This is a genomic window from Mucilaginibacter dorajii, assembly GCF_024808255.1.
GTDB classification, from domain to species: Bacteria; Bacteroidota; Bacteroidia; order Sphingobacteriales; family Sphingobacteriaceae; genus Mucilaginibacter; species Mucilaginibacter dorajii.
In genome coordinates this window covers 1-422,117 of record NZ_JANTYS010000003.1, presented here as the reverse complement: position 1 = coordinate 422,117, position 422,117 = coordinate 1, and the positions used below count along the sequence as shown (strand labels likewise).

The window sequence follows — 422,117 nt, the reverse complement described above, 5'->3', positions numbered from 1 at the left end:
TTAAAACAAATTAAACAATAAATAGATATTTGAATTTACAGCAATAAAACATTAGTAATAAAAAAGAGGCTGATCATGATTTATGATACAGCCTCGATTTTTTTATGGAGCTTAATACCTGTGTTTTGATAACTTATCCTGGTTAATTTCTTCCAGGAAACCGTTTTCGTTAATGGCATAACGGGCATAGGTTGTATCAGTATCAATTCTGTATTTTGTAACTTTTTTGGGCTTTTTACGTGTTTTAGCGCGTATAATCATTATCGGCAATATAACAACGGCAAGCAGGGCGGCAATTTGGAATAAAATAATATGCATAACGTTTAAAATAAAATATTGTGAATGCACATCTATAACTTAACAAAAGGGAAAAGGTTTACTTACCGGGTTGTTATTTTAGCTGTGATCGTAATATTGTATAGCTAAATATGTGCCAACAATTCATCGACGCACCTTATAAGCAGGATGTTACAATTTAATGGCAATTAATGCCTGTTGAGGAAGGATAAAAAGGTTAAACTTACCGCTTTATGACAAGCGCGTAAGTTTAGAGTCCTTGATATTAAAAGATCAGCTCCCGTTTTTGGAACTGTTATAGATTATAGAACGAAATAGCGTTACCGCCCCAAAATAAGTCCTGCTCTATAGCAGATAGATTAGCACAATACATTTGCATAATTTCCATGGTACGCTTGTAGCCCCCCGCCAATAAACAAACCGGCCAGTCGGAACCAAACATTACCCGGTTGGTGCCGAAGGAGTTGAAAGCCACATCAAGATAAGGTGTAAAGTCGTTGGTTTTCCAGGCACTCCAATCGGCCTCCGTGAGCATGCCGGACACCTTGCAGAACACGTTTAGATGCCTCGCCAACACCTCAATATCGCTTTGCCAGTCTTTTATCTCTTGAGACTTAATATGCGGCTTGGCCAAATGATCTACCACAAATTTCTGATCGGGAAATTCGGCTACTAATTGGGCAGCATAAGGCAAATGTTCGGGATAGATCAGGATATCGTAAGTGTACCCATATTTTTGCAAGGTGCCTATCCCCTTTTTAAAAGCTGGCTGCAGCATGTACTGCGGGTCTGGTTCAGATTGCAGTACATGCCGAAAACCTTTCAGTTTTTTATAATGCAGATAGCCTTGCAATTTTGCTTCAAGATCATCGGCTTTCAAATCTATCCAGCCAACTACCCCCTTTATGAACGAGTTTACCTCAGCATGCTCCAGTAAAAATCCGGTTTCATCGTCGGTTTGGCTGGCCTGTACAGATATACAGCCATCAATACCATTGTCCTGTAAAACAGGCAGCAGATCAAGCGGCGAAAAATCACGCTTGATAGCCAGCATACTGTAATCGATCCAACTATCCCTAACCGGGTCAAAGATCCAGAAATGCTGATGCGAATCAATTTTAGGCATATGCTACCAAAGTTTGTTTTTGATCGCCAAGGCCGTCAATACCTAATTCCATTACATCACCGGCTTTAAGGTATACCGGGGGTTTCATGCCCAGCCCAACACCTGCCGGTGTACCTGTAGAGATCACGTCGCCTGGTAATAAAGTCATAAACTGACTGGTGTAAGAAATTACCTGTGCCAGGTTAAATATAAAATTTGATGTAGTACCATATTGCATGATCTCGCCATTAACCTTTAACCAAAGGTGCAGATTATGCGGATCTTCAATCTCATCGGCAGTAGCCAAAAACGGACCAAACGGCGCAAAGGTATCGCAACCCTTTCCCTTATCCCAGGTACCGTTACGCTCCAGCTGAAATTCGCGTTCAGATACATCGTTGTGCAGCATATAACCTGCTACATAACTCAAAGCATCGGCTTCATCAACATAAGAAGCTTTTTTGCCGATAACTACGGCCAGCTCAACTTCCCAATCGGTTTTTACCGAGTTTTTGGGAATCACTACATTATCATTAGGACCAACAATAGCACTGGTAGCTTTCATAAACACAACAGGCTCTGGTGGCAGCGGCGCGTTGGTTTCATGCGCATGGTCGGCATAATTTAACCCGATGCAGATAATTTTTGACGGGCGGGCAATCGGGCTGCCTAAACGCTCACCTTCGGCAACTTCGGGCAGCTCAGCATCTTTAATAAAAGCAGCTAAACGGCTAAGTCCATCGGTTTCAAAAAACTGTTCTGTATAATCTTCGCCAAAGGCAGATGTATCGTATTTTTTATCATTAAGGATCACTCCTGTTTTCTCTTTGCCGATGTCGCCAAATCTGATAAGCTTCATTGTATGTTGGGTTAAAATTTTGTTTTAGTTATTAAGGGTGATAAAGCCGCCATCGATAGGATAATCGGTACCTGTTATAAAACCGGCTTCATCCGAGCAAAGATAAAGTGCCAGCGCGGCTACCTCTTCTGATTTACCCATTCTGCCTATCGGCTGGCTTTTTGATAGTTTTTCAAAGATCTCGGCCTCTTTACCCGCGTAGTTTTTGGCGATAAAACCATCAACAAAAGGCGTATGGATGCGTGCCGGCGAAATACAATTGCAACGGATATTATCGTGCAGAAAATCGCGCGCTACAGATAGTGTCATAGCGTGTATGGCACCTTTACTCATGGAGTAAGCAAACCTATCCGTAATACCTACACTGGCCGCTATAGAAGCCGTATTAAGGATAACCCCGCCCCCGTTTGCCTTCAATACCGGGATCACCGCGTAAAGGCAATTGTAAGCACCTTTTACGTTTACATTAAATACCCGCTCAAAATCGGCAGTGCTGGTATTATCAGCGCGGCCAATGTGGGCTATCCCCGCGTTATTGATCAGAATATCTATAGCGCCTATTTTGGCAAAAGTATCAACAACCTGTTGCTGATCGCTTACGTCGCAGGCATAACCTGTTGCTTTGCCACCGGCTGTTTCAATTTCGGCCACGGTATCTGCCGCCGCTTTATCGTTTAATTCGATGATGTGCACAATGGCACCCTGCTGCGCAAACAATATTGACATTGCCCTGCCTATCCCGCTGCCGCCACCGGTTATTACTACTGATTTATTGGTTAGTTTGAACATCTTGCCCCCTCTAAATCTCCCCCGGTAGGGGAGACTTTTATTTTATTGTTTTACAATTTCCTTTTTAAAGCCCTCCCTACCGGGGAGGGTTTAGAGGGGCTACAGCGATACTCCCCTTTTCCATGGTATAAAATCGTCCTGACCAAGCTTAACCGATTTTGGTTCGGCTTCGCCGCTGGCCACTTTAATTACGTAATCTAAAATACGCTCGCCGGCTTGCGGAATGGTTTCATCACCTTCAATGATGGTACCACAATTAATATCAATGATATCCGGCATGCGCTCATACAAAATGGTATTGGTTGATAGCTTTACTACCGGCGCTATGGGGTTACCTGTCGGCGTGCCCAGGCCGGTTGTAAACAATACAATGTTGGCACCAGAGCCTACTTCGGCCGTGGTGCTTTCCACATCACTACCTGGAGTACAAAGCAGGTTTAAACCCGGTTTGGTTACTTTTTCGGGATAATCCAAAACTGCTGCCACAGGCGATGTACCACCTTTTTTTGCCGCTCCTGCCGATTTAATGGCATCAGTGATCAAGCCATCGCGGATGTTGCCTGGTGATGGGTTAGCGTAAAAGCCAGAGCCATCTGCCTCGGCCCTGGCATTATAGGTAGTCATCAATTGCATAAAGCGATTGGCTGTCTCCTCGTCGGTACACCGGTCGCTTAGCTCCTGCTCCACACCGCAAAGCTCCGGAAACTCGGCTAAAATTACCGAGCCGCCCATGGTGACCAACAGATCTGATACATAACCCAAAGCAGGATTTGCAGATATACCAGAAAAACCATCAGAACCACCGCACTCCATACCAATACATAGTTTTGATAACGGGGCCGGCTCGCGCCGGGTTTGGTTAGCCTGAACGAGGCCTGCAAAAGTTTGTTTAAGTGCCTGCTTTAACAATTCGCTTTCAGTTCCCACTTTCTGTTGTTCCAATACTACCATTGGCTTATTAAAAGCAGGATCGCGTTTGGCTATTTCGGCTTGTAGTATGCTTACCTGCGCGTGTTGACAACCCAGACTTAATATGGTAGCACCCGCCACATTTGGGTGGGTGATATAACCGGCAATTAAGCCGCAAAGCGCGTCAGAATCATCTTTGGTGCCGCCACAGCCCATGCTATGGTTCAAAAATTTGATGCCATCAATGTTTTTAAATAAGCGTTTAGAGTCAGGCCTATCGGCACTGGCCTGAATATCGGCGTTTAAGATCTCCTCTACCGATTTTCCTGCCTGGTACAGTTCCATCAGCTGCTCCACATCGCCCTCGTAGCTTTTGGCTTTTTTGTAGCCAAGCTTATCAACCAAAGCCTCTTTTAACACCTGTATGTTGCGGTTTTCGCAAAACACCAGTGGCACAACAATCCAGTAGTTGGCGGTACCAACCGAACCATCAGCACGATGATAACCATTAAATGTTTTGCCGTTAAAGTTACTTGTATCTGGCTGGTGCCAGTTTAATTTACGCTCGCCTAAACGGTAACCGTCGGCAGCGTGGTGTACATTGGCTGTGGTCAATACGCCACCCTTAGGTATAGTGCTGCTGGCTTTACCAACCAATACACTGTACATATAAATTTCGGCACCTTCTTTTAACTCGTTGATGGCGAATTTATGTTTGGCAGCTACCCTATCAACCAAAGGAAAGCTTTCACCCTCAAAATTAATTATGGTTCCCGGCTCCAGGTTTTGCAGGGCTACCAGCACGTTATCATGCGGGTGGATCTTTAAAAATGTTTCTTTTTGCGACATTGTGATGTTAGTTCATAGATCATGGTTAATGGTTCATAGTACATAGCAGCGAGTTTATTCTTATCAGTAAATTCGGCTATGAACTATGAACCATCAACCATGAACAATAATTAATTCAGCGATAATTCAATAACCGGGATCTCATATGGAGGTTTGGCCGGCATGGTCACCTCCAGATCGTCAGATCCGGTTGGTTTGTATAACAGTTCCGAATGGTCGTTCAAAAACTGCGCGTATTTTATTTTACCCGCGTAGCCCGGCAATATCAGCTTGCCTTTAGGGTAATCAAATAACTGCACGTATAATTTTTTTGTTTTTTTGTTATAAGTGAGTTTGGTGCCTTCGGGAACTTTATAGGTATCCGGCGCAAATGTACAATTGTATATAGATTGATCATTGGCATGCATCCAATGGGCCAGGCTATCTAAGGCGTTTGTAGCACGATAATCAAATTCGCCGCGGGCTGTTGGCCCAACATTCAATATCAGGTTACCACCGTTACTAACCGAGGTAATCAACAGATCAAGCAGCTGGCGATGTGTTTTCCATGTATTTTCGTCACGATAGTATCCCCATGAACCCGAAAAGGTTTGGCAGGTTTCCCAGGTTTTACCGCGGTATTTGGCCAGTTCGGCAGTACTTACCTGCTCTGGTGTTTCAAAATCGGCACCGTCTTTATACTCCTCCAGGTTAAGGCGGTTATCTACAATAATACCCGGCTGTAGTTTCCTGATCAGTTTTAACAATTCAACAGAACCCCACTCGTCTTTACCTTTACCATGTCCATCTGAACGCGGGAAAGAAAAATCAAGCCAAAGCACATCTATTTTACCATAGTTGGTTAGCAATTCAGTGATCTGGTTACGCATGTATTGGCGGTACTTAGCCATATCCCTGTTTTTGTTCAGCTTAGCGTAGCTGGCATCGCTTTTATCAGCAGGCGATTGCGGGTGGATCTCGTCTATAGTATAGTCTGGGTGATGCCAATCTAACAATGAATAATAAAACCCAACCTTTAAACCCTGCGCGCGGAAAGCGTTCACATACTCGCGTACCAAATCGCGTTTGGCTTTGGTGTTAGGCGCTTTATAGTCGGTATATTTTGAATCGAAAAGGCAGAAACCTTCATGGTGTTTGGTAGTAAGCACCGCGTAGCGCATGCCTGCCGCCTTTGCCGATTTTGCCCATTTATTAGGATCAAAATAATCGGGGTTAAATTGGTCGAAATATTTTTGGTAACCTTCGTTATCTATCTTCTCATTATGCTTTACCCATTCATGCCTTGCCGCGCCCGAGTACAATCCCCAGTGAATGAACATCCCAAAGCGGCTATCTTTCCACCATTCCATCCGTTGATCTTTCTGGGCATCGGTTTCGCTACCGATCATTTTTTGCGCCGATACCGATGATACTACCATCAGTGTAAGCAAGCATAACAATTGAATTTTTTTAAGCATGAGGTTTATGTTTTTTTGTAATTGGTTAATGTTAAAGGGAAAAGATTTTATCCATCAAAACCCATTTTTCGCCTTTCTGGGCTCCTTTTACAACTGCCTGGTATTTCCACATCAGGTTTTCCCATTCCTGTACTTTGGGGTTGGCAGCATCAGCAGCGCCTTTTCTGTCAAAGCTAAAGGTATCATCGGTTTCCATGATCATGAACAGGCGCACATCAAAGCGGTAAATTTCCATATTGGTGATGCCATAATCGGTAATACTTTGATGAATCTCGGGCCAGATTGCTTCATGGTATTTTTCATATTCGGCGATAAGCGTGGCATCGTCAACCAAATCAAGCGTTAAACAATATCTGTGACCCATAAATAGATTAGATTGGTTATACAAAGGAATAAAGTTTACGGTTAAATAGTTAGCAAAATAGTGTCAAAACATTCAGCTTTTTTGGCATAAGGAGAGCCTCACCCAAACCCTCTGCAAAGGAGCTACTGTGTGTACACATCTTTTTAATAAAGAAAAATGTCATTTCGAACGAGCATGGGTAGGTAAAAGCGGGGTGCGAGGAGAAACTATCTCTTGAGCGCAGCGAAAAATCTTCGACGCCTCGCTATGTGGAATGTCCGCTTTTACAAGATTTCTCCTCACCTCCAGCACACAAATCCCTACAGGTTCGTTCGAAATGACAACGCTTTTTAATTATGTGGTAAAAGCAAAAGATGCGTACACACAGTAACTCCTTTAGAGAGGATTTAGGTGAGGTTCTTACACCCACTTACTCAAAAACACCCCAAAAGCTTCTTTATACTGATCGCCAACGGTGATGTTGATTTTGCCTATTTGCAGGGCGTTGCGGGTGATGGAGTTAATTTTATCAAGAGATACGATGAAAGAACGATGTACCCGCATAAAGCGTTTGGCCGGTAGCTTTTCTTCCAGCGCTTTTAAACTGGTAAGAGATAGTAAAGGTTTTTCGGCGCTTTGCAGGTATATTTTTACGTAATCTTTTAGTCCTTCAATGTATAAAATGTCTTTTAGGGCGATGCGTACCAATTGGTATTCTATCTTTAAAAACAGGTAGTCATCCTCAATCCGGCTTTCTTCTACTGCTACAGCCGGGGCAGGGTTTACCGAGCGCTGCAGTAATTCGGCATAGCTTAACGCTTTGTTTGCGGCATGCAAAAACTCCTCGTAATTGAAGGGTTTAAGCAGGTAATCCAGGGCATCAACTTTGTAACCTTCCAGCGCAAACTGGTTGTAGGCGGTGGTGAAAATAATGCGTGGCTTGTTTGCTCCGCGACTATCCAGTACACGGGCCAGTTCAATACCGTTTAAGTTGGGCATCTGAATGTCGAGGAAAATAAGGTCTACTTTTTGATCCTGTAAGCCTACCAGAGCCTCAACTGCACTACTATACCTGCCGGTTAATTTTAAAAACGGGGTTTGTTCAATAAAAGCGCAAACCAGGCCCAATGCCAGCGGTTCGTCATCAACAGCTATACAATTTAATATCATGCCAGGTTGAGGGTTAGGTGAACTTTATAGGTGTTGGCTGCCGGGTCTTCCTGTATATCCAGCGTGTATTTACCGGCATAAAGCAAATCCAGCCGGCGCAGGGTATTGGTAAGGCCGATGCCTTTGTTTTCTTCCAGGTTGGGGGTGCTGTCTTTATAAATAGAATTTTCTACATGTAGTTCCAGATACCCGGCACGTTGTTCTACGCTGATGAGGATGTTGCTGGGCTCAGTAGCGCTGATGCCGTGTTTAAAAGCATTCTCCACAAATGGCAAAAATATCATTGGAGCAACCGTTGCATCATTTACCGCGGCGGGTGTATCAAATGTTACCGTAACTTTATCGGTAAGCCGCAGCTGCATCAGGCTGATATAGTCTTTTATGAACGCTACCTCCTGACTTAACAGGGCGGTACCATGCTGGGTATCGTACAACACGTAACGCATCATGCGTGATAACTGGTGAATGGCCTTGCGCGATGTATCGGCATTTACATGCGTTAACGCGTAAATATTATTGAGTGTATTGAAAAAGAAGTGCGGGTTGATCTGTGCCTTTAAAAACGACAGTTCCGAACTGATCTTGTCCTGCTCCAAGGCCTCGCGCAGCCGGGCATCCCCCTGCCATTTTTGAATAGCGGTAATACTGGTGCTGATGCCTAACACCAGGGCCATGATAAACAACAGGGCAAAATCGTAAAAGTGGTTCTTTTCACCGTGTTTAGGTGGCCCATGTTTGTGAAAGGCAGCATCCATCAGCCGGTGCAGATCAAGGGTTCGGTCAAACAAGGCATCTAAAAAGTAGATGCCTGCAATTAGTATAATTGCGCATACAAAGTACATACCTGTACGATTTTTTAACAAGTATGCCGGTACTAGTACAACGGAGTTTAGATAAAATGCGCCTACAAGCATAGTGAAAACAAGCGTTTGTTTGATCCAGAACTGGTAAGGCAGCTCTACATTGAGTGTTAAGGGCTGATATCCGAAAAGTACAAAGCCCAGCACCAGCCAGGTTAATACATGGATAAGTATAGCGATAGTAGTACTTTTAGATTTCAGACTCATATTGGTTATAATCAAGAGTCAAGATACGAGAATCGTGACTATTTATGTTTTTTATTTTCTGCGCCCAAATACCAGGCCGCAGCTGTTATCCCTGGATTTCAAACATCAATATTACAAATCAACCGGGCTTATTATCAACCAAAATCGCCCAAAAGCAAAAACTTACCGACAGAGGGGCAATACTGCTCTTTAAACCGCCAATCTGGTTCTTTATAGGGTAAACAATCCTCTTTGTGGGTTAAAAACAGGCCTTTGTCTACATTTATACAGCCCCCGTCTATTGCGTTTTTTATGCTGATGTGCTTGTTATTGTTTTGCGTCAACAATTAAGCGCAACAATGAAAACCGTATACCTTTTTATAATTACATCCCTTATTAGTTTTACATCATTTGCCCAAACGGGCAGGCAGATTAAAGGTATTGTAAAAGACTCTACCGGTGTTACCCTACCGGGTACCACCATTAAACTTCTAACTGGCACCGATAGCACCACCGTGATTACGGATAACGCAGGCAGCTTTACGTTTGATAATGTAAAAGCTAACCAGTTTAGCCTGGTACTAAACTCTATAGGTTACCAGGGTTTAAGGCGACGCTTTATATTGGATAATGCCAACACGCCGGTATCATTAAAACCTATCATCCTTAAAAATGATACGTATATGCTGAATACCGTAACCATATCAGATGCTAATCCTATAAAGCTTAAGGAAGATACTATAGAATTTAACGCGGCAGCTTACCCTGTGCGTGACAACGCCCCGGTTGAGGATGTAATTAAAAAACTGCCCGGTGTTGATGTGGATAAGGATGGTAACATTACAGCCCAGGGCAAAAGTGTTACCAAGGTAAGGGTAAACGGTAAGGATTTTTTTGGAGGCGATGTAAAATCGGCCACCAAAAACTTACCTGCAGATATAGTGCAAAACATCCAGATTATTGATGATTACGGCGACCAGGCCAACCTTACCGGCATCAAAAGCGGCGAGCCTGACAAGATCCTGAATATCACCATAAAACAAAGTAAAAACTATGGCTACTTTGGTCAGGCCAGTGTGGGTGGTGGTAAAGATGCCATACCAAGCGTTGACGGAAGTAAAAATGACAATCGCTATGTGGCATCGGCAAATGTGTTTAGTTTTAACGGCGACAGGCAGCTGGCATTTTTGGGCAACTTAAATAATACCAATACCAACTTGTTCACCTTTGGTGGCGGTGGCCCGAGAGGCGGCGGTCCGGGTGGCCCTCCGGGGGGAAACAGCAGTAACACAAACGGTATTACTACGGCGCGTTCATTTGGGTTTAACTATCGCGATAGCTGGGGCAAAAAGATAACTGCTTACGGTAGCTATAGCTTTGCCGATAACTCCGTATACACGGTTAGCAAAACTATCCAAAACAATATATCATCAACCAACCCAAGTACCAACACCAATAACAGTACCCAAAACGACGAAAAACTGAACCATCGTTTCAATTTCAACATCGAAATTAAACCAGATACAGTTAACTACATCAAAATTACACCAACATATGCTTATGCTAAAGTTAACACCACGCAAACTGGCAGCAGCTTACTGGTAAACAATTCCGAAACGGTATCAAACTACAATTTTGTAACAGCCAGCAACCAAAGCGAACCTAATTATGGTGCAAACATTTTATTTAACCACCGTTTTAAAACACATGGCCGTAACTTTAGCATCAATGTAGGCGCCGGCTCATACAGTATTAATAAATATCAAAACCCGGTTTATACTTATATCGATGGGGCAGCCAACGCGCCTTTAAATCAATTTATCAATACCAATAGCCGCACCGATAGCTTGGGTACCAGTGTATCATACCTGGAGCCTTTAAGTAAGAAGAGTTATCTGGAGGCTACCTACGCTTACCATTATGCCTATACTACGGCGGACAAGTTAACAGACACATTAAATGCCGATGGCGTTACTAAAGACTATTACAGCCTGCTAAGCAATAATTACAACTCCACCTTTATAACCAACAGGTTTGGTTTAAACTATCGATTCATCGATAAAAAATATAACTATACCTTGGGTTTGGTGGCACAGCCAACCATTTTAAGGGGGCGGTCTGTTATGAACAATTCGTCAACGGATATCAATACCTTTAATTGGGCACCTAATGCCAGGTTTATTTATAACTTCTCACGTAACCAATCGTTAAGTTTAAATTATAACGGGGCCAGCAACCAGCCTACTTATACCGAATTGCAGCCTGTTACGGATTTTAGCAACGCATCGTATCCCATACAAGGTAACCCCGATCTGAAACCGGAGTTTAACAATAACCTATCTATAAAATATAATAAGTTTGATTTTGCAACTGGTAATGTATTCTTCAGTAATTTGTCATTTACCACTACTGATAATAAGATAGTTGCCAATACCATTACCTACCCCAAAACGTATACTCCAAACAGCAAACTTGCCGGGAGTATTTTAACCCAGTACTTAAATGCCGATGGTTATTACTCGGCGCAGGGGTTTTATGTGTTTGCCAAGCCGTGGGATAAACGTAAATATAATTTATTCTTCATAGGCAACGTTGCCTACAATAATAACATCTCTTATATCAGTAATGTCGATTCGGCCAGTTATGCCATGACCACCGAGAAAAATATAGCCAAAAACCTGGTGCTATCACAAGGTGTTAAGTTTAGATTGAGCATCGAAAACGTAGTTGATGCTGAAGCCAGTACAACTTACGCGGTAAACAAATCAAATAACTCGCTTAAAAACGCCAATATCAATAATAATTTTAGCTCCCTTAACCTGGGTGTCAACGGCAAAAATTATTTGTGGAAAGATTGGACAGTAAGCTACGATTACTCTAAAATGTTGTACTACGGTTACAAAGGGGCAACCAACCCCAATATATTGAATACGTATGTTGAGCGCAGATTTTTAGCTGGCAACGCGGCTACCATCCGCCTATCGGCAATGGATGTGTTTAACCAAAATACGGGTTATACCAGCACGCAAAGCGGCAGTTATGTTACGCAAACCAATACCAACCGTTTGGGTAGGTATTATTTATTGAGTTTTACACTTAAGCTGCAAAAGTTTGCAGGCAAAAAGCCAAATATGGGTCCGGGTGGACCGGGTGGTCCTGGTGGTGGCCCGGGTGGCCCTCCTCCGGGTGGTGGGTTTTAAAGAGCTTGTCATCCCTGAGAAAGATGGCTTGAAAGGATCAGGTGAGATTGATCTGGATTTAGTTGATGTTATTGGTTTAAACTGATAACGGAGCGTCCCGGGGTTGAGATACCGGGACGCTTTTTGTTGGTGTTATTTAAAGATGTAGTTAATGCCAGCCCTGATGCCCGATAAGTTTAAAGAATAATTATTTGAGTTACCCATATTCGGTAACGCCCCCCCTTTTACGTTATCGGTAACCGATGTGGATAAAACGTAGGTAATTCCAATATCTATTTTATCACTTAATACTATTCCAGCTTTAACAGAACCGGAAAAAAAGTTTGAATTAAGGGTTAAATAGTTTCGGCTATCTCTATTCAGGTCGTTATTATGCATAACATTGCCCGAGTTTTTTACAATATTAATAGCAAGGCCTGCATCACCGTAAAATTTAAAAGCTTTGGTATTATAAAAATTGTAAATGGCTTGTGGATTAAATGAAAAAATAACCTGTTTGAAAGAGTAATTGCCTTGTAACGAATTTGGAGAATTATAATAAATATCAACGCGGCTATTATATGATCCTGTAGTAACAGAGAATTCGCCTCTTAGCACAAATTTATCAACATCCGGATTTGTGTAAATATTGGCACCTATCGAAAATAAAGGGCTAACTGAAGTTTTGCTGGGTGGATTATTAAATGGCGAATCGCCGCTAAATGCATACCTGGATACATTGGCGCTTGCCCCTACAAAAAAACGTATAGCTGTTGCGGAGCCATAATCGGCCTTATCGCTGCCCATGCCATTTATTTTTGCTGAAATGCTTTTAAGGTCATCGAGGTTATAGGCGCTCTTTTCTATCTCCCGTTTCAACTCTTCCAACCTATCGTTGTATTTTTGGGCCAGTGCGTATAATTGTGGTACGTATCCATTTTCGTTATGGGTTTGGGTACCACGATCTGGAACAAAATAAATGCGATACAATAATTCATCAATACTGCCTGCTTGATTATCGCCTATAAAAAAACGCGTTTTAATATTATCGGTATAAGAAAACAAGACAACTTTTGGACCTTTTTGTTCAATTTTTAAAAATACAATATCCTCTTTTTTGCTGGAGTCAACACCATTTGAAAGCCTTTGCAGATTAGTTTCATCTACACTGATTTTGCCGGCGTACCGCTGATAGGATATGTTCAATACGCTGAAATATTTAATATCGGCCACGGTATAGTTTTTAACACCAGATTGATCCTGGAAGTTAATGTCGGTGGGATTGCTCGACCAATCTTTAACATTGATGGTACCGCGTAAGGTGTCGCCTTTTGAGGTAACCACATAGCCCGGTTTGTAGTTGCTTTGCGCCATCGCGCACACCGGCAGCAATAAGGCCGGCAAAATAAATTTGAATAATAGCTTCATCATAAGGTTGGTTTGTAAGTTATTGAACGGGGTTTAATAAAAGTTGTAATTTAAACTAAGCTGAATGGCTTTTACCTGGGCGTAGTAAGAAAAAGTATTGGTAAACGTTGCATTGGGCAGATAGGCAACGGCAATATCAAATTTTTTGTTGATGGTGGTCCCTGCTTTAAATACAAACGATGTCCAGTTTTTTTCAAGAGAAAGTATGTTTGTTCTTACGTTGGTAGTACCGCCTGAAGTATATGAAGAGTTATTACCACTATAGCCCGAAAGATTGAATGATGCGCCAACAGCGGCATAAACCTTAAAATCATCGGTATTATAAAAATTATACATGATTTGAGGAATCAGCGAAATAGTGTTTTGGTTAAAAGAATAGGAGCCTGAACTACTACCGGAGCTGAAATTTTCTTTATACTTATTAACGGTATACGCGGCCTCTGCACGAAATATCAATTTTCCGGTAGATGGATTTGAAAAAATGTTAACCCCCGCGTCTATCCTCGGGAAAAGCTGTGCCGTTGGGTTTGCCGAAGCCAAAACTATTGGTGCCGATGTTGATACGGTCGCAGCGTTTAAACCTATACCCGCAAAAAATACCGCGCCTTTTCTGTTCCCTTTCTCTGCCCTGTCGGCTTTTTCGGTGGTGTTGTTTATTTTCCGGCTAATACCAACCAGCTCATTGTAAGTATAGTATGCTTTCTCTATACTGGTTTTAAGTTTATCATTATTGCTGTTGTATTTTTGGGCAAGGAGATATAGCTGCTGCATATACCCGTTTTCGTTTACGGTTTTATTGTCTTCGTTGTAATAAATGCGGTAAACCAGTTCTTTGGGTTCGGTGTCTTGCCTGTCAGAAACAAAGAAATGATCCTTCTTATTATCGGTGTAACTATATAACGTAATGTTAGGTCCTTTTTGGGCCACCTGTAAAAACACCGAATCTGTGATTGTACTTGTATTGCGGCCGGTAGGGATGGTAGCTACGCTGGTTGGATCGTCATTCAACAGCCCGATGTACCTTTGGTAGGCATCATAACTATCGGCTTTAAAAAAGGTAATGTCATTGACACCCAAATTCCGACTTTCTTTTTTGTCGATAGCTGTTTTAAAACTGATAGATCTGGGGTTTACGTTCCACTCTTTAATGTTGATAAAGCCTTTGAGCGTATCGCCTTTGATGATAACAACGTAGCCCGGTTTGTAATTGCTTTGTGCGAGGGAAAATAATGGCGATATCAATGCCGCCGACAGCAGTAATTTGTAAAAAGGTTTCATTAGGGATTAACAGGTTTAAATAGCCTGCAATATATTAAAATATATAATGCCGCTATAAAATATAATAAACACCTTTTTCTGTCGGTAAAAATTATGTGGTAATCAGCTTTTTTTACAATAATTAATTACATTTATACCATCAATTGTAAAATAAGCTGAATGAAGCCTTTATTGCTTAAAGTTTCATCGGGCCCGGCGCACTCGTTTAGCGTAAGGCACGATGTATTGCCCGATATTAATAACCGCTGGCATTGCCACCCCGAACTGGAGCTCATTTACCTTAAAAAGGGAACCGGCACACAGTTTATTGGCGATAGCATTAAACAATTTAAAGCCGGCGATATGGTTTTGGTAGGATCAAATCTGCCGCATTACTGGCGCTTTGACGATACCTATTTTAACCATACCGATACCGAAGGTGTGGAGGTTTTTGTGGTGCATTTTTGTGAGAATTTTTGGGGGGATGCTTTTTTACAGCTGCCCGAAAATAAGCTGATTAAAGTGATGCTTGAAAAATCAAAACGCGGACTGCAAATTACCGGCATCACCAAAGAAAAAGTAGCCACCCAAATGGCGGCCATGCTTAATACCGACGGTGCCGAGCGCATTATTATGCTGCTCAAAGCCTTAAATGCCATAGCAACCAGCACGCAGCCGGCTTACCTGGCATCCATAGGGTTTAAGTATGACCATAACGACTCCGAAAACGATAGGCTCAATAATATCTATGAGTACTCAATGCAAAATTTTCGCAAAAAGATTTATCTGGATGAAATAGCCGAGATAGCCGGCGTAAGCTCAAACTCGTTTTGCCGCTACTTTAAAACCAAAACACGCAAAACCTTTTCGCAGTTCATCATCGAAATAAAAGTTGGCCATGCCTGTAAATTGCTCATTGAAGATAAGCTGAATATTAAACAGTTATGTTATGATAGTGGTTTTAATAACTTCTCAACCTTTCACAAGCATTTTAAACAGGTAACGGGTAAAAGTCCGCTGATGTACCAGAAAGAGTTTACCAAGAATCCGTAAGCCCCACCCAAACCCTCCCCGGAAGGGAGGGCTTTAAAATAAAAAATATCCCCCCCCCGGGGGAGATTTAGAGGGGGCTCGCCCTTTTTTTTCCTATATTTAGCATTCACCCGCTAAATATCCTTTCATGATCCGTAATATCCTGTTGGTTACTTACCGCAATCTGGTTAAAAACAAAGTTTATACGTTTATCAATATCACAGGTTTGGCCCTGGGCATAGCTGCTTTTGCTTTAATAAATGCTTATGTTAATTTCGAAAAAAGCTTTGATACCCAACACCCGGATGCGGCTAATATTTACCGGGTTGAAAGCCAGTTTTATAAGGGCGATAACCTGACCGATAGCTGGCCAACCAGCACCAACGGTTATGCCCCGGCCATGAAGGCAAACTTTCCCGAAATTGCTTCATATGCCCGCATCAGCTGGAACAACGCCGAGCGGGTGGTAAAATATAATAATATCAAATTCAGGGAAGAGCACGTATGCTTTGCCGATACCAATTTCTTTAATTTTTTCGCTTACCCGTTATTACAAGGGGATAAACACACAGCCCTTAAAGAAGTAAATACGGTGGTAATTTCGCAATCGGCCGCTAAAAAGTATTTTGGCAATGCCGATGCCATGGGCAAGTTTGTTGACATCAGCACACTAAGCAGTAGCTACCATTGTATGGTAACTGGAATTTTTAAAGATCTGCCCAAAAACTCAACCATGCAGTTTAACATGTTGCTGTCATGGACAACATCATCAAAATTTGTACAGGATTTTTGGTATCAGCATGAAAGTTACACTTTTATAAAGCTTAAGCCCAATACCAATATCCCGGCGCTGGAAGCTAAATTCCCGGCGCTGGCCGAGCGGTATAAAACCGGTCCGTCATTAAAGGAGTTGAAGTGGGCTATTCATTTGGTGCCCCTTGCTGATATTCATTTAAACCCGGCTAAACCCTATGAAATAGAAGCTAAAGGCAACCGTTTTGCTGTGGAGTTTTTGAGCATTATCGCTTATGTGATTTTACTTATCGCCTGTATCAACTATATTAACCTGGCCACTACCAAATCGGTTGATCGTGCCCGCGAGGTAGGTATCCGTAAGGTAAGCGGCGCGCATGCGTCACAATTGATGATGCAGTTTTTAACAGAATCGCTTATCATCAACTTTATAAGTTTGATAGTTGCCATCGTGTTGGTTATTATAGCCAAATACAGCCTTGTACATTATTTATATAGCGAGGGCAACTACGGGTTGCTGTTTAATGCGGCTTTGTATTTGAAAATGGTGATGGTGTTTACTGGCAGCATTTTATTATCGGGCATTTACCCGGCTACCGTTTTGGCAAGGATGAAACCCATAGCGGTGCTTAAGGGGCGTTTCGCGTTTTCTAAAAGCGGCGTATTGTTACGCAGGGGTATGGTGGCCTTCCAGTTTATGGCATCGGTGCTGCTGATAGCTGGCACCTTTGCAGTTTACAGGCAAATTTTATACATGAGCAGCCAGAATACCGGCGTAAACATCAGCCAGACCATCGTGATCAAAACACCGGTAAATTCGCCTAATTATGATCAAAAAGTGGCTGCTTTTAAAAACACACTGCTTGCTTTTACTGGTGTTAAAGCGGTAACTGTTTCTGGCGCGGTACCAGGTAAAGAGGTAGGGATGTTTTTGGCCAACAGGCGCTTCGGCGCGCCAAAATCAGAGGAGCGCACCTACGAGATGCTGAAGGTAGATCATGATTTTATGCAAGCCTATAATATGCAGCTGATAGCCGGCAGGGCCTTTGATAAAAGCCGCCCGGCCGATTCTGTAGGTGTGGTGATGAACGAATCGGCAGTAAAGCAATTTGGCTTTGCATCAGCAGAAGACGCGGTTGGCAAACAGGTATGGGTAGAAACCATTGATAAACATCCCGAATTGATCATTGGTGTAATTAAAGATTATCACCAGCAATCCCTGCAACAAAAATATACCCCGCTCATCCTGTTTATGGATCCGGCGCTATCGTGGATTCCGTCGAGCTATTTCTCTATTAAAGTAAGCCAGGATGATATGCCAAAAATGGTTGCCAATATCAAAAGCACCTGGAACAACACCTTCCCCGAATCGTCATTTGATTTCTTTTTTTTAGATGATTTTTATAATCGCCAGTATCAGCAGGATACCCAGTTTGGGCATGTGTTTATGCTATTCTCGTCCTTAGCCATATTTATTGCCTGTATTGGTTTATTCGGTTTAACAGCCTATTCGGCTGCACGGCGCACCAAAGAGATTGGCGTGCGCAAGGTTTTAGGTGCATCGGTAAAAAGCATCATCACATTGCTCACCGTAGATGTGGTAAAGCTTATCCTGGTATCGAGCCTGGTGGCCATTCCGCTGGCTTACCTTTTCATCAACCAATGGCTCAACCGCTATGCTTTTAAAGTACAGTTAACATGGTGGCAGTTTGTGGTACCAGTGTTCGCGCTCATTGGCATCGCGATAGCAACTACCTTTTATTTAACTTTTAGGGCCGCGTTGGCAAACCCTACAAGCTCGTTAAGGAATGAGTAAGAGCCTCACCTAAATCCTTTCCAAAGGAGAGGACTTTTGATTTGCGGGGTTCAGACGTTGATTGGCATTTTCAAACTATTGTTTTAAAGCCCTTTCCTTTGCAGAGGGTTTGGGTGAGGCTCTTTTCCATTGGAGAGGATTTAGGTGAGGCTCTTCTCTGCCTTCTGTCATTTTTTCACCCTTCTCCCCTATGCAAGCCGCCACACTGCGTCTTTTTTTTTGGTATTGAATAATAATCCCTAATTTTATTTCATGCAAAAGGTTACCGTTTCCTGGTTGAAATCACTTGAAGTTTTAGAGAATGTTCCCGAAGATCAGTTGCAATGGCTGATAGATGTTAGTGAAGACCAATTTTTTCAGGATGGCGACATGCTGAACCAGCCAGGTTGGCCTATGACAGGTCCGCACGTTATTGTAGAAGGCAACATGCGTTTTTATATGTTGCAGGGTGCCGGCCGGCGCGATTTTGTAGATGTAGGGCCGGGTAGTATTACCGGGTACATGCCTTTTTCACGTGGTATAGTTTCAAAAGGATATGCCCAGGCTGTGGGTAGCTTGCATGTACTAAGCTTCCCTACCGGCCGCATCAACGAAATGATCAAAGAGCATTTTGAACTTACCCAGGCGCTGGTACACATCATGACCAACCGGGTACGTGATTTTACGGCACTACAACAGCAAAATGAAAAAATGATGGCCCTTGGTAAGCTATCTGCCGGGTTGGCCCATGAGCTTAACAATCCGGCATCGGCCATTGTGCGCGATTCTACGTCCTTAAGCAAGCACCTGCGTTTAGTTCCCGAATCGCTTAAAAGCATGTTCACTATTAAAATGGATGAAGACCAGGTTGATGGCGTTACCGACGAACTGTTTAAAGTACTGAACGCCCGCAACGATACCCGTTTAAGCCTTAAACAACGTACTCACCTCGAAGATGAAATAGCCGGGTGGCTTGATGAAAATGAAATTGAAAATGCTTATGACATTGCCGAGAGTTTTGTTGATTTTAAATTTAGTATCGCGAATTTCGACACGTTAAAAAGCCACATTCCCCAAACGCACCTGTCAACTATCATTAACTGGATGAGTAACAAGTTAGTTGCCGAAAAGATGATAGAAGATATCCAGGAATCGTCAAAACGAATTGCAGAACTGGTAAGTTCTGTTAAAACCTTTACGCATATGGACCGCGGACAGGATAAGCAATATGCCGATATTCATATTGGGATCTTGAACACGCTTACCATGCTGGGTTACAAAATCAAAAAAGGCAATGTATCCGTGATTGAAGATTTTGACCGTACCCTGCCTGAAGTAAAGGCCCTTATCGGCGAGCTTAACCAGGTATGGACCAACCTGATAGATAACGCGCTTGATGCCATGGCACCGGCCGGCAAAGGCACACTAACCATTAAAACCCGGCGCGACCGCGAATTTGTGGAGGTTTTTATTGTTGACGATGGCCCCGGTATCCCACCCGAAATTCAAAGCCAGGTTTTTGACCCGTTTTTTACAACTAAAGAAATGGGCAAAGGCACCGGGATGGGGCTTGAGGTGGTGCAACGCATTGTTAAACAGCACCGGGGATCTATCAAAATGAAATCGCAGCCCGGTCTTACTGTTTTTAGTGTTTGTTTCCTGATTGATGGGTAACAAACTTCTTTATTTTTTTAAACTTTACCTGTAACACGCCCCTATGAGCCGACCTATAATATTTTCCATTGATGATGATCCGCAGGTACTACGGTCCATCAGCCGCGACATCCGGTCGCAGTATGGCAAAGAGTACAAAATACTGAGCACAACATCGGCAATTGAAGCACTGGATACCCTTACCGAATTAAAAAACGGTTCGGATGTTGTGGCTTTGTTTTTATGTGATCAGCGCATGCCCGAAATGGAAGGCGTTAAATTCCTTGAACAGGCAAAAAGGATTTATCCCGATGCCAAACGTGTGCTTTTAACAGCCTACTCAGATACCGAAGCCGCCATCAAAGCAATTAATGATGTGCAGCTTGACTATTATCTCATGAAACCATGGGACCCACCCGAGGAAAAACTTTTCCCGGTATTAAATGACCTGCTGGAAGACTGGCAAAACAACTACGTGCCCGAGTTTGTAGGCATTAAAGTAGTTGGGTACCAGTTTTCGCCGCAATCGCATGTGATTAAAGATTACCTTGCCGGTAACCTCATCCCCTATCGCTGGCTGGATATTGAACGCAACGTTGATGCTGCAAGCATCCTGGCACTCAATAAACTAACCGTTGATTGCCTGCCTACCGTATTTTTTGAGGATGGCAGCTATCTGCAAAAACCAACCATACAAGGAATTGCGGCCAAACTGGAGAAGAACCCACAAACGCTTACCGATGTTTACGACGTAGTGATCATAGGTGCGGGCCCTGCAGGCCTTGCCGCCGCAGTTTACGGCGCATCTGAAGGGTTAAAAACACTGCTGATAGAGCGTAAAGCACCAGGCGGGCAAGCTGGCACCAGTTCGCGTATTGAAAACTACCTTGGTTTCCCGGCAGGCCTAAGCGGTGCCGATCTTACCCGTCGCGCCATAAGCCAGGCCATGCGTTTAGGAGCCGAGTTTTTATCGCCCCAGTCGGTAAGTGACATCAAACAAAAAGATGGCTACAAAACCATCATATTGGATGACGGGCCTGAAATTATCAGTCGTACGGTAGTCATCACCACCGGGGTTGATTACCGCAAACTGGAAGTTAAGGGCGTTGAAAACTTTACCGGGGCGGGTATTTATTACGGCGCCGCCACTACCGAAGCTTCGGCCTGTATTGGTAAGGATGTGTATGTAATTGGCGGCGGCAACTCGGCCGGGCAGGCAGCTATGCACCTTTCAAAATATGCCACCAAGGTACATATCGTTATCCGCCGGGAAGATTTGGTGGCTACCATGTCGGCTTATTTAATTACGCAGATTAGCGAAACCCCCAACATCGAAGTAATACCTGATACCGAAATTATTGAAGCACACGGCGGCAACTGCCTGGAAAAACTAACCATCAAAAACTGTAAAACACAGGAAACGGTTACCAATAAAGCAGCGGCTTTGTACATATTTATAGGTGCAAAACCCTATACCGACTGGATAAAACTTGACATTATTAAGAACAACAAAGATTTTATTGAAACCGGCCGTGATTTGCGTGCTTACGACAGCTTCCAGAAGATCTGGAAGTTAAAACGCGATCCGTTTTTATTGGAAACCAGTTGCTCGGGCATTTTTGCCGCGGGCGATGTGCGTGCCGGGGCCATGAACCGCGTGGCATCTGCCGTAGGCGAAGGCTCCATGGCCATCAGTTTTGTACACAAATATTTAGCAGAAAATTAATAATGATGCAGGACGATGAAACTTGCCAGCACCTGGCGGCTGTTACCGATATAAAACAACCACAAGATTACGTTTGTGAGGAGTGCATTAAAACGCACTCCTCATGGATGCACCTGCGCACCTGCCAAACCTGCGGCGTAACGCTATGCTGCGATAGCTCGCCCAATACCCACATGACCAAGCACTTTCATGCTACCGGGCACCCCGTAGTGATCTCGGCCGAAGCTGGTGAACGCTGGCTGTGGTGCTATGTTGATGAATTGGTGCAGGGGTATTGATGTCGGAATTCGGATGTTCGATTTTGGATTTTTTCTGAACCAGGATTAAACAGATTTATGAGATTATACAGGATTTTTTTCGGCACGCAAATCAAATCCAAGGAATCCGATAAATCTGCGTAATCCTGGTTCAGACAAAATAATCCCCAAATAAAAAAATCATCTACACATCTGAAATCTGCACATTTGCACATCTATTCCTGCAAATACTTATCCAAAGATATTGGCCCCGAGCCTAAAATGGTGAATATTACCAGTAGTACCAGGGCGATGTAAGATGGCCATGCCAGGGTATTGATAGGCTCACGGAAAGCGCCAGTACCAGTAAGTAAAACAGCGCCAACTACTATCGGGATCTGGATAATACTGCCCAGCCGCGTTAAAATGCCTAAAGCGATAAGGATGCCGCCTACCATGTGGGCAAATGTTACATAGTAAACCAAAATCATCAACACATCGGGCGATAGGATCACAAAATCCTGGCTTTCAATTAAACTTCTGAGGTAGGCCGTGTTATCCATAAACGCGATACCTTTCAGCAATAAAAACACGCCAAGTGCAATGCGTACCAGATCAAGGAATTTAGGGTGATGAGTATCGCCCCAATGTTCAATTTTATGAACTAAGTTCATGTTGGCCTCCTTTTTTTAAAGGTTAAATTGGTTTTAAATGAACAGCGGCTTTATTGGGTTAAAGGGGCCGGTCACCATATATAAATATAGTAACAAACTTGTTATAAATGCAAATTGTTTGCAGTGAGGACGCCAAATATTTTTTTTTAAAAACTTGCTAATTTTAATATTTGACGATTGTGCCATTATTCAATTCGAACCATTGACCTCCGATAAAAACATATTTATTATCTTCTAAAATTACTTGGGGGAAATTACCTTCAATTTGTTGTTTGTAGGTTGTGTCCGGATAGCTAACCTTTAATGTATCGTATAAATTCTTTTTTATACTATAAAATACCTTTAGTTTCCTATCAAAATGCAACTTGCTACTATTTGTATAATCATAATCTGTTTCAGGATTGATCGAGGAAAGTGATTTATCTCTTACGCTTGCATTAAGCACGTAATCTTTTTTATGATTGACTAATGCAAACTTTACATTATAAGTTTTAACCAATTCAGACTCCCAATCTGAATATCGTAACACGTGTAATGCTTCATACAGTTTATTATTACTCACACATAATATCAATGAATTTCCAAGTCCTAAGTTTGAACCGCCCCTGACTTCATAATTTATTTCGAGAAATTTTTTACTTAAATATGTTGTTTCAGGAAACACGTCCCAATAATCAAAAACCTTAACTGTATCTTTTAAGTATATTACACACAAAATATTATGTACATAATCAGGTAAAACTTTTACCCTTACCGTTCTACCTTCAAGAGATTGAATGTTAAAAGTTCTTGTATCCTTTTTAGTCTGAACTATTCTGTTCTCCAATAATTCATCCTGGGCAAATAATGCACTTTTAGAGATGAATAAAATCAGTGATAATACGAATAAGAAACGCTTGCTCATGTATCAAAAATTATCTTTTGGGTTTAATTGCATTGGGTTGGTACATTATTATTCGGAGATATTGTCTCGGTAAGTATGCCGTGGTTTAAATCCAAACTCTGAAATTATTTGAGATAGCTTTCAAAGCTCATGATCGGCCAGCCATTTCCGCAGCGTGGTCAAATCTTTTTGCACGGCGTTTACAAAAGCTTCCTTACTTATACTTAGCTGTTTGGCACCGTCCTGGGCACCGCCCAAATCGTACTCACAATGCAGGCTCATGGGACCGTTAATGCCTTGTTGTTTTAATATGCCAAAATATTTTTGAAAATCTACCATACCCTCGCCCAAAGGCACACTTTTTACCTGCCATTTACCATCTTTTTTATCCCAGTAAAAATCTTTTACGTTGATGGTTTTAATGTTGGGCACCAATAACTGCATGGATGTGGCCCAGGTATCGGCACCTTCGGTTGTGGCGTGCCTGATATCGTACTGGCAGCCTATTAAATTAGGATCAAGTCCTTCCAATCCCAACCAAAGATCCCACACCGAAGCACCAAACAGCTCGCCCGAGTGATTTTGATAAGCACCATGCATGCCATACTCGCTATTAAGGCTGGCCAGTGTTGCAAACTGTTTGTTAATGGCTTTCAGGTTTTCAAGAATGGTGATGTTTTTATTATAATCGAACCAGGCGGTGCGGTAATACTTAATACCCAGTGCCGATGCTGCTTTCAAAATATCGCGTGTATACTTTTCATCCGGCGATTTGATGTTGGTTACAATGGTATAAACTTTTAAACCTGCTTTTTCAACAGCGGCCACCGCTTTAGGGAGATCCGTAGCCACGTTTTCGGGCAGTACATGACCATCGGGCCTCACGGTTAAATCGACACCATCAAAACCCATTTGAGCGGCCAGATTGGCCATATCGGTATAGTTTAACCAATGCAGGTGTTTGGAGAAGATGCTTACTTTAATTTTGTTGGCAGCGGATAAGTCTTTGTTGACATTAGGAATATTTTCCGGAAGATGCTTCAATAACACTTTGCCCGATGCCCTTCCCCCTAAGGTTAAACCGGCAGCAGCCATAGCGGTAGTTGCAATAAATTTTTTGCGGCTGATATTTTCCATAAGCTTTAGATAATTGGTACGGCAATATACCAAAGCTTAACGGCATCCTGAAGCGGAAATTGAAGATGAGTTAACCCGCACTTAATTAATCGAAGCCGAGGTACTCTTTTTGTTTTACCTGTACAAATCCATTGGTGTTATCCCTGCTGATGTACATGGTGATATGAAAAAAATCATTGTCGAAAAGATAGATGTTATTTTTTACATCGACACCCTGAAAACGCATACGTATGCCCGAGCTTTTAGCCTGGGTCATGAGGTTAAATACCTGTACCGCTGTAGAGGTTTTATAAGTAACCGTACGCAAAATAGCACCGCTACTTAATTTAACAAACTCACCAATCTCTACCGATTCTTCTTTTTTATCGGCACCCGCCTTTTTTAAATGTTCAACTACATTACCATCAACAACCTGCGTATATTCCTTTTTGAAACCTTTTGAAAGCACAACATAATTGTGCGCATCCTCGTTAGCAAGGCTGGTTAAATTGGTAAGATCATTTATGGTGATGCTTTGCCCAAACAAATCGGCACATCCCAAACACAATAAGGTTATAAACAGGTATTTCTTCATCAATTTTTATGTATCCAAATATACTTTTTTAGCAATCAATTTTTATTGGCCCGGGTGATACGTTTTTTGAACGTGCTTTAGCACATCTTCCTTATAAAACCAAACATCCTTAAACTTCCCATCTATGATGCCCTGCGCCTGGTCGCTAAAGTTTTTCGACTGCGGATCAAACGATTGACCGCCCGTCATGATACTTTTAGCTTTTACCTTTGGCCCAAACTCCACCACTGCTAAAAAGCTATTGCCCGAGTAGCCGTAACGTTTATTAGTATTAACCGTGCGACTCTGAAACGATGGCAATTGCCCAAAGCCAGACCCCGTTGCCCCAACCGGGATACTTGGCAGGTTATCATCAAATGTTATGCCATCGGCCGGTCGCTGGTAACGGTTCATATCGCCCCATTTAACTTCCCAGGTGCCAAAGCGGCTTTGCAGGTTTTGTATCACAGCTGTTAAAAGTGCCAGCTGTTGATTATGCGGCGTTTGTTGGGCCAATGCTTTTATACGTTGGGTAATAAACGTACTCTCCTGGTCGGTTTTGGGCGGAGGTAATAACTTTAACATCAGCGTACCCCATTCAATAGCCAAACTGCTGGCTACCGAGTTTACAGCGGTGCGCCTGTCCCAGGCCTGTAAAACCTTTATAGGCTGTGCAAGTGATGCTTTTACAGAATCGGGCGCTTCATTATAGGCTTTAAACAGCGGCGGCAGTAAATCATCAAAGGCTGCCAGGTAATGGTCATATCCTTTGGCAATTAATCCATCGAGCGTTAAGTTATTAGCATCCTTTAAAACGTTAATAGCGGTAATAGCCCGGTAGTTTTCACCATCGGGGGCCATGTAAACAGGGTATTTGTTTTTATCCGGACTGCTTGCCCCTGCCCCGGTAAAGGGCGTCGAATTACAATTCTGAATCCAGCCGGATGCGGGGTTGGTAATAGTAACTATTTCTTTTAAGGGATGTACACCCTGCCATTCCGTTGCCGATGTACTACCATCAACGGGGAGACTAAAATCATATTTGGGGTTGCGTTTGGGGATAAAATTGCCATACCAGAAAATGGTATTACCCTTATCATCGGCATAAACCGTGCTGTTGGTTGCGTTTGATACCAGGTCCATCGCTTTTTTATACTCGGCCAGGTTATTGGCCTTAGTAATCTGCCATGATTCCAGCAGGGCGTTATAGGATCGGTTATTGGCTTTCAAAGCCAGCCACCGGCCATCGCGGCTGCCCAATACCGGGCCGTGATGGGTATAGTAAGCTACAACGGTTTTCTGCTCTGTTTTACCACCTTTTTTTATGTTGATGACCAACTTACGGGTGGTAACGGGTTTTAAAGCGCCATCGTACTCATAGTACCATTTGCCATCCTTCTTTACCATTTTTTCGGCATACAGATCGGCTACATCGGCGTAGCTGCTGGTGTGCATCCAGCCAAGGTGCGGGTTAAATCCCTGGTAAATAAAAAACTGTCCCCAGGTTACCGCCCCATAAGCGTGCAACCCTTCTTCGCTTACCAACTCTACCTCGCTCCTAAAATAGAACGGCACATGCGGGTTGATATACAACAACGCATGCCCCGATGCCGACCGTGATGGCGATATAGCAAAGCCATTAGAGCCGGTTTCGCGTTCGTTAACAAACTCGTAAGCTTTACCGGGATGATTGATCACCGCGCCTATCTTTTCGCCTCCATCGGCATAAAACGCCTTGGTTTCATCCAGTTTAATTCCGCCGGTTTCGGTAGCGGCTACACTCCCATCGGTAAACATTAAAGCGTACCATGGTTCAAAACGTTTAAATACTTTAGGCTTTACTTCGGGGTGTTTATACAGGTAATAGTTAATGCCATCGGCAAAAGCATCCAACAGTTTTTTAAACGCCGGGGCGCTTGCTTTATAGTCCCTGATGGCATCGGCGCTATCGGCTATCAATTGCAGTTGAATATCTATAGCTAAACTGCTTTCGCCATCTACTTCGGCCTGCCTGCCCAACTGGTACAGGTAATTCCGTTCAACGCCTTTAAAATTATCCTCGCATTGCGAGTACATCAACCCAAAAACAACATCAGCATCGGTTTTACCATAAATATGAGGCACGCCATAATCATCACGAATGATGGTTACCGCTTTCGCTAATGCTTCAGCCCGCTTAATTTCTTGTAGGTTAAAAATTTGGGAGAATACAATAAATGGAGAAAATAATAAAATAAAAATTAAACTAATTTTCATAGTAACAATATTTTTACCGAAACAAAAAACAATTATAGTAGCCCGGCTGTAATGTCATATTAATAATGTTGTGTAAATTTGATGCTTTAAACATAATATTTACATCTAATCTGCGTTTTCTTTCAATTATTCATAATTCGTAAAAACTCAGCTTTAATATTTTGCCTTTGTTGAGGCATATCACAAAGTAATAAAATTTTTGTTTACTGGTTACTTATAGCAGTAAATATATAAGAGCTTGGATGCTTGTTTTACATGAGATCTGAGGTTTAGTTGATACAATATCATTTGAGACATGATATTGCAGTGCGTTCCGGGGTGAGATACGGAACGCATTTTTTTTTAGTTCATTGGTTCACTTGTTCATTAGTTTATTGGTCTTAGCAGATGGGTCGCTTTAATAAATAGCGAGTTATTATACTTTTCAGCACCTAACCACCGAACTAATAAGTTCTCCAACATTTCACCAATGAACTAATGAACCAGTGAATCAATGCCCCTTATACTTCGCCATTACCAATAGTACCATGCGGTTGTAGGTTGCCAGGCCCCGGGGCTGGTTGTTTGCTTTGAGGAAGTTGTCGTAAAAAATACTGCTGATGGCACCCAGCTTATTTTCATAGGTGATCCAGTAGTCGCGCTCAATAACAAAATCCTGGTGCACCTGTTTGGATATCATGGCTTTTAGTTCCTTGTGCGCTGTGGTATCACGGCGGCGAAGGGTGTGCATAAACTCATCTACAGCCAAATGGTAGGCTGAGTATCTTAATAAACGGTCTTTTGAGTTGATACCGATGATAAACCCCGCAAAATCAGCTTCGTCCTCGGCACCGTAACCAATTTGGTGCGACATTTCATGACAAGCTACAAACGGCCTGTTAAATACCGGCATGGCATAATTGATCTGCGCCTCGGATGTAAACGGATTGTAATAGCCCGATGTACCCATATAGTTCATAAAAAAGGTAAGCATCGATGGCTTAATACCCGGATGAAAAGCCCGAAAATTGACGGAATCGGCCGAGAGGGCGTTTACAGCGTTAACCGCTGTTTGGTAAATGGTGCTGTTGCTTTGTGCCAGGTCGGCTGCAGTTACACGGGCACGGCAGGCATTGGCGCTATCGATGAGCAATTTGGTAACGGCTTTAAGATCGGCCGTGGTAAAAGTAGTATCGCGCAAATTAAGTCGCTCGGCCGCCGAAGGACGAAAATAGTTCATCCCCCAAAACAAATAAAAGGCCAGTACTCCTACCTGCGCACCCACTACCCAACCTAACAAACTGATTGCCGCTTTTTCAAACTGTTTTTTAAACAACAGCTTAACAATACGGATGAAACCCCAAACAATGGCTATTATAACAATGGCGTATAACACATCGCCAATGCTAAACGGAAACAGGTTTAATATAGGATGAAAAATCCAGCAGAGAAGTTTATAAAAACCGCCGGAATAATAGCGCTCAACCACTTTGGGATGATCGGCCAGCATCATCAGCATAAAGATAGCCAGGGCCAGTAATAATATAGTGACGATTCTTTTTAACAGTGGATTTTTGCTGATGTACTTACGCATTAAGTAAATATAAACTTATTAAAATTTGTTTATTAAACACCTCAACATTGAATATCATAGACCGAACTATCAACCTACAAAAAAAGCTCCGGTTAGGGAGCTTTCTTCGTAAAATGAATTACTAAAATTATTTTACTGATACCGGAACTTCAACAGTATCCCACAGCAAGCTGAAACCTTTTGCAGATACGGTGTACACCAATCTTTCGTGTTTAGCAGCAGTTTTACCTTTTACGGTTACACGCAGGGCATCCTGTTTTTCATCATATTTAAAAGCGCCCCATTGTTTGGCTACTTTGTTAAAAATAACTGTCCAGGTACCACTTTCGGCAGGGATCAGGAAAAAGCCATAGGTACCAGCTGCAAGTGCTTTACCTTCTACTTTAATAGCTTTAGTAGTTGTAAAGGTAGTAGCTTCGTTAGCACCTGCGCGCCATACTTTACCGTAAGCTTCAAGGCCACCCCAAATTTTACGACCTTTAACCGATGGACTGCCATAGTTAATGGTAATGGTTGAACCGGCAACTTTACCGCTAACGCTATCGCGTGGGCTTGCAATTGGTTTATCCTGTGCTTTGGCAAAAGTTACCGTTAAAAGCGCGAAAGCAAAAAGCAACGCTGCTTTAATTTGAAAAGATCTTTTCATAATAGTTCTCATGATTTTTGTTTGGTATAAATATAGGATGAAATTTATGTGAGTAGCAATTTGTTATTTAAAATTAACATCACCCTTTTGTTTAAAAATTACTCCTTCAGTTAAAACACTTGATACACGGCATTGTTATCCTGATAAGAATACCACATTGCAGTTAGGAATTGACCTTAAGGTTAAACGAGCCAAAAGGTTAAACAATTGTTGTGGTTTTTTGACCCTTGCCGCAAGGCAGGGGTTTTTATTTGTGTTTTACTCTACTTTGTACACGTAAACACCACGACCGAGGTTGCCATTTTCATCAATGCCTTCAATTACAACGCGGTAATTACCCTTACCATTGGCATTAAAATAATCAAATGAGGCACTGCCATCTTTATCGGTAACCAGGTCGGGGTTCCAGTAAATAGTGCGGCGATCGTCGGGCCCGGCATTTGGTGTTGAGCCGCCATATGCTGGCGAATAAAACGTGCGTGCTTTATAAAATCCCTTTGGCGCATAAGTTATTAAACCGGGGGCCATCGTTTTGTTAATGGGCATCGATTTATTTTTTATAGTTTTAATTAACAAAACACCGTTTGCCCCCCTTACACCATAAATGGCGGCGTCGTTATTCTTAAGTACCTTTACACTTTCTATATCAACAATATTATAATCGTCTATGCCCGTTCCGTCGGCTTGGGCTACATCATCTAAAACTATTAACATTGGGCCACCCTGCATCAATTCACTTACCTTATCTGTAAGATACGGCACCCCACCGCGTATAGCAACACCATTTAGCCGCCCTGCTAATCCGTTGGCCAACGAACCCTGATCCCTGATCTGGTTATTGCTTATGGTTTGGGAAGCATGATCCGGCCCTATGTAACTCTTATCAGCAACAACAACCTCTTTTAACATTTTACCGCTTGCATCAGCCAGGAAAACCGGCTGTGTTTTGCCGTTGGGTTTGAGCAAGGCGGCGGTTGCAGTCAATTCAGGCAAAACATTGCCGGTAACTGGTAATGGCTTTTGCTCATCCATGGTTATTAATACATTGCTTTTACCAGTGCTGGTTTTAGCCTGGATCACAAACGGTGTATTATCGTCATAAACCAGGTTGGGAAACGTAAACTTACCATTTGCATCGGTGGTTTGGCTTAACATATTGCCGCCGCTTTGAGTTAGTAAGGTCACACTGCCGTTTTCAACAGGTGTACCATCTTTGAGGGTAATGCTACCAGAGATATCAATCCCTTTTTCAACCGGGTAAGTTGCGGCTGTTGCCGCTCCAGCACCCAATAGCTGCTTCCACTCAAACCGGCGATAGCCTTGTGTAAGCATCAGCACGTCAAGATTGGCCCGTGTATCATTAGTAACATTAGCAAAATAGTAGTTAGGCTGTTCTACCACACCCTTTAGTTGCGATGTAAGCAAGAGATGGGTGAGTATAGTAGCTTCGGCGCTTTCATCAACCGGGATCTTTGTGGCGTCAATAACCGACGCAGAGAAATACCCGGCAACCGGCTTATCATCCTTTTTAGCATTTAAAGTAATGTGTACTTTTCCACTAGCGGCATAGGTCGGTTTATCAGATGCTGTTTGAATATTGATGAGGTCATTATTCTGGATAAATGCCAGGCGTTCGTTCATGGGTTCGCCTGTATTTGAAAACAGTGTAACCTGTACTACACCTATCTGAAAATCTTTTTTGGCCAGGTTAAGATCAAGCACCTGGCTGTCCAGCACCGTTTTAACCGATCGTACCGATCCGTTTGAATAAATAACCACGCTTATTTCTTTATTCTTATTTTCGATATAATAGGCCTTGCTGGCATTGATCTCTATCAGCAATTTACCAGGGCTGTCGTTATTTACCAGCATCGTCATCCCTTTAACATCGGCCCTGGGTAAATCTACAGTGGCTTTTGTACCATCGGCATAGGTAAGTTTAGCCTTGTAGGTACGCCCTTCAACCGGGGTTATAAAAATGATTCCCATCCCAAGGTGTTTGGCCTCAAACTTAGTTACCTCGGTATTTAAGTTATCAACAACCACGCCTTTAACATCCACGCCTACCCCATGCTCATCTACGGCTTTAAAAGCCAGCTTAGCAGGTATATCGTCCACAAATGTTCCCCCTTCGGCAAAAAACTGGATGTCGAATTTATTGGTTATTTTGGTTGATCTGGTACTTAGTGCCTGTGTTTCGGGCACCGTGCTGTTAATGGTTACAGGTTTATCAAAAATATTAGCATCGGCGTTATTGAGCATCCACCTGGTATACGCCCTGATGTGGTAGATTCCTTTAGGTAGATTTTTAGCCAATGCAAAATCGCCCCAGGCCAGGCCATTGTTAGTTTGTAACTCTATATTTTTCACCAATGAATCGGCCTTATTTAAGAGATCGACGTGCAAAACACCGTTTAACTTTGAAAGCTGATGTTGCTCGCCAAGAGTAAGGTAAGCTTTAAAGTAGATGGTATCGCCGGCGTTATATCGCGCTCTGTCAAAATGCAGGTACACGTTTTCAGCTGCCTTGGTGGTTGATAAGGTTTGCAGGTGAGCCACAATATCATCTAAAGAAATGGCAGGTTTGGTAATTTGTGAAAAAGCACGCGCAAAAAAAAGCAGGCACAGGACTGTGAATGATACTCTTTTCATACAGGGAAAGGTTAGCAGAAACGGTTTACAATTGGTGATTAAATATACCGTATTTCCCTGTACAAAAGCAAATTAATTAAAATACCAGGCAGGTATTTGTTAATAAATAATCCAGGCTATTGCAATTCGGCATTTTCTTTTATTTCCTCCCAGTAAACAGTTTCAAGATAAATTCCGTTTTGAATAGCCACCCGGGCTTTTATTTCCTGCAGTTGATTTTTGATCTCTTCGGCATCGAGGTTGCTGCTTATGGAGTGATAATAAATTGCATAACCAGTTTTACTGTTTATAAATTTATAGTGTTTATCAGCGGGTTTCATGATGTTTAGCTTATATAATTACAATATGCTGAACACGCATATTGTTTTACTATTAAGCAAATGTTACAAAGTATTTTTAAGACATACTTTGGGTGTTAATTGTACACTACAACAGCAAACAATTTCATAATATTTAGTTAACATCTACTTAACAATTGCGTGACTTTTACCAACAAATTAATAGCTACATTTAGCTGCATAAATATTTACGCATGATTGATGCTAATTAGTTAGCATACACACATTTAACTTAGAGTCATTTTAAAAAAGATCATAAAAAGTTCAAATCAATGTCGATATTTCCAAATTCCAACCAGGTTTTTTATGATTTATTTAACAGGGCCGTTGCTAATACCAGCGAAATGGCAACGTTACTTAACAATGCGGTAAACACCACCGACACCTACGAACAAAAATTTCAGTTTACGCATATTGATAAATTAAAAACCAAAAGTTACGAAATAACCCACCAGGTTTTTACAGAATCGGGCCGGATGCTGATCTCTCCTTTTCAACGTAAGGACATGTGCGATTTAGCTGCCGCCATTGATGACGTGGCCGATAGCATTGCCATGGCATCGCGCAGGATTAACCTGTATGATGTACCTAAAATTACCCCTCCTATCATTAACCTGGCCGAGCTTATTTTTAAAACTGTAAAAGCCCTTGAAGAAGCTGTAAAAGCAATGAACAACCTGAGTAATTCGACCCAGATTTTTGAGCTTTGCAACAACATTAAACAACTGGAATACCAGGCCGATACCGTTTACAACGAAGCCTTTGCTGACCTGCTGGCCAACGAAACGGATGCCATACAACTTATCAAATACACTGATGTATTTATGGCCATGGAAACAGCCACAGACAGCTGCGAAGATGTAACATTGGTTATTGAAAGTATTTTGATAAAGAACGGATAAAAGCCTCACCCCGACCCTCTCCAAAGGAGAGGGAGGTAAAAAATTAAGGAAAAAGCCCCATTCAGTAAAACTGAATGGGGCTTTTTCCTTAATACCAAAATAGTAATCATGCAAATCAAAGTCCTCTCCTTTGGAGAGGATTTAGGTGAGGCTCTTATCTTCCCTTATCCGCCGGCCCATCATCAGACTTGCCCTCGCCCTCGCCTTTGTTATCCTTGTCCTTCTTAAAGTCGAGCTTGCCAAATTTGTAGCTTAGACTGATACCGAATGATTGTACCGGTACATAGCGTACATTGGTTAAGTTAAAGTTACTGCCGTAAGTTGTGGAAGTTTGACTAACATATTTTGCAAACGGGTTTGATGCCGTAAGCCCTATGCTGGCTTTTTTGTTCATGAACATTTTGCGCATGGCAAAGTTGTAAAACACAAACTTAGGCTGGGTTCCCTGGATGCCTTTTTGCGATGAGTTGTAATTGCCAAAAAATTCGGCACTCAGGTTTTTAGCAAATTCATATTGGGCATTCAGGTTTAAACGATAAGCAAAACCGCTTACACTTGGGCTACCCGGGTTGTTACTTGTCCTGTTGCTAAAAATCATGTTGGTACGTAAGTTGAAGCTTTTGGTAACCGGTAACGACGCATAAATGTTAATACCTTCCCTAATTTCGGATCCTAAGTTATAGCGCTGACTTAATGATACATTGGTGTACGTGGCACCGTTGATGCGCAGCGTATCGTAGTATGTGGTAAAACGCTGTATATCATCCGTGTTTTTGCGATAGAATGCTGCGATATTGATATTGGCACCTTTTTCAAAGGACTTATTGTAACCTAATTCAAAGTTATCACCACGCTCGGGCTTCAAATTAGGATTCCCGGTGCTGATGTTGTGCGGATCGCTGATGTTCAGGAAAGGGTTCAACGAGCCATAATCGGGCCTCTCAATTCTACGGGTATAACTTAATTTTACCGATGCCGATTCGCTTAACTTATGCGAGAACACCAATGAGGGCACCAGTATATTATAGTTAGGAATATTTGCATTCTGGAAATCGGCCTTGGTTACGGTATACTCATCCCTTAAACCACCCTTAATATCCAGGAAGTTATTGAAAACCGATGCGGTTAATGATAAGTAATACGCGTAGATCTTACGATCATAAGTAAACCCATACGTTTGATCGCTGTTGGGTACAAAAGTAGTACCGCCCGATAAGCTATCGGTAATCACATTGTTTTTAATATTGTTGAAATCGAGCTTGGCGCCGGTTTCTATCGTAAAATCTTTGGCTACCGGTTGCGTATAATCAACTGAAATTTGGGTTTCCCTGTCCTTGCCTGGGTTGGTATTGGATATTCCTGTTGATTGTACACCTGTAGGCGATGTGTAATCTGTTTGTTGGAATGAGCTAAAGCTGTTGTTACCAAAGCTTGATGAGTATAACACATCCAATTCCTGGCCTTCTTTTTCAAAGGTTTTTTTATAGCTTAGGCTAAAATCTGTTGACCGACCACTGAATTTGCTATTTGAATTACGGATGCTTGCGGTATCAGCAAGCAGGCCACCCGCTGCATTTACCATCCGCTGATCCTGGTTGGTAATACCGTTGCCATGGTTGCCAAAATGATCAAAGCCAACAGCCGCGGTTAAATCATCATGCTTGCTGATGTTCCAGGTAAAGTTTAAGCCCGATTGGTAACCATTCCTCCTGAAATTGTTGGTACCATCCTGGAACAAGGTATTGGTATTGCCCGCCCCATCAGTTGATACACGGTTAGTAGAAGTTGGCGCATTACTATTGATCTGAGCGTTGCCGCTAAAAAACGCGTTAACACCAAAATTACCTTTACGCACATTTAAATTGAATGATCCGTTTTCTCTGCGGGTACCGGCTGATAAGTTAACGCTGCCATTAACACCTTCAACACGACTATCCTTTAATATAATGTTCACAATCCCTCCTGTACCGGCAGCATCATACTTTGCACCGGGGCTGGTTATTACCTCTATACTTTTGATCTGGCTGGCGGGGATACTGGCCAGCGCATCGGCCAGGCTTGCGCCAAAAATGCTTGATGGCTTTCCATTGATTAAAAATCGGATGTTGGCATTACCCTGCAACTCCACATTACCATCAATATCAACAGTAATTTGCGGTACTTTTTTCAAGATATCAATGGCTACACCACCCTGCGCGCTCAGGTCATTTTGCGGGTTATAAACCATTTTATCTATTTTATTGGTAACCGTTGGGGCCTGGGCGGTAATGGTAACACCTTTCAACTCTTTAGATAAAGAGGTTAACAGGATCTCGCCTAAATTTAATGTGCCGCCCGCTTTAACAATCACATGCTCTATAGTTGCACGCTGATAGCCCAGAAAATCAGCTGTTATTTTGTACTCTCCGGCCGGAACCTGGTCTACCGTAAAATAACCTTTAGGATCGGTACTGATGCCATTAAACGGCGATGTAGCACCTTGCTTATAAACAGATATGGTAGCATAATCAACGCCTTGTTTGGTACCGGCATCAGTAACCTTGCCGGTAATTTTACCCTTGCTTGCAGGAGCCTGGGCAAAGGCGTTAATAGCTAAAAAAAAACTAAGAAATAATATAACCCTTACTTTCATTACTTTCGAAAACTTCATTTGCGGCGAAATTGAAAAGAAAGATTGGATTAATCCTGAATTATGGTGTGTTTGTTACATTAAGGTTAACTCATCAACAAACTTGTTACAAATTAGTAGCAGGTATCAACTAATAAGGTGCAATATTAAACGATTTCAGGAATTTTGATCGCGACTGACAAATACCACTTTTTTGTAGAGACGCATATTTTCGTCTCCCGCGTGCAAATCAAACACGCAAATCGTTCATGAATATCGGCCCCCGCAAATCCGCTCTGTATAGCTGGAGACGCAAATATGCGTCTCTACAAAAAAAATCTTTTAATTTTCCCTTCTTAATTCTTGACTCTTTTTCAAAATATCAACACCAGCGTTCCGCCGATGATCAATATCGCCCCCATAGCATTCTTGAGGGTTAACGGCTCGCCAAGGAATATTACAGACAGGGCTATAGCCAGCGCCACGCTCAGTTTATCAACCGGTGCCACCTGCGATACTTTTCCTAACTGCAGGGCCCGGAAGTAACAGATCCAGGATAAACCTGTTGCACAGCCGGATAGAATGAGAAACGTCCAGTTAATTTTGGTTAAACCACCAATGCCCTGTGCGCTGCCCCTGAATAATACAATGCCCCAGGCCAGGATAAGGATGATTACCGTACGAATGGCCGTAGCCAGATCGGTATCAACTCCTTTAATGCCTATTTTGGCAAATATTGCGGTTAGGGCGGCAAACAAGGCCGAAAGTAATGCGTAGATCCACCACATAGTATTGAGTTTTAAGTGTTGAGTTATAAGTTCTTTTGACGTATAATATCTTAATTGCAATAAATGTTTATAGCAAGTTAATTACCACAAAACTGAGGTTTGATCTTGTATTAAATCTGGTTAAATACAGAATGTATACAAAATGAACTGTTAGTTTTGAATGATATATATTGGGTTAACTTTAAACTTAATTAAATTTAACTTATTACTCAAAACTTACTACTCAAAACTATAAATGAAACTGCTGATCATTGAAGACGAGGAAGGTTTGCGCGAAAGTATTGAAGAATACTTCAAAGGCGAAGGCAACATTTGCGAAACCGCGGCCACTTATGCTGACGCTGTAAGTAAGGTTGAGCTGTACCGCTACGACTGTATTCTGTTGGATATCACCCTGCCAGGCGGCAGCGGTATCAGTATACTCAAAAAACTAAAGGACCATCATTATACCGATGGCGTGCTCATTATATCGGCAAAAAACTCTCTTGACGACCGCCTGGATGGTTTAAATTTAGGCGCCGATGATTACCTGGTGAAACCATTTCATTTATCGGAGTTAAAGGCCCGGGTATCGGCCATCATTCGCCGTAAAATGTATAATGGCAGTAATTTACTGGTGTTTAATGAGATCACCATTGATTTGCAGGCAAAAACAGTAAGCGTGCTTGATAAACCCCTAAAATTTACACGCAAGGAATTTGCCTTGCTCATTTACTTTATTGCCAATAAAGGCAAAGTAGTATCCAAAAACGCCATAGCCGAACATCTTTGGGGCGACGGTATTGACCTTGCCGATAACTTTGATTTTATATATTCGCATATCAAAAACATCCGCAAAAAACTAATTGAAGCTGGTGCCAACGATTATATACATGCCGCTTATGGCATGGGTTACAAATTTGCAGATCAGTGAAACTCCTTACTTTATATAACCGGGTAAACATCATTACCACTATAATAGTAATGCTCATTACCGGCATTATTTATTACCAGGCCATCAGCTGGATCCTAATAGACCAGAACGATAAGGCCCTCATGGTTGAAGAAAACGAAATTTTCGACTATGTAAAACTTAACAACAAACTTCCCCAGGAGTTTGACAGTAAGGACCAGCAGATCACCTTTACCGAGGCAGCACCCAATTCAGTAACGCGCGAGTTTATCAATACCGATTATCACAAGGAAAAAAACGAGTATGAATCGGGTCGCGGGCTTATCACTTCGGTAACTGTAAATGGTAAGTATTATAAAATCCTGATCGTTGAATCGAAGGTGGAAACCGAGGATTTGATCCAGATCATCTTTGGCATTACTATCGGTGTTATTTTATTGTTGTTGTTGGTATTGTTAATTGCCAACCGTTTAATTTTAAACAGGCTGTGGCAGCCTTTCCATGCAATTTTGAAGGAGATGAAAGTCTTCAACTTAGCAGAGAATAAGGAAATAAGTCAAACAACTACGCGTATAGATGAATTTGCCGAATTAAACCAGGCCGCTACAACACTGACTTCCAATGCCCGGCACGATTATAAGGATTTAAAGACTTTCACCGAAAATGCATCGCACGAATTGCTTACCCCTATCGCGGTCATTAACTCCAAGCTGGATACGCTAATCCAAACCGAAGACTTTAGTGAGCAGCAAAGTAAATTGCTAACCGATTTGTACAGTGCTGTAGCCCGGTTAAGCCGCTTAAATCAATCGCTATTATTATTGGTTAAAATAGAGAACCGCCTGCTTACCGATCAGCAAACCATCAATCTTGAAGAATTGGTACAGGAATTATTAGCCCAGTTAGAAGATATTTTTAGCGATAAACACATCAGCATAAAAACAAACCTGCAAAACAAGCAAATAAGCGGCAATCAATACCTGATGGAGATTTTGCTGAATAACCTGATCATAAACGCTGTAAGACACAATCACATTAATGGCGAGATCATCATCGAGCTGACCAATGACGGGCTTTCCGTTAAAAACACAGGCGATACCAAAGTGCTTCAAGATGATAAGATCTTTACCCGTTTCCACAAATCCGATAAGTCTGAAGGCAGCGGATTGGGCCTAACCATCAGTAAGCAAATTTGTGAAAACATGGGCTGGCAACTTAATTATCAATACATAAGCCCTTATCATACTTTCATCATTGTATTTTAAATGTGACAATCCACCTATCCTATTTTTTTACAGAATTACGCGATACTTTCGCTATGTTTAAAATGGATTTATAACGAGTTGATGAAGTTATTTTTTAGCCTTATACTATTTACGTTTATTTATACTGCTACCCGGGCGCAAACGTATACGCTTGATCATTATATTGAACTTGCCCAAAATAACAGTCCGCTTTTAAAGGATCTTAAAAACCAGGTTGCGGCAAGCCGGATTGATAGCTTACGATTGAGGGCCGGTTTAAAACCCCAGGTTAATTTAAACAGCGGCGGCTATTATGCGCCTGTTATTAGTGGCTATGGTTACTCTGGCGCTATTACCAACGTACAAACGTTTAATGCGCTTTTGGGCGTAAACAAGCAATTTATAGGAAAACAACACCTAAGTTCGCAGTTGGCGGCAATTGATTTGCAGCGCGATTCGATTATCAACAGCGGGGCGGTATCTGCACAGGATTTAAAGAAGACCGTAACCGGCCAGTATATTACAGCTTATGGCAGTTTGCAGCAGGTTAACTTTAACCGCGACATTGTAAAACTGCTTACGCAGGAAGAAGGCCTGCTTAAAAACCTTACCCGTACCAATGTTTATAAACAAAGCGAGTACCTTGCTTTTTTGGTAACCTTAAAACAACAGCAATTACAGCTTACGCAAGCGCAGCTGCAATACAAAAATGATTATGCTACGCTTAATTACGTGGTTGGCGTTGTTGATACCGTTACTGTTGATCTTGGCGAACCTACAATAGAACCCACTATAAGGCCCGATGCTGCCAACAGTATATTTTTCAGGCAATTTAAAGCCGATAGTTTAAGGCTTGTTAACACCCGTAGTTTAATTGATTACAGCTATAGGCCAAAGATTAATGTTTTTGCCGATGGTGGTTACAATACCGATTTTACGGGCCAGGCTTATAAAAACTTTGGTACCAGTTTTGGCTTTAGCATCAGTATGCCTATTTATGATGGCGGCCAGCGTAACCTGCAGTATAAAAGGCTTAAACTACAGGAAGAAACAAGGTTAAATTATAAATCGTTTTTTAACTCCCAATACCTGCAGCAAATAGCGCTGCTAAACCAGCAGATAAACGAAAACAATAACCTTATCAACCAAATAAAAGAACAGATAAAATATGCTGAAAGTTTAATTAAGGTTGATACCAAACTGCTGCAAACAGGCGATGTAAAAATTGCCGATCTGATATTGGCAGTAAATAGTTACTACTCCATAACCAACCTGCTTACCCAAACTACTGTGGCAAAACTTCAGCTTATCAATCAATTAAATTACTGGAACAAATAGCATGAAAATATATAAAACGGCCTGTTTGCCATTTAAAAGCCTTTTAGCCATTTTAACAGCAGCGGTAATCTGCTCATCATGCGGTAACAGTCCTGCTGCTGCCGGTGCGGCCGATGCCGCCACCCCAGCCACTGTAACGCCTGTAAAAGTTACTACTGTTGATCAAAGCTCGCTTACCGATTATATTGAACTTAACGCTACCTCATCGTTTCTTCAAAAAAACTATGTTAAGGCAAATGCCATAGGGTATATTCAAAAAGTAAATGCTCAAATAGGCCACTATGTAAATAAAGGTGAGGTTTTGTTTACCATAAAAACCAAAGAATCGCAAAGTATTGGTAACAGCATCAATATATTGGATACCACCTTCAAATTCTCTGGCGTTAACAAGATCAAAGCATCTGAGCATGGTTATATTACCCAGTTAAGCCACCAGGTTGGCGATTACGTGCAGGATGGCGAACAATTGGCCGTGATAAGTGATCGCAGCAGCTTTGCCTTTATCATGCAGCTCCCTTATGAGTTAAGGGCCTCTGTAAGTAATAACCAGGATGTGCTGCTTACCCTGCCCGATGGCACCAAACTAAATGGCAAAGTAAACTCCTTTATGCCATCGGTTGATACGCTATCGCAAACACAGGGCGTTGTAATTAAAGTATCAGGTAACAATACCATACCAGAAAATTTAGTGGCGCGTGCGCGGATAGTAAAAACAGCTAAATCAAATACCATATCCCTACCCGCTTCGGCAATTTTATCAAACGAAACCCAAACAGAGTTTTGGGTAATGAAATTGATTGATGCCAATACGGCCGTTAAAACGCCGATAAAAAAAGGTATTGAAAGTGGTGATAAGATAGAAATTTTGTCGCCCCGGTTTTCGCCCAGCGATAAGATCATCATTAGTGGTAATTACGGTTTGGCAGATACGGCTAAAGTTAAAATTGTACAGTAATGGCTAAAGCAGACGAAACAAGAACAGTAAAAGCCGAAAACTTTTTCATCTTTTACCGTAAGCCCCTGTTGCTGGTACTTTCGCTTACGTTAATGGGCGGCATATTTGCCTACACCAAACTTCAAACCTCGCTTTTCCCCGAAATTACCTTTCCTAAAATTAAGGTAATTGCCGATGCCGGTTTACAGCCCGTAAATAAAATGATGATCACGGTAACCAAACCGTTAGAAAACGCAATAAAACAGGTACCCGCGTTACAAATAGTAAGGAGCACCACAAGCCGTGGCAGTGCCGAGATCTCGGCTTATATGGATTGGAACGCCGATATAGACCTAAGCAAGCAACAGATAGAATCGCAGATAGCCAAAATCCAGAATACATTGCCGCCGGATGTAAATATCTCGGTCGAGAAAATGAACCCCTCTATTTTACCGGTAAGCGGGTACACGTTAGAGAGTCATGAACGGTCGCCCATTGAATTAAAACAGCTGGCCACATTTACCGTTAAGCCGTTTCTATCGCAAATAAACGGGGTATCAGAGATCAGGGTAATTGGTGGTAAAACCAAAGAATACTGGCTGGTGCTTAACCGCGAAAGGATGACAGCCCTGTCATTAACGCCCGATATGATCAGCAACGCGCTGGCGCAAACCAACTTCATTAAATCGGAAGGATACCTGTCTGATTATAAAATGCTTTACTTAACCGTAACCGATGCCACTGTAACGGCAAAAGATCAGCTTGAAAATATTGTTATCAGCAACAACAGCAAACGGGTTATCCAGGTAAAAGATATTGCTTCGGTACAAATCAGCGAGGGTATCGAATACACAAAAATTAATGCCAACGGGCACGATGGTGTATTGATAGCGGTTATTAAACAACCGGATGCCAATTTGATATCGCTGTCAGACGATATGACTAAAAAAGTGGCCGCTCTGCAAAAAATATTACCTAAGGATGTTACCATAAAACCATACTATGTACAGGCCGATTTTGTTAACGACTCGGTTAAAAGCGTTACCGACAGCGTTTGGATAGGTTTATTGCTGGCCATCATTGTGGCTATTATTTTTCTGCGCTCGCTTAAGGCCAGCGCAACTATTTTAATAACCATCCCGGTAACGCTTTGCCTTACATTAATTGTACTTTACGTAATAGGCTACACCTTTAATATCATGACACTGGGTGCCATAGCAGCCGCTATAGGTTTAATTATTGACGACGCCATTGTGGTGGTTGAACAAATTCACCGTACGCATGAAGAACACCCCGACGAGCCAACCAGCAGGCTTATCAAAAAAGCGATAGACTACCTGTTTCCGGCTATGCTGGGTTCATCCATAAGTACCATTGTTATTTTTGTGCCCTTTTTATTGATGACGGGTGTTGCCGGTGCTTATTTTAAAGTGATGACCAATACCATGATCATTACGCTTATCTGCTCGTTTTTTGTTACCTGGATAGGTTTGCCTGTTATATACCTGTTTTTAACGCGTAATCACCATGGTCATGCCGCAAATGCTAAAGAAGAAACACATGAGGTAAAAAGACAAGGATGGGTTTCCTTTTTTATCATGAAACCATTCATCAGTATTATGATCATGCTGGCATTAATAGCGGTGATCGTTTTTATCCCATCTAAATTGGAGACCGGCTTTTTACCCGATATGGATGAAGGCAGTATTGTGATGGACTATAGCTCGCCCCCGGGCACTTCTTTAGAAGAAACAGACCGGATGCTGCGCGAGGTTGAAAAAATTGTTACCAAACAGCCGGATGTTGCCGCCTACTCGCGCCGTACAGGAACGCAAATGGGTTTCTTTATAACGGAGCCTAATACCGGCGATTACCTTATACAGCTAAAAAAGAACCACGAAAAAACTACAGAAGAGGTCACCAGCGATATCAGGAGCGAGATTGAAAAAACACAGCCAGCTCTTCGGGTTGATTTTGGACAGGTGATCACCGATATGCTGGGCGACCTGATGAGTTCAACACAACCTATAGAAATTAAGGTTTTTGGCGATGATCAGCGAGTTTTACAGTCGTTATCAAAACAAATAGCCGCCGAAGTTACCGCCGTTAAAGGCACTGCTGATACCTTTGACGGTATAGTGATAGCCGGCCCATCGGTAAGTATTGTGCCCGATTATAAAAAACTTGCGCAATATAATATTACACCGGCCAGCCTGCAGTTCCAGGCACAAACGGCGCTTGATGGTAATGTGGTAGGTAATTTATATGAACCTCAACAGCTGTCGCCAATCAGAATGGTTTACCCGGGCAACAGGTCATTAAATGTTAACGATATCAAGAAGCTTAATGTATTTTTAGCTAATGGCAAACTGATCCCTATTGATCAGCTGGCTACGGTAAAAATAAGCGCGGGTGATGCCGAAATAAGTCGCCAGGACCTACAATCAATGGGGGTAATTACCGCCCGCCTTGAAAATAGCGATTTAGGCACCGTAATCCCGGCTATACAAAAAAACATAACCGATAATGTTAGCTTACCCAAAGGTTACCATATTGAATATGGCGGCGCTTATGCCGAGCAGCAACAATCCTTTAAAGAATTGCTTATCATCCTTATTACCTCAAGCCTGCTTGTATTTGGCGTGATCTTGTTTTTATTTAAACAGTTCAGGATAGCGATACTGATTTTAGTAATGGCGGTTTTGGGTATTTCGGGAAGCTTTTTAGCATTATTTATTACCCATACTCCGCTAAATGTTGGTAGCTATACCGGTTTAATTATGATAGTGGGCATCATTGGCGAAAACGCGATTTTCACTTACCTGCAATTCAGAGAAAGTGCCAGGGAAAAATCGGTGAATGAGGCTATTATTTATTCAATTTCCACACGCTTACGACCAAAACTCATGACCGCCCTGGGCGCTATTATTGCACTAACCCCATTGGCATTGGGCATTGGTGCCGGTGCTCAATTACATCAGCCACTGGCTATTGCTGTTATTGGTGGTTTCCTGGTGGCGCTGCCTCTGCTGTTAATAGTTTTACCAAGTATGATGAGAATTTTGTATCGCAATGGCTTTTCAACTCCTGCTGTAGAACAACAGGCTAATCATATTTCGTAACCAACTTTTCTACAGTTTTAACAGGTAATTTCATTCCCAAAAAAAGATCTATAAAAATGAAAAAGCAAATTTTAACGCTGGCATTCCTGGCGGCATCCTTAATCCCGGCTATAACCAAAGCACAAACTTACGTAGCCGATAAAACCATTGCCCTGCCAGGCGACGGTGGATATGATTACTTGTTTATTGATAAAGCAAATCACCGCCTGTATGTATCACATGGTACCCAGGTAAACGTTGTCGACCTGCTTACCGATCAAGCGGTTGGCTCTATTGATAACATGAAAGGTGTACATGGCATTGCCATTGTAAACAAGCTTAACCGTGGTTTTATTACCGATGGTAAAGCAAACGCGGTTGTAGCCTTTGATATTAAAACTTTAAAAACCATTGCTACCATCCCTTTAACAGGTGCAAACGGGCCGGATGCCATTATGTATGATCCGTACTCAGATCGTGTTTTCAGTTTTAACGGCGAGAGCAACAACTCATCAGTTATCGACCCAAAAACCTTAAAACAGGTGGGTACAGTAGCCCTTGGCGGCGGCCCCGAGTTTGCAGTTGCCGATGGCAAAGGCAAAATTTACAATAACCTTGAAGACAAAAGCAGCCTTAACATTATTGATAGCAAAGCCCTTAAAGTAATTAAAAATTACCCGCTTGCACCTTGCGGCGGCCCTACCGGTTTGGCTTTAGATGCAACCAATCAACGGGTATTTACGGTTTGTCGCGAAAACAAAGGCATGAGTGTTGTTGATATCAATACCGGTAAAGTAACCGCTACCGTACCCATTGGTGCCGGTGTTGACGCCGTAGCTTATGATGCCGAAACCAAACTGGTATTTTGCTCATGCGGTGATGGTACTACTGTTATTATCAAACAAAAATCGGCAGATGAGTACAGTGTTATCCAAACGTTAAAAACGCCTGTAAGAGCTAAAACCCTGGCGTTGGATACCCAAACCCATAAAATTTACTTAAGCGTGGCAGAGTTTGAAACCGGCACCCGCAAGGCATTGCCTAATACTTTTAAAGTACTGGTATTCAAGCTTCAGTAAGGTTAATTTTATAAAAAATATTCGTGAAAAAATCGTGAATTTTCCATTTTGTGACAATTTTTTTACCCTAAAATGAAATTCTCAAAACGTTATTGCTATATTTAACGTTTATACTTTTATATGATTAAGAAAACTGATTTTGTTTATTCTTCCGAGTCTGAACCACATCGCATCCGTACAAAAAAGATCTTAAAGCAGTTTCCGCAATTGCGTAACCTGATAGGTAAAAACCCAAATACCATTTTTGCTATTGTTGGCCTGGTGGCTTTCCAGGTAGTTCTGGCATGGCTGGTTCGTGATCAATCATGGTGGTGGGTATTTGGCGCAGCCTATTTATTAGGTGCTTTTGCCGATCATGCTTTGTTTGTAATGATTCACGAATGTACACACCAGTTATTATTTAAAAATCGCAACGCTAACCGCTGGGCATCCATGTTTGCCAATTTGCCGCAAATATTACCAAGCGCAATCTCGTTCGAAAAATATCATATCAAACACCACTCTTTTCAGGGTGTGCATGAGCTTGATGCCGATTTACCAAACAAATGGGAGGCAAAACTTATTGGTCATTCATTTTTTGGCAAAGCCATGTGGCTGCTGTTTTTCCCCGTATTTCAATTATTCCGTTTATCAAGGTTAAGAGAAATCCATCCTATTGATGGCTGGATCATCACCAACTTTGTAATGCAGGTGGTATTTACCACAGCAATTGCTTATTTCATGGGCTGGCACGCGGTAGCGTTTTTACTGCTAAGCTTCTCTTTTTCGGTAGGATTACATCCGCTGGGTGCCCGTTGGATTCAGGAACATTACTTAACCCACACCGAAGAGCAGGAAACGTATAGCTATTATGGCAACTTCAACGCGGTAGCGTTTAACGTAGGCTTCCATAATGAGCACCATGATTTCCCTTCTATCCCCTGGAATAAATTACCAGAGATCAAAAAAACAGCGCCTGAATACTATGATACCTTATACTATCATACTTCATGGACAAAATTATTTTTCCGCTTTTTGTTTGATAGGGAGATCTCGCTTTTCAACCGTATTTTACGTAAAGACCGCGGCCGCGTAGCGTTAACCGATGTTTCAAAACCCGATGCCGAAATGAGCCGGGCCGAGGCACCAAAACCGGAACTAATAGCAGAGTAAATAACAATTTACAAATATTAACAAAAAAGGACCTTTTCAAGGTCCTTTTTTGTTTGGTACCCGTTTATTTCCAAATATCCTAAATCTTGGCCTTAAATAAAATATCATAAAAATGTCATAAAAAAATGAAAAAATAATGAAGATTTTATATGAAATTTATGATTTGGTAACAAAAACGTTATCTTTAGTTCCCTATTTATAAGTAACTATGCAGGAGCTTCGCTCATTTTTTTCACAACATGAAGACCTCACACAGGTAATTTTATATGCCGGTGTAATCACAAGCCTTTGGTTTGCCGAAATGATAGTATCATTGGATGGCATTAAAACCAAATGGAAGCACTCTACTGTAAATACGCTTTTTATTTTTACTGCTTTACCTATACAATTATTGTTAACCACATTTGTGGTACTAATCTGTGGCTGGGTTACCGTTCACCACTGGGGGCTAATCAATTTTATCCCCTATCATCATAACCTTTGGGTTTATTATATAGTGATGTTTATGATGATGGATTTTTGCGAGTATGTATACCACGTTACCATGCATAAGGTAGAGGCCTTATGGAAATTTCACCTGGTACACCACAGCGATTTAAAGGTAGATGTATCTACTACCATCAGGGAGCACCCCTGCGAAACAGCTATCCGCACCACCTTTTTAATGTTTTGGGTTTTTATTTGCGGCCCGGCTATTGGAGTGCTGATATTAAGGCAAACTTTTCAGTCGTTCTCCAATATTGTAGCACATACCGAGTTCAGACTACCTTCACGGGTAAATAAAATTGTTAGCCTGTTGTTTATCACCCCTAATTTACACCACGTACATCATCATTATCAATTACCTTATACCGATTGCAACTATGGCGATGTATTAAGTATCTGGGATCGCATTTTTGGAACCTACGGGAGCCTGGAGAAAGATAAAACAGTATTTGGCATAGACACCCACATGGACGAAAACCTGAACGGCAAATTTGTAAATGTGTTAAAGATCCCTTTCCAGAAGTTTGACCACCCGCAGCGGTACGGTACATCGCAGGAAAATGGCATCCCCATGGAAAAAGAAACCCTCCAGGAAGAACACGCTTAATTTATTGGCAGTATTATTGCGTATTGATTAATCACATGATTTAATTAATGCGAACTTCATAATAATGTGATAATTTTACGTTATTATTTGCAACAATAAGATGAGCCGACAAAAAAAGCTAAAGATCCTGATCCCCCTTACCATGCTACTTTTTGTTGGCGCGTATGCCAAGCACCGCCTCATCGATAAAAACGACATTACCGGCACGTTGAGCAGCAAGGAAATGGACGAGACATCGGGTATCGCGGCATCATCTATCAACCGCGATATTTATTACGTGCATAATGACAGCGGCGATACCAGCCGCTTCTTTTCAATAACTCCCGAAGGCAAATTAAAAAGTACTATTTACTTTACCGGCGATAAGTCAGAGCGTTTAGGCGTGAGAGATTGTGAAGATATCGCTGTAGGTCCCGGGCCTCAAAAAAACAGGAGCTACGTTTACCTGGGTGACATAGGTGATAATAATGCAAGCAGAAAATATCTCACTGTTTACAGGTTTGCCGAAAGTAAATTATGGTCGTTAGATACCGTTACCCATGCCGTACCTGTACCGGTGCATCTTAAATATCCCGATGGCCCAAGGGACGCGGAAACGCTGATGATTGACCCTATTGAAAAAATGCTTTGCATAGTGAGCAAGCGCAGCGATTCTGTTACCGTATATACAGCCCCTTTAAGCGGCTTTAAGGCCAACGATACGGTTACCCTTACCAAACGTTCAAGACTGTTCTTCGCGGGCTTCAAGCCCTTTAAATGGATCACCGCCGGCGACATATCAAAAGACGGAACCCAGATTTTGTTAAGAAGCTACGAGAAGGTATACTACTGGAAACGCAGGCCGGGCGAGCATATCTGGGATGTGATGGTTAAAAAACCGCAGGAACTGCGTTATACTATGGAGAAACAAGGGGAAGCCATAGGATTTACTAATGATGGCAAAGGGTATTATACCACCAGTGAAGGTGTATTTGCCCCTATTTATTATTACGATAGCCCGTTAAAGTAGGACTACTGTAATCGAAAGACTTACGAAGTTTTTGAAACTTCGTAAGTCTGGAAAACGATAATCTATTTTTCAACCCTTACCAGCAAAACACCATGCGGCGCTACTTTAGCGGTTAATGTTTTGCCTGTGGTGATGATATATTTTTGCTGCCAAACATCCCTGAATTTGGTATACGCGCTTATCGCCGGATCGTTTTTATCAAGGCTGATGGTTTGGTATTTATCAGATGTATTGAACAGGCCGATGGCTTTGCCGCCATCTTTCAAATCCTTCACCCATACCTGGTAATCATCTTTTTTAACGTACTGGCTGGCAGCTTTACCCAAGGCGTCCTGGTCAATAGCGATCACTTCATCATTGGTAAGCAGGCTCAATGTAAACTCATCCAGGTGGCCCATATCGCAGCCAATCAATAAAGGCGATGATAGCAGGCTCCACAAACTGATGTGGGTGTATTGCTCATCATAAGTTAAACGGGTATTATGCAGGCTTGGCCCCCATCCTACTTTACCAACCACTAACATATCAGGGTCATTAAAGTGACCAGGCTGCGCGTGCGGAGCCGCAGCACCCTGCCTGAAACCAATGCCCGACATACTTTGCCAGGTATCTTCAATATCGCCTGTAGTTCGCCAGCTGTTGCCGCCAATTTGGGCACCCCAGTTCCAAACATCTCCCCAGCCGTATTGGCAAAGACTGTACATAATATCGCGGTGTACTTTATCTAACGAGCCGCGCATTACCTCATAAGGTTTCTTTAAAGCGGCAAGGTCGGGTTTTGGAGCAATGTCCGAGTATGAACACCAGTCGTATTTTAAGTAGTCGATACCCCAGTCGCCGTACGTTTGGGCGTCCTGGTCTTCATGCTGCCAGCTGCCCAAAAAGCCACCGCAGGTACGCGGACCAGGCGATGAATAAATCCCCATGCGTAAACCCAGGCTATGCACGTAATCGGTAAGGCCTTTCATATCCGGGAACTTGCTGTTGGCTACAATTTTGCCATCAGCAGCGCGGTTTTCTGCTTCCCATCCATCATCAATATTAATATAAGCCCAGCCATGCTGGCTCAGTTTATCGGCCATAGCACGTGCGGAGATGCGCACCTTTTCGTCGTTAACACTCAAACCCCAGGCATTCCAGCTGTTCCAGCCCAGGGCAGGTGTAAGGCCAATGTTGTCGCCAATACTGATGGTGAATTTCTTTGTTTTAGTGCCTAATTTATTGCTTACGGTAAAAGTTACCGGGTAATCGCCTTTTTGCGCTACAGCGCCTGTTATAACACCTGTGTTGGCATCCAGCTTTAATCCTTCCGGCAAACCATCTGCTTTATAAACAAACGGCCTTTTGCCAGATGCCGGGATCAGGTACAGGAACGGATTGCCCGGCCTTGCACCAAACACATCGGCACCATTGATCTTTACTTTTGCTGATGGATACGGCGTTAATACATACGGCGTAGTTTCGGTTTGTGTTATTGACTTACCCGATTTTACATCGGTAAATGTGTAAGTGATAGTATAAGATTTTTTAGCCAGGCGCGCTATCGAAAACGAATAGGTAAATGGCTTGCCGCCGGTGAAATTGGCATCGTTGGTTTTTTCGTAAAGTACGGTGCCATTTTCCGGGTCGGTTACTTTAAATGCCAGCTTACCGGTGTACAGGTACTTATTGGTGGTTAACAGTTTAATGCTTTTGTTGAGGCTGTTGTTTTCGCCATATTCAAAATCGGCACCGGTATTAACCGTTACATGATCCATTACATCGGCCATGGTAATGTTGAACAAACTGCCAAACCCTGTACTGTACATGCCGCCATTACCGCCGGTATCAAATATCCGCACGGCTATTACGTTTTCTTTATCCCACAATATAGCGGGGTTGTTTGCAGCAATGGTGTACGAGCGGCCACCATAGTTGCCGTCTTTAATAGTGCCGCCATGGCCGCCATATTTACCTATTAGCTTACCGTTCATATAAACCTCGTCGTTATCATCAACACTACCCAGGTTAAGGCGCAGGCTATCTTTTAAAAATGAATTAGCTTTTAATGTTGATGGGATCACCACTTTGGTGCGGTACCAGCCAAAACCATCATAATTGGGATGGCCCTGGCTTTCCCAGGTTTCATTAAGGTTGGCAGCCTGCCAGTTTTGGTCGTTAAAGGTTGGGGATGCCCATTGCGCCGAATCGCCGACGGCAAATTTCCAGCCCTTGCTCAAAGATACATCCTGTGCCGACGCACTTAAAAAGCCCGCCGAAAGAAATAACATGGTGAAGATCTTCCTGATCATTGTTGATTGGGTTTAAATGTTGCTAATACCAGCGGGATACCCCGGCATTAGTACTGGTTTACATGGTTTTTGTAATTGTTTTTAAAGATAGAAACAATTATACAAAATGTAAATGTAGGTTTAACATTTATTGGAGCCCCACCCAAACCCTCCCGGTAGGGCTACTGTGTGTACAGATCTTTCAAAAAAAGAAAATGTCATTTCGATAGAGCGAAGGAGGGGTATGAGACGGGGGCGAAAGAGAAATCTTATGCAAGCGAAGAGCAAACGTAATCTGTCGTATAAGATTTCTCACCCTTACCCCGCAAAATCCCGCCCTTCAAGGGTTCGAAATGACAACGTTTTTGTTTAATAATACGATTTCAAAAGATGTGTACACACAGTAGCCGGTAGGAAGGGCTTAAAAAACATTGATAAAAAGTCTCCCCTACCGGGGAGATTATTCACATATTAATTGTTTTTTGGTGTTCATGAAGGCTTTGCCATTTAGAGGGGGCTACTTACTCAGCAAATCCACAAACTTTACCTGCTCCGGAAACCAAAGCTGCATTTCGCCTTTGCCGCGGTTTGCCCATGAGTAGTATGGAATGGCTGTTAAGGTAGTATTGCTGGTATTGATATTTTGCCCGGCTTCATCAACGTTAACGCTTTTTACGTCGCCTTTTAGCACCATTACGCCGTTAAGCAGGTCGGCGTTGTAGGTTGGGGTAAAAACAACATCTTTAGAGATAATGAAACTGCTTGGTTTGCCGGTATTGTCTTTCCACTCGGCGCAATACATGATGGGACCGCGTTGAATAGCTATTTTGCCGTTATCGTCGGCCAGTTTTTCGTTGGCTATTACACGTTGTACATCCATTGGCAGGGTAAGCTCCACCTTATCACCTTTTTTCCATTTTTTGCTGATCACCGCGTAACCATGCTCCATTTGGTATTCAACCGGTTTGCCGTTAACCTTAATTTCAATTTTTTGTGCCGATGATTTTTCGTAGCTGTACAGGTCAGACGGGATGGCCTTATCCTGTGCCCAGCCCGGGATCCTGACCTTCAGGTTCATATCCATCGCCGATGCAGGATCAACATTAAATACCAGGCCACCATCCCATGGATAATTATTTTGCTGGGTGATCTTTAAGGCTTTGTTGGCCACTTTTAAATTAGCCGATCCGCTGATAAACAGGTTCACATAGACATCCTTACCGTTTTGCGCGTACATATAACCGGGGATAGAAGGAATTAGTCTTGCAATGTTTGTGGGGCAACATGAACAGGTAAACCAACCCGAGCGCTCGCGCTCAATATCGGGATGCGTAAAGCTATCGCGGATCTGCATGGCGTTGGTATAAAAAAAAGATTTACCATCCAATCCAACGCCCGAGATGAGGCCATTATAAAGCGTTTTCTCCAGCACGTCGATGTATTTAGCGTCGCCATGCAGCAGGAACATCCTTTGGTTCCAAAACACATTGCCAATGGCGGCGCAGGTTTCGTTATAGGCTGTGGTGTTTGGTAACTCGTAATTGCCACCGAAACGTTCGCCATCGCCAACGGCACCAATACTGCCTTGCACGTAGATCTTTTTGGTAACCATGTTATCCCAGATCTTATCAATAGCGGCAATGTATTCCTTATCGCCGGTAAGTGCCGCAACATCCGTCATGCCCGAATACAGGTACATCGCCCTTACGGCATGGCCTTCGGCTTCATCCTGGTTGATTACCGGGGTATTATCCTGCCAGTAAACGCCGTTTTCGAATGGGTTTTTACTTTTGGTATTGTACTCTTTATGGCCGCGGGCATCTATAAAAAATTTGGCCAGATCAAGATATTCTTTTTTGCCGCTAATGCGGTACAGGCGCACCAGGCCCATTTCCACAATTTCGTGCCCTGGCGCCACAGTGCGTTTACCGGGGCCAAAGGTGCGTACCAGCAGGTCGGCATTTTTCAGGGCGATATTCAGGAAGTTGCGTTTACCGGTTGCCATAAAATGCGCCGCTGCAGCTTCATACATATGGCCGCAGTTGTACAGCTCATGGCTCATATTCTGCTCGTTAACCCAGCGCTCGGGCCCGGCCCAGGCTTGCGGGTGAATAGGATCGATAGTACGGGCAGTATACAGGTAGCCATCGGGCTCCTGCGCTTTACCTATAATGGTAATCATCGAATCGATATAATGATCCAATCGCGGATCGGGATGAACTGCCAGTGAATAAGAAGCGCCCTCGATTGTTTTATAAATATCGGTATCGTCAAAAGGATAAGTAGTACAAAACTTACCGGTGTGGGTAGCGGCCATCTGGAAGTTTTTAACCCTGCCGGTACTTTCGCAACGGGCAAAAGATGCCGGGATGGTGGCCGTGCGATTGGTTTCTATCCGGCTTGTCCAAAAATGATCGCTAAGCTTTACACTGGTAAACGGAACCGGCTGAATAGGATAGTCCTGCTGCTTTTGTGCAAAGGCCGACAGGCTGCAACAAACAGCCGCTAATAAACAGATCTTTTTATACATAATAGGTTACAATTGAAAAGGCGATAGCTAAATTACAACATTTCAAATGTACATTAATTGTGTTTTACACACTAATTATTTTTTAGCTGGTGATGGTTGGATATTGACCGCAGGGGAACTTTTGGATTTTTAATTAAATAATTCCCTGGGATTGCAATAGCAATTGAAATTGATGAATATCAATTAGTGGGATACGAGGAAAAGGAATTGTTTTAAGGATGTTAAAATGATGATCGTGAGTAACTATATAGTCGGCATTGGCAGCAAAAGCGCAATCCACAAACTTATTATCGTCTTTGTCGGTAATTAAATTGAGATTATAATAGATAGGGGTAAAAAACGCATTTGTAAGTTCGGTGATTGATCTGATCACGTTAAGGGCCACTTCGCCATTCCAATGTGTGCCTATCTTTTCCTCATATTCTAAAAGAATATCGGCTGTAATTGCAATCTTATAATTATCATTAAGAAGAGCCTGGTAAAGCCAATGATATTTTGAACGACTTGAAACAGATACAAGCAGAATATTTGTATCGAGAACAATGGTTAGCTTTTTACCGTTGCTCATTCAACAATTTATCCATATCGTGATCAGTTAGCTTTCTTTCATCCCAAATGCTATCGGCAGCTTTAATTGCCTTATCGGCAAAAAACCGGGCCAACAAATTCTTCAAGTCTGCAAGATCACTATCAGATAAATTGGTTCCAAATAGTTTCATCAACTCTACCTGGGCGTTATTTAATGGATATTTTAAAGTGCTCATAAAATCCTCTCTATCGATGTAAAACAAATTTACGGAATATTTTTTCTTATACTGAATTTTCATTTGGTTTATGATGCTGGTATTGCCGGTATCATCTTTAATTTGTTGCCTTCTTCAAATAATTACCGTCCACACAAATAATTACATTCCTCTTATTTCCCAATTATTTATACCTTTAGTTTAATGGTAGATTCCTTTATAGAATTAAAAGACTGGCTTATTGACCTGGGCGAGGATCATAACGTTAACCCCTTCGTTTTTGGTGGACTTTACTTAAGCAGTAAGTTATTGTTACTTTCGTTTTTGGCCCGGGCCGTGAAATTTTTCCGGGCAAAAAAGCCCATCCTGATGCCATTGGCAGCTGCGGCAACGGGCTTTAGTCTGCCTTATATTTACCTGGTAATTGCCGGCCGTAATCTCTCCATTTGGATTTATATTTTGATCGGCGCGATTTTCATTTTAGGCGCGTTTAGTATCTGGAAAAAGATCACGGCGAAAGAAAAACCCGCTGATGTTTCAGCAGGCTCTTAAAATGCATTGCCGCTGATAGCCTTATTTTAATCTCACTAACTACTTCCTCTATTACCCTCACATAACCTTTACTTAAAATACCGGAGAAGCATTTTTATTTGCAGCGTCGGCACCCGATGTCATTAAGCTAAGGATTTCTTCCCCCAGCGGCTACTGTGTGTACACATCTTTCAAAAAAAGAAAAATGTCATTTCGATAGAGCGAAGGAGGGGTATGAGACGGGGGCGAAAGAGAAATCTTATGCAAGCGAAGAGCAAACGTAGCCTGTCGTATAAGATTTCTCACCCTTACCCCGCAAAATCCCGCCCTTCAAGGGTTCGAAATGACAACGTTTTTGTTTGATGATACGATTTCAAAAGATGTGTACACACAGTAGCCCCCAGCGGGGGGAAAGCTTTGTAGAAAAAGAACAAACATGCAGCTCCGTGCCGTAGGTACGGAACCTTAGGTAGCGTACCTACGGCATGCAAAAGACATTAATTCATTTATGCTGCAAAGCTTTTGCCCCCTGTGGCATACTATCAATTGCTTAACGAAAGTGCTGCACCATTCTCTATATACATTTTAGGGTTACCGTACTGGTAATAAAAAATTCATATCATTTGTTTTAATAAAGCCTGCAGGCATGGTTTGTGCAACTACCCTGTCAAAGAGTAAACTTAACCTATTGTTCATGATAAATTTCAATAGGGAATTTACCTTTAATGCTATAAAAACAACAGCACATGAAAACAAAAATTTTAGCAACAACCCTGTTAACCTGCTGCTTTTTAGCTTGTTTTGCCGCCATTGTAGATTTCTCTGGCAAGTGGAGCGGAATCCTGACCATGGAGAACGGTGATCAGTACCCATTAACTTATAACTTTAAAATAGAGGGCGATAAGTTAACCGGCACAGTACTTACCCCCAAAGGCGAACTGCCTGTTGATGACGGTAAAATAACCGGCGATAAGTTTACTTTCACCGTTACTTTAGGCGATATGGAGATCCCCCACAGCGGTAAATTTTATGGTGATTCGATAGGTGTTGATATTGCAGCTAACGGGGCAAAAGTGCATACCAAATTGTTGAGGAAGTAAGGAAAACCTTCTGAATTATCGACAGCATAATAGGCGAAACAAACATTTTTTAATAAATTTAAATGTTTATTTTTGTTTATGACCACACTAACGTTGCAAATCCCGGATAGTCTTGGCGAGTATAAACACGATACAGTTAGGTTTATAGCGGCCAAGCTTTATGAATCCGGCAAACTTACATTGGGGCAGGCCGCAGAAATGGCCGGACTTGCCAAACGTACTTTTGCCGATTTATTAGGTGATTATAATGTTTCGCTTTTAAATTACCCTGTTTCTGAAATATCAAGGGATGCAGGCAGAATATGAAATTGTTATTGCCGATACAACCTGTTTTATTTTATTGGATAAAATTGGCGAATTCAACCTCTTAAAATCACTTTTCGGTAAAGTTACCACAACAACAGTTATAGCAGAAGAATTTGGATCGCCACTACCGGAGTGGATTATTGTAAAACCAACAGATTATTTACAGATTCAAGTAATGCTTGATATTGATGCAGGTGAAGCCAGTGCAATTTCACTCGCAATGGAATCAAAACCATCTTTATTGATATTAGACGATCATAAAGCGAGGTTAGCTGCCGAACGGATGCATTTAAACTATACCGGGACTTTTGGTTTAATTTTACGTGCTAAACAAAACGGAATTATACCATCTGTAGCCTCAATCATCGTAAAGATTCAAAATACAAATTTCCATTACTCTCAGTCAGTTATCAATGAAATCCTTCGCTTAGCCGGAGAAGATTGAGTGTATCCCCCTACTCATCCCCGCTCAATTCCTGCTCCACACTTTTAAGCGATTCATCCATTTGGCGGGCCGATTCGAGCATGTATTTGTTAAAGGTGGCAAACTCCTCCTGGTTGAAGTCCCCATCTTCGAGCAAGGCGCACAACCCAAGGATATTTGACAGGTGCCTGCGCACTTCGTGCGAGTTCATATAGGCCAGCGTTTTCCTTTTTGCGGCATACAACAATTGTTCGTAATGCCTTTTTTGTTTGGTGCTGTAATAAAACATACCTATCACCAACACCACCAATACCGACGAGGCAATGGCCATAATAAGCAATACCCTTTCGCGTTTGTAAGCCTGGGTATCGGCCAGGTATGATGATTCTATCTGATCGAGCCTGATCTGGGATGAAAGGTCGCCAAGCTCAACCAGGTTATGGGCAAACTTTTCGGCCTGCTTTAGGGCCAGCCGGGAGTTAAGGGAGGCATTATGATAGTCGTTAGCCTGTTCGGCTATAGTGGCCAGCAGTTGGCAATATTTATATCTTAACTCCGGAGCTTCATTCTGGCTGTTACCCGCAAGCAGATTTTGAAGGATCAGTTTGGCCGAATCGGGCTGATGGTTGTTAAAGTAACATTCGGCCAGGTTCCATCTGTCGGCGTCATAGGCGTACGCTGTGGTATCTTTTACCAGTTTTTTGATAATTGTAATGGCATCGGTATACTTTTGCTTTAACAACAATTGATAAGCGGCAAAGCGCATCCGGCAGCGATCGATATCTACTATCTGATCATTCGCTTTATTGATCCTCTCCGCATAAACGTCCAGCGAATCTGATCTTTTCTGTTGAAAAAATACCTCGCCTTTATTTACATTGATATTATTAGCAAGCGATATGTCTTTATCGGGATATTTTGAACAATAGGCCTGCGCCTCATTTAAATACACCAGGGCCTGCGCGTAAAACTGAACATTGGTATAAACATCTGATATATTAAGGTTTACCACAGCCTGGTAATACTCATTATTTAATGCGCCGGCCTGTTTTTTTGCCTGCCGGTAGCTATACAGCGAGGCAACCGCGTTGCCCATATCTGTTTGTGTATAGGCCAATTGATTATAAAACACGTAGAGGTAATAGGTTTGCCCATTCTTTTCGGCAGCGTAAATTGCTCTTAAAAGCAAATCACGCGCCGCTTTAAACTTCAACTGGCGTCGATTTATCAACGCGCTTATAAACGTATTTAAGGCCGGTGCATTGGGCTTATCATATTTATTTAGGGTATCTGCAAACTGTTTTTGATATCGATCATTGATGGAAGAAGCAAAGAAACTTTTCTTAAGCAGGGTTACCACATCTTCCTTTTGCACGGCGCTATCTTTTTGGAGTAAAGCCATCTTTAAACTATCACTTGCCCCAACCACATTAGTAGCCAACGCTTTATTACCCAAAAGGCATAAAATAAAAAACGTTAACATCCCAAACTTCGGCATTGATCTCAATTTGTTTAAATCTGCATCAAATTACGTATTAATATACTATTGTTACAAAGTAATTTATGGCAATTAGTATCGATTTAGCACAACGTTAGGTTTTATTGGGCGATTCATTTGCCATGCTGAGTTTTTAAATCCGCGGACTGTGAAGGTGAAATGACAATGAAAAGCGAGGGGCGTGTGCCAATCCTCTCTTGAGGGTATGTTTATGCATGCGATAGAACGATGGCTCCCCCCTGCCCTCGCTCATTCCTGCGCGCCCTCTCAAGATGATTTAAAAAGTAACCACTCCAAGAATATGTAATTGGCAGAAATGAAGGATCTTCTTCGCCTGTTGCATGTACACACCATTCTAACTAAAAGGAAAATGTCATACAACAGAGCGAAGTTGGGGTATGACCGGGATGCAAAAGAGATTTTAGCCATGCCGATAATGTTAAGTACCGTGATACAGAGGGCTATAAAACCAACACTGCCAATTACAATATTTACCATTGCCAGCTGGGCGCCAAGCTTAAAAAACGAAAATTTAACCTGCGTGCCGGTTTACTGCTATCCTATGGTGCCGCCAACAAATATATCCAACCCGTAAATTACGATAGCCCAAGTGAGGCTAATGACCTTGAAGGTAACGTTGGCAATGCCAGGGCTACACGGTATACTGCGGGGTTGATGCTGGCTTATATACATAATTTGTAGAGACAACGGATATTGTATTAGAGAAATGGATGCAATAAAGATTGTTTTTAAACCTGCTCCAGCAAAACAACGGTAACACCCGCGCCCCTATCCTTTTTGATAGCTTTACGAATCGCGGCTTTAATGGGCAGCAGGTGGGTACCATCACCCATGGCCATAAACGAACTTTGAAAAGGGTAACCATCAACAGTTCCTTTAACTTTCACCAGTCCGCGGGTTTTAAAATAGGTAACTGATTCGGGCCATACTACGTACGTCCAGCCGCCCTTGCCTGGGCTTTTTTGGAGGATGGCGTTAAATTGGATATTGAGCATGGTTAATATAAAGATATCATTTATTGCCTATTTTTAACCCTCAAGCTATTGCCGAAACATTAGATTATAAATGGATAATTCATTCGCCAAAAAACTAAACCTCAGCTACACCATCAACACTAAAGGGGTTTTGCTTTACTACGGCCTTATACTATTCAACCTGGGTTTGGGCTTTGCCAAACGGCTCAGCTTTTTGCAATCACGGTATCATGAATTTTTTAGCCATACCTCCAATTTTATCATTACCTCTATTTTAGTCGCCGTTATTTCGTTTATCTGGCTGCTACAGGGCGCGCCGTTTAAACTTTTCATTTGGCTGGGTGCAACCGCCATTGTATTGAATTTTGTGGTAGAGCTTTTTGTAAGGTTTATGAACACCCCGGATGTGATCGACGCGGTATATGGATCGGCCGGCGCGTTGTTTACTATTTGTGTCATGGCGATCATTAAACAAAAAGGAGTTGTTGCCACTACCGACTTATTTAAACCGAAAAACTAAGTTTGTTCACTGCCCCAGATTCACTCCGATAAACGTCATAAAATGGTGTTTTTTTCACCGGTATTCCGAAAAGGTACCGGGAAGACATGGCGAGGGTGTCGGAAGGTTAACAAAAGGTACAGGAAAGGTACACAAAGGGTATTGGGAGGATGTGTTTTTTAAATCCAAATTTTGAGTTAAAGCCAGGATTTTTATTTATCATCAACCCTAAATTAACAGGATTTTTAAACTAAACTAAGGGTATATTTGTCTATCTATTATGCTCATCAAAATATATCCCGAGAACCCAAATCCCAAGGCTATAGAACAGGTTGTAGAAGTGCTCCGCAAGGGTGGGCTCATCATCTACCCTACCGATACTATTTATGGTTTGGGTTGCGATATTACCAACCATAAAGCCATCGAGGCTATCTGCAAGATAAGGAATATCAAACCCGAAAAGGCCAATTTTTCCTTTATTTGCTATGACCTGAGCCATATCTCGGATTACATTAAACCGATAGATAATACCACCTTCAGGGTGCTTAAAAAGGCTTTGCCGGGGCCGTTTACGTTTATCTTTAACGCCAGCCATAAAGTACCCAAACTACTGAGTTCCAACAAGAAAACTGTGGGTATCAGGGTACCGGATAATGATATTGCCCGCGAGATAGTGAGGGTGCTGGGTAACCCCATCCTATCCACCTCCATCCGCGACGACGACGATATCATCGAGTACTCTACCGACCCCGAACTGATTTACGAAAAGTACGAAGACCAGGTAGATATAGTGATAGACGGCGGCTACGGCGACAACATAGCATCTACCGTAGTTGACTGTACCTCAGGCGATTTCGAAGTTATCCGTGAAGGTAAAGGCGACCTGGAATTGTACCTGTAAGCCCCACCCAAACCCTCCCCGGAAGGGAGGGCTTAAAACCTTTAAAACCGAAGTCACCCCTACCGGGGAAGATTATTCACATATTAATTGTGTTTTTGTGTTCGTGAAGGCGTGGCCATTTAGAGGCGGCTTATCCCTTGACCGATTGGATAAATGCAGGTATTTTTCCCATATAGTCATCTTCGGCTAACAACTTCACAAACTTACTGCCCACTATGGCACCATTAGCGTACGCACAGGCCTGTTCAAAGGTTTTATGATCTGATATACCAAAGCCAATAATAGTTGGATTACTGAGCTCCATAGCCTTAATACGCTTATAGTAGTCCTCAATGCTATTGGTTAACTCTAAGCTGCCCCCCGTAATAGATGAGGACGATAGCAGGTAAATGAAGCTGTTGCTCAGTTCATCTATCTTACGGATACGTTCTTCCGATGTTTGAGGGGTAACTAAAAATATGTTGCTCAGGTCATTATCTATAAAGTAATTGGCGTACCTAGCCTCATACTCATACATTGGCAAATCGGGAACAATAACGCCATCTACACCCAATTCTACGGCTCTTTTACAAAAGCGCTCTACGCCGTATTGTACTATCGGGTTAAAATAGCCCATGAGTAATATCGGGATGCTTACACGTTTGCGTAGTTCTTTTAACTCCTCAAATAACTGATTCAGAGTCATACCGTTCTCTAAAGCTTGTTCTGAACTGTGCTGAATGGTAGGCCCATCAGCTACCGGATCTGAGTATGGGAAACCGACCTCCAGGAAATCGGCACCGGCCTTTTCCAATGCCTCGGCAATGTCAACAGTGGTATTTAGAGCAGGATAACCGGCTGTATAATAAATAGATAACAGATTATCTTTTTTAGTATTGAAGAGCGTATTTAAGCGATTCATAGAGCGTTTTATTATCTGAACCGAAATTTTAAAAATGCCGGTTCAGGCTATTTAAAAGTTAAAATATTTTATATAAGTATCCAGGTCTTTGTCGCCCCTGCCCGATATACAGATCACCACATTATCTTCGGGTTTGAACGTCATTTTTTCTAATTGCGCCAGCGCGTGAGCCGTCTCGATGGCGGGTATAATACCTTCCATTTGTGAGCATAACAGGCCTGCCTGTAAAGCTTCGTCATCGGTGATGCTGGTGTACTGGGCACGGTTTACCTTAAACAGGTGCGCATGTTGCGGACCGATACCCGGATAATCCAGTCCTGCTGAAATCGAATACGGTTCAACAACCTGTCCATCAGGCGTTTGCATTAATATTGTACGACTACCATGCAACACGCCTTCCTGGCCTAAGAATGTAGTAGCTGCCGATTCACCGCTGTTAACACCTTTACCGGCTGCTTCAACGGCAACCAATTTTACATCTTCATCATCTAAAAAATGGTAAAACATACCCATGGCATTACTGCCGCCACCTACACAAGCCAGTACATACTGTGGCAGTTCGTTCCCGGTTTGCTCAAGTAATTGTTTTTTGGTTTCTTCGGATATAACTGATTGAAAACGAGCCACCATATCGGGATATGGATAAGGGCCAACCACCGAACCTATGATGTAATGGGTATCAACCGGGTTGCCTATCCAGTCGCGCAGGGCCTCATTGGTGGCGTCCTTCAACGTTTTACTACCAGATGACGCCGGCCTTACCGTTGCACCTAACATCTTCATACGTGATACGTTGGGGGCCTGACGGGCCATATCAATCTCGCCCATGTAAACTACACACTCGATACCCATCAGCGCGCATACAGTAGCTGTAGCAACACCATGCTGACCGGCACCTGTTTCGGCAATGATGCGTTTTTTGCCCAGGCGCTTGGCCAGCAGGATTTGCCCTATTGCATTATTAATCTTGTGCGATCCGGTATGGTTCAGGTCTTCACGTTTGAAAAATATGTTTGCGCCATATTTTTCAGAATACCTTTTGGCATGATATAAAGGCGAAGGCCTGCCCACGTAATTTTTCAGCAAATCATCAAATTCAGCTTTAAAACCCTCATCATTAATGATGTTGACATACTGCTGCCTCAGCTCCTCCACGTTTGGATACAGCATTTCGGGGATGTATGCTCCGCCAAAATCGCCATAGTAGCCTTTTTCGTTAACTCCGTACTTCATCTGTATTATGTTGTTTTTTGATGATTTCAAATGCTTGTTTTAGTTTGCCGATGTCCTTAACACCCGGCGCGGTTTCAAACCGGCTATTCAGATCAACCCCGTAAAACTGTGGGTGGCTGATCTTTTTAATTTCCTCTAAATTATCAAGGCTGATACCGCCCGACAGGAAGAAAGGAATATCCAATTTGTAGTTATTTAAAATTGCCCAGTCAAATGTTTTACCAGACCCACCATAGCCCTTCGTTTTGGTATCGAACAGGAAATAGTCAACATTGTTCACGTAATTGTTCAATTGGCTAAAATCAAAATTTTCATCTAAGCCAAATGCCTTAAAAACAGTTACTTTCCCCCTAAAGCTATTGCTAAATTCCGGACTTTCATCGCCATGTAGCTGGATAACATTAAACCCATAATTAGCTATCAATGAATGGATAGTTTCGGCAGATTCGTTTACAAATACTCCCGTCTTTTGAATATTTGATGACAGGTTCAACGATATATCCACCGGTAATCCGACAATAAATCGTGGCGAAAGATCGTAGCATATAAAGCCCACATAATCTGGACCTAAGGCCGCTACTGCTTTTATATTTTCAGGATCTTTTAAGCCACAAACCTTTATTTTCATGCTCAGTTTTGTAATAAAAGGTTAAAACTGTTCAGCGCTTTATGGCTCAGCAATGCTTCTTCGGCCTCATAAAAGCAATCAGCAAAAGATTTTTCGGGGGTGATAGTCCTGATAGCCAGCGCTGCATTTGAAAGTACCACGTTGTTTTGCGCCGTTGTGCCATTACCCGTCAGCACATTGCTAAATATGGCTGCAGAAGCACTTACCGTGTCTCCACCCGTAATTTGCGATGGATCAAGTCTTTCGAAGCCTAAAGCTTCCACACTGTTTATTTTTTCGCCTTCGGCCGAGAAGGTTTTAAAATCGCAGGTAAGCGAAACCTCGTCATAGCCTTCCAAAGCATTCACAATGGTATATTTTGTGGTTGATTTCTGATACAAATAAGCATAAACCCTGGCCAGTTCCAGATTAAATACCCCAATCAGCTGGTTTTCGGGCTTAGCCGGATTAACAAGCGGGCCAAGCATATTAAAGAACGTTTTTACCCCTAATTCCCTGCGGATAGGTGCCACTGTTTTCATAGCCGGGTGAAATAGCGGTGCATGCAAAAAGCAAATGTTCGCCTTATCAATTCCGCGTTTCAGTTTATCAGTATCGTTGGTAAACTGGTAACCCAAATACTCCATCACGTTTGACGAGCCGCAGCCCGATGATACACCGTAGTTACCGTGTTTAGCCACCTTATAACCCGCTCCCGCCACCACAAATGAAGCAAGGGTTGAAATATTAAAAGTGTCTTTACCATCGCCGCCGGTACCGCAAAGATCTATCAATTCGCCCGTCTCTAAATCAATAGGCAAACAAAGTTCCAGCATCGCATCGCGAAAGCCTTCCAATTCATCAACCGTGATGCTGCGCATACAATAGGCGGTCATAAACGCGGCCATTTGCGAACTGTTGTACTTACCCTGCGCAATGTTTATCAAAATACCTTTTGACTGTTCCCGGCTAAAGGTTTTGTGTTCAAATAGATGATTGAGTATCTGTTTCATATGCCAAGCCCCCTAACCCCCTAAAGGGGGAATTTTTGATTTGTTATTTTTTACTAACCGCCTGTTCCCTCCCCCTTCAGGGGGCCGGGGGGCTAAAAAAAAAGGGTTACCATATGGCAACCCTCTCTTTGAATATATTTTTTTAAACAAACACGGAATTGCCTTACGATACCTCGTTAAGCCACCACCAGTTGTTGTTTAATGCGTTCATTTTCATTTATGCCACAAATATGGAAATAGTTTTTATAAAAACAAACAGAATGATAAATTTACCAAAAGCAATTATTGAATTATTGATTGACTGAATTAATGATTAAGCATGGTTTACCTATTTGAAAAATTCAATAAATCAACAATTCAGTAAATCAATAACTACCCATGGCTATACATAAAGATAAAATAAACCCCGAAGATGATCTTGGATTTGGTACCCAGCCGGTTGTAAAAAGCCAGCCGGTTATTAATAAGGATGGTTCTATCAATGTAAAGCGTACGGGTTTACCTTTTTTTAGCACTGCCAATAATTACCACTCGTTAATAACCATGAGCTGGCGGCGTTTTTGGGTAATAGTTTTTACCGGATACCTTACAGCCAACATCATTTTTGCAGGTATTTATGTTTCATTGGGTAAAGATGTACTTGATGGCAAAAGCGGCAATACCGGGTTCGACAGGTTTATGGACGCGTTTTTCTTTTCGGCACAAACCATATCAACGGTTGGGTATGGGCACATCAGTCCGAGGGGGATGATGGCCAATAGTGTAGCGGCTTTAGAGTCGATGATGGGTTTGCTGGCATTTGCTTTAGCTACAGGTTTACTTTACGGCCGCTTTTCCCGCCCATCGGCCAAAATATTATATAGTGATAAGCTTTTGGTGGCCCCCTATCGTGATAAGGGTTGGGGATTGATGTTTCGCCTGGCCAATTTAAGGCGTAATATTTTGATAGACCTGGAGATAGAAGTTGTTTTTGGCTATAATGAAGAAGTGAATGGTAAAACGATCCGTAAATTCTTTCAGTTGGAACTGGAACGAAAGTTTGTAAGCATTTTAACCGTAAACTGGACCGTAGTACACCCGCTCGACGAGAACAGCCCCCTGAAAGATATGACCAAAGAAGAGTTTGAGATTAAGCAGGCGAGTGTATCGGTAATCCTCAAAACATTTGATGATACTTTCTCACAAACAGTACATTCCCGCACCTCTTACATTTACAGCGATGTGGTATGGGGTGCCAAATTTGTCCCCGTGTTTCACCGCGATGAAGAAGGACAGGCCATTATTGATATGAGTAGAATCAGCGAATATGAGGTGGTTCATTAGATTTTGGTTCATTGGTTCACTTGTTCATTAGTTCATTGGTCTTTTATAGCGATCAGCCTGATAGCAGATTGTAAAACCTGTAAGATATCAGCTGATAGGCACCAATAAACTAATGAACAAGTGAACCAATGAACTAACTACCTAAGCAAAGGATTTTTCTCTTTGGCAAAAACATTATAAACCATTTTATCTAAAAACGCCGGCAAAAGCTTGCTGAGCAAAACGGTAAGTTTCCCTTGGGTGGTCATAATCAACGTACGGGAGCGATTTTCGATACCATCGACTATAATAGTGGCTACTTTATCGGATGACATCATTTTATCCTCTTCCAGTGTGCTTTCTTTTTGTTGTACGCCTTCCTGGTTTAAAGCTGTGTTCCTGATGTTTGACGCCGTAAAGCCAGGGCAAGCGGTTAAAATATGTACACCTGTTTTCAAATTTTCTACCCTTAATGAATCTAAAAAGCCATTCATGGCAAATTTAGATGCTGAATAACCTGCCCTACCCGGTAAACCTTTGTAACCGGCTATGGATGATACGCCTACAATACTTCCTTTAGTCTTGATAATCTCCGGCAAAGCGTATTTGGTGCAATAAACAGTTCCCCAAAAGTTCACATCCATCAGGGATTTTAATACTTTAAGATCGACATCTTTGAACAAAGCACGCATGGAGATACCAGCATTGTTGATCAACACATCTATTTTCCCAAATGTGGCAAGGGTTTGTTTGATGAGGCTGGCGCAGTCGTCCTCGTTGGTTACATCACACTGAATTGCCAGGGCTTTTGTTTGATAGCGCCTTTCAATATCCTGCGTAATCACGCAAAGCGTTACATACTGGCGGGCTGCCAATACAACGGTTGCACCGCGTTTGGCGCACTCTATGGCTAATGATTTGCCAATGCCAGATGAGGCACCGGTGATGATTATAACTTTATCATTTAACTTCATATGAAGGAGGGTATAGCTGCGGTAAGCCCTCCACCTTTATTTCGGGCACCTTAAATAAATATTTGGTGGCGAAGATAATCATCGCCCCATAATATTCCTTCAGGTAATCCCAGCTAAATTTCACATGGTTTTTACTATCAAAGTTGATGATATATGTTTTAGGGAAATAGTAGTTTTTAAAGCCAGCCAGCCTGATCCTGAAACTCAGATCAATATCGTAGCCATAAGTATGAAAACGTTCGTCAAATACGCCAACCTTCTTAATCACTTCCTTACGCATCAGCATAAAAGCACCATTGAGCACATCTATTTCTGAAGTTTGAAATTCTTCTACCCAATCTTTCCGTTGGATGTCGGTTAAACGCGATTTGGGGAAATACTTAGACAGGCCTGTCAATTTAAAAAACACTTCCCATGGTTTGGTAAAGCCGTGTTTTGATTCTTTTAAAAATCGGCCATCAGGTGTAATCATGCGTACGCCCATACCGCCCGCATCGGCATGCATGTCCATAAACTCCAGGGCTTTTTCTATTGTTTTTTTGCCTGTAATTGTATCCGCACTGACTACTAAAACATACTCTCCTGTGGTTTCTGCGATACCCTGGTTATAAGCCATGGCCATTCCTTTATTACTGGTGTTAGCAATCACTTTAACCTCGGGAAACTCATCACCAAGCATCAGGACCGATTTATCAGTAGAGGCATTATCTACCACAAAAACTTCGTAATTGAGGCCTACGGCAGCCCTGACAACCGAATTGAGCGCAATCCTGAGCATATCACAGGTATTGTAATTTACTAATATGACAGAGAGTTTCATACCTTACTTTGACAAAGAGTTTTCATACGGAACACGTGTAGCGATAGACCGCCCAAGGGTGATCTCATCTACGTACTCCAACTCTCCTCCAAAGGCTATGCCACGAGCGATGGTTGATATGGTAATGTTAAAAGATTTTATGCGCTTGTTTAAATAGAACAGCGTGGTATCACCCTCCATGGTAGCGCTAAGGGCAAAAATAATCTCTTTAGTTTCATCTGCCTTTAAGCGTTCAACAAGGGTATCAACCTGTAAATCGGAAGGGCCAACGCCATCCATTGGCGATATTAAGCCCCCCAGTACGTGATATACACCATTATATTGGTTGGTATTTTCAATAGCCATTACATCGCGGGTATCCTCTACTACGCAAATGAGGCTATGATCACGCTTGTGGGATGCGCAGATCTCGCATATCGATTGATCTGATATGTTATGACATACCGCGCAAAACTGAATTTCGTTACGAAGCTTGCTGATGGTGCTGCTAAATCGTTCTACCTCCTGCTTATCCTGGTTTAGCAAATGCAGTACCAGGCGAAGGGCGGTTTTTTGGCCCACACCGGGTAGTTTAGCAAACTCGGCAACAGCATTCTCCAGCAACTTCGACGAAAAATTCATTTTGCGAAAGTAAGGTTTTAGTCGGGAAGTCCGAAAGTCATGAGAGTCGGAAAAGTCCGGAAGTCAGTAAAGTCCGAAAGTTCCGAATGGTATTGAGCATTCTGTACGCCCAAACCAATGAACTAATGAACCCTTAGGACTAATGAACCTTTAGAACTTCAGGTGCTTTACTGTAAGTCCGTTATTAATTAACTGCTTTAATGATTCAATGCCCACATGCAGGTGTGTTTCAACATACTGTTCGGTTACTGTAGAATCGCTCTCGGCAGTTTTTACACCTTCGGGGATCATTGGCTGATCTGATACCAGCAGCAAAGCTCCTGTAGGGATCTTATTGGCAAAACCTGTAGTGAAAATGGTAGCGGTTTCCATATCTACAGCCATGGCGCGCAAATCTTTCAGGTATTTTTTAAATACTTTATCGTGCTCCCACACGCGGCGGTTGGTGGTGTAACAGGTACCAGTCCAATAATCTCTGCCAAAATCACGTATGGTGGTTGATATCGCCTTTTGCAGGGCAAATGAAGGCAATGCGGGCACTTCTGCAGGCAGGTAATCGTTTGATGTACCTTCGCCCCTGATGGCCGCTATGGGCAGGATAAGATCGCCTACGTTGTTCTTCTTTTTGAGGCCACCGCATTTACCCAAAAATATTACCGCTTTAGGGTGTATTGCAGTAAGCAGGTCCATTACGGTAGCCGCTACCGAACTGCCCATCCCAAAGTTGATAATGGTGATGCCATCAGCAGTAACACTTTGCATCGGTTTTTCGAGCCCCATAATTGGCGCATCATCATGCCATTGCGAAAACAGCTGGATGTATTTAGAGAAATTAGTAAGGATGATGTAATCACCAAAAGCCTCTAATGGCCTGCCGGTATAGCGGGGTAACCAGTTAGCTACAATAGCATCTTTAGTTTTCAATCCCGATTTTACCGGTGAGTGTACTTCCTTCACTACCGGGGCGTCGGTAGGGTTCTTTTTAACGTTTAATTCGTCGTTCATATTAAATAATTTTATGTTTTAACCTTAAATGGCAGCCTTGTGGGGCCGCCTTAGTCAGTTTGCAGGATTCAGTTTGCAGATATCAGTTTGCAGTGGTCAGTATTCAGTTTGCCGTTGTCGTCTGCGGTTGCATCTCAGTTTACAGTTTTTCATCAATTTGATCTTTCTTACTTAAACGGCCTTGCAAACCGTTTAACTTATCAGTATTGTTTGCCAACTACAAACTGAATACTGACCACTGCAAACTGATAGATACAACAAACCCCGGCGTTTCACCAGGGTCTGTGTCAATTTCAATAAAGTTAGCTTTTTAATTTGTGCAAATTGTTAAGCTACTTTTAATTTTTTCAGATCCGATTTTTCAAACTTCTCGTGAGCATAATCCAATGTGATGTTTAATCGTTTCACATCTTTTTTAGACGGGAATTCAAACATCGCATCAATCATGATAGCCTCACAAATTGACCTTAAGCCCCTTGCCCCTAACTTAAATTCCATCGCTTTATCCACAATAAACTCAAGTACTTCATCGTCAAACTCAAGCTTTACACCTTCGTAATCAAACAATTTTTTGTACTGTTTTAATAACGAGTTTTTAGGCTCGGTTAGTATGTTGCGTAAAGCCGACCTATCAAGCGGGTTAAGGTATGTTAATATAGGTAACCTGCCTATCAGCTCGGGTATTAAACCAAATGATTTTAAATCCTGCGGAGTAATGTACTTATATAGATTTTTCATATCTATTTCGCCATCATCTCGCTTCAGTTTGTAACCCACTGTTTGCGTGCGCAGGCGGTTAGCTATTTTACGGTCGATGCCGTCAAACGCGCCACCGCATATAAACAGGATATTGCTGGTATTTACCGTGATCATTTTTTGATCGGGGTGTTTACGGCCACCTTGCGGTGGTACGTTAACCATGGTACCTTCTAAAATTTTCAGCAATGCCTGCTGAACGCCTTCGCCGGATACGTCACGGGTTATAGATGCATTATCGCTTTTACGAGCAATTTTATCAACCTCATCAATGTATACAATGCCTTTTTCGGCAAGTGTTACATCGTAATCGGCACTTTGCAGTAAACGGGTAAGGATGCTTTCCACATCTTCACCCACGTAACCGGCCTCGGTTAATACCGTAGCATCGCAAATACAAAACGGAACGTTTAAAATTTTAGCCATGGTTTTGGCCAGCAAGGTTTTACCTGTACCTGTTTCGCCCACCATAATGATGTTTGATTTTTCAATCTCAACTTCATCTTTATCAATACGCTGATTCAGGCGTTTGTAATGGTTATATACAGCTACCGATAATATCTTTTTGGCATCATCCTGACCAATTACATATTGATCAAGGTGAGTTTTGATCTCGTATGGCTTCAATAAAGCCGGTGCCAGTGGCGACGACTTTACTTTACGTACCTTTAACTCCTCAGCTAATATTTCATTAGCCTGGTTAACGCACTTATCACATATATGCGCGTCGAGCCCCGCAATCAACATCAGGGAATCCTGTTTTCCGGCACCACAAAATGAGCACCTGATTTCCTTACTGTTTTTATTCATCTGATTCGTTTAGTTAATCAAAATTAGTGAATTAGAGCGAGAGTTGCAAAGTTCTGAGTTTTGGGTAGTGAGTGCTGAGTTCAAAAAAGCATTTTTAAAATCTAAAACTCAACACTCACTACTCAAAACTACAAAACTTACTTCCCTTTAGTTCCTCTTAAAATCTCATCTACCATACCAAATTCTTTGGCTTCTTCGGCAATCATCCAGTAATCACGGTCTGATGCGTCCCAAACTTTTTCGAATGATGCACCGCTGTGGTCGGCAATGATCTGATATAGTTCTTTTTTTAATTTAGTGATCTCATGGTAAGTGATCTCAATGTCTGACTGCTGGCCTTGAGCACCGCCCGATGGCTGGTGAATCATTACCCTTGCATGTGGCAATGCCGCCCTTTTTCCTTCGGTACCGGCTACCAATAATACAGCGCCCATTGACGCGGCCATACCTGTACAAATTGTGGCAACATCATTTGAAATGAATTGCATGGTATCATAAATACCTAAACCGGCGTAAACCGAACCACCAGGTGAATTGATATAGATCTGGATATCGCGTTTGCTATCTGCCGATTGCAGGAAAAGCAATTGAGCCTGGATAATGTTTGCAATATTTTCATAAATCGCATCGCCAAGGAAAATGATGCGGTCCATCATCAGGCGCGAAAACACGTCCATCTGGGCCACATTAAGCTGGCGTTCTTCAATGATATACGGAGTCATGCCTGTTGGCACGGTGGTAGCAATACCTTGCGGCATACGACGGCTATCAAAGTTACCAAGGTATTTATCTACAAAAAGACTGTTGATGCGGTGATGTTTAACCGCGTATTTTCTGAATTCGTTCTTATCGATGTTACTGTTCATGGGTTTTGTTATGTTAATTTTAGGTGCAGGCATTGTTACCTGCGATAAATATAGTTTTTAGTTGAATACAATTTTGAAAAGATAGTTTGTATAAAGTAAAAATTATTTTGAGGTGAAGGGGCCGGGAAGACAGGAAGTCGGAAAGTCGGAAAGTCGGAAAGTCCGAAAGAAAAAACAAGCGGGCAAGTCCGAGTGTCATTTTTTTCACTTTCGGACTTTACTGACTTTCCCGACTTGCGGACAAAAAAACTTCCCAATACAACAAAAGCAACCTTGTGAGTTGCTTTTGTAAAATATTGGGTTAAACCGGTTTCTTATTTTTCGGAAACCAATTTATTGAAATCAGTAAACAGGATGTCTTGTTTATCTAAAGTGATCACACTTTTAATATAATCAAACACCTTTAATGCTTTTACTTCTTCAAATATCTTGTTAGCATTCTCTTTGTTTTGCAGGTATTGTACGGTGTACTGCCCTAACTGCTCCTCGGGGATGGGTTGTGGACTGTACATCCTGAACTGCTGATCTAAACGCACTTTTGCCAAAGCAAAAACCTCGTCGTATTTAATTTCGATCTTGTTATCAGTAATTATTTTGTTCTCGATCAAAGTCCATTTAAGGTTTTGAGCAAAATCATTATAACCACCTTCTAACTCTTCGGCAGTCAGTTTCTCGTTGGTAGCTTTTAACCAGCGTTTTAAAAATTCGTCAGGTAAATTAAAGTTAACTTTAGCAATGCTTGCTTTATAGATATCGTCCTGCAATTTGCGTTCGCTATCCTGCACCATCATTGTTTCAAGCTCTTCGGTAATTTTAGCTGTAAACTCCGCTTCGGTTGTTACTACTCCTTCACCAAATAATTTGTCAAAGAACTCCTGGTTTAAATCACCTTCTTCTAAACGGTTAACGTTTTTAACCAATAGCTGGAAGTTTGATTTCAAATCAGCTGCTTCATCTTCTTCTATCTTCAATAAACCAGCAACCTTAGCTGCGTCGTTATCATAAGCTTTCTGAATATCGAAGGTTACTATATCACCTTTCTTTAAACCAATTAATGAAGCTTTAATGGCTTCGTCCTTAATCTGATCTAAACGTACAGATGCTATATTGCTTATACCGCCCTCAAAAACACTACCATCCGGAGAAAGCTGGACTAATTCGCCGTAAAGAACGTCATCGTCTGCCGATACGTCAGGATTTGTCATTTTGCCATAGCTGCGACGAATATTCTTGATCCTTGAAGCCAGGGTTTCGTCGTCAACTTTGATGTTGTATTGGGTTACTTTATCTTTTGATGAAAAGTCGATATTAAATTCAGGCGCTAAACCTAACTCGTAATTAAATTCAAAATTATCGGCAAAATCCCAGTTGTATGCTTTCTCGTCATCAACCTTTGGCAATGGCTGACCTAAGATGCGCAGATCCTGCTCTTCAATGTATTTGGTTAAAGTATCTGATAACAGGTTGTTGATCTCATCAACCAATATACTTTTACCATACATCTTTTTTATATGTGCTGCAGGCACCATTCCCGGGCGAAAACCAGGCAATTTTGCTTTTTTAGCGTTCTCTTTTATAGCTTTGTCAACACGTGGCTGATAATCTGCAGGATCGATGTTGATCTTAACAACTGCATTCAGGGCATCTACTTTTTCCTGTGTAATATTCATCTTTTTACCGGGTATATATTTGATCCATTGAAATTATAAGACCGAAAATCATTTACGGACTGTACAAATTTCGAGGCGCAAAAGTATGAATTTATTTTAAATTAACGGCCTGATTACTTAGCCGAAAACTTTACTACCTGGTTTTTTATCGGCTTAATTGTTTTAACATAAGCGTATATCGCCTCAACATCCGTTTCTTTCAAATCGGCATATTTATACCAGGGCATAATTGACTGAAATTCATGAGGCTTAACCCCTATTTTAGCTTTGGCGCTATCGGCATATTGCTTAAACTGGTTAATAAACTGTGCTTTTGTCCAACTGCCAATCCCGGTTGTTTTATCGGCAGTAATATTGGCCGACCGTACAATGCCCGCGTTAGGAATTACAAACTCCCTGCCGCCCGCGTATTCGAGCCCCGGTATTATTTTCCCTTTATCAACCTGGCTGTGGCATTCCATACAGGCCGCCGATGTTACCAGATATTCCCCATATTTGAGTGTATCCTTTGTATCGGGCACTTTGCCCAGGCTTGCTTTTTGGGGCATGGTATGTACCAGGATGTTTAAAGGAAAATCGAGTTTGGCGGGTGGGTAATCTGTTTTGATTGACTTAAGCGAACGTATGTAAGCAATAATGCTGTAAACATCTTCCCTATCCATTTTTGAATAATACGGCCATGGCATTAATGGAAATATGGCTGAGCCATCCTTTTTAACGCCCGTTATTATCGCTCTAAAAAGTTCACCATCCGTCCAGCTGCCTAAATGATAAGGTGTAATATTGGGTACTTCAACATTGCCCGGGAAGCCAACGGCTGCGTCAAATTTTTCGCCGCCCTTGCCTTCGGTACCGTCAATCATTGGCCCGGCAAACTTTGTCCAGTCGCGGGTGGAGTGGCAATCCATACAAAGCGTTACATGATTGGCCAGGTATTTACCCCGCTCAATACGTTGCGGGGTTAGCACGATTTTAATATCCTCTGGCTTGCCAACATTGGGCAGGGCAAGGGTAATGTATGAAATGCCTGCAATAACAATTACTGCCACAGCTATTACTGTATAAGCAGTAAATTTTAAAAACTTTTTCATGATAAGGTAAGGTTATTAGTAATCCTGGTAATCTATTTGTTAAGCAGAAACATCAATCCACCTTGGTAATTTTTGATGCTCCCGATTTATCGTTATTTACTGTTGCCGGCGAACCTTTGTATTGTACTTCAGATGCGCCGCTTGAGTGTACATTTAAAGTTTTTAATACATTGATCTTGCAGTTACCTATGCCCGATGTATTGATGTCATAATCGCCTACCACAAAATCGAAAGCATTTACTTTAGAGATACCGCTCGATTCTATTTTATGCGATGCTGCCTGACCAGTTAAATTCACCTCGGCCATGCCGCTGTTTTCTGTCACCACATTTGCAGCGTTTACGTCAAGATTCAATTTGGTTGCACCAGATAAGCCAAATTTCAGATCGCCGGTATTTATTTTCCCTACCGATGAAATGACCACTGCGCCAGATGCATCAATCTCATCCAGCTTTTTGATGCCGATATTGATCACAATGCTGTCGCCATCACAAAAGTTCTTTTTTGATTTAATGTGCAGCGTACCGCCCTCAACCGAAGTTGATACATATTTAAGTTGGTTATCATCACCTTTAATACTGATGCTTAATGAGCTATCCTGTTTTAAATGCACTTTGAAAGCGTCAGAGATATCCAGTTTGGTAAAGTCATTGGCTTTGCGGTTTTCGGTAATGATATTGCCCGAGCCATGCACACATCTTAAGCGTCGGCATGACGAAAATATACTTACCGATACAATAACTGCAAGCACTGCAGTGTTAAAGCTTAACTTTTTCATGGTGTTTCTGTTTTAAGACGTTGTTTTTGAAATAGATGTTACATCAAAAATAAAAAAAGCTATCACATTTAGATGATAGCTTTCAGAATATATGATGAACTTTTGCAAAAGTATTATGGATAATTAAAGACCGGCCAACTCGTTTTCGTTCCTGGCAGCGGTACCGTTAGTTAATTTATCAGTGTAGTTAGCAGCAATAAATTTATTATTGTTAACACTTGATTGTGTGTTGTGAGTTAACGTATAAACTTCTGTTTTACCGGTTAACTCAACTTTGGCCTGGTCGCTAACATTTACGGCGGTATTGTAAGTATCAAGGTTTAAGTTAGCGGTTGCGTTGTTGTGCAGGTTAACTTCTAACTCTATGGCAGATAGGTTACCGAATGATTTTACTTCGGCGTTGTCATAAGCGCTGATGTTACGTAAATCATTTGCTGTTACCCAAACAACTAATTTTTCTTTGGTGTATGACGCAATGCGTAACACACCTTTTGAGCTTTGTACTAATGCGCTTTCTGCATAGTATTTATTGTAAACCTTAACCTGGTCTGTTGTACCGGCAGATACGTAAAGTTCAACGTTACCACGGATTTCGATTTTGTTGATGTTGCTTACATCGGTTAAAACGGTGGCAACATTTTGGGTATTTTTTGTAGATGCAAAAGTTGAATTTGATAAACCGGCTACTAAAACTAAAGAGGCAGCGATGGTAAATAATGTAGTTTTCATGATATTTAATATTTTGATTGTCAAGTAATTGTATTGTGTTGTTTTTAAATACACTAATAAGACGCCCCCGTTTTTGAAACGTTACAGCAGTTTTTGGTGTATTAGATGTATACCCGGTTTTTATCGGCGAACGCCGGATTATCATCGGTGAACAGGGGAATTATTTTTGATGATAAATTAGGTGATAGTCCCAAAAATTACTTTTTAATTAAAGGTGAGCAAGCTACAGCGAAGTTTTTGCGGCTAATGGAGGATGATTATAAGGCTGCACGAATTATCCTTTTCAAGCAAAGACCGCGAAGGCGCTAAGATTTTACTTTGCGACTTAGCGATCTTTGCGCGAAAAAAAAATGTTGTTTTTTTTCTTCTTTACTATTCATTTACGTCATAAGTATTTGAACGACTTACAATCGATGATCTACATAAAACAAAAAAAGCTGTCACTTTCAGGTAACAGCTTCTCAGAATATATGATGGACTTTTGCAAAAGTCTTTAAGGAATTAGATACCCGCTAATTCGTTGGCTTGAATTTTGGCGTTGGTATTCAATTTATCGGTATAAGTGGCAGCAACAAATTTGTTGTTGTTTACACTTGATTGTGCATTGTGGGTCAATGAGTAAACTTCGGTTGTACCAGATAACTCAATTTTTGAGCGGTCGCTAACATTTACACGGGCCTGGTAGGTATCCAGATTTAAGTTAGCGGTTGCATTGTTATGCAGATTAACTTCTAACTCGATTGCTGACAGGCTACCGAATGATTTAACTTCGGCATTGTCATAAGCGCTGATGTTACGTAAATCATTTGCAGTTACCCAAACAACTAATTTTTCTTTGGTGTATGATGCAATGCGCAACACCCCTTTTGAACTTTGTACCAAAGCGCTTTCTGCATAGTATTTATTATAAACCTTAACCTGGTCTGTTGTACCGGCAGAAACATAAAGTTCAACGTTACCACGGATTTCGATTTTGTTGATGTTGCTTACGTCAGTTAAAACAGTAGCAGCATTGTTAGTATTTATTGTAGATGCAAGGGTTGAATTTGAGATACCAGCTACCAATAATAAAGAAGCAGCGATGGTGAATAATTTTGATTTCATGATATTTAACATTTTGATTGTCAAGTAATTGTATTGTGTTATTTTTAAATACACCAATAAGACGCAGGCATTTTTAAAACGTTACAGCCCTTTTTTATGATTTAGATATACACCCGGTTTTTATCGGCGAAAGGCGGATTAACATCGGTGAGCGGGGAATAAAGTTTTCAGTATTGTGCACGTCGTTATTTTTTGACGGCGCAAAGGTACCCTTAATAAGCATCAAAAAAACGCGCGTTGCGGTTATTGGCCCCATTCTGACGGTGCAATGAATAAAGGCGTCTGAAGTGGTATTGTGATGACAATATAGCGGAGGTTAAACCTGTAAAACAAGGATTTAGCCATACTGATAAAGCTGCAAATTAAAAAAGCAGTGTTTCAAAAATCAATGAAACGCCGCTTTTTATTAGATGTAATATCCTTCGTTAGATGACTTAGGATTTCACCGGTTCATAAAACTTTAAGAACCAATCGGGATTTCTGTAGGCATAGGTATCCTGACTGTTACCAATGGCTACCCAATCATTAATATCATATGTTTTTTCGCCGGTTTTTACTTCGTGTACAAAACGGAGCATAAGGTGGTAGCCTTCTTTAAGCACGGTTAAGTCGGGCGCGTTGGGTTTAAAAGTGATATTAAATTTATAGTCATTATTTCCTTCAACAACAATTCCCGTACATTTCCCTGCCGCATTTCTTTTAACGTCTATTATTTTCCCGTAGGTAAAACGAACCTTATTGGTTTCATACAAAAAGGGAGACTTATCAACTGTAGTGACGCTTTTTTCTTCAAATATTTTTACATTATTCTTTATAATATAAGCCGGTGAAAACGACACCGGTGTATTTTTAGAGATAGTACCAGTAGACATTTTCATAGTTACCTCATCGCCCACATTTAGTTTTCCGTCCAACTCACCTTTGTCTGCGTAATTAATCCAAAGGTCATAGTTATTATTATTGTAGGCTATAGTATAGTTACGTAAAATGCCGGTCTTTTCGTCCTTTGTTACCTTAACAATTTTAACTACGTTGTCGTTCTCCATTACTTGTTTAATAAGCTTCGACTTATCTTTATACTCATCACTCTTCATGTAAGCCTTTTGTTCGGCCATTGCCAAATCGAAAGCTTTATCACGTTTTACCTTTTGACGATACTTTTCAACCGGCTCATCAAAAGCTGTTGTTGGTGACTGCTTTTTGATCGTTATTTTTAAACTGGTTGCAAAAACCAGGCAGCTAATGAGCACAATAGGCGCGATAAGCAGGTAGGCGAACTTTTTCATATTATTTGATGGTTTGTTAAAAAGCATTGTAATACGCTTTGCTAAGGGTACCTTGCTAAAACCATTAAGCAATAGCATTCCCTGCCCGGTCACGGATAGGTGAAGCAATAAATTAGCGTACATTTTTTTATCTGTAACATGGGCCATACCATTATCTACACCAAACTCGTGATTTGCCTCAATGGCGCTTGCATACAGGTAAACAAAAGGGTTAAACCAAAGGATAACCTGGGCTATTTTGGCAATAACCCTATCTGCAGAATGAAAAGACCTTACATGCAGCAATTCATGCGCTATAATGTATTTTAACTCCTGTGGACTAATGCCATCGTCATTTAAAAATATATAGTTAAAAAAAGATCCGTTTCGAAGTTCGGGATGGCTTCCCAAAATGGTTACGCCATCTAATTTTGATTTAGGCTTCCCCTTCAAACGCACAAAAAACAGACTTACAGATATCAAAAGATGCGTACCTAATGCCAGCACAACTATAATATAAAACAACTCAGCAACTTTAGCCCAATTTACAGGTGGTTCATCAATAAACCCATCTGTTTGCCGGTACGTAAACTGCGGCTGCGCAACACCCTGTAATTTATCGATATACGCAATTTGTTTAGCAGCTGTAATGTATCGCGGCTGTTCATCAACCTGTATTTTTATCGCGGGTATTACAAAACTCAACAGCAGCGTTACCATTAAATACCACCTGTTGATGTTAAAGAAGGTAAGCTTTCGCAAAAACAGGTGATAAAACAGGTAAAAGATCCCCGTACACGCCGATACTTGTAGTACATAGCTAATGGTTTCCATTATTCCTCGCCTTTATTAATGATATCTTTTAGCTTGTTAATATCTTCAGGACTCAGCTTCTCTTCCTTTACCATGAAGGAAAAAAGACTCTCGGCCGAATTGTCAAAATACCCGGCAAAAAATCGGCTGAAAAAGGTTTTGCGATATTCGGCTTTGGTGATCTTGGGGAAATATTCATAGGTTTTGCCATAGGCCTTATAATCAACATATCCCTTTTTTTCCAGCAATCGTACTACCGACGAAATGGTATTATAAGGTGGTTTAGGATCATCGGGCAGCGCTTCAATAATATCTTTAACAAAGCATTGCTTTAGCTGCCATATTACCTGCATCACCCGCTCCTCTGTTTTTGTTAGCTCTTCCATAATCAAATATATAACGTAACTTTCAGTTATGCAACTAAAAACTACGTTATGTAACTTATTTTACAGTTATAAATTATAAACAACTATTAGTCAATAATATAACTTCAACAAAAGCATCTAAATAGATTACCCTAAATCTTCTCTTTCAACAGTCATGGGTCTAATACGTCCAACAATCCTTTGTCTAAAAGTCTTTTATCTTTTGTCCAATAGTCCAAAAAACCTATCTTGCTTCCACAAACCAATTCCAACCTATGAAACGCAGAAACTTTGTGCAAGGCTCCATGCTGGCGGGTGCATCATTATTAACTACTGGTGTTTTAAACGCTACGGCACTTACCAGTTGTGCCGATCCGGCTGGAGTGGCTGCTACAGCAGGCGATAAACCATTTAACCTCAATTATGGCACACACGATGGTATGTTTAAAAGCCATGCAGGCGATGATTTTATTGAGCAGATAAAATTTGCTTATGATAAAGGTTTCCGTGCCATTGAGGATAACGGGATGAGCGGCCGGCCAGAAGATCAGCAGAAAAAAATAGGCGATACTTTAGCCAAATTAGGCATGGCCATGGGCGTATTTGTACAACCGGGCTTAGGTAACGATAGCAACATGCTGGCAAACGGCAAAGCCGACCAGGTTGAAAAATTCATAGCATCCTGCAAGCAAGCGGTTGAAATTGCTAAGCGCATCAACAGCAAGCTGGTAACCGTTGTTCCCGGCGATTTTGTTCGCAACCTGCCCATCGGCGTACAAACAGGCAACGTAATAGAGGCCATAAAAAAAGGCACCGCCATATTAGAACCCCACGGCGTGATCATGGTATTGGAGCCGCTGAGCGATAACCCCGACCTGTTCCTCCGCACGCCCGATCAGGCTTATGCCATTTGCAAGGCCGTAGGCAGTCCATCGTGCAAAATTTTGTATGATATGTACCATGTGCAGCGCAACCAGGGTAATATTATCCCTACCCTCGATTTGGTTTATGACGAGATAGGCTATTACCAGATTGGCGATAATCCTGGCCGCAAAGAACCGGGCACCGGCGAGGTAAACTATAAAAACATTTTTAAACACATTTATAATAAAGGCTATCGTGGGGTTTTGGGCATGGAGCATGGTACCGCGGGCGCAGGTAAAGAAGGCGAATTAGCGCTGATTAAAGCATATAGGGAGGCCGATAGTTTTATGTAATTATCTTGTTCCGGATCTCTTTCCCTATCCCAATAAAAGTGCGATGATTAAGTGGAAATTCCAGTATTACGTGAGCCAAACTAAGTATCAGCAGCCATTTGATGCCTAAGCTATAATTGTAAAAATACAGGGTAATAGAAGCTGCCCATATTAATACTATTACGATGCCCTTTAGCCGCGAAATTTGGTGCCAGTTAATAACCCTTGTTTTTGCAAACCAATTGATATAATGATAAGTGTAAGCAAAAGCAATAAGCCTTGTTAAAATGATGCTGGTTCTATCGGTATAAATATTGAGGTTCCTATTGCGTAGGGTAATAGTGTTTAGCCTTGCAAAATGCTGATAGTTACCAATAGCCCATTGCGTGGGCTCAATATGTAAATTGTTAAAAAGCACGCATAATAATACAGGGCAAATTACAAAGACTAAAAAAGCAATATAGCCCGACATTCCTTTTTGCCTCAAAGCGCCCAGTAACAAAAAAGCCCCGGTAAAAATATATACATGAATAAGCGTTGGGATATAGAGGCCAAAAATGGTATTAAGCAGGTTATTGCTCAGTAAAAAGTAACCCGTTATTACCAACAAAGCAAAAGCTAAAAGCCGCATTGGCCAACCGGGGATGACCAGCAAAATAAACGATAACCCAAAGGTGTAATAAACAAGGCTGGAATAAGGCCGCCTGAATAATAAAGAAAGTACCACAACGCCAATAACAAGCGCAATGTCATACTTTTTGAGGGTAAAATAACTCCGGCTGTTTAACCACGAGATCTCAGTTAAATAATGCGCCGGGCCAAGTATGGCATAGGATAATAACACCAGTTCAAACGGGATAAATAAGGCCAGGCTTGCCGCCGCAAACATAGCAAATATATTGTAGTAATTAATGCGATCAATATTAACCTCCATTTGCCTGCTGCCCGGTTTTATTAATTATTTTAGCCCTGGCTTTATGTTGCCAATTTAACTTACTCAAAGCAGCCTATCAACTACACCTTTAATATAAATGAAATTTAAACTAACTATCCTATTCGTGTTTATAGCCAACCTGTGTTTTGCCCAGGATAGCCTGCTTGCCCGTAAACTGGTTGACACCCTTACCTCACCTTACTTTTGGGGACGCGGTTATACTCGCGATGGGGTACACAAAGCTGCCGCCTTTATACAAACACAATTTAAAAGCTATGGCCTAAAGCCGATGGATGGCAAAAACTTTCAGCAGGAATTTAGCTACCCGGTAAATATTTTCCCCGGTAAAATGGAGGTGACTATTAACGGGGAAAAACTTGTACCAGGTAAAGCGTTTATTGTAAGTCCGGATAGCAAGGGGGTGCATGGCGCAGGCAAATTGGAGCAAACCGATAGCACACATTTTGTTGACAGGCAAAACCGGGTGGTGGTTTCCTTAGAGGATAAATTGACCTGGTCGGTCGAGGGTAAGGCGCTTGATTATACCGTAATTCAGGTTGATAAAAAAGCGATAAAGTTGCCATTTTTCAGTATTTATACTGATATAGAAAACCAGGTTATTCCCAATTTTAAAACGGCTAACATTTGCGCGGTAGTTAAAGGTACCGTAAAGCCCGATTCTGTAATTGTGGTAACCGCGCATTATGATCATCTGGGTGGCATGGGCAGCGATACTTATTTTCCGGGCGCTAATGATAACGCCAGTGGTTTAACGCAAATGCTTAGCCTGGCTAAATATTACGGATCGCACCCGCAGCCTTATACCATGGCGTTTATTGCTTTCTCGGGCGAGGAAGCAGGTCTGCTGGGCTCTAAATATTTTACAGAAAATCCACTCATCCCCCTAAAAAACATCCGCTTTTTAATTAACCTTGATTTGAACGGAACCGGCGAAGAAGGCATCACCGTAGTAAACGCAACAGTGTACCCTAATGAATTTGCCGCGATGCAGCGCATTAATGACGAAGGCCATTACTTTGTTAAAGTAGCCAAACGTGGTAAAGCCGCCAATAGCGATCATTATTTATTTACAGAAAAAGGTGTGCCTGCATTTTTTATTTACACCATGGGAGGTATTAAAGCTTATCACGATGTATTTGACATTAGTGCCACCCTGCCGCTCAATAAATATAAAGACTTGTTCAGGTTCATTGTTGAATTTAATGATTCGCTGATGCAGAATTCCAAACGATAATTACCCGTTATGCTTAACCCCAACTTTACCCCCTTCCCGGTTTTAACAACGCAGCGCCTGGAGTTACGCCGGTTTACCGATGCTGATGCCGCCGATCTTTTTGAAATGCGCAGCGATGCCGGTGTGATGCAATATATTGGCCGCCCGCTTACCAAAACATTAGATGACGCATTGGGATTGATCAAGGTTATTGACGACCTTTTAGCCGCCAACAACGGCATTACCTGGTGTATCTCACTTAAAGATGATCCTAAATTTATAGGTAGTATTGGTTTTTGGCGGATAGAAAAGGAAAATCACCGGGCCGAGATAGGTTACCTGTTAAACCCTGCATACCAGGGACAAGGATTAATGCAGGAAGCTGTTCAAAAAGTTATTGACTTTGGCTTTAACGAGTTAAAGTTTCACAGCATCCAGGCAAATGTTAGTCCGCAAAACAAGGCATCCATTAAGCTGCTTGAATGCAATAATTTTATAAGAGAGGGGTATTTTAAGGAAAATCATTACCATAATGGCCGCTTTGAAGATACCGTTATTTACGCTTTATTAACAAAAAAGTAAATGTGTTAACAAATTATTTAGGCCAAATATTTTGAATTAAAAAATTTTAATGCATGTTTACACTTCAAAACCAATTATAGCTAAGGCTGAAACAATTCAGTATAAATGGGGTTAAACTAAAAAACACAAAAAGAAACTTATCATGGCAACAGAAAAAGGAAGCGGCATTACCGCTTATTCAGTGAAAACCAAAACCAAAAATGTACCAATGATTGATCCGGTGATCGACATTAAATCTGGTAGGTATATTGCAACTGGTACAGATGGTGCAGGCAACAAAATGGCTGCTATTATGGGCAAAGCTACTGCTGAAGAGCATATAGCAAAAGGTAACGCTAAAAAAGGCACTGGCTGGGCTTAATATTTATTATTAACCGCAAAAGCCCTGGTTGAGTTTCTGCTTAAGCCAGGGCTTTTGTATTTTCAGCCCCCCTCCAAATCTCCCCTAAAGGGCTACTCTTTGCACACATCTTTGGAATCGTATCACTAAACAAAAACGTTGTCATTTCGACGAACCCGAGGAGCATTGTGCGCTGGAGGTGAGGAGAAATCTTGTAAAATCGGGCATCCGGACATGCAAGGTGTCGAAGATTTCTCCTTCGCACCCCGCTCACGCCCCTCCTTCGCTCAATCGAAATGACATTTTCTTTTTTATATTATAAAGATGTGTACATACAGTAGCCTAAAGGGGAGATTTTTAACTCTTTCATTCTAAATCCGAAATCAATATAGCGTAGTTTTACGTACGCCAAAACGGGTGAAAACACCTATTTCACTGCCTTGCCATTTGCCTTAATTTTACGGCACCCTGAATAAGTTAAAGCATTTCGATTATGGCAGTACGGATACTTTGCATTAAAACCGATGAAAAACGACATCGCAACCCCTATGTGGCTATCGATTCCCTTGAATGGGTAAACGAGCGCATTAACGTAAAGGGAATAACAGAACGCAGTAAACTTTACGATTGGATCAAGAACGAGGATGGCGAAGCATACATCATTGACCAATACGGCAATAAAACCCGCCTTATACCGGCCCTTTGTCCCGAAGGAAACAAATACGTAAAGACAGTTAAAGACGAGTCTGAGCCAGATATTTTGTTGAATTTACCCGAATCGGCTTAGTCCACCATGCAAATTACCACTCTTTAAACGGATGCACAGCCAGCTTTGAGTTGTAATAGCGCTCATCGCCTGTTACTTCTGTAGTGATCCACTCTGGCAGTATAAATTTTTCGTCTTCGCTTTCTAACTCAATTTCGGCAACAAGTAAACCTTTATTAGCGCCTAAAAACTCGTCCACCTCCCATACCTTTCCGGCTATCTCAACGCAGTAACGGCGCTTTTCCAGTTCAGATATGGCAAAGTTATTCAGCATCTCTTCGGCATCAATAGCCGGGATCTTGTATTCAAACTCCAGTCGGCTAATACCCTGGGTACTGCCTTTTATGGTAATAAACCCCTCATCGGGCGTAACCCTTATCCTGATGGTTTTATTTTCTTCGCTTAAAATATAGCCTTGCCTAAAATAAGTACCTATTGGTTTTGGTGTTTGGCTCCATTGTTCGTGATCAACCAAAAACTTACGTTCAATTTCAACTCCCATGGGTTTGTTTTTTTTATTTAACCTGATAAAAGGCCATTAGTTTTATTAGCAGTACAGCCTTGCAATAAACCGGGCAAATATTAGTTTATTAAAGTCAACAACCTATATTTAAAGAAATAATATTCTGCCTTATGTCACCTAAAACCAACTTAACCTATCTATTACCGTTTGCTATTATTTTATGCGCTATTCAGGGCTGCAAAGAAAACCCTAAAATTGTTAAACACAGGGGTGAGCGTGATCTGATATCTTTTAAAGCCGTGCAAGGTATTAACTATACTGAAATTGCACGCCGCTTATCCAATGGGCTTTCTTTTACTAAAGATGGTTATCAGTTAGAGCCGCAATGGCGCATCAATTTTGTATCCAGCGATTCGGCAAGTATTTATAGCCCCGAAAAAGGCAGGTTCATCAACTTTCCTTTAACGCGCGGTTACGATTCTATTTTTAATACAGCCCGTACCTGGCTAAAAGTGAAAGCAATGAACAAAGACAGCCTGAAACTGGAACTTGTTAATTCGTACGGAGATACCGTTGATACCCGCGGCGCCAAAATCTATATGCTTTTTTATGCCGATAACTATATTAAAAACACGCTTCACAGCGATACAACAATATTAAAAAGAGCAGGCAAAAAAGACACTTTGTACATTAAAAAACTCACGGCCATTGCCGATAATGATTTTAATAAAGCCTTTGCCGCCCGGCAGCCTGCTGAACTGACCAGCAAAAGTCCTTCGGTAAAAGTAAAAAAATGGAAGGCAGAAGGCGATCTGTTAAATCACTTCGATGTATCAGATGATTATATGAACCCTACTTATGATGTGGCCATCAGCAAAGCTCACGCCGATTTTTACTATTCGTTCAGTATTATTATTGATGCAAAGGGCGCAATGCACTATGGTAAACCTTTAATAGCATTTTTGGGTGAAGGCTTTAGAGACAATTACATACAGTCTTCAAAAGCTATTATGGAAAGCTACCTTAAATATTACCTGGTAATAAAACCAGGCTCAACACTGGGTATTGTCCATGCCAGCGAAATTAATGTGCATGTAGCCGGTAAGGTTGAAAAATAAATTTTGCTATCTAAAACCCGCGCAAAAGCGTCCTTTGTCTTTTGTCCAAAAGTCCCGTTTTCCAAAAATTGCATATCTTTAAGGCGTATGCTATCTATCAATATAAAAACTGTAAAACTGGCCGGTTTTATACTGCTTACTGCTATTTCAATTGTCCAAACTGGTTGCGGCAGTGGCACCGGCGCCAAAAAGAAACAACTGATTGATTTTAAACCTTATAATGGCATCAACTATTCTGAAGTATCCCGCAGGCAAAAAAACGGGCTTTCATTTAATGAATATGGCTACCAGTTGGAGCCACAATGGAAAATGAAATTCGTCTCAGATGATTCGGTGAGTATATTTAGTCCTACAAAAAATGCTTTTATAAATTTTCCGCTTACACGCGGGTACGATTCTATTTTTAACGCCGCGCGCTCATGGCTCAAGGTGCAAAAAATAACCAAAGACAGCCTCATCCTGGAGATCATTAAACAAAAAGGTGATTCACTGGATATCAAAGGAACTAAAGTTTATATGCGCTTTTTTGCCGATAACTACGTGAAAGATGTGTTGCATACCGATACATCGATATTAAGGCACCCAAGTCGTAAAGATACCTTATTTATTAAAGCACTATCGGCAAAAGCCAATGCCGATTATAAAAAACAGTTCTCGGCACGCCAGGTTGCCTCCCTTACCAGCAAAAGCCCACAGCTACATATCCATCGCCGAGTTACAAAAGCCACTATCGAAAACAACTTTGATCCATCTGACGATTATCTTGATCCTACCTACGATATCGTGATCAACAAAGCTTATAAAGATTTCTATTACTCGTTTACCGTTTATGTAGATGATAAAGGCGGTATGCACTATGGAAAACCGTTAATTGACCTGGGCATTAGCGGCCCGGAATTTGAACAGGCATACATCCACCAGTCTACAGCTATTATGGATAGCTATTTAAAATTCTATCTTGATGTTAAGCCAGGTTCAACGCTGGGCATTGTACATTCAAGTATGATATCGGTACATGTGGAAGGTAAAGCTGCGGCGGCACAATAGCTATATGCCATTCTTCATCATTTTCGCGCTTGTTAAAAGGTAACAATAATGTTATTGTTATGCATTTACTACACCTGCAAACGCAAATAAAACAGGATCAATCACTTACAAAGCAAATACCTTAAACTTTAAGGCCCAGGAATTTATCCTGAAAACAATTATTAATTTAAAACATCGTTCAAAATTCGGCTTGATTGTAAAAAAGTGTTAAAACCTGCAGGTACCCGGTATGCAACAACCCTAAATGTTTATATTAGCCCCTGTTAGCCGCTTTATATTATATAATGATATCAAGAAAATTTTTACTCGTTGTATCCTTGTTATTCTCTTTTGGCCTGGCCGCAATGGCTCAGCAGGATAGCATTCCCATTAATACCTTAATTGAAAAAACCGCCAAATACTCGGCCTCGTTTCCAATTGAAAAGGTGTACCTGCACCTCGATAAACCCTATTATGCCGCCGGCGATACCATTTGGCTTAAGGCCTATGTAACGGTAGAAAAACATCAGCCATCTGGCCTTAGCGGCATTGTATATGTTGATTTGCTTAACAGTCAGGATTCGGTTGTTTCGGGCTTAAGATTAAAAGTGGTCAATGGTTTTGCTAATGGTAATATTACCCTTGACGGCGAAACCTTTAAACAAGGTGCCTACCGCATAAGAGCTTATACCAAATGGATGAGCAATTTTGAGCCGGAGTATTTTTATGACCGCACCATTAACGTTGGTAACGCCATTGATAATAAGGTAAACACATTTATAAGCTACCGAAGCTCGGGCAGGAAAGGCGGCCCTATAAAACTTAACGCCAATATTATTTACAAAAGCCCATCGGGTGAAATTTATGCCGATAAAAAGGTAAACTGGCAACTGGTACGTAACGGCGATGCCATTAGTAAAGGAAAAGGTACTACCGATAACAATGGTAACCTATTGGTTGAATTGCCCGAGAATGACCTGGAAACCATCAACGCGTCGCAATTGGTTACTGCTATTGATATGGGCGACCGCCAGTTTGTTAATAACACTTTCCCGCTAAAAAACTCCATCACCAATTTTGATGTACAGTTTTTCCCCGAGAGTGGGCAACTAACCAACGGTATACGTACACGGGTAGCCTTCAAAGCTATTAACGTGAAAGGCCTTGGGGTTGATATTAAAGGAAATGTTACCGATGATAAAGGAACCGAGGTAGCCACATTTACGTCGGCCCACCTGGGCATGGGGGTATTTGCGCTAACGCCCGAAAGCGATAAAACCTATACAGCCAATGTTACTTTCCCCAACGGTTCAAAAACTACCTACAAGTTACCGCGCATCCAAAATATGGGGATAGGCCTATCGGTTTATAACACCGACCCGGAAAACCTTAGTATTAAGATTTCTGCAAACGATGTATTTTTGCAGCGCAAGCAAAACAAAAGCTTTTACCTGGTAGCACAAAGCGGTGGTGTTATTTATTACGCAGCATCTATTGCGTTAAAAGACCTTAGCTATTCGGCAAACGTACCCAAATCAAAATTCCCTACCGGTATTGTACAGGTTACACTGTTTTCATCGGGCGGTTATGCCTTATGCCAAAGGTTGGTTTTTATACAGCATAATGATCAGTTAACACTTAACTTAAAAACCGATAAGCCAACATACACTGTTAGGCAAAATGTAAAAATGCAGGTAACGGCGCTAAATAAAACAGCCCCCGTTATAGGCAGCTTTTCGGTAGCGGTTTTAGATGACGCTACTATACCATCTGACGAAAACAACGAGCAAACCATTTTAAGCAACATCCTGCTTACATCTGATTTAAAAGGCTATATTGAAAAACCCAACTACTATTTCAATAAACCCGACGAAGAAAAGTTAAACAACCTTGATTTGCTGATGCTTACCCAAGGGTATACCCGTTTTAATTATGAGGATATCTTAGCCGATAAATTCCCAACGGTTTATGCATTGCCCGAACAAGGGATAGAAGTAACCGGTATATTACGCACCAACACGGGTTTACCTGTTGGCAAGGCCAACGTTAGGCTGGTGATACCCGATAATAATTTTTCGGCACAAACCATTACCGATCTTTCCGGCAACTTCAAATTTTCAGATGTGGTGGTACGCGATACTTCAAAGATCACCCTAAGTGCCCGTGATAATCCTAACGGCAAAAACCTGGTAATTAACGTTAACGGCGAAGTTTTCCAAAAGATAAATAAAAACGTCAATATTGCAGATGAGGTGGTTAATATTGATAGCGTTATCCGCCCATATCTTGAAAACAGCCGTAAACAATACCAAAGTTCAAGGGTGTTGAAAGAAGTTGTGATTAAAGCCAAGCCCAATGTTAAAAAGCCGAGCCATAGTGATTTTGGAACTTTTGCAGGGCTTAGTCCGCAGGCCGACCATGAGATCAATTCCGATCAGTTAAAAGGTTGTCCTATCCTTATCAACTGTTTGAGTACTATGGCCCTGGGCTTAACATACGCGGATAACAACTTTTACGTTACCCGCGATTATAACCAGGGAAAGAAAACAACACCGGTACAAATTTACATCAACAGCTCGCAAGTTGATGTAAGCAACTTATTCTCGATGACTGGCGATGAGGTAGAATCGGTAGAGATTTTCCTGAATGATGGCTTAAGCGGCATTAACCGCACGACCAATACAAAAGGTGTTATGGTAATCAATAAAAAGGTGGTAAAAAAAGAAAAGATCTCTCTTTCACAACTACTGGCACTTATTCCTAAACAAAACGTGATCACCTTTGCGGTACAAGGCTACAGCAAGGCGAAGGATTTTTATGTACCTAAATACGATGTCAATAAAAGCAGTGTAATAGGACTTGATCTGCGTAATACAATTTATTGGAACCCCAAGATCATCACCGATAAAACAGGTGTGGCAAGCTTTAACTTTTATAACAGCGATGCCCGCGGTTCGTACCGTGCCATTATTGAAGGCCTTGACGGCGACGGTAACTTAGGCCGGCTGGTGATTCATTTTAACGTAAGGTAACTTCGAAAAAGAATCAAGAGTCAAGAATTAAGATAAAAACTTGCAAAATGCCGATCAGTAGCAACTGACCGGCATTTTGCTTTTAAAGCATAGCTAAATCTGAGCAATCTTTAAGTTTACCCGAAAAAAGAAAAGCAGGGAAAAACGTATCTAATTGGGTTAACATAACTTAACATATTTTGGATAAAATACAATTCAAATATCTAACAATCAGAGTTTTATATTTTTACAAGGTTAACACAAAACTGATATATCGCGCAATTTAGGCACGCCCCAATATTTGTGCCTGTTATTACCCGATACCGGTGTCGGATGGACCTGGATCTTTTAACAAGGACCAGGCGATAAAAACAAGGTATCGTTTGATGCTTATACATTTCAAAGGCATAAGCTTATTTAGTTAGCTATTATTAAAAAATGGCTTAGCGTCATTAACTATTTAGATGTGTTTGCCCCGAAAATAAAAGTCTTGATTTTTGATTCTTAACTCAATTCCACTAACTTTATAACACACATAAACTTATTATCATGAATCCTAACCTAATTAACTGGGCCGCTGTTGTGGTGGCCGCGCTGTCGGCATTTTTAGTTGGCGGTATTTGGTATTCTCCTGTGATGTTTCAAAAATCCTGGATGACTGCATCCAACCTTAGCCAGGATGAATTAAAAACCGGCAACAAAGCAAAGATCTTCGGGATGACGGCCGTGTTTTCGTTAGTAATGGCGGCAAACCTGGCGGCCTTTTTAGCAACGCCAACAACCAACCTTTCCTGGGGCGCAACTGCCGGTTCTTTAGCAGGCATCTGGACATTTGCCTCCATTGCCATTGTTGGCCTATTTGAGCTTAAAAGCTGGCGATGGATTTTTATCAATGGCGGCTACAGCCTGGTATCATTAACCATAATGGGTGCCATTTTGGGGGCCTGGAGATGAAAATTCAAAAGTAAAAATTCAAAAATCAAAAAAAAACCGCCTATTACTTACTTGAACAGTTGTTTACACAGCCGACAAAAATCCGAAATCGAAAATCCAAATTCCAAAATCCCTATACTCTGTGGTGATCAGCGCGCCAGTTTTTGATGGCCTTTTTTATATCATCGGGCTGCAGGTTTTCGGCAATTGTTTTTTCAACAAGCGGAAGCAGTTCATCATCGGGTGCAAAACGCAAAGCCGCGATCTGACCTATAGTTAAGTTGGGGTTTAAAGGCTGACGGGTAAGTATAAAATACCGCAGGCTTTCCTCGGCGCGGATGGCCCTGTCTTGTGCCTTTATGGGGAAGCTGCGGATATACCAGCTCATCAACAGTATAGTAATAGCGAAAAGTAACAACACCAATGCTGTTAAAAGATTATCGGTTCGCCATTGCAACGCCACGTTTACAATAGCAAGTATCAAACCCGCTAAAAGCAAAAAGCTTAACAGGAAATGAAATCCCGGAACGTTACGTTTGTGGTTTGCGAAATTCTGATCGGTCATGGTTCTTGATTTTTCAGGAAAGATAGCTTTTTTAGTATCAAGTAGTAAGTATCAAGTATCAAGACTTTTAGGTGGCTGCTTTAGAATGTCAGAGGTTTCTCAAATTATACTTTTCAAAAATCTTGATACTTAATACTTGCTACTTGATACTCCTGTCTTGATACTTGATACTAAATACTTGATACTATATTGACATTTTTCCTAAACAATGCGTCCATATTTGAGTTCAATTTAAAACAACAATCATTATGGCTACTACAACAAGTTCATTTGAAAAAACTTTCAGTTTAGGCGGCGATTTTACTATAAACCGGTTGGGCTACGGCGCAATGCGTATTACCGGCCAGGGCATTTGGGGCCCACCTAAAGATAAAAATGAGTGTATCCGTGTTTTAAAGCGCGCGGTTGAGCTCGGCGTTAATTTTATTGATACTGCCGATAGCTACGGCCCATATGTATCGGAAGAATTAATAGCAGAAGCACTTGTACCTTATGCCGTCGACCTGGTTATTGGTACCAAAGGCGGTTTGCTGCGCACAGGCCCAAACGAGTGGCCTGTTGACTCATCGCCAGAGCATTTGAAACAAGCTTTGGAAGGCAGTTTAAAACGCTTAAAACAGGATCAAATCCAGCTGTATCAATTACATCGCATAGATCCTAAAGTACCTGCCGAAAAGTCTTTTGAATTTTTGCAAAAGGCACAGCAGGAAGGTAAGATCAAACACATTGGCCTGTCAGAAGTCAGCGTAGCCGATATCAAAAAAGCGCAGGAGTTTTTTGAAGTGGTATCGGTACAAAACATGTACAGTGTTGATAACCGTAAATGGGAAGCCGAGCTGGAGTACACCCGCGATCATAATATCGCTTTTATCCCATGGTTTCCTTTAGGTGGCGGTAATGTACAGGGCGAAGAAATATTGAAACGTGTGGCCGATAAACACAGCGCCACCATTCACCAGGTAGCTTTAAGCTGGTTATTGCACCATTCGCCAAATATCCTGCTTATCCCGGGTACCTCAAGTGTAGCACACCTGGAAGAAAACATGAAAACAGCCGGCATTCAATTATCTGAAGATGACATCGATGTATTAAACACTATCGGTGCTGCTTAATAAGTTTTTTATTTAGGGTGATAAAGCAAAAGGATGTCATTAAATTTGGCATCCTTTTGTTTTGTACCAAGCGAGAACGAATATGAAAACCAAGGAAGAAATACTAAACAGTTTTTACACCACCGGTGCCGACGGCATGCCCGAAATATCAGCCCCTGATTTGCTCAACGCCATGGAGGCTTATAAGCAACAAAGCCTGGCTGATGCTTTTAATGCCGCCCGCGAACTTAAGGATGAGTCGGCAGCGCACCCGGACTACAGCTTTGCCACGCTTGAAGACTATATAAAAAGTACCGAAATTAAAGTAGCCAAAAGCGAAAAGGACGAACTTACCGAGCACATAGCCTTAGTGGCTGATAGCGTACTCCCCCACTTTCTGCCCGACGATGCATCCATCACCGAATTTTCGTTCGATTTTAATATGATGGGCATTGGCTATACCGCCTTTTACACCAAAGACGACTCTGGCTACTGGCAAATGACCAAATGGCGATTAGGCAGGTAATATACCTTTGCGCAAGCGCTCCTGCTAACTGCCTACTGAAAACTGCAAACTAAATAACTGCTACTTTAATAGGCTTTACATCTACAGATTCCCATACGCCCTGGGTAATGTATGGTTCACCTTGTTTATAGGCTTCCAATTCTTCGTCGGTTTCAAATTGCAGCATCATTACTGATCCTATCATGTTGCCCTCTTCATTCAGGAATGCAGCCGCAGCTACAAAATTCCCATTTGCTTTCAATTCTTTCACGCCATCTAAATGATGTGGTCGGGTGTCCGCGCGGCGTTTAAGCGCGCCTTCATCAGTATAATCGTATCCGGTAACCAGGTATTGTTTCATGGGTTAAAAAATTAGCGACCAATAGCCAAAACTTGCTTTTTGAGCTTGTTTTGGCCGATGTAAAACTATCAAATTAAAAATGATGGCAAAATTTGAAAAAACATCTGCTTTAAATTGATTTTTTTTCAAAATAATTTCATATTTATAAATGTAAAATTGACAATTTTTACAATATTTGTTTCCCAATTGTAACAAGACCAATAATGAAGAATAATTTACACCAGGAATTTAACAACATTTTCAATAAAGAAGCCGAATACGCCTACTTTTCGCCAGGACGTGTAAACCTTATAGGCGAGCACATTGACTACAACGGCGGGCTTGTAATGCCTTGTGCCATTACATTTGGCACCTACCTGTTGATATCACCCAATGAAGATGGAATCTTCCGTTTCCGTAGCCTTAATTTTACCGAGCAGCAGGATATCGCCGTACAGGCATCTTATGAAAAGGTTGGCGAAAACTGGTATAACTTTCCTATTGGCGTTATTGATAGCTTTGTAAAAGAAGGGCACGAATTAAAAGGCCTCGATTTCCTATTCTATGGCGATATACCTATCGGTTCTGGTTTGTCATCTTCAGCCTCTATCGAGGTGGTTACTTCCTTTGCCCTGAACGACATTTTCAATAGCGGTTATAGCAAATTAGACCTTGTTAAACTTTCAAAATCTGTTGAAAACAACTTTATTGGTGTAAACTGTGGTATTATGGATCAGTTTGCAGTGGCTTTTGGCGAAAAAAACAAAGCACTGATGCTTAACTGTGATACCTTGGATTATGAAGCTGTTGACAGCAATCTTGGCGAATATGTACTGGCCATCATCAACACCAACAAACCCCGCAAACTGGCCGAATCAAAATACAACAAGCGGGTTGAGGAATGTCAAACTGCCCTTGCAGCTTTAAAACAAGAGCTCGACATTAATTATCTGTGCGATATTGATGCCGATACTTTCAAAAAATACCAGCACCTGATAACCAACCCTGTAGTGCTTAAACGTGCCAAACACGTTATTGAGGAAAACGACCGTGTAAAACTGGCTGCCAAAGCGTTGGCAAGCAATAACCTTGATGAATTTGGCAAACTGATGTATGCCTCACATGATTCACTTCGCGATCTATACGAAGTAAGCGGTGTTGAACTGGATGCAGTTGCCGAATACAGCAAAACTAATCCCGATGTTGCCGGTGCCCGTATGACAGGCGCAGGCTTTGGCGGTTGTGCTATAGCTTTAGTAAAAGGCGATGCATTCGAGGCTTTCAGCAAAGGTGTTACTGAATATTATACCGGTAAAATTGGCTATGCCCCATCTGTTTACAGCTCATTAATTGGCAATGGCGTAGGTTTATTAAACGAGGTGGTTATTTAAGCCCATAAATCATACTTTTGCGCTTTATTGATCGATTAGTTCATCGCCATACAACCAATGAACTAATCAACCAATAAACTAATGAACCAAAAAAATGCGCAAATTAAAGTTAGATGAGCTGAACCGGGCTTCGGTTGATGAATTTAAGCAACAGGATAAATTACCCGTTGCCGTAGTATTAGATAACGTGCGTAGTATGCACAATATCGGCTCTATTTTCCGTACTGCCGATGGTTTTGCGGTCGAACAGGTTTGTCTTTGTGGCATCACCGCCCAGCCACCACATCGCGAAATAGAAAAAACTGCCCTCGGCGCCACCCTATCCGTAAACTGGACGTACTACGAAACCCCGCTCCAGGCTGTTGAACAGCTACGCCAACAAGGTTACCAGATCATTGCCGTTGAACAAGCCGAAAACAGCACTATGCTCAACGAATTTACGCCGGATACCAACCAAAAATATGCCTTAATATTTGGCAACGAGGTAAATGGCGTTAGCGACGAAGTAATGCAGGCCATCGATGCCTGTATCGAAATCCCTCAGTTCGGCACCAAGCACTCTTTCAACATCGCTATAACCGCCGGCATTGTACTTTGGGACTTTTTTGCCAAGATAAGCTTGTAGAAAAGGATCATGGTTCATAGTTAATGGTTCATGGTTTCCTCAAAACTTTATTAAATTAGCTTGTTGCTACAAACCATCAACTATAAGCCAAACCAATGAATGCCTTAGCCAAAAAACTGCAAATAAAACCTAATTCAAATTGGTTATTACATAACGCACCTGCCGGTTTTACGGATACTTTAGAGCCATTGCCAGAGGGCACTAAAGTTGCCTTTAATACTGCCGGAGATTTTGATGGCGTGTTACTGTTTGTTATCGACAGCGTTGAGTTATCTGCAGAACTCAAGGTAGTTGTACCTTTGCTAAAGGATAATACCATCCTATGGATCATCTACCCCAAAAAGACATCTAAAATAAAAACCGACCTGGAAATGATGGGTAGCTGGGATGAGCCAACTATCTACAGCTTGCGCCCGGTATCGTCGGCAGCGATAGATGAAACCCGGACTGCCTTACGCTTTAAACCTGTTGAACAGGTTAAGGTATCTGAAGGCCGTAATGAGGCCGTACGCGGTAACGAGTTTGGCGAATTTATTGATGTAGATAACAAGATTGTAACCCTGCCAGCCTACATTAAAGCAGCCCTTGAACAACAGCCAACTTCGCTCGCCTGGTTTCAGCAGCTATCCTACAGTAATAAAAAGGAATACGTTTTATGGATATTGACTGCCAAACAAGAGAAAACCCGCGAAGAACGGCTGGCAAAAATGGTAAGTATGCTGCTGGATAAAAGGAAAAACCCTTCAGATAAAGGGTCATAAGGAAAGTTTACCCATCAATCCTTCTTCCAAAAATCCTTGCTCTTTGCTCCAAAAATCTTTGCTCCTCAATAGGGCGTTGCCTGCGGCCGGGCTATACGCTCATACTGCACAGGCCTTAGCCACCTTGGCCGGTATCCGCTCCTATCCCTAACGCGATTGTCTGAATCAGAATTTTCGGGATTTAAGAATTATCAGAATTTATTGTCTGAACCACGATTTTGGGGATTAAAAGATTCTCAGGATTTTGTAAAACGCGTCAAAATCCAAATAATCCGATAAATCTGTTTAATCCCGGTTCAGACAAAAATAAAAAGCTCTATTGCGTAACCAAAAGGTTTCATATATATTTGTAACCATATGGTTTCATATAACCATTAGCTTATGCAAAAGGATATCTTTAAAGCCATTGCCGACCCTACCCGCCGCGAGATCATTAACCTGATTGCTCATCAAAGCATGAACCTGAATGCAGTGGCCGACAATTTTGACATGAGCAGACCTGCCGTATCTAAACACATCAAAATCCTTACCCGGTGTGGCTTACTGATCATTAAGCAACAAGGTCGCGAACGCTTTTGCAAGGCCGATTTAAAACAACTAAAACAGGTTACCGACTGGGCCGAACAATACCGCCGGTTTTGGACGCAAAAACTGGATGATTTAGATGCATTCCTTACCGCAGAACAAAACACCACAGATATTAACCATAAAAACAAAAAACTATGAGCGCAGAACCATTTGTAATTGAACGCACCTATAATGCCCCCATTGATAAAGTTTGGGATGCGATTACCAATCCCGATAAAATGAGGGAATGGTATTTTAATGTGTCCGACTTTAAAACAGAGGTAGGCTTTGAATTTGAATTTACCGGAGGTGATGACATTAAAGAATACCGCCATTTATGTTGTGTAACTAAGGTTGTACCCGGCACAACCATTGCATATTCCTGGCAATATGATGAGTACGAAGGCTATTCGGAAGTGACATGGGAGCTTTTCCCCGATGGCGATGGAACCCGCTTAAAACTAACTCATAGTGGCCTGGAAACGTTCCCAAATCTACCATCTTTCAAGCGCGAGAACTTTGTAGGTGGATGGACACATATTACAGGTATATCATTGAAGGAATACCTGGATAAAGAATAATAGTTTTATCTTAACACATCCAATCAAACTTACGAAGTTTTGAAAACTTCGTAAGTTTCAAGCCCACTGAAACTTCGTATAATTGCATATACTTTCCTCAATGATGCAACCCGGCCTCACAGATCATATTAAAAAATACATCAGCCTTACAGATGTTGAGGAGCAACAGATCCGCGACGCTATAACCGCTAAAACAATCAAGAAGAAATCTTTTTTATTAGAACCCGAACACGTTTGCAAGGAACTATATTTTGTGAGCAAAGGTTGTTTGCGACTCTATTTCATTAACAAAAAACTGAACGAACAAATAATCCTTTTCGCTATTGAAAACTGGTGGATGACAGATTATGAAAGCCTGGATAGTGGTCGCCCATCCTCTTATTATATGCAGGCGGTTGAAAATTCTGAGATCATCAGCATAACCAAAACCAAGCTCGATGAACTGTTTACGGCCGTTCCTAAATTGGAGCGTTATTTCCGGATAGTACAACAACGCGCATTTGCTGCCACCCAAACCCGCATCAAATATATTTACAGCATGAGCGATGAGGAACGGTATCATCATTTCAGCGGCCTGTTCCCGGCATTTATGCAGCGGGTACCTCAATATATGCTTGCCTCCTACCTGGGTTTTACACCACAATTTATGAGCAAAATAAGGGCAAAAAAAATTTAACTGCCCCACTAATTTCTTAATCTTGATTCATTTTTTGGAACCTGTTTTGTTGCCACCTTTGGTGTATTAAAACAAACATAAAAATGGAAACAAGAGTAAATATCGGTAAAACCGACCCGGAAGCTTACAAAATATTATTAGCCCTTGATCAATACGTAGCCAAAAGCACCGTAAGTAAAACCCACAGGGAACTTATTAAGATCCGTGCGTCACAAATTAATGGTTGCGCTTTTTGTATTGATATGCACACCAAAGATGCCCGCAAGGCCGGCGAAACAGAGCAACGCATTTACGCCCTGAACGCCTGGAGAGAAACCCCATTTTTTACCGAAGAAGAAAAAGCAATATTGGCCCTAACCGAAGAAGTTACGCTGATACAACACCACGTATCTGACGCCACCTACGAAGCAGTCGCTAAAGTTTTGCCTGAAGCTTATATTGCACAAGTAATTTTAGCAATTATTGCAATCAACGCCTGGAACAGGTTTGCTATATCAACTGGAATGCAGCCAAAGCCCCTCTAAATCTCCCCTAAAGGGGAGACTTTAAAATAAAAAAAGCGATGTTCTGACAAGGAACATCGCTTTTTTATTTGAGGAAAAAACTATCATTTAATTTTTAAAAGTCTCCCCTTTAGGGGAGATTTAGAGGGGCTCGGGGTCTGGCTCCCTACGCCAGATTCCTCCCCGCATTCACAATACCGTACACAGTTCTTACTACCAGTTTTTTGTAAACTTCAGTTAACTCAGCGTCATCTTCATTATTAAGGCATTGCAGAGCGTAATGCTGAATGATCACCAGCGGCAATACAATCTTCTCGCGAATGGCGATTGACTTACGCTCTACAGGATATTCTTCCATCAGCACAGTGCTACCTGTAAGCTCAAGTAACATGGCGCGGGTTAAATCAAACTCATCTTTCAACATTTTCCAGAAGGCGCCAAATTTCTCGTCGTTTTCCAAATAAGCGGTAACCCTGAAATCCGATTTTGACATTGACATCATACAGTTATCCAACATGGTTTTAAAGAAACCTGATGTTTGATAAAGCTCCTGCACTTGCTCCCAATGTCCTTCACTTTTTACCTTTCTTAATGCAGTACCAACCCCGTAAAAACCTGGGATGCTTTGTTTAAGCTGGCTCCATGAGGTTACAAAGCTGATAGCACGCAGATCTTCTAATTTTAAAGATGCAGCGTTACGCTTGGTTGGCCTGCTGCTGATATTGATCTTTGATAGTAATTTAAGCGGACTAAATTTTTCCAGGTACTCCATAAACAAGGGGTGCGCCCTTAATGCCATAAACAGGGCATAGCTTTCATCAGCCATATTTGATATCAAAGCTTTATGCCCGCTATCCAACAGATCATTACGGTTTGGATGCAAACCAGAAATGATACCGGCGTTAATCAGTTGCTCCATGTTAAATCTGGCCGTTTCAACCGAACCATATTGCGAGCTAACAGTTTGCCCCTGTATAGTTAATTGAATGTGCTCATTAGCAATCTCGTTACCCATTGAAGCATAAAAACGGTGAGTTTTACCGCCGCCCCGTGCCGGTGGGCCTCCCCTGCCGTCAAAAAATGCCAGGCTGATGCCATATTTACGGGCAATAGCCGTCATTTCAATTTTTGCCTTATAAATACTCCAGTTGGCCATCAGGTAGCCGCCATCTTTAGTACCATCAGAGAAGCCAAGCATAATAGTTTGCCTGTTGCCCCGCAGTTTTAAATGTTCGGCGTAGTAAGGATGTGTATACAACTGCTCCATGATTTCTCCGGCACTGGCCAGGTCATTCACGGTTTCAAAAAGTGGCATAAAATCAACCGTCAGGCTATCTTTTTGCCAACCACTCCATAAAAACAGGTCGATAAGCTGCAGGATATCAGAGGCACGCTGGCAGTTACTAATAATAAAGCGCTGGCAGGCCTTTTCGCCATTATTATGCTGAATCTCTTTCATCAGCCTGATGGTGTTAAGCGTATCCTTAGTAAGGTTATCCGCATCTTCGGGGCATTGATAATCTACTTCCTTAAAAGTAAGCTTAGCTAATTTGCCGTCCTCATCCAAATCATTGTAACCTTCCACAATTCCCGTTTCTGTTTGTTTGGTTACAAAATCAAAAACATTACGTAAAACGCGGCTATCCTGCCTTAAATCAAGCGTAGCAAAGTAGCAACCAAACAGGCGAACCTTCTGGATCAGGTTTTCTACAATAGTAACAAACAAGCTGTCATGTTCAGTTATGAGCGTTTGTTTAATGGTTTGTAACAGGCTTAGCAACTCTGGCTGCAAATCCTGCGGATCAAGCTTTACGTTGGCATTCTTGTAAATCAGTTTTTCAAGCTGTGCCATTGGTTTTTCAACACCACGAAAAGTAATCCGGCGTTTAAGCACGCGGTAATCGCGGTAGTAACATCTAAATAAGCGCTGTCTTAGGTAACTGGCTACGGCTTTGGTGGTTTCGGTAGTTACGTTAGGGTTGCCGTCCCTGTCGCCGCCTGGCCAAAAACCCATTTCCAACAACTGGTTACTGGCATCAATTTCAAACTCCTCTTCTAATTTTGATTGAATACCCGATGCAGCATAGTAAAATATATTTTCCAAAAACCAGGTAAGGCTTATAGCCTCATCAACCGGCGTTGGCGATGTTTTGTTAAAGAATGGTGTTTTACCCAATTGCTGTAACAAAACGTCGATAGTGGGAATGTCGTTAACCTTTACAGCCTCTATAAGATCGGTCATGATACCCAAAACGGTGCCGGGGTAAAACTGGGTTGGGTGTGCAGTAAGCACCAGGCGTAAGGAAAAATCCTTTAGCTTTTCGCTGATGTTTTTACGGGTCTCATCGCTCATAGCTGCCTGCTGCAATAAGCTTTGCAGGGTACCTGTATCATCAAACTTGCCAATTTTGTTAAATGATGAATCTTCAATGGCATCAAACAAAACCACCTGGCGCTCTATGTACTGAATAAAACGGAACATGCGGTTAATCTGTTCGCGATGCTCAATATCCGGTACGTACTTCCTGAAAAAACTCTCAATAATGTCTGTTGGGGAAGCATTCATAGCGGCCCCTTTTTCGCAATGCGAAGTAAAAAAGGGCAGCAAAATTCCCGTATCCTTTACCTGGTAAAAAGGCAGGGTTTGAAACAAACTATTATACAACTCAAAACGGGTTACAACTTCGCTATTAAAAGTTGTTTCTCTTTGACTGAGTTTTAAATTTAAAGACATAGTACTACGAATAATTTGAAAGGTTAAAATTGATGGGTATTGGTCAGCCAGCAATACCGGGGGTGAATTTAATTATCTAAAATTTAATTTCAGCAAAAAGTAAATAATTTATAATGATTATATGGTATTAATGCCATATTTATTAAAATAATGACCAAAGATTTAATTTTTGTAAATTTACAGACCTTTTTAGCCGTAAAAAAGGCGTTAAATGAAATGCGGTTTATCAGCATCAAAAATTTGCAAGGGTTATGGTAAACATCATAGCTTTATCCTGGTTAAAAAACAGCCAAAAATTAATGAAATTAAACACCCGGGAAATCAGCAGCTTTTTTTATAGTCAGTATTTTTCTGATGGTTTGCGCATTTCTGCGGGGATCCTGTTACCATCGCTTTTGCTGATGGAATTTGGCATGTTTAACTTGGGCCTTACCCTTTCATTAGGCGCGCTTTGTATTTGTGTTATTGATAACCCTGGCCCGGTATTGCATAAACGTAATTCAATGGGTATTGGTAACCTTTGCCTGTTTATAGTGGCCGTTACCACCGGTTTTGCACGGCTTAATGTGTACACCCTGGGGTTAGAGATCACCTTGCTCTCCTTCCTGTTCAGCATGTTTATTGTTTATGGCAACCGTGCCGCGTCGGTTGGCACATCAAGTCTGCTCATTATGATATTCATGATGGATAAAGCACTCCCCGCTTCGGGGGTTATAGCTTACAGTGCAACTATCTTAGCAGGTGGCGTATGGTACATGATTTTTAGCCTGGTTTTCTTTGGCATCCGCCCCTATCGAGCAGCCCAGCAAACCCTGGGCGAAAATGTGGCAGACATAGCCAAGTTTTTACGTATTAAGGCCGAATTTTATAACCCCGACAGCGATATCGACGAAAACTACCGCAAACTGGTATCGCAACAGATCCAGGTAAGTCAGCACCAGGATGCTGTGCGCGAAATGCTTTTTAAAAGCCGTATAATGGTAAGGGAATCAACTCCGGCAAGCCGGATATTGGTATTAACATTTGTTGACCTGGTTGATATGTTTGAGCAAATCATGGCCACACATTATGATTACCAGCAAATACGGGATAAGTTTAAAGATACCGGTGTACTAAACGAGATTGCGCGCATTATCCATAACATGGCCGATGAATTAGATGATATTGCCTACATCGTTTTATCAAATACCCGCCACAGGCATGTAATGGATTTTAGTATCGAGCTTGAAAAATTAAAACTTAAGATAGACTCTATTGCCAAGGATCAGCAGGAAAACAGCACGCTGGTATTAAAAAAGGTGCTGATTAACCTGCGCAACTTAACCGAGGGCATCAACAATATTTACAGCTATTATAATTCAAAAACATCCCTCAAATCAACAGAAATTAAAGGCGAAGTGGAGTACTCGCAATTTGTAACCCACCAGGATTATACACCTCATATATTTTTTGACAACCTTACCCTTAGCTCGGGCGCATTTAAACACGCTTTACGCGTGGCAGTGGTTTGTTTGATCGGCTTTATTACGGCTAAAACAGTTGCGCAGGGCGGTCATAGCTATTGGGTGCTGCTAACTATCATTGTGATATTAAAACCCGGTTTCAGCCTGTCAAAACAGCGTAATTACCAAAGACTGATAGGCACTATTGGCGGCGGCGCCATAGGTATATTGATATTGAGCCTGATACCAGATACAACGGCACAGTTCATTTTCCTGATGATTTTTATGCTGGGCGCTTACAGTTTTCAGCGTTTAAACTACGTGGTAAGCGTAATTTTCATGACACCTTATGTGCTTATCCTGTTTAAGTTTTTAGGTGTAGGGCTTTTAAATGTGGCCCAGGAAAGGATCATTGATACTACCATAGGTTCGTCCATTGCGTTTATTGCCAGCTATCTTATTTTCCCAACCTGGGAGTTTGAAATGATTGAGGAAACATTACGCGAGGTTGTAAAAGCCAACATCAATTACCTGGTAACCATTGCCGACAGCATATCGGGTAAAATTATAGATACTACCGTTTACAAGCTGGCTCGCAAAGAGGTTTACGTAAAATCGGCCAACTTATCGGCCACGTTTGAACGAATGACATCAGAACCCAAAAGCAAGCAGCGCAATATTAAAGAAGTGCATAAGTTTGTGGTGCTCAATCATATTTTGTCGTCATATATCAGCACAGTGGCGTCCGGTTTGATAAAAAACACGCAACGCCCTCATCCCGAGGCGCTGAGGCTTATCAAAAAGAATATAGCGGTACTTAACGAGGTCAATAAAAAACTACACGGGACAGCTATTGAGTTCCATATTGGCAAAACTAATCCTGCCAGCGAAGCCGAGAAGCCGGAGCTTACTGCCGATGAATCTTTATTAAAAGAACAATTGGGCTTTATTAATAAAATAAGCTATGACATTGCAAGGGTAACAGAAAACGTATTGAAATAAATGTGCAGGTGTTAGATTTCAGATGTGCAGATTATTTTTGCCGCTGGCCGGTATAGCGGAAGACGCAAATATGCGTCACTTAAAATGTAACATCAATATTTCAATGTACTGACAAACAAATCTTCCTATCCGAAGCTTTTATTTACATGTAATTTTAATAATTGATACTATGGAACAGCGTGAATTAGGTTCATCGGGCATAAAAACAGCACCACTGGTTTTTGGCGGCAATGTGTTTGGATGGACAGTTAAAGGCAACGATACGGCATTACTTTTAGATGCTTTTTTAGATGCGGGTTTTAATACTGTTGATACCGCCGATGTGTACTCAAAATGGGTGCCCGGTAACCAGGGCGGCGAATCGGAAACGGAAATTGGCAAATGGCTTAAGCAAAGCGGCAAGCGCGATAAAGTGATTATTGCTACCAAAGTTGGCGCCGAGTTAGCCGCCGATAAAAAGGGGCTTAAAAAAGACTACATTATTAAAGCCGTAGAAGACTCATTAAAACGATTACAGACCGATTATATTGATCTGTACCAATCCCACTTCGACGATCCCCAAACACCTGTTGAGGAAACACTGCAAGCGTTTGACCAGTTGATAAAAGATGGTAAGGTAAGGGCGATTGGCGCTTCAAATTTTTCCATTGAGCGACTACATGAATCTTTAAAGGTTAGTCGAGAAAAAGGCCTGACAAGCTACCAAACCCTGCAACCCGAATATAACCTGTTTGACAGGGAAAAATACGAAACCACTATTGAGCCATTCATTAAAGAACAAAAGCTGGGTGTTATCAGCTATTTTTCATTGGCAAGTGGCTTTTTAAGCGGCAAATACCGTTCAGAAGCTGATCTGGAAGGTAGTAACCGTGGCGCTATGGTTAAAAAATATCTTACCGACAGGGGCATGCGCATTTTACAGGCCCTTGATGAGGTAGCGGCACAATACAATACTAAGCCAGCCGCGGTTGCCTTAGCATGGTTAATTGCAAGGCCAACCGTAACAGCGCCAATTGTAAGCGCGACAAGTGTAAGCCAACTCCACGAACTTGCACAAGCTGCTTCTTTGCAATTAAGTAACGAGGTCATTGATAAGCTAACTGTAGCCAGCGCTTATTAATTAATTGTTAAAACAGCACGCTCAAAAGCATGCTGTTTTAATTTCTTCACCACCCGGCCCCGCTCCTGCCATCCTAATTAATTGCTTAATAATTAGCAAGAACACAAAGTTTAATTATTAAACAATTAACCCTGGTTATTTATCTGTTTGAACAGATAAATCGTTTTTTAATCAAAATTTTTCCTTAATTACCATATCCTTTTTGTCCATTAATACGTAAAGGCTATCTGTATAATTAACTTTTTATTTTAAATGGAAAAGCTAAAACGAATTATTGGTTATGGCGATCCAGCTTTATCGCTTGAGAATAAACTCTTTAATGCTGTTTCATTATTCATTGCATTAAACAGTATTATTTCCCTGGCAATTAATATTTCCCTGGGCTTCCCAATTGGCTTATTATTGGCTAATGTATTTATTCTCTCATTTTCAACCTTTGCTTATTACCAAAGCAGGTTCAGGGGTTATAAAGAAACTGTGGTTTATGTATACATCGGCATGGGCATCGCGGCCATTTTCCCCGGCTGGTTCTTCAACGGCGGTCTTCATGGCTCAACTACCCAGATAGGTATCTTCCTGATTGTATTGATCTCTTTATTAGTAAAGCAGCGTTATCACTATATTTTCATCAGTTTGCTAACAGGCGCTTTCCTCACTTGTTATTATTTAGAAAAAGCACATCCAGGTTGGATCAAGGGCGCGGCAGAAAAATCGGCCAATGAGCAGGACCTTATTTCATCGGCCATTATCAACATTATATTGGTTGGTTTATTGATAGGCTTTATCAAAAAAAGCCATGAAGCAGATAAACGAAGCCTGATAGAAAAAAGTGAAGAATTACAGCAATCGCAGGTTGAATTGCGCGCCTCAAAAGAGGAGGCCGAGGCGGCAGCATTTGCCAAATCGAACTTTTTGGCCAATATGAGCCATGAAATCCGTACCCCGCTCAATGGTATCATCGGTGCATCACAATTGCTATCACGCTCTCCTCTTACCCACGAGCAAAGCGAACTGCTACAAACATTGCAATCAAGTGGGCACATCCTCATTAATATCATTAGCGATATCCTGGATATTTCAAAAATAGAGGCCGATAAGCTGACAATAACCCCGGTTACTACCAACATCAGGCATTGCGTTAAAACCATCATTGATATCAGCATGCCCGGCATCACCAGCCAGCATAAGCCTATCATTCTGAGTTATAATATTGACAACAATGTAGCGGAGTTTGTTAAGGTAGATGAAGGCCGGGTGCAGCAAATTTTAGTAAACCTGGTAGGCAATGCCATAAAGTTTACTGATGAGGGTAATGTAACGGTAACCGTAAAGGGATCTGAAATAAAAGATGGCATCCAAAATATAAGCTTTCATGTAAAAGACGATGGCATTGGTATTAGTCAGGAATCATTAACGCAATTGTTTAAACCGTTTACGCAGGTAAACACAACGGCGCTGCGCAAATATGGCGGCACCGGGCTTGGTTTATCTATTTGTAAAAAACTGGTGGAGCTGATGAATGGCAAGATTTGGGCCATTAGCAAGGAAGCCCAGGGATCGTTGTTCATTTTCACGCTGCCATTACAGGTAACTGATCTTGAAAGCACTCCGCAACTCGCGCCGGATAACAAAGAAACCTTTAAATATCGTCCTTTAAAAATCCTTTTAGCCGAGGACAACAAAATGAACCAATTGATAGCCTGCAAGATATTTAAAAAAGTAGGCTATAATATTGATATTGCCGAAAATGGGCTGGATGCCATCAACATGCTTGATAAGCAGCAGTACGACCTTGTTTTTATGGACATCCAAATGCCCGAAATGGATGGCCTGCAAGCTACCCGTAACATTATCAGGAAATATGGCAAAAGCGCACCTCCCATTATTGCCATGACCGCCAACGTTTTAAGCGAAGATGAAAATGAATGTGCCATGGCCGGCATGAAAGATTTTGTAAGCAAGCCTTTTACATTTGAACGCCTGGAAAACGTAATTCAGAAATGGGCAAAACTTTAATAATACCCATTTGCATAATCAGTAAATAGTACCATTCATTATAGTAATAATACCATTAAACAAATGGTATAGTATGTAATTTTGGTACATGATACAAAACATTCCGGTTTATGATATTTGCTCTCTGTCTGATATCAGGCAGGATGACCTGTTAGTGAGCCGGTTTGCACCCTACCTCGATTCACACAAAAAGCTTTTTTTTCCGCACAAACACTCTTTTTATCATTTGGTATTATTTACCGAAGGCAGTGGCAGTCATACTATAGATTTTGAAAGCTTTACTGTAAAACCGGGGCAAATCTATTTTATGATACCCGGGCAGGTACATTCCTGGCATTTTAAGGGATTTACAGATGGTTATATCATTAACTTTTCTGAGGCTTTTATCCAATCCTTTATATTACAGCCGGGATATTTACATAATTTTTCATTCTTCAGTGGCAGTTTGCAGGATGCAGTGATCGATCTTCCAAAAGAAAGTTTTGAAATAGTCAGATCGATACTGGAAAACATATTAATTGAAGTTGTAAAACCTGCTGTTGCCGGCAGTGATATGGTGCGCCTGCTCATGCTGCAGCTATTTATCCACATTAACCGGTTAAATGCCAATCCCGATGTTAGTATCAAGCCTACCTATAACCAAACATTGTTAAAAAATTACCAAAATCTAATAGAGCAGCATTATGCCGATATCAAATTGCCAAAAGATTATGCCGAACTATTATACATTACCCCAAACCACCTCAACGCGGTTTGTAAAGATTTGGTTGGTCTATCGGCTGGAGAGTTGATTCGCAACCGTACTTTGCTTGAAGCTAAACGGATGCTGGTAAACCCCGGGCTTAGCATTAGCGAGATAGCTCTTAAACTCAATTTTAGCGATAACTCCTACTTTACCAAATTTTTCAAAAAAGCAGAAGGCATTAACCCCGAGGAATTTCGAAAACAAGCTTTAAAACATTAAAATTATGGATACGATAATGGAAAATAAAGAATACAAACTGGCAGCATGGCCCGCTATAGTGCACGCCAAATGCCCCCGCTGTCGTCGTGGCGATTTGTTCATCAACGGCATGTATGGTTTTAAGGGACAGGAGATGCACAAAACCTGTTCACATTGTGGCTTAACCTATGAGCGCGAACCTGGTTATTTTTATGTAGCTATGTTTGTAAGCTACGCGTTAAACGTAGCAGAAATGGTTACCCTTGCTGTTGCCATTCACGTTTTGACGGGCAGTAATAACCCATGGGTGTATTGCGGTATCATTTTGGCGGTAGCGGTAGTGTTATCTCCGTTTAATTTCAGGTATTCAAGAGTGGTGTTGCTGCATTGGCTTACCCCAGGCTTGCATTACCATCCCGAAATGAGCAAGGATAATTTATAAAAGCGGTTAAACCAAGTACCCGGCTTTCTGTCAAAATTACAACAGTTCACATTTACCGGAACTTAATTTTTTTTGAGTCATGAAAGCGAAAATAAACACTATAAAAACCGATATGTACAAGGTATTTGTACTTGGTAACGCCGATAACGTACAATTAGCAAAAGCATACTTTTTATTAGCCATCCCCCTTTTAACTGTATTTTTTGCTTTCGGGCATTTTAAATATTAGGCATTTAACCAGTTATAAAAAACAAGGCAGCCCTTACATTGCTGTAATGGCTGCTTGCAACTGTTCCCTAACTAAATTAAACTAACTATTAACTGACTTATTTGAACTTTTTGGGCAATTGTAATTGGTTCACAGCCATTTGAAACTGGTGCAAATAACCTCCGGTTTTATAAATACCGGTTTTCTCAAATTCAAACCCTACAACAGGTTGTAAAGCAGCAATTTCTTTTAAACTGGTTAGCATGAACGGATTGGTTTGACTAACCGCTACAGTAGTATCGTCAGCCGTGCTTTTGCTGTCTGTTTCCGGCGATGTAAATTCATCTGTTTGTGGTTGACTTTGCGGATCTGATGCGAACATATTGGCGCAGGCCACCAATATGAGTGAGGCACACACAAAGAATAAAAAATGGTAAAAAAGTTTCATAGCGATAGGGGTATTAAGTGTGGACTTAGGTATTAAGTAAATGTTATATCAAAGATACATGTTGATCTTTAAAAAACATACGGGGATTTCACCTAAAATCATGCGTATTTTTACGCGATTTTCAAGAAAGTTAGGATTTAATTGAAATTATTTTTGCTAAAATGAAGGATAATTAAATTTAAGGTAACTAAAATTCAATTCAATCTGACCGGAGTTCTCCTGCCAACTGCTATCTAAAAACTGTTAACTACCTATACCCGGCTGCCTGCAAATCAAAAAGCTCGGCATAGCGGCCACCTTTTTGTAGTAGTTCTTCGTGGCTGCCAATTTCTATTAACTCGCCTTTTTCTAAAACCAATATCCTATCAGCCATACGTACTGTACTAAAACGATGCGAAATCAGTACAGCCGACCGGCCTTTGGTTAATTCGGCAAAGCGTTCAAAAACATTAAATTCGGCCCGGGCGTCAAGTGCCGACGTTGGTTCGTCTAATATTAAAAGTTGCGCATCACGCATATAGGCACGGGCCAGCGCTACTTTTTGCCATTCTCCCCCCGATAATTCAACTCCATCGGCAAATCGCTTTCCTAATTGCTGATCGTAAGCCCCGGGTAATTTGGCCGCCAATACATCAGCAAGGCTTTGGCGCGCAGAGTTTTCAATTAGTGGCCGGTTATCGGCCTCGCTTATTTTGCCTACGGCGATATTTTGAGCAAAACTCATTTGGTACCGCAAATAATCCTGAAAAATTATGCCAACGTTCATTCTCAGATCGGCAAGATCATACTCACGCAGATCTATCCCATCCAGCAGGATTCGCCCTTCAGTTGGATCGTATAAACGCGATAGTAATTTAACAAGCGTGGTTTTGCCTGCACCGTTCTCCCCCGCCAACGCCAGCTTTTCACCCGGATAAAGGGTAAAATTCAAATGCCGGTTAGCCCATCTTTCGGAATTAATGTATTTAAAACCAACATCTTCAAAGGTAAAGCCATGTTGTATTACTTTAGGGAAGGACAGCGCATTTGCCGCCATTTTTATTTTAGGTTCGATCTCAAAAAACTCAAAAAAGTCCCGCAGGTATATAGCACCTTGTGATACAGCCGTAAAACGGGTTAAAATACCTTCTAACAAAGCCCGCAACTGGCGGAATGAACCGGCAAGAAAGGCCAGTTCGCCAATAGTAACACTACCGTTTACCGCTCTGTAAATGATCACTACATAAGCTCCGTAATATCCTAAACTGCCCAACATGGCAAAAAATGTACCCCACAATGATCGTTTGATTGCCAGGCGTTTATTATCGCCATAAAACTTATCTGAAAGTTCTTTAAAACGACTAATAATAAACCCCGAAAGATCGAAGATCTTTACCTCTTTAGCCGTTTCATCACTGGCCCCCAGGTAGCGGATATAATCAAGTTCCCGTCGCTCTGGTGTTTGCCCACGGGTGAGAGCGTAACTACGATCATTAAAGTACGATTCGCCTAAAAAAGCCGGAATAATAGCTATCAGAAGTAAAATTATCAACCAGGGGTTAAAAGCCATCAAACCAACAGCTAAAAAACCCATGGTGATCAAATCCTGTACCTGGCTCATCACCTGCGACAGCAATATAGTGCGACCTATGGTTTGCTGGCGCGCCCGCTCCAGTTTATCATAAAACACCGAATCTTCAAATTGGTCAAGATCCAGCGTTGCAGCGTGTGCCATAATCTTTACCGAGGTGTGGTTACTAAACAAATCGCCAAGCAAGCTATCCATCAGCGTAATAGCACGGCTCAAAGCATCAGTAAGTATTGCCAGCGCAAACTCCAGTCCAACCAGTTCCCAAAGCAGGGTTAAATCCTTAACAGGTGCGTGGCTTATCAAAACCACCCTATCGATGATCAGCTTGCCCACATACAATAACCCAAGGGGCATAGCAGAGCGCGCAATTCGCAGCAACGCGTTAACCGCCGTCATCCAGTGGTTAGTTTGCCATACCAGTTTAAAAAAAGCCGGCAAATTTTTAAGGGCTTCAAATCGTTCCTTTAAGGTAACCTGGTTGATTGTATTTTTTGGTGGGCGGCTGGTATCCAATATTTAAACACATTAGTGAACAACTAACGCAAAACTAAATAAATAGCAGGCCATTAGTTTACAATAGCAATAACACGGGGGTTATTTTACATTATTGGGTGATTTCAAAAGAGTTTCTAAGTGTCACGTTGTGATTTTGTTAGATAAATACCCTTGTACGAAAGCAGATATAACTTTCCCACAACGGTATAAAAACCACAAGGCTATTCACCCTTTTATTCATAATCTGGTCTTATAGGCAATCATATAATAAAACGGATACTCAGAACTTAGAAACCATCGCTGAGGTTAACCTGTGTTCCTGTTTTATTCCCTGATAACCAATTAAATCAAAAAATATTGTGAAAATCAAAACTGCTATTTTTAAGCTGGATAGCCTGTGCAAATCAGGACTGTTAGCTTTGGGCATAATGGCTTCGCCGTACGTTTCTGCACAAACCACAAGTGCAAGTAACTACTTTGTTGCCCAGCCTATTCCGGATAGGACAGTGCCATTTAGAGTTACGGATGCAGGGGTTTCCAAACCAATTACGTTTGGATTAGATTTGGCATGGCTCAGTGAAGTAAATGTTAGACGGGGAGTAGCCTTTATGGGTGCTGACCGGGTGGGTTTGGTGCGATCATCGTTCACGCCAACTTCCGCATTGGTAAATGGCGACCTTGCACCCGCCGAACTGGCCACGCTTAATCAACGAATAAATATAATTAATACCTGGCTGGGCACAAATACCAAAGTGGTGTTAAATGACGACAACCCCAGCGTTGATGCATCGTTTATGGGCAATGCCGCTAATTGGGCAAAACTGATAGATGTAACTACCAAACGGCACCAGGATGCCGGACGCACCGTAGTAACCGTTTCGCCATTTAATGAGCCGGATAATCCATTAAGCCAACAAGGTACAGTTAACGATTTTTATAATATTGCCGGCTTGTTGAAAAGTAATTCCCGCTTTACCAACATTCGTATCAGCGGGGGCAACACGCTTAATGACGACCAGGCCTTAATTTGGTACCTCCCTTTAAAAGATAAATTAGATGAAGGAAATACCCACCAGCTTGCCGGTAGTTTTGATAACTATGCCACTTTTCAACAAACCGTGAGAGCTAACAATAATTATGCAACTAATGATGAATTGCACAATGTAATGGAAGCGATGGTTGGTGTTGAATATGGTATGCAAGCCGGTATTTGGTGGGGCACCGCAGAGTATGCCCGGGGAGAGTTTGTAAAAGCCAGCGATGGCGTGCGGCTGGGATATGCCGAACACCGCCCAAACTGGACGGCGGCATCGGTTTACCGGGGGCTTGATGGCAAGGTACAGGCCTTTGCGGGCATGTCCGAACGGCAAGGGGTCACAACCACTTATCGTTTTGTTTCTAAAGATAAAGATGTGTACTACAATGGCATTGGCCCGCAACGTGAATACACCATGGTAATGCCAGGGGGCGCTCCCGGCAGTTACCAAAATGGACAAACCAATGCCGAAAGAGTGGTAAATGTAACCTGGGGCGAGGATATTCAACCTGTTATCAACGGGCGTTATGTGTTGGTGAACCGCAATAGCGGTAAAGTGCTGCAAGTTGCAGGAGGTGGCACGGTAGCAGGTACCAATCTGGTGCAGGCAACCAGCACGGGGGCAGCTTATCAACAATGGGATGTAACCCCGGTAGATTCAAGGATAGGCGGCGACTTCAGTTACTTTTCACTTATTAATGTAAACAGTAGTAAAGCGGCAGACCTTTTGAACTTTTCACTGGACAATGGTGCTACCATTGACGCATGGGATGATAATAAAAATGCTGCCCAGCAATGGTATCTGGAATATGCCCAGGATGGCTGGTTCTATATCCGTAGTCGTCAGAGTGCAAAATGTATCGATGTATCTGGCGGTAGCACCGCCGATGGGGCAAACATCTGTCAGTGGGACAAAACAGCATCTACCGACCAACAATGGCGTTTTTTACCTGTTGGTGCAGCGGTAGAATTTATTGCGCCCGCTACCCCAACTAATTTTGTTGCCAAGACAAACGCCGAATCTGTATTGTTGAACTGGACTGCCAGCCCTGACAAAGACGTTGCAGGATATAATATTTATCGTTCAGGAACCGCAGGAGGTACTTATACTACCATTGCACGCAACATAACTTCAACCTCTTTTGTGGATAATACCACCACCATAACAGGTACGTATTTTTATAAAATCAAAGCGGTGGATAAATCTTTGAATAGTTCTGCTTATTCAAACGAAGTTTCGGCTACTACAACCGGCGCTAAAAGCCTTGTAACTCAACTCTCATTTGATGGAAATACCATTGATAGCACGATTAACCTGAACCATGGGGCACCGTATGGAGGGGTTTCATTCGTTTCGGGCAAGGTTAGTAAACAGGCTATCGCGCTTAACGGCACAAATGCCTTCGTACAACTACCTGCAACATTGGCAAATCAGCAAAAGATCACCATTGCCGCGTGGGTGTATTGGAACGGAGGTTCTGCCGGGCAACGCATTTTCGATTTTGGGAACGACCAGGATCAATATATGTTTTTAACACCAAATTCAGGGGCGGGGTTGCGCTTTGCCATTAAGAATAGCGGGACAGAACAAGGTTTAGAAGCACCGGCGTTGCCTTCGGGCGTATGGTCTCATGTGGCTGTAACCTTAGATTCGACTGGCGTAATTATATATGTCAATGGCGTACAGGTGGCTGCCTCTACCGCAATCACCACACGTCCATTGGATTTTAAACCAATATTGAACTACATTGGTCGCAGTCAATATGCTGATCCATTGTTCAATGGTACTATCAACGATTTCAGAGTGTACAACTATGCCTTGCCTCCCAACGAAATTACTCAGTTGACAGGAGGGCTTCAAATCATTACGTTTAACGCCATTTCCAGAAAAAAGGAGGGCGACGCGGATTTTGATGCCGGCGCGACCGCAAGTTCGGGTTTACCGGTAACTTATACCAGCGGCGACAGCACTGTTGCAACTATAGTTAATGGGAAAATACATGTAGTTGGCCCGGGAACAAGTGTAATTACCGCATCGCAGGCGGGCAACAAAATCTATACCGCGGCAAGCCCTGTTAACCAAACATTATTTGTATCGCTACCAGTAACAAACTTTAGCATATCAGTAACAAGCGCAAGCTGTAAAGGGAAAAATAATGGATCGATAAATATCAAAGCGGCCAAATCTTTAAATTATACCGCCGCTATTACAGTAAATAATAGTGTAACCACGTCCTATCAATTTACTGATTCCTTGCAGGTACAAAATTTATCGGCAGGAAATTATGGTGTTTGTATAACAATAGCCGCACAACCCGACTATATACGATGTAACAACGTGGTAGTTACCGAGCCGAAAGACCTATCGGTTTATTCAACGGTAAATAAAAGCACCAATAGCATAAGTTTAAATTTACAGGGCGGTGCCAGCTACAATGTAAATTTAAATGGTGTGTTGTACGCTACAACAGAAAATCAGATAACCCTGTCCCTGTCAAAAGGAATGAATAATCTGACAGTTAGCACCGACAAGGAATGCCAGGGCATTATTCAGAAAGACATCATCGTTTCAAACAAGGTATTGATTTACCCCAATCCTTTTGAAAGTACGTTAAACCTGAGTATTGGTAATGATGTTATTAACAAGGCCATTATTCAAATCAGTAGCGTAAAAACCGGGCAGGTACTTTATGCTGCGCAATATTCAAACCAATCGGGCATAATCGCTTTAGATCTATCCAGTCTTAGCAGCGGCGTGTATATCCTTAAGGTGTCATTAGATAATTCAGAAACGCTATATAAAATAATAAAAAATGAAAAGTAAATTATTAATAGCAGTATTGTTTTTAATAGTGACGGCCTGCGGAAAAAAGAATTCTCCAACGCCTGCTCCGGATTTAACGCCAGGTAAAGCAGTTTTGACACTTCCGAAGCAGAATGAGGCCTGTATAAGCGGAACAATTATTTCTTCTACTCAAAGCTCTGTTTTGTTTACATGGGTAGCTTCTAACAATGTCGATAGTTATGACTTAAACCTCAAGAACCTTTTGACTGGGGGTACCACATCACAAACTACAAGCACTACACAACTGCAAATAACTCTATCCAGAAACACGCCATATTCGTGGTATATCGTATCCAAATCAAGCAAATCGGCTACCACGGCACAAAGCGATACCTGGAAATTTTACAATGCGGGTGTCGGTGCTGTATCGTATGCTCCTTACCCGGCAGATGCTGTTGCTCCTGCTATTGGTCAAAATGTCGCGGCTCCGGCTGGTACTGTTAACCTGAGCTGGAAAGGCAGTTCTGTCGACGGTAATATTATAAGCTATGATGTATACTTCGGTACCAGTACATCACCAGTTGTGTTAAAAACCAACGTTACCGATAGTTTCTATAATAATGTTAGTGTGATATCGGGATCTCAATATTATTGGAAAATTGTAACGAAAGACGCCAACGGCAATACTTCTTATTCCGACCTGTTTCAATTTAAAGTGAACTAAATTTTGTTAGCCTTGATATGCCAATTTCTGACCGCTTTAGCGCAAATGCTGTTTGCCCGTTTACGGGTTCGATCATCATACGCGTTTCTAAAAGTGCCTCCATACAAGCTGCTGTGTATCCACATTTTATTAAACTACTCTCCAAATAAAAACGGCTGTCGTTTCGAAACCAGGAGCGGGATTGTACACCGCAGGAAAGGAGAAACTATCTCTTGAGCGCAGCGAAAAATCCTGTAAAAGCGAACATTCGACCATGTCAGGCGTATAGGATTTCTCCTCGCCCCTCACTTTTCCCCGCGCTTGCTCGTCGAAATGACATTTTTCTTTATTAAATTATTAAAAAAGATGTACGTACACGGTGGCCATACAAGGTTGTAGCACCTATCCTTTACGTTTTTGTTAAGGCGTTTGTCATTTTCTACTTCACAGGCCACCGCTTTTTAAAACCCGTAATGACGATTCTTTTTGTTTTTAAACAGCTTTGAAGGATTACTTCAACCCAAAGATTTACCAATATCACATAAAGCATAGTGGTACATCCTTTTTTATTACTTTTGCCGCCAGTATGGATAGTTCACTAAAAAACAAATTCGATAGTATAATTTTTGACCTGGATGGCACCCTTTGGGATAGCACCGCAAACGTGGCCCTGGCCTGGCAGAATGCCATTTCAAAAGTTGACTATTTGAATGAAGAAATGACTGTTGAACGTGTAAGATCGATTACCGGTATGACTTATGATTCCATTTTTGACAAGCTTTTCCCCTCGCTTGATGCCGATCAGCGTAAAGAGGTACAAACGCTATGTGGAATCAGCGAACTGGAGATATTACACACCAGGGGCGGCGAACTTTATCCGGAGTTAGAAGAAACTCTTAAGTACCTTGGCACAAAATACAAACTATACATAGTAAGCAATTGCCAAAGCGGTTATATTGAGGTGTTTTTGGATTTGAATAATATGCATCCCCACTTTTTAGGCCACCAATGTTTTGGCACCAAGGGCAATCCTAAGACCGATAATATTAAAGATATTGTAAACGACCATCAGCTTAAAGCACCTGTTTATGTAGGTGATACCATGGGCGATTACACATCGGCGACTAAAGCAGATGTCCCTTTTATTTTTGCGAGCTATGGCTTCGGTGTAGTACCTGATGGCATGGTTGCTACCATAGATAGCTTTAGCGAACTTATCGAATTACTGTAATTAAACCCTGCTCCTGTTTTTTACCCAGTTACTATTTGGGGATGTTATTGCTGTGGTTGCAGCTATTTTTTGCTCGCCCAGTAAGCGCTCCATTAATATGGCAGCAACCTTTGCCTCTTCAACGTTTCCGGTTTGCAATACCCCTGGTGTAAAATACTTTTTTACAAAATGGGTATCGAAATTCCCAGATGTAAAAGCCTCGTGCTGCATCACAAATTTACCAAAACCAAGGGTGGTAGCAATGCCGGTGATCTGGTATTCGTCTATAGCCCTTGTCATGCGTTCAATAGCTTCTGTGCGGTCTTTACCATAGGTAATCAACTTGGCTATCATAGGGTCGTAATAAATGGGGATCTCCATACCTTGTTCAAAACCGTCATCAACTCTTACACCCGCACCTTTGGGTGTAATATAAGTTTGTAAAGTGCCTATATCAGGTAGGAAATTATTAGCCGGATCCTCTGCATACACCCTTAATTCAATAGCATGCCCCCTCATCTCCAGGTCTTCCTGTTTAAAACTTATGGGTAAACCCCGCGCAATATTGATCTGTTCCTTAACCAGGTCAATACCGGTTATCAATTCGGTAACGGGATGCTCAACCTGCAGACGGGTATTCATCTCCAGGAAATAAAAATTGAGGTTATCATCCATAATAAATTCGACCGTACCGGCGCCTGTATAGTTTACAGAACGTGCCACATCAACAGCGCACCTGCCCATTTGCTTTCGAATTTGAGGGGTAAGTACTTTAGATGGTGCTTCCTCAATAACTTTTTGATGCCTGCGCTGTACGGAACAATCGCGTTCAAACAGGTGTACAATATTGCCATGGGTATCACCCAAAACCTGGATCTCGATATGGCGGGGCGATGACACGTACCGTTCAATAAAAACAGATCCATCGCCAAAGGCCGATGTAGCTTCTGATACGGCCAGTTGCATTTGCTCTTCAAAATCACCCGGGCCGTCAACAATACGCATGCCTTTTCCGCCGCCGCCTGCGGCGGCTTTTATCAAAATAGGAAACCCTACCTCAACGGCACGCTTTTTGGCCTCAGAAACATCGATAATTGCCTCCTCGGTACCCGGAACCATTGGAATGTTATATTTTAGCGCCGCGGCTTTTGCCGATAGCTTGTTGCCCATCACTTCCATAGCCTCTGGCGATGGGCCTATCAGTATTAAACCTGCTTCACGTACCTGTTTTGCAAACGCCGCGTTTTCACTAAGGAAGCCGTACCCGGGATGAATACCCTGTGCCCCGGTTTCAATACAGGCTGCTATAATTTTATCACTAACAAGATAGGATTGATTAGAAGGAGCTGCACCAATATGCACAGCCTCATCCGCGTAGCGTACGTGCAAGGCATCCCTATCTGCATCTGAATAAACGGCTACAGTTTTAATCCCCATTTCACGCGCCGAACGCATAACCCGTAAAGCTATTTCACCACGATTGGCAATCAGTATCTTTTGCATATAACAAATGTAATTGATTTACCAACCTGGCAATAGGATTTTTAGTTGGATAATAAAAAAGAAATGAAATGGCCTATTGCAGAATTACAATATTTTTACAGCTATGCCTTTCTATCTAAACGATACGTTTTACGGCTACAACGATAACAAACATAATGCTTAACAGGCAGCCAGGATAAAAAAGTTCTTACAAACAGGCCGCGCTTTATGCGGGATAAGCTACCTGCACAACCACGGCAACGCAATTCTTGTTGATTAGTAACAGGTTTTATTTGAACAATCTTATTGATACCTGTTTTTGTATCTAAATCGGCTGTCATAATATAGTTATTAATTAGGGGTACTATTTTTAAGCAAATTAACTATAAATCATGAATTTACAATGAACTTTTAATTAAGAGGCTAAAAAAATTACCATTACATTTTTTAGCCCTCTTTTTACCCATTAACAAAAAACGCCGTTAATTTAAAATTAACAGCGTTTCAAAAATTACGTACTAAGGTAAACTACTCCTTTTTATCTGGTGCCGGAGTACCTGCCGGCGGCGGTCCTGACTGACCAGCCGGGCCAGTGCCCGGAGGCGGAGGCATACCCGGACCACCCGGAGGAGGGCCACCCGGGCCACGACCTGCAGGTACAGTTACTTCTGGGTGCGCAGTGCCCCTATGACAGGTATTACAATTAACACCGGCCTTCAAAACCATTCCTAACGAATCTTTTTTAGCGTGAAAATATTTATCGTTGATCTTATCCATCATCTTGAACATATCGCGTGCCATTCCTTTTTCAGGTTTAGCATCGCTTGCCCAATCCATTTGCTTGGCAGCTTCATCACGTACATGGCAAAAATTGCAATGTACCCCCAATGAATGCTCCCACTCCTCCATCACTTCGTGAAGCTGATCTTTGGTAATACTTTTAGGCAATACTTTAAGGTTTTTCCAACCTTCATCAGCCGGTTTAGGTGTTGTAGAAGTCATGGCCCCAAGCACGACTACTGACATTAAACCCAGCGTGACCAACATTTTTTTGTTCATCAGCATAATTGTCATATTTAAGTCATCTAATGTAGATATTAAGTTTGAATGTTACAACTTTTAATTAGATGAACGCGAGGTAACTTTTCAGATACACTGATTAATAAAAACCGAACTAAACTACCTGCTTAACAGCTTTTCGCTGATAGCCCATAGTTTATCCCTTGCACCTGTATCAGTGGCTATTGCCGACGTTTTAGCCACTTTTTTCTTTTTAAAATAGCTACCGTTATATTTATCAAGCCGTGGAGCTGTTGCCAGGAATACCGTGGTTTCGGCACCTTGCTTTGCAGAAATCATGAAGAATGACCGCCCCAATCCTACCAATAGTTTTTTAAAACCTTTAAACCCGTTCCAAAACCCGGTGCTTACCACGCCAGGGTGTAGCGAAAAAGCAAGTATACCGGTGTTACCAAATTTTGAAGCCAATGATTGGGTAAAATAGATATTGAAAAGTTTATTCATGCCATAGGCTTTCCAGGCATTATAGGATTGCTCCCATTGCAAATCATCAAATTGCCGAACGCCCATTTTATGAGCTTCAGAACTTACATTGATGATACGCGCCTGCCCTTTTTGCAGCAACGGCATCAAAGAGTTGGTGAGCAAAAAATGGCCCAAATGATTGGTAGTAAAGGTCATTTCAAACCTATCCTTACTTAGCTCGCGCTGCTGAAAAACACCACCTGCATTGTTAATCAGTATATTGATGGCAAATAGCTTACCTGATAATTCGGCAATCGCATCTTTGACGCTCTGCAGATCGGCCAGATCGCATTTTACGATATAAATTTGAGTATTGCCAGTTTCCGTAATGAGCCGTTTTTTAAGCTCATCGCCTTTAATAATATTGCGCACCAGTAAATAAAGGGCATGCCCCTCTTTAGCCAATGCGAGGGCGGTTTCCTCGCCTATGCCCGATGTTGCACCTGTTATAACCGTTGTTTTTATTGCCATGAGGCCCCCTCCGCCCCCTGAAGGGGAAACTTTTTGATTTGCATATTGCAATAATACAACATTTTTAAACCCTCCCTCTTTAGGGGTTACTATGTGTACAGATCTTTTGAAATCGTATCACTAAACAAAATTGATGTCATTTCGAACGAACCAGCGGGGCATTGCGCGCCGGGGGTGAGGAGAAATCTTGTACAAGCGGACATTCGGCCTTGCGAGTTGTATAAGATTTCTCTTTCGCGCCCCGCACATGCCCTCCTTCCCTCTATCGAAATGACATTTTTCTTTTTATAGAAAGATGTGTACACACAGTAGCCCTTTAGGGGAGGGTTTGGGCTGCTCCTACTTCTGCATCACCATAACACCATTCATCAGCAGCGTGCTGCCGCCATCGACCACAATGTTATATACTTTTTGAATACCGCCTCCCTTCTCTGTTTTTTGGAGTACAATGAAGGCTTCATATTTGCCGGTTTGGTCATTTAAGCAAAGTACTTCCTGGCCGGTTTTAATTTCACCCATTTTCTGATTGCCCTGTTTAGTCAACATAGGGTGGTTTGGCGTGGCCTGTAATATTTTTGAGTTAAGGTTGATAAACTGACCAACCTTTGTATCCGTTACCACTGCCGAAACTAATACTAAACGGGTTAACGCATAGTTTTTAGCATCGTGAGTGGTTAGTTCTTTTACTTTTACTACCGAACTTTTATTGGTTGTTGGATCGATGGTGATCACCGCGTCGCCTGGTTTGACTGTTTTAAGCATTTTGGTACCGCCGCCCGCCATGGTAACCATTTCATCGCCTGGGAAACAAATATCGTTGCCATAGGTAGCCGATTCCTCTTTCATATCCTTGCCACCATTCAGCATTTTATATTGCTGAAAGCTCATTTCTTTAGATAGTACGTATGATAGCTTCAGGATAAAATTGGTTTCCTCTTTATTGATGTTATCGATATCTAAAAAGTATTTTTCCCAAACTTTAGCATCAGCGGTAAAATCGGGAACTAAGGCCTTGTACATTTTGCCTTTTTCGTTGGTATAAAACACCATCAGGCCAATTTCCTGCATGCCCTCCTTAGCAACCAGTTTATACAGGTCGATGCGCTTTTTTAGTCCATCAGATCCGGTAATAAAATAAGGCTTCCGGCTTTCATACCTATCAAGCACGTAAGCGTTATCGAATTTTACGTAGGTATCCTGATCCAAATTGGCAATGGTATAGCCCTGGGCCTTGGTATACTCATCCATGGTAAGCGGCCTTGGGTTAACTGCCGCGGTTTGAGCATTGCTTAAATAAATAGCCGATGATAAAAGTAGAGTTAGTGTTAGTTTGCGCATAAAGCCCCCTCTAAATCTCCCCCTGAAGGGTGAGACTTTGATTTGTTAGTTGTATAATTATTATTAATTTTAAAAGCCCTCCCCTTTAGGGGAGGGTTGGGTGGGGCTTAAGATAGTTGCTTAAACGCATCTGCAAATGCCTCCATTTCATCCATACGGCCGATACTTACACGGCACCATTCTTTGCCGTTAAACTGCCAGCTGCGTACGCCCACGCCGCGTTTCATCATTTCGCTTACAAATTTCTTGCTATCCATTTTTAGCGGGAACATCACAAAGTTTGCTGACGATGGGATATATTCGTAGCCTTCTTTTTTCAGTACCGAGTATAAATACTCTTTTGATGCTAATGTTTTTTCTAAAGCTTCTTTTAAAAATGCCTCTTCGCGGTAAGCAACAAGGGCACCTGCGATTGTTGTGGCAGATAAAGAGAAACCTGTTGTATAATTTGATAAAGCTTTAATAGTTTCTGGCTGGGCAACAACGTAACCACAACGCAGACCTGCAAAACCATATAACTTACTAAATGTACGGGCTACAATGATGTTATTGCCGGCTTTCATGGTATCTATCATACTGCTGCCTTTAGGATCGGGCAGGTAATCGATGTAAGCCTCATCAACAAATACGGTTACTTTTTTGGATACACGTTCACAAAACGCTTTCAGTTTGGCGGTATCCAATACGGTGGCAGTCGGGTTATTAGGGTTACAGATATAAACCAAGCCTGTGTTGGCATCTATTTTTGCCTCCATGGCGTCCAGATCGAGCTTGTAATCGGTGGTCAATGGTACTTTTATCCATTTGCCTTCTAATCGCTCGGCGTGCGACGGCAAATCGTCATACGATGGATCGCCGGTAATAATACTTTTTCCGCCTTTACTGTAATACATAGCAGCGGCAAGCAGCAATGGCGACGAGCCGGATTCCATAAGGATGTTACCTGATGATATTCCCTCGTAAGCAGCAATTTTATCATAAAGCATGCCCATACTCTGCATAGGATATTGATAACCCAGATCGATAGCTTCCTGGATTGCTTTTTTTGCCGCAGGCGACGGACCAAAAGGGTTTTCATTAGCCAGCAAACGTGCTTTTAATACCGGCGGAGCACCTGCAATAGCATCCAGATCGGTAAAGCGTTTAGCCAGCGGGGCCAGCTTTTTAGCAACGGGCATTGCGGCCAGCTTGCTGATGGTTCCCGAAAAGAAGGCCAGTCCCCCGGCCATAAATGCGCTGGATTTAATCCAGTTTCTGCGGTTAAGTGAGTTTGCCATGGTGGTTTTTTGTTTAGAATTAAGAGTCAAGAATCAAGAGCCAAGACAAATAATTCGTATTCGTTACAATTCTGTTGATATAGTTTAAAAAAGTTCAATACTTAATTCCGTTCCAAAAACCTTTTCCTGCAGCCGTCTTAATTCTTAACTCTTGGTTCTTGACTCTTTTCCCCTTCTATTTCACAGTCGGGTAACTCGCCCTTCCATCTGTTACCCGGGCATGCAGCGCGGCTACGGTGCTCCGCGCCGATTCAAATGCTCCTGCCATCCAGGCGTTTAAGTAGGTTAGGTGTTCGCCGGCAAAGTATACCTGCTTATCTGGCTTTAATAGCGCGGGGTATTGCGTTTTACGTGTATCGGTATTGTAAACCGCCCATCCGCCTAAATTATATTTTGTTTTATGCCAGCTTACCGAAAACGAGCTTTCAAATTCCTTGTTATATTGCGGGTGGATCAACCGGCCTTTTTCAAGCGCGAACTTCTCTCTTTCGGCGTAGTTTAAAGCGCCAATTTTTTGCGCTTTTTCGTTGAAATTGTAATACCCTATTAAGATACCCTTTTTTCCTAAATAATCATAGGATGGGTAAAAAATTTGTGTTAAATCGTTGTTAGTGTGGGTGATGCCGCCATACAGATGCTCATCCTCTTCCCAAAACCTTCGCTTAAACTGTAAACCTATTTTACCGGTTTTAATGTATTCGATATAATCAATTGCGCGACTAACATCACTCGAAAAGTTATTGCTGATGTTACTTAGTACCGGCAATGGCAAAGTGCAAATACACATATCGCCGATAAGTACATGCTCGCCAAGTGCATCTTTATATTTTATCTGTACACCTTCGGTTAGGTTGTTGATGGCAGTAACTTCGGCACCCATTTTTAACATAGGGGCTACCTTTTTTTCAAGTGCTTTGGCAATCTGATCCATACCGCCTACAGCCTGGAACATGGTCATCTGCAGTTCGTAGGTATATTCTGCAACATTGTAAAAATCAGGATCCATCAGGCCGGAGTGGATCAGATCGGCCAGTTTATGCGGATCGGCAATTTTGCCCGGCTTATCCCCTGCTCCAGGCGATTCGGTATAACCACGCCTTGCAGATGCTTTGTATAACTTATCAATATCCAAACCGCCTTCGGCCTGCAGGTATTCGATGATTTTTTGGCCGTCCTCTTTGGTAAGGCTGCTATCCAGGCTGCCATGATCAATGCTTTTGGCAAGCATTTCGGTCATATAGCCCCGGATATCGTTATGAACTTCACGTACACGGATCTTTTTGTTGGAGAGTGCCCCCTTGCCCTCGGCAAAGTAATAAGCACCCTCATTCACATTATTATATACTTGTAATGGTACGCCCAACTCCTTGCAATAATGCAGGGTAAGCTCATGGTGATGCGGTATGCGCGACGGACCAGCGTTAAAGTACTGCCCTTCATCAAATTTGGCCGTGGCTGTAGGTTTATCAGTTTCCTGGTTGGTGCTTCCATTACGGATGCTCCAGCAACGGCCGCCTGCCCTTTGGCGGGCTTCCAGGATAGTACATTGGTAGCCTAATTTGGTTAGCTCATAAGCGCTGGTCATACCGGCTAGGCCACCGCCCAAAATAATGATGTGTTTTCCCTTGCCGCTTCCCTCCAGGTTAAAGGCGTGAGCAGGGGCCGGTTTTAACAGGCCCAAAGCCATCATTGCGGGATAGGCACCACCGGCAAGCATGGCACCTTTTCCTAAAAAATCTCTGCGGGTAATGGTTTTCAATAGGCTTGTTTTTGTGTTTTACAATTATGCAAGCCCTAAGATAGTTTTTTAAACGATTTAATAAAATTATTGCCGATTTATTTTAAATATGATAATATCTATGGAATTTATATGCATTCTTAACAAGAAATTAACATCTATTCATTTTAAGAAACGGTGTCCGTTTCCCAATACTTTTTAAAGTTATATTTTGAATCCAAACTACAACCTTTCTGCACCTTTCCATTATCTTTTGAATACCTTGCCGATTACCAAACTAATACTTTCGAGATCCCAAGCTCAGGCCTTTTTCAGGCTTTAAAAAGTGATAACAAATTAGGTATCAATTATATAATAAAAACAACTTTGTTATTCCGCTTACCCTTATTATCAAAACAGCCCTGATATCTTGTTACAGATATCAGGGCTGTTTGTTATATATACAAATATACCAAATTAACTTTTAACAAGCACCATCATGCCAATCAAAAAGCTCCCCCTTTAGGGGGCTGGGGGGCTGCACCGTGTGATGCCGCCATTTTGTTATAGTAATCAAGCAGCTTATCCATACTACGCAGGTTAAATTTATGTTCTTTGATGTTGTCAACCACCTGCTCCTCATCTCCCATGATCTCTATCATTATATCTTCAAAGTTCTCGTCGGTAAGGCGTTTCATTTCGGCGGTGCTTTCACCATAATAATATACGGTTTTGCCGCTTTTTCCGCCGCCGCCACCGCCTCCCCCTCCAAGGGAAATACCTACGCCACCGCCCAGTCCGCCGCCGTAGCCGCCGCTACCATAACCGGCCGATACACCGGGTGAAAAATGTACACTGCTGCCACCACTGCCTGTACCGCCTTTAGCCATGTAAAGCTTTAAAGGGGCGTCTAACACCACTTGTACAAAGTCGGTTTCCTCTTTGTTCCATGATTCATTTTGCGGGGCATGGGCAACTACAAAACTATCCTTCCCAACCACAAAGCTGCGCAGGTCGCTTGCACTAAGTTTGTAGGGATTTGCTTTAGGGTCGTCTCTGAATTCAATAAAACCTTCGTCTTTAATGGGGCCTTTGCCGCCGGGGTTTACCCGCACCATCCCAACCGTTCGATTGCCTTTAACATCGGTAAAATTACCGGGCTGCCATTTTTGGGCCCACACCGGGCCACAAGCCAGTATAAAAAACAGTATAATTAAATTTAAACGCATAACTAATTAAAATAGAATGAACGCAGTTTTTACAAATTTAATGTGTGTGCGCCTATTAACATTGTGTAACTTTATTATCGTACTTTATAGTACTTTATAAGGTCATCCATATAAAAATAGGTAAATGTACCATTTTGAATATTGGCTACCGCATTTGGTTTAGCCTCCATAATGTGGCTCAAAACCTCTTTGAAATTTTTCCGGGTAATTAAACCCAGGTTATCAGGATCGGGGCCAAACAGGTAAATTCCATCGCTGGTATGCAGCAGGATGTTACCACGATCATAAAACGCCGAATGATAAATTTTCACCGGCGTATTAAGCAAAACCTCTAATATGGGCACCTTACTGACATTATTGTTACGGCTCACCACAAAACTATCAACACCCATGGTAAAGTTTTTTATTGCACCGATGTTAATATCATGCTCAAAAGCAGTAGCCGTTTCCTTGTAGGTAATATAAGTATGGCCAATATTAAAAATGCCGCCCTGGGGTATTTTAAGTTTTATAAAACCGGGATGCCGATTACCAAGGCTATCGGCGTAAGCACCCGCTTTAAATTTATCTACCTGCTGCGCTTTTGTAATTACAGTAACACTTAAAATACAGAATAAAAATAAAAACGAACGCATAGATGTTGATATTTGAATTTCAAAAATAATTTAATTTTTTAAAATGACTGTTGATTTACGCAGCGATACTGTTACTAAACCTACCCCCGGCATGCTGGAAGCCATGTGGAGCGCCAAAGTTGGCGATGATGTGTTTGGCGAAGACGAAACCATAAACACACTTGAGCAAAAGGCAGCCGCCATGTTTGGCATGGAAGCCGGTTTGTTCTGCCCGTCGGGCACCATGACCAACCAGATAGCCATTAAATGTTTTACCCAGCCTTTAGATGAGCTTATCGCCGACCAAACCGCCCATGTGTACCGCTATGAAGGCGGCGGCATAGCATTCAACTCCGGCGTATCAACGCGATTATTAGATGGCTACCGCGGCATTATTACACCCGAAATGATAGAGCCCGAGATCAACGCCGAAAACATTCATTACCCGCACACCAGTTTGGTGGTATTGGAAAATACGGTAAACAAAGGTGGCGGCAGCTGCTATACGCTTGATAACATAGCGCCTATTGCGCAGCTATGCCAGGCTAAAGGCTTAAAGCTGCATTTGGACGGCGCACGCGTGTTTAACGCCCTTGCCCATACTGGTGATAAAGCCTTGGATTATGGTCAGTATTTTGACGGCATTTCAGTTTGTTTGTCCAAAGGTTTAGGTGCGCCGGTAGGCTCGGTACTGCTGGCAGATAAGGCAACCATTAAATATGCGCGCCGCATTCGTAAAGTGTTGGGTGGCGGTATGCGCCAGGCCGGTTTCCTGGCCGCGGCAGCCATTTATGCTTTAGATCACCATGTGGATAGATTGAAGATAGACCACGCCCACGCCCGCATTTTAAGCGAAGAGTTAGGCAAACAAAGCTGGGTAGCCAATGTAATGCCTGTAGAAACCAATATCGTGTTATTTGACACCGTTGAACCGGCAGCCATAGTATTAGCCAAACTGGCTGCCAAAGGCATCAAAGCCAGCGACACCGCCAAACACCGCATCCGTTTTGTAACCCATTTAGATGTGCATGCCGACCAGGTGGAATACGTAGTTAAAGTTTTGAGTAGTGAGTTTTGAGTAATGAATTCTTTGTGATGAGCGATGAGTTGCATGTAAAACTTCATCGCTCATTACACCTTAAAACTCACTACTCAAAACTCATTACTTTTCTCCCGGTACTCTATCTGCCGATTGGCGTTCAACCATCCAGCCAGGGTATTCACGTGGCAGGGCGCTTACTTCGTCAATGCGATGGAGTTCATCGGCAGAAAGTTCCACTTCGATAGATTTGAGGTTATCATTCAGCTGATCGATATTTTTGGCGCCAATGATGGTACTGGTGATGCCTTTTTGCAGGCGTACCCAGGCCAGAGCGATCTGCGCTGCCGATACACCTTTTTGATTGCCTATTTCGGCAATAACATCTACAATATCATAAGCCTTGTCTTTATTAAGAGGAGGGAAATCAAATTTATCTCTGCGTGAACCTTCTGATGTTTGGTTATCACGGGTGTACTTGCCCGATATAAAACCACCAGCCAACGGACTCCAAGGCATTACGGCCAGGTTTTGATCTTCAGCGACAGGCAACAACTCCCTTTCAATATCACGGCCGGCCAGCGAGTAAAAATACTGCAGACCAACAAATTTATTCCAGCCATTTTTTTCGGCAATGCCTGCGGCTTTCATCACCATCCAGGCGGGCCAGTTACAGCAGGCTATGTAGCGTACTTTGCCGCTTAGCACAATGTCATTTAACGACCGCATAATCTCTTCTACGGGAGTTTTAAGATCTACACCATGTACATACAGCACGTCAATATGATCCAGCTGTAAACGCTTTAAACTGGCATCAACCGAATTGAAGATATGATAACGTGACAGCCCCGTATCATTTGGCCCCTGCCCCATCCGGCCACGCACTTTGGTAGCAATGATCAGTTCCTGGCGGTTAAGGCCCAGATCAACTATAGATTGCCCCAATAATGTTTCTGATTCGCCGAAAGAGTAAACATTGGCAGTATCAATGAAGTTGATACCCGAGTCGACAACGGTTTTCATCAGCTCATTTACGCCCTCTTGCTTGATCTGCCCGATGGCCTCCCAGTAGCCGGTACCACCAAAGGTCATGGTGCCAAAGCAGATCTCGGAAACCAGCAAGCCGGTATTTCCTAAAAAATTGTATTTCATAAAGTTTGATGTTTGTTGATGTGAAGTTAGGGAATAGTACAAGGCGATGCCAAGCCAAAACGGTCAGGTAATGGTAAAAGTTGGGTTACAATAAGGGTAAGGATGATTTACTATAGGCATTATTGAAGAAGAAGGTATCAAAATCACAAAAAACGAATAAATCCCGTTCGGCGACGAAACCGAAGGCTATAGTTTTTCTATTACTTCAACAGAAAGCTGAGTGATTTTTGCAATAAACTCCAGGCTTAATCCTTCTTTTTTAAGTTCGATGGCCATAGCGATAGTCTGTTCCAGTTTACCTTCCAATTTACCTTCAAGTTTACCTTCTTGCTTAGCCCTGTCCAATAAAAGTTCTTCGATACCCATAGTGGCGCTCCTTTCTTTTAAAATTTCTACCTCTTGTTCAAATTTAGCGTTTATATCCCGGTTTTCAAAGCGCACGTAATACTTCAAAAAGTTCATCAGTGTTCTTATTTTACCTTTAGGTATTTGCCTTGTTAACAACACTTTTACTAATTTCAGTTTCAAACCAAGCAAAAGCTCATCGCGTTCAAGGCTGTCTTTGATCTTTTTACCGGCAAGCGCGGCTTTTGCAGTTAGCACTACCCATGCAAACGGATTATCGCTTGCAAGCAATTCGTCGTCGTTTTGGCCGGCTATTTTATAGGTATTAAATGTATAACGTAAACTTGTACCCATAAAGTTTATCGCGAAATGATCGGCCCTGTTTTTGGTACTTTCTTCGGTAAATATGGCGTAGGCAACTATTGGCTTTTGATATTTATCCAGTATCCTGTAAAAGTAGGTAAACATCCGGCGGCTAAAATCTTTTTGATACTGTCCCTGTACTTCAACATGTACCAGTATCCATTCTTCCTTTCCGCTTTTTGTAAATACTTTAACCAGCTTATCAATAACTTTGGGTGAGTAGGCGTCGTCCTCGGGCGGAAAAACCTGCTCCAACTCCTTATCCAGGAATTCAAAACCTTTCTCAAAGTCAAATACTTCATCAGCGTCGGGATTAAGGAACCGCAAAAAATCGTCAAAAACATCTTCCAGTATTCCTTTCCAAAGAATATCGTCATTTCTTCTCATCAAACAATAATAAGGAAATATGCTTAGATGCTTTTTTAGCTGCAACATTTTTGTGCAGCCATTTTTTTAATGGCGTTTAAAATCAACCACGCACAACCTAATAAAGCGCCTGCAGGCAATTGGCATAGGTAGCGCCGATTGGTACAATATGACTGCCGATATTCACTTGCGATCGATCAAACCTATCCACCTTATCCCGTGCTACGATAAAGGCCCTGTGGGTGCGTACAAATTGAGCTGGTGGCAGCATTTGCAACATATCTGTAATAGTAATACGTGTGCTCAGCATTTCGCCGCTTTGCCGGTGTACCTTGGTATAGTTGCCGGCGGCTTCTATAAATAAAATATCGGCAAGCTTAACCTTAACTTGCTCGTAACCATCTTTAATAAATATGGTGGCAGGTTCATCAGGTTGGGTGTTCCGGTTACGTAAACTATAAAGCTCCCAGGCTTTATTACAGGCTTTTAAAAAGCGGGAAAGCGAAAAGGGTTTTAACAGGTAATCAACGGCATCCAGCTCAAAGCTTTTAACGGCATGTTCAGAATAAGCAGTTGTGAAAATAACCATAACCGGATGGTTCAATGTACTTAAAAAGTCCATCCCGCTGATATCGGGCATTTTGATATCCAGGAAAATAAGGTCGGTTTTATTTTCCTGGATGTAGGTAAGCGCATCAAAAGCGTTGGTAAACGTTGCCCTTAAATCGATAAACGGAACTTTGGCGGCATGCGATCTTACTATATCAAGGGCAATAGGTTCGTCGTCAATGGCAATGGCTATCATTATTTAAAATTAATTATTTGAGGCCAATTGCAGGGTTAAATGAATAAAAAACTCTTTGGCATTCTGATGAATTGACAGATCATGCCGCTCCGGGTAAAGCAGGTTGAGCCTTTGTTTCACATTCTCTAACCCAATACCGCTCTGTCCTTTTTCGGGGTCGTTGTCATGCCGGATATGGATGCTGTTATGCACATCAAAATACAACGTATCCCCCTTGGTTTGTAGCGTTATACGTATGTGAGATGGATTTTGTAGGCTGATTCCATGCTTAAAAGCATTTTCAACAAAAGGGATCAACAACATTGGTGTAATCATAGCCAGGCCTGTATATTCCTCTATTTGTGTTTCTATAGTAATATCCTCTGATGTAGACGTACGAAGCTTTTGCAACAGGATATAATTATTCAGATAATCAATATCTCGCGACAGGAAAATGGTATCCTGGGTATTTTCCTGCAGCATAAATCGCATCATATCGCCTAACTTTTGAATGCCTTCGCCGGTGCGCTCGGCGTTTTCCTGCAAGGCGGTGCCATAAAGGGTATTCAAAGCATTGAACAAAAAGTGCGGATTGATCTGCGATTTTAAAAAATTGAGGTTAGCATCAGATTTCCCCAGTTCGGTTTTCAGGGTTTTGATCTCTTCATCCTTTTTGGTCTGCCGGCCTTTGTAAATATAACGGGCTAAGGGAATTACAATAAACAGCTGCGTAATTAAATTCAATAAAAACACCGGTTCAATATTTGAGTCATTGCCAATATCAATATTGAGTGCATTACCTGCCGCCGGGTTATAAAAAACCCTGTTTTCTCCTTTAAGGCTCATGGCTACCAAAATCACAATGAAACATGATAACACGCTAACCAATAACATGATACCTAAATAACGCCCCAAAGCATGGCGCTTAAATTCCACCCTTGGCAGCAGCACATGCACTGCATATAAATAGGATACTATAACCACGGGTACATCAATTGCAAAATAAAATTTTAGCATTAACGGTTCCGAAACATACAATAAGGCAACGGTGAGCAATATCCATGATGCTGTGAGCAGTGCCGCCTCGTAATACAAAGCATTCGACTTATTTTTACGGTTCCGGTTAAAAAAAACAAGCAGGATTTTTAGCGCTAAAAGTGCCGAAAAATAAAGATTAATTATTCCTACCAAATAGCAAACTGAAATAAAAACGAAAACAAAGAGTGTGTTGTTGGCAACAGACTCCTGCGTGTTCTCGAAGGCCGGGGCTACGTAAAAGCAAAGGAAGGCGTAGCTAATAAAAATGATAGCATAATTAAATAACAACGGCGCGGTAACATACTGGTTAGCCCTAATGACATCAATGATAGAAAGCAACAGCGCCAGGGCTATGCAGCCGGTTACTATCCAAAACTCGATACGCGCAGTATCATTTTTTAATTTGAGGTTTATTTGTTTGAACATAGCATTTCGTGATTAAGGTAAATGTGCATTTGTTGATGCAATGGTACAAAAAGCTAATATGCCAAATATTAAAATGTGACAAACCATCCTAAAAATGTGACGAATAAGGCTATTTATCTAAAAAAACGATCTGATTGATATTTCATAACTGATTGTTGCTTTAAAACTTAATCCAAGGCGCCTTGTTGTATCACCATGAACCGTCTTCTTCAAAAACTCGAAAAAATTGGCCGCGCCCCCAAGGTTACCGCTAAAGCTGTTGGTCTGCGTTACGTGTCCGACTCATCGCCGGGCTACACACGCAAAAAATCGGGCAAGGGATGGAGTTTTTATGATACCGATGGCAAACTGGTGAAGGATAAAGAGCTGGTTACCCGGTTTACCAAACTGGTGATCCCGCCGGCTTATACCAATGTGTGGATCTCGCCCCATGAAAATGGTCATCTGCAGTTTACCGGCACTGATGCTGCGGGGCGTAAGCAATACCGCTATCATGCTGGTTGGAACCAGATCCGTAATCAATCAAAATATCACCGCCTGCAAACTTTTGCAGAGCATTTGCCCGCTATACGTGAGCAGGTTGATAAAGACCTTAAACGACACAACCTTGATCATGAAAAAGTAGTAGCCCTGGTGGTGCGCCTGATGGAGCTTACCAGCATCCGTGTAGGCAATGAATCTTACAAAAAGCTATATGGTTCTTTCGGCCTTACTACCCTGCAAAACAGGCATATCAAAATTGAGGGGTCGAACATTCAATTTGAGTTTAAGGGCAAAAAGGGTGTTTTTCATAAAGTAGCCTTGCAAAGCCGTAAGCTGGCCCACCTGGTTAAACAATGCCGGGACATCCCGGGCAAGGAACTTTTTCAATATTACAATGAGGCCGGCGAACGATGCAGCATCGGATCGGGCGATATCAATACTTACCTGAAAGAAATTACCGGCGAAGACTTTACTGCCAAAGATTTCCGTACCTGGAGCGGCAGCGTGAGCGCCCTGTATGCTTTTAAGGAGGCGGGCGAGTTTAACAACGTAACCGAATGTAAAAAGAAAATTGTAAGTGTGCTTGATGAAGTAGCCATTAACCTGGGCAATACCCGCACAGTTTGTAAAAAATACTATGTGCACCCAACGGTGATAAAAAGCTATGAAGAAGGCACCATTTTTAAATATATCGATAGTATAAACGAGAAAGAAGACGTAAAAACCGCCGAACTTAATGTTGCAGAAAAAGCACTGATCAAGCTATTGGAAACAGAAAAACTCGCTATCGCGAGTTAGGTGAGTAGTTGATTGGGTTGATTAAGTTAAGTGGTTGTCTGAATCAGAATATTCAGAATAAGAACAGTTCATTTTATACAACTTAATCAACCATTCAACCTAATCAACTCAATAAACCATTCACCAATGCAGATTGGGCTGATCAAGTTAGTTTGATGAGTAATATAAAGAACTATTTATTAACTATTAACTGATCTTACACAACTTAATCAACCCAATCAACCGGGTCCTATTTCTTTTTCTTCAGTTCAATAACAATTACACCTTGCTTGGCTTTTTCGCCGTATTTTTTGTCGGTGGCGGCATCGTTTTTCAATATGCTTATGGCTTTGATGTCGCTTTGATTTACCTTTTTAAACTCGGCCTGGCTAACTTCTTTACCGTCTACCAAAATCAGTGGACTTGCTTTGTCGTCATCGCTATCATTACGATATAAAACTTTCCATGTTGATGTAATCGTTTTCGCCTTTTTAGGATCAGCCATCAGCTCAATAGTATCCATTGGCGCACTACCACTTAAAGCAATAAAATTACCTTTCACCAGGTGTAATTTACTGGCCTTTTTGCCGGTAACAAACACTTTATTAACCGCTCCGGTACCGGCTACAGTAGCCGAGTTTGCATCGTCATCATCTGATATCAGTTCGTCGGCAGTTGTTGTTCCCGCTACATTAGTTGTTTTCCCATTGATCCTGATAGAAGTAACTTTTGATCCAACAGCCTTAGTTTTATTTACCTTGTTATCTTTTATTAACACTAAAGTTCCGGGTACAACATTTTTTGTATTCGCAGTCACATTGGCAATAGTGTTTACAGTATAACGAATTCCTTTTGAACCGTTCTTTTCCAAACTATCTTTGCTATCTACCTTAACGTTGTACACCATCACATTGGCTACTTTACCTTTTATTGGCAGACTGTTGAAGCCTCTTACACCGGTGCCGCCTATAGCATTTGTGTTACCAGTATAGCTATCCAATTTCTCTTTAAATTTTAAACCCTCCGGTGAGTTTTTGGTGGTAATAAAAATTACAGCGGTGTTATCACCAATCTTTTCATCAATAAACCCGGCAGCCCCGTTGGCATCAAATACGTTTACACTTAGCACATCATCGGGGTCAACATCTTTAATTCTTCCTTTTTTGCCGTTTACATAAACCAAATTGCTATCGCTATTGGTTACTATGGAAAAGTGTTTTGATTTTTTTAGTGTGTCGGTTTTGGTACCGTGATTCGCTACATCTGCGTTAATCAACCGCACCTTATTGTTTACATTCTCAAGAGTACCCTTTGCCACGCCGTGCACTTTTATTTTGCCCGATGCCACAAGTTGCGCTATTTGTTCTCTTAACGCTTTACCAGTGGCCGAGTTTTTGGTTGTGGCAAAAGCTATCATATGTTTACCATCGCCTGCATTAAAATATTTTTTCGCATCGGCAGCGGCCATGTAATCAATGCTTTCGGTATCATCACCAAAACCTTTATCTTTTGATAATGGTTCGCCATCCAGATACCACAATGCGTTTATAGAATTTTTAATATACCCGGCATCAAAGTTGGCAGTATCAGTAACCACTTTATCGTTACCGCCCGGTAAAATAGCTTTAACAGATGCGGCAAGCCTGTTAATACCAACCGCATTGCTTACATTTTTTGATATAATGGTTATGGTTTTAAAAGCCTTGCTCTTTTTAACAAAATCGGCTTTGGAGATGCTGAAAACCAATAGCAAACAAATAACAGTCGGCACCATAAACGCGTAGCGTGTCAGGTTAATTTTTGAAGATCGTTTAGCGTTCATCATAATAATGCGTTTTTTGATGGTTGATAAATTAAAGTGGTTAACTATACCCGGCTGCGTATTACTAAAGCTTACCGAAACCAGGCTATACTGATAGGCCTTGCTATCTATCCCCTTTTTAAGGATCTTTTGATCGGTTATAAACTCAATATTTTCACGAATGGCCCTTTTCATGAGCCATATGCCGGGGTTAAACCAGTAAAAGATACTGCTTAGCTCGGCCAGTAAAATATCGGCTGTATGCCATTGGTTTACGTGTACCTGCTCGTGTAATAAAATGGCTTTCAGGTCGGCAGGTTCATGTTTGGCCGGGTTTACAAAAATGCTTTGCAAAAAAGAAAATGGCGCGGCATCCTTATCCATCACCCGTACGCTATGACTGCCAATGGTAGCAGGCTGCGAATTTTTAAACAGCTTGTACAAAGAAAACAGCTGTACAAACAGCCGGATAGCCAGTAAGGCTGCCCCTATCCAAAAAACACTTTCTATGTACAGCCAATAGTCGGGCTTATCAACTTTACTGGCCAGCGCCTGTGCGGGGGCTTGCCAGTTAATAGCCACTTGCTGCACCGGCCGGGCCAGTTGCTCGTGGCGTTGTAAAAAACCGGTAAGATTTATTTGAGGGTAAATGCTGGCAAACAAAATAGCCGTAAGCAGATAAACACGGTTAAGGGTATAAAAGGTAAGGTGCCTTAATACCAGGTAATAACCGGCGCAAAACAATAACAGGGCAATATTTACTTTAAGTAAAAAAACAAACAGTGCTGGCATGATTTTAAGGTTTATTGTTTTTCAATCAGTTTAATGATCTCTTCCAGATCTTTGGCACTTACCTTTTTCTCTTTGGCAAAAAAAGTAACCAGGTCTTTATACGAGTTTTGGAAGTAATCGCTCACAAAACCGCTCATGAAGCGTTTTTTGTATTCTTCCTCCTTGATGGCCGCGCTATAACGCAAAGAGTTACCCATCTTCTCGCTTTTTAAAAAGCCCTTGCGTTCCAGGTTTTTAATGGTTGATGCCAGGGTGGTGTAGGGTGGCTTGGGCTCGACCATCTGATCCAAAAAATCTTTTATAAAACCAGCCTCACACTGCCATACCGCCAGCATGGCTTCTTCTTCTTGTTTTGATAATTTCTCCATCTCAATTACGATTATTTCGTAAATCTACGAGTATTTCGTAATTATCAAAATATTTTAACAAAATTTAACAGGAAGCCTCACCCTGCCCTATCCAAAGGCTACTGTGTGTACACATCTTTTTGAAATCTTATCACTAACCAAAACCTTGTCATTTCGAATGAGCCTGAGGGGAATTGTGCGCCGGAAGTGAGGAGAAATCTTATAAAAGCGAACATTCGGCCCTGCAAGGCGCATAAGATTTCTCTCGCGCGTCCCGCTCATGCCCCACCTTCGCTCCATCGAAATGACATTTTCTTTTAGTTGGAAAGATGTGTATACACAGTAACTCCAAAGGAGAGGGTTCTAAAAACAAAGCCTCGTAATGCTTTTATGCATCACGAGGCTAATAAATATGCTAATCAAAAACCCTCTCCTTTGGAGAGGATTACTCACAAGTTTATATTTTTATTTTAAAGGCGTTCATGAGGGCTTCGCCGTTTAGGTGAGGCTTCTTAATCTATCTTAATCCCTTTATAATACTCGGCGGCCTGGTAATCTTTCCGTAACGGGAAACCATCCCAATCATCGGGTAGCAGGATGCGGCGCAAATCGGGGTGGCCTTCAAAAAAGATGCCTAAGAGGTCGTAGGCTTCACGTTCATGCCAGTCGGCGGTGCGGTATACGCTGGTGATGCTTTTAAATTCGGGCAACTGATCACTTTCACGATCATGTGGTTTGCTCACTTTTAAGGTAAGCTGTGTTTTATAGGGGATAGATGTTAAATGATAAACCACGCCATAACGGTTGGTTTCATCATTATAATGCATCCCGCTCAGGCTTGCCAAAAAATCAAAATATGTTTTAGGATTATTACGCAGCTCCAGGCACACAGCCGCGATATCATCAGGATTAATCAAAAGCGCGGGTTGTAAGCCGCCGGTTTCTTCGCCTGCAATTACAGCCTCACCAAATTTATTGGTGAGTAATAACTTGATATCGCTAAACATCATGGGGCTAAACGTACTTTTTTCCAGGTCTTTTTATCGGTTCTTTTGTATAGGATGCGGTCGTGCAGGCGGTTTCTCCTGCCCTGCCAAAACTCAACCATTTGCGGTTTTAAAATGTAGCCTCCCCAAAAAGATGGTTTTGGAACATCCTTACCTTCGTATTCAGCCTCTAATTCGGTCATTTTTTGCTCTAACAGGTCGCGGCTTTCAATTTCCTGGCTCTGTGGCGATGCAACCGCGCCTAACTGGCTCAGTTTAGGACGCGAGTGAAAGTATCTTTCAGATGCCTCTTTGGTTAGCTTCTCAATGGTACCTTCAATACGTACCTGGCGTTCCAGTTCGCCCCAAAAAAAAGTGACGGCCGCCTGTGGGTTTTTGGTAAGTTCCTTGCCCTTGCGGCTTAAATAGTTGGTATAAAATATAAAGCCATTGGGGTTAAAACCTTTCAGCAACACAATACGCGCCGATGGCTTGCCGCTTGTAGTGGCGGTAGCCAGTGTCATGGCGTTGGGCTCATGCAATTTTGCGGCTAAAGCTTCGTTAAACCATTGTTCAAACTGGTTTATCGGGTCGCCTTTGGTGTTGTTTTCTTCTAAGGTGGCGGCAGAATAATCCTGCCTTAAGTTTTGTAGTTCCTGCTGATCCATTGTTGCAAACTTACAAATTAATTAATCCGTATATCTTGATAACGATCATTTTCATTTTCGTAATTGAACATATTTTTGCTATGCTTGTTGTATTATTATAAATAAACCTCTATGCTAAGTACTATATCGGCAGCCGCAGGGCGGTTACTTATTTCGGAGCCTTTTATGATGGACCCTAATTTTAAAAGGTCGGTGATCATCCTTACAGAATACTCTGCCGATGGTGCCATGGGCTTTATTTTAAACCACCAGGGCGAATACATGCTGGGCGATGTGCTGCCCGATGTATCCTACTCAGAAATGCCTGTTTATGATGGCGGCCCGGTAGCCCAAAACACCTTGCATTTTATCCACTGTGCGCCCGAAAAAATTGAGGGCGGTATTGAAATAGCTCCCGGCATTTACTGGGGTGGCGACTTTGAACTGGTAAAAAAACTGGTAAGTAACTACCAGCTAAACGATACGGAAATTAAATTTTTTGCCGGCTACAGCGGCTGGACCGCTCAACAGCTCGACGACGAGATACTGGCCGACAGCTGGATAGTATCAGACCATTTTGCCCCCGAAACCCTGTTTAGCAACGAAGAACAAAACCTGTGGAAAGACGTAATCAAAGGCCTTGGCCAGCGCTACGCCCACATTGCCAATTTCCCGGAGGACCCGGCGTTGAATTGAGTTTGCAGTGGGCGGTAGGCAGTTTGCAGGGGATTGTCTGAACCAGGATTTATGAGATTAATGGATTTACAGGATTTTTATCGTCTGATTTAAAATCCTGTAATCGTAAAAATCTGCTTAATCCCGGTTCAGAAACCACATTTTCAAATCTTCAAATTATTCCCTCATCTGCACATCTGAAATCCGCACATCTGCACATTTAAGACTCCATTTCCTTCGCCGATTCCTCTACTTTTTTCTTGAGGTCCTCTTTAAAGTCGATGAGGTTTTTAACAAGGTATTCGTCGGCTGTAGATAGGATCTGCGCGGCCAGGATGCCGGCGTTTTTGGCAGCATTAAGGGCTACGGTAGCTACCGGGATACCGTTTGGCATTTGCAGGATAGACAGAATAGAATCCCAGCCATCAATAGAATTACTTGATTTTACAGGTACGCCTATTACTGGTAAATGGGTTAGCGAAGCCACCATACCCGGTAAATGCGCGGCACCACCGGCACCTGCAATAATAACTTTTATACCACGATCTGCAGCTGCACGGGCATAACTAAACATCCTATCGGGTGTACGGTGTGCCGATACCACGGTAATCTCGTAATTAACACCTAATTCTTTTAAAACATCGGCAGCATCCTGCATAATATGCAAATCAGACTTGCTGCCCATTATAATGGCGACTTTTGCTATTGAGTTCATAGTTGATGGTTCATGGTTCATGGTAAAAAGCCTTAGATTGAATTTCTAAGCGAAGTAATCATTTTCACCAACACCTCGTATTCGTTATATAAAAATTTGAAATTATTGTCTTCAATATATGCTCTCCTTTTCGCTATAAAAAGACAGCTTACTACCTCAATGGCCGATCTTAAGGAATACCCTAAAAACACTTTGAACACAGCCTTGCTTTGCCCTGTTGAACCTTCGGCTATGTTCAGAACTACGGAATCAGCTGCTCGTTTCATTTGCGATGTTAAAACGTAAACCTCTTCTTTAGGAAACGTTTTTGTAAGTTGGTTTACCTGCTCATCTAAATCCATAGCTTTTTGCCATACCTGCAGATCCTCAAATCTAAATGCCATAAAACTATTTTTTATTCAAAATACTATGAACTATTTCCGCAGCTACCATGAACCATGATCTATGAACCATGAACTAACTCACTACTTTCAACGTTTTTTGCACAAATCTCGCCTTTTCAATGGCCTTTTCCCTATCCGCATCAACAATAGTCACATGCCCCATCTTTCTAAAAGGTTTGGTTAAGGCTTTACCGTACAGGTGCACATATACCCCCGGTACATTCAGCACCTTTTCTATTCCTTTGTAAATGGCGGGGCCTTCGTAGCCGGCTTCGCCTAATACGTTTACCATAATGGCGTTGTTAAGACAGGCCGTATCCCCTAAAGGTTGGTTAAATATCGCCCTTAAATGCTGTTCAAATTGCGATACTACGTTACCTTCAATAGTTTGGTGGCCGCTGTTGTGCGGTCGCGGAGCAAGCTCGTTCACCAATATCTTGCCACTTTTATCTAAAAACATTTCAACCGCCAGCAAACCTACAATTTTAAGGCTATCGGCTATTTTGCGGGCAATTTGCTCTGCTTGTTCGTGTACTTCAAAGGGTAATGTGGATGGTGCTATTAAAAACTCCACCAGGTTGGCCTGGGGGTTAAATTCCATTTCTACCATCGGGAAGGTGCTGATATCGCCCTTTTCGTTGCGGGCAACAATTACGCCTATTTCCTTTTCAAAATCTATCCATTCTTCTATCAGGCTCGGTTCTTTGAAAGCACCAGCCAGGTATGAACTATCTATCACTTTATAAACACCTTTGCCATCATAGCCGTCCTTACGCAGCTTCTGGATATAAGGGAATGGAATATAGCTTTGCTGTAACTGCTGCTGCGAATTGATAACCTGGAAATCGGCAGTAGGGATATCGTTTTCTTTAAAGAATTGCTTTTGCAGGCCTTTATCCTGAATAAGCCTGATGATGCGAGATTGCGGGTAAACCAGCACGCCTTCTTTCTCCAACTGCTCTAACGCATCTACATTTACCTTCTCTATTTCGATGGTTAGCAGGTCTACATTTTTGCCGAAATTGTAAACGGTTTCGTAATCGCCAAGAGAGCCTACGGTAAATTCGTCGCAAAGTTTGCGGCATGGGGCTTCCCTATCGGGGTCAAGAATTTTTACTGTAACGTTATAATTTATAGCCTGTTGTATCAGCATGCGCCCTAACTGGCCGCCGCCCAAGATACCCAATTTAAGATCTCCGTAAAATGCTTTCATTTGATAATGCAAGTTTACCGCAAATCTTTCAAAAAGCCTATATCAATTTAGCGTGGCTACGGCTGAGGCGGCCTTGGATTGTTGGGCGTTAAGTTTTTGTAAAAGAAGTAACCCAATACCAGCATAAAGGAAATTACAATAATGATATTGAACGCCATTTCGTTGGCCGGCGTACCGGCCATTGTTGCAACTTTTATAAGGATAGCCACCGGTGCCAAAAAGCATGCAACACCTGCCTTTAGCTTATTAGTTTGAAAACTTGCCGACATGAACAAACCCGGAAATGCAATAAAATTTAAAGGGATATTGAATAACAGGCTGCTTAAAACAATCACCTGTATGGCTTTCAAATCTGTTGTTGAAGCGTTAAATATAAAGGACCAGGCAGTTGCCAAAACAATAGTCAACAAAAAAGAGAAGATATAAGTTCTTAAAAGCAATTTCCCCAATCCCATAATACGTTGTAAAAATATAAGCTGCGCAAGTTTACAAAATCAATTATGAAAAATGCGTTAAGATGCCAAAACCTACGGGATTATATCCAGGCTGGTTTTTTAGGTGTACCGGACTACTTCCGCTTCTTAACCGCCAGGTAGTAAAACACGGCACGAACAACTATAAATATTACGCCGGTAAGCAGGTAAACGGCTTTGTCTGCCGGCGGCAGCTTGAAGGTTAAAGCAGTGATAATAAATACTACCGGTCCGGCAAAATAAAGCAGTAAGCGCACAATAAGATTGTTCCAATAGGCGGCATTAACCAGGAATAATGAGGGTAGCGACATAATGAAGATGATGATGTTGAGAAATAAGATCCCTTCAAATATTTGGGGCAGCGCATGTGTGTAGTCAATGCCCTTTTGCGCAACAGCGTAGTAAATACTGCTGGCGGCGATAGATAATATTACCGAAAATATAAATGCTTTAAAAAGCGGCCTGGCTAATCCTTTCATAATGTATTAATTAAAAACAGAGCGATAAGGCGTCTGTAAGATCGGTGCAAATTAATGGAACTGACAGCACAAAGCGTTAATATCAATGTCACAATTTACCTTCATGATTGTTTATCAGCTTAACTACAAACCGCAAAACGTTTACCTTTGCGCGTTTTTTAACTAATAATACTTCTATGAAAACCAAAATAGCAGTTGCCAATGGCGATGGCATCGGGCCCGAAATTATGCAGGCCGTTCTTCGTGTTTTTGAGGCCAATAATGCACCCCTTGAATATGAATTTGTTGAAATGGGTAAATCTTATTTTGATGCAGGCCACTCAACCGGGATGACCGACGCGGCTAAGGCCACCATCGAAAACCTGGGTTTATTATTTAAAGGCCCTATGGAAACCCCTAAAGGCAAGGGTGTTAAAAGCATTAACGTTACCGCCCGCAAAGTATGGAACACCTATGCTAACCAACGCGATTTTCGCACCCTTAATGGTGTTGATACTGTTTTCTCTAAAGCAGGCATCCCCATTAATTTAACCATCATCCGCGAAAATATTGAGGATACTTACGGAGGCATCGAGCACTTATTAACTTACGACGTAGCCGTTGGTCGTCGTATTATTACGCGCCCCGGATCTGAGCAGGTTATCCGTTACGCCTTTGAGATGGCACGCCGCAAAGGGCTTAAAAAGTTAGCCTGTGGCCATAAAGCCAACATCATGAAGCTTACCGATGGTTTGTTTTTAGAAGTTTTTCAACAGGTAGCTAAGGAATATGCCGAGATTGAAGCAACGGACATTATTGTTGACGACCTATGCATGAAACTGGTTACCCGCCCAGAAACTTTCGAGGCTATTGTGTTAACTAACCTGCAAGGCGATATCGTATCTGACCTTTGCGCCGGTTTGGTTGGTGGTTTGGGTTTCGCGCCATCGGCAAATATTGGCGATAACATATCTATTTTTGAAGCGGTGCATGGTACCGCGCCGGATATTGCGGGCAAAGGCATTGCCAACCCTACTGCGTTATTATTATCAGGCATTTCAATGCTGCGCTTCCTGGGCTTCTCAAAAAACGCGGCCGATATCGAGAACGCGTTGCTTTACACTTTAGAGCAAGGCGTACATACCGGCGATTTTGGGGATAAGGCTATCCCATCATCAAACACCAACGCCTTTACCGATGCTATTATAGCTAACCTGGGCCGTGTACCTGCTGGTGGCGGCGTTTACAGCAATCCTGATTTTGAAACCAAGGAGCAAAAAATTCAGCCCCTAAAAAATAAACTTACTGCCACCAAAAACATTAGTGAAGAAATGGTTGGGGTAGATGTTTTTGTTGAGTCAAAAATTCAGCCGGCTGCTTTGGCCGAGCTTGCCAAAACTGTTTTAACCGATAATTTTGAACTGGTGATGATCTCTAACCGTGGTACCCAGGTTTGGCCTACAGGATCAATCTATACCGAACTGGTGAACGAATACCGCGTACGTTTTGAAAAGAAAACCGACCGCACCGTAACCCAAAAAGAACTGCTGCACATTGCCGCTGATTTTTCTGAACATATAAAAGTTTGCTCTGCCGAATTCCTGATGAAATTCGACGGCAAAATAGGATATACTTTGGCGCAGGGGCAATAATACACACGAATTTTTCTAATTTTTTGTACAATTTCACAAATTTTTTGCCTGTGGTTTTGCCACGGGCTTTTTTATGATCTTAAATTAATTCGCGCAGATATATTCAGCCATAACCTATTGAACCCTAAGAAATTCAAATCCGCCCCCATTCGTGAAATTCGCTAAAATTCGTCTCTATTCGTGTTTATCCCATTCGTGAAATCCGCTAAAATCCGTGCCCGATTCGAGTCCATTCAAAACATTTTCTGTAATTATAAGTTATAACATATACAATAAACGATAATTAAACAACTAAAAGGAAATAATATCAGATAAACTGCTACTCATTTACAATCTATTTACAAACAACAACAAAAGAAAGATGAACATGAAAAAGTCAGTTTTAATTGCCGTTGCATCATTAACTATCGGATTATTTTCGACTAATGCTTTTGCACAAACCCAGCAACAGGATACTACTAAAGCCGCTGCCCCTGCAACTGCTCCGGCCGCTCCTTCTGCAGCAACCAGCGATGTTGTTGGCGTGTTAAGCAGCACCACAGATTTTGCCCCATTTGCATTAGCAATAAAAACCGCCGGACTTGAACCTAATTTAAAAACGCCAGGTCCGTTCACCGTTTTTGCCCCAAATGATGTAGCATTTAGCAAAGTACCAAAACCAACTATGGACGATTTAATGAAAGACCAGGGTAAACTGGCCAAGTTGTTAAAATACCACATAGTTTCCGGCAAATATACCAAGACCGATATTATTAAAGCGCTGAGTGCCGGTAAAGGAAAAACCACACTGAAAACAATTGATGGCGACACCCTTACCCTATCGGTAAATGATAAAAGTAATTTACAGATTGCCGATGCAAAGGGCAATGTTGCCTTGGTGATCTCGTTTGATACCATGGCATCAAATGGTGTTATTCACGGTTTAAATGGCATATTGATGCCGCAGTAACTTAAGATAGGTTATCATATCGGTTAACTTCAGCATCTTATACCACTGTTAAAGTGCGCTAAGATGCCGGAGTAAAACCGGCAATTGTTAATCAATTTTAAATCCAGGAGGTTCGGTAGTAAAATACCGGGCCTTTTTTATTGACGATTTATTTTGCTCCCCATTGGGCACAGGTTAATTTATAAACCAGCAGTTCATCAATGGTTTCGGTGTAAGTAAAACCATGCAGTTCAAGCAACTTTACAGATGGTTTATTGTCGGGCGATAAGCATGCCGTCATCGCATCCAGCTGCATGGTTTCAAATCCGTAGGCTATTACCTTATCTACGGTTTCCGTCATCAGGCCCTTGCCTTGCTCGGCGGGCAGCAGTTCATAACCAATTTCGGCGGTAGCGGCATTATAATCAAGGTTCCAAAAACAAATGTTGCCAATGAGTTTACCGGTACTTTTTAGTTCGATAGTCCAGTAAACACCTTTTCTTTCTTTCCAATCCAACTTACGCGAATCTATGAATTCAAGCACGTGTTGAAGCGTTTGCGCCGAACTACGGCCTATAAAGCGGTTAATTTCTTCGTTATTACGGATGCTTAGCAATTGTTCACCATCTACTTTGGTCAATTCCCTGCATACCAAGCGATTAGTTTGTAATACAGGAAACTCTGTTGATGGAAATTGTATCGACATTATTTTTTTGGAGATAATTTGGCTGCCCAGTATTTTTTATCGGCCACAAGTGCTATTGGCAAACCTATACAGATAATCAGGATCAATAAACCGGTTAAGGCGGTTTGGATCCTAACATGGTGATAGCCTATTTTACTGAGCGGCAGTACAATTAAATTCATTACCAGCCAGGCAATTATTCCGTACATAACACCTACCAAATACTTATTGCGCAGCAATTTATCAAAGTAGCCATACAACAGGTAAAATGCCATAGTGAACGCGAAAGCGATAACGTAATGAAAAATAATGCCCGCTACCACCATTTCGTTACCGCCGTTCATGGCTGCCTGCCCAAAGGCCCCGTACGCGATGAACTTGAAGATAATGCCGGTCACAATCTTTTTGTTGATGACGTAACTCCATATAATGGCCGCCATGGCATCAAGGGTGCCGGTTACAAAGCCAAGCCATAAAATGGTAAGGATGGCGTTCTTACGGTCGGGTATGATAGTGTTTGTAGCCATAACGATGGGTTTTACGGTATAAAGTTATACTTTTTACAAAAAATAAGGTATTGTGGTGATTTATTTACGGTTCTCAAATAATCTGTACTAACCGATGCTTATTTTTATAGGGTGAATACCATTGAGGTGCCGCAGCTGCTAAGCAAAAAACTATACCGTAAACTGGTTTTTAAACCCGATGGCTTAACTATTGAAAAACCTAACAGCTTTACCCCAACTAATTTTGTGTATATAAACAATATCGCCGCCCAAAACATGCTGGCCTTTAGATATGGCATCACCTGGACAAGAGGATACAAATTCGTGTTCGGTCGCCAGTATTTTGTGGAGATCAGGAACGATGAAGAAAGCGTTTGCCGGATAAAACTGGGGAGTTATTATGGCATTCGCAAAGATCTTTACGGCCAGCTTTGGAACGATATTATCCACCAGCTTTGGAAAAACTATTTTGTAAACATCTATAACTACTATTACGATCTATATAAAATTCACCAAACATTTGAGCTTTGCGGCATCAGCTTCCATTTTGACGGGATCGGCTGGGACACGCAAAACATTTTAACCTGGGACGAGATTGCCATAAGCAGCTATTATCATTACTACATGATCTACAACCGCCACAACAAAGCCCAACGCAAAAGCCGCAGCTTTGCCAACGATTGGAATGCCGTGATCCTGCAGGTGCTATTGAAAGAAATTGTGAAAGAACGGAACGTTTTACAAAGTTAAAATCTGGCACCATTGCCCTGCTATTTTCCTGTTATCTGCACAAATAGGCCATTTTTCGCCACTTAACACCGCTTGGTCTATTCAAAAAACAGCCACAAATACCATTTTCGAAAGCTTTATCAAAACACAACTCCCTAACATCAAACAACTTAAAACGACAACACCATTATCTTGATATTTTTTTTGCTCACCCATCTCAAATTTATATATTTGCCGCCACTAAAAAACGACTGCGATAATTATCACTGTCATTTGAAGTAAAAAACACCAACGCGAAAGTAGCTCAGTTGGTAGAGCACGACCTTGCCAAGGTCGGGGTCGCGAGTTCGAATCTCGTCTTTCGCTCCAAAGCCTTCTTTGTATCAGGGAAGGCTTTTTTTATTGCCTCTCGTTATAAAAAACGCCCAAACATTCAGTCGGAAAAGTATTTTGTTTTGTATTTTATGATCTCGATATTTCAATATCTTTATTGATAATTTAAATTATGGGTCACGGATTTTATGATATTACCCTTTATCGTCGTTCTGACAATAGCGACAATAATACCTTTGCTATGCAAAACCATCTTATCTCCGATTTATATATCGATTTTCTTGACGGTTACAAACCAAAAGGCACTACGAGAATTTCGGCCGATATTGGAAATGAGGATTACAACAGAGGGTATTTCGGAAGTATTTTAAGTGTTGAAGTTGCTTTTGACGAGAAAGAATATCAGCTAAGCTCACCTGACCAACAGAATAAAATTATACTGGACACTATACACAGGATAGCCGTTTTTTGTTCAAAAAGATACGGATGGGATAAAGCTGTTTTTGACCAAGCCTATAGCAAAGTCATTGAATGTGGGTATATCTATAAAAAGGAGCTGAAGAAAAAACACTCAAAAGACAGAAAGCATCAAGCCTCATTACTACTGGAAAAAGACGGACATTCGGATACGGTTTCGGTGAACTTTTATAATTCAAAAGGTGATCTTTTGAAAACTGTACAATTGCTTAAATCTTTTCGTCATGAGCTATTCTATGGTAAAATAACAGCTAACCATAAATGGTTTAGCAATCTTGACTTTGGTATCCATATCAAAAATCGCCAGGTTACTATTAAAGCTTCACTTGAAAAACAGGCTGCCGAAACAGTGATAACCCCCATTGCTAATACACCCGAAGAACTGGAGGGATATTTAAGACGAATAACTTACCGGAAATTCACTAATCAGCTTGATTTTGCTAAGTGGGCAAATCAATAGCATTTTGCGTTTTTACAAATTTGGATTCTTCCGAAAGAAATCCGGTACTTTGGTAAAAATCAAAACCAATGAATATACCTGCCAACGATATACTGATTACCAAAGCCGAAGCCTTTAAGCTACTACATGCGCAGCCAGGAATTTTTGTAGTACCCAACGCCTGGGACGCTGGCTCGGCAAGGGTTTTGGAAACCATGGGTTTTAAAGCATTAGCTACCACCAGTGCCGGCCTTGCTTACACGTTGGGTAAACCAGATGGGCATGCATCCATCACCCGCGAAGAAACATTGCAAAACGCGCGAAGCATTGCAAACGCGGTTAGCTTGCCTGTATCTGCCGACCTGGAAAACGGCTTTGGCGATACACCTGAAATGTGTGCCGAAACGATACTGCTTGCAGCTAAAACCGGCATCGTCGGCGGGTCAATTGAGGATGCCACCGGTAACCCTGCCAATCCTATTTACCCATTTGAACTGGCTGTTGAAAGAGTAAAAGCTGCTGTAGCGGCGGCAAAAAGCCTGCCCTATCCGTTTATGCTGACCGCCCGGGCCGAAAATCTGATCCATGGCCGACCTGATTTAAACGATACCATTAAACGACTGGAAGCTTTTGCCGACGCAGGTGCTGATGTGTTATTTGCTCCCGGACTTAAAACCGCGGCGGAAATAGCCGCCGTTGTAAAAGCCGTAGCTCCCAGGCCTGTAAACGTGGTAATGGGCTTATCCGGCACCAGTTTTTCGCTCCGCGAATTGGAGGATATTGGCGTAAAGCGGGTTAGTGTAGGATCATCGCTGGCCCGTGCAGCTTATGGAGCATTCTTTAAAGCAGCAGAGGAAATTATAGCCCCGGGCACTTTTGCATATGCTAATGATGCAAAGCCTTACCCGGAACTGAATAATTTATTCAAATCCTATAACTCCTGATCTTTTATGCCATTACAAAACCGTGTTGACCCTAAAGGGAATATCATCAGCACGCCGGCCCGTGGCGCATGGCTGGGTAACCGGGGTGTAATTCATAATGCGCAGCAGCAAATAGTGCGGCCATTTAAGGTAAAAGCATGGATCATTTGCGCGCTACAGTTCAGGGGACGGCACCGGGAGGTAATGATGCCAGACCGCTGGACCGAACTTTTCTTTTTAGACGAAGCCACCGCGTTTTCGGCCGGGCACAGGCCATGTTTTCAATGCCGATACCAGGATCATCAGCGTTTTAAAACCGCCTGGCTTAATGGTAACCCTGAATATGGTTTTACCCACAAAACCCCGATCAGCGAAATAGATAAGATAATCCATGCAGAACGGATAGCTAAGGGCAAAAAAGTAACGTTTGAAGATCAGATCCAAAACTTGCCAACCGGCAGCTTTATCGAAATAAACGGTGAGCCTTATTTGGTGACTGATAAGCAAATTTACCATTGGACGCCTTTCGGCTACCAAGATGCTCTACAACTCCCCGAAAACGAAACGGTTACCGTGCTAACGCCCAGATCTATCGTTAAAGCTTTTGGGGCAGGTTATATGCCGCAACTAGGCGTATCGGAAAGTTTTTAATTTTTTCTGGCCCCGCCAAAAAATCGCACGAACCTTTATCAGTAGCGCTGCCGTACAAGTAGGTAGTCATGTTAATCCTCAGTCATGATTTATCTAACCATTTTTATCATATTACTTACTATACACAATTAGCGGTCATTAAACATTGGTATCGCCGGGCTTATCTGGAACCTCATTTTTTGCCGCCGCAATTGCTTTTGCTTCGGCAACACCGTTTTCTGGGAAAAGCAATTGTATTTCTTTTTGCGACTGGGCTATTTCAATACCTTCTTTATTAAATGCCAGGTAAATTTCACGCATCACATTACTTTTTAACCTCGACCAGTTGCCTATATCAGCGGCCCAGAACAACACACGAAATTCTACCGCACTATCGCTAAAGTTGTTTAAAAATATGGCAGGCGATGGGCTTTTCATGATATCGGCATGGTCATTAACTATTGTCAAAAGCAGATCCTCTACTTTAACAACATCTGACCCGTAAACTACACGCATAACGATTTCAACCCTCCGGTTATTATTGGTCAATGTCCAGTTAACAACATGCTGCGAAATCAAATCCCCGTTAGGTACAATCAGTTCTGATCCGTCGCCGCATTCTATTTTACTTGATCGGATACCAATTTCCTTAATTGTTCCTGACTTGCCGCTTACTTCAATAATATCGCCTACCTGTACCGGTTTTTCAAAGGCAAGTATTACCCCCGATACCAGGTTATTTACAATATTTTGCAAGCCAAAACCAATACCTACGCCCAATGCACCTATAATAATTGTTACCCTATCCATTGGGATACCCGCGGCGGTTATCGCCACAAAAAAGCCTACAACAAATACCGTTAACCTGATGAGTAATATAGACGACCTTGTTTTTTTTGCTTGTGGGGTAAGCTTTGTTTGCTGGCCGGCAAAATCATAAAAATAGCTTATTACCCGCGCCAGTAAGCCCGAAAGCCAGATAACTATAATAAACACCAATACACTGCGAAAAGTGAATGCGGTACTGCTAAACTGGTACGGATGGTTTAAAAAATCATTTATGGTATCGTACAGGTAATCATCGATGGTTAAATTTTTTGCCAGGGCTAAAAGCCACAATACTGACGTTATTTTTATTAAAACCCCTTTGAATTTTTTCTGAACAACCTTAAAATCGATATAGGATATAAAGTTTTGGCTATTAACCGTTTTGTTGGCCTCCAGCTGCAGAAAAAGGCTTTCCATTAAAATTTGTACCACCAGGTAAAAGCCCATGGCCAGGCATAAATTTAATGTTGCCGATACCCCTGTTATTTTTGCCAGGCTAAACCTGCCAAACACATTTAATAAAACCGAAACCAACTGCAGCCCGATAAACACCCGTACTATTATCCTTAAGTGTGGCGGATATCCATCTGCTGATAATTTCAAAAGTTTGGCAAACTTTACCGAAAAGAAAATAACGTAGCACGATAACAGCAGCAGTACAACACGGTCAAAGTCGGTATTGAGGATCAATAGACTGCTAAACGCGAAAATAACAGCAGAGCCGAAAAGATGAGTCCAGAATTTGTATAAAGGTTTTGGCCACACATCTTTAATCAAAAAGCCAATAACCGCCACTGTAATAAGCAACATAGTGTGCAGGAACACCTGTGTAGCATGATCATAAAAAAATGGCGCGAGCACACTAATAACAATTATAGCAGATAGATATGGATGTTTTACCACATAGCTGGTTTCATCAACTATTTTTTGATGCATATCTCCTGTTTTGGAAACTTTGCGCCGGCTGTTCATGATCCAGCCTAAAAAGGCCAGCAACAAAAATATGGTGATGAAATGCCCCGTATAATTTGATTTATTCGTCAAAAAATAACGGAATAACCGGGAATTAAGCTTATAGCTGCGGGCAACCGCGGTATCAAGCCGCTGCGGACTTCCCTCTTTATGTATGTTCCAGATGTAGCCGTACTCGTTATTCAGGGCTTTAAGTGTAAACTCATGGATCTTCAGATCTATCTTATCGTCAACATCAATCAACAAAATGGTTAATGACGATACACGGTTTTCCAACAATCCAATCCTAATGATAGCCTTTTCCGTGCTATCCTCAAGGCCTTTCCACTTGCGTTCCAGGCTTTGTACCTGTATAAAGCTTTTCAATCTTAAACTGCTATCAGCGGGAGCGGTTCTTAAAACGGTATCTTTTTTAAAATCGGCAATATCTGAACGGATCTTGTCAAGCTGGTTGTTGTAGGCTGTTAATTGGTCTTCCCATGAGTTTAGCTGATCTTTCAAATGATCAACCATTCCCCTTATTGATACCAGAAACCCCATAGTGGTGGAGTTGCCGATGGCTTTACGCATTAAAGCCATGCGTTTTTCTAAAGCAGGCAACTGCTCGCTGATATCTAAAGTATCAAACCCGCGGGCAAGATCTGAATTGGTTTCTACATAGGCCGATGTGTAATCCTCAATTTTACCCAGCAGTATATTTACAGAACCATCAGAATGCCTGAACGACCGGATAACAGAATCCCTTTGTAACACCCTTTCCCGTAAGGAATCCCTTAAAGTATGGTGCACCTTTTTCTTCTTAGCTTGCGCAAATGAATTTTGGCAGGGTATCAAAAAAAACAATGCAATAATAAAAATGACAAACAATTTCAATCTTTCAGACATCGGTATAATTTTATAAGGGAGCGTCATTAAACGGTTAAACAAGTATCAAATTACTTAAGACTAATGCAAAGCTAATGATAATAGTGTGTTACCGTAAAACGGCTTAAAAGCTTTGTTATAAGAAGTGGGTTTATGCACTAAAAGCAAGGCGCAAAACACCCCTAATTTGTCGCTATTTATCTTTTTAATTCCTCCGATTAAAAATACATTTGTGTTAAAGACCTCAACACTTAAAAACCTATAACAATGGAAATGCTAAAAGATTCAATCTTCTGGGCCGAGATACCTGTTACTGATTTTGATCGTGCCAAGCAGTTTTACAGCACGATATATGATTATGACATGCCCGAAATTATGATGGGGCCAAACCGCATGGGCTTTTTATTGCATGAACGTGGTGTGGGCATAGGTGTGGCCATTGTACAGGGTAAAGGGTATACCCCATCAAAAGACGGCGTTAAAATTTACCTGAATGGCGGCAGCGACCTTGCATTGGTGCTAAACCGCGTTGAAAAAGCCGGGGGCAAAATTATTATGCCCAAAACGCAAATCTCGCCCCAGTTTGGCTGCCTGGGCGTATTTGAGGATACCGAAGGCAACCAGCTTTCCATACATTCGCCCCAATAGTTACATTTTCAATTTAAGTTGAAAACATAGCTCCACGAGTTTAGCAAAAGCGTAACTCGCGGGAGCTTGACAGCTTGAATTACCTATCTAAATTTAATCTTAATTTAAAGAGGTATCCTTTGGTTATATTTTTAAGTTATTTAACTTTATGAACAATCTTAACCAATAACTATGAGAATATTAACTGAACCCATCGGGAGCATCCCCCGCCCGGTTTACTTGCAACAAGCCATGACCGCCTTTGCCGGCGGCCAAATTCAACAAACCGAATTAGAAAAACTTTTTGACAAAGCCACCCAGGAAACCATCAAAGAACTGGAAGCCACTGGATCGCCGGTGATATCTGATGGAGAGCAATCAAAACCCAGTTTTGTAACCTACCCCATGCAGGGCTCTAAAAACTTTGCTGCCGATGGTGTGGTAATTCCTTTTGCCGATGGGCATACCCGTCAGCTGCCTAAACTTACCGCCGGTCCGTTTCACTACACCACCTTTGCAAACAGCTACCTGCAAAAAGCCAAACAATATTCGTCTTTGCCTATCAAGCAGGCGGTGATCTCCTGCTCGGCAATGAGTTTACTTTATCCTGGAGAGGGAATTGACGGCTATACCCGAGACCAGTTCCTGGCCGACCTTGTGAATGACGCCGCTTACGATATCAGATCATGCTTAGATAGCGGCGCCTACAACGTACAAATTGATTTTACCGAGGCCCGCCTTGCTATAAAGTTAGATCCCAGCAAACAATTGTTATCTGCTTTTATCGACCTCAACAACCAGGTATTAGACCGGTTTACTACCGAAGAACAAAAAAGAATAGGTGTACACACCTGCCCTGGTGGCGATCATGATTCAACCCATAGTGCCGATATTCCATACTCTGAATTATTGCCATTGCTATTTAAACTGCACGCCGGTAACTTTTATATGGAATATGCCGCCGAAAAGGACAAAACAGCTGTACTTCAATCTATCAAAGAAAACCTGGGTGCCAATCAGCGCATCTTTCTGGGTGTTACCGATGTGCTTAACCCACAGGTGGAAACAGCAGGGCAAGTAAGTGACCTGATCTTAGAAGCAGCAGAGATCATCCCCGTTAACCAATTGGGCACTGCAGACGATTGCGGTTTCTCCCCTTTTGGCGATGACACCAGCACAGCACGTGAAATTGCTTTCGCCAAGATTCGGGCACGCATTGAAGGCACTAAACTGGCAGAACAGATACTTTCAAAATAGTCAATTACTACTCTTTTTTTTATACAACTGCCTTACCTAGCTGCCGCGAGTTTAGCAAAGCGTACTAGAGCCTCAAATAATTTAAGTTTCCAACTTAAACTATTTGAGGCTCTTTATTTTTACAATTCCCTTACCCAAATATTCCTGTAACTTATCGGCTCACTTTTATCGCCATGGGCCTGTAGCTTGATGGGTTCTTTGCCGTGTTTACGATACTCAGGCTGACCGATGTACGGGGTATCGCCTTTTAGGGCGGTATTGTTTTGAACCAGCACACCATTGTGCAACACGGTGGCACGGGCGGCAGATTTCAGGCTGCCATCGTCATTAAAACGCGGGGCTGTCCAAATCACATCGTAATACTGCCATTCGCCGGGTTTGCGGCAGGCATTGGCCAACGGTGGCGATTGCTTGTATAAGCTGCCTACCTGGCCATTCACATAAGTTTTGTTGTTGTAATTATCTAAAACCTGCAATTCATAACCGCCTGCTCCCCAAGGCAAGGCCGCCAGGAAAATCCCGCTGTTGCCACGGGCCTGCCCGCTGCCGGTAATATTTGAAGGGATGCGGTACTCAATATGCAGCTGAAAATCCTGGAATTTACGTTTGGTTTGGATATCGCCGGCGGTTTTATCTACCGTGATTATATGATCGGCCACTTTCCATTTATGGGTTGATGTAGAATCATTAGTAGCTACCCATTCATCCAGATTTTTACCATCAAACAAAATTATAGCATCAGATGGGGCATCGCCCACGTTTTTGGCTGGGGTAACGATGGGTGGTACCGGGGTATAATACTCGGTATCTTCGGGTTTGGCTTTTTCCTGCGCTTTCGCGGTGATGGCGCTGCCAGCCAGCAGGGCGGCAAATATTAAAGTGTAATTCCTTTTCATCATTTTAATTCTATATCGTTAACAATCTTTTACTTAGCCAGCGATTTGATCCAGAGCGCTATTTTACGAGCTTCCTCTTTAGGTACCTGTGGCATTGGCGGCATTGGTGTTGAATAATCCGGCCAGTGCTCGGGTTTAGGGCTATGGATTAGTTGCACCAGTTCATTCACACTGTACTTTCTTTTGGCAACATCTATATAAGCAGGCCCAACCTGGCGCTTGTTGGCGTTATGGCACGATAGGCAGGTATTTTTAACCAACAGTGGTTTCACTTCGTCAAAAGTGGGCACCGCGTTTGTTGCCGCTACTGCTTTTGCTGTAACTCCTTTTGCCAATGCTCCTTTTTTAGCTACAGACGCAACCGCCGCTTTTGTTTTGGCTGAATTAAGGGTACTCACTTCGCTCATAGAAAGTTTTTGCCCTTCGGGGATGTTGTTTAGCGTGTAGTAGGCCGTTGGGTGAACCAGGTTAAAATAGTTTTCCTTATCGCGCACGCCATCCAATGTAATGGTATGGATGTAATACCGGCGCAGGTTATTAACGATCAGCCTTGCCCTTAAACCATCTTCAGAAACCTTTACACCTGCTATAGGGCATTTTTCGGTATTTACGGGCGGACTGCCGTACACGGCCTGGTATTTATAGATGTAGCTTTCAATTGAATATGAAGCTATATCCTCGGCTACCTTTTTATCAACCGGCTTGGTAAATTCTATTTCAAAACCATCGGGCATGGCACGGATGGCGCACATTTCAAACGGTACTTTATTGTTCCATACCAAACGTTGCAGGCCCATGGTAGCATCACCTGCCGATCCCCAGCCCCGGTTGGTTTCACCTGCTGCAAGCGAACCATCCGGTAACCAGGCCAGCCTGATCACGCCCGACTGGAACCCACTCCTGAAAGCCCACGCCGCGCCCTGGTATTCACCGTTCACCTTCTCTAAAAAGATGCGGTCAAGCATGCTTTGCCCCTGGTCGCACACCAGCAGCTGCCCGCCGAAGGGGCCAAAAGCATCCTGCGGGATCTTTACAATTTCGGAATTGGAGATGCCCAGTATGCCATGCGGCAGCCACACTACCGGCAGGGTTAATTCCGGGATTTCCTTTTTGGCCTCAAACTCGGTTTTAAACTTTTCGTTAACAATATCCTGGGGTTTAAAGGGCTGGCCATCTTTGTCAAATTCAATCCGTGGGTTATTTTTGGCGAAGAACTGTTCGGAGGTTAATTTGAGCGGAGAGTTTGGCAAATTAGTCCAAACCAGGCTTGATGGATGCCCCATGAACGCCCCTTTCTTCACCTGCATAATACTTCCCGAACCTACCCAGTCGCCCTGGTTATCACTGTACCATAACTCGCCGTCAATCATACTGATACCGCAAGGTGACCGCATGCCCGCCGCCCATGGGGTTACCGTACCATCCTCTTTGATATTGAGTGTCCAGCCGCGGTAAGGCACAAAGCTTTTAGGATGCCACCAATCCGGTGGGAAGCCAAGGTTGAGGGTTACAAAAAAGGAACCATCGGGCGCTATTTTAGGGCCGAAGCTATACTCATGGTAATTGCCAGATAATGGCCAGGCGTAAATTGTTTCAAAAACATCGGCCTTACCATCCATATTGGTATCGGTAAGTTTGGTGAGTTCGCCCCTTTGCACAACGTATAGCGAGCCATCTTTATAAGCCGCGCCCAACACCTCATGCAGGCCCGACGCGAACTTGCGGAAAAATGGGTGCTGAGCGCTGGGGTTCTCTACCATAAAAATATCGCCGCGACGGGTAGTTACGGCCAGCGTTCCGTTGGGTAAAGTGCATAAACCGCCAACTTCCAGTATGGTACCCTCGGGCGCTGGAATCTTCATGATCTTGAAAAAGTCATCCTCCTTTGGCGATTCGGCCTGGGCGTAGGTATTTTGGGGATTGGCCGAGAGCGCGGCAGCTGTTAACGCGATGAATAACGCGCCCTTGTTTATCATTTGTTTTATAGTGTATATCATGATGCAGGCAGCTTAAAAGATAATAGAATAGGTTAATTTTTGCTTGATGGGGATAATCAGTTCCTGTTTGCCCCCGGCATCCCGCAGAATTGGCTTAGCCCCGCCCGCGTCATCAATGCGGATATAATATGATTTATCATCAACAGTGTATAAGCCATTCCCTAAAGCTTCGATATTATTGGCTGTAACCACATGCACAAACAAACCATCGACCGGATTTTGAACGGTAATCTGTCGGCTGATGCCCTGCCCGCCATCTATAACCACGCTGGCATCGTTCACCATCGAACCATAAACCATGTACCTGAAGGTAGGCTGCCCTGCATTATCTAACATATATCCCTTGGGTTTATACCAGGTACCTGCGGTATCCGGCGACCACACGGCCTGCTCACTGCTTAATTTTTCGATAGATGGTACGGGTTTGCCTAAATACATTACAGAACCGGCAACGCGTGATGAGCCGTCGCCACGATCATGCCACATGGGGGTGGCATCAAGGAAGCCGCCACGCCAAACCTGCACAATCATACCTTTATCCAAATCGAAAGTGTAATGAACCAGCTTTGGACTCCCAACGTTTACACCATGCGTAACCCTGATGCCACCCGGCAAATCGCTAAAGCTGCGCAGGATGGTATTTTCTGTAGCATTAATCAATATCGGATCAACCGGATCATTATTGCTCACATTGGCATCACTCAATAGATACTCCCTAACACCTGGACCCGAAACCGTAAGCCCCAAAGCAGGTTTAGCCCAATCAACCGTTTTGGCGTAAACTATATCAAAGGGATGCTCGCCGGCGGTAAGCTGAATTTTACCTTCGCCCCTGTTGTCGGCGGTAACTGCATCGGCACCATTGATGCGGAAAACCCCTTTACCTCCGGGTACGCTTAATTTAAACACATATTCGCCCGCCCCGGTTACCTTAATGGTACCAGTGTAGCGCATTAAAAAGTCATTGCTTAATTTGCCCTGGTTTGATGATAGTATGGTTGAGTTTCCTTCAGATTCGGGTTTAAGCGTTTTATAATCCGGATTTGTTAGCGCGCCGCCCTTGTAAACCGAGTATTTAAGATTGGCTAACTCGGGATGCGGCTTATCATAGCTTGTAATGGAAATATTCCTAAAGGCAACCGCCCCATGGTCGCCCTGGATGCGGAGCGGGCCAGCCGTGGTTTCTTTGCTATCCATAGCGCCGCGGGTTGGCCCGGCCAGTTCCACGTTATCCTGTATCAAAACGCCATTCAGCCAAACGTAAATCACCTTGGCATTAGCTATCTTTTGGCCATTGGCGTCAAAACGCGGTGCCTGGAACGAGATTTTCATGTGCTGCCACAAGCCCGGTGCGCGGCTGGCGTTTTGCCTTGGCGCGTGGCCATCATAGCCTTGCTGCCCATCTGGTTTGCTATCGTCCCAGCGCTCGTAAATACCGCCGTTATCGCCCGATTTGGGATTAACCACACCCCAGCTATCCAATAGCTGAATTTCATACCTCCCCTGCAAATAAATTCCCGAGTTTGATCCTTTGGCCACCAGGTAATCCAGCTCGATATCTACATCGCCATACGTGCTTTTGGTGTAAAGGTCCTTTGCACCTTTTTTGCCGGGCAAGTTTACCAGGATGCCATTGCCATCTTTAGTGGTTAAAACCTCATCCTGCAACAGATCGGCCTGTACACCGGTGGCTAATTTCCAGTTTGATGATGGCTCCTGGAAAAAGGAAAGATCGGTAAGTGGTACGCTGCTTTGCGCCAGGAGTTTTTGACCGCCCAACAAGCAAACAAACATCACCAAAGCACCTTTACCGCTAATTTTTATAGTGGGATACTTCATAAAAAACATGCTTCTTTAATTATAATATGGTTTAAATGGGATAAGGGTTTATAACGCTTATCCTGCGCAATTTAATAATTTATAACAATCGATTGCGTAATTATTGTTAATAATTGTGATACGATGCTTTGCGCGTTTTATCAATTGAGGTTTATGGTTCTTTTATTCCCCCTATCATCAAAAATAACCACACTCTTCACCCTATCGCCAACCTGGATAAACCTGGCCGATTGAGATAAAAACGAATTGCCGTAATAAAACTCTTGCCGGGCTGTTTTACCGTCCTTGTAAGTGATTAAAGCATAAGCATCCTGCTCGCCGACTGGTATGTTTTTTATTCGGGCGTTCATTTTAAATACTTTTAATGAATCTTTATTCTGGCTGGCAGCTAACAGCATATGCCCGCTGTTATCGCGCAGTTTTACCAGCGCCTTACCATTACCGGGGATATAAATGCCACTTTGCAGTATGCTCATTGGTTTAAAGCCGCCCTTACCGTCGCCTTTCAGCATAAGCCCATTCAAAGCGTCATAACGGCCAATGGATACATCGGTGCCATAGTCGTTGCCGTTTATCACCACATCCAGGTTGCCGTCGCCGTCAAAATCACCGGTTTCCATACCGTTCAGTACCGATACCTGGGCTTCAATGGGTAAAGGGATCATGGTGAATTTGCCATTGCCATCGTTACGCAGGTAGCATGATTTAAGCATATTGGCTTTAAGCCTGATAGCCCCTTCCATTTGTTCGGGCGATAGTACATCGCTCATGGTAGCCGTTGCGTACGATTTATAGTTCTGGAACTTTTTCTTCATGCTGATCATCTGCTTCAGCAAATCCTCGCGCCCCACTGAAGGAAACTCCTTTTTATCCCCATCCTGTGATGGTAAAAACAAGGATGGGATAGCAGTTAAGCTTCCGTTTTTGTCAAAATCCTTCGCGGTAATGTAAACCGGGTATTGATCGCTGGCCTGGAACAAGCTGTTTTGACCAAGGTTGCCCACAATATAATCTGTACGACCGGTATGCCTGAAATCGCCGGCAACTACAGAGTTCCACCAGCCCAATTTATCGCCAAGCCCCGTTGCTGCGGTTACATTCACAAATTTGCCATGATCGTTTTTCAGGAAGGTTACCGGCATCCACTCGCCGGCCAGGATCATATCGGGCCAGCCATCGTTATCAAAATCGGTAAACAGGGCATCGCAAACCATTCCTATTTTTTTCAAAACAGGTGCTACCTGCGCGGTTACATCGGTAAATTTAATGTGCCCGTCTTTACTATCGTTCCTTAAAATGATGCTGGATACAGGCGTTGGGTAATGCCATGGATCAACCCTGCCAGATATGAAAAGGTCGGGCTTGCCGTCTTTATTATAATCGCAGGCCCTTACGCATAGTTTACTGGTAGTATTGGCTGGCAAGGCATCGGTTGCCAGGGTAAAATTGCCTTTGCCATCGTTAAGGTATAACCTGTCCTGGTATTCGGGGCTGCCCGTCATGGCCTCGTAACCGCCGCTTGCAGCATACAAATCAAGTTTACCATCGCCGTTGGCATCAAAAAGCAATAACCCAGCATCTTTATACAGGTGTTTACTATCTGGCTGGGTACTTAGTAAATCGCGCTGAATAAACTTGCCATTAGCTTGCTGTAAAAACACCTGGGCGGGGTAAACCGCATTACCCCCTACTATCATATCATCAAAACCGTTACCGTCCACATCGCCAACGGCAAGCGCGGGGCTGTATTCTGATAACTTATGCGGTAATAGTTTTTGAATATTGAAGTCGCTAAAATCGGCGGCTTTGTGTTTAAAGTGAATACCTAAAGAATCTGATACTTCTTTAAACAAGGCTTTGGTTGCAAACTGCGGCTGGTTAATGGTGTAAGAGCTTTTGGCATCGGCAATGTTGAGCTTCAATTTTTGATCGGCCTTAACGTTTAGTAAAACCTGCTTTTTGTTACCCGGCCATTTGATCACTACCGAATCGACAGAGATTACTTTACCTAACCCGAAATGTGCGATACACTCATCTGATGATAGGTAGCCCCGGTAAGGGTCGTTCTCATAAACCTGCTGTTTGCCATGATCATAGTAAATGTTCACTATAGTACCTAAAGCGCCAATGTTTTGCTTATCGCCGGTAAAGCTCAATTGCAGAAAGTGGGTTTTAGCCCGCTTCTCTTTATCGTCGCGGGAGGTATTGCGGTATACCAATGCCTCATCGTTAACGTTGTTGATCACCATATCCATAGCACCATCATTATCCAAATCAACATATACCGCGCCGTTTGAAAACGTGGGCAGGTTTAAGCCCCAGGTTTTACTTACATCGGTAAACGTAAGGTTACCGTTATTGGAGAATGCATAGTTGTGCAGTTTAATTTGCGGAATTTGCTCCAGTACTTTCTTTTTGGGCGTTACCGCAAAGGCCTGCTGCCGGTAGGTCATAAAATCACGGTCGGATACATCTTTGGGGTAGCCATTGGTTACCACCAGGTCGCGGTAGCCGTCGTTATCAAAATCGGTAACCAAAGGTGTCCAGCTCCAGTCTGTTTGCGACATGCCGCTCAAAAAACCAACCTCGCTGAAAGCCGGGCTGCCAATGCGGCCCTGCGCGCCAACTTTGGGTCCCTGGTTAACCTGTAAGGTATTGCGCACGTACTGGTATTGCGTGCCAAACATGTCAAAATATTGAAACATCTGGTAGCTGTTGGCACCCAGGATCATTTTTTTACGATAGTTATCCTCGGGATTCATATCCAGCTCAACCACATCAGCCAGGCCATCGTTATTAATATCCACAATATCCTGCCCCATGGCGTTGTAAGATGTGTGTTTAAAATACTCCTTTGAACGATCTGTAAACGTACCGTTGTGGTTGTTGATGTATAAAATATTGCTCGATACAAAATCATTAGATACATAGATATCCTTCCAGCCATCGCCATCAATATCTACTGTAGTGGCACCGTGTCCAAAACCATCTATATTGGTACCTGCCTGTTGTGAAACGTCATGAAATACAGCGTGGTGAAGTTTTTCGTCCCAATCGTTACGGAATAACCGGCCTGTGCTGTTGCTGTTTGTGCGGGTAGCTTTGCCAAAAACATTTGGATAGTAATTGGATGACGCGGTGTTTACGGTGAGGTACATATCCAGGTCGCCATCATTATCATAATCAAAAAAGCTGGCCATGGTTGATTGCCGGGTAAGATCTAAGCCATACTCTTTGGCCATATCCTTAAAATGAGGTATGCCGTCCTTATCCTTGCCCTGGTTCACGTATAAAATATTGCGCCTCCTTGCCGAATCGGGGTAAATGGTATTACACACGTAAATATCCATCAGGCCATCGTTGTTAATATCAACAATGGCAACACCCCGGCCCCACCTGCCCATGCCATTTACGCCGGCTTTATCGGTAATATCTTCAAATTCAAAATTGCCTTTATTGAGGTAGAGTTTGCTTGATACCAGGTTGCCGGTAAAATATAGATCGGGTAAGCCATCGTTGTTAAAATCGCCCACGCCAACACCACCGCCATTGTAAATATTGGTCATATCAAAGGGGTTGATGGTATCGGTTTCGATGATCTCATTATTAAAATGGATACCCGAATGTGAGGACGAAATTTGTTGGAACAATGTATGCTTCTTGCATGAAAATAAGCAAACAGCAATCAAAAACAAAGCGGAAGTATATATTTTATTCATACAAGAATACGAGCTGAAATTTAACAGTATGCATTGATTTATTTATTGATAAAGGCCAATATCTTTTTAACCTCCTGCGGATATATGGCTATATGATGGGTGTGCACAAAAAACCTGACCGGCGGTGCCTTATCTGCAACCTGTACCGATATTACGCTGGTGGTAAGCTCCGGCATGTGGCAGCTGATGCATTTGGCTTTCAGCATATCAGCACCAAGCTTATCGGTCATTTTACAATAAGTATGGTTTGGGGTATTATGGCAGCTCAGGCATTTTTGAGCGTACAAAATATCGTTGCCCCGGGTGTTTTGATGGGTATTGTGGCAGGTACCGCAATCCATCTTGCTGTTAAGGTAGCATTTACTGCTTTGCAACAACTGAAATTGTTTGCCATGTACATCTAAATGGGTGGTATCTAAATGCTGCTGAAACTCGGGCAGTTTATATTTGGCAAAGGTATCACCGGGCATGAAGCCAAAGGTTGATTTAAGCAGGGAAGTATGAATGCCTGAATGGCAAACCGCACAGGCATCCATACGCTGGGCTCTGCTTAGTGAAGCATAGCTGGCGATAAACTTCGCCGTTTTTACCTGCGGATTGCTGGTTTGAAAATCAACATGCTGCGCGCCGGGGCCATGGCAGCGTTCGCAATCAATACCGTAAACCATGGTACTTCTATCAAACTGCTCATCGCGGCTTAGCTGCTGCTTTCCGCCGGGCATTTCATTTACATAGGATACATGGCACTCCAAACAGCGTTTCCCTATTGACCGGAAATCAACAAAACTAAATTTATAACCGGGGCTTGTTGACCACTCGTTTTGCCGGTTAAAGTATGAAAGCGGCAACTGGTAAAGCCCATCCCCTTTCCAATACAAATAGCTCTCGCCCTTAACACCGCCAAAAGCAATATCAAACCGATGGGCACCCTTTACCTTGCCATTTACATAATATGTTTGATATAAGCCACTATCGCGTTTCTCCATCACAATCTTTTGGTTTTGGTCGATATTGAAAACATTTGACCCCTTAGCAAAGCTGCCGTGCACCGAATTGGGTGTGGCAGGCATTGAGGCCATAAAATGGGCTGTATGCAGGTACGAGTCATAAACCTTAGCATGGCATTTGGCACAGGCTTTTGAGCCGGCATAGGCATCGCCACGCGGATCGGCGCTGGCTGTACCGGGTTTAAACTGGGTGTAAAAAACCGCCAGTAATGCTATACAAATACCTGCTACAACTAATACCTTCTTCATCGCAGCATATCAGCTAAGCAAATTTTGTCAACTATTGGTTTGATGCAATGCATATCAATTTTTTGATGTACCGCCATCGGTATCGCGGGTACATTTAGGTTAAAAAGGGGTGCATGTTACAAAAACATGCTATAAACCGGGCCATATATTAAAAATCCCGAAAGGTAAAAAGGCTTTCCCCAATTGGGGAAAGCCAAAACAAGATAACCAACTATAAACTAAGTCTCATTTTAAATTTATACCCTTCCCGCTCAATAGCCCGGGTTTTGCGTTAAGTTTGGATTTAACCCCCGTGCTGTTTGCGGAATAGGTAATATATCACGACCGGCAGGCAGCGATGTACGCCAAACACCATGCAATTTACCATCGGCAGTTGGGCCATATGGATAAGGTTGCGGGGTTACTGTGCCATCGGTACCGTAGTTGGCTTTAATGAAAGCAGCCGCTACACCTGCACCAGCCCTGCGTAACAGGTAAAACACCGAATATTCGCCGGTAAGTTCGTGTCTATATTCACTTAACACCATCTGTAACGGATCGGTAATTGGCGATGTTGGCTTGCCATCAAAAGTTAAACCATCCTGCATAACCGCAGGGGCCGTGCCGCCAAATGCCCGGTTCCTAACTATTTTCAGGTCGGCCATCGCTCCCGGTACATCGCCGGTACGTATTTTACACTCAGCTCTTGACAGTAGTACTTCGGCGTAACGCATCAATATCTGGTTTTGTGAACCAAAAATAGTTGATGAACCGTTGGCACCGGTAAGGTTTGGATCGCGCCATTTTTTAGCGCAATAGTAACCAGAACGGGTAAGGTCATCACCATACCATGGCTGCCTGATGGCCCCAACGGTATTAATAATTTTGCCGTCATCACCAACGTAGGAGCCATATTGCTGCCCTGCGTTATCTTTGGTTCCGTTTTTAAAACCATCAATAGTTACCTGGTAGCCTTTAATACCACCCCATTTTTTGATGATTCCCGGGCTGATCAATGAATCGCCAGGACCAGCAATGGTTGCGTGTTTGCGTAAATCGCCTGTTTGGTAGGAGTACTCTAAACCAGGGTTACCATAATCATAACCAAAACCGCTTATTTCATGTGGCCAGCTAAAGTCATCTATCCATGCAACTTCGCCGCCGTTTTGCCAGCCGCCATCCCAGCTTTGTGAACCCTGGATATCAAACTGAATTTCAAACAACGACTCGTCGTTGTTTTGATGATCAAATTCATGAACATCAATAAAGTTTGGCAGCAAATGATAGTTATTGGTAAGCTCCGGATTGTTAAACGCGGCTAAGGCATCGGTGTATTTACCCAACCACATCTGTGCCGATCCTTCGTAAGCATAAGCAGCACCTTTAGTGGCACGGCCTAATTCCGTTGCAGGCAAGGTTGTTTTTGATTGTAATAAGGTTTCGGCTTGTTTCATATCGGCAACTACCTGTGCAAATACCTGCTCTTGCGTACTTCTTGGAGCCAGGCCATTGGTAGATGCTTTTAATTCTATCGGTACACCACCAAAGCTGCCTGCAAGGTAATAATAGGTCATGCCGCGTAAAAAGTACGCTTCACCCAACAGGCGGTTTCCTAACTCCTCGGTAACAACACCTTTTGTTTTTGCTGTCGCGATGATCTCTAAAGCCGAGTTGGCACGGATAATATCGATATAACCATTTTGCCAAAATGTATACAAAGCGGCAAAAGTAGGACTAATGGTATAGTTGTTCCAGGCAATATCACCACCATCATTAAACCAGTCATGTGATGTAAAGTTGGCGTAGTACCAGATGGATTTTTTCAGCAGATCGCTGTTTTGGTAACCATCATAAATACTGTTTACCAGCGCTACAACATCCTGTGATTTTTCAAAAGTGGCATCGGCTGTTGACTGGAAGGTATTGGTTTGGGTTAAAAAATTCTTTTTACAGCTTAGCGGGATCAGTAATGTACCGACCAGGGCTATTAGCGCTATATATTTCTTATTCATTTTCATATCGTTAATTTTTTTATCTCCTTATTAAAATACTACGTTTAAGCCCACTGTATAGAATCTTGATGACGGGTAAGTACCGTTATCAATACCTGTTTGGGTTGGACTGCCACCTTGTGAACCAATTTCGGGGTCAAGACCGGTGTATTTTGTGATGGTGAATAAATTTTGTGATGACACGTAGAACCTTACTTTGGTCAGGCTAATTTTTTTAACCAGGCTTGTTGGTAAAGTATAACCAACGGTAAGGGTTTTTAATTTAAGGAAGCTACCGTTTTCGATCCAAACGCTTGATGGTACAAGGTTACCGTAATCGGTATCATCATAATGTACCGTAGCGTAACGATTTGAGGGACGTGAAGGTGTAAAGTAATTATTGTAATACTCTTTGCTTACGTTTTCGATACTTACCGATCCCCTTTGTGCAAAGCTCTCTAAATTACTTTCCTGGTAGTTAAGGATCTTGTTACCGTAAACACCGTAGAAGTAAGCGTTAAAATCCCATGATTTATAGTTTGCACCTAAGTTAAAACCACCAAAGAATTTTGGCTGCGCGCTGCCTAAGCTTACCTGGTCATCAGGGGTTACGCTGCCGCTGTTATTTACATCGGCAAATAATCTATCGCCTACTACGGTTGTAGCTTTGTAGTAATAAGCATTACCTTTTGCCTGTGCGGCTTTGTTCAAGGCATCTAACTGGGCCTGGTTTTGGATAATGCCAAGGGCTTTATAGCCGTAGAACTCGCCAATTGGCTGACCGATGTAGGTACGGGTAAAATCTGTCCAGCCATCGCCTGTTAAAGCAAGGCTTCCTAAATTACCGATGTAGTTGTTGCCAGAGTTTAAGCTGGTTAGTTTATTTTTTATGAATGAGCCGGTTAAGGCCAGGTCAATACGTAAATCGGATGTTACAGCGTGATTATAGCTTACTGCAAATTCCCAACCTTTGTTCACTATTGAGCCAACATTGCTTGGCAAGGTTAAATAACCTGTTTGCGGCGAAGCCGTAAGGTTCAATAAGAAATCTTTCGACCTTCTGTTGAAATAATCAACAGTTAGAGTTAAATCGCCGTGTAAAAACGAGACATCGGTACCAATATCGGTTTCATAATCTGTTTCCCAACGGATATTATCATTTTCTGGTTGAAAAGAAGCTATACCAGCCTGGTAAGTACCATTTGTACCACCAACTTTACCAAAAGCGTAACCAAGGTTGCCACTGTTGCCCGGTGCCGAACCTGCTGTGTAAAGCGACTGATAGGTAAAATCGCCTATACCGGCCTGGTTACCCAGCTCACCATAACTACCTCTGAATTTTAAACCTGATAACCAATCAACATTGGCCAGAAAAGATTCTTTCTTAGCGTTCCAGTTTAAAGCTCCCGAATAAAAAGTTCCGTATTGGTGGCCAGGCGCAAATTGCGATGAACCATCTCTCCTAACTGTAGCCGTTAAATAATATTTAGTTAAATAGTTATAAGATAACCTTGCAAATTGCGACGCGTAAGAACGCTTGATTTCGCCGTTGCCGTAAGGATCAAGCTTAAGGTTAGTACCCTGGTTTAAATCTTTAATAACGCTGTTTGGCGGAATTACGCTGCCACCCATACTGTTATAATCGCGCTCCTGCTCAGATACACCACCTACAAAATTGATGGTATGTGCGCCAAAGGTTTTATCATATGACAGGTAATTTTCCCACAACCAGTCAAAAGTGCTGTTGATGTGCTGAGAGAACAAGGCGTTACCAGATGCACCGGCTGCGGCACCATACTGATTAATTTTACGGTCATCTTCGGGTTGGAAATAGGATCCGTTATAACCTGTATAAGTAATACCTGCGTTGGTTTTCAGTTTAAGGCCATCAAAAATAGAAGCCTCTAACTGCGAGTTAACCTTAAAAAAGTTATTGATGTTTTTGTATTGGTTATGATCCAGATCATAAATAGGGTTGCCGTTTTTAGCAACGTAGGTATATATAGGGTTGTAAAAACCGTAATTACCGTTGGCATCTTTTATCTGGCTGGTATTTTTGTTACCGCCATCTAAAGTTGGTGGCAATTGGTTAATGATCCCTAAACTGCCTGTACCAAAAGGGGTGTTGTAATTTTGGTATGAGTAATTGGCGTTTGTGGTTGATTTAAGCCATTTCATAGGCTGATAATCTAACTTGGCACCAAGGGTGATCCTTTTAAAGTACGATGCGTAAACGGTACCTTTTTGATCGTAATAGCCAATTGCTATTTTAGATTGAACTTTTTCATTACCACCGCGGATGGACAAATCATAGTTTTGAGTTAAACCTGAGCGGTAGATAGCATTTTGCCAGTCGGAATTGGTTAATGAAGCGGGATCTGCCCAGTTAGCCAATGTGGTAAAATGTTTGTTTGGGTCTGTTGCTGCTACTGTGTTGGCCAGTGTGGCAAATTGTTGCGCGTTTAACAGATCGTACTGTTTTGGCTTGCTTTGAAAAGCATTGTAGGCGTTTAATTCAACTACCGCGTTACCATCTTTTTTACCGGCTTTGGTAGTGATCAAAACAACACCATTAGCCGCCCTGACACCGTAAATGGCCGTTGCAGATGCATCTTTCAATATCTCCATAGATGCGATATCGCTTGGGTTGATATTGTTGATACCACCCGCGTTTAACGGATAGCCGTCAATAACATATAATGGCGAGTTGCCACCTGCCGCGGGGCTACCTGTACCCCTGATGATCACCGATACGTTACCGCCTGGTGAAGCATCATTATTGGTAACCTGCACACCTGCCGCGCGGCCCTGTAAGGCCTGGTCTAAAGATGTAACGGGTACTTTTTCAATAGTTGCCGCGCTCACCGAGCTGATAGCACCTGTAACATCGCTGCGTTTGGCACTGCCATAGCCAATTACCACAACCTCGTTCAAAGCTTTATTTTCGGGCGCTAATTTTACGTTTAAGGCCGAACCGTTTACCGCTACTTCCTGCGGGGTATAGCCAATAAAAGTGAAGATCAGCGTAGCATTGCTGGCTGCATTGATGGAGTAAATACCGTCGGTATTGGTGCTTGTTACCGTAGTGGTACCTTTAACCCTAACGGTTACGCCGGGTATGGGTAGCCCGTCATCGGAACCGGTAACTTTTCCGGTAACTTTACTTTGCGCGTAACCCGACATGCTCACCAGTAAAAGTGATAAGCTGATCCAGATCAAAGACACAACTTTTTTGATGTGTAATTTTCCTCTCATATTATTATGTTAAAATTTAAAATTGGTTTGCTATCGAAGCGGTTCAATATCCTGTTTATTGCAAACGGAACTACTGAACCTTGATACCAAATCTATGCAACCAATACAATCGATTGTACCACATATGTTAAAATTGATACAACAAATGTTAACCTGCACAAATACAATGATTATCAATTACTTACAATTTAAAATAATAAAAAAATGAGATTTTATAATTAATATCGGTTACAAAATGATACAAATTTATCATCCTTTTTTAGGCTGTCTTAGTGTAATGAATGCATTGGGATACAGGTGCATCGGGCTAAACTGCGCGGCCGGAATGTAGATGTGTTAATCTATTGGAGACGAAGCAATCGCGAACTTTGCAGATCCGCCCCGTAGTGTATGAGATTGCTTCGTTTCTACCCATGACAAGTTGTAAAACGGAAGTCATCCTGAACTTGTTTCAGGACCCCACAAGACAGGTAACCCGCATGATGTATAATTAGCGAGTGGGGTGCTGAAACAAGTTCAGCATGACGGCGAGGTTAAAGGTGATTGTCATTTCAACATTCACAGTCCCCATATTTTAAAACTCGCAATGACATGGTGTATACCCCAGACTTACGAAGTTTTAAAAACTTCGTAAGTCTCTCGTCGCTTTATCATTTCCACCTTCAGAGGCCCCGGATTTTAAAAATTCACAATGACATGGTGGACTTATCATGGGTAAGCACGAAGCAATGGTGCCTTATCTGATCATCTATCAGGCCAGCACATCTTCCTGCTCTTTATTACGCAGCTCGGCGATATATTCAGATGGGAGCATGCCGTATTCTTCGCGGAATACTTTTGCAAAATAGGCCGCGTTATTAAAGCCAACTTCGTAAGCCACATTAGCAATGCTCAGCTTGCTTTTCTCTAATAACTGTACCGCCCGTTTTAAGCGGATGGTTCTGATGCAATCAACAGGAGTTTTACCTGTAAGCGTTAGCAGCTTACGATACAGCGATACCCTGCTCAAAGCCAGGTGGCGGCTCAATTCTTCTACAGAGAAATTGGATTTGGTGATATTTTGCTCTATAAAATCAAGCGCGTTCTTTAAAAACTTTTCATCCTCAGATACAACAACAACATCCTGCGATTGGATCTCCACCTGTTTTTGATAGGTTTCTTTAAACGTTTGCTGCATGGTTAACAGGTTGTTGATCTTGGAGAGCAGTATCTCGAAATTAAAAGGCTTGATAATGTAATCATTGGCTCCACATTCTAAACCAGCTAACTGATCTTCCTCGCCGGTAACAGCAGTTAACAATATAATAGGGATCTGGGCGGTGCGGCTATCACCTTTAATTTTGCGCGATAATTCTAAACCATCCATTTCGGGCATGGTTACGTCGCTTACTATTAGCTTGGGATGTAATGACAGCGCTTTTTGCCAGCCTTCCCTCCCATTTGCGGCCTCAATAATATGGAAGTTGTTTTTGAGGTTTTCTTTGAGGTAAAACCGCAGGTCGTCATCGTCCTCAATCAATAAAACAGTGTTCTTTTTTGTTGTACCCTGTATGCCATCGGTATTTTTGAGCTCCAGTTTTGCAGGCCTGCCTTGTTTTACGGCAGCATCCGGTTTTTCGATTTTGCCGCCAACGGGCAAGCTGATAATGAAACAGCTGCCATAATCAGGTTCGCTTTCCAGTTTAATGCTGCCGCCGTGCATTTTCACAAACTCCTTGGTAATAGATAAACCTATACCACTACCCTGGTTAAGCAAACTTTCGGGAATATCATCCTGGAAAAAGCGCTCAAATATCATATCCTGGTTTTCTTTGGTGATGCCTATACCTGTATCAATCACCCTTATTTCCAACAACTTTTGGTCAGCAGGTAAAGTATCAACCTCTGGCAGGTTTAATATTACGCTGATAGTTCCACCCGCAGGGGTAAACTTAAAGGCATTGGAGAGCAGGTTAAACAGGATCCGTTCAATTTTGTCATGATCAAACCTGGTGATAAAGGAGTTAATCTCACTTTCAAAAAGAAATTCAATTTGCTTCTGATGGGCTACATCGGTAAACGAGGACGAAACATCTTTAATAAACTGGATGATATCGCCTTTATTTAAAGAAAGCTTCAGCTCGTTATATTCCATCTTCCTGAAATCAACCAGCTGATTAACCAGGTTAAGGAGGCGTTTGCTGTTGCGCTTAATCATGGTGAGGTGATGCTGCTGGGCTGGCTTATCAGTTATTTTGATGAGGTCATCAATAGGCGATAATATTAGAGACAAGGGCGTTCTGAACTCATGACTGATATTCACAAAAAACTTGATCTTCATCATATCCAACTGGTGCATTCGCTGTGCTTCTTCACGTTCGTTGGCCAGTTTTCGCTCTGCTTCAATCTCGGCCTGTTTAAACTCAAACTGGCGTTCCAGCTTCCTGATGCCCCGGTGCCTAACGAATAGGATGAGGGTAACTATTAAAAGCAGGTATGTAGCGTAGGCAGCGGGAGTTTTCCAAAAAGGAGGCATTACCTTAATTTTCAGGGAGATCACTTTATCGGTATTCACCGCTCTTACATAAAAAGTATAATCGCCGCCATCAAGGTTGGTATAGGTTGCGCTGTGACTATTTGCCGGAAAGGTGATCCACCCTTTATCGAAATCCTCCAACATGTACTGGTATTTTATTTTGTTTGGATAAAAATACTCACAGGTAGCAAACTCTATTTCAAATACGTTTTCATTGTGATTTAGCGTGATGGCTTTGGTTTCAGAGATCGATTTTTCTAAAATAACCCTCCCTTTTACTGTATCGCCGGCCGAGACGCTTTTGTTAAATAATCTAAAATCAGTAAATACCAGGTTAGGGTCTGGCTTAACGGTAGTGATCGCTGCCGGGTCGAACAAATTAAAACCATGCGCACCGCCAAAGGCCATTTTACCATCCTTAAATAATAATGCTGCATACAGGTTAAAATCACGGGCCTGCAAACCATCAGATTCATTATAGTTATTCACCTGGAACTTATAGTTACTCCCGCTACCGCTAAGTTTAACGCTTGATAAGCCGTTAGTGGTACTTACCCACATCCTCCCCTGCTTGTCTTCTAAAATATTTGAAACATTATTAACCGACCAGCTAATGGCATCTGCTATCTTTAAAAATTTGTTAGTCCGAGGATTCAGGATACTTAAACCACTTTTGGTGCCTATCCACATTAGTCCACGGCTATCCTGCGTAATAATATTTACATCGCTGCCGGCAAGGCTGTTGGGGTTATTGGGCTGATAGTAATAGTGCTTTACTTTGTTGCTCTTCAAATTAATGAAATCAACACCTTTATCGCGTCCTATCCATATGTTACCCTGTTTATCCTTACACAAAAATGCCGTATAATCAGATACCATTGGGTAATTGGGATGTTTAAATGTATTGCTTTTACGGTCGAGCACGTTAAGGCCACCGGCAAAGGTGCCTACCCACAAATTCAGGGCATTATCTTCAATAATAGTATATACCCTATCATCGCTGATGCTTGCAGCATCTTTATCACTGTGACGGTAATGGGTAAACTTTCCACCGGCAAAGCATTCCAGGCCGCCAAAATAAGTACCTATCCACAGTTTATGATCATGATCCATATACAAGGCGATAATGATATCATTTGATAAACTATTGGGGTTATTGGCATCATGCTTAAACTGGGTGTATTTTTTTGTTTGCCGGTTATAATTAATCAATCCGCCACCGTTGGTACCAATCCATAGGCTACCATTTATATCTTCGGCAAAAGCATTGATATCTTCAAACGGCAAACTGTTGTTATCCGTTAGTAAATGTCGGTAAACCTGGAACTGAATTATAGCTTTATGGTAATAATTTACCCCTTGCTTAAAAGTACCGGCCCAAATAATGCCGTCATTATCTTTAAAAAGGTTTACACTGTTTCCGCTGATGGATTGCGGATCATCCTCCTTGTTAACCACATATGTAACCTTATTTGTCGCCGGATCGAGCACGTTTAGCCCACCGTGATCGGTACCTATCCAGATTTTGCCGTCGTCGGCCTGCAGGATGCTATTGATGATATTGGAGCTTAGCCTGCCAACGGGAGTATCTTTACCATAATGCAGCAGCGCGTTGGTTTGCGTATTATAACAATAAGTACCAATAGGGCCGGCCGCCGAATAGATCCACAAATTATCCTTATCATCAACACTCATGGTGTATGATTTTGGCTTAAACGCGTTTGCTTTTACCACGCCATCAAACCGGCGGGTAATTTTATTTACTTTACTATCCAGTTCCTCTATAATGCCATCATCATAAATAAGCCAAACGGCATTGCTGCGGGTTGCTACAACATCCATTACGTTGTTGGTATGCAGCACCACATTTGAGTTTGGTGCGGTGCTGTAAAACACCGTTGAGCTATCGGCAGGAGCGTATTTGTAAAGCCCTTTTTCCCTGGTGGTAAACCAGTAATTACCATCCTTGTCTTTTTTTATCGACCTGATCTGGTTGGTTAATACCTTATATTTTTTTAGCTCGGCTGCCAAACTGCCCGAAAAGTTTTCTCTTGCCGAATTGTAAATATTGATATCGCTATGTGTAAAGATCCACAGTTTTTTACCCGGCCCTTCATTGATGCTCGAAATAAAATTTTCGGTAAGTGAATTGGGGTCTTTTACATCGTGCTTAAAAACTTTGAATTTATAACCATCGTACCTGTTTAAGCCCGAATTGGTGGCCACCCATATGAAGCCTTTCTCGTCTTTAAAAATATAATTTACATGATTGTCAGACAGGCCGTTGGTAATATCAAGATGCGAAAACTTGTATGGATCGTTTTGGGCGTACAATAATTGCCGGGTACATAAAAGCAGTACAAATAATATATAGAATTTAAAATTCATAAAGTTTATTACCGGCAATCGATTGGGGAACTTATATTTTGGTTTATAAGATTATAAAACTACACAATAACCGTTAAAAACACACGAATAAAAAAATTAATTATTAACAAAAATTGAGGGGTGGTTACACTATGTCATTGCGAGTGATAAAATCCGCAGACTGCGAAGGAGGAAATGACGCAGATCGCATGGCGTAGAAAACTCACCCGCCAGCGCTACGCGCGGCACCCTCCTTCGGCTTCGCCGGAAAGAGGGGTTTAAAGTTTTTTGTATTTATATTACTTGTAATCAATTTATTAACTATTAAAACCCCTCTTTCCACCGCAGGTGAAGAGAGGGTGGCGGGCGAAGCCTCGCCGGGTGAGTCTTAACCAGCGTTCAAAGCCAATGTTTATGTAAAGTACAAAACGTCATGGGTAGGCACAAAGCAATCGCGAACTATGCAGATCCGCCCTGTAGAGCATGAGATTGCTTCATTCCTCGCAATGACATGGTCGACTTGTCATGGGTAGCCTGTCGAAACACGCGAACAAAGGCCCTGCGCACGAATCGTCGACAGGCTCAGACTGACCGGCCCGCCCACTTTATAAAACACAATACGTCATGATGTTAACTACTTCGTATACGCCCTCCTAAATTCCTTAGGACCACACAGCTAAACCACATCATTTTACTTTATTGTGATAAGGAAAGGGCATGCAGCTTGGCCGATTTGTTACTTTTACCATCCTTTAAATCAACAGCAAATGAAAGCTTTAACATTTTCAACTTTTGGCAGCCCTGATGTACTTGAATATATTGATATCCCCAACCCTATACTAAAACCGGGCGAGCTATTAGTTGAAGTGAAAGCGATAGGTTTGAACTTTGCCGATGTTTATCGCCGTAAGGGCAACTATCATCTTAAAGGCAACCCGCCCTTTATTGCGGGTTACGAGGGTGCGGGTGTAGTAGTTGATGCTAACAACAACCCGGGTTTTAACATAGGCGACAGGATTGGCTTTGCCGATGTTCCCTTTGCTAATGCCGAGCTTGTAGCCGTACCTGTTGATCATGCTATCCCATTAGATGATGTAACCAGTTTTGAAACTGCGGCATCCGTTTTATTACAGGGGCTTACGGCCCAATACCTGGCAACCGATAGCCACCATACTAATGCCGGAGAAACGGTATTGATCCATGCCTGTGCAGGCGGCGTGGGCTTGTTACTAACCCAGATCAGCAAGCTTTTGGGTGCCACTACCCTTGGCTTAACTTCATCGGCAGAAAAAGCTCAAATAGCCTTAAATAATGGTATAGACAAAGTATTCCTTTATCAAAATGACTGGCAAAAAGAACTGTTAACTTTTTGTCCCGGAGGTGTAGATGTAGTATATGATAGCATTGGCAGTACCTTACAGGACAGCTTTGCCGTCACCAAAAACTGCGGCCAGGTTGTATTTTTTGGTATGGCGGGCGGTGATCCTGCCTTTGTTGACCCAAGAATGCTGATGGATACCTCCAAAACCCTGACAGGCGGCGATTTATGGAGTTACCTAACCTCCAAAGAAGAGCGGATAAAAAGAGCTAATCAATTATTTAATTGGATTAACAATAAGGACATTACCATTGCGCCACCAACCGTATTTAAACTTGCCGACGGCAAACAGGCGCATGTGTTATTGGAGAGCAGGAAAAGCAATGGAAAAATTATCCTGATACCGTAATTGCGATTTTTTTTGTAGAGACGCAACATTTTGCGTCTCCCGCATGCAAATCAAGCGCGCAAATAGTAATACACAAATCATTTTAACTAAAAAAAATGTCATTTCGATAAAGCGAAGCAGAGGTGTGAGCGGGGTGCGAAAGAGAAATCTTGTACGCCTTGCATGGTCGAATGTTCGCTTTTACAAGATTTCTCCTCACCTCCAACGCACCATTCACTGCCGGCTCGTTCGAACCGACAACGGTTTTATTTGGTTATACAATTACGTTACAAATTCGCTCTGTATAGCTGCAGACGCAAAATATTGCGTCTCTACAAAAAGGGAATTTATGTCGCTTTCCCTGCTATTTCTGTGATGGCTTTTACCAGTTTATCCAAATCGGCAAGAGTGGTGTATACATGCGGGGTAATGCGCACGCAGCTTACATTTTCAAATACGATGGATACCTGGTGAATTTTATATTGATTGAACAATGCTGCATCTAATTGCGCTGGCGTCACCCCATCGACAGACACACCGCAGATGGCGCATGAATATTCGGGTTTTAAAGAGGTATGCAGCTTTACTTTGGGTAGGTGCTGCACCTTGGTTGCCCAATAGTTTTTAAGGTAACGGATGCGTTCTTCCTTACGCTTGCTGCCAATAGCCATCTGAAAATTTACGGCCTCGCCTATCCCCTGCTCAATTGGGAAACTGCGGGTACCCAGGTTTTCAAACTTACGGATATCGGCACCCTGCGGGTTATCATCGCACAATAGTGGGAACACTTTGGAGATCTTTTCTTTTTTGATCCACATCATCCCGCTGCCTATTGGTGCCGAAAGGAATTTGTGCAGACTGGTACCAAAATAATCACAATTCAAATCGGGGATCTTAAAATCTAACAGACCGAATGAATGCGCGCCATCTACAATTACCTCAATACCATGACTTTTAGCCATATCGCAAATTTTGCGCACCGGCATTATTTGCCCAACATAGTTTACAATATGGGTAACATGAATCAGCTTGGTTTTGGAAGTTATGGCATCCTCATAAGCTTTTACAATCTGCTCATCGTTCTCTATCGGAAAATCGAATGTGAGTTGTTTGTAAACAATGCCTTCGCGTGTAGCGCGGGCGCGGTAGGCCTGTACCATATGTGGGTAATCCAACCTGGCCCCTATAACCTCGTCGCTGCTTTTTAATGGCAAACCGTATATAATGGTATTAAGCGCTTCGGTTGAGTTGCGGTTAATGGCAATTTCTTCGGGCAGCGCACCGGCCAGCAAGGCCAGCTTCTCGCGCAGGGGTTCGCGGCCCTGGTCAAGGATGCGCCACATGAAATATGACGGACCTTCGTTGGTGAGCTGGTTATAACGTTCGACCGCCTGCTGTACCACTAATGGCGATGGCGATACCCCACCGTTATTCAAATTGATAATATTAGGACTAACCGTATACGCCCGCTGAATTTCGGCCCAAAAATCCTCATCTGTAGCCACTTGCTGAGGTGTTAGGTGGGCTACCTTCCTTTCGGCTGATTTCCAAACTTCGGCATGCGCCTGGTTAAACAGGCTGGTGGCCGAAAAAGCGCCGGTTAATACGGCAGCTTGCTTAATAAAACTGCGTCGGTTGTTGGTCATGAACGAATTTAACATTTTACTCATTGAAAAACAAGCATGTACAATAAAAGTTATTTACACAATTAATCAGCCTTGTATTCAAAGGCGGGCATGCCTTTGTATCCACTATTTTTCCAAACATACAGGTGCCCTGCGCCGGGTTGTTGCCCAAGTTCATCGGCGGGAAGGCCTTTTTGGGCCGTGGTGATGTATAAATCGCCCAGGTCATCGCCGCCAAATGTACAGGATGTTATATTAGCAACCGGCATGGGTAATGCAAACAACGTTTTACCGGTTGAGGGATCCCGACGGCTAACCTGCCAACCGCCCCAATGTGCTATCCAAAGCATGCCTTCGCTGTCTATCGTCATTCCATCGGGATAGCCATCCTTTTCATCAATTGTAATAACAGTTCTTTTATTGCTGATACTCCCATCTCCCTTATTAAAATCATAAGCCACAATCTGTAATGTCGGCGTATCGATGTAGTAAAAAGTTTGATGATCGGCACTCCAGGCCATTCCGTTGGAGATAGTAGTGCCCTGTATTTTTAAACTCAATCCTCCATCGGTGTCCAAAGTATAAAGGCTGCCCGCACCCGCCGTTTCATCTATCGCCATGGTACCTATCCAAAATCTGCCCGCCGGGTCGCACTTACCATCGTTGAACCTGTTTTGAGGCAAGTGCTTTTCGGGATGGTTAATATATGCCAAACGATCCGCGTGTTGGGGAATAATACTTAAGCCGCTTTGTAACGCCGCCAGTGTATCTCCGTTAGTACACAAAGCTACAGCGCTAACCATCTGGTTAAGTTCTGTTGTTTTGAATTCACCGGTGGCGGGCTTAAACTGGTGAATGTGCCCAATCAAAATATCAACCCAATACAGGGTACCTGTTTTATTATCCCAAACCGGCCCTTCGCCTAAAAAACAGGCATGCTCAACTACTGCGTTTACCATGTGTATTTATTTGATCCCTTCGGGGATGGTGCTAACCGACGTCCAGCCGCCATCAACAATTAAACTTTGACCGGTAATGTGCCGGGCTTTATCCGATACCAGGAACAGCGCCGTATTGGCTATATCAGTAACATAAGCCGGCCTGCCCATCGGCGTTATAGCCGACCATACCTTTTCATAATCCTCTTCCTCCCGGGTCCGCTCGGTTAAGGTTGCACCCGGTGCAATAGTATTTACGGTGATGTTATATTGCGATAGCTCGATAACCAGGTTTTTGGCCAGCATTTCGAGAGCTGCTTTGCTCATAGCATAAGCCGCCAAGCTTTTAAATGCCTGGTGCCCCACTACCGATGAGGTGAACAGGATTGTACCCCCATTGGCCTGCAGTTTCATTTGCTTAGCGGCAGCCTGGGCTAAAAAGAATGATCCGCCCAAATTTACCTGCATTACCTTAAAAAATGCCTCGGGCGAATAGGTTAAAAAATCGCCATATAAGGTGATCCCCGCATTGGCAATCACAATATCCAACCGGCCATATAATTCAACAGCGGTGTTTACCATGTGGTTAATAAAACCAATATCGCCCGAATCGCCGGGCATGCCTTTACAATGGATAACTGTTGCCGCCTTTTCGGCTAATTCGGCATCCATATCATTCAACAAAACCATGGCCCCTTCGGCGGCAAGCATCCTGCAGATCTCGAAACCTATGCCCTGCCCCGCACCTGTTACTATAGCTACTTTGTCTTTAAATGTCATCGGTATATGTATATTTTGATCTAAATTTTCAATTCCCCTCTTGAGAGCGCCGGACTGTGTGTTGGCAGGGGTGTGTTGACCGGCGTTCACTTCGCTTTAATAACACACCCCTCCGCCCCTCTCAAGAGGGGATTCGCGCAAAGCCCCCCGCTTTTAGTCATTTATCCTTGCTCCTTCATCTAAAAGTCCTTCGTCCAAAAGTCCAACAGTCCCAAACCCAACTAATGCGAATCCCTTACCACTTCACTCCCCGATCCACCGGTTAAAAAATCCATATCGGCACCAAGGTGGGCTTGCTGTACATGATCTATATACAATTTTACATATCCCCGGTTTGCTACGGGTGATAATGGTTCATATTGCTGTTTCCTTCGGGCAAATTCATCTTCGGTTAAATCCACATTTAATGTGCGGTTGGGTACGTCAAGCGTGATCAGGTCGCCGGTTTTAATCACAGCGAAATTGCCGCCAGCCGCTGCCTCCGGCGAAACATGCAATACTACCGTTCCAAAACCGGTACCGCTCATCCGACCGTCTGAGATGCGGACCATATCTTTTACCCCTTTTTCTAACAATTTTATCGGGATGCCCATATTGCCAACCTCGGGCATGCCGGGATATCCTTTGGGACCCACATTTTTTAACACCAGTACGCTGTTTTCATCCACATCTAATTCGGGCGTATCAATGCGGGTTTTAAAATCTTCAATATCTTCAAAAACCACAGCCTTGCCGGTATGCTGCATTAAATGCGCGCTTGCTGCCGATGGTTTGATCACGGCCCCGTTTTCGCACAGGTTACCGGTTAAAATAGCCAGTCCGGTAGCAGTGCTAAAAGGGGCATCGGTGGTGCTGATCACATCCTTGTTATAACTCTCGGCATTGGCATAATTTTCGGCTATGGTTTTGCCGTTTACGGTGATGCTGTCCCGGTGCAACAGGTGATCAAGCGCTTTAAGCACCACGGGTAAACCGCCTGCATAAAACAGATCTTCCATAAAGTATTGGCCGGATGGCTGCAAATTGGCAATTAATGGAATACCCGCCGAGAGCGGATCAAAATCTTTCAATTCCAGCGGCACGCCAATCCGCCCGGCAATAGCCAGCAGGTGGATCACAAAATTGGTTGAACCGCCGATAGCGGCATTTACACGGATGGCATTTTCAAAGGCTTCGCGCTTTAGTATGTCTGATAGTTTAAGATCTTCTTTAACCATTTCCACAATGCGGGAGCCCGAAAGCTGGGCCAGTACTTTCCGGCGGGAGTCAGCAGCCGGGATAGCCGCGTTACCGGGCAGGGACAATCCCAGTGCCTCAACCATGCAGGCCATTGAAGAGGCAGTACCCATTACCGCACAATGTCCGCGACTACGGCACATGGCGGCTTCGATGGTGACCAGTTCTTCTTCCAGTACCTTACCAACGCGCACATCATCATGGTAGCGCCAAACATCGCTGGTACCGATGCTGCTACCCCGGTGATTGCCGGTTAACATCGGTCCGCCCGAAACTACAATGGTTGGGATATTTACGCTACAAGCCCCCATTACTAACGACGGGGTGGTTTTATCGCAGCCGCAAAGCAGCACTACACCATCTATGGGATTAGCGCGGATAGATTCTTCCACGTCCATACTGGCCAGGTTGCGGTACAGCATGGCGGTGGGCTTCATCAGCGTTTCGCCTAACGACATTACCGGGAACTCCACCGGGAAACCACCGGCTTCTAAAATGCCGCGTTTAACCGATTCTGCCAGTTCCCTAAAATGGGCATTACAGGGCGTAAGCTCGCTCCAGGTATTACAGATGCCAATTACGGGCTTACCATTAAATTCATGATCGGGGATGCCCTGATTTTTCATCCAGGCACGGTAAATAAAACCGTCTTTACCTTTACGGCCAAACCATGCCCGGCTCCTTAATGGTTTTTGATCCATATGCGATGTACTGTTTATAGGTTTTTGGGCGACGAAGCCACCTCAGCGGAAAATTAGAAAAAATATGGGATAAGCTATAGCATAATCAGGAAAATCACCTTAAAAACCTGGCAGCTATTTTGGGCTAAAGCCTCGATCTTGGCAATTCATTTCCGTTTGGCTTCAGCCAACGGTTTACAAAAAATTACTCATCTGGCTTTAGCCAAAATTTCCGTGATAGACCTTAAAGCGATTTCCAGTCTAAATATGATATCGTTAAAACACATGCAGGCCCGCCAGCGGCCAAACCACCTGCTTAATAAACTGCTCATGAAACAATAAAGGCATTGGCACAACCAACCAAAAGAATAACCATAAACTGGCGACTATAGCATTATTCAAAAATCTAATCTTGCGAATAATCATTGCTTTTTCGAACAATACCAGCATCCCCTGGATAATAAAATACAGCAATGGCAAACCGTAGCCGCTATTTACCGGCACGCTCAGGGCAAGTTCATGCAGTAAGCCCGAGAAAGCGAAGGCCAGCATTAAGGCAGCGGCGCTACCCACTTTATTTTTTAGGGGACGAAAAATAGCCACGGAGGTCATTTCGCTAAAGGCGATGTTCCAGCGTTTGCTCCAAAATTCGGTAAGGCTGGTGGCCGTTGCCGGCTGTCTGAATAGCAGGTAGGTATTTGCCCCCTGTAACCGCCATCCGCCGGCGCTGATACTTAACAAGCCGAAATGCAGTATCAAACTTAATGCTACCAACAAAACCGCGCTAACTAAAACGTATTTTAGTTGATGATTCATTGGCAGCAAAACCAGTTTATGAGCCAGTAAAATAAGTAACAAACCGATAACAACCCGGCTGATGCCAAACCTGATCATTGCCCATGCGCCGGGTAAAGGTTTGCCTCCAAGGGTTTCAAATGGTTGTGCCCGCATGCCTGCCCAGCCAGTAGCAAAAACAAGCCATTGTTTAAAACCGAGCGTTAAAGGTTTACCTTTATAGCATTCGGCAACGGCTATCACTTTCATGGCGGTAAAGGTTGTGACAATAATGGCCAGCATCCTGATGATGGCGTCCTGGTGAAAAAAAACCAAATGCACTACAAAGATGCTAAGCGCCAATAAAACCCAGCTTTGCCAGATCATTTGCCTGCGGACAAACACGTAGCCTAACAACACAACAGCCAAATTGATAAGCGCGAAATAACATACAGGCATCAATGGTATCATGATAATTGGATATAATTTAGATAACAAACCCCGCAATACACCAGGCCAAAAAACACAAAGGCAGCTACCAGCGCGACTTCGCCCAATTTATGCCATTTCCCGATTGGAAAGTTTGTCCTATCAAAATACAGAAACTGGATCAATACCCTGGAGATCCAATAAGCCGCGATAAACCCGGTAACCAGCATGGCCAGTCTTGAGCCATTGGTTAACTCCCGGTAATCAAACACCGATAGTAAACCAAAACATATATTAATTACAAAAATATACCCGGCATAAGTCCAAAACATTTGCCCAATTAAGGGCTGTGGTTTTGCCAGCTCCACCTTCCAATTAAGCACAGTGGGGATGGCAAGACTGCCCAAAGCTAAGGCTACCTGCCCTACTCCTGCCAGCCAGATCAATTGCTGGATATTAAGTTGTAATGCATTCATCATCATTTACTTTGTTGCTGCCTACCGGCAGTACAAATGTAAATAAAATATTGAACTTTCAAAAAATACTGAAAATAAAGTTTACAAAATACAAACAGGGAAAGAACAATATAAAGCTATGTCATTGCAAGTTGTAAAATTCGCAGACTGTGAAGGTGGAAATGACCTAAAAAGTGTCCTCTCCACTCTGTCATCCTGGGGAACGAAGCAATCTCATGCTCTACAGGGCGAATCTGCACAGTTCGCGATTGCTTCGTTCTACCCATGACATTTTGTACTTTACACAAACATTGGCTTTGAACGCGGGCGAAGACTCACCCGGCGAGGCTGCGCCCGCCACCCTCTCTTCACCTGCGGTGGAAAGAGGGGATTTAATAGTTAATCAATTGATTACAAGAAATATAAATACAAAAAAAATCTTCAACCCCTCTTTCCGGCGAAGCCGAAGAGAGGGTGCCGCGCGTAGCGCTGGCGGGTGAGTCTTCGCCGCCATGCGATCTACGTCGTTTCCATCTTCACAGTCCGCGAATTTTACAACTCGCAATGACGTAGTGGCGATCTCTTTAGTCGCTTTGTTATCTTCCACTCTACTTATCCATCCTCCAAAGCTTTAAACTTACATTAACATAATTGCCAAATACGGATACGCCGGTTGACTTTGCATCGGGGTAAATCTCGGTAGTAATTACTTTTTCGCCATCGTTACCAAACACCTCTACCGAATTACGATCGACAAGTAATTGGATCTTTACTAAACCATTCAGCAATTTCATGGGCCTCATATGCACAGCCTGGATATGGTTAGCCGGCTGTTTGTTGTTTTTCTCGGCATTGGTACAATCAATAAACAGTTGCTGTTTAATGGCATCGTAACCTATAATGATGTCATTACCGGGCAGATCCTTATTTTGGGCTATTTTAAAGCCGGCAACCTTAACATCGGCCATTGCAAATTCGGCATCAATCCAATAGGCATTGGTTTTGCCGGCTTTAGGTAGCGGTACTTCTTTATCACGTAAGTCTGTACTTTCCATAGCAAATACGCCATCGGCAGATAAGGTATTGAGTTTATCTTTAATGGTGATAGCTGGCTGCTGGATCAACCTTAAACCTTCGCTTGTTGCGCGTAAAGAAAGATCGCGGGGGATAGACATTTGTCCGCGCCATGGATAGGTATCCGGTTTACCCGGCACCAGCCAGCCCATTAACGTAGCTTTATGATTAGCTAACCGCCAGGGGATGGCAGCATAAAAGGCATCTCCCCCATCAACCGGCAAGGTTTCCGTAGCGGAATTATCACTTTTAAAGTTTGTACCATCAAAATCGCCCACAAAGTATTGCATCCCCGGACCGCGATCTGTAAAGGCCGAAACAAAAAGTACCCATTTAACTTTTGATTTATCGCCGTTAACTACCAGGGGCACCATGGACGGGCATTCCCAACCGCTTTTGGTATACCCTGCCGGACCGAAATCGCTCAGCCTCGTCCATTGCTTCAGATTTTTTGAACCGTAGATCCTCACCATGTGCTCATCAACCATAGCTACCGTCATAATCCATTGTTTGGTAGGTTCGTACCAAAACACATTGGGATCGCGGAAATCTTTTTTATCGAGGTCGATAACCGGGTTGCCGGCGTACTGGGTATAACTCAGTCCGCCATCATTACTGTAAGCTATATATTGCGATTCGTTGTGTTGTTTGGGCTTATCTGCCGTAAAAATGGCGACTAAAGGGCCTTTCCCATCTTTACCTAAACCGCTGGTATTATTTTTATCCAATACGGCTGATCCGGAATAGATATAGGTAGTGGTATCCTTAGTTACAATTTCGGGGATGGCAACTGGCAGGTTATCCCAGTGCACCAGGTCGGTACTGGTGGCGTGGCCCCAGCTCATGTGCCCCCACTTGTTTTCAAAAGGATTGTTTTGGAAGTATAGGTTATACTTGCCGTTCAAAAATATCAGGCCGTTAGGGTCATTAGTCCAATTTTGGGGTGGAGTAAAGTGGTAGGTTGGTCGCCATTGTGGCGTAGATACATCCTGGGCAAAAGCCGGGGTTGCAACAGCGGCAAACGCCAGGCCATAAAAAATTGATTTGAACATATTAAAGGTTTTCAAGGGATAGTTGGTTGTTAAAAGTACAAATTAAATGGAATGGAAAGAGAGGGAATTGAGGAAACTAACCAAGGAACGACTCACCAGGCCGATGCTTCGCTGGGGTGAGTTTTAGCCGTTATACAGAGCCAATTGTAAAGGTTTATGATGGTAACAACGTTTACTTTTTGTGTCAAAACACTTATCACCTACCATTTTTCCGCGCTAAAACGGTCAATATTAACCATTTATTGTTTTGCACCCCAACAATAAATCTTCATAAAAAATTAATAATTCTTTGTCGAGTTATTTAGTGCTTTCGTCGGCACATAATGAGGTCTTGCATCCATTCCGGGCATATTTGACTCATTGTTTCACCACTCAAAAAATGCTATGATCCCACATCGACTATTTTTTTCACCAAATCCCGAAAGTCAATATGAGATCTTCAATTCAAATCACAGGCCTGCTGTTAATAGTGCTCAGCTCCTGCCAATCAAAGTTATACAATACCCCTGCCACGCGTGCAGTTTCCGTTAAGCGGCTTATTCCGCCGGTGGGTATGGTTTACATTCCATCAGGAACTTTTCAATACAAATTACTGGATGATGATAAAGCCGAAAAACGCAACGTAAGCGTAAGCGCCTTTTTTATTGATAAAACCGAAGTCACCAATAAACAATACCAGGCCTTTGTAAACTGGGTGGCCGACTCGGTTGCCATTACCGATTACCTGCACGATGATGCCTTTTACCTCCCCGCAACCGGTGCTACTGTTGGCAAAGGCGGTAAAGAGATCAGGCTGATAGATTGGGATAAGGTAAACAAAATCTCGCCCCTTTGGAAAAAAGCCCCGGCCGATGTTAAAGAAAAGCTGGCCGGTATGATGACTATGATTAACGGGCAGCGTGTACCAGATCCGGCGCAGATGAACTACCGCTTTTATTATGTGCGGATGGACGGCGAAAAAAACAACCAGTACGTGATGGATACCGTTGGCGTTTATCCCAATGAACACGTATGGTCGACCGACTTCCCCAACGCCCAGATGACGGTGATGGATGCCAACTACTTTGGCAATAAAATTTATGAATACAACCCCGTTGTGGGCGTAACCTGGAAACAGGCCCGGGCCTATACCGACTGGCGCGGCACGCAGTTAAAGGTGTTGATCAGGAATAATCCAAACCTCAAAAACTTCAAACTTAGCTTTAGCCTGCCAACCGAGGCGCAATGGCAGTACGCTGCCGAAGCCAAGCTTGATCCGGCCGATACCATAGAACGTACCGTGAAAACCATAGTTGACAAAACTACCGGCAAAGAAAAGCTATCGCTCAACTTTAAACAGGGCGAAGGCGCTTATGCCAGCGATGGATCAACTTTTACCCTGCCGGTTACCTCTTACACCCCTAACGCGTTTGGCATTTATAACATGGCCGGCAATGTATCTGAATGGACGCTGGATGCTTTTAGTCCATCGGCATCACAACTGGTTAACGACCTTAACCCGGCCTTGCTATATGATGCTACCGATAAAGATTCGCCCCTGCTGAAACGAAAGGTGGTACGCGGCGGATCATGGAAAGATAACGGCGAAATGCTGAACAGCGATACCCGCAGTTTTGAAGACCAGGGCAATGCCCACTCCTACATTGGTTTCCGTTGCGTTATGGCGGCCTTCGAGCTGCCAGGCGAACAGGTAAAAACAAGAAAATACGCTAAACGATAAAACTCATGAAAAAGATAATCATCATAATTGAAACCCTTTTGCTGATGGGTTTTGGCAGAAGTGTAGGCTTTGCACAAGCCATGCAGGCAGATAGTACCTTGACGGATACCCTGCCGGCCTACGATAATTTTATTAAACAGGCCGATTTGGGCAAGGCCAAACCATTCCCTTACCCCAAGATCAACCAGGCCAGCATCAGGCTTTATGCCCAGGTTTGGCGCGATATTGACCTTACCGATACGGCAAACAGTATGCTTACCATCCCCGGTAAATCGCTAATGGAGGATGTGATGAAGGGCATAAAACTGGGCAAGCTTACCCCTTATGAGCGCGATGACTTTAAAAAGAAAATGACCGCCAAAGAGGGCGAGTTGCGGTTTGCCGACTCGGTACTGATCCCCATTTTTGATAAGGATGGCAATCAAACCGGCTCCCGGATGGCCCTCAATGATTTTAACCCTGATAAGATCAGGCGGTTCAGGATTAAGGAGGATGTGTTTTTTGACAGGCAGCGCGGCCGGGTTGATACCCGCATAGTAGCCATAGCGCCCATGATGTCCATCCTTTCCTCGGCCGAGCTGCCGCAAAACCTGGCATTCGCGCCTGCTTTCTGGCTTTACTTTCCACAGCTGCGCTACACGCTGGTACAGGAAGATGTGAGCAACCCGGATAAAGGCATTTTTGATTTTACCATGGATGATGTGTTTATGCAGCACAAGTTTTCGGCTTACCTGGTAAAACAATCATCACCAAGCGGGGTACAAACGGGCCAGCTGGAACCGGGCAGCACAGAGGCTTTGCTATTGGAACAAAAAATTGCCGATCTCAAAAAGCACATCTGGCAAAACCCAAAAGGGGTAAACGAAAAGAACCTTGTAAAAATCGATCAAAAAAAGGAGGATAAGCCATGAGAAAGCAACTGAATTTATTACGGGAATTTTTATGGATGATATTAATTTCCGGTTTGCTGTTTTGCTGCGGCAGGGCAAGCGCCCAGGTATTGCCAGAGTATAGCGCCTTTCCGTCGTCGTCTTTCGGCGTTCAGGTGGGCATACAGGGCATCGGGCTACAGGGATCGTACAGCTTTTGGAGCCAGTTTAACGCGAGGGTTGGTTTTAATACCGTACCCAACGTTAACATCAAATACAACGGCCGCGATTTACAATTGAACCGTACATCGGTATATGCCATAGCCGATTGGCAGCCCTTATACGGACAAGGCGAATGGCTGGCGCGTAAGTGGTACATCAGTACGGGGATAGCCTATTATTTTTCAAACAGTTTATACCGCGAAGGGATAGGTAGCGTGCCAAATTACACCATCTACATGTCAAAAGTGCGGCCCTACATCGGTACGGGGCTGGGAAACATCCGGCTGTTTAAAAACATAGGTATGCGTACCGATCTGGGTTGGTATATCCCCACAAGTTCGGCCACATCAACTTATGAAGATAAGGCCGGCAAAGTAAGTAACGGACTGCGCGGCTTATTGCCAGGCCTTAACTCGGCAGTAACTATTTATGTAAAATTCTGATCTGTAAACCATTAAAAATCAAATATCATGTTAAAGAAAAAGAAAATCAATTGGCTGCATATAGCCATATCATGGGGCGCCAGTATAGTTATCCTTGGCGCTATGTTTAAAATTAACCACTGGGGCGGTCAGCTGGGCACCTATATGATAGGGCTTGGCCTATCGGTAGAGGCTATGTTGTTTTTCACCCTGGGCTTTTTCCCGCCGGCTGAAGAGCCGGAATGGGAAAAAGTTTACCCCGAACTGGCCGTTGATTATGATGGCGAACCGGCTCCTAAAGGTTTAAGAAAAGTACAAACCGGCAATGGCACAACAGCCGCGTTAGATGGCCTGCTTACTCAGGTTGACCTGAGTCCTGAAAAGATCAACAATTTGGGCGAAGGGCTTAAACAATTCTCTGATAAAATGAGCCGCATCAACTCCATTGCCGATGCCTCTTTAGGTACAGACGAGTTTTCGGTCAAGCTGAAAAACGCTGCATCTAAATTTGATTTGTTGGGTATTATGTTTGAGAAAGCATCGGCCGGTTTTGCCACCATAAGCGATAGCCGTGATGATGCTTTGGCGTACCAGCAACAGGTGTTAAAGCTTACCCACAACCTTGCCCACTTAAATTCGCTATATGAAAGTGAGCTGCATGGAGCCGATACCAACCTGCGCCGCATTAACCAGTTTTACCAGGGTTTAAACGGTACGCTTAGCAGTCTGCATGAATCTGCAGGCGAAACCAGGGTATTTAAGGATGAGGTGAATAAGCTGGTGCAAAACATATCATCGTTAAATGTTTACTACGCCAACATGCTTTCGGCCATGAACCAGCAGCGGATGTAATAGTATAGGTTTATACTGCTATATGTCATATTCTTTTAAAACGAAAATGTCATTTCGAACCCTTGAAGGGTGGGGAATAGCGCGGCAAGGGTGAGAAATCTTCTGCGCCTTGTATAGTCGAAAGTCCGCCTATAGAAGATTTCTCCTCACCTCCCGCGCGCAGCCCCCACAAGGTTCGTTCGAAATGACAATCTTTTTAAGATTAGTAAACACAAGCAGGTTTTATCAACAATAAATATTCAAATTAAAACTTAAAAAAATGGCTGCAGGAAAAGAAACCACCAGGCAAAAGATGATCAATATCATGTACCTGGTTTTGTTAGCAATGCTGGCCCTCAATGTATCAGAAACCATATTGGACGCTTTTAAAACCATTAACGATAGCTTAACCGCGTCGGCGGCCAATGTGGGTAATTCGGTACAGCAGTTGTTCAACACCTTTGAGCAAACCCGGCTTAAGGAATCGCCAGAGCGGGCCAAACCCGTTTATGAAAAGGCAAAACAAGCCCGGGAAGCAACCCAGGACCTGGATAACTACATCAGGGACATCAAATTGGAGCTTACCAACCAAAGCAACGGATACGATATCCAAACCGGCGACCTTAAACAGCGCGACAACCTGGACATTGGCTTTGATGTAATGATCAACAAAAAAAGGGCAAAAGCGCTCAAGGATAAGATCAACGATACCCGCGAAAGGCTGATTACGCTGTTAGGCCCGCAGGATAGTAAAACCGTGTCGTTCACCCTTAAGGCCGATGATCCGACAGGTAAAGGGGCTAATCACCGCAACTGGGAGGAGCTGAATTTTGGCGAGGGGGTACCTTTAACGGCAACATTCACCATATTATCGCGTATCCAGGCCGATAATAAAAATGCCGAATCGGAGGTGGTAAAAAAGATCCTGGGTAAAATGGACCAGGCAGTGGTGAACCTGGATAAGTTTGAGGCTGTAGCGGTTGCGCCTACATCATACCTGATACAAGGCCAGCCCTACACCGCCCAGGTATTTTTAACGGCTTATGATTCACGGTCAACACCAACGGTGCAGGTTGGCGGCAGTACCATCGCGGTAAAAGATGGTCGGGGTGTTTACAACGTAAGCACCAGCCGCGAAGGCGTATTTAACTGGCGGGGCACCATCAGCGTAAAACAAACCGATGGTACCATTAAAACCTATACCACGCCAGAGCAGCGTTACATAGTTTCCAGGCCGTCGGCCGTAGTATCGCCCGATAAAATGAATGTGCTGTACATCGGCGTTGATAACCCGGTTTCAGTTTCAGTTCCGGGTATCCCATCCAAAAACATCCGGATAGGGATCTCGGCCGGTACACTCAGCGGATCGGAAGGAAAGTACGTAGCAAGGGTAAATAGCCCGGGTACGGTGACTGTTTCGGTATCGGCCGAAATTTCGCCAGGGAAAACCCAGGTATTAAGCAACACCATGTTCAGGGCTAAGCGTATCCCCGATCCTGTTGCCCGCTTTTCGGGAAAATCAAGCGGGAATGTACCAACTGTGGCCTTAAAAGCCCAGAATGCCATTTTTGCCATGCTGGATAATTTTGATTTTGACGCGAAGTTTAAAATAACCCGTTTCAGCTTAATTATTGCCAACCCAAGGGAAACGGCATCGGTACAAACAGGGTCGGGCAATACGCTGAATGACGCCATGACAGCTTCGTTAAACAGCATTAAACCGGGCTCAAGGGTTATTTTTGATAATATTATAGCTGTGGGGCCCGATGGCTCACCAAGGCAACTGGCACCAGTGGCGCTAACAGCCAATTGACGTTAATTTAATTAAAACGCCCCAGGCCCAAATTGAAGTAAAATAAGGGTTTGGGGTGTTTTTACTATCTATCGCAATTGAACTCTCCCAATTAAAAGCTCAGGGTCAAATCGTACCGGCGTTCAATCAGTTCCTTATCAAACTCGGCTGATACTTTTTCTTCGGTTAGCTTAAACCCATACCTTTCATACAAGGTAATGGCAGCATGCTGTTCATTAGTTGTCCACAAATAAGCATCAGTTATTTCACGTTTTTTCATGTGGTTAATAAACTCCGTCATTAACTTTTTACCCAGGCCAAGGCCGCGAAATTCCGGCCGGAAAATAAAATAACGCAGTTGTAAGGCACTGCCACGGTCGACAGCTATTAACACACCTACTATTTGCTGGTTATGTTCACAAATCCACACCCGGTCTTTAGCTACATCATATTGCCGGGCAAAATCACCTAAACCTTGCAGCACGTAGCTTTCAAAATTAAGACCATAGCCACATTCGCGGGCGTACATCTCGCCATGAAGGTAAGCGATATAGCCCAGGTCGCCGGGTTGCAATTCGGTACGGATATTAATATCATTAACATTTAACATTGCGCTCATCACACTGGTCATTTTTGTTTCAAAATGTTCATAATTTGCTGCATATGCGATACCAGTTCCTGCTGTTTTTCTGCGGACAGCTTTTTAATCAAATCGTTTATCTGCACATCAGATGCCTGGTTAAGCTTCATAAACTCCGCCATTCCTTTATCCGTAAGCGAAAGTATCGAGGCCCTGGCATCCTGTTGTGAGGGCTTTTTTATGATCAGCTTATCCTTTTCAAGCTTTTTTAACAGGCGGCTTAAATAACTCTTATCAATATACATGGCTGCAATTATTTGTGAAGCCTGCATACCGCTGGCCGCATTGATTTCATAGAGAATGCGGGCTTCGGCTAAAGAATAATCGCTTTGTAGCAAGTGCTTGTCCAGCAGCCCAATAATATCCGTATAAAAACGACTAAACGCCCTGATTTGCTGAACAGGTAATTTTGATGATATTTCCACTGGTATCGTCCTTTTATGAAGCAAACATCACAAATATAGTAGCCTTTGTCAACTATATTTGTGATTTATTTTACTTTTTCTTCCAACTAAAACCCTACCTTGTATTAACCAATTTTTATGAAAAGAAAAACATTTATCCGTTTAGGCGGCACACTTATGACTACACCTTTGTTATCTCCTATCATATCCCTGGCAGGCCAGGCTCCTTTGCAAAACTGGGCCGGCAATCTTACTTATAACACAGCTAACGTGCAGTACCCGCGCTCGGTGGCCGAGGTGCAGCAGCTGGTTAAAAAATACAGCAAGCTTAAAGCCCTTGGCACAAGGCATTGCTTTAACCGCATTGCCGATAGCAAAGACGACCTGCTATCGACCAAAGAACTCAATAAAGTTATTTCCATAGATAAAAAAGCCATGACCGTTACCGTGGAGGGCGGTATTAAATATGGCGAGCTTGCCCCCTACCTGCATAAAGAAGGCTTCGCGCTGCATAACCTGGCATCGTTGCCGCATATTTCGGTCGCGGGCTCCATTACTACAGCTACCCACGGCAGCGGGGTTAAAAACGGCAACCTGGCCAGCGCGGTAAGGGCATTGGAAGTTGTTGTTGCCGATGGCAGTATTGTTCATTTTTCAAAGGCTACAGATTCCGAAAAATTTAACGCCGTGGTAGTTGGCCTGGGTGCTATCGGCGTAATTACCAAGGTTACGCTTGCTATTGAGCCTACCTATATGATGCGCCAGCGGGTATTTTTAAAAATGCCAATGCCACAGGTAAAGCAGCATTTTGAGGCTATCGTATCTGCCGGGTACAGTGTAAGCCTGTTTACCGACTGGCAAAACGACTACATTAACGAGGTTTGGATAAAAAGCCGCATGACCGAAAAAGACCATGACGGTGCCGAGTTTTACGGTGCTAAAGCGGCTACCAAAAACCTGCACCCTATATATGACCATCCGGCCGAAAGCTGTACCGATCAGTTGGGTGTACCCGGTCCGTGGTATGAAAGATTACCGCATTTTAAAATGGGTTTTATCCCAAGCAGCGGTAAAGAGTTGCAATCTGAATATTTTGTACCGATGCAGCATGCCGTTGAAGCTATTGAAGCGATAGCCAAACTGGGTAAACAGGTAGGGCCGCATTTGTTCATTACCGAGATCAGGACCATCGCGGCGGATAGCCTGTGGATGAGTCCCTGCCACAACCAGCAATCGGTAACCATTCACTTTACCTGGAAACCAGAAACCGAAGCTGTTACCAAACTGCTTCCCACCATTGAAAAGGCCCTTGCCCCCTTTAACGCCCGGCCACACTGGGGCAAAGTGTTTACTCTTGATCCTAAAGTATTGGCTTCGCGATACGAGAAGATAGCCGCCTTTAAAGAAGTGGTTGCCGAATATGATCCGCATGGCAAGTTCAGGAACGCGTTTTTGGCTCATAATATTTACGGGGCGTAGCTATAACATCCTGGCCTGTACTATCTATTATAAAGAGTTTGCCTTTATTATCATAATGGGTATCTTATCAGAAGCTGCTGAGGAAGCATAGCTCTTCCATTAATTATACATCACAATTACCCGCTCAACCTTTCCATCAGCATTAAAAAACAGGCTTTCAACAGCGTTTTTACCACTTATGGTGTTATGATAATAAATGCTGGTGGCATTTACCCCCGTAAGTACTTCCAGCAATTCAAAGTGCAGGGCTGTGAGTTTGCTCAACGCGGTTTCCCAGTATTGCCGTACATGTTTTTTGCCGGATATTATTCCACCGCAATCCGGATAGATCTTTAAGGCGTAGGGCGTTTCGATAATAAAATCATCGGTGTAATGCTGCATCAACTGGTCAAGGTCGCGGGTGTTCCAGCAGTTGATCCATGCTGTGGCAAAACTTCGGGCAAATTGCCGATCTATCATAACAGGTAAAAAAAACGGTTCAATTAATTAAAATGTGCCATTTACTGCCGGTCAGGGCACTAATTGAAAGGTTTATGAGTTACAATATCGATAAATCTATTGTTTTTTTGGTGCTGTGTAACTTTAGTTCGATAAGTTTGTCATAACCGAGCCGAGACATATTAAGAGTTCCTTTATGACCTACAGCGTAAATATGCCTGTATTAAACCTGCAAAACCAGTATACCGATCAGCAGCTCCTGGACCGTATCCGCCATGATGACCGTGCCGCATCCACCGAATTGTACAATCGTTATTGGGATAAAACATTTGCCGTAGCCTTACATCGCCTGGGCGACGAGCACGAAGCCGAGGAAGTGGTGCAGGAAGTATTTTTAAGCATATGGCAGCGCAGGGCTAATATCGAATTAACTCATGCTGTGGCTACCTATCTTTCGGTGGCGGTTAAATACAAAGTGATCAATCACCTGGCCAAACAGCACCGCAGGCAGCAACATATTGATGAGCTAAGCGTTAATGCCACCGATACCGAAGATACTACCGCAAACTGGCTGGCCGAAAAAGAACTCCGAAAACTACTTGACCAAAGCATTAATCAACTGCCCGAAAAATGCCGCATCGTTTTCCTGCTCAGCAGGGACGAAAATAAAACCTATGCCGAGATAGCCGCCGAATTGAATATTTCACAAAAAACGGTAGAAGCGCACATGAGCAAGGCGTTGACAACGCTGCGGGCAACAATGGGTGTTTCTGGCTGTGTGCTGATCTTGTTGTGCACAAATGCAGATTATTTTTTATAAGAGCTACTACCTGATGGCTGTTTTCAAAGACGGCATCAATCATGGGCGGCAAAAATAACAGGTTGTTTTTTTGCTGCCTGATCATTCTACCCCATGTCAATATCCGGGCCCTACCAGGTCGAATTTAATGCGCGATCTTCGTTTAAAGGTGACATGATTAAGTGTGCTGTCGAGTAAGGTATTCCCGGTGATCAATTTCAGCGACTTAACTTTTCTGAAACGGATATCGGCTGTCATCCAATAACTATGTGCCCCTGTATGCCCCATAAAGAACTCGCCAACCTTCAGCGGAACTTTTAGTGTATCGTTAACGATCATATAGCATTGGTTGCTTTGCAGGGGGCGTTTCGTACTGACTTTCGAAATATGCAGCGAGTCCCGTACGCTTTTGTAATCGTTGCTGTCGATGGCTAAAGGCATGAAATAACCTTCGTTGCTATTCACGGTCACCTCCATTACAAACTGGCTACTACTTTTTTGAAAAAAGCCCCCAACCGGCATAACCGGCAAGAGTAGGCCCATCAACAGCGGGTGGCCAATGCCATTGCTGACAGCAATTGAACCTACGCTATCGCCCACCTTGTTCGATACGCTAAACCTGTTACTGATCATTTTAAAGTCGGTATGACTAAAGTAGCCTTTGATGGTTTGATGTGCAACCGAGGGTACGTAATAATATTGTTTACTGATGATGCCGCAGCCCGAACAGGCCAGCAAAGCAATTAAAAGGGCGTGGTGCTTTTTCATGCAGGGAAAAATTGGTAATAATTGAAAAACAATGCATTAACGACCATCCGGATAAAATAATTGTACGGGATGCATTTTCGTATTTCTGCAATCAGTTTTCACCTCAAAAATGACCGGGCGCTATTTTGCTTTTTGTTCATGCGGGAGTTATTTTCAGAAGTTGATGCGACCTATCTGCAATCGTTCGCGCTTGATTATTAACTTTTGTCACTTTTAATTGTACGTGTGGTAATGTACACTGCTTGTGAATATTCATTAATTTAGGCCTCATGATCTTTTTGCGGTTAAACATATTATTAGCACTTGTTCTGACAGCATCAGTCGTTCAGGCGCAAACCGATGGGTTGCCCGGGCAATTGCAACATAAGATCGACAGTTTGTTTAAGGCTTATACTACGAAACGAACTCCCGGATACGCGATTGGGATTGTTAAAAATCGGCAGATCATATACCGGCATGGCTATGGTTTGGCTAACCTCGACTATACCTTGCCAATCACTCCTAAATCCGCCTTTGATATTGCCTCTGTTTCCAAGCAATTCACCGGGGCCTGCATCGCCTTGCTTATCATGGATGGTAAACTCCGCCTGGATATGCCCGCGAGCCGGTTCATCCCGGAACTGGCGAAGTATAAGGATACGATCCGTATCGAACACCTGATCTATAATACCAGTGGGATCACGGATTATTATCAATTGCCGCGCGCAAGCGACCGCTCCTGGGTGACCTTCGACTATTTTGACAATGATGAATGTATACGTACCTCACTACGGCAGGACACACTTGCATTTATGCCCGGAACAAAATGGGATTATTGCAATGTCAACTTCATGTTATTAGCCAGAATAGTAGAAAAAGTGAGCGGTGAACCCTTCAGCGCATTTGCCCGCCGACGGTTATTCCTGCCCCTGGGAATGAAACAAACGATGGTTAACGACGATGCAACCGAGATTATACAGGATAGGGCGATACCTTACAACCCGCGTACAAAGGAATATGTAGATGCTTACCGCAAGTCGGGATTTGACGTTAAATACGGCAGCGGCTGGATACAGCACGCTCGTAATTCACCGCATTATGGCGGTAGCGGTATTAGCACAACGGTTAACGATCTCATTAAATGGGAGGAGAACTTTTTCAGCAAGCAGTTTGGCGGCGAACAGTTTTACCAGCTCATGCACCGGACACAACGTTTCCGGCATGATATGGACAACCAGGCTTTTGGCCTGTATCGCGGCACGTTCAAAGGCAGTACCTACTGGGCATGGGATGGCGCCGATTATGGAGTAAGCGCCCAAATCATGCGCTTTACAGATCAACAGGTTGCCATCATCGTTCTATCAAATATCGGCAATGGCGACTCCGCTAAAAAAGCACAACAGATTGCTGACTTACTCATAGCCGGTAAGCAACTATAACAGCAATAACTCCATCGGTTTTGTAGCATCAACTTCTCAAAATCACACCTCCCAAAATAAATTTCATTTTCCACTAAGGGTGTTTCCCTTTACCATTGACTATATGTGTAAAGGTTGAAATAATTTTAAATGGAAAACAACGCGTACGATGCCAAAGAGCTTGCCCATAAACTGGAACAAGGCACCATAACAGCCGAAGAGCTGGCCTGGTTTGAGCAATGGTATGCCGGTTTTAATGATGAAGAAGTACTGCTTTCAGCGGCAGCACACTCATCTGCTGATGAACTCCGGGATGCCATCTTTAATCGGATTACCACGCAAATGGAAACACCTGCCCGGCCAAAAGCTAAAGTGATTACTTTATGGCGTGGCATAGCTGCCGTTGCAGCAACTATAGCACTCATTTGTTTTGCTACGTTTTACAGGAACACCGTTTTAAATGTGATAGACCCCGTTAAGGAATTACAATTAAGCGCTGCCGCCGGGCAACACAGGCACATCAGTTTACCCGATGGTACGCAGGTTTGGCTAAGCCCATCTACCTGGATAAGCTACCCGGATAAGTTCAGGGGCGACCAGCGTTTGGTAACCTTAACCGGCGAGGCTTTTTTTGACGTAAAGCATGATGCCAACCATCCATTTATCATTACATCCGGACCAATTAAAACGGTAGTATTGGGCACCAGCTTTAATATTAAAGCTTACCCCGGCGCGGCCACTGCCGAGGTTACCGTTGTAAGCGGAAAGGTAGGCGTTGCCGAGCATGATGTACCCAAAAGCCAGCAGCAAATCATGATTGCCAACCAAAGAACGGTGCTTACCCTTGCCGATAGATCGCTGGAAAAAGAAGATTACCCGGCTGCTGTCAAATTTCTTGATGAACGCAATGGCCTGTTCAATTTTAACGGCGAAACCGTACAACAGGTAGTCAACAATCTAAAGCGGCAATATAGCATTTACATTTCTATTGATCCTGAGCTGGCAAAAAAGGGTTTTTATGGTCGTTTAAACACCAATCAACCTGCTGCACAAACACTTAACAAGTTATGCGCCGTAATGGATGCCCACTGGACCCTGGTAGACAACCACTACCTTCTTACAAGCCAGGCCAGCAAAAACTAACACATTTCACATTAAAACCGGTCACCAACAGATCATTACCCCAAAATCATCAAATGAAAAACAATTACCCGGCGTGCTCCCCGATGCTGATAGCCCAATTTATGTACTTCCCGGCTGCCCTCCGAACGGCGCTTTGCGCATTGCTCCTGTTAACAGTTTCTTTCCAGGTTAAAGCGCAAAGTCCGCTTGATAAGCCGGTAACCATCAGCATTCATAACCAGCCGCTTAAGCAGGCTTTAGATCAATTGACCGCCGCCAGCGGCGTAAGGTTTACCTATAACGAAACCGTTGCCAAAAGCAAAATTACCATCAGCGTTAACGCTCAAAACCAGCCTTTAGGGGAAGTATTAAAAAAGGCGCTGGCCCCTTACCCGTTCAGCTATACGGTGCTCGATCAGGATATCATGATCAAATACGATACCGAGAAACCAAAAAAGCAGGCCGCCGCTCTCGCGGGCGGCGGCAAATACACCATAAGCGGCACCGTTAAATCAAAGCAAACCGGCGAAACCGTGATTGGCGCAACTATCAGGGCCACGGATGTAAACCAGGGCACCTCAAGTAACGAATATGGGTTTTATTCGCTCACCTTGCCGGCCGGCGATCATCAGCTTGCCGTAAGCGCCGTTGGGCAAAAAAGCACCCTTGTGCCTATTTCATTAAACAGCAACCAACAGCTCGCCATCGCCATGGATAACAATGAGCAGTCTATACAAGAGGTAACCATTACCGCCAAAGCACCTGGCACCCGCGATTTGGCTAACCCACAAATGGGCGTTGAACACCTCAGCATCCAGGAAACCAAAAATATCCCGGTGTTACTTGGCGAACGGGATATCATCAAAACCATTCAGTTGTTGCCAGGTATTAAAACGGCCGGCGAAGGCAGCGGCGGTTTTTATGTACGCGGCGGTGCGGCCGATCAAAACCTGATCCTGCTGGATGAAGCACCGGTTTATAATGCATCGCATATGCTGGGTTTCTTCTCAACCTTTAACTCCGATGCGATTAAAAACATCAGCATTTACAAAGGCGATATGCCCGCGCAGTACGGCGGCAGGCTGTCATCTGTGTTGGATATTAAAATGAATGATGGCAATAACCAAAAGTTTGGTGTAAGCGGCGGCGTTGGGCTGATAGCCGCAAGGATTAATGTTGAAGGGCCGATCCAGAAAAATAAATCATCGTTCCTGATCTCGGCCAGACGTACTTACGCCGACGCCTTCCTTGCTTTTTCAAAGGACACTATCGCCAAAAAAAGCCAGCTTTATTTTTATGATATCAACGCCAAGGCTAATTATATTTTAGGGGATAAAGACCGCCTGTATATCTCGGGCTATTTTGGCAAGGATGTGTTAAAAGCATCTGATATTGCGGGCATTAACTGGGGCAACACTACGGCCACGCTGCGCTGGAACCACATTTTTAACAGCCAGTTATTTTCAAACACCTCGCTCATTTACAGCAATTATGATTATAAGATCAATATTAAGCAGGATGTAAACGAGTTTAATATCTATTCGCAGATCAGGGATCTCAATTTTAAGGAAGATCTGCAATATTACGCAGGCGATAAAAACACCATCAGCTTTGGGGTAAACGCCATTTATCATACCATAAAACCCGGCGAGATCTCATCAACCGGTAACTCGGGCATCCTATCTCAAAACCTGCAAAACAGGTATGCTTTAGAGAACGCCGCCTATGCTACCAATACATGGAAAGCTACCGACAGGTTTAGCCTAACCTATGGTTTGCGGGTATCCGCTTTTACAATCCTTGGCGAAGGTGATTATTACAACCTTGATGCCGACGGCAATATCATCAGCACACAGCATTATACTTCTGGTCAGGCGGTTAAAACTTATGTTAACCCCGAACCGAGGATAGCGGCAGCTTATTCGCTGAATGATTTCAGCTCGGTTAAAGCATCATACGCACGCAACGCACAAAATTTGCACCTGATATCAAACTCCAACTCCGGTTCGCCAACGGATAAATGGGCGGCCAGTACAAACCTTATTAAACCCGAACTTGCCGACCAGGTTTCGGTAGGTTACTACCGAGATTTGAAGGATCACCAGTATGAATTTACTGTTGAAACCTACTACAAAAAAATGCAAAACCAGGTTGATTACCGCAATGGCGCCAATGTTTTCACCAACCAGCCTATAGAAACGCAACTGCTTTACGGTATAGGTCGTGCTTACGGTGCCGAATTTCTGTTAAAGAAAAAAACAGGCCGGCTTACCGGCTGGATAAGTTATACGCTTTCAAAAACCGAACGCAAGATAGATGGCATCAACAATAACCAGTGGTACAACGCCCGGCAGGATCGTACTCATGACATAGCCATTGTGGCCATGTACAAAGCATCAGAAAAATGGACGTTCTCTGCCAATTTTATCTACTACACCGGCGACGCCGTAACCTACCCAAGCGGCAAATACCAGGTTGACGGTGCTACGTATTACTACTATACCAACCGCAATGCCGATAGGATACCAGCCTACAACAGGCTTGACCTGGGAGCTACCAGGCAGTTGAAAAAAAGCGCCAAGTTTGAGTCCGATCTTACTTTTAGTTTGTACAACGCTTACGGCAGTCATAACGCGTATCGCATCTATTTCAGGGACAATAAGAATGACCCAAGTCGTACCGAGGCAGTGCGCACTACGCTGTTCACCTTTGTACCATCTATTAGCTACAACTTTAAATTTTAATTACATGCGCACTACAATAAAATATTTGATGATAGCTTTACTGGTAACAACCTTTAGCTCTTGCGAAAAAGCCATCAACCTAAAGCTAAGCGATACCACCCCGCAATATGTAATTGAGGGCGTATTAACCAACCAGGCAGGCGGCTGTAAAGTAACCTTAAGCCAAACCAAAAACTTCACCGATAATAATGATGTTATTGGTATTGATGGCGCGCAGGTAAGCATAAGCGATGATAACAATGTTTACCCGCTTACGCCCGCCGGCAGCGGCGTTTACCAGAATACTACGCTTACAGGCGCTTATGCCCATATTTATAAGCTGACTGTTATTGTGGCCGGTAAAACTTTTACATCTACCTGTGCCATGCAGGCGCAGGTGGCACTTGATAGCATTTACCTGGTAAAAAGCAGTTTTGGCAATAATGCCGATGGCACGGTGCGTAAATATGTAACCGTAAAATACCACGACCCTATAGCTACCAAAAACTATTACCGCTTTGTACAATATGTAAATGACCGTAAGGAAGAATCGATATTGTTAGATGATGATGAATTTACCAACGGGCAGGAAGTGAACACCCAATTGAATTTCAGTAACAATAATGATAACCCAGCAAGGGATATCCGCCCTGGTAATAAAGTAACTATCGAAATGCAATGCATCGATCCGGCTGTTTACAAATACTTTTTCAGCCTAAACTCATCTGCCAATGGCGATGGCAATAATGCCGCCCCATCAAACCCGGTGAGTAATGTACAGGGCGGGGCTTTAGGTTATTTTAGCGTACATACCGTACAGCGGAAAACGTTAACCGCGCCGTGATGGATTGAATTGTTTTTATAAAAAAGGCGATGGTTTTAAAACCATCGCCTTTTTTATTGTCGCTTCATATTATTTACGCAACCGCTTTGGCAACAAACATAGGGCTATAGTATTTCCAATACCCAACACCCAAAAGCAGGTTTGGCAATACCAGGAAAACACCCATTAACCAGCCCGAGGGTACCAAAAAAGTATGAAACAGTAATACGTTTAAGCTTATAGGAAAAAGCACCACCGCCGAAAAAGGCGCGTACCGGTTGGTAAGCAATGATAAACCGCCCACAATTTGTATCACCTTTTGAATAGGGTAAAAATAGCCTGTCCCTTTCAATCCGGCTATGAAAGCACCAGCCGCGCCGGTATGCAAAGGCTGATAAGGTATAAAATGCAAAAAATAATCGAGTCCGAAGGTAAGGTAAAGGAAACCAAGCAGCAGGCGGGAAATTAAAACGGTGGTTTTCATTGAAATGATTTTTATCCAAACTTAGTAATCAAATTTTATTTCCCCGATACCGGCACCAACTTGGCAGTCAAGTCCGGGTCTTTCATATTTTTATCAAAGGGGAACATTGGCCGTATGATGTGATGATAGGGCAAACCTTCAATGTTTTGATCTACGCCGCCTGGTGTAAGGGCCATAATCCAGTCGGCACGCATGGCATACAATTCGGGTTCAAGGTAGCCTATTTTTACCACTACAATATATGCTGTACGTGGGTTAAGCCCTAAGCGGGTAAAATCAATTTCCTTGTGGTAAGGCTTGCGTTTTTGGGTGATGATCACGTGCACGCTGCCCACTTTAACAACCGCTTCAACCTCGGCATCTTTATCGCCATAAACAATACTTTCCACCGTACCAGATAGTTTAACAGGTGGAGCAAACCGGGCATCAACTTTTGCACCGGCATAGCCTTCCACATAATTGCCAATACCCGCAGCAATAGCGCTTTTAATTAACTCAGGCGCGGGAATAGACGCGTAAAGTAATGACGGACCGGTAGCTGTTTTAAATTCCGGCCGGGCAAGGATCTGGGTGAGTGTCCAGGTGGCATCACCTGCTCCACCCGCGGTTGGGTTATCGCCCGAGTCGCTGATGTAAAACGGGTGTTTTGGGCTGGCAACAGCCTTGTCAAGGCATTGCTTTAACGTACCTGTAGGTGCCACAAATTCAAAAGCTTTGCGGGCATCCCAAAACCGACGGGCTAATTGCTCGGCAGTGCCGGTTACTTTTTCTTTGTCATCCCCGGTAACCATCACTACGGCATGGTTGCGCGGTTCATCGGCCCAGGCATAGCCTATCCATATGGCAGCATCAACAATGCCTGGCTGTACAGAAGCAGGTGCAACAGCTTTATAAATACTTTTACCGGGCTCAATGCGGGTGCTTGTTTTTTCGCCGGGCAATAATATGGGTACACTGATATAAGCTTTGTAAGCGGGCTTACCTTTGCCGCTGTTGATGCGGTCTATCAGGTTTTCAACGGCCCGTTTTTTGGTTTGCATGGCATCCTCATGCGGTGCCATGCGGTAACAGGTGATCAGATCTGAGTTTTGTGCCAGTCGCCATGAAACGTTGCCGTGCAGATCCATGGAGGTAGATATAATGGTTTTGTAACCTATAACCTTTCTTATCCTCACAATAAAATCACCTTCGGGGTCATCAAGCCCCACAACGCTCATGGCACCGTGGATATCAAAATATAAACCATCATAAGGCAAGTGCTTTTTAAGCGAATCGAGCGTTTTATTAACCAGCGATTCATAAGCCTGCCGGGTAACCGCGCCGCCCGGTAATGATTTACCTACAATAGCCGGGAACCAGGCAGCCTGGCTGCGAACATTTGAATCGGCAGCCATAAAGGGGTACATCGTAAAAACATCGGCACCGTATTTTGCATGAAAAGCGACCTCATCTGTTAACGCCGGCGAAAACGTGCTCGATTCTATACCCAGGCCGGCTATGGCTATCCGCGGTAATGGTTTTGAATGGTATTTAGTTTTCTCCGATGTTACAGGAAATTTAACCGGTTTTGCCGCGGTTAAACAGGTTATGGAAGCAATTAAGCACAGTGTTAATAAACGGTTGAGCATAACAATCAATGAGTTTGATTTAAATATAGCTTTTAAATTTTATCAGCCTGTCTGTTGCCCCTCAAAATAACACACAAACTTTATCAAAGTATATTAAATCCTGCTGACATAGGGCTGTCACCACCCGTTCATAGTTTCGTGTATTCAAAAAAAGAAACCATGAAAAACGAAGCGCAAAAAATCAAAACCGTACCCGAAAATTATACATCGGTAACTCCCTGGATCATATCGCCATCCTCGATAAAGCTTATCGGGTTTTTAAAAGCTGCTTTTGATGCCGAAGAGATCCCCAACAGCAGGATAACCAATAAGGATGGAATAATTATCCATGCGGTGGTAAAAATTGGCGACTCGATGGTGATGCTTTTTGATTCGCGAACGGGTTGGGCATCTACCCCGGCTTTTTTGAATTTATATGTAGCCGATGTTGAAAGCGCTTACCAAAAAGCAATAGAATTTGGCGCCAAATCGGTAACCAATATCACCAGGCTTTATTTTGGCGAAAAGGTTTGCAGGGTTTTAGATCCATTCGGCAATATTTGGTGGATAAATGAGCGGGTTGAAGAAATTGATTTTACTAAGCCGGGAGAACTTCAACAAAGGGCATCTACACCGGAAGCTATTGATGGCATAGCCTATATCCAGCAATCATTAGATGAAGCTTTAAAAGCGCAGAAAAGCTTTTTTGAGCATAAGGTGACAGCTTTGTCATCCTGAATTGTAAAGGTTCGCGAAATCCTGAAGGTGGAATGACAATACAAAGCTATGTCATTGCGAGGAACGAAGCAATCGCGAACTGTGCAGATTCGCCCTGTAGAGCATGAGATTGCTTCGTGCCTCGCAATGACATGGTGGACTTGTCACGGGTAGGAACGATGGATCTTCTTCGCCCTGCTAATTGCAGACTTTTCTAACGAAGAAGATCCTTCACTGCGTTCAGGATGACAAACGTTTTTACGATACGTCGTTCCTCCTCGCAATGACGAATTCTTAATATTGATAATCAGACCTTTAATACTGCACAGCCGTAACAGTAACCGGCCCCATTAATCCCGATGATTGCAGCTTGCTGTTTGGATCATATAGCGGGTAGCTTGTCCATGTTTTGCGCTCTGCTGCGGGGAGTTTACTATCCCCAATCAAACGGTTCACCCAGTTATTTACTACCGATATTTCTATGCTGTTATCGCCTTTTTTGGCCGCATCGGTAATATCAACCCGGTAAGGGTACGTCCAAACGCCGCCAACATCGGTGCCATTTACCTTCACTTTGGCCATCAATTTAACATCGCCAAGGTTGAGGTAAAGGTGTTGCCCTTTAACGGCTTTTGGCAGTTTAACGATGTTTTTGTAGATGGCCGTACCGACGTAATATTTAACGCTATCGTTGGTTGATAATGTCCAGTCGGTAAGAGTATTGAACATGACTGGCTGTTTAGGGCCACGCATTTTGGCATCAAACGTTACTTGCCACGGCCCGTTTACTTGGGTAACAGGCAGCTCCTTGGGGAAATTTACCGCGTTTACCACCTTATCACCCACCGGTTTCCTGAATATAATAAACAAGCTTTGCAAAGGCTGCAATGTTAAAGGAACCGTTGTATTGCTACCTGCCGATGAAAACTCAGGCAAAATCCTGGTTTCGCCTGTCACCGCATCCCACGCCTCAGGCCGCCTGCCGCTCACTTTAAAGCCGGGATTGATATTTATAGTCTCCTCGTTTTGATTGCTCACATAATAGATCTCCATATCCGGCAATGTTCGGTGGATGTACAATACTGGCTTATCAAACTTCAATGCAAAATCAGGGGCAACATGCAGAGCGTTAAGCGCGTCCTGCAGATCCATCCCTGCCATCACCGTGCCTTTGCCTACTGTTGCCTGTTGTGTGGTAGCACCATCTACTTTACCCCAAAGTTCAGCAGCTAACTTTTTCACTTCAGCATCTGCCGCCGGGTATTCCTGTAAACTTGGCGACCGTTCTGGCGCAGGACCATAAATGTGGGCACCTTGCTGTACCAGGTCTTTAATCTTTCTTAACAACTCAGGGCGCATGGTTTCCAGTTTGGGAAGCACCAACAGGTTATAGCTCATACCATCGGGCAGCACCATTTTGCCATCAACCACCTTAACCCGGTTTTTGATCACCTCGGCATTAATATAATCGTATGAATAGCCGAAGGGCAGTTTAGGATCGGTTATGCCTGTCATTTTAGGCGCGTCCTCGCCAATAAAGTAAGCAACATCGGCAACGTATTTACCTTGCTGCAGCATCAGGTTGGTACGCTTAAGGTACGCGGTAAACAGATCCATGTAATTAAACCAGGTATTGTGCCTGTTAAACTCGGTACCAAAATTGGCGTTAATGCCCGGCATTTTATCATCAGAGGGCTGGGAAATAAAAACATGCAGCAGCGTGTTATTGATCCCCTCAGTAAAAAACCTGTCGCCGCGTTTTTTGAGCAGGTAAGGATAGCGCAGGTAAAGGCCGCCACCGGCTGTAAACGACTCGGCCGATACCTTGGTTTTACCATAAATATGTGCCGATGATGAAGCCGCCCGGTTCTCGATATTACCCAAATCTCCCTCACTCCAAAACTCACCGCCTACTTCGTCACTTTGACCGCCGTATTGCAAAAATTCGCCCGGGAAACCCCAGTGACCGTAATTTTCCAGCCAGGTGGTAAGCCCGTGCTGGTGACTTACATCGCGTAAACCGCCCACATAATCATAGGCAACCCTATCGGCAATAAAGCGGCGCAAATCCCACAAGAAACGGTCACTTTGATCCTGGCTGCCAACTACGTAGCCTTTTAAGGTAGGCAGATAAGGCAGCGGATCATAACCATAAACAGCTTTAAATTTGGCGGCGAGGCCGTCCGTCCAGTTTTGGCCGCCGGTTTCGTAGCTGTCTTCAACGGCCACCTTCCATGTTTTGCGGTCTTCGGCCGGGATGCGCTTCATGATCTCGCCCAGGAAGGCGTTAAAATGGCCTGCAATGTGATCCTTGTTCATTTTATCAACCTCCAAACCGGTGCCTTCTGGTGGTGCCGGACCATTTTTTACCCCGGTTGGCACCATGCCTGTACGCATAATTACCCAATCGCCGGCAGGGGCTTTCCAGGTTAATGCACCGTCGACAGTCATTGACGTGCTAATGTCAACAATGCTGTTTGGATCAATCACCGTTTGCTGATCGTTGATAACCGGCTCGGGTTTCCATTGGTATTCGTTCCAATACGGTAACGGGGTTTGGAACATTTTGGCTAATGTTTTTTCGATATAGCGTTCTACAACCGGTGCGGCAGCTATACTTAGTTCGGCCACACCAAAATCAGACGAGGCATCGCTAAAAACAACCCTGAATTTTTTGGCAGTAGTTGCAGGTAAGGAAACCGCAACCGGTCCGTATGGATCAAAACCCACGTTAAGGGCATCGTTATCGCGGTCGATAGTGAAGGTTTTGATGCTTTTATAAGTACCATTTTCTTCAGCTAAAATTTCGGCCTTAGCATTTAACCTATTATGGGCCGGGTAAACCGTAATGCTCCTGGCTGTAAAATCCTGAGCCGTTTCAATATCTACCGAAAATGTTTTTTGGGCAGGTAGTTTGGTTTCTGTCGATGGATTGCCGTCGGTAATATTGCCGATGTTTTCAATCGGCACCGAGGTAATTATCTTCGGTTTCAGATCGATGATAGATGTGCCAAAGCTTTTAGGCGCTTTAAAGGCGATCACCCTTACATCCTGAAAATCGGCACCCGGCTTTTTAAGCTGTAGCTTAACCGTTTTAGCGCCTTTCACCCTCACTTCCGACGAGGTCAGGTAGCGCATAGACTGCTCCGGTTTGATCCACGGTCCACCACTTTGGCTCCATCCCGGTCCGTTAAAAATACCAATCTGAATATTGAGTTCGGTTGCGGTTTTAAGCGCGGCATGCATGATATCCCACCACTCATCACTAAACATCTTCACACTGCCGTACGGCGTACTATCGTAACCAATGTTGCCAATAAACGCCCGGTTAATACCCACGCGTTTCATGGCCTGCAAATCTTTAATTACCCCCTCTTTGGAGATATTGCCCGAGATCCAATACCAGTAAATACTGGTTTGTAAGCTATCCGGCGGATGGATAAACCGCTCCTGCAATGATCCCTGCTGGGCATTAACCTGATTAAACGCGAAGAAAATAACCGATAGGAAGAGGATCTTTTTTATCATAGTAAAATAAGCTTTACAGGCATCATAAACCCAGGGGATAACAGCTCCCACATATAACGGCCTATGAAATTTTGTTTATTGGTTTATGTAAAGCTAAACTACACGGTGAGGCTGCTTTAACTGTCATGAACAGTCTGAAAAAAGCTTCAGCCTCACCTAAATCCTCTCCAAAGAAACTAATGTACACATCTTTCTAACTAAAAGAAAAATGTCATTTCGATAGAGCGAAGAGGGATGAGCGTGGCGCGAAAGAGAAATCTTCTACGAGCGACAAGCAAACCTGTCGTATAAGATTTCTCACCCTTGCCTTGCAAAATCCCGCCCTCCAAGAGTTCGAAATGACAAGGTTTTGTTTAATGATCGGTTCTAAAAATTACACACAGCAACCCTTGCAAAGGCTTCTAATACCTCCAACTCTTCAAATCCGCTCCCTTAGGTGCCCTTGTCTTTACCTCGGCGGCCCATTTTTTGATGAACATCTGGTGGTAGCGCAGGCGGCTGATATAGTTGGGTTGGGTATGGTCGCCGTTCCAGCAGTGTTCGGCGCGGTCGCCATAGTCAACTTCACAGTTGCAGTTGGGGTTGTTGAGCTTTTTGAGCATATCCTCGGCGGTGTATACGGCGTTGTTGAGGTAGTAGGTATCCATGTCGCCTACATAAATATGAATCTTGCCTTTCAGGCTGTTACCAATTTTTGGCCAGTCCCGTTGGATGATGTGGGTAAGGTCGAAATGGTCGCGCCAGTAGGCGGCTACCGAGGTATCTATTGCTCCCGTATTTTTGTCGTAGATGCGTTTTGGGTAACCATCTTTATCCATGGGCGAAAACACGGCTTCCCAAATATCAAACTGGCCACCGCTGCGACTGCGGGTACCGATTGCCAGCTCGCTCTGGTTCACCTCCTTCATGGTTGAACCTACATGGCCTAGGTAGTCGCGCTCTTCGGGGCGAGGTGTTTGCTTAAAATCTGATGAGAGAAAATAGGCATTTTTATCGCCGTAAAGATTGATGGTCATGTAGTGATGAAAGTCTACCGGATCCGGACAAGCGGCGTAACAGCCGTTATACTCATTAGGATAAAAAACCTGCGCTGCCAATACCTCCCAGCCACCTGTTGAGCCACCATACATGAACCTTGCCCAACCTTTACCTATCCCCCTGAACTCCTTTTCAATCTCGGGGATCAATTCGTAAGTGATCGCATCACCATACGGACCAAGATTGGCCGAGTTTACCGCATAGGAATCATCATAATACGGATTGGCATGTTGGATCTCGATGGCCAACACCCTTGGGAAAGCCGGCCCTGTCCATTGCTTGTAAAAATCATAAGCCTCTTGCTGAACTATCCTGTTATAACCTGTAATGTGGAAACGTGCGGAGGTATCGGGCTTTAAATTCGGATCTGGCGGCGTGGTGCTAAAGCCTTCCAGGTCGGCAGGGAAATGGCCGTGAAAAATAGCAAGCGGATATTTCACATTTGGGTGCTCATCAAAACCGGCGGGCAGCAAAATGTTTGCCCCAAGGTACATTGGTCTTCCCCAAAATTCGGTAAGCAGTTTGCTTTGTATGCGGATGTGTTTGATATATTTGGTATCCTTGGGTAGCTCTATAGGCGCGATGATCTTGCTGATGTTAAGCGTCACCTCGTTTGAGGCTGCCGGATCAAAATGAATTTTTACCGGGGCCGAGTAAATATTACCGGGCGCTATGTTCCAGTGCTGCCCCTCGCCCCTATCCATGGGCAACTTTACCGTTTGACCGGTTTTAAGGTGAAAGGTTTCGTATTTATGCAAAAGTACCTGCACATAATAATCGCCGGCGGGTACATCCTTTAAACGCTCAAGCGGGTAGCCGTAAGCCTGCACATCCACCAGCTGACTGGTGCCGGGCTGCCATCCGTTAATATCCATCCCAAAAACTAACTGTGATTCGGCACCATCGCTCACCTGGAAACGGGGTTCTTCCTTATTGTTTTTAGAGAGCAGGAGCAATAGCCTGCCGTCAAGTTCCTTGCTTTCGCCAAGGGTGGGGTCGATATTTACCCTGAAGGTTTGGGCGTTTACTAAAAATGGGGAGATAAAGAGTAATAATAAGATCAGCTTTTTCATGCAGTAACAGGTTTGGAATTAAATATAGGAAAAAGATGACTTGAGGAAAAGCGTTTTTTGGTGTTTGCCGAGGTAATTTTTCAAATCCCCTCTCAAGAGGCGCGCGCAGGATTGAGCGGTGGCGGGGTGTGCTATCCCGCGTTCAATCCCCCCGCGCACAACACACCCCTCCGCCCCTCTCAAGAGGGGATTCGCTCAAGACCCCTGCTATTATTCGCATAAAAAGACCGTATCGCAACTCCCCCTACCATGCAAAATTATACTGCACATTTAACACAAATTCCCTTGTTAAACCATCGGGACGTATTTTGCGGGCGATGAACGGGGTGGCTACAATTACTTCGAGCGAGTTACCGCCTTTAAATTTTTGAACGCCGGTTAACGCACCATTCAAAGTTATTCCGTTTGAGCCATCAATAGTTTGGCGTTTTCCAAATCTATCTTCATAGCTATCGTTCCCTATATGATAAATAGCCAACAGGTTTGGTTTCAGGATAAAGGAATCTGAAAACCTGATGTAATAGCCAACTCTACCCAGCGCATCGCTTTTACGCCTGAAATTATTGGTGGGGGCAAATTTTTGTGCTCTTGGGTCGATATACTCATCGGGGAAATAAGTGCTTTTATTATTATTGTATACAGGCACCTGTAAGCCGGCATCAAACTCCCAGTTTTTATTTACAATATAGTTAACGCCTCCAATAGCATCAAACGTACCCACGCTCGATTGATAATCTAATGATAGCGGCCTACCATCACTGTTTTTATCGTTACTTACAGTAAGCGGCAGTTTTATCCCGCCAATAAAACTCAGGCTATTATCCGTCGATTTTAATTTGGGACTGTAAACAATACTGCCATACACATCGCCCACATCAAAAGCGTGACCTAAAAAACCGGTGGCATAAGTGGCCGTTATTTTGGTAGAGAACGCGAAACGATCATTAATTTTTGCGCCATATTCCAGGTAGGGATTATAAGTATAGGTACTTTGTTCGCCAATACCATAGCTGGCCCCAAAACTCAGGGTATGCCTGGTGGGACTTGCAGGATCATCTACATTGTTTTTTAAAACGCCTAAACTACAAAAGCCGGCATCGCTGCAACCTTGCGCAAAGCCCTGAGCGGACAAGAACAGGGCCGTTATGATAAGATATATCTGTTTCATGGCTATTTTTTTAATTCGCTGTAACCAAATAGATGCTTGAATTGCTGGCAAAAGATGAGGGCGTATTTATAATCGGCCACGTTTACCGATGCCGGGATATCATACACCTGGTTGCCGTTAACCGAGCGTAAAGAGCCGAGGTTTACAAAGTTTTGAGGATCGGTTTCCTTACTCAGGTAAACTTTAAGATCGGGACCATTGCTGGCAGCGAAATCGGTCAACGCCAGTGAATATTTGCCTTCAGTTACATAAATGCGGGCGGTACCCTTTACATTACCGTAAGGGCCGTTAACAAAAGTTCCGGTGTCTTTGGGTGTTGCCACGGCAAGGTCTACCTTTTCATTAAGTACTACGGTTGGGGTGCTTTCTTTCTTGCAGGATGCGAAAGCAGCCGCTATAAGCAGCATACCTAAATATTTTTTCATGATGATTGGGGTTAATTCGTTTTTTGATGGTTAGTCGCAATTTTACGGGTAACCTTACAGGGTTGGAGAAATAAGGTTGAGGCGGGATAAAGGATTAACCAATGTTCGACATTTTATGTGCGACCGGCTCGTTTTTACAAATAGGTAGCCGCTATGCGGCATAATTTGCGTGGCGTTGTTTTTTTTACAAATGGGTAGCCGGCGTTAAACTTTCCGCGCAGCCTCACCCTGCCCTCTTCAAAGGAGAGGGTTCTGATTTGCACATTTAAAAACCATCATTCTAATCTAAAATCTTCCTTTTAAAGTCCTCCCTTTGGACTACTGTGTGTACACATCTTTCTAAAAAAAGAAAATGTCATTTCGATAGAGCGAAGGAGGGCATGTGTGTGGCGCGAAAGAGAAATCTTGTACAACCGACAAGCAAACGTAGCCTCTCGTATAAGATTTCTCCTCACCCCCCGACGCACAATTCCTCGCTGGTTCGTTCGAAATGACATCAGTTTTGTTTAGTGATACAATTTCAAAAGATATGTACACACCGTAGTCCTTTGGAGAGGATTTAGGTGAGGCTCTTCCACAAAAAAAGCCGGGCTGTTTTACAACAGCGCCGGCTCCACTTAACCAATTTAAAAACTTATTTATTTTGTTTATACAGGGTGATCTCCAGCATGTGGAAGAAATCCTGGCTGTTCCAGGTTTTTAATATTTTAAACCTAATGTATCTTACAGGCGGCGAATTTGGCGGGAAAGTAAATGCCTCGCCGGCCGCGGCGTAATCGGCATCGGCCTGGGTATTTTGTCCCGGTGGTAAGCCCGATGGTTTACGGGAGGTAAAGGTGGCGAGTTTGGTCCAGCTGCTAAAGCTGCCGTCGGCGCTTGGGTTGTTGGTACCCCACACTTCAAATACCTTAGGATTGCCATAGTTAAACAGATCGGAAGTACGCTGCCAGATCTGCAATTTACCCATAGAACCCGCCGCGCCCATATCAAAGCTGAACCATGATGGGTATACCTGGCTTGAAGAGTAATAACCGGGCTCGTTGGTGCTTTTGTCCCACAAATAATACTTTTCCCAGCCATAGGCAGAGCCCGCGTCGGTAGGCAGGTTATACTGCTTAAACAACGATTTATCCATTTCTGTAATGGCGTAAATAGTTGGGAAGTCATCTGCTTTGACGCTAAACATATCCACAGCATCGGCAGTAGGGATATAAGATGACGAGTATTGGATTGCCGTTCCGTATTTATAATCCTTCAGGATCATAATGGTATCGGCAGGGTTAATATTTTTTTGCACTGATACACCCAGCAAATTGGTATACGTTACCGTGGTTGTTAGGTTGCCGGTATCGGCCTTGTTAAAGTTTAGGCCTACGGTACCATCATTATTATAAGAGTACGGCCTGGTGGCATTAACTGCACGGTTTTGTAACGACGCCTGGTAAACCGGACCATAAACCCTTACGTTATTCAAATCCTGCCCTACCGATTTATTGCCGGCGTTATCACGCGCTACAATGGTAAAGGTATAAACATACTCTTTAAGGTTTGGGATAGATACCTTGATAGAATCGGCCGGGCTATGGCTGGTGGCGGTAACCACTACCGAATCGCTACCATTGTTCCAGGTAACCAAATAGTTTTTGATACTTGGATCGGGACTGGGGTGCCAAACCAACACCGCCCTTAAATTACCGGTATGATAGGTAACACCCGTGGCCAGGCCGGGGTAAGTTACCTCGTGATTAGCTAAATATGATTTATAATCCGTATCGTACTTTTTGCAGCCGGATAATGCCAGGCACAGCAAAAAGAAAACAGTAACGTTGAAAGTAATTTTCATTTTCTTAATTTTTAATTTTAACAACCTACTGCATTACAAAGGGTTACCATACAGGGATACCTCAATGGCGTTCACATAGTTTAAACCGCCAAAAGTGCGCGAAACATCCAGCCTGATAAACTTGGTTGCCGGCGCGGCAAAAGGTATTGCAAAGCTTACCCCTGCTGCCACAAAGGCCAGATCGGAAGCGTTGGCCTGGTTATTAGGCAATCCCGATGGTGGCGGCGGGAACACGAAGTTGCCCAGGTTTACCCAATCGCCGGATATAGTGCCCGGTGCCGAGTTTTTAGGCAGTACAGAATCCTGCGGGTTATCAACGGTTGTTCCCCATAGCGTAAAATTCTGAATGTTTTGGTACGAGTAGATGCTGTTTAACCTTTCCCACAATACAAAACGGCTCAATTTAGCGGTAACCCCCAGGCCAAAAGTACACTGGTTGGTAGGTGCGCCTAAGGTATGCCATCCGGGCTCGTTGGTGCTGCCATCAAACAGGTATTTTAACTCCCAGCCGTAACCAATAGGGCTATCGCTTGCCAGGTGGTACACATAAAACTTGCTCTTATCCAACAGGGTTTCGTATAACGGGGTTAAGGTTTTAAACAGGGTATCAGAGTGGTTGCCAAATCTATCAGTAGTATAAACCGCAAACTTGGTTGATACCGCGCTAAAGCCCCGTACCGAAAAGTTAACCGTATCGGTACTGATATAGTTAGGGTCCTGCTCATCGTACTTACTGGTTTTGGTATTAAACGATAATACGTGCAGGGCTATAGGCGCTTTATTGGGGTTTAAGCCAAAGAAGTTGGCACCTCCAAAATCGGGTGTAATGGCCAATGCCGAGTTGATGAGCTGGTAGTTGGGCGTTAAAGGATTTACCTTTATGGTAACCGGGTCTGACATTACGTTGGCCCTGCTCACCGCGTACAGCGTAACCTCGTACTCTTTGGCCCTTGCAAAGCCGTCAACCATAATGGTATCGGTATAATAGCTGGCCTTGGTTTCGCGTACCGTGTTATCGTTTATGGCGTATTTGGCCAGTACGTATAACAGGTTCTTCGAGTCGGGTAAAGTATAGGTGATCCTGGCGCTGCCATTGAGGTTTTGTACCACTACATTGGTAACTGCACCGGGCTTTGTTTTATCGTTTGATACCACCTCAATGTTCGACTCATTTTTTTTGCACGAGCTTAAAAACATCAGCAGTAAAACCGGGGCCAGCAACAAGTAGCTATGCTTTATGCGGTTGGTGATCTTTTTCATAATTTATATTTTAATATTAATCATTTGAAATACGTTAAGGCGCAGGTAAACTACCAGTAAGGGTTTTGGTTAAGGTTGTTATCAACCACAATATCACTGGTTTGAATAGGCCATAAATAATCTTTTAAGCCAAACACCGGTGTAATTACCGTTTGCGGGCGATAGTAATTTACGGCCTCGCCCTCGTTGATGCTCCAGCCCTGTAATGGCCGGCTTAACACGCCTTGCAGTTCTTTCCAACGGCGCAGGTCATAACCGGCCTGGCCTTCAAATGCCAACTCAATTCTTCTTTCCTGGTGAATGATATCGCGCAGCCCTTCTTTAGTGCTTGGTTTAGCCGGATTTTTAGAAAAGTTAGCCCATGAAGCCTGTACGCCATCCAGCCCGGCCCTTGCACGCACTTTATCTATATACGTATAAACATCGGCAACCGGCCCCTGCGATTCGTTCAGCGCCTCGGCATATAAAAGGTATAAGCCGGCTAAGCGCATCCTTGGCATATGAAAATCAACCGAGGTAAATACATCATCATACACCGATAAATAGTTGGCCAGTTTTTTTGGCCAGTAACCGGTAATATTGGTCGCGCTTAAGCTTTTAGGACCAGCCAAAGCATATGGCCCACGTGCCTGTACGTAGTAAGCGCTGCTTTCGTCAATTTTACCGTTACCAAACCAAATGCCGCCATCAAAACCAATGTTGGCATAAAACCGCAGCTCGCGATTAAAGTGAACTTTGGCGGTGGTGTAACCGCTTTTAATGTAGGAGGCATTGGCATCATCGCCAACTTGTGTGTTGTAGCGGTTATTATAGTCAAAGGTTTTATCCTCGTTAATGGGCACGCCGTTATTGCTGTAGTACATCTCGCCCATAGAAATTGGCACCGCGAAAGTTGAGGGATAAGTTGATGCCAGACTTTCAGATTTATCGGTCATCCTTGGAATGGTAAATCCCTGGTAACCAAAAGTGTAGTTTAAAGCCCAGATCAATTCGGGGTTTTGCTCCCATTTATCGGTGATCATGGCCTGCAGGGTTAATACCTTTTTCAGCTTATCAGATACGTTGCCCACGCTAACGGTTGGCGGGGTAGTGTACAGGTGTAATCCCTGCGCCTCGCACTCGGTAATGGCTGCTTTACAGGCATCGGCGGCAAGCTTCCATTTATTGGCATCATAGGTTGATGAAAATAGTGGTTTACCATCGTTATCCTTATAATTGGCATAATCGGGGTTACCGTTAAACAACGGACTTGCAGCTGTGGTCAACATTTCGGCCTTAACAGACATCGCGATGAATTTGGTAATGCGGCCAAACTCAGTAGCCTGGCTTTCAATAACCGACGGCAAATCGGGGATAGCCTCGTCCATGAGCGATATCACGTAAGCGAATGAATCATCAACAGACGATCTTTTGCGTTTTACCTGGTCGGTACTGGCATTAACCACGTTGTTATCTTTAATCAATATCATTGGGCCATACAGCCTTATCATAAAGTAATGGTAGTAGGCTTTTAAAAATTTAACCTCGGCTATCCACCTCTTTTTTTCAGACGCGCTCAAGTCAATAGGTTTATCTATGTTTTCGAGCATGGTATTACACCGCCTTAAAGCCTGGAACATACTTGAGCCGCCATTGGTGGCATCCCAGTAATTAAGACTGGGGCTGGCGGTTGTTTGCAGTCCCCTTATCATGTTAAAGCCAACCTCGTTAAAGTAATGGTCATTTAAGGTATTGGGGTACACAATTTCTGCCGATGTTGCAAAACCCGGATCGTTTACTACGTTGTTGAGCTGCGTCATGGTGGCGTAGCACGAAAAAAGGTAGTTTTCGGCCTCGTTACGGTTGCGGAAAGCGTACTCCAGCGTACCTACGTTATCGGGCGTAACATCCAGGTATTTTTTACATGAAAGGCTCATAGAACACAGCACAATCACACAAATCAATTTATAATATGATGGTTTCATATCCTTATATTTTCTGTTAATTATAAATTCACGTTTAAGCCTACGTTAAATACTTTTTGTATGGGGTATGCAAAGCCATTGCCGCCCTGCTCGGGGTCCCACAGTTTGAAGGGGCTCCAGGTAAGCAGGTTTAAGCCGTTAAAGTAGATGCGCAGGTTTGATACCCTTAATGATTTAGAGATGCGTGAAGGCAAAGTATAGCCAACCTCTAATGATTTTAAGCGCATAAAGCTACCGTCGCGCAGCCACCAGGTACTTGGCTGCAGGTTGTTTGATATTACGGTGGAGTTGGTACCTAAACGCGGATAAGCAGCGTACAAATCCTGGTGCTCTTCGCTCCAGTGGTTATCTGCAAACTCCTTTAACACCTGTGTATTACCATACACATAAGCATCGGGGCTTTGGATAAACGGACTAACCCGGGTTGGATCAACAAAGAATGATACCCTTGCCTGGCCCTGGAAAAATGCCGAAAGATCAAACCCTTTATAGCCGGTTGAAAAACCGAAACCGTATACGATCTCTGGTGTTTGCGGGTAACCCATATACACCTGGTCGAGCACATCTATCTTACCATCACCATTCACATCGCGGTATTTGATATCGCCGCCCTGTGGTTTTATGCCGCTGCCGTTGAAGATCTGGGTTGGCGAGTTGGCTGCTTCCTGGTCGTCAACAAATAAACGTTCGGCTATGTAGCCGTAGCCTCTGCTGATAGGCTGGCCGATAGCGTGGCGCCATGGCTCTTTATAATCGGGCTCTTCAATATAAGTGTATTTGTTGCTTGAATAGGTAAAATTACCGCGGATGGATGCCCAGGCACCATTGCTGAAGTTTTGTTTATAATCCATCGATATATCTACACCTTTTGAATCAACCACACCCAAATTGGCGCTGATTGGTGCCTCCAAACCTTCGCTTACCGGGATGCTGGTACGTTGCTGTAAAATATCATAGCGGTGGTTTTTATAAAATTCGGCCACAATGTTAAAGTTTTTGGCCAGCGTCATTTCTACCGCTACGTTTGCTTGCCTGGAGGTTTCCCAGGTTACATCGGTATTCTCATAATTGTTAATGGTTACGCCCTTACGCTCGTACTGGTTGTTGATCCCAAACTGCGCGTAGTTATAGCCCGAGTTAAAGGCCACATCAGACTGGTAAAAGAAACGCTGCGAACCAATGGCATCGTTACCTACCAAACCGTAGCTGCCGCGGATTTTCAGGCGATCGATAAAGCCCGGTGTCCAGAAGCTTTCGTTTGATACCACCCACGACGCGCCGATGGTTGGGAAGAAACCGTAACGGTGATTGGCCGAAAAACGCTCGGACCCATTGTAGCCAAAGTTAAACTCGGCAAAGTAACGGCTCATGTAAGAGTAGGTTGCCCTGCCCGCCAAACCAAGGTTGCGGTATGGCAGCGCGGCCAACAGTGTGCCGGCATTGGCGTACAGGGTTTGTTGCTGGGTACCAATAATGGTACTGCTGATATTGCTTTTGCCAATAGCCTTGTTATACTCCAAAGCGGCCTGTAAATAAAGAAAAGTGTTTACCTGCGTACCGCCCGGCGAATAGCCCAGGTACTCCTGCGCCACGTTATAGCCGGTTGGCTGCGGGTTAAGCCAGGTTAGGGTATACTTGTTGGTTTCTTTATCGTACGTGTTTACGTTATAGTAAAAAGGCGAATATGCCGATGTAGACTCGAAATATGAATACCTGTTGGTGTTAAAAATACCTTTAAACTTTAAACCATCGGTTATAAACTTCAGGTTTTGGTTCAGCTCCAACTGTGCCGACATGCGCGACTCGGATGAGTTTTTATGTCCCCTTAATAACTGGGCGTAAGGGTTATTGTACGAAATGCTGTTGCTGGCGGCACCGCCCGTTAAACCTACGTTACCAAATAAAATGTGCTGAGCGTTAAGGTTAGCCGAATCGGCCGGGAAATAGGCAGGGAACAGTACCGGGCTGGTGTGGATAGCCACGTTGTACAAGTCGGACGCGAAAGAGCCATCGGTAGTTACCGGGCCATTGTATTCGCTAAATGTACCGGATAACCTTACCACCACCTCGGTAGTTTTGGTCATGTTTACGTTGATATTTGAACGTAACTGGTAGTTTTTAAACTTAACGTTATTGTTGTTATTGTTGCGGATATCGTTCTTTAGCACCCCATTATCAACATTGTAAGCACCGGCTATATAATAGCGTGCAATGTTACCGCCGCCACTTACGCTTAGGTTATTACGCTCGGTAGTGGCGCGCTTTTTAAACAACAGGCCAAGCCAGTCAACAGCCGGGTAAACATATTGGTTGCTGCCGGGTGCGCCTGCAATGGTGTTTTTGGTATTGGCGATCTTACTTTCGGGGAAAGGTAAAGGCAATGTTGGGTCGCGGGTTAGCGTGGCCTCATTGTACAGGTTCATGTACTGGATAGGATCAACCAGGTGCAGTGTTTGAGTTGATTGCGATGAGGAATACTCCGAGCGGAAGTTGATCTTAGGCGCTCCCTCTTTACCTTCTTTAGTGCTTACCAGGATTACGCCGTTGGCACCCCTTGCACCGTAAAGCGCGGTAGCACTCGCGTCTTTTAAAATCGAGAAGCTGGCAATGTCATCCACATTTAAACGTGCAAGGTCATTGGTGGATAGCTCTACGTTATCGATCAAAATCAGTGGATCGCGTTTATAGCCGAAGGTAGTTACACCACGGATAAAGAATGAGGCATTATCCTGCCCCGGCTGGCCGCTCCTTTGATAAGCGATGATACCTGCTGCCTGCCCTGCAAGCGCGTTGGTTAAGTTACTCGCCGGAATCTTTAGTTCACCGGGTTTAATACTGGTAACCGAGCCTACCAGGGCTTCCTTCCGTTCCTTTTTTCCAAAGGCCGTAATTACCACCTCATCGGCAATCAGTTTGTTTTCCTTCAAAATGATGTTGAAGATCTTTTTGTCTTCTGATACGGTTACGCGCTGTTCCACAAAACCGATGAAGGTGATCCTTAAAGTAGTACCAACAGGCAGCTCTAATACAAACCGGCCGTTCTCGTCGGTCGAGGTGGAGATGTTGCTCTTGGTGTTTTCGGCCAGGATGGTTGCACCCTGTATTTTCACGCCAAGGGTATCTGTTACCTTACCGGTTACAGTAACCCTGTTTTGCGCCCGGGCGCTGCCAAACAGCAGGGTAAACACAAACAGCAGCAGGTAGCGCCCCGCGGGAATCTGTTTGGTCTTTTTTAAAAGTAGTTTACTAAAAATGTAAAGTGGCTTCATAAAATTGGGTTCATAATTTATTGGTTGTTAATTAGGTTTAATCAATTCAGTTTATCAGCTACCAGGTTGCAGGAAACTAACAGAATTAATTGGAGGGAGGCGTTTGAACTACCTGGCGCTGAGTTATACCGGCAGGCCCTTCTCAAGGAGGCCATTGGGTACGTGTTTAAACTTCAATCGACAGGATGCATCCTTTGCCTGTTGTTGCAATGGTTGGTCTAAATCTTTCCTCCGGATTAAGAGTCAAGGTGTTTGCATACTTTATGGGTTTTGGTTAATAATTGGTATTGTAAATGTAGACGCAGATAGTGCATCAAAAAATGGATAAACTTTCAAAAAAGATGGACAATTTTCTGAATTTTAACCCTCAAAATAGTTTCATCCATTTATTATCCATCAGGCAAAAAAGCGAGGTGTTTTTTAGATTTTTGGGATAGGAAAAAGCCGGCCGCCAACTTTTTAAGGCGGTATTTTTACCATCTCAAAAAGTTGCGTATTTGTTGCAGTTTTTTCTCAAAAACAGGGCAATAAGTTGCTGTTTTCTTACAGAAAAAGGACTGTTTATTACCAGGAAATTATAGGATCAAAAACGCAACGAAAAACTACAAAACAACCCCGAATTTGTAAACGATAACCTGGTGGTAGTTGTCGCCGGGCCTCAATATTGTCGACGGAAAATGAGCATGATTTGGGCTATCCGGATAGTACTGACATTCCAAGCATAATCCATCAAAAGGTTTAAAGGGTCGTAAAAAATTTCCGTTTGGTTGGCAGTCAAGGTAATCGCCGGTATAAACCATTACCGCCGGATAGGTAGTTGATACTTCCAGCGTTCGGCCAGAGGCATTGTCGACCAGTTTGGCGGCGGGTTTCAAAGGGTTATCGCCGGCGTTTTTTAGCAAAAAACAATCATTAAAGCCGGTAAGCTTGCCGTCATTCGCCTTTATTTTACTACGGATAATACTGCCATCCAAAGCTTTATCAGCTACAAGCTTGATAAGCCCGGTTGGGATGTAGGCGGCATCAACGTCAAGCAAAGCATCGGCGTAAACCTCAAGGGCATGGTCAAAAATGCCCTCCCCTTTCGCCGATAAGTTGAAATAAGCGTGGTTGGTAAAATTAGTTATCGTAGCAGCATCGGTAACCGCATCATAGCTGATGCAGAGCTGGTTAGCATCCATAAACCGGTAAGTAACTGTTAAAGTTAAATTACCCGGAAATCCCCCATCCCCGGCAGGGCTTTGAAGGGTAAAGGCTATCCCATCGTCAAATAATTCATAATCAAAAACCCTGGCATTAAAACCGGCCTCGCCGCTATGATTGGAGTTTTCTCCATCATTGGCATCCAGTTTAAACACTTCGCCATCCAGCGTAAACCGCGCCCCACCTATCCGGTTGGCAAAACGGCCGATGGTGGCGCCCAAGTAACATTCATCGGCTACGTAACCGGCCAGTGAATGGTAACCGAGGATCACATTTTCAAAATTGCCAGCCTTATCGGGCATTACTGCCGATACCAATGTAGCCCCATAATTGGTAAGTTCTGCATAGCTCCCGGCTGAGTTTTCTATCCTGAACAGGTATACGGGCTTGCCAAAATACTCGCCCCATTGCTGTTGCGATACGCTAATTTGGCCTTTAATCATGATTTCGTTGTATTTACTGCTCAAGATAGATTTTATTATTGTTAAAAAAACAAACATTAAGCTAAAACTTTTTAGCCTGCCAATTCCCTATCAATTGGCTTATTTTTTTGAAGTTGTTTATACTTAGATGGGGAAATACCTGTCACTTTACTAAACAGGCGCGAAAAGTAATACTGATCATCAAAACCCAGTTCGGCACAAATGGTTTTGATGCTTTTATTGGTAAAACACATCTGTTGGCATGACCGTTGTACCTTCAGTTCGTTAAAATAGTTTACCGGCGAGCAGTCTGTTTTTTGTCTAAACATTTTTGAATAATGCGTTACCGAAATATTTTGCTGCCTGGCCAGTTCCTTTAAGCCAATTTTGAGGCCGATATTAGCCTTCATAAAAGCAATGGAATCACTAATAATATCCACATTACCAGACTGATGATCTATTTCCCGGTGATAGATGAGCGAGGTTACAAAATGCAGGGCATTAAAGTTCATGATCTCCATTTCGCGCTTGCTGTAACTGTTGTTTAAAATGGCACAAACCTTATCAAAAACCTTAATCCGGGCTTCGTCGTAGTTCACTTCATGAACCTTAAAGCCTGCTCTGTCATAAAGCTCGGCAGCCATCCCACCGTTAAAGTGCATCCAGTAAATACTCCAGGGCTCGGTTACCGAGCTTTTGTATTTGTGGGGCAAACCTTGTGGTATAATGAAATAGCTGCCGGTTTTTAAATCGAACTTTGTCCCTTTAAAACTGATCTCGCCGGTGCCGGTTATGCAATAAATGAGGATATAATCACTGCTGCCGTACCTGCGTTCGCGCTCGTGCCCAAAGGCATTGGGGTAATAGCCTATCGCAGTTGCATAAAAGTTGCGGTTGATGGGATTAGCCATAACTGCCCGGCGGATATGAGGAGGCAGCACAAACATGCGCTGCCCTTCAAAACCATCCTTTAAGCGTTTCATTTTATGCCCGGTATCCATCCTGATTTATGCAGAAACCTTTAATAATTGCTTACATTAAGTTGCTGTTTGGTCATTTCTAAATGAGCCTTGGCACCGGCATGTGTGGCATCAAACTCCAATACATTACCTAACATAACCCGCGCGGCATCAAATTCATGTAAACCTAATAAGCCAAGTCCCTGTAAAAAGTAAGTGTGAATACGGTTACGCAGGTTAAGATCATCATCAAAAATCAGCAGATTGGGTAATGATACCGCAAAGTAATCAATCTTCACCTCGTCGTTTTCATGGGCTTTGCCATAGGCTACCAATTTATTAAAGATCTGCGCGGCCTTTTCCTGGTTTCCCAGCTTTTTCCAGCCCAGGCCCTGGTAAAAGATCTTATCCGGCTGCTGATCGTTATAAAAAACCGCTGCCGAAGGTTCATCCAAACCAATAGTAGCCTGTGTATAATATTGATTTGCGGCTTCCTGTTGGTTTAAACCTTCATAAGCACGGCCCAGCCAATAATCTATATCGTTTTCCTGCGTACCATATAATTTACCTTCGCCTAAATTGTGCGGGTAACTTTTAGCCATGGTAAGGTTGGCAATAGCTTTGTCGTTATCGCCCTCGTCCAGGTATTTTTTTGCCAATTGCACCAAACTAAACACATACTGACCAGAGGCCTTACCTTCTCCGCCTTCCCAAGGGTGAAACTGGCGGTTCATGAGCAAGCCAAGTGCCTTATCATAGTCGCCAAGCATGTTGTATAGCGCTACCCTTTCCAGGTAAACATCATCGCGCTGCAGGGCAACCTCCAGGTTATCTTCAATAAATTTAAGGCGATCTACAGCCGGATAATTCAGTCTTTTATAAAGCTGATCAAGCTCCATCAGCACGCGGGCATCGGCATTATCCAAAGCAAAAGCTTTTTCAAAATAGCCTAAGGCTTTGTCCTGATCGTTTTGTTTGTTAAAATAAGCAATGGCCAGGTTCCGGTATACGGTTGGAAATGTTTCATCCAGTTTTACCGATTGCTCCCAATAACCTACTGCTACTTCATACTGGCGCTTGTCATAAAACAAATTACCTAAATAGTAAGGCGCTTTGGCATCGGCAGGATTAACCGCGATGGCCAGCTGCAATATTTTCACCTCATCCAGGCGATTAGGGAAACACAGGTACGGATTAGCAGTTGCTGCCCTTTTAAACCATTGCAAGGCTTCCTCTTTCAAACCAGCTTTATAGGCTATGTAACCAAGGGTATAATAAACCATTGGGTTGTTACCCGCATCTTTTAAAGCCAGCTGCAGCAGCTGATCTGCTTCGGCATATAAGCCCGCGTTAGCATAATCAAGGGCGTATTCTAAAAAGTTCTGATCGTCGTTTCTTGACAGCGTAACCAATTCGTCGATGCATTTAACTACCTGCAAAGCATCACCTGTTGCTTTATATACCTGGATTTTTTCAAAAATAACACCCAGGTTAAAGCCGTCGCGCTCCAAAGCCTCATCGGCAACTTTTAAGGCTTTATCAAGCTGATTTAACTTACGCAAGGCAGCCATTTTTATCACATATGATTTGCTGTTGTTTGCGTTCCTATCCAAAGATTGATTGATATGCTCCAACGCCAAAGCAAAATGGCCACGGGCAGCATCTATCTGCGCCACCGCGAAAAAGCCGGTATCTTTCCAGGCATTACTCCAGGTTGATTTGTAAAATACGGTATAAGCTTCATCGGCCTTATCAAGATATTTTAAGCACAAACCCAGGTTGTAATACGGCTCACTATCATAAGGGTTAGGGTTACGCCCAATGCTGGTTTCTACCGCTGTTCTTAAACACGGCTCGGCCCTGGCAAACTGCCCTTTACGGATATACCACTTGCCCAGGGCATTGTTGCTTCGCAGATCTGTAGGTTCGCGACGTAAGGCCTCTTCATAATAAGGCACCGGACTATACGTTGCATGGCGGTATTGCTCCAGGTGCTGCGCGGTCAAAAACAACTGTTCTACGCTTTCTACATCCGCCGGTGCCAATGCCGGTTTCGCGGCGCTTGGCATTTCGTTCTTTTTATTTTTGGCAGGCTCGTAACGTAATACTTCCTGGTTGCTGTTATTGGTGATAACAAGCAACAGCTCGTTCTCATTTAAACCGGCCTCGACAACTAATTCCTTAACAAAAACCTGCTCGGGAGTAATGGTTAAAGTTTCGCTAAACAACTGTGTGCCATGATAAGCTAAACTAAGGGTAAGATTTGCTTGTGCTGATGTTACCTGAACTTTCAGCGTCACCTTATCCCCTGCTTTACTCAGGGCTAATAAAATATCTTTGGATGCATTTTTTACCATGCCCAATTCGCGGTAAGGCAAAAAGTATTGGGTAAATGTTTTTTCTTCGTAAGGCATCAGCCAGCTAAAATCGGGCTGATTATCGGTAAATACACCGGTCATCAGCTCAATGTATGGGCCGTCTTCATCAGTAAGGTTCCTGTCCCAGGCCTGGCCGAAATCGCTATGGCCCCAGGTCCACTGTTTTTTGCCGGGCGATACATGGTGATTAGCCACATGCAGCAAACCTGCCTCACTATCGTGCTCATAGCCGCCCACAAAATCATAATCGGAGTTGATAGCCATATACGATGTTGGTACCGGGATGTTTTTGTACATCGAGATATCGGTACCGGGCGAATAATCCACTTTATAATAAGTACCCGTAGCTATCGGAAAATCAGACACATCGCGCTTGCCATGGTCAAATACTGCGTTTACATCAGGCGGAAATACCGACTGGTAATAATCATTCACCTTTACGGCCGGGTTTGCCCACCATAAAAAAGTTTGCGGCAGGGCCGAACGGTTAAACAGTTTAGCTTTTATTTCGATGTAAGCTGTATCCGGGCGCAGCGTAAAGCCCGCCATACCCTTGGTATGAAACATGCGTTCCACTTCGTTCACCCAAACGGTTTTGCTGCCATCGGCATGCTCTTCCAGTTTATAATCAACCGGATCAAATGTGCTTGGGCGGTGGTGCTGCGGCCAGTTAAATTCAATCCCCCCCGAAATCCAGGGACCGGTTAAGCCTACCAGCGCCGGCTTAATTACCTGGTTATGATATATAAAATGGCGCTGCTTAATCTTATCAAACGCGGTTTGGATACGGCCACCCAGTTGCGGCAGGATCATCACCTTCAAATATTTATTTTCAAGGAATAGGCCTGTGTATGTTTTGTCTTCTTTTTCATCGGCAATTTTTTCAATCACCGGGTTTGGATAAACCACACCACTGCTGCCCTGGTACACCCGTTTTTCGAAAAACATGGGATTTTTATCGGGCTTGCCAACGCTGTAAGTGGGGATAATTACTTGCTCTTCCCAAACGGAAACAGTTGAATTTTGCATAAATATTGGGTGTTATTAATGTCTTATTAAATTGTCTTCTAACTCTTCCAAAGTTTGCCCCTTGGTTTCTTTCACTTTGGCTTTTACAAACAGGAAACCTGCAAAGCAAATACCCGCGTACATATAAAAAGGGCCATAAGTACCTAACTTTTCGGCCAGTATCGGAAAGGTAAAAACCAATATAAAATAGGCTAACCACAGGGATACAATGGCTACTGATGATGCTACCCCCCGGATTTTATTGGGGAAAATCTCGGAAATAAGCACCCAGGTTACCGGGGCCAATGTGAACGAGTATACACTGATAGCCAACAACACAAATGTAGATAGCAGTATTACCGATGCATGATTTTGAAGCAAAAAGGCCAGCACAATAAAGGAAACAGATAAACCTATCGAACCAATGAGCATTAACGGCCGCCGGCCCAGCTTATCAACCATAAACATGGCCAAAATGGTAAATACTAAATTTACAAGGCCTATAAAAACTGTTTCGAGTAATTGATGATTTACGCTTGAACCCGCGGCCTGGAAAATGGTTGAGGCATAATTGAAAAGTATATTACTACCGCAAAACTGTTGGAATACGGCCAACGTAATACCCACCACCACTGCAGGGCGAACGGCTTTTTCAAACACCATGGCATATGATTGTTTGGTTGAGCCCGCCAACGATTTTTTTACGGCCTTAAAGGTAGATTCGGCAAAATCGGGCGAGCCTATTTTATTAAGGATGGTCAGCGCTTTATCGGTTTGGCCCGATTTCATGAGCCACCTTGGGCTTTCGGGCAGCCAGGTTACGCCAATTAAAAATACCGCGGATGGAACAGCACCAAGGCCAAACATCCATCTCCATGAATCGGCACCATGATCGGCCAAAAAGTAATTGACCAAATTGGTGATCAATATGCCGATAACTACGGTAAGCTGGTTGATAGCCACATTGCGGCCACGTACTTCGGCAGGCGATACTTCGGCTATGTACATAGGGCAAAGCATAGATGCCATGCCTACCCCAATGCCGGCTGCAAAACGCAGGATCAAAAAGTAAGTTAACGATGTAGAAAAGGCGATACCGATAGATGATACCGCGAAGATGAGAGCAGCGATGATCAATCCTGGTTTACGGCCGTATTTATCGGCAATATTACCCGCAAACAGGCAACCAACAATACAACCCAAAGCTAAAGAGCCGGTTAAAAAACCTTCCCATACGGGAGTGAGTGCAAACTGGGTACGCAAAAAGGGGAGTGCGCCAGAGATCACTGCAAAATCGAACCCAAAAAGATACCCCCCCAGGGCCGAAATAAAAGAAATGCCAATAATGTAACTGCTGTTAAAGCTTTTTGAACTACTCATTTTTTAGGTTGTATATATTTAACTGGTGGCATAATATTACTATTTATTTGCGTGATTAATTTACCGGCACCAATTTTACCAATACCACGTCTCCTGGGTTAGCTATCATACTAAAGTTCTGTGCATCAGCTTTTAACTCTCCTAACAGAGCATCTGTCATAAAATCATGAAACTCATATTTTTTGTGTGCGTCAAGGTGTAAGGTTTGCCTGCTGAATCCTTGCTTAAAATCATTTTTCAGGTCGAAATTGAACAGCGCCAGCATGGTAGTATCACCGGGCAAGTAAAATGATAGTTGCTGATCGTAAGTTTCGCCATCGGCTGTTTTTAGGGGGATAAAAGCCTTGGGGTCGCTAAAGAAAGCGGCTATATTTTTATTATCCAGAAACTCCTGGGCACGCATGGCGGCAATTGGGTTACGGTAATCAGATCCATCGCCCAAAATGCTGCCCATCACCATCATGGCATACAGCCTTATCTTAATTTCCTGTTCGTTGAGGTCGGGGTTACGCTGAAAATTTTTCATGATGCTAACATCAAGATTAGTATAAGGGAACAAAGTGCCCTGCACCCAGTTCATATGCGAGCCGGTAGCCAACGACGACTCTGTACTGCCCCATCCCGGGAAACCTTTTTGATCATCGCGCAAATGCGAGTAAACATCGGTAGATACGAAACGGGTATGCGCATACTGATGCGGGAACAACGGCGAAATAGCCTGGGTAATAAATATCTCTTTCCCCATAATGGAATCGACCAAAAACCGCAACGTTTTCATGCCATAATTGTAGGCCTGCATCCCGGTGCGTGTTTTAGCATCGTATCTACTTGTGCTCTCCAGGGCACCGGCAGTTAAAAAATCGATCTTTAAAAACTTAGCATTAATAGCTTTGGCCTTTTTTAACTGCTGAATAATGTATAGGCGAATGGCCGGATGGGTTGGGTCCATAGCGTATGCACCCCATTGGCCATCTTTATACATAATGGGGTTGCCGGCTTTATCGTGCAGCAAAACATCCTGTAGTAAATAATCGGATCCCTGTACTTTATGTCCCTTGATATCGTCTTTCCAGCTCCACATGGCAAAAGGGATAAAATAAAAGCCCATTTGCTGACCGTTTTTTGCGCCGTACTCACCTATAGTTTTTAAAACTTCTGTGGAGTAGATGCCCTGATCGTATGAATCGATACTAAGCACAGGTTTGGAGTAAGCGCTAAAGTTTTGCATGGAGTGAACAAAATCCGAGATCTGGCTAACCGCGGGCGGCATCATCACTTTTTCGTAGCCCAATACACCCTCAACCCCAAAACTATTCCAATAAACAGGAGCGTGGCCTTCCCAGGTTTGTTTACCGTTGATGGTCGAGTTTACCCTGCCATAATCTTTAAAGGCCTCGTGCAGATCATCAGATGCACATAAATATACATCGGCAGAGTTAACTGTTTTGCCCAACATAGTACCATGTTCTACATGATCATGCGTGCCATCCAATCCGCCATAGGCCGATTTTAAGGCGGAATTGTCTGGTGTAGCCGCTCCCCCAAAAACATTCAGCGAATCAACAACACCTTGCTTGCTACCCGCCTGATAGGAAAGTCCTGTTTTCCAAAAGTCGTGGTTCACACTACCGATGACTAACCCGGAGTTTTTCAATTGGTCGTAAACTGCCATAAACTCGTAGCTAATGCCCTTTATAGCGGGCGTATTTGCTTTGGGCCAGCTTCTTTCCAGGATTGGTGTCCAATCGTCGTTATCAAATGGCACATCCAATATCCGGGGTTCGGCGCCAGGGATAGAAAGCTGCCCCTTATATTGCGGCAATACCGCCAACGGACTAATATCCCTGGTTTCTATCGGCTTATCTGTCGCCATGGCCGATACGCCGACAAGCACATAAGGATGATCCTGATATAAAGTAAGGCGCTGAATCAACGTTATTTTATGCTGATTATCGCTATGCTTAACAAGCAATACTGTGCCCTTACCAATTTTATCGTGTGTGGTTTCGCTGCTGATGGTATGGGTTGTAAAATCGGCACTGGTAAAACGGCCGGCTTTTATATCTTTAACATAGGCCACCGTATTATCTATATGGGTGCCATCGGCAAAAACGTAGCTTACCAGGCCGCTGCGACCGTCAACAGTGATCTTAACCTGTGTATTGCTAAAAATGTAGCTATCAGCCTTTTTTTGAACTTCCTGCGCTTTTGACAGATCACTCAAAAAAATGAACATAATAGCAAAGCCTAATAGCTTTGTGCTATTTAATTTAAACCTGTTAAATGGTGCGTAAAAATGCTGCATTTAGTGTAATTATACTTTTTTAAAATATCGCGATAGTTCAATATAAAAGTCCATCTACTGTACACATCCATTGCCCTTACTCCTTGCTTTCACAGCTAATTGGTCAACTTGTTGCAAGCTTACCCCTGCTAACTACTTAATAGGGTATTTTCACGAAGCTTTTGATATTGATGATATCGCTAATTGGTTACGATGTAAATCTCATGGATTAAATGAGATTAAAAAATAGGTAATGTTACGGAAATGATGGACTATGTTATGGACCAATAATAAAACTTATTTTAAGATGGATAATGCTATTTTGAGTTTTTTTATGAATGTTTGTATTACAGAGGTTTTCCAATTGCTTCTGCCGGTTATTTACAATCACTTTCTTAATAAAAAATGGCTAAAAGCACAATTTTAAGGCGCAGAGATGGTTTCGAGGGGCAAAAACTTATTGTTTTGCCCAAAAAAATCATTACCAATTTTTTAAGTAAAGACCTGGTTACCAAACAGATTTACATTACCGATATTGGATACTACCCTAAAGCCAAACACCACTATGCCGAGCGGCCAAATGGCATTAACCAGCATATCATTATTTATTGTACAGAAGGTTACGGCTGGCTGGAGATCAACAAAAAAAAAGTAGAAGTATCACCGTCACAATTTATAGCAATCCCCGCTAATACGCCGCATAAGTACGCGGCCAATATGGACAAACCATGGACGATATACTGGATTCACTTTAAAGGCGAAATAGCGCCGTTTATTCTTGAGCTGATATTGAAGAACTCTGAAAATTACAAGCCATATCTTTCATTTAATGAAGACAGGATTAAGCTATTTGAAGACATCTGCTTTAACCTCGAAAAAGGCTACAGCAGTGATGCCCTACGATATGTAAACATGATATTTTCACATTTTTTATCGTCACTGATTTACGAGGACAAGTTTAACCATGTTGACGACCAGCCTGCCGACAATGATATTGTTGAAAAAACGATCAAATACATGCAGGACAATATCACCACCATGATAAGGCTTGATGACCTCAGTAGCTTCGCCAAACTATCTACCTCCCACTATTCGGCTATTTTTAGGGCAAAAACGGGTTACTCCCCCATCGAATATTTTAACCAGCTCAAGGTTCAAAAGGCCTGTCAATACATTTCGTTCACCACCATGTCTATCAAAAGCATCGCACTGAACCTCGGCATCGAAGATCAATACTACTTTTCAAGAATGTTCACCAAACTTATGGGCAGCTCACCAAATGAGTACAGGAAAAAGTTGAAGGAAGTTAATCAGAGGTGAGTGGTTGATTAAGTTAGATTGAGTTGATTAGGTTGAATATGTTTCGCTACCCCTATCTGCTTTCTTCAACGCCATCTCTCAAAACCTTTCGCCTTTTACCTCAGGATTGATTTTTGCAAACATTGGATTGATGCTTGCAAACAGTACGGGACATAACCACGTTACCTTTGTTTTATAAATTAAAACAGAAAATGGAACCAACAAATAAAATAGCTCTTGTAACCGGCGGCAGTCGCGGATTGGGTAAAAACATGGCGTTAAGCCTGGCCCAAAAAGGCATCAACGTAGTGCTTACCTATAACAGCAAACAGGATGAGGCTGAGGCCGTAGTAACCGAAATTGAAAAGACAGGTGTTAAAGCCGCTGCCCTGCAACTGAATACCGGCGAGGTTAAAACTTTCGATCAATTTTTTGAAAATTTAAAAGCAGTATTGAAAAATACCTTCAATGCAGAAAACTTCGATTTCCTGATCAATAACGCGGGTGTTGGCGTTCACGCTTCATTTGCAGATACTAAAGAGGAAGATTTTGACATGCTGTTTAATATCCACTTTAAGGGTGTATTTTTTTTAACCCAGAAAGCATTGTCGTTAATTAACGATGGTGGCCGCATTATTAATTTATCAAGTGGTTTGGCAAGGTTCAGTTCACCGGGGTATGCGGCTTATGCATCAATGAAGGGCGGCATAGAAACCCTTAGCCGTTATATGGCCGCCGAATTGGGCAAACGCGGTATTGCAGTTAACGTGGTGGCTCCCGGTGCTATTGAAACAGATTTTGGCGGCGGCATGGTACGCGATAATGAACAGGTTAATAAATACATTGCGGGCGTTACCGCTTTGGGTCGCGTAGGCCTACCCGATGATATTGGTGGCGTAGTAGCTTTTTTATGTACCGAAGATGCCCGCTGGATCAACGCGCAACGCATTGAGGTATCAGGTGGTATGAACCTTTAATAGAGACAAGATTTCGTAATCGACATAAAATAGAAAACTCCCGGTTGGCAATCCGGGAGTTTCTAAACAAATTCAAACCAATAAATTAACTAACCTTTTACTATTTGTTGTACGGCAACCAAACGCTAATGGTTACATCCTCAAATGCTTAATTGTACAATAAAACACACACCATTCCTAAAAGGAGTACAATTTTTATTTTAGATGGCTAATCAGAATGAGTCGAACCAACTCCGTCATCGTTTTCATGACGGATTCCGCATACAATCTAAACCATATCCCTCTAATCGACTCCACCAATTAAAAGTGAACAAAATGAATAAGCGTTTGAACACCTATTGGTATTCTTGTTGTTGTGTTCAGGTATAACTGACTTTTTTATTTAACAATACCCCATTAAATGACGATCCTTTATAACGCGCTAAGGACAGAAGCTGATCCTGAACTAACTGACCAAAAAAATGAAGCTATTGATGAATTAGCTGCAAAAAATCATTTTTTCAACAACTGCATAGTTACATTTCATCATCCCGAAGGATTCAATCCGGTTGGTTTGGTTGAATTTAGCTATAAAGATAACACCAAATTGAAAGCATATTATACTGTATACATACAGGATAATATTTTACGGGTATGCCTTGCTACGCTTGATATGGTAAAGTTGATTGATGCTAACGTGCAGTCTTTTTTACAAAAGCTGGAAGCTTATTCATTTCTTAACGACACGCAAAAAACATTTGTAGCTTAACAGGGCTAAACAAGGATGATTAACGAGGGAATATTTTGTGTATAAAATACCCCAAATTGAGGAAACGTGGTATTTTAACCACGAAATACCTATTGCAAATTCCTTATAATCAAATTTTTGATGGCGCAACGCCATACATTTTTTTGAATGCAAATGAGAAATGCGATAGGTCTTCAAAGCCTAATTCGAGGTAAACATCAGAGGGAGCCTGCCCCTTTTTTTTGATGAGATAATACGCCTCCTGCAACCGGCGCTGCTGTAACCATCGGCTTGGACTTAGGTGAAATATTTTTTCAAAATCGCGCTTGAACGTAGCTAAACTGCGACCGGTGAGGTATGCGTATCTTTTTAGCTGCACATTAAAATGATAATTTTTGTTCATAAAGCCTTCCAGGTCTATTTTACCAGGTTCGCTAAAATCAAACAGTACGTCCTTCAGTTCGGGATTGGCCTGTAGTAAAATGAGTATGGCCTCTCTTAACTTTAACCGCTGCAACTCATTACTTATACCGTGCCCGCTTTGCGCGTAAGGCAACAGCGATTCCATAAAACTTTTATAAAGCTGATTTGGCTTTAAGGTGATAAACGGACCCTCATCGGAATGTTTTTCTGCCTTATAACCATACTCCAGGCTGAAATCACGCAGGGTTTGCTGATCAAGATATATCGATAAAGTTTTGTATTCGCCATTGGGTGGCGGCTGCTTTACAAATTTAATGAGATGATTACGCTTACTTAGCCTAAACTCACCCTGCTCCACCTGGTATGTTTTGTTGCCATCATTAATAGTAAGCGAGCCCGAGATCTGGTAGCTAAAAACATGTTCGGGCACAAACTGCTCTCCTTCCCGGCTCCTGGTTAGGTAGCAGTTGTGATTAATTTGTTGTAGCACCGGTTCTTTATTTTGCTTAAGCATACAGGGGCAAATTTATAAATTAAAACAGCACAGGCCAATTTACCGGTCTGTGCTGCTTATTAATTCAACTATTACTTTTTAAGTTTCAGGTATGATTTGCCCTGTTCCGATTCAAAAAAGTTTTCAGCTTCGTCATGATCGGTAGAGATGCTTATTGGCGTCCATTTTTCCAGTTCGGCCAATTTAGCTCCTTCTGATGCTTTTACAATAGCTACGCCTTCACTACCCAATATAAGGTGCAGGGGTGGTTGCGGATGATCAACAATGTCAATCATTACTTTGGCAGCCTTGTCAGGATCGCCCAAGGGCTTAAACTCACCGCTTTTAAAATAATTGGCCCTTTTTTCAACTGTAGTTTCGTAGCCAGCTATTGATTTGGCGTAGGTCATCGAATCGCCGGCCCAATCGGTACGGAAACCTCCCGGTTCAACAACAGTTACTTTGATACCTAATGGATCGAGCTCCTGTGCCAAACCTTCGCTAAAACCGCTTAAGCCAAATTTAGCTGCCTGGTAAATGGTGACACCTGCAGCGCCAACCCGACCACCGATAGAACTGATCTGCAATATATGACCAGAGCCCTGTTTGCGCATATGAGGGATCACCGCACGGGTTATGGCAATGGGCGCGTTCAGGTTTGTTTCCAGCTGATCGCGAACCTGTTCATCAGTATAAGCTTCGGCAGCTCCCGTGATGCCAAAACCGGCATTGTTAACCAATACATCAATACGTCCGAAATACTGTATCGTATTCTCGATAGCAGTATTGATCTCGTCCTGTTTGGTTACATCCAGTTTAATTGGAAGTACCTGGTTGGGGTATTGATCAACAAAATCCTGTAACTGATCTGTATTGCGTGCTGTTGCGGCTACTTTATCGCCTTTGGCAAGTACCGCTGCTGTAAGGCTACGCCCTAATCCGCGGGAGCTGCCTGTTATAAACCAAATTTTTGTCATGTCGTTTTTATTTTTTTGTTGATACAAATGTCGGGAGGTTTCAGCCAGGCAATTTTGCTGTAAAGCTCAAATCGTTTTGTTAAAACGCTCATTAAAAACAAAAAACTAAACGCTAACTTACCTGTAGTATAATCAGTTAAACCATAATATGCCTGCAAACACCTCTAAAGCTACCCTGTTCCCTATATTGATGGTGAACTTTATTGATGCACTGGGTTTTAGTGTGGTGATTCCCTTTATGGTTGTTATTGTACTTAAATTAGGCGGGCACGAGGTGGTTTACGGCTTTATGAGCGCCACCTACTCATTCTTTCAGCTCATAGGCTCGCCAGTATTGGGGAATTGGTCTGACAGGTATGGGCGTAAAAAAATACTGCTGCTAAGTGAAGCAGGAACTTTTATAGCCTGGCTTATTTTTTTATTGGGGCTGATAATTCCCAATCATCAAATAAACCTGCATAACGACCTTGCAGGGAACTTTATGTTCAGCATTCCGCTGCTGTTGATATTTTTAGGCAGGGCTATTGATGGGCTCACCGGTGGCAATATGTCTGTAGCCAATGCCTACGTAGCCGATATTTCTGTGAAGGACGATCGGAAGCGAAACTTTGGTCGCATGGCCGCGGCATCAAACCTGGGTTTTATTTTGGGGCCTTTGCTGGCCGGCTTATTGGGTGCCACTGCATTAGGCAATATCCTGCCGGTTATTGTTACAGCACTCATATCATTAATCGCGTTGGGGGTTATTTACTTTCGGATTCATGAGCCCCGGGAAAAGAAGAGTATTGAGGTGGTACCCGGCATTGCACCTGTTAAACAAACTACGTTTAAGGGATTAAAGGCCGTGCTTAAACTCCCTTACGTTCCTTATTTTTTGATCTTATATTTCCTGATATTTTTAGGCTTTAACTTCTTTTATGTGGGCTTCCCGGTTTACGCGGCGGGTAAAATGCATTGGAGTGTTTTAAAGTTGGGAATCTTTTTTTCGTTTTTAAGCGGGATGATGGTTTTGGTTGAAGGCCCCGTTATGGGCTATATCGCCAAACGCATTTCGGGAGCGGCACTGGTGATTGCAGGCAGCGTGATCCTGTGCGGCTGCTTTGTCCTTTTAACATTCGATAATATCGTGATCATTTATTTTGCCGCACTGCTGTTTGCAATTGGCAACGGTATAATGTGGCCATCGTTCATCGCCTTACTTTCTAACACAGGCAACGAAAACGTACAGGGCATGATACAAGGTTTTGCAGGCAGCGCCGGCAGCCTGGCCAGTATTATTGGTTTGGTTACAGGCGCTTTTCTTTACCATATATTAGGATCGGGTCTTTTCATGATCACTGCGGCGTTTCTTTTATTGATCGCTTTTTTGGCTATCCCGCTCGTTAACATTGAGAAGAAAATGTAGGCTTTATATCGCGTCGTATCCGCTTAGATCGAACCAAATAGCTATAATAACAGATAAGCTATCCGCACCTTATAGTTTTACTTTAAACAAGCTATCACGCCCTCGATAACCCGTTTTGTTTCCTGCGGATCACGTACCTGGATACAATCCGCACCGGTGGTGCGGGCTGGCTGATCGTTACCGCCATCAAACAGGGCATCGCCCATAAACAGCATTTGTTTAATGGTTATTTTAAGCGTGTCACGTAGCTTATACATACCGTAGGCTTTATCGATACCCGGCTTGGTAATATCAATCGACGTAGCACCTCCTAAATGCACCGCAAACTCCGGGATCAATTTATCCAGGATAACTTTGATCTTCTTTCTCTTTTTAAAATCGGGATCCCAGGCTTTTTTGGGTTCGAGCGGAGCTTTTTGACCCAATGCCGAAAAGGTGATCTGACTTTCGCGATCTTCTATCTGATCGCCCCAGGTTTTATCGGCCTTAAAGCCGGATTTTTCAACAGCCTGATTTAAGGAGTCGATGATCTTTTTCTTTTCATCAACTGTAAAATCTTCCGAGTAGATCTTTTTCCAGCCCGATGATTTATACTTATAAAATTTTGTGCCGCAGGTTGGTAATATGGATAAGCGGGATAGTTTTGTTCCCTTGGGTAAATGAGCTATTACCTGCTTTTCAAACTGGGGCCAGTCGCCACCAGATATGATGGCCACTTTGGCCACATCCAACAAAGCCGAAAACAGTTGGGCCATTTCTTTATCAATGGGGGCCTTGCTTTCGGCAAGGGTGCCATCAAGGTCAAAAACAATTAGTTTTTTCATGTTATTATCCAACGGATAATAAAGCGCTTGGTTTTAGGGAGGATAAACTTATTAGTACCTATCCGCCAGCTCAATCACCTGCAGGTCCTGGATCTTGTTGCCATCAATATTAAAACGCATCAGTGTGCGCACTTTATGCCAGCCCTGCTTACCCGCCGCGCCCGGGTTAAGGTGCAGGCAATTGATCTTTTTATCGTGCATTACCTTAAGGATGTGCGAATGCCCGCAAATGAAAAGCTTTGGTGGGTTGCTGTACATTTCTGTACGGATAGATGGATTATACTTGCCAGGATAACCGCCAATGTGGGTCATGAGTACATCTACCCCTTCACAGTTAAAGCGTAGGTTTTCGGGGTAAACGATACGGATGTCTTTTCCATCGATATTACCATACACACCTTTTGTTGGTTTAAAGGCTGCCAATTGATCGGCCAGCTCTAACGTACCAAAATCACCGGCATGCCAAATCTCGTCGCAGTTTTCAAAATGTTTAAAAACGGATTCGTCGAGGTAACTATGGGTATCAGATATGAGGCCTATCCTGGTCATGATGGTTGATAAACGGCAAGAGTAAAGAATAGCGTGATAACATGCAAATTAGTTTTATACTATTTAGTTTAAAAGAGTACCGGCTTATTTTGCAATTATTTTATTTTACCATAACGTATTGTTTTGCATACATTTACACAAACCTTAATCCTTAACCTTATGAATAAAAGAATAATCATTTGTTGCGACGGTACCTGGAACTTCCCCGGTGATAAAGATCAGGGGAAGGTTGTAAAAACCAACGTTCAAAAACTTTTTGAAAGCATTTGTAATATTGATGCCCAGGGTACACAGCAAATAAAATACTATATAGAAGGAGTGGGTACGTCGGGCAGCAAATTCAGGCGAATAATGGATGGCGCTACAGGCTGGGGATTAGATCAAAATATTATTAGCGCGTATAAATTTCTGGTTTGGAATTATGTAGCTGGCGATGAGATATACCTGTTTGGTTTTAGCCGAGGCGCTTACACAGCGCGAAGTATTGCCGGCCTCATCCGTAACAGTGGCATTATCAGGAGCGATGATCTTACGCTTATCAATCAGGCTTATGATATTTACCGAAACAGAAATGACGAGCAATGGCGGCCAAACGGACCTAAAGCAAAAGCTTTTAAGGAAAAAAACAGCCACGAAGCAAACGTCAAATTTATTGGAGTTTGGGATACTGTAGGCTCATTGGGGATCCCGCTTACCATTTTTAGATTTTATAACAAAAGTAAATACAAGTTTCACGATACCACGTTAAGCAGCTACGTAGATTACGCCTATCACGCCCTTGCCATAAACGAAAAGCGATATAGTTTCAAACCAACCTTATGGACTGAAAGTGAATTTGTTAAAGATAGGCCAGTTGCCCAGGTAATGGAACAAAGATGGTTTTTGGGAGTACACTCCAATGTTGGTGGCGGTTATCCAGAAACGGGCATAAGTGATATCGCGCTTAACTGGATGGTTGAAAAAGCCAGAGATACAGATCTGGCTTTTGAAGATGGATATTTGGCAGCGAATGTTAATCCTGATTTTGGGGCAAAAATTTACGATTCATTTGTATTTCCATTTAATCTTTTGCCACCGGCAAAAAGAGTAATCAAACGGTATGACGATAGCCATCGTGAAAAAGTTGATCAAACTGCTGTTAGTCGCTGGGAAACTGATGATACATACAGACCAGAAAATCTAAAACATATAATCGATCAACTCCCACCAAATGAAAATCATACATTGAACTAAGCAAAGTTAAAATATAGTCAAAAAGCCTCTTAAAGCAGCCTGGTATTCCTGGCTGTAAATTTTAGGCGCATCATAAATCACGAAATTTTGCTCACTGATCCGGGCAGATTGCAAACCAAAAGCAAGGATCTCCCGATGAGCTTCATCGGTTTTAAAAGAATGTATTTTGATGATCTTTTGCAGGGAAAGCCCGGATGATGCAGCCAGAGTTTTAACCAATGCAGAGGTATCCCGAGGCAATACCAGCCAACAAATACCATTATTTGCCAGGTGGCTGGCTATCACTTCAATCAATCCATCAAAAAAGCCATCCCCTGCATGTTTCGCCTGGTTCTTTTTTGCACCCGGCGATTGCAAAGAGTTAATATAAAAGGGCGGATTAGATACGATCAGGTCATATTTCTTTTCGGGGCGATTATCAAAAAACGATTTAAAATCTGTTGCGTAAAGCGTGAGCCTATCCTTAAAAGGTGAGTTTTTGAAATTATTAGCAGCGGTATTAGCAGCAGCTTCATCTATTTCAACGGCATCTATTTGGGCAGCAGGAAAGCGTTGCGCCAGCATTAACGCGATTACCCCGGTGCCTGTACCAATATCTAAAACCGCCAAAGGCTTATCCACCTCGGTTAATGCCCCAAGCAATACACCATCGGTATTGATCTTCATGGCGCAACCGGTTTGATCTACGCTGAATTGTTTGAAGTGGAACATCTGCGTAAATTATTAAATAACCGAGCAAATCAATTCTGCCAGGCTGTTAACCTCCACAAAATCATCATCGATACCTTGCATATTAAAATGCGAATCGGTACAGATGAGCTTTTTAATGTAACCGCTGTTTTTGAGTTTATTAATGCCATCGTTTACAAACAAACCATGGGTTGTTATTACGTAAATATCCCCCGCCCCGGCATCTTTATAAGTTTTGGCAGCATTTACTATGCTACCTCCCGAACGGATCATATCGTCATAAATAACCACCGTTTTGCCGGCAACATCGGCATTAATGGCGCTTACTTCGGTATGGTCGCCTTTTAATCGTCTTTTAAGGATAAAGGCTGCATTTACGCCCATGTCGTTGGCCAAAGATTCAACCCATTTCGCCCTGCCGGCATCGGTACTGGCCATTACAAAATTATCGCCGCCGTATTTAAGCGCGGCTTTAATCACAATATCCTTACAATAAACATGCACCGGGTACAAATCATGCTCAAAATAATACTGAATCCCTTCGGAGTGCAGGTCAAACAACAATACTTTATTGCCCCGGTTTGATTTTGGGATAGCTGATAACAGCCTGGCCCGGGTTTTGGCGGTCACAATTTCGCCACTCAATACAGCGCGCTCCATGGTTGAATAACCAAAATACGGAATAACCAGGGTAAGCGAGTTGGCCCCATAACTCACCAACGACGATGCCAGGTCATAAAGTTCCAGCGTAGCCTGGTCGGTAACCGTACCTCCTATCAAAACAACATGGCGGTTTTCTATAGGCGATAGGATACGTTGGTAACGTTCCCCATCGGTAAAATTACTTACCGACAGGTTTCCTTTTTCAAATGTACCGCGGGCCATCACCTTTTCGGCCAGGTATTCATAATCTTTTATAGCAAACAGCAGTTTTTGGTTCATTGTATTAATTGGCATTTACGTTGGCTTTCACCTGTTCAAAACTAAGGGTATTTATTAAATTACCATTATCAAAAACGGTTTGCAGCAAGTCTGTTAACTGAGGCTCGGCATCCTGGTTAAGTGTTTCAAAAACACCGTTGTTTTTTACCAGTTTTAAACGGCCACCTTTACTCTTTTTAAAGCTTTCGGTAATATTACCTTGCGCATCCATTTCTGTAGGGCTTTTCTCAACCCTAACCTCGGTACCGTTGATAACGGCGCTACTGCATTTTAAAGCAAATTTTTGTGTATCCCGGTCAACTTTTTGCAGTAAAGCGCCTCCCATACCTAATACCAGGTTTTCGGCACTGATGTCATTTTCTTGCAGCGCTTTATATATATTACCTATTTCAGTATAATTTACTCCGTCGCCTTGTATTACTCTTACCTGTGGTGGTAAAACTTTATAACCTTTGGCATTAACGGTGCAACCAAACTTATCAAATAAGATCTCAAATATTTTCAGCAATGTGGCAATAGGATCGCCACTATCCGGGCGGATTACCAATGTACCGTCCCGGTTTAAGATCTCCTCGCGCAAATCGGTTCCCCAATATTCGGCACAAGCCTTAAAAATATTAAAGCTATCAGATACGCAGGCTATGGTGCCGGTAGGGAAAGCCCTTAATACATGTTCAAAAATCTTTTCTTCGCCCTCGCGGCCCAATAGTGTACAAATACTATGCTCAGTAGCCGGGATACTTAATCCGTATACCCGCTTCGCATCATAATAATCGATAGCCATTTTTGAGCCGGCAAGGTTATCGCTGCCGCTAAAGTTAAGCAAATGGGCAGCGCCGCCAATTTTGGCGCTTTCCACACTGCTTACTCCCCTGAAGCCAAAATCATTCAACACAAAATCTATCCCGGCTTCGGCACCATCTGTCGCAGTTTCGATATAATACCGCGTTACCGCCTTTCTGATCTGGTTACTTAAGGTAGCCACGGTACATGGGTACCATACTTGCATTAACAAGGTCTCTAAAAAATTGGTAAGCCAGTAACACTCCGGGTCGGTATTTTCAATGGTCATTAATACGTTACCGGTTGGCACTGCTGTACCTTCGGCAACAGCTTTGATAATCACCGGCAGGCGACCATCGTACTTATCAAGTATATATTGAAACTTGCTTTTTTCAAACACGTCATCCCTGCCAAATACCTGTTGTAAAAAGCCATCAGCTTCAGCAAGGTCTTGCTGTGTAAACGCCGAGCCTTGCAGGTATTCTTTTAAAAAGTATTGCAGGCCAAAAAATATAGTTTCGTTAAACATACCGCCCCGGCTTTCCAGGTAGCTATAAATCTGGGTAGTACCAGGATAGTAAAGTTTATGGTGAGCATATTTGTATGCATCAGCCAGCAGGATTAAATTCTCGCGTTTCATGGTATTAGTTATTAAGGTATTTGCCAATAATCAGTTTTAGCATTTTAACATGCTCATCATTTATAAGTTCATCATTAATCATGGCTTGCAAATCCGTGAGTTTAAACCAGGCCACATCAACAATATCATCACTGGCCACCGGCTCGCCAGATAGATGATCGCAGCTAAACAACATCGTAATGATCTTATCAGCCTCATTACGGTAACGCCAGTCGTTTACCCGGTGCGATGTTTCATAGGTCATCGCTCCTATCTCTACCGCGCCACATTCTTCGCCTAATTCGCGCAAGGCGGCGGCTTCATAGCTTTCATCCTCCGGATCGGCAAAGCCGCCTATAAAACGCCATTTATGGCTGTTTGCCTTTTTGCCCAATAGCAATTCGGTTTTGTTGTTCCTAAACATGGCCACATCAACCGTTGGGTATACTTTGGTGTATTGATTGTAGTAGGCATATAAAATACCCGCCCTAAAATCTCTTGAATCAAATACCATGTCGGCGTATTGTTTACGCAGTTCGGTAGCATTGTAGTCGCCATGGGCAGGTAGCTCTACCGTATTAAAATGACCGCTGTAATACGGAATAAAACTATCACGACTACCAAACAGCGTGAAACTTCCGTTAGGAAAAACGCTTTTCAGCAGATTATCCAAATTATCAGACCATACCTTATCGCTGGGGTGGTCACTTACCGGGATCACTATCACTTCGGGATACTCCTTTTTGATCATTTTTTCGCGGGTGTGGTAATCATAAGGGTTTTTCCGGCTTCCCATTACCGGGCTTACCCCAAGTAATATGATGAGCTTGGCATGCTCTTTACTTACTGTTTCAATCAATTGCCTATGCCCTTCATGCAAATACGGTGTTTGGAAACGGGCAATAATTACGGCTATTTTCATATTTATATTTGCGTTAATTATACGCAAATATAAATATGCGTTTCAATTACGCAAATTATTTATCGTTTTTTATTTAAATCTCGAAATTGATACCTTGTTTTTGGAGCTGAAAGTATTTCTCCTGGTTAAAGCGGAATAAATTGCCCGGTCGACCTGCACCTTCAAGCACTTGTTTTTCAGTTGTTTCTTCCAGAAAACCAAACTTTACAATCTTCTTTTTAAAATTGCGACGGTCTATATCACGATCTAAAACGGCCATGTACAGTTTTTCCAATTCAGAAAAAGGGAACCGCTCTTCCAGTAATTCAAAACCTACGGGCTGATAAAGAATTTTACTTTTAAGGCGATCATGCGCCGCGATGATAATGCTTTGGTGATCAAAAGCCAGCGGGGGTATTTTTTTTATGTTAAACCATGCTACCTCCGCAGCATCGGTATCGGCATGTATTTCAAATACATCCGGTTTTACCAAACCATAATAAGTGATGGAAATAACCCTGTTACGTGGATCGCGACCTGGTTTACCAAAACTGTATAACTGCTCAAGGTAGTTTATGCTGATGCCAGTCTCTTCTTTAAGTTCGCGCTGTACGGCGTCTTCTAATGACTCCTGATTACCAACAAGGCCACCGGGTAAAGCCCAACCGTTTTTAAACGGCTGAATATCGCGTTTAATAAGTAATACAGACAATCCTTCCTTCGAAGTATATCCAAATACTACGGCATCAACGGCTACTTTAATATCTTGCGAGGTGGTCATATCGCAAAGTTATTAATATGCGGAAAATTCACGCAAATTATTGGTAAGGGATTTGTCGGAACCGGGATTAAGCAGATTAATCTGATTTTTTGGATTTTGATTTGCAAGCGGACGACAATTAGTAGTAAGTAGTAAGTATCAAGTAGTAAGACAGCTACGGTTGGTTGCAAATAGTCAGTAGCAAGATAGCTACATCAATTTTCAAGTCTAAAAACCTTCCGTCTGAAAAAGTCAAATCTTGATACTTGATACTTACTACTTGATACAAAAAAAGCTATCGCTCATACAATTCCAGCGGCAGCCCATCCGGATCGGAAAAAAAGGTAAAGCGTTTGCCGGTAAATTCATCAACCCTGATGGGCTCAACCTCAATACCAAATTCTGTGATGTGAAATACGGCATCGTCCAAAGCGTTAACCTCAAAAGCTAAATGACGGAGGCCGGCAGCTTCCGGCCGGGAAGGACGGGGCACGGGATTTGGAAATGAAAAAAGTTCAATCTGGTAAAGATCGCCTACTTCCAAATCGAGCTTATAAGAATCTCTTGCTTCGCGATAAACCTCGCGAACTATTTTTAAACCAAGTATTTCGCTGTAAAAATATTTCGACTTTTGATAGTCAGAACAGATAATAGCAATATGGTGTATCCTGTTAAGTTTAAGCATCATTTAGCTAATATAGCGTGTAATAAATCATTGTCAATCCATTTCATAACCAAATCTTAATTCTACATTACGGTGTGAACGTAAAGAATGAGCAGTTGGAGCAACGCAATAGCGCTTTGCGTTGGTATACCCCCGTCTTTAATGGGCGATAATCTCAAATAAAAAAATATCCCGGCAGGAGTTATCCAGCCGGGATATTGTGATACTATTTAGATAAAGTCAATTTTGGTTTGACTATAGCTATCGGTTATTTAAAACATCAGATTTTATACAGCTTAATATTAAATACCTGGAAATAACTACCGGGATTTCCATTGCCAACAACATTGCCTAAAAAGCCAATTGATACCACCTGTGGCGCGGTAAGCGTAAACGTGAACGTTTTTGTTTCGGTAGCGTTAGGGCTGGTTGTGCCTACGTTTGCACCGTTATACATACCAGTGTAGCCTAAAGCTGTAATAAGGTTAGCTAATACCGGTAAGCCATTGCCGCCTGCTGCAGCTACGCAATATACGGTTGAATTGGATTGTACTTCTGAGTAATAACTAAACGAAACAAGATAAGTTCCTACCGGTAATGCGGCGGATGTAGGCTGGTAAATTATACCGTTTACAACAGGGGTGTAGCCCCATGTTTCCCAGTTAATAACGCCGCCTGCATCAGATGAATAACCGCCATTGGTACCATTATCCTTATTTTTGGCAGCCGCGTTGGTAATCCATGGAGCTGCAAGTGTGCCCCACCGGCCATCAAAACTATTCCTTTGAAAAGGACCTGTATTTGACAAATAAATGCTGGTTACCTCGGCCTTTACGCTATGATCCTGATAGTCTACATAAAAAGTATCGATGGCTGTTTTATTGGGTTTAAAAGCAGTACGGTAACTGATAACACTACCTACCTTAAATTTAGGTAAAGATGTACTTAAACCTGTTGGCACCGATGTAACTAAGGTATCATGTTGTTTATTAGCCACATCGCTGTATTTAATTTCCATCGATAGCAAGCCGTCATCGGCATTAACATCGGCCCAGTTAATTAACGCCGAACCATCCGTTTGTAATTCGGCCTTGGCTATGCCCCGGTTAATAAGCGAACTTTGATACAGGCTGCCGTACACATTGCCTGCTATGGTAACCGGGATAGATACATGTCCCTGGTTATCATAAGTGCGGATTTCGAAACTCATGATCCCTTCGGGTAAGTTTGGAATATACAATTTGGCGGTATCCACGCCAGATGTACGGGTTACCGGCGTTTCAACAGAGTCCTGCTTACTGTTCCAATAAACCCTGTACTTTACAATTTTAGGATCGGATGTAAAAAGCCCGGTTAAAAGCACCCGGTTTTTGCCCGAAAACAACTGTACCGAATCCAGCTTGCCCGGGTATGTAATTGGCCCGTTTGGTTCGTATTTCTTTTTGTAATCATCCATTTTAGTGCAGGCGCTCATGATAAACGCCATTAGCACCAAAAGGTAGTATGATATATATTTATACTGTTTCATAATTGAAATTAAATTGAAAAATGCCTGTATGCGTTTACTACTTCCCAAACAAGGTAAATTCGCTGATACTCATAAAGTATGATCCTGTCCAGTTGCGCAGGCTCCTGATACGGATATACCGATATGAAATTGAGCTTGCCGGAAAATCATATCCCCAGCCGTCTTGAGCGTATTTAAAGTCGGCAGGGGTTTCTGTGCCAGATGCAGAACCAGATGGTTTTACCACGGTACAGGTTACCAGTTTTGTCCATGAAGCATCTAATGCACCACTGACATTTGGCGCATTAGAGCCCCATATTTCAAAATCCCTTAAATTACCCCTTACATAGTATACGTTACCAACTTCAAGGAAAGGATTAAGTATAAAACGGCTCAATACCCGTTGTTTACCCAAATCAAACGTTACCATTTGTGGGCTGCCTGCGCTTTCAACCGTGAAAAGACAGTTTGGCCAGCCACCTGTAAAATTGCCATCCCAAATTTTGGTAATATCTGTGTACGAGTATAAATTGGTAGCATCGCCCGGCAGTACATAAGGCGACCAATCTGATTTTGAAAACTGCTCCTCGTAAAATGGTGTAAGCTTCATAAAAAGGGTGTCAGATTTATTTAAAAACCTGTCGCGCACAAAAAACGCGTATTTACGCTCAACAGCTGGCTGGCCTCTTACTGCGGCTTTTATTAAAACACTGTTACTGTAAATGTTATCCATGCCTTTTGGTTGCACATACAAACCATTATTAGCGGTATCAACCATGGGTATAATAGCCAGGTTATCCTGATTAATGTTATCAGCCACTACATTAAACCCACCAAACGTGGCCGTTACCTTAAGCGAACGAAAAGCAAGAATATAGGGTGGCGTAAGCGGAGTTACGGTAACACTAATCGGTGCCGACGCTTTTTCGCTTGAATTAACAGCGTATAATTTTACCACGTGTGCAAGCGTATCGGCAAAGCCATCAACCGTTATATTATTGGTATAATGCGATGCTATAACTTCGCGCGTTTTACCCGGCGAGGTTTCGTATACCGCTTTTACATAAAAAAGATCAGCGTCGCCAGGCAATGTATAAGTTAAATTGGCCGCTCCGTTTTGGTTTTTTACCTGTACGTTGCTAACAACACCAGGGGCGGCATTATTAGTTACTGTAGGCTTATTAAGTGTTTCCTGCTTACAGCCGGTTATTACTATTGCTAATAACCATATGCAAAACGCAGCTCGTAATTTCGTTGTTTCCATGTTAATGTTTTTATTGTTAAACATATGTTTACTATACATTTACCAGTTAGGGTTTTGAACCAGGTTTTGGTTAACCAACAGATCGCTTTCCTTTATTGGCCATAAATAATCACGCGGAACTACAAACTGCCTCGAATAAATGGAGCGCTCGCGGTAATATAACTCAGGCGAGTTTTCGCTGATAGACCAGCCTGTTACGTTACTGTTAAGTTCAACACCTGCTGTTTTCCAGCGTAGTAAATCCCAAAAGCGATGACCTTCAAAGCAAAGTTCAACCGCGCGTTCGCGTTGTATAATTGCCCTCATACCATCCTTAGTAGTATACTTGGTTGGGTTAATGCTGTAATTTGACCAGGAATCCTGCACAGTAGGCAAACCAGCCCTGGCCCTGATGCGGTTTATATAGGTATACACATCAGGTACCGGACCCTGGGCCTCGTTTAATGCTTCGGCATACAACAGGTAAAGATCAGACAGGCGCATTTCTGGCCATGGATAATTGATATAAGTAACTGTGGCCCATTCGTAATGCCAGTTAAGCGCTTTTTTCATATAAAAACCGGCAATAGGTATGGGCGATGATTGGCCAACCTCGGCACCGCGCGATTTCATCCACCAGGTATCTTCGTCGGTTTTAGTTGGGCTGTTGGCCATATACCATACACCACGGTCAAAACCCAAATCGGCGTAATAGCGTGGCTCCCTGTCAAAATTAAGGCGGGCTGTAGTTTCGCCTTCTTTAATATTAAAACGCTCGGCATGGGTACCAACACGCAATTGCGCTATATTGCTAAAATCAAGCGTTTTATCTTCATTAATAGGCACCCCGTTTTTGGTATAAAACAGTTTGGCCATTTTTATAGTTGGGCCAAGCAACGGGCGATTTGCAGATTTAGCGGCATCAGCATTATTAAAATCATACTGGCCGGCACACATCGACTGGAAAAACGAGTTGTAGTTAATGTTGTTATCGGCAGTTAAACCCCAAATCAACTCATCGTTCCACTTTTCGCTCATGGCATTCCTGATGCTCATTTGCGTCATGGTAGTATCGCTAAGTTTATTGGTTGGTGCAGGAAAAGTATACAACTGTATATTTTGAGATTCGCAAAAATCTATAGCCGTTTTACAGGCATCAGCCGCCAACTGCCATTTTTGGGCGCTATAGGTTGGGTTAAATAACTGCTCCCCATCTTTATTTTTAAATGAGTTATAGTCGGGGTTACCGTTAAACAAGGGGCTTGCCGCCGTTACCAGCAGTTTTGCTTTCATGCTCAATGCAGCACCTTTGGTAACACGGCCCAGTTCGCTCCCTTCGTTCCTGATGGTTAAAGGCAGTTTAGCTGCTGCCAGGTCATATAAACCGGCAATATAGTTCACTACTTCATCAACGGGGCGGCGTTTTACCCTTATCTGATCAATAGATGCATCAATGGCTAAATTTTTATCGATAATGGGGATTGGCCCATAAGCCCTGAACAATTGAAAATGATAAAAGGCCTTTAAAAATTGTGCCTCGGCTATCCAGCGTTGGCGTGTATCTGCATCCAGGTCGCGTACTTTGGTCAGGTCGCTTACGTTTTCAAGAAAAACATTACAATCGCGTATAGCCTTGTAATTCGCAGCGGCATCCCTGGTACCATCCATATAATTGGCAATCGGATCTGACGAATTTTGAAAGTTCCTTGGCAATTGCAGCACGTTTGTTGGCCGTATGTGGCCGGCCGGGTCTTCTACCCAAACCTCGTCGCTGGCGGTAAGGCCTACGTTATAGGTCGGGTCGGTTTCTGTAGGCAGGTATGAGTAGCAGGTAAACAGGTACTTTTCTGCCTCAGTTTTTGAAACAAACGCGTTAGCTATGGTTGATACGTTGTCCGGCACTACATCAAGGAATGATTTTTTGCAGGATGATATTGGCAATACTATTATTAAAGCCACTATTAAAAGACTGAGATATCCTTTAGGCGCGTGGTTTGATACAGTATGCTTAATTTTTTCTATAAAATTACTTTTCATATAATTGATTTGAAAGCTTTTAAAATTCTACCCTTAAGCCCAGGTTAAACACTTTTTGAATTGGATATCCCAATCCCGATGCTCCCATTTCAGGGTCCCACAGCTTAAAGCTGCTTACCGTTAACAGGTTTAGGCCGTTTACATAAATACGCGCGCTATTCAAATGAATACCCTTCAATTGTTTTTTAGTGAAATTGTAGCCAATCTCTGCCGATTTCAGGCGAAGGAATGAACCATCACGCAACCACCATGTTGATGTTGGTGAAGTATCGGTTTGACTATTATTTGGCTGTATGGTGCTGCTTAAACGCGGCCAAAACGCATAGGGGTTGCGGTTATCTTCTGACCAATGGTCATTAGCTATGGAATTGAGCAGGCCACTTTGGTTACCGACATCAAGTTTGTTATTCGGATTGTAAGCATTCACTAAATAGAATGGAGAAATATCTGCCGAGTTGATAACAAAGGATGAGCGGGCCGATCCCTGGAAGAAGGCACTGATATCAAAATTTTTATACCCTACCGAAAAGCCAAAACCGTAGATAATTTCGGGCACCTGTGGGTAACCTATCGGCACCACGTCTGATGCGGTTATTTTACCATCACCATTCATATCCCGGTACTTAATATCACCGGCTTTATAATCGCCAAAGCTTTGCACCGGCGAATTAGCAACATCTTTATCGTCAATAAACAGTCGTTCGGCAACAAGGCCATATATTTGGTTTAATGAATTGCCTACTTTGCTCAGGTATTGCATGTTGGCAGGATAAATAGGTTCTTCATTTTTCAATAGCTTGCTTTTTGCGTAAGTAAGTGTACCGCGCGATTGGATCCAGAAAGAGTTGGTAAAGTTTTTCTTATAATCCATAGCAATGTCAACACCTTTACTGGATGATTTACCCGCGTTTGAGGATATATCGGCCTGTAAACCCATAGAGGTAGGTATAGTGCTGCGTACCATTAAAATATTATCGCGTTTTTGCTGATAAGCATCTACTGTTAAGGTAAAGTTTTTTGCCACCGTTAAATCCATACCAAGATTGGTTTGCCTTGATTGCTCCCAGGTGATATTTTGATTTTCATACCGATAGGTAACCACGCCTGGCCTGCTGTAGGCATAATTGGTACCAAACTGGCCATTACTGCCACTGTTTAAGCTAACATCAGACAGGTAGAAAAACCTATCTTCAGGCCGCCCAATCTGATCATTTCCCACTAAACCGTAGGTAAACCTGAATTTAAGGTTATCAACAACAGAAAGCAGCGGCTCAAAAAACTTCTCATTTGATACCACCCAGCCGGCACCCACAGATGGGAAAAAGCCGAAACGGTGGTTACTTGCAAAACGCTCGGAACCATTGTAACCAAAGTTAAATTCAAACAGGTAGCGGTTATCGTACCCGTAAGTAAACCTGCCCGATACACCCTGGTTGCGCGATGGCAACGACAGTTGCAGCGTTGGCGCGTTGCCGGTAAGGTAATTACGCATGGTACCAATTAATAAGCCGCTAACAGCATGTTTTTGCCCGAATGTACGGTTGTAGTTTACAGCCGTTTCAATGTAGGTGGTTGAATTTGATACGTTTAGCGTCGGATTTTGACTATAAGTTAAATATTCGGTTGGCGTGGCACCTATGCTGCCTGCCGAACCATCATTTAGTAAGGTTAAACCATTAAATTGACCGTTAAGTACATTTGATTGATAGTAGTAAGGGCTATACTGGCGTGAAACCGTAAAATACGAATAACGCGTTGTATAAGCCATTACCCTGGCAGATAAGCCATTGGTAATAAAATCGAGCTTTTGATTTAAGTTTAATTGCGCTGTTAGGGTACTGGTATTTGAACTTTGAAAACCCGACAGTGATTGCGCGTATGGGTTCATATACAGGCCGCCGCTGGGTATAATAGCGTTACCAAAAAGCGGGTGGTTTGCGTACGGCAACAAATTGCTGGGGTAAATAGCCGGAAAAGCTACCGGGTTACTCCACAAAGCATTTAAAAAGGTGTAGCCACCGCCATTAATTGGTCCGTGGTAGCTATCAAACTGGCCTTTTAAACTTACTACCACCTCGGTGGTTTTGGTAAGGTTTAAGGTGGTGTTTGATAATAAGGAGTATGATTGCAGCTTAATATTGTTGCTGAAATTGTTCAGGCTGTTTTCGGCCAGGTTACCATTATCAATATTGTAGGTCATGGCCAGGTAGTACTTCGCTTTTTCTGACCCGCCACTGGCATTCATATTAAACCTTTGATTGTTGGTTTTGGTTTTTATGAGCTGCTTGATCCAGTTATTGCTTGGATATAACAGCGGATCATCGCCTGCCGCGGTATGATCTATTTTATTTTGTGAATAAGGCAGCGCACCCAGGGGGTTACGGGTAAGCACAGCCTCGTTGGCCAAAGTCATGTAAGTAATATTATCGGCCAGATCGACGTTTTTGATATTTGACGAGGTTGAATTTTCGCCGCGTACATTGAATTTAACCGCTCCTGTTTCACCACGTTTAGTGGTTACCAGGATAACACCGTTTGCACCACGGGCCCCGTACAACGATGAAGCTGTTGCATCTTTTAACACCGAAAAACCGGAAATATCATCAGGTTGTAACCGGGCCAGGTCGGTAGTCGAGGATTCGATACCATCAATCAAAATCAATGGATCAACTTTACCGGCTCCAAATGTACCAACACCACGAATGAAAAACTGGGCATTATCGGCACCGGGCTCACCACTTCGCTGATATGATATCATGCCCGGTACCACACCGGCAAGCATAGTAGTAAGGTTACTTGAGGGCCCTTTAAGTTGTTTAGGGCTTACTGTAGTTATGGAGCTTACCAAACTCGCCTTTTTCTGCGTACCGTAGGCAACTACAGCAACCTCGTCAAGGTCCGTTTTGTCGGCGCCCATCTGCACGTCTATTTTATAAGTTCCATTAGCAGATAAGGGATAAGTTGCCAATTCAAACGCTTGCGATTTTGATCCAACAAATGAAAACACAACGACGGTGGCACCCTCTTTTAAGTTTAAGGAGTACCTTCCATCTACATCTGATTGTGTGCCAATGCTGGTACCTTTAACCTTAACGCTTACTCCGGGTAAGGTAAGGCCCTTATCGTCGGTAACAATACCCTGTACTTTTTTAGGGATGGCTGCCTTAACCGGCTCCTTTTGCTGCTGTAGAGGGGCAGCGGTTGTGGGTTCGCTTTTTTCAATTACAATGAGCTGGTCGCGCACCACATAACTCAGGTTTTTCCCTTTTAAAAGGATAGCAAAAACTTCTTTTAACTCCATGTTTTTAAAATCGACAGAAACAATTTCTTTATCATTTAAAAGATTGTTGCTGTAAAAAACAGTGAGCCCGGTTTGCTTTTTGATTGTTTTAAATACCTCGGCTAAGGTGGTATTAGCCTTTTTGAGTGTTATTGGCCCCGTGCTTTGCGCCTGTACAGCACTATACCGGGTTACCAATAAAAGAAAAATAAAGGGCAGTATTATCCGCCGGCAGAATAAAATTCTCTCCATATTTATTGGGTTTGATAATTGGTTTCTTCTAAGACCTGATTTGATAAAATCGGGTGAATGGGGAAATAAAAAAAGATTATTTTTTTATTATTTAGCTACACAAATAGCTATAAAGAACATTAAATCAAATAGTTTGGCGACAGAACCACAACACTAAGCATGTGGGTAAACTTTTAAAGCGTAGTATTATTTGATATGCAAAACGCCATCTGCAAAAGAGGTTTTTACACCTGCCGATGTTTTGATATTTTGTATAAAAACTTCCACCGGTCTATTTTTTTGGATGGCACCACTAAACTCTTCCCGGGCCTTGGCGGGGTCATCAAAAACAACTTTTACATCAAACCAGCGCGAGAGCACTTCGCCAATGTCCTGCAGTTTTGTGTCGTGAAAATAATATATATCATGCATCCAGGCCAGTTCTACATCGGCGTCAAATGACTGCGTTGAAAAGCCCTTCCCGGTGGCATAAACAGCCTGGTAGCCGGGATATAATAATAGCTTGGGACTATTTACGCTGTTAGTAGTTACAGAACCTTCTACCAATGATGTTGTTGTAATATCGGTTTTATAAGTATTTACATTAAACCGGGTGCCCAGTACTTTAATATCGGTTTGATTGGTGTGCACAATAAATGGCAGTGCTTTATTTTTTGCCACTTTAAAAAACGCTTCGCCGCTTAAATACACATCTCTTGTTGAACCTGTAAAAGCGAAAGGAAACCGCAGACTGGATGCCGAGTTCATCCAAACTTCGGTACCATCAGATAAAACTATCTGGTAGCTTAATTTGGGGGGAATTACCAGTGTGCTCCATTCCTGCGTTTTGGTGTTGGCTAACTGATAACTTAAGCCATTGCTACCTTTTTTTAAATGGGCAAAAGAGGTATTGATAATCCGTTTAGCGGTATCCGAAAGATCGATATGCTGCCCGTTTGCCATTTGCAACTCTATGGCGGGTTTATTGGTGTTTTTTTTTACAATCAAGGCCTGTGTAACCGGTTTTGGTTGCCAATAAAAGAAAAGCCCCACACTAATGCACAATAAAGCGGCTATCGAAATCCATTTGGATACCCCGCCGTGCCTGGGGCCTATCGGCCTTATATTTGAAATTTGTGGCTCAATTTTATCCCAGGCATTATTTTCGTCGACGTTATCAAAAAATGTTTGGTTTGAATTTAGCTCCTGCTGCATCTCGTGCCACATTTGCTTCACGTGTTCATCATGCTGAATGGCGGTTTCAAGCAAACTATCATCCTCAACACTAATAGTACCGGCAACCCGTTCAATTATTAGTTCCTGTATATATGTTTTATTATATGCCATTATTTGTAAGACCTTCTTATATATAAAACGGGTGAACTATTTAACACTTTTTAACCCTTCTTTTAAAGCGCGTACTGCCAGCTTTAAATGAGTTTTTAACGAGTTAATACTAATCCCCATTTCCATGGCCGCATCGTTGTATTTTTTATTTTGGTAATGCACCAGTGTAAAAGCCTGCATACGCTGTACCGAAAGATCGGCTAATAATTTTTCGGGATAAATTTGTGGTGCAACAACATCTTCTTCTATTTCACTTAGCGTATAGCCATAATCAACTAATTTTTTTTGCACCCTTGTTTCAGCTTCCATCTTTTTTAAACACCTGTTACGAATGGCAGTAGTTAGATACGCTTTCAAAGCCGAATTAATGTTGTTATATAATTGCCTCTCCCAAAGATCAATAAAAAACCCCTGAACAACATCTTCGGCATCCATTTCATCTTTTAAAACATAAAACGCGGTTACGATAAGCAGTTTGTAATACTTTTTAAAAAGCACTTCAAACACCTCCCGGTTGCCCGTTTTTAACTGCTCAATAATTTGAGCGTCCTCTAAATTTTTCATGAAATGAACTATAACTGGTTTATAATAAAGCGGATTGACTTGCTTATCAAAAGCCAATGTAGAAATTTTTATTGTCAAAACAACAATTATTTTAATAATTTTTTCAACTCCTATTCGTTTTAAAATCGATACCTAAGTCAGCATTTTTCAAGGGCTTATTGACAAAATCATAGCTAAAAATAATTAACCATACTTTTATCAAGATATAATTATCAATTAAAATGATGCTTTCTTAACCCGGAAGCCACATGTATTTTTAATGTATTTTAAACACTTAAATATCAAATTATAAGCTATGACGAATTATTAACTGCAAAAACGGAAGCCCTATAAAGAGATCGCTTTTAAACATTTCAGCACAACGTGAGATTTTTCCATGCGGACAATAGGTAGCCGCTATGCGGCATCTGGTCTGGTTCATTTGCTACAAACAGGTAGCCGCTATGCGGCAATTTTTCATCTACTAAATATTCGATGCCGCATAGCGGCTACCTATTTGTAGAACAAAATATTTTATCTTTTTTGCTCCATAGGAGCTACCTTTTGTTACGAAAATCTTTAAAAGCGATTGCCCCGAGAGGCCTGGCCAATTTACCTTAGCAGCGTTGAATAAAATATGTTACCGGCGTTTATTGATAATTTGTGGCGAAATCCCCAAGCCGGGCGACAGCCCGCGACATATTTGGGATGATGGTCAATTCCCATCATCCATGTAGAAGAAAAAAAGGGCTGGGGGAAATCGATAAAATTTACCCGCAACCCTACTCTGTACAATAATTACGAGGCGTGAGGGCGGATTCGAACCGCCGTAAAGGGTTTTGCAGACCCCCGCCTAAGCCACTCGGCCACTCCGCCTTAAAAAAAGGCCCTCATATTTCAAATGAAATATGAGGGCCTTTTTGCAATTAATTAACGTCGAACCACAATTTGGTTGTCAACACGTCGGCACCCTGGTTTGCTACCGCCGCTTTATAGCTTGCGCCATTTAAAGATTGCTCGGTACCCGGGTAAATGAACCTTACCGGTATTTTACCATTAAGCGTACCGGCTACAGCAGGCTGTAATTGCGGGTAATCTAACCTGCGCCATTCTGCAAATGCCTCCAACCCCTGACCAAACAGTGCTATCCATTTTTGCTCGCCAATTGATTTTTTGTAATTGGCTGCGTCATATTGCACGGCAGGTAAAGCGGTGTAAGTAGCCACATCTGCATCGGCAATGCTGTACTGCTTCAATGACGCGGTTACGGCTTGCTTGTACAAATCGGCGGCGTTTTCGGTAGTAAGTCCGCGGGCGGCAGCCTCTGCCCTATCAAACAATACCTCGGCATAGCTAATGATTACAGCAGGCGCGTGTGGTGCCCTGAAGTACGCACCTGGTTTTGATGTTTTGGTAAAGCCAAGGTTACTGGCATCACCAACAAGCAAACCGTTTGGTATGCCCACATAACCTTGCGGCGTTGCATCCTGCGTTTTACTTACATAAACAGGCAAGCGAGGGTCATTCAAAGCGGTAAGTTTATCAACCGTGGTTTTGCTAACACGATAATCATCGCGGGTATCAAACAAGTTGCTAACCGGGTTCTGGTTAGGCGAATCAAGGTAAACCAGTTGAGCAATTTCGGCGTTCGAACTGATGTATGCACCGCCCTCTGCCTGGATATCGGCTAAAACCTGTTTGGCTTTTGCAGGTTCCCTATCGGCAATTCGCAACGCGATACGCAGGCGTAAAGAGTTTGCAAACTTTTTCCAAAGTGCAATATTGTTACCATAAATCACATCGCCGGCAATGGCTTTACCTGCGGGGTCAAGTGCAGCCTGTGCAGCCTTTAAATCATCTAACAAGGCAAAATAAACATCCCTCTGGTTATCATAAGCCGGGGTAAGGTATTGATCAATACTTACCGCTTGCTTGTAAGGAATGTTGCCATAAGCGTCTGTTAACAGCGTAAACACCCACGAACGCAGTACCAGCGCTACACCTTTATAATTGGGATTAGCCTGCGCGTCGCCCAGTTTAATGATCTGGTTAAAGTTTACAATGCTTTTTGAGTAACCCACTGTCCACAATTCCTGGAAAGCGCTATTGGTTAAAATATACCTGTCGGGATCTGTGTACTGAATTTTTGCCCAGTACTGTACAAACAATAAACTCGACTCCATGGTGTTGGCAACACCCCAATAAGTATCGGCAGTGGCTTTGGTAGCAGCTGTAAGCAAATAATCCGGCTGTGCTATTTGCGAATTGTTGGGGTTTTGGTTGATTTTTACCAACTCCTTTTTGCACGAGGCCGCAGAGAATAACAGCGCCCCCGATAATAGTATACTTGTATATTTAAGTTTCATGATCATTAAAATTTAAGGTTGATGTTAAAGCCAATGTTGCGTACAGTTGGCAGGGTAAGGTCTTCTAAACCTTGGCCATTGCCCGAGTTAAAGGCAGTTTCAGGATCGATGTTAGGTGCGTTTTTATGGATGATCCACAGGTTACGACCAACCAATGAAACAGTTGCACCCTGCAAACCAATACCTTTTACCCAGTGTGAAGGGAAAGTATAGCCCAGTTTAACCTCGCGCAGTTTAATATATGATGCATCATAAACAAATGCCTCATCAACATTAGTAAAGCCTTTATAATAAGATTGTGCCGGCAATATGGTGGTATTAGCTGTACCATCGGCCTTTACACCTTTAAATATCACCCCATCATTATAAACGGTTACACCGGCAGGCGCGCTGCCGCTTACCTGTACCGCGGTAGCCGAAGTATTGTTGCCTGGGTAATAATAGCTTAAGCCGCCATTAGCCGCGCCACGCCCCGGCAGGGTTGAGGCCAATACACCTGTATAAGTGCCTGTGCGGTTGGTATTAGAATAAATTGAACCACCAAAACGAGCATCAACCAAAAAGCTCAGGTTAATACCTTTATAGCTAAAGCTATTATTGATACTACCCAACCAGTTAGGTGTAAATTTGCCCAGGTATTGTTTGGTTGGATTGATAACCGGTGTACCATTGGCAGCAACAATTATTTGACCAGATGCATCACGCTGATAAGCGTTGCCATATAAAGTACCATAAGGCTGGCCAAGGGCAGCTAATACCTGCACAGTACGATCGCTACCCAACACGATGCTTTGCAGCCTGCCTTCGTCATCAAGTTTGGCTACTTTGCTGCGGTTTAAAGAATAGTTGGTAGTAACATCCCAGGTAAAATCTTTTGATTTTATTGGCGTAATACCTAATTGTACCTCAACACCTTTATTATTGATACGGCCGCCGTTGATCACTTTTTGGCCGTAGCCTGTCGCCGGGCTTACATCTACAGTTAATATCTGGTTTACGCTATTGGTGTTGTAAGCGCTCACATCCAGGTGTACCCTATCCTGGAAAAATCCTAACTCAAAACCGGCTTCGGCCGATGTGGTAGTTTCTGGTTTAAGTTTGCTGTTCAGATCAATACTTGGCGAACTTTGCTGCGGACTGGCACCGAATGGCGCGGTAAAGGTATAAGCATTGATTAATTGGTAAGGTGTTGTAGCCTTACCCACTTTTGACCAGCCACCTCTTAGTTTGGCATAGGTTAACACATCGCTCTTGATGTCCAGGGCTTCTGAAAGCACCAAACTGCCGTTAACTGATGGGTAAAAATAAGACAGGTTTGCAGCCGGTAAGGTTGATGACCAGTCATTACGGCCAGTTAAGTTGATGAACGCGTAATTGCGGAAACCAATTTGCGCCGATGCAAAGTAACTGTAAGTTTTAAGCTTGCCATAGTAGTTTGATGACACCAGCGGATCGCGCGAGTTGCTTAAAGTATACAAACCTGCAACTGCCAGTTTAGGTGCAACCTGGTCGTTTTGCTCATTTAATATGGTGCCGATGTTACCACCGCCTAAAACATCTAAAGAGAAATCATTATTGAGCTTTTTGGTGTATTGCAAACGGCCTTCGGTATTGGTTTCGTTTACGCTGTAAGCATCCTCCTCGTATGAGCCAAAAGGCGTTCCGTTTGTACCGTAAGCTACTTTGATTTTGCGACGGTCGTTATAATAATCTGTCCCGGTGCGGAAATTAGCCGATAAACCTTCAATAATCTTATAGTTTAATTCAACACTACCAATAATCCTGTTTTTATGTTGCCCAACGGTATTTTCATATGCTAACCAGTATGGGTTGCTATAATAGCTATTGTTCCAGTTAAAGGTATTGCCGTTGGCATCCTTATAGTTTTTTAACTGGCTCACATCAACCTGCCGGCCAAACCAGGTGAACTGCAGCATAGTGCTGGTAGCCCTTTTGCCGCCCGCGCCAGGCAGGTTATCGGCATCATCCTTAATATAATTGGCAATAGTAGTAATGGTTAATTTAGGACTAAGCTTAAATGTAGAGTTCAGTAAAAATGAATTACGCCCTTGCGATGTATTTGGGATAATACCTGTTTGATGCAGGTTATTGTATGATAAACGATAATCGGCTTTATCTGTACTGCCTGATAATGCTACACCGTTATTTAAAGTAACGCCTGTTTTAAAAAAGTCTTTCACATTATCCGGATGCGCTATAAATGGCACAGCTACACCGTTTGAATTAAACTGCGGGATAAGCGAACCATCCAATGCCGGGCCCCAGCTTTCGTCAACACCATCGTTAACGCCGCCACCCTTGCCATCAACATAGCTAAACTTCCCGTTTGAACCCTGGCCGTATTGGTTCTGATATTTTGGCAACACCTGTACGTTTGAGAAACTTGTGTTGGAGTTTACATTGATGCCAAGCCCTTTAGTGCCTTTACCTGTTTTTGTTTTAATGAGGATAACACCGGCAGCTGCACGGTAACCGTAAAGCGCCGCGGCATTTGGGCCTTTAAGCACACTTACCGATTCAATATCTTCAGAATTAAGATCCGCTATCGCGTTAGCAAAATCCCGTGAGCCGTTAGTGCCTAAAAACTGGGAGTTATCAACTATAGTTCCATCAACCACAAATAAAGGCTGGTTGTTACCGGCTATTGAAGTTTCCCCACGAATAATAATACGGGACGATCCCATATCGCCCTGGCTGTTGGTTACCTGCACACCGGCAATTTTACCCGCAAGCGCGTTTACCAGGTTGGTTTCTTTAGCTTCTGATATCTCCTTTGATTTTAAACCCTGAACAGAATAGCCCAGTGACTTTTTATCTTTTGAGATATTGAGGGCCGTGATCACTACCTCGTTAAGGGAGTTAGCGGCATCTACCAATACAATTTGTAAATTGGTTGAGTTTGCGTTTACGGTAACTTCCTGGCTTACAAAACCAAGGTAGGTAACTTTCAGTACCTCATTAACATTGGCATCAATAGTAAAGCGGCCATCGGTATTGGTTTGGATACCCCTGGTAGTACCTTTTACAGATACACTTACGCCGGGTAGCGGCAAGCCATCGGCTTTGGCGGTTACCACCCCGCTTATTTTAACGGATTGCGCTGCAACCGTTAGGGTAACAAAAAATGGCAGCAGGAGCGCCAGTAATAATTTGTAATTTTTAAACATAATAATTTAATGGTGAATGGTTTTTAAAAGCCATACAGGCGCAATAAAGCATAGCCAATAGCATTTTTGGGCATGACAAGCCCAGCTAAAGCATTTTTTGAGCACCGGTAAAGAATTGATTGTGGATTGATAGTTAAGCGATAGGCAGCAAGCTGCAGCAGGCACCCTTACCAATTAACCGTAGCCGTTGGCTTAACAGCAACAACGCATGCTTTGCATAAAAGCATAAACAGATGAGCAAACAGGCAACATAATTTGTTTTGCAGGATAGATGTTGTGTAAAGGTGTACTTGTTGTTTTCATAACAATTTAGATATAGGGCGTAAAACCTGGCAATTGCATCCTGATATTAGCCGGCAGTGAATGCCAATGGTATAATTGCAGGATATTATTAATTTATAGAGATGCGGTTTTATTGTTAACCAGGGCGTCAACCGCTTTTAGCATCGATGAAAATTCCTGGGTATCATATAAGCGGGTGAGGTAAACTATTTTGCCCTCTTTATTGATAACCACATTGCGGGTTACGCCGCTTTTTTTGTTGGCAAAACGGCCAAAAATGTCCGCCCCCGGGTCAAGCGCCAAAGGATAGCTTATATTCATTTCCTGGTGGAAATGTTTTACTTTTTCAAGTGGCTCATCGCGGTCGACACCAATTAATACCAGGCCTTTATCTTTATAGGCTTGCCAAACATCCTTTTCAAGATGAGGCATTTCCTGGCGGCATACGCTGCACCAACTTGCGGTAAATTGCAGTATAACTACTTTGCCACGCAGGGCTTTTAATGAAGTTGTAGTACCATCGGCAAGTTGAAGCTCAAAATCTGACGGAGCCTGGTCGCCAACCTTTACGGTATACCCACGGTCGTCACCAGGTGACCCGGGCGATGCGGTTTGTGCCGAAGCGATTGTTCCGGTTATTAATAATAAGCAGGCAATAAGTAAATGTTTAATATTCATAACAGTAAATTTTAAGTCCCGCTTTTAACAGGCATTAATGTTCATGAATTTTAATTAACAGAAAGATTAAACAAGGAGAAGATATAACGACCAGCCATAAGCTGTGCAATAATTTTGCGAACATTATCTTTTTTGCCGGTAACAGCAAACAGGAATTAGCACCTTTATAACCAGAGTTTACAGGTTGCTAAGACATCACAGGGCCTTTCCCTCAGTCTTTCTTGATAATTAAAATTAAAGAACTATTTGATGATGCAAACATACAATATATTCCACTAAATACATAGACATTATATAATTTATTTGTCAAAATCAAAAATATGCCCAATCCGCACCAGGGCAAACGCATCTAAATAGTTAACGGAATAAGCTTATGCGGTGGGAATATATAAGCATCAAGCGATACCTTAGTTTTTATCGCCTGATGCCGGTTAAAAGATCCAGGTCTATCCGGTATCTGTATTAGGCAACAACAGGCACAAATATTGAATGCGCCTAATTGCGCGATACACCATTTTAGTGTTAACCATGCAAAAATATAAAACCATGATTATTAACTATTTATAAGATAAATATCTGAAATATGTTAAGTTATGTTAACCCAATTAGATACGTTTTGCCCAGCCATCGGCACTCTTCGCTTTATAAAACGACCTGGATGTTATTCAAATTTCAGCGGTAGTGAACACCGGTATCAATTAAAATATTGGCAGGAAAAGGCCATTGCTCTAACCGCCATGCGCTATCCCAAAACAGCCATTCCAATTGGCACGATTTCAGGAACGCGGCCGTCATTTTACCTTGCTGTACAGCCGTGCAGCTATTTGCAGCCTCATCACAAATGCGGATTGCCTTATTTACCAATAAGTCAAACTCTTTTCCTGCATAGGTGTCGATCCAGGTTTGATAGGGATTATTTTTCTTGTTTTGGTGCTGATAAATATAATCCCCAACCTTTTTATAGATCCAGAAACAAGGCAATACCGAGGCCATTGCAACTTCCACCTGGGCTAAAGCTGCTTCTTTTAATAAATAACTGGTATAGTGGTGGCAAGATGGCGATTGTGGAATGTTTTTGGTGATATCAAATTCTTTAAAATAATTATTGTGCAAAGCATTCTCCACCACGATAGCGCCTTCGGCAAACCGGATGAAATCAAGTACCTGCTCAGTTTCATTTGACCTGGCTGCTATTATTGCAAGTGCCCGTGCAAAATGCTCCAGGTAAAGGGAATCCTGCGCAATGTAAAACTTGAATTTTTCTGAATCCAGGGTGCCCGAAATCAATTCCTGGATAAAAGGCATCGTAATAATTGCCCGAAAAACATGCTCGGCCCTTTGCCAGGCTACTTCACTCCATTTCATGTTTAAATAATTTTTGAGGATCAAAGAGATGGTTTAATGGTCCGTGCCCTTCACCGGTTTTAACATCCTGCCCGGCCACGATGGCCTCATGCACATAAGCTTTAGCCTTTTCAATGGCCACATAGATATCATTATTTAAACCAACAAAGGCGGCAATAGCAGAAGATAGTGTACAGCCGGTACCATGTGTATTTTTTGTGCTAATGGCAGTTGACCGGAATGTCTTTTCAAATCCATTCTTATCAAGGTACACATCAAACAGATCGGGCCCTTGTAAGTGGCCTCCTTTAACCAAAACCGCGTTACATCCGGCTGTTATCATCCGGCGGGCTGCCTCTTTCATGTCAGCAACGTTATTGATTTTCATTGCCGCGAGTATTTCTGCCTCGCTTAAATTGGGCGTAATCAACTTTGCCTTTGGGAATAATTCTTTTTGAAGTGCAGCTATCGTATCTTTTTCAATTAAACGGTGACCACTGGTTGATACCATTACCGGATCAAAAATGACCGGTATTTGTGGATATTCTTTTAAAACTGCTGCAATTGCGACGGCCAATTCTGCGGAATGAACCATACCGATTTTGATTGCCATTGGTTTAATATCATCCATCACAACCTTAATCTGCCCCTTCACAATTTCAGCCGGTATACTGTGAATACCGCTTACCCCCAATGTGTTTTGCACGGTAATAGCGGTAATTGCCGAAGTTCCGTAGCAGCCCAGGGCACTAAATGTTTTCAAATCGGCTTGTATCCCTGCTCCCCCACAGCTATCCGATCCGGCAATGGTAAGCAGGGCCGTATATTTATATTGCTTACTCATAATATCCCATTTTTTAAGCTAAAAACCTCTCCCTTAAAATGGGCCTTTACTATGTTAACCGCCATTTTACTTCGTTCACCCGTTTGGCATACAAAAACAAGTTTCTTATCGACCGGAAAGGTTGAAATATGTTCCTGAACGTCATAAAGAGATATGTTTATCCCACCGATATTGTAATCCTCAAATTCATAGTCTTCACGTACATCAACCAGGTAAATTTGTTCGGGCGTTTTAGCTATCCAGGTATTTAAAACTTCTATTGAAATCTCGTCTGCTACAAGGAGAACAGGCTTATCTTCATTTGATGCCTGAGTGGGTTTTGTTTGCTCTTCCATGGCTATTTCAAAAATAGCCATGGTGTTATCAAGCGCACCGATGGTAAGTAGCTTACCTGAAAGGGGCTCCCCTATTTCGCAAATAACCTTAATTGTTTCATTGGCCATATAAGTTCCTATAATGCCCGGCAATACACCAATTACACCAATATCCGAACAATTGGGAACCTCATCTTCTGGAGGAGGTTCAGGAAAAATGTCTCTATAATTTGGTCCGTTTTTATAATTGAAAACGGATATATGCCCCTCAAACTTAAAAATTGAGCCAAAAACAAGCGGTTTGTTTAATGCCACACAAGTATCGTTGACCAGGTACCTGGTCGGGAAATTATCAGAACCGTCAATAACCACATCGTACATATTAACAAGCCGGGCGGCATTATCAGATGTGAACCTTTCCGGGTAAGCCACCAGGTTTATAAATGGGTTAAGTATTTCCAGCTTTTGTTTAGCTATTATGGCTTTGGATTTCCCCAAGTCGGCGGCTGAGTACAAGATTTGCCTGTGCAGGTTGCTCAAATCAACCACATCATCGTCAACTATTCCAATTGTACCAACACCTGCCGCAACCAGATATTGCAAAACAGCGCAACCCAGGCCACCGGCACCTATCATCAATACTTTGGCTGCTTTTAATTTTTGCTGCCCTTCAATTCCCAGCTCGGGTAATATGATCTGGCGGTTATACCGTTTTAATTCCTCGCGCTCCAACATCGTTTATTATTTAGGCTAAACATTTATCCCAATCTTTCCACACGGGCTCATAACCCTGTGCGGTGATTACCCTGGCTATTTCGGACGGACTACGTTCATCAGATATTTCAAACTGCTCTAAAGATTCAGGCTCAACCACGTAACCACCCGGATTAGTTTTAGAACCGGCGCTGATGGATGTAATACCCAGTTTGATAATATTATTCCGAAAATTTGGCGACTCGCGGGTAGAGATCGATAGCTCCACCTCCTCATTAAATAAACGGTAAGCACAAATCAGCTGCACCAGTTCTCTGTCGCTCATCTCTACTTTTGGTTCAAGCCCCCCGCTAAAAGGGCGCAACCTTGGGAAAGAGAGGCTGTATTTGCTTTGCCAGTATTTCTTTTCCAGGTAACTGAGGTGAACGGCGGTAAAAAAACAATCGGTGCGCCAGTCTTCCAGGCCAATCAATACACCAAGCCCCATTTTATGTATCCCGGCTTTTCCCAGCCTATCCGGTGTTTCCACACGGTATTTAAAATTTGATTTCTTCCCCTTCGGATGGTGTTTCTTATAATCTTCCTGGTGATACGTTTCCTGGTAAACCAGTACTGTATTTAAGCCATAGGGTGTTAACTGTTGGTAATCTTCCAGGTCCATGGGTTGTATTTCCATAGAGATATGCGCGAAATGCGGCCGAATCAGTTCCAGTACTTTTTTAAAGTAATCTACGTGCACGTTTACGTTATCTTCGCCGGTAACCAACAGTACATGCTCATAGCCCATAGCTTTTATTGCTGCTACCTCCTGCATAATTTCTATAGGCGAAAGGGTTTTACGCTTTACTTTATTATCGTAACTAAAGCCGCAATAGGTACAAATGTTGCTGCACTCGTTAGATAAATAGAGCGGCACATACATTTGAAGCACCTTACCAAAGCGTTTTAATGTAAGCCGTTGGCTTATCTGTGCCATTTGCTCAAGATAAGGGGCGGCGGCCGGCGAAACCAAAGCCTTAAAATCTTCTAACGTTCGTTTGGTTGCCGACAAAGCCCGTTCCACATCATCGCCGGTTTTGGCATAAATGGAGGCTTTGGTTTCGTCCCAGTTATAGGTTTCAAAAATATCGTTGAAGCTATTCATCTAAAAACGAGGTTAATGGACTGGTTGCAATTGCATGTAAAACAGGAGACGCCAATTTTGCCTCAAAAGCCATCCGTCCGGCTTCTACAGCCAACTTAAATGCCGCTGCCATTTGTACCGGATTTGCTGATACAGCTATTGCTGTATTTACCAAAACAGCATCGGCACCAATTTCCATGGCCCGGGCCGCATCAGAGGGCGACCCTATACCCGCGTCAACAATAACCGGCACATTACTTTGGCTAATGATGATCTCTAAAAAATCGATGGTTTTCAAGCCTTTGTTACTGCCAATTGGCGAACCCAAGGGCATTACGGCAGCGGTTCCTGCATCTTCCAACCGTTTACATAAAACCGGATCGGCATGAATGTATGGCAACACTATAAAACCCAGTTTAGATAGTTCTTCAGTAGCCTTTAAGGTTTCTATGGGGTCGGGCATCAGGTATTTAGGGTCAGGATGAATTTCCAGCTTTATCCAGTTGGTTTCCAGGGCCTCACGGGCCAGTTGGGCAGCAAACACCGCTTCCCTGGCATTACGCACACCAGAAGTATTGGGCAGCAAGTTGATATGCGGGTATTTTAAACGGAGCAATAGATCATCATGGTCGTTATTGCTAATGTCTACCCGTTTTAAGGCAACGGTAACCAATTCAGAACCTGATGCCAGCAAGGCTTCTTCCATTAAAGCCGAAGAACTGAACTTTCCCGTGCCTGTAAACAGGCGCGAACTGAATATTTTATCTGCTATTTTTAACATTGTGTGTTGATTTAAACCTCTAACAAATAAGTGCTGTTTAGCTGCTGATACATCTGTTTAACCATTGTTTCAGCATCAGTTGCATAAGTAATGGCACCAGAAACGGCTACACCATATAAACCTGTTTGCATAATGGCGCTTATATCGTGTTGTTCAATACCGCCTATGGCAATTATTGGTGTTTGAATGCCTGCCAGTTTCACTTTTTTGATAATTTCGGCATAACCATCCAGGCCCAATATCGGGCTGAGTTTTTGTTTGGTTTTGGTGAACCGGTACGGCCCAAGGCCTATATAATCTACCTCCTCGGCAACCCTTTGCCTGATGTGTTCAAACGTATTTGCTGTGCCACCTATAACCATGTCTTTACCTACAATGGCCCTGGCCTGGTTAACCGGCATATCATCCAAGCCCAGGTGCAGGCCGTAAGCGCCCGCCTTCAGCGCAATTTCGGGATGATCATTCACAATTAGTTTAGCGCCATATTCGTTGCATAGCTCACCAACGTATAACGCGTATTCAAGAATATCTTCCTTTGGTTGCTCCTTAACCCTTAATTGAATCCATTTAGCACCGGCTTTAAGCGCGGCTTTTATAGCGGTAATATGTGTGCCATTCGCTGGTTGTTGCGATATATAATGCAGTCTGTCAATCATCTGGTTTAGTTTTTGTTAAGGTTTTTAAATTGTTGAAGTTGGCAACCGCCTGCTGCGGATTGTTCCAAATCGCCCCCAATACAGCGGCACCGTCAAAATTCATTTCCTTAACTTTATTCAAATTAGTTTCGTTTATGCCACTCAAAGCGATCACTTGCTGACCGATACCCGTTTTATCCAAATAAAATGGCTTCAAAACCTTACCCTCGTAGCCTGGCTTGGAAATACTGTTAAATACCGGCCCAAAAAAAGCATAATCAAATGCGCCCAGTGATGGTAATACCTGCAAATCATGAGCAGAGGTGCTTAATATGTATCCTTGTTCTTTTTGCCCAATCAGTTTTTCGGGCGACGTGCGGATGCGCTCCTCTTCCTTGTAATGCAATCCTTTAATCGCAAAGTATCCGGCCATTTCATGATACTGGTGTAAAGCCATTTGCCCGTGAAACGATTTGTCGATCCGCATCAATAAATCACTTACCTGCTTGATATCCCAGCTGGGTTTGCGCAGGTGGAAACGACTCATGCCGGTTTCGAAAAGCCGGTTGATGATAGTCGCCTCGTCGGCAATTACCTCAGGGGCAGATATAATGATCAGCTCCATTTCAGTATTATAAATAGATTTCGCTCCCTTTTTCGGCAAATTCCTTTGATTTCTGCTCCATTCCCGTTGTCAGCGCATCTTCTTCGGCCACACCATTTTCTTTGGCATATTCTCTTACATCCTGCGTAATTTTCATCGAACAGAAGTTAGGACCACACATAGAGCAGAAGTGAGCTATTTTGGCGCCTTCGGCAGGCAAAGTTTCATCATGAAATTCTTTAGCCGTATCCGGATCGAGCGACAAATTGAATTGGTCATCCCACCTAAATTCAAAACGGGCTTTACTCAAGGCATTATCGCGGTATTGCGCGCCGGGGTGACCTTTTGCCAGATCAGCGGCATGGGCGGCAATCTTGTAGGTGATCACCCCATCTTTTACATCCTTTTTGTTAGGCAAACCCAGGTGCTCTTTTGGCGTAACATAACACAGCATAGCGGTGCCAAACCAGCCAATCATGGCCGCGCCTATTGCCGAGGTAATATGATCATACCCTGGCGCAATATCCGTAGTTAAGGGTCCCAAGGTGTAAAATGGAGCTTCAGAACAATACTGCAATTGTTTCTCCATATTTTCTTTGATCAGGTGCATCGGTACGTGACCAGGGCCTTCAATAATGGTTTGCACATCGTGTTTCCAGGCTATTTTGGTTAATTCGCCCAAAGTTTCCAATTCACCAAATTGCGCTGCATCGTTAGCATCGGCAATACAACCCGGACGTAAGCCATCGCCTAAAGAAAACGATACGTCATAAGCTTTCATGATCTCGCAGATCTCCTCAAAATGCGTATATAAAAAATTCTCTTTATGATGAGCTAAACACCATTTAGCCATGATAGAACCGCCACGGGATACAATGCCGGTAATGCGCTTTGCCGTTAAAGGCACGTAACGCAATAAAACACCGGCGTGAATGGTGAAATAATCAACGCCTTGCTCGGCCTGTTCAATTAAAGTATCGCGAAACAATTCCCAGGTCAGATCTTCGGCTTTGCCGTTTACTTTTTCTAATGCCTGGTAAATAGGAACTGTACCAATAGGCACCGGTGAATTACGGATGATCCACTCGCGGGTTTCGTGAATGTTTTTGCCGGTAGATAGGTCCATAATGGTGTCAGCGCCCCAGCGGCAGGCCCATACCGCTTTTTCCACTTCTTCTTCGATACTGGAGGTTACAGCCGAGTTGCCGATATTGGCATTGATCTTTACCAAAAAATTACGCCCGATAATCATGGGTTCTATTTCAGGGTGATTGATGTTGGATGGGATCACCGCCCGGCCGGCGGCTACTTCCTGCCTCACAAACTCTGGCGTAATATAACCCTTAGGGGTATTTGCACCAAAACTATGGCCCTGGTGCTGGTGGTTCATCACATCGTATTGCCCGTTAAGCTGTTCTTTTAAAAGATTAATACGCTGGTTTTCCCTAATGGCGATATATTCCATTTCGGGCGTAATAATGCCCTTTTTTGCATAGTGCATTTGCGATACGTTCATCCCCGCCTTAGCGCGAAATGGCTTTGTGGTATGGTTAAAACGCAGGTTGTTTAAACTTTTATCATTTAACCGCTGCTGCCCATAATGCGATGAAATATGGGCAAGCTGTTCTACATCGCCCCTATCTATGATCCATTTATTGCGCAGACGCGGCAAACCCTTTTTTACATCAATATCGGCATTCACATCTGTATAGGGTCCGCTGGTATCGTACACCGTTACAGGCGCATTAGGTTCGGTTTCCCCAAACCTGCCATGAAGCCTGGTATCGCTTAAGCTAATTTCACGCATGGCTACCTTAATATCGTGCAATTGTCCCTGTACAAAAACCTTTTTAGAGGCCGGAAAAGGTGCAGTAGTCAACACCTGGTCTGTTGGAATTTTTTCTTGTTTCATTGGTTTCGATTTTAGGATTAGCCGCCTTGAGTGGCTTTAATGATAATTACATGATCGCCGGGACTGAGGAGATGCGTTTCCCAGCTGGCTTTAGAAAGGATGGCCTGGTTAACAGCCACAGCAATGCCCTTAACAGCGTTTTTTAACACAGCTGTAAGCAAATGCTGCACACTGCAAACATCGGCAACCTGGTAAGTTTGTTGATTTACGGTTATTTCCATTCTGAGTCTAAAAAATAACTTTTAGGAATGGCCCCGTATGGAGGAAAGAAATAACAACTAAATATCAAATAAAGATATCGCGTAAAGTTGTCGTCACTTTTCCCTTCGGCAGTACTAACTGCATCAGGTTCAAAGGGTATTATCTCAGTCCAGTAAAGGACACCCCTAAAGTTGCGGTAAACTTATAGAAAAGATCTCAGAAACTGTTTAAATTCCTTTCAAAAATATTTAATAGCTATGCCGTGCTATAAAAATGTTTATTGTACCCCTCCGACCTTTTGATTACCAGGCCGGCATCGACTAATATTTTCAACTTGTTATTAAACGAGCTGATGCTTATATCAACACCCTGGGTTTTCAATTGCATCCAGATGGTTTCCGCGTCGCTTTCCAGGTCGAGGTTTACAATAAACTCCACAATCTGATCGAGTATCTGGTTATTATCTTCCTGTTGCCTGGTGATTCGCGATTTAGAGGCTCTGAATTGGGATTGATTGATCATGCTTCTTTAGTAACTTTTCCCGAAATGGCTTTTTAGAATTTGACTAAGTTAAACTTCAAATTTGAAGCAAATCTGAAGTTAGCATGCAGGGCGTTACAGGCGAAGCAATTAGCCAAAGCACGAATACGCTGTAAAACAAGCAGTTATTAAAACAAAGAAGACAAATTCCCTAATAAAATTAACGCCTTGAGTTACTAAGTTAAAGTCTTTTCGATGGGGAATAATAAATTAAGGATAGCACACAAAGGGCGCACGTAAAAGCCTACAATAGCACGGTTATACTTGCATTGATTTGATGGGGACGGATATTGATCAATGCTTTTGAGTTATTTGATTTGTTCCCGGTGGTTTAAACCCCACTCAACCAGGCTTTCTGTTACCGGGAAAACACTCTGTCCGTATGCTGTTATCGCATAACTCACGGTCACGGGTCTTGTGTCCATTACCGTGCGGGTAACCAGCAGGTTGATTTCCAGGTCCTGCAGTTCTTTTGAAAGCATTTTCGCGGATATTCCTTCTACTTCGCGCTGAATTTTTTTAAAAGTGTTGACCTCGTTGATGTGGTTGTTCAGATGCCGCATGATCCTCAGTTTCCATTTGCCACCTAAAATTTCCAGGCTATCGCGGATAGCCGCCAATTCCTGTTCGCAGGTTACTTCTTTTTTATCTGCATTCTTCATTATTCAAATATAAGATAGTTAACAGGAGGTAACCGGTTACCTCCTGTTAACTCATAAAGATAACCAACATTTGGCTTTTAATTTTGATCAGAATTAAATAGTAACTTTTGAAAATATGACACAATTAGATTATTACGTGCTGGATGTGTTTACCAATCAGCGCTACAAAGGCAATCAACTTTCTGTTGTTTACATCAATTCCGAACTTGATATACAGCAGTATTATGATATTTCGAGAGAATTCGGTTATTCAGAAACCTCATTTGTGTATTATGATGAAACGGAAAACATTTTCAAGGTACGGTCATTCACTCCGGCTAAATTTGAAGTTGCCGGTGCCGGGCATAACCTTTTGGGTGCAGTTTGCCTGGCGCTGATCAAAAAATGGGATATCTTTAAAAATCAACAGGGCGTTCCCCGCGTTAAAATTAAGGACATTGAAATCCCGCTAAAAATCACCGAAGTAAATGGCCTTCCCTATGTAGGTATGAAACAGAAACCGGCCAGCGTAGTGGGCACTGTACCTGCCCAAATCATTGCCCAGGCTACCAGATTAAGCATCCAAGACCTCGACTTAAACGGATGGGACATTAACATAGTACAAACAGAAGTAGCGCATTTGATGGTACCCGTACGAAATGTAGCTGCACTAAAAAACGCGGTTTCCAATAGATCCTTGTTAAAAAAAGCTTCAGAAACATATGGCTTTGAAGGCTGTTATTTGTTTACTACCCAGGATACCGAAAGCGATATCCTTGCCGAGACAAGATTTTTCAACCCTGGTATTGGCATTGATGAAGACCCCGCAACGGGGACAGCAGCAGGTCCGCTTGCCGGCTACCTGCACCAGCTTGGTTACATTAAAACAACCCAGGATTACAGAATTTTGCAAGGGACCTACGTTGACCAACCCTCAACCATTCACGTAAACGTTGCCGATGATGGCATATGGATCAGTGGTTCATCGGTTATTGTGATGGAAGGCAAGTTGTTGTTGTTGTAAGCGGTGGCATAAAAGTTTGTCATCCTGAGTTGTAAAATCCGCGGACTCTAAGGGGCGAATGACAATATAACGCTATGTCATTGCGAGGAACGAAGCAATCGCGAACTGTGCAAGTCCGCCCTGTAGAGCATGAGATTGCTTCGTTCCTCGCAATGACATGGTGGACTTTTCATAGGTAAAAACGAAGTATCTTCTTCTCCCTGCTCATCGCAGACTTTTATAGCGAAGAAGATCCTACACTGCGTTCAGGATGACAAACGTTGTTATAAACACCTTATCAGTCGCCCTTAACCTTGGTATTTCTTTTTACGGCAAGCGGGTATTGCCGGTCAACACGGTTGAGCACGATATAAACCGAATCTTTATGTCCGTCTAATCCTCTTAAAATAAACCGGCCTGGCTTCGGGGCTGTATAATTCCACACAACTTTTTCACTGGTATCTGCGCGGTTTTTCAATATTAATACGTGTTTAACCGTATCCGCATCATATCCATAAAACAACCTTCCTATGTTACCATAATACTCTGTTGTACGAATCTTATTTTCCGTATTTAGCTTAAAAGGTTTGACAACTTTAATACTGATGGTGTTGAATTTTTCAAAAACCACATTTTGCCAGCGTAAGGTATCATCAGGAGCATACGGGATAATTCGGTTATTTATCCTGAATTCCTCCACATTATAAAACCCGGTAAAGCTGGCTACTCCATTATCAAGCGGCAATTTAAATGTTTTACCTGCTGCATACAGCTTTCCGTAATGATAACCGCGATAGAACAGGAAAATAAAAATAAAACCAACCTTAAGAATAATACGCCCTACCCTTTTCCATCGCTGCGAAAAAACCGGCGGCTGAATATAGCTGATGGCCGCCTCTTTATGCTCAATGAGCAATTGCCAGAACTTAGTTGCGTCCTTAGCCAGTAACAGCAGGGATAATAGCAACAGGTGCAGGCTTGCAAGCTCAACCCCGGCATCATACCCAATATTTACAAACCATATAGGAAGCAGGATAGCGATCATCATCAGGGCGCCTAATGTAGCCGTACGGCGGAATAGAATGAGCACAGTAGCTGTTAATTCAAATACACCCGCGAAAACCTCAAAGAACGGCGATACTCCCGTAGTAAGCCAGTAAAGTTTTCCGGGCGTAAAATCGCCTAAATTGGTATTCAACTGGCTGATGGTTGGAAAAGGCATTTGAACAGGAAATACTTTGGCAATGGCAAACCACGACATTCTTAAAGCAACCTGGTATCTCACCAAAACAAAGAACAGGTTGTAAAGACGGGCATCACCGGTATCAATATCCAATATGTTTTTATTCTTATTAATTTGCTTTTCAACCCATAACCACACCGCGCCAACAAGAAAACAGCCCAGCAGAGTAATTAACCAGCCACCGTAATTTTTACCACCCTGGCCGCTAAAAAACCAGGGGTTATTCTGGCTAAGCACATCGAGCCAGCGCCAGGGGTAATTAACTACCGAAAAACCGGCATCAAAGTCCTGGCTATAAAAAGATGGGGTAAGTGGTATAACGGTTATTGCTGCGTAAACAATAAATGCTCTTAAAAGGAGCCGGTTATACCATGCCCAGCCGGGGCCGGCAAAATCATTTGTATTTGCCATTAGCCCAATCTTTTATTAACCTCGTTCCAGTTAATTACATTCCACCAGCCGGCTACATATTCATTGCGCCTGTTTTGGTATTTAAGGTAATAGGCATGCTCCCAAACATCCAAAGCCAGTAAGGGTGCACCTTTTAAGGCAGCATTATCAAATAAAGGGTTATCCTGGTTAGCTGTAGAGACAATGGTTAATTTACCGTTAACATTTACAAGCCATACCCAGCCCGATCCAAAACGTGTTAACGCGGCCTGGGTAAATTGTTCTTTAAACTGGTCAAAGGAGCCGAATGCGGCGTTCAAAGCATCTTTGATCTTTCCATCCGGTGCGGCGGAGTTTGGCGTAAGACTTTGCCAGAAAAAATTATGGTTCCAGGCACCGCCGCCATTATTACGCGCTTTAGGCGAAAGCTGCGACGCGTGGTCAAAAAATTCTTTCTCGGTAGTAAAAGTTAGTTTTTCGGCAATTATGGCCTCATTTACATTTTTGATGTAAGCCGCGTGGTGTTTGGTATAATGTATTTCGTTGGTAAGCGCATCTATATGCGGCTCCAGCGCTTTATAGTCGAAGCCCAGCGGAACCTGCGAAAACTTCAGCACATCGCCGGGTGCCGTTGTTATATTTTGGGGGGCGGCTATCACATTTTCACTGTTTAAAATCAGCGGACCGGTTACAGCTACGGCAACTGTTGCCTTTAATGTATTTTCAATGAACTTTCTGCGACTGTTATTTTTCATGATGGTATTATTTAATTGAGTTTACTGGTTAAAAAAATAAAGCCGCCCGGCCAAAACCGGGACTGCTTTATAGGCACATCTATTAAATCACTGCTATTTGTGCGGTATCATTGTTAATTATGCGTTATGATTGTAGCTCCAACGTCGGTGCTTCCCGGCGTACCATTAATGTAAATGGTATATATTTTACCCGCAGCAAGTGTTACATTATTAAGTTTATTGTTGAGGATATTCAATGCGGAATGATCGGCAGTTTTAGTAACCGCGAAATTGACCGTACCTGCATCAACCGTAACAAACGGACCAATTGACCAGGCGTTTTCTCCGGTGCCGGAGAGGATAGATCCACCTGCCCTACCGTAAACCGTGTTGGTAAACAAGGCCGTTTGCCCGGCAATTCCAAAATCGACAGCGGCATTGCCTGGTGCCAGGTGCACAAACCTTATTTTGGCTTTACCGACGGCAGGCGCACTCAGGTCATCATAAAACAAAATGAGTGAATCGGCAGTGGCTTTGGTATTTTTTATAGCGAATACGGTGTGATAGTACGTAGCTATTGGGCCGTTAGGGCCGCCGGTTGTTGTAAAGGTGGCGCTGTTACCAAACTCGCGCGATGCTTTGTACGATGTATTTGTGCCCTCTGTAATGTTGATCTGTACATCGCCAAACTGGGTATCAAGATAATCGCTTTTGGTATTGATAGCGACAGCCGTTTTGGTTACCTGGGTAGTATACGTCCAAAACTGGAGGCCTACATTTACCGGCCTTGCATTTACAAAGCTGATATGCGCAACCAGCGAAGGCCTGTTTGCATCGTTGATATTCAGGTAATCTGTTTTTTTGCAGGAGCTACCCAAAAGCAGCACGCCGGCAAATAATAATGTTAACTTATATCCCCTTTTAATCAGGGTAGTTTTATGTTGATTCTTATTCATGATATGTAGCTTATAAATGAGCAGATAGTTTAATAAATGGCTGAATGCCCGCGCTGCCGTTTTGTATACCAACAACGGTTGGGTTACGCAAACCGGCAATAGATGGATCGGTGTAATCACCAAGGATATTAAACACGTTGTTTACGCCCGCGGTAGCTTGTAATTTGGCTGTGAACCTGTAGCCTACAGATAGGTCTGTTACCCAGATTGGCTTAAGGTTTTGATAAAAGTAAACAGGGTTAAGCGGATCAGCGGCGCTAAGCAGCGAGGCTGTGGTCACCTTGCCAAAGTAAACTGTACGTAGTAAGAAGGTGAATTTATCTAAACTGTAAATACCTTGCAGGTTGATTTTTTGCGCAGGGATGTTGGTAGTAACCCTGGCTCTTTCACCCGGACTTAATATTACATTTTTATACGCTTCCAATCCTTTTGGGGTATTAACCTTGGTCACTTCATTTTTAGAGAAATTGCCGCCGAAAAGGAAGTTAATATTCCCTTTATCTAACAACACCTTGTAGCTGCCGGTAAATTCAATACCCTTGGTACGTGTGCTGAACTCATTGTAAAAGAAGTTAGCCTGTGCCGCTCCTGTTTGTTGAAAAAGCGTTTTAACATCTGCCGGTAAATTGGCATCTGTGGAGGTAAAGTTACCCGTATTACCTACCCTATTATCAATATTGATGAGGTAAGCATCTACCGTTAGCTCCACATTACTGCCCGGTGCCGAGGTAAGGCCCAGCGCGTATCCTTTTGACTTTTCGGGCGTTAACTTAGGGATCCCTAAAGCCCTTGCTGCCGCGCTTTGGTTTGATGCTGTTAAGATATCAACGCCCCTGCCTTGCTGAAACGTGGTAGAAACCGAGGTATAATAAGACTGAGCCAAATCTGGCGCGCGGAAGCCTGTATTGGCCGATCCCCGGATATTCAGCCATCTGGCAAAGCTGTAGCGGGTGGCAGCTTTCCAGGTGAATACATTACCGAAATCTGAAAAATACTCGGCACGACCGGCACCCGATATCAGCCAGGCTTTGGTTACGTTTAGTTCCACATCAGCGTAGCCGGCAGTTATCGAACGACTTACATTCACGGCATTCTCCGGCCGGAAACCTAAATGGATCTGTGAACCTGCAGCCAGGCCGTTCAATGATGTTACGCCGGCATTTGACAAATATGGAATGCCACCCACCGTAGTATCTACATCAACAATAGTACGCTGATCTGCCTTAGAATAAGATGCTTCCTCACCTGCTATGATCTGGAAGCTTTCAATCCGGTGCTGCGCGCCAAAGGCAACGTTTAAGCCCTTCAAAACCTTTTCAAAGTAACGGTTAAAGTCGAGGCCGGTAGTATTTTGACCAGCGTTATACCTGCCGGCATCAAAACTGGTAGGGCTTTTTAAGCCAAGACTGGCATTCAATGAATTATCTACCCGGTTGCTGAAACTGTTTTTCCCAAACACATTTGATAGATCAACATTCCAGTAGCCTACCTTACCTTTTATGCCTACAGCTATAGAGCCATCTACAATGTTATTTTCCATGGCCGGTAAAAAGCCATCGGGATAAATAAAGTTATTGTTACGTGATGTCCATCCCGGCAAGCGGTAAACGGCCGTGAACTGCGAATTACGACTGCTGATACCTCCAAAAGCGTATATATCAGTGGTTTTATTTAAAGGGAAACCCGCGTTGAAAGACAGTAATGCGTCCTGCCCCGCGTTAGACCCACCGCCACGCTGATCAAAAAAATGACGGTCGATACCCCGGCTTTTTAGAATAGCATCATCAATTTCTTTGGTATAAATGGCATCGTATCCACGGGTATTGGCACCGCCGCCATAAATAGGCCCGTTGTACAACCCGGCATCGGCCTTACCTGCGGGCAATGAGATCGCCTGCGTGGCATATTCGGCAGTGGCGTTGATATAACCACCCGTGTTGCCTAAGCCCACACCGTAATTTACGCTGGTACGGGTTGTTGCCCCATCACCACGCCTGCGGGTACTTCCTGTAGTGTTTACTGACAGATCATCAGTTTTTTTCTTCAGTACAATGTTGATCACCCCGGCAATGGCATCAGAGCCATACTGTGCAGCCGCGCCATCACGCAGTATCTCGATCCTATCAATGGAACCCGACGGAATTGAGTTCAAATCATAGCCCGTAGAACCATTCCCTAAACCACCATAATTTACATTGGCGCTTTTATGCCTGCGTTTACCATTCACCAACACCAGTACCTGGTCGGGACCAAGGCCACGCAGTTGCGCCAGGCTCAGCGCCGAACCGGCATCCCCCGCATTACTGCCGTTAACAGAGTGGAACGATGGCGAAATATATTGCAGCAACTGGGTTACACTCGCCTGCGGTGCCGATTCAAGCAGCGGTTTGATATCGATAACATCAACTGCCGAAGCTGAATTTAACTTGGTTCGGTTAGCATTGCGAGAGCCCACAATCTGTACTTCGTTCAGGTCGTTACCCGCAGGTTTTAAAACAATATTGAACTCTTTATGTCCGTCAATCTCCACTTCCTGGCTTTCATATCCTAAAAATGAAAATACCAGGTATTTACCATTACGTACTACTATACTAAAAGTACCATCGGCTTTGGTAACGGCTCCTTCGTTTAATCCTTTAATGCGGATGGATACGCCAGGCAAAGGAGCCTTGTCATCGGCAGCGGTTACAATTCCGCTCACCGTTCGTTTTTGTGCAAATACACTTTGCCCGTATGCCAGGCTGAAAAATATAAGCAAGAGTATAATTTTCTTCATTTTACAATAGTTTTTAGACAAAGCAGCAGCTATTACCGTGCTTTTTGCACCGCAACACTTATTCTTTGCCTGTAATTAATTATTTATTTGATGGGAATTTATTTAATATTTGAGGCAAGTTTTTGCTTAAAACGATCGTCGGTAAGCGCTTTTAAAAATTCAACAATGTCGTTTATCTCCCCTTCGTTTAGGTTTAATGGCTTATCCAATGACAGGTCACGATTGATGCCATCCTTCACAACAAGCGATGGATTGTTATAATATTCAACCACGCTCTTCAGTGTTTTAAACTTTCCGTTGTGCATATAAGGAGCGGTAACTGCCACATTGCGCAGGCTTGGAATTTTAAATTCGCCATCTTCCGTTTTGTTATTGGTGATCTTTGAACGGCCAGGGTCATTCAAGTCTTTACCATTATACAGCCCAATGCTTTTGAACCTATCGGCTGTAAAATCTTCGCCCGAGTGGCAGTTATTACAATTGGCTTTACCTATAAACAAAAGGCGACCACGTGCTGCCGAAACAGATAAAGCGTTATCATCGCCGTTGATATAACGGTCATACGGACTGTTGGATGTTTCAAGCGTGCGCTCAAAGGAGGCTATGGCCTTCAACAAATTATCTTTGGTGGGTGCTGATTTAAATATCTTTTGAAATGCATCGGCATAGTATTTATTGTCATTTAATTTTTTCACAGCATCCTCAATTGGCAGCCCCATTTCTGTAGCCGATGTGATTGGCCCTAAAGCCTGCTCTTCCAATGATGACGCCCGTCCGTCCCAAAACAGGTGCGGACGCCCGGAAAGGTTTGTTAAACCGGGCGAGTTTCTTGCAGTAAGGTTACCTTTTATTCCAATACTAAACGTAGCAGTATCTGCAAATGCAAATTCCGGCTTGTGGCACGATGAGCAACTGATGGTGTTATCGCCAGACAGTATCGGATCGAAAAATAGCTTTTCGCCCAGTTGCTCTTTGGTTTGTACATCATCTTTGGTGCCTACAAAGCTCATCGAGCCTATCAATATACTAATAGCGGTAATGGTAAGCGGTATAAATCCTTTTTTCATGTCGTGTATGCACTTTTGTTCTTTTAAAATCCGGACCATTCACCGGGATACTCAATATATCCCGGCTCACGGATCCGTTTCCAACTTTAAACGAGTTTTTAAATGCTTTTTTGGTCAAAACAATGGCCATCCGCCTATTGGCGGCATATTTTTGGCGGCCGAATTTTTAATTTAATTGTGTATATCTACCGCTTATTGGGCCACGGCATTCAGGTTCACATTCAGATCGAAATCATCATAGATCACCTTATCTCCAAGGTTTTCAAAAAAGTTTTTTGAGCGGAATTTGATATCGTACTTGGTACGATCAATGGTGATCTTTGCGGTTGCAGCCAATTTTTTGCCGTTTACTGCTACAGTTGCCGGGAAGCTTACTTCGTTGGTGATACCTTTAATAGTCAACTTGCCTTTTACATCATATTGGTTTCCTGTAGTTTTTGTGGCCGATGAGATCACAAAATTAGCTTTAGGAAATTTTTCTGTATTGAAGAAGGTTTCGCTTTTTAAAGTACTAACCAGCTTATCATTTGAAGCCTGGTCGGTAAGGTCGGCATCGGTAATGGTATTCAGGTCGATGTCGAAACTACCGCCTTTAAGCGCGTTATTTTCAAGAGCAAAGTTGCCGTTACTTACTTTTACTTCGCCGTTATGATCGCCTGTGGCTTTTTTTGCCGCCCAGGTAAGTTTACTGCTCTCATTATCTACCTTAAAGGTTGATACTTTAGCTTTTTTTGTTGAGCCAACAGTTTTAATGGTTACAACTTTTCCTTTTGTAAGCTTAACGCTTTTAATGGCCGATGGTGTAAACGCGGTTAGCGATACGAATGCTGTGAATAATACAGCGCCTGATAATTTAGTCATGGTGGTTTTTATGGTTGTTTAATTAAACCCGGCAAAGCTGTTACCCTTTACCGGGTTTGGGTTTAGTTTATTTTCCTTTAAGTTCTTTATTATCGTTACCTGTAACGTTAGCCGCGCTGGCCGGTACAGGCTCGGCTATCAATTCATCCAACAGCTTGTTGAATTTCTTTTCGTAATCCTGGTAATATTTACCGGTAACTGTGCCTGTGTAACCTGTGTATATTTCACGCACATCGCCTTTACGGTCGATAATGATGGTGGTTGGGAATGCTACAAATTTGTTGAGTGCAGGCAGTTTTTGCGAAACCAGTTTTTTATCGGCCAGGCCGCCAAAAACAATATCGTACTGAATATTGTATTTCTCTTTCAGCTTACCTAATGTGTATTTGGCATACTCCAGGCTGTCCTTCTGCTCAAAACCGATGGCAATGGCTTCTACCCCGCGGTTATGGTTTTTGTTGAACCATGGCGACAGAAATACAGTTTGATCGGTACAGTTAGGGCACCAAGTACCTACAATTTCAATGATGGTTACTTTGCCTTTATACTTATCATCACTAAGCGAAACCGGTTTACCGTTCAGATCGGGAAAAGTAAAGTCGAGCTTTTTATAGCCTTCTTTAAGGTAGGTTAGTTTGTAAGGGTCTGGCAATTCGGCTTTATCATCCTTTACCGCGTCAAACTTGGTATTATCATAAATACCAGAGCCAATTTCGCCGCTTAATGTTCCATCGGCATTGATTTTGCCTTTGTATATTTTAGGACTTGGGCCTGTAAAACCCGATAACTCAAACTCGTCGCCCTGAACGGTACCTTCCAGTTCGCGGCTATCGCCGGTTACCTGCATAATTACACCGGTCAGTGTGTTACCTGTTTGTTTTAAAACAGCGATTTTGTTAGGCACCTGGTCTTTAGAGTAAACTTTTAACTCCCACTTGCCGGTTAAATTGGCTGTTGGTGCAACATCTTTACCGGGTTCAACAAAGCGGTAGGTTTTACCGTACTCCGCAGTAAAGGGTAACGAATTTCCTCTGAAACCTGGTACCAGGCTGCGATACTCGCCGGTCAGCGTTCCATCTTCCTGAACCTTAGCTACCAGGGCGGCATCATAAGTATTCATTTTGATGAATACCGAGTCTTTACCAATCTGTTTTACGTGAAAATTGTCCCGGCGGCTTCCGTTTATCAGTGTAAATACAGCATGCTCGGCATCCCTGCCTTTCAATTCAAAATTAAATGGCACTTTGGTTTCGGCCACGGTAAATTCGCCGCGCCAAACGCCCTCTTTAATAAATTTAACAGGCGGATTTTTATCGGCAGCCAATGCCGCAGCTCCACTGAACAATAAGCCTACAGACAGGCATTTGAATGATGTGATTAAGTTGATTGTTTTCATTTGATATATTGTTATAGGATCTGTTAATATTAATTACCCTGGTGAGCTGCAGGTTCAACAACCGCGGCGGTTTCAGGAGCCGGTTCTGCAATCAGTTCGTCCAGCAGTTTGTTGAATTTCTTTTCGTAATCTTCATGGTATTTGCCGGTTACGGTACCTGTATAACCAGTGTATATTTCTCTTACATCGCCTTTTCTATCAATGATAATAGTAGTTGGGAAAGCGATGAATTTGTTCAATGCAGGCAGTTTTTGCGATACCAGCTTTTTATCGGCCAGTCCCCCAAAGGCGATATCGTAATTGATCTCATATTTTTCTTTCAGCTTGCCTAAAGTGTATTTGGCATATTCCAGGCTATCTTTCTGCTCAAAACCTAAAGCGATGGCTTCTACCCCACGCTGGTGGTTTTTATTGAACCATGGCGAAAGAAATACGGTTTGATCGGTACAGTTAGGGCACCAGGTGCCAATGATCTCTACAATCACTACCTTACCTTTGTATTTGGCATCGCTTAATGAAACCTGCTTACCATCGATACCGGGGAAAGAGAAATCAAGTTTTTTATAGCCCTCTTTTAAAAAAGTAAGCTTATAAGGATCGGGCAACTCAACCTCTGCTTTTTTAGCGGCATCAAACTTCAGGTTTTTATAGATGCCAAAACCTTCTTCACCGCTGATAGAACCATCGGCATTGATCTTGCCTTTTATAATAAACGGACTTGGGCCGGTAAAGCCGCTCAATGCAAACTCATCGCCCTGTACTGTTCCTTCCAGTTCACGGGTATCGCCAACAACGGTCATTACCACACCGGTAAGCTTGTTTCCTTTTTGTTTTAACAAGGCGATAGAGGCCGGAACAGCCTCTTTACTGTAGGTTTTAATTTCCCACTTACCAGTCAGATCGGCTTTGGGGGCTACATCTTTGCCTGGTTCAACAAAGCGGTACGTTTTACCATATTCGGCAGTAAATGGTAAAGAATTACCCCTGAAACCTGGCACCAGGCTACGGTATTCACCACTTAACGATCCATCATCCTCTATTTTGGCTACCAATGCCGCATCATAGGTGTTCATTTTGATGTATACAGAATCGGTGCCTATAGATTTTACATGAAAATTGTCGCGGCGGGAGCCATTAATTAATGTAAACACCGCGTGCTCTGCATCCTTGCCTTTCAGTTCGAAGTTGAAAGGAACTTTTGATTCACTTACAGTAAATTCACCACGCCATTTACCTTCTTTTATAAATTTAGGCTTTGGGGTTGCGTGGGCCGATAACACGCTGACCCCGCTAAGCAATAAAGCGGCAGTCAGCAGCCTGGTTTTGTTTAAGTAGTTTGTAGTTTTCATTTTGTATAAGTTTTAATTGTTGTTAATTGAAGCGATGGCTGAAAATTTGGGCATAGGTTGCCCATAAGGCTTTGCAAGCCTTTAAAACAGACACTATAAATTTTAGATTATCCGGCTGCTAAAACCAGAAAACGTACTGAACCAAACAGCAACATCGTTTGATGACTGCGGACTGCACATGCGGGTAATGGTAGTGAAATGTATTCATGACTGTTAGTTAATTTATATTCCGGCGGCATCATCGCTATCGGAAAAAGTTTAGCACTTATTCCAGGTTCCTGAAAAGTTGCTATAAGATCATCGAGACTTCCTCTCCCTTATTCTTTATAAATCAACTAATTAATGGTGGGGTTAATTAGAATGGTGTAAAGATAATAATAAATATGACAAATACAATAAAATCTATAGATTTAGTAGAATATTTTTAATTTTTTATCTTTTACTAATTGTTTATCTTGTAAAATAATAAACATCCTGGACTGTACAGCACACGCCTGAATTACCACCATAGCAAAGCAACGCACTTAGTACAGCCAGGATGTATATCTTATAATGGATATTCAAAAAAATGGCTGGAAGGATGCTTTTAGCAATAACAACAGAAAGGGATGCCACCATTCTGTTTGCGGGCCAGGACTATTAAATTTCTGCTTAAGTTCATGGTATTATTTAAAAGTACAGCAGGTTAATTGGTGGCTATCGGCTGCATGAATGATTAGGTATTTTATTTTACAGGAATATTAAATTCTACATCTTCTGGTGGCAGGCATTGCTGGTTGCTACATACCATATAATTTACGGTTCCGTTTACGGTAGCCTGCCCGGCCTTCAATTTTATTTTTTGCTGAAATATTACCGATTGCTCAAAGTACTGCACGTTCATACTAAATGATTTTTCATACTTAGTAACCGATTTGGGTTCGATGACATTGCCTATTAGGGCGTAATCATTGTTTTCTGCAAACTTCAGCGTCGTTTTAACCGGTCCGCCATCCGTAAGGTGCTGCGAGTAAATATGCCAGCCTTTATCTATGGTGGCTTTTATAAATACAACTGCTTGATCTTTATCAACCTTTTTGGCCGCATATGACCATTTTACAGGAGTTAGTATCTGTGCGAAAACCTCGCTGCTTAAAGTAATGGCTATGGCCGTTAGTATAATTTTTTTCATAAGGTAAATGATTTTGTAAAGTGTATCCTATGTAGCAGGTTGCAGATGATATATCAACAACACATCAGGATAACGCTATAATACCGGCCGGGCGTATTAGAAAACTGGTAGTAGAATGTATTCATTTATGATTAAGTTTATTAGTTATAGCTTAAGTTACAGGTTATAAATACCAATCTCCTTCCTGTGCCGAAGGAGTACCAAATGCTATAACGTCACAAATATACAATTATATTCTATTAAATCCATAGACATTATAGAATTAATTATTTTTTAATAGTGATTTATCGTAATCTACAAAAATATCCCGCGTTCCGTTTATGCCGGATACAGCTCCGGATAGGATTCCCTGCCCAGTGGTGCCTGGGTTATTCCCATGGCCTAAAGGCCAGCTTCCCTTTGTTTCGGTAACGCCAAAGCCAGCAAATGAAGCCGCTTTAAGGGCAAAATCGGTACAATTGTTTTTAGATAGATGGTAATCTAATCCATCATAATCTTTTATCAATTTCATGATCCGGTCAAACCGTCTTTTAGAGATAAAACGGCCTAACACTTCATCCCAGTTATGATCATTGTCGTTTTTAAAGGTTCCCGAGCAGGTGGGGTTCCAGGGCGTTGCCGAAAATATCAGGTTATCCTTTTGCGGATAAAAACCAAACGAAACAGAAACAGAACTTGAATCGGTATTATATTTAATAAGCGTAATAAAAGTGTGCCCGGTATTAGCCAGTTTAAATACCTTGGGTTTTCCCGGCACCGGCTGCTTCACGTGAAATAACAATGCATAAGCAGCGGCCTTTTTACCGTCGTTGAAAGTTCCGGTAATACGGTCATAGGTAATTGCCTTACTTTTCTTTTCAGTTTTGTCGTTTAAATCAGTGGGGCGGGGATTGTTAACAAACAGGGAGTCGTCGCTTGAATTAATAGCCAGGTACCCGCTTTTATCCAACTTTTGCTGAGCGGCGCTATCAGCTGTTAGCGAATCAATAGCAGAACTGGTACTTGGCTCGTCACCGGGTACCTTATTTTGCTTGATTGTTTTGAAGAAGCATTTCATAGCCAGCGGATATAGCCTTAGCCTGGCGAATACATTGGCCAGCCGGTAATAAAGCTTCACCTTTGATTGGTTATAGGTTATTTCGCTATTATCTGCCGAAAGTTCTTTTAAATAACCCATCAGCAATTTACGCTCCTGCCGGTTGCTTAAGTGGGTTTCCAAGTTTTCTATAAAATTTATTTTAACAGTATTGGAATTTGACTCATTGGCTGCAGCAGTGGTTGCTTTATTTGCGCTTTTTAAAGATAAATCATTAATGTTGATATCTGATGTATCTGGCCTGGTGGGCCTGTAATGTACCGCAGCAGATAACTGGGCATGGGCTGACATAGTAAACAACAGGCAAATGATAACAGGTAAAGCCTTGCTAAAACGTAATATATAGGAGATGGACATACAGAAAAATTTAAATTGATATTGTTATTAACAGCAGGATGCCGCAATCAGTATAGGTGCAAATCTATTTTATCCGCAACAACAACGATCACTATAAATAGCCGGTAAATAAACTCCCTTATTTTTCATATCCGGTACAAACATAATAACATTTTAAATAGTCTACAAAATTAGTAGAGTATTTATTAAACTTGCACACGGATGAATTTTTAATGGCTTAAACAATTGCAAAATGAAGGAGTATGCTTTAATAACAGGTGCAAGTAAGGGCATAGGCAGGGCGATAGCGTTATTGCTTGCTCAAAAAGGCTACAACCTGTTGCTGGTTGCCCGGTCTGCAAATGAGCTGGAAAATTTAACAACACTTGTCAAATCTCAATATAGCGTTGAAGCTACCTATTATTATGTAGCCGATCTTTCTGTTAGCGGCACTGCCAGCCAAATTGCAGAATGGATTAAAACATTAAATGTACCTGTATCTATATTAATTAACAATGCAGGTCTGGGTATTTGGGGCAACTTCGGCGAACTGGATATTATTAGTCAAGCAAGCATGATGCAGGTAAACATGACAGCCCTGGTTGAGCTTTCACATCATTTAATACCCGCTTTAAAATCGCAAAAGCAAGCTTATATTTTAAATGTGAGCAGCACAGCCGCCTACCAGGCAGTACCTACGCTGGCGGTATATGCGGCATCAAAATCATTTGTATTATCATTCAGCAGGGCTTTACGGCATGAGTTGAAGTCAACTACCGTATCGGTAAGTTGTCTTTGTCCTGGTCCTACCGATACAGGTTTTGCGCACAGCGCCGGTATGGATGCATTGGCCGAACTTGCCGCCAAATTTAATATGACCGCCGATGAAGTAGCACGTATAGGCATCAATGGCTTGTTGCGAAAAAAGGCGGAGATTGTACCGGGTTTCTTAAACAAACTATCCTCCCTGGCCGCAAAGCATAGTCCAAAAGCTTTTATCGAACATATCACGGCCGGTTTATACAAACAATAAAAAAAATTCACAAAAACTTGTTTGATTAAATTAATTCAATACTTTTGCAATAGTCTATTAAATACATAGATATTATATACATTGAATTACCACCAACACATATCCTTTGCATTTACCATGCGAATGCCCTTCCCAAAAAGGGTCATGTGTAGCTGTTGTTGTTAATTTCCCCAACGGACCTGCTTCCGATCTTAAATGCCGCTTAGCGCGGTAACCAGTTTTATACCATCTTTTTAACGCATTAATAACCGTATCTCATGGCAAACCCATATCAAAAATTTACCTTAGGCAGTACTATTACGCCGCAACAACAAGCTTTTTTTAACCAGCACGGCTTTATACACTTCACTAATTTCATAAAACCCGAAACAGTGACCGACATTATAGATGCATCAAAACAGGTGCAGCAACAATGGATCGCTAATAAGGTAGATAAAGTAAACGGTGTGCCTATAAAATATGGTAAAGATGTGGATGGCTCCCCTATTGTGCAGCGTTTTGCCTTTATCAATAAGCACCATGCTGTATTGGATGAGTTTGCTAAAGATCCGCGTTTCCAGGTATTGCTTAACCTTATTGGCGATGGCGCACGCCTGGGTACCGATGAAAAAGACGGGATGGTTTTTAATCACTATGTAAACGGCCCCGAAAGCAGTTTTACCAAAATGGGCTGGCATACCGATGGCCTGCGCGATATTTTCCACGGTTCGCGCTTAAATCCAATGCTGAATGTGGGGATTCACCTGAGCACACTGAAGCCAGAGAATGGCGGATTGCGCATTTTACCCGGGACACACCAACAAAGCCTTTACCAGATGCTTTTCCGCAAAAAGTATTTTCTTGATCACGATACCGATGAAAATGAAGTGGCCATTACACCAACCGCAGGCGATTTAACCATTCATGACGGAAGGCTGTGGCACCGGGTAGCCCAATCAACAGTCATCGGCGAAGAAAGCCGCAGGCGGGTAATTTATATCCCTATCATAGCAGGGAAATACGAGCCCAAGCATGCTGATAGCCCTACAGCTTTTTATCAACGGTTTGCAGGCATTGTTAAATAACGACCATGTTAATAGCACTCTTCATAGGATACCTGGTACGCACTGGCAAGATAGCAGCTATCAAAAATTTCTTCGGCAACAGCAAACTGCTGACTAAGAACTCCGCACAAAATCCGGTGGTTGTCTCCGGCAATTCAAGCATATTTCCCTAAAACAACAATATTAAATTTTAATTAAACCTGCCCAACCAACGATTATTTTATTCATAAATTTAAATACTATACTAATTCTATAGAATTAATGTATTATAATTGTATTCACTGTTAAAGTTCATAAACATTAATTCATATTAAGCAATTTCAACTTATTGTATGCCAGACCAAAAACCAAAACAAACCGCCCTTGGTGATGTAGCCGCCAGGCAGTTAGCCGTAGCAACACGTACCGTACCACAGCTATCAACCATTACGCCTCGCTGGCTTACGCATTTATTAAACTGGGTTCCTGTTGAATCTGGCGTTTACCGCTTAAACAAGGTGATAGATGCCAACAATGTAGAAGTAGATTGCTCTAACCGCGACGAACGCGAGCTGCCATCAACCTTTGTTGATTATGAAGAAAATCCGCGCGAGTATAACCTGAGTGCTGTAAACACAGTATTAGATGTGCACACCCGCGTATCTGATCTATACAGCAAGCCTTACAATCAAATCAGTGAGCAGTTGCGTCTTACTATCGAAATTGTTAAGGAAAGACAGGAAAGCGAACTGATCAACAACACCGAATACGGGTTGTTAAGCAGCGTTGCCGCGTCACAAAAAATTAAAACCAGGTTAGGCCCCCCTACCCCTGATGATCTGGACGAACTGATCACCAAAGTTTGGAAAGAGCCCGGATTTTTCCTGTTACATCCTTTGGCAATTGCCGCTTTTGGCCGCGAATGTACCCGCCGTGGTGTACCTCCGCCAACTGTTTCGTTATTCGGTTCGCAGTTTATTACATGGAGGGGCATTCCGCTCATCCCGTCAGACAAATTGCCTATCGTTAATAACAAATCAAAAATCATTCTTTTACGCACCGGCGAAAGTCGCCAGGGAGTTGTAGGCCTGTTTCAGCCAGGTTTGCCGGGCGAACAATCACCTGGGTTATCAGTGCGCTTTATGGGGATAAATAATAAAGCAATAGCCTCTTACCTGGTTTCGCTTTATTGCTCATTGGCTGTATTGGTTGATGACGCTATTGCTGTTTTAGAAGATGTTGATTTAGGTAATTACCATGAGTACAAATATTAATCCGGATAACTTACCCAACCTTCAGGAGCTTGAGCAACTGGCCAACCAGTTGTTTAAATCAGGCCCTGGCGGTATCGTAAGTCAATTACCTGTTCAACAGGTGCCTGAAATTTTCTCGCTACCGGGTAACATAGCTGATGTTGGGTTATTTAATTCATCGCAGCATATAAACGCGCCCGCCCAGCCCACTCCTCCAAGTACAATTGGGGGCGGCGGTATTTCGCCATCGGCCGTAAATCAGAATAACGCTGTCAACCTAAAAGATCCGCAAACCAGTTTTGTGGATCCTAATTTAAGCGGGCATCCTAATTCTACAGCCCCCATCCAGGGAGGTACGCCTTTTGGCGGGCAATTGCCTGGCAAACCGGGCTTTGGTTATGACTCCTACCTGGTAAAAACTGATCTTATCCCGGATGTGGCTTTAAAGCAAAACTTCCCGGTTGAACAGCTTTCACATGCTCCTGAAGGTTTGCTCCAACTTCCATACCAGCAGGAACAGGCTTTTGATATCGACCTGAAGAAAATATTGAGCGATATCCGTGCATCAGGGCCATCAAGCGCTTTGCCATTCGCCGGCGCACCTGTTGCTCCTGAAGCTCCGTTTTATTTTTTATCGGATAGTCATGGATTGCCGGCTGTTAAATCGGAGCCGGAAATAGTTAAGCAGGCAGGATTCAGCAGTATCATTAGTCCGCCGTTTGATGTAAACATCGTAAGGCGCGACTTTCCGATACTACGGGAACAGGTTAATGGCAAACAGTTGGTTTGGTTGGATAACGCTGCCACAACGCAAAAGCCAAGGCAGGTAATTGACCGTATCAGTTATTTTTACGAGCACGAAAATTCAAATATCCACCGGGCAGCACATGAACTGGCTGCAAGGGCAACTGATGCTTATGAAGGCGCACGCAAAAAAGTGCAGGCCTTTTTAAATGCGCGTTCCATCAACGAGATCATCTTTGTTCGTGGCGCTACAGAGGCTATTAACCTGGTGGCTAAAAGCTGGGGCGAACAATACCTGAACGCTGGTGACGAGATCATTGTAAGTCAGTTGGAACACCACGCCAATATTGTACCCTGGCAACAGTTAGCTGCAAAAAAGGGGCTGAAGATCAAAGTGATCCCTGTTGATGATGACGGGCAGATACTGATTGATGAATATGTAAAACTCCTTGGACCAAAAACCAAACTGGTTTCATTTACCCAGGTATCCAACGCTTTGGGTACAGTAACACCTGCCGCGCAAATTGTACACCTGGCACACCTGGCCGGGGCAAAAGTATTAGTAGATGGCGCTCAATCCGTATCGCATATGCCTGTTGATGTACAGGCCTTAAATGCCGATTGGTTTGTATTTTCCGGTCATAAAGTATTTGGCCCCACAGGTATCGGTGTACTTTACGGCAAGGAGGATCTGCTAAATGAAACACAGCCCTGGCAGGGTGGCGGCAATATGATAAAGGATGTAACTTTTGAGTATACCCAATACCATGATGCCCCAGGTCGTTTTGAGGCAGGAACAGGCAACATTGCAGATGCCGTTGGCCTTGGTGCTGCCATTGATTACGTTACCCGTCTGGGCATGCCACTGATAGCGCAATACGAACACTATTTACTGGTTTATGCCACCCAGCTATTGAAGGAAGTAAAAGGAATCCGTCTGATAGGTACAGCTCCCGATAAGGCAAGTGTTTTATCATTTGTGTTGGATGGCTATAAAACAGAAGAAGTTGGCGCGGCATTAAACAAACAAGGTATTGCCGTACGCTCGGGACACCATTGCGCCCAGCCAATATTGCGGCGTTTTGGCGTAGAAGCAACGGTGAGGCCTTCTTTGGCATTTTATAATACCTGCGCCGAAATTGACTTGCTGGTAAACACCCTTCATAGCCTTAAACGATAATGGGAGGATATGAAAGACGATAAATTTGACAGCTTTATACAAACGCTTTATGAAACCCATAAAGCCGAATGGGAAGCAACACCAAAGATCAGGGCTTGCGTAGGCTGGCTGTCTGATCTTTTTGAGTTCCTGTTTCCAAATAACCATGCCAATAAGCTATCCATATATGGCGGTCATCTTAAAAAGAACCAGATAGATCTTGAAAATATATTGCTAAGTTATCTTGATCCGAAAGATATTGATATTGAGCAAGCTGTTGTTTCATTTTACGATTCGTTGAATGAAATTTACCAGGATTTGCGGCAGGATGCGTCCATGATCTATGAGAAAGACCCTGCCGCTACCAGCGTACACGAGGTGATTGTATCATATCCCGGCTTTTATGCCATCGCGGTTTACCGCATTGCACATCAGCTTACCCGGCTGGCCATACCTATTTTACCAAGGATATTATCTGAGCATGCGCACGGCAAAACCGGGGTTGATATACATCCTAAAGCTACCATTGATGTTCCTTTTTGTATAGATCACGGTACCGGGATAGTTATTGGTGCAACCAGTATTATTGGCAAGCATGTAACCATATACCAGGGCGTAACATTGGGGGCAGCACAGGTAAGTAAAGAGTTATCCGAAACAAAAAGACATCCTACAGTTGAGGATAACGTGGTTATATACGCCCGTAGCACCATTTTGGGTGGCCGTACAGTGATTGGCCATCATAGTGTGATAGGCGGCAGCGTATTTTTAACAAAAAGCGTTCAGCCCTTTTCGCATGTTTTTAATACCCATCAATTACGAATTGAGGTAAAAGAAAACCTGCAATAATTTATTTAAACATGGTTTCTAAGCTTAACTCATCAGAGATAATTCATTTCCTGATTATTCTTTTAATTATCCTCATCCCCGCAAGGTTGTTAGGCGAACTATGCCGCAGGTATAAATTGCCGGCCATCATCGGAGAAATTTTCGCGGGAATCATTGTTGGCCCTACCCTTTTGGGACTATTTTTCCCATCCGTTTTCAAAGATGTATTCCTATCTACTCCTCACGCCTTCGAAGCGTTTGATGGTATTGCCAATATCGGCATCATTTTGCTGATGTTCATTGCTGGCTTCGAGGTAGATTTGAAACAGATACGCCAAAATGGTAAACAGGCTATCAGCATCAGTCTTACCGGCATTATATTCCCCTTTGCTATTGGTTTTGCTTCGGTCTGGTATTTGTACCAAAGTCATTTTGCCAACGGCTTTAACAACCAGTTGGTTACTTCGCTGTTTTTTGGAACAGCACTTTCCATAACTGCGCTATCGGTGATCACCAAAATATTGCTCGACCTTGATATTCTGAACACACGCATTGGCAACATTGTATTAACAGCAGCCATGGTTGACGATTTTTTGGGCTGGATACTGTTCTCCGTCATCATCCAGCTGATGAACGTGGGTAAGGGTGAGGCCTCCTTCTGGTCGGTAAGCATAGTGGTACTTTACGCCGTTTTCATGTTAACCGGTGGGCGATGGCTTATCCATAAACTATTGGCATTTGCGGGCAAGGGCGAAAAACCCGGCCGCGTACTTACCATGGCGGTTTGCCTTTGCCTCATCAGCGCCTGCATTACCGAAGGGCTTGGTGTCCGGGGCATATTCGGGGCTTTCCTGGTTGGCGTCGGCATCAACGATTCTAAATATTTTACAGAAAAGCACAAGCATGTACTGCATCAGTTTACCATTAATGTGTTAGCGCCGCTCTTTTTTGCATCCGTTGGCCTGAGGCTTAATTTTATAGCCAATTTTAACCTGGAAGTGGTAGTAATTATATTGATCATCGCCTGCCTGGCTAAACTGCTTGGTGCAGGTATTGGCAGCGCCATGAGCGGCATGAGTAAAAACGAGTCAATAGCGGTAGCATTTGGTATGAATGCAAGAGGATCGCAGGAGATTGTACTGGGCTTGTTGGCTTTGCAGGCCAAAATCATAAGCGAACCCGTATTTGAAGGCCTGGTAGTAATGACGGTTGTAACGATGATCATATCCGGCCCAATCATGAAACATTATTTTTTAAAGGAGCAAAAGCTGCAGTTGGTTGAAACGAGTTAAAGATCGTTGAAAAAAAGAGAACAAAACATGAAAATATATTATCGGAAACGCCCGTTCATTAAATAAAACGGAAATTTTCGTTAACCTGATATCAATTAGGCATCGATCATGATTTATCGTTTATAATCAAATTATAAATCAAGCGGGCACCCTTTTATAAAGAGGCCCTCTTATTATAGTAAAACGGAATTTCAACGTGCCGCCGGCTATTGTCCAGAATAAGGTTTGCAGCTACAGTACCCATATAGGAAAAATCGGTTGATATAGTTGTAATACCATTTAGAATAAGTTTTTTTAACGGTGTTTCGTTATAGGAGATAATCCCTACTTGTTTTCCTATAACAAACTGCATTGAAATTATTCGCTCAATCAAATTCACCAGGTCATCTTCCTTTAAATTAATAAAAACCTCACCCTCATTAATAGGCTCAAGTAAAATATCGCTAACTACCTCATGAGCAAAAGCATATTGCTGGCAAAACCGAATAAAACCGGTCACAATTTCAGCAGGGAAATAACTACGTTTTGGAAATATAATCTTAATAGTATGGTATTTACTCAATTGCTCCCGGGCTTGTTCTAAAGCTCCATAAATATCCTTTTCAAAATTTTCATAAGCCGCGGCATATTCCCCATCAATTCCCGGGATCTTTTTATCAAGCAGCACCAATTTTTCTTTAGGGATGGTATTGATAATATCCTTGGCAAACTCCCCCCCATCAATAAAGTGGGGAATGATCACAAAATGTGAGTAGTCACCGGCCTCACTGGTTAAAAACTTTTTAAACAGCTTAAAGTCATTATTATAAATATAAAAATCAACCGTCACATTATCACCTAAGGCACTGATAAAGTTATCATATATAATCTTTTTATGTGAACTTAACTTATTGAACATCAAGAATATCCGAAGCTCTTGCTTAAAATCACTATGCGCAATGTAATATCCCTTACCAGGTACAGAGTTAAGCACCCCTATTTCTTTCAGATGTTTATAACCTTTTTCTGCGGTATCCCTTGATATTTCCAGTTTATAACTTAGTTCATTAATGGATGGAAGAATGTCATCCTTTTTTAATTTTCCTTTTTCAACAGCCTTAATTATTGCACCCGAAAGCTGTAGATATTTAGGAGTAGATGAATGAACATCAATGTGAATGAGATCTAAAAATGATATTGGTTTCATTTGTTAACATTAGGTAGTAAGTGCTAAACCTCTTATCTTGTTTAAGATTCAAAAGGTCTGTTGGGGATTAAGATACGGTTAACCATCAAAAAAATGGCTATTTGCTAAATAGCATGCGTTATGGTTTGAATTTATTTAGGATAAATAGATATCCTCTTTTACAGTAATCCGTTTTTTATTCGAAATAGTAAGATCCAAAACCCTTTTCGGTATTGAACCTTACTTTCGCGGCTACTGGCTAACCAATTCTACGTCGGTTGGTACCACTAATATTTTTGTAAATCAGCAGTGCCATTATAGAGCAAGTTAAGCCCTTTAACATCAATGCCCATAATTCAATGGGCATTGATGTAGCTATTTTCTTAACCCCAAGCTTTTGCGCCCAAGCGAAATTGTGGTAAAAAACATTTATTGACCATAAAATTGTAATGACCCAAAAGAAATTACAGGTTCGTAAAAAACGCTTTTTACTGGGGGTTTTGTGTTAAGTTATCAAGCGTTACCTCACGTTGTGGTATGGGCAATAATAATTTATTTGTGGTTACTTTATATGAGCCGGCAGGTATGGTTGAAAACTGGGCCATTTGCCTTACTCCGTGGGCGTTCATCACTTCAACGGCCTTGCCTGTACGTAAAAGATCATACCAGCGATGATTTTCAAATGCGAACTCAACCCGGCGCTCCTGAAATATGGCGTCGCGGAAAGCGGCCTGGTTACTCACATTAAGTGCAGCATCGGTATTGCCGGCCGTTTTTGCAGGTAAATGTGCCCGGGTACGTACCTGATTTAACAGGTTAAACGCTTCGCCGCCAGCAGCAAAACCCTGCTCATTCAAACATTCGGCTATCATCAGTAACACATCAGGGTAGCGTAGTATCGGGAAATCGTCATTTGTTTTTCCCCTATCCACAAAACCGTGGTTATATTTGATGACATATGGCACCACTTTACCAGATGTTGGATCTTTGAAACTCAATGACAGCGACGCATCTTTACGTATATCTCCGGCTTCGTAGGCATCTACCATATCCTGTGTAGGTATATTATAACCGTTACCACTACCTAAGTTAGTTCCCGGATCGCCGGTTACCGTGCTACCTGATGTCCAGGGCGCAAATTGGTATAAAAAGTTGCTTGACAGGCCATTTTGCGACCCGAGATACTGGATCTCAAAAATCGACTCGGAGTTATTTTTATTGGCAGGATCAAAAACATTTTTATAATCGGGCAGCATGGTATATCCTAAAGCAGTTACCTTACGCAACGCCGTTAACGCATCGGCATAGTTTTTTTGTGTAAGATATACCTTGCCTAAAAGGGTAAATGCGGTACCCTGTGTTACCCTACCTATATCGGCACCGGTATATTTTGCAGGTAGTTTTGTAGCAGCATCCGTTAAATCGGCAACAATCTGCTTGTAAACGTCGGCTTCGGTAGCCCTGCCTTTTGACCTGGCGTCGCCTGGCGATTGTGTTGAGGTAATACGTATTGGTACACCGCCAAACTGCCTCACCAGGTTAAAATAATGAAAGCCGCGCAACAATTCAGCTTCGCCGGTATACTGGTTTTTAGCCGCATCAGACATGCTGATCTTGCCTACATGGTCAAGCACATCATTACAATGCGCAATGGCGGTATAGCTTTCCTGCCAGTATTGTTGTATTGGAGGCGCGGTAGCGCTTGATAAAAATTCGTCGACAAACTCGCGCTGCTCCAACCCACGGTCTGTACCATTGTACTGATAGGTTGTATTATCAGAGCGCATTTCGCCAAAAAGCCAATAACTGGTTAAGCCCATTCCTATGAGCGAGCTATAAGCTCCGTTCACGGCTTGTTTAATATCTGTTTCGGTTTTGAAAAAATTATCGCCAACAATGGTCGCTTCGGGCGTCTGATTCAAAAAATCCTTTTTACAACCTACCGTGATGCTGATAGCCAGGGTTGATATAAGTATATATTTTATATTAATTTTCATTGTATATCGGTTTAAAACTTTAAAAAAACTAAAAGGTTAAGTTTAGTCCAACAATCAATGTGCGGGCTAACGGATAATTAGTAAAATCCTCTCCTGGTGTAAGGGCGCTTGCACCGGCAGTATTCGCCTCCGGGTTGCCATTATATTTGGTAAATGTGACCAGGTTTTGACCGCTGACATACAAACGCGCCCCCTTGATAACGTTTGAGTGAGACAATAATGCAGGATTGAAGTTATAGCCAAACGTAACATTCTGAAGCCTTAAAAAACTGGCATTTTCTACCCATGATGAGTTAACATCGCGATAAATAACACGTGACCCGTTGGTGGTTGGTGTAAAGCCATCACCGGGGTCTTGCGGCGACCGCCATCTGTTGAGTACCTTTTTATCTACGTTAAATACACCGTCAATATTGAGCAGGTATTGGTTGGCAGTTTTTAACTCGTGCCCGCCCTGTGAACCTACAAATATCACGTTCAGATCAAACCTTTTGTAGGCAAAGCTATTGGTAAAACCATAATTAAAATTAGGCTGGGCATGGCCAATAACCGCAAAGTCTTTTACCGGCTCAATAATTCCATTCCCATCAACATCTTTATATTTTATTGACCCAACAACTGAGGTAACGTGTTTAGGCGAATTATTTAAATCATTCTGATCCTTATAAATACCCTCAACTACATAGCCAAAAAACTGTCCGATGGGTTGTCCTACTTCAGTTTTATGTGTGTAGGAACCTTCCCCGCTTAAACCGCTATAAATAGGATCATTGTTGGCATTTAATGCTAAAACCTTGTTTCGGTTAAAGGATATGTTAAAATTGCTTTTCCATTTAAACTCACCTTCCAGGTTACGGGTAGCTAAACCAAGCTCAATACCCCGGTTACGTATTTTACCCGAGTTAATGATAGCGTTGGAGTAACCTGATGACTGCGGGATTTCGCTGTTAAATAACATCCCGGTTGTTAAACGGTTGTAGTAGTCGGCAGTGAGGTATATCCTGTCTTTAAATAGGCCCAGGTCAATACCACCGTCAAACTCTTTGGAATTTTCCCAGGTCAGATCGGGGTTGTTCAATGAAGTGTTTACCCGCCCATTGGCCAGGTTGCCGTTAAAGGAATAATTAGCCGTTCCGATGTTGGAAGTATAGGTGTAGTTACCGATGTTAAAATTACCCGCCTTACCTAATGACGCGCGTACTTTAAGATCGCTTAACCAGGATACATTTTTCATGAAATCTTCCTGAGATGCGCGCCAGCCGATGGCTGCCGAAGGGAAGGTTCCATACCTGTTATTGCTTCCAAACCTTGACGAACCGTCTGTACGTACTGTAGCTGTAAGCAGGTATTTGTCTTTGTAACTGTAATTTACTCTTGCTAAGTAAGATATCAGTGACCATTTCTGAACATCTTCGCCATAACTCCTGATCAATGACGCAGCATTGATGGTTTTAACCAGGTCATCGGGGTAGTTATCAGCAAATAGTGAAATAGAATTGGAGCGCTCTTTTTGAGCAGTATAGCCTAATACAGCACTAATTCGATGGTCACCAATTTGCTTGTCGTAATTTACCAATAGCTCAGATAACCAGTTAAAGGTAGTATTTTTATAAGTGTTTGAATTGGGAACCACCGGAGCAGGGTTACTTTCGCCACCTACGGTAGAGGGGTTAAAGTTGAAAGAGTTTTCGCTGGTGTAGTCAACATTATAGCTATATTTTACTTTCAAGCCATCAATAACTTCCAGCTCGGCATAAGCTCCGCCCAAGCCACGAAAATACTTATCTGTTGTACCGGCAAATTGCAATGAGTTAAGCGGATTTGGAGCCCCGATTGCTCCCGGAGAGGTTATATAGGAGGTGCGGTTTCCGTTTGCATCAGTAACCGGTACAATTGGGCTGAGCCATAAGGTGCGGGTAAGGATATCACGCCCTCCTGAATCAAAATTGTTACGGTCCTGAACACTGTTAGTAGGTGCCAGGTTGAGGCCTACTTTTAACCGCTTGCTGATATTGGTTTCGATGTTTGAGCGGATAGCATACCGTTGAAAATTGGTGTATTTGATAACGCCTTCCTGGTTAACACGATCAACAGAAAAATTATAATGTGTATTTTCTGTTCCGCCGCTTACACCCAGATCCAGGTTATTTTGAAGAGCGGTTCTTAATACCTCATTATACCAGTTTGTTCCGGCGCCATATTGGGCAGGGTTACGGAATTGTACCGGAATATCGGCATCCGTTATGGGCACTCCCCTAAAAGCAAAATCATCTGTAATGATGTCTTTCCTAAACTGGGCATATTGTGTACCATCAAGCATTTGCGGACGCCCTTTCTGAGGAACAGACTGCGTACCCACATAAGAGTTAAGTGTTATTACAGGTGCGCCGGTTTTTCCTTTTTTTGTGGTAATCACAATTACCCCGTTTGAGCCTCTTGAGCCATAGATAGCGGTAGAAGAAGCATCTTTTAAAACGGTTACCGATTCAATATCATCGGGATTAATAACGTTTAGCGGGTTATATGTTTGCCCGGCCGTGTTGGATATTGGATACCCATCTACCACAAATAATGGATTATCACCCGCTCCAATGGAGCCTGAACCCCGGATCTTGATAGTAGATCCCCCACCTGGCGAGCCGGTTGTTGTACTAATCTGTACACCTGGAATCTGGCCAACCAGTTTTTGATCAACAGATAAAACAGGCAAATCCTTGATCTGTGCATTGGATAGTGTTGCTACCGCGCCAGTGAGATCCTTTTTTTGTTGTTTACCATAACCAATAACTACCACCTCATTCAAAGAGCCGCTCTTAGGGTTTAGTTTGATATTAATGGGGGCATTGCCTTCCACAGGTATTTCCCTGGTTTCATAACCGATAAAGGAAAATACCAAAATACTGTTTTTAGCCGCTGTAAGTGAAAATGTACCATCAGCAGCGGTAGCTACCCCCTGGTTACCCAGTTTAACGTGAACAGAAACACCCGGCAGCGGTGTTCCATCGTCGGCGCTGGTTACTTTTCCACTGATCTTTATGTCTTGCGCCATTACAGCGGCGCTACACAAAGCAAGCCATAGAAATAAGTAAAACCTTCTAAAAAGGAATTTTAGCAGTAAAAAATTTTTACTCATAATAGTTTGATAAAATGTTTATTATTTGGTTGATAATACGCTGCAAGTGACAGCCGTTATTGATACAGCCTAATTTCTATAAAACTTAAATGAAACACATCCTGCTGTATCCTGACAACTATCCTGTACAGTTATGAATAACAGACATTAAAACACTATTAATGAGTTAATTATGCAAAAACTTAAGTTATCTTTTTTCAATAAGTTGACTGGTAAAAGATTGACCGATAAAGCGCGACCAGGCAATCTGTTATAAACCCGTTTGGAGTTTGCAGATTTAATTTTTTGCAAAAGATTGAAATGAAAAGTAGGCCCGGAAGCAACGGCCAGAAACTAAAACATGCAACCCAAAATCACATCCGGTTTGCTATTACCGATACAATTTAGCGCGGGTGTCACGAGGATTATTTGATTGATATAGAATTAACTTATCCCTATGGAAAATTTGCAAAAACTTTTGGAAATTTTAAGATCTTTTTAATTTGAGGAGGCTTTATGATTGGAATCGTTGCGCCAGAGACAACGGTACCCATCGCTCCACTGTTCTATGTCTCGCAACTGTAGTAAATAGCTTTACATTAAAAAAAGCATCCATTTAGTGTTTCGCTTTATATTATTATTGAATCAATCTGTATCCGTAAAACAAAAAACAGTAATAACATAAGTCGCTTTGTTAAAAATAACGTAAGTATAATCCCAAGGCTTATTATAAAACCATTTGCTCCATCCACCGTACAATAAAAAATAGTTGATGTGGCTGTACCGGGAATTGCACAATGAGTTTACCTGTGCCGATGAAAGACGGAATGCTGTTGAATCATCAATTTTTCCTGTATTATAAACGCCTCCGTTATAAAGCAGGGCTGCAAGTTCGCCCGTTAGTAAAAAGCCTGCAGGCTGCATTTTAGCTACAAAAATATCCCTGCTTTTTAGGCCCTTCATGCCCGAGGCTTTTTCAAAAGCCCCATGCTGTAAAACCGTTCTTACAAAATCTATTTGGTTAAGTACATTTCGCGAACTGAACCACTGTAAAACCGGGTTAGGCTCAATAGCCAATTGAACCATTAATACATCGGCATTTATATATTGCAGTACACAAGCATCAAGGTAATCCACAAATTCCAGATCATATGTTTCCTTCAAAACCGTAATTGTTAATGCATATAAAGCCTTTTTAATTTCCTCTTTACCCGGCATGGCCTGGTTCCAGTCTGGTAATGTCAAATCCGTTTCGCTCATAATTGATCATCTATTAGTAATTTCTAAAAAATAGCTAAAAGATAATGGAGGCATTCCAGGCGATACACTTTCTGATCTTATTTTCATATTCAGTTTGTTAAACTATTTTATCGCATTAACCAATAATAAATTTAACGACAGATTAAACTGTCCTTGCGGTAGTTTTTTTAATTCCTGCCATGCTTCATATTGAAGTTGAGTGAAATCGTTGCAGGCATATCCTTTTTCAACCTCCTCATCAAAACGGATCACGTAGTTGGCTAATTCAAATGAATCAATTAAATAATTATGCACTTCTGTTAAGCCTACGTTAAACCCAGCATTGTTTAGTGAAAACGGTAATTGCCTTACTTTGTAACTATTTGGTATTCTATTATAGGCCACCCTGTCAATCAACTTTCTTTCAAAACCGATGTCATTTAAAAAGAAAGTGAGACTTAAGTAATCCGGCTCAACAATTTGCAATGTGCCGCCAGGTTTTAAAATACGGCAACATTCTTTTATAACAGATTCATGATCAATTACATGCTGTAATACCCTATGCACAATAATTTTATCAATGCTATTATCTTCAAGCGGAATGTGATCAGCATCGCTACAGATGAATTTAACATTAGTGTGAGTTAGATTATTTTTCCGAGCTACTGTTAAAAAATTCTCATCATTATCAATCCCTATCACGTTTGCACCGTAAGCAGCTATTTTAAACACCAGGTCACCAACGCCGCACCCTATATCACAAATAGTTTCGCCGGGCTTTGCAGCTAACAGCGCGAGGCTCCGGGTAATAGTTTTGGCTAAAACAACTTGCAGCTGATTTAAATAAGCCTCATCATAGGTCTTGTTACTCATACCGGTTAGCCTTATTAATTAAATGCTGTATCATTTTAGTTAACACAGGTTGCGGATCGTCCATAAATGATTGAAAGCCGGTAGGGAAGTTAATTTCCAGTAAATAGGGTTTACCTGTTTCACGTTCAAATAACAAATCTACCCCGGCCATTTCTAAATTAGCCAGGTGCACGGCTTTTATACATAGCTGCTTAGTAGGCTCATCAATCTCCATGGGCTCATAATGAGTGGCCGAAAGTATGGGGGCATTTCTGAAATCGTTTTCCTGAAAATAGAATTTCTTGCTTAAAATCACTTCATTTCCTAATACTATAACCCTTGCGCCATAGTCGGCATGAATAAATTCGCGCATAATAAAACTATCGGGCGTAGTAACCAGGTAATCAACTGTGGAGATCAAATTTTGCCAGGTTTCTATTTTGATGGTACCGATGCCGCGTGAACCGCCCGGCGATTTTATAATTAGGGGAAAGCCCCCCAGGAAATCAATATAAGCTTTTAATATAACACGGTTTTTTGTTAAGTGAAATATCGTTTTAGGCTGGGGCAATTTTGCCTTGGTATGAATAATAGTCCATTCGGTGGTAGAAGTGATAAGGTTTAGGTTTGGATTTTTTTTATAAAAAGTTGTTACTTCATCATTTAACAATAATGAAACAAGGGTTTGCGATCCGCTGGAAATATTGTATAATAAGTCTTGTTTAGATAATTTAGGTAATTTGGAATAATCGAAATCTAAACTATCTACGCAAAAGACTTTTAAACCCATTTTTACACAGGCAGATTTTAATAAATCTATCCTTGCCTGTACACCTTCATAAAAGCCTTCGTGAATTATATAAAATTTCATTTCAATACGTATATGTACATGATTTTTTCAAAATAATAGGGGAAAACTGATGGAAATGCGGGAACACTGCCCACCTCTAAAAAACCAATTTTATTAACCAGTTTAATTGCACCATAATTGTATTTATTTACAAAACCGTAAACAAAATGCTCATCAGAACCGGCCAACTCGTTTAAAGCGTATTTCATTAAAGGGAAAGCTATTCCTTTTTTTTGAGCATCCAATTTAATGTATGTACTTGATTCAACAGCTGTACCTTTTTTTAAAGGGGTGTGAAATATTGGGAAATAAGATTGCCACCCTAATAGTTGATCGTTTGTGGCATCCCTGGCAACCCAAATATTGTGATATTGATTACGTGATAAAAAAAGTTCGGTAAGATCTTCTTTACATTCATTTAATTTATCGGCTCCCAATGAGTAATCATTCACAAGATTAGTTTCATATATAGAAAGAATCTCTGGTAAATCATGTTCTTCAGCTATACGAAAAACAAGGTTGTCAACATTATCCATTTTTAATATTAATTCTTGGCTATTCATTAATTGAAATAATTTTTATTTAATAAAGTTGCTTCCCCCGTTATCTTTAACTGCTGATTTTCAACATCAAATATCTCATTCAAGTAAACCACCCTGCTTTTTTCGGGAATCAATTCCTTTACTGTAATAACCGCGATATAAGGTATATCAGTAAAAATTGGTTTGATGTATTTTGCAGATTGACTAAGCAAGATGTGCCCATCGGGATATAGTAATGTGCCATATATTTTAGAGAATATGCTTGTTGCAAAATATCCATGAACTATACATTTGCCAAATTCGGTTTGCCCCGCATATTCATTTGAAACATGGATTGGGTTGGTATCGCCTGATATTTTAGCATAGGTTAACACTTGTTCTTCGGTGAAAACAAATTCATGTTTAAAAGTGTCGTTTAATTTGGGTGGCATATATTTTTTACTTACTAAACCATTTGCCAATGTTTGCTTTTATACCTAAGTAGGCATTTATACTTGGGTGATAGGTGCCAAATACATCCCTGATTTCTCCTCCGATTGTAATGTTGAGACCTGAGTATTGTTCAGTAACTCGAAATTTAAATAATCCAAAAGGATGCACTTTTAGCGTAGTGAACTTTTGCAAAGAGGTATTGGTCGCATTTGGTATATAGGAGCCGTATGTATAACTTGTTATACCTAAGTTTGGATCTATATACAGGTTAAATTTATCTTGAGATGTTAGAAATACGGGCAAGCCTAAACTATAAAAACCGTTGGTCTCGACATCAGTTGCTTTTTGGAGCAAGAAACCCTTTCCGGATTGAAAAATAGGCGAATTTCCTAATGGCCGATTGGTAGTTTCGCTGCTTACTGTATCTGTTAAGAATTGCGTTTGAGTAGAAGTGGTTATTATTTCTGCCCGGAACGAGAGATAAAGGTTAACAAAATCGCTTCTTGTTTTATTAATACGAAAAGTAGGGTTTATGTAATAACTCCACTGATTGGAAGACAATTTTTTATGATCGATAAATGTGTTCTCTTTGTATTGGGTTTTGCCATTTAGGTAAACGCCAGTATCTAAGCGGATTCTTTGGACCCTTAGATTGGCATTTGAAGAATCAACAGTAAAATTCTGGAAATTGGAAACACCTAAAAAAAAGCCGAAGCGTTTGTCTTTTCCGAATATATCAGTGGCGTTAATCACAAGTTCTCCACCCAGCGTTTGGGGAAATTTTAAATTATTAGTAAAATCGAATGTTCCTCCCGTAAAAACCTCAAATGAAAGGTGCCTGTTAATCTGTTCCTCTTGTACGGTATACTGTAGTGCGTCGGCACTGCCATCATTCTTGGCAAAAACGTTAATCACAAATTCCGTATCTTTGGCGGCTCCTTTTTCGTCCTTATAATCAACGTTGATTTTTAATATTTTCCGAGGTAGGTTGGTGATCTTTTCTGCTTTTATAGCCAGTTGGATTATGCCTTTATATTTATTGGCCGCAGTCAATATAATCGGGGATTTTATAGATATAACATAGTCTTCTCCCGACAAAGCTGAAGACGTCGTGTCTACTTTGAAGCTCACCGTACAATCTTTAGTTGCTTTGGCAAGGGAAACCCCAATAGATATATTCTTATCGGCACTTGCTTTCTGAACATTCAATGGCGATGGAGTGTTAAATTTGAAGACCTGGGCTTGTGATAACAAACTGAGTCCAATAAATAATACAAATAGAATAAAGGTTTTCATACGATATGATAATTAGGCTTAATAATTATTATTGTTACACGTTTCCTTATTTAGGATAACATCATATTGTAAAATTGCATATAAAGCCAACGCCTGTAAATCACACATTTGGGTAGTACCAGGAATAGAAAAAGAAGGAGAGTTTTACAGAATACGCTCTATAAGCGCCTTAGAGATAGCTTCCTTACCGCAGTTTACATGCAGCTTGGTGTAGATGTTTTTTAGGTGCGACCGGGCGGTATCAAAAGAGATAGTTAATTCGGACGCTATCATTTTTGAGCTATAACCTTTTATTAGCAGTTGCAGTACATCCAGTTCGCGCGGGGTTAAATTATATTGGGTTGATCTGATATGTTTAAAGCTATTCAATACCTTACGGGCGATGGACGGAGACATGGGTGCGCCACCGTCTTTTACCTCCTGTATAGCCTCAAAAAGCTTACCCGGTGGTGTTTTTTTAAGCATATAGCCATTGGCACCCGCGCAAAGGCACTCAAACAGCTTGTCCTCATCCTCAAAAACGGTAAACATAATTACGGCGGTAAAAGGCATAGCCTCCTTTACCATTCGTACCCCCTCTACCCCGGTTTTGCCGGGCATGTCAATATCCATTAATACCACATCAGGTTTATAAATGCGCACGGCCGAGGCGGCATCGTTGCAGTTATTGTAATCGGCCAATACACTAAAGCCTTCAGTATTATTCAGCAAGAAGACAAGCGATTCTCTCAACCTATCGTTGTCTTCAAATAATACCAGGCTAATGGAGTTCATCTGTCTAAATTAATTAAATAATTTATGCTTCAACTCACCCAAATGAGTGAGTTAAATTATATAGCAATATGAATGTGTGTTCCTGCTTTATTTGTTTCAATATTGATAGTGCCTTTCCACCGGGCAACGCGATTATTTAAATTTTTAAGACCATTACGATGAGTTTGTAAGCTTTTATCAAATCCTTTACCATTATCGGATATAGACATTATTAATTGTTGCTTATTAAACCTCATGTTAATTTCAACCTCTGTGGCCCCGGCGTGTTTATGTATATTATTCAATATCTCTTTATAAATCAAAAAAACATCCCTTCGCTTTTCCATTTTCAAAGCATTGGTGCCGGCTTGTTCCTCTAATTTTATAGTGTAAAGGATGCCGCTATTTTCAAAAACCTCTGCTGCATAGCGACGCATCCGGCTAAACGTTTCTCCCCAGTTGTCGTTGTGCGTGTTTATACTCCATATAATATCATCAAGCGACTGGCTGGAAGTTTGCACCTCTTCGGATATACGATCTAAAAACTTATTCGCTTGCGATGGATTTTCGAGGCTCTTTTTTGAAAGTTCAGATAATATATTAATGTTAGATAAAGTAGAGCCTATATCATCATGCAAATCGGTAGCAATACGCTGTCGAATTTGGAGCAATTTAAACAACTGGGCAATACGGTAACGGTACAAACCATAAACAACTCCCATGAATAGTAGTATTGCAAGTATAATAAACCAGGTTTTTTTATAAACAGGTCCACTTATTTTAAGTATGATATTTGAGATGGCGGCATGGCCTACATTATCCTTTTTTACATATTTAATCAGGAAGTTGTATTGGCCCGCGGGGACATTGGTATATGAAACATAATTACGCTGGCCCGCGTCTATCCAGGCCTTATCATACCCCTCCAATTTATAATAATAATGAAACTGTAGCGGAGAGAAAAAATCAAGCGCCGCGAAATTAAAGGCAACAGAATGATTTTGGTATGAGAGATTAACTGTTTTTTTAAATGGTGCTGCGGTTTCATTTTCCACGGGTTCATTATCCACCAATATTTTAGTAAAAACTACAGAGACGTTTTTATTTTCATTCCTGAACTTTGAAGGATCAAACAGGTTAAGCCCGTTAATGCCGCCAAAAAGCAACATGCCGTTACTGCTTTTATAGTACGCGCCGGTATTAAATTCATTGCTTTGTAAACCCTGTACCGATGTATAATTGGTAAATTGCGACGGAATGGGTTTGCCATTAATAATTGCAGGGTTAAATCTGCTCAGCCCCTTATTGGTGCTTACCCATAAATCGCCTATGTCATCGGGTAAAATTCCATAAATGGTATTGTTGGGTAAGCCCTCAGCGGCTGTCAGATGCCTGATTGTTCCGTTTGTTATATTATAAGTTATTATGCCCGCCCCACCTGTACCAATCCACAATAAAGGTTTTTGATAATAAAGGCTTTTGATATTGGTTTGGGCGCTAAAATAGGTATTTAGCTTTTTTGACTGCGGCATATCAAAAGTTTTGGTGATTGTATTAAAAAACCCGATGCCTGTTTTTTCAAAACCTATACCCAATGTAGTGTCATTTATGCCAATAATGGTTCGTATGGCATCCGTATTATCACCGGGCACATAGTTGCCAACCAAACCCTTTTGTTTATCTAACAGGCATAGCCCGGCGTTGCCTGTGCCTACCCACACATTGTCATTAGCGGCAGGGTACATACACCAGATTGTTGCATCGGGGATGTTTAGGTTGGCTGATGCTTCCGGATGGTACCATTTAATTGTTTTGCCTTTTACCGGATCAAAAAGTAACAAACCATTATCCTGCGTACCTATCCACAATAAATTTTGCTGATCATTATAAAGCGAAACTATCCTATCCGGATTGTAAATGTCTTTTTTATAAGATGTAAAATGCCAGGTTTTAAATATTCCTTCCCGATAGTTAATTTCGGTTAAACCATTATTGGTTGTACCGGCCCAGATATTTGCGTTCTTATCTGTTGTAACAGACCTCACCAGTGCTACATCTACGTTTTGCGGCACAGTTTGATTATTAAATAATATAAAATTACTCCGGCTTTCATTATAATAGCTCACGCCTCCCCCATCGGTACCAATCCAGATACCTTTGTTGGCGTCCTGTTTAATAGAAAGCACATCGTTAAAAGGTAACGAGGACAAGTTTCTTTTATCATTAACTAATTGTTTTATAATTGCTGCCTTATTATCAACAATAAACAATCCGTCGCCGTAAGTGCCAAACCAAACTTTACCGCTATAATCGGCCAACATTGCCTCAATAACCAGGCTTGGTGATAGCTGCCCTTTACCATAACCATTGAATTGCTTAAAACAATTTTCATTCTTTCTTTTAAGAAACAAACCATTGCCCCAACTACCCAGCCACATATTACCTGCCTTATCTTGGGTAATGCAGCTATAAAGAATTGTTTTGTCTGGCTTCTCCGTTTTACACTCAAAAGGCTTGAGCTCGTCATTTTCAAGATAGTTTAAGGTAGTTCCCAATATCCATAATCGCTTGTTATAATCTCTGTATAAAGCATTTATGGCGGGGTGGTATTTATTGGTTGGTACGTTAAATTCCCTGGCTATTTTACCGGTGTTGTTATCGTATAAAATAAGTTTACCGCTTGCCGTACCTAACCACAATTTTCCGTAATCGTCAGTCAGCATACAGGTTAAAACCTGCTTCACTTTGCCCGATATGATATTAACCGGTATAAAAATACCATCGATGAGATTAAGCTTTTCTAAATTCCCGCCCTTGGAGATAACCCATAAAAAATGGCCATCTGCCGGTATAATCTTCCCTAATTTGTTATTGAAGCCCGAGGTAATATCGTCGAATTTTTTGTCGGCAATCAAAAAGTCTATACCATCATAACGGTTTAAACCGTCCTGTGTAGCTAACCAGGCAAATCCTTTTGAATCAAAAGCAATATCAACAACGCTACTTTGTGATAGGCCCTGATTTATGCCCGCATTATTGAAAAACACATTAGTATATTGCGCAGAGGCAAACAGGCAACAAAATAAAAGAGCTATAGTTAAAAAAGCATTCTGAATTTTGTTCACGAGATATGTTACCCTCTTATTGTAATATCACTAAATATAGCTTCAGCGCAGTTAAAGATAAATCTTTATAAGTTAAATAATATAAATCTTTCACCGTTCATGATGTTAATGCCCAAGTGTTTTAACATTTAAAATAGCCCCTGATAGATTGGGGGAACTAACCGTCAATTTAATATCGCCTGAATTATGAGTGCTTTTAATTATAATTAACGCGCGTCCGTGCCAGGCTTTATGTGTATTTCCAACATACGAGTCCGTATCTTTCATATCCGCATTGGCAACTCCTGCAATTGTTCCGGGGCCCTCAACTTTAAAGTGCAGACGGTTTGCAGCATTAGGCTGAAGTACACCATTTTGGTCTGTTATCTCTATGGTAACGTAAGACAAGTCCTGTCCGTTAGCGATTATCTCGTTCCGATCAGCAGTTAGTTTGATTTTTGCAGGATCGCCGGAAGTTTGTAAAACGGTTGATTCAACTTCTTTATCGTTCTCCACACCTACTGCTTTAAGCTGGCCAGCCGCATAAGGCACTGTAAATTCAGCTTTATGTTCCTGTTCGTCGGTCGTTGGTTTTTCTCCAATGAGCTTGTTGTTGAGGTACAAGCGTACCTTAGGGTATTTTGAATAAACTTCTACCTTAATCGCCTTTCCCAAATACGCCGGCCAGGTCCAGCTTTCCCAGGTCGGCCATACAGACCACCAGGTTGTTTTAATCTCCAGGGGATCAGGCTCAGGTTCACGAACAGCCATGTAGAGCTTTTCGGTATTATTGTATAACAGGTTACGGTAGTGCGAAATCGGCTTTCTCCATCCAATCAGATCAATATCGCCACAATAGGCACCGTGCCAGGGGAAAAAATCATGTTCCCAGTGTTCACCAGGTACATCGCCCGAATAATACCAGCGACCTATCCCCGATTCTCCAAGATAATCCATAGCTGTCCAAACAAAATCCCCAAGCACATAATTGTTGCTTTTTACCAGTTTCCAGTTTGCAAAAGCATCCCTGGGGTACGACTCCGTTTGAACGATCATTCGTGAAGGCACCCGCTTATGATCAGCAGACGCACTCCATAAATGATAATTATAACCACCTACATCATGCGCAGCCATAAGGGAATCAAGCGTTGCCCAATCTTTACCATTATCCACAATAGCGGATGTAACCGGACGGACGGTATCTATTTTTTTTATAGCATCTGCAAGCATTGTGGCTGTTTTTACAGCGTCCGGGCTGCCCCTCTCTACTATTTCGTTACCAATGCTCCACATTACAATTGAAGGGTGATTACGATCCCGTAAAACCATCGCGTCTAAGTCGCGTTTCCACCACCGGGCGAAATATTGAGCATAGTCCTGTTTGTTTTTGCCTGTTCTCCAACAATCAAACGATTCATCAACAACCAATAGGCCTAACCTGTCGCAAGCATTTAAAAAAGCCTCGGAAGGAGGATTATGAGAAGTTCTTACCGCGTTAAAGCCTGCTTCTTTGAACAACTCTACCTTACGCTCCTCTGCACGGTCAAAAGCGGCAGCCCCCAGGCAACCATTATCATGGTGTACACATCCGCCATTGAGTTTTACTGTTTTACCATTAAGCTGAAATCCATTTTCAGGTGTAAATTTTATGGAACGTATACCAAAACTCGTTTCCGTTCTGTCAATTACATTTTTATTTAGGATAATACTTATTTGTGCATCGTATAAACGGGGTGTTTCGGGCGTCCATCGCTGCGGGTTTGACACAATGATAGTTTGGGCAACTTCTTTCTCGCTATTTGCAGCCAGTTCAACCTTTACCTGGTTATTTCCTGCATTTTTAGAATTTGCATCTTTTAACCAGGTGCTAAGAGCAATACTTTGAGGCAAATCACTTTCGTTTTTTACCAATGTTTTAATTTGAACAGTTGCTTTTTTGGGAGACACATCAGGGGTTGTAATGGCGACTCCCCAATTGGCTATATGTACAGCATCGGTAACATTCATCCAAACGTGGCGATAAATGCCGGAACCACTGTACCACCTGCTGTTCACTTGTTGCGAATTGTCTACCCGCACCGCTATCACATTTTCATTATTAAAATCCCAAAAAGGCGAAAGGTCATAACTAAAGGATGAATAGCCATAAGGGTAAGTGCCAAGTGATTTTCCATTAATAAAAACTTCAGAATTCATATAAACCCCTTCAAAATAAATGGAAACTTTTTTGCCTTTCCATTCATGGGGGGCTTTGAAGGTTTTCCGGTACCAGCCAATACCTGCCGGAAAATATCCCCCCGCCCCTCCGGTTGGGTTTTTAGGACTTATTTTGCCTTCGATACTCCAATCGTGCGGTAAATCAAGGCTCTGCCAACTCATATCATTAAAATCCTTTGATTTTGCCGATGCCGTGTCTCCCTGAAAAAACTTCCAGTTATAATCAAATAGTTGTTTCCGTTCAATTTTAACGGAATTTTGAGCCTGGCACGCGATGTTGGTTGCCAAAAACAGCAAGGCTGTAAGCATTGCTTTAACATGATAGGTGGTACTGTAAGTTTTATGCAACTTCATAGTGATTTTTTGATTCTTTGAAGAAATAATATTTTAACCTTATTGAACTTTAATAACAACTTCGGCTCCTTTAAGGGTTTCGGATTGAGCTTTTAACCGGATTTCCCCTGCCTGTTTATTGGATTGAACCAGCACCAGGCAATATCCGTTGAACGCCATCCGCTGGCTGGCCTTATCAGGCTCATGGCTGCTGGGATTACCGTTGCCCGTGCCAATGATCACTCCCGGGCCTTCAATTGAAAACTTCACCTGGTTAGCCGCTGTAGGGACCACCCTCCCTTTGGCATCTTTAAGTGCCACCTGGATAACGGCCACATCGGTACCGTCAGCTTTAAGTAAGCGGCAATCGCTCTTCAGTGCCAACTGTGCCGGGGCCGTTGTTGTTTCAACAACGTCTTTGGTTACCAATTTCCCGTTTTTATATCCCCTGGCTTCCAGTTTACCGGGTTTATATATAAGGTTCCAGATCAGTTTGGTATAGGGAATCGCTTTTTGCCTGCCTATGCTTTTGCCATTGAGCCATAACTCTACTTCGTCGCAGTTGGTGTAACAATGCACCTTTATGCTGTCTCCATCTTTGCCGGGCCAGTTCCAATGGGGGAAAATATGAACAACCGGTTCGTTTGTCCAGGCCGCTTTGTACGCGTAGTACCCGTCTTTAGGGAAGCCGCATATATCCATAAACCCGAAATGAGATGTAACGCATGGCCATTGGTATGGCGTAGGCTCACCGCGATAGTCAAAACCTGTCCATACAAACAAGCCTCCCAGGTACGGATATTTAACAATATCCGCCCAGTCTTCGCCTGGTAATGGCCCCCAGTTGGGTTGCCATAGCCCGAGGTTTGAGACGTAACCCTTTCCCCAATCGTTCTGATACTCGCCACGGGTTGAAATAAAACTTGTGGCTTCTGTACAAAACTCAATTCGGTTGGGATATTTTTCATGGTCTTTCACATACGCCAGTCCCTTATCTCCATAGTTATACCCCACAACATCCAGCACATCGCTATAACCACCTTCGTTCCGCCCGTGATTCATGGCGGCAGTCACCGGGCGCGTCGGATCAATTTTATGGGTGATGTCAACCAGTGTTTTTAGTATCCTGGCCCCGGTTACCGTGCCTTGAATCCATTCCTCATTTTCCATACTCCACATAAATATCGATGGGTGGTTGCGATCCCGGTACAACATGGCTTTCAAATCCTTTATCCCTTCTTCAGAGCTGGACAACATGCGGTTTTCGTCCAATACAAGTAACCCCATCCTATCGCACATATCAAGCAGTTCCGGCGTTGGTGGATGATGGGAACAACGATAAGCATTGCTGCCCATTTCCTTGAGCAACTTTAATTTGTATTCGTTTATTTTATCGGGGAGTGCCACACCAATTCCGGCAAAATCCTGGTGGTTACAAGTGCCCTTCACCGGGTAAAGCTTTCCGTTTAGAAACACACCCTTCCTGTTTATTTCGATTGTCCTTACCCCAAAAGTGGTTTCGTAATTATCGACGATTATCCCGTTTTCAGAAACTTCAGTCAGTACCCTATAAAGATTTGGTGTTTCGGGGGTCCAAAGCAAGGGCTTTTGAATACTTCCTTTTTGTGAAAGCTCAGTAGTGCTAAATGGCTCAATTATTTGCGATGAAGTTTTTGTGTCAAGCACCACTCCTTTATTATCTACAATTTTAGAGACGAGTGTGATGTTTTTAACTACGCCATATTCATTTTTAATATTGGTTTTTACGTTTACATCAGCTTGATCAGGCCTGGCTAAAGATGTGGTAACGTAGGTGCCAAACCTATCAACATGAAGCTTGTCGGTTTTATTAAGCCAAACATGCCGGTAAATTCCACATCCTTCGTACCACCAGCCTTCGTATTCGGTAGCGTCAACCTTTACAAGAACAACATTTTTGCCTTCGTTACCATAACGCAAAACATCGGTCAAATCATAATTAGAAGGTGTATAGCCGCTTTGGTGCGTGCCTAAAAGCTGACCATTGACCCAAATGGTACTGTTTCTGAAAATCCCGTCAAATTCTATAGTTATTTTTTTTCCTTTATCGGCTTCCGGTATTTCAAATTCTTTTCTATAAAAGCCTATCCCACCGGGCAGGTATCCGCTTACAGCAGGCGAGCTCCCGATTGATTTATCATTAACAAAAGTCCCCTCTACACACCAATCGTGCGGAAGATTTACTTCCCTCCAGTCTTCGGGTTTAAATGTTGCTGCTTTATCAACATCAGTATAAGCAACAATAGCTTCTTTATTTGTTTCGACTTTGACATTGATATCTGTTAAACCGCCATATCCGGCAGCTTTCACTGCCCGTTTGATAGCGATATCGCCTTTGTGGAACTGCCAGTTGAAGTCAAAATTATCTCTTGTCCTTTCAGACCCGGCATTTAACCTGTCCTGTGCTGTTACATTTAAAGCTAATAAAACTGCAAATAAGAGCGCTATTCCCCGCAGTAGCATATTAAATAATTGATTATTAATTTGATTAGGTGTATTCTTCATCTTTTAAATGGATAACCGGCTCCTCAAATGCCGGATAATAACATTAGGGCTGGCTTGTAATCACATCAACTTCGGCATATCCTGTATTATCGTTGCCTTCGGTATTTTTCAATGCCCTCAATTTAATATAGCGTGCTTTTACCGCCGCAAAGTTTTTAATTTGTATCAGCGGATTGTTTTTGATATTGGAGAACTCCCCTTCATCAACCAGTTTCCATTCTTTATTGTCGGCAGATACGTAAAATTGATAGGTTGTAATAATACCGGGGCCCCATAAACCAGGGTCGGGCAAATACCTGAAACCAGACAGGCTTTCTTCTTTTCCCAGGTCGATCACCAAATCAACCGGCATTTTTGCATCCTTGCCCTGGTGCCATACTGTAGCAGGATCTCCATCTAAAACTGCGTTAGCCTTTTCATCGCTGATTCCTAAAATTCTCCAATCCTTGCGGGGCAAGTCAAATTTCTCCTCAACTTCGGGGCTGCTTTTGCCCGTGGTTGGGTCGCCGGCAATTGCCTTCACGTCCAATTTTCCATCTGTTTGAAACGGCCCGGTATATTTTTTTGAAGTCGTGGTGGGTGCACTTCCATCTAATGTGTAGTAAACTACTGATTCTTTGTCTGCCGGGTTTACAATTATTTTACCGGACTGGTCCCTGATGATAGAGGGCGCAGTCAAAATTTGCGGCGCATCATAAACACCGATATTGGAAATAACAATACAACTTTTTGAATCCGTAATATTTAATCGAACCTTTGTTGCCCTCACACTCGGGAAAATAAGGATGCGCTTGTACCCAATCGTTGTCGCGTTGGCTACTTCTTTCCAGCTACCATCAACAAGGGCTTCAACAGTGAATGCCTTCACCCTTTGCCCCAACGGGATGTACTCCTGCACCAGGAAACGATTGAATGTAGTTGGCTTGCCCAAATCTATAGTCAGCGAAGCCGTTTTTACATCATCATCCGTAGCCCAATAAGTGTCGTTATCACTATCAACAGCTTTGCCGGCACCGAAATCTTTATTGTTGCCACGAACATTGGATGCAGCTGTTTTCTTTATTTTAGCCAGGTCTACCGCAAAGGCTTCCTTAACCGCTTTGCCAAATTCCAGGGCTGCTTTTTCGTCCCTTTCGTTGATCAAGCCATTGGGCATGATAGGGAAGTTAAGCAGGAAAGTAGCATTACGGCCAATAGAGTGATAATAGGTATCCATCAGTTGAGGCAACGTTTTTACCTTAGTGTCTTCAGCGGGGTGATAAAACCACTCCGGCCTGATAGAGGTATTTACTTCAGCAGCCACCCATGCGTTACCGTTCTCCAAACCGTAATGCAGCATATTGTAGGGCACATCACCGGTCGCATTAAGCAAGCTCCAATTGGTTTCACCAACATAACCGGCTTCTGTTCCCACCCAACGAAGATCGCCCCTGTCGCCACCGTCGTTCCAGATTACGCAATTTGGCTGCAGTTTATGAATAAGGGCATAGGTATTCTTCCAATCGTAATAGGTTGTCCGGTCAATAGTACGGGTTTCATTTGCACCGCCGTAATAACCCGACCCGCCATTAGCGCCATCAAACCACACTTCGAAAATGGGCCCATAATTAGTCAGCAGTTCAGTAAGCTGATTCCTGAAATAAGTAATGTATTCGGGTTTGCCATAATCCGGGTCGTTTCTGTCCCAGGGCGATAAATAAATGCCCAGTTTCAAACCGTATTCTTTACAGGCGTCGGCCATTTCCCTCACTACATCGCCTTTGCCATTTTTCCATGGCGAATTTTTAACAGAATACGCTGTATATTTTGAAGGCCAAAGGCAAAAGCCGCAGTGATGCTTCGCGGTAATGATAATTCCTTTCATACCTGCTTCCTTGCATGTACGTGCCCATTGGCGGCAATCCAGATCTTTGGGATTAAACAAATTCACATCTTCGTTACCAAATCCCCAGGATTGATCGGTATAGGTATTCAATGAAAAGTGCACAAACGCATAGGATTCCATTTGTTGCACACGCAGTTGATTACTGGTTGGGACCGGACCAAATGGTTTGGGCGCACTGGTTTGAGCACAGCAAAACACTGCCGGCCATAATGAAAACACAATTCCCAAGAAAAAATTTCTATTCATAAATTCATATTTATTACATCTTTACTTCGATCTTTTGCTTCAATTGATGTTGGTTGCGGAAGATCACTATTTCGGTATTTTTCCCGACCGCGCCCCGGGCTTCCAGCAGATCTTTAAGGTTATTAACCAGCCTGCGATTAAAAGCAATTATTACATCATTGGCCTGGAGAAATCCCGAAGCTGCCGCCCCATGTGCAACTGAAAGCACCAACACACCTCTGATCTGGTCCATGCCGGTTGCAGATTGCTCGCCGGCTGTGCTCAGGTTTTTAACCCTGGCCCCCATGAAATCTATCGTATCATCTTTGCTTAAATTATTAGTGACAACGACTGCCGGGAAGATTGGCTTTTTGGCAATGGCTTTCAGCCGCGCGGAAACAACACCGAAATTATCCATCGCGAAGTTTTTGAAACCGATAGACAACGCAGCTGCACCCTCTCTCACGCGAAAATCCCCTTTTTCAGGATTTTCAAAGGTTAGTGGGCCCTGCACCGAATGACTATCGGTTCCGCGCAAACGGGCTTCAGCCATTGAAACGGAATCAGGAAAAGCGTTATAGTCAACTTCTTTTCCCCAAGAGGAAATACCGATAGGCAGGTATGCTGCCCCGACGATATTACAACGAAATATATCCTGGCTGTTTTTAAACCACACATGCGGGTGAAAAGTACTATTAACCATGATGTTATTTTCAACAACACGGGTTACGCCCTCGCGCAACTTAATCCCCCCGTTTAAGCACAGGTTATTGTAAATCTGATAATTACTTGATCCATCGTCGAGGTCAATATCCCAGCCATGGTCGCAGCGGAGCCTGTTGTTACGAATGATAATCGGTTTCACCACATCAAGGAGTGCTATCGCAGGGTTTTCGGCAACAATGGAATCAAGCTTTTTCTTATCGGCCTGCCAGTAACGGTCTCGCCCCCAGGAATTAAATGAGCCATGATCTCCGGTTTCCTTAACGGTATTAAACACATCGTTAAATTCAATGATATGCCCTCCCCAGGTTCCTTCACTTACGTTTATACCTGCACGGGGCACATCGTAAATGGTATTGTGGCTCACCGTGATGTCCTGGCACATAGATAGCTCCACACCTGTTGATTGCTTTTCTACGAAACCCAGATTAAACATCAGGTTATTATAAACTTTACAGTCCTTTGGGTAGTTGTTTGTTTTGGGACCGGGCGTACGGTCAATTTCTGCAGGTGGTATGTACTCGTTATATTCAAAGCTGGGCGAACGTACCGCAGCCGGGTCGCCGACAAAACAAATGCCGCTTGCCCCGATTTCGGAGATCTGGCACCCGGCCACTTCACAGCCGCGGTTAAATTTGCTAAAAAAGACCGCATTGCCACCCAAATCATGCAGCACACAATTTTCGAGACGGCAACGTGCCGCACCTTCGTAAAATACTGCCGCTCCCCGGTAAATCGTCCAGTCGCTGCGCAGCAACGGCTCCTTGTTTTGCATAAAAGTGCGTACCGTTTCTGTTAATGTAAGGCCGGAGATAGTAATATTTTTAACCGGCTTTTCTTCCGTCCCCCTGAACTCAAATAAATGGGCAACCTGGGGCGTTTCAAACTTTGCAGTTTTTAAATCAAGGCCTTTAGGCGGTAAATAATATAAGATTTTCGTTTTCTTGTTATAATACCATTCGTTGACCGTATCAAGCTCTTCAAAAACATTCTCTGTATACCGATATTTTTCATGCATGCCCGAACGCCGGTTATTTTGCCAGCCCCCTTCTAACATAGGCTGACCGCTGGTGTCTTTCCCTGTAATGATATAGTGAAAATCACCCCACTTGGCACTGTGCAATGCATGTACGTACCCTCCCGCGGGCGACTGCCACCTTGCAGCCCGTTCTTTGCTGATTGCATCGGCTGCTGTACCACCGAGAAATTGTGCCGACGGATCATAGTTGGGGTAACGGGCCATCCGCTGTAATTTTCCGTTCACAAACAGTTCATCGAAAACAAGGTCATGACCAATCTTAGCCTGCCAGATACCATTTTTATATACCGTCCAGTTCAAACCGCCTAATATAGCGCCGCCGCTTATGGTAACCTTCTGATGGTCAACATTCGTCAAAGTAAGTGGCTCATTATCCTTCCTTGAATCGGCAGAACTGAACACAACGGGATTACTCAAATAATAGGTACCGGCATAAAGCCTGATGAAAACAGTGCCCGAAATTTTCCGCGCCCTGGTCAATGCACCGCTTATAGAAGCAAATGGGGCTCTTTGGGTACCCGGATTGCTATCATTACCGCTGAGGGAAACATATAAATTAGTTTGTGCGCTGCTGCCGGCCGGCCATAGGAAAACAGCAAGCAATAGTGACGTTACGATTAAGTTCTTAACTTTCTGCATTTAATATTATAAGGATTAAACCTACTTTATTTCTATAAACTCCGGCTCGTATGGCGCAACAGTAAAATTGCCATCATAGCTTTTATCAAAAAGAATACTCTCCGATTTTCCATTCATTGGGATTTCTTTTGGTTCTCCCGTCACGTTCAGGTATAAAAAATGATTCTTGTCAATTTGCCTGGCCATAACACCAGCTGGTACCTGTGGCCCCTTTTTAATACCCAGTTCATCTATCAGTTTATCAAGCAACGGGCCCAATACCTCGCCACTTGCCGGCAAGCCGACATAAATTGCCTTGCCTTTGCCGTACTTGTTGGCCGTAATAATTGGATAATCTTTATCTAAACTGGTTATGCTTCCGAGAATTTCAGCACCTTTGGATTCAATAACATCATATCGGCTTGATTCTGTTCCGATAGTTTTCCCCATGTAATTTAGTTCAATTTTTTTGCCTCTTAACGAAGCGCGGGATATCTCATTCATCTGCTCTGTTTCTTCATAACCAGCTACCCGTATCCCAAACACATCGCTTAAACGCCCGGGATGGGTGGATGCAAATACTTTCCCGGTTTCGTCAACCACGCCAGAATTACTTGTCATCACAACAGTGCCGCCATTTTTTACAAAATCCCGGATTTTATTGGCAGTGGTTTCATCCATTACAGTTACACCGGGCACAAAAAGTAATTTATACTTTAAGGAGCTTTTGCTGATCTCCAAAATGCGGGAATCCATATTGCGGTAATGAAACAAATTCCAGCAGCTCTGTAATTGTTGGTCCTGCGCCTCGGGGAAAGAACTGCTGGCTATTTGACTTGGGAATGAGAATGCCAGGCCAACTTCCGGGCTGGCCTTGTAAGGAAAATATTTTTCGATCTTTTTAAACTCTGTTGCTATCTTTTTGTATTCTTCATATTTACGGTTCGGGGTTCCGTCCCAATCAAGCATCCCTTCCAGGTATTGTTCTTCGCCCGACCACATACTTTGCCAGGTCCAGCCGCAAACCATTTGATTACCGTACATCAGCGTGGCGTAGGCCGATTTTCTGATCGAATTGGGAACCGCCGTCATTGTTGTAAATTCACTGCACCAGAAAGGGTTAGTGCTTTCAAACTGATTGCGGGAAATTACAAAGTTAGCGTTCATGACACCCCAATTGGTGGTCAGTGAGTTTCCGGGATAGTAGCCGCAACCTTCGCGGGCCATTTTTCCGGAATACGCAATTTCAGAATAGTCAAAATATCTCATCCAACTGAAGTACCAGGCATTGGTGTTAGTAAGTACACCAGGGGCATTTGTATTTACCCTGTCAAGTACTTTGAATAATATCTGGTTAACTTCGTCTGATATAAAGCGCCTGAAATCTAATATTTTCTCCGGGGCACCGTTTTTTTCGCCGGCTACAGGTAGTCCAACTTCATCAAAGTCGTTAATCCTTCTTGACCAACGTTGCGTAGCCCAGGCTGTGTTAAAATTATCAATGGTAGCATATTTCTTCATTAACCAAACAACAAACCTTTTTCTTACCGTTTCTGAGTATGAAATGGGGCCATCACCAGGTTCATTATCAACGCCAAAAGCTAACAGCGCCGGGTGTTTAGCATAATGTTTTGTAAGTGTATCCGCATAGCGTACAGCATATTTTTGATACATCGGATCGCCTACATCATCCATGTAGCGATGGTTGGGATATTGTGCAACCCCGCCCGGACTGGTAACGTCAATTGAAGGATATTTATGATGTAACCAAACAGGTGCCGGGCGAATAGCGATATCAAGAATCACCTTAATTCCTGCTTTATTCATCATATCCATCACAAAATCAAACCATTTAAAATCAAACCTACCTTCAGAAGGTTCGTAACTATCCCAGGCCAGGTGGCCCATCCTAACCACCTTGAACCCGGCAGCTTTCATCAACCCGATGTCTTTTTTTATTTTTTCCTGATCTTTATCATCATGTGGATGATAATTGGTGCCAACGTATAATTCCTGAGCTTTAACCGACAAAACGACAAGCAGGAGCGTTGAAATTATCAAAAGCTGTTTGAGTTGTATTTTCATTTATTTAACTGATATTTTTACTTTTTTTGAAAAATTACGTGGTGAATTACCTCACTGCAGCATAACTTCCTTTGTTATTTGTTTAGCAGGGCTTAGCAAATCCATACAGAAAAAAGCATGGCGGTAGATAATTGGTTCTCCGCTTCATTCATGGTAAGGAATTAATAATGGGTGAATCAAACTTACCTTAAAGAATGCCCTAATGTTTTATTTAAAGGGACTTTTTTTTATACAAAACCGACATTTGTTTATTAATTGGAAGTTGTTTTTGAGTATGACAGTATCCAGGTTGATGTTTATTTAACGGATATTTTTAGTGTTTTTGAAATATTGCGTGATGAATTGCCTAATTGAAGAACAAATTCGCCGGCTTCAACTTTCCATGATTTCTTTGTTTCGTCATAAAAAGCCAAATCGCCAACCTTTACATCCAGTTCAACAGTTTTCGTTTCGCCTGGTTGCAGAAACACTTTTTGGAAAGCCTTTAATTCCTTTTCAGGACGCAAAACCGAACTGACAGGATCGCTTACATATAATTGTACAACCTCGGCACCGTAACGGGCACCTGTATTTTTAACCATTAACTTTGCATGGATAATATCATTCTTTTCATAGATCTTCTTGTCTGTCGAAAAATTATTGAGCGCAAAACCGGTGTAAGAGAGCCCATATCCAAAAGGAAACTGGGGCTGGATTTTCTTAGTATCAAACCAGCGATATCCCACCAGCACATCCTCCTCGTAGTTTACTTTCAAATCTTTTCCGGGAAAATTGCCCAAAGCATGGGCGGGCGACTGGTCAAGCGCCACCGGTATTGTAAAAGGTAATTTGCCGGATGGATTCACCTTGCCGCTTAATATATCTGCCACCGCGTTACCAGCCTCCATGCCGCCATACCACGACCATAAAATAGCAGGTACCCGGTTAACAATGCCCGCTAACTTTACAGGAGAACCGGCAACTATTACTACAACGGTATTAGGATTTGCTTTTGCCACTTCCTGCATCAAAACTTCCTGTCCATAAGGCAGGTCCATGTTTTGTTTGTCAAAAGATTCCGTATCAAAATCATGGTTTAGCCCTCCGAAAATGATAACAACGTCTGATTCCCGGGCAACTTTTACCGCCTCGTTGATCAGTTTCCAATCAACATTATCTGAATTTCCCTGGCCCCTGTTGCTACCTTCTTTGAACGTAGATTGTTTTTCATATCCCTGGGCAAAATTTATTTTTACGCTGGCACCAAACTTTTGCTTAATGGCCTGCAAGGGAGTTATTTCATATAACGCTTTTATTTCTGAACTAAGGCCCGCCCCGCAATGTTTCCTGGTAGCATTGTCACCAATAACGGCAATCGATTGTATTTTGTTGAAATTGACAGGAAGAATGTTGCCTTTGTTTTGAAGTAATACCGCGGCTTCGGCAGCAGAATTGTAAGCTGCCTTTTGATGCCCCGATATGTTCATTTTTCCCTTTTCGCGATGGTCTTCATCAAACATCTTTGTTTTGAACATTACACGCAGCACATCCGCTACTTTTTCATCAACTACTGATACAGGCACTTTTCCTTCTTCTACTGCTTTTATCAACGGATTGGCAAAATACCATTCGTTGTAATCTTTTATATCGGTGCCCATTTCCAGGTCGAGTCCGCTTAACGCGGCCTTTACCGTACTATGTGCCGCGGCCCAATCGGTCATTAAAACGCCTTTAAATCCAAATTCATTTCGAAGGATTTGCCTGTTCAAATATTCGTTTTCCGAGCACCAGTCGCCCCGGAACTTATTATAAGCAGCCATAACGGTATAGGCGCCACCCTCAGTTACTGCAGCTTTAAAACCGGGCAAATAAATTTCACGAAAAGCCCTTTCGCTTACTTGTACATCAACAGAATCGCGATGCGTTTCCTGGTTGTTGGCTACCCAGTGCTTTACACTCACCGCAACATCTTTAGACTGCAGGGCTTTGATGTAAGCAACGGCCATCCTCGAAATAAGAAATGGATCTTCGCTCATGTATTCGAAGTTACGGCCGCCAAGTGGCGAACGGATAATGTTGATACCAGGCCCCAACAGCACATCCTTTTTCCGAAAACGGGCTTCTTCGCCTAATACCAGCCCCTGTTTTGAGGCCAGTTCAGGATTCCAGGTTGCAGCCAGGGCTGTTCCCGGAGGAAAGCAGGTTGCCGAATCAGTAGTCCAGCCAGCATAAGCCCAGTCGTGCCTGTTAATTTCTGCACGCACACCATGCGGACCATCACTCAGCGCCAATTCAGGGATTCCCAACCTCTTTATCCCCGAAACATAAAACTTAGAATTGGCGTGCAAAAGGCTCACTTTTTCATGCAAAGTCATCTGACTGATCAGGGCCCGGATTTTTTCTTCTTGTTTACTATTAATCAAACTTTGCTGTGCATTTGCCGCTCCTGCTGCCAGCAGCATAAAGAAAAATGCAGAGCAGCATGTTTTTACCACTATTTTTAGTCTCAATATCAATACATTCATTGGTTAACTTTTAATCAGGTTTATCAGGATAACATCATTTTCCCGGATATCAAATTCGCGGGAGTACACCGTATTGGGTTTTATTACGATTTCCTGTTTTGCGACAGGGGAGCCATTTTCTTCTTTTAACTTTTCAACCTGCTGCCTGTTTAGCTGATTTGGCCTGCCCATATCCACATAGCCTGTATAGGCATCGTTCACCCTATACCCTACTTTATAAATTTCCATCGTGTATTTTCCAGCAGGCACATGTGATAGGTTTATTTTTACTTTGCCTTTTGGTTTGGCGGGCAAATCCTTGATATAGTAAGATTGATTGTTGACAGAATCCGGCAACGTATAGGTATAGTCCCACAATAATGCCTGGATATCCCCTTTATCATTTTTGCAAACCCATGAACGTTCGTCGGTATTGGCTAACGCTGTTTCTCCAAGTTTATTCATAAATTGATAAGAATAAAAAGCCGGTTTGTTTATGCCTTGGGTATTCAGTAAACCAAAACCTCCGTGAAAAGGCGTAAAACGTGGACCTGGTTCTTCAAAAACATCAGTAAAAACCCAGTATGACATAGAGCTGGCTGCGTTGCCAACCTGTTTTATTTTTTCCAATATATAGGCTGCTTCATGATAACTGTCGTGCACAGGATCTGCCGGTGTGTAGGATGAACTCCATTCTGTATAATGTAGTTCCAGACCGGGTTTTGCTGATTGAGAGATTTGTTTGCGAGAATTTAATACATCACCACTTACTGCCAGCGAATCTTTACTTAATACTGTGCCCGAATTGCCATACTCATCCAGGAAGCCCTGTTTTACACCGTAAGAATGTGTACTGACGAAGTCAATCGGCACGTTGTTTTTGCTGCAATGATTTATCATTTCAGGAACCCACGCGGCGCCTGCAGTGCCTGGACCACCTACTTTATAGTCGGGGTTTACGCTTTTAATCGCTTTTGCTGAATAATCATACAATTTAAAATAATCGTCTTGTGTCCCCGTCCAGAATCCGGGAGATAAGTTCGGCTCGTTCCATACTTCAAAATACCAGGACTTTACTTCCCCGGCACCATACCGTTCTGTAAAGTGCTGAACAAGGTTGGTTATGAGCGCCTGCCATTTGTTATAATCTTTTGGCGGGGTAACATTACCACGCCACCAAAAAATTGTTTGGCTTCCGCTTGCCAGCGCATTGGGCATAAAACCCAGCTCTACAAAAGGCTTCATCCCAATTTTATGCAGAAAATCAAACAAGGCATCTACATACATGTAATTATACTGTGGTTTCCCTTTGGAGTCTTCGGTATAAACAGCCATATCATCGGTGAGTAATCCATGCATGCGGATATACCTAAAACCACATTGTTTTCTTACATATTCCAGTTGTTGTTGCCAGTCGGCACGTAACCCTTCATTTGCCCGACCCGCGCCTACACAGGTGTTAAACATGGTATTAAGCTTACCCGATGTTTTGTTTAAATCAACATTAATCGATCTTTGGCCTTTTACATTTGCCAAAAAAGCGAATTGCGAAACCACCAGTACCCAAATTATTTTTTTCATCTGTTTGTTAATTCCTAATAAAATTATTCTGTCCATACCAGTACTCCCGATGGCTTAAGTATCTTCTCTCCAATTAAAACTTTTGCATTATCCGGCACATTTACCGCGTAATTTTCTGATGAGTAATTTAATGCGGTATAAAAACCATTGCGCCAATAAACAAATACACCGGGAGGGTAATCCTCCGTTGTAGCACCGGCATCTTTATAAATTTGCCTCAATAGATCCTTTTCTAATTTAGAATCATCGGTATCTACACCGATGTAGGTTACTGAGCCTTTTCCTATCCTGTGTTTTACAACAGCAGCCTTTCCTTTATAAAACTGATTATTATAAGTGGCCAGCACGCCTGTAGTATTATCGGGCACAAGCAAATCCGCCCAACTATGCCATGAATAATGGTTTGAATTCATCAGTATATCGCCTTTACCATACGATGACAGCATATCGGTCTGGCTTATATGGGCACCAATCAAGTTTGAAATTGGCATGGCGGTCTCTCCTTCCCAGAAATAGCCCCTGCGATCTTTAGTAGCCGTACGGCACGTAACAACCAGGTTGCCGCCTTTTGCTACATAATCAGTCCATTTTTTTACCAATGCGGAATCTGCCATTTCATAAGCTGGGACGATCAGGAGCTTATACTTTGACAAATCTGCCGTTTCCTGAATGACATCAACGGGGGCACCCAATGCCCTTGCAGTTTTAAGGAACTTTACCGGGTAATCCCAGGTATTCCATTGCCCGGTCTGTTTTTGCCTGTCAATGCTCCAGTAATTTTCCACGTTCCACAGAAGCGCGGTTGACCGTGCGGCCAGCTTTGCCGGCATCTTCGCACCTGGCGTAAATTGCTTCCGTAGTTCTGTTATTTCTTTCATGAACTGCATATAATCTTTACCACCCTGCGAAGGTGTTACGCCATCCGTTTGGATCACACCTGCATGATATTGCTCGGCACCATACAAGATTTGACGAAAACGATACGAACAGGCGATCTTTCCTCCTGCGGCAAAACTGTGGTACAACCATAGCCTAACGGTACCAGGTAAAAGCAGGGGATTGTAGCTTCCCCAGTTAACGGGGCCTGGCTGAATCTCTAAAACCCCGGATATACCGCCTACTGATTTGTAATATTCTGAAGCAAAAAGAACAACATCACTGTTGCCTAAACGAAAACCTGATTCACCAATATTATCACTCCCCCCGTTTGGATAAGCGGTGTAGGCCGCAAAATCCAGTTTCGTGGTACGGTTAGGGTCCGAACCCGTACAAACCGCGGTATAATTGGTAGTTACAAATTGCGACTTTGATATGTAATTACGTAAAGTGCCCGCCTGTAAATCAAGAAATTCGGCCTGGGCATCTGCCGAGTATCTCTTAAAATCAAGTAAGGCATGAGGATTGTTACCCCACCAGCCTACCAGGTTGGTATTCGGTATGATAACCTGGTCAAAGTTATTAAACCACTGGCTCCAAAAAGCAGCCCCCCAGGCCGTATTTAATGCATCAATGGTTTTGTATTTGTTTTTCAGCCACGTTCTGAATGCTTCCTGCGACGAGGGACTATAATCGGAAACAGCACCGGGTTCATTATCTATTTGCCATCCCATCACATTACTATTCTGCCCGTATCGTTTAGCCATTTCCGCTACTATCCTTTGTACATAGCCACGGAATTTCGGATTGACCATTGACTCCAGGCCCCGCGTGCCATTCTCTGCACGGATATAGTGACCGTCCATCACAAAGGTCTCCGGGTAGTTTACCCGCATCCACGTTGGGGTAGTTGCAGATGGCGTACATAGCAACACTTTAAGATGATACTTTGTGCAAAGGCTCACCACCCTGTCAAGCCAGTTAAAATCAAACCGTCCTTCCTGGGGTTCCATTTTAAACCAGGCAAATTCAGCCAGGTGCACAAACTCAAAACCCATTGCGGATATCTTTTTTATATCCCTTTCCCATTGGTTTTCATTCCAATGTTCAGGGTAATAATATATACCAGTAGTTACTAAATCTTTTTCAGGAAAAAACCGATTGGCTTCCTGTGCTTTTAACGCCGTTAAAGGGATTAAGAACCCTAATATAAATATCGTTAGTAATTTTCTCATCTAAAGATTCTAAGCTTTTCTATCGAAGCTGTTATAAGTTGTTTCACAATAGATTCAGTCAGCATTAATCAATAACATCATTCGTTATAGATGCGAGTCACATATCGGCTCTGCTATCCGTAATGCAGCCGGTACCATGTTCTAATCCATGATACCGGCAGCGTTGTGTGTTATTGTTTTTGAATATAATCTGCAGATCTTCTATATAATATTTTAGTTAGCGCCTGCGTTAAGGGCAACAATTGTACGTTGATCTTTCACCGAATAATTTTGCCTGTCCAAAGCACCACCCGTGTCCCAGAAAAATGGCAACATGCCGTTGGCTTTCGCTTGTTTTGTAATATAGGTTAGCCAATAATCCACAGCATCATTGTGTGTTGCCAGGTCTAAAGGAACGTGTTTGCTGTTGTTACGCCTGTAAGCACCATACTCACCCAACAGGACAGGAATTCCCTTATCGGCGAATTTCACCTTCATCTTGTTGAAGGTGGTATTTACGTCATTTTCTTCCCCCCAGGTGGCATTATGTTCGGGCTCTATTGTAGAATGATGTCCTGCTCCCCAGTAATAGAACATTTTGCCCCAGCTTGCGTTGCCGTCCATCAGGCAAAGTTGATAGGGAGAGTAATAATGCACCTCAACCATCATCCTCGCTGCCACCTGGTCCTGGGGAAGAACAGTCATCAAGTCGTTGGTTTTGTCGATATCTGTTGAAGGGCCCTGAACCACTAATACCCTATAACTGTTCCTACCGCCGGTGGACCGCACCGCATCGACGAAGGTTTGATGATAGCTGGCAAGCGCAGCCATCTTTTCCGCATTGTCTGCATTCGGTTCGTTGGCGCTGGCAAACATCAGGTGTTCGTCAAAATCGCGCATAGTAGTTGCAATTTGCTCCCAGAGTGCTTTTTGTTTGGCGTTAACAGACTCTTTTTTATCTGTGGTACAATTATTTTCGAGCCAGCCCTCGTCCCAGTGTATGTTGAGTAAAACATACATATCATTTTTTACACAATAACCTATCACCTCTTTAACCCTGTTGAGCCAATTCGCATCTATGCGTGCTTTGTTTTTATCAGCTAAATGCGTCAAATTCCAGGCGCAGGGCAAGCGGATGGCATTAAATCCCTGCTGTTTTACAAATTTTATATAATCCTCCGTAATGACAGCGCTCCCCCAGCCTGTTTCACCGCCCGGAGCTTCAAAAGTATTGCCGATGTTCCACCCTAACCTGATTTTAGCGGCGAGCTGAACAGCATTACTATGCATTCCTGTTGAGTCGGGGGCCTTTGGCGAGGTGTTATAAGAAGGATAGATGATAGGCCGGGCGGCAACCGCATTTTTTTGCGATACTCCCCCCGTTTGTTGGCCGGCAATAGCGGGGCTCTTTACTGAAAAAAAAGATATGACGGTAATTAGAAAAAATAATGCTTTAAAAGAATGCTTAGCTTTCATTCGGCTCCTGATATTCTATAGGTAAAGTTTTTGTTTTAAATATCGTTCGGATGATAATCCGGTAATAGCCACGCCCGATGAGTGCAAACATCGAACGTGGCTTTACAATATAACTCGGTGTGCTTAATGAAACTTTGCGCCTGAGCCAAATTTATCTACGCCCGCGTTTACGCCAATTTTTACAGCATTCAATGTTGCCGTGTCGCCTACAATTGTGGGCCCTTGCGGAACCCCGTCCTTACCTCGCCTATCAAATATACCTGCCCATAAAAACGGTATTACGCCATTTGCTTTGGCTTGTTGTGCAATATAAGCTGTGAAATGCGTAGCAGACTTTAATGCCAATACCGAATCGGCCGGATATCCTGTTAATTTACCAGCGTGATAATTCGACGCATATTCGCCCATAAACAATGGAATACCCTTATCAGCAAATCTTACTTTCACGGTGTGCATTATAGAATCTACATACGCTTCTTCATTCGCAGACGTGCAATTGCGGTCCAAAAATTTCGGATTTGTGGTATGATAGTTTTTCCCCCAGAAATATAGCTCTTTACCCCAGCTTGCGTCACCAGGTACAGTACCAGGACCTCCTAATATGCAAAACTGCGACGGACTGTAATAGTGGAACTCAAGCATCATTTTATGAGGCGTAGGGTCGATAGGTAATGTTGGCGTTTTATACGCGTTAGTCGGATCAAGATAACTGTTAAGCAAATCTATTGATGTAGAAGGCGACTGAATAACTATAGTACGATAAGTGTTTTTTCCACCTGTGCCGCGCACCGCATTAATAAATGATTGGTGATATCGCATTAAGGTAACCGTTGTTGGTATATCGCTCGCATTAGGTTCATTGGCACTGGCAAACATCAAATGTTCGTCAAAATCGCGCATATAAGTAGCTACCTGTTCCCAAATTGCTTTGTGCTTAGCATTGGCGGAATCCTGTTGAATACCTGTTTCACTGCCGGGATCATAATGGATATTGATTGTCACATACATATTGTCGTTAATGCCATATTGAATTACTTGTTTTATACGGGCAAGCCAGAGCGGGTCTATTTGCATCGTTTTTGTGTTGATAAAGTGTCCATCGTACCTGATAGGTATCCTTACCGCATTTACACCAGTTGATTTTATCAAATCAAACATTTGCTGCGTAATTGGCGGGTTTCCCCACCCGGTTTCGCTCCCAGGGGCTTCCATGGTGTTATAGAAATTCCAACCGTAGGTAATATTTGCAGCTATTTGCGAAGCGGTGCTACCCATGCCGGCTGCATCAGGTGCTTTGGGCGATGTATTATAGGATGGATAAATCTGGGCATCCTGCATTACGGTAATGCGCCTGCTTTGGCCATTAGACGAACTCACATTTAATACCACCGACCGGGTACCGCCCGATGAATTTCCTTTTGCCGTTAAATTAATGACTGCCGCACCGCTACTGCCCGATGTTTGGCTTAAATGCAGCCATCCGATACCGGCAGTATCAACACTCCAGGCCGCATTACTGGTAAATTTCAAGGCGACGGTTCCACCACCATCCGGTATAGTATCTGTTAGGTTAGCAAGCCCAAGTTGTGCTGCCGGCGTTTCATTTTTTTTACAGGAAACGACAGCTAAAATTGCAATAAACACTCCTGCAATCTTATACGCCGCGCCAATTTTCATTATCTTCATATTCGTTTTTATTAAAATTTATCTTTAATTAGTTGAAGCCCCACGGCGTTATGCTGCTGTAGGGCTTAACCTGTTTATTTAATTTTAACAACTCTGAAGTTGTCAAACGCCCCATAAAAGCCCGTTGCTGTGGCCGATGTGCCATAATTGTGTATGTACACAAAACACGATGTATTTCCTGACGGGGTTACCAAATCGGCAAGTTTGGCTATAGATTCCCCTTTGCCCTCGCCAAGTGTAGCATCTGCTTTACGGAACGATGAAAGAGGAATAGTTACCGTTATCCACCTTTTTGTTGAATAAGGTGCCGTGGTATTGGCGTCTTTTTGCCATGGCTCCCACCTGGCTATAGGGCTGCTATCTATCCCGCTTATAATATCAATTGTACCACCATTCCAGGGTTTTGAAACATTTACTTCAAATTTAAATGCCCAATTACTAACCGGGTCGTTAATATTGGCTGTTGGTACCCACTGTGCTCCATTCATACGTATTGCATAACTGGAGTACGTATTTCCTTCAGCGGGTGACAAAACACCAGTTTTCAGTACCATGTATTGAGTTGAATTGCCAGGAAAATCAGGACTACCACTTGTATAGTAGGAACCGCCCCACCATTGCCAGTTAAAATTTCCGCCCCATTCCCAATCCGATATTCTGCCGGTTGCTACATCGTTCACATTATACACGGTGGTTGCCGTGCCAAACTTTGTAGTAACAGATGCTGGTCCGCTTTGCGTTAGCGCAGGCAAAACAAAACGAACAGAATTTCCATCGCTTGACTCTTTAAAAGAAGTAATTGGGGTACTCGCAAAAGATAGTGATTTGATGTTTTTAAGATATGTACCATAAACAAACACGGAATCACCTGTGTTGGCATTTTCGTTAGAAACGCCGGTAATTGTTGGTGTAGCATTTATGGTATCCCTAACAGTACCAGATTTAGTGGTTACTATTATTTGGCTGGTGGGGGTTGCTGCGGGCATTAAAAAACCAAGAGAAGTTCCGTCAGAACTTGAGTTAAACGATGCAATCTTGGTTCCCCCATATATAAACTGTTGCACCAATACTAAATTTGTACCATGCAGATAAACCGAATCACCGGGATTGGCAAAAACATTGGATATAGAACTAATAGTTGGGAACAGAGGGCCCAATTTAAACGGAAACGTTGTTGAACCTCCCGGTGTTTTATAAACCAGGGTATAAAGCTTGGTGGTATCAACTGTGGCGTATTTGATGGTTGGTATTTTCACCACTGCGCTGTTCGGCGCAAATAAAGCAGTGTTAAAAGTTGCAGGAACCCCATCAAAATCAATTTCTGTTGCATTTTGCAAATTACGCCCAACTATAACTACGTATATTCCACCATCTGCATATACAAAACTATTACTCAAATCAACATCGTTTGGTGATGCAGCATAATTTCTTACACCTGTAATTACCGGCGCACCGCTGCCACCGTCGTTGTTTTTCTTACAAGCCGAAACTAAAGCCACCATCGCGAAGAAAAGCGGCAAAAAATATAAGCTTAGGTATGATTTCTTTTTCATAACAATATATTTAAAATGTTTTAATTAATAGTAAGGCACAGGTGGGGCTGCCAATTTCGGATCAGAGGATAATTCGGATGCCGGAATTTGCAGTGTAAATGAGCTGATGGATGCCGGGACCGTAGACGGAGCAGTAGTAGTATCCCTTGTGGCCTTACGCGTTGCAGGATCATAACTAAACGTTTGACGGCTGTAGGTGGCATCCTGATTATTAAGCAACTTCACAGCCGCCATCGGACTGTAAAAAGAATACCTAACAAGGTCTATCCAATATTGTCCTTCAAAAGCAAGTTCAACTCTTCTCTCTTTAAGTATTGTAGGACCGTCCAACAAATTCACGGGGGCCACGCCAGCCCTTGTCCGCACCTTATTAAAATAGGTTAAGGCATTCATATCCGCGGTAACACCATTGTTGCCCAAAATAGCTTCGGCATACACCAGGTATACATCAGCCAACCTGAGTACTGCGTCATGCTCAATGGATGACGTATAAGTCATTGTTGGCGCATTGTTATCCACTTCGTTACCAATAATGTGTTTTTTTAAACCAACGCCTGTTGATTTATAACCACCACCTGCAGCATTCAATTCGGGGTAAAAATCTCCGTTGAGCATAATAGTGGCTTTGCGTCTTATTGTATCGTCGGTCGAGTACATCTTATACAAATCCCAGGTTGGGGCTAAGCCAAACCAGGCACCGTTTTTTTGAGGATTTATAGCGTTGCTTGGTGAAAAGGTTAAATACATGTTACCAGTTTCCCAACTCGTCTGATCTGGCGACCACTGAAATGCAAACAATGCTTCGGGGTTATCGTTGTATTGCGACCTGAAAAGATTATAATAGCCGAGGTGGTTGGGGTCATCCTGGCCAAGAAGCGTTAATCCGCTGTTTTTACACACATTGCCTGCGTATTTTTTTGCACTGTCCAGCAATGCCTGGTTGCGCTGCCCCTCCTGTTTGCTGCCCACACCTGCCATTGTTAAATATGCTTTGGCCAGCATTCCTTGCGCCGACCAGGTGGTTAGCCTGCCTTTGTCATCCTTCAAAGGAAGATATCGCGCGGCATAAGTTAAATCGATGGTGACAAATTTAAATACATCAGCAGTAGTATTACGGTTAAGCATAGGGTTGTTTACTAATTTGGTATTGTCCTCAATAATGGGCACAGCACCCCAATAAACAGCCAGGTGGTAATAAGCTACCGCACGTATAAACTTTGCTTCGGCAATAGCGGCATTTCTGGTTGCCTGCGGGATAGATGTCGACGCTGTTTGCTGTATGGCATTAATAACATTATTGCATTGACCGATCACAATATACAAGCCTGTCCAACCCGAATTTAAAATGCCGTTATTCGCCGTAATTGTACGACTAAAAAGCTGCCCCATATCGTCGTTATAGCCTACATGACCAGTTCCGCTCAATATATCACCCAATTGCAACAAAGCATTGTAGTGCCATTGGCCCCAGGGCGCGCCTCCATACAAACTGGCAGTAGCCAGCCTTAAATCGTTAGGGGTTTTGTAAAAATTAGTAGAGCTAATTTGCGAGTTAGATGGACGGTTCAAGAAATCCTTTTTACATCCGGCAACTACTGCTACGATTAATAAAAAAAATGCGATTTTATTAATTGGTTTCATAAAATATCTTTTTAAAATTGGTAATCATTTTATTTGTTAAAGGTTAGGTTTGCACCAATAGTAAATACGCGTGGCATGGGATAGTTACCGCCATCCACACCGCCCTGAAGGGGATTCCATGTACCAATTTCAGGATCCATCCCTTTATATTTTGTGATTACAAATACGTTGGATACATTAGCATATACACGAACTGAATGCAAGAATATTCTCGACAAAATGCTTTCCGGAAGACGGTAATCTAATGTGATATTTTTACAACGCAGGAATGAAGCATCTTCAATCCACAAATTAGAAGGGCGGTTATTATAGTTGGTGACGTTATCCTGTCTTAAACCTACAACGAATGTATTCGGGTTGGAAATATACACGTTGTTAATATCAGATGACGAACCTTTAGGATCTACCAAAGCATATTTCGCGTAATTTAATACGTCGGTAAAATAGGATGTATTATTTTGTGAACTGGTTTGTGATACAGCCAATTGGTTATAAACTTTATTGCCATAACTACCACTGAAGAAGATATTGAGACCGAAATTTTTGTAGGTAAATGAGTTGCTGAACCCATATTGAAATTTAGGGAGAGGTGAGCCCAGGAAAGTTTGGTCTTTGGTATCGATAATACCATCACCATTCAAGTCTTTAAACATGCGGTCGCCGTACCAGATACCGCCATAAGCAGGAGTAATTGGATAAGGTTTTCCGCTTTGATCAGCAGTGCGGGCATGGTTTTGAAAATCACTCGGCTTTGCAAATATGCCATCATATATGTAGCCGTAAAATTCGCCGATTGACTGCCCGACTACGGTTTTTTGAACAGAAGTAGTTAAGCTGGCATCACTTCCGCCAGAACCTAAACTGAGTACTTTGTTCACATTCCGTGAAAAGGTAAAATCACTTTTCCATGTAAAGTTTTTGCTATTGGTATTAGTAGTGCTAATACGGAAATCAAACCCTCTATTACGAATAGAACCAACGTTTACATAAGGTGCAGCCATGGCCCCCGGCGACCAATTGGTGGTAGTACCGCTAAATTCAGGAAGCGGGATCTTTAATAAAAGCCCTTTTGTTTCTCGGTCGTACGCATCAAACGAAAGGTTTATGCGGCCGTTAAAAAACGTTGCGTCCACTCCGGCATTATAATAATTTGTTTTTTCCCAGGTTACGTCTGGATTGGCCAAATTGCTTTGAAACTGCGAAACGCCTGATAAACCGGTAGGAACTGTTGTAAGTTGGGTTGCATAAGTATTGCCCGGTATACCCTGGTTGTTGGTAAGCCCATAACCAAGTCTCAATTTCAATTCATCTATAGCTTTTACATTTTTTAAAAACGCCTCGTTATTAATTTTCCAGGCAAATGCCCCTGAATAGGTAACGGCCCAATTATGGTTAATCGGAAAATTTGAAGACCCATCTTTGCGCAGGTTTCCAGTGATCAGATATTTATCATCACTGGAAAAATTAACCCGGCCGAAATAAGATTCCGATGCGCTACCGGGACCATGATCGCCACCATTTGTTACAACAGTAGGGTCACCAGCGCTAATAGCCTGCACATTATTTGAAACGAAATTTTTACGCCCGGCACTTAAATTTTCGTAATAATCTGTATTTGCTTCGTGCCCTCCTAAAATATTGATTCTAAATTTCCTGAAATTATGGTTAAAAGTTAAATATTGGCGCCATGTGGTGTTGGCGTCGTGATTCGTCTCCGAGCTGGCACTGTTGACGGCGTTGGAGACGTTGTTAGTTGCTGTACCAAATGAGTAAACCGGATTAAAAGTATCGTGGGTGCCAAACGTGAAGTTACCAGATACTTCTGTACGGAATGACAGATCGTTAGTAAACTGTACTTCTGCATAAGCATTGGTGTACGCTTCATATCTTGCAGATTCGTTTTTCAAAAGCGAGGCTATGCCTACAGGGTTTGCAACAGGTGGTACCCAGCCATCTGAGGTGGTAACACCACCATAGGAACCATCGGAGTTTTTTACCGGAACATCGGGCGTCATGCTTAACGCCTGGCCAATTACACCGCCATCAGTGGAAACTGTGTTTTCATAAACCCGAAAAACCTGAAGGCTTGTTCCCAGTTTTAACCATTTAGTGGTTTTAGTGTCCAGGTTCAAACGTACTGAGTATCTTTTGAAGTCAGATCCAAGCGCTATACCCTCCTGGTTGAAATAAGTTCCCGAAATATAGTATTGGGTTTTTTCATCACCACCGCTTACAGAAAATGTATGACTGGTCATCGGCGCTCTACGGAATAATTCACTTTGCCAGTCGGTACCTTTACCTAAATATTGTGGATTGGCTAATTCGGGCCTTGTACCGTAACCCCAAACTTGTGCGCGGGCATTCAAAAATGTCGCCAACTGTTGTAAATTCACAGTAGGGAGCCTGTTACGAATCTCCTGGTAACCGGTATAAAAATCGTAATTTACTGATGGGCGCCCCGCTTTACCTCTTTTTGTGGTAATAACGATAACACCATTGGTAGCCTGCGAACCATATATTGCAGTTGCAGATGCATCTTTCAACACGTCGAGTGTTTCGATGTCGTTAGGATTGATACCACTTAAGGGATTGGAACCGTGACCAGGGTCGGTAGCCGGGGGAATAATAACACCATCTATAACAACCAACGGCGCATTAGCGCCTGATATTGATGATACACCACGTATTTGAATAGATACACCACCACCAGGCTGACCTGATATCTGTTGCACTACTACACCTGCAACTTTTCCTTGCAGGGCCTGGTCAAAGGTAGTTGGCTGGGTTTGGCGCAATTCGTTGCCCGATATTGAACTTATGGCCCCGGTAACGTCTTTTCTTTGCGTTTTAGCATAACCAGTAACCACCACTTCATTTAAGTTGCTGGATGTTGAATTCAGTATGACGTTAATTATACCAGCTTGTTTAACAGTTACTTCCCGTTTCGCATACCCTAAAAAGTTAAAAACAAGCACTTTACCTGGTTCAGCGGCTATTGAATAGCTACCATCAATACCGGATATAACCCCGAGGCTCGTCCCTTTAATTTTAATGCTTGCTCCTGGTATTGGCGAACCATTGTCGACGCTTGTTATTTTGCCCGTAATATTTACGGTTTGTGCATGGGCCGAAAAATAAAGAAACATGCCCGTGATAATTAATGAAATCTGGTATTTCACTCTTCTTTGTAAATTTTTATCCATTTGGTAACAGGATTTTAAGGTTTGATAATTGGTTCATTGTTGTTTGGTTAGTAATTAATTGGTTTTATTTTCATTCATAATTGGTTTTGCTATCATATTTCCAGGGATTAACAACTACCCAAAGCCAGCCATTTTAAACTACTTTACCTTTGGTGTCCTTGCATGAAATGGCTGCCCGAACAATCAGTAAAAAACTTCAGGTACAGGCAGGCACATGATTCCTATTTCAAAAAATAAATTAACTGATGGCCCTATTGGTAATTGGTAGAACATAGTTCAAAAGCAACTTATTTAAATATGTTACCTTGAACCTATATTCCGGGGGATGAAACTATGATAACTTAAAAAAGGAGGAGTGGCAGAGTTGAGCAAAAATATGGACCAAATGTTCAATATTTTACAACACATTAATAATGAATTAAATACAAACAAACAACATTACCATTGCAGCTTATCCGAGCACTAAAATTCAAATGATAATTTGGAATACGGAGGCTATGGTGCTCCATGTTGATGCAAACTGCTGGCTAATATTTAGAGCCATACACCTAATGCATCACGGCGTTAACGGTGTGGAGGTTAACCTTCCTCCGTTTCAGATAGTTTCTTTTGCCGAACAGAGCTGATATAGGCAGAGGGAAGGGTATTATATTCGTCTTTGAATAGTTTTGTAAAATATTTGGGCGTGTTAAAGCCTACTTCATAGCAAATCTGACTAATGGTCATCTGGCTGTTCTCCAGCAAATACACTGCTTTTTTTAATCTTATGGAACGGATAAACTCGACAGGTGATTTACCGGTAAGCATCAATACCTTATTATAAAGCGATCCGCGGCTCATATTCATCTTGCGGCTTAATTCTTCTACCGAAAGACTATCGTTTAAAATATTAAATTCTATGTATTCTACTATACTTCTTAACAGTTTTTCATCTTCATTTTGTAAAGGCGTTTCCTGTAATTGCACATCCATTTGCTTTTTGTATGTACGTTTATAGGTATCCCGCAGGGTGAGGATATTTTTGATTTTTGAGAGAAGTATTTCGAAATTAAAGGGTTTTGTCATGTAATCATTCGCGCCAATTTCCAACCCTTTTACCTGTTCGGCCTCACCGCTCAACGCGGTTAGCAAAACAATGGGAATATGCGATGTGCGCTTATCATTCTTTAATTTTTTGCACAGTTCAATTCCGGTCATCTCGGGCATGCTGATGTCACTTACAATAATATCCGGATGTTGCGAAAGCGCCTTTTGCCAGCCTTCTCTTCCGTTTGAAGCTTCAATTAAAAAAAATATATCTTTTAAATTATCCTTTAAATAAAAACGAAAGTCATCGTTATCCTCTACTAACAGAACCACAGGTTTCTTGTTTGTACGTTGCTGTTTAAGTGCAGCTTTATTTTCATTTTGGCCGATTTCATTCAAATATACGGTGTCGCCTTCATCTTCGATTGAGATATCCATTTCCGATTCGGCACAAATAACAAGCGGCAGTTTGATGATAAAAGAACTGCCGTGATCCGGCTCACTTTCAACGGTTATTTCCCCGCCATGCATCTTCACAAACTCACCGGTTATCGCAAGACCGATGCCGCTACCCTGGTTAATCATCGATTCGGGAATATCGTTCTGAAAGAAACGCTCGAAAATTTTGCTATGTTTTTCAGGCGGAATGCCAATACCAGTATCTATCACTTTTATTTCAAGAGAAGCATTACTGCCATCGGCTTCCTTATCCATATTGAGTAAAACGCTTACCTGGCCGCCGGCCGGAGTAAATTTAAAGGCATTTGATATCAGGTTAAACAGTATCCTTTCTATTTTATCATGATCAAAACTGGTAAACATGAAATCAACCGTTGTGTCAAATACAAAATCAATCTCCTTTTCTTCAGCAATATCTGTAAATGACATGCTTATTTCGCCAATGAACTTCACAATATCGCCCGGCTTGCTATGCAGTTTCAACTCCTGAACTTCCATCTTACGAAAATCAAGCAGCTGATTTACCAGGTTTAATAACCGTCTGGCATTTTTTCTTATCATGCTCAGCTGTTGTTTTTGTTCCTGGTCAGCACGGGTAAGCATTTTATCAACCGGTGCCATGATCAATGACAGCGGCGTTCTGAACTCGTGACTTACATTCGTCAAAAATTTAGTTTTCAGCTGATCCAGCTCCTGCATCCGTTTAACCTCCTGGCGCTCCTGCTCAATTATTAATTTTGCTTCCTGCTTCTCCTTTTCAACTGCGAATTGTCTTCTTATTTTTTGTATTCCTCTTTGTCGGATAAGCAAAAGTATGGCAAGGAACACTATCAAGTAAATGACATAAGCGAAAGTTGATTTCCAGAATGGTGGCAATATTTTAATCCTTAACGAACTATAATTCGGGTTCCACACCCCCTCAGAATTGGATGCCCGTACTCTAAATACATAATCTCCCGCATCCAGGTTAGTATAATTGGCTTTTCGTGTTCTGTTATCTGCGTTTACCCACCCTTTGTCGAAACCCTCCAGCATATATTGGTACTTTATTTTGCCGGGATTGAAAAACTCAAGGGCTGCAAATTCTATGGAGAATACATTTTCGCTGTGATTAAGAATTATATTGTTTGTTAACGATATGGCTTTTGAAAGTACAACATGGTTATTAATAGCCTCATTGGCCGACACACTTTTATTGAATAACTGAAAATCGGTAAATATTAATTGCGGCTTATTGGTATTAAGTTCTAAGTTTGCGGGATCAAAAATATTGAAGCCATCAACACCGCCAAATATCAACTCGCCCCCGCGTGTTTTTAAAGCGGAATTCATATTAAATTCACGGCCCTGCAGGCCATCTGTTTCGTCAAAATTTTCGAAATGAAAATTAAACCCATTAACTTTTGGTGTTAAGGTGATATGACTCAACCCATTTGACGTGCTCACCCACATCGCTCCTTTATTATCTTCGAGCGTTTTCGATATTGAATTTGCCGGGAGCCCATTTTTTTTTGTTAGCGAAGTAAAATTATTGGTCTTAGGATTGAAAACACTCAACCCGCCTGATGTAGCTATCCATATCAAACCACGGCTATCCTCGTTAAAACTGTTTATGGCATTGTCAACTAAATTATTTGCGTCGCTACCATTTGAGATATAATGAGTTACTCCTTTCCCATTTTTCAATATCACATCTACACCCCAATATCCCCCAGTCCATATATTGCCGCGCTTATCCTCAAACATCGCGGTTATCATCGGCGACCTGATGTCGCTCTGTTTAAAAGGATGGTAAAATATATTTTTAGCCCGGTCAAAAATTTCAAGACCGCCTGCAAACGTCCCTATCCATAAACGGTGCGAAGAGTCTTCCAGGATAGTCCATACCCTATCATCGGCAACACTGGTAGCAATATGATCATCATGTTTATGATGGGTAAATGTGGTTCCGTCAAAACTATCAAGACCGCCAAAATAGGTGCCAATCCATAATTTTTGATCATGATCGACATAGAGGTCAAGAATAATATCATTACTCAGGCTATTTGTGTTTCCCGGATCATGTTTATATTGTGTAAACCTGCCAGTTTTGCGGTTAAAATAAATGAGGCCGCCGCCATTGGTGCCAATCCACAGGTTTCCGTACTTATCTTCTATAAATTTGTAAACATCGTTAAAACTTAAGCTGCCAGGATCTGAGGCAAAATGCCTGTAGAGCGGGAACCTGATGATATTTTTATGATAATAACTTACACCCTTTTTAAAAGTACCGGCCCACATAATACCGAAGACATCCTTATAAAGTATTACACTGTTTTGCCTTAATGATGTAGGGTCGTCTTCCCGGTTTAGTAAATAAGTAATATTGAAATTCCTTTTATCCAGTATATTGATGCCCCCATGGTCCGCTCCAATCCATATCAAGCCATCATCGGCCTGAATAATATTGCTAATTACATTCCCTTTTAACTTTGCCCCGGCCGATTCCTTATCAATGTGGTGCAAAACACCTGTTGAAGGCTTGTAGTAGAAAACGCCACCTTCAACATATAATGTATAAAACCACAAATCACTATCGCGATCAACAGTTAAAGAATAGTAGCCGTCTTTATTATTTATTGCCTTATTAAAAACATCTGTATGATAGCTAATTTTATTAAACTTAATATCAAACATCTCTACTGCGCCCTTACTGTAAACTATCCATATATTGCCTTTGGCATCGGCAGTAATATCTGTAATGGAACCCGAGTATAATGATGGGACAGAATTAATATTATGATAATAGTGTTTTGTTTGCTTGCTTAGGGCATTATATCTGTAAATACCCGAATCGGGGATCAAAAACCAAAAGTCTGCTGAGCCAGACCGCACTATTTTAGAGACATAGGGATAAGCAGGAAGTTTTAAAGAACGGAGCAGCGGCGGCATATCGCTGTTAAATTGTTCCGTTTCAGGATCATAAAAACAATACCCACTCCGGGTTGATATCCATATCTTTTTATCAGGACCTTCAAAAATCTTATATATTAAATCATCACTAACAGAATTTTTATTATTGCCATCGTGCTTAAATACTTTAAAGGTATAACCGTCATAACGATTAAGGCCTGATGCAGTGCCAAACCACATAAAGCCTTCCGAATCTTTAAATATGCAACTAACCTGGTTATGTGAAAGTCCGTTACTGATATCGAGGTGCGAAAACCGGTACTGACTGCCTTGGCTAAAAACATTATTATATGCAAAAACTAATATAACGGCAAGAAGATAATAGAATTTTAGGCGCATTGGGGTATCATTGAAAAGCTCAGAAGCAACAGTTTAACTTTTAAAAGTCAGCACACTAAGGTAGCACAAATGTTGCATAATAAACTGGCATATTTCAATTTTTAGCCGACTGTCAAAGGGCAAACTATTAAATTAAAAAATGCGCCCGGATCTCACCCCGGACGCATTAACTTGCCTTTTTTAATCAAAATCACAGTATTTATTGTGTTCTTTAAAAAAAATGCGTCCGTATCGCTCCCCGGACGCATTGGCCTGTCTTTCTTCAACTAAATCACAGCTATGTTGTGATATCTTAAATGTTTTTTAAACCGGGCTAATAGCGGTTTTTTAACGGTTTGCTTAAATTATCTTTGTACCAGTTTATACTTTATATCTTTACAAACGCCCATTGCTGGTTTTTGGCTCCAGTGTAATCCCACTGATCAACAGAAGTGCCATTGGTAAGTGACGTCGTTGTTGAAGGAGAAGAAACTTCCAGGGCTTTTCCGCTATTAACATTGATGATTTTATAGTAACCATTGTCGGTTGCCTGAATTGACCAGTTTTGATTATTTCCGCCTGTACTTGAGTAATCCCAAATATCCACAGTACCACCGTTAGAGCCCGACCAATTTAGTACTTCCAAACACCTGCTTTGAGCATGCTGTGGTACTAATAGGTAGTGACCATTACTGCCACTCACAACTTTAAATTGCTGGTTTTGCCCGGCAACATAATCCCATTGGTCTGCTGTCGATCCATTAGCAGTACCCCAGCCCCAGATCTCTAAAGGCTTAAAGCTAAATCTGTTTAAAATTTGGTACACACCACCAACCTGGAAAGTTTGGGATGACCCATTTTGTGTTCCTTGCACCAGGGCGGCTAACTGTTGTTGATCTTGTACCGCATAAGTAGACCTGTTGATGATCGAACCGGTATCCCATAGAAATGGAAGTATCCCGTTATTCAAAGCGTTGTGTACAGCATAATTATTCCAATATGCCACAGAAGCAGCATTGTACTTTAACGAATCTCCCGAAATGCCGCGTTTCCATGCTGCAAATTCGCCCATCACTACCGGGATGCCATTATTAACGAACTTAGTCTTCATCTGCCCGAACCACGTATTCTCGTCCGACTCCTCACCATAGGTGGCATTGCGTGTAGGATCGAAGGTGGTGTGATATCCCGAACCCCAATAGTAAAACATTTTGCCCCATGAAGCATCGGCGTTCATCAAACAAAAATTGTAAGGGGTGTAGTAATGTACTTCAACCATCATACGGTTGGAAGCCGGATCTGAGGGAAGGGTGTTCATCAGATTATTTGTTTTTGTAATATCTGTACTTGGCCCCTGCACAACCAAAGTTCTGTAACTGTTGTGCCCGCCGGTTGATCTGACAGCGTTGATGAAAGTTTGATGATAAGAAAGCAGGACGCTCATCCCTGTGGCATCGCTTACATCAGGTTCGTTCGCGCTGGCAAACATCAAATGCTGGTCGAAGCCACGCAATTTGGTGGCAATTTGTTCCCAAAGTGCCTTTTGCAAGGCGTTGACCGCAGGCTGTTTAGCGACGGTGCAATTTCCCTGCAACCAACCTCCGTCCCAATGTATATTTAATATCACATACAAACCGTCGTTAACACAGTATTGCACCACCTGCTGAACACGGCTAAGCCAGGCCGGGTCTATTTTTGCAGTTGTTGAATCCGGTACATGTGACCAATCCCAATTACAAGGAATCCGTATGGCGGTAAAACCCCTTTGTTTATAGGTATCTATGAGCGCCTGGGTAATCATCGGGGCACCCCATCCCTGCTCACTGCCGGGGGCTTCCATTGTATTGCCGATGTTAATCCCCAGCCCGATGTTTGCAGCGAGTTGGGCCGCTGTACTGGTCATCCCTGTTTGATCGGGCGAAAGTGGCGAAATGTTGTAACTCGGATAACTGGTTGCGGTCAACGTTTTTTTACTCGTTTTAGCAAGTGGCTGAACTGCAACACCGGGAGTTTCCTGTTTGTGGCATCCCAACGCCGCCAGGACGATGGCGATACCGAAAAAATAGTTTAGTGTTCTCATATATTAAATTTTAAATTGGTTTCCTGTAAAAAAGTGACACGTGCAATTCATAATGCTCGTATCGGTTACGTTATTACTTAATCACTACAGCACTGCCATTGCATCATATAATAGCCTGAAGTAAACATGCTTCAAAACTTGTTTTTTGTACAGCACTAATAATAGGTTCTATAATTGGCAATTAATTGTACTTGCTCCCGGTTATAAAAATGATAGCTAACAAAATGATAATCGTTTCCAATAACAACACTTTAGTCTCTTATAATAGAAACTAAAAAAACAGCTGTGTTGGTTTTAAAATGCGCTCAGGTTTATTGATCGGGCAGCCAAAAATATAGCCCCAAAAAATGAATGAAGGGGTACAAAAGTTAGTAAATAGGGCATGAAATGTTCAAATCGATAAAATTTTCATGCTGGAAGTATAGATAGGAACCTGGTTTGAGCATTTTTAATATTACGGGGAAACGCACAGGGGCAAGTGTTGACCACCTTAACTTAAATAACAGTTAATTCAGACGAAAATGTATTGGTACAGCCATTTCATATTAGGCTTGAACAAACAACATCAATCAATTCATCCGCTTCTTTGATTTTTAATAACACAAATTAATTCCCGCAATAACTCGTTATTTTCATCTAAAACACCGAGCATGATATCTATTTTTTCATTGAGTTTCTCCAATTCGACATTGTTATACCATGTCCACGATGTATTGGCTTGAATTAAATCTATTACAGATTTTACCTCTTCAAATTGTGATTCCTGCATTATTTCATTTTTGTTCTTGAACCAGCTCGTTAATTGCTTATAGGTAATCCTTAATGTATAGTCTCTTTGGGGGCCGTAAACATAGCCAGTGTAGAATCTTGCGAAAAAGAGCGCACACCCGAAGGTGGTACGCTCTCCTTTTCAACAAAATTATAAGTTTGGTTTGCCTAATTCCAGTCGCCTGAAACATCCTTAGCAATCGCAGAATTAGAATTCTTCTCCGCTAAAGGTATTGGTAACAAGATATTTTTATCCTGAAATGGCTGTGTACCGTCCTCAATCTTCCTCTCAGCATTTATTGTTTGCTTTGCAATACCCCAACGTATCAAGTCAAAATAACGGCTTTGTTCGCCGGTTAGTTCTAACTGCCTTTCGCGCATTAATATGCTCATGGCATTTGCCTGACTACCAAGCGAGGTATAAAGCGTAGCTTTAACACTTGGCCTGCTGCGCACCTGGTTAATTAAAGCCAATGGCTCGGCACCGGTATTACCCTGTTGTATATAGCTTTCTGCCAGCATAAGCAATACATCAGCATAGCGTATTACCTGGCCGTTTATACCGCTTTGAGGTCCGCCAAAACTGGCCATCTTATTATAATATTCATATTTAAGCCACGCATACCCTTTTGTGGCGTAAGGGTAAGCTATAACAGGCGACACTCCAGGTTTAGGAGGGGCACATTGCTGGCAATATTCCGTTTGCCCGCCACTTGCGGCATCGCCATAAAAGGTGAAGGCTGCACGGGGATCTACGTAATTCACAGATGGGTTTTGTGGGTTAGGGTAAGTGAAAGCTTTAACAGCAGTTGTAGTTACAAGCGTATTGTTCCAATCATTAAAACCATATTCCTGCGCACGGCCAGAATGGGTAGCTTTTCCACCCCAGGTTTCCTGGCCGCCGAAAAGATAGTATTGATTACCTATACCCCAATCTGTCCATTGCTGGTTCATCACCTGAAAAATGGTTTCAGGGTTCTTAGTGGTATTATCCTGGTTCGGGTCGTCAAAAAGATCATTATAAACCGGCGCAAGCGAATAACTGAAAGGCGCCTTGGTTAACTTAGCAAGCTCTGTTTGTGCCAGGGCCCATTTTTTTTCATATAAGTAAGATTTTCCTAAAAGCGCAACTGCAACACCTTGCGTTGCCCGACCGTAGTTGTCAGAAGAGTATGTTAGAGGAAGACCTGCCTCAGCGTCTTTCAAATCCTGTTCAATGAATGCCCATACATCGGCTACAGGCGATCTGGCCAGATTAATCTCGGCAGGGGTTGGCTGCTGTATAAACTTGGTACGCAAAGGCACCCGCCCGTACAAATTAACGAGTTGAAAATAGGCGTAAGCACGCAGAAGTTTGGCTTCGGCGATATATTGAGTCTGGTCAGTTGTCTCTGCGGGGGTAGCCGGCTTCCATGACGTCTGAGCACGATCGATAACGACGTTAGCACGCGCTATTATCTGGTATAACGCTGCCCATGTTTGGCCCACCTGGTTTTGATCGGCACCAAAATTATACTGGGCCAATTGCAGAAGGTCGCCTACCAGGGGCTGATTGTTTTTGGCATCATAACCCAACAAATCAAAAGTATAATACCACTCGCGTGCCCATAAACCCGTATGCAACAAACCAGCGTAAGTGGCCACAACGGCCTGGTTTACGGCAGCATCGGTAGTAAAATAGGTATCATAAGTATAAGCGTTCTTATTAATTAAATCCAAATTCTTTTTACATCCTATCGAGAGAATTAAAAGCCCTCCTGTCATAAGAAATTTTATATATTTTTTCATAATTGTATTTTTATAAATATTACTTAAAATCCTGCCTGTATCCCGAATAAAAATGCGCGTGCCTGCGGGATCTGGCCCGTATCAATACCGCGGTTAAAAATAGTGTCGTTCGCATTGTTATCCCCATTTACTGTGCTTAATTCGGGATCATACCCTTTATAGCCGGTTATGGTAAATAAATTTTGCGCAGCAACATATACGCGCAGCTTACTCAATACATTACCCGAAAATGCTTTTAAAGTGGCTTTACTTAAAGTGTAGCCCAGGGTTACATTACGGGCACGTAAATAAGCGCCGTTGTCGATAAAGAAATCCGACGGCCTTACATTTCCGGTTCCGGTCGCATTCTGCCCCGCTCTTGGCAGCCTGGCATTGTCACCCGGTTTTTCCCACCTGTTTAATATGTCGGTTGAGGCATTATGCCCTGTCGCTGCGAAATCCAAAGTGGAAGCCCTCAGATCATTTCCAATCTGTACGCCCTGCACGCCTGATAATACTACGTTAAGGTCGAAATTATGGTAAATAACACCTATGTTAATGCCATAAGTAAACTTTGGAATTGCGCTCCCTAAAACCTGCTGGTCTTTTGAGTCAACAACGCCGTCACCGTTCAGGTCCTTAAATATAAAATCGCCGGGGAGCAATCCAGACTGGTACACCGTAGTCGGATCGCCGGATTTCTGCTGTGCCTTTTTATTTAATGCATCAATTTCAGCCTGGTCTTTGGCTACATGATCCGCCCTATAACCGTAATATGCCCCGATTGCAATACCCGGCATAGTCATGGTCTGTACGCTGGTGGTTCCTCCAATTATTGGAGTTGGCGATTGGGGGTCTAACGCTAATGTTTTATTATTGTTAAAAGCGCCGTTAACGCTTATGTTATAGCTAAAATCCCTTTTTACCTCAGAACGGTAACCTAACTGAAATTCAAACCCTTTGTTTTGCACCTTAGCCGCGTTAACAGTTTCGTAACTGTTACTTGTATTTAAACCTACCCCTAAACTTGGTGGTACAGGTATATTTACTAATAACCCACTGCTTTTTCTATTGTAGTAATCAGCGGTAAAAGTTATCCTGTTGTTGAGAAATCCCAGATCGATGCCTGCATCGGTTTGGTCGGTTGCTTCCCAATGTAATTTCGGGTTAGCAATTGTAGTAGCTGTTGTTCCGTTAACGAATTTCTCTGTCTGACCAAAAGAATATACCAGGTTTCCCACAGGCGATCCGTTAAATGTTAGTACATCGGTTCTGCCAAGATCGATCCGGTTGTTGCCTGTACGTCCCCATCCTGCGCGAAATTTACCATCACTAACAAATGGAAGAGCTGCTTTTACGAAATCTTCCTGACTGAATCGCCATGCAAAGCCCGCGCTCGGGAAATTACCGTAACGGACTGCCGGGAGAAAGTTGGAAGATCCGTCGCGCCTTACGCTGGCTGAAAGAATATACTTATCGTCATAAGAATAAATTAAACGTCCGTAATAGGATTGTTGGATACCAAATTGAGTGGCATAACCCGATGACCTGCCTGTTACAGTAACGGTTGGGGCTACGCCAATATCCTTTACCGCATCGGTCAGCATACCTGTACCTGTTAAACTGGCAGAGCTGCTGGTTCCGGCATCAATGTAACTTGTGCCTGCTGTTAGCGAAACATTGTGTTTACCAAAGGTATGGTTATAGGATAAATAGTTCTCAATGATGTAATAGGAGGAGCTGCCGTACGCATGGCCCGCCTGGCGGTCGAAAGCCAGGTTATTGGCAGTTACGAAAGGTACCTGATAAGAATCACTTCCATTACTGTCATATGTTGCCGATGCCTGCGAACGAAAAGTTAAACCATCGATAATTTTCACTTCGGCAAATACTTGTGGATATAATACCATGTCCTGGCTGCTTTGGGTTTTTAGGCCCAGGTCTGCCAATGGGTTTATAGCATTACTGTTATCATCATTATTGGTGAGGATGGAGTAACCGCCTGTAATTGAGGAATCATAAATGGGTTGATAAGGCGCGTAAGTAAGGGCGTTGCCTATACCCGCTGTTTGGCCCCGCGTTTTGGTGTACCTCAAATTTAAGGTTTGCCCGAAATGAAAACGGCCTAATTTTTCGTCAAGCGAGAACCTGTTATTAAACCTTTTAAAGAGATAATCCTTAATTGTGGCTTGCTGGGTTACATATCCTGCCGACATATTATAGGTAACCTTGTCGCCCCCGCCGCTTATACTTACATCATTTTGGGTTGATAAAGCTGTTTTAAAAATTTCGTTTTGCCAGTCGTTTCTGTCAACTAAAACAAACGGTGTGTTAAGTTTTGCCGGTATTGGAACATTGTTGGTAACGGCAACATCTTTAATGAGGTTTACATAATCGGCTGCTTTTAACAGATCGAGTTTTTGGGGTATAGTTGAAAAACCTGCCTGTGATGTAAATGATATTTGAATGGGACCGGCTTTACCTTTTTTTGTTGTAATTATCACAACGCCGTTGGCGCCCGACGCGCCGTATATTGCTGTTGAAGCGGCGTCTTTCAATATGGTAATATTCTCAATATCCTGTGGGCTAATCGTATTGAACAAGCCGGCATCAGCTTGTATGCCATCAATAACATATAACGGGCTAACATTAGTGAAAGAACCGGTACCACGTATAATAATTTGCGCATCTGAACCTGGCGAACCATTCGCGGTAACTACCTGAACACCTGGCGCCTTACCTATTAATAATTGTGCAGGGCTTGTTGATGTATTGGCACCTGCATCTTTCGCCGCCACCACATCAACAGCGCTTACCAGGTCTTTTCTGCGGGCAGTACCATATCCTATTACTACTACTTCGTTCAGGTTATTAGTACTTCTTGATAAAACCACGTTAAGTACGCCTGATGCAGGAACAACAATTTCTTTTTGTTCGTAACCAACAAAAGAGAATATCAATGTACTGCCCTGAACAGCGTTTATGGAATAGATCCCTTCCGAATTGGTACCGGTGACCTCAGCTTTGCCTTTTATTTTAACGGATACTCCCGGCAGGGGTCCCCCATCGTCCTTATCCGACACTTTGCCGGTAATTTTCCCCGTTTGCGAAAAGCCAGGTAAACTTATCATTATAATTGATAAGGTTATCCCGACAAAAATCAGGAGTTGTGTAAATAGTTTTCTTTTCATGAATTTTTAATTTAAGTGAAACAAATTGGCTGGTTATTAAGGTTTAGAGTGGCTGAAAGCGTGTGCACATCATGGTAACCTTCCTCGTTTTGTCGGCGGCAACCCACGCAGTTTTTTGATTTTAAGTTATTAATGGTTTTATGTTTTGCAATCGATTGCGAAATTTTAACATTAACAATCTTATCACAATCCATAAGTGGGTTTCTTAACATATCAATAAAATTTAAACAGAGTCAGGCTGTTCGCTAAGTCAAAAAAACAGATGTTGATTCAGTTGATAATTGGTGAAATATTGTTCAAAATCAGTATTTCAAACACACCGCATTGCAGTTATATTCCAAGAGTTGAAACTATGGCTACTTAAAAAAAAGGAGGGGATATAGATGAACAAAAATATAGACCAAATGTACAAACCAATACAATGATTTATAAACAAGACAGTTAGACGTCAAGCAAATTGACCAACCTATTCCAAGTAGTTGTCAGTATAGGGGCTTTGATGTGCGCTATATATTAACTTACCTGACCGCAGTAAATTTTGCCATGAGTTGATGGATAAACTAACACAGCGGGTTCCACAGTTGGCTAAAGGTATGCTGGACATCAAGGACAAGCGGTTTAAAATATTACAAACCCAACTAACAGTATTGGAAGCAAAGATTGAGAACGCAGAACAAAAGCTCTTCGATGATACAATCAATGCTACTACTTATAAAAAGTGGATGAAGAAGTTCAATGCTGAAAAGGCCAAGCTGAATGAGGAGTTTACTTATCTTGAAGATTTGGATGACCGTCTGCAACAGGTGGTGCTCACTTTGCCTTACATCCTTAATCTTCCGCAGGTTTTTGCCGATTCTTCACTGAACCAGCAGCACACTATCATAAGGGAGGTGTTCAAACAAGGTATCACCTATAAGGAGGGTATGTTTAGAACACCTTCCATCAATCCTGAGTTTATTCATAACTTATTGATGCTCAAATAAAAAGGGCTGCTCGAAGTCGAGCAACCCTTTAATAATTCTGATGACTTCCCATCTTGCGGTGAGGGAGGGATTCGAACCCTCGGTACAGTTTCCCGTACGTCAGTTTAGCAAACTGATCCTTTCGGCCTCTCAGGCACCTCACCAGTGTTTTTTAAACTTGTCCCCCGTTTTCGGGATTGCAAATATAGCAAATCATGCTCCCCGTCAAAAAAAAAGTTAGGATTTTTAATAATCTATCCGCACGTGGTAAATGCTCATCAGCATCCGTTTAAATATTTCTTTAATGGTTTCAATATCCTTCAAAGTTATATTACTGTCTTTCAGTTGGTTTTGATCAAGTTTATATTTAACTATCCTATCTACCAAAACACTTATTGATTCTACATCGGGTTCTTTTAGTGAGCGGGAAGCGGCCTCAACTGAGTCGGCAAGCATCAAAACACCGGCCTCTTTGGTAAAAGGGATGGGACCCGGGTACCTAAAAATGTTCTCATTGATGAATTTTTCGGGAAAATTTTTCAATGACGACTGATAAAAATAGTCGACCCGGGTATTGCCGTGGTGTGTGCGGATAAAATCGATGATCACTTCGGGCAAATTTGCCTTACGGGCCATCTCAATACCTTTACTCACGTGGCGGATGATCACCTGGGCACTCTCTTCATAAGGCAATTTATCATGGGGGTTAAAGCCCGAGCTTTGATTTTCGATAAAGAACAGCGGGTTTTCCATTTTGCCAATATCATGGTACAATGCTCCGGCTCTTACCAATAACGCATTGCCGCCTATGCTGTAAATAGCGTTCTCGGCCAAATTGGCTACCTGTAACGAATGCTGAAAGGTTCCGGGAGCCGTAAATGCCAACTCGCGCAATAGTGGTGCGTTGGTGTTGGTAAGCTCAATAAGCGTAATATCTGATGTAAGGGCAAAGATCTTTTCAAAAATGATGATCATCGGGTAAGCCAGCAGCGTAAGCATCACGCTTACTACAAACGGCAAAAAATCAACCCAGTCGATATCATAAAAAGTACCTTCCCTGATGAATGTGATACCCAGGAATGACACAAAATAAGTAAAAATGATCATCCCTGCCGAAATGAAATACTGTTCGCGACGAAGCAGGTTTTTGATACTGTAAATGGATACCATCCCGGCAGTGATCTCATAATAAGCAAACTCAAAGCTGTTGGGCACAAAAAAGCCTGCTATCAAAACCACCAGCAAATGAATGTTGAGCGCCAAACGGGTATCAAACAAAATACGGATAATAATGGGCACTATACAATAAGGTATATAATACAGGTTTGTAGGCACCTGGAATTTGATGGCAGCCGATAAGGTGGCCAGCATGGCGGTAATAACCAGCAATATCAAACCAACCAGCCTGTTATCAGCAAAAATATCCTTACGGAAAAGGTACAGGAATATCATCAGCAAGCCTATGGCTATGGATACCAGTAAAACCTGCCCCGCCAATACCAGGATACGGTTACCATTTACCCGGGCATTATTTTCAAACGCTTTTTTGTACGATTCCAGTTTTTGGAAAACATCGTCATTAATAACCGATCCCTTATAAACTATCACCTCCCCTTTTTGCACCATGCCGCGGGTTATAGATAGACCATCGTAAACCTCTTTTTCCAGGCGCAGGGTAAGGTTATCGTCGTAATTTAAATTGCTTTGAATTCGGTTTTGAAGCAAATCGAGCAAAAACGCTTTATCTACATCGGTACGTTTGCTCAATACCTTATCGCAATAAGCTAAAGCTTTCTCCTTAGTGAAAAGCGAATTGGTATTTTTATCGGTCGCTACGTTTTTGTTTAATATAGTTACAGGGTAGTTGTTGGCGTGCGTGAGGTATTTATCGTTCAGCTTTAAGATGCCCGTGTCATAAACCTCTTTTAATAAAGCTGTACCAGCCTCAATATATTTAGGCTTTAACTTATCGTTTATGCCGGCGTTATGCCACTTTATTTCCAGGTCGCTTTTAAAGCCTTCGGTTTGTTGATCGCCGGCTGCAGCTTCAAGCTGGTATATGGGCGTAATGCTTTCGTAAGCCGTTTTCCTTTCGTTATCAATTTCCTGCCCGGTTTTTAAAATGGCGAAGTTATAGGGCGATACCAGGTCTTTTTGATTCCATATGCGCCCCTTTTCATATTCGTAGCCAAATTTTGCCTGCTTGGGTAAAAAGAAAACAATAAGGCCGATGCTCACCAGCATCATCAAAAACTTAACGTTGCGGGCATATTTGCGCATTAAGGCTTTTTGCCGCGATGTAGATAGTTTTGCCATTTATATGATTAAGCGCTCAAAAATAAGTTTTTTGAAACAGAGTTAAGCATGAAGAGTCAAGAATCAAGACTGGAATTGGGCAATAAAGACTAAGGAACAAAGATCAAGGACAAAAATAAATGGTGTCTTGCCTTGATTCCCAACTCTTAATTCTTGATTCTTTTTTGGAATTGTCAAATAAATATTGATATCTTTATAATATCATTTTAAAATCAATTTAAATCATCATGGACTCTGAAAAAACCATTAATCCGCCCTCTGGCTTTTTAGCTTTTGTTTTATTTTTGGTACTGTTGGCAGTGGCGGCTGTTTGCTTGTTTATAGGTGAAGAACCCATCGGCGCGGCCGTAGGCGTGCTCAGCATTGTTTTCATCCTGCCGGGACTGGTTATCGTAAACCCCAACGAATCAAAAGTGCTTACCCTTTTTGGCAAATATTTAGGCACCGTTAAAAAGGACGGCTTTTTTTGGGTTAACCCTTTCACTGTAAAAAGAAAAGTATCCCTAAGGGCCTTTAACCTTAACGGCCAGCAGCTAAAGGTTAACGATAGCATTGGTAACCCTATTGAAATTGCCGCGGTAATTGTATGGCAGATAAAAGATACCGCCAATGCGGTTTTCGCGGTTGAAAACTACATTCAATATGTAAACATACAAAGTGAAGCCGCGGTAAGGCACCTTGCAAATTCGTTCCCTTATGATAATCTGGAAGACGAAACCGCTACCATTACCCTACGCGGCGGTGCCGAGCAGGTAAGCCTTTTATTAGAAAAAGAATTAAACGAAAGGCTTGACCGTGCGGGCATCGAGGTATTGGAGGCCAGGATATCGCACCTGGCCTACGCGCCCGAGATTGCCCACTCCATGCTGCAGGTACAACAGGCTTCGGCCATTATAGCTGCACGCCGTTTAATTGTTGAAGGAGCCGTTGGTATGGTTGAAATGGCATTGAATAAACTATCAGAAAAAAACATAGTTGAATTTGATGAAGAACGCAAAGCCGCTATGGTAAGCAACCTGCTGGTAGTTTTATGTGGCGACAGAAGCGTGAGCCCTGTTGTTAACACGGGTACTTTATATCATTAATAGCATGGAACAGTTTAGAAGTTTTGACCAGTTACGCACCAACGAATTAACCGTCACAAGAAATGGTTTCTTCAGGCCTTGTTTTGAACTAACGGACGGACAGTTTATATATGGCAACCTGAGCTACGCCAACTTATGGAAAACTACCATGATCCTGGAGTCGGCACAAAAAAAGTGGATTATTAAGCGAAAGGGGATACTTAGCCGGTCATTACTTGTCAAGGATATTAATGAAATGCAAATAGGGATTGTTACGCCCGAGATCCTGTCGAGAAAGGTAAAGCTGAGTATGAATGATGGCTTTGAGGCCATGTATTTAAACAAAAAGTTATTTACACGTACTTTTAGTTTAACCAGCGATCAATCTGGCGATATCCTGGATATAAAAACCACCCTATGGGGCTTTAAAAAGCCGTTTACGATATTGGTAGATTTAGATAAGCTAAATAAGATTCCCAATATGCCTTTGCTGGCATTATTAGGGGTAAATTTAATTTTGATAAAACAGGCACAGGCCGCAGCGGCTGCAGGAGCGGGAGGTTGATATGGCTGAGAAAAAAGCATTTGTATTACGCATCAATCCGGATGTATTAAAGGAGTTGGAAGCCTGGGCTGCCGAAGAATTCAGAAGCACCAACGGGCAAATAGAATACCTGATGCAACAGGCTTTGCTTGCGCGAAAAAAAGGTGCGAAGAAGAAATAATTTTGTAAATGGTTGATAGTTCATAGCTCATGGTTCATGGCAGGAAATTTGGTTTCATTTAAATACCTGCTCCGACTATGAACTATCAACCATGAACTAATAAATAACTAAATTTGCCCTACCAATTTAATGAGGGACACATGAGAGAAGTAGTAATAATAGCCGCTACCCGCACGCCTATAGGCAGTTTTGGGGGCAGCTTAGCCAACATAAGCGCCACACAACTTGGCGCGCAGGTTATCAAATCGGCAGTTGAAAAGGCTGGCTTACGGCCAGATCAGATCCAGGAAGTTTATATGGGCAACGTAATGTCGGCCAGTTTGGGGCAGGCACCGGCCACACAGGCGGCTATATTTGCGGGTTTACCTTATTTACCTGCGACTACCGTTAACAAGGTTTGCGCGTCGGGTATGAAAGCCATTATGCTGGCTGCCCAAAGCATAGCGCTTGGCCAAAACGAAATTGTAGTAGCCGGGGGTATGGAAAGCATGAGCAATGTACCCTATTACTTAGATAAAGCCCGCAATGGCTATCGCTTAGGCAATGGCCAAATTACCGACGGATTGGTGAAAGACGGTCTGTGGGATGTGTATAACGACTACCACATGGGATCTGCTGCCGAACTTTGCGCGGTTGATTGCAATATCAGCCGCGAAGAGCAGGATGCCTTTGCCATTGAATCATACAACCGAGCGCAAAAGGCCCAGGCCGAAGGTAAGTTCAAAGACGAGATCACCCCCATCGAACTAAAAGATAAAAAAGGCGACGTAACCTTATTTACTGATGATGAGGAACCCAAAGCTGTTAAATTCGAAAAGATCCCGTCATTAAAACCTGTATTTAAAAAAGATGGCACTGTAACCGCGGCCAACGCATCGACCTTAAATGATGGTGCTGCAGCCTTAGTGCTTATGAGCCGCGAAAAAGCAGATGAACTGGGTATTAAGCCACTTGCCCGTATTATATCTTATGCTGATGCACAACAAGCGCCAGAATGGTTTACTACCGCGCCATCAAAAGCCATCCCATTGGCTTTACACCGGGCAGGTTTATCGGCAGAGAAAATTGATTACTTTGAAATTAATGAAGCGTTCTCTGTAGTGGCCATCGCCAATAATCAATTATTAAAGCTCGATCCGGCAAAAGTTAACGTTAATGGTGGTGCAGTTTCCTTAGGTCACCCTTTGGGTGCATCAGGCGCACGTATCATTGTTACTCTAATAAATGTACTGCAACAAAACAATGGTAAATTTGGTACTGCCGGAATTTGTAACGGTGGCGGTGGTGCCAGTGCAATGGTTATCGAAAATTTACGTTAGTAGATCATATTAACTACCATGTTCATTGCGAGGAACGAAGAAATCGCACGTGTGCAAATACGCTCTGTAATGTTTGCGATTTCTTCGTTCCTCGCAATGGCATCTACCTTATATTCCTTACATGGGTACTCGCTTGACAAATAAATAGTATATTGAAAAATAATCACACAAGAATCGTGACAAAAAAACTTTTTGTATCCCTTCTCCCCCTCCTGTTTTGTTTACAAACCTATGCCCAGCATTCTGACGAAAGCGCACATATCAAACAGCTTAAATTATATGAGGATACCCTGAAAACACTGGGTAAAACTTTCATTAATAACGAGAACGACCTGGAGCGAAAAAATGCCAACTACCAATTTATCAAAACCATCGTTAGCGCGCTTAAAGTGCCAAATTCTTTCCTTTTCCCCTTTGATTCTATCAAAACCATCAGCATCCTTAACTCACCCGATAACCGGTTTCGTATCCTCACGTGGCCAATCATGAACCAGGATGGCAGCTATCGTTTTTATGGTACCATACAAATGAATACCGGCGGCTTTTTAAAGATGTACCCACTTGAAGACTACTCACCTTTACTCAAAAACCCCGAGGACTCTGTAACCGACAACCGCAAATGGCTTGGTGCACAGTACTATAAAATCATACCGGTTTATGCAGCCAAAACCTATTACGTATTGATAGGCTGGAAGGGCAACACCGTAAAATCGACAAAAAAAGTGCTTGATGTATTATCATTCAATAATGGCGAACCACGGTTTGGCATGGCTATTTTTGATGGCAACGGCAAAACCCGTAAAAGGGTGGTATTTGAATACGCCCGCCAGGTATCTATGCTGTTAAGATATGTACCAGAGCAAAACCTGATTGTTTTTGATCACCTGTCGCCACCAGATGCCAAACTAAAAGACAAACCCGAATCCTTTGGCCCGGACCTTACTTATGATGGCTACAAATTAAAGAATGGCCGCTGGGTATATGTAGAGCAACTTGATATGCGCAACGTACCCGATAACAGTAACACAGCTACTGATAACGACTACGTTGACCCCAAGAAACAAGCATTAAAGGACAAAATGCTTGTTCCAACATCACATTAATTTTAGAATTAAACAACTGTTAGCCGTTAATAATCAAAACAATTCCAACACCTACTGTAACACTTTCGGTATTAAATTTCGATTTGAAAGATTTGTGTTACTTTAGCAAAACTTTAATTAAATAAACTATGCAGGAAAAAACAGCAGCACAGTCACGATCTATAGGAAAAATTCCAAGAGCAGTACCATTCATCATAGGCAACGAGTTTGCCGAGCGGTTTAGTTTTTATGGGATGCGGAGTATACTCGCTGTTTTTTTAGTACATCAATTCTTTAATCACGAATCTTCTGTTGTAGCCAACGCCCATTCCAATAGCATTAACCACATGTTTTCTACATTGGTTTACGCTACTCCCCTGCTTGGTGCTATCCTGGCCGATTGGTTTTTTGGTAAATACCGCGTAATTTTAATTGGCTCACTTATTTATACCATCGGGCACTTTTTGTTATCGATGTTTGATACTAACCTGGCCGGCTTTCAAACCGGCTTAATTATTATAGCATTTTCTGCAGGCGCTATAAAATCATGCGTATCTGCCAACGTGGGCGACCAGTTTGATCATAGCAACCAACACTTAATGAGCAGTATTTATAGCTGGTTTTACTTCAGCATCAACGCTGGCTCGATGGTAAGTTTGGCACTTATCCCTTACATTTATGACAAGTTTGGCGGTGCATGGGCATTTGGCGTACCAGGAATTTTAATGGCGCTTGCTACATTGATCTTCTTTTCGGGCAGAAAAAGCTATGTAAGGTTACCTGCAAAAGGTATCAATAAAGCCAACTTCGTTTCGGTAAGTTTATATGCACTTAAATACAAATTGGGCACCAGGCCGGCTGGCAAAACAGCATGGGATTGTGCCGAGGCGAAATACGGATATGAAAAAGTTGATGGTATAAAAGCTGTTTGGCGCGTTATGGCAGTATTTGCATTTATACCAGTGTTTTGGTCGTTATGGGATATGAACAGCGCCGAGTGGGTATTGCAATCAACCCAATTAAACTTAGATATGGGCATTATGGGCTGGAAGATCCTGCCATCGCAAATTCAAACTGTTAACGCGTTTTTCCTTTTGGCGTTTATCCCTATTTTCAATTATGGTTTATATCCCTTGCTTACCAAAATGGGTATCAAACTAACTTCCCTACGCAAAATTGGGGCAGGCCTTTTTATTACCGGTTTTAGTTTTGTAATCATCGCATTATTGCAGGTTAAGATTGATCATGGCTCGCATCCATCCGTATGGTGGCAAATTCTTGCTTTCGCGGTGCTATCTGCGGGTGAGGTATTGGTTTCTATCACCGGCCTGGAATACGCTTATACCCAGTCGCCGCCTTCCATGAAAAGTACCATGACCGCTATCTGGTATTTCACCTATTCTGTCGGTTCATTCTTTAACACCATTGTAAACAGCAGCATTGCCAGCAATGGCTTTTTTGCACGGTTTACAGGTGCATCATTCTTTTGGTTGTTTGTTGGTATTTGTTTTGGTTTTGTTTTGATATTTGTTCTGATAAGCCCTTTTATACAGGAAAAGGCGTACCTGGCATCAGATGTTTTGGCCGAAGGTTTGGATATTCGCGGCGATCATACCAACGAAATTCATCCGGATAACCCAATTGTATAATAAAAGTTGTTGTTTTGTGTTTTATTTCATCACACACAAGAATTACTAAGTGCCAGACAGCATAGTTATTATACCAACCTATAACGAGAAGGAAAACATCGAAAAGATGATTCGCAAGGTGTTTTCCCTCCCTCATGACTTTCACATCCTCATCATTGATGACGGATCGCCGGATGGTACAGCCAAAATTATCAAAGGGCTGATGAATGTATATCCCGAGCAGCTTTTTTTAGTGGAGCGCGCCGGGAAACAAGGCTTGGGTACTGCTTACATTCATGGTTTTAAATGGGCCATTGAGCATCATTACGACTATATTTTTGAAATGGATGCCGATTTTTCACATAATCCAGATGACCTGCTTAAGCTAAGACAAGCCTGTATTGATGGAGCCGATGCGGCAATAGGATCACGCTATAGCACCGGCGTAAATGTGGTAAACTGGCCCATGAGCAGGGTACTGATGAGTTACTTTGCATCAGTATACGTTAGGTTTATTACCGGGATAGATGTCGCCGATTCAACAGCCGGCTTCATGTGCTACAAACGCAAGGTACTGGAAACCATACAGCTTGATAAAATAAAGTTTGTGGGTTATGCCTTTCAAATTGAAATGAAGTACACCACCATTAAACATGGTTTTACGCTGGTAGAAGTGCCCATCATATTTATCAACCGCATCATGGGCACATCTAAAATGTCGGGCGGAATTTTCAAGGAAGCATTTTTTGGGGTGATCCAGATGAAGATCAACAGCATTTTCAGGAAATATCCGGAAGGATAATTTGATTTCGGATTTCGGATGTTCGATTTGGGATTTTTCATTTTGAATAGCGCGTCGAAGCTTATTTTAACGTCCGTTTTGAACGTAAAAAATTCAACACATCCGAAATCCCAATTCCGAAATCCGAAATAAAAAGCTAATTTCGTTGGTAATGAATGAGCACCTTGATCCCGCGCCGGAACGCCTCAGCAATACCGAACGTGATATTGAAAAAGTTTTACGTCCGCAGCAGTTTGAGGATTTTACCGGTCAGCATAAAATATTAGCCAATTTAAAAGTGTTTGTACAGGCGGCCCGCCAGCGTGGCGAGGCGCTTGACCATGTGCTTTTGCACGGCCCTCCGGGTTTGGGTAAAACTACGCTATCGCACATTATTGCTAATGAGATGGGCGTGGGTATTAAAATAACATCAGGCCCGGTACTGGATAAACCCGGCGACCTTGCAGGTTTGCTTACCAACCTCGAAACAGGAGATATCCTTTTTATTGACGAAATACATCGTTTAAGTCCGCTGGTTGAAGAGTACCTGTACTCGGCCATGGAAGATTTCAAGATAGATATTATGCTGGAGAGCGGCCCCAATGCCCGCTCGGTACAGATCTCATTAAACCCATTTACACTTGTTGGTGCTACCACCCGCTCAGGCTTGCTTACAGCGCCGTTAAGGGCCAGGTTTGGCATCAACTCGCGTTTGGAATATTATGATGCCAAGCTCCTAACCACTATTGTACTGCGTTCGTCATCGATATTAAAAACACCGGTAACCGATGAAGGCGCTTATGAAATAGCAAGGCGTAGCCGCGGTACGCCACGTATTGCCAATGCCCTGTTACGCCGCACCCGTGATTTTGCCCAGATCAAAGGCGATGGTAATATTGATACCGCCATAGCCAAATACGCGCTTAACGCGCTCAACGTTGACGAGCATGGGTTGGATGAAATGGATAACAAGATTTTGGTTACCATTATTGATAAGTTTAAAGGTGGACCTGTTGGCTTAAAAACTATTGCCACCGCCGTTGGCGAGGATGAAGGAACCATTGAAGAGGTATACGAACCGTTTTTGATACAGGAAGGTTTTTTAATGCGCACAGCCCGCGGCCGCGAGGCTACGGAGAGCGCCTACAAACACCTTGGCAGAATAAAATTAGGCGGCAATCAATCGTTATTTTAAGTGAACCAATAGACTACCAATTACGATACATCAATCATGAAAACCAAACTAAGTAAAGGCTTTAAATTGTTTTTAGCTGTAGCGGCATTTAATATATGCTGTGTTGCTATTACAAAAGCACAAACAACAATCCCTACCCCTTCAAAACCTTTGGCACCTACCAAGCCCGAGGCTTTGCCGCCAGATACGGCCGCAAAGTTTAAAAAAGACACAACGCTTAAAAAAAAAGACACCGTAGTGGTAAAAAAGGTAGCCACAGGGCCAAAAGTGGGCATAGCGGGCTTAAACCACGATCATATCCACCTGATACTAAACGAATATCGCAACGGTAACGTAAACATTGTTGGCATTGCCGAACCGGATAAAAAGCTTTGGGAAAAATATGGCAAAATGTATGGCGTACCCGATTCCCTGTTTTTTGAGGATCTGAAAACCATGTGCCAAAAACGCAAGCCGGTTATTGTATTAGGTTATAATGCTGTTGGCAAACATATTGATATTGTGGAAACCTGCGCCCCCATGGGCATATCAGTAATGGTTGAAAAACCTTTGGCTGCTACCCTTGAACAGGCTAAGCGTATGGAATTTTTAGCTTTTAAATATTACATTAACCTGCTTACAAACTACGAAACAACCTGGTACCCATCGGTACAAAGCGCTTATAATACGATAAAAACAGACAGCGTTGGTGTGATCCGTAAAATGGTATTCCACGATGGGCACCAGGGACCAAAGGAAATTGGTTGCAGCGAGGACTTTTTAGCCTGGCTTACCGACCCGGTATTGAATGGAGCAGGTGCCTTAAATGACTTCGGCTGTTACGGTGCCGATATGATGACCTGGATGATGAAGGGCCAAAAACCTATCGCGGTAACCGCCATTGCCCGCCATTACAAACCAGGCGTATACCCTAAGGTAGAAGACGATGCCACCATTATAGTTGAATACCCCGAAGCCACCGGCATGATAGAAGCATCATGGAACTGGCCTTTCGGTATTAAAGACATGGAGATTTTTGGCGCGAAAGGCTACATACACACGTTTGATAAAGATAGTCTTGAGGTTAGGATCGATAACACCGTACGTAGCTTTAAAGCTGCCCCTTTAGCAAGCCCGGCAGATGCGCCCGTACCCTATTTTACTTACGCCCTTAAAAATCCACTACAGGTACGCAATGACCGTTCATCGCTAAAAAACAACATGGTAGTAATGATGATACTGGATGCCGCCAAAAGATCGATCAAAGAAGGCAAGCGAATAGTGCTTTAAGAAGAGTCAAGAAGTTAGAGTCAAGACAAGAGCACCTCAAAGTCATGTCATTGCGGGGAACCATTAGGGGGATCCCTGAAAAAACAGTAATGACATCAAAAAAAACGTCATTGCGAGGAGGAACGACGAAGCAATCCCCAAATTACAGGGCGGATTTGCACAGCGACTCTGTAAATCGGGGATTGCTTCGTTCCTCGCAATGACATAATGGAGATTCCGCAGCTCTCTTGATTCCTGACTCTTAATTCTTGACTCTTCTTCTAAATAAATATCTTAATTTCGCCGTTATTGAATAAATTAAAAAATCATCATTCTACTATGATCAAAAAAGCTTTTGTATGGCTAACTGTATGTACATTGGGTACACTGTCTTGCCAATCTAAACCGGCCGATAAAACTCCAGCTAACGTCACCGCGGCAACTACCAGCGCAAAACCGGCTGATAATACAGCTATTATGGGCCGTAAGCAGGTGCCCGTTGTTTGTTACCACCAGATCCGCGACTGGAAACCAACCGACTCAAAAGGCGCCAAAGATTACATTATACCAATTGCTGCTTTTAAAGAGCATATCAAAATGTTAGCCGATAGCGGTTACCATACCATATTACCAGATCAGCTTTATAACTACCTTACCAAAGGTACTCCGCTACCAAGCAAGCCTATCATGTTAACATTTGATGATACCGATCTTGATCAATTCACCATTGCCAACCCTACACTTAAAAAATACGGCTTTAAAGGCGTTTATTTTGTGATGACGGTATCCTTAGGTCGCCCGCATTACATGACCAACGAGATGGTTAAAACATTGTCTGACGAAGGGAACATTATTGGGAGCCATACCTGGGACCACCACCGCGTTGATAAATACACGCATAATGGAGTACTGAAGATCATCGGTAAAAATGGTAAAATAACCAACAAACCGGTTGACGACTGGGTTACCCAAATTGATAAGCCAACCAAAAAACTGGAAGAAATTACCGGCAAAAAAATAGAATATTTTGCTTACCCATTTGGCGTATGGAAAAAACCAGTATTACCAGAAATCCAGAAAAGAGGTTTCAAAATAGCTTTCCAGCTTGCCGATAAACGCGACCCTGATTATCCACTGATGACCGTGCGCCGTATATTAGATAGCGGTTACTGGACAACCAAAACTTTTAGTAATAGCGTAAGGCATAGCTTTTAAGGCGCAGCCCCCTAACCCCCTAAAGGGGGAATGATAAAAATATAACATAATAGAAAAGCCCGTTATCTACATAACGGGCTTTTCTATTATCAAAAGTCTCCCTCTTCAGGGGGAGATTTAGAAGGGGCTTAGTGAGCGTGATGACCATCGGGGCCGTGTGCGTGGCCATGTGATAATTCTTCTTCGGTAGCAGGGCGTACGTTAAGTATATTACCTTTAAAGTGCAGCTCCTGGCCGGCCATAGGGTGGTTAAGGTCAACGATTACCGCGTCTTCGGCAATTGATACCACCTGGGCCTGAAAACGGTTACCATTGTTATCCTGTAAAGGCAAAACACTGCCGATTTCAGGAATCTCTGTTCCCTGGAACATTTCTTTAGGCAAGTTGGCTACTGCTTCCTCGTCATATTCGCCATAAGCATCACCAGCAGTTAAACGAAACTCGTAAGTATCGCCTGTTGATAGGGTGCTTAAATTTTCTTCAAATTTAGGCAGCATCTGGCCGGCACCAAATAAAAAGGTTAATGGTTGTTCTTCTGTGGCACTTTCTTGTAATACTTCGGTACCATCCTGGTCAACATACAAATCGTAAGTTAATGACACTACGTGCTGTGGTTCAATCTTCATTGGAATTGTTTTTTTAAATAAGCAATCAGGCCTTCATTTGTTTTAACGCGTCGGCCGTGTTATGAGCAGGTAGTCCGCAGGTTTTATCTTTACAAATAAAAATCTGTGTAGATGCACCAAACTTATCCTGCAGCAAAGGTAAACTTCCTTTATTACCACCCAATATTATTTTATTGGGGATGTAATTATTTTCTATTTCCCTTCTAACAGTTTCGGCATCGCTGCCCGTTATCGCAACTTCGTATACACCAAAAACCTCATCAAGCAAAAGCATTGTCCAGTTTGAATAGGCTGTACCATACTTTGCAAGCTGCGGCATTATGTTGCGTAACAGCTGTGCCGAAACCGCTGCATAGTTTTCATTATCAAAAAGCAGGCCCAACTTTTTAAGGTTACGTGCCATTGCCGAATTACTGGCCGGGGTAACCCCATCCATAATTTCAGATTTACGGGCTATCAGCTGTTCTTCATCATCGGCAGTGTAAAAGAAAATGCCGTTGGTTTCATCGTAATAATGGGCTATGGCGGTATCCGTGAGGCTTTTTGCCTGCTCCAGCCAGTATTCGTTAAAGCTTACTTCATAAAGAGCGATGAAAGCATCAATAATGTTGGCATAGTCATCTAAAAAAGCTACCGTATTGCCGCTTTTATAAACCCTTGAAAGCCTGCCATTTTGGCTTATGAGGTTTTTCAGGATAAAAGCAGCATTGTTTAAGGCGAGTTCTAAATACGCTGGCTTGTTAAAAGTACGATAAGCTTCGCAAAGGCCTTTCAGCATTAAACCGTTCCACGAGGCCAGGATCTTGTTATCCAAACCCGGTCTTATCCTGTAGCTGCGTGCCTCAAATACTTTTTTACGTGATGCTTTTATCCGCAATAGCAAGTCATCCACACTCAATCCCAATTTTTTGGCCAACTCCTCATCAGTTTCCTTTCGAAAAAGTACGTTTGAATGTTCTTCTTCCCAGTTACCATCTTCGGTAATATGATAGTAAATGCAAAACAGGTCGGCATTGTCGCCCAAAATCTCTTCGATTTCGGTTTTGGTAAAAATATAAAACTTACCTTCCACGCCCTCGCTATCAGCATCGAGGGCTGAGTAAAAACCCAATTCTGGCGAAGCCAGTTCTGTTATACTAAAATGAATAATATCATCAACTACCTGTTGGTATAATTCATCGGGCTGCCAGGTGTAAGCTTCAGCATAAAGCGTGATCAGTTGGGCATTATCATACAGCATTTTTTCGAAGTGTGGCACATGCCACCTACCATCAACCGAGTAACGGGCAAAACCACCACCTATATGGTCATATATACCACCAAAAGCCATTTTATGTAGTGTAAGCTTTACTTGCTTAGCAATTTCCCCGTCCTGCATCAAATGCGCATAGCGCATCAATAACAGCCAATTGTTGGGCATAGGAAATTTGGGGGCGTTGCCGGTGCCGCCTTCATATTTATCAAAATACCGCTTCCAGTTATCGGCTATCAGCTGCAGATCGTCTTTAGTATATTCGGGCTGCTCGGCAATAAACTGTACCGATTCATATTTTTGAATACCGTCGGTTAAGCGCACGGCGTACTCTTCAGCTTCCTCGGGCTTTTGCTTGTAAAAATCGGCCAGGTTAAACAGCAGGGATGTCCAGTCGTTTTTACGGAAGTAGGTACCACCGTAAATAGGCCGCTGATCGGGCAGGCAAATGCAGTTTAAAGGCCATCCGCCACGGCCGCTCATGAGTTGCACCGCGCTCATGTAAATCTGGTCAACATCGGGTCGTTCCTCCCTATCTACTTTAATACAAACAAAAAACTCGTTCATAACCGCGGCAACGGCCTCATCCTCAAAACTCTCATGTTCCATTACATGGCACCAGTGGCAGGCCGAGTAGCCGATGCTTACCAATATCAGTTTATTTTCGGCTTTGGCTTTATCTAAAGCTTCTTTACCCCATGGGTACCAGTTAACCGGGTTATTGGCGTGTTGTAATAAATATGGCGATGTTGAATTAGCAAGACTGTTCATAGATTGCAAATGTGCGGATATAATTGCACCTGTAAGCTAAAGGAGATTTATTTGGAAAAGTTTTTACGCATGTGTGGTAAATTTGAATGCCTTATGATTACTCCGCTATCTCAACCAGGTAATAATTCCGTTTTGATTTAAAACCGTAGGTGATTACCGCGAATTTTTTAAATCACATTTAAATTTGTGATACAGGTTAAACGCAGCTAACTGGGTTAACATAACTTAACATATTTTAGATAAAATATATCACAACTACCTAATAATCAATATTTTATATTTATACATGGTTAACACAAAAATGATGTGCCGCGCAACTTAGGTACACCCAATATTTGTGCCTGCTGTTGGTCAATACAAGTACCTTCGATACCTCGATCATTTAACCAGGACCAGGCAATAAAAACAAGATATTGTTTGATGCCTTTATCTTCCCAACGCCTTAAGCTTATCCCCGTTAACTATTCAGATGCGTTTGCCCTGTTTGTGCTATCGATCAATTCCAAAATTCGTGAAATTCGATTAAATTATAACCGGGTCGGCGGGCATTCGTGTCTAACTCAAAAAAAAGCTGCCTTAAGATAACACGAATTCATTACTTGTGGGTAAAAGCGATTCCCCTGATTCTGATAAAGTTAAAATGACTTAAAACTTTGATTATATTATTTCCCCTGCCACTTCACCCTTATCTACCTCTAAAGTAAAGACCATACCTTGATTAATGCTTTTACCAAATGTTATTATATATTTGTTTTTGTATAAACTTTCAAGGTAAAAAATGCTCAAGTACTCCAAACAAACCAGGTTATTATTAGCGGTTGATTGTATCATTTTTGGATTTGACGGCGAAGTTCTGAAGATCCTATTGATAAAAAGGGGATTTCAGCCCGAAAAAGGGAACTGGAGTTTAATGGGGGGCTTTGTACAAAACGATGAAAGTTTGGATCAGGCAGCAAACCGTATTTTGAAACAGCTTACCGGCCTGGAAGGCGTTTACCTTGAACAGCTATATACCTTTGGCGATCCACAACGCGACCCCATGGAACGCACCGTATCTGTAGCTTATTTTGCGCTGATTGATATCCATAAATATGAAACCCAGCTAAGTGCCGACTACCATGCCGAGTGGTTTCAACTTAAACGTACCCCAAAACTGATATTCGATCAGCAGGAAATGGTTGAGCAGGCCCGCAAACGCATTCGGTACAAAGCTGCCATGCACCCTATTTTGTTTGAGTTACTGCCCACAAAATTTACCATCCCTCAATTACAGATTCTGTACGAAAGTGTTTTTAATACAACCATTGATAAACGCAATTTCAGCAAGCGGATATTAGCTACCGGACTGCTTATTAAACTGGCGGATAAGGATAAAGCCGGTTCAAAACGCGGTGCTTACTATTACCAGCTTAATATGCAAAATTACTACGCCAAGTTCCAGGCGTTCATGAACTTTATTCCCAACCCGGATACCCTGTAAAGATCATTAAATTTAGCTTGCATAAGCTATTTGTTTAATTGCACTTAATATACCTAAACCGCAAAAAAATATCACAATAGTTATTGGCTAAGCGTGATTTACATACAGGCTTTCAATTATGTAATAAATATTTTACATTTATTAAACTGATTGAGCTGCTATTCCGTATAAATCCATATAACAACTATAAGTTGTACCAATGACTAAATATTTAAGCCTTTTATTTCTGTTGATATTTTCCGGCAATGTATGTTATTGCCAGGTGGTTGATATTAACAGGATTCAAAAAGAGCTTCCTTCAATTACAGATAGCACAAAATACGTTGATGCTTTAAACCGCCTTGGCATGCTGATGTATGAAAAGAACGTTGATAATTCTTTTTATTACGCCAAACTTGCCAGATCCATTTCTACCCGGATAAAATATACACAAGGCCAGGCTGATGCCATTAACATAATAGGAATAGTTTATGATTTAAGGGGCAATTTACAACTGTCACTAAAATATTATAACGATGCCTACAACCGCTACGTAGCCATAGGCGATTCGGCCAATATTGTGCAAGGCCTGATGAATATAGGCCTGGTTTTTAACGAAAACAAGGAAGATAAAAAGGCGATAGACAATTTTAAGCAAGGTATGATTATCGGCCAAAGCCTTAAAAGAGACTCCATCATGTCGTTGGTGTATTGCAATTATTTGTTGTTGTACCCGGCACAAATCAGTAAGGATTCCACAAGCTTACTACTTGCCAAGGCCCGTCAAATAGCAACCAGGTATAAAGATGAACGGGTATTGCTGGTAACAGAGCAGATACAGGCTAACCTTTATATCAAAAACGGCGAACGTGAAAAAGGTATAGCATTACTGCAGAAAGCCGCCGCCGAAGGCATAAAGATGGAGGTAAACTACGTTACCCTTGATATCCTCAAAAACCTGGGTGATATTTTTACCATAGGCGATACGCTAAAAGCTTCAGAATTTTACAAGCAGGGGCTAAGCATTGCCGAAAAGCAGGGCTATCATTTTTATGAGAAGGTATTTGGCAAACAGTTGTATAATATCTACATCAACCAAAATAACCTACGCGAAGTACAGCATTACAGCGAAAAGCTGATGCAGCTTTATGAAGATGAGGAGCTATATACCAATACATCGGGATTTGATTATATTGATTATGCTATAAAAGATCAGCAACTGGAAGCGCTCACTATGAAAGCAGAAAGCCACAAAACGCTGATTTTTGTTTTTGGTTTTCTATTTGTTGTGACAAGCGTATCTGTTGTGATATTTTATCGCTTATACAGCCTTAAACAACAGCATAACCAAATATTAGAGGAACTGAATAAAACAGTACAGTTACGGAACGAAAAACTGGAGATTGACCATGAGTTTAATAACCTGCTAATTTCAATATTGGCACATGATTTCAGGCAGCCCTTGGGCACGTTAAAAACCCTTGCAGCCGTTTTGAAAGATGCCGACTCGTTTACACGCGAGGAACTGACGTCATTAGTTCACAATATGGAGCAGGCATCCAACCTATCCCTGGAAATTTTTGAAAATATTCTGCAATGGATTAAACAGCAATTATCGGGCTTTAGCTATCAACCTACTTTGTTGCCATTACGAGAATTAATAGATGAGGCGCTGCAACCATTTACCCTACTTGCCGAAGAATACGAAATCACACTGATAAATAACATTGATGGCAGCATCAGCATGAATGCCGATAAAGAACTGGTTCAATTTATTCATCGTAACTTTATTCACAACGCTATCAAATTTTCGCCCAAACATTCAACTATAACTATTATGGCTTTTAGCGACATGGCCGAAACCACACTTTGTGTACGGGACGAAGGAAAGGGTATATCGCCCGAAAAACTACCTGATATTTTCAACTTTAAAGCCGATCTTAAATATAGTAATGAAAAAGAAAAGGGCGCTGGCGTGGCCCTTATGATCTGTAATGATTTTGTAGAAAAAATGCATGGCCGTATTTGGGTTGAGAACAACCAAAACAAGGGGGCTTCATTTTGTTATGCCCTACCTGCACCAGCTACCCCTCTCCACCAAAAAAGCCGGTTAAAAAGACCTGTGCTGGCTTTAGTAAAAAAATAAATTTGATAAGCCTAAATGAGCTAACGGGGTTTGGCACCTAAATACCAGGAATTATTTTAATAACACCTTGGTAGCACCATAGCCAAATTTCTCTTTACGGGCATCCATAAAAGTTTGCACTTTTGGATGTTTACCCAATAGTTTATGTAATTCATTGCGCAAAGTACCGTTGCCTGCACCGTGAATAAATGTAACATCGGGCAGTTGGTGTACTATGGCAGCATCTAATGCTTTATGAAAATGCGCTAATTGAATACTCAGCATTTCGCTGCTTTGCAAAAATTGGTAATCGTCGCGCAGTTTTTCAATGTGTAAATCAACCTCACTTACGGGTTTTGCTATTACTATCTTTTCTTCGGCAGGCTTAAAAAAGCTTTCTTTTAGTTTTTGAGCGTCTATAACCATTTCCGGTTCGTCGAGCCTGATAAGCCAGCCTGCCTGATTCAATAAAGGAACCTGCTTTTTTGTACCCGAAAAATCTTTTGCTTTAAATTTTTCTTTTACCACCAATGGTGCCGGCTGTTCAATGTTTTGTTTGGTACTGTAAAGAACCTGGAAAGTAAACTCGGGCCATAATTGCAGATCGGCTAATTGGGCAGAGTATATCATCTCTGTAGACTGCGGAGGTACAACTCCCGCAAACTCCCCTTTAAATACCTGCTGCTTAGCTGTACTTAAAGTTGTTAGTAGTTGAAAAGATGTAGCGTTTACCAAATAAAAATGCACTACCGATTGCGCCTTTGCATCGGTAACCACACCTATATAAATGCCCTTCTTTTCAAACCGGGCTAAATCAATAGGTTTTTCATCGGCAACTGCCGACTTTTTTGAGCCTGCGGGTTCATAACCATGCACACTTGTTACTTTGCTGGCCAACACAGGAATTTCAAAATCATCCTCTCCGGTAACACCTATCATTTGATCGTCAATGATGCGGGTTACAAAACCTTCCATTTTTTCATCAACAAAGCGAACAAAATCGCCTAATTTATATTTCATACTTATGCTTATCAGTTGGCAAAGTTAGCTTATATGCGCACATTAAAATATAAATAAAGCTTAGCTATTAGCATTATACTTGATTAAAACCCTATTAAACACATATTTAACGTTTTTTATTTTATAAAATCATGAGCGAGAGCACCCCTAATCACTTAGATCCCCACTTACTTAAACAAGTATTTGTACACAATCTTAACCGCATTTATTTTGGTAAATGCTATCTCAACAACAACCTCGAAAACATTAGCGGCCTTGCTTCTTTCAGCAATTTAAAGTTAGCTATTAATGAGTTTTGGGGCGATATCAAAAAACAGATCATCAGGATGGACGAGGTTTACAGGTATATGGGCGAAATCCCATCCGACAAAAATTGTAATCCGATAAAAGCCATTGTTAAAGATGAGTTTTGCCTTAATGACAAACAACCTATGACTGTTTTAAGCGATTTGGATATCATCATGTACATACAATTATTGGAACATGTAAATATCACATCGTGCCGGATGCTGATGATGGTAGCCAAATTATTAAAATACGATAAGGCAACACAGTTACTTACAGAATGCTTTGATGAGTCGATAGACAATGATCACCTTCTTATGATCATATCAAAAGAATATTTAACTGAGGATTAGACAATTATCACAATTACAGTTAAAAAAAATAAAGCCATCCGCATAACGCGAATGGCTCAAATATTAGTTATTTAATACCCCTATTAAAATAACTTAAACAAAGAGAATAAATATTTCTCATAATAGCAAATCCTTATTTAGCAAATAAAGGGGATGTTACACTTTTGTTACCAAAAACTGACTTATAAGTAGGTAAATTAAATCTAATTTTACCTTGTAACATTTTTCTGTTAAAAGCATCTTTACAGATATAATACTATTAACTATGAACATAACTAAACCCTTAATGTTAACGGCGTTAGCATGCCTCGCATTAACCCAGGTAAAGGCCCAGGATTTGTATAAGCCCCGCGATATACAAAAAGCATTTGACAAAGGCACCCGCCAGGCCGATGGTAAACCGGGCAAAAACTACTGGCAAAATCATGGTACTTATAACATTACCATTACCGCGCTTCCGCCAGATAGAAATATCAAAGGGACAGAAACCATTACCTACGTTAATAATAGCCCCGATACCTTAAAAAGGCTTAACATGAAGTTGATCCTGAATATCCACAAACCAGGGGTGGCGCGTTTTGGAGATACCAGCCCTGATTACCTTACTTCAGGTGTTCAGTTTGATCAATTTTTAGTAGATGGTGAAGCCGTTAAAGTTAATGGCGAAGGTGCCTCAACCAATATGCGTGTTGATTTAACCAAACCGTTACTGCCACATGCGCAGATTAAACTTGATATCGACTGGCATTTCCAGATCTCGTTACAAAGCGGACGTGAAGGAATGATTGACCCAACTACTTATTACCTGGCTTATTTTTATCCACGCGTATCTGTATATGACGATTATAATGGCTGGGACAGGCTGCCGTTTTTAGATGGACAGGAGTTTTATAACGATTTTAACGACTATACACTTACGGTAAATGCCCCTAAAAACTATATTGTGTGGGCTACCGGTACCTTGCAAAACCCTACAGAGGTTTTACAGCCGGAATACGCCAAACGCCTGGAAAAATCAATGACCAGCGATTCGACGATTCACATTGCAACTGTGGCAGATTTGGCTAAAAAGAAAATAACTGTTCAAAAAGACCAAAACTCGTGGGTTTGGAAAGCCAATGACATCAGTGATATGGCTGTTGGTATCAGTGATCATTATGTATGGGATGGTGCAAGTGCTATAGTTGATGATGCTACCCATCGCAGGGCCAGCATGCAGGCTGCTTTTCAGGATAGCGCTGCCGATTTTCATCACGCGGTACAGGCTGGCAGGCATTCTTTAAGCTGGCTGTCACACAACTGGCCGGGCGTACCTTATCCTTTCCCTAAAATGACCGCCTTCCAGGGTTTTGCAGATATGGAATACCCAATGATGGTAAACGATAGCCATACCGATGATATCCAGTTTGCCGCTTTTGTACAGGACCATGAGATAGCGCACACTTATTTCCCTTTCTACATGGGGATCAACGAAAGCCGTTACGCTTTTATGGACGAAGGCTGGGCTACTACTTTTGAGCGCTTGATTGGTGCCGACGAAGTTGGGCAAGAAAAAGCAGATGCCTTGTATAAAGATTTCAGGATTAACGGATGGATCCATGACGCCTCGACAGCCGAGGATTTGCCTGTTATAACCCCTTCAAGCGAGCTAAGAGCCGGGTATGGTAACAACTCTTACGGAAAACCATCATTGAGCTACTTCGCCTTAAAAGATATGCTGGGCGATGAGTTGTTTAAAAAAGCATTGCATGGCTATATGGACCGCTGGCATGGCAAACACCCTATCCCATGGGATTACTTTAACTCCATGAATGATGTATCGGGCAGAAACCTTAACTGGTTTTTCAACAACTGGTTTTTCACCAATTATTATATCGACCTAAGCCTGCAAAAAATTAGCAAAGCATCAAACGGATATTTGGCCGACATTAAGAACGTAGGTGGCTTTGCTATCCCGTTTGATGTAAAGATCATCTACACCGATGGTACTATCGAAACCAAACACCAAACACCGGCAATTTGGGAGCAGGATCAAAAACAAATTTCCTTAAGCCTTAAAACTACAAAAACCATTAAAACTGTAATTTTAGATGGCGGCATATTTATGGATGCTACCGAGAAGGATAATACATTAGATGTTAAATAAAATTTCAAAAAAGTATTAAAACAAAAAATCCGGCCAATTGGCCGGATTTTTTGTTTTAAGCATAGTACTAAATATTATGCGTTTTGTATGTTATTGTTCCAGTTGTTGGCAGTAGTTTTCACTTTGGCCTTAGCATCTTCGGCAATGCCTTCTGCCACAGCCTGGGCCCCATCCGCTGCTGCTTTAGCTTTTGACCTTGCGGTTTCAATGGCATCATCTTTATAATCGTATAAATCGCTTACTGTACCATTAAACTTTGCTTTTGCTGTTTCAATGGCATCATTACTATATTGCTTTACGTTGTTTGCTGTAGTTTGCGCTTTTGTTTTAGCAGTATCAACCAAATCATTAATGTAATCGGCTATATCGTCCCTTAGGTCGCCACCTTTTTCTGGTGCTAATAATAAACCTAATGCAGCGCCCGCTGCGGCACCTACCAATAGTGCAGCTATAATTTTTGCTTGATCTTTCATTTTTGTTATGTTTTTAAATGTGATGATTCAATTGTAGTAGTATAAACAACAACAATGCCAGTTTTGGAGACTTTTTGGACTTTGGGACTTTTGGACTGTGAGACTTTTGGACAAAGGAGCAAGGACGTTTGGACAAAAGATAAAAAAAACACCAATGACTAATGACAGCGTAGCGAAATGACCAATGACGGCGCAGCCTAATGACAGCGCAGCGAAATGACCAATGACGGCGCAGCCTAATGACAGCGCAGCGAAATGACCAATAACGGCGCAGCCAAATAACTGAAATAAAAAAGGCATCCACTAAAAAAGTGAATGCCCGGTATGCTTAATGATATATTATACTTAGATAACTTTTACATTTACCGCATTTAAACCTTTTCTGCCGTTTTCAACTTCAAATTCTACTTTGTCGTTTTCACGGATCTCATCGATAAGGCCTGTTGAATGAACAAAAATGTCTTGACCACCGCTTGTAGGTGTGATAAATCCAAAACCTTTTGTCTCATTGAAAAATTTTACTGTTCCTTCTTTTTGCATTATTTTATTTATTAAAGGCCGAAAGATATGGAAATTTTAGCCATTTGAAGATTTGAGAATTTGAAGATTTGAAAATGGAACAGCTTTTACCAGATAATTAAAAGCACAATACATGGTTATCTAACTTAAGTTCAAAGCATTGAACGCAAACGTTATAATTTTCAAATTCTCAAATATTCAAATTCTCAAATTAAAAAATTACGCAACAATGGCTAAGTGGCCACCCTTAATGGTGTCTTCTGAATCTTTAACAATACCCCGGATCTTTTCATCAAGTTCTTGCACGGTGATTTCCATAATGTTGAAGTAGCCAAAATCAATATTTTCCATTCTCATCAGGTCCATGATACCCAATAATGAGGCAACTGGCCTACGTAACTCATGCGATTGAATGATGGCAATACGTTGTAACGCTTCGTTTTGTATCCGAATCTGCTCTTCATGTCTTTTACGGGTGGTAATATCGGTTGAGTTTAGTGCCACACCTATAACCATACCACTAATATCCTTAACCGGAATAAATGAAGTTTCTTTCCAGCTTTCATTCAATGTACCAGGAAACAGCGCCCACTCGCGTTTTATAGAACGGCCTGCTAAAGCTACAGTAAAGTATTTGCTGAATTGCTTGAGTAGCCCGGGCGATGTATATTGAAGGATGCTATCGCCGTTGGTAAGTTTTTTATTGAAAGTTGTGCGGATAAAAACAGAAGCCGACTTGTTAAAAGCCAGCACTTCCAACTGCCGGCCTACCAAAATATGAGTATCTTTTGAACTATCAAAAATAGCTTTAAGCTTCATTTCTGATTTGCCTATAGCCGCTTTTTGTATCTGTGTTTGCTGATGCTGGTGCTCTAAAGTGCGCAGGCTCCAGTTAAGCTCCATTAGGTTTAATACCTGCTTGGCTAATACTTTTAATGAGTTTATTTGATTTTTGCTTAATTCACCTGGTTGTACGTCAACTACGCAAAGTGTGCCTAATGCAAAGCCTTCTTTGGTTATCAAAGGCACGCCCGCGTAAAACCTTGCCTTCATTCCACTGGTAACCAAAGGGCTATCACAAAACCGCTCATCTAAAGCCAAATCCGGAACCACTAAAACACCAGGTTGTTTAATAGTGAAATTGCAGAAAGCAAGCTTTCTTTCGGTGCAATCCATATCGGTGCCAATGGCTGCTTTAAACCATTGTTTATCTTTATCAAGCAGGGTGACAAGCGCTACAGGGGTATTACAAATTTGGGCAGCTAAGCCCACTATCTCATTCAAATCAGTAACGATCTGATGGTCAAGTTCCATAAATTTCTTTACTGCCTGCAGGCGTAGTAATTCGTTACTCATTATTAATTTGTGTACAGATATCTATGGGCAATTATGCTTTATTGTTTAGTACGATTAAAAACATTAATTAGTTGTCAATTTGACGCTAATCTCTCCAATTATAGCTATTAGGAATATAAAACATGTGTTCTTGAAATTGTTTTAAAAAATTGACGAATTATTAATGTAAAAATCACAACAATAGATGTTCCTACGCGGGGTTGCGTTTTAATAAAAAAAGCCCTTTAGCCTTTTGGGCCAATGGGCTTACTAAAAGTAACTATCGCACTAAAACAATCACAACACAGTCCTTATTATTCCAGCTACATTTTAAAAATTGAGCTTAACTATATGGTAAACGTAAAATTCCATCCATGAATAATTAATATATGCCTTTAGCAGGCTTTTAGTTTCCAGAAAGCGTATTTTCGCCCAAAATCAAAAAAGCAATATGAAGGCCTTTATATTCGACCTTAATGGCACCATGATCAATGATATGCCTTACCATACCAAAGCCTGGCAGTCGCTTCTAAACAACCAGTTAGGAGGCAACTTTACCTGGGACGAGGTTAAAAAACAGATGTACGGTAAAAATCCGGAAGTATTGGTAAGAATGTTTGGGCCAGACAGGTTTACGCTGGACGAGATGAACGATCTTTCCTATAAAAAGGAAGAGCGTTACCAGCAGGAGTTTTTACCTCAGCTGGCGCTTTTACCTGGTTTACACGAGTTTTTAGAGGCGGCTTATCAGCAAGGAATTCCTATGGGCATAGGTTCGGCGGCTATTCCTTTTAATATTGATTTTGTATTGGATAACCTTAACATCAGGCATTATTTTACAGCGATAGTTAGTGCTGATGACGTAATATTGAGCAAACCCCATCCCGAAACTTTTTTAAAGGCAGCCGAACTGTTGAATACTTTACCAACAGATTGTATTGTGTTTGAAGATGTACCCAAAGGAGTTGAGGCAGCAGCCAACGCGGGAATGAATGCCGTTGTATTGACTACCACACACGAGCAGGATGAGTTTAGCCAACTACCCAATGTACTCCATTTTTCGCCCGATTTTAACGATGCCTATTTTACTGGCTTGCTGCGCTAATTAAGAATAATTAAAACAACTGTTACGGATTAGTTTAATTTAACGTATAATTGGTTTTAGATTTATTGCCCTAAACTACTAACCAATTATACTTATGAAAATTAAATTTTACGTAATTCCGTTAGTTATTGCCGGTTTCTTTAGTTCATGCAGCGATCATGTTTACGGGCCGGCGCTGCATCACAGCGATATAGCCTATATGCCCAAGCCAATGTCGATGGATAGCACTAAATCTGCCACTTATCTATCTGGCGGTGTGGTATTGGATTTTAGCAACAACCTGTCAGACCAGTTAACCAGCGGTCAACTAAACATCAGCGAAGCCCATACTTTTCAAAACTTTAACCTGGCTTATGGCGGATTTACCTCTTTAGGCAATTACGAAAACTACGATTTGGAAAAAGACAATCCCCATTACTTTAAGAATAAGTTTTTTGGTGCCGTGGGCGGCCGCTTATCCGGGAACTTCTTTATAAATACTGATAGCAGAACCGATTTCCGCATTATTGGTTTTGAGGCAGTTTATAGTCACGAGTTTGGCGATTACGCGCGCTTTAGGAAGGCAGTAACCGGCGACCCTAACTTTTACACCGATACACGTACTGAGTTGTTTACGGGCGGGTTAACCAGCGAAATAGTTTTTCATGGCCGCAAGCCTAATACCGAAATGGGCTTTCGTGCCTTTGTGGGCAAAACCTTTGGTAATGACAATATTTACAACAACACCAACAATAACTACGTAACCTACAAAACGCCTACAAATGTTTCGTTTGCATACTTTTTACAGCTTAAGCAATACTTTTTTGTTGTTGAAGGCGGCACCTATGTACAGTTCAGGTTGGGCTTAAGGCTTTAAACCCTTACTCTGAGTAAATACTCCCTACCCTATCGCGTAAATTATAGCCCGACGCCATTACCTCGCCGTATGCACCCGCTGTGCGTACGGCAATCAGGTCGCCACGGAAAGATTCGGGCATATCAACATCCTTCTGAAAACAATCCGTGCTTTCACAAATAGGACCGACAATGTCGTATTTCAAATGGTGAGTAGTGAGTGGTGAGTGGTGAGTGGCAGCCTCATCTTGATTCTTGACTCTTGATTCTTGATTCTCTCTACTTATATTCTCTATCTGATGATATGCCTGGTAAAGCATCGGGCGAATCAGTTCGGTCATACCAGCATCCAGTACCAGGAAGTTTTTCTTTTTGCCGTTTTTAACGTACAATACCCTTGATATCAATGACGCGCTTTGGGCTACCAACGCACGGCCAAGTTCAAAATGCACCTCTTGCCCTGGTTTTACATTCAGGAATTGTTTAAACACCTGGAAATAGTTTTCAAAGTCGGCGATGTTGGTATCGGGGCTGTAATAATCAACTCCAAGACCTCCGCCGGTATTCAACACTTTAACCGTAAAACCGTGGTCTTCAAACCAATCCTGCATTTCGTTAATGCGGGTACAAAGGCTTTTATAAACTTCCAGATCGGTAATTTGCGAACCGATGTGGAAGTGGATACCTAAAAACTGCAAACTGGCACATTTACGCAACATAGTAGCCACATCCGGCAATTGCCAAATGTTGATGCCAAATTTATTTTCATCAAGCCCGGTAGTTATAAAGTGATGAGTATGCGCATCAACATTAGGATTTATGCGGATAGCCACATTGGCTTTTTTGCCTTTGGCAGCAGCCAGCTCATTGATAATTTCAAGTTCCTGCACCGATTCTACATTGAAGCAAAAGATATCGGCATCCAAAGCCAGATTTATTTCCCTGTCTGATTTACCTACCCCCGCAAATACAACTTTTCCTTTATCAAAGCCATGTTCAATAGCGGCTTTAACCTCGTTACCGCTTACGCAATCGGCACCAAAACCAAACGACTGGATCATATCTAACACCCGCGGATTAAAATTCGCCTTCATGGCATAATGCACATGAAACCCGTGCTTAACCGATGCATCACGACAGGCTTGTAAAGTTTGATTTAATACCCCCATATCGTAATAATAAAACGGGGTATCTAATTGCGAAAATTTATCTATAGTTTGGTTGTTGAACATGCGTTGGAAAGTCAAAATTTAAAAGTCAAAATTCAAAAGTTTTGGAGCGGGAGCCGATTTCACAAATCCGAAATCGAAATTCCCAATTCCGAAATTAAAACAACCTGTTATGCAGGCTTCTTAATGTTTCCACCTTATCGTCGGTTTTTACCAGTAACGACAGGTTGTGATCACTCCCCCCGTAGGAGATCATCCGTAACGGAATATGCTTAACCGCCTCCAATACCCTGGCGGCGTAGCCATGTTTTTCGGCACCAAAATCGCCTACCACACAAATAATGGTATGGTTTACATCTATTTCAACCGATCCGAATTTATTTAGTTCAGAGGTGATCTCACCTAAGTAGGTCACATCATCAATAGTTAATGAAACAGCCACTTCTGATGTTGTTATCATGTCTATTGATGTTTTGTATCGTTCAAACACCTCAAACACTTTGCGTAAAAAACCGTGAGCCAATAACATCCTGCTCGATTGGATCTTGATGGCTGTGATACCATCTTTCGCGGCTATGGATTTAATCTTATCTTTTTCGCTGGTATGTGTTATCAAAGTACCTTTAGCCTGTGGGTCCATGGTGTTTAAAAGTCGCACAGGTATTTTGTATTTCTGAGCAGGGAACACGCTTTGCGGATGCAATATTTTAGCACCGAAATAAGCAAGCTCGGCAGCTTCATCAAATGAAAGCTGGGCTATGGGCTGCGTACCTTTTACAATGCGGGGGTCATTATTGTGCATCCCGTCAATATCCGTCCAGATTTGTACCTCTTCGCTGCGGATGCCCGCTCCTATTAATGACGCGGTATAATCGCTGCCGCCGCGGCGCAGGTTATCAATTTCGCCAAAAGCATTGCGGCAAATAAAGCCCTGGGTTATAAACAGGTTTATCTCGGGTTGTTTATCCAACAAAGGCGTTATTTTTTCGGTGATGTAGTCAACAGTGGGTTCATTGTCTTCATCAATTTTCATAAAACTTAAAGCAGGCAATAGCGCCGACGATACACCAATCTCTTTTAAATAAACATGGTATAAAGTAGTTGATAATAGTTCGCCTTGTGCTAAAATGATCTTTTCTTCAACATTGGTAAACTGGTTATTAGCCATATTACTAAGCAAAGCAAAATGATAATCAATAACCTCTTTACCCTGCTGCAAATATTCGGGGCTGGCAAAAAGTTCTTTGATAAACAACTCGTATTTATCCTTCAAAGCACTAACCAGGATAATGGCCTTCTTCTTATCTCCTGTAAGATAAGCCTGTCCAATTTCTACCAGGCTGTTTGTAGTGCCCGATACTGCCGAAAGCACAACTATTTGTCGCTCCGCCGGGTTAATGATATCAAGGAGGGCCTTCATGCGGGCCGGACTGCCTACTGATGTACCACCAAATTTTAAAACTTTCATCGCTATTGCTGTTAACCAAAATATGGGCACCACCGGTGCCTTTATTTGCGGCGCTAAAAATAGGATTTTAAAGCGCTTATAACTAATTAAAATTTAAGGGATATGCTTGGCCGTTTTTTGAGAAAAGGAAATTATAAAGGCTAATGAATAGTTTACAAAACGCAAGCCCCAGCCGTTACGGCCGGGGCTTGCGTTTATTTGATAAGGTTTGGGTTTATGTAAATCTGCTTAAATAGATGCAGATATAAAATACCTGTTATTGGGTATAATATTAAAAAAAATAAACAGCTGCCAGGATTTATAAAATATATTTAATAGCCGGAATACGAAGGCCCTGATGTTTCAGATTCAGGGAAATCTCTTTTAACATTTAACTTTATTTTCTCATAAGCAGAAATTTGAATAAACACGAATTAAACGCCCATAGGATAGATTGTAGCAAATTTCATGAATTTTTTGACCTCATATTTTAGTTTCTGCTACCGATCTATTCCAAGATTCGTGAAATTCGATTAAATTGTAACCGAGGCGATGGGCATTCGTGTATAACTCAATGTGCGTTGAGTTTTCATTTGATATTAAAGTACATTTTATAACCAGCAGTTTTTTTTAGTTAAATACGTTTTGTTTCACCAAAAACAGAGGCAACGACCCATGATCTAAAACGCGGGAATGAAAGTTCCTGATATCAAAACTTTTGCCCTGCTTTTGTTGCAATTCTTCGCGCCAATGCAGTATTTGTAAAGCGCCGTATTTGTAAGTAACCACCTGCGCGGGCCAGCGGCGGATACGGGCTATTTCGCGCAGGGCGATATCATCCTGGTTACGGATGTTTTTTTTCCAGAAGGCAAGGGCCTGTTCATCCGTCCATCCGTAATAATTTAGCCCAACGTCCAGCGGCACCCGTACAGATCGTACAATATCCCATTCCCATTTCCCCAATTCATCATAAGGGGTTTGGTATACACCCAGTTGTTTGCCCAATTCCTCGGTATAAGCCCCCCAACCTTCGGCAAAGCCCAGGTAGTAAAAAAGCTGCTGTACCGCGGATGTTTTGGTTTTACCCTCGATGCTTGCCTGGTAATGATGGCCAGGTACGCCTTCATGAATAAACAGCCAATTATACATCCGTTTGTTATAGGGCTTATCAAACAGGTTATAATAAAACGTATTGTTATCGTAATAGCCTGGCGTTTGGACAAGCTGTTTACTTTCGCCGGCTTTAATGTTTAGGTCATGAATCTGGGTATCATTGAATAGTTTGGGCAGGTTGCTGTAAATTACCGCTTTGGTTTGCTCAAACGCCTGCTGCACCTTTTTAGGATCACTTTCAAAAAACTCAGGATCGTTTAAGTGTTTGTAAAAGGCATCTTCATCAAGGCCGGTTTGTTGCCTTACCGCTTCCATATGCTGCTGTACCCGGCGTACTTCGGTCAGTCCGAATTTATAGATCTCATCCGGCGTTACATCTGCACTCACCCAGCGCTTTAGTAAATAAGCATACCAGGCCTTGCCATCGGGTATAGTGATGACGCCCCCGGTTGGAATTTTTTCGGGTCGATGCTTTACCCATTGCTGCTCCAATGCAATACGTTCCAGGTTGAGCCTGCACTCATAAGTAATTAAGGCGTAATCTGTTTTTTGCGATGGCGTTAATACCTCAGCTTTATAATTTTTGAGTTCGACATCAGCCCATTTAAAAAATGTAAACTGCCGTTCAATTTCGGCAGTCGAGCCAATATGCTCAAATCCTGTTACATAACTTAACTCCAGTTGCGGTAGCTTTAATTGGTTGTAACCACTCACAAATTTTTCGCTAAATGCGTCAAATTTTTGCTGCCCTATAGCCGGGCAAAAACAGGTAATTACAAAAGCTGCGCAAAGTAACAGTGTTTTCATATTGGGATATTATAAACGGTTATTAGCTTCGATGATAATTTAAACCCGATGTTACAAATTGCAGATGGAAATAACGTAAATTGTATCACCATGCGTAAACTGATCATCCTCCTTATCCTCACTGCTGCTTTTAACAAAGCATTCGCTCAAACTTATCCCGATGCCCGGCTGCCAACCAATGTCCCGCAGCTTTTTACTGAAGGCCGGCTTAGCGATGGCTTAAGCAATCGCGATTTTACCATATCGCCAAAAGGCGATGAGATTTTTTACACCCTGCAGCAACCGCGCTTTGTAACAAGTACCATAATACGCCTCCTAAAAAAGAATGGCAGGTGGGGGCTGCCAGAAGTTGCCCCATTCTCTGGCAAGTACCGCGACCTGGAAGCGGCCTTCTCGCCCGATGGCAGCACCATTTATTTTTCATCAGACAGGCCACTAATAGGCAGTGCCATAAAAAAGGATTTTGATATATGGCGCGTTAAAAAATCACCCAACGGCAAATGGGGCGAACCCGAAAACCTGGGCAACAATGTAAACTCCGATAAAAGCGAATTTTATCCCAGTATTACCCGTAGTGGTAACCTGTATTTTACAGCCGAATTAGCAGATGGTAAGGGAAGCGAAGATATTGTAGTTTGCAAACCAACCGGCAACAGCGGCTACTCCAAACCAGAAATACTCCCGGAGGACATCAACACTAAGTATGACGAGTTTAACGCTTTTGTTGACCCTGGTGAGCAGTTTATTATTTTAACATCTGATGGTCGCCCGGATAACCTTGGCCGGGGCGACCTGTACATCAGCCATAAAGATAAAGCAGGCAACTGGCTACCCGTAAAACATGTGCCAGCGCCAATCAATTCCACAGCTATTGATTATTGCCCTTTTGTAACCTGGGATAAAAAATACCTGGTATTTACCAGTAGTAGGTTAAATGCCGGGTTTAACGATGGTAAAACAAAAAACTACTCCCAATTGAAGCAGTTGCTTGGTAGCGCAGGTAATGGTTGGGATGATATTTATTGGGTTAAGTTTGATATGAACTGGTAGCGCATCGGTTTTGGTACCTACCCATGAGAGTTAAAAAACAACTGTCATCCTGAGTTATCAAATTTCGCGAAATTCTGAAGGTGAAATGACAATGTAAAGCTATGTCATTGCGAGGAACGAAGCAATCGCGAACTGTGCAGATCAGCCCTGTATAGCATGAGATTGCTTCGTTCCTCGCAATGACATGGTGGACTTGTCATGGGCAGGGACGAAGGATGACAGTCCTTTATCTTATTTTTTCTCTTCGGCTCTTTTCAAAACCGCGTGCGATTTTGAACCATTAACGTCAAGATCTACGGTAGTTGAATCGCCATAAAATTTGCCGGTGTGAGGGATGTCCATACCGCTGGTGCTTATACTGAATGAAAAAGTAGTTCCATCAGTTTTGCCATTGGTTAAAGGCACGTCTCCTTCGGGAGTTAAGGCAGTACCGGTTAACTTGTCGCCTTCAACTTTAAAATTGTAACTTAATGGGTACTCTGTACCGCCAATGTCTACTTTACCAACCCATTTTCCGTTCAAATCGGCAATTGCCGCAAGGCATACCATAAAGCAGCCAACAAATAGTGCAGTTGTAAATAATTTTCTTTTCATAATGTGATTTTATTGGTATCTAAGATAAGATGTTTTTTGTTGAGTTAAGTTACCAATAAATTATTAAAAAGTTATTATCAGCGTGTTATCAATGTTTTGCCACAGCCTTTAAATTGAAAACAGAGAGGAGGCACCTACGGGGCCAAAACATTGATATTTATTATGCTATAAACACGAAGCTACGCCGTAGCCTATTTTTCACAACTCCAGCGGAGTTACGTGTTTATAGTAATAATTTACCCACAATTTTGGCTCCGGATGGAGCCTCCTTTAAAAAGGCGATTTTCCCCCGGCGATTATCTTATCGGGTTGCCACCGCCGGCAGGATGTAATTTTCCATGATCTTCTCTGGCTGCCACACCCTGCGGTTCCTGAAATTGGCCGATGTGATCACCACTACAAGCCGATATTGAGGAACAATGAAAATGTATTGCCCACCTGCACCACGCGCTTCAATCGTGTTGATGGGTTTACCGTTAACCAGGTAATGATAATGCCACCACAAAAATCCATATTCATTTTTTTCGGGATGATTTTCTAATACCAGATATTTTTTAAACGACGCATCAACCCAATTTTTACCGATGATCTGCCTGTTTTTCCATTTACCGCCATCGGCATAAAGTAAACCGAATTTTAACATATCACGTGGCCGCAGGTGCATACCGCCACCAAAGTAAGGGCGGTTAAGCGGATCATTAAACACAATATAATTGTTGATGCCCAATGGTTCAAACAATTGATGATCAATAAACGTGGCAAACGGTTGTTTAACCACGGTATCCATAATTACCCCTAACAAGTATGGATTGGCCGAACTGTAATTGGCGTGGGTACCGGGGTAATTGATCATCGGTGCCTCGACTACGGTTTTAAGCCAGTCGGGCGAGTTTTGGTACTCATCTTCGGATGCAACCGATTTTCGGTCGATTCCAAAATCGATAGCATCCAGACCCGAGCTCATGGTAAGCAGGCTGCCAATACTGATGGCTTGTTTCCTGGTATCATTATCGGCCACATGTTTAAAACGCTGCGGTAAAAAGGAAATGAGCTTTTGGGCGGTATCCTTTAACAAACCCTTATCTATAGCAATGCCCACCAAAGCAGAAGATATACTTTTTGATGCCGACCGCATATCATGCACCGTACCCTCATCAAAGCCATTAAAATACTGTTCATATACCAGTTTACCGCTACGGCTGATGAGTACGCTGTGCGTATTGGTAATCTTATTGGCATTAATGCTATCGGCCATCAACTTTAAATACCGTTCATCAAAGCCGGCGGCTTTTAAACTGCTTACAGACAGACCATCGTTCATATTGGCTGGAACGTTACCATTGAATGGCAGCTTGGATGCCCTGCTGCTCAAATCCCAGTCGGCAGCAGACCTATGTAGTGTAACGTTGGTAATGGGCATGCCCGCTATTGAGGCCTGCAGCGTAATGGCATCTTTGGCCAACCTCCCTTTAAACCGGGTACCGGTGCGAAAATCTTTAAAGTGGATACTATCGCCTTGCTGAACCAATCCACCGCAAACAAAACCCGAAAACCGGGTATCTGCCGAAAAGCAGTAGGCTTCATATTTGGTAGTATCTGTATCGCCGGCTTCCACGCTTACATAAAATTCGGGCCTGAAATTAGATGCTAATAAAATATTCCAGCGGCCGGTGTATTCGCCTGTTTTTGGGGCCGTGAGCATGGTATGATAGCTCCATTGTACCGAGCGGATCATTAGCCGTATTTGCTTTTGTTCGGTGTTGATTATCCCTTTTATCACAAGGTCACTATCCGGCTTAACTTCAAAAGTATTACCGGCCAACAGTTTAAATTGTTTTTTTACCGATGACTGGCCTGCAGAAAGCGTTAAGATGTACGATCCTGTTTTTTCCTTTTTTACGGTTACTTTAATACTGAAGTTTTGTGGCGATGATAAAAGCCCTTCCCAGTGACCGCCATAGTCCTTCATGCCGCTTTGGGCAAAACAAGTACTGCCGATGCAAAACATAATGATTATTGCGGCAATGCTATTTTTAAAATATAGAGTTGATAACATAGCTTATAATTTATACCGCAATAGTACAAGCTGCAGCGCAGGCAAAATAGTATATTGTTAACGTGCCGAGATTATTTTACGGTATTGCAGCGGACTTACCCCAACATCCTTTTTAAAGCACCGGATAAAGTGGCTCTGATCGGCAAAGCCACATTCATAACTGATTTGGGTAAGTGGCATACCCGTTTGGACAAGCAAGCCGGCAGCCTGTTCAATTCTTAGTTTTTTAAGATAATCACCAACTGTAGTGTTGAAATATTTAGGAAACTGGCGCGAAAGGTGCACCGGGTGCACCTGTGCTATAGCAGCCAAACCATCCCAGGAAAGTGATGTGGCATTATCCTCATGCAGCACCTCCCTTATTTTTTTAACCCAGGCCGGTTGCCGGGCTGTTTCCAGCTCACCAACATGGGTAAGCAATCCAAAAACTTTAAAAAGTGATTCGCTGATGGATAAGTTTTCGATAGCAGCCGTATACCTGGTTTGCATGTACATATTACGGAAAAGCAATTTGAATACCGGGTTATTCAACATAGTACTGCCTTCCATTTTATTTAGCGGTAGCTGATAACGTTCAAAAAAATCCTGCTCCAGTTCAATGTGAAAGCCGCGGGTATAGCCTGGGTGCTTAACGTTGCAATGCGCATCCTGCCAGTTGTGGAAAAGCAGGGTACCCTCGCTGCATTCGTAGGTTTCCTTTTTATTGGTTTCCTGCATATTGCCGGCCAGTAAAAAGGTAAAATAGGGGTTTTGATGGGTGTGCCAGTCCACCCGATCATGGGTATACTCAGTATCGGTAATCACCAGGTTATCCAAATGAATGACCTTGTTTTGAACCCCGAAATATTTACCCTTTTGCAGCTGCAGCATATACTATTGAGACGAGCGGGAGGGGATGTTTGTTACAGCTTTTTAATTACTGAATTATTGAATTCTATTTTAATTACTGAATTATTGATTTCCTGCCATTTTCAAATCTTCAAATTCTCAAATTTTCAAATCATTTTTTCATCTGCACATCTGTAATTTGCACATCTGCACATCTTGCATTATTTATTTGCTTAATTTTACCCCGATGAAAAAAGTGGAAGTGCTAAAGCTGATCGATCTGATCGAAGAAATAAAAAAACTGGATGACCTGATCACCCAAAGCCGCAAAAAAAAGACTTCCGACTTTGTGATTAACCAATACGAGGTTAAAAAGCTAAAAATGATCGGCTCTATCATCAGCGAGTTGGCCAACCCACCCATTCAATCAATGGAAAGCTACCTGCTTATCCAAAAAATTCTCAAAAAATATTACCCTAACATCCCGGAAACAGAGCTGTTGAATGACATCGACGTAAGCAAAATTGTTGCTGTTATTGAGGGGTAAACCTAATAGATCATAGCTACAGTAGGCTCAATTTGCCCGTCTTTCCAAAACGCGGTTGCCGGGTGGAAGTGTTTCCAGGAATGCCAGTACTCCTGGTAGGCCTGCACTTTGGTTAAGCGTTGCCCTTTTTGCGTACCTGCTGTACACAAACCATCCCAATCCCAAACAGACGCGGTTTCTTTGTCGGTTAGCTGGTCGTCTTTATTTAAATCAAAGTGGAACGTTTTGCCATTTACGGTAGTGTTCCATACATGGTAACTCAGGCTGTCTTTTTCAATGCCGATGAGCAAGGAGTTATGGTTAAACTCATCGTTCAGTAAGCGTTTATTGTGGATGTGCCGCCAGTCGTAAGCTTTCGCCTGCCCGTTAATGATCACCCCGATAACCCAGCTTTTACGAATCAGTGAATCCTTATTTTTCAGCGCGCTATCTTTATCAATAGCCTGTACCCTATCGTAATTTTTAAGATCAGCGTAATCTGGGACATACAGCTGATCGGGCTGCATGATTAACGATGCAGGGTGTTTTTGCAGCCAGGCGCCAAGGGTTAGCTGCTCATATGGTAACTCCTGTAAATGCTGCCCTTTCAGCTTACCAACGGCGGCATTACCGGTTGCCTGGTACCACCAGGTTTTGGTACTTTCGTCTTCGATAATGGCGTTATAATGCCTTGCGCCAACCAGCCGAAAATTTTGCCTTTTGCCATTTACCACCGGGTTATAAACCCTGCCGGTGCGGCACATGGTGCAATAAGTTACCAATACTGGTTGCTGGCCAACATTATCCTGCACCTTATGATGATAGCCTAAATAAATAACCGGGTACGCTTTGGCTACGCCATTGCTTACCACACCAACTACCAGGTAAGTTAGCGGGACTTTATTGGTTAGTCCGCTGGCAAATTTGACCGCCTCTGTTTCTTTAAACATAGTTTCGGCCTTGTACATATAATCGGTAAGGTAAAAACTACCCAGGCAAAGTAAAAATACAATGGCCTTTACCCATTTGCCCCTTTGGGTGTTTTTAGCGTAGAATTTGTACAGGTACCAAACAATAAATATCAACCCTATCAAGCGCAGCGGGTTAACAATTTTCTCTAAGTAATAACAAACAGTAATGGCATTGAGGTCCTGGCTGCCGGGAAAAGGCATTAGCAGATAAGCGTGTACCAGGCCGGGCAGCACCAACAAAATTATTCCAATCCAAAATATCCCTGGTCTGTGTATATATTTCTTCATTTAATCTGCTTTTAAGGCGGCATACCTGTTTGCCGATGGCAGGTAACCATTTGTTTTAAGAATACCCGCAAGCCGGTTATAAAATGCGGGTTCGGTGGGCGTTACACTGGCCAGGCCATCTACGTAGCGGTTATATAAACTAAACAATGCGGCGATGAGAACGGTATCATGTAGTTCCAGATCAGTAGCGCCGGCTTGTTTGGCCTTTTCAACCAGTTCCGTCGTTACATTTTTACCGCTTACCTGGGTTTTGCGGGCAATCTCCAGCAGGTATTTCATTTTTTCGCTTACGGAAGCGTTATCGGGATCGTTCTTAACTTTTTCGGCGGTTTCTGTTTCGCCAAGTAATACATCCGCTGCCGCCGTGTGGGCGTTAGTACAAAAACGGCATTGGTTACCATTACTTACTACAGTGGCAATCAACTCACGCTCCCCTTCGGTAAGCGTCGATTCGCCGCGCAGTAAGATCTGGGTAAGCTGCCTTATGGGCAAAGCTGTATCCAGGCGATAATTCAACAAGCCGGTAATACCCGGCAGGTTTTCATCTAATGGTATGTATGGCATATCAAAAGTTAACAGTTCCCGGTTTTGCAGCCGGCCAATAAGTTTATAACAGGTTTTATAATCGACCCTAATTTATCTAAAAAAATAAATAAACAGCACGAAGCATAAAAATTTATTTGGCAACTCATTGTTTTTTACCGTTTTCCACACTTTTGATCTCCTCTTTACGGTCTTTTTTAAAGTCGAAGTTGTTGAAATCGGCAGTCTGAGGCAAATCCATCGTGTAGCTTGTAAGCGTATCTATTTCAATGGTGATGTCTTCGGCCAGCAGATCAATCAAGTGACCTCCGGCTTGTTTATCCATCGACAGAAAATGAAAATGATACCCGCTGATATGCGCGCCTTCCATAAATGTTGGGATTCGGAAACCTACCAGGTCGCCTTGTACATTGTTATGTTCAAAAAAGTGCTGCCTGTCAAGCATAGCTGCCAACGGCAGGTAAGGCTTTTCAACCGGCGGGAAAGCCCTGGTTTTAACAAGCTTAAATTTACCGTTAATGTGTATGGCATAAATGCCGTTTTGGTTGGTAAGTAAACTATCCAGGTAACTGTAAAGCGCGGTTTTGGTTAAAGCCCCGGTGTGTTTGTACACCTTTTTGGCTTTAAAAAAGCATACCACGGCATAAGGGAGTTTGCCGGTATCGGCCACCAGGGTGGTTTTACCGGTAGACCGGGTTTGGTAGATTTTGCCGTTAAGCAGCAGCAATTCTCCATCTAAATGGCCAGGTGCGCCTATGCCAAAATTACCATGTTTTTCCAGATCTTTGTAAGGATACCAGTTATCATACAAGCCGCCAATAAACCCGGATGCGAAACCCGCGCTAAACAAATCATCGCCGTTAGCCGGTTTTGTTTTTTGCTGCGCGATAGCTGCCTGGTTAAAAAGTAATGGGATTAACAAAAGGTATAAGGGAACGCGTTTTTTTTGCATGGCGACAGTTGTGTATTAACGGTTACAAAGCAATTGTTTTACAGTAATTTATGCAAGTGTTTGGCGATAAATAAAATGTGAGTAAAAACTACCTGTAGGGCCCTTCCCAATAGCGATGGGTTTAAAACCTTGAGTGTTCGAAAGATTTTTTATTCCCTCCCAACGGGCTACTGTGTGTACACATCTTTGGGAATCGTATCACTAAACAAAGACGTTGTCATTTCGAACCCTTGGAGGGAGGGATTTTGCAGGGCAAGGGTGAGAAATCTTATACGACAGGCTACGTTTGCTTGTCGCTCGTAGAAGATTTCTCTTTCGCGCCCTCCTCATCCCCCTCCTTCGCTCTATCGAAATGACATTTTTCTTTTTTAGAAAGATGTGTACACACAGTAGCTTCCCCAAGGAAGGAATCGCACGTTCCCCTTGCTCTTTTAAACGTTTCGAACACTCAAGGTTTTAAATCCATGGCTATTGGGAAGGACAGCTCATTTACTATCAAATTTTACTTTACCCCAACAACGATATAGAATCCATCACCTAAATTTGTTCAGCAATTAAAACACGAATAATGAAAGTAGAAATATGGAGCGATGTGATGTGCCCGTTTTGTTATATAGGCAAACGTCGTTTTGAAGAAGCCCTGGAACAATTTGAGTATAAAGACCAGGTAGAAATTGAGTGGAAAAGCTTTCAGCTTAACCCCGATATGAAAACCGATCCCAACATCAGCATAAACCAATACCTTGCTGATGCCAAGGGCTGGACGCTTGATTACGCCCAACAAATGCACAACCACGTTACCCAAATGGCAGCCGAAGTTGGTCTTGCCTATGATTTTGACCGTGCTGTTGTGGCTAACAGCTTTAAAGCACATCGTTTTAGTCACTTTGCTAAAAAACAAGGTTTAGGCGATAAGGCCGAAGAAGCTTTATTTAATGGTTATTTTACCCAGGGCTTAAATATAGATGATAATGAAACGCTCATAAAACTTGGTACGGCTATTGGTCTTGATGCAGCGGCGGTACAACAGGTTTTAGAAAGTGATACATACGCCGACGCTGTAAAACACGATATTGCCGAAGCTCAGCATTTAGGTATCAGGGGTGTACCGTTTTTTGTAATGAACAGTAAATACGGTGTATCTGGCGCGCAGGCTGTGCTGGTTTTCCAGGAAACTATTGAGAAATCATTTGCCGAGTGGCAGCAGGAAAATCAAAAACCCACCCTTACCATTATTGAAGGCGAATCGTGCTCACCGGATGGTGATTGCGGATAATCAAAAAAATGGTTAAAATGGTTATCCCTGGTTTTTATTAATGCCCGGGTGATTAGTTTCGTTATAAAACTTTAATAGCGCGTGTTAAATGGATTTTACATTTAACACGCGCTATTTTTGCTTATGGCGAAAGCAATACAATCAAAGCGCAAATTAGTTTTCAACATTTTTAAATAACGCGAAACTATTATATATTTAATGCACGTAAAACTATTAAAATCAGCTGAGTGCATATGAAAAATATTTACTGCAAAATTTTTACTTTCCTGTTTTTAACGGCTACAGTAAGCAGCTGTAAACTCGAAGGAGATGTGCTCCCAGCCGGAGCTTCAACCACAACTACTAATACGGGAACGGGAACTGGTACTGGAACTGGAACTGGAACTGGAACTGGTACTGGTACCGGCACAGGAACGGGTACTGGCACTGGAACAGGTACCGGAACTGGAACAGGCACTGGAACCGGCACAGGCACTGGAACCGGCACAGGCACTGGAACGGGTACTGGTACTGGAACCGGAACAGAAGACGGAGCTGGCCTTGCTATCGGTGCAACCGGCACCATTATTTACCAGGTTGATAACGGATCTGTTGTTACCTTAAACTCTTACACCAATTTTGTGATATTTAAACCAGGGGACCCTCAAACAAGTTTCCTATACCCTAATGGAGGCGTACAAATAGGTATGCTTAACCCCCAGGATACTAACAATGCTTTTATCATGTCATTTATGGGCGCTGTACCGGGTACTTTTGATATATTTTTAACTTCTATAACTTCAGGAGGTAAAGCGTTAACCGGCTCAGGTGGCAGGGCAAAAGCTACTGTATTAACCTATTCAACCACTTTAAAAGGAACGGTAACTGGCACTTTTAACACCACGGTAATGGACGAATCTTTCGCCAGCCATACTGTTAAAGGTTCGTTTAACTTAAAGCAATAAATACACCCAAACCAATCATTATTATTCAGCAGCTGTTTTGCAACAGCTGCTTTATTTTTTATTATTCAAAAATCCATTCCAAAGTAAAAAACGATTTAGCATAACAAAAGTTTAGATAATTGCCTTATATTTGCATCAGTACATCTAAGTGTACTTTATACACTTAGATAACTTAAAATGATAGATACACCCATAAAAATACAATCAGTAAACACCAGGCTACAGCTACGCATAGCTGTTGGCGCTATGTTTTTTATGGCTGGTTTAAGCTTTTCAAGCTGGGCATCACGTATCGCAACCGTGCAGCAAACCATGGGTTTATCAGATGCCGCTTTGGGTGCTGTACTATTTGCCTTACCGGTTGGCTTAATGTGCTCCCTCCCCTTCTCGGGCTGGATCATTACTAAAATTGGCAGCCGCCGTTTGCTCATTATCGCGTTATTGGTTTACGCTGTCGCTTTGGTAAGTTTAGGATTAGCTCAAAATACCTTTCAGCTAATTATTTGCCTGGTTGGCTTTGGCTTTAGCAGTAACGCGGTTAATATCTCTGTTAATACCCAGGCTGTAGCTACCGAACAAGCTTATCAAAAACCTATTTTGGCATCTTTCCATGGTTTATGGAGCCTGGCCGGGTTTACAGGCGCAGGCATAGGCACCTTTATGATTGCACATGACATTACCCCTTTTCATCATTTTGTGTTAATGCTGGTGGTAATAGCCATCGGTGTTATTATAGCTGCCCGCTATTTAAAAGATGATAAAGTTGCCGATGCCGGCCCCGTATTTGTAATGCCCGATAGCTCACTGATTAAATTGGGCATTATTGCTTTTTGTTCTATGATATGTGAAGGCGCTATGTTTGACTGGAGTGTTATTTACTTTAAAAAGGTGGTGCTGGCCCCTACCGCCATGGTAGGCATAGGCTTTACCGCTTTTATGGCCACCATGGCCAGCGGCCGTTTTATTGCCGACTGGTTTGCACATCGCTTTGGCTTAAAAAGAACCTTACAGGTTAGCGGTTCATTAACCGCCACAGGCCTCGCCATAGCCGTAATTTTCCCTTATATCTACACCGCTATAGGAGGTTTTTTGTTGGTTGGCGCGGGTGTATCATCGGTAGTGCCTATGGTTTACAGTGCCGCGGGCAAATCAAAAACTATGCAGCCTGGTGTTGCGCTTGCGGCAGTATCAACCATTGGTTTCCTGGGCTTTTTAATTGGGCCACCCGTTATTGGCTTTATAGCAGGCATAGCCACACTAAGGGCATCATTTGTGCTGATAGCTATGATGGGGTTATCCGTAGTGATCGTATCTTCCAAGGCCAAACTCGACTCCTAAGCCTTACTCAAATCGGCCTCGCCGGGGTTTAGCAGGTAGTCAAACTGCTCGTAACCATTATGTACCATAAACTTCAACCGTTCCTTAGGGATCTCAATATCAAGCGACATTAAAGCCAAAGTTTCGGGCAAATTATCGCGGATCAGTTTCAGATCGGTAATATGAGGCATATCAATTAAAATATCATTCCCCTGCGCCTCAATTTTCCATCCCGGCAGGTTACTGCTGTGCAGTACATCCAGCCATTTTTGTTGATAAGCATTCATAATTGTGTTTTATTATTAAAGCGTTAAAAATGGGATTGGTTTTATTTTTGTGAGATTTTAAGTAACGCTGATAGCAGGTTTTGCCATCAACTTTTCTTCGGCGTTTCTGAATCTTAGAGCCTGTTTAAAAATAAATAAAAAACCGTCGTTGCGAGGATGCATCATGGATATCCCTGAAAAAAACGGCGATGACGTATTGAAAATATCCACTGGCAATCAATAACTTATATGAATTTCATTATGGAAAGGAACGACGTATGGGTTAGCGCAGACGACTCACCCCGACGAGGCTACGCCCGTCTGCCCCTCTCTCCGACTGCGTCGCATAGAGGGGCTAAAAAGATTTTTGCTTCTGCTAACCCTCTTTGCGGCGCAGCCGGAGAGAGGGTGATCCAGCGAAGCGTAGACCGGGTGAGTCGTAGCCCGCGTTCATGCAATTGTTTGTGGCAACACAATACGTCAAGAGCACATATCAGGGCTGTATATGTGTTTAATGGAGGCTGTAAAAATATTTTTGAAAGAAATTTAAACAGGCTCTTACTACCCGCTATAATTTTTTATCATTTTAACCTGGTAACCATTGTAATTTTATAATTTAGCATTGTACATACATAAGTACATTATTAATATAACCAATTATAATTTTTACTAATGGATTTTTTAAACAGCATACTTGATCTTTTTAAAGGTTTTTTTGGCTGGGGCAGCTGGCATAATCTTACTGAGATCATCAAATCTGGTAATTACAGCAAACTGCTCACCTATGAAGGTGTTCAGGCCATGCTTTTCCCTATTATGCCTTTCCTGCTGCTGCTTGAGATTATAAGGGGTGCTTTTTATAAGCGATTTAAGGTTATTCATTACAAACTGCCCTTCTTCTCTTTCGTTCTCAATTCTTTTATTGGCCGGGTGATATCTATTGCCATGATGATATTATGTATTGGCTGGTTTGAAAAGTATGCTATCTTTAAAACCAACTTTACCTGGTATTGGTTTATTTACGGGTATATAGTCTGGGAGTTTGGCCATTTTCTTTATCATTATTTTGGCCACAAGGTAAGGCTGTTCTGGTGCCTGCACTCCACCCATCACGCGCCCGAAACCATGAACCTTTCTATCGGTTTTGCCCACTTCTTTTTAGAAGCTCCTTATGCCGATTTTATCCGCACCACTACCTGTATGCTGCTGGGTGTAAGTCCGCCAATGCTGGCTGTAATTATGTTTATTGATGGTTTTTGGGGCACGTTTATCCACATTGGCGAAAACGCCATTAAAGACGGTCGGCTTGGCTTTTTAAACAACATATTGCTTACACCATCGCACCACCGGGTACACCATGCCCGCAATATAACGTATATGGATACTAATTTTTGCAACCTGCTGCCCATTTGGGACAGGGTTTTCGGCACTTATCAAAACGAAGATGTGAACATTCCGATTGAGTACGGGATCAGTCGCCCCATGATCAAAAACAGTTTCCTGGATGCTTATTTTGGAGAGATAGTAGCTTTGGCAAAAGATGTGTACAAAGCCCCCGGCCTTAAAAATAAGGCCCTATACATTGTGATGCCCCCCGGCTGGAGCCACACCGGCGATCATAAAATGACCACCGTAGTTAAAAAGAAATATTTTGATGAATTGGAGAAGAAGAATGTTGAAGATAGGGAAAAAGTGTTGGGCTAAAGAGTTGTATCATTCCTTTGTGTCTACCCTATGACAACTATAAAACTATGTCATTGCGAGCGCAGCGCGGCAATCTCGTAGCCCTACAGAGCGAATAAGCAGGGTGACGGAATTGTTTCGTACCACTCGCTGTTCGAAGTCTCCGAACAGCCACGGAAATTCTGAAGGTAGAATGACAATGTAAAGCGATGTCATTGCGAGGAACGAAGCAATCTCATGCTATACAGAGCGGTTCTGCACAGTTCGCGATTGCTTCGTTCCTCGCAATGACATGGTCGACTTGTTATGGGTAGTTTTAAAATTCGGAGGACTTTGAAGATGGGAATGACAATGCGACGAAAGACTTACGAAGTTTTAAAAACTTCGTAAGTCTGGGATCTACAACTTGTCATGGGTAGGAACGAAGGATCTTCTTCGCCCTGCTAATTGCAGACTTTTATAGTGAAGAAGTTCCTTCACTGCGTTCAGGATGACAAACGTTTTTAAAAAAAGGCATGAATAGGTACGAAGTAATGACATAATTAACTTTACATCAAACGCTTATCCCCTCAATCCTCAATAAACGGCAACTTCACATTCTTATAAGCCGGCTTTTGCAGTTGCAGTTTTAACTTTTTAAAGCTTTCGGCAGGGCCCTGGGTTACAAACATATTGCTGAGCCAGGCCGGGATGCTGCCACCGGGATCGGCGTGCAGGGTATATAGCACCTTCACCTTTCCGTTGGCTTCGGGTGTTAGTACCCATTTACCATTCGAATCCGCGACGCGTACTATACCTGGCTTTACGGGCACCATATCGGCCACACATGGTGCATATACGGTAATTACTTTGGTGGTGGCATCCTGTACTACTTTAATATGGGCTATAAAATCGCGATCGCTTACAGGCCAGGGCACTTCTACTTTAGAATAATAATATAATTCGGATGGCGATACCTGCTTTACAATATAGTTTGATGAGGTATGGTATAGCCAGTCTTCGCTGTTCTTTACATCAAGCAGCACCGCCACTAATTGCGTTGGGGTTGCGTTTAAAATACATTCTACCTTAATGGCTTTGATCTTTGAATCGGGAACTGTACGGGTAAAAATTTTAATGCCGTCGCTCTCGCTTTTCAATTTCCAATCCTCTCCTGCCTGGGCAAAGGCAAAATTCACTATCAGGGTAAACAACAAGGTTAATTTTTTATACATAATAAAGGCAGCAGGATAAGTATTATAAATTCAGAAAACGTCAGGCTCAATCCACTATATAACTCAGCCTGACGTTTTTATAAACCGGCTTTTGCAATTGCACTTTCAGCTTTTTAAAGCTTTCCATTGGGCCTTGTGCAATAAACATGTTGGTTAGCCAAGCGGGCACATCGCCTCCCGGATCGGTATGCAGGGTGTAACAAACTTTAACCCTACCGGCATCAGCAGGCGTAATAACCCACTGACCGCTCGACTCTTCAATACGTACAATGCCCGATTTACGCGGTACCATATCGGCCACACAAGGCGCATCAACCGTAACAACTTTAGTAGTGGGGTTTTGCGATACTTTAATATGTGCAATAAAATCCCGGTTTTTAACAGGCCATGGTACTTTTACCAGCGAGTAATAATAGATCTCTGCCGGCGAAACCTGTTTTACAATATAGCTTGATGAGGTATGATAAACCCAATCATCGCCGTTATTAATATCCATAATAACCGATACCAGCTGCGATGGCGTGGCATCAAGGTAACATTCAACCTTTATAGCTTTTACTTTTGAATTGGCAATATTGCGTGTGTACACTTTAATCCCGTCGTCGTCTTTATCAAGGTTCCAGTTGCCATCTGTCCTTGCCGATGCAAACTGCACAACAAGCAGCAGCAACAAAGTCAATTTCTTATACATAAGGTTAGCCGGGATATTATCCGGTGTAACAAAACTAATACAAAAACAGGCCGGTGATTTCACCGGCCTGTCAACGCAAGGTCATTTGCTTATTGGTAAATATTAAATATGAAACTGCTATGGCAATTGCCTATTATTTCAACTTGAGTTCGATATAAGAAAAGGCAATCGCAAATCAAGAAAAGTATGTCATTTCGATTGAGCAAGGGCGGGATTGAGCGGTTGCGCCAAAGAAAAACTATCTATTGAGCGAAGCGAAAAATCTTATACGATATGCTACGATGGACTGCATAACGCATAAGATTTCTCCTCACCCTCCACTCAGCCATCCGCTGTTCGTCGAAATGACATTTGGGGGTTCTTATATCGAACTCACATTACTTCAATTCAAAAACATAGCTCCCCGCTTTGGCCTGGTAAAAATTGGCAATTGGTTTGCCGCCAAGGTAAGCCTTGCCCGCCGGTAGCTGAATACTGGCCGTTGAATTTGCCGGCACTGTCACCCTATAGGTAACCCCACTTGCTGTGCGCTGCCATGAGGAGATGATTTTGCCATACGGACCATCGTGCGTAGCCGTAAACTCATTTAAACCTGGTACAAAATGAGGTGCCAGGATCACGTTTTTAAAGCCTGCATGCTCAGGATCGGGATGTATGCCTGCTATGCCTTTGTACAGCCAGGCACCAATTTCGCCAAACATGATGTGGTTTAAGGAGATATCAGATTTGGCGTCTATCTGCCAGTTTTCGTACAAAGTAGTAGCCCCATTAACCATCCACCAGCCCCATGATGGGAAGGTTTCCTGTGAAGCAATCTTGTACGCCACATCCGGGTAACCGTTATCGCTTAATGCACTTAAAATAGCTTTAGCGCCCAGGATGCCTACGTCCAGGTGGAAATTATCGGCAGCAACGCGCGCGGCCAGGTTGGCAGCTACTTTGCTTTTAAGCCCATCAGGTACTACTCCCCAAAACAGCGGAACACTTAGCTCGGTTTGCAAGCCTTGCCCGTAAATGCCCGTTTGCGCGTTCAGGTATTTGGCATTGATGGCGTTTTTGATCTTATTGGCAAGCGCGGTGTATTTTATATAATCATCCTGCTTGCCTAATATTTTGGCGGCTTTAGCCAGGATATTGGCATCGGTATAGTAATAAACAGATGATGTTAATTCCACCGGCGATACCGATTTTACGGGCACCCAATCGCCCAGGCCCCAGGTGGTTAAGCCGGTTGGGTAAAGGTCATTAATGTGGTTCACATATTTTTCAATGCTGGTGTAGCTATCGGCCAGCAATTTGCTATCGCCATAAAATAAATAGATGTTCCATGGGATGATGGCGATGGTGCTTGTCCAATCCGGTCCGTTACCCCATTCGTAACCCCAGCCACCAGTTGGGATAATGGAGGGCAGCACACCGTTGGGCTGCTGCTCATCGCGATGGTCGGCCAGCCATTTTTCGTAAATGGTGATGGCATCAAAGCTAAACAAGCCGGTTTCGCTGGCTATGTGGGCATCCCCTGTCCAACCATTCTTTTCACGCTGAGGGCAGTCTGTGGGGTACCCCTGCAGGTTGCTCAGATATGAGTTATTAGTGGCACTCCATATTTGGTTAATAGTTGGGTTTGATGATTTAACCTCCCCTATCGGCTGCACATCGCTGTGCATAAAATAGGCCTTCAGGCTTTCTTTAGTGAGCTGAATTGGCTTACTGCTGCTTACCTCTACATATTGAAAGCCCTTGTAGTTAAACTTAGGCATAAAGGTTTCCTCGCCTTTACCACCAAGAATAAATATGTCTGTCTGGAAAGGGTCTTTGTCATCCGTTGGGCGATAATGCAGATCGATATTGGATTGATCAACATGGCCGTTCTTGTTCAATCGCTCGGCATGTTTCAGACGGATTACTGTGCCCGAATCGCCTTTAACCGTGATCTGGCTTACACCCGATATATTCCGGCCAATATCAAATACCCAAAGGTTGTTATCTAATTTAGTAATAGTTTTTGTAGCTATCTCCTCTACATTACGGATAGGCTGCAGACTTTGTGCCACAATATTTGCCGATGGTGCCGACCGGTTGATCACCTGTTTCCAGGCGCTATCAACAAAGCTTGGCGTATTCCATCCCGGTTGTTCTTTGCGGGCGTCATAATGCTCGGCAGTGTAAATACTATTAAATACTACCGGACTAAAAGAAGTTTTCCATTCGGTATTAGACGATACGGTTTCGATAGTGCCATCGGTATAGGTAATGCGCAGATCCATGCAGAAGGTTGGCCTGCTGCGCCATGGTGCCTGGTGAAAATACCATACGGCAGTACTTTGGTGGTTGTACCAGCCATTGCCCAACAGTACGCCTACCGCGTTTTTTCCGTTTTGCAGGTTGGCGGTTACATCATAAGATACATAAAGCGTACGCCTGTCAAAACGGGTGTACATGGGATCTAAGCGGTGGTTGCCAATTTTTTTACCGTTAATGTACATTTCATACAAACCCGCTACCGCGATATAAGCCCTTGCCGACTTTATCGTTTTAGCAACCTTAAAATCATGCCTGAAATATGGCGCGGCCTGCGTGGCAATACCTTTACCATCGCTAATCCATGAACCCTTCCAGTTGCGCATTTCCATCATCCCGGTTTCAAAACTGGTTACTGCCGATGGTGCAAGCTTTTTACCGGCCTCATCCCATAATTGTACCCGCCAGTAGTATTTAGTGAATGGCTGCAAAGCTTTACCACCGTAGGTAATTAGATTTGATGATGATATCGTTTTAGCGGTCGTCCAGCTACTCCCCTTTCCCTGGCTCACAGCAACAGAATCCGTACCTACAAAAACCTGGTATGCCAATTGGGCCGCGCCTTGTTGCGCATCGTCCATTTGCCAGGTTAAGCGTGGGTGTTTGGCATCAATACCAATGGGCGTTACCAGGTACTCGCACTTTAAACCAACGGCTTTGGCAGGTGTTTCGGCGTATACGTTTTGAACAATATTGAACAGGAAAATGATGTAAAGCGAAAGCTTACATAAAGGATGTTTCATGTATGGGAAATATTAAGATGGATAAATGTAGCAAATGCCTGGTAATTCTTCTCAGACACAATGTTAACCGGATGGGGTGGTATTGGCAACCTGCACTGTCTTGCACTATAAAAGGGCTAGTTTAATACAAGTTTAAGCCTCAGCAAAGTATTTGATGAGTTAAGTGCATGGCAAGGGCGGTTTTTATTGAAAATGAGTAATATTTTTTGTAAATTTGTTAAGATAGAAAAATCGCCTTTTCCTGTTGCATCACTATTTAGATGCCTTTGTATTTATTCAAAGAAGCAAAATACCAAAAACACACATAAGTCACTATCCAACAGCAACTTAAACAACAAACAACGGTACACAAAAGGATATACAAAGGTGCAGTAAGGTACAAGAAAGGTGCACGAAAGGATATCCGCAGGTGCACTAAAGGTTAACAAAAACAATGGGGATATTGCTTACAAAAGGCGCTTCAAATCAGGCCAGATTTTATCGGCCATTACCCTGTAACCGGCGGCATTAGGATGCAGCATATCGGCAAGGTTAAGATGGGATTTACCGGCCACGCCATCTAAATAAAAAGGCACACAGGCTATTTGGTTAACGTCGGCCAGCTTTCTAAAAATAGCTTTAAAGTTTGCGGCAAAAGCACCGGGGATAAAGGCAGGAATCTCCATCCCCATCATCAGCATCTTAATACCGGGGTATTTGAGTTTTACCCTGTCAATAATGGCCTGAAGGTTTTGGAAAGTAGATTGCGGCGAAATGCCCCTGATGATATCATTAACACCCAGTTCGAGCACAAATACATGCAGAGGGCGGTTCAGCCAGTAATCCAGGCGCATGAGGCCACCAGATGTGGTATCGCCACTAAGGCCGCCGTTAATACAATGATACGGCAAGCCCAGGGCATCTATCTTTTGTTGTATTAAAGCAGGGAATGATTCGGATCTGTGATCGCGCAAACCATACCCTGCCGTGAGGCTATCGCCAAAGAAAAGAATATTCTGCATAAGTTACAGGACGGGCTCTGAGGATGTTTTTTGACTTAACACTCCTTACTCAGAACTCAAAACTCTTAAAACCTATTATTATCTCTGTAGTTCTGAGCCCGTACCGCAATTTGTTCCAACGTAAGTTCGCCGTATTTTTTTGCACGGTCCATCCATTCGGGAGCTTCATCGGCAAGGTTATCAATGATGGATTTACCATCAGGTCCCTTTTTAGTAACATAATTTATACCGTAGGCAACTGCTGCGCCAATGGCAAGTGTTTTTATAAAGCCCATAATTTTGCTATTTAATTTATTGAGTATATGACAATCATGATGCCAGTTTGTTACGCATCTGTAAGTTAAGAGTTATGCGGGTTTAAAAAGTTTAATGTTTTATCTATTTTTACTGGTACTATGTTTTTTATCCTGTCAAAAGTACTTTCTTTTTTACTTTGCCCGTTCCTTTATGCCTTTGTTTTATTGGCTGTAGCTGTGTTTTCAAAGAAGTCAAAATTGAAACGTAAATGCCTGCTTTGGGGGTTTATAGTGCTCTGGACATTTTCGACCCCATTATTTTTGAATTTATTGGCCCGGGCCTGGGATGTTGCCCCCGGCAAACTTGAACCCAATAAAACCTACAGTGCCGCGATTGTATTAGGTGGCTTTTCTGGCGACGACAAAAATGGTAAAGGCTCATTTAACTGGGCAGCAGACAGGTTTATACAGGGAGTTATGCTGCAAAAAACAGGCAGGGTAAAAAAGATTTTAATTTCAAGCGGCAACGGCAACTTGTTTGCTGATGGTTTTAGAGAAGCAGACTGGGCAAAATCGCAATTAAATATCCTACAGGTTCCTGATAGCTGCATCCTGATAGAAAACCAATCGCGCAATACAAGGGAAAATGCCTCATTAAGTAAACAGCTATTAATTAAACAACACGAAAAAGGCCCTTACTTGTTGATAACCTCGGCCTTTCACATGCGTCGTTCATTGCAGATCTTCAAAAAAAGCAATGTTGACGTTATAGCCTATCCATGCAACTATGTAGCCGGAGACAGGGGTTGGTCTTTTTCAGATTTTATACCGTCTGCAGACGCGCTGAGTGGGTGGAATATTTATATCAAGGAGATTGTTGGCGTAGTTGTTAATTTAATAACAGGCAGGGCTTAATGTTTCAAGTTCCTGATATTATCATCCGCGTTATCGGCTTTGTTTTTCCTATTCCAGTCATCAATATCAATCAGCCCTTCTTTGGTTCGGTAATGTTCAATATCTGTTGGGCATCTCACTACATATTTGGCCCCTACCTGGCTAATTACCGGTCTTTTACCGCATATGATACAGTTTTCACAATAAATGGAAGGTTGAATTTTCAGAAATTTTGACATTTGGCGCTAATTTGGTAACACTTTTAATAATAAAATATACCTGTAAACGGGTATATTTTTGCATGGATTTCCTGTTAAATTTCTTTGGTTTTGTTGTCAAATATATCACTGGCAACCGTAGTAGATATTGTTTATTGGGCTTAAAAGTTGCTTATTTTTTTTACTTTGGCTTTATGGCCACTTAGAAGCTGTTTAAAAATAACGAAAATAGATTATTATTGCCTTTGGTAAGATTTTCGGTATCTGAAGGACAGCATGATGTGAACAAGGTGCAGACGACTCACCCCGACGAGGCTTCGCCCGTCGGCCCTCTCTCCAACTTCGTTGCAAAGAGGGCTAAAAAAGCTTTTTCAAGCCTCTTTTGCGGCGCAGCCGGAGATAGGGTGGTCCAGCGAAGCGTAGACCGGGTGAGTCGTAACCGGCGTACAAACGAATATGCCAGGGGTAGAAGGAACAACGAGGCAATGGCGATTTTTTGGCTATAATATCTTTCCGGAACCGTTTTTAAACAGCCCCTTACAATTGGGGAAATATTAGTATATGGGGATATTGTTAGTAGAGGACGAACCAAATATAGCGTCGGTAATTAAGCGCGGCCTTGCCGAAAGCGGGTTTGAGGTAAGCGTAGCCTCAAATGGGGTTAATGGCCTGCAAATGGCGCTTAGCAATAATTTTGATCTCATAATTTTAGACATTATGCTACCGCTGATGGATGGTGTACAGGTTTGCAAAAACATAAGGCAACACAATAAAACAGTCCCCATTATTATGCTTACCGCACTTGACTCTACCGAAAACGTTGTAAACGGATTAGATAGCGGAGCCGATGATTATTTGGCCAAACCTTTTAAAATGGCAGAACTGGCCGCGCGCCTGCGTACTTTACTAAGGCGAAGCGGGACAGAAAACCCAACAGGCAACATTTTTACCATCAACAACTTAAAGGTAGATACTGAATCGAAAATTGCTTACAGGGACCTGGAACCATTAAAACTCACAGCTACCGAATACCGCTTACTGGAATATTTTATCAAAAACCAGAAAAAGGTACTCTCCCGCATCCAGATCCTGGAAAGTGTTTGGGATATTGACTTTAATATGGGCACCAACGTTGTGGATGTTTATGTGAACTATCTTCGCAAAAAACTGGAAAAGAATAACGGCGAAAAACTGATTCACACTGTTTTTGGGATGGGATATATGATGAAAGAAAGCGATACCAATGAAAATACAAAGTAAAATCACCCTGCTTTTCCTCTTGCTATCGGGTAGTATCCTGGTGCTGCTTAGCGCCTCGACATTTTATTTTGCCTATAAATTCAGCTTTGATGATTTTTATAAACGATTGGAAGCCCGGGTAAATATTTATGCTGAAGTACACCTTTCCCCCGGGGCCAAAAGCCAGGCTACGCTTGATGTACGGAATAAATACCTGGAAAAACTGGAAGCTGAAAAGGAGTATTTTTTCATCATCAACAAAAACGGCAAAGCAGAGATCCCTGCAAATGTTAAGATGGACGGTAATTTTGTAAAAGACATTATGCTAACCGGTCATGCACATTTAAAGGACAAAAATACGTTTTATGCGGGATCGTTGTTTTCAAAGGGCGATGTCAAATCTATAGTGGTTGTATCGGCCTCAAACCCCGCCGGCTTCCAGGAACTGCAGGACCTGCAGGAAATTCTGATCTATGGTTTTTTGCTGGCTATGGTACTGGTTTATTTTATCGGGAAGATTTTCTCTTTTTATACTTTTCAACCAGTGCGGCGCATCATCAACAACGTTAAAAACATCACCGCCAATAACCTGCATTTCCGACTGGATGAGCTAAGCGGCAAAGATGAAATAGCCGAGCTATCGCTCACTTTTAACGATATGCTTAACCGCCTTGAAACGGCGTTTGAAACCCAAAACAACTTTGTAAGCAATGCATCACATGAGTTGCGCACACCCTTAACCGTTATTAGCAGCGAACTTGAACTGGCTTTAAACAAACAGGACCTTAACCCACAGCAACGGGAAATATTAAGTACCGTTTATTCCGAATCGGAAAAATTAAGACAAATGCTCAATAGCCTGCTTACACTGGCCCAGTCGGGGTTTGATGGCAAACGACAAAACTGGGAAAGCATCCGTATTGACGAACTGGTGTTAACCGCCTCAGAAGCTGTTAAAAAGGTAATCCCCGAGAGCGAGATCTATATTGATTTTGAAAGCATACCCGAGGATGAAGGCCTGTTGCTTGTAAAAGGCAACAGTAATTTATTACTACTGGCCATCAGCAATATTATTAGTAATGCCTGCAAATACTCCAATAACAAAGTAGTTAAAGTCGCGCTGTCCGCCGAAAATAAAAAGATCATTATAGCTATAACCGATCAGGGTATAGGCATTCCGAAAACAGAACTTCAGCATATTTTTGAGCCCTTCTTCAGGGCATCAAATGCGCATGATTTTGAAGGGCACGGGGTTGGGCTGCCTCTGACTCTAAATATCATCCGTTTACACAAAGGCAGTTTAGGGATTAGCTCTGAAGTGGGTACAGGTACCGAAATTAAAGTCTTTTTACCCCTGGGCTAAAACTCTAATCAAATTCTAATAACTTTCTTAGATCCTCCTAATTATTGGGCGCTAACCTTGTATCAACAAAATAACACAAGGTTTCACCAATAATTAAAACATCTATGAAAACGCTATTAATCCCTACCGATTTTACCCAGCAATCCATACAGGGTATTCCAGAATTAGCACAACAATTTTATCCGCAAAAGGTAAAAATTGTTCTGGTACACATGCTTAAAATAACCGATTCCATCAGCGAGTTATTGATGCTATCGCGCCGCAATGTGGAGTACCGGCAAATCCCTGATAATTTTTATAAACGCTGCCGTGAGCTGGAAACCAAGTATAGCCACCTCATCAACAACATTGGCATTACTTTTTTTTACGGCAGCACCGTGGCGGTGTTCAATAACTTTTTAGAGGCTAATGAAGTTGATGCCATTGTAAGGCCACATGATAACTACCAACTGCTTTTTAAAAACAGCATCGATCCCGAAATACTCATTAAAAAAAGCGGCATCGAGGTAATAACCAAACCTGAAACCCAGGGCACACTGGCCACTATTGTGGTAAACGAGCCGGAATTAACAGAACACCAATAATCATTCAAAATTAACACCTATGCTATTAAAAGAAAATATCCCCGTAAGCTATGTATTTGGTAAAATAAAAAAGGAACTCATTTTAACCGCCATTTACTCGGCCACTATTTATTTTATTCACCAGTATTATAATTTCAAAGCGGTATCTATCCCTTTAACGGTATCAACCATATTGGGGACCATCATATCGCTCCTGCTGGCTTTCAGATCAAACCAGGCTTATGACAGATGGTGGGAAGCCCGCATACTGTGGGGAGGCATAGTAAACGACTGCCGCACTTTTACCCGCCAAATACTAACTTTTGTGGATAGCAGCCATGATGGCGAACAAAAACGTGCATTAAAAGAGCGTATGATAAGACGGCAAATGGCCTGGTGTTACAGTTTAAGCCGCCACCTGCGCGGACAAAATGCTAAAGAAAACCTGGAGGCCTATTTAAATGACGATGACTTTAAAGCCTTAAAAAAGGCTGACAACGCGCCGTTGGCTATTAACGAGATGCAAGGCCATGACTTGCGTACGCTGTATAAACTCGGCTGGATCAATGAGTACCAGCAGGTAACGCTTGATGGCACACTAACCAATTTTATGAATTTCATGGGCGGGTGCGAGCGTATAAAAAATACAGTTTTCCCGGCTACTTACAGTGTTTATATCCATTTACTGGTGCTGTTTTTTGTACTGTTGTTACCATTTAGTTTAATTGAGTTTTTCGGAATTTTCCAGGTGCCATTGGTAATAGCCATATCATCGGCCTTTTTTCTCATCGAAAAAATGGCCATCCACCTGCAGGATCCGTTTGAAAACATGCCAACTGATACACCAACAACCACCATTAGCCGTACAATTGAGAAAAACCTAAAACAAATGATGAAAGATGAGCTGCCCGGCGATATTGACGCGGTAGTAAACAAACAGCCTCAAAAACAAGCGGTGTTTTATATACTATAGAAAAGAGTCAAGAATTAAGAATCAAGAGTTAAGACAGGAATTTGCTTCTCCGCAACTCTGTCCTAACTCTTGATTTTTAATTTTAAAGCCATCAAATATTTTTATCTTAATTCTTGACTCTTAATTCTTGACTCTTTTCCCTACTTTGGCTACCGGGAAATTTATATCATCAAAATGACTTATTGCCTTGGGATTAAGGTTAAAGAGGGCTTGTTAGCCATTGCCGATACACGCATTACTTCGGGTACAGATACTACCGTAAAAAAGAAGATCACCATAGAACAAAAAGACAATTTTTCGCTTTTCATCATGACCAGCGGCTTACGGTCGGTAAGGGATAAAGCGGTGATTTATTTTAAGGAGCTGCTTGAAACTACCGAGTTTAATAAACTATACAAAGCTGTAAACGCTTTTGGCGAGCAGATAAAACGGGCGGCTAAAGAAGATAGAACTTCGTTAGAAGCAGCGGGCTTCAAGTTCGACTTAAATACCATTATAGGCGGCCAATTAAAGGATGATGAAGAGCACAAGCTGTTTTTACTTTATCCCGAAGGTAACTGGGTTGAACTTGGGCAAGGAGCGCCTTACGTAGTGATAGGAAACTCGGGCCATGGCAAGGCGATCTTAAACCGTATCCTTACCGAGGATAGTAGCTTGAAGCTGGCACTTAAAACGGGTTTTCTCTCTTTCGATTCAACAAGGGTGAGTTCAAACAACGTGGATTTCCCGATAGATGTGGCCGTTTATAAAAAAGACAGCTTTGATATTGTACAGCAGCGCTACGACAAGAAAGACCTGGAATATATATCGACCCAATGGGCCGAAGAACTAAAACTGGCCCTGGAGCATATCTCAGAGGACTGGATGGATGCAACATTTAATAAATTAGAAGAAACTAAAACCGGAAGCTGAGCAAATGAAATTCAATGTGTTTACTCAAATGGAGTATGTAGTATGGGCACCAGGCACATTGATTTTAAGCATCCACGCGTTACGCACACCTAATCAAACCGTGATCAGCGAAGAGTTTAGCATTGAGCCATACATTAAGTTCGAGGAGTTGCAATCTGCCGAAGGCGAAAACAGGCTGATTCGTTTTGAGGTACAGGAGCAATGTACCGTTAAAGTTACCTATAATGCCCTGGTTGATAATTGTGTGGAGCTTACCAACTATGAGCACCAGGAGATAACCCTGGTATCGCAACTCCCGGTATCGGTGTTGCCCTACCTTAACCCAAGCCGTTATTGCCAAAGTGATAAGCTATCCAGCCACGCACATAACATGTTTGGGCATATCACTAATCCATTTGAGCAGGTTGTTGCCCTTACCAATTGGATCCATTACAATGTGCAATACCTAAGCGGCTTTAGTAATGCCGAAACTTCGGCTTTTAATACATTTGAAGAACGCGCCGGCGTTTGTCGCGATTTCGCGCACCTGGGCATTGCATTATGCAGGGGACTAACTATTCCGGCCCGGTATTTTACAGGCTATGCCTATCAGCTTAATCCACCCGATTTTCACGCCTGCTTTGAGGCCTACATAGGCGGTAAGTGGATTTTATTTGACGCAACCCGGTTAGTACCCTTAAACGGTCTCATTAAAATAGCCACCGGCCGGGATGCTGCCGATAACGCCATCGCTAATATTTTTGGCAACATTAATTTCACCACCATGCAGGTAAGCTGCGAGCTGGCAGAAAATAGCATTGAGCCAATTTATTATAATGAGGGTGAGCATAGCGGGCTATCGTATTTGTAGAGTTTGGGACAAAGGACTTTTAGACAAAAGAGTAAGGACAAAAACGCGCTTCATTTAAAACAAAAAAGTGCCATTGTTTCGTGGCTCGATTACAGTCGTAGATCCCAGACTTACGAAGTTTTAAAAACTTCGTAAGTCTTTCACGGGCTTTTATACTTTTCTTTAATTAATCACCGGCACCGGGCTTTTAACAAGCTTTGTATATTTAGCGTCTAACGCGCTTACAGGAACTGTGATGCTCAGCGCGTTGATGGCAAAGTAGTTTATCGATACATAATCATATCCTTTGTACGGGCCGTATTTATCGCCACCAGAATCTTTCAGGATAAAGAATATTTTTCCGTTTTTACTTTTGGCGATGCCCACAATATGGATCAGGTGATCATCCTGCGTAACCAGGGTTTCAAATAACTGCTGTCTTAACGGTACGGTATAAGCCATTTCGGTGGTATCAGCATTACTTACATGCTTAAATCTTTTGTCTTCAAACAAGGCATAACCTGCGCTGCCGCAATTCCAGCCGTTGTTGCTCACATCCATATCAACTACAAGTGATTGTCCTTTTTCGATGGTTTCCCAGGCTATTTTGATCATTTCATCAAGCGGAACGTTCAGGTAGTTTTCACGCAGCAAAAAATTATCAGGGATCTCTAACGGAAAATTCTGATAAAACGGATGGTGAGTGAACGAGGTGATGGTGGCGTACTCCTGCCTGTTAAATTTCAATACCTCTTTTGCAAAGGTGATGGGCGTATATTCCTTACCTTCCCAGGTAAAGGTTTGTGGCGGAACGCCAACAATATCATCATGCTTTTTGATAAAACCGGCAAGCCAGTCGGGATTGATCGGTTTTGTTTTTAATACCGAATCAAGGTAATTTTTCAATACCTCATCAACCTGCCTATCGGCCTTGGTTGAATAGTATACACCTTTTTTACGGGTATAAAATTCATCCGGAATTGCACCGTACTTTTCTATCCCATACATGGCATCATGGGCAAGGCCGCCAGCCTCAAACAAGGTAGTGCCATTTGATAAAATATAGCGTTTGGCCTTTTCAATGAACAGGTTACGGGACGTAAACAGTTCCGACAGATCGATATCTTTTTTCTCATTCAGGATCTCGGCCGATTCAACCATCGACGTAGTGGAAAATGACCAGCAGGTATTAGTACCACCCTGGTATTTTACAGTACCTGCAGTTATCTTTTTTATGGTAACAGGTTCCTGGGCTTGCGCATAGCCTATAGTGGCAACAAATAAAAATGACGCCAGGTAATATTTTATCATATTATAGAAATTGATTTTTCACTAAAATAGAAATAAATTTTAACGGCGAAAATATTTCACCGTTAACGGGTTACAGGATTACCTGTTAATTAAATTTCGCTTTTACACGCTCGCCGTAAACCCAATTAATGGCCAGCACAGCTACACAGATGAGCAAGCCAAAAAACTCCCGGGTTTCTTCAATCCAGGGCTTCTCTGCTTTCATCGTTTCTACCAGGCTTTCAGCATGGTGGCGTTGCAGCCAGTCTATCAAACCGTTATTGTCAAAAACCTTATAACCAGCATAAAGCATGAATATCACAATGCCAACACCATACCATAACGGGTAAAACTTTTTTTTGATAGCCATAAAACAAAAGAAGGCGCAGTAAAGGTAGATAGGCATCCACACGTACGGATCGGGATCGTTATACTGTAAACCTGCAAAAATGACAAAGAGGACAACAAATACGATGTTGAAAATTTTCATAATTAATAAACCTTAGTTTTAAATGAGGCTTATAGCAGGTTAAGCGGGCTAAAGATAATAAATTCGGCTTACAGATGGCATAACAGCATGAAATACCTTCCCGAAAAGTATCTCAGTTAACATAAATCTAACATTCACAAAACAATTTACCCGCTTCCATGCTTTTGGGGATAATAGATTCTTTCATCCTTACAATCCGCGTATGAGATTAGCAGATACCTATCCTTTTAACAAAATATCATTTTCCGGTCTTTTCATCTTGTTTGCTTTGGGGATACCCCATTCCCTATTTGCTCAAAACAGCATATTCAATCAAAAGCCCGAGGTAAAGATGCGCTATAAAAGGGATGTGCGCGATACCACTGTTAAACGGCGCTTTGGCAGGGCAGTAACTGAATTGGGCATTGCAGAACTTACCCCCTGGATATACGACCGCTACATTGTTAACCAGGATTACGCCCATATTTCGTGGAAAACCGTTAGCCATAACCTTAACCCGGGCAGTTGGGAGTTTGATAATGATCCTTTTCAAACCAACCAGTTTGGGCATCCTTACCATGGCAGTATGTTTTACAGTGCTTTCAGGAGTAATGGTTTTAGCTTTTGGCAGGCCGTACCGGCTACCATGGCGGGCAGTTACCTTTGGGAAACTTTTGCCGAAAACCAGGCACCGGCACCCAATGATTTTATTAATACCAGTTTTGGCGGGATAGTTTTGGGCGAAATGACCTACCGGCTGTCAAACCGGATCATCAATAACCAGGCCCGCGGATTTAACAGGCAATTGAGTGAAGTGGCCGGTTTTATAGTAAACCCCATGAACGGCCTCAACCGCCTGCTGGATGGCCGATGGGGTAAAATTTATGGCAACTCTGTTGAACGCGATTCATCCAAAGTTAATGCTGAATTTGACTTAGGGGTACGCACCTTTAACCGCAAATCGACCAGTCCTATCGCCCACAGCAGGTTTGGCTGGTTTGGCAGGGCCAGGTTATTGTACGGTGTACCCAATGAAGGTTTCAGAAAACCCTTCAGCAATATATCTATTACAGCAGAATTTGGCAGAGATGATAGCAGCGCGGTAAACAACATCAGCGTTTACGGTTCCATTACCGGCTGGGATATCTCTAAAGTAGACCAGGATAAGTCCGAAATGCTGCTCATCCTATCGGCTAATTACGATTATATCCGCAACGAGGCCTTCTTTTACGGGTCGCAAAGCGTTAAGTTTAACCTCATATCGGAGTATAAATTATCACATGGCCTCCGCATTAATGCCAACCTCGGTGCCGGCCCGATCCTGCTTGCTGCCGTGCCAGATCAATATTTGTACAGGGGCCGCAATTATGATTACGGATCTGGTTTCGCGTACAATGCAGGTGGCACTATACACATTGCCGAAAAACTTTCTTATGGGCTAAATTACCGCGGCGGCTGGATATATACCATAAACGGCAATCAATCACATTATTTTTTGCACACATTTAGCAGCGAGATCATGTACAGAATCGTCAAAAGGCTATCTATAGCTGTTGAGCCGGGTTACTTCCGGTTGGAGGGTAATTACCGCGACCATCCCGACGTGGATAAAAAATATCCTTACCTAAGGGCATCATTCCGGTATTTTGTAGGAAACCTTTAGGAGAGCAGGAAGCCTAAGGCTAAAAGCAAAAAGCAGGAAATAAAAGCGGAAGACTTAAAGTATAAAGCTTTTTCCTGATTAAGAATTTTGAAGGTGTTTGTTTTGGGTTTTAAGCTTTCTGCCTTATGCTTTCAGCTTAAAATTAGATGTCGCGGGCAGATTCGAACTGCCGTTTAGGGTTTTGCAGACCCCCACCTATCCTCTCGGTCACGCGACTTAAAAAAAACTATAAAATCACTTATTAGATTGGCAGGGGGCTAAGATGGTATGTTATCTTTCTCCGTTGAATGGAGCAGGAATTAGCACCTTTTACATTATGCGGATGTATAGGTTGCTAAGACGTCTTTGGGCCTTTCCCTCAGTCTTTCTTGATAAGTTAAATAAAGAACGATTGTCTTTTTTAGACAATGCAAATATAAATACATTTTATATAATTCCTATAGAAATAGTAGAATATATTAGATATAACAATCAATTATCTATATATCAAGCAAATAAATTCAAAAAGCAAAATAAAAACGCATTACAAGTGTTAAATTCGGCGTCCTTTGAATGGGAAAATGATGTAAAAAAGACTGTCATCCCTCAGAATCCCTTGGTTTTATAACTCCAATGACAAGTTTTGTTTTTGAAGTGGGCGGGCCGGTCATCGTCGAGCCTGTCGAAGCGCGCGCGTAGAGGCCTTTGCCCGCTATCCTTCGACAGGCTCAGGATAACATCCCTTTTTTATATATCATTCCACCTTCAGAATTTCGCGAAATTTTAAAACTCGCGATGACATGAGGCAGATTCTTGGTTAACGATAATTTCCACCCTTCACTTTTCCGCCATCTAATGGATTATCCTATTATTCATTAACGCTAATCTGCCTTAATCTTTTGCTAAAAAAGCTGACAAGCCGGCCTGGCATTTGCGGTAATTTCGTTATCAAGCATTCAACCGTATTATTTGCATTTTTTGCAGATACATGGGGATAGTTGTACAAACTATAACCGTTAATATTGCTTTAACCAATTAAAGTAAACACAAAAAGAATGAAGGTAGCTTTATTTGTGCCCTGCTATGTAGATCAGTTTTACCCTAAGGCGGCTATTGCCACATTGGAGTTGCTGGAAAAGTTGGGTTGCGAAGTTCATTATCCTAAAAATCAAACCTGTTGCGGGCAGCCTATGGCCAACTCTGGCTATGAGCACCTTACCAGTGGCTGTAATAGCCTGTTTATAGATAACTTTTCGGGGTACGATTATATTGTGTGCCCATCGGGCAGTTGTACCCTGCACATTAAGGAGCACCTGCACGCCCATGATAACGAAGATATGGCAACAGAGATCCGTAAACGGGTTTTTGAGCTTACGGAATTTTTAGTAGATATATTAAAAATAGATATTTTGGATGCCACTTTTCCTTACAGGGTTGGGTTGCACCAAAGCTGCCACGGCTTGCGCGGTTTGCGTATTTCGCAAATGAGCGAGCTGGTTGCGCCGGCTTTTAGTAAACCTGCACAATTGTTAAACCTGGTAAGGGGTTTGGAACTCGTTCCGCTTAGTCGCGCAGATGATTGCTGTGGTTTTGGGGGAACCTTTTGCGTAGTTGAGGAAGCGGTGTCATCAAAAATGGGGAAAGACCGGGTAGATGACCATATCGAACACGGTGCGCAATACATTACCTCGGCCGATTTGAGTTGTTTGATGCATTTGGAAGGTATCCTGCGTCGTCAAAACAGCGATGTTAAAGTTATTCACGTGGCCGAAATTTTAAATAACAGCATTTAATGAGCAGCACCGCCACTAAAGACCACGCCGAATTAGCCGCTATTTTTAACCGGGACGAACCCCGGGTTGACTGGCACGATGAAACCCTGTGGTGGGTACGTGCCAAAAGAGATATTGCAGCCCAAAAATTACCCGAATGGGAGTTGCTGCGCGAAACCGCCTCGCAGATCAAAAACAACGTACTATCAAACTTAAGCAGTTATTTAGAGCAGTTTGAAGCCAATGCCATTAAAAATGGTGCTATAGTGCATTGGGCTGCAAATGCTGAAGAACATAACCAGATCATCCATAAGCTATTGAGCGAGCGTGGCATCAACCGCATGGTTAAAAGTAAATCGATGCTTACCGAAGAGTGCCACCTGAATGAGTTTTTGGCACAACGGGGTGTTGACGTGATAGACTCTGACCTGGGCGAGCGCATTGTACAATTGGCCGGCGAACCACCAAGCCATATTGTACTGCCATGCATCCACAAAAAGAAAGAAGAAATAGGCGATATTTTTCATGAGCATTTAGGCTCGGCCAAGGGGGAATCGGACCCCAAAATATTGACCGAAACTGCCCGCCAGCATCTTCGCGAAGTATTTTTAACGCGCCGCGCCGCACTTACGGGCGTAAACTTTGCCATTGCCGAAACCGGTGAATTTGTAATTTGTACCAACGAAGGCAATGCTGATATGGGCGCCCACCTGGCCGAGATCCACATTGCATCCATGGGTATGGAAAAGATTATCCCCGAGCGTAAACACCTGGGGGTATTTTTGCGCCTGCTTACCCGCAGTGCTACCGGGCAGCCCATCACAACCTACTCCAGCCATTTTGCCAAACCACAGGATGGTAAGGAAGTTCATATTGTAATTGTTGATAACGGCCGGAGTATCCAGCTTGGTCGCGAGGATTTTCGCAACTCGTTAAAATGTATCCGTTGCGGGGCTTGTATGAATACCTGCCCGGTTTACCGCAAAAGCGGTGGCCATAGTTACCACACCGCGGTTGCAGGGCCAATAGGCAGTATCCTTGCCCCCAACCTCGATATGAAAAAGTATGCCGATCTGCCCTTTGCCTCTACCCTATGCGGATCATGCAGCAATGTGTGCCCGGTAAAAATTGATATTCATGACCAGCTATACAAATGGCGACAGGTTATTGTACAAGCCGGTTATACACCCACGGCCAAAACTATAGCCATGAAGGGCATGGCCTTTACGCTGGCTTCTCCTGCTTTGTATCGTGCCGCGGGCAAAATGGGTAGACTAACGTTTAAATACGCGCCATTTGCTGTAAATAATGGGGCCAACCCATGGTACAAACATCGTGAAATGCCCAAAGCGCCGGAGCAATCCTTTGGCGAATGGTATGCTAAAAGAAAGGAGCAAAAGAAATGAGCAGCAGGAATAAAATATTAGCAGCAGTAAAGGCAAACCAGTTTAGCTATGCTGAATTACCCGACCTGAAAATGTTAAACACGCTTACCGACACCGGTGACAATCTTGTGGAACGCTATACCGCGGTAGGTACCGCAGGCGGCAGCTTTGTTTACGAAGTGGCCGATTACGATGCCATTAAAGCCATCCTGCAAAAAGAGTTTAAGCCTGGTGTAAAGATCATCTCAGGCGTTCCCGAATTGGATGAGTATACCAATGTAGAAGATGTTAAACATGAGTTATCGCACAGCTTTGCCGATGTGGAGCTTTGCATCCTGCCATCAAACCTTGGCGTGGCCGAAAACGGCGCGCTTTGGCTTACCGAACAGCAGATGACTGTAAGGGTATTACCTTTTATAGCCCAGCACCTGGCCATAGTGATTAATAAAGATAACCTGGTACCTACCATGGTGCAGGCTTATCAAACTATTGGCGATGCTAAATACGGGTACGGTGCATTTATATCCGGCCCCTCCAAAACTGCCGATATTGAACAATCCCTGGTGATAGGTGCACACGGGCCAAGGAGTTTATCGGTGTTTATACTTCCATAGCCTATATATTTGGTTTATATATTTTTAATTGGCCTGCTGCGTGATTAACAGCGGGCTTTTTTATGAGGAATGTTAGCGTGCATCAATGGCATGTCGCAAATTCAGACTTACGAAGTTTTAAAAACTTCGTAAGTCTCTCTTAATAGTTTCACTTACGCTTTTAAACGCGCCCCATCTTAATGATGACATAAGGATGAGTTTTGCCTATTGCAAAAATATACCAATCGGTATATTTTTGCATCGTTGAATTTAACAAGTCAACAATAACTAAAATGAAAACCTTAAAAAACACCATACTTATTACAGGCGGCAGCGCCGGAATAGGTTTTGAATTAGCCAAATCATTATCGGCAAAAGATAACCACGTGATCATTATCGGTCGTAATGCCGATCGTTTGCAAAAAGCGGCAGCTCAATTACAAAATGTAACAGCCATCACCGCCGATGTTTCAAATGCAGATGATGTTGAAAAACTGGTTAACAAACTAAACAGCGATTTTCCCGAACTTAACATTGTGATCAATAATGCAGGTGCGGCCAACCTGAATGATCTGCTTAACGAAACCAATACTTTTGAAAAAGCCGGCGAAGAAATGCTTACCAACTACCTGTCGGTAATCCGTTTAAATGAAAAACTATTATCATCCCTTAAAGGCCAAAAAGATGCTGCCATCGTAAACGTATCATCGGTAGTAGCATTTGCACCAAGCACCAGGTTAGCCACTTATAGCGCAACTAAAGCAGCCTTACACGCCTATACCCGCGCTTTAAGATTAGCATTAACTGAAACCAGCGTAAAAGTTTTTGAACTGATGCCTCCATTGGTTGATACGGAGTTTTCGGCCGAGATAGGCGGCAAAAATGGTATCCCGGCCTCACAGGTTGCAGATGAGTTTTTGGCAGCACTGGAAAGTGATACTTATGAGATCAGGGTTGCTAACACCGAAGATTTCTATCGCCTATACCTTTCAAACCCCGATGAAGCTTTAAGAGTAATGAATTTGCCAAGAGCCTAATAAAAATTTTATCATAAAATATACCAAATGGTATATTTTATGATAAATGTAAGCTTTATCCAAATGAAAAAGAGCATCCTGATCATCACCGTTATTACCGCAGCTATGATGGAGCTGATTGATACCTCCATTGTAAACGTAGCCCTATCGCACATGAGCGGTAATTTGGGTGCAACCCTTGAGGATACCTCATGGGTTATTACGGCTTATGCTATAGCCAACATCATTATCATTCCCATGACCAGCTTTTTGGCCACCAAACTGGGCAGGCGTAATTACTACATAGGCTCTATCATCGCCTTTACCTTCTTTTCGGCCATGTGTGGCCTGGCGCCCAATATCTGGACGCTGGTTGCCTTCCGTTTTTTACAAGGCATGGGTGGCGGTGCATTGCTATCCGTATCGCAAGCCATTGTGTTTGAAGTTTACGGTAAAGAGAAGAGCGGTATTGCCAGCGCGCTGTTTGGTGTAGGCGTATTTTTAGGGCCAACCATTGGCCCTACCCTGGGCGGTTTTATCACCGAAAATTATTCATGGCCATGGATCTTTTATATTAATATTCCAATTGGCATTGCCGTAACCGTATCAAGCTTGCTATTGGTTACCGAACCCGCCGTGAAAGTTGAACCTAAAGCGGTAGACTGGTGGGGAATTTTATTATTAGTGATTGGCATCGGATCGCTCCAAACTGTGTTGGAACGCGGCGAAACAGACGATTGGTTTTCGGCTAATTACATCATCGCGTTAACCGCAACCGCCATATTCAGCATCCTGATGTTTATCTGGTGGGAACTTACCATACCTAACCCGGTTATTGATTTGCGGGTATTAAAAAGCAAATCATTAGCGGTAGCAGCCATCCTTACTTTTGTTACCGGTGTAGGCTTGTTTACGTCGGTATTTTTAACGCCGGTATTGGCACAAAGGGTGCTGGGTTTTCCGCCTACCATGACGGGGCTTACGTTGTTGCCGGGGGCTATCCTGGCTATATTCGGGCTATTATTTTCGGCCACATTGCTAAAAAAGGGAGTGTCCCCCCTCATCATCATATTTACCGGGTTTATCCTGTTTATCATGTTCAGCTACAAAATGGCAGGTTTTAATCTTGAATCTACACCCGGTAACCTGGCACGTACATTGATCTTCAGAGCGCTCGGACTGGCATTTTTAACCGTTCCCTTAACGGCGCTTGCTGTATCGGGTTTAGAAGCTAAAGATGTACCACAAGGCGCTGCATTAAATAACATGATGCGGCAATTAGGCGGCTCATTTGGTATCGCCATCATCAACACCTATGTGGCCCATCGTTTTGGATCGCATCGCAATGACCTCATCTCCAACATCAGCGTATATAACCCACAAGCCACTCAACGTGTAAATGGCTTAACCCAATACTTTGCCGGCAAAGGGGCTTCATCTTTTGATGCCCAGCATAAGGCTATGGCGGTTATCGATAATGGTATTAACAGGCAATCCTTTTTAATGAGCTATCTTGACGCCTATATATTTGTTGGTTTGTTGTTTTTACTATCAATGCCACTATTGGTGCTGGTATTGAACCGGAAAAAACAGGCCGGACCGGTAGTGTTGGTTAGCGATCATTAATTATCCGCAGAAATTAAAAAAATGCCGTCGCGAAGCAAATTATAATCTTAAAATACCATATGGTATATTTGTATGATGGAAAAGGAATTATCAAAAGCCGAAAGAACCCGCCAGTTTATTGTAGAAACTACAGCCCCTATCTTTAACAAAAAGGGATATGCAGGCACTTCCCTATCCGATTTGACCGACGCTACCGGCCTCACTAAAGGCAGTATTTATGGCAATTTTGCCAATAAAGAAGAAGTAGCGGCAGCAGCTTTTGATCATAATTCGGCCATGATCAGGAAACAGGTGTTGGATCGCATTCAAAAAGCAGGTACCTATTACGATAAGTTAAGGGTATACGCCCAGGTTTACCACAGTTTTACAAAGGGTAATAAATTCCCGGCAGGCGGCTGCCCCATATTGAATACCGCGGTTGATGCCGATGACACCAATCCCATGCTCAAAGATAAAGCTGCGCACGCTGTTTTACGCTGGAAAAAATCGATAGAAAACCTGATACAAAGCGGCATTGCAGCCGGCGAATTTAAAGCTGACGCCGACGCAAATAGTATATCATTAGCTATGATAGCGCTCATTGAAGGTGGTATTATGATAGCCAAGGTGACCAACACCCCGGCCAGCCTTGATACAATTTTACAAACCGTTGACGCCCTGGTGGCCGGTTTAAAATTATAAACCTGTAACTCAAATATTACAACACTATGTTGTGTTCGTCAAAAACAAACTATAGGCACGGTACGTTATTACCTGTACCAATTATATAAAATGATGTCGAAAAAGATTTTGATACTCGATGATAGTGATGATATCCTTGAGGTGATGAAGGATGCCCTTGAAATGGAGGGCTACGAGGTTAAAACTCTAAACTACACTGATGACATATGCCGGGAAGCTATCGCTTTTAATACCGATATGGTGATCCTCGATTATATTTTATTCGGTATCAACGGCGGCGAGCTTTGCCATATCATGAAAACTAACCCGTTAACGGCACATGTACCGGTAATTATGGTTTCGGCCTACCCGCGTGTGCTGGAATCATTAGGTAGCTATGGCTCAGATGCATTTATTGCCAAGCCTTTTAATTTAAGCGATATTTTAAACACGGTGAAGGAATGCCTTTTAAAGGCGGGGGATATTGAGCATGTGTAATGAGCCTCACCCAACCCTCTCCAAAGGAGAGGGCTTTGATTAGCATGTTGGGATTATAGCATGTTGCTGTTTTGTTGCAACACAACAGTTTTCGGATCCAACCTGAGCCTCTCACCAAAACAAAGTTGAGCTTCCTGCCAAACCTTCCCCTCTCCCTTTAAGCCGACATTTGTTTTGTAATTAACAACAGAACAAAATGAAAAAGGTAATATTAATAACCGGCGCGTCTGCCGGGATGGGTAAGGAAATGGCCAAAGAATTATTGAAAGATGGTTATGTCGTTTACGGTGCCGCCCGCCGGCTCGAAAAGATGGACGACATTAAAAAACTTGGCGTTAAAGTACTGGCCATGGATGTAACCGACCAAGATGCTATGGTTGCCGGCATTGATACCATCATCAAAGCCGAAGGACATATAGACGTATTGATCAATAATGCCGGTTTTGGCTCGTACGGAGCTATTGAAGATGTATCTATGACTGATGCCCGTTACCAGTTAGAGGTAAATGTAATAGGTGCCGCAAGGCTCACTCAATTGGTTTTACCTCACATGCGCAAGCAGCGCAATGGTCGCATTATCAATATTTCATCCATAGGGGGTAAAGTTTCTATGCCTTTAGGCGGTTGGTACCATGCCAGTAAATTTGCTCTGGAGGCTTTAAGCGATGCCCTGCGCAACGAGGTAAAGCGTTTTGGCATTGATGTAGTGGTAATTGAACCCGGCGGCGTAAAATCTGATTGGAGCGAAATTGCATCCAACCATATGGCCAAGGCATCAGGCGATTCTGCTTATAGCGATTTCGCCGCGCAATTCGACATGGTTCGCAAAAAGGCCGAAGTTAACAACGCCGAACCTATTGTTATTGTAAACCTGGTACGTAAGGCTATTGCTACTAAAATCCCAAAAACAAGGTATCACGGAGGTTACATGGCCGGCTTGGTATTGTTTTTACGAAAGATGCTGCCAGACCGCGCTATGGATAACATGTTGATGAGCCAATTAAAGTAATCGGTATCTTTAATCCGCAACATCATGAACGATAAAAACCATATCCAGTTTGATAACCTGCTTTACTCCTGCGTAGATAAAAAACAGCGGGCTAATGAATCCTTTGTGCAGGAGCATGCTTTTGGCTATATCATATCGGGCGAAAGTCATTTTAAAACCAATGAGGGGATGAAGGTTGCAGGGCCGGGCACAATTGGGTTGGTACGCAGGAATCAACTCATCAAATCGGACAAGGTGCCGCCTATTGGCGGCGGCGATTTCAAGGCAGTAAATATATTTTTAGACCAGGCTTTTTTACGCCGATACAGCGCCGAAAATAAACTTGCGCCCGCGAATAACTACCAGGGCGATAAGATCAGGATATTGCCGCCAGATCCGTTCATCAAAGGTTATTTTGATTCGCTACTCCCCTATTTTGATCATCCCAAAATGGCCAGCAGCGCTATGACCGAGCTAAAAAGCCGGGAAGCCGTTGAATTGTTATTAAGGCTCGATCCCACATTTTACGATTTCCTTTTTGATTTTAGTGAACCTTATAAAATTGACCTGGAGGCCTACATGAACCAACATTACATGTACAATGTGCCCACCGCCCGGTTTGCCACGCTTACAGGCCGCAGCCTGGCCAGTTTTAAACGCGACTTTGAAAAGGTATTCCGCACCTCGCCAGGCCAATGGCTTCAACAAAAACGGTTAGCGGAGGCGTACTATCTTATCAGCCAAAAAGGCCGTAAACCATCAGATGTATACCTGGATGTTGGCTTTGAGAACCTATCCCATTTTTCCTACACGTTTAAAAAGGCTTTTGGTGTTTCGCCGTCGTTGGTTTGAGCCTTACATATTCAATTCTCTTAGCAACCCAAAGCGTAAAGATTGTTTGCTCGTTTTTCTGATTCATTTTCAATAGCTTTATATAAAATAAGCTTATCCTAACCTAAACAGCAATGAACTGGAAACTAATTTTTCAACTCTCTTTATTTGGCCTGGCCATGAGCTTTGCTACCGTTTATTTTATTCCATCGGGCGGTGAAGCATTCTTTTGGTTGCCTATATTTTTGATCTGTGCCTATGTTGTGGCGAAAAAATGTACCGAAAGTTTTTTTCTAAACGGCTTTATGGTAAGCGTTTTTAATTCAATATGGATCTCGCTGGTACATATTTTTTTATTTGATGCTTACATTGCCCACCACGCCAACGAAGCACATCTATACCAAAACAGTGTTATGCCCGTGCCGCCCAAAGTGGCTATGTTTATACTGGGCGTGCTGATGTTTGGTATTGGTTCGGGTATTGTACTGGGATTGTTTTCGTTTATCGCTTCTAAAATCGTTAAAAACAGGTCGATAGTGTAAATGTAAATATGCTAACCAAACTTGATGAGTTTTACCTGCAACAGGATGAGCCACTGAAAAGCGCCTTTTTAGCTTTACGGGATTTAATCCTGGCCCATGATCCGGATATTACCAATGCCTGGAAATTTAACATGCCGTTTTTCTTGTATAAAAACAAAATGTTCTGCTACCTATGGACGCACACCAAACTGCAGCAACCTTTCATCGGCTTTAGCGAGGGTAAGCTCATAAACCATCCAAACCTCACCTTCGAAAATCGTTCCCGCATTAAGATCATGATCATCAATCCCCAAAAAGAACTACCGGTTGATACCATCAGGCAGGTTTTGGATATGGCTATCAACCTGGTGAAAAAGGACATGTAACATGACATTAACCCAACTTGATAATTTTTACCTTCAAAAAGAAGAACCTGTGAGAGGCTGTTTATTGGCCTTGCGCGAAATTATCCTGAAACAGGACGCCGCCATTACCCCTGCATGGAAATATGGCATGCCTTTCTTTTGTTATAAAGGCAAAATGTTCTGTTACCTGTGGGTACACAAAACTATCCTGCAACCTTATATTGGGATTGTAGAGGGACAGCGTATTAACCACCCGGATCTGATCATTGAAAAACGTGCACGTATGAAAATTATGCTTTTTGATGCCCAGCAAGATTTGCCAATAGAAACCATCGAAACTATTTTGAAGCAGGCTTTAGATCTGTATAAAACCGGTATAATAAAAACAAAATAGCTGTTTAAAGCTAAAAAAAGCCAATTTAACACCGGGGAAACAATAAACTCCTATATTGCCGGTTAACTGCATCGCCGGGTGGAAATTAAATCCGTTAATTTACACCCGGCAAATAATTTAATGCGCAACAGATAAAGTTTTTCATGTATTGGTACGAAGAAGATATTAAGCAGCTTGAAAAGGTTAGTTTAAATAGAACATATGAGCCAGAAACCATTTTTTATGGCAGCTCATCGGTAAGGTTATGGACCACACTTAACGACGATTTTAAAGACCTTAAGCCTATTAACATGGGCTTTGGCGGCTCAACTCTTGCCGCCTGTGTTTGGTTTTTTGAAAGAGTAATGATGAGCTATCAACCTAAACGGCTGGTGATCTATGCCGGCGATAACGACCTGGGCGACGGCCGCCATCCCGAAGAGCTTTTTATATTTTTTCAGCAACTGGTAACCAAGGTGCAACACCGTTTTGGCGATTTGCCTTGTTACTATGTTTCCCTAAAACCAAGCCTCAGCCGCTGGAATATTATAGACAAGTTTAAGTACGCCAACAACCTTATTGAAACCGAAATTGTTAAAAACACCAACAACTGGCAATTTATTAATATTTATAAGGAGATGGTTGATGCTAAAGGCTATCCAAAAAAAGAGTATTTTGTAGGCGATGGGCTGCATTTAAGCCCCGCGGGTTATCAATTATGGAAACAAGTGATCAATGACCATATTAACCGTTAAGCATTACCATTTATTTAATTTGAAGTAACATTCGTTTTGGAAATTTCGCAGCAAAATGCCAACCCAATCATGAACCGGACATACCATAAATGGTTTAGTGCAAATCTGCACCGCAATATGGAAATGTTAGTGTTTGGGCACGCGGGCAGGGCTGTATTATTTTTCCCAACCCGCATGGCCCGGTTTTATGATTATGAAAATTGGGGAATTGTTGATGCTTTAAAAGATAAATTAGAAAACGGCGAACTACAGCTTTTTTGTGTAGATAGCATAGATTCTGAAAGTTTTTATAATCATTGGGTACATCCTGTTACACGCATAGAACGTCACCTGCAGTACGAGCAATACATTCTTACCGAGGTGCTTCCTGTGATGCAAACCGAAAATAAAGGCGAATATTTTGAGGTTGCCGGCTGTAGCATGGGAGCCTATCATGCCATTAACCTGGCAATGAAACACCCTACATTGTTTAAGAAAGTTATCAGCATGAGCGGCAGGTATGATCTTACACAACAAATTGAGGACTTCAAAGATCTCTTTGATGGCTACAGGGACGAAAACATTTACTTCAACATGCCTTTACAATTTATGGCCAATATGGAAGATGAATCTGTTTTAAATACGATCAAAAAAATGGAGATCATTATGGCAGTTGGTGAAACAGACCCTTTTATCACCAGTAATCGCAACTTTAGCCACTTATTATCCGCAAAAGGAATCGCCCATCAACTATATATATGGGATAATTATGCCCATCGCCCACGCTATTGGAAACAGATGGTGCATCTGTATTTGTAAATGTGAACTTTAGCAGGCGAAAAAAACAAAAAGTATTTTCTATAATATTATTGTTACAAAGCCTTCTTTTCAATACATATCTTAATTAACAAGCTGACTATCAAACGCTGAATTAAATAATAAACTTTTAACAAAAGGTATATTTAGTGGCGTAATTAACAACAAAAGCTCACACTGACTGATTTTTTTTTCTGAATAGAAAACTTTTCTCTCATTTGAGAGTTATTACCATAATTTATTAAGAACTTTTAGTGGGTAACTACTATTGAAAACAAATCTAAAAACTATGAATTATTCTACATTAAAGAAAACAGCCGCATTGTCGATTGCTTCTTTGTTAGTTGTAGGTATGGCCAGCGCGCAAACCGATTCTACCAAAACCGCAACCACCACAACGTCGTCTGAAGCCTCTACTGCCAAGGTATTTGGCGGTATTGGACAGTACAACACTTTTAGCATTGGTATTAGCGCAGGTGTAACTGATGGTTTGGTGCCATTTAGCATCAACACTACCAACAAATTCAAAGCTGATTTAGGTTATGGCTTATCATTAAGGCAACAACTTTCACACACTTTTAGCTTACAGTTAGATTATTTGGGTGGTAAAGTTCACGGTATTGATAAAGCTGGCACTGAAAAATTTGGTATCAGCGAATACAAAACCAGCTTTAACTCAGGTGCTTTAAGCGCGGTATTTAACATTGCAAGCGTAAGCTTTTTACACCGCCAAAACAGCGTTAACTTTTACACTTCTGCAGGTTTAGGTTTAGACATGTACAAGATTAAAAGCAACACTTTAGCCGACGGTACTGTACAAACTTTGCCATTTGGCGATAAAAACGTTAAAGAATTATTTGCTCCGGTTGGTGCAGGTGTTAAATTCAAACTAAGCGATGCGTTAGCGTTAAACTTAGGTTACACCGTATCATTTGTTCAGGGATATAATTTTGCAGGTAAAAATACCTATCCTACTTTTAGCCACTACTCATACACTTACGGTGGTTTAGAGTATACTTTTGGCTCAAGCTCAAAGAAAAACTTAGAGTGGGTTAACCCGGTTGCTCAGATGTATGATGAGTTATACGACGCTGCTTTACGCCAGGAGGTTGAAGCTTTAAAAGGCCGTGTTACCAATGTTGAAACTGCGGTTAGCGACCTGAAAAAAGATTCTGACGGTGACGGTGTTGCCGATCAGTTTGACAAATGCCCAGGTACTCCTGCAGGTAGCGTAGTTGATGGTTCTGGTTGTGTTATTGTTTTCCCTAAACCAGATTCTTCATTAACAGCTAAACCAGTAGGCACTCCTTACTCAAACATCCAGTTTGAATTTGATAGCTCGGTATTACGCACTTCATCTTACCCTGTGTTAGATGCTACGTCTGCCGATTTACGCTCATCAGGTAAAGGTGTTGAAGTTGACGGCTTTGCTTCATCTGAAGGTACTGCTGCTCATAACTTATCTTTATCAAAAGATCGTGCTAACTCAGTAAAAACTTACTTAGTTAACTCTGGTGTTGACGCTAAAAAAGTTAAAATAAAAGGTTACGGCGAAACTCAACCAATTGCTGATAACTCAACTGAAGAAGGCCGCGTGTTAAACCGTCGCGTTCAATTCAAACAAAAATAATTTTTAATTAAATATTAATATTA

338 protein-coding genes, 4 tRNA genes, 1 pseudogene and 4 riboswitches are annotated in these 422,117 nt (G+C 42.5%); of the genes and pseudogenes, 135 read left to right on the top strand and 208 right to left on the bottom strand.

The genetic code is table 11. The features are described from left to right. Nucleotides 1-111 precede the first annotated feature (111 nt). The 9 genes from FHS10_RS06185 to FHS10_RS06145 form a co-directional block, all read right to left on the bottom strand. Entirely contained in the window at nt 112-318 is a 207-nt protein-coding gene (locus FHS10_RS06185; RefSeq protein ID WP_259088475.1) for a hypothetical protein, read from the bottom strand. 274 nt (nt 319-592) lie between these two features. Next, on the bottom strand, nt 593-1,423 hold the full coding sequence (locus FHS10_RS06180; RefSeq protein ID WP_259088474.1) for an amidohydrolase family protein: 831 nt from the start codon (nt 1,421-1,423) through the stop codon (nt 593-595). Then, entirely contained in the window at nt 1,416-2,261 is an 846-nt protein-coding gene (locus FHS10_RS06175; protein ID WP_259088471.1) for a fumarylacetoacetate hydrolase family protein, read from the bottom strand. The genes FHS10_RS06180 and FHS10_RS06175 overlap by 8 nt, the downstream gene beginning before the upstream one ends. A gap of 24 nt (nt 2,262-2,285) precedes the next feature. Next, nucleotides 2,286-3,050, bottom strand: a complete 765-nt coding sequence (locus tag FHS10_RS06170) for an SDR family NAD(P)-dependent oxidoreductase (RefSeq protein WP_259088470.1) — start codon at nt 3,048-3,050, stop codon at nt 2,286-2,288. 99 nt (nt 3,051-3,149) lie between these two features. Beyond that, entirely contained in the window at nt 3,150-4,808 is a 1,659-nt protein-coding gene (locus tag FHS10_RS06165) for a UxaA family hydrolase (protein WP_259088469.1), read from the bottom strand. Between the two features lie 110 nt (nt 4,809-4,918). Continuing rightward, on the bottom strand, nt 4,919-6,265 hold the full coding sequence (locus FHS10_RS06160) for an alpha-L-fucosidase (protein WP_259088468.1): 1,347 nt from the start codon (nt 6,263-6,265) through the stop codon (nt 4,919-4,921). Between the two features lie 31 nt (nt 6,266-6,296). Next, nucleotides 6,297-6,629 (bottom strand): L-rhamnose mutarotase, encoded by a 333-nt coding sequence (locus FHS10_RS06155; RefSeq protein ID WP_259088467.1) that lies wholly within the window; start codon nt 6,627-6,629, stop codon nt 6,297-6,299. Nucleotides 6,630-7,028: 399 nt separating this feature from the next. Then, entirely contained in the window at nt 7,029-7,778 is a 750-nt protein-coding gene (locus FHS10_RS06150) for a LytR/AlgR family response regulator transcription factor (RefSeq protein WP_259088466.1), read from the bottom strand. Next, the gene (locus FHS10_RS06145; RefSeq protein WP_259088465.1) at nt 7,775-8,845 is read right to left on the bottom strand and encodes a sensor histidine kinase; all 1,071 of its coding nucleotides are present in this window, start codon (nt 8,843-8,845) and stop codon (nt 7,775-7,777) included. Before FHS10_RS06145 ends, FHS10_RS06150 begins: the two co-directional genes overlap by 4 nt. A 338-nt stretch (nt 8,846-9,183) precedes the next feature. On the opposite strand from FHS10_RS06145, the gene FHS10_RS06140 reads away from it, so the two are divergent. Then, entirely contained in the window at nt 9,184-12,024 is a 2,841-nt protein-coding gene (locus tag FHS10_RS06140) for a TonB-dependent receptor (protein ID WP_259088459.1), read from the top strand. A gap of 132 nt (nt 12,025-12,156) precedes the next feature. Here FHS10_RS06140 and FHS10_RS06135 read toward each other — a convergent pair whose 3' ends face one another. Together FHS10_RS06135 and FHS10_RS06130 are read right to left on the bottom strand one after the other, a co-directional pair. Then, nucleotides 12,157-13,434 (bottom strand): hypothetical protein, encoded by a 1,278-nt coding sequence (locus tag FHS10_RS06135; RefSeq protein WP_259088458.1) that lies wholly within the window; start codon nt 13,432-13,434, stop codon nt 12,157-12,159. A gap of 30 nt (nt 13,435-13,464) precedes the next feature. Next, the gene (locus tag FHS10_RS06130; protein ID WP_259088457.1) at nt 13,465-14,709 is read right to left on the bottom strand and encodes a hypothetical protein; all 1,245 of its coding nucleotides are present in this window, start codon (nt 14,707-14,709) and stop codon (nt 13,465-13,467) included. A 159-nt stretch (nt 14,710-14,868) separates the two neighbouring features. Here FHS10_RS06130 and FHS10_RS06125 point away from each other — a divergent pair, with 159 nt between their 5' ends. From FHS10_RS06125 to FHS10_RS06105, 5 genes are all read left to right on the top strand, one after another. Beyond that, nucleotides 14,869-15,741: an AraC family transcriptional regulator gene (locus tag FHS10_RS06125; RefSeq protein ID WP_259088456.1), complete on the top strand. Its 873-nt coding sequence runs from the start codon at nt 14,869-14,871 to the stop codon at nt 15,739-15,741. 127 nt (nt 15,742-15,868) lie between these two features. Continuing rightward, nucleotides 15,869-18,289 (top strand): ABC transporter permease, encoded by a 2,421-nt coding sequence (locus tag FHS10_RS06120; protein ID WP_259088455.1) that lies wholly within the window; start codon nt 15,869-15,871, stop codon nt 18,287-18,289. Nucleotides 18,290-18,541: 252 nt separating this feature from the next. After that, a complete protein-coding gene (locus FHS10_RS06115) occupies nt 18,542-19,942 on the top strand; it encodes an ATP-binding protein (protein ID WP_259088449.1) in 1,401 nt (466 codons plus the stop codon). 43 nt (nt 19,943-19,985) lie between these two features. After that, nucleotides 19,986-21,647 carry a response regulator gene (locus FHS10_RS06110; RefSeq protein ID WP_259088446.1) on the top strand — a complete coding sequence of 554 codons (1,662 nt, stop codon included), beginning with the start codon at nt 19,986-19,988 and terminating at the stop codon, nt 21,645-21,647. A 2-nt stretch (nt 21,648-21,649) separates the two neighbouring features. Continuing rightward, on the top strand, nt 21,650-21,925 hold the full coding sequence (locus tag FHS10_RS06105) for a UBP-type zinc finger domain-containing protein (protein ID WP_259088445.1): 276 nt from the start codon (nt 21,650-21,652) through the stop codon (nt 21,923-21,925). A 194-nt stretch (nt 21,926-22,119) separates the two neighbouring features. On the opposite strand, the gene FHS10_RS06100 is transcribed toward FHS10_RS06105, so the two are convergent. The 9 genes from FHS10_RS06100 to FHS10_RS06060 form a co-directional block, all read right to left on the bottom strand. Beyond that, nucleotides 22,120-22,557 carry a DoxX family protein gene (locus tag FHS10_RS06100; RefSeq protein WP_259088444.1) on the bottom strand — a complete coding sequence of 146 codons (438 nt, stop codon included), beginning with the start codon at nt 22,555-22,557 and terminating at the stop codon, nt 22,120-22,122. A 163-nt stretch (nt 22,558-22,720) separates the two neighbouring features. After that, nucleotides 22,721-23,461, bottom strand: a complete 741-nt coding sequence (locus tag FHS10_RS06095) for a hypothetical protein (protein ID WP_259088443.1) — start codon at nt 23,459-23,461, stop codon at nt 22,721-22,723. 120 nt (nt 23,462-23,581) lie between these two features. After that, a complete protein-coding gene (locus FHS10_RS06090; RefSeq protein WP_259088442.1) occupies nt 23,582-24,577 on the bottom strand; it encodes a sugar phosphate isomerase/epimerase family protein in 996 nt (331 codons plus the stop codon). An 85-nt stretch (nt 24,578-24,662) separates the two neighbouring features. Next, nucleotides 24,663-25,151, bottom strand: a complete 489-nt coding sequence (locus FHS10_RS06085; RefSeq protein ID WP_259088441.1) for a hypothetical protein — start codon at nt 25,149-25,151, stop codon at nt 24,663-24,665. A 42-nt stretch (nt 25,152-25,193) separates the two neighbouring features. Beyond that, nucleotides 25,194-27,386 (bottom strand): penicillin acylase family protein, encoded by a 2,193-nt coding sequence (locus FHS10_RS06080; protein ID WP_259088440.1) that lies wholly within the window; start codon nt 27,384-27,386, stop codon nt 25,194-25,196. Nucleotides 27,387-27,876: 490 nt separating this feature from the next. Beyond that, complete coding sequence (locus FHS10_RS06075) at nt 27,877-28,959, bottom strand: DUF3810 domain-containing protein (protein WP_259088439.1); 1,083 nt, start codon at nt 28,957-28,959, stop codon at nt 27,877-27,879. A 127-nt stretch (nt 28,960-29,086) separates the two neighbouring features. Then, a complete protein-coding gene (locus tag FHS10_RS06070; RefSeq protein ID WP_259088438.1) occupies nt 29,087-29,605 on the bottom strand; it encodes a DUF2911 domain-containing protein in 519 nt (172 codons plus the stop codon). Between the two features lie 258 nt (nt 29,606-29,863). Then, nucleotides 29,864-32,257, bottom strand: a complete 2,394-nt coding sequence (locus FHS10_RS06065; RefSeq protein ID WP_259088437.1) for a carboxypeptidase regulatory-like domain-containing protein — start codon at nt 32,255-32,257, stop codon at nt 29,864-29,866. A gap of 116 nt (nt 32,258-32,373) precedes the next feature. After that, nucleotides 32,374-32,577, bottom strand: a complete 204-nt coding sequence (locus FHS10_RS06060; protein WP_259088436.1) for a hypothetical protein — start codon at nt 32,575-32,577, stop codon at nt 32,374-32,376. Nucleotides 32,578-32,867: 290 nt separating this feature from the next. Between FHS10_RS06060 and FHS10_RS06055 the strand changes: the two genes are divergently transcribed. Then, nucleotides 32,868-33,497, top strand: coding sequence for a DUF47 domain-containing protein (locus FHS10_RS06055; RefSeq protein WP_259088435.1), 630 nt, complete (start codon nt 32,868-32,870; stop codon nt 33,495-33,497). A 154-nt stretch (nt 33,498-33,651) separates the two neighbouring features. On the opposite strand, the gene FHS10_RS06050 is transcribed toward FHS10_RS06055, so the two are convergent. Both FHS10_RS06050 and FHS10_RS06045 read right to left on the bottom strand, forming a co-directional pair. Then, entirely contained in the window at nt 33,652-36,147 is a 2,496-nt protein-coding gene (locus tag FHS10_RS06050) for a TonB-dependent receptor (RefSeq protein WP_259088434.1), read from the bottom strand. A gap of 332 nt (nt 36,148-36,479) precedes the next feature. Further along, nucleotides 36,480-36,893 (bottom strand): EamA family transporter, encoded by a 414-nt coding sequence (locus tag FHS10_RS06045; RefSeq protein ID WP_259088433.1) that lies wholly within the window; start codon nt 36,891-36,893, stop codon nt 36,480-36,482. 235 nt (nt 36,894-37,128) lie between these two features. Here FHS10_RS06045 and FHS10_RS06040 point away from each other — a divergent pair, with 235 nt between their 5' ends. From FHS10_RS06040 to FHS10_RS06000, 9 genes are all read left to right on the top strand, one after another. Further along, a complete protein-coding gene (locus FHS10_RS06040) occupies nt 37,129-37,806 on the top strand; it encodes a response regulator transcription factor (RefSeq protein ID WP_259088432.1) in 678 nt (225 codons plus the stop codon). Continuing rightward, nucleotides 37,803-39,050 carry a sensor histidine kinase gene (locus FHS10_RS06035; protein WP_259088431.1) on the top strand — a complete coding sequence of 416 codons (1,248 nt, stop codon included), beginning with the start codon at nt 37,803-37,805 and terminating at the stop codon, nt 39,048-39,050. Before FHS10_RS06040 ends, FHS10_RS06035 begins: the two co-directional genes overlap by 4 nt. Before the next feature lie 81 nt (nt 39,051-39,131). Next, complete coding sequence (locus tag FHS10_RS06030; protein WP_259088430.1) at nt 39,132-40,367, top strand: TolC family protein; 1,236 nt, start codon at nt 39,132-39,134, stop codon at nt 40,365-40,367. A 1-nt stretch (nt 40,368) separates the two neighbouring features. After that, a complete protein-coding gene (locus FHS10_RS06025; RefSeq protein ID WP_259088429.1) occupies nt 40,369-41,322 on the top strand; it encodes an efflux RND transporter periplasmic adaptor subunit in 954 nt (317 codons plus the stop codon). Further along, a complete protein-coding gene (locus FHS10_RS06020; RefSeq protein WP_259088428.1) occupies nt 41,322-44,423 on the top strand; it encodes an efflux RND transporter permease subunit in 3,102 nt (1,033 codons plus the stop codon). The genes FHS10_RS06025 and FHS10_RS06020 overlap by 1 nt, the downstream gene beginning before the upstream one ends. Before the next feature lie 56 nt (nt 44,424-44,479). After that, entirely contained in the window at nt 44,480-45,481 is a 1,002-nt protein-coding gene (locus FHS10_RS06015; RefSeq protein WP_259088427.1) for a YncE family protein, read from the top strand. A 120-nt stretch (nt 45,482-45,601) separates the two neighbouring features. Further along, complete coding sequence (locus FHS10_RS06010; RefSeq protein ID WP_259088426.1) at nt 45,602-46,633, top strand: fatty acid desaturase; 1,032 nt, start codon at nt 45,602-45,604, stop codon at nt 46,631-46,633. Between the two features lie 208 nt (nt 46,634-46,841). Next, nucleotides 46,842-47,726, top strand: a complete 885-nt coding sequence (locus FHS10_RS06005; RefSeq protein WP_259088425.1) for a sterol desaturase family protein — start codon at nt 46,842-46,844, stop codon at nt 47,724-47,726. Nucleotides 47,727-47,826: 100 nt separating this feature from the next. Next, nucleotides 47,827-48,735 carry a YjiK family protein gene (locus FHS10_RS06000; protein ID WP_259088424.1) on the top strand — a complete coding sequence of 303 codons (909 nt, stop codon included), beginning with the start codon at nt 47,827-47,829 and terminating at the stop codon, nt 48,733-48,735. Between the two features lie 62 nt (nt 48,736-48,797). Here FHS10_RS06000 and FHS10_RS05995 read toward each other — a convergent pair whose 3' ends face one another. The 4 genes from FHS10_RS05995 to FHS10_RS05980 form a co-directional block, all read right to left on the bottom strand. Continuing rightward, complete coding sequence (locus tag FHS10_RS05995; RefSeq protein ID WP_259088423.1) at nt 48,798-51,026, bottom strand: putative Ig domain-containing protein; 2,229 nt, start codon at nt 51,024-51,026, stop codon at nt 48,798-48,800. Nucleotides 51,027-51,522: 496 nt separating this feature from the next. Beyond that, nucleotides 51,523-53,535, bottom strand: coding sequence for a glycoside hydrolase family 127 protein (locus tag FHS10_RS05990; RefSeq protein ID WP_259088422.1), 2,013 nt, complete (start codon nt 53,533-53,535; stop codon nt 51,523-51,525). A gap of 133 nt (nt 53,536-53,668) precedes the next feature. Beyond that, complete coding sequence (locus tag FHS10_RS05985) at nt 53,669-54,103, bottom strand: putative toxin-antitoxin system toxin component, PIN family (RefSeq protein WP_259088421.1); 435 nt, start codon at nt 54,101-54,103, stop codon at nt 53,669-53,671. After that, nucleotides 54,090-54,362 carry a DUF8507 family protein gene (locus FHS10_RS05980; RefSeq protein ID WP_259088420.1) on the bottom strand — a complete coding sequence of 91 codons (273 nt, stop codon included), beginning with the start codon at nt 54,360-54,362 and terminating at the stop codon, nt 54,090-54,092. The genes FHS10_RS05985 and FHS10_RS05980 overlap by 14 nt, the downstream gene beginning before the upstream one ends. 120 nt (nt 54,363-54,482) lie before the next feature. Here FHS10_RS05980 and FHS10_RS05975 point away from each other — a divergent pair, with 120 nt between their 5' ends. The 4 genes from FHS10_RS05975 (at nt 54,483) to FHS10_RS05960 (ending at nt 56,660) form a co-directional block, all read left to right on the top strand. After that, complete coding sequence (locus FHS10_RS05975) at nt 54,483-54,830, top strand: hypothetical protein (RefSeq protein ID WP_259088419.1); 348 nt, start codon at nt 54,483-54,485, stop codon at nt 54,828-54,830. Between the two features lie 725 nt (nt 54,831-55,555). After that, complete coding sequence (locus tag FHS10_RS05970) at nt 55,556-55,909, top strand: hypothetical protein (RefSeq protein ID WP_259088418.1); 354 nt, start codon at nt 55,556-55,558, stop codon at nt 55,907-55,909. Between the two features lie 78 nt (nt 55,910-55,987). Beyond that, on the top strand, nt 55,988-56,215 hold the full coding sequence (locus FHS10_RS05965; RefSeq protein WP_259088417.1) for a UPF0175 family protein: 228 nt from the start codon (nt 55,988-55,990) through the stop codon (nt 56,213-56,215). After that, nucleotides 56,199-56,660 carry a PIN domain-containing protein gene (locus FHS10_RS05960; protein WP_259088416.1) on the top strand — a complete coding sequence of 154 codons (462 nt, stop codon included), beginning with the start codon at nt 56,199-56,201 and terminating at the stop codon, nt 56,658-56,660. Before FHS10_RS05965 ends, FHS10_RS05960 begins: the two co-directional genes overlap by 17 nt. Before the next feature lie 10 nt (nt 56,661-56,670). Here the strand turns inward: FHS10_RS05960 and FHS10_RS05955 are convergent, their stop codons facing one another. Continuing rightward, nucleotides 56,671-58,137, bottom strand: a complete 1,467-nt coding sequence (locus FHS10_RS05955) for a hypothetical protein (RefSeq protein ID WP_259088415.1) — start codon at nt 58,135-58,137, stop codon at nt 56,671-56,673. A gap of 370 nt (nt 58,138-58,507) precedes the next feature. Between FHS10_RS05955 and FHS10_RS05950 the strand changes: the two genes are divergently transcribed. After that, the gene (locus FHS10_RS05950; protein WP_259088414.1) at nt 58,508-58,732 is read left to right on the top strand and encodes a hypothetical protein; all 225 of its coding nucleotides are present in this window, start codon (nt 58,508-58,510) and stop codon (nt 58,730-58,732) included. 154 nt (nt 58,733-58,886) lie between these two features. On the opposite strand, the gene FHS10_RS05945 is transcribed toward FHS10_RS05950, so the two are convergent. Then, nucleotides 58,887-59,153: a DUF1905 domain-containing protein gene (locus FHS10_RS05945; protein WP_259088413.1), complete on the bottom strand. Its 267-nt coding sequence runs from the start codon at nt 59,151-59,153 to the stop codon at nt 58,887-58,889. Nucleotides 59,154-59,223: 70 nt separating this feature from the next. On the opposite strand from FHS10_RS05945, the gene FHS10_RS05940 reads away from it, so the two are divergent. Together FHS10_RS05940 and FHS10_RS05935 are read left to right on the top strand one after the other, a co-directional pair. Further along, nucleotides 59,224-59,652, top strand: coding sequence for a hypothetical protein (locus tag FHS10_RS05940; protein ID WP_259088412.1), 429 nt, complete (start codon nt 59,224-59,226; stop codon nt 59,650-59,652). Between the two features lie 259 nt (nt 59,653-59,911). Continuing rightward, nucleotides 59,912-60,532 (top strand): L-threonylcarbamoyladenylate synthase, encoded by a 621-nt coding sequence (locus FHS10_RS05935; RefSeq protein WP_259088411.1) that lies wholly within the window; start codon nt 59,912-59,914, stop codon nt 60,530-60,532. A 130-nt stretch (nt 60,533-60,662) separates the two neighbouring features. Here FHS10_RS05935 and trpA read toward each other — a convergent pair whose 3' ends face one another. From trpA to trpD, 4 genes are read right to left on the bottom strand one after another with little or no spacing between them, the layout of a single operon-like run. Next, nucleotides 60,663-61,433, bottom strand: a complete 771-nt coding sequence (gene trpA / locus FHS10_RS05930) for a tryptophan synthase subunit alpha (RefSeq protein WP_259088410.1) — start codon at nt 61,431-61,433, stop codon at nt 60,663-60,665. Nucleotides 61,434-61,484: 51 nt separating this feature from the next. Then, nucleotides 61,485-62,666 (bottom strand): tryptophan synthase subunit beta, encoded by a 1,182-nt coding sequence (gene trpB / locus FHS10_RS05925; RefSeq protein ID WP_259088409.1) that lies wholly within the window; start codon nt 62,664-62,666, stop codon nt 61,485-61,487. Further along, on the bottom strand, nt 62,650-63,294 hold the full coding sequence (locus FHS10_RS05920) for a phosphoribosylanthranilate isomerase (RefSeq protein ID WP_259088408.1): 645 nt from the start codon (nt 63,292-63,294) through the stop codon (nt 62,650-62,652). Before FHS10_RS05920 ends, trpB begins: the two co-directional genes overlap by 17 nt. A 2-nt stretch (nt 63,295-63,296) precedes the next feature. Continuing rightward, a complete protein-coding gene (gene trpD / locus FHS10_RS05915; RefSeq protein WP_259088407.1) occupies nt 63,297-64,286 on the bottom strand; it encodes an anthranilate phosphoribosyltransferase in 990 nt (329 codons plus the stop codon). A 378-nt stretch (nt 64,287-64,664) separates the two neighbouring features. On the opposite strand from trpD, the gene FHS10_RS05910 reads away from it, so the two are divergent. Beyond that, the gene (locus tag FHS10_RS05910) at nt 64,665-65,609 is read left to right on the top strand and encodes an ion channel (RefSeq protein ID WP_259088406.1); all 945 of its coding nucleotides are present in this window, start codon (nt 64,665-64,667) and stop codon (nt 65,607-65,609) included. Nucleotides 65,610-65,746: 137 nt separating this feature from the next. On the opposite strand, the gene FHS10_RS05905 is transcribed toward FHS10_RS05910, so the two are convergent. The 13 genes from FHS10_RS05905 to FHS10_RS05845 form a co-directional block, all read right to left on the bottom strand. Beyond that, on the bottom strand, nt 65,747-66,562 hold the full coding sequence (locus tag FHS10_RS05905; RefSeq protein ID WP_259088405.1) for an SDR family oxidoreductase: 816 nt from the start codon (nt 66,560-66,562) through the stop codon (nt 65,747-65,749). After that, nucleotides 66,549-67,382, bottom strand: a complete 834-nt coding sequence (locus FHS10_RS05900; protein ID WP_259088404.1) for a glycosyltransferase family 2 protein — start codon at nt 67,380-67,382, stop codon at nt 66,549-66,551. The genes FHS10_RS05905 and FHS10_RS05900 overlap by 14 nt, the downstream gene beginning before the upstream one ends. 3 nt (nt 67,383-67,385) lie before the next feature. Next, nucleotides 67,386-68,003: a recombination mediator RecR gene (gene recR, locus FHS10_RS05895; RefSeq protein WP_259088403.1), complete on the bottom strand. Its 618-nt coding sequence runs from the start codon at nt 68,001-68,003 to the stop codon at nt 67,386-67,388. Nucleotides 68,004-68,153: 150 nt separating this feature from the next. After that, on the bottom strand, nt 68,154-69,008 hold the full coding sequence (locus tag FHS10_RS05890) for an AMP nucleosidase (protein ID WP_259088402.1): 855 nt from the start codon (nt 69,006-69,008) through the stop codon (nt 68,154-68,156). Nucleotides 69,009-69,335: 327 nt separating this feature from the next. Next, nucleotides 69,336-70,574, bottom strand: a complete 1,239-nt coding sequence (gene clpX / locus FHS10_RS05885; RefSeq protein ID WP_259088401.1) for an ATP-dependent Clp protease ATP-binding subunit ClpX — start codon at nt 70,572-70,574, stop codon at nt 69,336-69,338. A 137-nt stretch (nt 70,575-70,711) separates the two neighbouring features. Further along, on the bottom strand, nt 70,712-71,440 hold the full coding sequence (locus tag FHS10_RS05880) for an ATP-dependent Clp protease proteolytic subunit (RefSeq protein WP_259088400.1): 729 nt from the start codon (nt 71,438-71,440) through the stop codon (nt 70,712-70,714). 314 nt (nt 71,441-71,754) lie between these two features. Beyond that, the gene (tig, locus tag FHS10_RS05875) at nt 71,755-73,110 is read right to left on the bottom strand and encodes a trigger factor (protein WP_259088399.1); all 1,356 of its coding nucleotides are present in this window, start codon (nt 73,108-73,110) and stop codon (nt 71,755-71,757) included. A gap of 113 nt (nt 73,111-73,223) precedes the next feature. Beyond that, nucleotides 73,224-74,201, bottom strand: coding sequence for a c-type cytochrome (locus FHS10_RS05870; RefSeq protein ID WP_259088398.1), 978 nt, complete (start codon nt 74,199-74,201; stop codon nt 73,224-73,226). Between the two features lie 52 nt (nt 74,202-74,253). After that, complete coding sequence (locus FHS10_RS05865) at nt 74,254-74,979, bottom strand: head GIN domain-containing protein (RefSeq protein WP_259088397.1); 726 nt, start codon at nt 74,977-74,979, stop codon at nt 74,254-74,256. A gap of 123 nt (nt 74,980-75,102) precedes the next feature. Further along, a complete protein-coding gene (locus tag FHS10_RS05860; RefSeq protein WP_259088396.1) occupies nt 75,103-75,708 on the bottom strand; it encodes a GIN domain-containing protein in 606 nt (201 codons plus the stop codon). Between the two features lie 501 nt (nt 75,709-76,209). Beyond that, a complete protein-coding gene (locus FHS10_RS05855; protein ID WP_259088395.1) occupies nt 76,210-76,812 on the bottom strand; it encodes a GIN domain-containing protein in 603 nt (200 codons plus the stop codon). A gap of 434 nt (nt 76,813-77,246) precedes the next feature. Further along, nucleotides 77,247-78,911, bottom strand: coding sequence for a M56 family metallopeptidase (locus FHS10_RS05850; protein ID WP_259088394.1), 1,665 nt, complete (start codon nt 78,909-78,911; stop codon nt 77,247-77,249). Then, nucleotides 78,911-79,276 (bottom strand): BlaI/MecI/CopY family transcriptional regulator, encoded by a 366-nt coding sequence (locus tag FHS10_RS05845; protein ID WP_259088393.1) that lies wholly within the window; start codon nt 79,274-79,276, stop codon nt 78,911-78,913. The genes FHS10_RS05850 and FHS10_RS05845 overlap by 1 nt, the downstream gene beginning before the upstream one ends. Nucleotides 79,277-79,530: 254 nt before the next feature. On the opposite strand from FHS10_RS05845, the gene FHS10_RS05840 reads away from it, so the two are divergent. Next, nucleotides 79,531-80,472 (top strand): hydroxypyruvate isomerase family protein, encoded by a 942-nt coding sequence (locus FHS10_RS05840; protein WP_259088392.1) that lies wholly within the window; start codon nt 79,531-79,533, stop codon nt 80,470-80,472. Here FHS10_RS05840 and FHS10_RS05835 read toward each other — a convergent pair. Then, the gene (locus FHS10_RS05835; protein ID WP_259088391.1) at nt 80,465-81,385 is read right to left on the bottom strand and encodes a hypothetical protein; all 921 of its coding nucleotides are present in this window, start codon (nt 81,383-81,385) and stop codon (nt 80,465-80,467) included. The genes FHS10_RS05840 and FHS10_RS05835 overlap by 8 nt on opposite strands. A gap of 97 nt (nt 81,386-81,482) precedes the next feature. On the opposite strand from FHS10_RS05835, the gene FHS10_RS05830 reads away from it, so the two are divergent. The 4 genes from FHS10_RS05830 to FHS10_RS05815 all read left to right on the top strand — a co-directional run bounded on the left by FHS10_RS05830 (nt 81,483) and on the right by FHS10_RS05815 (nt 84,328). Continuing rightward, a complete protein-coding gene (locus tag FHS10_RS05830) occupies nt 81,483-82,640 on the top strand; it encodes a M28 family metallopeptidase (protein ID WP_259088390.1) in 1,158 nt (385 codons plus the stop codon). A gap of 9 nt (nt 82,641-82,649) precedes the next feature. Beyond that, nucleotides 82,650-83,201, top strand: a complete 552-nt coding sequence (locus tag FHS10_RS05825; RefSeq protein WP_259088389.1) for a GNAT family N-acetyltransferase — start codon at nt 82,650-82,652, stop codon at nt 83,199-83,201. A gap of 142 nt (nt 83,202-83,343) precedes the next feature. Next, complete coding sequence (locus FHS10_RS05820; protein ID WP_259088388.1) at nt 83,344-83,562, top strand: hypothetical protein; 219 nt, start codon at nt 83,344-83,346, stop codon at nt 83,560-83,562. 472 nt (nt 83,563-84,034) lie between these two features. After that, nucleotides 84,035-84,328: a DUF3892 domain-containing protein gene (locus tag FHS10_RS05815; protein ID WP_259088387.1), complete on the top strand. Its 294-nt coding sequence runs from the start codon at nt 84,035-84,037 to the stop codon at nt 84,326-84,328. A gap of 13 nt (nt 84,329-84,341) precedes the next feature. Here the strand turns inward: FHS10_RS05815 and FHS10_RS05810 are convergent, their stop codons facing one another. After that, nucleotides 84,342-84,809 (bottom strand): CYTH domain-containing protein, encoded by a 468-nt coding sequence (locus FHS10_RS05810; RefSeq protein WP_259088386.1) that lies wholly within the window; start codon nt 84,807-84,809, stop codon nt 84,342-84,344. Nucleotides 84,810-84,940: 131 nt separating this feature from the next. Between FHS10_RS05810 and FHS10_RS05805 the strand changes: the two genes are divergently transcribed. The 4 genes from FHS10_RS05805 to FHS10_RS05790 all read left to right on the top strand — a co-directional run bounded on the left by FHS10_RS05805 (nt 84,941) and on the right by FHS10_RS05790 (nt 90,879). Continuing rightward, complete coding sequence (locus FHS10_RS05805) at nt 84,941-85,888, top strand: hypothetical protein (RefSeq protein WP_259088385.1); 948 nt, start codon at nt 84,941-84,943, stop codon at nt 85,886-85,888. 87 nt (nt 85,889-85,975) lie between these two features. Further along, complete coding sequence (locus tag FHS10_RS05800) at nt 85,976-86,935, top strand: hypothetical protein (RefSeq protein WP_259088384.1); 960 nt, start codon at nt 85,976-85,978, stop codon at nt 86,933-86,935. 284 nt (nt 86,936-87,219) lie between these two features. Next, nucleotides 87,220-89,946, top strand: a complete 2,727-nt coding sequence (locus tag FHS10_RS05795) for a carboxypeptidase-like regulatory domain-containing protein (protein WP_259088383.1) — start codon at nt 87,220-87,222, stop codon at nt 89,944-89,946. 528 nt (nt 89,947-90,474) lie between these two features. Further along, nucleotides 90,475-90,879, top strand: coding sequence for a DUF1761 domain-containing protein (locus tag FHS10_RS05790; protein ID WP_259088382.1), 405 nt, complete (start codon nt 90,475-90,477; stop codon nt 90,877-90,879). Nucleotides 90,880-90,991: 112 nt separating this feature from the next. Here the strand turns inward: FHS10_RS05790 and FHS10_RS05785 are convergent, their stop codons facing one another. Continuing rightward, a complete protein-coding gene (locus FHS10_RS05785; RefSeq protein ID WP_259088381.1) occupies nt 90,992-91,423 on the bottom strand; it encodes a DUF6526 family protein in 432 nt (143 codons plus the stop codon). Between the two features lie 248 nt (nt 91,424-91,671). Between FHS10_RS05785 and FHS10_RS05780 the strand changes: the two genes are divergently transcribed. After that, nucleotides 91,672-92,535 (top strand): aldo/keto reductase, encoded by an 864-nt coding sequence (locus FHS10_RS05780; RefSeq protein ID WP_259088380.1) that lies wholly within the window; start codon nt 91,672-91,674, stop codon nt 92,533-92,535. An 82-nt stretch (nt 92,536-92,617) separates the two neighbouring features. Beyond that, entirely contained in the window at nt 92,618-93,040 is a 423-nt protein-coding gene (locus tag FHS10_RS05775) for a hypothetical protein (protein ID WP_259088379.1), read from the top strand. Between the two features lie 49 nt (nt 93,041-93,089). Here the strand turns inward: FHS10_RS05775 and FHS10_RS05770 are convergent, their stop codons facing one another. Next, complete coding sequence (locus tag FHS10_RS05770) at nt 93,090-93,380, bottom strand: YciI family protein (protein ID WP_259088378.1); 291 nt, start codon at nt 93,378-93,380, stop codon at nt 93,090-93,092. 203 nt (nt 93,381-93,583) lie between these two features. Here FHS10_RS05770 and FHS10_RS05765 point away from each other — a divergent pair, with 203 nt between their 5' ends. The 7 genes from FHS10_RS05765 to FHS10_RS05735 all read left to right on the top strand — a co-directional run bounded on the left by FHS10_RS05765 (nt 93,584) and on the right by FHS10_RS05735 (nt 98,484). Next, the gene (locus FHS10_RS05765; RefSeq protein WP_259088377.1) at nt 93,584-94,750 is read left to right on the top strand and encodes a galactokinase; all 1,167 of its coding nucleotides are present in this window, start codon (nt 93,584-93,586) and stop codon (nt 94,748-94,750) included. Nucleotides 94,751-94,844: 94 nt separating this feature from the next. Beyond that, nucleotides 94,845-95,375 carry an RNA methyltransferase gene (locus tag FHS10_RS05760; protein ID WP_259088376.1) on the top strand — a complete coding sequence of 177 codons (531 nt, stop codon included), beginning with the start codon at nt 94,845-94,847 and terminating at the stop codon, nt 95,373-95,375. A gap of 95 nt (nt 95,376-95,470) precedes the next feature. After that, a complete protein-coding gene (locus FHS10_RS05755; RefSeq protein ID WP_259088375.1) occupies nt 95,471-96,136 on the top strand; it encodes a YdeI/OmpD-associated family protein in 666 nt (221 codons plus the stop codon). Nucleotides 96,137-96,517: 381 nt separating this feature from the next. Then, complete coding sequence (locus tag FHS10_RS05750; RefSeq protein ID WP_259088374.1) at nt 96,518-96,862, top strand: ArsR/SmtB family transcription factor; 345 nt, start codon at nt 96,518-96,520, stop codon at nt 96,860-96,862. Further along, on the top strand, nt 96,859-97,284 hold the full coding sequence (locus FHS10_RS05745; protein WP_259088373.1) for an SRPBCC family protein: 426 nt from the start codon (nt 96,859-96,861) through the stop codon (nt 97,282-97,284). The genes FHS10_RS05750 and FHS10_RS05745 overlap by 4 nt, the downstream gene beginning before the upstream one ends. Nucleotides 97,285-97,384: 100 nt before the next feature. Then, nucleotides 97,385-97,960 carry a Crp/Fnr family transcriptional regulator gene (locus FHS10_RS05740; protein ID WP_310504178.1) on the top strand — a complete coding sequence of 192 codons (576 nt, stop codon included), beginning with the start codon at nt 97,385-97,387 and terminating at the stop codon, nt 97,958-97,960. A gap of 83 nt (nt 97,961-98,043) precedes the next feature. Next, complete coding sequence (locus FHS10_RS05735) at nt 98,044-98,484, top strand: carboxymuconolactone decarboxylase family protein (protein ID WP_259088372.1); 441 nt, start codon at nt 98,044-98,046, stop codon at nt 98,482-98,484. 145 nt (nt 98,485-98,629) lie between these two features. Here the strand turns inward: FHS10_RS05735 and FHS10_RS05730 are convergent, their stop codons facing one another. Beyond that, nucleotides 98,630-101,197, bottom strand: a complete 2,568-nt coding sequence (locus tag FHS10_RS05730; protein WP_259088371.1) for a phosphoenolpyruvate carboxylase — start codon at nt 101,195-101,197, stop codon at nt 98,630-98,632. Between the two features lie 299 nt (nt 101,198-101,496). Between FHS10_RS05730 and FHS10_RS05725 the strand changes: the two genes are divergently transcribed. The 6 genes from FHS10_RS05725 (at nt 101,497) to FHS10_RS05700 (ending at nt 108,391) form a co-directional block, all read left to right on the top strand. Continuing rightward, nucleotides 101,497-103,641: an FUSC family membrane protein gene (locus FHS10_RS05725; RefSeq protein WP_259088370.1), complete on the top strand. Its 2,145-nt coding sequence runs from the start codon at nt 101,497-101,499 to the stop codon at nt 103,639-103,641. Between the two features lie 169 nt (nt 103,642-103,810). Then, nucleotides 103,811-104,761 (top strand): aldo/keto reductase, encoded by a 951-nt coding sequence (locus tag FHS10_RS05720; protein ID WP_259088369.1) that lies wholly within the window; start codon nt 103,811-103,813, stop codon nt 104,759-104,761. A 252-nt stretch (nt 104,762-105,013) separates the two neighbouring features. Further along, complete coding sequence (locus FHS10_RS05715) at nt 105,014-106,777, top strand: ATP-binding protein (protein WP_259088368.1); 1,764 nt, start codon at nt 105,014-105,016, stop codon at nt 106,775-106,777. Between the two features lie 88 nt (nt 106,778-106,865). Further along, nucleotides 106,866-107,741, top strand: coding sequence for an AraC family transcriptional regulator (locus tag FHS10_RS05710; RefSeq protein ID WP_259088367.1), 876 nt, complete (start codon nt 106,866-106,868; stop codon nt 107,739-107,741). Between the two features lie 4 nt (nt 107,742-107,745). After that, complete coding sequence (locus tag FHS10_RS05705; protein WP_259088366.1) at nt 107,746-108,162, top strand: DUF983 domain-containing protein; 417 nt, start codon at nt 107,746-107,748, stop codon at nt 108,160-108,162. A gap of 79 nt (nt 108,163-108,241) precedes the next feature. Then, complete coding sequence (locus tag FHS10_RS05700; protein ID WP_259088365.1) at nt 108,242-108,391, top strand: hypothetical protein; 150 nt, start codon at nt 108,242-108,244, stop codon at nt 108,389-108,391. 97 nt (nt 108,392-108,488) lie between these two features. Here the strand turns inward: FHS10_RS05700 and FHS10_RS05695 are convergent, their stop codons facing one another. Both FHS10_RS05695 and FHS10_RS05690 read right to left on the bottom strand, forming a co-directional pair. Next, nucleotides 108,489-108,818, bottom strand: coding sequence for a hypothetical protein (locus FHS10_RS05695; protein WP_259088364.1), 330 nt, complete (start codon nt 108,816-108,818; stop codon nt 108,489-108,491). Between the two features lie 247 nt (nt 108,819-109,065). Beyond that, nucleotides 109,066-110,901 carry an ABC transporter ATP-binding protein gene (locus tag FHS10_RS05690; RefSeq protein WP_259088363.1) on the bottom strand — a complete coding sequence of 612 codons (1,836 nt, stop codon included), beginning with the start codon at nt 110,899-110,901 and terminating at the stop codon, nt 109,066-109,068. 341 nt (nt 110,902-111,242) lie between these two features. Here FHS10_RS05690 and FHS10_RS05685 point away from each other — a divergent pair, with 341 nt between their 5' ends. The 3 genes from FHS10_RS05685 (at nt 111,243) to FHS10_RS05675 (ending at nt 116,638) form a co-directional block, all read left to right on the top strand. Then, nucleotides 111,243-114,743: an RICIN domain-containing protein gene (locus FHS10_RS05685; RefSeq protein ID WP_259088362.1), complete on the top strand. Its 3,501-nt coding sequence runs from the start codon at nt 111,243-111,245 to the stop codon at nt 114,741-114,743. Next, a complete protein-coding gene (locus tag FHS10_RS05680) occupies nt 114,733-115,428 on the top strand; it encodes a hypothetical protein (protein ID WP_259088361.1) in 696 nt (231 codons plus the stop codon). Before FHS10_RS05685 ends, FHS10_RS05680 begins: the two co-directional genes overlap by 11 nt. Before the next feature lie 565 nt (nt 115,429-115,993). Continuing rightward, entirely contained in the window at nt 115,994-116,638 is a 645-nt protein-coding gene (locus FHS10_RS05675; protein ID WP_259088360.1) for an HAD family hydrolase, read from the top strand. On the opposite strand, the gene accC is transcribed toward FHS10_RS05675, so the two are convergent. The 9 genes from accC to FHS10_RS05630 form a co-directional block, all read right to left on the bottom strand. Beyond that, entirely contained in the window at nt 116,639-118,120 is a 1,482-nt protein-coding gene (accC, locus tag FHS10_RS05670; RefSeq protein ID WP_259088359.1) for an acetyl-CoA carboxylase biotin carboxylase subunit, read from the bottom strand. Between the two features lie 101 nt (nt 118,121-118,221). Further along, nucleotides 118,222-118,440 (bottom strand): hypothetical protein, encoded by a 219-nt coding sequence (locus FHS10_RS05665; protein ID WP_259088358.1) that lies wholly within the window; start codon nt 118,438-118,440, stop codon nt 118,222-118,224. Between the two features lie 187 nt (nt 118,441-118,627). After that, complete coding sequence (locus FHS10_RS05660; protein WP_259088357.1) at nt 118,628-119,158, bottom strand: c-type cytochrome; 531 nt, start codon at nt 119,156-119,158, stop codon at nt 118,628-118,630. 120 nt (nt 119,159-119,278) lie between these two features. Continuing rightward, nucleotides 119,279-120,115 carry an SDR family oxidoreductase gene (locus FHS10_RS05655; protein WP_259088356.1) on the bottom strand — a complete coding sequence of 279 codons (837 nt, stop codon included), beginning with the start codon at nt 120,113-120,115 and terminating at the stop codon, nt 119,279-119,281. A gap of 339 nt (nt 120,116-120,454) precedes the next feature. Further along, nucleotides 120,455-121,453 (bottom strand): Hint domain-containing protein, encoded by a 999-nt coding sequence (locus tag FHS10_RS05650; protein ID WP_259088355.1) that lies wholly within the window; start codon nt 121,451-121,453, stop codon nt 120,455-120,457. Between the two features lie 107 nt (nt 121,454-121,560). Beyond that, entirely contained in the window at nt 121,561-122,730 is a 1,170-nt protein-coding gene (locus tag FHS10_RS05645) for a pyridoxal phosphate-dependent aminotransferase (protein WP_259088354.1), read from the bottom strand. 175 nt (nt 122,731-122,905) lie between these two features. Continuing rightward, nucleotides 122,906-124,489 carry an FAD-dependent oxidoreductase gene (locus FHS10_RS05640; protein ID WP_259088353.1) on the bottom strand — a complete coding sequence of 528 codons (1,584 nt, stop codon included), beginning with the start codon at nt 124,487-124,489 and terminating at the stop codon, nt 122,906-122,908. Between the two features lie 464 nt (nt 124,490-124,953). Next, nucleotides 124,954-125,676, bottom strand: coding sequence for a hypothetical protein (locus tag FHS10_RS05635; RefSeq protein ID WP_259088352.1), 723 nt, complete (start codon nt 125,674-125,676; stop codon nt 124,954-124,956). A 74-nt stretch (nt 125,677-125,750) separates the two neighbouring features. Next, on the bottom strand, nt 125,751-126,311 hold the full coding sequence (locus FHS10_RS05630; RefSeq protein WP_259088351.1) for a hypothetical protein: 561 nt from the start codon (nt 126,309-126,311) through the stop codon (nt 125,751-125,753). Nucleotides 126,312-126,354: 43 nt separating this feature from the next. Here FHS10_RS05630 and FHS10_RS05625 point away from each other — a divergent pair, with 43 nt between their 5' ends. After that, nucleotides 126,355-127,368 (top strand): threonine aldolase family protein, encoded by a 1,014-nt coding sequence (locus FHS10_RS05625; RefSeq protein WP_259088350.1) that lies wholly within the window; start codon nt 126,355-126,357, stop codon nt 127,366-127,368. Between the two features lie 84 nt (nt 127,369-127,452). Here FHS10_RS05625 and FHS10_RS05620 read toward each other — a convergent pair whose 3' ends face one another. The 4 genes from FHS10_RS05620 to FHS10_RS05605 all read right to left on the bottom strand — a co-directional run bounded on the left by FHS10_RS05620 (nt 127,453) and on the right by FHS10_RS05605 (nt 131,803). Then, entirely contained in the window at nt 127,453-128,481 is a 1,029-nt protein-coding gene (locus FHS10_RS05620; RefSeq protein WP_259088349.1) for an aldo/keto reductase, read from the bottom strand. Between the two features lie 186 nt (nt 128,482-128,667). Further along, nucleotides 128,668-129,576 carry an RpnC/YadD family protein gene (locus FHS10_RS05615; RefSeq protein ID WP_259088348.1) on the bottom strand — a complete coding sequence of 303 codons (909 nt, stop codon included), beginning with the start codon at nt 129,574-129,576 and terminating at the stop codon, nt 128,668-128,670. Between the two features lie 97 nt (nt 129,577-129,673). Then, nucleotides 129,674-130,360 carry a LytR/AlgR family response regulator transcription factor gene (locus FHS10_RS05610; RefSeq protein WP_259088347.1) on the bottom strand — a complete coding sequence of 229 codons (687 nt, stop codon included), beginning with the start codon at nt 130,358-130,360 and terminating at the stop codon, nt 129,674-129,676. A gap of 9 nt (nt 130,361-130,369) precedes the next feature. Beyond that, a complete protein-coding gene (locus FHS10_RS05605; RefSeq protein WP_259088346.1) occupies nt 130,370-131,803 on the bottom strand; it encodes a sensor histidine kinase in 1,434 nt (477 codons plus the stop codon). A gap of 195 nt (nt 131,804-131,998) precedes the next feature. On the opposite strand from FHS10_RS05605, the gene FHS10_RS05600 reads away from it, so the two are divergent. After that, nucleotides 131,999-133,084, top strand: coding sequence for a DNA topoisomerase IB (locus FHS10_RS05600; protein WP_259088345.1), 1,086 nt, complete (start codon nt 131,999-132,001; stop codon nt 133,082-133,084). A gap of 229 nt (nt 133,085-133,313) precedes the next feature. On the opposite strand, the gene FHS10_RS05595 is transcribed toward FHS10_RS05600, so the two are convergent. From FHS10_RS05595 to pdxH, 4 genes are all read right to left on the bottom strand, one after another. After that, complete coding sequence (locus tag FHS10_RS05595; RefSeq protein ID WP_259088344.1) at nt 133,314-135,656, bottom strand: M56 family metallopeptidase; 2,343 nt, start codon at nt 135,654-135,656, stop codon at nt 133,314-133,316. 11 nt (nt 135,657-135,667) lie between these two features. Beyond that, nucleotides 135,668-136,024, bottom strand: coding sequence for a BlaI/MecI/CopY family transcriptional regulator (locus FHS10_RS05590; RefSeq protein WP_259088343.1), 357 nt, complete (start codon nt 136,022-136,024; stop codon nt 135,668-135,670). A 491-nt stretch (nt 136,025-136,515) separates the two neighbouring features. Then, nucleotides 136,516-137,013 carry an NADH-quinone oxidoreductase subunit C gene (locus tag FHS10_RS05585; protein ID WP_259088342.1) on the bottom strand — a complete coding sequence of 166 codons (498 nt, stop codon included), beginning with the start codon at nt 137,011-137,013 and terminating at the stop codon, nt 136,516-136,518. After that, nucleotides 137,010-137,657, bottom strand: coding sequence for a pyridoxamine 5'-phosphate oxidase (pdxH, locus tag FHS10_RS05580; protein ID WP_259088341.1), 648 nt, complete (start codon nt 137,655-137,657; stop codon nt 137,010-137,012). The genes FHS10_RS05585 and pdxH overlap by 4 nt, the downstream gene beginning before the upstream one ends. A gap of 111 nt (nt 137,658-137,768) precedes the next feature. Here pdxH and FHS10_RS05575 point away from each other — a divergent pair, with 111 nt between their 5' ends. Next, the gene (locus FHS10_RS05575) at nt 137,769-138,332 is read left to right on the top strand and encodes a YqgE/AlgH family protein (RefSeq protein ID WP_259088340.1); all 564 of its coding nucleotides are present in this window, start codon (nt 137,769-137,771) and stop codon (nt 138,330-138,332) included. Between the two features lie 199 nt (nt 138,333-138,531). Here the strand turns inward: FHS10_RS05575 and purE are convergent, their stop codons facing one another. The 5 genes from purE to FHS10_RS05550 form a co-directional block, all read right to left on the bottom strand. Beyond that, complete coding sequence (gene purE, locus FHS10_RS05570) at nt 138,532-139,026, bottom strand: 5-(carboxyamino)imidazole ribonucleotide mutase (RefSeq protein ID WP_259088339.1); 495 nt, start codon at nt 139,024-139,026, stop codon at nt 138,532-138,534. 32 nt (nt 139,027-139,058) lie between these two features. Continuing rightward, nucleotides 139,059-139,409: a four helix bundle protein gene (locus tag FHS10_RS05565; protein ID WP_259088338.1), complete on the bottom strand. Its 351-nt coding sequence runs from the start codon at nt 139,407-139,409 to the stop codon at nt 139,059-139,061. A gap of 73 nt (nt 139,410-139,482) precedes the next feature. Beyond that, a complete protein-coding gene (locus tag FHS10_RS05560) occupies nt 139,483-140,622 on the bottom strand; it encodes a 5-(carboxyamino)imidazole ribonucleotide synthase (RefSeq protein WP_259088337.1) in 1,140 nt (379 codons plus the stop codon). 56 nt (nt 140,623-140,678) lie between these two features. Beyond that, entirely contained in the window at nt 140,679-141,077 is a 399-nt protein-coding gene (locus tag FHS10_RS05555; protein ID WP_259088336.1) for a hypothetical protein, read from the bottom strand. 113 nt (nt 141,078-141,190) lie between these two features. Beyond that, the gene (locus FHS10_RS05550) at nt 141,191-141,574 is read right to left on the bottom strand and encodes a hypothetical protein (protein ID WP_259088335.1); all 384 of its coding nucleotides are present in this window, start codon (nt 141,572-141,574) and stop codon (nt 141,191-141,193) included. A gap of 176 nt (nt 141,575-141,750) precedes the next feature. Here FHS10_RS05550 and FHS10_RS05545 point away from each other — a divergent pair, with 176 nt between their 5' ends. Further along, nucleotides 141,751-143,205, top strand: a complete 1,455-nt coding sequence (locus FHS10_RS05545) for an NADP-dependent isocitrate dehydrogenase (protein ID WP_259088334.1) — start codon at nt 141,751-141,753, stop codon at nt 143,203-143,205. Between the two features lie 367 nt (nt 143,206-143,572). After that, nucleotides 143,573-144,154 carry a fasciclin domain-containing protein gene (locus tag FHS10_RS05540; protein WP_259088333.1) on the top strand — a complete coding sequence of 194 codons (582 nt, stop codon included), beginning with the start codon at nt 143,573-143,575 and terminating at the stop codon, nt 144,152-144,154. 148 nt (nt 144,155-144,302) lie between these two features. Here the strand turns inward: FHS10_RS05540 and FHS10_RS05535 are convergent, their stop codons facing one another. Next, a complete protein-coding gene (locus tag FHS10_RS05535) occupies nt 144,303-144,839 on the bottom strand; it encodes a GNAT family N-acetyltransferase (RefSeq protein ID WP_259088332.1) in 537 nt (178 codons plus the stop codon). Next, nucleotides 144,839-145,345, bottom strand: a complete 507-nt coding sequence (locus tag FHS10_RS05530; RefSeq protein ID WP_259088331.1) for a hypothetical protein — start codon at nt 145,343-145,345, stop codon at nt 144,839-144,841. The genes FHS10_RS05535 and FHS10_RS05530 overlap by 1 nt, the downstream gene beginning before the upstream one ends. Nucleotides 145,346-145,456: 111 nt before the next feature. Between FHS10_RS05530 and FHS10_RS05525 the strand changes: the two genes are divergently transcribed. The 5 genes from FHS10_RS05525 (at nt 145,457) to FHS10_RS05505 (ending at nt 148,876) form a co-directional block, all read left to right on the top strand. Next, nucleotides 145,457-146,074: a hypothetical protein gene (locus FHS10_RS05525; RefSeq protein WP_259088330.1), complete on the top strand. Its 618-nt coding sequence runs from the start codon at nt 145,457-145,459 to the stop codon at nt 146,072-146,074. Nucleotides 146,075-146,346: 272 nt separating this feature from the next. Next, a tRNA-Gly gene (locus tag FHS10_RS05520) sits at nt 146,347-146,422 on the top strand. Between the two features lie 136 nt (nt 146,423-146,558). Then, on the top strand, nt 146,559-147,323 hold the full coding sequence (locus tag FHS10_RS05515) for a hypothetical protein (RefSeq protein ID WP_259088329.1): 765 nt from the start codon (nt 146,559-146,561) through the stop codon (nt 147,321-147,323). A 68-nt stretch (nt 147,324-147,391) separates the two neighbouring features. Beyond that, the gene (locus FHS10_RS05510) at nt 147,392-148,246 is read left to right on the top strand and encodes an isocitrate lyase/PEP mutase family protein (RefSeq protein ID WP_259088328.1); all 855 of its coding nucleotides are present in this window, start codon (nt 147,392-147,394) and stop codon (nt 148,244-148,246) included. Between the two features lie 6 nt (nt 148,247-148,252). Beyond that, the gene (locus FHS10_RS05505; protein WP_259088327.1) at nt 148,253-148,876 is read left to right on the top strand and encodes a hypothetical protein; all 624 of its coding nucleotides are present in this window, start codon (nt 148,253-148,255) and stop codon (nt 148,874-148,876) included. Nucleotides 148,877-149,014: 138 nt separating this feature from the next. Here FHS10_RS05505 and FHS10_RS05500 read toward each other — a convergent pair whose 3' ends face one another. Beyond that, nucleotides 149,015-151,540 (bottom strand): mechanosensitive ion channel family protein, encoded by a 2,526-nt coding sequence (locus FHS10_RS05500; protein WP_259088326.1) that lies wholly within the window; start codon nt 151,538-151,540, stop codon nt 149,015-149,017. Between the two features lie 246 nt (nt 151,541-151,786). Between FHS10_RS05500 and FHS10_RS05495 the strand changes: the two genes are divergently transcribed. After that, nucleotides 151,787-152,167: a VOC family protein gene (locus tag FHS10_RS05495; protein WP_259088325.1), complete on the top strand. Its 381-nt coding sequence runs from the start codon at nt 151,787-151,789 to the stop codon at nt 152,165-152,167. Between the two features lie 171 nt (nt 152,168-152,338). Next, complete coding sequence (locus tag FHS10_RS05490; protein ID WP_259088324.1) at nt 152,339-153,403, top strand: cobalamin-independent methionine synthase II family protein; 1,065 nt, start codon at nt 152,339-152,341, stop codon at nt 153,401-153,403. Between the two features lie 119 nt (nt 153,404-153,522). Here FHS10_RS05490 and FHS10_RS05485 read toward each other — a convergent pair whose 3' ends face one another. The 8 genes from FHS10_RS05485 to FHS10_RS05450 all read right to left on the bottom strand — a co-directional run bounded on the left by FHS10_RS05485 (nt 153,523) and on the right by FHS10_RS05450 (nt 173,238). After that, nucleotides 153,523-154,302, bottom strand: a complete 780-nt coding sequence (locus tag FHS10_RS05485) for a 3-keto-disaccharide hydrolase (protein WP_259088323.1) — start codon at nt 154,300-154,302, stop codon at nt 153,523-153,525. 26 nt (nt 154,303-154,328) lie between these two features. Continuing rightward, entirely contained in the window at nt 154,329-156,296 is a 1,968-nt protein-coding gene (locus tag FHS10_RS05480; RefSeq protein WP_259088322.1) for a c-type cytochrome, read from the bottom strand. A gap of 12 nt (nt 156,297-156,308) precedes the next feature. Beyond that, nucleotides 156,309-158,135, bottom strand: coding sequence for a 3-keto-alpha-glucoside-1,2-lyase-like domain-containing protein (locus FHS10_RS05475; protein WP_259088321.1), 1,827 nt, complete (start codon nt 158,133-158,135; stop codon nt 156,309-156,311). Nucleotides 158,136-158,275: 140 nt separating this feature from the next. Then, nucleotides 158,276-161,785, bottom strand: coding sequence for a VCBS repeat-containing protein (locus FHS10_RS05470; RefSeq protein ID WP_259088320.1), 3,510 nt, complete (start codon nt 161,783-161,785; stop codon nt 158,276-158,278). A gap of 107 nt (nt 161,786-161,892) precedes the next feature. Next, nucleotides 161,893-163,110, bottom strand: coding sequence for a multiheme c-type cytochrome (locus FHS10_RS05465; RefSeq protein WP_259088319.1), 1,218 nt, complete (start codon nt 163,108-163,110; stop codon nt 161,893-161,895). Between the two features lie 251 nt (nt 163,111-163,361). Beyond that, the gene (locus FHS10_RS05460) at nt 163,362-165,101 is read right to left on the bottom strand and encodes a RagB/SusD family nutrient uptake outer membrane protein (protein ID WP_259088318.1); all 1,740 of its coding nucleotides are present in this window, start codon (nt 165,099-165,101) and stop codon (nt 163,362-163,364) included. Between the two features lie 30 nt (nt 165,102-165,131). Beyond that, a complete protein-coding gene (locus FHS10_RS05455) occupies nt 165,132-168,335 on the bottom strand; it encodes a SusC/RagA family TonB-linked outer membrane protein (protein WP_259088317.1) in 3,204 nt (1,067 codons plus the stop codon). Between the two features lie 751 nt (nt 168,336-169,086). Continuing rightward, nucleotides 169,087-173,238 (bottom strand): hybrid sensor histidine kinase/response regulator transcription factor, encoded by a 4,152-nt coding sequence (locus FHS10_RS05450; protein WP_259088316.1) that lies wholly within the window; start codon nt 173,236-173,238, stop codon nt 169,087-169,089. A 746-nt stretch (nt 173,239-173,984) separates the two neighbouring features. On the opposite strand from FHS10_RS05450, the gene FHS10_RS05445 reads away from it, so the two are divergent. Next, entirely contained in the window at nt 173,985-174,944 is a 960-nt protein-coding gene (locus FHS10_RS05445; RefSeq protein ID WP_259088315.1) for a quinone oxidoreductase family protein, read from the top strand. A 326-nt stretch (nt 174,945-175,270) separates the two neighbouring features. Here the strand turns inward: FHS10_RS05445 and FHS10_RS05440 are convergent, their stop codons facing one another. The 7 genes from FHS10_RS05440 to FHS10_RS05410 all read right to left on the bottom strand — a co-directional run bounded on the left by FHS10_RS05440 (nt 175,271) and on the right by FHS10_RS05410 (nt 183,966). Then, nucleotides 175,271-176,569: an aminotransferase class V-fold PLP-dependent enzyme gene (locus tag FHS10_RS05440; RefSeq protein ID WP_259088314.1), complete on the bottom strand. Its 1,299-nt coding sequence runs from the start codon at nt 176,567-176,569 to the stop codon at nt 175,271-175,273. A gap of 62 nt (nt 176,570-176,631) precedes the next feature. Continuing rightward, a complete protein-coding gene (locus tag FHS10_RS05435) occupies nt 176,632-177,507 on the bottom strand; it encodes an SMP-30/gluconolactonase/LRE family protein (RefSeq protein ID WP_259088313.1) in 876 nt (291 codons plus the stop codon). Between the two features lie 6 nt (nt 177,508-177,513). Then, on the bottom strand, nt 177,514-178,266 hold the full coding sequence (locus FHS10_RS05430; protein WP_259088312.1) for an SDR family NAD(P)-dependent oxidoreductase: 753 nt from the start codon (nt 178,264-178,266) through the stop codon (nt 177,514-177,516). Between the two features lie 221 nt (nt 178,267-178,487). Beyond that, nucleotides 178,488-180,203, bottom strand: coding sequence for an IlvD/Edd family dehydratase (locus FHS10_RS05425; RefSeq protein ID WP_259088311.1), 1,716 nt, complete (start codon nt 180,201-180,203; stop codon nt 178,488-178,490). A gap of 255 nt (nt 180,204-180,458) precedes the next feature. Next, the gene (locus FHS10_RS05420) at nt 180,459-181,427 is read right to left on the bottom strand and encodes an MBOAT family protein (protein WP_259088310.1); all 969 of its coding nucleotides are present in this window, start codon (nt 181,425-181,427) and stop codon (nt 180,459-180,461) included. Then, nucleotides 181,424-181,861, bottom strand: coding sequence for a hypothetical protein (locus tag FHS10_RS05415; RefSeq protein WP_259088309.1), 438 nt, complete (start codon nt 181,859-181,861; stop codon nt 181,424-181,426). Before FHS10_RS05415 ends, FHS10_RS05420 begins: the two co-directional genes overlap by 4 nt. Nucleotides 181,862-182,448: 587 nt before the next feature. After that, nucleotides 182,449-183,966, bottom strand: a complete 1,518-nt coding sequence (locus FHS10_RS05410; protein WP_259088308.1) for a glycoside hydrolase family 32 protein — start codon at nt 183,964-183,966, stop codon at nt 182,449-182,451. Nucleotides 183,967-184,396: 430 nt separating this feature from the next. Here FHS10_RS05410 and porK point away from each other — a divergent pair, with 430 nt between their 5' ends. The 5 genes from porK (at nt 184,397) to porM (ending at nt 189,843) form a co-directional block, all read left to right on the top strand. After that, nucleotides 184,397-185,686 (top strand): T9SS ring complex lipoprotein PorK/GldK, encoded by a 1,290-nt coding sequence (gene porK / locus FHS10_RS05405; RefSeq protein ID WP_259088307.1) that lies wholly within the window; start codon nt 184,397-184,399, stop codon nt 185,684-185,686. Nucleotides 185,687-185,691: 5 nt separating this feature from the next. Continuing rightward, nucleotides 185,692-186,597 carry a type IX secretion system ring subunit PorN/GldN gene (porN, locus tag FHS10_RS05400; protein WP_259088306.1) on the top strand — a complete coding sequence of 302 codons (906 nt, stop codon included), beginning with the start codon at nt 185,692-185,694 and terminating at the stop codon, nt 186,595-186,597. Further along, on the top strand, nt 186,594-187,220 hold the full coding sequence (locus FHS10_RS05395; RefSeq protein ID WP_259088305.1) for a hypothetical protein: 627 nt from the start codon (nt 186,594-186,596) through the stop codon (nt 187,218-187,220). Before porN ends, FHS10_RS05395 begins: the two co-directional genes overlap by 4 nt. A 27-nt stretch (nt 187,221-187,247) precedes the next feature. Then, nucleotides 187,248-188,051, top strand: a complete 804-nt coding sequence (gene porL / locus FHS10_RS05390) for a type IX secretion system motor protein PorL/GldL (RefSeq protein ID WP_259088304.1) — start codon at nt 187,248-187,250, stop codon at nt 188,049-188,051. 259 nt (nt 188,052-188,310) lie between these two features. Beyond that, on the top strand, nt 188,311-189,843 hold the full coding sequence (porM, locus tag FHS10_RS05385) for a type IX secretion system motor protein PorM/GldM (RefSeq protein ID WP_259088303.1): 1,533 nt from the start codon (nt 188,311-188,313) through the stop codon (nt 189,841-189,843). A gap of 91 nt (nt 189,844-189,934) precedes the next feature. Here porM and FHS10_RS05380 read toward each other — a convergent pair whose 3' ends face one another. Continuing rightward, complete coding sequence (locus tag FHS10_RS05380) at nt 189,935-190,441, bottom strand: GNAT family N-acetyltransferase (protein WP_259088302.1); 507 nt, start codon at nt 190,439-190,441, stop codon at nt 189,935-189,937. An 8-nt stretch (nt 190,442-190,449) separates the two neighbouring features. Continuing rightward, nucleotides 190,450-190,887 (bottom strand): MarR family winged helix-turn-helix transcriptional regulator, encoded by a 438-nt coding sequence (locus tag FHS10_RS05375; protein WP_259088301.1) that lies wholly within the window; start codon nt 190,885-190,887, stop codon nt 190,450-190,452. Between the two features lie 117 nt (nt 190,888-191,004). On the opposite strand from FHS10_RS05375, the gene FHS10_RS05370 reads away from it, so the two are divergent. Further along, the gene (locus FHS10_RS05370; RefSeq protein ID WP_259088300.1) at nt 191,005-192,345 is read left to right on the top strand and encodes an FAD-binding protein; all 1,341 of its coding nucleotides are present in this window, start codon (nt 191,005-191,007) and stop codon (nt 192,343-192,345) included. 99 nt (nt 192,346-192,444) lie between these two features. Here FHS10_RS05370 and FHS10_RS05365 read toward each other — a convergent pair whose 3' ends face one another. Then, nucleotides 192,445-192,804, bottom strand: a complete 360-nt coding sequence (locus FHS10_RS05365; protein ID WP_259088299.1) for a nuclear transport factor 2 family protein — start codon at nt 192,802-192,804, stop codon at nt 192,445-192,447. A gap of 175 nt (nt 192,805-192,979) precedes the next feature. On the opposite strand from FHS10_RS05365, the gene FHS10_RS05360 reads away from it, so the two are divergent. Continuing rightward, nucleotides 192,980-193,603 (top strand): RNA polymerase sigma factor, encoded by a 624-nt coding sequence (locus tag FHS10_RS05360; protein ID WP_259088298.1) that lies wholly within the window; start codon nt 192,980-192,982, stop codon nt 193,601-193,603. Between the two features lie 96 nt (nt 193,604-193,699). Here the strand turns inward: FHS10_RS05360 and FHS10_RS05355 are convergent, their stop codons facing one another. Next, a complete protein-coding gene (locus tag FHS10_RS05355; RefSeq protein WP_259088297.1) occupies nt 193,700-194,350 on the bottom strand; it encodes a hypothetical protein in 651 nt (216 codons plus the stop codon). Nucleotides 194,351-194,619: 269 nt separating this feature from the next. Here FHS10_RS05355 and FHS10_RS05350 point away from each other — a divergent pair, with 269 nt between their 5' ends. The 4 genes from FHS10_RS05350 to FHS10_RS05335 all read left to right on the top strand — a co-directional run bounded on the left by FHS10_RS05350 (nt 194,620) and on the right by FHS10_RS05335 (nt 200,436). Further along, nucleotides 194,620-195,768 carry a serine hydrolase domain-containing protein gene (locus FHS10_RS05350; RefSeq protein WP_259088296.1) on the top strand — a complete coding sequence of 383 codons (1,149 nt, stop codon included), beginning with the start codon at nt 194,620-194,622 and terminating at the stop codon, nt 195,766-195,768. Nucleotides 195,769-195,897: 129 nt separating this feature from the next. Further along, a complete protein-coding gene (locus FHS10_RS05345; protein ID WP_259088295.1) occupies nt 195,898-196,890 on the top strand; it encodes a FecR family protein in 993 nt (330 codons plus the stop codon). Nucleotides 196,891-196,943: 53 nt separating this feature from the next. Further along, on the top strand, nt 196,944-199,613 hold the full coding sequence (locus tag FHS10_RS05340; protein WP_259088294.1) for a TonB-dependent receptor: 2,670 nt from the start codon (nt 196,944-196,946) through the stop codon (nt 199,611-199,613). A 4-nt stretch (nt 199,614-199,617) separates the two neighbouring features. After that, the gene (locus FHS10_RS05335) at nt 199,618-200,436 is read left to right on the top strand and encodes a DUF4249 domain-containing protein (protein ID WP_259088293.1); all 819 of its coding nucleotides are present in this window, start codon (nt 199,618-199,620) and stop codon (nt 200,434-200,436) included. A 73-nt stretch (nt 200,437-200,509) separates the two neighbouring features. Here FHS10_RS05335 and FHS10_RS05330 read toward each other — a convergent pair whose 3' ends face one another. Beyond that, the gene (locus FHS10_RS05330) at nt 200,510-200,899 is read right to left on the bottom strand and encodes a hypothetical protein (protein WP_259088292.1); all 390 of its coding nucleotides are present in this window, start codon (nt 200,897-200,899) and stop codon (nt 200,510-200,512) included. Between the two features lie 35 nt (nt 200,900-200,934). Then, entirely contained in the window at nt 200,935-202,527 is a 1,593-nt protein-coding gene (locus tag FHS10_RS05325; RefSeq protein ID WP_259088291.1) for a M81 family metallopeptidase, read from the bottom strand. Nucleotides 202,528-202,686: 159 nt separating this feature from the next. Between FHS10_RS05325 and FHS10_RS05320 the strand changes: the two genes are divergently transcribed. Then, a complete protein-coding gene (locus tag FHS10_RS05320; protein ID WP_259088290.1) occupies nt 202,687-203,244 on the top strand; it encodes a VOC family protein in 558 nt (185 codons plus the stop codon). 294 nt (nt 203,245-203,538) lie between these two features. Here the strand turns inward: FHS10_RS05320 and FHS10_RS05315 are convergent, their stop codons facing one another. From FHS10_RS05315 to FHS10_RS05255, 13 genes are all read right to left on the bottom strand, one after another. After that, on the bottom strand, nt 203,539-206,751 hold the full coding sequence (locus FHS10_RS05315; RefSeq protein ID WP_259088289.1) for a glycosyl hydrolase: 3,213 nt from the start codon (nt 206,749-206,751) through the stop codon (nt 203,539-203,541). Between the two features lie 401 nt (nt 206,752-207,152). Next, nucleotides 207,153-208,862 (bottom strand): alpha/beta hydrolase, encoded by a 1,710-nt coding sequence (locus FHS10_RS05310; RefSeq protein ID WP_259088288.1) that lies wholly within the window; start codon nt 208,860-208,862, stop codon nt 207,153-207,155. A 244-nt stretch (nt 208,863-209,106) separates the two neighbouring features. Next, nucleotides 209,107-210,030: a hypothetical protein gene (locus tag FHS10_RS05305; RefSeq protein WP_259088287.1), complete on the bottom strand. Its 924-nt coding sequence runs from the start codon at nt 210,028-210,030 to the stop codon at nt 209,107-209,109. A 2-nt stretch (nt 210,031-210,032) separates the two neighbouring features. Next, on the bottom strand, nt 210,033-210,455 hold the full coding sequence (locus FHS10_RS05300) for a DM13 domain-containing protein (protein ID WP_259088286.1): 423 nt from the start codon (nt 210,453-210,455) through the stop codon (nt 210,033-210,035). Nucleotides 210,456-211,089: 634 nt separating this feature from the next. Beyond that, a complete protein-coding gene (locus FHS10_RS05295; protein WP_259088285.1) occupies nt 211,090-212,298 on the bottom strand; it encodes a DUF4998 domain-containing protein in 1,209 nt (402 codons plus the stop codon). A 33-nt stretch (nt 212,299-212,331) separates the two neighbouring features. Next, nucleotides 212,332-213,558 carry a DUF4959 domain-containing protein gene (locus FHS10_RS05290; RefSeq protein WP_259088284.1) on the bottom strand — a complete coding sequence of 409 codons (1,227 nt, stop codon included), beginning with the start codon at nt 213,556-213,558 and terminating at the stop codon, nt 212,332-212,334. Between the two features lie 50 nt (nt 213,559-213,608). Beyond that, complete coding sequence (locus FHS10_RS05285; protein WP_259088283.1) at nt 213,609-215,522, bottom strand: RagB/SusD family nutrient uptake outer membrane protein; 1,914 nt, start codon at nt 215,520-215,522, stop codon at nt 213,609-213,611. A 20-nt stretch (nt 215,523-215,542) separates the two neighbouring features. After that, entirely contained in the window at nt 215,543-218,791 is a 3,249-nt protein-coding gene (locus tag FHS10_RS05280; protein ID WP_259088282.1) for a SusC/RagA family TonB-linked outer membrane protein, read from the bottom strand. Between the two features lie 602 nt (nt 218,792-219,393). After that, on the bottom strand, nt 219,394-220,461 hold the full coding sequence (locus FHS10_RS05275; RefSeq protein WP_259088281.1) for an aldose epimerase family protein: 1,068 nt from the start codon (nt 220,459-220,461) through the stop codon (nt 219,394-219,396). Nucleotides 220,462-220,508: 47 nt separating this feature from the next. Beyond that, the gene (locus FHS10_RS05270) at nt 220,509-221,399 is read right to left on the bottom strand and encodes an AraC family transcriptional regulator (RefSeq protein WP_259088280.1); all 891 of its coding nucleotides are present in this window, start codon (nt 221,397-221,399) and stop codon (nt 220,509-220,511) included. A 38-nt stretch (nt 221,400-221,437) separates the two neighbouring features. Beyond that, nucleotides 221,438-224,782, bottom strand: a complete 3,345-nt coding sequence (locus tag FHS10_RS05265) for a tetratricopeptide repeat protein (RefSeq protein WP_259088279.1) — start codon at nt 224,780-224,782, stop codon at nt 221,438-221,440. A 15-nt stretch (nt 224,783-224,797) separates the two neighbouring features. After that, nucleotides 224,798-226,141, bottom strand: coding sequence for a sugar porter family MFS transporter (locus FHS10_RS05260; protein WP_259088278.1), 1,344 nt, complete (start codon nt 226,139-226,141; stop codon nt 224,798-224,800). 55 nt (nt 226,142-226,196) lie between these two features. After that, complete coding sequence (locus FHS10_RS05255; protein ID WP_259088277.1) at nt 226,197-228,446, bottom strand: alpha-amylase family protein; 2,250 nt, start codon at nt 228,444-228,446, stop codon at nt 226,197-226,199. Between the two features lie 384 nt (nt 228,447-228,830). Here FHS10_RS05255 and FHS10_RS05250 point away from each other — a divergent pair, with 384 nt between their 5' ends. From FHS10_RS05250 to FHS10_RS05240, 3 genes are all read left to right on the top strand, one after another. Next, nucleotides 228,831-229,745: an AraC family transcriptional regulator gene (locus FHS10_RS05250; protein WP_259088276.1), complete on the top strand. Its 915-nt coding sequence runs from the start codon at nt 228,831-228,833 to the stop codon at nt 229,743-229,745. Nucleotides 229,746-229,936: 191 nt separating this feature from the next. Then, entirely contained in the window at nt 229,937-230,701 is a 765-nt protein-coding gene (locus FHS10_RS05245; protein ID WP_259088275.1) for an SDR family NAD(P)-dependent oxidoreductase, read from the top strand. A gap of 400 nt (nt 230,702-231,101) precedes the next feature. Beyond that, entirely contained in the window at nt 231,102-231,449 is a 348-nt protein-coding gene (locus tag FHS10_RS05240; protein ID WP_259088274.1) for a hypothetical protein, read from the top strand. Nucleotides 231,450-231,558: 109 nt separating this feature from the next. On the opposite strand, the gene FHS10_RS05235 is transcribed toward FHS10_RS05240, so the two are convergent. After that, nucleotides 231,559-232,365, bottom strand: a complete 807-nt coding sequence (locus FHS10_RS05235) for a helix-turn-helix domain-containing protein (protein ID WP_259088273.1) — start codon at nt 232,363-232,365, stop codon at nt 231,559-231,561. A 71-nt stretch (nt 232,366-232,436) separates the two neighbouring features. After that, nucleotides 232,437-233,321: an oxidoreductase gene (locus tag FHS10_RS05230; RefSeq protein ID WP_259088272.1), complete on the bottom strand. Its 885-nt coding sequence runs from the start codon at nt 233,319-233,321 to the stop codon at nt 232,437-232,439. A 148-nt stretch (nt 233,322-233,469) separates the two neighbouring features. On the opposite strand from FHS10_RS05230, the gene FHS10_RS05225 reads away from it, so the two are divergent. Beyond that, on the top strand, nt 233,470-234,726 hold the full coding sequence (locus FHS10_RS05225; RefSeq protein WP_259088271.1) for an MFS transporter: 1,257 nt from the start codon (nt 233,470-233,472) through the stop codon (nt 234,724-234,726). A gap of 77 nt (nt 234,727-234,803) precedes the next feature. On the opposite strand, the gene FHS10_RS05220 is transcribed toward FHS10_RS05225, so the two are convergent. Further along, nucleotides 234,804-235,550 (bottom strand): HAD-IIB family hydrolase, encoded by a 747-nt coding sequence (locus tag FHS10_RS05220; protein WP_259088270.1) that lies wholly within the window; start codon nt 235,548-235,550, stop codon nt 234,804-234,806. A gap of 51 nt (nt 235,551-235,601) precedes the next feature. Then, nucleotides 235,602-236,099, bottom strand: coding sequence for a metallophosphoesterase family protein (locus tag FHS10_RS05215; RefSeq protein ID WP_259088269.1), 498 nt, complete (start codon nt 236,097-236,099; stop codon nt 235,602-235,604). Nucleotides 236,100-236,258: 159 nt separating this feature from the next. On the opposite strand from FHS10_RS05215, the gene FHS10_RS05210 reads away from it, so the two are divergent. After that, nucleotides 236,259-237,332, top strand: a complete 1,074-nt coding sequence (locus FHS10_RS05210) for a T6SS phospholipase effector Tle1-like catalytic domain-containing protein (RefSeq protein WP_259088268.1) — start codon at nt 236,259-236,261, stop codon at nt 237,330-237,332. Between the two features lie 6 nt (nt 237,333-237,338). Here the strand turns inward: FHS10_RS05210 and FHS10_RS05205 are convergent, their stop codons facing one another. From FHS10_RS05205 to FHS10_RS05075, 27 genes and pseudogenes are all read right to left on the bottom strand, one after another. Beyond that, the gene (locus FHS10_RS05205; protein WP_259088267.1) at nt 237,339-238,043 is read right to left on the bottom strand and encodes a tRNA1(Val) (adenine(37)-N6)-methyltransferase; all 705 of its coding nucleotides are present in this window, start codon (nt 238,041-238,043) and stop codon (nt 237,339-237,341) included. Between the two features lie 12 nt (nt 238,044-238,055). After that, nucleotides 238,056-238,964: a ribose-phosphate diphosphokinase gene (locus tag FHS10_RS05200; RefSeq protein ID WP_259088266.1), complete on the bottom strand. Its 909-nt coding sequence runs from the start codon at nt 238,962-238,964 to the stop codon at nt 238,056-238,058. A 4-nt stretch (nt 238,965-238,968) separates the two neighbouring features. Beyond that, complete coding sequence (locus tag FHS10_RS05195) at nt 238,969-240,387, bottom strand: nicotinate phosphoribosyltransferase (protein ID WP_259088265.1); 1,419 nt, start codon at nt 240,385-240,387, stop codon at nt 238,969-238,971. A gap of 4 nt (nt 240,388-240,391) precedes the next feature. Continuing rightward, nucleotides 240,392-241,288 carry an NUDIX domain-containing protein gene (locus FHS10_RS05190; RefSeq protein ID WP_259088264.1) on the bottom strand — a complete coding sequence of 299 codons (897 nt, stop codon included), beginning with the start codon at nt 241,286-241,288 and terminating at the stop codon, nt 240,392-240,394. A 73-nt stretch (nt 241,289-241,361) separates the two neighbouring features. Continuing rightward, nucleotides 241,362-242,048 (bottom strand): NUDIX hydrolase, encoded by a 687-nt coding sequence (locus FHS10_RS05185; RefSeq protein WP_259088263.1) that lies wholly within the window; start codon nt 242,046-242,048, stop codon nt 241,362-241,364. Nucleotides 242,049-242,322: 274 nt separating this feature from the next. Continuing rightward, nucleotides 242,323-242,712, bottom strand: coding sequence for an SMU1112c/YaeR family gloxylase I-like metalloprotein (gene gloA2 / locus FHS10_RS05180; RefSeq protein WP_259088476.1), 390 nt, complete (start codon nt 242,710-242,712; stop codon nt 242,323-242,325). Nucleotides 242,713-242,971: 259 nt separating this feature from the next. Next, nucleotides 242,972-244,219, bottom strand: coding sequence for a DUF4998 domain-containing protein (locus FHS10_RS05175; RefSeq protein WP_259088262.1), 1,248 nt, complete (start codon nt 244,217-244,219; stop codon nt 242,972-242,974). A 37-nt stretch (nt 244,220-244,256) separates the two neighbouring features. After that, a complete protein-coding gene (locus FHS10_RS05170; protein WP_259088261.1) occupies nt 244,257-245,462 on the bottom strand; it encodes a DUF5000 domain-containing lipoprotein in 1,206 nt (401 codons plus the stop codon). Nucleotides 245,463-245,501: 39 nt separating this feature from the next. Further along, the gene (locus tag FHS10_RS05165; RefSeq protein ID WP_259088260.1) at nt 245,502-247,478 is read right to left on the bottom strand and encodes a RagB/SusD family nutrient uptake outer membrane protein; all 1,977 of its coding nucleotides are present in this window, start codon (nt 247,476-247,478) and stop codon (nt 245,502-245,504) included. A 19-nt stretch (nt 247,479-247,497) separates the two neighbouring features. Then, entirely contained in the window at nt 247,498-251,010 is a 3,513-nt protein-coding gene (locus tag FHS10_RS05160) for a TonB-dependent receptor (RefSeq protein WP_259088259.1), read from the bottom strand. A 186-nt stretch (nt 251,011-251,196) separates the two neighbouring features. Continuing rightward, a complete protein-coding gene (locus FHS10_RS05155; RefSeq protein WP_259088258.1) occupies nt 251,197-252,336 on the bottom strand; it encodes a FecR family protein in 1,140 nt (379 codons plus the stop codon). A gap of 36 nt (nt 252,337-252,372) precedes the next feature. Continuing rightward, nucleotides 252,373-252,900, bottom strand: coding sequence for an RNA polymerase sigma factor (locus tag FHS10_RS05150; RefSeq protein WP_259088257.1), 528 nt, complete (start codon nt 252,898-252,900; stop codon nt 252,373-252,375). 782 nt (nt 252,901-253,682) lie between these two features. After that, nucleotides 253,683-253,755, bottom strand: a tRNA-Cys gene (locus FHS10_RS05145). Nucleotides 253,756-253,805: 50 nt separating this feature from the next. Continuing rightward, nucleotides 253,806-255,245, bottom strand: a complete 1,440-nt coding sequence (locus tag FHS10_RS05140) for a SusD/RagB family nutrient-binding outer membrane lipoprotein (RefSeq protein ID WP_259088256.1) — start codon at nt 255,243-255,245, stop codon at nt 253,806-253,808. 5 nt (nt 255,246-255,250) lie between these two features. Then, nucleotides 255,251-258,433, bottom strand: a complete 3,183-nt coding sequence (locus FHS10_RS05135) for a SusC/RagA family TonB-linked outer membrane protein (RefSeq protein ID WP_259088255.1) — start codon at nt 258,431-258,433, stop codon at nt 255,251-255,253. Between the two features lie 396 nt (nt 258,434-258,829). Next, nucleotides 258,830-259,393, bottom strand: a complete 564-nt coding sequence (locus FHS10_RS05130) for a TlpA family protein disulfide reductase (RefSeq protein ID WP_259088254.1) — start codon at nt 259,391-259,393, stop codon at nt 258,830-258,832. A gap of 120 nt (nt 259,394-259,513) precedes the next feature. Then, nucleotides 259,514-259,624: riboswitch (SAM riboswitch) on the bottom strand. A 441-nt stretch (nt 259,625-260,065) separates the two neighbouring features. Then, nucleotides 260,066-260,758 (bottom strand): thiaminase II, encoded by a 693-nt coding sequence (gene tenA / locus FHS10_RS05125; protein ID WP_259088253.1) that lies wholly within the window; start codon nt 260,756-260,758, stop codon nt 260,066-260,068. Further along, nucleotides 260,745-261,581, bottom strand: a complete 837-nt coding sequence (gene thiD / locus FHS10_RS05120) for a bifunctional hydroxymethylpyrimidine kinase/phosphomethylpyrimidine kinase (protein WP_259088249.1) — start codon at nt 261,579-261,581, stop codon at nt 260,745-260,747. Before thiD ends, tenA begins: the two co-directional genes overlap by 14 nt. Then, nucleotides 261,578-262,630 carry a HesA/MoeB/ThiF family protein gene (moeB, locus tag FHS10_RS05115; protein ID WP_259088245.1) on the bottom strand — a complete coding sequence of 351 codons (1,053 nt, stop codon included), beginning with the start codon at nt 262,628-262,630 and terminating at the stop codon, nt 261,578-261,580. The genes thiD and moeB overlap by 4 nt, the downstream gene beginning before the upstream one ends. A gap of 10 nt (nt 262,631-262,640) precedes the next feature. Beyond that, complete coding sequence (thiH, locus tag FHS10_RS05110) at nt 262,641-263,753, bottom strand: 2-iminoacetate synthase ThiH (protein ID WP_259088244.1); 1,113 nt, start codon at nt 263,751-263,753, stop codon at nt 262,641-262,643. Further along, a complete protein-coding gene (locus FHS10_RS05105) occupies nt 263,746-264,513 on the bottom strand; it encodes a thiazole synthase (protein ID WP_259088235.1) in 768 nt (255 codons plus the stop codon). The genes thiH and FHS10_RS05105 overlap by 8 nt, the downstream gene beginning before the upstream one ends. Nucleotides 264,514-264,524: 11 nt before the next feature. Then, entirely contained in the window at nt 264,525-265,169 is a 645-nt protein-coding gene (locus FHS10_RS05100) for a thiamine phosphate synthase (protein ID WP_259088234.1), read from the bottom strand. Next, entirely contained in the window at nt 265,162-265,773 is a 612-nt protein-coding gene (locus FHS10_RS05095; protein WP_259088232.1) for a thiamine phosphate synthase, read from the bottom strand. The genes FHS10_RS05100 and FHS10_RS05095 overlap by 8 nt, the downstream gene beginning before the upstream one ends. Before the next feature lie 7 nt (nt 265,774-265,780). Continuing rightward, nucleotides 265,781-267,664: a phosphomethylpyrimidine synthase ThiC gene (thiC, locus tag FHS10_RS05090; protein ID WP_259088231.1), complete on the bottom strand. Its 1,884-nt coding sequence runs from the start codon at nt 267,662-267,664 to the stop codon at nt 265,781-265,783. 17 nt (nt 267,665-267,681) lie between these two features. Continuing rightward, nucleotides 267,682-267,888: pseudogene (gene thiS / locus FHS10_RS05085) on the bottom strand (sulfur carrier protein ThiS); the annotation flags it as partial. A gap of 80 nt (nt 267,889-267,968) precedes the next feature. Continuing rightward, a riboswitch (TPP riboswitch) is annotated at nt 267,969-268,062 on the bottom strand. 58 nt (nt 268,063-268,120) lie between these two features. Then, complete coding sequence (locus tag FHS10_RS05080; protein ID WP_259088229.1) at nt 268,121-268,387, bottom strand: hypothetical protein; 267 nt, start codon at nt 268,385-268,387, stop codon at nt 268,121-268,123. A 326-nt stretch (nt 268,388-268,713) separates the two neighbouring features. After that, nucleotides 268,714-269,067 carry a winged helix-turn-helix transcriptional regulator gene (locus FHS10_RS05075; RefSeq protein WP_259088227.1) on the bottom strand — a complete coding sequence of 118 codons (354 nt, stop codon included), beginning with the start codon at nt 269,065-269,067 and terminating at the stop codon, nt 268,714-268,716. Nucleotides 269,068-269,182: 115 nt separating this feature from the next. On the opposite strand from FHS10_RS05075, the gene FHS10_RS05070 reads away from it, so the two are divergent. Then, nucleotides 269,183-270,070: a PhzF family protein gene (locus tag FHS10_RS05070; protein ID WP_259088226.1), complete on the top strand. Its 888-nt coding sequence runs from the start codon at nt 269,183-269,185 to the stop codon at nt 270,068-270,070. A 277-nt stretch (nt 270,071-270,347) separates the two neighbouring features. Here FHS10_RS05070 and FHS10_RS05065 read toward each other — a convergent pair whose 3' ends face one another. The 10 genes from FHS10_RS05065 to FHS10_RS05020 form a co-directional block, all read right to left on the bottom strand. Next, entirely contained in the window at nt 270,348-271,703 is a 1,356-nt protein-coding gene (locus FHS10_RS05065) for a hypothetical protein (RefSeq protein WP_259088224.1), read from the bottom strand. Further along, on the bottom strand, nt 271,703-272,437 hold the full coding sequence (locus FHS10_RS05060; protein ID WP_259088223.1) for a superoxide dismutase: 735 nt from the start codon (nt 272,435-272,437) through the stop codon (nt 271,703-271,705). The genes FHS10_RS05065 and FHS10_RS05060 overlap by 1 nt, the downstream gene beginning before the upstream one ends. Before the next feature lie 113 nt (nt 272,438-272,550). Then, nucleotides 272,551-273,372, bottom strand: coding sequence for a DUF4397 domain-containing protein (locus FHS10_RS05055; RefSeq protein WP_259088221.1), 822 nt, complete (start codon nt 273,370-273,372; stop codon nt 272,551-272,553). Nucleotides 273,373-273,382: 10 nt separating this feature from the next. Further along, nucleotides 273,383-276,148: a TonB-dependent receptor gene (locus FHS10_RS05050; RefSeq protein WP_259088219.1), complete on the bottom strand. Its 2,766-nt coding sequence runs from the start codon at nt 276,146-276,148 to the stop codon at nt 273,383-273,385. Nucleotides 276,149-276,246: 98 nt separating this feature from the next. Then, nucleotides 276,247-277,215 (bottom strand): cytochrome-c peroxidase, encoded by a 969-nt coding sequence (locus FHS10_RS05045; RefSeq protein ID WP_259088217.1) that lies wholly within the window; start codon nt 277,213-277,215, stop codon nt 276,247-276,249. 192 nt (nt 277,216-277,407) lie between these two features. Further along, entirely contained in the window at nt 277,408-278,076 is a 669-nt protein-coding gene (locus FHS10_RS05040; RefSeq protein ID WP_259088209.1) for a YceI family protein, read from the bottom strand. A gap of 67 nt (nt 278,077-278,143) precedes the next feature. Then, complete coding sequence (locus FHS10_RS05035) at nt 278,144-279,472, bottom strand: peroxiredoxin family protein (RefSeq protein WP_259088208.1); 1,329 nt, start codon at nt 279,470-279,472, stop codon at nt 278,144-278,146. Nucleotides 279,473-279,501: 29 nt separating this feature from the next. Further along, nucleotides 279,502-280,821: a peroxiredoxin family protein gene (locus tag FHS10_RS05030; RefSeq protein ID WP_259088206.1), complete on the bottom strand. Its 1,320-nt coding sequence runs from the start codon at nt 280,819-280,821 to the stop codon at nt 279,502-279,504. Between the two features lie 219 nt (nt 280,822-281,040). Continuing rightward, nucleotides 281,041-281,154: riboswitch (SAM riboswitch) on the bottom strand. Nucleotides 281,155-281,545: 391 nt separating this feature from the next. Beyond that, nucleotides 281,546-281,992 (bottom strand): protein-disulfide reductase DsbD domain-containing protein, encoded by a 447-nt coding sequence (locus FHS10_RS05025; RefSeq protein ID WP_259088204.1) that lies wholly within the window; start codon nt 281,990-281,992, stop codon nt 281,546-281,548. A 262-nt stretch (nt 281,993-282,254) separates the two neighbouring features. Then, on the bottom strand, nt 282,255-283,445 hold the full coding sequence (locus tag FHS10_RS05020; protein ID WP_259088202.1) for a hypothetical protein: 1,191 nt from the start codon (nt 283,443-283,445) through the stop codon (nt 282,255-282,257). Between the two features lie 232 nt (nt 283,446-283,677). Between FHS10_RS05020 and FHS10_RS05015 the strand changes: the two genes are divergently transcribed. The 7 genes from FHS10_RS05015 (at nt 283,678) to FHS10_RS04985 (ending at nt 290,755) form a co-directional block, all read left to right on the top strand. After that, entirely contained in the window at nt 283,678-284,457 is a 780-nt protein-coding gene (locus FHS10_RS05015) for an SDR family NAD(P)-dependent oxidoreductase (protein ID WP_259088200.1), read from the top strand. A 257-nt stretch (nt 284,458-284,714) separates the two neighbouring features. Further along, complete coding sequence (locus tag FHS10_RS05010) at nt 284,715-285,521, top strand: phytanoyl-CoA dioxygenase family protein (protein ID WP_259088198.1); 807 nt, start codon at nt 284,715-284,717, stop codon at nt 285,519-285,521. A gap of 5 nt (nt 285,522-285,526) precedes the next feature. Continuing rightward, nucleotides 285,527-285,673, top strand: a complete 147-nt coding sequence (locus FHS10_RS05005; RefSeq protein WP_259088197.1) for a hypothetical protein — start codon at nt 285,527-285,529, stop codon at nt 285,671-285,673. Between the two features lie 159 nt (nt 285,674-285,832). Beyond that, complete coding sequence (locus FHS10_RS05000; protein ID WP_259088196.1) at nt 285,833-286,753, top strand: family 2A encapsulin nanocompartment shell protein; 921 nt, start codon at nt 285,833-285,835, stop codon at nt 286,751-286,753. After that, nucleotides 286,737-288,656: a family 2A encapsulin nanocompartment cargo protein cysteine desulfurase gene (locus FHS10_RS04995; protein WP_259088194.1), complete on the top strand. Its 1,920-nt coding sequence runs from the start codon at nt 286,737-286,739 to the stop codon at nt 288,654-288,656. Before FHS10_RS05000 ends, FHS10_RS04995 begins: the two co-directional genes overlap by 17 nt. A gap of 9 nt (nt 288,657-288,665) precedes the next feature. Continuing rightward, the gene (locus tag FHS10_RS04990) at nt 288,666-289,484 is read left to right on the top strand and encodes a serine acetyltransferase domain-containing protein (RefSeq protein ID WP_259088193.1); all 819 of its coding nucleotides are present in this window, start codon (nt 288,666-288,668) and stop codon (nt 289,482-289,484) included. Between the two features lie 11 nt (nt 289,485-289,495). Further along, the gene (locus tag FHS10_RS04985) at nt 289,496-290,755 is read left to right on the top strand and encodes a cation:proton antiporter (protein WP_259088191.1); all 1,260 of its coding nucleotides are present in this window, start codon (nt 289,496-289,498) and stop codon (nt 290,753-290,755) included. A gap of 154 nt (nt 290,756-290,909) precedes the next feature. On the opposite strand, the gene FHS10_RS04980 is transcribed toward FHS10_RS04985, so the two are convergent. The 29 genes from FHS10_RS04980 to FHS10_RS04840 form a co-directional block, all read right to left on the bottom strand. Beyond that, nucleotides 290,910-291,941, bottom strand: a complete 1,032-nt coding sequence (locus FHS10_RS04980; protein ID WP_259088189.1) for a GntR family transcriptional regulator — start codon at nt 291,939-291,941, stop codon at nt 290,910-290,912. Nucleotides 291,942-292,408: 467 nt separating this feature from the next. Then, a complete protein-coding gene (locus FHS10_RS04975; RefSeq protein WP_259088183.1) occupies nt 292,409-293,917 on the bottom strand; it encodes a RagB/SusD family nutrient uptake outer membrane protein in 1,509 nt (502 codons plus the stop codon). 28 nt (nt 293,918-293,945) lie between these two features. Further along, a complete protein-coding gene (locus FHS10_RS04970) occupies nt 293,946-297,050 on the bottom strand; it encodes a SusC/RagA family TonB-linked outer membrane protein (protein WP_259088182.1) in 3,105 nt (1,034 codons plus the stop codon). Nucleotides 297,051-297,674: 624 nt separating this feature from the next. After that, entirely contained in the window at nt 297,675-298,289 is a 615-nt protein-coding gene (locus FHS10_RS04965; protein ID WP_259088181.1) for a hypothetical protein, read from the bottom strand. A 102-nt stretch (nt 298,290-298,391) separates the two neighbouring features. Beyond that, nucleotides 298,392-299,141 carry a methyltransferase domain-containing protein gene (locus FHS10_RS04960; RefSeq protein WP_259088180.1) on the bottom strand — a complete coding sequence of 250 codons (750 nt, stop codon included), beginning with the start codon at nt 299,139-299,141 and terminating at the stop codon, nt 298,392-298,394. Then, on the bottom strand, nt 299,134-299,991 hold the full coding sequence (locus FHS10_RS04955; RefSeq protein ID WP_259088179.1) for an ATP-grasp domain-containing protein: 858 nt from the start codon (nt 299,989-299,991) through the stop codon (nt 299,134-299,136). Before FHS10_RS04955 ends, FHS10_RS04960 begins: the two co-directional genes overlap by 8 nt. Next, complete coding sequence (locus tag FHS10_RS04950) at nt 299,988-300,533, bottom strand: GNAT family N-acetyltransferase (protein ID WP_259088178.1); 546 nt, start codon at nt 300,531-300,533, stop codon at nt 299,988-299,990. Before FHS10_RS04950 ends, FHS10_RS04955 begins: the two co-directional genes overlap by 4 nt. Beyond that, nucleotides 300,533-300,943 carry a MaoC family dehydratase gene (locus tag FHS10_RS04945; protein ID WP_259088174.1) on the bottom strand — a complete coding sequence of 137 codons (411 nt, stop codon included), beginning with the start codon at nt 300,941-300,943 and terminating at the stop codon, nt 300,533-300,535. The genes FHS10_RS04950 and FHS10_RS04945 overlap by 1 nt, the downstream gene beginning before the upstream one ends. 7 nt (nt 300,944-300,950) lie before the next feature. Beyond that, entirely contained in the window at nt 300,951-302,240 is a 1,290-nt protein-coding gene (locus tag FHS10_RS04940) for a hypothetical protein (RefSeq protein ID WP_259088173.1), read from the bottom strand. Nucleotides 302,241-302,384: 144 nt separating this feature from the next. Next, entirely contained in the window at nt 302,385-303,014 is a 630-nt protein-coding gene (locus tag FHS10_RS04935) for a response regulator (RefSeq protein ID WP_259088171.1), read from the bottom strand. A 56-nt stretch (nt 303,015-303,070) separates the two neighbouring features. Further along, nucleotides 303,071-306,118 (bottom strand): ligand-binding sensor domain-containing protein, encoded by a 3,048-nt coding sequence (locus FHS10_RS04930; protein WP_259088170.1) that lies wholly within the window; start codon nt 306,116-306,118, stop codon nt 303,071-303,073. Between the two features lie 105 nt (nt 306,119-306,223). Continuing rightward, on the bottom strand, nt 306,224-308,668 hold the full coding sequence (locus tag FHS10_RS04925) for a glycoside hydrolase family 2 TIM barrel-domain containing protein (RefSeq protein ID WP_259088166.1): 2,445 nt from the start codon (nt 308,666-308,668) through the stop codon (nt 306,224-306,226). Between the two features lie 39 nt (nt 308,669-308,707). Beyond that, nucleotides 308,708-311,191 carry a beta-galactosidase GalA gene (gene galA, locus FHS10_RS04920; RefSeq protein ID WP_259088165.1) on the bottom strand — a complete coding sequence of 828 codons (2,484 nt, stop codon included), beginning with the start codon at nt 311,189-311,191 and terminating at the stop codon, nt 308,708-308,710. 43 nt (nt 311,192-311,234) lie between these two features. Continuing rightward, nucleotides 311,235-313,322 (bottom strand): discoidin domain-containing protein, encoded by a 2,088-nt coding sequence (locus FHS10_RS04915; protein WP_259088163.1) that lies wholly within the window; start codon nt 313,320-313,322, stop codon nt 311,235-311,237. Nucleotides 313,323-313,335: 13 nt separating this feature from the next. Next, nucleotides 313,336-315,702 carry a right-handed parallel beta-helix repeat-containing protein gene (locus FHS10_RS04910; protein ID WP_259088161.1) on the bottom strand — a complete coding sequence of 789 codons (2,367 nt, stop codon included), beginning with the start codon at nt 315,700-315,702 and terminating at the stop codon, nt 313,336-313,338. Nucleotides 315,703-315,723: 21 nt separating this feature from the next. Continuing rightward, the gene (locus FHS10_RS04905) at nt 315,724-317,766 is read right to left on the bottom strand and encodes a beta-galactosidase (protein WP_259088160.1); all 2,043 of its coding nucleotides are present in this window, start codon (nt 317,764-317,766) and stop codon (nt 315,724-315,726) included. 296 nt (nt 317,767-318,062) lie between these two features. Continuing rightward, nucleotides 318,063-320,270 carry a glycoside hydrolase family 3 C-terminal domain-containing protein gene (locus FHS10_RS04900; protein ID WP_259088158.1) on the bottom strand — a complete coding sequence of 736 codons (2,208 nt, stop codon included), beginning with the start codon at nt 320,268-320,270 and terminating at the stop codon, nt 318,063-318,065. 3 nt (nt 320,271-320,273) lie between these two features. Further along, a complete protein-coding gene (locus FHS10_RS04895) occupies nt 320,274-321,830 on the bottom strand; it encodes a GH39 family glycosyl hydrolase (RefSeq protein WP_259088152.1) in 1,557 nt (518 codons plus the stop codon). A 23-nt stretch (nt 321,831-321,853) separates the two neighbouring features. Continuing rightward, on the bottom strand, nt 321,854-323,941 hold the full coding sequence (locus FHS10_RS04890; protein ID WP_259088150.1) for a beta-galactosidase: 2,088 nt from the start codon (nt 323,939-323,941) through the stop codon (nt 321,854-321,856). A 213-nt stretch (nt 323,942-324,154) separates the two neighbouring features. Beyond that, nucleotides 324,155-325,396, bottom strand: a complete 1,242-nt coding sequence (locus FHS10_RS04885; protein ID WP_259088148.1) for a glycoside hydrolase family 5 protein — start codon at nt 325,394-325,396, stop codon at nt 324,155-324,157. 123 nt (nt 325,397-325,519) lie between these two features. Next, nucleotides 325,520-327,082, bottom strand: coding sequence for a cellulase family glycosylhydrolase (locus tag FHS10_RS04880; RefSeq protein ID WP_259088147.1), 1,563 nt, complete (start codon nt 327,080-327,082; stop codon nt 325,520-325,522). 74 nt (nt 327,083-327,156) lie between these two features. Next, nucleotides 327,157-328,635 carry a glycan-binding surface protein gene (locus FHS10_RS04875; protein ID WP_259088145.1) on the bottom strand — a complete coding sequence of 493 codons (1,479 nt, stop codon included), beginning with the start codon at nt 328,633-328,635 and terminating at the stop codon, nt 327,157-327,159. Between the two features lie 24 nt (nt 328,636-328,659). Continuing rightward, nucleotides 328,660-330,276, bottom strand: a complete 1,617-nt coding sequence (locus FHS10_RS04870) for a RagB/SusD family nutrient uptake outer membrane protein (RefSeq protein ID WP_259088140.1) — start codon at nt 330,274-330,276, stop codon at nt 328,660-328,662. A gap of 29 nt (nt 330,277-330,305) precedes the next feature. Then, nucleotides 330,306-333,479 carry a SusC/RagA family TonB-linked outer membrane protein gene (locus FHS10_RS04865; protein ID WP_259088137.1) on the bottom strand — a complete coding sequence of 1,058 codons (3,174 nt, stop codon included), beginning with the start codon at nt 333,477-333,479 and terminating at the stop codon, nt 330,306-330,308. A 579-nt stretch (nt 333,480-334,058) separates the two neighbouring features. Then, entirely contained in the window at nt 334,059-338,255 is a 4,197-nt protein-coding gene (locus FHS10_RS04860) for a hybrid sensor histidine kinase/response regulator transcription factor (RefSeq protein ID WP_259088136.1), read from the bottom strand. A 367-nt stretch (nt 338,256-338,622) separates the two neighbouring features. Beyond that, complete coding sequence (locus FHS10_RS04855; RefSeq protein ID WP_259088133.1) at nt 338,623-340,314, bottom strand: cellulase family glycosylhydrolase; 1,692 nt, start codon at nt 340,312-340,314, stop codon at nt 338,623-338,625. A gap of 574 nt (nt 340,315-340,888) precedes the next feature. Further along, on the bottom strand, nt 340,889-341,083 hold the full coding sequence (locus tag FHS10_RS04850; protein WP_259088132.1) for a hypothetical protein: 195 nt from the start codon (nt 341,081-341,083) through the stop codon (nt 340,889-340,891). Between the two features lie 167 nt (nt 341,084-341,250). Beyond that, entirely contained in the window at nt 341,251-342,870 is a 1,620-nt protein-coding gene (locus tag FHS10_RS04845; RefSeq protein ID WP_259088131.1) for a RagB/SusD family nutrient uptake outer membrane protein, read from the bottom strand. A gap of 23 nt (nt 342,871-342,893) precedes the next feature. Then, a complete protein-coding gene (locus tag FHS10_RS04840; protein WP_259088130.1) occupies nt 342,894-346,040 on the bottom strand; it encodes a SusC/RagA family TonB-linked outer membrane protein in 3,147 nt (1,048 codons plus the stop codon). 551 nt (nt 346,041-346,591) lie between these two features. Here FHS10_RS04840 and FHS10_RS04835 point away from each other — a divergent pair. Continuing rightward, nucleotides 346,592-347,023, top strand: a complete 432-nt coding sequence (locus FHS10_RS04835) for a hypothetical protein (RefSeq protein WP_259088129.1) — start codon at nt 346,592-346,594, stop codon at nt 347,021-347,023. A gap of 56 nt (nt 347,024-347,079) precedes the next feature. Here the strand turns inward: FHS10_RS04835 and FHS10_RS04830 are convergent. Both FHS10_RS04830 and FHS10_RS04825 read right to left on the bottom strand, forming a co-directional pair. Beyond that, nucleotides 347,080-347,166: transfer RNA gene (locus FHS10_RS04830), tRNA-Ser, on the bottom strand. 82 nt (nt 347,167-347,248) lie between these two features. Further along, a complete protein-coding gene (locus FHS10_RS04825; protein WP_259088128.1) occupies nt 347,249-349,318 on the bottom strand; it encodes an HD family phosphohydrolase in 2,070 nt (689 codons plus the stop codon). A gap of 227 nt (nt 349,319-349,545) precedes the next feature. On the opposite strand from FHS10_RS04825, the gene FHS10_RS04820 reads away from it, so the two are divergent. From FHS10_RS04820 to FHS10_RS04775, 10 genes are all read left to right on the top strand, one after another. After that, nucleotides 349,546-350,403: an SPFH domain-containing protein gene (locus FHS10_RS04820; RefSeq protein WP_259088127.1), complete on the top strand. Its 858-nt coding sequence runs from the start codon at nt 349,546-349,548 to the stop codon at nt 350,401-350,403. A gap of 4 nt (nt 350,404-350,407) precedes the next feature. Continuing rightward, nucleotides 350,408-350,947: a hypothetical protein gene (locus tag FHS10_RS04815; RefSeq protein ID WP_259088126.1), complete on the top strand. Its 540-nt coding sequence runs from the start codon at nt 350,408-350,410 to the stop codon at nt 350,945-350,947. A gap of 1 nt (nt 350,948) precedes the next feature. Beyond that, nucleotides 350,949-351,107, top strand: coding sequence for a type II toxin-antitoxin system antitoxin (locus FHS10_RS04810; RefSeq protein ID WP_259088125.1), 159 nt, complete (start codon nt 350,949-350,951; stop codon nt 351,105-351,107). Nucleotides 351,108-351,247: 140 nt separating this feature from the next. Then, nucleotides 351,248-352,426, top strand: coding sequence for an acetyl-CoA C-acyltransferase (locus FHS10_RS04805; protein WP_259088124.1), 1,179 nt, complete (start codon nt 351,248-351,250; stop codon nt 352,424-352,426). 176 nt (nt 352,427-352,602) lie between these two features. Beyond that, the gene (locus FHS10_RS04800) at nt 352,603-353,529 is read left to right on the top strand and encodes a hypothetical protein (RefSeq protein ID WP_259088122.1); all 927 of its coding nucleotides are present in this window, start codon (nt 352,603-352,605) and stop codon (nt 353,527-353,529) included. A 128-nt stretch (nt 353,530-353,657) separates the two neighbouring features. After that, nucleotides 353,658-355,157 (top strand): POT-type proton-dependent oligopeptide transporter, encoded by a 1,500-nt coding sequence (locus FHS10_RS04795; RefSeq protein WP_259088120.1) that lies wholly within the window; start codon nt 353,658-353,660, stop codon nt 355,155-355,157. A 49-nt stretch (nt 355,158-355,206) separates the two neighbouring features. Further along, complete coding sequence (locus FHS10_RS04790; RefSeq protein ID WP_259088119.1) at nt 355,207-355,938, top strand: polyprenol monophosphomannose synthase; 732 nt, start codon at nt 355,207-355,209, stop codon at nt 355,936-355,938. 151 nt (nt 355,939-356,089) lie between these two features. Beyond that, a complete protein-coding gene (gene ruvB / locus FHS10_RS04785; protein WP_259088118.1) occupies nt 356,090-357,112 on the top strand; it encodes a Holliday junction branch migration DNA helicase RuvB in 1,023 nt (340 codons plus the stop codon). A gap of 36 nt (nt 357,113-357,148) precedes the next feature. Beyond that, nucleotides 357,149-358,381: a Gfo/Idh/MocA family protein gene (locus FHS10_RS04780; protein WP_259088116.1), complete on the top strand. Its 1,233-nt coding sequence runs from the start codon at nt 357,149-357,151 to the stop codon at nt 358,379-358,381. 318 nt (nt 358,382-358,699) lie between these two features. Next, complete coding sequence (locus FHS10_RS04775; RefSeq protein WP_259088114.1) at nt 358,700-359,575, top strand: polysaccharide deacetylase family protein; 876 nt, start codon at nt 358,700-358,702, stop codon at nt 359,573-359,575. 128 nt (nt 359,576-359,703) lie between these two features. Here FHS10_RS04775 and FHS10_RS04770 read toward each other — a convergent pair whose 3' ends face one another. Then, nucleotides 359,704-360,201 (bottom strand): FKBP-type peptidyl-prolyl cis-trans isomerase, encoded by a 498-nt coding sequence (locus FHS10_RS04770; protein WP_259088113.1) that lies wholly within the window; start codon nt 360,199-360,201, stop codon nt 359,704-359,706. Between the two features lie 25 nt (nt 360,202-360,226). After that, nucleotides 360,227-362,224 carry a thioredoxin domain-containing protein gene (locus FHS10_RS04765; RefSeq protein ID WP_259088111.1) on the bottom strand — a complete coding sequence of 666 codons (1,998 nt, stop codon included), beginning with the start codon at nt 362,222-362,224 and terminating at the stop codon, nt 360,227-360,229. Nucleotides 362,225-363,002: 778 nt separating this feature from the next. On the opposite strand from FHS10_RS04765, the gene FHS10_RS04760 reads away from it, so the two are divergent. Next, nucleotides 363,003-363,704, top strand: a complete 702-nt coding sequence (locus FHS10_RS04760) for an NUDIX hydrolase (protein ID WP_259088109.1) — start codon at nt 363,003-363,005, stop codon at nt 363,702-363,704. Between the two features lie 199 nt (nt 363,705-363,903). Then, nucleotides 363,904-365,829 (top strand): ATP-binding protein, encoded by a 1,926-nt coding sequence (locus FHS10_RS04755; RefSeq protein ID WP_259088108.1) that lies wholly within the window; start codon nt 363,904-363,906, stop codon nt 365,827-365,829. Nucleotides 365,830-365,880: 51 nt separating this feature from the next. Here FHS10_RS04755 and FHS10_RS04750 read toward each other — a convergent pair whose 3' ends face one another. Continuing rightward, nucleotides 365,881-366,828, bottom strand: coding sequence for a Smr/MutS family protein (locus tag FHS10_RS04750; RefSeq protein WP_259088106.1), 948 nt, complete (start codon nt 366,826-366,828; stop codon nt 365,881-365,883). A 131-nt stretch (nt 366,829-366,959) separates the two neighbouring features. On the opposite strand from FHS10_RS04750, the gene FHS10_RS04745 reads away from it, so the two are divergent. Beyond that, on the top strand, nt 366,960-367,466 hold the full coding sequence (locus tag FHS10_RS04745) for a DUF892 family protein (protein WP_259088103.1): 507 nt from the start codon (nt 366,960-366,962) through the stop codon (nt 367,464-367,466). Between the two features lie 265 nt (nt 367,467-367,731). Next, complete coding sequence (locus FHS10_RS04740; protein WP_259088102.1) at nt 367,732-369,612, top strand: M1 family metallopeptidase; 1,881 nt, start codon at nt 367,732-367,734, stop codon at nt 369,610-369,612. Nucleotides 369,613-369,686: 74 nt separating this feature from the next. On the opposite strand, the gene FHS10_RS04735 is transcribed toward FHS10_RS04740, so the two are convergent. The 3 genes from FHS10_RS04735 to FHS10_RS04725 form a co-directional block, all read right to left on the bottom strand. After that, nucleotides 369,687-370,085, bottom strand: coding sequence for a YtxH domain-containing protein (locus FHS10_RS04735; RefSeq protein WP_259088101.1), 399 nt, complete (start codon nt 370,083-370,085; stop codon nt 369,687-369,689). Nucleotides 370,086-370,430: 345 nt separating this feature from the next. Next, the gene (locus FHS10_RS04730; RefSeq protein WP_090644815.1) at nt 370,431-370,625 is read right to left on the bottom strand and encodes a cold-shock protein; all 195 of its coding nucleotides are present in this window, start codon (nt 370,623-370,625) and stop codon (nt 370,431-370,433) included. A 198-nt stretch (nt 370,626-370,823) separates the two neighbouring features. Beyond that, the gene (locus tag FHS10_RS04725; protein ID WP_259088100.1) at nt 370,824-371,960 is read right to left on the bottom strand and encodes a GAF domain-containing protein; all 1,137 of its coding nucleotides are present in this window, start codon (nt 371,958-371,960) and stop codon (nt 370,824-370,826) included. 430 nt (nt 371,961-372,390) lie between these two features. On the opposite strand from FHS10_RS04725, the gene FHS10_RS04720 reads away from it, so the two are divergent. Both FHS10_RS04720 and FHS10_RS04715 read left to right on the top strand, forming a co-directional pair. Continuing rightward, nucleotides 372,391-373,044, top strand: coding sequence for an HAD family hydrolase (locus FHS10_RS04720; RefSeq protein WP_259088099.1), 654 nt, complete (start codon nt 372,391-372,393; stop codon nt 373,042-373,044). Between the two features lie 94 nt (nt 373,045-373,138). Then, nucleotides 373,139-373,900 (top strand): hypothetical protein, encoded by a 762-nt coding sequence (locus FHS10_RS04715; protein WP_259088098.1) that lies wholly within the window; start codon nt 373,139-373,141, stop codon nt 373,898-373,900. Between the two features lie 4 nt (nt 373,901-373,904). Here FHS10_RS04715 and lysA read toward each other — a convergent pair whose 3' ends face one another. The 3 genes from lysA to FHS10_RS04700 all read right to left on the bottom strand — a co-directional run bounded on the left by lysA (nt 373,905) and on the right by FHS10_RS04700 (nt 378,414). Further along, nucleotides 373,905-375,110 (bottom strand): diaminopimelate decarboxylase, encoded by a 1,206-nt coding sequence (gene lysA / locus FHS10_RS04710; protein ID WP_259088096.1) that lies wholly within the window; start codon nt 375,108-375,110, stop codon nt 373,905-373,907. Nucleotides 375,111-375,204: 94 nt separating this feature from the next. Then, on the bottom strand, nt 375,205-376,515 hold the full coding sequence (locus tag FHS10_RS04705) for an aspartate kinase (RefSeq protein ID WP_259088095.1): 1,311 nt from the start codon (nt 376,513-376,515) through the stop codon (nt 375,205-375,207). 609 nt (nt 376,516-377,124) lie between these two features. Further along, on the bottom strand, nt 377,125-378,414 hold the full coding sequence (locus tag FHS10_RS04700) for a DUF885 domain-containing protein (RefSeq protein ID WP_259088094.1): 1,290 nt from the start codon (nt 378,412-378,414) through the stop codon (nt 377,125-377,127). Between the two features lie 48 nt (nt 378,415-378,462). Here FHS10_RS04700 and FHS10_RS04695 point away from each other — a divergent pair, with 48 nt between their 5' ends. Continuing rightward, the gene (locus tag FHS10_RS04695) at nt 378,463-379,464 is read left to right on the top strand and encodes a TolB family protein (protein WP_259088093.1); all 1,002 of its coding nucleotides are present in this window, start codon (nt 378,463-378,465) and stop codon (nt 379,462-379,464) included. A gap of 231 nt (nt 379,465-379,695) precedes the next feature. On the opposite strand, the gene FHS10_RS04690 is transcribed toward FHS10_RS04695, so the two are convergent. The 3 genes from FHS10_RS04690 to FHS10_RS04680 all read right to left on the bottom strand — a co-directional run bounded on the left by FHS10_RS04690 (nt 379,696) and on the right by FHS10_RS04680 (nt 382,984). Next, nucleotides 379,696-380,058 (bottom strand): hypothetical protein, encoded by a 363-nt coding sequence (locus FHS10_RS04690; RefSeq protein WP_259088092.1) that lies wholly within the window; start codon nt 380,056-380,058, stop codon nt 379,696-379,698. Between the two features lie 301 nt (nt 380,059-380,359). Beyond that, nucleotides 380,360-382,114 carry a serine hydrolase domain-containing protein gene (locus tag FHS10_RS04685; protein ID WP_259088091.1) on the bottom strand — a complete coding sequence of 585 codons (1,755 nt, stop codon included), beginning with the start codon at nt 382,112-382,114 and terminating at the stop codon, nt 380,360-380,362. A 57-nt stretch (nt 382,115-382,171) separates the two neighbouring features. Continuing rightward, nucleotides 382,172-382,984: a helix-turn-helix domain-containing protein gene (locus tag FHS10_RS04680; protein ID WP_259088089.1), complete on the bottom strand. Its 813-nt coding sequence runs from the start codon at nt 382,982-382,984 to the stop codon at nt 382,172-382,174. Nucleotides 382,985-383,189: 205 nt separating this feature from the next. Between FHS10_RS04680 and FHS10_RS04675 the strand changes: the two genes are divergently transcribed. Next, entirely contained in the window at nt 383,190-383,489 is a 300-nt protein-coding gene (locus tag FHS10_RS04675) for a hypothetical protein (RefSeq protein ID WP_259088088.1), read from the top strand. Between the two features lie 2 nt (nt 383,490-383,491). On the opposite strand, the gene FHS10_RS04670 is transcribed toward FHS10_RS04675, so the two are convergent. The 3 genes from FHS10_RS04670 to budA form a co-directional block, all read right to left on the bottom strand. After that, nucleotides 383,492-384,727, bottom strand: a complete 1,236-nt coding sequence (locus FHS10_RS04670) for a DUF3179 domain-containing (seleno)protein (protein WP_259088087.1) — start codon at nt 384,725-384,727, stop codon at nt 383,492-383,494. Beyond that, nucleotides 384,728-385,291 (bottom strand): carboxymuconolactone decarboxylase family protein, encoded by a 564-nt coding sequence (locus tag FHS10_RS04665; RefSeq protein WP_259088086.1) that lies wholly within the window; start codon nt 385,289-385,291, stop codon nt 384,728-384,730. A 124-nt stretch (nt 385,292-385,415) separates the two neighbouring features. Then, nucleotides 385,416-386,222 (bottom strand): acetolactate decarboxylase, encoded by an 807-nt coding sequence (gene budA, locus FHS10_RS04660; protein WP_259088084.1) that lies wholly within the window; start codon nt 386,220-386,222, stop codon nt 385,416-385,418. A 568-nt stretch (nt 386,223-386,790) separates the two neighbouring features. On the opposite strand from budA, the gene FHS10_RS04655 reads away from it, so the two are divergent. The 3 genes from FHS10_RS04655 (at nt 386,791) to FHS10_RS04645 (ending at nt 389,780) form a co-directional block, all read left to right on the top strand. Beyond that, nucleotides 386,791-387,498 (top strand): DsbA family oxidoreductase, encoded by a 708-nt coding sequence (locus FHS10_RS04655; RefSeq protein WP_259088083.1) that lies wholly within the window; start codon nt 386,791-386,793, stop codon nt 387,496-387,498. A 233-nt stretch (nt 387,499-387,731) separates the two neighbouring features. Next, complete coding sequence (locus FHS10_RS04650) at nt 387,732-388,442, top strand: hypothetical protein (RefSeq protein ID WP_259088082.1); 711 nt, start codon at nt 387,732-387,734, stop codon at nt 388,440-388,442. A 177-nt stretch (nt 388,443-388,619) separates the two neighbouring features. After that, entirely contained in the window at nt 388,620-389,780 is a 1,161-nt protein-coding gene (locus tag FHS10_RS04645; protein WP_259088080.1) for an MFS transporter, read from the top strand. On the opposite strand, the gene FHS10_RS04640 is transcribed toward FHS10_RS04645, so the two are convergent. Next, complete coding sequence (locus FHS10_RS04640) at nt 389,777-390,046, bottom strand: hypothetical protein (RefSeq protein ID WP_259088079.1); 270 nt, start codon at nt 390,044-390,046, stop codon at nt 389,777-389,779. The genes FHS10_RS04645 and FHS10_RS04640 overlap by 4 nt on opposite strands. A gap of 651 nt (nt 390,047-390,697) precedes the next feature. Between FHS10_RS04640 and FHS10_RS04635 the strand changes: the two genes are divergently transcribed. Further along, nucleotides 390,698-391,729, top strand: a complete 1,032-nt coding sequence (locus tag FHS10_RS04635) for a sterol desaturase family protein (protein ID WP_259088077.1) — start codon at nt 390,698-390,700, stop codon at nt 391,727-391,729. 548 nt (nt 391,730-392,277) lie between these two features. Here the strand turns inward: FHS10_RS04635 and FHS10_RS04630 are convergent. From FHS10_RS04630 to FHS10_RS04610, 5 genes are all read right to left on the bottom strand, one after another. Then, nucleotides 392,278-392,922, bottom strand: coding sequence for an START domain-containing protein (locus FHS10_RS04630; RefSeq protein WP_259088075.1), 645 nt, complete (start codon nt 392,920-392,922; stop codon nt 392,278-392,280). A gap of 46 nt (nt 392,923-392,968) precedes the next feature. Further along, the gene (locus FHS10_RS04625; RefSeq protein ID WP_259088073.1) at nt 392,969-393,613 is read right to left on the bottom strand and encodes an START domain-containing protein; all 645 of its coding nucleotides are present in this window, start codon (nt 393,611-393,613) and stop codon (nt 392,969-392,971) included. Nucleotides 393,614-393,990: 377 nt separating this feature from the next. Beyond that, nucleotides 393,991-396,657, bottom strand: coding sequence for an alpha-L-rhamnosidase (locus FHS10_RS04620; RefSeq protein WP_259088071.1), 2,667 nt, complete (start codon nt 396,655-396,657; stop codon nt 393,991-393,993). A gap of 446 nt (nt 396,658-397,103) precedes the next feature. Further along, complete coding sequence (locus FHS10_RS04615) at nt 397,104-397,658, bottom strand: arylesterase (protein WP_259088068.1); 555 nt, start codon at nt 397,656-397,658, stop codon at nt 397,104-397,106. Nucleotides 397,659-397,723: 65 nt separating this feature from the next. After that, nucleotides 397,724-397,933: a YtxH domain-containing protein gene (locus tag FHS10_RS04610; RefSeq protein ID WP_259088065.1), complete on the bottom strand. Its 210-nt coding sequence runs from the start codon at nt 397,931-397,933 to the stop codon at nt 397,724-397,726. Between the two features lie 120 nt (nt 397,934-398,053). Here FHS10_RS04610 and FHS10_RS04605 point away from each other — a divergent pair, with 120 nt between their 5' ends. Then, nucleotides 398,054-398,809 carry a YdcF family protein gene (locus FHS10_RS04605; RefSeq protein ID WP_259088063.1) on the top strand — a complete coding sequence of 252 codons (756 nt, stop codon included), beginning with the start codon at nt 398,054-398,056 and terminating at the stop codon, nt 398,807-398,809. On the opposite strand, the gene FHS10_RS04600 is transcribed toward FHS10_RS04605, so the two are convergent. Then, nucleotides 398,806-399,027 (bottom strand): hypothetical protein, encoded by a 222-nt coding sequence (locus tag FHS10_RS04600; RefSeq protein ID WP_259088061.1) that lies wholly within the window; start codon nt 399,025-399,027, stop codon nt 398,806-398,808. The two genes, FHS10_RS04605 and FHS10_RS04600, sit on opposite strands and share 4 nt — an antisense overlap. 540 nt (nt 399,028-399,567) lie before the next feature. On the opposite strand from FHS10_RS04600, the gene FHS10_RS04595 reads away from it, so the two are divergent. The 6 genes from FHS10_RS04595 (at nt 399,568) to FHS10_RS04570 (ending at nt 404,906) form a co-directional block, all read left to right on the top strand. Further along, nucleotides 399,568-400,266, top strand: a complete 699-nt coding sequence (locus FHS10_RS04595) for a response regulator transcription factor (RefSeq protein ID WP_259088058.1) — start codon at nt 399,568-399,570, stop codon at nt 400,264-400,266. Continuing rightward, entirely contained in the window at nt 400,250-401,608 is a 1,359-nt protein-coding gene (locus FHS10_RS04590; RefSeq protein ID WP_259088055.1) for a HAMP domain-containing sensor histidine kinase, read from the top strand. Before FHS10_RS04595 ends, FHS10_RS04590 begins: the two co-directional genes overlap by 17 nt. A 104-nt stretch (nt 401,609-401,712) precedes the next feature. Further along, the gene (locus FHS10_RS04585; RefSeq protein WP_259088052.1) at nt 401,713-402,192 is read left to right on the top strand and encodes a hypothetical protein; all 480 of its coding nucleotides are present in this window, start codon (nt 401,713-401,715) and stop codon (nt 402,190-402,192) included. A 19-nt stretch (nt 402,193-402,211) separates the two neighbouring features. Continuing rightward, entirely contained in the window at nt 402,212-403,144 is a 933-nt protein-coding gene (locus FHS10_RS04580; RefSeq protein WP_259088049.1) for a bestrophin family protein, read from the top strand. A 174-nt stretch (nt 403,145-403,318) separates the two neighbouring features. Further along, nucleotides 403,319-404,056, top strand: coding sequence for a proteasome-type protease (locus tag FHS10_RS04575; protein WP_259088039.1), 738 nt, complete (start codon nt 403,319-403,321; stop codon nt 404,054-404,056). A gap of 4 nt (nt 404,057-404,060) precedes the next feature. After that, nucleotides 404,061-404,906, top strand: coding sequence for a transglutaminase-like domain-containing protein (locus tag FHS10_RS04570; protein WP_259088036.1), 846 nt, complete (start codon nt 404,061-404,063; stop codon nt 404,904-404,906). 162 nt (nt 404,907-405,068) lie between these two features. Here FHS10_RS04570 and FHS10_RS04565 read toward each other — a convergent pair whose 3' ends face one another. Together FHS10_RS04565 and FHS10_RS04560 are read right to left on the bottom strand one after the other, a co-directional pair. Beyond that, the gene (locus FHS10_RS04565) at nt 405,069-406,196 is read right to left on the bottom strand and encodes a C1 family peptidase (protein ID WP_259088034.1); all 1,128 of its coding nucleotides are present in this window, start codon (nt 406,194-406,196) and stop codon (nt 405,069-405,071) included. 85 nt (nt 406,197-406,281) lie between these two features. Beyond that, entirely contained in the window at nt 406,282-406,665 is a 384-nt protein-coding gene (locus tag FHS10_RS04560; protein WP_259088031.1) for a transmembrane 220 family protein, read from the bottom strand. Nucleotides 406,666-406,867: 202 nt separating this feature from the next. Between FHS10_RS04560 and FHS10_RS04555 the strand changes: the two genes are divergently transcribed. Continuing rightward, nucleotides 406,868-408,307, top strand: a complete 1,440-nt coding sequence (locus FHS10_RS04555) for a DUF3943 domain-containing protein (protein ID WP_259088030.1) — start codon at nt 406,868-406,870, stop codon at nt 408,305-408,307. Between the two features lie 146 nt (nt 408,308-408,453). Here the strand turns inward: FHS10_RS04555 and FHS10_RS04550 are convergent. Continuing rightward, nucleotides 408,454-408,524: transfer RNA gene (locus tag FHS10_RS04550), tRNA-Cys, on the bottom strand. A gap of 50 nt (nt 408,525-408,574) precedes the next feature. Beyond that, nucleotides 408,575-408,685: riboswitch (SAM riboswitch) on the bottom strand. Nucleotides 408,686-409,341: 656 nt separating this feature from the next. On the opposite strand from FHS10_RS04550, the gene FHS10_RS04545 reads away from it, so the two are divergent. The 15 genes from FHS10_RS04545 to FHS10_RS04475 all read left to right on the top strand — a co-directional run bounded on the left by FHS10_RS04545 (nt 409,342) and on the right by FHS10_RS04475 (nt 422,094). Then, complete coding sequence (locus tag FHS10_RS04545; RefSeq protein WP_259088029.1) at nt 409,342-410,079, top strand: (Fe-S)-binding protein; 738 nt, start codon at nt 409,342-409,344, stop codon at nt 410,077-410,079. Beyond that, nucleotides 410,079-411,464: a lactate utilization protein B gene (locus FHS10_RS04540; protein WP_259088027.1), complete on the top strand. Its 1,386-nt coding sequence runs from the start codon at nt 410,079-410,081 to the stop codon at nt 411,462-411,464. Before FHS10_RS04545 ends, FHS10_RS04540 begins: the two co-directional genes overlap by 1 nt. Beyond that, on the top strand, nt 411,461-412,057 hold the full coding sequence (locus FHS10_RS04535) for a LutC/YkgG family protein (RefSeq protein ID WP_259088026.1): 597 nt from the start codon (nt 411,461-411,463) through the stop codon (nt 412,055-412,057). The genes FHS10_RS04540 and FHS10_RS04535 overlap by 4 nt, the downstream gene beginning before the upstream one ends. A gap of 272 nt (nt 412,058-412,329) precedes the next feature. Continuing rightward, nucleotides 412,330-413,073: an SDR family oxidoreductase gene (locus FHS10_RS04530; protein WP_259088025.1), complete on the top strand. Its 744-nt coding sequence runs from the start codon at nt 412,330-412,332 to the stop codon at nt 413,071-413,073. A gap of 63 nt (nt 413,074-413,136) precedes the next feature. Beyond that, on the top strand, nt 413,137-414,678 hold the full coding sequence (locus tag FHS10_RS04525; protein ID WP_259088019.1) for a DHA2 family efflux MFS transporter permease subunit: 1,542 nt from the start codon (nt 413,137-413,139) through the stop codon (nt 414,676-414,678). Between the two features lie 75 nt (nt 414,679-414,753). Further along, nucleotides 414,754-415,359: a TetR/AcrR family transcriptional regulator gene (locus tag FHS10_RS04520; RefSeq protein WP_259088014.1), complete on the top strand. Its 606-nt coding sequence runs from the start codon at nt 414,754-414,756 to the stop codon at nt 415,357-415,359. 90 nt (nt 415,360-415,449) lie between these two features. Further along, nucleotides 415,450-415,836 (top strand): response regulator, encoded by a 387-nt coding sequence (locus FHS10_RS04515; protein WP_259088012.1) that lies wholly within the window; start codon nt 415,450-415,452, stop codon nt 415,834-415,836. Between the two features lie 196 nt (nt 415,837-416,032). Then, nucleotides 416,033-416,845, top strand: coding sequence for an oxidoreductase (locus tag FHS10_RS04510; protein WP_259088010.1), 813 nt, complete (start codon nt 416,033-416,035; stop codon nt 416,843-416,845). A gap of 24 nt (nt 416,846-416,869) precedes the next feature. Further along, nucleotides 416,870-417,676 (top strand): helix-turn-helix domain-containing protein, encoded by an 807-nt coding sequence (locus tag FHS10_RS04505; RefSeq protein WP_259088009.1) that lies wholly within the window; start codon nt 416,870-416,872, stop codon nt 417,674-417,676. A 113-nt stretch (nt 417,677-417,789) separates the two neighbouring features. Next, entirely contained in the window at nt 417,790-418,197 is a 408-nt protein-coding gene (locus tag FHS10_RS04500) for a hypothetical protein (RefSeq protein WP_259088007.1), read from the top strand. 8 nt (nt 418,198-418,205) lie between these two features. Continuing rightward, nucleotides 418,206-418,562, top strand: a complete 357-nt coding sequence (locus tag FHS10_RS04495; RefSeq protein ID WP_259088005.1) for a DUF1801 domain-containing protein — start codon at nt 418,206-418,208, stop codon at nt 418,560-418,562. Nucleotide 418,563: 1 nt separating this feature from the next. Further along, nucleotides 418,564-418,935, top strand: coding sequence for a DUF1801 domain-containing protein (locus FHS10_RS04490; RefSeq protein ID WP_259088003.1), 372 nt, complete (start codon nt 418,564-418,566; stop codon nt 418,933-418,935). 143 nt (nt 418,936-419,078) lie between these two features. Next, nucleotides 419,079-419,669, top strand: coding sequence for a GDSL-type esterase/lipase family protein (locus FHS10_RS04485; RefSeq protein WP_259088001.1), 591 nt, complete (start codon nt 419,079-419,081; stop codon nt 419,667-419,669). A 69-nt stretch (nt 419,670-419,738) separates the two neighbouring features. After that, nucleotides 419,739-420,467 carry an esterase family protein gene (locus FHS10_RS04480; protein WP_259087992.1) on the top strand — a complete coding sequence of 243 codons (729 nt, stop codon included), beginning with the start codon at nt 419,739-419,741 and terminating at the stop codon, nt 420,465-420,467. Between the two features lie 286 nt (nt 420,468-420,753). Further along, nucleotides 420,754-422,094 carry an OmpA family protein gene (locus tag FHS10_RS04475; protein ID WP_259087989.1) on the top strand — a complete coding sequence of 447 codons (1,341 nt, stop codon included), beginning with the start codon at nt 420,754-420,756 and terminating at the stop codon, nt 422,092-422,094. Nucleotides 422,095-422,117 lie beyond the last annotated feature (23 nt).

Coding starts and splice junctions, on each gene's coding strand:
- FHS10_RS06185 (WP_259088475.1), bottom strand. CDS start 318: ATGCATATTATTTTATTCCAAATTGCCGCCCTGCTTGCCGTTGTTATA.
- FHS10_RS06180 (WP_259088474.1), bottom strand. CDS start 1,423: ATGCCTAAAATTGATTCGCATCAGCATTTCTGGATCTTTGACCCGGTT.
- FHS10_RS06175 (WP_259088471.1), bottom strand. CDS start 2,261: ATGAAGCTTATCAGATTTGGCGACATCGGCAAAGAGAAAACAGGAGTG.
- FHS10_RS06170 (WP_259088470.1), bottom strand. CDS start 3,050: ATGTTCAAACTAACCAATAAATCAGTAGTAATAACCGGTGGCGGCAGC.
- FHS10_RS06165 (WP_259088469.1), bottom strand. CDS start 4,808: ATGTCGCAAAAAGAAACATTTTTAAAGATCCACCCGCATGATAACGTG.
- FHS10_RS06160 (WP_259088468.1), bottom strand. CDS start 6,265: ATGCTTAAAAAAATTCAATTGTTATGCTTGCTTACACTGATGGTAGTA.
- FHS10_RS06155 (WP_259088467.1), bottom strand. CDS start 6,629: ATGGGTCACAGATATTGTTTAACGCTTGATTTGGTTGACGATGCCACG.
- FHS10_RS06150 (WP_259088466.1), bottom strand. CDS start 7,778: ATGATATTAAATTGTATAGCTGTTGATGACGAACCGCTGGCATTGGGC.
- FHS10_RS06145 (WP_259088465.1), bottom strand. CDS start 8,845: ATGAGTCTGAAATCTAAAAGTACTACTATCGCTATACTTATCCATGTA.
- FHS10_RS06140 (WP_259088459.1), top strand. CDS start 9,184: ATGAAAACCGTATACCTTTTTATAATTACATCCCTTATTAGTTTTACA.
- FHS10_RS06135 (WP_259088458.1), bottom strand. CDS start 13,434: ATGATGAAGCTATTATTCAAATTTATTTTGCCGGCCTTATTGCTGCCG.
- FHS10_RS06130 (WP_259088457.1), bottom strand. CDS start 14,709: ATGAAACCTTTTTACAAATTACTGCTGTCGGCGGCATTGATATCGCCA.
- FHS10_RS06125 (WP_259088456.1), top strand. CDS start 14,869: ATGAAGCCTTTATTGCTTAAAGTTTCATCGGGCCCGGCGCACTCGTTT.
- FHS10_RS06120 (WP_259088455.1), top strand. CDS start 15,869: ATGATCCGTAATATCCTGTTGGTTACTTACCGCAATCTGGTTAAAAAC.
- FHS10_RS06115 (WP_259088449.1), top strand. CDS start 18,542: ATGCAAAAGGTTACCGTTTCCTGGTTGAAATCACTTGAAGTTTTAGAG.
- FHS10_RS06110 (WP_259088446.1), top strand. CDS start 19,986: ATGAGCCGACCTATAATATTTTCCATTGATGATGATCCGCAGGTACTA.
- FHS10_RS06105 (WP_259088445.1), top strand. CDS start 21,650: ATGATGCAGGACGATGAAACTTGCCAGCACCTGGCGGCTGTTACCGAT.
- FHS10_RS06100 (WP_259088444.1), bottom strand. CDS start 22,557: ATGAACTTAGTTCATAAAATTGAACATTGGGGCGATACTCATCACCCT.
- FHS10_RS06095 (WP_259088443.1), bottom strand. CDS start 23,461: ATGAGCAAGCGTTTCTTATTCGTATTATCACTGATTTTATTCATCTCT.
- FHS10_RS06090 (WP_259088442.1), bottom strand. CDS start 24,577: ATGGAAAATATCAGCCGCAAAAAATTTATTGCAACTACCGCTATGGCT.
- FHS10_RS06085 (WP_259088441.1), bottom strand. CDS start 25,151: ATGAAGAAATACCTGTTTATAACCTTATTGTGTTTGGGATGTGCCGAT.
- FHS10_RS06080 (WP_259088440.1), bottom strand. CDS start 27,386: ATGAAAATTAGTTTAATTTTTATTTTATTATTTTCTCCATTTATTGTA.
- FHS10_RS06075 (WP_259088439.1), bottom strand. CDS start 28,959: ATGCGTAAGTACATCAGCAAAAATCCACTGTTAAAAAGAATCGTCACT.
- FHS10_RS06070 (WP_259088438.1), bottom strand. CDS start 29,605: ATGAAAAGATCTTTTCAAATTAAAGCAGCGTTGCTTTTTGCTTTCGCG.
- FHS10_RS06065 (WP_259088437.1), bottom strand. CDS start 32,257: ATGAAAAGAGTATCATTCACAGTCCTGTGCCTGCTTTTTTTTGCGCGT.
- FHS10_RS06060 (WP_259088436.1), bottom strand. CDS start 32,577: ATGAAACCCGCTGATAAACACTATAAATTTATAAACAGTAAAACTGGT.
- FHS10_RS06055 (WP_259088435.1), top strand. CDS start 32,868: ATGTCGATATTTCCAAATTCCAACCAGGTTTTTTATGATTTATTTAAC.
- FHS10_RS06050 (WP_259088434.1), bottom strand. CDS start 36,147: ATGAAGTTTTCGAAAGTAATGAAAGTAAGGGTTATATTATTTCTTAGT.
- FHS10_RS06045 (WP_259088433.1), bottom strand. CDS start 36,893: ATGTGGTGGATCTACGCATTACTTTCGGCCTTGTTTGCCGCCCTAACC.
- FHS10_RS06040 (WP_259088432.1), top strand. CDS start 37,129: ATGAAACTGCTGATCATTGAAGACGAGGAAGGTTTGCGCGAAAGTATT.
- FHS10_RS06030 (WP_259088430.1), top strand. CDS start 39,132: ATGAAGTTATTTTTTAGCCTTATACTATTTACGTTTATTTATACTGCT.
- FHS10_RS06025 (WP_259088429.1), top strand. CDS start 40,369: ATGAAAATATATAAAACGGCCTGTTTGCCATTTAAAAGCCTTTTAGCC.
- FHS10_RS06020 (WP_259088428.1), top strand. CDS start 41,322: ATGGCTAAAGCAGACGAAACAAGAACAGTAAAAGCCGAAAACTTTTTC.
- FHS10_RS06015 (WP_259088427.1), top strand. CDS start 44,480: ATGAAAAAGCAAATTTTAACGCTGGCATTCCTGGCGGCATCCTTAATC.
- FHS10_RS06010 (WP_259088426.1), top strand. CDS start 45,602: ATGATTAAGAAAACTGATTTTGTTTATTCTTCCGAGTCTGAACCACAT.
- FHS10_RS06005 (WP_259088425.1), top strand. CDS start 46,842: ATGCAGGAGCTTCGCTCATTTTTTTCACAACATGAAGACCTCACACAG.
- FHS10_RS06000 (WP_259088424.1), top strand. CDS start 47,827: ATGAGCCGACAAAAAAAGCTAAAGATCCTGATCCCCCTTACCATGCTA.
- FHS10_RS05995 (WP_259088423.1), bottom strand. CDS start 51,026: ATGATCAGGAAGATCTTCACCATGTTATTTCTTTCGGCGGGCTTTTTA.
- FHS10_RS05990 (WP_259088422.1), bottom strand. CDS start 53,535: ATGTATAAAAAGATCTGTTTATTAGCGGCTGTTTGTTGCAGCCTGTCG.
- FHS10_RS05985 (WP_259088421.1), bottom strand. CDS start 54,103: ATGAGCAACGGTAAAAAGCTAACCATTGTTCTCGATACAAATATTCTG.
- FHS10_RS05980 (WP_259088420.1), bottom strand. CDS start 54,362: ATGAAAATTCAGTATAAGAAAAAATATTCCGTAAATTTGTTTTACATC.
- FHS10_RS05975 (WP_259088419.1), top strand. CDS start 54,483: ATGGTAGATTCCTTTATAGAATTAAAAGACTGGCTTATTGACCTGGGC.
- FHS10_RS05970 (WP_259088418.1), top strand. CDS start 55,556: ATGAAAACAAAAATTTTAGCAACAACCCTGTTAACCTGCTGCTTTTTA.
- FHS10_RS05965 (WP_259088417.1), top strand. CDS start 55,988: ATGACCACACTAACGTTGCAAATCCCGGATAGTCTTGGCGAGTATAAA.
- FHS10_RS05960 (WP_259088416.1), top strand. CDS start 56,199: ATGCAGGCAGAATATGAAATTGTTATTGCCGATACAACCTGTTTTATT.
- FHS10_RS05955 (WP_259088415.1), bottom strand. CDS start 58,137: ATGCCGAAGTTTGGGATGTTAACGTTTTTTATTTTATGCCTTTTGGGT.
- FHS10_RS05950 (WP_259088414.1), top strand. CDS start 58,508: ATGTCATACAACAGAGCGAAGTTGGGGTATGACCGGGATGCAAAAGAG.
- FHS10_RS05945 (WP_259088413.1), bottom strand. CDS start 59,153: ATGCTCAATATCCAATTTAACGCCATCCTCCAAAAAAGCCCAGGCAAG.
- FHS10_RS05940 (WP_259088412.1), top strand. CDS start 59,224: ATGGATAATTCATTCGCCAAAAAACTAAACCTCAGCTACACCATCAAC.
- FHS10_RS05935 (WP_259088411.1), top strand. CDS start 59,912: ATGCTCATCAAAATATATCCCGAGAACCCAAATCCCAAGGCTATAGAA.
- trpA (WP_259088410.1), bottom strand. CDS start 61,433: ATGAATCGCTTAAATACGCTCTTCAATACTAAAAAAGATAATCTGTTA.
- trpB (WP_259088409.1), bottom strand. CDS start 62,666: ATGAAGTACGGAGTTAACGAAAAAGGCTACTATGGCGATTTTGGCGGA.
- FHS10_RS05920 (WP_259088408.1), bottom strand. CDS start 63,294: ATGAAAATAAAGGTTTGTGGCTTAAAAGATCCTGAAAATATAAAAGCA.
- trpD (WP_259088407.1), bottom strand. CDS start 64,286: ATGAAACAGATACTCAATCATCTATTTGAACACAAAACCTTTAGCCGG.
- FHS10_RS05910 (WP_259088406.1), top strand. CDS start 64,665: ATGGCTATACATAAAGATAAAATAAACCCCGAAGATGATCTTGGATTT.
- FHS10_RS05905 (WP_259088405.1), bottom strand. CDS start 66,562: ATGAAGTTAAATGATAAAGTTATAATCATCACCGGTGCCTCATCTGGC.
- FHS10_RS05900 (WP_259088404.1), bottom strand. CDS start 67,382: ATGAAACTCTCTGTCATATTAGTAAATTACAATACCTGTGATATGCTC.
- recR (WP_259088403.1), bottom strand. CDS start 68,003: ATGAATTTTTCGTCGAAGTTGCTGGAGAATGCTGTTGCCGAGTTTGCT.
- FHS10_RS05890 (WP_259088402.1), bottom strand. CDS start 69,008: ATGAACGACGAATTAAACGTTAAAAAGAACCCTACCGACGCCCCGGTA.
- clpX (WP_259088401.1), bottom strand. CDS start 70,574: ATGAATAAAAACAGTAAGGAAATCAGGTGCTCATTTTGTGGTGCCGGA.
- FHS10_RS05880 (WP_259088400.1), bottom strand. CDS start 71,440: ATGAACAGTAACATCGATAAGAACGAATTCAGAAAATACGCGGTTAAA.
- tig (WP_259088399.1), bottom strand. CDS start 73,110: ATGAATATTACACAGGAAAAAGTAGATGCCCTGAATGCAGTTGTTAAG.
- FHS10_RS05870 (WP_259088398.1), bottom strand. CDS start 74,201: ATGAAAAAGTTTTTAAAATTTACTGCTTATACAGTAATAGCTGTGGCA.
- FHS10_RS05865 (WP_259088397.1), bottom strand. CDS start 74,979: ATGAAAAAGTTAAGCTTTAACACTGCAGTGCTTGCAGTTATTGTATCG.
- FHS10_RS05860 (WP_259088396.1), bottom strand. CDS start 75,708: ATGAAAACTACATTATTTACCATCGCTGCCTCTTTAGTTTTAGTAGCC.
- FHS10_RS05855 (WP_259088395.1), bottom strand. CDS start 76,812: ATGAAATCAAAATTATTCACCATCGCTGCTTCTTTATTATTGGTAGCT.
- FHS10_RS05850 (WP_259088394.1), bottom strand. CDS start 78,911: ATGGAAACCATTAGCTATGTACTACAAGTATCGGCGTGTACGGGGATC.
- FHS10_RS05845 (WP_259088393.1), bottom strand. CDS start 79,276: ATGGAAGAGCTAACAAAAACAGAGGAGCGGGTGATGCAGGTAATATGG.
- FHS10_RS05840 (WP_259088392.1), top strand. CDS start 79,531: ATGAAACGCAGAAACTTTGTGCAAGGCTCCATGCTGGCGGGTGCATCA.
- FHS10_RS05835 (WP_259088391.1), bottom strand. CDS start 81,385: ATGGAGGTTAATATTGATCGCATTAATTACTACAATATATTTGCTATG.
- FHS10_RS05830 (WP_259088390.1), top strand. CDS start 81,483: ATGAAATTTAAACTAACTATCCTATTCGTGTTTATAGCCAACCTGTGT.
- FHS10_RS05825 (WP_259088389.1), top strand. CDS start 82,650: ATGCTTAACCCCAACTTTACCCCCTTCCCGGTTTTAACAACGCAGCGC.
- FHS10_RS05820 (WP_259088388.1), top strand. CDS start 83,344: ATGGCAACAGAAAAAGGAAGCGGCATTACCGCTTATTCAGTGAAAACC.
- FHS10_RS05815 (WP_259088387.1), top strand. CDS start 84,035: ATGGCAGTACGGATACTTTGCATTAAAACCGATGAAAAACGACATCGC.
- FHS10_RS05810 (WP_259088386.1), bottom strand. CDS start 84,809: ATGGGAGTTGAAATTGAACGTAAGTTTTTGGTTGATCACGAACAATGG.
- FHS10_RS05805 (WP_259088385.1), top strand. CDS start 84,941: ATGTCACCTAAAACCAACTTAACCTATCTATTACCGTTTGCTATTATT.
- FHS10_RS05800 (WP_259088384.1), top strand. CDS start 85,976: ATGCTATCTATCAATATAAAAACTGTAAAACTGGCCGGTTTTATACTG.
- FHS10_RS05795 (WP_259088383.1), top strand. CDS start 87,220: ATGATATCAAGAAAATTTTTACTCGTTGTATCCTTGTTATTCTCTTTT.
- FHS10_RS05790 (WP_259088382.1), top strand. CDS start 90,475: ATGAATCCTAACCTAATTAACTGGGCCGCTGTTGTGGTGGCCGCGCTG.
- FHS10_RS05785 (WP_259088381.1), bottom strand. CDS start 91,423: ATGACCGATCAGAATTTCGCAAACCACAAACGTAACGTTCCGGGATTT.
- FHS10_RS05780 (WP_259088380.1), top strand. CDS start 91,672: ATGGCTACTACAACAAGTTCATTTGAAAAAACTTTCAGTTTAGGCGGC.
- FHS10_RS05775 (WP_259088379.1), top strand. CDS start 92,618: ATGAAAACCAAGGAAGAAATACTAAACAGTTTTTACACCACCGGTGCC.
- FHS10_RS05770 (WP_259088378.1), bottom strand. CDS start 93,380: ATGAAACAATACCTGGTTACCGGATACGATTATACTGATGAAGGCGCG.
- FHS10_RS05765 (WP_259088377.1), top strand. CDS start 93,584: ATGAAGAATAATTTACACCAGGAATTTAACAACATTTTCAATAAAGAA.
- FHS10_RS05760 (WP_259088376.1), top strand. CDS start 94,845: ATGCGCAAATTAAAGTTAGATGAGCTGAACCGGGCTTCGGTTGATGAA.
- FHS10_RS05755 (WP_259088375.1), top strand. CDS start 95,471: ATGAATGCCTTAGCCAAAAAACTGCAAATAAAACCTAATTCAAATTGG.
- FHS10_RS05750 (WP_259088374.1), top strand. CDS start 96,518: ATGCAAAAGGATATCTTTAAAGCCATTGCCGACCCTACCCGCCGCGAG.
- FHS10_RS05745 (WP_259088373.1), top strand. CDS start 96,859: ATGAGCGCAGAACCATTTGTAATTGAACGCACCTATAATGCCCCCATT.
- FHS10_RS05740 (WP_310504178.1), top strand. CDS start 97,385: ATGATGCAACCCGGCCTCACAGATCATATTAAAAAATACATCAGCCTT.
- FHS10_RS05735 (WP_259088372.1), top strand. CDS start 98,044: ATGGAAACAAGAGTAAATATCGGTAAAACCGACCCGGAAGCTTACAAA.
- FHS10_RS05730 (WP_259088371.1), bottom strand. CDS start 101,197: ATGTCTTTAAATTTAAAACTCAGTCAAAGAGAAACAACTTTTAATAGC.
- FHS10_RS05725 (WP_259088370.1), top strand. CDS start 101,497: ATGAAATTAAACACCCGGGAAATCAGCAGCTTTTTTTATAGTCAGTAT.
- FHS10_RS05720 (WP_259088369.1), top strand. CDS start 103,811: ATGGAACAGCGTGAATTAGGTTCATCGGGCATAAAAACAGCACCACTG.
- FHS10_RS05715 (WP_259088368.1), top strand. CDS start 105,014: ATGGAAAAGCTAAAACGAATTATTGGTTATGGCGATCCAGCTTTATCG.
- FHS10_RS05710 (WP_259088367.1), top strand. CDS start 106,866: ATGATACAAAACATTCCGGTTTATGATATTTGCTCTCTGTCTGATATC.
- FHS10_RS05705 (WP_259088366.1), top strand. CDS start 107,746: ATGGATACGATAATGGAAAATAAAGAATACAAACTGGCAGCATGGCCC.
- FHS10_RS05700 (WP_259088365.1), top strand. CDS start 108,242: ATGAAAGCGAAAATAAACACTATAAAAACCGATATGTACAAGGTATTT.
- FHS10_RS05695 (WP_259088364.1), bottom strand. CDS start 108,818: ATGAAACTTTTTTACCATTTTTTATTCTTTGTGTGTGCCTCACTCATA.
- FHS10_RS05680 (WP_259088361.1), top strand. CDS start 114,733: ATGAAAAGTAAATTATTAATAGCAGTATTGTTTTTAATAGTGACGGCC.
- FHS10_RS05675 (WP_259088360.1), top strand. CDS start 115,994: ATGGATAGTTCACTAAAAAACAAATTCGATAGTATAATTTTTGACCTG.
- accC (WP_259088359.1), bottom strand. CDS start 118,120: ATGCAAAAGATACTGATTGCCAATCGTGGTGAAATAGCTTTACGGGTT.
- FHS10_RS05665 (WP_259088358.1), bottom strand. CDS start 118,440: ATGACAGCCGATTTAGATACAAAAACAGGTATCAATAAGATTGTTCAA.
- FHS10_RS05660 (WP_259088357.1), bottom strand. CDS start 119,158: ATGAACAAAAAAATGTTGGTCACGCTGGGTTTAATGTCAGTAGTCGTG.
- FHS10_RS05655 (WP_259088356.1), bottom strand. CDS start 120,115: ATGGCAATAAAAACAACGGTTATAACAGGTGCAACATCGGGCATAGGC.
- FHS10_RS05650 (WP_259088355.1), bottom strand. CDS start 121,453: ATGCGCAAACTAACACTAACTCTACTTTTATCATCGGCTATTTATTTA.
- FHS10_RS05645 (WP_259088354.1), bottom strand. CDS start 122,730: ATGGCAAACTCACTTAACCGCAGAAACTGGATTAAATCCAGCGCATTT.
- FHS10_RS05635 (WP_259088352.1), bottom strand. CDS start 125,676: ATGCGTTTAAATTTAATTATACTGTTTTTTATACTGGCTTGTGGCCCG.
- FHS10_RS05630 (WP_259088351.1), bottom strand. CDS start 126,311: ATGCGTTCGTTTTTATTTTTATTCTGTATTTTAAGTGTTACTGTAATT.
- FHS10_RS05625 (WP_259088350.1), top strand. CDS start 126,355: ATGACTGTTGATTTACGCAGCGATACTGTTACTAAACCTACCCCCGGC.
- FHS10_RS05620 (WP_259088349.1), bottom strand. CDS start 128,481: ATGAAATACAATTTTTTAGGAAATACCGGCTTGCTGGTTTCCGAGATC.
- FHS10_RS05615 (WP_259088348.1), bottom strand. CDS start 129,576: ATGAGAAGAAATGACGATATTCTTTGGAAAGGAATACTGGAAGATGTT.
- FHS10_RS05610 (WP_259088347.1), bottom strand. CDS start 130,360: ATGATAGCCATTGCCATTGACGACGAACCTATTGCCCTTGATATAGTA.
- FHS10_RS05605 (WP_259088346.1), bottom strand. CDS start 131,803: ATGTTCAAACAAATAAACCTCAAATTAAAAAATGATACTGCGCGTATC.
- FHS10_RS05600 (WP_259088345.1), top strand. CDS start 131,999: ATGAACCGTCTTCTTCAAAAACTCGAAAAAATTGGCCGCGCCCCCAAG.
- FHS10_RS05595 (WP_259088344.1), bottom strand. CDS start 135,656: ATGCCAGCACTGTTTGTTTTTTTACTTAAAGTAAATATTGCCCTGTTA.
- FHS10_RS05590 (WP_259088343.1), bottom strand. CDS start 136,024: ATGGAGAAATTATCAAAACAAGAAGAAGAAGCCATGCTGGCGGTATGG.
- FHS10_RS05585 (WP_259088342.1), bottom strand. CDS start 137,013: ATGATGTTTAGCGATATCAAGTTATTACTCACCAATAAATTTGGTGAG.
- pdxH (WP_259088341.1), bottom strand. CDS start 137,657: ATGGATCAGCAGGAACTACAAAACTTAAGGCAGGATTATTCTGCCGCC.
- FHS10_RS05575 (WP_259088340.1), top strand. CDS start 137,769: ATGCTAAGTACTATATCGGCAGCCGCAGGGCGGTTACTTATTTCGGAG.
- purE (WP_259088339.1), bottom strand. CDS start 139,026: ATGAACTCAATAGCAAAAGTCGCCATTATAATGGGCAGCAAGTCTGAT.
- FHS10_RS05565 (WP_259088338.1), bottom strand. CDS start 139,409: ATGGCATTTAGATTTGAGGATCTGCAGGTATGGCAAAAAGCTATGGAT.
- FHS10_RS05560 (WP_259088337.1), bottom strand. CDS start 140,622: ATGAAAGCATTTTACGGAGATCTTAAATTGGGTATCTTGGGCGGCGGC.
- FHS10_RS05555 (WP_259088336.1), bottom strand. CDS start 141,077: ATGGGATTGGGGAAATTGCTTTTAAGAACTTATATCTTCTCTTTTTTG.
- FHS10_RS05550 (WP_259088335.1), bottom strand. CDS start 141,574: ATGAAAGGATTAGCCAGGCCGCTTTTTAAAGCATTTATATTTTCGGTA.
- FHS10_RS05545 (WP_259088334.1), top strand. CDS start 141,751: ATGAAAACCAAAATAGCAGTTGCCAATGGCGATGGCATCGGGCCCGAA.
- FHS10_RS05540 (WP_259088333.1), top strand. CDS start 143,573: ATGAAAAAGTCAGTTTTAATTGCCGTTGCATCATTAACTATCGGATTA.
- FHS10_RS05535 (WP_259088332.1), bottom strand. CDS start 144,839: ATGTCGATACAATTTCCATCAACAGAGTTTCCTGTATTACAAACTAAT.
- FHS10_RS05530 (WP_259088331.1), bottom strand. CDS start 145,345: ATGGCTACAAACACTATCATACCCGACCGTAAGAACGCCATCCTTACC.
- FHS10_RS05515 (WP_259088329.1), top strand. CDS start 146,559: ATGGGTCACGGATTTTATGATATTACCCTTTATCGTCGTTCTGACAAT.
- FHS10_RS05510 (WP_259088328.1), top strand. CDS start 147,392: ATGAATATACCTGCCAACGATATACTGATTACCAAAGCCGAAGCCTTT.
- FHS10_RS05505 (WP_259088327.1), top strand. CDS start 148,253: ATGCCATTACAAAACCGTGTTGACCCTAAAGGGAATATCATCAGCACG.
- FHS10_RS05500 (WP_259088326.1), bottom strand. CDS start 151,540: ATGTCTGAAAGATTGAAATTGTTTGTCATTTTTATTATTGCATTGTTT.
- FHS10_RS05495 (WP_259088325.1), top strand. CDS start 151,787: ATGGAAATGCTAAAAGATTCAATCTTCTGGGCCGAGATACCTGTTACT.
- FHS10_RS05490 (WP_259088324.1), top strand. CDS start 152,339: ATGAGAATATTAACTGAACCCATCGGGAGCATCCCCCGCCCGGTTTAC.
- FHS10_RS05485 (WP_259088323.1), bottom strand. CDS start 154,302: ATGATGAAAAGGAATTACACTTTAATATTTGCCGCCCTGCTGGCTGGC.
- FHS10_RS05480 (WP_259088322.1), bottom strand. CDS start 156,296: ATGATATACACTATAAAACAAATGATAAACAAGGGCGCGTTATTCATC.
- FHS10_RS05475 (WP_259088321.1), bottom strand. CDS start 158,135: ATGAAGTATCCCACTATAAAAATTAGCGGTAAAGGTGCTTTGGTGATG.
- FHS10_RS05465 (WP_259088319.1), bottom strand. CDS start 163,110: ATGAAGAAGGTATTAGTTGTAGCAGGTATTTGTATAGCATTACTGGCG.
- FHS10_RS05460 (WP_259088318.1), bottom strand. CDS start 165,101: ATGAATAAGAAATATATAGCGCTAATAGCCCTGGTCGGTACATTACTG.
- FHS10_RS05455 (WP_259088317.1), bottom strand. CDS start 168,335: ATGAGAGGAAAATTACACATCAAAAAAGTTGTGTCTTTGATCTGGATC.
- FHS10_RS05450 (WP_259088316.1), bottom strand. CDS start 173,238: ATGAATTTTAAATTCTATATATTATTTGTACTGCTTTTATGTACCCGG.
- FHS10_RS05445 (WP_259088315.1), top strand. CDS start 173,985: ATGAAAGCTTTAACATTTTCAACTTTTGGCAGCCCTGATGTACTTGAA.
- FHS10_RS05440 (WP_259088314.1), bottom strand. CDS start 176,569: ATGACCAACAACCGACGCAGTTTTATTAAGCAAGCTGCCGTATTAACC.
- FHS10_RS05435 (WP_259088313.1), bottom strand. CDS start 177,507: ATGGTAAACGCAGTAGTTGAGCATGCCTGTTTTTTAGGCGAAGGGCCG.
- FHS10_RS05430 (WP_259088312.1), bottom strand. CDS start 178,266: ATGACATTTAAAGACAAAGTAGCTATAGTAACAGGTGCGGGGCAGGGC.
- FHS10_RS05425 (WP_259088311.1), bottom strand. CDS start 180,203: ATGGATCAAAAACCATTAAGGAGCCGGGCATGGTTTGGCCGTAAAGGT.
- FHS10_RS05420 (WP_259088310.1), bottom strand. CDS start 181,427: ATGATACCATTGATGCCTGTATGTTATTTCGCGCTTATCAATTTGGCT.
- FHS10_RS05415 (WP_259088309.1), bottom strand. CDS start 181,861: ATGAATGCATTACAACTTAATATCCAGCAATTGATCTGGCTGGCAGGA.
- FHS10_RS05410 (WP_259088308.1), bottom strand. CDS start 183,966: ATGTTCAAATCAATTTTTTATGGCCTGGCGTTTGCCGCTGTTGCAACC.
- porK (WP_259088307.1), top strand. CDS start 184,397: ATGAGATCTTCAATTCAAATCACAGGCCTGCTGTTAATAGTGCTCAGC.
- porN (WP_259088306.1), top strand. CDS start 185,692: ATGAAAAAGATAATCATCATAATTGAAACCCTTTTGCTGATGGGTTTT.
- FHS10_RS05395 (WP_259088305.1), top strand. CDS start 186,594: ATGAGAAAGCAACTGAATTTATTACGGGAATTTTTATGGATGATATTA.
- porL (WP_259088304.1), top strand. CDS start 187,248: ATGTTAAAGAAAAAGAAAATCAATTGGCTGCATATAGCCATATCATGG.
- porM (WP_259088303.1), top strand. CDS start 188,311: ATGGCTGCAGGAAAAGAAACCACCAGGCAAAAGATGATCAATATCATG.
- FHS10_RS05380 (WP_259088302.1), bottom strand. CDS start 190,441: ATGAGCGCAATGTTAAATGTTAATGATATTAATATCCGTACCGAATTG.
- FHS10_RS05370 (WP_259088300.1), top strand. CDS start 191,005: ATGAAAAGAAAAACATTTATCCGTTTAGGCGGCACACTTATGACTACA.
- FHS10_RS05365 (WP_259088299.1), bottom strand. CDS start 192,804: ATGATAGATCGGCAATTTGCCCGAAGTTTTGCCACAGCATGGATCAAC.
- FHS10_RS05360 (WP_259088298.1), top strand. CDS start 192,980: ATGACCTACAGCGTAAATATGCCTGTATTAAACCTGCAAAACCAGTAT.
- FHS10_RS05355 (WP_259088297.1), bottom strand. CDS start 194,350: ATGAAAAAGCACCACGCCCTTTTAATTGCTTTGCTGGCCTGTTCGGGC.
- FHS10_RS05350 (WP_259088296.1), top strand. CDS start 194,620: ATGATCTTTTTGCGGTTAAACATATTATTAGCACTTGTTCTGACAGCA.
- FHS10_RS05345 (WP_259088295.1), top strand. CDS start 195,898: ATGGAAAACAACGCGTACGATGCCAAAGAGCTTGCCCATAAACTGGAA.
- FHS10_RS05340 (WP_259088294.1), top strand. CDS start 196,944: ATGAAAAACAATTACCCGGCGTGCTCCCCGATGCTGATAGCCCAATTT.
- FHS10_RS05335 (WP_259088293.1), top strand. CDS start 199,618: ATGCGCACTACAATAAAATATTTGATGATAGCTTTACTGGTAACAACC.
- FHS10_RS05330 (WP_259088292.1), bottom strand. CDS start 200,899: ATGAAAACCACCGTTTTAATTTCCCGCCTGCTGCTTGGTTTCCTTTAC.
- FHS10_RS05325 (WP_259088291.1), bottom strand. CDS start 202,527: ATGCTCAACCGTTTATTAACACTGTGCTTAATTGCTTCCATAACCTGT.
- FHS10_RS05320 (WP_259088290.1), top strand. CDS start 202,687: ATGAAAAACGAAGCGCAAAAAATCAAAACCGTACCCGAAAATTATACA.
- FHS10_RS05315 (WP_259088289.1), bottom strand. CDS start 206,751: ATGATAAAAAAGATCCTCTTCCTATCGGTTATTTTCTTCGCGTTTAAT.
- FHS10_RS05310 (WP_259088288.1), bottom strand. CDS start 208,862: ATGAAAAAGCTGATCTTATTATTACTCTTTATCTCCCCATTTTTAGTA.
- FHS10_RS05305 (WP_259088287.1), bottom strand. CDS start 210,030: ATGAAACAGATATATCTTATCATAACGGCCCTGTTCTTGTCCGCTCAG.
- FHS10_RS05300 (WP_259088286.1), bottom strand. CDS start 210,455: ATGAAAAAATATTTAGGTATGCTGCTTATAGCGGCTGCTTTCGCATCC.
- FHS10_RS05295 (WP_259088285.1), bottom strand. CDS start 212,298: ATGAAAATTACTTTCAACGTTACTGTTTTCTTTTTGCTGTGCCTGGCA.
- FHS10_RS05290 (WP_259088284.1), bottom strand. CDS start 213,558: ATGAAAAAGATCACCAACCGCATAAAGCATAGCTACTTGTTGCTGGCC.
- FHS10_RS05285 (WP_259088283.1), bottom strand. CDS start 215,522: ATGAAACCATCATATTATAAATTGATTTGTGTGATTGTGCTGTGTTCT.
- FHS10_RS05280 (WP_259088282.1), bottom strand. CDS start 218,791: ATGAAGCCACTTTACATTTTTAGTAAACTACTTTTAAAAAAGACCAAA.
- FHS10_RS05270 (WP_259088280.1), bottom strand. CDS start 221,399: ATGAAACGCTTAAAGGATGGTTTTGAAGGGCAGCGCATGTTTGTGCTG.
- FHS10_RS05265 (WP_259088279.1), bottom strand. CDS start 224,782: ATGCAAAATTCAACTGTTTCCGTTTGGGAAGAGCAAGTAATTATCCCC.
- FHS10_RS05260 (WP_259088278.1), bottom strand. CDS start 226,141: ATGAGTAGTTCAAAAAGCTTTAACAGCAGTTACATTATTGGCATTTCT.
- FHS10_RS05255 (WP_259088277.1), bottom strand. CDS start 228,446: ATGCAGCATTTTTACGCACCATTTAACAGGTTTAAATTAAATAGCACA.
- FHS10_RS05250 (WP_259088276.1), top strand. CDS start 228,831: ATGGCTAAAAGCACAATTTTAAGGCGCAGAGATGGTTTCGAGGGGCAA.
- FHS10_RS05245 (WP_259088275.1), top strand. CDS start 229,937: ATGGAACCAACAAATAAAATAGCTCTTGTAACCGGCGGCAGTCGCGGA.
- FHS10_RS05240 (WP_259088274.1), top strand. CDS start 231,102: ATGACGATCCTTTATAACGCGCTAAGGACAGAAGCTGATCCTGAACTA.
- FHS10_RS05235 (WP_259088273.1), bottom strand. CDS start 232,365: ATGCTTAAGCAAAATAAAGAACCGGTGCTACAACAAATTAATCACAAC.
- FHS10_RS05230 (WP_259088272.1), bottom strand. CDS start 233,321: ATGACAAAAATTTGGTTTATAACAGGCAGCTCCCGCGGATTAGGGCGT.
- FHS10_RS05225 (WP_259088271.1), top strand. CDS start 233,470: ATGCCTGCAAACACCTCTAAAGCTACCCTGTTCCCTATATTGATGGTG.
- FHS10_RS05220 (WP_259088270.1), bottom strand. CDS start 235,550: ATGAAAAAACTAATTGTTTTTGACCTTGATGGCACCCTTGCCGAAAGC.
- FHS10_RS05215 (WP_259088269.1), bottom strand. CDS start 236,099: ATGACCAGGATAGGCCTCATATCTGATACCCATAGTTACCTCGACGAA.
- FHS10_RS05210 (WP_259088268.1), top strand. CDS start 236,259: ATGAATAAAAGAATAATCATTTGTTGCGACGGTACCTGGAACTTCCCC.
- FHS10_RS05205 (WP_259088267.1), bottom strand. CDS start 238,043: ATGTTCCACTTCAAACAATTCAGCGTAGATCAAACCGGTTGCGCCATG.
- FHS10_RS05200 (WP_259088266.1), bottom strand. CDS start 238,964: ATGAACCAAAAACTGCTGTTTGCTATAAAAGATTATGAATACCTGGCC.
- FHS10_RS05195 (WP_259088265.1), bottom strand. CDS start 240,387: ATGAAACGCGAGAATTTAATCCTGCTGGCTGATGCATACAAATATGCT.
- FHS10_RS05190 (WP_259088264.1), bottom strand. CDS start 241,288: ATGAAAATAGCCGTAATTATTGCCCGTTTCCAAACACCGTATTTGCAT.
- FHS10_RS05185 (WP_259088263.1), bottom strand. CDS start 242,048: ATGACCACCTCGCAAGATATTAAAGTAGCCGTTGATGCCGTAGTATTT.
- gloA2 (WP_259088476.1), bottom strand. CDS start 242,712: ATGCTTAAACTTAACAGGATACACCATATTGCTATTATCTGTTCTGAC.
- FHS10_RS05175 (WP_259088262.1), bottom strand. CDS start 244,219: ATGAAACAGTATAAATATATATCATACTACCTTTTGGTGCTAATGGCG.
- FHS10_RS05170 (WP_259088261.1), bottom strand. CDS start 245,462: ATGGAAACAACGAAATTACGAGCTGCGTTTTGCATATGGTTATTAGCA.
- FHS10_RS05165 (WP_259088260.1), bottom strand. CDS start 247,478: ATGAAAAGTAATTTTATAGAAAAAATTAAGCATACTGTATCAAACCAC.
- FHS10_RS05160 (WP_259088259.1), bottom strand. CDS start 251,010: ATGGAGAGAATTTTATTCTGCCGGCGGATAATACTGCCCTTTATTTTT.
- FHS10_RS05155 (WP_259088258.1), bottom strand. CDS start 252,336: ATGGCATATAATAAAACATATATACAGGAACTAATAATTGAACGGGTT.
- FHS10_RS05150 (WP_259088257.1), bottom strand. CDS start 252,900: ATGAAAAATTTAGAGGACGCTCAAATTATTGAGCAGTTAAAAACGGGC.
- FHS10_RS05140 (WP_259088256.1), bottom strand. CDS start 255,245: ATGAAACTTAAATATACAAGTATACTATTATCGGGGGCGCTGTTATTC.
- FHS10_RS05135 (WP_259088255.1), bottom strand. CDS start 258,433: ATGTTTAAAAATTACAAATTATTACTGGCGCTCCTGCTGCCATTTTTT.
- FHS10_RS05130 (WP_259088254.1), bottom strand. CDS start 259,393: ATGAATATTAAACATTTACTTATTGCCTGCTTATTATTAATAACCGGA.
- tenA (WP_259088253.1), bottom strand. CDS start 260,758: ATGAAATGGAGTGAAGTAGCCTGGCAAAGGGCCGAGCATGTTTTTCGG.
- thiD (WP_259088249.1), bottom strand. CDS start 261,581: ATGAGTAAGCAATATAAATATACGGCCCTGCTTACCATTGCCGGATCG.
- moeB (WP_259088245.1), bottom strand. CDS start 262,630: ATGTTGGAGCGCGAGGAATTAAAACGGTATAACCGCCAGATCATATTA.
- thiH (WP_259088244.1), bottom strand. CDS start 263,753: ATGAATAGCTTCAACGATATTTTTGAAACCTATAACTGGGACGAAACC.
- FHS10_RS05105 (WP_259088235.1), bottom strand. CDS start 264,513: ATGTTAAAAATAGCAGATAAAATATTCAGTTCGCGCCTGTTTACAGGC.
- FHS10_RS05100 (WP_259088234.1), bottom strand. CDS start 265,169: ATGATTGACAGACTGCATTATATATCGCAACAACCAGCGAATGGCACA.
- FHS10_RS05095 (WP_259088232.1), bottom strand. CDS start 265,773: ATGGAGCTGATCATTATATCTGCCCCTGAGGTAATTGCCGACGAGGCG.
- thiC (WP_259088231.1), bottom strand. CDS start 267,664: ATGAAACAAGAAAAAATTCCAACAGACCAGGTGTTGACTACTGCACCT.
- FHS10_RS05080 (WP_259088229.1), bottom strand. CDS start 268,387: ATGATCAATCAATCCCAATTCAGAGCCTCTAAATCGCGAATCACCAGG.
- FHS10_RS05075 (WP_259088227.1), bottom strand. CDS start 269,067: ATGAAGAATGCAGATAAAAAAGAAGTAACCTGCGAACAGGAATTGGCG.
- FHS10_RS05070 (WP_259088226.1), top strand. CDS start 269,183: ATGACACAATTAGATTATTACGTGCTGGATGTGTTTACCAATCAGCGC.
- FHS10_RS05065 (WP_259088224.1), bottom strand. CDS start 271,703: ATGGCAAATACAAATGATTTTGCCGGCCCCGGCTGGGCATGGTATAAC.
- FHS10_RS05060 (WP_259088223.1), bottom strand. CDS start 272,437: ATGAAAAATAACAGTCGCAGAAAGTTCATTGAAAATACATTAAAGGCA.
- FHS10_RS05055 (WP_259088221.1), bottom strand. CDS start 273,372: ATGAATAAGAATCAACATAAAACTACCCTGATTAAAAGGGGATATAAG.
- FHS10_RS05050 (WP_259088219.1), bottom strand. CDS start 276,148: ATGAAGAAAATTATACTCTTGCTTATATTTTTCAGCCTGGCATACGGG.
- FHS10_RS05045 (WP_259088217.1), bottom strand. CDS start 277,215: ATGAAAAAAGGATTTATACCGCTTACCATTACCGCTATTAGTATATTG.
- FHS10_RS05040 (WP_259088209.1), bottom strand. CDS start 278,076: ATGACTAAATTATCAGGCGCTGTATTATTCACAGCATTCGTATCGCTA.
- FHS10_RS05035 (WP_259088208.1), bottom strand. CDS start 279,472: ATGAAAACAATCAACTTAATCACATCATTCAAATGCCTGTCTGTAGGC.
- FHS10_RS05030 (WP_259088206.1), bottom strand. CDS start 280,821: ATGAAAACTACAAACTACTTAAACAAAACCAGGCTGCTGACTGCCGCT.
- FHS10_RS05025 (WP_259088204.1), bottom strand. CDS start 281,992: ATGAAAAAAATTATACTAACGGCCATAGCCATTACTTTAAGCAGCGAG.
- FHS10_RS05020 (WP_259088202.1), bottom strand. CDS start 283,445: ATGTCCATCTCCTATATATTACGTTTTAGCAAGGCTTTACCTGTTATC.
- FHS10_RS05015 (WP_259088200.1), top strand. CDS start 283,678: ATGAAGGAGTATGCTTTAATAACAGGTGCAAGTAAGGGCATAGGCAGG.
- FHS10_RS05010 (WP_259088198.1), top strand. CDS start 284,715: ATGGCAAACCCATATCAAAAATTTACCTTAGGCAGTACTATTACGCCG.
- FHS10_RS05005 (WP_259088197.1), top strand. CDS start 285,527: ATGTTAATAGCACTCTTCATAGGATACCTGGTACGCACTGGCAAGATA.
- FHS10_RS05000 (WP_259088196.1), top strand. CDS start 285,833: ATGCCAGACCAAAAACCAAAACAAACCGCCCTTGGTGATGTAGCCGCC.
- FHS10_RS04995 (WP_259088194.1), top strand. CDS start 286,737: ATGAGTACAAATATTAATCCGGATAACTTACCCAACCTTCAGGAGCTT.
- FHS10_RS04990 (WP_259088193.1), top strand. CDS start 288,666: ATGAAAGACGATAAATTTGACAGCTTTATACAAACGCTTTATGAAACC.
- FHS10_RS04985 (WP_259088191.1), top strand. CDS start 289,496: ATGGTTTCTAAGCTTAACTCATCAGAGATAATTCATTTCCTGATTATT.
- FHS10_RS04980 (WP_259088189.1), bottom strand. CDS start 291,941: ATGAAACCAATATCATTTTTAGATCTCATTCACATTGATGTTCATTCA.
- FHS10_RS04975 (WP_259088183.1), bottom strand. CDS start 293,917: ATGAAAATTAATATAAAATATATACTTATATCAACCCTGGCTATCAGC.
- FHS10_RS04970 (WP_259088182.1), bottom strand. CDS start 297,050: ATGAGTAAAAATTTTTTACTGCTAAAATTCCTTTTTAGAAGGTTTTAC.
- FHS10_RS04965 (WP_259088181.1), bottom strand. CDS start 298,289: ATGAGCGAAACGGATTTGACATTACCAGACTGGAACCAGGCCATGCCG.
- FHS10_RS04960 (WP_259088180.1), bottom strand. CDS start 299,141: ATGAGTAACAAGACCTATGATGAGGCTTATTTAAATCAGCTGCAAGTT.
- FHS10_RS04955 (WP_259088179.1), bottom strand. CDS start 299,991: ATGAAATTTTATATAATTCACGAAGGCTTTTATGAAGGTGTACAGGCA.
- FHS10_RS04950 (WP_259088178.1), bottom strand. CDS start 300,533: ATGAATAGCCAAGAATTAATATTAAAAATGGATAATGTTGACAACCTT.
- FHS10_RS04945 (WP_259088174.1), bottom strand. CDS start 300,943: ATGCCACCCAAATTAAACGACACTTTTAAACATGAATTTGTTTTCACC.
- FHS10_RS04940 (WP_259088173.1), bottom strand. CDS start 302,240: ATGAAAACCTTTATTCTATTTGTATTATTTATTGGACTCAGTTTGTTA.
- FHS10_RS04935 (WP_259088171.1), bottom strand. CDS start 303,014: ATGAACTCCATTAGCCTGGTATTATTTGAAGACAACGATAGGTTGAGA.
- FHS10_RS04925 (WP_259088166.1), bottom strand. CDS start 308,668: ATGAAGTTGCATAAAACTTACAGTACCACCTATCATGTTAAAGCAATG.
- galA (WP_259088165.1), bottom strand. CDS start 311,191: ATGAAGAATACACCTAATCAAATTAATAATCAATTATTTAATATGCTA.
- FHS10_RS04915 (WP_259088163.1), bottom strand. CDS start 313,322: ATGAATAGAAATTTTTTCTTGGGAATTGTGTTTTCATTATGGCCGGCA.
- FHS10_RS04910 (WP_259088161.1), bottom strand. CDS start 315,702: ATGCAGAAAGTTAAGAACTTAATCGTAACGTCACTATTGCTTGCTGTT.
- FHS10_RS04905 (WP_259088160.1), bottom strand. CDS start 317,766: ATGAAAATACAACTCAAACAGCTTTTGATAATTTCAACGCTCCTGCTT.
- FHS10_RS04900 (WP_259088158.1), bottom strand. CDS start 320,270: ATGAATGTATTGATATTGAGACTAAAAATAGTGGTAAAAACATGCTGC.
- FHS10_RS04895 (WP_259088152.1), bottom strand. CDS start 321,830: ATGAAAAAAATAATTTGGGTACTGGTGGTTTCGCAATTCGCTTTTTTG.
- FHS10_RS04890 (WP_259088150.1), bottom strand. CDS start 323,941: ATGAGAAAATTACTAACGATATTTATATTAGGGTTCTTAATCCCTTTA.
- FHS10_RS04885 (WP_259088148.1), bottom strand. CDS start 325,396: ATGAAAGCTAAGCATTCTTTTAAAGCATTATTTTTTCTAATTACCGTC.
- FHS10_RS04880 (WP_259088147.1), bottom strand. CDS start 327,082: ATGAAGATAATGAAAATTGGCGCGGCGTATAAGATTGCAGGAGTGTTT.
- FHS10_RS04875 (WP_259088145.1), bottom strand. CDS start 328,635: ATGAAAAAGAAATCATACCTAAGCTTATATTTTTTGCCGCTTTTCTTC.
- FHS10_RS04870 (WP_259088140.1), bottom strand. CDS start 330,276: ATGAAACCAATTAATAAAATCGCATTTTTTTTATTAATCGTAGCAGTA.
- FHS10_RS04865 (WP_259088137.1), bottom strand. CDS start 333,479: ATGGATAAAAATTTACAAAGAAGAGTGAAATACCAGATTTCATTAATT.
- FHS10_RS04860 (WP_259088136.1), bottom strand. CDS start 338,255: ATGCGCCTAAAATTCTATTATCTTCTTGCCGTTATATTAGTTTTTGCA.
- FHS10_RS04855 (WP_259088133.1), bottom strand. CDS start 340,314: ATGAGAACACTAAACTATTTTTTCGGTATCGCCATCGTCCTGGCGGCG.
- FHS10_RS04850 (WP_259088132.1), bottom strand. CDS start 341,083: ATGCAGGAATCACAATTTGAAGAGGTAAAATCTGTAATAGATTTAATT.
- FHS10_RS04845 (WP_259088131.1), bottom strand. CDS start 342,870: ATGAAAAAATATATAAAATTTCTTATGACAGGAGGGCTTTTAATTCTC.
- FHS10_RS04840 (WP_259088130.1), bottom strand. CDS start 346,040: ATGAAAAGAAAACTATTTACACAACTCCTGATTTTTGTCGGGATAACC.
- FHS10_RS04835 (WP_259088129.1), top strand. CDS start 346,592: ATGGATAAACTAACACAGCGGGTTCCACAGTTGGCTAAAGGTATGCTG.
- FHS10_RS04825 (WP_259088128.1), bottom strand. CDS start 349,318: ATGGCAAAACTATCTACATCGCGGCAAAAAGCCTTAATGCGCAAATAT.
- FHS10_RS04820 (WP_259088127.1), top strand. CDS start 349,546: ATGGACTCTGAAAAAACCATTAATCCGCCCTCTGGCTTTTTAGCTTTT.
- FHS10_RS04815 (WP_259088126.1), top strand. CDS start 350,408: ATGGAACAGTTTAGAAGTTTTGACCAGTTACGCACCAACGAATTAACC.
- FHS10_RS04810 (WP_259088125.1), top strand. CDS start 350,949: ATGGCTGAGAAAAAAGCATTTGTATTACGCATCAATCCGGATGTATTA.
- FHS10_RS04805 (WP_259088124.1), top strand. CDS start 351,248: ATGAGAGAAGTAGTAATAATAGCCGCTACCCGCACGCCTATAGGCAGT.
- FHS10_RS04795 (WP_259088120.1), top strand. CDS start 353,658: ATGCAGGAAAAAACAGCAGCACAGTCACGATCTATAGGAAAAATTCCA.
- ruvB (WP_259088118.1), top strand. CDS start 356,090: ATGAATGAGCACCTTGATCCCGCGCCGGAACGCCTCAGCAATACCGAA.
- FHS10_RS04780 (WP_259088116.1), top strand. CDS start 357,149: ATGAAAACCAAACTAAGTAAAGGCTTTAAATTGTTTTTAGCTGTAGCG.
- FHS10_RS04775 (WP_259088114.1), top strand. CDS start 358,700: ATGATCAAAAAAGCTTTTGTATGGCTAACTGTATGTACATTGGGTACA.
- FHS10_RS04770 (WP_259088113.1), bottom strand. CDS start 360,201: ATGAAGATTGAACCACAGCACGTAGTGTCATTAACTTACGATTTGTAT.
- FHS10_RS04765 (WP_259088111.1), bottom strand. CDS start 362,224: ATGAACAGTCTTGCTAATTCAACATCGCCATATTTATTACAACACGCC.
- FHS10_RS04760 (WP_259088109.1), top strand. CDS start 363,003: ATGCTCAAGTACTCCAAACAAACCAGGTTATTATTAGCGGTTGATTGT.
- FHS10_RS04755 (WP_259088108.1), top strand. CDS start 363,904: ATGACTAAATATTTAAGCCTTTTATTTCTGTTGATATTTTCCGGCAAT.
- FHS10_RS04750 (WP_259088106.1), bottom strand. CDS start 366,828: ATGAAATATAAATTAGGCGATTTTGTTCGCTTTGTTGATGAAAAAATG.
- FHS10_RS04745 (WP_259088103.1), top strand. CDS start 366,960: ATGAGCGAGAGCACCCCTAATCACTTAGATCCCCACTTACTTAAACAA.
- FHS10_RS04740 (WP_259088102.1), top strand. CDS start 367,732: ATGAACATAACTAAACCCTTAATGTTAACGGCGTTAGCATGCCTCGCA.
- FHS10_RS04735 (WP_259088101.1), bottom strand. CDS start 370,085: ATGAAAGATCAAGCAAAAATTATAGCTGCACTATTGGTAGGTGCCGCA.
- FHS10_RS04730 (WP_090644815.1), bottom strand. CDS start 370,625: ATGCAAAAAGAAGGAACAGTAAAATTTTTCAATGAGACAAAAGGTTTT.
- FHS10_RS04725 (WP_259088100.1), bottom strand. CDS start 371,960: ATGAGTAACGAATTACTACGCCTGCAGGCAGTAAAGAAATTTATGGAA.
- FHS10_RS04720 (WP_259088099.1), top strand. CDS start 372,391: ATGAAGGCCTTTATATTCGACCTTAATGGCACCATGATCAATGATATG.
- FHS10_RS04715 (WP_259088098.1), top strand. CDS start 373,139: ATGAAAATTAAATTTTACGTAATTCCGTTAGTTATTGCCGGTTTCTTT.
- lysA (WP_259088096.1), bottom strand. CDS start 375,110: ATGTTCAACAACCAAACTATAGATAAATTTTCGCAATTAGATACCCCG.
- FHS10_RS04705 (WP_259088095.1), bottom strand. CDS start 376,515: ATGAAAGTTTTAAAATTTGGTGGTACATCAGTAGGCAGTCCGGCCCGC.
- FHS10_RS04700 (WP_259088094.1), bottom strand. CDS start 378,414: ATGAAAACACTGTTACTTTGCGCAGCTTTTGTAATTACCTGTTTTTGC.
- FHS10_RS04695 (WP_259088093.1), top strand. CDS start 378,463: ATGTTACAAATTGCAGATGGAAATAACGTAAATTGTATCACCATGCGT.
- FHS10_RS04690 (WP_259088092.1), bottom strand. CDS start 380,058: ATGAAAAGAAAATTATTTACAACTGCACTATTTGTTGGCTGCTTTATG.
- FHS10_RS04685 (WP_259088091.1), bottom strand. CDS start 382,114: ATGTTATCAACTCTATATTTTAAAAATAGCATTGCCGCAATAATCATT.
- FHS10_RS04680 (WP_259088089.1), bottom strand. CDS start 382,984: ATGCTGCAGCTGCAAAAGGGTAAATATTTCGGGGTTCAAAACAAGGTC.
- FHS10_RS04675 (WP_259088088.1), top strand. CDS start 383,190: ATGAAAAAAGTGGAAGTGCTAAAGCTGATCGATCTGATCGAAGAAATA.
- FHS10_RS04670 (WP_259088087.1), bottom strand. CDS start 384,727: ATGAAGAAATATATACACAGACCAGGGATATTTTGGATTGGAATAATT.
- FHS10_RS04665 (WP_259088086.1), bottom strand. CDS start 385,291: ATGCCATACATACCATTAGATGAAAACCTGCCGGGTATTACCGGCTTG.
- budA (WP_259088084.1), bottom strand. CDS start 386,222: ATGCAAAAAAAACGCGTTCCCTTATACCTTTTGTTAATCCCATTACTT.
- FHS10_RS04655 (WP_259088083.1), top strand. CDS start 386,791: ATGAAAGTAGAAATATGGAGCGATGTGATGTGCCCGTTTTGTTATATA.
- FHS10_RS04650 (WP_259088082.1), top strand. CDS start 387,732: ATGAAAAATATTTACTGCAAAATTTTTACTTTCCTGTTTTTAACGGCT.
- FHS10_RS04645 (WP_259088080.1), top strand. CDS start 388,620: ATGATAGATACACCCATAAAAATACAATCAGTAAACACCAGGCTACAG.
- FHS10_RS04640 (WP_259088079.1), bottom strand. CDS start 390,046: ATGAATGCTTATCAACAAAAATGGCTGGATGTACTGCACAGCAGTAAC.
- FHS10_RS04635 (WP_259088077.1), top strand. CDS start 390,698: ATGGATTTTTTAAACAGCATACTTGATCTTTTTAAAGGTTTTTTTGGC.
- FHS10_RS04630 (WP_259088075.1), bottom strand. CDS start 392,922: ATGTATAAAAAATTAACCTTGTTGTTTACCCTGATAGTGAATTTTGCC.
- FHS10_RS04625 (WP_259088073.1), bottom strand. CDS start 393,613: ATGTATAAGAAATTGACTTTGTTGCTGCTGCTTGTTGTGCAGTTTGCA.
- FHS10_RS04620 (WP_259088071.1), bottom strand. CDS start 396,657: ATGAAACATCCTTTATGTAAGCTTTCGCTTTACATCATTTTCCTGTTC.
- FHS10_RS04615 (WP_259088068.1), bottom strand. CDS start 397,658: ATGCAGAATATTCTTTTCTTTGGCGATAGCCTCACGGCAGGGTATGGT.
- FHS10_RS04610 (WP_259088065.1), bottom strand. CDS start 397,933: ATGGGCTTTATAAAAACACTTGCCATTGGCGCAGCAGTTGCCTACGGT.
- FHS10_RS04605 (WP_259088063.1), top strand. CDS start 398,054: ATGTTTTTTATCCTGTCAAAAGTACTTTCTTTTTTACTTTGCCCGTTC.
- FHS10_RS04600 (WP_259088061.1), bottom strand. CDS start 399,027: ATGTCAAAATTTCTGAAAATTCAACCTTCCATTTATTGTGAAAACTGT.
- FHS10_RS04595 (WP_259088058.1), top strand. CDS start 399,568: ATGGGGATATTGTTAGTAGAGGACGAACCAAATATAGCGTCGGTAATT.
- FHS10_RS04590 (WP_259088055.1), top strand. CDS start 400,250: ATGAAAATACAAAGTAAAATCACCCTGCTTTTCCTCTTGCTATCGGGT.
- FHS10_RS04585 (WP_259088052.1), top strand. CDS start 401,713: ATGAAAACGCTATTAATCCCTACCGATTTTACCCAGCAATCCATACAG.
- FHS10_RS04580 (WP_259088049.1), top strand. CDS start 402,212: ATGCTATTAAAAGAAAATATCCCCGTAAGCTATGTATTTGGTAAAATA.
- FHS10_RS04575 (WP_259088039.1), top strand. CDS start 403,319: ATGACTTATTGCCTTGGGATTAAGGTTAAAGAGGGCTTGTTAGCCATT.
- FHS10_RS04570 (WP_259088036.1), top strand. CDS start 404,061: ATGAAATTCAATGTGTTTACTCAAATGGAGTATGTAGTATGGGCACCA.
- FHS10_RS04565 (WP_259088034.1), bottom strand. CDS start 406,196: ATGATAAAATATTACCTGGCGTCATTTTTATTTGTTGCCACTATAGGC.
- FHS10_RS04560 (WP_259088031.1), bottom strand. CDS start 406,665: ATGAAAATTTTCAACATCGTATTTGTTGTCCTCTTTGTCATTTTTGCA.
- FHS10_RS04555 (WP_259088030.1), top strand. CDS start 406,868: ATGAGATTAGCAGATACCTATCCTTTTAACAAAATATCATTTTCCGGT.
- FHS10_RS04545 (WP_259088029.1), top strand. CDS start 409,342: ATGAAGGTAGCTTTATTTGTGCCCTGCTATGTAGATCAGTTTTACCCT.
- FHS10_RS04540 (WP_259088027.1), top strand. CDS start 410,079: ATGAGCAGCACCGCCACTAAAGACCACGCCGAATTAGCCGCTATTTTT.
- FHS10_RS04535 (WP_259088026.1), top strand. CDS start 411,461: ATGAGCAGCAGGAATAAAATATTAGCAGCAGTAAAGGCAAACCAGTTT.
- FHS10_RS04530 (WP_259088025.1), top strand. CDS start 412,330: ATGAAAACCTTAAAAAACACCATACTTATTACAGGCGGCAGCGCCGGA.
- FHS10_RS04525 (WP_259088019.1), top strand. CDS start 413,137: ATGAAAAAGAGCATCCTGATCATCACCGTTATTACCGCAGCTATGATG.
- FHS10_RS04520 (WP_259088014.1), top strand. CDS start 414,754: ATGGAAAAGGAATTATCAAAAGCCGAAAGAACCCGCCAGTTTATTGTA.
- FHS10_RS04515 (WP_259088012.1), top strand. CDS start 415,450: ATGATGTCGAAAAAGATTTTGATACTCGATGATAGTGATGATATCCTT.
- FHS10_RS04510 (WP_259088010.1), top strand. CDS start 416,033: ATGAAAAAGGTAATATTAATAACCGGCGCGTCTGCCGGGATGGGTAAG.
- FHS10_RS04505 (WP_259088009.1), top strand. CDS start 416,870: ATGAACGATAAAAACCATATCCAGTTTGATAACCTGCTTTACTCCTGC.
- FHS10_RS04500 (WP_259088007.1), top strand. CDS start 417,790: ATGAACTGGAAACTAATTTTTCAACTCTCTTTATTTGGCCTGGCCATG.
- FHS10_RS04495 (WP_259088005.1), top strand. CDS start 418,206: ATGCTAACCAAACTTGATGAGTTTTACCTGCAACAGGATGAGCCACTG.
- FHS10_RS04490 (WP_259088003.1), top strand. CDS start 418,564: ATGACATTAACCCAACTTGATAATTTTTACCTTCAAAAAGAAGAACCT.
- FHS10_RS04485 (WP_259088001.1), top strand. CDS start 419,079: ATGTATTGGTACGAAGAAGATATTAAGCAGCTTGAAAAGGTTAGTTTA.
- FHS10_RS04480 (WP_259087992.1), top strand. CDS start 419,739: ATGAACCGGACATACCATAAATGGTTTAGTGCAAATCTGCACCGCAAT.
- FHS10_RS04475 (WP_259087989.1), top strand. CDS start 420,754: ATGAATTATTCTACATTAAAGAAAACAGCCGCATTGTCGATTGCTTCT.